A 460,041-nucleotide genomic window follows, 5' to 3' on the forward strand; every position below is an offset into this window, starting at 1 on the left:
GCACGGCGCCTGACCCGAGCCTCCCGCGCTCTTCCCCACCTCCTCCAACGAAAGGCACCACCATGGCTGACCAGCTGCGCATCGTCGTCGGATCGGACGACGCCGGTTTCGACTACAAGGAGATCCTCAAGAAGGACCTGGCCGCCAACGGCCTCGTCGCGAGCGTCGTCGACGTGGGCGTCGACGCCGACGGCCACACCGCCTACCCGCACGTCGCCGTCGACGCGGCCCGCATGGTCGCCTCGGGCGAGGCCGACCGGGCGATCCTGCTCTGCGGCACCGGGCTCGGGGTCGCGATCGCGGCGAACAAGGTGCCCGGCGTCCGCGCCGTCACCGCCCACGACTCGTTCTCGGTCGAGCGCAGCGTCCTGTCGAACGACGCCCAGGTGCTCTGCATGGGCCAGCGCGTCGTCGGCGTCGAGCTCATGCGTCGCCTCGCCGCCGAGTGGCTGACGTACCGCTTCGACTCGTCGAGCGCCTCGGCCGACAAGGTCGCGGCGATCTGCGGCTACGACGGCTCGGCCGAGCCCGTCGGGATCGACGCCCGGGCATGACCGACGCAGCCGCGCGCCCCGGGCCGCGCTTCACGATCGGTGTGAGCCTGAAGATGTACTTCACGCACGCCCGGACGATCGCGTGGGCGACCGAGGTCGCGGAGATCGCGGCCCGGCACCCCGCGACGCGCGACGGTCTCGTCGACCTCTTCGTCGTGCCGTCGTTCCCGGCGCTCGTGCCGGTGCGCGCCGCGATCGGCGACGCCCCCGTGCGGCTCGGCGCGCAGGACCTCGCCACCGACGACCTCGGGGCGTTCACCGGCGAGGTGAGCGGCGTCGAGCTCGCCGAGATCGGCTGCACGCTGGCCGAGGTGGGGCACGCCGAGCGGCGTGCGCTGTTCCACGAGGACGACGCGGTCGTCGCGGCGAAGACCGCGGCGGCGCTCCGCAACGGCGTCACCCCGCTGCTCTGCGTCGGCGAGGTCGCCGAGGCCCCGGCGTCGCTCGCGGCGCTCGAGGTGACGCAGCAGATCGACGCGGCGCTCGCCGACGCGGACGGGTCAGGACTCTCCGGCGCGGTCGTCGTGGCCTACGAGCCCGTGTGGGCGATCGGTGCGCCGGTTCCTGCGTCGTCGACGCACATCACCGCCGTCGTGGCCGCCGTCGAGCAGCACCTCGCGGGGCTGCCCGGCCGCGTCGGCAGCCGTGTGGTCTACGGCGGCAGCGCCGGGCCCGGACTGCTGACCGAGCTCGGCGGCGCGGTGCGGGGGCTGTTCCTCGGACGGTTCGCGCACGAGGCGGCGGCGGTCGAGCGGATCCTCGACGAGGCGCTGGCGCTCGGCGGCGACGCGGTGGGCACGGCGCCCGCCGCGTCGAGGAATCAGGCGTCGTCGTGATCGGCCTCAGCACGTACGCGTACTTCTGGCGCGGCAGCGAGCTCGTGCCTGAGCCCTTGACGCTCGACGACATGCTCCGCGACACCGCGGCGCAGGGCCTCGGCCTGTTCCAGATCTGCGACCACGCCCCGCTCGTCGACTACACCGACGAGCAGCTCGCGGCCCTGCGCGGCCTCGCCGACGAGCTCGGGCTGACGCTCGAGCTCGGCACCCGCGGCACCCGACCGGCCGTGCTGCGGACCTGGCTGCGCCTCGCGGTCGCTCTCCGCGCCTCCCTCGTGCGCACCATGTGGACGGAGGGCGACGACCGGCCCGACGCGGTCGAGACCGACCGGCGGCTGCGCGAGGTGCTGCCGGAGTACGAGGAGGCGGGGGTCACCCTCGCCCTCGAGACCTACGAGCAGGTCGGCTCGACCGAGCTCGTGGCCGTCGTGCGGCACCTCCGCAGCCCTCGGCTCGGCATCGTGCTCGACCCCGCGAACACCGTCGCCGCGCTCGAGCACCCCGCCGACGTCACCGCACGCTGCCTGCCCTTCGTCGTGAACTGGCACGTGAAGGACTTCGCGTTCTCCCGGAAGGACGGCTGGGTCGGCTTCGCGTTGACCAGCACCCCGCTCGGCGAGGGGCTCCTCGACTACGACGGCGTCAAGGCCGCCCTCGAGGCCCGCGACGGAGGCGCGACGACCGTCAACCAGGTCGTCGAGCACTGGCTGCCCTGGCAGGGCGACCCCGAGACCACCACCCGGCTCGAGGCCGGGTGGACCACCACGACCATCGACCACCTCAGGAGGAAGAACAATGACTGACACCCTCGACACCACCACCGCTGCCGTCACCTACGCCGACGGACAGGGCTCGTCCGACGTCACCGTCGCCGTCATCGGCGCCGGCGGCAAGATGGGCCAGCGCGTCTCGAACAACCTCGCCAAGAGCGCCTACACCGCCCTCTACAGCGAGGCCTCGCCGGCCGGCGTCGCCCACATCGAGTCGCTCGGCCGCACGGTCACCCCGACGGAGGTCGCCGTCGCCGACGCCGACGTCGTGATCCTCGCCGTGCCCGACGTCGTGCTCGGCGCCGTGTCCGAGAGCGTCGTCCCGGCGATGAAGTCGGGCGCGATCATCCTGACGCTCGACCCGGCCGCGGCGTACGCCGGGCTGCTCGCGTCGCGCGACGACATCCACTACGCGGTCGCGCACCCGTGCCACCCGAGCGTGTTCCTCGAGCGCACCACGAAGGAGGAGTGGGCCGACACCTTCGGCGGCGTCGCCGCCCCGCAGGAGGTCATCGCGGCGCTCGAGGGCGTCGACGCCGACTCGCCCGTGCGCGAGCTCGCGACCCAGGTCATCTCGACGATCTACGCGCCCGTCATCGCCGTGCACTACGTCACCGTGAAGCAGCTCGCCGTCCTCGAGCCGACGCTCGTCGAGACCATCGCGTGCATGGTCGGAGCGTTCCTCAAGGAGGCGCTCGACGAGACCGTCGACGGCGTCGGCGTGCCCTACGAGGCCGCCCGCGCGATGCTCTACGGCCACACCTGGATCGCGCTGACGAACGGGCTCCGCGGCTCCAACCCGTTCAGCGACGCCTGCCACATCGCCATGGACTACGGCCGCGAGTCGATCGTCAAGGACGACTGGAAGAAGATCTTCGACGACAGCGAGCTCGACGGCGTCATCGCGCGCATGCTCAAGATCGACGCCGTCAAGCGCTGAGCGGGAGCGCCGGTTCGTCGAGCGCGAGCGCGAACGCATGAGCAGGGGCGGTGGCCACGTCGGGGACGGGGCCACCGCCCTCGTCGTGCTCGGGGCGACGCTCGCCGACCCGGTCGTCCGGCTCCCCGCCGTCGCGAACTCAGGACCTGCCGTCGGCTACCGCCCCGGCCGGGCGGCCGACGTGCGTCGCCGGGTCGACGATTCCTGAACCGTCGACGCGACGCGACGCCGGGCGACGCCTGGGGATGGCCTCGCGGACGCGTCTCGCGCCTGCGGTCGGGCCTCAAGCCCGGCTGAGCTCGCTCTCGCGAGCCGACTCGCCCGTCGAGACCGGAGTCTCGCCCTTCGGGGACTCGAGCTTGTCCTTGAGGCGCAGAGCGGGCCGCTCGACGAAGCGGTGCGACAGCCAGGCCGTGACGACGGCCGCCGCGATGACGGCGACCTTGCCGAGGGCGCCGGGGACGATCGGCTCGAGCAGGGCGATGAAGACGACGTGCCAGAGGTAGAGCGGGTACGACAGGGCACGGCCGAACCAGGCCACCGGTGAGAGGGAGAGCATGCGGGCCGGCCACGAGGGCCGCGAGACGAGTCCGCCGATGAGCAGCGCCGAGGCGACGGCGACGCCGGGCAGCATCATCGTGAAGGTCGTCACCTGCTGCTGCCAGCCGGAGCCGATGACCGCCAGCGACCCGACGACGCCGGCCAGGCCGATCCACGTGGCCGCCGAGCCCGCGCGGCCGCGCAGCAGCGCCTTGCCGCGCTCGGAGTCGAGCACGACCGCGAGCAGGCAGCCGAGCAGCAAAGGGGCCACGTTGAGGACTGGGCTGAAGTAGATGTCGGGGGTCGCGCCTCCGGACGGGGCGTCGAAGAGGAAGCCCGACGCGACGACGGAGCCGACGACGAGGGCGGCCAGCACCGAGACGATCACGCGGCGACCGGCGGCGAGCGCGAGCAGCAGCACGAGGAGCGGGGGCCAGACGAGGTAGAACTGCTCCTCCATGGAGAGGCTCCACATGGGGGAGAAGACGCCCTGCGACTCGCCGAAGAACGAGCGGGCGATGTTGCCCGTGTAGCTGAGGGCCACGCCGGCGGCGCCGAGTGCGCTCATCGTCGAGCCCTGGTAATCGCCGATGAGCCACCACAGGGCCATCCCGACCACGACCACGGCGAGGAGCGTCGGGTAGAGGCGCAGCAGTCGGCGCACCCAGAAGCGGCCGAGGCGGATGCGGCCCGACTTGCGGTGCTCACTGATCAGGAGACCCGTGATGAGGTAACCCGAGAGGACGAAGAAGACGTTCACTCCCACGAATCCGCTGCCGAAGCCCGGCACGTGGAGGTGGTACAGGACGACGAAGGCGATGGCCACGGTGCGCAGTCCGTCGAGCGGCAGCACGCGGTCACGGCGTGCGGAGGGCGTCGGCGGGGCGCTGGGCATCGGTCCAGTGTGCCTCGGAATCCTCGGAATCGCCCGGGTGGGGCACCCGGCGGTGCGGGGATCGGCCCGGCTGCCGCTGCGCGCGTCGCGTCGAGGCGGTGCGTCTCGGTCGCCGCGCGTCGGGTCGCCGCGCGTCGGGTCGGTTCGGGTCGGGTCGAGTCGGGTCGGGTCGGGTCGCGTCGGGTCGAGTCGAGTCGTCAGGAGCCGTCGGCCGGGCCGCCGCCGTGACGGGTCACGACGGGGCCTGGCCGACGCTCATGCCTGAGTCGTCGACGCGGGGGCAGCCGCCGGGTCGTCGCGCCCGGCGTCGCCGGGCTGCCCGTCGGGCGCGTGGCCGCCCTGCCCGTCGCGCCCGGCGGACGCCGGCGGGCGCCCGTGCGACACCCGCCGCGGCAGCGCGAACACCAGCAGGAACGCCGCCACGGCGAACGCCGCGCTCACGCCCATGGCCGCGGCCGACGCGTCGGTGAAGCCCGTCGCGCGCCCCGCGGCCGTCGCGAGTTCGCGCCCGGTCGGCAACGAGCCGAACAGCACGCTGCCGATGATCGCGATGCCGACGGCCGAGCCGATCCGCTGGATGGCCGAGATGACCGCGCTGGCCGAGCCGGCGTCCTGCGGGTCGACCGTGGCCACGATGAACTGGACGTTCGGCGCGATGAAGAAGCCGTTGCCGAGCCCGGCGACGAGCAGCGGGACGAGGAGGATCCAGTTCGTCAAGTCCGCGGCGTCGACCGTGAGCAGCAGCACCCACATCGATCCGAGTCCGACCGCGACGAGGGCCGTGCCGAGCACGAGCACGTTGCGGCCGAGCCGCTGCGCCAGCTTGTTGCTCTGCGACGACGAGATGATGCTGCCCACGGCGAAGGGGATCGCGACGGCGCCCGAGGCGAGCGCGCTGTGGCCGAGGCCCGACTGCCAGAGCAGCGAGATCGTGAAGAAGATGCTGGTGAAGGCGGCGAAGTAGACCAGGGCCAGCACGACCCCGCCGGTGAACGACGGGTGCGAGAACAGCTTCGGCGGGACCAGGGGAGTCCGCCCGCGTTTGGTGTACGCGACCTCCCAGGCGCCGAACGCCGCGAGCAGCACGAGGCCCGCTGCGATGGTGACGTAGGTCCAGGCGGGCCAGCCCTCGTCCTGTCCCTGGATCAGCGGCACGAGCAGCGCCACGAACGCGGCCGACACGAGCACGAGGCCGAACCAGTCGAGACCCTTGTCGGGTCGGGGCACCGACTCGTCGCGCTTCGGGAGCAGGACCGCTGCCGCGATCAGCGTGATGACGCCGAACGGCAGGTTGACGAAGAAGACGAGGCGCCAGCCGTTCTCGTCGCCGAACGCCTGGATGATGAGCCCGCCGATGATCGGCCCGAGCGCCGACGAGACCCCGATCACGGCGCCCATGATCGCGAACGCCTTGCCGCGGGCACGCCCCGGGAAGAGCAGCTGGATGAACGCGGTCACCGCCGGGACGAAGATGCCGCCCGCCAGGCCCTGCACCACGCGGAAGATGACGAGCTGCACGTCGCTCGTCGCCACGCCGCAGGCGAGGCTCGCCAGCGTGAAGAGCAGCACGCCCGTGAAGTAGACCCACTTGTGGCCGATGCGGTCTCCGATGCGCCCGGCCGGGATGAGCGTCAGGCCGAACGCGAGCGCGTAGCCCGAGATGATCCACGAGAGCGTCGACTCGGAGGCGTCGAGCGACGTGCGGATCGTCGGCAGCGCCACGTTGACGATCGTGGTGTCGAGCAGGGCGATGAACATGCCGAGCAGCAGCGCCACGAGGGCGAGCCACGCGTGGCGGGGGATGGCGGCCGGGGCGGGAGCCCGGGTGGCGTCGGTCATGGGTGGGCCTTTCGGAGCCGGGTGGGGCAGGGAGGGGGAGGTGCGGCCCGGGGCCGCGCAGGGAGTTCAGGACGACGTGTGCACTCGGCCCGACGACGGCGGAGCGACGAGGAGGCGCGCCTCAGCCGCCTGAGGAGCTGACGGTGGCCGCGTGCTTGGCCCCCGCCTCCTCGTCGGCGACGATCGACGGCAGCGCGTCGATCAGCGTGTCGTGCCAGGTGATCTCGGCACGGATGCGGTGCTCGCGGTGGGCGAGGGCGTGCTTCTCGGCGACCGAGAGCCAGGGGGCGGCGCTCGCCGAGTGGGCGACCGCCTCGGCGAGCAGCCTCTCGAGCGCGGCCCGGCGTGCGTGGACGGCCGTGGGGAGGTCGCCGATGCGGTCGGGATCGACGCGGGTGAGCGCCAGGTCGAAGGGGTCGGGACGCAGGACGAGCTCGTCGAGCGCGTGCCGTCGGCTCGCGTCGAGCGCAGCCCGGCCGGCCGGGGTGATGGCCCAGACCTGGCGTTCGGGGAAGTTGCCCTCCCGCTCGGTGCGGACCGACTCGAGGAGGCCGTCGGAGGCGAGTCGCTTCAGGGCTCCGTAGATGCCGCCGACCGAGATGTCCGTCCAGTAGTGGACGCGTTCGCGCTCGGCCTGCAGCCGCAGCTGGTGACCGTGCATCTCACCGTGACGCGCGAACGAGTCGAGGATGAAGAGGCGGATGGACGACACGGAGAGCACTCTCGCACGAGTAGTCGCTCACGGTCAACTATTCGTGCAGAGCGTGCAATGTCGAGAGCGGCATCGGGCGTGGCGAGGTCACGCGGCAGGGTCGCGGGGCGGGGCCGGGTCTCGTCGTCAGGAACGCGCGGCTGCGAGCGTCGCCACGCCGCGCATCACGTCGCTGAGCGACGGTCCGTCCTGATTCCTCAGCAGGGCGGCCGCCCGGTCGGGTTCGAGACCGGCGAAGCACTCGGCGATGGTGACGCCGTGCGACGGGCGCGACGTCACGGTGATCTCGGCGCCCGCCACGACCGGTCCGGCACGGACGACCTTGAGGTACGCCCCGGGGCGGCCCTCGTCCTGGAAGCGCCGCACCCAGCGCGGTTCGCGCATGCGGCGGGCGAACGTGGCGCAGGGGGTGCGCGGCATCGTGACCTCGAGGACGAGCTCGTCGCCGACCGTCCAGCGCTCGCCGATGAGGGCACCGCTGACGTCGAGGCCCGACGTGCGCAGGTTCTCGCCGAACAGGCCCGGCGAGATCTCGCGGTCGAGGAGGTCGGCGAAGTGCGTGGCGTCCTCGTCGGCGTAGACGTACACGGCCTTGTCGGGCCCGCCGTGGTGCTTGCGATTGGCCTGGATGTCCCCGAACACCCCGGTCTTCTTGACCAGCAGCTCGCCGTCGACGGGACGCTTGTCGATCGCGGTGACGCCGACGCCGCCCGTCTCGGGGAGGAGGCCGTCGACCCGGCAGACCGCGGTGATGTGGGGCATGGGGACATGTTGCCCGAGGGTGGTGCGGTCGACAAGCCCGTCGCGGCCGTGAGCGGCCGTCGGCGTCGGTGGCGATCGACCCCGGCCGGCGGCGTCGTCGACGACGGCCGTCAGCGGCGCACGGGGTCACGCTCCTCGAGGAGGGCCAGCTCGGCACGCCGGGGCAGGCCCTCCCAGTCGCCGGCGGCGAGGCACGCGAAGGCGCCCGCGGCGACGGCCGTCGTCATGCGCCGTTCGGGGTCGCGCCCGAGAGCCGTCTCGGCGAGCCACCCGGCGACGAACGCGTCGCCGGCGCCGACCGTGTCGTGGGCCACCAGCGGTATCCCAGCGCGCCGCAGCACGGCACCGTCCACCACGGCGACGGCTCCCGCGGCCCCCCGCTTGACCACGGCCTGGCTCGGCCCGAGCGCGGCGAGCCGGCGAGCCAGCTCGACGGCCGCGGCCTCCTCGTCGCCCGCCTCGTCGGCCGGGCCGACGAGCATGACGGCCTCGTCCTCCCCGGCGAACACGACGTCGCACCGTGCGACGAGGTCGCGGCACGCCCGCGAGGCCTCCGCCGCCGACCAGAGCGCCGACCGGTAGTTCACGTCGAACGAGACGACCACGCCGGCACCGCGGGCCCGGTCGACGACGGAGCGGACGGTGTCCGCCGCGCTCTCTGACAACGCAGGAGTGATCCCCGTCACGTGCAGGACGGTCGCGGCCTCGACCAGGCCCGCGTCGACGTCGTCGGCACGGAGGCGTGACCCGGCGCTTCCCGTGCGGTAGTAGCTGACGCTCTGCGACGTCGACGTCCGTCGCTCCTTGAGCATGAGGCCGGTGGGGGCCCCGCCGTCGACGACGACTCGCACGTCGACCCCCTCTGCGCGGATCTCGCGCTCCACGAGCCTGCCGACCGCGTCGTCGCCGACCCGCCCGCACCAGACGGCCCGGACGCCGAGACGGCTGACGCCGATCGCGACGTTCGACTCCGACCCGCCCATGCCGAGCTGCAGGGTGGAGGCATGGGCGAGCGGCCCGGGCGTGACGGACGACAACAGGCCCATGCTCTCGCCGAGCGTCACGACCACCGGAGCCGGTCGAGCCCCGTCGTGGCCCGGTCCGCCGAGAGGGCCGGAGGCGCGGATCGCGTCGGTCACCGCGCCTCCCTCGCTCGGTCGACGATGCCGCGCACCCGCCGGGCGCGCTCCTCCAGCTCGGCCAGCGACCCGCCGGCGAAGCAGTCGCGGAGCAAGGGTCCGCCGAGACTCACGGCCAGGCAGCCGGCGTCGATCCACGCCGCGACGTCGTCGACGCCGATGCCGCCCGAGGGCACGACCTCGAGGTCGGGGAACGGTCCGCGCAGCTGTGCGAGGTAGCCGGGTCCGACGACCGAGGCGGGGAAGAGCTTGACCGCCGTGGCGCCCCCCGCCCAGCCCGACGCGAGCTCCGTCGGGGTCAGTCCGCCCGGGTAGAAGGGGACGTCGTGCTCCTGCGCCGCGTCGAGGAGCTCGGTCGTGGTGACGGGGGTGACGACGTAGGCCGCCCCGGCGCCGACGACCTCGTGGAGCTGGCCGGCCGTCGTGACGGTGCCGACGCCGATCTCGGCCGCGTCGCCGACCTGCGCGAGGAGCCGGGGCAGTGCCTCGACGACGCCGCGCGTGCTCAGGGTGAGCTCGATGCTGCGGACGCCCCCGGCGACGAGGGCGTCGATCACCGGTGCGTACTCGTCGGCGTGCTCGGCCCGGAGGACGGCGACGACGCCCGTGTCGCGGAGCATCGCGGACGGTGGCACCCGGTACCGGGTCGAGAGGTGGTCGGTGCTCATGGAGGCCCTTCGCGTCGGTGCGGTGCTGGTTCTCGACACGGCGCCGGCGCGCCCGCCTCGGGGGCGGATGCGGCGCGGGCACCGTCGCCCGGGACGACCGTGGCCGTCACGGACCAGTATGCCGCGCGCCCTGGTCGGGGCGAGGCGAGGCGTCCGTCGCCCGCGTGCCGGCCCGGGGCGACGGGCGCGGCGGCCGCGAGCGACCTCGACCACGTGTGCGACACCTGCTCGGGTCGACGGCGGGGAAGTCGCCAGGCGCGACCGCGGCGCGATGTCGGCACGCGGCGAGACGACCGGCGGGACGCGCCGCCGAGCCGGACGACCCCTGATGACGGCTCGCGAGGGAGCACCACCCGGGACGGCGCGTCCTCGGTCCCCGCGCGGTGCAGCAGGACGCCGGCCTCGACCGCCCCGAGCACGTCGGCCCAGTCGTCCTTGACCATCGACCAGGTGACGCGGAGGGGGACACGACCGCCGGTGAGGATGCGGACGTCCTTGCGGCGGTCGGCCTCGAACGCCGACTCGTGCCACCGGCGGCCGTCGAGCTCCAGGGCCACGACCCCGGCGACGACGAGGTCGATCCGCCCTCGGCCGACGCGCACCTGCGACGTCACGCGCCAGCCCGCCGACGTCAGGCGCACCCGGGCGACGCTCTCGAGGACGCTCTCGCTGTCGGCGTCGACCCAGTCGGCGATCGACCGGGCGTCGGCCGGGAGCTCGGCGACCAGCCCCGCGAAGTCCCGGGTCGACAGGCGTCCCACGTGGAGCGCCCAGTCGCAGAGCGCGACGGCGATCTCGAACGGCTCCTCCAGGATCGCCCGGCGCAGCGCGTCGACGACGTGCACGAGGGCGACGTCGCCTCTCTCGAGCACGCGCGGCCCGTCCCAGACGACGCGGGCCCCACGACGGTGTCGGAGCCGTGCCGCGTTGCGGGCGACCGACACGGACACGGAGTCGGGCGCCTCCCAGAGCCACGCCCCGAGCTCGAGGAGGGCCGAGGTGCCGGTCAGCCGGCCGCCCACGCCGACGGCGACCACCCGCGGGTCGTCGGGAGGGAGGGCCGTGTACCAGCTCCGGCGTGGCCGGGACAGGTCGCCCGAGGCCACCGCCCGGGCCAGGTCGCGGTCGGTGGCGCCCAGCGCCCGCAGCTGTCGTCGCGTCGCGAAGCCGCCGGCGCTGCCGACCGCGTCGAGGAGTCGTCCCGTGTCCATGACGTCGAGGGTGGCGGAGGGCGCGTCGGCCGGCGGACGGCACCGGGCGCGCCTGGGGACGACAGCCGGCTCGAGCGCGCGGGGGAGGAACCAGCGCCGTCCGTGTCGGCGGCGGGGTGCCGTCGACGCGTCAGGAACGGTCGGCCCGGGCGGCCCTGGACCCTGCTCGGCCCCCCTCCCGGCGACGGCCCTTCCTGACCTGCCGACACCCCCAGGTGGAGCAGCGCCGGCACCCCGGGCGCTGCGCCGCCGACCCCGCGGGCGCGCCGTGCACGCCCGCCCCGCACCCCTCCGAGCGACCCCCCTACACCCCCGAGCCCCGTGCGCTCCGCGCAACATCCCCGTCGCCCCGCGCCCTTGACGACCTCGTCCGGGCCTTCCTAGGCTCGACGACAGCGAGGTCAGCGACGACCCGCTCAGACCGATCCGACACGTCGAGGAGGACGCATGCAGATCGACCGGAGGGGCCTGCTCGTCGGGGCGGCGGGAGCGGCAGGGGCCTTGGCGCTCGCCGGATGCGCGCCCCGCGCCGAACGGACCGACATCGCCGACTGGCCCACGGAGGTCGGCGACGAGCCCGTCACCATCGACTGGTGGAGCGCGAACATCGCCACGAACGAGGGCGGCGACCTCCGACCGCGTCTCATCGAGGAGTTCACGAAGAAGTACCCGAACGTGCGCATCAACCTCGTGGCGGCCCCGGCCGACACCGACACGAACCGCACGACCTTGACGACGCAGATCGCGGCGGGCTCGCAAAGCCCCGACGTGATCCACGGCGACATCGCCTGGCCCGGCCAGTTCGCCGAGAACTCGCTCGCCACCCCGCTCAGCACGCTGGTGCCCGACGACTTCTGGGACCAGTACCCCGAAGGCCTCCGCACCGCGGCCAGCGTCGACGGCGAATACTACATGTTCCCCGTCTACATCGACAACTCGTTCCTGGTCTACCGGCAGGACCTCCTCGACAAGCACGGCCTCCAGGTGCCCGGTTCGTGGGAGGAGGTCGTCGAGACGAGCAAGGCGCTCATCGACACGGGCGACGTCGACTACGGCTTCGTCTTCCAGGGCAACGTCTACGAGGGCATGACCTGCAACACGGTCGAGTTCGTTGCCGACGCCGGCGGTCGCCTGACGAACGACGACATCACCGCGTCGACGGCCACGAGCTCGGAGGCGCGGCGAGGGCTGGAGTTCATGGCCTCGCTGGTCTCCGAGGGGGTCACGCCCCGCGCCTCCCTGACGTACATCGAACAGGCGAGCCTCGACGCGTTCACGACGGGGCGGGCCGCCTTCCTCCGCAACTGGTCGTACGCGTACGACACGGCGAACAGCCCGGAGGCGTCGAGCGTGGCCGGCAAGATCGGCATCCGGTCGAGGCCCGGGTTCGACGGCACCGACGAGACGCACACGACGATCGGCGGCTGGGGGAGCTACATCAACCCGCACACCGCGAAGCCGGCGGCGGCACTCGCCTGGGCCCGCTGGCTCGCGGACGAGGACGCGCAGCAGCTCATCGTCCGCGAGGGCGGGGTGATCCCGGCGCGCACGGCGTCGCTCACGAGCCCCGACGCGGTGGCGGCCGCGAAGCCGCAGTACTCGATCGCCGCCGACTACACCCTCGTGCCGCGACCGACGGCGACGGCCTTCTACCCGAAGGTCTCGCAGGGCATCTACGTCAACGCCAACTCGATCGCGGCGGGCCAGTCGGCGCTGCAGACGGGCACCAGCCGCATGGAACGGCAGATGGACGTCGCCATCGCCGGGCAGGCCCTCTGATGAGCGTCCAGGAGAAAACGGCCGACACCCGCCCCGCGACCGCCGGACCCGGGCGCCCCGACTCGGCGCGTCCTGAACGCTCGGCCCGCACCTCCCTCGCCCGCACCCGCAACCGTGCGGCCTGGCTCTTCGCGAGCCCGGCGCTGCTCGTCATCCTGCTGGTGACCGTCTTCCCGGTGATCTACTCCGTGGTGCTGAGCTTCGCGCGGGTCAGCATCGACTACGACGGCTTCCAGGTCGAGGAGTACACCCTCGGCAACTACGGCGCCCTGCTGCAGAGCAGCGACTGGTACCGGGCGCTCGGGTTCACGATCCTCTACACGGTGATCACCGTCACGGTCGAGCTCGTGCTCGGCATGCTCGCCGCGCTCGTGCTCGAGCGGCTCGGGGTCTCCCGCGGCTGGATGCTCGCCCTGCTGCTCGTGCCGTGGTCGCTCGTGACGATCGTCTCGGCGCAGCTCTGGAAGTACATCTACGACTCCACCTACGGCATCGCCACCTGGGGCATCGGGCTGGTCACCGACAGCCCGCCCGTCATCCTCGGCGAGCCGGTCAGCGCCGCCGCGGCCCTCATGGTCGCCGACATCTGGAAGACGACCCCCTTCGTCGCGATCATCCTGCTGGCGGGGCTCGTCATGATCCCCGACGAGCAGTACGAGGCGGCCGAGCTCGACGGCTCGAGCGCGTGGTCGACGTTCTGGCGCGTCGTCATGCCGCAGCTGCTGCCGACCTTCACGATCGCCGTGCTCTTCCGCGTGCTGCAGGCGTTCGGGGTGTTCGACCTGCCGTTCGTCCTCACGCAGGGAGGCCCGGGCACCTCCACCCAGACCCTCGCGATCATGGGCTACAAGGTGCTCTTCCAGGACATCAACATCGGGCCCGGCGCCGCCATCGCGACGTCGACAGCCCTCATCGTCGGGGTCGGCTGCCTGCTCTTCCTCCGAGCGTTCCGCAACCAGGCGAGGGGAGTCGACTGATGGCCCGCACGAAGGTGCGTCGCGGCTGGCGACGCTGGATCAACGTGGTCAACCTCGGCGGCGTGCTCATCGCGGCCGTGACGGCGATCCCGCTGTACTGGCTCGTGGTCTCGTCGTTCAAGACGTCGTCCGAGGTCGCCGCCTCGCCGCCGACGGTCGTCCCGCAGACCTGGACCCTCGAGAACTACGTCACCGCGTTCGTCTCGAACGACCTCGCCGTCTACATGCTCAACAGCGTCATCGTCGCGGTGAGCACGACGGTGCTCGTGCTGGGACTCGCCCTGTTCGCCGGCTACGCCCTCACCGGGCGCAAGCTCAAGGGCGGCACCGGCATCATGACGACCCTCCTCATGCTGTCGGTGTTCCCGGCGATCGCCGTCCTCACGCCGATCTACCTCATCGAGCGCCAGCTCGGCCTGCTGAACAGCTACCCCGGCCTGATCATCCCGTACGTCGCGTTCAACCTGCCCTTCGCGATCTGGATCATGCGCAACTACCTCGCCGGCATCCCCACCACCATCGAGGAGGCCAGCGAGATCGACGGCGCCTCGCCCCTCCGCACCGTCTTCTCGGTCATCCTCCCGATGTCGAAGCCCGGCCTCTTCACGGTCGGCGTCTTCACCTTCACGGCCTCGTGGAGCGAGTTCCTCATGGCGCTCACCTTCAACAGCGAGACGTCGTTCCGCACCATCCCGGTCGGCATCGCCCTCTTCGGCACGCAGTTCACGGTCCCGTACGGGGCGATCTTCGCGGCGTCGGTGTCGGCGACGGTGCCGATCGTGCTGCTGGTGCTGATCTTCCGTCGGTCGATCGTCTCGGGCCTGACCTCGGGCGCCGTGAAGGGCTGAGCCGCGGGGGCGCGGGCCCGGTCGCGTCGACGACTCAGGCGATCGAGGCGGTCGCCGCGCCGCACCGCGGGGACCGGGGCCGGCCCGGACGACGAGTCCTGAGTCCTCCCGCGCCCGGGTCGCCGCGGCAGAGGCAGGCTCTGCCCAGGCAGGCCGACGGCGCCGGGCATGAAGATGAGGTGCGGATCGCCGTTGATCCGCACCTCTCGTCCACCTGGCGCGCGGGTCGTCACGCGGACGGGACGACTCTGCCACCGGCGGGCCTCGTGGACCAGGGTCGTGACCTGATCGATAGGTTCGAGCGATGACCGACCTCGCCGTGACCGTCCTGCCCGCGACCGCACCCGCCGTACCGGAGGCGCCCCATGCGCCCGACGCACCCGCCGCCGACCCGTCGGCGTGGGGCGTGGCCCCCGCTCGTCGCGCGGTCCGCGACGCGGGCGCCCGCGAGGTGCCCCTCGGCGACGAGACGCGCATGCTCGTCGTCGGCGGCAAGGTCGACCAGGCCGAGCTCCGCGCCGCGATCGACGACCACCCCGGCATCGCCGTCGTCCAGCTCCCGAGCGCCGGCGTGGACGCCTACGTCGAGACGATGCGGGCGACCGCCCGCGACGGCCTCGTCTTCACGAGCGCGAAGGGCGCCTACAGCGCGCCGGTCGCCGAGCATGCGCTGGCCCTCACGCTGGCGACCCTGCGCTCCCTGCAGGTCAGGGCCCGCGCCTCCTCGTGGGAGACCCGCCAGCGCGGGATCACCCTGAACGGCTCGCGGGTCGTCGTGATCGGGGCCGGGGGCATCGGCACGGAGCTGCTGCGCCTGCTCGCCCCCTTCGACGCCCACGTGACCATGGTCGTGCGGACGGCCCGCGAGGTGGAGGGCGCCGACCGCACCGTCACGACCGACCGGCTCGACGAGGTGCTGCCCGAGGCCGACGTCGTCGTCGTCGCGGCGGCTCTGACCGAGGGCACCACCCGCCTCGTCGGCGGGGCCCAGCTCGCCGCCATGAAGCAGACCGCGGTGCTCGTCAACATCGCCCGCGGCCCGCTCGTCGACACCGACGCCCTCGTCGCGGCTCTCGCCGAGGGCTCGATCGGCGCCGCTGGTCTCGACGTCGTCGACCCCGAGCCCCTGCCCGACGGCCACCCGCTCTGGAGCGAGCCCCGGGCGCTGATCACGCCCCACCAGGCGGACACGCTCGAGATGATCGAGCCGCTGTTCCACGACCGGGTGCGGGCCAACGTCGAGGCGCTCGCGGCCGGTCGGTCGGCCGAGGGCGTGGTCGACGTCGAGGCCGGGTACTAGGGGCGGGGGGCGGCCTGCCCGCGGTCGCCGCCCGCGCCTCGCGCCCCGCGCCCGTCGAGCCCGCCCCCGCCGCGCCCCGCGCCCCGCGCCCCGCGCCCGACGAGCCCGCCCCCGCCCCCCGTCGCGAACTCAGGCATCGCCGTCGCCCACCCTGGGCGTTCCCGCACAGCCGCCGCCCGCGGGCGGATTAGACCTGAACAGTCGACCCCCACGAAAGGACGCCCCATGCCTCGCCTCGGTTCCTCCGACCTCGAAGTCCACCCCCTCGCCCTCGGCGGCAACACGTTCGGCTGGACCAGCGACGAGGCCGAGTCCCACGCCGTCCTCGACGCGTTCGTCGAGGCGGGTGGCGACTTCGTCGACACGGCCGACGCCTACTCGGCGTGGGCGCCGGGCAACCACGGCGGCGAGTCCGAGACGATCATCGGCTCCTGGCTGAAGGCGGGAGGCGCGTCCCGCCGCGACGCCGTCGTCATCGGCACGAAGGTCAGCCAGCACCCGGACTTCGCGGGGCTCGGCGCCGCGAACGTCGCCGCCGCGGCCGACGCCTCGCTCGCGCGGCTGCAGACCGATCGCATCGACCTCTACTGGGCGCACTTCGACGACGCCGAGACGCCCCTCGAGGAGACGCTCGGCGCCTTCCACGCGCTCCAGGAGGCGGGCAAGGTCCGCCACGTCGGCATCTCGAACTACTCCGCCGACCGCATCCGCGAGTGGATCTCGATCGTGCAGCGCGAGGGGTGGGCCATGCCGGTCGCGCTCCAGCCGCACTACAACCTCGTGAAGCGCCAGCCGTTCGAGCGCGAGCTGGCCCCGCTCGCCAGCGCGCACGAGCTCGGGGTGACGCCGTACTGGTCGCTCGCCGCGGGCTTCCTCACCGGCAAGTACCGCACCCGGGACGACATCGCCGGGCAGGCCCGCTCGAGCAGCGTCGAGGGCTACTTCAGCGACGAGGGACTCGCGGTCGTCGCCGCCCTCGACGAGATCGCGACGGCGCACGACGCGAGCATCGCCTCGGTCGCCCTCGCCTGGCTCCAGCACCAGCCGACGGTCGTCGCTCCCATCGCCAGCGCCCGCACCCTCGAGCAGCTGCCCGACCTGATGGCCGCCTCGTCCATCCGCCTCGGCGCGGACGAGCTCGCCTCCCTGGAGACGGCCTCGGCCGCCGTCCCCGAGTAGCGGCACGTGGCCGAGCGCAGGCCCGACGACCGCTTCGTCGGGCGGATCGCCGGGGTCGGCACGGCCTCCGGCACCCGCATCGTCATCGGCATGTGGGAGGACTCGCCGCTCGGCCGATTCGCCGACGTCATGCTCGAGGACCGAGCCGGCCACCGCCTCCTCCTGGCTCCCTCCGCCCAGGTGGCCGACTACGTCTCGGCGACGTACTCGTTCGACGATGTGCAGGTCGTGCCCGTCGCGTGGCGCCGGGTCGACGGCGGGCTGCGGGTGACGGCGGGCGACCTCGACGTCCGGCTCACGATCGGCGGCATCTCCGGGCTCGGCATGCTGCTGCGGCTCGTGCCGCGGGGCATCGCGACCCGTCCCGCGTGGCTGCGGGTCGTCGACCCGGTCGCGCGCGTGCTCGTCCGGGGCGCCCGCACCGCGGGGACCGCCGGGGGAGGCCGCCGCGAGTTCTACGGCGTCACGACCGCCCGGCACGTCACGGCGCTGACGGCCCTCGACGGCGGGCGCGACCTCGGCCCGCTCGCTCCCCTCTCGCCGCCGGTACGCTTCGGCTTCGGGTCGGCGCCGCCCAGCCCGAGCCTCGTCGACGTCGTCAGCACCATCCGACGGCCCCCCGAGGAGGCGCGCGGCGCGTCCCCGCCCGACGTCGCGTCGACGACTCAGGCAGTTCCGCCGCGCGACGCGACCTGAGCGCGGTGCGGGCACCCCGCCTGACGAGGTCTCCTGAGTCGTCGACACGGTGCTGGTGGGGGAGCGGGTGCGCGGGGCCACTCGCACGACCGGGCGCACGGGCGGGCCGGGGGCCGGTCCCCGGACATCCCCTGAATGCTCGATGAAGCTCGGGACGGCGTTGTCCGCTCGCAGACCATGAGATAGCTTCGAGGCTCGACGTGCGAACCGGCTGCTGCCCCTCGGCCGCTCGACGTCGTCCGGGCTCACCCCTCGGGCGGCGGCCCGCGTCGACGATCACCCGACACCCGACAGGACCCGAGCCATGCGGACCCCTCCGCCCAGCAGTCCCGGACGCCCCGAACGTCCCGCGGACTCCTCCCCGACGCCCGTCTCCCCCCCGACCGCGCAGGGCCGCCACGCCGCGACCTCCGCGCGGGACGCCGAGCAGGCGCGACACGCATCAGCAGCGTCGTGGGACCCGGAGGAGACCGGCGTCCTCGCCGTCCCCTCCCTGATGCCGCAGGGCATCGGCCCGTCCGCGCACCTCCCGCAGCGGGCCGACGCCGAACGGGCGTTCACCGGCTCGATCCCCGTGCAGAAGGCCCCGGGCCACGCGGGCCACGCGCACGCCGACCGCGGCCGCACCGAGCACGCGCACGTCGACCCCGCCCGCCCCGTCGACGCCCGCTCCGTCGACGCCCGTCCCGCCGAGGCGTCGGGCGCGCCCCACGAGGACGACGACGAGAAGTCGCACGAGTCGCACCTCTTCGGTCGCGGGCTCCTCTACGTCATCATCTGGTCGCTGCAGCTCGTCGCGGGCACCGTGGTGTCGCCGATCCTCGCGCACCTGCTCGGCGTCGGCGACTTCGGCGCCCTCTCGACGGCGCAGGCCGTCTACCAGGTCGTCGTGGTGCTGGCGCTGCTCGGCCTCGACCAGGCCCTCGTGCTCCAGCACGCGGAGGACGGGAACGCCCGCACCGCCCGCGGCCTCGCCTTCGTCGGCATCGTCGTGGCCTTCCTCGTCACGGGCCTCGCGCTGCTGTCGGTGCCGCTCTGGGCCGAGGCGGCCGGATTCGGCACCGACCACCGGCTGTTGACCGTGGTCCTCATCTGGACGGCGCCGTCCGCCGCGGTGCAGGTGATGCTCGCGCTGCTGCTCGCCGAGGACCGCTTCCGCGCCTTCGCCACGACGAGCGTCGTGTCGGCCGTGGGCGGCCAGCTCATCGGACTCACCCTGCTGCTGACCATGGGCGGCGGCGCCCTCACCTACGCGTTCGGCAGCGTCATCAGCCAGTCCCTCGCCATGGTGCTCGCGGTCGTCTTCACGAGGCCGCGGGTCCGGGGCCTCCTCGCCGGGCCGGTCACGAAGAAAGCGGTCGCGTTCGGCATCCCGCTCGCCCTGTCGAGCCTCGCCTACTTCGTGCTCAACGCCGGCGACCGCATCGTGCTGCAGCGCCTCATCGGCCCCGACGCGGTGGGCCAGTACCAGGTCGCGTACGTCGTCGGCTCGGCCGTGATCCTGATGCTCTCGTTCACGAACGGGGCATGGGCTCCGCACTTCGCCCAGATGCGCGACGAGGCGGCGCGGTACGCCCTGGCCATGACCTCACGCGACGAGATCTACCGCCTCCTCAACCCGATCGTCCTCGCCGTGACGCTGGTCACCCCCTTCGCGATGCCGATCCTCGTCCCGGAGAGCTTCGACCCCAGCGCCCTGACCATCGTCGTGTACGCGGTCGCCCTGACGGCCTTCCCCGCCGCCGCGGCGGGCGCGAGCGGTCGCCTCCTGACGATCGAGCGCAAGGCCAAGACCCTCGGCGTGACGACCGCCATCGCCGCCGCGGTCAACATCGGCCTCAACTTCGCCCTCGTCCCGTTCTTCGGCATCCTCGGCGCCGCGATCGCCACCGTCATCGCGTACTCGCTGATGGCCGCCCTCCAGCTCGCGGCCCTGCCGAAGCGCGTCCCCTGGCGCGGGGCGCCGCCCCGCCTCGTCCTCGGCGTCCTCGCCGTCGTGGTCGTGGCGGGCGCGACCACGGCCCTCCCGCAGACCCTCGGCTGGAACCTCGCCCGCGTCGCCGTCGCCCTCGCCTGCCTGCCCTGGTTCTTCCGCCGCCTGGCCGTCGCGCGCCGCGGCCCCGTCGGCCTCGCACCCGAGGGCCCCGAGGCCCGGAGCACCGGCACCCCGAGCACCGGCACCCCGAGCGCCACCGGCACCCCGAGCGCCACCGGCACCGCCGACCGCGCGACGAACTCAGGAGGCACGGCGCAGCCGGGCCCCGCCGCCCGCCCGTCCGAGGCACCCGCGACGGAAAGTCCTGACGACGACACCGCCTCGGCCGCGTCGGCACCGTCGACGGCACGCCGCCGCCGCACCGAGGAGGACGCATGACCCGCACCGCCCCCGCCGAGCCCGTCGCGGAGCCCGGCCCCCGCCGCGTCGTCCACCTCGAGCTGAGCAGCCCCGGCACCGCCCTCGACCCCGACGCCGCGCCCGACGCCGCCGCCCCCCGCACCGACGAAGGCCCCGACCTCGTCGCCGACGACGTCTACGAGAGCGCGCGGGTCATCGCGACCTGGCACGGCCGCCCGGTCGGCGACCTCGACGTGCGGCTGACGCGCGACCCCGCCGACGCCCGGGCGGCCCTGGCCCCCCTGCGCGAGCTGGCCGCTCAGGCCGAGGCCGACGGGGCCGCCCGGCCGCCGCGCACCCCCGACGACCTCCTCCCCGCCGTGACGGTCGTCGTGTCCACCATCGTCGGACGCCGCGAGGACCTCGAGCTCATGCTCGACGGCTTCGCCCGCGTCGACTACCCCGACGTCGAGTTCCTCATCGTCGACAACCGGCCGGTGCTGCCGGCCGACGACGTGCTGCCCGGTCTCGTCGCCGGCCGCGACCGCGTCCGCGCGGTGCACGAGCCGCGCAAGGGGATCTCGGCGGGCCGCAACGCCGGCGTGGCCGAGGCGCGGGGCGAGATCGTGGTCTTCACCGACGACGACGTGCGCGTCGAGCCGGACTGGCTGCGCGAGCTCGCCCAGCGCTTCGTCGACGACCCGCAGGTCGACGCCGTGACCGGCCTCATCCTCCCCGCCGAGCTCGACACCCCGGCCCAGATCTGGTTCGAGCGCTACTACGGCGGCTTCAGCGGCGAGCGCGCCTGGGGCCCGCTCCTCCTGACGCCCGAGCGAGCCCGGCCCGAGCGAGCGCGTCCCGAGCGAGCGCGTCCCGAGCAAGCCCAGCCCGAGCAAGCCCAGCCCGAGCGAGCGCGTCCCGGCCGGGCTCGCGCCGGTCTCCTCGACGGCGCCCGCGTCCGCGTGACCGACCGCGACGGCCGCACCGTCCGCGTCCTGCCCGTCTACGGCGTGGGCGGCTACGGGGCCGGTGCCAACATGGCGTTCCGCCGCACCGCCCTCCGTCGCATCGGCGGCTTCGACCTGGCGCTCGGCACCGGCACCCCGGCCCGCGGCGGCGAGGACCTCGCCGCCCTCATCGGCGTCCTCTGGACCGGCGGCCGCCTCGCCTACGAGCCCGCCGCCGTCGTCCACCACCGGCACCGCCGAGGCACCGACGAGCTGCTCGGCCAGCTGCGGGGCAACGGCCTCGGAATGACGGCGATGCTGTCGTCCCTCGTGCTGAACCAGCCGCGCCATGTGCTGGGCCTCGCCCGCCTGCTGCCGCCGGCCCTGGTCGCCATGGCCTCCACGAGCGTCTCCCGGATCGCCGGAGGCGCGGACCGCGACGACGCCCCCCGTCCCGCCGGCCTCGTCGACGCCTACCCCCGCTCGCTCCTGCTGAGCGAGCTGTCCGGCTACCCGCGGGGTCCCCTCGCCTACCTCCGGAGCCGTCGCCTCGCCCGCGCCGACTCGTGGGTCGCCCCCGACCAGGGCCCGAGCTGGCCCACACGATGACCGCCTCCGCCGCCGTCCTCGACCCCGCCGCCCCGCGCCTCCGCGTCCTGACGACGTCGCTCGTCCTGCGGCCCCTCGGCGGCATCGAGCTGTGCATGCTGCAGGACATCGGCGCCCTCGTCGCCCGCGGCCACCAGTTCGACCTGCTCTACACCTTCGGCGGCGAGCAGCGGGCGACGTACCGCTCGATGGGCGTCCGCGTGCGGGGCCCGCACGGCTTCACGGTGGGGCTGCCCTTCGCGCCGCTGCAGCTGCTCGGCTTCGTGCCGTCGATCGTGCGGGCGATGCGGTCGCGGTCGGACGTGCTGTGGCTGAACCGCTCCGAACAGGCGATCTGGGCGCAGCTGGCGGCGCGCGCCGCGCGCCTGCCGATCGTCGTGCACCTGCACCACGCGCCCAACTTCCGGGCGACGCGCACGGTGATGACCGGGGTCGCCCGCTTCGTCGCGGTCTCGCACTACACGAAGTCGCTCTGGGTCGCGGCCGGCATCGACGCCGACCGCATCACGGTCGTGCACAACGCCGTGCCCCTCGACAGCTACCCCGCCGGAGGCGCGGACCGCCTCGAGCCCGCCCGTCGCGACCTCGGTCTGGACGTCGCCCCCGGGGCCCGGGTCGTCCTCTACTACGGCCGTCCCGAGGCCTCGAAGGGCGTGCTGACGCTGGTGCGGGCCTGGGCCCGACTGGGGCTCGACCCGTCGCGGGCCGTGCTCGTCATCGCCGGACCCCGACCCGAGGGGGCCGTCGCGAAGGCCCTGGCCGAGCTGCCGGAAGGCACCTGGCGCCTGCTCGGCGTGCAGAGCGACGTCGTGCCCCTGCTGCACGCGGCCGACGTCGTGGTCATGCCGTCCGAGGTGCCCGAGGCGTTCGGTCGCGTGCTGATCGAGGCGATGTCGACCGGACGACCGGTGGTCGGCACGGACGTCGGCGCGATCCCCGAGGTGCTCGGCGGCGAGTTCTCGCGCTTCGTCGTCCCGGTCGCCGACCCCGAGGCCCTCGGCGACGCCCTCGTCGGCCTCCTCGACTGGCGTGACGACGACCCCGAGCTGGGCGCCCGCTGCCGTGCCTGGGTCGAGGCGGAGTTCCCGTTCGACTCGCACGTGGACGGGGTCGAGGCTGTCCTCCGCGAGCACGCCCGCCCCCGCCGACGTCGCGGCCGAGGCTGACCCAACCCGGGAATTCGGCTCGCCGAATACCTCTGACCAGGCCTTTTCGTGCCTCCGGTCGGTCGGCGATGTGGCATCATCGACGAGTTCCCGAGGGCGATGGCGCCTGTCGCCGTGCTCTCCGAAAGGTCGTCCCGTGAGCTTCTGGGCCCTGCTCCTCATCGCCGTCGGCGTCTCCGCCGACGCCTTCGCGGTCGCGCTCGGCAAGGGCCTGCACCTCAAGTCGTCGTCGTCCGTGAAGACCGCCGTCGTCATCGGCCTCACCTTCGGCGCCGCGCAGGCCCTGATGCCGCTGATCGGCTGGCTGCTCGGCACCACGTTCGCCCGCTACGTCGCCGGCGTCGACCACTGGGTGGCGTTCGGCCTGCTGGCCTTGGTCGGCGGCAAGATGCTCTGGGAGGCCTTCACCTCGGGGGACGACGACGAGGAGGACCGCGACCGGCTCTCCGTGCGCGAGCTCCTGGTGCTCGCCCTCGCGACGAGCATCGACGCCCTCGCGGTCGGCGTGACCCTGGCGTTCCTGCCCGTCTCCATCGGCGGGGCGGTGCTGCTCATCGGCGTCACCACGACCGTGCTGACGATCGTCGGCGTCCTGGTCGGCCACCGCGTCGGCGCCCGCTTCGGCAAGCCCGCCGAGATCGCCGGCGGCGTGGTGCTCATCCTCATCGGCACGAGCATCCTGCTCGAGCACCTCGGCATCCTCGGCTGACGCCGACGACCGGCACCGACGCCCGACGACTGAGGCCGACGCCCGACAGGCGCTGCCGCGCCGCGCGCCGGCCCTACCCGTCGTACGAGTAGACCGTCGCCCAGTCGACCTCGACGCGTCCGGCCGACCCGACGGGCGGCATGTCGCCCGTCGTCTCGATCTGCATGACCCAGTGCAGCTTCGACACGGGGATGTCGTCGTAGGTCGTCTTCCAGACCTGGTCGTCGATGAGGTAGTCGATGCGGTCGGGGCGCCACTCGATCGTGTAGGTGTGCCAGTCCTGGAACGACAGGCCGGTGTCGGCCGCGAACGAGTTCAGGGACGGGTCGCCGAGCGTGTGGTTGTAGGCCCGGGCCGTGCCGGTCAGGTCGCCCTCGGGGAAGTTGATCTCGCCCTGGTCCCAGTCGTTGTCGTCGCTCCACAGCAGGAACGCGGCGTAGAAGCCAGGGCCCGAGTCGGCACGCATGCGGACGCTGAACCGGCCGTTGACCTGCCCGCCCCACTCGCCGCCGACGAGCGGCACGACCGCGGCGCTCGTGACCGAGCCCTCCTGGTTCGCCACGTCGAGCGCGAGCTTGCCGTCGGCGGTCGAGACGCCGTCCTCCCGGTACGTGCCGAGGCGGGAGGTGTCGGAGAACCCGTCGTAGGTCTCCCACGAGCCGCGGTACGGGCCCGGGAACGACCCGTTCGGCACGGTGTTGTCGAAGTCGTCGGCGAAGACCTGGGTCCACCCGTCGAGGTCGCCGACGGGCATGGCCTGGCCGCTGGTCTGGTCGACCGCGGCGCCCTCGCCCTCGGTCGCGGCGGACGGCGCCTCGGGGACGGCGGTCTCGGCGGGGGCGGCCTGGGGCGTGCTCGAGGGGCGGTCGGTCACGTCGGGGGCGTCCTTCGTCGTGGCGTCGGGCTCGGCGGGCGCGGACGTGGCCGCGCCGGCGCTCGTCTCGTCGCCCTGGTCGCCGCGGGCGGCGGCGACGGAGATGCCGACCGAGGCGACGAGCAGGGCGGCGGCGCCGACGGCGACGCCGCGGCGAGTGGTCGCGGTCCAGCCCGCCGAGCGGCCGGGGCCGTCGGGGCGACGGGGATCGTCGCCGCGAGGTCGTCCGGACGGGGTGAAGGGGGGCACGTGACTCCTGCTCTGCGCGTGCTCGCGACAGCCCTCGATGAAGGAGCCGCGCACGTCGACGGCCGTGGTGGCCGCTCATACCCTCGCTCGGGGGGTGGCAGGTGGTCAAGGCAGGTCACCTAGGAAGGTGCCGTGACGAGCCTGAGTTTCACCCGTTCGGGGGTCACGGAGCCACCCGGGGCCCCCGGTAGAGTGCGAGGAACGCCTCCCAGCCCCGAAGCTGGCGGCACCCGAACCACGCCGGCCCGAACCGTGCGCGCTTCCACCCCCTCGTCGGCGAGGCCCGACCCAGGCCGCCCCCGTCGCCACGAGCGAGCACGCCCGCGCCTGACCGGCGGCGACCCCTGGAGAGCACTCGTGCCCCGAGCTGACTCTGTCCTCCCCGACGTGCGCCCCGACAGCGCCGCCGGCACCCGGAGCGACAGCCCCCCGACCGACCTGCGACCCGCCGACCAGAGGATCCCGATGGCACCGGCACTGAGGCTCGGCGTCGCCGCGGTCGTCTGGCTGACCCTCCTCGCGGTCGGCATCGGCTTCGCGGCCGACCTCCTCGTGCTGCGGCAGGCCTCGGCCACCGTCTTCCTCCTCCTGGAGCTCGGCGTGGCGCCGGCGCTCCTCGCCCGGCCGATGCGCGCCTCCCGGTTCGCCCTGGTCGCCCTCGTCTCGGGCCTGTCGGCGGTCGTCCTGACCGGCATCACGATGGCCGCCTCGCACGTGTGGCAGCCGGGCTGGCTCATGGTCGCCGTGGTCGTCGCCACGGTCGTCATGCTGTCGATCGGCACCGTCCGCGCGGTCCGCGACCTGCGGGCGACGCGCCTCCCCGGCTCCGCCGACGACCACGAGGAGGCGCGCGGCGGCTCCGCCGGGGAGCTCCCGTGGGCGGCCCTCGGCACCGTCGTCGGGCTCGCGCTCGTCGTCGTGGCGTCGTACCTCGTCCGCGGCGACCCGTCGCGCGGCGGGCTCTTCTCCGTCGAGGGGCCGCTCTGGTGGCTGGGCCTCGCGGTGCTCGCCGCCACGACGGTCGCGGCCTACGCGACCCGTCGCAGCCCGGCCCTGCCGCTGCTCGCCATGAGCGGGGTCGTCGTCCTCTCGCAGGCGGTCGCCTACGGCACGCCGACCATGGTCTCGGCGGCGCGCCACGTCGGCGTCGTCGACTCGATCCGCGTCAACGGCGGCACGACCACGGGCGTCGACATCTTCCAGTCGTGGGCGGGCCTGTTCTCGGGCGTCGCGTGGGTCGCCGACGTCGCGGGCATCCGCGACGTCATGGTGATCGCCACCTGGTGGCCCGTCATGATCACCCCGCTGATCGGCCTCGCCGCGACCGTCCTCGCCCGGCGCTTCATCGGCCACGACGGCCGCGCCTGGTTCGCCGGCGCGCTGTTCGCGCTGACGATCACGCTCAACACGATCTACTTCTCGCCGCAGTCGCTCGGCACCGTGCTCGCGCTCTGCGTCGCGGCCCTCGCCCTCGGCGCCCGCCTGCCCGCGACGTCGACGCGCGACCTCTCCGGCCGCGTCGGCCCGCTCCGCCTCGCCGCGATCCTCGGGCTCGGCTGCACGCTCGCCGTCACGCACCAGATCTCGCCCTACCTGGCGGTGGCGGCCCTCGTCGTCTTCGTCGTGTTCGGCCTCGTGCGGCCGTGGTGGCTGCCGGTGCTCGTGCTCGTGCCGGCCGTCGGCTGGGCCGTGGCGAACCGCTCGGTGCTCGGCACGTTCCTCATCCCCAGCGCGTTCGGCAACGTGTTCGACAACGCGGCCCCGCCCTCGCGTCCCGACGCCACCCTCGGCACGTCCGTCACCAACCTGATCGCCTTCGGGACCCCGGCCGCGCTGCTGGTGCTGATCGGCCTCGCCGCCCTCGTGGTCCTCCTCGTCGGGCCGCGCGACCGACGCACCTGGGCCCTCGTGCTCGCGGCCGCCAGCCCGGTCAGCCTCATCATCGCGACCAACTACGGCGCCGAGGGCATCTTCCGCGTCACGCTCTTCGCCGCGCCCTGGCTCTGCATCCTGGCGGCGCAGCTGCCGTACGAGCGCCTCCTGCGTCCGTTCGGCGACCGGGCTCGGCAGGTCGGCGTCGGCCTGCTCGCGGTCGTCGTCGTGCTCGTGCTGGCGGTCAACGTCTACGGCAACACGGCCCTCGACTGGAACCGCGTCGCGAGCAAGGACACCACGCTCGCCACCGAGGCCTTCGAGGAGCAGGCGGCCCCCGGGTCGGCGCTGCTCATCCCCGGCAACGGCAACGCGACACCCGGCGGCCGCACGGCGAACTACCTGCAGCTGCAGTACGTGACCCGGGAGGCCCTCGGGGGGTACGCCGACACCTCCGACTCGTACGACGCGGTCGCCGACGAGCGCCAGCTCACCTCGAAGTTCGTCACCGGGTGGACCGGGGGCGGCGACTACTACGTCCTCGTCTCGGACGTCATGGGCGCCTACGACGAGCGTTACGGCTTCCAGAGCTACGACGACTTCGAGGAGCTCTCGGCCGCCTTCGCCGCCGACGGCCGCTGGGAGGCCGTGACCACGAGCCCCACCGCGACCCTGTACGTGCTGAGCGACCCCGACGCGGCTCGTGGCTGACGCCGCCGCCCCCCTCGACCGCGACGCCGCACCGGAGCAGGGCGCAGCCCTGCCCGGGAGGCGTCCCGTCCGGGCTCGTCGCCCGCTCGCGGGCCTGGTCGCCGTCGCGGCGGCGCTGCCGGTGATCCTCGGCGCAGGACTGGTGCCCGCGACCTCGGCCGCCGCCGCCTCCTCGTCGCTGTCGTCGTCCACCACCCCGCCCGCGGCCGCCGCCCTCGTCGCCGCGCCCTCGCTCCGGCAGAGCGGCTGCGACGCCGGGACGACGCTCAACGTCGTCGCCCACCAGGACGACGACCTCTTGTTCCAGAGCACGGCCCTCCTCGCCGACCTGCGCGCCGGCCGGTGCGTGACGACGGTCTACGTCACGGCGGGCGACGCCGGCGAGGGAGCCGAGTACGTGCGGGCCCGCGAGACCGGTGCGCGCTCCGCCTACGCGCAGATCCTCGGCGCGGCCGACGCGTGGGACGCCTCCACCGTCGACCTCCACGGCCACGCCGTCGGCCTGGCGCGGCTGACGGGGGACGCCCGGGTGCAGATGCTCTCGCTGCACCTGCCCGACGGCGGGTGGCAGGGCGAGGGCTTCGAGTCGACCGGTCGGCAGACCCTCGAGAAGCTCTGGACCGGCACGATCCCGACCGTCTCGTCCGTCGACGGCCTGACCTCGTACACGCTCGCGCAGCTGCGGGCGCAGCTGCTGGCGATCACGACCGAGGTGCAGCCGACGAACGTCAACACGCTCGACCACCACGGGACCGTCGGCGACGGCGACCACCCCGACCACCACGTCGTCGCCTACCTCGCCGACGAGGCCCAGGCGGCGGCCGGCACCGGCCACGGCTTCGCCGGTTGGATGGGCTACCCGATCATGCTGCGCCCCGCGAACCTCACCGAGGAGCAGGTGGTCGAGAAGGCGTCGGCGTTCTTCCGCTACGCCGCCTCCGACCCCGGCACCTGCGCCTCGGCGGAGACCTGCGCGAGCCGGCCCGAGGGCCGCTGGCTCACCCGCGAGTACACCGTCGGCACGCCGACGACGACCCCGCCGGCCACGACGCCGGTCGACCCCGAGCCCACGCCCGCCCTGTACGACCTCACGCCCGGCGCGGTCGCGTCGGCGGCGTGGGAGAACGCCGCCGACGGCCAGACCGCCGCGGCGGCGATCGACGGGGTCGTCGACGGGTACCCGGGAGCGTCGACCGCCGAGTGGGTCGCGCCCTGGGGCGGCGTCGGGGTGACGTTCACGCTGACGTGGCCCACCGCCGTGACCACGGACACCGTCGTTCTGCACGACCGCGTCAACCTCAGCGACCAGGTGACGGGCGGCACGCTGACCTTCTCCGACGGCTCGACCGTGGCCGTGCCGTCGCTCGAGAACGCGGGCGGGGCGACGACCGTGTCGTTCCCGGCCCGGGCGACGACGTCCCTCCGGCTCACGGTGACCTCGGTGAGCGCCTCCACGCGCAACGTCGGCCTCGCCGAGATCGGCGCGTACTCGACGACCGAGCCGGCCGCGCCGACGCCGACGCCGACCCCGACGCCCCTCTCGACCTACGACGTCACCGCCGGGGCGACGGCGACCGCCAGCTCGGAGTCGTCGGCCGACGGCCAGGCCGCCGCGAAGGCGATCGACGGCGTCGTCGACGGCTACCCCGGGGTGCACACCGCCGAGTGGGCCACCCGCGGCGGCCGCGAGGGCTCGTGGCTGCAGCTCGACTGGCCCACGGCGCGCACCGTCGACCAGGTGGTGCTGCACGACCGGCCGAACCTGGCCGACCAGGTCACCGGGGCGACGCTCTCCTTCTCGGACGGCTCGACGGTCTCGGTGCCGTCCCTCGCGGACGGGGGAGGCGCCTCCGTCGTCTCGTTCCCGGCTCGCAGCACCTCGTCGGTGCGGGTCACGGTCACCGGCGTGTCGGCGACCACCGGCAACGTGGGGCTGGCCGAGCTGGTCGTCCGGAGCGCCGTGGCGGCGCCGGTGACGCCGGCCGTGCCGACGGGGACGGACGTCACGGCCGGCGCGGTCGCGTCGGCGGCGTGGGAGAACGCGGCCGACGGCCAGACCGCCGCGGCGGCCATCGACGGGGTCGTCGGCGGGTACCCGGCCGCGACGTCGGCCGAGTGGGTCGCCCGGTGGGGCGGCGTCGGCGTCACCTACACGCTGACCTGGGCCTCGCCCGTGACCACGGACGCCGTCGTGCTGCACGACCGGGTCAACCTCGCCGACCAGGTGACGGGCGGCACGCTGACGTTCTCGGACGGCTCGACCGTCGCGGTGCCCGCGCTCGAGAACGCGGGCGGTGCCACGACGGTGTCGTTCCCGGCGCGGGCGACGACGTCGGTCCGGTTCACGGTGACGTCGGTGAGCGCCTCGACGCGCGACGTGGGGCTCGCCGAGCTGCGCGTGCTGCGGCAGGGCTGAGCCGGCCGGTCCGACGCGACCGGGAGACGACGGGAGGCGCGGTGCCGAGCGGCACCGCGCCTCCTTCTCTCTGTCGGTGTCGCTGGTGCGTCAGCGGCGGCCGAGGCGGCGCTCGCCGCTCGCGCCGAGGGCGTAGGGCAGGCCGTAGTGGGCGAAGACGGCCTGCTCCTGCGAGGCCTCGAGCTCGCCGTCGGTCTCGATCGAGGGAGCGTCCTTGACGAGCTTCTTGTCGAACTGCACCTTGACGTGCTTCGGGGCGACGACCGCGCCGTCGAGGGGCACGAAGATCAGCTTCTTGCCGACGATGCCCGCCTGGACGGTCGCGAACGAGGGAGCGTCGGTCGACGTGTCGAAGTAGACGCTCTCGAGCGTCCCGACCTTGTCGCCGGCGGGGTCGACGACCGGCAGGCCGATCCAGTCGCGCAGGTTCTCGGCTTCGAACATGGCATGCCTCTCTGCGGGCGTGGGTCAGGGCCGTCGCGCCGCGCCTCCGACGGTAGTAGCTCGGGGCGGCCGCCGCCCCGGCCGCGGCCGGCCGCTCCCGGCCGCCGCTCCGCTCGGCGCCCGCTCGGCTCGGCGCCCGCTCGGCTCGGCGCTCGCCGCGCTCGCGTTCGGCGCCCGCCGCGCTCGCGTTCGGCGCCCGCCGCCGTCGGCGACTCAGGAGTCGTCGTCGCACCCGTGCCCGGCACGGGCCGCGTGGCACGATGAGCGCATGTCGTTCCTGACCCCGCCACGCCTGCTCGTCGTCGACGTCGCCGACGGAGGTCGCGACGACCCCGCCTTCGAGGACGAGCTGCGCCGGCTCACCGCCGCGGTCGTCCGCACGGCCGCCGACGTCGGCTTCGAGGTCGACCGGGTGGCTGCGGCCCAGGTCGCCCCCGACGAGCTCGAGCGCCTGCTCGGGCGGGCGCAGGCGGTCGTCGTCACCGGCGGCGAGGACGTCGACCCCGCCTTCTACGACGGCCCGGCCGACTACCCCCACCGGGGCCAGACCTTCCCGGACGCCGACCGGGTGCAGGTCGCCCTCGTCCGACGGGCGGTGGAGGCGCGCCTCCCGCTGGTCGGGATCTGCCGCGGCATGCAGGTCGTCAACGTCGCGCTCGGCGGCGACCTCGTGCAGCACCTCCACGCCGGCGGCCACGTCGCGGCGTCGGTCGACGACAGCATGGTCGACCACGAGGTGCGCGTGGCCGCCGACAGCGACCTGGCCCGGGTGCTCGGCCGCACCCGGCTCGACGTGCGGAGCTCCCACCACCAGGCCGTCGGTCGCACGGGGGAGGGGCTGCGGGCCACGGCCTGGGCCGACGACGGCACGGTGGAGGCCGTCGAGCACGAGTCGGCGCCGGTGTGGTGCGTGCAGTGGCACCCCGAGGACGCCGGGTCCCGCGGCACCGTGCTGACCGACCTGCTGACGGCGTCCCGGGACGCCGCGGCGTCGCGGTCGGCCGGCGCGGAGGCCACGACGGAGGCCTGACCGTCCGCCACCGGTGAACGCCGAACATCGTTCGGTCCCTTGCGGAGAGGGCAGGGGTGCGTGTCACACTGGACGGAGCGCCCTCGTCGTGGAGCGGCATCCCCATCCCCACCCGTCAGCTACGACCCGCGACGAGTGCGCGACGTCCGGCGGCCACGAGCCACGCGGCGTCCTGCCGACCGGCCGTCGGCGTGCGCGCCCTCCGCGGAGTTCCGGAGGCCCTCGTGCAAGACACCCTCACGCGCCGTGACGACCACCCCGAGACGGGGTCGGTCCCGACGACCGCCCTCGGCCGAGCCCGGTCGGACTACACCGGCTCGATGCGCGTCAGCAGCATCGACACCGCCGAGCGCGCCGCCGAGGCGAAGGCCTCCCGCGACGGCACGCCGCACGTGCTCACCCCGTCGGCGATCGTCGGCATCGTCGTGCTCGGCCTCTCGACGTTCTTCGCGATCACGACCGAGCTGATGCCCGTGGGGCTCCTCTCGACGATGAGCACCGACCTCGGGGTCTCCGAGTCGCGCATGGGCATCGTCGTCACGGTCTACGCCCTCGCCGTCGCCCTGCTGGCGCCGCCGCTGACCTGGGCGACCGCGCGCGTCCCACGCAAGGCGGTCCTCGTCGCCACGCTCGTCGGGTACACCGCCTCGAACCTCATCGTGGCCCTCGCGCCGACCTTCGCCGTCGTCTGCGTCGGACGCGTCGTCGGCGGCGTCGCCCACGCCCTCTTCTTCTCGGTGGCGTCGGCCTACGCGACGCGCATCGTGCCTCCCCGGCTCGCCGGTCGCGCCATCGCCTTCGTCTACTCGGGCAGCTCGCTCGGCTTCGTGATCGGCGTGCCGGTCGCCACGACGGTCGGCGACCAGCTCGGGTGGCGCCCGGCGGTCGGGGCCGTCGCGGTCGCGTCCGCCGTGCTCGCGGTCGTCGCCCTCGCTTTCCTGCCGTCGGTGCGGGGCGAGTCGTACCCCCACATCGGCTCGGTGCGCTCCTGGGCACGGTCGGGCCTGCTCGCCGTCGTCGTGGCCGACCTGCTGCTCTTCACGGGGCACTACGTCGTCTACACGTACGTCGGGCCGTACCTCGTGACGGCGGGGCTCGGCGCGGGCTCGGTCGGGCCCGCGCTGCTCGTGCTCGGGGCGACGGGCGTCGTCGGGCTGCTCGTCGCCGGGGCGTTCGTCGACCGCGCCCCGCGCCAGACGCTGCTCGCGGCGGTCGCGGTCATGGCGCTCGCGCTCGGCGCCCTGCCCCTCGTGCACGGCTCACTCGTCGGCACCTTCGTCGTCGCCGGGGTCTGGGTCGCCGCCAACGGCACGACGGGCACGCTGTTCATGGCGGCCGCGATCCGCACCGGGGGAGTCAGCCCCGACATCGCGGGCGCGCTCGTCAACGCCGGCTCGAACGTGGGCATCGCGGCGGGCGCCGCCCTCGGGGCCCAGCTCTCCGGAGCGACCGGACTCGGGACGCTGCCCTTCGCCGCGGCGGTCGTGGTGGCCGCGAGCCTCGTCGTCGTGGCCCTGGCCCGGCGGGGGTTCCCGCTCCGCGGCCACGCGCAGGAACAGCTCTCAACCTCGAGCCTCCGTACCATCACCTCGTCGGTCGCGGCCGTGACGCAGTCCGTGCGGGTCGTTCCGCCCGCCGGCGCGGCCGGTGCCGGGGGCGCCGGCGACGGGGCCGCCGGTGACGGCTCGGGCCCGGCGGTGCGCGGCGGGCGTCGCCGGCGCTGACCCTGCTGTCCGCCCCGGCCTCGGCCTCGGGCCCCTGCCGCGTCGACAGCTCAGGAAAGATCGGCCGCGCAGCCACGGCCTCGCGCCCTCGAGCCGCGGCCGCCGACGCGATCGCCTGAGTTCGCGACCGCGCGGCCGGCCGTGGCACCCGTGTCCCGCCGCCACCCCGCCGCCCCGCCCCGTCGACGACTCAGGTGGAAGCGGCCGCGCGTGTGCGCGCTCCGCTCCCGCGGCGCCGCCGCCGACGCGATCGCCTGAGTTCGCGACGAGAACGTCTCGCGGGGGCGGTGCCACGGGACGACCCGCCCCGCGGCCACCCGGTGACCCCGGCAACGGCGACCGCGCCGTCACCCGAGCACCGACCGCGCCGTCACCCGAGCAGCGACACCGCCCGGGCGATGACGACCGCCAGCAGCACGAACCCGCTGAGCGCCTCGACGGCCATGAGCGCCTTGGCCCGGAGGCTCAGCGGCATCGTGTCGGTCGGGCTGAACGCCATCGAGTTCGTCAGCGAGAAGTAGAGGTAGTCGCCGAAGGCGGCGACCCAGCCGCTGCGCGGCGACGAGCGCCGGGCCACCTCCTCGACGGCGTCGTCGTCCTCGTCCTGCGGGAACCGGAAGTCCGCCGACGGCAGCACCGCCCGAGGACTGTGCCGCCGGGCCACCGGTCCGCCGCGGTCGAGCTCCCAGTACACGAGCGCGAACCCGATGACGTTCGTCACCCACACCTGCAGCGCGGCGACGAGCAGCACCGGGCCGCTCTGGTCGGTGTCCGTGACGAGCACCACGATCAGGTGCACCAGCGCGACCTCGTTCGCGACCACGAGCAGCACGGCCTGGCCCGCCGACAGGTACTTCGACCACGCCGTCTCCCGCCGAAGGTGGTGCGGGTTCAGGATCACGAGCGGCACGAGCATCGCGAGGCCGACCGCCACCACGACCCAGCGCAGACCCGGCAGGAACGAGCTCGGCAGCGCCGCGTACAGCGACAGCGCCGCCAGCAGCGCGACCACCGCAGGCCAGCGGTGCTCGGCGCGGGGGTCGGCAGGCTCGACGAGGGTCACGCCGTCGACACTAGGCCGCCTCCGGCGACGAACTCAGGAGGCGCGGTGCCGCCGGGCCCCACCGCCCCGCTCCCACGGGCGCCTCCGACGACGCTTCCTGAGTTCGCACCGGCCCGACCCGGCCCCCCACCGCAACGCGGCGCAACCTGCGCCCGCCCGTCACCCGCGGTGTGGCATCGTCGACCAGATGACCGACCAGAGCACCCGCCCCAAGCAGCTGATCCTCAACCTCTTCGAGATGAACTGCGTCGGGCACATCACGCACGGCCTCTGGCGCCTGCCCGGCAACCAGCGTCGCGAGTACACCGACATCGCCTACTGGACCGAGCTCGCCCGTCTGGCCGAGCGCGGCGGCTTCGACGCCGTCTTCCTCGCCGACGTGCTCGGCACCTACGACGTCTACGGCGACAGCCCCGCCCCCGCCCTGCTCGAGGGCATCCAGGCGCCGGCGAACGATCCCATGCTGGTGGTGCCGGTGATGGCCGCCGTCACCGAGCACCTCGGCTTCGGCATCACGGCGTCGACGAGCTACGAGCCGCCCTTCGCCTTCGCCCGCCGCATGTCGACCCTCGACCACCTCACGAACGGCCGCGTCGGCTGGAACGTCGTCACCTCGTACCTGCCCGCCGCCGCCCGCAACTTCGGGCTCGACGCCGAGATCCCGAAGGAGGAGCGGTACGCGCGCGCCGCCGAGTACCTCGAGGTCGTCTACAAGCTGTGGGAGGGGTCGTGGGAGGACGACGCCGTCGTCGCCGACCCGACCGCCGACGGCCTCGCCCCCGGCTCCGGCGTCTACACCGACCCGGCGAAGGTGCACGCGATCGACCACGTCGGCCGCTTCTACCGCGTCGCCGGCCCGCACCTCAGCGAGCCCTCGCCGCAGCGGACGCCCGTGCTCTTCCTCGCGACGGCCTCGCCGACCGGCGTCGAGCAGGCCGCGCGCAACGCCGAGGTGGTCTTCACCGGCGGCTCGGCCGTCCGCCGGGTCGCCGAGGCCACCCGGGCGGCCGCCGTCGAGGCGGGCCGAGCGGCGGACGACGTGTCGTTCATCGTGCAGGCGGGCGTCATCACCGCCGAGACCGACGCCGAGGTCGCCGAGAAGCTCGCGCTCTACCGATCGTTCGCCAGCGAGCAGGGCGCGCTCGTCCACCGCAGCGTCCCCTTCGACGCGCCGAGCCATCCCCGTGACCGGACGGTGCGCGAGGCGCTCGCCGCCGAGGGCCGCCTCGACCACCCGGGCGCGGCCGCCCTGCCGCTCGACATCACGGTCGGCCAGCTCGTCGACAGCGTCGACGAGGCCTGGGGAGGGGCGTTCTTCGTCGCCGGCACCCCGATGGTCGTCGCCGACGAGATCGAGCGCTGGCTCGACGAGGAGGGGATCGACGGCATCAACCTCCGCCAGTACCACTCGTTCGACACGCTCCGCGACTTCGTCGAGCTGGTCGTGCCCGAGCTTCGGCGGCGGGGTCGCGTCCGCGAGGCGTACGTGCCGGGGGAGACGCTGCGGGAGCGGCTCACGGGCGGGGGTCCGCGCCTCCCCGTGTCGCACCCCGCCGCGACGCACCGCCGCGGCTGAGCGCGGCAGGTCGACCAGGGCCGCGGCTCGGCGACCACGACGGCCGGAGGCGCGGCCCGCTCCCCGAGGGGGAGGCGCGTCAGCCGACGGTGCGGTCGCGGTACCGCGCGGGCACCGGGGGCACGCGCACCCAGGCCGTGCGCGACATGCCGTCGAGGGAGGTCCACTCGACGAAGACGGTGCCGAGCTCGGCCACGGCGGCGAGGTCGTCCGGCGAGGCGACCGCGAGGCCGGCGCCCCGGGGGAGCTTGCGGGCCGTGCGGACGGTGCCGCCCGGCAGGTCGACCTCGACGCGGCGCGGGGTCTGTCCGCCGATCGCCTTGAGCACGAGGCAGGTGCCGAGCGGCAGGGCCGGGTCGCGGCCGTCGTTCGGGGCGTCGAGGTAGGTGAGGTAGAAGCGGGGCGGGCGGCGGAGGGCGACGACGCGCTCGGGGCGGATGTCGACGACGGCCGCTGCCGCGGGCTGCATCGGGGCGAGCGGGACCCCCTCGGCGGAGAGCACGCCGTCCGTGCCTGGTTCCGTCGTGTCCATGGTCGCGTTCCCCTGATCGTGATCGTGCGCCGGGCTGCCTCGTCCGACATGTCCCATAGAACTCCTGTCGGCGGCGCGGGACAACGGGGGACACGGGCCCAGTTGGGGGGACACCGGAACCCCAGAACGAGGGGCACGGTGCGTGTCGTTGCCGAGGCCGCCCGGTCACGCGTGCCAGCGCGCGCGCCGACGAGGGGCGACGATACATCACCGGCAGTACACCGATCACGATCGGCAGTACATCAGCCGACCCGGCGCGAGGCGTCGACGGTCCCCGACCCGCAGGTCGATCCGGCCCGCGGCGACCGCCGGGTGAGCGCTCACTAGACTGTCGCCGTCACGAGTCGAAGGAGTCTCCATGCACAACTGGGCCGGCAACGTCGAGTACCGGGCGGGCGAGCTGCGCCGCCCCGCCAGCGTCGACGAGGTGCGCGAGATCGTCGCCTCGAGCCGTCGCGTGAAGGCGCTGGGCTCGCGCCACTCGTTCAGCCTCGTCGCCGACACCGACGGCGTGCTCGTCTCGACCGAGGCGCTCGACGTGCCGACGGAGCTCGACGAGGCGACCGGCACCGTCCGGGTCGGCGCGGGCTCGACGCACGCGGCCCTCGCCGTCGAGCTCCAGCGTCGCGGCCGGGCCCTCTCGAACCTGGCGTCGCTGCCCCACATCTCCGTCGCCGGCGCCGTCCAGACCGGCACGCACGGCTCGGGGGCGGGCAACCCCGCGTTGTCGGCCGCCGTCTCGGCCGTCGAGATCGTCCGGGCCGACGGGGCGCTCGAGCTCGTCCGCCGGGGCGACGAGGCCTTCGCCGCGTCGGTCGTGTCCGTCGGCGCCCTCGGCGTGGTCACCGCGCTCGAGCTCGACACGGTGCCGACCTTCGACGTGGTGCAGACCGTGCACCAGGGCCTGCCCTGGACCGCGGCCCTCGAGCACTTCGACGCCCTCATGGGCCGCGCCTACAGCGTCAGCCTCTTCACCCGCTACGTCGGCGACGACGTCGACCAGGTCTGGACCAAGGCGCGGGTCGACGACGGCGGGCCGACGCTCGACGTCGAGGCGCTGGGAGCCCGTCCCGCCGAGGCGGCCCTGCACATGCTGCCCGACACGGCGGCCGACGCCGTGACGCCGCAGCTCGGCGTCCCCGGGCCCTGGCTCGAGCGCCTGCCGCACTTCCGGGCCGAGTTCACGCCGAGCGCGGGGGAAGAGATCCAGAGCGAGTACCTGGTCGCCGCCGAGCACGCGCCGGCCGCGATCGAGGCGCTCCGGGCGATCGGCCCGACGCTCGACCACGTCCTGTACGTCAGCGAGATCCGGGCCGTCGCGGCCGACGACGCCTGGCTCAGCCCGAGCGGCGGACGCCAGAGCATCGCGTTCCACTTCACCTGGCGCCGCGAGACCGAGGCCGTCCTCGCCGTCCTGCCCTCGATCGAGGCCGCCCTCGCGCCCTTCGACGCCCGCCCGCACTGGGGCAAGGTGTCGACGCTCGTCCGCGACGAGCTGCGCGGCCGCTACCCCCGCCTCGACGACTTCGCGGCGCACGCCCGCGCGGTCGACCCCGAGGGCCGCTTCCGCAACGCCTGGCTCGACGAGCACGTGCTCGGCGCCTGACGGCACCGGCCCCGCCCGACCCGCACTCGCACTCGCCCGCCCGCCCCGCCCCACGAGAACACGGACCACGCGACATGACCGACAGCACGAGCCCCTCCACCACGTCCGACCCCGACGCAGGAGGCGCGCCCCTGCCCGTCAGCGGCGCCCCCGTCACGCTCGTCCACGGCCCCTACCGCGCCGAGCTGGCCGGCGTCGGCGCGACCCTCCGCGCCCTGACGCACGACGGCCGTGACCTCGTCGTCCCGTTCGACGTCGACGCCGTCCGGCCCCTGTTCCGCGGAGCCCTCCTGGCGCCGTGGCCGAACCGGGTCGTGGACGGCCGCTACGTCGACGACGACGGCGTCGAGCGACAGCTGGCCGTCTCGGAGGTCGAGCGCGGGCACGCCCTGCACGGGCTGGTCGCCTGGGCCGAGTGGCAGGTCGAGGAGGCGGGGCCGACCCGCGCCTCCTTCGCCACGGAGCTCGCCCCGAGCGACGGGTACCCCTGGCGGCTGCGGCTGCGGGCCGAGCACGAGCTCGGCGACGAGGGGCTCACGACGACGGTCACGGCCACCAACGTCGGCGTCGGCACCGCTCCCTACGGCGTCGCGCCGCACCCGTACCTCGTGGCGGGGGAGGGACGCGTCGACGACTGGACGCTCACCCTGCCCGCCGCGAGCTGGCTCGACGTCACCGACGACCGGCTCGTGCCCCTCGACCTGCACGGCGTCGACGAGAAGCCCGAGTTCGACTTCCGCGCGTCGCGGCGGCTCGGCGACACCTTCGTCGACCACGCCTTCACCGACCTCGAGCCGGGGGAGGGGGGCCTCGTCCGCGCGACGGTCGTGGCCGCCGACGGCCGGGGCGTCGCGATGACGTGGGGCCCCGAGCTGCCCTGGGTGCAGGTGCACACCGCCGACCGGCCCGACCCCGCCGACGACCGGGTCGGCCTCGCCGTCGAGCCGATGACCTGCCCGCCCGACGCCTTCTCGAGCGGCACCGACCTCGTGCGCCTCGCGCCCGGCGAGCAGCACACGGCGGCCTGGACGATCTCCGCGGCCTAGGCGCGGTCCCGGCTCCGGCTAGAGCAGCGCGCCGAGGGGCTGCTCCTCCCAGGTCACGGCCGACACCGCCCCGCTCGACGAGCGGGCCAGGGCGGCGTCGAGGGCACGTCGGGTCCGGCGCACGGCGAGCTCGTCCCGCACGACGACGTCGAACCGCAGCATGTCGGGCAGCTCGGTGAGCAGCACCGTGCCCGCGTCGGCGAGCTGGACGAGGTACTGGCCCACGTCGACGCGGGCGGCCGCGTGCTCCGACAGGAGGCGCCGCGACAGCCAGAAGAGCCCGGCGCTGTCGTGCGCGGTGTGGACGGTGGCGGTCGCGGTGATCATGCCGACATGGTGCCCCGGGTTCCGCTCAGGCCCGTGAACGGCGTGTATCGAGCGTGTGAACGATCCGGCCGATCGGGTGACTTGACACCGGCCCCGGCGTCGTTCATGATTGCCCCGGACCACGCGATGTGAGCGCTCACATCCCCGAAGCGAACACCGCGGGCCGCCCTGATCCACTGCTGCTGACGAAGAGGTCACCCCGTGAACCGCACCGCCCCCGACGCCCCCGCCGCGTCCTCCTCACCCGCCGCGACGCCCTCGCTCGCAGGCATCCCCGTCGACACCGTCTGACGCCCCCGACCCCGTCGGCGCGTCCGCGCGCACGACGGCCCGTCCCGGTCCCCGGCACCTGCCGCCGACCCCGACGCCCCCGCGGCAGCCCGCCGCACGGTCTCCGTGCCGAGGGCCGCTGAAGCACCCGCACCACCCTCACAGCACCACCATCCGTCATCGACGACGTCGTCGAGGTGACACGGACACGAAGGAATCCCCGTGAAGAACAAGAAGCTCATCGGCGTCGTCGTCGCCGCCGGTCTCGCGATCTCCCTCGCCGGCTGCGCCGGCGGCGGCGGACGCGGCGCCGACGCCGGCAGCGGCGACTCCGGCGACAACGCCGGCGCTCTCATCGGCGTGGCGATGCCCACGAAGGTCTCGGAGCGCTGGATCAAGGACGGCGACGCCGTCAAGAGCGCCCTCGAGAAGAAGGGCTACAAGGTCGACCTCGAGTACGCCGACAACAAGATCCCGCAGCAGGTCCAGCAGGTCAGCAACATGATCACGAAGGGCGCGAAGGTCCTCATCGTCGCCTCGATCGACGGCGGCTCGCTCAGCGACCAGCTCGACTCGGCCGCCAAGGCCGGCATCAAGGTCATCTCGTACGACCGCCTCCTGACGGGCAACAAGAACGTCGACTACTACGTCTCCTTCGACAACTACAAGGTGGGCGTCGACCAGGGCACCAGCCTCCTGACGGGCCTCGGCCTCGTCGACGCCGACGGCAAGAAGGTCGACGGCGCCGCGCCCAAGACCATCGAGGTCTTCGCCGGCAGCTCCGACGACAACAACGCCACGTTCTTCTTCAACGGCGCCATGGACACCCTCAAGCCCTACATCGAGGACGGCTCGCTGACGATCGGCTCCGGCCAGGACCAGTTCACGCAGGCCGCCACGCAGCAGTGGGACCCCGCGACCGCCAAGGCCCGCATGCAGAACCTGATCGCGTCGACGTACTCGAGCGGCACCAAGCTCGACGGCGTGCTCTCGCCCTACGACGGCATCTCGATCGGCATCATCTCGGCGCTCCAGGGCGCCGGCTACGCCGACGACGCCCTGCCGGTCGTCACCGGCCAGGACGCCGAGGCCGCCTCGGTGAAGTCGATCATCGAGGGTCAGCAGTACTCGACCATCTACAAGGACACGCGTCAGCTCGCCGACCAGTCCGTCGTGATGGCCGACGACATCCTCAACGGCAAGACGCCCGAGACGAACGACGACAAGACGTACGACAACAAGGTCAAGGTCGTCCCGACCTACCTGTTCCAGCCCGTCACGGTCACCAAGGACAACTACAAAGAGGTCCTGATCGACAGCGGCTACTACACCGAGGCCGACCTCAAGTAACGCGACCACCCCGGGAGCGCAGGAGGCGCGGCTGACGACAGCGCGCCTCCTGCGGTCCCACCCCTCCGCACCACCCCAGGCACGAAAGAAGGAACACGTGGCGAACACGATCCTCGAGATGCGCGGCATCACGAAGACGTTCCCCGGCGTCAAGGCCCTGCAGGACGTCACGCTGGAGGTCGAGCGCGGCCAGGTCCACGCGATCTGCGGCGAGAACGGCGCCGGCAAGTCGACGCTCATGAAGGTGCTGTCGGGGGTCTACCCCTCGGGCTCCTTCGACGGGCAGATCATGCTCGACGGCCAGGCCGTCGACTTCAAGAACATCAACGACTCCGAGGCCGCGGGCGTCGTCATCATCCACCAGGAGCTCGCCCTGAGCCCCTTCCTCTCGATCGCCGAGAACATCTTCCTCGGCAACGAGCAGGCCAAGGGCGGCTTCATCGACTGGAACAAGACCAACCTCGACGCCGCCGGCCTCCTAGCCCGCGTCGGGCTGCGCGACAACCCGGTCACCAAGGTCACCGACATCGGCGTGGGCAAGCAGCAGCTGGTCGAGATCGCGAAGGCGCTGTCGAAGCGCGTCAAGCTGCTGATCCTCGACGAGCCGACCGCGGCCCTGAACGACGACGACTCGGCCCACCTGCTCGACCTGATCAAGAGCCTGCAGGGCCAGGGCATCACGTCGATCATCATCAGCCACAAGCTGAACGAGATCAAGGCGATCGCCGACAAGGTCACGATCATCCGCGACGGCAAGACGATCGAGACGCTCGACATGCACGCCGGCGAGGTCACCGAAGACCGCATCATCAAGGGCATGGTCGGCCGCGACCTCGAGAGCCGCTACCCGGCGCACGAGTCGAAGGTCGGCGAGGAGCTCCTCCGCATCGAGGACTGGACCGTCCACCACCCGCTCGACTCGTCGCGCGAGATCATCCACCAGGCGAACCTGTCCGTCAAGGCCGGCGAGATCGTCGGCATCGCGGGGCTGATGGGCGCCGGACGCACCGAGCTCGCCATGAGCGTGTTCGGCAAGAGCTACGGCACGGGCATCTCCGGCACCGTCTACAAGTGCGGCCAGAAGGTCGACACGAGCACGGTGAGCAAGGCCATCACGGCCGGCATCGCCTACGCCACGGAGGACCGCAAGAAGTACGGCCTCAACCTCATCGACGACATCACCCGCAACGTGTCGGGCTCGGCCCTGCGCAAGCTGGCGAAGGCCGGCTTCGTGAACAGCTCGGAAGAGAGCACCGTCGCCGAGGGCTACCGCAAGAGCATGAACATCAAGGCGCCGAACGTGGCCGCCCTGACCGGCAAGCTCTCCGGCGGCAACCAGCAGAAGGTCGTGCTGTCGAAGTGGATGTACACCGACCCCGACGTGCTCATCCTCGACGAGCCCACCCGCGGCATCGACGTCGGTGCGAAGTACGAGATCTACACGATCATCAACCAGCTCGCCGACGCCGGCAAGGGCGTGATCGTCATCTCGAGCGAGCTGCCCGAGCTGCTCGGCATCTGCGACCGCGTCTACACCCTCTCGGAGGGCCGCATCACGGCCGACGTGCCGATCGCCGAGGCGACCCCCGAGTTCCTCCTGAAGTACATGACCCTCGAACGAGAGAGCCCCGTCAATGAGCGCGCCTAGCCCCACCCAGGCCACCGACCCGAAGCCCACGGGCGGGTCGCCCTCCTCCCGTCAGCCGCAGTCCGGCTCCGGCGGCAACCCGATCGTCGGTGCGGTGTCGTACCTCAGCGGGCAGCTGCGTCAGATCGGCCTGTTCATCGCGCTGATCGTCATCGTGCTGTTCTTCCAGGTCACGACGAACGGCATCACGCTGGCACCGATCAACGTGTCGAACCTCGTGGTGCAGAACAGCTACATCCTGATCCTCGCCATCGGCATGGTGATGGTGATCATCGCCGGCCACATCGACCTCTCGGTCGGCTCCATCGTCGCCTTCACGGGTGCCATGGCCGGCGTCATGATCACGCAGTGGGGCCTGCCCTGGCCCGTGGCGGTCGTCCTCTGCCTCGTGCTCGGCGGCCTGGTCGGCGCCTGGCAGGGCTTCTGGATCGCCTACTTCGGCATCCCGGCCTTCATCGTCACCCTGGCGGGCATGCTCGCCTTCCGCGGCGCGGCGCAGATCGCCCTGCAGAACCAGCAGATCTCGCCCTTCCCCCAGGGGTTCCGCGACATCGGCTCGGGCTTCCTGCCCGCGTTCGGCACGACCGGCTACGAGCCCCTGACCCTGATCCTCGGCGCCGTCGCGGCGGTCGCCCTGATCGGCACCGGCCTCCGTGGCCGTGCGATCCGTCGCAAGTACCAGCTCGAGGACGAGCCCATGCTCTGGTTCGTCACCAAGCTCGTCTTCACGGTCGCCCTGGTCATGTACATCGGCTTCCTCCTCGCCAGCTACTCGGGCACCCCGATCGTCCTCGTCGTGCTCGCCGTGCTCGTGGTCGTCTACTCGACCGTCATGAAGAACTCGGTCTTCGGCCGCCACGTCTACGCGATCGGCGGCAACCTCCACGCCGCCGAGCTCTCGGGCATCAAGACGAAGCGCGTCACCTTCCTGCTCTTCGTCAACATGGGCGTCATCTCGGCGCTGGCGGGCCTCGTCTTCACGGGCCAGCTGAACCTCGCCAGCGGCAGCGCCGGCAACGGGTTCGAGCTCGACGCCATCGCGGCCGTCTTCATCGGCGGCGCGGCGGTCACCGGCGGCATCGGCACCGTGACGGGAGCCATCGTCGGTGGCCTCATCATCGGCATCCTGAACAACGGCATGTCGATCCTCGGCGTCGGCAGCGAGTACCAGTCCCTCATCAAGGGGCTCGTGCTCCTCGCCGCGGTCGCGTTCGACGTCTTCAACAAGCGTCGCGCGGGCTCCAGCAGCAAGTAGGGCACAGCCGCCGCCTCGAGCGGCACGTCGCGTCGCCGGTCGGTCGGCGGCGTCGACGGATCAGGAGGCGCGGGTCGACACGGCCCGCGCCTCCTCGTCGTCCGGGCGCCCCCGGTCGTCGACTCCTGAACCGTCGACGACCGGGGCGCCGTCGACCGGAAACCGAACGACGTTAGGATCACACCGTGGCCACACTCTTCGACGTCGCGGCCGAGGCGGGGGTCTCGCACCAGACCGTCTCTCGCGTCGTCAACGGCGACCCCACCGTGCGGCCCGCCACGAAGGCCAAGGTCGACGCCGCGGTCGCCAAGCTCACCTACCGGCCGAGCCTCACCGCCCGGGCCCTCGCGAGCCGGCGCACCAAGTCGATCGGCCTCATCTCGACCGGCTTCCCCTTCTACGGGCCCTCGAGCACGATGCACGGGTTCAACGGCGCAGCCCGGCGGGCCGGCTACCAGGTCTCGACCGCCACCCTCGACAGCGCCGACCCGGCGGCGGTGCGCCAGGCCGTCGACGCGCTCGTCGGGCAGAACGTCGCGGCCGTCGTCCTCATCGCCCCCGACGAGGAGGCGCTGGAGGTGCTCCGCACCGCCGGCGTCTCCGTGCCGCTCGTCACGGCCGACAGCGTCGCCGAGGAGGGGCACCACACCGTCTCCATCGACCAGGCCGCCGGCGCGGAGATCGCCGTCGAGCACCTCGCCGCGCTGGGCCACCGACGCATCGGCCACGTCGCCGGCCCCTCGGCCTGGATGGACGGCCGCGACCGGGAGCGCGGCTGGCGCGACGCCTCCGTCCGGCTCGGCCTCGACGCCGGCGAGCTCCGTCACGGAGACTGGACCCCGGGCTCGGGCCACGCGCTCGCCCGGGCGCTCGTCGACGACGGGGCGTTCGGCCCGGGCGGCCTGACCGCCCTCTTCTGCGCCAACGACCAGATGGCCCTCGGCGTCGTCCACGCCCTGACGGCCGCCGGGCTCGACGTGCCCGGCGACGTCAGCATCGTCGGCTTCGACGACATCCCCGAGGCCGAGCACTTCCTGCCGCCGCTCACCACCGTGCGGCAGGACTTCGAGGCGCTCGGTCGCCGCATCATGGACGCGGTCGAGTGCGTGCTGGCGGGTCGGCAGCCCCCGACCGACCCCATGGCGCCCGAGTTCGTCGTGCGCCGGTCCACCGCCTCGCCCCGCGGCTGAGACCTCCGGGCGACCGCGCCGCGGTTGCTCGCCCCGAGGCTCGCATGCCACAATGTGAGCGCTCACTTTCACCACCAGGACAAGGATGTTCCATGGCCGCGACCACCCCAGACACCGACGCCGCGACGCATGTCGTCGGCGTCGACTTCGGCACCCTCAGCGGTCGTGCCGTCGTCGTCCGCGTCTCCGACGGCGCCGAGCTCGCGAGCGCGACGCTCGAGTACCCGCACGCGGTCGTCGACCGCACGCTGCCCGGCACGGGCGAGCGCCTCCCCGCCGACTGGGCCCTCCAGGTGCCGGCCGACTACGTCGAGGTGCTCAAGACCGCCGTCCCCGAGGCCCTCGCCGCGTCGGGCGTCGACCCGGCGTCGGTCGTCGGCATCGGCACCGACTTCACCGCCTGCACGATGGTGCCCACCACCGCCGACGGCACTCCGCTGAACGAGCTGCCCGAGTTCGCCGGCCGCCCGCACGCCTACGTCAAGCTCTGGCGCCACCACGCCGCGCAGGGCCAGGCCGACCGCATCAACGAGCTGGCGCGTGAGCGCGGCGAGTCGTGGCTGCCGCGCTACGGCGGGCTCATCTCGAGCGAGTGGGAGTTCGCCAAGGGCCTGCAGCTCCTCGAGGAGGACCCCGAGGTCTACGCCGCCACCGAGCACTGGGTCGAGGCCGCCGACTGGATCGTCTGGCAGCTCAGCGGGCGCTACGTCCGCAACGCCTGCACCGCCGGCTACAAGGGCATCCTGCAGGACGGCCAGTACCCGAGCCGCGAGTTCCTCGCCGCGCTCAACCCCGACTTCGCCGACTTCGCCGAGTCGAAGGTCGCGCACGAGATCGGCGCGCTCGGCGACGCCGCCGGTACGCTGACCGCCGAGGCGGCCGGCTGGACGGGCCTGCCCGAGGGCATCGCCGTCGCGATCGGCAACGTCGACGCGCACGTCACCGCGCCCGCCGCCAAGGCGACGCAGCCCGGCCAGATGGTCGCCATCATGGGCACGAGCACCTGCCACGTCATGAACGGCGCCGAGCTCGCCGAGGTCCCCGGCATGTGCGGCGTCGTCGACGGCGGCATCACCGAGGGCTTCTACGGCTACGAGGCGGGCCAGTCGGGCGTGGGCGACATCTTCGCCTGGTACGTCCGCAACCAGGTGCCGCAGGCGTCGGTCGACGCGGCCGAGGCCGCCGGCAAGAGCGTGCACCAGCACCTCACCGACCTCGCCTACGAGCAGCCCGTCGGCGCCCACGGCCTGGTCGCGCTCGACTGGCACAGCGGCAACCGCTCGGTTCTCGTCGACCACGAGCTCAGCGGCGTCATCGTCGGGCAGACCCTCGGCACCACGCCCGAGGACGGCTACCGCGCCCTGCTCGAGGCCACCGCCTTCGGCACGCGACGCATCGTCGAGGCGTTCAACGACTCCGGCGTGCCCGTGACCGAGTTCATCGCGGCCGGCGGCCTGCTCAAGAACCGCCACCTCATGCAGACCTACAGCGACGTCCTGCGCATGCCGATCTCCACGATCCGCAGCGAGCAGGGCCCCGCGCTGGGCTCGGCGATCCACGCGGCGGTCGCCGCGGGCGCCTATCCCGACACGCGCGTGGCGAGCGAGAGCATGGGCAGCGTCGACCGCGCCTCCTACGTCCCCGACGAGGCGGCCGCCGACGCGTACGACGCGCTCTACGCCGAGTACCTGCGGCTGCACGACTGGTTCGGCCGCGGCGGCAACGACGTGATGCACCGGCTCAAGGCCATCAGCCGGGAGGCGCGGGGCGCGACGCCCGCGCCCGCCCGCGAACCCGAGGCGCCCGCCGCCGCACCCACGACGGAGGTCCCCGCATGACGTTCATCGACCGCGCCACCGAGAGCGCCATCGACGAGACCCGACGCGCCGTGTGCGACCTGCACGCCGAGCTGACCCGCTACGGGCTGGTCGTCTGGACGGGCGGCAACGTGTCGCAGCGCGTTCCCGGCACGAACCTCTTCGTCATCAAGCCGAGCGGCGTCGACTACGACGACCTCACGCCCGAGAACCAGATCCTCTGCCACCTCGACGGCACCGTCGTCGAGGGCAGCCCCGGCAGCGAGCGCAGCCCCTCGAGCGACACCGCGGCGCACGCCTACGTCTACCGGCACATGCCGAAGGTCGGGGGAGTGGTGCACACGCACTCCACCTACGCGACCGCGTGGGCCGCCCGCGGCGAGGCGATCCCGTGCGTCATCACGGCCATGGCCGACGAGTTCGGCGGCGAGATCCCGATCGGCCCGTTCGCGATCATCGGCGACGAGTCGATCGGCGAGGGCGTCGTCGGCACGCTCGAGGGCCACCGCAGCCGAGCGGTGCTGATGCAGAACCACGGCGTCTTCACCATCGGCAAAGACGCCCGCGACGCCGTCAAGGCCGCGGTCATGACCGAGGACGTCGCCCGCACCATCCACCTCAGCCGCCAGCTCGGCGAGCCGATCCCCATCCCGGCCGAGAGCATCGACGCTCTCTTCGACCGCTACCAGAACGTCTACGGCCAGAAGCCCTCAGGAGCACTCGCATGACCACCACCACCACCGTCGACCCCGTCGCCTTCCTCGCCTCGAAGCAGGTCTGGTTCCTCACCGGCAGCCAGGGCCTCTACGGAGAAGAGACCCTGCGTCAGGTCGCCGAGCAGTCGAAGGCCATCGCCGACGAGCTCGCCGCGGCCGAGGGCGTGCCCGTCGAGCTCGTCTGGAAGCCCGTCCTCACCGACGCCGAGGCCATCAAGCGCACGATGCTCGAGGCGAACCTCGACGACAGCGTCATCGGCGTCACGACCTGGATGCACACGTTCAGCCCCGCCAAGATGTGGATCGGCGGCCTCGACGCCCTCCGCAAGCCGCTGCTGCACCTGCACACGCAGGCGAACGTCGAGCTGCCCTGGGCCGACATCGACTTCGACTTCATGAACCTCAACCAGGCCGCGCACGGCGACCGCGAGTTCGGCTACATCCAGACGCGCCTCGGCGCCGCCCGCAAGACGGTCGTCGGCCACGTCAGCGACCCGCGCGTGCAGCAGCAGGTCGGCACCTGGATGCGCGCGGCGGCCGGCGCCGCGGCCATGCGCTCGCTCAAGCTCGCCCGCTTCGGCGACAACATGCGCTTCGTCGCCGTGACCGAGGGCGACAAGACCGAGGCCGAGCTGGCGTTCGGCGTGCAGGTCAACACCTGGGGCGTCAACGAGCTGGCGGAGGCGGTGGCCGCGGTCCCCGAGACCGCCGTCGACGACCTCGTCGCCGTCTACGAGCGCGACCACGACGTCGTCCCCGAGCTGCGGACCGGCGGCGCCCGCCACCAGTCGCTGCGCGACGGCGCGGCGATCGAGCTGGGGCTGCGGTCGTTCCTCGAGGCCGGCGGCTTCGGCGCGTTCACGACCAACTTCGAGGACCTCGGGGCGCTCAAGCAGCTGCCCGGCCTCGCGGTGCAGCGCCTGATGGCCGAGGGCTACGGCTTCGGCGCCGAGGGCGACTGGAAGACGGCGGTGCTCGTCCGGGCCGCGGCCGTCATGGGCGCGGGCCTGCCCGGCGGCGCCTCGCTGATGGAGGACTACACGTACCACCTCGTGCCCGGCGCCGAGAAGATCCTCGGCGCCCACATGCTCGAGGTGAGCCCGTCCCTGACGGCGGGCCGCGCCTCCCTCGAGGTCCACGAGCTCGGCATCGGCGGCAAGGACGACCCGGTCCGCCTGGTCTTCACGGCCGACCCGGGCGAGGCCGTCGTCGTCGCGATGAGCGACGTCCGCGACCGCTTCCGCCTCACGGTCAACGTCGTCGACGTGGTCGCGCCCGACGCCGACCTGCCGAAGCTGCCCGTCGGCCGCGCCGTGTGGGAGCCCCGCCCGTCGTTCGCCGTCTCGGCCGAGGCCTGGCTGACCGCCGGCGCCGCCCACCACACCGTCATGTCGACGGCGGTCGGCCTCGAGGCGTTCGAGGACCTCGCGCGCATCCTCGAGACCGAGCTGCTCATCATCGACGAGCACACGACGATGCGGGAGTTCAGCCGCGAGGTGCGCTGGAACGCCGCGTACCACCGCCTGGCGCGCGGCCTCTAGGCCCGACCCGCCCCCGCACTGCCCGGAGCCGCCGGGCCGTCGAGCTCGTGCTCGTCGGCCCGGCGGCTCTCGTCGTGCGCGTCGCGCCGGGCGTGCCCTGGGGCGGCCGTCGTCGTCGCGGTCGGGGTGTCACCCCTCGGCGGTCTCCGAGGACGTGCTCGACGGTGTGCGGCGCGGCACCTGACCGTTCGACGAGCGGGCCGGACGTGGCGGTGGACGGGGCGCATGATCGGGTCATGTCGATGTCCGAGCCCTTCCAGCCGAACCTGCACCCCGACGACGCGCGCGACGCCGTCCCCGACGACGACCTGGCGCTCGACGACGAGCTCGCCGCCGACGATGGCCGCGAGGTCGGCGACGACCTCGCGGCCGACGACGACCTCGACGCCGACGGCACCCCCGTCGGCGAGGGCGAGTCCGGTGCCGACGACGACCTCGCCGACCTGCCCGACAACCCGCTCTTCCGCACCCCCGAGCCCGGCGACCGCCTCAGCCCGGACGACCTCGAGCGCTGAGGCGCGTGGCCCCGGGCGGCGAGGCGCGCGGGCAGGGATCGTCGGCGGGCGTCGGGAACACCACCCGCGCCTCCGTGGTTGGGCCCACCATGACCGTCCCGCTCTCGATCCTCGACCTCGCTCCCATCGCCCCCGGGGAGACCGCCCGCGACAGCTTCGCGGCGTCGGTCGCCCTCGCCCAGCAGGCCGAGCGCAGCGGCTACCGTCGCGTCTGGTACGCCGAGCACCACAACATGGCGTCGATCGCGTCGAGCGCGACCTCCGTGCTGATCGCGCACGTGGCGAGCCAGACGTCGAGCATCCGCCTCGGCTCCGGCGGCGTCATGCTGCCGAACCACTCGCCGCTCACGATCGCCGAGCAGTTCGGCACCCTCGAGACGCTGCACCCGGGCCGCATCGACCTCGGTCTCGGCCGCGCCCCCGGCAGCGACCAGGCCACGTTCCGCGCCCTGCGTCGCGACCCGGCCTCGTCCGAGCGGTTCCCGCAGGACGTCCTCGAGCTGCAGGCGTTCCTCGCCGGGCAGTCGCGGGTCCCCGGCGTCTCGGCCACGCCCGGCGCCGGAACGGCCGTGCCGCTCTACATCCTCGGCTCGTCGCTCTTCGGCGCCCAGCTCGCCGCGGCCCTCGGCCTGCCCTACGCCTTCGCCTCGCACTTCGCGCCCGACGCGCTGCACGACGCCGTGGCCGTCTACCGCCGCGAGTTCCAGCCGTCGACGCAGCTCGACCAGCCCTACGTCATCGCCGGGGTCAACGCCATCGCCTCCGACGACGCCGACGACGCCCACGACCAGTTCGCCCGCATGAAGCGTGCACGGCTGATGATGCTGCTCCGCCAGAGCGGCCAGGTCTCGGTCGACCGCACCTTCGGGGACGACGAGCTCGACCACCTGCTGCGCACCCCCGCGGGAGCCCACGTCGCCAGCATGACGACGTTCACGGGGGTGGGCACCGGCGCCGAGGTCGCCGACTACGTCAGCGAGTTCGCCCGCAGCGCCGACGCCGACGAGGTCATCGTCGCCCACGCCTCCCTCGAGACGAGCGCCCGCCTGCGCTCGGTCGCCCTGCTCGCCGAGGCGAACGAGCGGGTCGCGGCCTAGCCACCGCGCGCCGTCAGGGAGCGACGAACAGCCAGAGGAACGTCACGGCCACCGGCTGCAGCGCCGCGCCGCCGATGAGCATCCCGCGGCGCAGCCAGGCCCGCTCGCTGATCGCGGGAGTGCCCAGCACGGGGCTGAGCGGCATGAGCAGGCGGAACAGGCTCTGCTGCGGGAGGAACACCGCCACGAGGTAGAGCGCGAAGCTCACGGTGAACCCGACGACCTCGTGCCCCAGCCGGAGGGTCGAGCGCCGCGTGAAGAAGACGGCACCCGCGCCGATGATCGCCAGCACGAGGACGATGCCGCCGACGCCGAGCCAGCGCCCCGCGAGCAGGAACCAGGGCGTCAGCGGGACGAACCCGGGCCGCCCGATGTAGTCGACCCACCACGCCATCTCGGTCTGCAGGTAGGCGTCGGCCTGCCCGGTGACGACGTGCGCGACCACCGGCCAGGCCAGGCCGGCGGCGGCGATCCCGAGCCCGGCGACCACGATGCGAAGCAGCGACGCGCGGTCGAGGCCGGCCCGGTCGGTCCGCCAGCGCACGACGAGGTGCACGGCGAGGGCGAGCGCGAGGGCGAGGGCGCCCGGCCGGGTGAAGGCCGCGACGACGCCGAGCAGCAGCACGACCTGGTAGTTGCGACGCTGCATGGCGAGCACGCCGCCGAAGAGCAGCAGCACCGAGAGGCTCTCGGCGTAGCCCACGCTCATGACGAACGACATCGGGCCGAAGCAGAAGAGCAGCACGGCCCAGAGAGCGCCGCGGTGCCCGACCCGGGTCTCGAGCAGGCGGTACAGCACGATCGCCGCGCCCGCCCCGAACCCGGTCGCGAGCAGCACCGAGGCCACGGTGAAGTCCGTCCCGGTGCCGACCATGAGCAGGTGGCTGAGCGTCGGGAAGACGGGCAGGAAGGCCCATTCGTTCGGCAGCACGAAGCCCGCGGCGTCCGTCGGCAGCACGCTCGGGTACCCGTGCAGCGCGATGGTCCGGTAGCGGTCGGCGTCCCACGAGGCGGTGAAGTGGAGGAAGGAGCGGTCGCTGCCCGGCGTGATGAACGTCGCCCCCGCGGCCGACGCGACCTCGTAGACGACGAAGAGCACGGTGGTCGAGAAGGCCCGCGAGACGAGGTAGATCGTCAGGAGGGTGGTCCAGCGGCCCGACAGGCGGCCGGCGAGGTCGAGGCCCCGCGCGGGGCGGCGGCGACCGGCCAGGCGTGAGCGCGGGTCGACGACGGGGGCGGAGGAGGCGCCGCCCGCCTCGCCGCTCATGCTCGCCTCGTCGTGGTCATCTCGACGACGCTACCGTGCCCGTCCTGCGAGGGCACGAGGGAGACGGGCACGGGCGAGTCGGGCCCGGCCCGGGTCGTCACGGAGGCGCCGGACACGGCACGATGGGACGATGCCCCTGCCTTCGCTCGCCGCCCTCGGCATCGACCCGGCCACGGCCGACGTCTACGAGGTCGTCCTCCAGCACGGCGACACCGTCGACGTCGCCACCATCGCCTCGTCGCGCGGCGTCGACGAGGCCGTCGTCGTGACGTCGCTCGAGCAGCTGCGCAACCTCGGCCTCGTGCACCGCACGGCGGACGGCGGGGCCGACCACGCCCCGGGCTACGGCGCCGTCGACCCCCGCGTCGCCGTCTCGGCCCTCGTGGCCGCCCGAGACGAGCAGCTCGCCGACGCCCGCGGCGCCGTCGCCGGCCTGGGCTCGCTCTTCGACGACGGCCGCCGCGACGCCGACCCCTCGGGCTCGACGACCGTCCTCACCGGCCACGCCGCCGTCGGCGACTGGTACTCGCGCCTGCAGCACCGGGCCCGGCACGAGTTCCTCGCGTTCGACCGTCCGCCCTACGTCGTGGCGACGAACGAGTCGGTCGAGCGCGGCGCCCTCGGCCGCGGCGTGCACTGGCGGGCCATCTACACGGTCGCGAGCTTCACGACGGTCGGCAGCCTGCAGGACATCCACCGCCTCGGCGCCCACGGCGAGGAGGCGCGGGTCACCCACGACCTCCCGGTCAAGCTCGCGGTCGTCGACCGGGCCGTGGCCCTCGTGTCGGTGGGGCCCCTCGACGACCCCACCGCGCCTCCCGAGGCCCTCGTCACGGAGTCGCCGGCGCTCATCGCCGCGCTCTGCGACCTCTTCGAGTCGCGCTGGCGGACGGCCCTGCCGGTGCCGGTGCTGGCCGACCCGGCCGACGGCGCCCCCGTCGACTGGGCGACGGTCGCGGCCCAGCTCGCCGCGGCCACCGAGGCCGACAGCGGGCCGGGGGCCCTCGGCAGCGGCTCCGGAGGCGCGCCCGCATCGACGAGACCGCCGTCGGTCGACGAACGCGACCTCCTCGCCCTCGTGGCGGCGGGCGCGACCGACGACGTCATCGCCCGCCAGCTCGGCGTCTCGCCGCGCACCCTGCGCCGACGGCTGCACGACCTCTTCGACGAGCTCGGCGCGAGCAACCGGTTCCACGCGGGGGTGGAGGCGGCGCGACGCGGCTGGGTCTGAGGCGAGGCGGGGAGCTGGCCCGCGCCTCCTCGTCACGAGCGTGTAAACACTGTGGCCGGAAGCGGTCAGTGTCCTGAGACGGCCACTGCCCCCCGTAGAGGGGCGGCGGATTCTCAGGTAACTCTTATGGGGCGACCGTCACAGGGGGTGACGGCGCGATGGAAGGCAGTCCGTGATCACATCTCCCGGCCGACGACGGCCGTTGCTCCCCGCCCTGCTCATCGGAGGCCTCGTGGCCGCCGGGGCGATGGCAGCCCCGACCGCGGCCTTCGCCGTGGACGGTCCTGCCGTGCTGAGCGACCCGACCTTCAGCGCCGGCGCGTACATCGTCACGCTGCGCGAGCCCTCGGCGGCGGCGTACCAGGGCGGCACGCCCGGCCTCGCACGCACGGCGGCTCCCGAGGGCACGAAGCTCGACGCGCGCTCCGCCGCCGTCGAGACCTACAGCGACCACCTCGTCGCGACGCAGACCGAGGTCGCCGACAGCGTCGACGCCGACGTCATGTCGCACCTCTCGGTCACGACCAACGCCTTCTCGGCGGAGCTGACCGCGGCCCAGGCGAAGGAACTCGCGGCCGACCCGAAGGTCGCCGCCGTCAACGCGAACCAGATGTACCACCTCACCGCCGTCCCCTCGACCGAGTTCCTCGGCCTCGAGAACGCGGACGGCTCGCCCGGCGTCTGGGACCAGATCCCCGGCGGCCGCGACCGCGCCGGAGAAGGCGTCGTCGTCGGCATCATCGACTCCGGCATCGCCGCGGGCAACGCGTCGTTCGCGGGCGACCCGCTCGGCGCCGCGCCCTCGACCACGCAGCCGTACCTCGCGGGCGACGACGTCACCTTCACGAAGAGCGACGGCGGCACCTTCACCGGCGAGTGCGAGACCGGCGTGCAGTTCGACGCGAGCGACTGCAACACGAAGCTCATCTCGGCGCGGTACTACGTCGACGGCTTCGGCGCGACCAAGATCGGCACCGAGGAGCAGGGCGAGTACCTCTCGCCCCGCGACGGCAACGGCCACGGCTCGCACACCGCGAGCACCGCGGCCGGCAACGCCGACGTCGAGGTCACCATCAACGACCGTGACTTCGGCACCATCTCGGGCGTGGCCCCGGCCGCCAAGATCGCGGCCTACAAGGTCTGCTGGGACGGCCCCGACCGCGGCTCCGCCGACGACGACGGCTGCGCCGGCATCGACCTCGTGAACGCCATCGAGCAGGCGACCGTCGACGGCGTCGACGTCATCAACTACTCGATCGGCGGCGGCGCGGCCGACACGACGTACTCGTACACCGACCAGGCCTTCCTCGGCGCGGCCCAGGCCGGCGTCTTCGTCGCCGCCTCGGCCGGCAACTCGGGCCCCGGCGCCTCGACGCTCGACAACGCCTCGCCGTGGATCACCACGGTCGCGGCCAGCACGATCCCGAGCTACGACGCCACGGTGAGCATCGCGCCCGCCGACGGTCCCGCCGTGAACTACCTCGGCGGCTCGACCTCGCTGTCGGCCGACCCCGAGGGCATCACCGCCCCGTTCGTCGAGGCCGTCCAGGTCAAGACGGCGGCCGCGGCCGCCGACCGCGCGGTCATCTGCGACGCCGGCACCCTCGACCCCGCCCTCGTCGAGGGCACCATCGTGCTCTGCGACCGCGGCATCACCGACCGCACGGCCAAGTCGGCCGAGGTCGAGCGCGCCGGCGGCGTCGGCATGGTGCTCGTCAACCCGGCCCCCTCGTCGGTCGACGTCGACGCGCACAGCGTGCCGACCGTCCACGTCGACGCCGGTGCCGGCAACGCGAACTACATCGCCCTGCACGCCGCGGCCCAGCCCGGCACCGCCGAGGTCACCCTCGTCGACGGCAACCCCACGGGGCTGCAGGAGCCCGCCACCCCGCAGGTCGCCGGCTTCTCGTCGCGCGGCCCGGTCGAGGCCGACGGCTCCAACGTGCTGAAGCCCGACATCTCGGCCCCCGGCGTGGCGATCCTCGCCGACGGTGCCAACGCGCAGGGCGAGCCCGGCACGTACGAGTTCCTCTCGGGCACCTCGATGTCGTCGCCGCACGTCGCCGGCCTGGCCGCGCTGTTCTTCGGCACGACGATGCACCCCGACTGGTCGCCCGCCAAGGTCAAGTCGGCCATGATGACGACCGCCTACGACACCGTCGACGCCGCAGGAGCGCCCGTCGAGGACGTCTTCGCCCAGGGCGCCGGCCACGTCGACCCGACCGAGTTCTTCACGCCCGGCCTCGTCTACGAGAGCGGCTCGGCCGACTGGCAGGACTACATCGACTCGCTGAGCACGCCCGAGGGCCCCTCGAGCGACCTCAACCTGCCGTCGATCAGCATCGGCGCCCTCGCGGGCAGCGAGACGGTCACCCGCACGGTGACGGCGGACGCCGCCGGCACCTACACGGCGACCGCCCCGTCGATCGCCGGCGTCGACACGGTCGTCGCCCCGACGACGCTCACCCTCGCCGAGGGCGAGTCGGCGTCGTACACCGTCACCTTCACGAGCAACGACGACGTCGTGCTGAACGAGTTCTCGTCGGGCTACCTGACCTGGACCAGCAGCGACGACGCCGTCCGCAGCCCCGTGGCGGTCCGTCCCGTCCTGCTCGGCGCCGCGCCCGAGATCTCGGGCACGGGCGTCTCGGGCAGCGCCTCGGTCGACGTCACCGCCGGCGACGACCTGTCGCTGCCGCTGTCGACCCAGGGCCTCGCCCTCGGCACGTCGGCGACCAGCACGGGCGACGCCGAGGACGACGCCACGAACGTCTTCACGACGCCGCTGACCGTGCCGGAGGGCATCGCGCACGCCCGCCTGGTGCTCGACTCGTCCGACGACGCCGCCGACCTCGACCTCATCCTCTACACGACGGACGCCGACGGCGCCGCCGACGAGGTCTACGGGGTCGCGGCCACGGGCGCCGCCGACGAGCAGCTCGACATCGAGGACATCGACGCGGGCACCTACCTCGTCGAGGTCGACTACTACTCGACCGACGGGCCCACCGAGTCGACGGTCACGTCGTACCTGGTGCCCGCCGCGGCGCAGACGGCCGACGCCGACCAGGCCTTCACGGTCGACCCGGCCCAGCTCGTCGCCGACCTCGGCGCCGTCACCCCGGTGACCGCCTCGTGGACGGGCCTGGAGTACGACCAGACCTACCTCGGTCGCATCCTCTACGGCGACACCGGCCAGGTCACCTACGTGACCGTCGCGGCGGGCCCCGCGCCCGTCGTGCCGGTCGACCCGACCGACCCGCCGACCGACCCGACCGTGCCGCCGACCGACCCGACCGACCCCGGCGCGCCGGGCGCGGGCGGCGGACCCGGCGCGGGCACGCAGCCCGGCTCCGGCCCGGCGGCCTCGGGCCCCCTGGCCTACACGGGCTCCGACCTGGCCTCGCCGGCCCTGATCGGCCTCGCCCTGCTGCTCGCCGGCGTCGCGGCCGCCGTGGTCGGTCGTCGTCGCCAGCTGCGGACCGCCGACCGCGCGAGCGTGTCGGAGTCCTCGGGCTCGACCGAGTAGCCGCGCACCACCGGACCGGAGGCGGTCCGCACCACCCCGAGGGGAGGTGCGGGCCGCCTCCGTCGTCGCGCCGGGCGCCGTGCCGGTCGCCGTCCGCGGTGCGCAGCGTGCACCTGCCGGAAACATCGAGGGACTAGGTTCGTCACTCGTGGACGACAAGAGCGGCAACACCATGCGCGTGGTGAGCTACAACCTGCGCGAGCACACGGCCAAGGGCGAGATCCAGGCGCTGGCGGAGGACAACGCGGTCGACGTGCTGTGCCTCCAGGAGGCCGACACGAACGACATCCCCGAGTCGTTCGGCGAGTACACCCTCGCGGCCTCGACCCGCAACAACCGGCTCGGCCTCGCGGCGTACTACCGTGCCGAGCGCTTCGAGCTGCTCGGCACCCAGGTGTACGCGCTCAAGAAGTCGATGCACGACCGGGTCATGTCGCCGGCGCACGAGCGCCTGCTGGCGATGCACCTGCACGACCGCGTCTCGGGGCAGGACGTCCTGATCGGCTCGTTCCACGCCGCTCCGCTGACGGCGAGCAACGCCCTCCGCAAGAAGCAGGTCGAGTCAGCCCACGGCCTGATGCGCGCCCTGGCGCCGGGCGTGCCGATGCTCATGGTGGGCGACTTCAACTACCCCTGGTTCCACCTCGGGCTCAAGAAGCGCATCGAGCGCGACGGCTTCACCCTGACCCGCAGCAGCACGCCGACCTACCTCGGCTACAAGTACGTCAAGGGCCACTTCGACTTCGCGACGAGCTACGACCTCGTCATCGAGGACGTCGTCACCCTGCCCGCCGGGGTCAGCGACCACCGGCCGATCCTCGTGCGCGCCCAGGGACTCGCCACGGCGTAGCGGCGCTCGCGCCTCGGCTCCGCCACCGGACGCGCGAACGGCACCGCGCCTCCTGATCTCGTCGATCGGGAGGCGCGGTGCCGTTCGTCGTCCGCGGCCTACGCGGCCAGGGCGAGCGCCGTGGTGCCCACGGCGTAGGCCTGCACGATGGTGCGGCTCGGCTCGCGGCGCCAGCTGCGGCCGGGGATGACCCAGCCCTCGGCGCCCTCGACCGTGACGGGCGAGCCGACGCGGACCGCGTCGGTGACGACGTCGGCCCAGGCGCGGACGGCGTACTCGGCGCCGCGGGCGTCGACGACGACGAACTCGACGAGGCGTGCGGTGGTCAGGACGGGCTCGGTCGTGACCGTGCCGGTGATGCTGATGATGTTGTCGTTCATGGTTCTGTCTTCCGGTGATGTGCTCTGTGGCACGCAGCGCGAGGCTGCGTGGACCGCCGTGGTGGGGCGGGGTGAGTCGGACGGGTTCGTCCTCGAGGTGCGGCGCGTGGTCGCGGGCCTCGGTCGGGCCTGGTGCACGGAGACCGGTGAGTAGGCGAGCCGCTGGGCTCGAGCCGGGTGTCCGTCAGGCTGTTCGGCCTGGCCCCGTGTCGTCGAGTCTGCGGTGTGGACAGCAGCTGTCGGAGCGTGGGCCGGGTCGGGAACGATCAGAGAGGATCGTTCCGAGCGACCTGCAACGATAACACGGCCCGCCGGGATGCGCCAGGGCGAGTCCCGACGTCGATCCTGGGACCGATGTCGGGGGCACGTGGTTGCCTGGAGCGCATGACCAGCATCCCCACCATCACCCTGAACAACGGCGTCGAGATCCCCCAGCTCGGCTTCGGCGTCTACCAGATCGACCCGGCCGAGACGAAGGACGCGACGCTCACCGCCTTCGAGGTCGGCTACCGCCACATCGACACGGCCCAGATGTACGGCAACGAGGCGGGCGTCGGCGAGGCGATCCGCGAGTCGGGCCTCGACCGCTCCGACGTCTTCGTCACCTCGAAGCTCAACAACGGCTTCCACCGCCGCGACGCCGCACTCAAGGCCTTCGACGGCACCCTCGAGGCGCTCGGCACCGACCACGTCGACCTCTTCCTCATCCACTGGCCGCTGCCGACGACGGACGTCGACTACCTCGAGACCTGGAAGGCGCTGGAGGAGATCCACGCGAGCGGCCGCGCCCGGGCGATCGGCGTGTCGAACTTCCAGCAGGCGCATCTGCAGCGCCTGCTCGACGAGGCCGACGTCGTGCCCGCCGTGAACCAGATCGAGGTCCACCCCTACCTCACCAACGACTCGGTGCGCCTCTTCGGCGTCGAGCACGGCATCCACACCGAGGCCTGGTCGCCCATCGCCCAGGGCAAGGTGCTCGACGACCCGACGCTCGTCGAGATCGCCGAGCGGGTCGGCAAGTCCACCGCCCAGGTCACGCTGCGCTGGCACGTCCAGCGGGGCGACATCGTCTTCCCCAAGTCCGTCACGCGCTCGCGCGTGGAGGAGAACGCCGCGCTGTTCGACTTCGAGCTGAGCGACGCCGACATCGCGGCCATCACCGACCTCGACAAGGGCGAGCGCACGGGGCCCGACCCCGACACGTTCGACTACATCCCCAGCTAGGCCTGGTGGTGCGCGAGGCCCGTCGACCGGTGGTCGGCGGGCCTCCCGCCGTCGCGGGCGCGGTCACCGACGGACAGGCGGGCCTCCCGCCGCGTCCCGACGCGTCGACCGGGCGCGGCGCCCGGGGTGCTCCCGGGCGGCGAGGGTACGCTCGTCGTCTTGCAGTGGGCGCACGTGGCGCCCGGTCGACGCAGGGAGCGAGTGGTCAGGTGAGACGGTTCGTCGGCCTCCTGCGCCTCCTCGCGGCGGCCGCCGCGCTGACGGCGCTCGTCGGCAACTTCGTCTACGTGCTCGGCTTCTCGACCTTCACGTCGGTGAACTACTTCAGCTACTTCACCCAGCAGAGCAACACCGCCAACGCCGCGGTGCTCGTCGCGTCGGGCGTCACCGCGCTCCGCGGGCGGAGCGAGTCGCGCCTCTTCGCGGCCGTGCACGCGCTCGTCACCACCTACGTCATCGTGTCGGGCGTCGTGTACGCCATCATCGTCGCGGAGTCGGTCTCGAACGGCTACCCCATCGGCGTCCCGTGGTCGAGCCAGGTGCTGCACTTCTGGATCCCGACTTTCGTCGTCGTCGACTGGATCGCCGCGCCGGGCCGGACGCGCGTCAGCTGGAAGGTGCTGTCGGTCGTGCTCGTGTACCCGATCGTCTGGGGCATCGCGACCATCGTCCGCGGTGCCGAGGTCGGCTGGTACCCGTACTTCTTCCTCGACCCCGCCCAGGTGCTCTGGCCGGGGGAGTACCTCACGTACAACGCTCTCGCGCTCGGCACGATCGTGGGGGTGCTCGTGGGGCTGATCGCGCTCAGCCACCTGCGTCCCCGGGGCGACGCCGGCGCCGACGGTGCGCCTCCTCGGGGCGGGGGTCAGGCGGCGGGGGCGGAGCCGTCGGTCGAGGGCTCGGTCGACGCGCCCGGGTCGGTCGGGTCGCCGGTCGGGCCGGGGGCCGCGACGCGGTCGAGGTAGGGCGCGAGGCTCGACATGATCGCGGCCACCGCGGCGTCGTCGTCGAGCTCGAGGGCGGCCACCGCGTCGTCGCCCCCGGTCAGCGCGCCGAGGACGGGCACGCCCGTGGCCGGCATGAGGTTGACGAAGAGCCGGTACGGGCCGTCTCCGTCGAGAAGGGCCCAGACCGTGGCCTCGGTCGACCAGAACGGTTCGTCGAAGCGGAGCCAGACGACCTCCTGCTGGCCGACGCCCAGGGCGGCGATCGCGTCGAGGTGCGCCGTGGGGAGGTCGGGGGCGAACTCGGTCGTGCCCGCCTGCAGGACTCCGAGCGGGAGGGTCGACACGACGCGGTCGGCGGAGAGCGACTCGCCGGTGGCGAGGCGGAGGCCGACGCCCTGGTCGCCGTGCTGGAGGCGCACCACCGTGCTGCCGCGGAGGACGTCGAGGCCCTCGAGCTGCGCCGTCACGAACGACGAGAGGCTGCCGGTGACGAGGGGCTCGCCGCCCGGGAGGAGGTCGGCTGTGGTCGTCGCGGTGCTGGTCTCCCCGCCGGTCTCCCTGCCGGTCTCGGACGCGGCGAGGTCGTCGGGTCCGGCGCCGAAGCGGACCGGCACGGCCTCGTCGAGGAGCCAGGCGAGGCGGTCGGCCTCGGACACCCCGGCGTCGTCGGGAGCGGACGACACGGCGTCGGCACCGGAGCCCACGACGGCCTGGGAGACGGTGAGGCTCTCGGGCTGCCGCGACGCCCAGGCCGCGGCGGCGGCGACGGCGGCTGCGGGGCCGTCGCCGAGGGAGGTCGTCGTCCCGGCGGTCGTGCGGGCGTCGACCGTCGAGGGCACGGGCACGGTCGTCACGCCGGCGAGGGCGAGCGCGGCTCGGAGGGCCACGGCGGCCTCGCCGCGGGGGACCCCGGCTCCGAGCTCGACGGGGAAGGGCCACGAGTCGTCGCCGACCGAGTGGACGCGACCGCCGACCCGGTCGCGGGCCTCGACCACGACGACGTCGAAGCCGCGGTCGGCGAGGCTGCGGGCGGCGGTGGCGCCGGCCATCCCCGCGCCGACGACGGCGATCCGCTCGCCGGGGGAGGCGACGGCGGCGACGGCCTCGGCGACCTCGAAGCCGCTCACCCGCGCGCCCGAGACCGTCCCGGCCGAGGACGACGCCGTCGCCTCGCCGGCGAGGAAGAGCCGGTCGTCGACCGGGTCGCGCAGGGTCGCGCGGTCGGTGTCGGAGGAGCCCGTCGTGAGGTAGCTCGTGGCGCCGAGCGAGTAGGGGTCGGTGGCCCAGGCGCTGCGTTCGACGGCGACGGGGGCCGCGCCGGCGGGCACGGCGGTCGGGGTCGGGGTCGGGGTGGCCGTGGCGGGCGGCGTGGTCGCGGTGGCGACGGGCGCGGGCGCGTCGGGGGTGCAGGCGGTCAGCAGGAGCACGGCGGCCCCCGAGACCGAGCCCGTCAGGAACGCGCGACGACTGATGCCCATGGTGCGTCCATTGTCGCAGCGAGTGCCCCGCCTGTCGCGCGCGGCGGCCCGGCCGGCGGGCCGGTCTCAGGCGTCGACGGCCTCGAGGTACGTGCGCAGCAGGTCGGTCACCTGGTCGACCGGGGCGAGCGACGACGCGTGGTCCTGGCCGACGAGCTCGAAGAACGCGGCCTCGGGCATGCGGCGGGCGGCGTCCTGCGACTCGCGGTGCCGGGCGACGTCGCGGGTGCCGGCGAGCAGCAGCGTCGGCACGCGCACCGAGTCGAGCTGCTCGGCCGTGAGCCCGCCGCCGGTCTCGGCCGCGGTGAAGAACGCCGCCAGCGCGAGCGGGTCGTTCGTCGCGAACGCCTGCCGGGTCGCCGGGTCGATGCGGTGGCCGATCGTCTCGCCCCACCGGTCGACGAAGGCCTCCATGCCGCCGGTCGTCAGCGCCTCGTGCCAGTCGGGGGTGAAGGTAGCCCCGATGTTGCCGTTCATGGGCGCCCAGCTCCCGCCGATCGTCGTCAGCGTCCGCAGCCGCGACGGCTCGTGCGCGGCCAGCGACAGCCCGATCCGCGCGCCGAACGAGTAGCCCACGTAGTGCACCGGCGAGAGCCCCGCGGCGTCGAGCACGGCCCCGACGTCGGCCCGGTGCAGCTGCATCGAGTAGGAGGCGACGTCGTGCGGCTTGCCGCTCCGCCCGTGCCCCCGCAGGTCGAGCGCCACGACGGTGAAGTCGCGCTCGAGGTCGCGCAGGTACCCGAGACCCCGCCAGCTTCCGCGCGACAGCCCGGAGCCGTGCACGAGCAGCAGCGGCGGCCCGTCGCCGTCGACCTCCCACGCGATGGGGGTGCCGTCGATCGGGTTGGTGGCCTCGGAACGCATCCCCCCAGTCTGGCAGCGCCCCGTCGACCGACCGCACCGCCGGGGGAGGACGGGGAGGCTCGCCTCGGTCCACGATGGAGCCCATGGTCCACGCATGGTCGGCAGCCCAGGTCCGCGCGGCGGAGGAGCCGCACCTCGACGCGGGCGAGCCGCTGATGGCGAGGGCGAGCGCAGGCCTGGCCGAGGGGGTGCGGGGTCTGCTCCGCGCCTCCTCGTCGTGGCCGGCGCCCGTCGTGCTGCTGGTCGGCAGCGGCAGCAACGGCGGCGACGCGCTGTTCGCGGGCGCCCTGCTCGCCGCGGACGGCTGCCCGGTGACGGTCGTCCCGACGGGGTCGCGCGTGCACGAGGAGGGCCTCGAGGCCGCTCGGGACGCGGGTGCCGTCGTCGACGACCCCGTGGCCTGGTCGACCGCGGACGGGGCCGCTCGCCGCCTCGCCGAGACCGGGGCCGCCGTGCTGCTCGACGGCGTCGTCGGGACGGGCACGAGCGGGTCGCCGGCGCTCCGCGGGGCGGGCCGACGCGTCGTGGAGGCGCTGCTCGCGTCCCGCGGCGCCGGTCGCCTGCCGCTCGTCGTCGCCGTCGACCTGCCCAGCGGCGTCGGCCCGGACGACGGGTCGGTGCCCGACGACGCGGTGCTGCCGGCCGACCTCACGGTCACCTTCGGCGGACGCAAGGCGGGGCTCGTGCTCGCGCCCGGGTCGGCCCTGGCCGGGCGGGTCGAGGTCGTCGAGATCGGCATCGAGGCCGACCTCGCGGCGATGCCGCCGCTGGTCACGCTCCCCGACTGAGGCCGCGGGGCCGTCGTCGCCTAGTTCCCCGGCCCGGCCTTCCCCGGCCCTGACGCCTGTTTCCCGGGCCCCACGACGGACAGCGGGCTCGTGATCGACTCGAGCGACTTCCGTTCGGCAGCCACCCCGAAGATCAGGGCGACGACCCCGCCGACGAGCATGATCCCCGCGCCGAGGAAGTAGCCGAAGGTCAGCGGGCCGCGGTCGGTCCCGTCGCCGATCAGGGCGCCGTAGAGGGTGGGCGCGACCGCGCCGGCGATCTGGCCGAGCGCGAAGAAGTAGCCGATGACCTGACCGCGCAGCTCGAGCGGGAAGATCTCGCTCACCGTGAGGTACGCCGACGACGCGCCCGCCGAGGCGAAGAAGAACGAGACGCACCAGAAGATCGTCTGCGTGGTCGCCGACAGCAGGTCCATGTGGAAGAGCACCGCCGACACGGCGAGCACCACCGCGGAGACGCCGTAGGTGAGGAAGATCATCTGACGTCGGCCCCACGTGTCGAAGAGGTGGCCGAGCAGCAACGGCCCGAGCAGGTTGCCGATCGCGAACGGGAAGAAGAAGTACTGCGTCGACGCCGGGTCGGTGCCGTAGAAGTTCTGCAGGACGAGCGCGTACGTGAAGAAGATCGCGTTGTAGAGGAACGACTGCGTGATCATCATCGTCGCGGCGACCAGCGTGCGCTTCGGGTAGTCCTGGACCAGGGTGCGGACGATGACGCTGAACGGGATGCGGCCCTTGTCGGTCACCTCCAGCGCCTGGTCGTCGCTGACCGGCTCTAGGGTGCGGCCCTCGGCCTCGACGCGGTGCTCGATGTCGGTGACCGTCGCCTCCGCCTCCTCCTCGCGGCCGTGGGTCATCAGCCAGCGGGGGCTCTCGGGGATGTGGCGGCGCAGGTAGATGATGATCAGCCCCAGCACCGGGCCGATGAAGAAGCCGATGCGCCAGCCGACGTTCTCGGCGAAGTAGTCGGTGTTCAGCAGGAACAGGTTGGCCGCCGAGCCGAGTGCGGCGCCGCCCCAGTACGTGCCGTTGATGGCGATGTCGACGCGGCCGCGGTACCGCGACGGGATGATCTCGTCGATGGCCGAGTTGATGGCGGCGTACTCGCCGCCGATGCCCATGCCGGCGATGAAGCGGAACACGGCGAGGAAGGCGAAGCTCGGCGACAGGCCCGCGAGCCCGCTCGCGACCAGGTAGATCGCGAGCGTGAGGATGAACAGCTTCTTGCGCCCGAGGGTGTCGCTCAGCCGTCCGAAGATCAGTGCGCCCGCCACCTGGCCGAGCAGGTAGATCGTGCCGAGGTAGCCGACCTGCGCGGCGGTGAGCCCGAGGTCGGCCTGGAACCCGGCCGAGGCGACGATCTGGATCTCGAGCCCGTCGAGCACCCACGAGAACCCGAGCCCGACGACGATCGTCCAGTGGAACTTCGTCCAGGGGAGGCGGTCCATGCGGGCCGGGACGAGGCTGCGGACCGTGCCGCCCCCGCCTCCCCTCGACGTGGTCGACGAGCTGCTCATGGTGACCTCCCCGGTGCGCGGTGTGCATCCGTGCAGAGGGTGCACGAACACCGGGCGACGCTACCCCCGGAGCGCGGCTAGTGCGCGACGATCGGCTCGGCGCCCTCGGTCACCGGCGGGCGTCGGACGAAGAACGCCCCGACCACGGCGAAGAGCGAGATGACCGCGCCGACGAGGAACGCGGCGCGGACGCCCGCGCTGGCGGCGGCGATGTCACCGGCACCGCCGCTCGCGGCCGAGACCGTGGCGAGGGTCATGACGGTCACGAAGACGGCCGTGCCGGCGGCGCCGGCCACCTGCTGCACCGTGCCGACGATCGCGCTGCCGTGCGAGTAGAGCTTGCCGGGCAGCGAGCCGAGGCCGGAGGTGAAGAGGGGCGTGAACATGAGGGCGAGGCCGACGCTGAGCGCGACGTGGGCAGCCAGCACGAGCGGGATCGGCGTGAACTCCGACACGGTCGAGAGGAACCACAGCACCGCGCTGACGAGCATCGTGCCGGGCACGAGCAGCACGGTCGGGCCGTGCTTGTCGAAGATCCGACCGACGATCGGCGACAGCACGCCCTGCAGCAGGCCGCCGGGCAGCAGCAGCAGGCCGGTGGCGAGCGGGTCGAGGCCGTGGACGTTCTGCAGGTAGATCGGCAGCACGATCAGCGTGCCGAAGAGCGCGATCATGCCGACGCCGAGCACGAGCACCGAGGTCGTGAAGGTGCGCGAGAGGAAGGTGCGGAGGTCGAGGAGCGCCTTGTCGTCACGCTGCAGGGCCCGCTGGCGCAGGACGAAGGCGAGCAGGGCGACGACGCCGACGCCGATCGGCACCCACGCCGGCACGGCGGCCTCGGCGCCCTCGCCGATCGAGCTGAGGCCGAAGACGATGCCGCCGAAGGCGAACGCCGAGAGGATCACCGAGAGCACGTCGAGCGGGACCTTGCGGGGGGTCGTGACGTTCTTGACCCGCACGGCGCCGAGGGCCAGGGCGGCGAGGGCGATGGGCAGCACGATGATGAACATGAAGCGCCACTCGAGGACGCTGAGGATGACGCCGGAGATGGTCGGGCCGATGGCCGGGGCGACCGAGATGACGATCGAGATGTTGCCCATCGTGCGGCCGCGCGTCGCGGCGGGAACGAGCGTCAGCACCGTCGTCATCAGCAGCGGCATCATGATCGCCGTGCCGGAGGCCTGGACGATGCGGCCCATCAGCAGGACGCCGAAGCCGGGCGCGATCGCCGAGATGGCCGTGCCGAGGCTGAAGAGGCTCATCGCGGTGATGAACACGGGGCGCGTGTTGAAGCGCTGCAGGAGGAAGCCGGTGATCGGGATGACGACGGCCATCGTCAGCATGAATCCGGTCGTCAGCCACTGGCCGGCCGTGACGGTGATGTCGAGGTCGCGCGTGAGGCTGGGCAGCGCCACGCCCATGATCGTCTCGTTGAGGATGACGACGAACGCGGAGACGAGCAGCAGTCCGATGACGAGCTTGTTGCGCGCGGCGAGGCTCGCGTCGTCGCCGGGGGCGGCGTCGCCCGCGGGCGCGGAGGTGGGGGCGGCGGTGTCGCTCGTCATGTGATCTCCCAGGAGGGGCAGGCGGGTGGCGGTCCGTCTCTCCGTCGAGACCGCAGATGCAGCGTCCGAACCATCTGGTTCATTCCCGATCCGCGCGACGCGCCGAGGAGGCCGCCACCCGGGGGGTCAGACGTCCCGCCGCTTGGCCAGCGTCAGCGCGAGGCCGAACAGCACGACGACCCAGCCGACGAGCACGAGCAGCGCCTGCCAGGGCTCGAGCACCACGGCGCCGTCGAGGGCCGGCGCGCTGAGCACCGACGCGCCGTCGACCGGGTAGTCGTAGAGCCTCGTGCCGGCCTGCGGCGGGGTGAACTCGTACAGCGTGTAGATCCAGGCCTTCGCGATGAGGCCCTGGGCGATGCCGAAGATGATCGGCAGCACGAACACCACGCCGATCGCCGCGGCGATGCCGCCGGCGCCGTTGCGGATGATCGCCCCGAGCCCGAAGGCGATCATCGCGGTGAAGGCGACGGTGGCGGCGGCGCCCACGACCGACTGCCAGAGCCGGCCGTCGGAGAGGTCGACGTCGATGCCCTGACCCGACAGCAGCGGCGTCGCGACGAGGAGTCCGACGGCGAGCGAGAGCAGCGAGACCACGAAGGTGGTCGAGCCCACGAGGACGACCTTGGCCACGAGCGCCGACGTGCGACGGGGCACCGCCGCGAACGTGGAGCGGATCATGCCCGTGCCGTACTCGCCGGTGATGACGAGGGCGCCGAGCACCGCGGCGACGAGCTGGGCGAACGGCGAGCCGAAGGTGATGATCGTCACCGCGATCGACTGCTGCTGCTCGGGCGTCGCGTCGGTCGAGGAGAAGGCCGACGAGAGCGCGGCGCCCAGGGCGGCGAAGCCGACGAGGATGACGACGATCACCGCGAAGCACCAGGCGGTCGACCGCAGGCTGCGCAGCTTGATCCACTCGGAGCGGAGGACGTGGCCGAAGCTGACGCCCGAGCCGGTCGCGTGGGCGTGGGTCGTGCGGGTGGTGGTGGCCGTGCTCATCGCTTCGCTCCCGAGGTCGTGGCGGACGCGTCGGGCGCGGGCGTGCCGCCCGCGTGGTACTCGACGCTGTCCTGGGTCAGGGTCATGTAGGCCTCCTCGAGGGAGCGGACGAGCGGGGTCAGCTCGTGCAGGACGATGCCCTGCGCGGCCGCCGCCTCGCCGACCTGCGCGGCGGTGACGCCCCGGAGGTCGAGGGCGCCGTCGTCCGTGGTCGTCGCGACGACCTCGGTGCGCGCCCGCAGCAGCTCCGACAGCTGGGCGAGGTGCGGGCTGCGGACGCGGACGCCGTCGCCCGAGGCCTGGGCGATGACGGTGCTGACCGGTGCGTCGGCGAGGACGCGCCCCCGGCCGAGCACGATGAGGTGGTCGGCGGTCTGCGCCATCTCGCTCATGAGGTGCGACGAGAGGAACACGGTGCGGCCCTCGCTCGCCAGGTGGCGCGCGAGAGTGCGCACCCAGACGACGCCCTCGGGGTCGAGGCCGTTGACGGGCTCGTCGAAGATGACGGTCGCCGGGTCGCCGAGCAGGGCGGCGGCGATGCCGAGGCGCTGGCCCATGCCGAGCGAGAACCCGCCGACGCGCTTCTTCGCGACCGACTCGAGGCCGGTGAGGGCGATCACCTCGCGGACGCGGGCCTTGCCGATGCCGTGCGTGGCGGCCATGGCGAGGAGGTGGTCGGCGGCGCTGCGGCCGCTGTGCACGGCCTTGGCGTCGAGCAGCACGCCCACCTCGCGGAGCGGCGCGCGGTGCTCGGCGTAGGGCCGGCCGTTGACCGTCACCGAGCCGGACGTCGGCCGGTCGAGCCCGACGATCATGCGCATCGTCGTCGACTTGCCGGCGCCGTTCGGTCCGAGGAAGCCGGTGACGACCCCGGGGCGGACGGTGAAGCTGACGTCGTCGAGCGCCACCTTCGAGCCGTATCTCTTCGTGAGCGATCGAGCTTCGATCATGCGGGTCGTGCCTCTCGTCGTGGTTCTCGTCCCGCCGACCGGCGCGCGCCGTCGCACGCCGGGTCGCCGGCCTGCGTCGAGCCTAGGAGCGACCGTCCCCGGGGGCATCACCCGACCGGACGACCCTCGGCCCCGCCCCGTGCGACGACCGGGGGAGGCGCCTCCTCCGCACGGTGCGCGAGCGGCCGGGCCCCGCCGGTCGCCGTCGTCGGCACGTTACAGTCGTGCGGTGACGACAGCCTCCCTCCTCGCCTCCCTGCCCGCCGCCTCCGGAGGGTTCCTGCTCTTCGACCCCGAGGCGCTGCTGCCCGCGCTCGGCCCGTGGGCGCTGGCCGGCATCTCGCTCATGGTCTTCATCGAGTCGGGCGTGCTGTTCCCCTTCCTCCCCGGCGACTCCCTCCTCTTCACCGCGGGGCTGCTGCACGAGGCCCTCGGCCTGCAGGTCTGGGTCATCGCGCTCTGCGCGTTCGTCGCGGCCTTCCTCGGCGACCAGGTCGGCTTCTTCCTCGGGCACACCTTCGGCCGCAAGTGGTTCAAGCCCGACGCGCGGATCCTCAAGACGGCGCACCTCGAGAAGGCCGAGGCCTTCTTCGCCAAGTACGGCGGGCTGTCGCTGGTGCTCGGCCGCTTCGTGCCGATCGTCCGCACCTACGTGCCGCTCGCCGCGGGCACCGCGAACTACCGGTACCGGAAGTTCATCGCCTTCAACGTGATCGGCGCCTTCCTCTGGGCCGTCGGCGTGACGGTGCTCGGCTCGCTTCTCGGCGACGTGCCGATCATCCGCGACCACGTCGACGTCTGGGCGATCGTGATCGTGTTCGTCTCGGTGGCGCCGATCCTCGTCACCGTCCTCCGCAAGACCCTCGTCAGCCGTCGCGAGAAGCGCGTCACGACGCCCGGCGCCTGAGCGGGCCGCGGCCGTGCTGACCGGACGGGACGCCCTGCTGGCGCGCGTCGACGTGCTGCGGGCCGCGGCCGGCGGCGGGCGGGTGCTGCTCGGCCTGGCCGGGGAGCCCGGCAGCGGCAAGAGCACGGTCGCCGTCCTCCTGGCGGAGGCGCTGGTCGCCCGAGGCGTCCCCGCGGCCGTCGTGCCCATGGACGGCTGGCACCTCTCCGGCCGCGAGCTCGCCCGCCTCGGCCGGGCCGGGCGCAAGGGCGCGCCCGACACGTTCGACGCGGGCGGGTACCTCGCCCTCCTGCGGCGGCTCCGCCTCGACGCCGCCGAGACCGTCTGGGCCCCCGACTTCCGCCGGGAGATCGAGGAGGCGGTGGCCGGGTCGGTCGCCGTCGACCCGGCCGTGCAGGTGGTCGTCAGCGAGGGCAACTACCTGCTCGTCGACGACGGGTCGTGGCGAGGGGTCGCCGACGCCTTCGACGCGGTGTGGTTCGTCGACGCCCCGGCCGACGAGCGCCTCCGCTGGCTCGTCGCGCGGCACGAGCGGTACGGCAAGACGCCGGAGGCAGCGCTCGCCTGGGCGACGGGGCCGGACGAGGCCAACGCCCGCCTGGTGCGCTCGACCCGAGGCCGCGCCGACGACGAGGTCGACGGGGCCGCCCTGTGGGCCGAGGCCGCCGCGGAGCGCGCTGTCGGCGGTCGCCCGTAGGCTCGTCGATCATGCGCCTCCTCCTCATCCGCCACGGCCAGACGCCCGACAACGTCCGGGGCGACCTGGGCACGACCGTCCCCGGGCCGGGCCTCACGGCGCTCGGCCTCCGCCAGGCGGCGGCGCTGCCGGAGGCGCTCGCCGACGAGCGCATCGGCGCCCTCTACGTGAGCAGCATGGTCCGCACGCACCTGACGGCGGCACCGCTGGCCGAGGCCCGCGGCCTCGTCCCGGTCGTGCTCGACGAGCTGCGCGAGGTCGGCGCCGGCGACCTCGAGATGCGCAGCGACCACGACGCCGTCACGGCCTACCTCGGCACGGTCGTCGCCTGGGTCGAGGGCGACCTCGACCGGCGGATGCCGGGCGGCGGCGACGGCCACGAGTTCTTCGGTCGCTACGACCGCGGCGTGGCGCTGGCCGTCGCGTCCGGTCACGGCACCGTGGCGATCGTCAGCCACGGCGCGGCCATCCGTGGCTGGGTCGGTGCGCGCTCCACGGGCGGCAGCCCCGCCTTCGCCCGCGACCACTCGCTCGACAACACGGGCGTCGTCGCGCTGGAGGGCGACCCCGAGGCGGGCTTCCGGCTCGTCAGCTGGCAGGGCGAGCCCGTGGGCGGGCCCGGGCTCGACGACCCGGCCGCGCTCGACCCGACCGGCGAGCCCGCCGAGGTCGACGCCTAGGCCGCGACGACCTCGTCCTCCTCGGTGACCTCGGCCCGCTCGTCGGCGAGGCGGGTGCGGCGGCGGCTCCAGGCGTGCGTGAGCACGGCGAGGCCGACGCCGGCCGCGAGCCAGAGCGCGAGCACGAGGCCGTCCCGCCCGATGCCCTGGGCGGGGAAGTAGACGACGGTCTGGGTGGCGTGCAGCCAGGCCGAGCCGTTCCAGAACGCGGACAACGCCGAGAAGAAGGACGGCACGAGCTGCGCCGCGAAGACGCCGCCCGAGCTCGTGAAGTTGAGCATGACGAAGAGCATCGTCAGCACAGGCGTCGTCCAGTGCCGCAGCAGGGGGTGCAGGCCCACCCCGACGACGACGATCCCGCTGACGTACAGCCAGCTGAGCAGCCAGAGCGGCCACAGTGCGTGGTCGACGATGCCGTAGACGGGGCCGACGACGACGGTGCCGATCGCGGCGACGAGCGCCGCGGTGCCGACGGCGATGCCGAGGCGCGTGGCGAGGCCGGTGCGCGAGGCGGCGACGACGGCCGAGATCGCGGCGGCGCTGGCGTACCCGCCGACGCTGAGCGCGACCATGAGGAAGAACAGGCCCTGGCCGGTGGGGTCGCCCTCGCCCGTCGGCACGACGTCGTCGACCTGCACGGGCAGGTGCTGTCGGTAGGCGATGGGCAGGAAGACCTTCTCCACGACCGAGGCGGTCGTGTCGCTCGCGGCGCTCGAGACGGAGATCGTCGCGTCGGTCGCCGTCGCCTCGTAGGAGGCGACGACGTCGCGGCTCTCGATCAGGGCGCGGGCCGCGGCGGCGTCGGGCACCGTCCGCACGTCCAGGGCCTCGGGCGCCGAGTCGTTGAGGGACTGCGCGAAGACCTCGGACTCGGCGGAGGAGCCGACGACGGCCACCGGCAGGTGGTGCGGCGTCGGCTGGCCGAAGGCGCCGAGGTACGCCAGGGCCATGCCCGCGGCGAGGAACAGGGGGATGAGCAGGTGCAGCCCGAGGCCACGCCAGAAGGAGGCGCCCGGCAGCGACCGGCGGGGCCGGCGTCGCTCGTTCAGGTGGATGTGGACGCTGTGGCCCCCCGTGCCCGCGGGGACGGCGCGGGCGACGTCCTCTCCTGAGCCGACGACGGGGAAGCCGCCGCGGTCGGGCTCACCGGGGTGCCCGCCCGGCCGCGGCTCGCGGAGGGCGACTCGACCGGACGGTTCGGACTGGGGTGACGACACGGGGCTCCTCGGGGGTGGACGGTGTGCAGGCGGTCGGCCTGCGCGACGACGAACCCCTTTGTTGCATCGTGCAACTCATGACTGTACGCCTCCGCGTCGTGCGGCGCCAGCGGTCGTCCTGGGCGAGCGTCCCGACCGGCGTGCGGTCGTTAGGCTCGGCCCATGACGCGCGACACGAGGCAGGACGGGGCGGACCGGGCGGAGATCGACCGCGTCTACTCCGAGCTCGAGCGGGTCTCACGACGCGCCGTGGCGCGGGCGCGTCGCCGCAGCGCGCCCCTGTCGTTCGTGGAGCACTCGCTCGTCACCTTCATCGCGACCCACCCGGGCTGCCGCGCCGTCGACATCGCCGCGGACTTCGGGCTCAACCGCTCCACCGTGTCGCGGCAGCTCGCCGGGCTGCTCGAGCTGGGCCTCGTCTCGACCGGCGGCGAGGGCGAGGCCGACGGGCGCCGCGGCCAGGTCCTGTCGCTGACGCCGCGCGGCGACGAGCTGCTGGCCCGCTCGACGGAGGCGAACCGGGCGGCGCTCGCCGAGACCCTCGGCGAGTGGCGGCCCGCCGAGATCGCCGACCTGGCGGCCGCGCTGCGTCGCCTGAACTCGGCCTTCGAGGGCTGAGCGAGGGGCTCGGGGACGGGGCCGCGAGGGGCGGGCGGCACTGCGCATCGTCGTGGTGGCCCGGTGATCCTCGGGGTACAGATCCGGTCACGGATGTGACTGGTGTGACTCGTGTGAACGCATGAGGACCCAGAACTGGGGACAAACTGATCGCGGGCAACCCTGGACTCCGGGTTTACCCTTCCGCGTCCCGCACCTAGGGTGGAGGAGTCCGTCGGCCGGGTGGACGCGCGCTCGATCGTGCGGAGACCGGCGATCCCCCCTGCGAGTTAGGTCCCGCCTCCGTGAGTCAGCCCCGCTCCGTCACCGCCGTCCGCGCCTCCGTCGGCACCGTCTCGACGATGCTGCTGGCCGTCGCCGTCGTGGTGGCCGGGGTGCTCGTGGGAGGTTCGCCCGCGCAGGCGGCCGGCTACCCGAGCTGGGACGACGTCACCGCCGCCCGCGCGAACGAGTCGTCGAAGGCCGCGCAGATCTCCGAGCTGCAGGGGCTGCTCACGGGCCTCCAGACCGACGCCGCGAACGCGCAGAGCGAGGCCGAGCGCCTCGGCGCTCTCTTCCAGCAGGCGCAGGACGCCGCCGACACCGGCGCCGCGAAGCTCGCCGAGCTCGAGTCCCAGGTCGCCGAGCAGGAGGCCGTCGCCGACGAGAGCGAGCGGCGTGCGGGCCAGGTCTCGGCGCAGCTCGCCCGAACGGGCGGCGGCGACGTCTCGACCCAGATCGTGGCCGAGGGCGACGCCGCCGACGACCTCCTCTACCGTCTCGGCGCCATGAGCAAGATCACCGAGCAGGCCGAGGGCATCCGCCAGCAGGCCGTCTCCGACCGCAACGTCGCGCAGTCGCTGAGCGACCAGGCGAAGGTCGCGAAGGAGGCGCTGGTCGGCCTCCGCGACGACGCCGAGGCCTCGATGTCCGAGGCTCAGGCGGCCTCCGACGCCGCTGCCGCCGCGGTGGCCGCTCAGCAGGAGAACGAGTCCCGCCTGCAGGCCCAGCTCGCGTCGCTGCAGAGCGCCACGGCCGTCACCGAGGAGCAGTACCAGGCCGGGGTCGAGGCGGAGAAGGCCCGCCTCGCCGCCGAGAAGGCCGCCCGGGAGGCCGAGCTGGCCCGTCAGGCCGAGGAGCTCCGTCAGCAGCAGGCCGCCGCCGCTGCCGCCGCGGCCGCCGCCGCTGCCGCCGCGGCCGCCGCGGCTGCCGCCCGCCCGGCGCCCTCGCCCAGCGCCCCGGCGCCGAGCTCGCCGGCCCCGAGCAGCCCCGCCCCCGCGCCGTCGACCGGCGGAGGCGGCTGGGTCCGACCGAGCGCCGGCTACATGTCGAGCGGGTACGGCATGCGCGTGAACCCCGTGACCGGCATCTACCGCATGCACGACGGCATCGACCTGGCCCCGGGCTGCGGCTCGCCGATCTACGCCGCCGCCTCGGGCACGGTCAGCTACGCCGGCTCGTACGGCGGCTACGGCAACTACGTCCGCGTCGGCCACGCCGGCGGCGTGAGCACGGCCTACGGACACATCGTCAACGGCGGCATCCGCGTCTCGGTCGGCCAGTCGGTCGTCGCGGGCCAGCTCATCGCCCTCGTGGGCTCGACCGGCAACTCGACCGGCTGCCACCTCCACTTCGAGACCCGCAACGGCGGCGTCTCGACGAACCCGGTGCCGTTCATGGCGGCGCGGGGCATCTACTTCTAGGCCGTCGTCGGGGCGCCGCCTCGCAGGTCGGACGCCCGACGCGAGGCGGGGGCCGCAGCGGCCGGCGACCGTCGTCGAGGGACCTCCTCGAGGTGGCATGATCGACCGGTGACGAACACCGCCCTGCCCCCGCTCCACACCGCCCTCGTCGACTACGACGACCCCCGGGCCGCGGAGCTCCGCGCCCGCATGGACGCCGAGATGACCGCCGTCTACGGCCTGGGCCGCGAGCCCGAGCCCGTCGAGGTCGTCGCGGCCCGCGACGCCGCCCTCCACGTGCACCCCGAGAACGTCCGGGCGACCCTGCTCGTCGTCGACCCCGAGGGCACGGCCCTCGGCCACGCCGTCCTGTACGACCGCGACGGGCAGTGGGAGGTCAAGCGGGTCATCGTCGACGCCTCGCAGCGCGGCCGCGGCATCGGGCGCCTGCTCATGGCGGCGCTCGAGCGGGTCGCCGGGGAGGGCGGGGCCGAGCGGATGATCCTCCAGACCGGCGACCGTCAGCCCGACGCCGTCGCGCTGTACGAGAAGGTCGGCTGGACGCCGATCCCGACCTACGAGCCCTACGTCACGACCATCCCGCAGTCGATCTGCTTCGAGAAGCGCCTCGACCGCGGCGTCGCCGGGCGCTGACCCGGCCGACGACGGCCCGGGGCCGCGCCGCGGGCCGCCGCGGGTTAAGGTGGGCTCCGTGATCACGAGACGAGACGCTGCGCAGCAGCTCGACATCCCGATCGAGATGGCCGTGCGCCACGGGATCCCCGCCCGGCTGACGGTCGACGAGCTCGTCGCCCTCGAGAAGCAGCCGCCCGCCTGGCTGGTGCAGTCGAGGGCCAACCGCACCGGCAAGCCGGTCTGGGTCGACCTCGCCTGCGTCGTCTGCGGGTACCACGAGGCGGCCCGGCCGAAGAAGTGGTGGCCCGACTACACCTGGCTCAGCTGCGACGACCACCACGCCGACGAGCTGCCCGAGCCCGAGCCCGGGACGGCCCGCAGCGAGGTCGACGGCATCGGCAGTCGCTTCGTGGCCATCGTCGACACGCGGCCGTAGCCCGCGACCCGGAGGCCGCGCCCGCGGCCCGCGGCTCAGAGCGCGTAACCCACGGACGCCGGCGACTCGAGGCCCGACAGCAGGTGCACGCACGCCTGCCGGACGTCCTCGGCGAGGAGCTGGCCGAGGATGTGCTTGTCGTGCCAGTGGACGAGGTCGGCGACGTCCACGTCGTCGACGTGGTCGGCGACGAGGTAGCTGAACGCCACGGGCGTGCCGTCCTCGTCGAGCGTGCGCCGGAAGCCGAGGGTCTCGCGGGTGGACGCGTCGACGAAGGCCTCCCAGCCGGGGTCGGCGCCGTCGGGCACGACGACCTCGACGCGGGCGTGCGCGGCGGCCGGACGAGGCGGTTCGACGCTCGTCCCGAGGTGCGCCTCCACGACGACGAGGTCGAGGTCGGCGTCGCGGGCACGGTCGTCGTCGCCGCGCGAGCCGGTCCCGTCGGGGGCGGGCCGGGCGAGCGACGGCGTGCTCACGTCGAGGCCCGCGGCCACGTCGGCGACCACGTGCGCCGCCGCGCGGTCGAGCACGTCGTCGAGCGCGTCGAGGCGCCGGGCGGCGACCCGCAGCCACGACTCGAGCGCGGCCGCCTCGGGGGCTTCGTAGGCGCTCCCGTCGAGCGAGTGCACGGCGAAGGAGGCGGCCTCGACCGACCACTCCCACGAGAGCACCACGCGGGTCAGGGCGCCCGGCCGGGGCAGCAGGGCGAGGGTGCCGAGGCGCAGGCCGGAGGCGTAGTGCAGCTCGGGCTCGTGCAGCAGATGACGGACGTCGTCGGCCGCGCGCCGGGCGAGCGCCGGGACGGCCACGCGGACGGTCACGTCGCGCCAGCCGGTCGCCCGGGCGGGCACGCCGTCGCGGTGCCTCGGGATCGTCAGGGCCCGGGCCATGTCACGCGGCAGCGGCGCCGCGGGCGCGACCCGACGGGGCCGGCCGGCCGGGGGGATCGAGTCGGTGGAGGACATGGACGACGATCTTGCCAGGCCCACCTGCGCGTCAGCGGCGGAGCGCCGGACGCTCAGAACGTCAGCTGGTCGACGGAGTCGAGCGGCACCCAGCCGGGGCGGAACCCGTCGGGCGGCTCGATCGTGGGCACGGTCTGCAGCGAGTCGGCCTCCGCCAGCTGGGCGAGCTCGAGCCCGGTCAGCGCGGCGATGTCGCGCACGGGCACCTGGAAGGTGCGGTACGGGCCGAGCGGCGGCGGGGAGTCGCTCGCCTGGGCCGCCGCGAAGGCCTCCTCGAGGTCGGCGCCCTCGAGCTCCGACGACTGGTCGAGGACGTAGCCCGCCGTGCGCAGGGCGGCGCCGTCCTCCGTCGCCCAGGCGGCGACCTTGAAGAAGCTGCGCGGGACGCGGACGCCGCGGTAGAGCGCGTCGTCGGCCCGCAGCACCGGCCCGGTGAAGACCGTCAGCCGCTGCTGCCAGGTCGTCGCGTACTGCAGCACCTGGTCCTCCAGGCCGAGCCAGAGCTCGCTCGACTGGTTGAACTCGCCCGCCTGGGGCGCGGCGTTCGTGTACGTGAAGGTGTCGAGGTTCGCCCGCGACGCGACCGACGCGTCGCCCCAGACCGGGTCGCGGCGCCGGACGAGGTGGCCTCGGTCGAGGTCGTTGCGGGCGTAGACCTCGGGCCCGCACTGCTGCTCGGCCGGCACGCGCTCGTCGAGGTGCCAGTCGTCGCCCCGCTCGAGGTCGACGAGCCGTGAGCCGTCGACGTTCACCGCGGTGAGGGCGGCGAGCTTGCGCTCCGGGTCGAGCAGCACGCTGAAGTGGGCGTACGGCAGGTCGACCACCGTGCGGCCGCCGGTGTCGGGGAGGGGGACCTGCACGGCGAGGAAGCCGGGGTCGTACCCGGCCGCGGAGACCGTCTCGGGCTGGCTGTCTGCGATGGTCATGCGCGCCTCCTGCGGTGTCGCCTGGTGGGTGTGGCTCCATCGTGCACCGGGCCCCCGACATCGGGCCGACCGGGCCAGGGCTCAGGCGCGCGCGACGAGCGCCGTCCGGTAGAGCTCGCCCAGCGCGGCGACGCCCCCGCGGCGGACGGCGGCCCGCTGCCGCTCCGCCCCCGTGCCGTCGGCGTGCAGCCGGTCGAGGAGGCTCCGGACGCGCTCGTGGTCGCCCTCGGCGTCGAGCGCGTCGCCGACGTGCACGAGCAGGCGGTGCACGACCTCGCGGGACCCGCGCAGCTCGAGCGCGACGGGGTCGAGCAGGTCGCCGCCGAGGCCGTCGCGCGCGGCGTGCCAGAGCCCGGCGTCGAGCAGCTCGGGGTCGACCGACGGCGGCGGGTCTCCGCGCTCGGCCTCGGCCAGCGACGTGACGACGAGCGCGCGCGACAGCGCCGCGACGAGGAGGGCCTGTCCGGCGTCGAGCTGCGCGTCGGCGACGCGGATCTCGACCGTCGGGTGCCCCTCGGCGAGCCGGGCGTTCCACCACACGGTGCGGGTGTCGTAGGTGCCGGCCACGCCGACGAGGCGGGCGAGGCGCCGGTCGTAGTCGTCCGCGTCGGCGAAGGGGGGAGGGCAGCCGCCCGACGACCACCGGCGCATGTGCATCGCCCGCCAGCTCGCGAAGCCGGTGTCGGCGCCGTGCCAGTACGGGCTGTTGCCCGTGAGCGCGAGGAGCGTCGGCAGCCAGGTGCGCACGCGGTTGAGGACGGCCACCCCGGCGTCGCGCGACGGCACGGCGACGTGGACGTGCGTGCCGTTGATGAGGTGGTCGGTCACCAGCCCGCGGAACTCCGCCTCGACCTGGTGGTACCGCTCGGAGTCGGTCACCGACGGCCACCCGGCGCACATGAAGGGGGTGCCGACCGCCGCCGCGACGACCCCGCGTCGCTCCGCCTGGGCGGCGAGCCGCGTTCGGAACGTGACGAGGTCGGCCTCGGCCTGCCCCGCGGTCGAGAAGACCGGGCTCGACCGCTCGATCTGCGAGGCGAGGAACTCGTGGCTCACGAAGCGCGACTCCCGCGCCCGCCCGAGCAGCTCGTCGTGGACGGCGGCGCCGACGTCGGAGGGCGTCAGGGTGCGCGGGTCGAGGAAGATGAACTCCTCTTCGATGCCGAACGTCGTCATGCGCCACCTCGCTGTCGGCCCCGATGGTGGCCGACGCGGGTGGGGGCCCCGTGTGAGAGCGGGGTACCGACCGGTCCGCCGGGCGTCGGACGACGACGGGGAGGCGCGGTGCAGGTCGTCCCTGCACCGCGCCTCCCCGGGGTGGTCGCGTCGCCGCGCGTCGCCGCGCTGGTCGGCGAGCCGACTGGTCGGACAGCTAGTCGGCGAGGATGGCGTAGAGCGCGCGCCGCGTCTCGTCGAGCTTCGCGATCGCCGCCGCGCGCTGCGCGTCGGTCACGCCGAAGCGGAACTGCTGGACGACGCCGAACAGCTTGCCGATGCTCTCGCGGAACTCGTCCGACCCGCCGGCCTCGCCGGCCGCGGCCGACCAGGCGGCGTCGATGGCGTCGGTCTGCTCGGCGACGTAGGCGCGGCCGGCGTCGGTCAGCGAGTACTCGCCCTTGGCGCCGGTCGCGTCGCCCTCGGTCGTGATCAGCTCTTCGTCGACGAGCTGCTGCAGCGTCGGGTAGACCGAGCCGGGGCTCGGCTTCCACGCGCCGTCGGTGCGCTCGGCGATCGCCTTGATCAGGCCGTAGCCGTTGGACGAGGCGTCGGCGAGCAGCGACAGGATCGCGAGGCGCACGTCGCCTCGGCGGGCGCGTCCGCGGCCGCCGCGATGGCCGCCGGGGCCGAAGCCGCCCGGGCCGAAGCCGGGGAACATGCCGGGCCCGAAGGCGCCCGGGCCGGGGCCGAAGCCCCGGGCGAAGGGGCGGCCGAAACGGCCGCCGCCGGCGAGGCGGTCGTGGTCGTCGCGGCGGTCGTGGCCGTGGTCGGCGTGGTCGTGGTGGGTGATGTGGTCCATGGGGACGTCCTCTCGGGGCAGGGGCGGGGCCGTGCAGGGAGCCCGTCTGTCGCGGAGCGTTCCGCGATGTGTCAAAGATATGTCGCCGACAGTCGGTTGTCAAGGATCGATCCTGGTGCCGGTCGACGGCGGGGGCGCGGCGACCGCCCGGACGACGCAAGAGGCGCACCCCGGCCGGGATGCGCCTCCTGCGTTCTCGTCCGCCCCGCCTAGCTGGCCGGGCTCACCCCGAACGCCGTGGCGAGCTTCTCGATCTTCTGGGCGCGGCCGAGGCGCGGCAGGTCGCTGCCGTCGCGGATCACGCGGCCGCGGGCCTCGAAGTCGGCGAGGAAGTCCTGCGCCCAGGCGACATCGGAGGGGGTCGGGCTGATGACCTCGTTGATGACGGGCAGCTGCTCGACGTCGAGGCAGAGCTTGCCGGTGAGGCCGAGGGCCACGGCGACGCCGGCCTGCTCGCGGAGGACGGGGTGGCTGCTGCCGACCGTCGGGCCGTCGATCGGGCCGGGCAGGCCGCCGATGCGGCTCGCGACCACGAGACGGGAGCGCGGGTAGGCCATGGCGAGGTCGTCGGCGCTCGTGCCGGTGTCGCGGCGGTAGTCGCCGCTGCCGAAGGCGAGGCGGAAGGCGCCGCGGGCCTTGGCGATCGCCGGGCTCTCCTCGATGCCGAGGGCGGACTCCACGAGGGCGAGCACGCGGACGGCGCCGCCCAGGCGGTCGAACGTCTCGGTCACGTGCTCGGGCGCCTCGGTCTTGGCGAGCATCACGCCCTGCAGGCCCGGCAGGCCGAGCAGCGCGTCGACGTCGTCCGACCAGAAGTCGGTCGAGCGGTCGTTGATGCGCACCCACGCGCTGCCGCCGCCGCGGAGCCACGCGACGACGTCGTCGCGGGCCGCGGGCTTGCGGGCGGGGTCGACGGCGTCCTCGATGTCGAGCACGACCTGGTCGGCCCGCGACGTCGACGCCGAGTCGAAGCGGTCGGGGGCGGTGCCGGGGACGAGCAGCCACGAGCGGGCGATGTCGGGGTTCGGACGGGGACGACGGCCTCCGTCGACGCGGGCGCCGGGGGCGGGCTGCGGGGTGTCGGTCATGGGACGTCCTCGTCTGTCTCGGGGGTGCGGTCGCTCCACGGTACCGGCCCGGCGGGCGGGGGACGTCGGCCCCGGCGGGCGTCGCCTCCCGACCTCGGAGGGCCGACGGGCGTACCGTTCAGCGAGATCACAGGCGCAGGATGCGCCGTCCGCCGTCGACGTGCACCACGTCCGGCACCCCGCACGAGTCCCCGAACACGAGGAGCGAACCATGACCGACGCCGACTTCCCCCCGAACGACCGCTCCCGCGACGACCGCCAGCACCACGACGACCGCCGCCCGGACGACCGCGCGGACGGGACGACGGACGGCTCGCCCGACGGCGCCCCGATCGACCACGGCCACGCCGGCGACGACGCCCCCACGGTCGACTTCGGCAGCGCGCCGCTGGCCTCGGCCTCCCACGACGGCCCGCGCGAGCCCGCGGCCGCCCCCGCCGTCGACTTCGGCGGCGTGGAGAGCACGCCGCCCGTCGACGTCGAGCAGACCGACGGCGACGCGCACGACCGCGGCCACGACGGCCACGACGGCCACGGCGCCGAGGCCGACGCCGGCCACCACCGCGACGGCGAGGGCTCGGGCGAGCTCTTCCCGCCGGCGGCCTCGCTGCCCGACGACGTCGCCACGCCGATGTCGCCCGACGGCACGACGCCCGCCGCGGCCGAGGTGCCCGCGGGCGGTGCCGGCCAGCGCGTCGACGGTCCGGTCGACGACTCAGGGACGGCCCACACGGTCGTCGCCGGCGAGGGCTCGGCGCAGCGGGACGAGACGACGACACCTGACTCCGCCACGGCCGACTCGACCGAGACCCGGGCGTTCGACGCCCCGGGTGCAGACCAGCACGACGAGAGCGCATCGGACCGCGACGGGACCGAGCACGCCGCCGAGCGCACCGACTCCGTCCCGCCGCCCGTCGTGACGCCCGTCGCCCCCGCGGCCCGCGCCTGGTCGGCAACGCCGACCGACGGCCGCGACGAGGACGGCCCCCGCCGCCCCCTCCACGACGACGAGGCGCTGCGCGCCGCCGAGGCCGCGCGCACCGAGCCCGTGACCCGTCACGACGACCGAGACGCCCCGACGGTCGCCGCACCGCTCGCCCCCGGTCAGGCGCCCGGCGCCGGCAACGGCCTCGCCGCGGGTGCCGCCGTCGGCGCCGGCGCGGCCGCCGCCGGCTCCGGCCACCGCGAGGACGACGGCCGCCTGCGCGACGCCCGCACCACCGCCTACCCGGTCTCGGACGGCGGCTCCGGCATGCCCAGCCCCACGGGCGAGCGCGACCGCACCGGCGGCTACCCGACGACCGACGACGGAGACATCGACCGCGTCGGCCTCCGCCGCGACCTGCTCGCCGAGCAGAAGGAGGAGTTCGGCGGCATGCGCTTCGGCTCCGGCCTCCTCGGCTGGTTCACGGCGACCGGCGTCGGCGTCGTGCTCTTCGCGATCTTCGCCTCGATCACCGCGGGCGTGGCGATCGCCTCGACGACCGATCCGACGCCCTTCACGATGCAGGCCTACCTGCAGCAGAACGGCGACGCGCTCTCGCTCGTCGTCGGCGTCGCGGTGCTCGTCATCGTCTTCGTCGGCTACCTCCTCGGCGGGTACACCGCGTCGCGGATGGCCCGCTTCTCCGGCGTCAAGCAGGGGATCGCGACGTGGCTCTGGGGCCTCGTCATCACCGTCGTGACCACGGTGGTCGCCGGGGTCGTGGCCGTGCAGGCCGGCGACCAGAGCGCGCCGAACCCGATGATCCCGACCACGGACGACCTCATGTCGAGCTCCGTCGAGTCGATCGTCTTCCTCGCGCTGCTCGTCGTGCTGAGCTTCGTCGGCGCCGTGCTCGGCGGGCTGCTCGGCCAGCGCTACCACCGCCGCGTCGACCGCTTCATCCCCGAGCACCAGGTCTGAGCGGCCGGGCCCGGCCGCCACCCGGCCGGACCCGCACAGCCCCGCACAGCCCCGCCCGGGCAGACTGGGGCAGGGCCACGGCCCTCCCTCACCACCCGCACCACAGACGTAAGGAACCCCGATGCGACACCTCGACCGCTCCTCACTCGCCACGAAGGCCGCCGGCGTCGTGGCGGCCGGCGCCCTCGCCCTCTCGCTGGCCGCCTGCGCCTCCACCTCGGACAGCGAGAGCAACAACACCGCCCCCACCGAGCCCGTCAACGCGACCCGGTCCGACGAGGCCGTCGGCGAGGCCACGCCCCTCGCCGCGGTCGGCGACCTCAGCGGCGGCGTCGACACGCAGGTCGAGGTCGACGCGGGCTTCGTCACGGCCCTCACGTCGCTCGGCCTCACCCCGGCCCCCGTCGGCACGGGGACCTTCGCCGACGGCACGTTCTCGTTCCCGATCACGGGCGGCAACGTCGAGTACTACGACCCGGAGGAGGACGTCCGTCCCTACGTCCAGGGCGACATCGAGCACGACGGCTCCGGCATCAGCCTGACCGCGGCCGACGGCACGGTCGTCGAGCTCACCGACTTCGAGATCGACCCCGGCGAGTCGAAGCTCTACGGCGACGTCGCGGTCGACGGCACCACCGCCGTCGAGCACGCGTACCTCTTCAACCTCTGGGGCGGCACGCTCGAGCCGCTGCAGACGGTCGGCAGCACGGCCGTGCTGACCGGCACGACGGTCCACGTGAGCCCCGACGCGGCCTCGCTGCTGAACGAGACGTTCGGCACGACGGCCGTCGCCGACGAGCTCCTCGTGGGCGTCGCGACGATCACCATCGCGACCGAGTAGGTCTCGCCGGGCGCCGGGAGGCGACCACCGGCCGGCAGGCGCGGGGTGCGGAGGACGCACGCCGCGCCTCCCGTGCGTCACGGCCCTGCCTGACGGCGAACAAAAAGATTCGGCATGCCGAAACATGGGTAGGATCTCGCTCATGCCCACGATCGACGACGCCGGGGAGGCGCGCTCCGCCGCCCTCGCTCCGCCGCCCTCCGCCCGTGCGTCCGCCGCCGCTCCCGTGCCTCGCCCTCGTCCGCGGGGCACGCTGCTCGGCCCTGCCTTCGTCGCGGCGATCGCCTACGTCGACCCGGGCAACGTCGCGGCCAACCTCACGGCCGGGGCGCAGTTCCAGTACCTGCTGCTGTGGGTGCTCGTGGCCGCGAACGCCATCGCGGTGCTCGTGCAGTACCTGTCGGCGAAGCTCGGCATCGTCACGGGCAGGTCGCTGCCCGAGGTGCTCGGCCAGCGGCTCGGGCGTCGCCGCCGCCTCGCCTTCTGGGGCCAGGCCGAGGTCGTGGCGGCCGCGACGGACGTCGCCGAGATCATCGGCGGGGCGCTCGCCCTGCAGCTGCTCTTCGGCGTGCCGCTCGTCGTGGGGGGCGTCATCACCGGAGCGGTCTCGCTCGGCCTCCTCGCCCTCACGCGGTACCGCGGCGGGCACGTCTTCCAGACCGTCGTCATCGCCCTGCTGGCCGTCCTCACCATCGGCTTCTGCGCGGGCCTGCTCTTCTCGCCGCCCTCGGCGGGCGACATGCTCGCGGGCCTCGTGCCGCGCTTCGAGGGGTCGCAGTCGGTGCTGCTCGCCGCGTCGATGCTCGGCGCCACGGTCATGCCGCACGCCGTCTACCTGCACTCGGCCCTCGTGCGCGACCACCACGGCACGGTGACCGAGGGCGCCGACCGTCGTCGCGTGCTGCGGGCCACGCGGTGGGACGTCGTCGCGGCGCTCGTCGTCGCGGGCGGCGTCAACATCTCGATGCTGGTGCTGGCCGCCTCGACCCTCCCCGGCCGCACCGGCACCGATACCATCCCCGGTGCCCACGACGCCATCGCCGACGCGCTCGGCCCGGTCGTCGGCGTGCTCTTCGCCGTGGGGCTGCTCGCCTCGGGCCTCGCGTCGACGTCGATCGGGGCCATGGCCGGGGCCGAGATCATGCACGGGCTGCTGCACGTCCGCCTGTCGCTGTGGGTGCGGCGGGTCGTCACTCTCGTGCCGGCCCTCGTCCTGCTGGCGACGGGCATCAGCCCGACCTGGCTGCTCGTGCTCAGCCAGGTCGTGCTGAGCTTCGGCATCGCGTTCGCGCTGATCCCGCTGGTGGTGCTGACGAGCGACCGCCGCCTCATGGGCACCGGGGTGAACGCCCTCGCCACCCGCGTCGCGGCCTGGGCCTGCGCGGCCGTCGTGGTGGCGCTCAACGTCGCCCTGATCTGGCTGACCGTCACCGGGGCGTAGGAGGCGCGGGTCGGCCCCCGCGGACCGGCCGCCGGGCCCGTCAGCGGCCGGTGTCGTCCTCGGCGTCGGCGATCGCGTCGGAGTCTCCCGCGTCGCCCTCGTCGTCGCGGTGCGCGCGCCGGAACGCGGACTCCATCGCCTCGGCGTGGTCGGTCTTCGCCGCGGCCAGCGCCTCGTCGTCGCCGCGGAGGATGGCCGCCCCCTCGCGGAGCGTCGCCCCGAGGGCCGCGGCGCTGTCGGCGAGCGTCGGGTCGAAGTCGTCGCGCTCGTTGCCGTTGCCGGCGTCACCGTAGCGGTGCACGACGGGGGTGCCGCCCGCCGGGTCGAGCGGCTGCTCGGCGTGCTCGACGCAGAGGCGGGCGACCTCCTCGGCGTGGGCGTGCATGACGGAGTGGGCGGCGCCCGGCATCTCCCAGAGGCGGGACGCGGGCAGGAGCCGGCCCACCCGCTCGACCCACGAGCGCGGGGCCACGGCGTCGTGCTCGCCGCGGATGACGAGGGTGTCGGCCTGCACGTGGGGGAGGGCGTCCTCGATGCGGTACGTCATCATCTTCGGCAGCACCTGCACGAACCAGTGGACGCCGCAGATCAGGTACGCCCGCACGGCGAGCACCTTGACGCGCCCGGGCTCGTGCCAGGCGGCGCGGAGGAACCGGCTGCCGGCCCGCCAGACGCTCCGCAGCGTCGGGTCGACGACGGGCCCGATGAGCACGAGCGTCGAGATGTCGGGTCGACGGGCGGCGAGGTCGGTGACGATCTGCGTGCCCATCGAGTGGCCGACGACGACGGGGTCGACGAGGCCGAGGTCGTCGATGACCGCGGCCACCAGGTCGGCGAACTGCCGGATCTCGAGCGCCGACCCCGGGTGCGGCACGCCGGCGAAGCCGGGCAGGTCGAGGGCGTGCACCGGGCCGAACTCGTTGAGGTTCGGGGCCAGGCGCTCGAAGTAGTCGGACGAGACGCCGATGCCCGGCACGAGCACGAACGGGCGCTCGCCGGTCGTGCCGATGGTCGAGACGCGCACGTACAGGTCGCCGCGGTGCACCCGCTGCACGGCGACCCGGGTCGACGACTCGTCGCGGCCGCGACGCGGGGCCGAGCTGCGCCTCCTCGTGCTGCGGTCGTCGGTGCTCCGAGCCACGGTCAGCCGGCCAGCGTGTAGAGGCTGAGCAGGTTGCCGTCGGGGTCGGGGAAGTCGACCACGTCGATCACCCCGGGCACGTGGACGACCTCGGGCACGGCGACGCCGAGGTCGACGAGGCGCTCGCGCTCGGCCCGCACGTCGTCGACGCCGAGGCGGAGCACGGCCGTGGCCGAGCCGGTGGGCAGCTCTTCGCCGAGCTGCAGCCAGCAGCCGCCGAGGTCGTACTCGACGATGCCCTCGACGGGCTCGGCCTCGGGCGAGTCGATCTCGAGCACCGACTCGTACCAGCAGCGGGCCGCCACGAGGTCGCTCACCGAGAGCCCGACGGTCACGCTGCTGATCTGCATCGTCCGAGTGTGGCAGGCCCGGAGGCGGCTCGTCCCGCTGCCACGCCCGGCCGGGCCCCGTCGCTAGTCGGTCGGCGCCAGGAAGGCCGCCGCCGCGCGAGCCAGGTACGCCGGGTCGTCGACGCCGCAGAGCTCGCGCGCCGAGTGCATGCTCAGCAGCGGGATGCCGACGTCGACCGTCCGGATGCCGAGCCGCGTGGCGGTGATCGGGCCGATCGTCGAGCCGCACGGCACCGCGTTGTTCGAGACGAACTCCTGGTACGGGACGTCGGCCTGGGCGCAGGCACGCGCCCACTCGGCCGCCCCGGGCCCGTCGGTCGCGTAGCGCTGCTTGGCGTTGATCTTGAGCAGCGGGCCGCGGTTCACGACCGGCTGGTTCACCGGGTCGTGCCGCTCGGGGTAGTTCGGGTGCACGGCGTGGCCGGCGTCGGCCGAGAGGCACCACGAGCCGGCGATCGCGCGGATGCGCTCTGTCTCGCCGCCGCCGAGGCCCGCCGTCACGCGGGTCACGACGTCGGCGAGCATCGGGCCGGCCGCGCCGGACGGGGTCTCGGAGCCCACCTCTTCGTGGTCGAACGCGGCGAAGACGGCGACGTGGTCGAGGGCGGTGCCCGAGGCGGCGACGTCGAGCAGCGCCGTCAGTCCCGCGTGCGTCGACGACAGGTTGTCCATGCGCCCGGCCGCGAACAGGTCGCCGTCGAATCCGATCACCGCGGGAGGCGCGGTGTCGGCCACCGAGACGTCGTACCCGGCCACGTCGTCGGCCGCGATCCCGGCGAGGGCCGCGAGCCGGGCGAGCACGTCGGCCCCCTCGACGGGCCCGACCCCGACGACGGGGTGGAGGTGCCGCTGCGGGTCGAGGACGAGCCCCTCGCCGTTCACGGCCCGGTCGAGGTGGATCGCCAGCTGAGGGAAGCGCAGCACCGGGCCGGTGCGGACGAGGTGCACCGCGCCTCCGCGCGTGACGAGGCGACCGGCGAACTCGAGGTCGCGGTCGAGCCAGGAGTTGAGGAGGGGCCCGCCGTAGACCTCGACGCCGGCCTGCAGCCAGCCTCGCGAGCCGGTGGTCGGCTTCGGCTTGAGCTTGAAGCCGGGGGAGTCGGTGTGTGCGCCGACGATGCGGTACGGGGTCGTCGGGCCTGCGCCCTCGGGCTGGATCCAGGCGATCACGGCGCCGTCGCGGACGACGTAGCGGCGACCCGGGCCGGTCGGCCACGCCTCGGTCTCGACCAGGCGCTCGAACCCGGCGTCGTCGAGGCGCCGGGCGGCCTCGGCCGCGGCGTGGAACGAAGAGGGGGAGGCCGAGATGAACGAGGCGAAGTCGTCGAGGTGTGCGCGCGAGGAGGTCATCCCGACCAGCATGCCACCCGACCGGCGCGGCAGCCGGTCAGCGGCCGGAGCTGCCGTGCGAGCGGGCGCCGACCTCGGGGCCGGTCTCGCCGCGGGCCTGCTCCTCGTCGGCGGTCAGCGCCGCCGTGGGCTCGCCCGAGATGCCGGCCGGGTTGACGGCGACGTAGTCGTCCTCGCCGGACGTCGGGCCGCCGAGCGACCGGGTCACGTCGCCGTCGGGGCTCGCGTCTCCCGCTGCCGTGTCGTCGCCCGCGGCTGCTCCCTGGGTGTCGGTGGGGGCGTCGTCGCCGCGCTCGGCGGCCGTGCCCGTGCCGTCGGTGCGCGGGCCGTCGGCCTCGTGGGTCGCGAGGGCCGCGGCCTCGACGGCGTCCTCCGACACCGTGTTCGGCTCGGCGGGCGTCGCGCGGGGGTCGTGGGGCTCGGTCACGGGGTGCTCCTGTCGTCGGTGCGTCCGACGGTAGCCGCCCGGGGCCTGCCCGGCCCGCCGGCGGCGTCAGGCCGTGACGAGGGCGCCGGCCCAGAGCTGGAACAGGGCGTACGCGCGGTGGGGGGCCCACGCCTCCCCGGCGGCCTCCGCCTCGCGCGCCGTGACGCCCCCGAGCACGCGCCGGAGGACGAGGTCGCCGCTCGGCCACGCGTCGCGGTCGCCGAGCGCGCGGATCGCCAGGTACTCGACGGTCCACGGGCCGATCCCGCGGACCGCGTGCAGCCGGCGGCGGATGTCGGCGTGGTCGCCCTCGGGGTCGACCACGAGCCCGTCGACCGCGGCGGCGGCGAGGGCGGAGACGGTGAGGCCCCGCGATCCGGTGACGCCGATCGCGGCTCGGAGCTCGGCGACGTCGGCCCCCGCGACGACCTCCGCCCGCGGGAACCGCGTGAGGCCGGTGCCGGGCACGGGCGTGCCGTAGGCGGCGACGAGCTTGCCGGTGAAGGTGCGGGCCGCCGCGAGCGAGACCTGCTGCCCGAGCACGGTGGTCACCGCCGTCTCGAAGCCGTCGGGGCTGCCGGTGAGGCGGATGCCGGGCCGGGCGCGGACGAGCGGCCCGAGCACGGGGTCGTCGCCGAGCGCGGCCTGCACGGCCTCGACGTCGGCGTCGAGGTCGAGCCACCGGCGGACGACTGCGGCCAGCCGGTCGCGGTCGTCGGGGTCCAGGTCGACCCCGTCGGCGGGGCGCACCTCGACGGCGACGGCCCCCTCGTCGAGCACGACGTCGACGCGGACGAGGCGCGGCGGGGCATCCGCACCTGCGCCCGCGCCCGGGTCCGCGCCCGCGCCTCCGGTGCCGAGGTCGACGAGCCGGCCGTGGCGCCGCGCGGCGACGTCGGTCTGCTCGGCGAGCGGCGTGCTGTGGGCGGCGAGGATGCCGATCGCGTGCGCCACGTCGTACGGGCCGTCCACGGGGAGGACGAACCGGTCGGCGGCGCGCTCGGGACCGCTCACGCCCACACGCCCGACGACCCGCGTCGGTGGCTGTCGAGCAGGTGGGTGTCGACGATGCCGACGGCCTCCATGAGGGCGTGCATGGTGGTCGGGCCGACGAAGCGGAACCCCTCGGCCTTGAGGCGCCGCGACAGCGCGACGCTCTCGGGCGACGTCGTCGGGACCTCGGCCATGGTCGTCGGTCTCGGCGTCTCGGCCGGGCGGGAGGCCCAGACCAGCTCGACCAGGCCGCCGCGCGCCCGGAGGTCGACCGTGGCGCGCGCGTTCGCGATCGTCGCGTCGATCTTCAGCCGGTTCCGGACGATGCCGGCGTCGGCCAGCAGCCGGGCACGGTCGTCGTCGTCGAACGCGGCGACGACGTCGGGGTCGAACCCCGCGAACGCCTCGCGGAACGCCGGGCGCTTGCGGAGGATCGTCGCCCACGACAGCCCCGACTGGAAGGCCTCGAGGCTGAGCCGCTCGAACAGCCCGCGCTCGTCGCGCACCGGCAGGCCCCACTCGGTGTCGTAGTAGTCGCGCAGCATCGGGTCGACGCTCGCCCAGGCCGGGCGGGCGAGGCCGTCGGGTCCGACGACGACGTCGCTCACGAGTGGGCCTCGAGGGCGATGAGGAGGGCCTTCGCCGCCTCGCCGCCGCGGTACCGACCGGCCGTGCCGTCGCTGCGCACCACGCGGTGGCAGGGCACGACGAGCGGCAGCGGGTTCGTCGCGCAGGCGGTGCCCACGGCCCGGACCGCCCGGGGGCTGCCGGCCGCGAGGGCGACCGCGCCGTAGCTGGCGGTCTCGCCGTAGGGGATCTCGCGGAGGTGCGTGAGCACCGTCCGCTGGAAGCCGGTCGAGAGGCGTCGGTCGAGCGTCACGTCGAAGGTGCGCCGGCGGCCGGCGAAGTACTCGTCGAGCTCGGCGGCCACGCGGTCGAGCCGCGCGGGGGCCCGCAGCACCCGGGGGCTCACGGCGACGGCGAGGCGGTCGAGCACGGCCTCGTGCCCCTCGACGTCGAAGGCGACCCGCACGAGCCCCGCCTCGGTGGCGGCGAGCAGCAGCGGGCCGACGGGCGAGTCGACCGTCCGCCAGGCGACGTCGAGCACGCCCTCGGCCTCGGCGCGGTCGGCGAGGCGCGATCGGAGGGCGTCGAGCGTGGCCGCCTCGGCGGCGGTCACGGCGACCGTCCCGCCCGCCTCGGGAACGGCCCCGCCCACCTCGGGGCCGGCGCCGATCTCGGGGCCGGTCACGAGGTCAGCCTCGTCCGCAGCGCGGCGATCCCGTCCGACGACGCGCGGCGCACCGCGGCGCTGCTGCGTCCCGTGGCGGCGGCGACCTCGTCGTGGCTCAGGCCCTCGAGGTGGTGCGCGACGACGGCCGCCCGCTGGCGGTCGGGCAGGGCCCGCACCGCCGTCAGCAGCTCGTCGTCGCGGGCGAGCACCTCGTCGAAGGACGGGCCGGCGGGCGGCTCGGGGAGGACCTCGACGGGCACGGCGCGACGTCGGTCGCCCCGCACCACGTCGACGGCCTTGCGTCGGGCGACGGTCACGAGCCACGCCTCCAGGTCGGTGTCGGGGTCGAGCGAGGGCCAGGCCAGGAGGGCCGAGAGGAAGGTCTCCGACCAGGCGTCGTCGGCGTCGGCCGGGCGGAGGATCGACCGGCAGACGCGGAGCACGGTGGCCCCGTGCCGGTCGACGACCCGGTCGAAGGGCATCTTCGCTCCTGGGCCCACGCTGTCCTCCTCACCTCGGCCGGTGCCGGTCATCCTGTAGACGCCCGCCGGGCCCCGGATGTGAGGTCGAGCCTGCGATCCGACCTCGCGACCTCGGGCCGCTCGGACGAGCGGGTGTCCGGTCCCGGCCGGGCTGGTAGATTCGAGGTGCATCCTCCCATGGATGCCACCGGCTCGGTCCGGGGTCTCCACGCTGTCGGGTGCGTGCGAGCACCCGGGCCGGGCCTTCTCCCGCCGGGCCCTCTCCCGCAGGGCCCGTGTCGGCCCCGGCGCTCAGTGCCGGGTCTCGAACCCCGCCTCGCCCGTGGGCACGAGCTGCTCCACGTCGACCGAGTCGACGTGCGCGCCGTCGGGCCCGACCCGGAGCCACGCGAGCAGGGCCTCGACCTCGTCGGGGGTGCCCTCCGCCTCGACCTCGACCCCGCCGTCGGCGAGGTTCCGCACCGAGCCGGCGACGCCGAGTCGATCGGCCTCGCCCTCGGTCGAGAACCGGAACCCCACGCCCTGCACCCGCCCGCGCACGAGGGCGCGCCGCCTGATCACGTCGTCCATGCGCCCGACCGTACCCGCGCCTCCCCGGCTCCGGTGCGGGCGTGCCGCACCCCCGGAGCCGCGCTGCACCGTCAGGACTCAGGGTGCAGCGCCGGATCGGGGGTGCAACGCGCGCGCGGGAGGCGCGGTGTCCGGACCCTGCGCCTCCTCCTGGCCTCGCCTCAGGCGCCGGTGGTGAGCTCCACCTTCAGCCAGCCCGCCTCGCGGCGATCGAAGGCCTCGTAGGCGGCGATCGCGTCGCCGAGCGGCTCCTGCTCGGTGATGAGCGCCGTCGGGTCGAACAGCCCCGCGGCGACGCGCTCGATGAGCGGCGGCGTCACCGAGTGGTGGTCGCAGTTGCCCATGCGGATCGTGAGGTTCTTGAGCATGGCGGCGCCGATCGGGTACGTCTCGACGGTGGGCGAGTAGACGCCGATGATGCCGATGCGGCCGTACTTCGCGACCATCTCGACGGCCCAGCGAGCGGCCTGCGAGGGGGCGTCGCCGGGCACCCACAGGTCGTCCTGCGGCGCCGCGTCAGGCGCCACCTGCTCGACCTCGGCCTCGAAGCCGGCCTTCTCGTCGTCGTCCGGCGCGGCCGGTCCGTGCGCGGCGTGCTCGGCGTCGACACCGACCGCGTCGATGACGGCGTCGACCCCGACGCCGCCGGTGAGCCGCTTCACGACCTCGACCGGGTCCTCGGCATTGAAGTCGACGACCTCGGCGTTCTGGGCGAGGGCGGCCGCGAGGCGGTCCTCGTGGCCGTCGATCGCGATGACGCGCGAGGCGCCCTGCTGGAAGGCCGACGCGATCGCGAACTGGCCGACGACGCCGGCGCCCAGGACGGCGACGACGTCGCCTCGACGGACGCCGGCGAGCTCGGCGCCGAACCAGCCGGTGGGGTAGATGTCGCTGAGCAGGATCGCCTGGTCGTCGCTGACCGTGTCGGGCAGCGGGTGGAGCGTGTTGCGGGCCCAGGGCACGCGGACCAGCTCGGCCTGCAGCCCGTCGATCGGGCCGGTCGAGGCGGGACCGCCGAAGAACGCGGTGCCGGCGTCGGGGCCGTTCGCGTTCGCCTGGTCGCACTGGGCTGTCTGGCCCTGCCGGCAGTAGCGGCACTCGCCGCACGAGACCGTGCTGTTGACGACCACCCGGTCGCCGGGACTGAACCCGCGGACCGCCGAGCCGACCTCGGCGACGACGCCGACGGCCTCGTGGCCGAGGATCGTGCCCTCCTCCATCGGTGCCATCGTGCCTCGGACGAAGTGGAGGTCGGTGCCGCAGATCGCGCTGCGGGTGATGCGGACGATCGCGTCGTTCGGGTCCTGGATGGTGGGCTCGGCGACCTCGTCGAGACGGATGTCTCCGATGCCGTGCCAGACGACTGCCTTCATGGGTACCTCCTGCGGTGCCGGTCGGGGCGCCGACGGTGGCGCCGACGCACCGTGGACGGTAGGCCGAGCGGAGCGGTGGCTTCCCGCCGAGTCGGCTCCGCGTCCGGGGTACGCCGGGGTCTCGGAGAACGCGCCGCACCCCCGGACCCGCGCTGCACCGTCAGGACTCGGGGTGCAGCGCCGGACCGGGGGTGCGGCGCGAGCGCGGGAGGCGCGGGTCAGTCGCCGGGGCCCGCGGGCTCCTCGAGGCGGTGGCGTCGCCGCACGACGCCACGGGCCACCAGGGCGCCGACGCCGAGCAGCAGCAGGCCCGCGCCGAGACCGAGCGGCAGCGCCACGTCGGAGCCGGTGAAGGCGAGGCCGGGCGTCGGCGCGGCCGGGGCGGGTGCCGGGGCGACGGGCGCACCGGGGTCGCCGGGCAGCGGCGCCGGGACACCCGGGTCGGACGGCGAGGGCGAGGGCACGCCCGGGTCCGCAGCGAGGTCGACGACGAGCGTGCCGAGCGACGTGTCCGCGTCACCGGTCCTGAACGCGATCGCGGTGTCGGTGTCCCCGTCGACGACGAGGAGGTAGTCGGTGTCGGGTTCGAGGCCGTCGACGAGGAACGCGCCGTCGGTGTCGGTGGTGTCGGTGGCGACGGGGGTGTCGCCGTCGAGGGGCAGCACGGCGACGGGCGTCTCCGCGATGGGGTCGCCGTCGGCGTCGACGAGGGTGCCGCCGACGGAGACGGTGTCGGGCGCGACGACGGCGGGGGTGACCTCGCCGAGGTCGGTGTCGCCGTCGCCGGTGGTGAAGGCGATCGCTGTGTCGGCGTCCCCGTCGACGACGAGGAGGTAGTCGGTGTCGGGCTCGAGGCCGTCGATGACGAACGAGCCGTCGGCGTCGGTGGTGTCGGTGGCGACGGGGGTGTCGCCGTCGACGGGCAGCACGGCCACGGGCGTCTCCGCGAGCGGGTCGCCCTCGGCGTCCACGAGCGTGCCCCCGACGGAGACGGACTCGGCCGCGGGGACGGCGAGCTCGAGCGGCACCGACGGCTCACCGACGGCCGGCGTCGTGAACGGGACGGGCGCCTCCGCCTGCTCGTCGACGACGATGACGTAGTCGGTCTCGGGCAGCAGGCCCGGCACCTCGAAGGCACCGGTCTCGTCGGTCACGACGGTGATCGTCTCGCCGGTGGGCAGCGCCTCGGGGTCGGCCGGGTCGACCGCGACGACGTCGAGGGTCGCGTCGGCGGCCGGGGTGCCGTCGGGCTCGGTGATCGTGCCCGTCACGTCGACCGTCGCGAGCGGGGCCGGGACGGGCGTGATGAGGGCCTGAGGGATCGTGCCGCCGCCGTTCGGCGTGAACCGGCTGAGCTCCTCGTCCGTGTCGGTGCGCTCGAGGACGACGCGCGTGTCGGCGTCGAGGCCGGGGAAGGCGAACGTGCCGTCGTCGGCCGTCGTCGTCTCGCCCTCGAGCGTGCCGTCGGCCTCGCTGACGAGCTGGAGCGGGACCCCGGCGACGGGCGTGCCGTCGGTGTCGAGGATCGTGCCCTCGACCGAGACCGTGGCCGGCGCGACGTCGTCGGGGAAGGCGAAGTCGGCCACGCCGTCGGCGGACGAGAGGTCGACGGTGACGGGCACGGCCGCGTCGGTGCCCTCGGGGGCCTCGATCGTCGCCACGTAGCCGGGTGCAGCCGTCAGGGCGGGCACGGCGTAGCCGCCGTCGGCGCCCGTGGTGGTCGTCGCGACGACGGTGCCGGACGCGTCGCGGACGGTGACGAGCGCACCCGGGAAGGGCGCGCCTCCCACGGTCGCGGTGCCCGTGAGCCCGAAGGTCGTCGTGGCGAACCAGGTCTGGTAGACGGGGAAGCCCGCTCGCTGCTGGAACGTGAAGGTCAGCGACGAGAGCGGCGTCGTCGGGCTGAACCACGCGGCGGCGCCCTCGGTGTCGGCCGCGGCGGCGTTGCCGACGAGGGTCGAGGTCGCGGCGTCCCAGGTGGGCTGGTCGCCGACGCCGGCCGAGTCGCACGAGGGCGTGCCGGCGCCCTGGCAGTAGTTGTACGTGCCCCGGAACCTCAGGGCGGAGGCCGGCACGGCCGCACCGTCGGCGCCCGTCGCGGTCACGGTCACCTGGTCGGCGTCGACGTCGCCGAGGACGAACGACCAGCCGGAGGCGAGGGTCGGCGTGGCGAAGGAGTACGTCGTCACCGAGGCGGCGGCCGCCGTCGGGCTGTCCTGCGCCGGGCGGAGGTTGAGGTAGGGGAGGCCGCGGCTCGAGCCGTGCTGCGCGCCGGGCGGGGTGGACGCGGCCTGCCACGTGCTCGACCCGCTGGGGATCGTGGCCTGGCGCGAGGTCGACGTGAACGTGGTGGCCGGGAACCCGCCGGGCAGGGTCATCGTGCCGGTGTAGGCGCGGGCGCTGCCCGTGGCGGTGAAGGTGCCCCACGAGCCTCCCTGGGCCGCGGAGGCGCTGGTCACGCCCCCGAGGGCGAGCGCGAGGGCGACGACCCCGGTGGTGGCGACGGCTCCGAGCCGGCGGAGGTGGCGACGCGTGCCCTGGGGCGCGACGGTGGACGTGGACATGGCCTGCCTTCCCGCGGTCGGCCCCCTGATGGGCTCCCCGTGCGGCGAGGCTATCCGGAGGAGTGCTCATCTGTCACCAGGCTCGTCGTCCCGGGGGACAGACCTGTCCGCAGCACGCAAGACCACGTCGGGCGAGCTCCCCGCTCACGACAGCGGCACCGCGGCCCGGCTGCGTCTGCAGGGGGTGCGGTGCCGCGTCACGGCCCGAGGCCGCCGTCGAACGGAGCGCGCTAGCGCTTCTTGACGTTCGAGACGATGTCCTCCGAGTGCGAGGCCGTGTCGTGCTTCGCCTTCTTGTCAGCGCGCTTCTCCTTGAGGCTGCGCACCGCCGTCTTCGCTGTTCCCTTTTTCGCCGATTTCTCTGCCATGGTGGTGCCTCCGTCACCGGACCACGATGGGCCGGTGGGCGGAGCTTACGGCGCGACGACGCTGCTGTCTGCCCCGCCGCGGGTCTTCACGGCTCCTACACTGCGGGGATGGCCAGCAGCGCCGCCCCGTCACCGTCCGACGACGTCGCCCGCGCCCGGCTCGCGGCTCAGGGCATCAGCGGCTCGGCGGGCTCGACCGTGGCCGAGACGGCCGCCGCGATGCTCGCCACGCAGGCGCAGGACCTCCCCGCCGCGACCTGGGCCCTCGCGCTCCGCACCCGCGGCGAGACCGAGGCCCCGACGGCGACGGCGGCCGACGTCTCCGCGGCCTTCGCCCGCCGCGAGGTCGTCCGCAGCTGGCCGGCCCGCGGCACGCTCATGATCACGGCCGCCGACGACGTCCGCTGGCTCACCGGCCTCCTCGCCCCCCGGGCCGCGGCCGCCGCCCGGGGCACCTGGCGTCGTGCGGGGCTCGAGCCGCGGCACTTCGCGACGGCGAGGGACGCGGTGGTCCGGGCGCTCGCCGGCGGCCGGCTCGTCTCGCGAGCGGACCTGCTCGCCGCCGTCGGTCGGGCCGGCGTCGACACGGGCTCGGAGCGCGGCTCGCACCTGCTGCGCTGGCTGTCGGGCGAGCGGGTGATCGTGCTCGGCGCTCCGCGCGGCACCGAGCAGACCGTCGCGCTCCTCGACGACTGGCTGCCGGACGCTCGTCGCCTCGACGACCGCGACGAGGCGCTCGGCGAGCTGGCGCGGCGGTGGCTCGCGCACCGGTCGCCCGCCACGGTGCGCGACCTCGCCTGGTGGAGCGGGCTGACCCTCACCGACGTCCGCCGGGCCGTCGAGATCACGGCCGACGTCGACGTGACGGAAGCGGGCGACGTCGAGTGGCTCGACCGGCGGGCCGCCGGCGGGGCACCGGCAGGCACCGCCCGGGGAGGCGACCCGCCCGCCCGGGGCGACCTGCGCCTCCTGCCGCCCTTCGACGAGCTGCTGCTCGGGTACGCCGACCGCGGCGCGAGCCTCGACCCGGCCGACAAGGCGCGTCTCGTGCCGTCGTCGAACGGCGGGTTCCGGCCCGCGATCGTCGTGGACGGCCGCGTGGTCGGCACGTGGCGGCGCACCCTCACCCGACGCACTGTCACGGTCGAGCTCGACCCGTGGGTACCGTTGGTCGCGGGTCAGCGGGCACGGCTGCAGGAGCGGCAGGCCGAGTACGCCCGCCATCTCGGCCGGGAGCTCGTCCGCCCGGACGGCTCGGCCCCCGACGAGGCCGACGCCCTCGGCTGACCACGCCCGCCCCGCCCCGCCCCCAGCCCCGCCCAGCCCCGCCCAGCCCCGCCCCGCACCCCGAGGACCTGATGCCCCAGAACGCCGCCCGCCGCGCCCCCCGTGCCCGCAGCCGACGCCGCCAGCTCGTCGGGCTCGTCGTCGTGGTCGTCGGCGCGGTCGTCGTGATCGCGTTCCCGCAGCTGCTCGACCGGGGCGGCGCGGCCGGGAGCGGCGCCGCCGCCGTCCCCGCCGCGGTCCCCGAGGGCGCCGCGGAGGCCACGGTCGACCGCGTCGTCGACGGCGACACGGTCATCGTGCTGCTCGCCGACGGCGGCGACCGCGAGCGCGTCCGCCTGATCGGCGTCGACACGCCCGAGACGGTCCGGCCCGGCGCCCCGGTCGACTGCTTCGGCCCCGAGGCCAGCGCCTTCACGACGACGAGCCTGCCCGTCGGGTCGACCGTCTGGCTCGAGGCCGACGCCTCGCAGGGCGACGCCGACCGCTACGACCGCCTGCTGCGCTACGTCTGGACCGCGGGAGGCGCGCTCCTGAACGAGGACCTCGTCGCCCAGGGCTACGGCCGGGAGGACACCTACGACGCCGAGTACCGCTACCGCGACGACTTCGTGGCCGCCGAGGCCGCCGCTCGCTCGGACGGCGACGGGCTCTGGGGCGCCTGCGCCTGACCCTCGCCGGCACCGGCACCGGCACCGGCACCGGCACCGGCACCGGCACCCGCGCCGCGCCCCGCCCGGCTCGGCCACCAGAAGGCGTCCCCGACGACGAAGACGAGCGCCGGCACGAGCACGGTCCGCACGACGAGCGTGTCGAGCAGCACGCCGATGCAGACGACGACGCCGACCTGGGTCAGCGCGACGACCGGCAGCACGCCGAGCACCGCGAAGACCGCGGCGAGCAGCACCCCGGCGCTCGTGATGACGCCGCCCGTCGACGACAGCGCCCGCACCATGCCCTCGCGGGTGCCGTGCCGGAGGCGTTCCTCCCGCGCCCGGGTGGTGAGGAAGATGTTGTAGTCCACGCCGAGCGCGACGAGGAAGAGGAAGGCGTAGAGCGTCACGCTCGTGTCGAGGGCGTCGAAGCCCAGCACGTGGCGGAAGAGCCACGTCGACGCCCCGAGGCTCGCGGCGAAGGTCGCGAGCACCGACGCGATGAGCAGCACCGGGGCGACGAGCGAGCGCAGCAGCAGCGCGAGGATCGCGAAGACGATCGCCAGGATGATCGGCGCGATCAGGCGCAGGTCGGCCGCCGCCGCCGTGCGCTCGTCGTACGCCGTCGCGTCCCCGCCGCCGACGAGCGCGTCGGACACCGCGCCTCCGGCACCGGCGTAGGCGTCGCGGAGGGCCTGGACGGTCGCGGAGGCCGCGTCGCTCTCGGGCTCGGCGTCCAGCTGCACGTCGACGCGGGTGAGGCCGTCCGCCTGCTCGCCGGCCGTGGCGGAGGCGACGCCGTCGACGCCCTCGGCGACCGACACGGCGTCGGCCGTCGCCGTGTCGGGCACGAGCACGGTGGTCGTGCTCGTGAGGCCCGCCGAGAACGACTCGTCGATCACGGCCTGCGCGGTGACCGACTCCGGGTCGCCCAGCAGCTGGTCGGTCTGCGACAGCCCGACGGCGTAGCCGCCGAGACCGAGGCAGAGCACGCCGACGCCCGCGGCCGCCGCGACCGCGACCCGGGCGGGTCGGCGCTGCACGCCGCGACCGAGGCGCTCCCAGGCGCCCGGTCGCCGCGCGGCGTGGCCGTGCGGCCCCGGGGACGACGAGGAGGCGCGGGGCACGAAGGGCCAGAACAGCCCCCGACCGCAGACCACGAGCGCGGCCGGCAGCACGACGAGCGCGGACGCGATCGCGACGACGACCCCGATCGCGCAGGCGAATCCCAGGGCCCGGTTGCCGGCGAGCGACGCGAGCAGGAGGGTCGCGAGGCTGAGGGCGACGGTGCCGCCGCTGGCGGCGATGGCCGGGCCCGCGCTCCGGACGGCCGTGCGCATGGCGACGTCGCGGTCGTCGACGTGCAGCAGCTCCTCGCGGTAGCGGGCCACGAGCAGCAGGGCGTAGTTCGTGCCCGCGCCGAAGACGAGCACCGAGAGGATGCCCGAGATCGAGGCGTCGACCGGCACGTCGGCCGCCGAGGCGAGGGCCGAGACGACGACGCGCGCGAGCCCGTCGGCGACCCCCACGACGACGAGAGGGACGATCCAGAGCACCGGGCTGCGGTAGGTGACGATGAGCAGCACGGCCACGACGAGCACCGTCACGAGCAGCAGGCGCAGGTCGGCGCCGGCGAAGGCGTTCGAGACGTCGTCCTGGAAGCCGACCGGGCCCGTGAGCGCGGCGGTCAGGCCGTCGGGGAGGCCCGCCGAGGCGGCGTCGCGGAGGCTCGTCGCCACCCCGTCGAGGTCGGCGTCGACGTCGGCGGCCGAGAGCGGCACGGCGACGAGGGCCGCGGCGCCGTCGTCGCTGACCTGGGGCCGGACGGCCTCGGGCGTCGTCGAGAGCGCCGCCAGGGCCTCGGAGCGGGAGGAGATCGAGGCGAGGTCGTCGGCGGACAGCTCCGCGCCTCCTCGGCTCCAGACCAGGACGCCGGCCGTGGCGTCGGCCGAGGGGAAGTCGTCGAGGAGGGCCTGGACCTGGGCCGACTGGCTCGTGTCGGGAAGGCCCGAGGCCGGGAAGGCGTCGTCGTCGTCCGAGGGCAGCAGGGCGAACAGGAGGGCGACCACGACGAGGGTGCCGCCGAGGACGGCCCACGACGATCGGCGGCCGCTGACGAGACGGGCGAGTGCACGCATGGTTGTTCCTTCAGATCGTTGATGTCTTAGCTGCTAAGACTATGTCACGGACGCCCAGCCGTGTCCGCGAAGATCGTGAGATGCACGCACGACGGCGCGTGCCGGAGGAGGAGCGATGACCCAGGCCGACCCGACGTCCGCCCGTCCTGCGTCGTCCGCGCGCCCCAGGTCGCCGGCCCGCTCGGGCCTCCGCCGCGACATCGTCGCCTCCATGCAGCAGCTCACGACCGACTCGCAGCGCGTCGCTCAGGCGTTCGCCGCCGAGCAGGGCCTCGGCCACATCGACCTCGAGGCCCTGCTGCACGTCATGCAGGCCGAGGAGAGGGGCGACCCCGTCACGTCCGGCAGGCTCGGCGAGCTGCTCGGCGTGACCTCGGGCGCCGCGACCGGCGTCATCGACCGCCTCGAGCGCTCGGGGCACGTGCACCGCGGCCGCGACGAGGCCGACCGGCGGCGGGTGCTCGTCCGCTACTCGCCGGGTGCCCGGGCCGTCGCGGGACGCTTCTTCGGGCCCCTGGGCGCCCTCACCGACGACGTCATGGCCGACTTCGGGCCGGACGAGCTCGAGACGGTGCGGCGCTTCCTCGACCGGATGTCCGGGGCGATGGGCGACCACGCGCGGCGCACCGCGGCGGGGGCCCGCGAGCCCGCGGCCGAGGCCGCCCCGCCCGCGAGGTAGCCTCGGGGGATGACCGACCACGTCTCGGCGCTCGACCTCTTCTCGATCGGCATCGGCCCCTCCAGCTCCCACACGGTCGGCCCCATGCGTGCCGCCCGCCGCTCCGTCGAGGCGGTGCGCGACGCCGGTCGGCTCGCCGACGTGGTGCGCGTGCAGGCCGTGCTCTACGGGTCCCTCGCCGCGACCGGCCTCGGCCACGGCACGCCGTCCGCGGTGCTCGCCGGCCTCGCGGGCATGGACCCCGAGACGTGCGACCCGCACGTCGTCTCGTCGATGCAGGAGTCGGTCGAGCGCGGCGGCGGCCTCCGGCTGCTGGGCGCGCACCAGGTCGCCTTCGGCGCGGGCGACCTCCGCATGGCCCCGCTGACGCGCATGCCCCGCCACCCGAACGCGATGAGCGTCGAGCTGTTCGACGCGGCCGGCGAGAGCCTCGGCCGCGACGTGTGGTTCTCCATCGGGGGCGGCTTCGTCGTCCGCGACGGCGACGACGAGCACGCCGTGCCCGCGGCCGAGGCGCCGTTCGCGTTCACCGACGCCGACGACCTCCTCAGGCTCTGCGACGTCGAGGGCGTCGGCGTCGCCGAGCTCGCCTGGCGCAACGAGGTCGCGGTGCACGGCGCCGAGGCGGCCGCCGCGGGGCTGCGATCGCGGTGGGACGCGATGGAGGCGTGCGTCGACGCGGGCCTCGCCACCGCCGGCGTCCTCCCCGGCTGGATGAAGGTGCCGAGGCGGGCCCGCCAGATCGCCGAGATGCTCGGCGAGCAGGAGGCGCGGGCGACCGCCTTCGCCATCGGCGGCTCCGCGGTCGACCAGGGGCGCGCCTCCTCGCTGCTCACCTCCGACCTGCCCGCGCAGTGGCTGCAGGCCTACGCCATGGCCGTCAACGAGGAGAACGCGGGCGGCGGGCGCGTCGTCACCGCGCCGACGAACGGGGCCGCGGGCATCATCCCCGCCGTCGGCTACTACGCGATGCGCTTCCACGGGGTGTCCCGGGAAGAGCTCGCCCACGACTACCTGCTGACCGCCGCGGCGATCGGCTCGCTCTACAAGCGCAACGCCTCGATCTCGGGCGCCGAGGCCGGCTGCCAGGGCGAGGTCGGGTCGGCCGCGTCGATGGCCGCGGGGGCCCTCACGGCCGTGCTCGGCGGGACTCCGCGCCAGGTCGAGAACGCCGCCGAGATCGCGATGGAGCACCACCTCGGCCTCACCTGCGACCCCGTCGGCGGGTTCGTGCAGGTGCCGTGCATCGAGCGCAACGCGATCGCGTCGGGCACCGCGGTCGCCGCGACCCGCATGGCCCTGCTCGGCGACGGCAGCCACGTCGTCAGCCTCGACGCCGTCATCGAGACGATGCGCCAGACCGGGCGCGACATGAAGGACAGCTACAAGGAGACGAGCCGCGCCGGCCTCGCCGTCAACGTCATCGAGTGCTGACGCGGTCCCGGGCCGCGGGCCGGGCCTGAGACCCCGACCCGACGAGGAGGCGCGGCGAGCGTCGGGGGCCGCCGCTACCCTCGTCGCATGACGCCCGCCCGCCGCCCCTCCGCCCGCTCCGTCGCCCGCAGCGGGGGCGGCACCGACGCCCCGCGGCTCGACCCGGTCGACCCGACGGGCCTCGTCGACATGGGCGCCGACCTGCTCGGCGCCCGCGACGACCGCGAGCTCGAGCGCTTCGTCGACGCCGACCTGACCGACCGCGACCTCGAGGGGACGACCCTCCGCGAGTGCGTGCTCGAGCGGCCGCGGCTCGGCGGCGCGCGCCTCCGCGGCAGCCGGTTCGTCGAGTGCGTCGTCTCCGACTCGACGGCGCCGCAGCTGGCGGCCGCCCGCACCACCTGGCACGAGGTGCGGGTCGAGCGACCGCGGTGGGGGTCGGCCGAGCTGTGGGACGCCGACTGGCGGTCGGTGCACCTCGTCGGCGGCAAGATCGACTTCCTGAACCTCCGCGGCTCGACGCTCACCGACGTGGTCATCGAGGGGTGCAGCATCGGCGAGCTCGACCTCGGGGGCGTGCAGGCCATGCGCGTCGCCCTCGTCGACTGCCGGGTGGGCACGCTCGACGTGACGGGCGCCTCCCTCGCCCACACCGACCTGCGCACGACCGACCTCGAGCGCGTCGACGGGCTCGAGGGGCTGCGGGGCGCCACCGTCGACGGGCTGCAGCTGTCGCTGCTCGCGCCCGTGCTCGCGGCGCACCTCGGCATCGTCGTCGACTGAGCGACGCGATCCGTCGAGCACGCGGGCGCCGGTGCTAGGGTCGGCGCTGAGCAACGCGCTCCGGGGTCAGTGCAAATCTGAACCGGCGGTCACAGTCCGCGACCCGACGTCGTCCCCAGGGGCGGCGGAGGCTGAACCGGTGGGACTCCGGTACCGACGGTCACAGTCCGGATGAGAGGCAGCGCGGGCCAGGGCGACCGTCGACGGCGGGCGCGCCCCGGCTGTGCCACGACGCGTGCGTCGTTCCCCGGAGGGCCCCAGACGGCTCGGAGGAGAACGACATGACGACCACACCCGCTGCCACGTGCGCCCGCACGGCCACGCCGACGACGACCACGGGGCGCTGACGTGTTCACCGGCCTCGTGGAGGAGCTCGGCTCCGTCGTCCGGCTCGACGAGGCGGGCGACAGCGTCCGCCTGACGGTCCGCGGCCCGCTCGCCGTCGGCGACGCGGCGCACGGCGACTCGATCTCGGTCAGCGGCGTGTGCCTGACGGTCGTCGACCGCGACGGCGACGCGTTCACCGCCGACGTGATGAGGCAGACGCTCGTGATGAGCACCCTCGGCGACCTCGCCCCGGGCTCCGCCGTCAACCTCGAGCGCGCCGCCCGGGTGGGCGACCGGCTCGGCGGGCACATCGTCCAGGGCCACGTCGACGGCACGGCGACCGTCGTCGAGACCGCCGACGGCGACGCCTGGCGCCGCGTCCGGCTCACCCTCGACGACGCCCTGTCGCCCCTGCTCGTCGACAAGGGCTCCGTGACCCTGGACGGCGTCAGCCTCACCGTCAGCGCGATCAGCGAGCCGGGGGAGGCGCGGGGCTGGTTCGAGGTCAGCCTCATCCCCGAGACCCTCGCCGCCACCACCCTCGGCGCCAAGCGCGCGGGCGACCGGGTCAACGTCGAGACCGACGTCGTCGCCCGGCACGTCCGGCGCATGCTGGCGCTCGACGCCGTCGCGGCGGCCCGGCCGTGACGGCCTCCGGCCCCGCCCTCGCGTCGATCGAGACCGCACTCGACCACCTCCGCCTCGGTCGCCCGGTCGTCGTCGTCGACGACGAGTCGCGCGAGAACGAGGGCGACGTCGTCCTCTCGGCCGAGCTCGCCAGCCAGGCGTGGACCGCGTGGATGGTGCGTGTGTCGTCGGGCTTCGTCTGCGCGCCGATGACGGGCGAGATCGCCGACCGGCTCGACCTGCCGCCCATGGTGGCGCGCAACGAGGACGCCCGCGGCACGGCCTACACGGTCAGCGTCGACGCCGCGGCCGGCGTGACGACGGGCATCAGCGCCTCCGACCGCTCCCGGACCCTGCGGGTGCTGGCCGACGCCGGCTCGGTGCGGGACGACCTGCACCGGCCCGGCCACGTGCTGCCGCTCCGGGCCGTCCCCGGCGGGGTCCTCGCCCGCGACGGCCACACCGAGGCGGCCGTCGACCTCATGCTGGCGGCCGGCCTCCGACCCGTCGCGGCGATCAGCGAGATCGTCGGCGACGACGGCGAGATGATGCGCCTGCCGGGCCTGCTCGACCTGGGCGCCCGCGAGGGGGTGCCGGTCGTCACCATCGCCCAGCTCGTCGACTGGCGTCGCGAGCACGACGTCGACGGGGTCGTCACGCGCGTGCCGGCCGCGACGGCCGACGAGCCCCGTCCCGCCCGCACGGCCGCGGCGACCGACACGGCCAGCACGACCCGCACGACCAGCACGACCACCCTGACCGCGGCGACCCCCGTCGGCCGCCCCGACCCCGAAGGAGCACCCGCATGAGCGGTGAAGGCGCCCCCACCCACCTCGACGTCGACGGCGCGGGCATCCGCGTGACGATCGTCGCCGGCACCTGGCACGAGACCATCACCGACGGCCTCCTCGCGGGCGCCCTGGCGACGGTCTCCGAGCTCGGCGCCGAGGCGACGGTCGTCCGCGTGCCCGGCAGCTTCGAGCTGCCCGTGGTCGCGAAGGCCGCGCTCGAGTCGGGCGCCGACGCGGTGGTCGCCCTCGGGGTGATCATCCGTGGCGGCACCCCGCACTTCGAGTACGTCTCCGACGCGGCGACGTCGGGCCTGCTCCGCGTCACCCTCGACACGGGCAAGCCCGTCGGCTTCGGCGTGCTGACCCTCGACGACGAGCAGCAGGGCCTCGACCGGGCGGGCCTGCCCGGCTCGACGGAGGACAAGGGCGCCGAGGCCGCCCACGCCGCCGTCGCCACCGCCGTGCAGCTGCGCGAGCTGCGCCGGGTCGCGACGGCCTAGGCGAAGACCTCGTCGAGGAAGGTCGTCAGCTGCTGCCACGAGCGACGGTTCGCCGTGGCCTGGAACTGCGCGCCGTGCTCGGGCGAGTCCGTGCCGGGCACGGCGAAGGCGTGCATCGCGCCGCTGTAGCTGACGACCTGCCAGTCGGGGGCTCCCGCGGCGCGGAGCTCGTCCTCGAACGCGACGAGGTCGTCGTCGGGCACCACGGGGTCGGCCGCGCCGGTCATGACGAGCAGCGGTGCGGTGACCGCGCCCTCCTCCGCGGGCAGCGAGGTGCCCAGCCCGCCGTGGAACGACGCGACGCCCGCCACGTCGGCGCCCGACCGCGCGAGCTCGAGAGCACCCGAGCCGCCGAAGCAGTAGCCCATCACGGCGATGCGCTCGGGGTCGACGCCGGGCTCGGCACGCAGGCGCTCGAGGCTCGCGGCGAGCCGGGCGCGGAAGGCGGGGACGTCGCCGTACCAGCGACCGGCCTCGGCCGCGGCGTCCTCCGGCCCGGGCCGCACGCCCCGGCCGTAGACGTCGCCCGCCAGCGCCGTGTAGCCGAGCCGGGCGAGCATCTGCGCCCGCACCGCGACGTGGCCGACGACGCCGAACCAGTCGTGCAGCACGAGCACGGCGGGGCGCAGCGACCCGTCGGAGGCGCGCGCGGGCGTCGCCAGGTACCCCTCGAGGGCGGTGCCCCGGTCGTCGTACGCCACGGGGCCCGCCTCGACGCCGCCCGGGTCGGGCACGGTCGCGAGCAGCTCGCGCAGCTCAGGGGAGAGGTCGGCGGTCGGGTCGGTCGAGGGGGAGTCGGTCGTGGGGGAGTCGGTGCTCATGACGGCGACGCTACTCGCGGGCCCGGTGCGTCCCGTCCGACCGCCGCTCAGCCGACGAGTCGGCGGACGGCCTGCCGCACGACGTCGCAGCGGCGCTCGTGCGGCCCCGTGTGCAGGTTGGTCGCGTCGGGCGTCACGAACCAGGCGAGAACCGACCCGAAGACCATGGTCAGCAGCTCGTCGGCGTCCCACTCGGAGGGGATGTCGCCGCTCGCCTGGGCGTCGCGGACGGCGAGTCGGCGTCGCTCGAGCTGCTCGTGGTCGACCACGCCGGGGCTCGGCAGCGTCGCGCCCTCGATCTGCCCCCAGAGCAGCAGGCGGGCGTCGTCGGGGTGCGTCGCGAGGTGGTCGTAGAGGGTGCAGGCCCAGGTCGGCAGGTCGTGGGCGTCGAAGGGCACCGCGACGATCCACCGGTCGATGCTGTCGCCGAGAGCGGCGTCGAAGAGGTCGCGCTTCGTGGCGAAGTGGGCGTAGAGGCGCTCCTTGCTCGCCTCCGCCTCCCGGGCGATCGAGTCGATGCGTGCACCGGCGAGGCCTCGTGCGGCGAACTCGGCGTGTGCCGCCGCGAGGATGCGTTCGCGCGGCGGAGTGGGACGTCGGGGCATGGGGGCGAGTGTAGGGGCGTGGAGGACCGAACGTCACGGTCCGGTCGGGGATCCGTCCGACGACGCTCGCTCCGCGGCCGTCCGGGTCAGCGCCCGGCGAGGTCGCTGTGCCGGCCCGGGGCGCGCGGCGGCGCCGCGTCGACGTCGGCCGGGCGCGTCATCGGCACGTGCGGGATGCCGTCCTCGAAGAACGGCTCGCCGTCCACGACGAATCCGAAGCGCGCGTACCAGCCCTCGAGGTGCGCCTGGGCGTCGAGCCGCACGAGGCGCCCGCCGCACTCCACCAGCGCGCGGTCCATCAGCTTGGCGGCGAGGCCGCGACCGCGGGCGTGGGCGGCGGTGACGACCCGGCCGATGCGCCGGTCGGCGCCGTCGGCGAGCACGCGCACCGTCGCGAGCACGTCGCCGTCCTCCTCCGACCAGAGCAGGCGGGCCTCCGGCTCGACGTCGCGGCCGTCGAGCTCCGCGTAGGCGGCCTCCTGCTCGACGACGAAGACGTCGACCCGCAGCCGCAGGATCGCGTAGAGGGTGAGCGGCTCGATGTCGGCGACGCGGGCGGTGCGGTGCTGGACGGTCATCCCGCCAGGCTAGCCCGTGCGCACGACGAGCCCGGGCCGCCCCGGCGCCGACGACGACGTGGCCCGGGGCCCGGGCGCGCCGGGCTAGTGCGTCTCGGCCCGCACCGACACGGTCTGCACGCGCGGCGGCCGCTCGGGGGTGAGCCGGATCTCGATCCGCAGCGCCCCCCGGGCGGCGGGCAGGGTCCAGACCCGGTGCGACGGCACCGCGGACGAGCCCGTCTCGGCCCGCTCGTCGACGAGCCCGCCGAGCGCCACGATCTCGCGCTCCCAGAGGGCGCGCCGGTGCTCGAGCGGCACGTCGAGCTCGACGTTCTCGCTGAGGAGCCCCTCGGGCACCCGGCCGCCGCGCACGACGGCCTCGACGGCCCGCGCCGCGGCCAGGGTCTCGGGCCACGGCTCGGCGACGACCCGCGCCTCCGGCCGGTCGGTCATCATCCCGTCGAGCGCGAGCGAGACGGGCGCGGCGACCTGGGCGTAGGTGGCGTTCTCGAACGCGACGGCGCCGAGGCCCGTGGCGGTCTGCCAGCGCATGTGCGCCGAGAAGCCGGGGTACCCGCCCGAGTGCGAGACGACGGTGCCGTGCTCGGGGTACTGCTCGACGAAGAGCCCGAAGCCGTAGCCGCCGGGGTGCGCGCCGCGACCCGGCACGAAGCGCTGCAGCTGCTGCATCTCCCGCCGGGAGGCGCGGCTCAGCACCCCGGGCACGTCGCCTCGTCCCGCGGGGTCGAAGGCCGACGAGAGCCACCGGGCCCACCGGGCGAGGTCGGTCGTCGTGCTGAACAGCCCGCCGATCGGCGAGAAGGCGCCGGGGCCGGAGAAGGGCAGCGGCTCCCAGCCGTCGTCGACGGGGCGGTGGCCGGTCGCCACGCCGCCCGAGGCCGCGACGTCGCGCTCGAAGCCGGTGGCCGGGAGGCCGAGCGGCCCGAGGATCGTCTGCTCGACGACTTCCCGGTACGGCCGGCCGGAGGCGGAGGCGACGACGCGGCCCAGCAGCGCCCAGCCGAGGTTCGAGTACGCGAAGGCGGTGCCGGGCACGCTGTCGAAGGTCAGGCCCCGTCGCAGCAGGTCGTCGAGCTCGTCGTCGGTGAGGGACTCCTGGCGGTCGCCCCAGGGGTCGTCGGTGGGGAAGCCCGCCGACATGGTCATGAGCATCCGCACGGTGGGCACGGGAGAGTCGGCGGTGGGCAGCGCGACCTCGGCGAACGCCGGCACGAAGTCGGTGACGGGGGCGTCGAGCACGAGCCGCCCCGCGTCGCGGAGCGCCAGCAGCGCGACGGCCGTGAAGCTCTTCGTGCACGAGGCGATGCGGTACGCCGTGTGCGGGCCGGGCAGCGCGCCGTCGACCTCGCCCCGGGCCCCGTGGTGGGTGACGCCGTCGTGGTCGAAGGTGGCGAAGACGACGCTCGGGGCCCGGTGCTCCTCCTGCCTCGCGTCGAAGACCGCGTCGATGCCGGAGGTGCGGGGTGCGTCGGTCATGGTGCCTCTCGGTCGGTGGGGGCGAGCGTGGTGCTCTCGGCGTCGCCGGTCGTCGACGTCACGACGGGTCGGGCGACGACCGCCGCATGGCCTCGTAGGCGTCGAGGGCCCGGCGGCGGGACTCCTTGAGGTCGACGATCGGCTCGGGGTAGCCGTCGTCGTCGACCTCGGGCACCCACTCCTTGACGTAGTTGCGGTGCTTGTCGAACTTGTCTGCCTGCAGCACGGGGTTGAACACGCGGAAGTAGGGCGCCGCGTCGGCGCCCGACCCGGCGGTCCACTGCCAGTTCGCCGGGTTGTTCGCCTCGTCGGCGTCGACGAGCGTGTCCCAGAACCACTGCTCGCCCACGCGCCAGTCCACGAGCATGTTCTTGATCAGGAAGCTCGCGGTCACCATGCGCACGCGGTTGTGCATCCAGCCCGTCGTCCACAGCTGCCGCATGCCGGCGTCGACGAGCGGCACGCCCGTCCGGCCCCGGCGCCAGGCGTCGATCTCGTCCTCGGGGACGTCGGCCCAGGGGAAGTCCTCGAACTCCGGGCGGTAGCTGACGGTGGCGAGGTCGGGCGAGGTGAAGAGGATCGTGTGGTTGAACTCGCGCCAGACCACCTCGCGGAGGAAGGCCTGCGCCCGCTCGCGCGACGCCGCCGGCAGGTCGCCGCGCATGCGGTGCCAGATCTGGAACGGGCTCACCTCGCCGAAGCGGAGCCGCGGCGACATGCGGCTCGTGGCCTCCTGCGCCGGGAAGTCGCGGTCGCCGTAGTCGGCGAGGTGACCGGTCGCGAACTCCTCGAGGTGGTCGAGGCCGGCGGCCTCGCCGGGCGTCCACGTCTCGCGGAGGCCCGCGGCCCAGTCGGGCTCGGTCGGCAGCAGCTGCCACGAGTCGAGGTCGTCGCTCGCCGGCGCTGTGTCGGGCGCGGTCAGCGACTCGGGGGCGTCGAGCGGGTGGCGCGGCTCCGGACGCTCGAGGCAGGCCCGCCAGAACGGCGTGAAGACCTTGAACGGCTGTCCCTGGCCGGTCTGCACCGTCCACGGCTCGAAGAGCAGGTTCGCCTGGTGGCTCTCGGCCTCGACCCCACGGTCGCGGAGGCCGGCCTTGAGCTCGGCGTCGACGTCGCGCGGGCCCTTGCCGTAGCGGCGGTTCCAGTGCACGGCCCCGGCGCCCACCTCGTCGACGAGCGCCGGGAGCTCGCGTCCGGCGGGGCCGCGACGGAGGGTGAGGCCGACGCCGAGCTCGCGCAGCGAGGCGTCGAGCGCCGTGAGGCTGTGGTGCAGCCACCAGCGCGCCGCGCCGCCGAGGGGCCGGACGCCCGGCGACTCGTCGTCGAGGAGGTAGAGGACGACCACGGGCCCGCCGCGGTCGACGGCGGCCTGCAGGGCCGGGTTGTCGGCGACGCGGAGGTCGTCGCGGAGCCAGACGATCGTCGGCGGGGTCACGAGGCGGCGCCCGTCGGGCCGGGGGCGGTCGTCGAGGTGTCGGCGGGCGCCTCCCCGGCGGTCGGGTCGACCTGGCCTGCGCCGTCGTCGCCCTCCGCGCGGTCGTCGTCGGTCGCGCCGAGGCGGAGGCGCGTGCAGAGGTCGGTCAGCGCGACGAGCTCGTCGTGGTCGAGGCTGCCGCCGACCCGGCTGCGGATCGCGGAGGCGTGGCTGACGGCCGTGCGCCGGTAGAGGTCGTAGCCGGTCGAGGTCATGGAGACGATGATGCCCCGGCCGTCGCCCGGGTCGCTCAGCTTCTCGACGACGCCCTTGGCCGCGAGCCGGTCGACGAGGCGGCTGATGCTCGGCTGCGTGAGGAGAAGGTGCCGGGTCAGGTCGCGGATGCGGGCACGCCGCTCGGGCTGGCTCGAGAGGTTGAACAGCACGTCGTACTCGTTGAACGAGATCTCGTCGGTCGGGAAGGCGGCGTGCAGCTCGCGCATCACCGACACCTGCGCGCGGAACAGCGCCTCCCAGGCGCCGACCGCCACGGATGTCTCGCTCATGGACGACCTCGCGTTCTCTCGACGTCGAGTGTAGGGAGGACGGCCCCGGGATGTACGCCGGTCGTGATGGTCGATGCCGACGCATGCTCTCCGGGGTGCGGCGACCGCGGGTGACCGGTTCCGGCGGGGCGCGGCGACCCGTGGGTCACGGCGCCTGGGCCGCTCGGTCACGACGGGCGGGCCGGGACGACAGAAGGCCGGTCGCTGTCGCGACCGGCCTTCTTCCCTTGCACCAAGAGTTGTCCTGCAATCACATCTCGTCTCGACCGCCACAGCAAACGATGTCGACGTGGATCACTGTATAACGGCGAGGTAACGGCGTCTAGTTACCGAACCGTTATGAAGCTGGGAACTTCCTAGAAGACGTCGGGCGACGGGGTGGACGCGTGGCGGATCGAGACGTCGGCGTGCCGGTCGAAGCGGTAGCCGACGCCGCGCACGGTGCGGACGATGTCCTCGAAGGCGCCGAGCTTCGAGCGCAGGCGACGCACGTGCACGTCGATGGTGCGCTCGTTCGGGGCCTCGCCGTCGTCGGCCGACCAGAGGCCGGCCACGATCTCGGCGCGCTCGATGGTGCGGCCCTCGCGCAGCACGAGGTACTGCAGCAGCTCGAACTCCTTGTAGGTGAGGGGAGCCGTCTCGCCGTCGAGCAGGACGCGCTTGCGGGAGATGTCGACGACGACGCCGCCGCGGGCGCCGGGCTCGTCCTCCACCTCGACCTTGCGGTGGGCGGCCTGGGCCGAAGGGTCCTGCAGGGCGAGGCGGACGACGTCGACGTCGCGGCCGCCGGCGGCGATCGGGGCGAGGGCCACGGCCGCGTGCGTCTCGGCAGCGGGGGCGAGCTGGGCGACGAGCGCCTTGATCTGCGCCACGACGTCGCCGAGGTCGGTGCCCGACTGGGCGGCCTTGAGCTCGTCGAGGCCCACGTAGAGGGCGAAGCCGCGGGCCTCGGTGCCCTCGGGGAGGGCGCGCTGCCGGGGCGTCGCCGGTGCGGCGGGCGCGGCCGGCGCGGCGGTCTTGGCAGCTCGGGCGGCGGGGGCGGCGACGGGTCGGCCCGTCGGCGCGGCGAGCGGGCGGCCGCTCGGAGCGGTGCGCGCGGCGGCGGCGGCGGGGGCGGTCGTGGCGACGGGGGCGGCGGGGCGGTCGAGGATGAGGGACATGGCTACGCGGGGTCCTTGCGTGGGGGGAGCGGCCGGCCCCGGAGGCGACGGTGGTCCGGGTACGGGTGCTCGAGGTGTGTCGGTGCCCGGCCCGTGCGGTGCACGGTGCAGACGGGCGGTGGGCCGCCGAGCGGGGCTCGGTGACCGGGGGATGCGCGTCGAGGGTGGAGACGCGTGTGCATCCGGGAGCCGCGGCTCAGCAGCAGGGTCGTGCTGCGAGCTCGTCACCGCGGTCAGGAGCGGTGGTCGGCGACTCGGCGAGACGTGGCCGGATCAGGCACACATTCGACACATGACCGCGTGCATCGGCATCATCGCGCCGGTGCTCCCGAGGGCCTCGAAGGAGGTCGGGATGAACACGCTGTCAGTCATGTCGCGAGTCTGCAACAGTGCGTCGCCGTGTGTCAAGGCGAGACGACGACGCGCCCGATCCGTGCGCACGCCGCAGGGCGTGACCGGATCGGGCGCGGAGGCTCGGGCGGGGAGGGGCGCGTCAGGCCAGGCCGTAGAGGCGGTCGCCTGCGTCGCCGAGGCCGGGGACGATGTAGCCGTTCTCGTCGAGCTTCTCGTCGACGGCGCCCAGGACGATGCTGACGTCGCGTCCGTGCATGGCCGCCTCGACGGCCGCGAGGCCCTCCGGCGCGGCGAGGATGCAGACGGCGGTGACGTCGACGGCGCCGCGGTCGAGCAGGTAGTCGATCGCCGCGATGAGCGAGCCGCCGGTCGCGAGCATCGGGTCGAGCACGAAGCACTGGCGGTTCGAGAGGTCGTCGGGCAGGCGCTCGGCGTAGGTCGTGGGCTGCAGCGTCTCCTCGTCGCGGACCATGCCGAGGAAGCCGACCTCGGCGGTCGGGACGAGCTTCGTCATGCCTTCGAGCATGCCGAGTCCCGCGCGGAGGATCGGCACGACGAGCGGGCGGGGCTGGCTGATCGCGAGGCCGGTCGTCGGGGCCACGGGCGTCTCGATGTCGACGGGGGTGGTGCGGACGTTGCGCGTCGCCTCGTAGGCGAGGAGCGTGACGAGCTCTTCGGTCAGGGCCCGGAAGGTCGGCGACGGCGTGCCCTTGTCGCGCAGCACGGTGAGCTTGTGGGTGATGAGGGGGTGGTCCGCTACGTGCACTCGCATAGGCTCAACGGTAGCCCAGACGGGCCCGCCGCCCGCACCCTCGCACCAGGAGACCCGTGACCCTCGTCCCGCCCGAGTTCGCCGTGTGGATGGGTGCCGCCCTCGCCGAGGCCGAGGCCTGCCGGGCCTCCGGCGACGTGCCGGTCGGCGCCGTCGTCCTCGACCGCGACGGCACGGTCATCGGCACCGGCCGCAACGAGCGCGAGCTGCGCCAGGACCCGACCGCGCACGCCGAGGTGCTCGCGCTCCGGGCCGCCGCGCGGAGCACCGGCGACTGGCACCTCACCGACGCGACCCTCGTCGTGACGCTCGAGCCGTGCCCGATGTGCGCCGGCGCCGTGCTCGCCGCCCGCGTCCCGCGCGTCGTCTACGGGGCCTGGGACGAGAAGGCCGGAGGCGCGGGCAGCGTCTACGACATCACGCGCGACCGCCGCCTGCCGCACCGCGCCGAGGTGTTCGCCGGGGTGCGGGAGCCGGAGTGCCGGGCGCAGCTGGACGCGTTCTTCGCCGAGCGACGGGGCGCCGCGACCGAGGCGTGACCGGCGCGGCCCGCCGCGGCGCGCCTCCTCGGTTCGCGCCTCCTCGGGGCCCGCCCGACGACGACGTCAGTCGGCGGCGCGGATGACGATCGCGTCGGTCGACGGGTCGACCTGGCCCGGCGCCACCCAGACGTCGGGTTCGACGTAGATGACCCGGGCGATCGGCACGGCCGCGCGCACGCGGTTCTCGATCGCGTTGATCGCGCTGGCCACGTCGCTGAGCACGGTGCGGCCGGGCATCGCGACCTTGACGCCGAGCAGCAGCTCGTCGGGGCCGAGGTAGAGGGTCTTCATGTGGATGATCGACTCCGCCTCGGGGCCGTCGAGCACGGCGGCGCGCATCGCCGCGACGTCCTCGGCCGAGGCGCCCTCGCCGACGAGCAGGCTCTTCGTCTCGATGCCGAGCACGACCGCGACGGCGACCAGCAGCAGGCCGATGGCGAGCGTGCCGACCGCGTCGAAGACGCCGTTGCCGGTGATCCAGGTGAGCACGACGCCGACCATGGCGAAGGCGAGGCCGAGGAGGGCCGCGGCGTCCTCGAGCAGCACGACGGGCAGCTCGGGCGCCTTGGCGCGGCGGATGAACGCGGGCCAGCTCATCGAGCCCTTGGCCGGGCGTGCCTCGCGGACGGCGGTGCGGAGCGAGAAGCCCTCGAGGGTCAGCGAGATCGCGAGCACGAGCACCGGCAGCCACGGCACGTCGAGCGGGTGCGGCTCGCGCAGCTTCTCGACCCCCTCGTAGAGCGAGAAGACGCCGCCGACGCTGAACAGGATGATCGACACGACGAAGGCGTAGACGTAGCGCTCGCGGCCGTGTCCGAAGGGGTGCTCGCTGTCGGCCGCCTTCTTCGCCTGCCGGCCCCCGAGGAGCAGCAGCAGCTGGTTGCCCGAGTCGGCCAGGGAGTGCACGCCCTCGGCGAGCATCGACGACGACCCGGAGAAGAACCAGGCGACGAACTTCGTCACGGCGATGCCGAGGTTGGCGCTGAGCGCCGCGATGATCGCCTTGTTGCCGCCGGAAGTGCTCATGGTGTCGCGTCCCCTGTCGTGGTCGTGCTCGATCCTAGGATGGCCTGATGGCCACCACTCTCCCCCAGACCGCGATCCTCGGTGCCGGCTCGATGGGCGGTGCCGTGCTCTCGGGCCTCCTCGCGCCCGGAGTCGAGGTCGAGGGCGGCGTCAACGTGACGAACCGCACCGAGGCGAAGGCCGGTCCGCTGCGCCGCGACGGCGTCACCTCGCTCGCCACCGAGACCGACCCCGGCGCCAACGCGGCGGCGGTGGCGGGGGCCCGCGTGGTGCTCGTCGGGGTCAAGCCGCACATGGTCGTCGACCTCCTGCGCGAGATCGGGCCCGCGCTCGAGCCCGGGGCCGTCGTCGTCAGCCTCGCCGCCGGCGTCACGACCGCGACGATGGAGGAGGCGCTGCCCGCGTCGGTGCCCGTGCTGCGGTCGATGCCCAACACGCCCTCGCACGTCGGCCTGGGCGTGACCGGGCTCGCCGCCGGGTCGCGGTCGTCGGACGCCGACCTCGAGCTGGCCCGCTCGCTCTTCGCCTGCGTCGGCGACGTCGTCGTCGTGCCGGAGGAGCAGATCGACGCGCTCAGCACGATCTCGGGCTCGGGCCCCGCCTACGTCTTCTACCTGGTCGAGCAGCTGCAGGAGGCGGCGGTCGCGTTGGGCTTCACGCCCGCCCAGGCCGCCACCATGGTGCAGGGCACGTTCCGCGGGGCCAGCGAACTGCTCGCCGCCGCCGACGACGCGGGCGACGCCCCCGACGCGCCGGCCGAGCTGCGCCGCCGGGTGACGAGCCCCGGCGGCACGACCGAGCGGGCCGTGGCCGTGCTCGCCGACGGCGGGCTCGCCGACCTGTTCGGGCGGGCCGCACAGGCCGCCCTGGCCCGCAACCGCGAGATCGCCGAGGGGCGCTGAGCGCAGGCGCGCAGTGCGCAGTGCGGAGGCGCGCAGGTGGGTGCGGGCGCGTCAGCCCTCGAGCGCCGCGAACTTCTCGATGGCGCGGCTCTCGCCCGACACGATGATGAGGTCGTGGTTGCTGATGACCGTCTCCGGCCTCGCCTCGGTGAACGCGCCTCCCGGGCTCTTGACCCCGACGATCGTCACGCCGTGCTTCTTGCGGATGTTCGAGGTCGCGAGCGACACCCCGCGCACCGGCTTCGGCGGGTACATCTTGACGATCGCGAAGGCGTCGTCGAACTCGATGTAGTCGAGCATGCGGCCCGAGACGAGGTGGGCGACGCGCTCGCCGGCCTCGCGCTCGGGGTAGATGACGTGGTTCGCCCCGATGCGCGCGAGGATCTTGCCGTGCGACTGGCTGATCGCCTTGGCCCAGATCTGCGGCACCTTGAGGTCGACGAGGTTGGCCGTGATCAGCACGCTCGCCTCGATCGACGAGCCGACGGCGACGACGGCGATCGAGAAGTCCTGCGCGCCGATCTGCTTGAGCGCGTCGACGCTGCGGGCGTCGGCCTGGACGGCGTGCGTCACGCGGTCGGCCCACTTCTGCACGAGGCCCGCGTCGGTGTCGACGGCGAGGACGTCGCGGTCCTGCCGTTCGAGCTGGCCGGCGGTGGCGGCCCCGAACCGGCCGAGGCCGATGACGAGCACCGGGGCGTCGTGCTTGATCCTGTCAACCAACGATCGGTCGCTCCTCGGCTCTCGTGAACAGCTGGCGTCGCTGGCTGGCGGCCAGGGCGACGGAGAGCGTCACTGTACCAACGCGGCCCATCCACATGGTGACGGCGAGCACGTACTTGGCCGAGTCGGGCAGCCGTTCGGTCAGCCCGGTCGACAGTCCCGACGTGGCGAACGCCGAGATCGTCTCGAACAGCACGTGGTCGAGCGGCTCCTTCGTGATGTGGAGGATGAGGACGCTCGAGACGGCGACGATGGTCGCGCCCCAGAGCACCACGCTCACCGACAGGCGCAGCACGTCGCTCGGGATCCGGCGCCCGAACGCCTCCATCGAGCGGTTGCCGCGCGCCTCGGCGAAGGCGGCGAGGAAGAGCACGGCGAGGGTGGTGACCTTGATGCCGCCGGCCGTCGAGGCCGAGCCGCCGCCGATGAACATGAGCATGTCGGTCACCAGCAGGGACGACCCGTTGAGGTCGGAGACCTGGATCGTCGAGAAGCCGCCCGACCTCGTCATCATGCTGAGGAAGAGCGACTGGAAGACGGTCGGCCCGGCCTCGATGTCGCCGAAGGTGTCGGGGTTGTCGAACTCGAGCACGATGTACAGCGCCGTCCCCGCCACGATGAGGATGGCCGTCGTCAGGAGGGTCAGCTTGACGTGCACCGACCAGCGGCGCGGGTTGCGGGGGTTCCGCGCCAGGGCGTAGATCACCGGGAAGCCGATGCTGCCGAGGAAGACGCCGATCATGATCAGCGTCAGGAAGACGTAGTCGTTCTCGAACGCGGCCAGGCCCTCGGCGTTCGGCGTGAAGCCGGTGTTCGTGAACGCCATCGCCGAGTAGTAGAAGCTGTCGAGCACGGCGTCGACGAGCGGCATGCCGTCGGCCAGCACGCGCGGGATCATCAGCAGCGCGATCACGACCTGGATCACCGCCGAGCTGAGCGCCACCGTCGCGAGCAGGCCGCCGACCTCCCCGAGGCGCACCGCCTGCCCCTCGGGCACCGGGCCCGCGTGCGCCCGGAGGGGGTTGCTGTCGGAGGCGGCCAGCAGCCGGGCGCGGAGGCCGAGCTTGCGCGACACGACGAGGCCCATGATCGACGCCAGCGTCAGCACGCCGATCGCTCCGATCTGCACCCCGACGAAGATGACGACGTGGCCGAAGAGCGACCAGTGCGTCGCCATGTCGACGGTCGCGAGGCCCGTCACGCAGATGACCGAGACCGCCGTGAAGAGGGCGTCGACGAGCGGCGTGCGACCCGGGCCCGCCGACGAGATCGGCAACGAGAAGATCAGGGTGAACACGACGATCAGCCCGGTGAAGACGAGGATCGCGAAGCGGGCGGGGGAGTGCCTGCCGATGTCGTCGACGTACTCGGACAACCGCGAGAAGAGGCTTCGCGGCTCGCCGCGCGAGGGGCGCCGAGCGGCGACGGGGGCACGCGTCACGGTCGTCATGGTACTCGCGGGCGGTCGTCGTTACTGTTGCAGCATGCCCGACATCTTCGCCGTGATCGCCGACGGGACCCGCCGCGACCTCCTGAGGGTGCTGCTCGACGCGCACGTCTCCGTCGACTCGGCCACCGGCGACGTCAGCGTCGGCCAGATGGTCACCGCGCTCGGGCTCAGCCAGCCGACGGTCTCGAAGCACCTGCGGGTGCTGCGCGACGCCGGCCTCGTGCACGTCCGCGAGGTCGGGCAGCACCGCTTCTACGGCATCGAGACCGTGCCCCTCGAGACCGTCGAGGACTGGCTCGTGCCGTTCCTCGGCGCCGGGGCCGTCGACGACCTCGACGGAGCCGCCTCGGGCGCCTTCGCCGCCTGGGCCGGCGCGACCATGCCCGCCCCGATCCGACGGGCCGCCGAGTCGCTTCCCGACGCGGGGGACGTCGGCAGCCAGCTGGGCCGCGCCGTGGCGGACGCGCAGCACCGCGCCTCCTCGGCCCTGCACGACGCGACGAGCGCGCTCGACGAGCGCGTCATCGAGCCGGTGCGCAAGCGCCTCGGCCGCGGGGCCTGACCCCCGGCAGGAGGCGCGTCCCGCCGACCGCACGACCGCCTGCGTGCCCCCACCACGGGCGATTGCACCGCGTCGCACGCCGCCCCTAGAGTTGCGGACGGGCACCACGGTGCCGACGCCGTGGCACCCGCCGCGGCGGGCAGCTGCGGGAGGGGGACGTCGTGTCGAACGACCTGTCGGACGTGAGGTTCCTCACGGTGGCCGAGGTGGCCGACATGATGCGCGTCTCGAAGATGACGGTCTACCGCATGGTGCACTCCGGCGAGCTGCCGGCGATCCGCTTCGGGCGGTCGTTCCGGGTCCCCGAGTCGGCCGTGGCGGCCGTGCTGCGCACCGGCGTGGCCGACGTGGGCTAGCTCACTTCGACAATCTCGGATCGCCCTTGTAGACTGGTCCGAGGCATTTTTCCGCGGTTCTGTTCCGGACCCGGTCGTCCGAATCAGTCCAATCAGCGAGGTCCTCATGGGTTCAGTCATCAAGAAGCGTCGCAAGCGCATGGCGAAGAAGAAGCACCGCAAGCTGCTTCGCAAGACGCGCCACCAGCGTCGCAACAAGAAGTAGACGACGCGTGAAGTGTGCCCTCGACCGTTCCGGTCGGGGGCCATTTCTCGTTGGTCGACCTGCTTCCGTGCCTGTGGCGCCCTGCCGGGCGCGCGGGCGCTGCGCGCCCTGTGGCGTCGCTCCGGTCCGCCGCCGCCGGTGGCCGTGCCTGTGATGCCCAGGGCCAGCGAGCCAGCCAACCAGCCAGGCGCGGGCGGCGGGGGCGTTCGGGTGGGCGCAGTAGGGTCGAGGGCGTGCCCGTTCCTCAGATCACGCTGTTGACCAAGCCCGGCTGCCACCTCTGCGACGACGCCCGCACCGCCCTCGACGCCGTCCTCGCGGAGGGCGAGTTCGAGGCCGCGCGGCTCGCCTACGACGAGGTCGACATCCTCGGCGACGCCGCCCTCCGCGACGAGTACGCGGAGGAGATCCCCGTGGTGCTGATCGACGAGCGCGTCCACACCATCTGGCGCGTCGAGCCCGACCGCCTCCGCACCGCCCTCCGGAAGGCCCTCGCATGACCGTCAAGCACATCGTGATCTGGAACCTGAACGCCGCCGACGACACGGCGCGCGACCGCGACGCGGCCCGCATCGACGAGCTGCTCACCGGGCTCGTCGGCACCGTCGAGTCGATCCGGTCGCTCGAGGTCGTCCGCAACGTCGCCTACCCCGAGGCCAACGGCGACGTCGCCGTCGTCGCCGAGTTCGATGACGTCGAGGGCCTCGACGCCTACGTCGTCCACCCCGCGCACCAGGAGGCCGCGGCCGAGATCCGCACCCTCGTCACCGGCCGCGGCGCCATCGACTACCAGGCCTGACCGGCCGGACGCAGACGAGGAGGCGCGGTGCAGGGATCCCTGCACCGCGCCTCCTCATCGCGTCGAGCCCCGCGCCGCGGGGCGCGGGCCTACGGCGTGAGCCGGGTCGGCCCGCGGAACAGGAACGTCACCTCGCGGAGGTTCGGCTGGTGCAGCATGAGCATCAGCACCCTCGCCAGGCCCATGCCGAAGCCGCCGTGCGACGGGGCGCCGTAGCGGAAGAAGTCGAGGTAGCCGCCGAGCTCCTCCGGCTTCATGCCCTTCTCGCGGATCTGGGCCTCGAGGACCTCGACGCGGTGCTCGCGCTGCGCTCCCGTCGTGATCTCGGTGCCGTTGTAGATGAGGTCGTAGCTCTTCGTGAGCTGCGGGTCGTCGTCGTGGCGCATGTGGTAGAAGGGCCGGATCGAGGCGTCGTAGTCGGTGAGGAAGACGAAGTCGTGGTCGTACGTCTCCTTGACGTAGGCCGCGATCTGGCGCTCGCCCTCCGGGTCCATGTCGGCGTCGGCGCGGGGCACGACGTAGCCGCGGTCGGCGACGATCTGCTTCGCCTCGGCGAGGGGGATGCGCGGGAACGGCGTCGTCGGCACGGCCAGGTCGACGTCGAACAGCTCTCTGACCTCGGCGCCGTGCTTCTCGACGACCGCGGTGAACGCGGCGACGAGCAGCTCCTCCTGCATCTGCATGACGTCCTCGTGGCTGTCGACGTAGCTGATCTCGGCGTCGACGCTCGTGTACTCGGTCGCGTGGCGCGACGTGAACGAGGGGTCGGCGCGGAAGACGGGGGCGATCTCGAAGATCTTGCCGAAGCCGGCCGCCTGGGCCATCTGCTTGAAGAACTGCGGGCTCTGGGCGAGGAACGCGCTGCCCTCGAAGTACTCGACCTTGAACAGCTCGGCGTTCGACTCGCTGGCCGACGCCATGATCTTCGGCGTGTGCACCTCGACGTAGCCACGCTCGACCCAGTAGGTGCGCATCGCGTGCTCGAAGGTCGTCTGCACGCGGAAGATGAGGGCGTTGCGGGGCACGCGCAGGTCGAGGAAGCGCCAGTCCATGCGCTTGTCGATGCCGCTGTCGGCCGCGATCGGCGTCTCGGGGTCGGCGAGGCTGTCGACGACGAGGCCGTCGACCTTCACCTCGATGCCGCCGAGCTTGACGCGCTCGTCGTGCTTGAGCTGACCCGTGACCGTGACGAAGCTGCCCTGCGAGAGGCCCGAGATCGCGTCGGCGATCTCGTCCGTCTCGCCGGCCTCGGCGAGGACGTCGGCCGCCGTGCGCGGGCGGACGAGCTGGACGGCGCCGGACTCGTCGCGGAGGACGACGAACTGCACCTTCTTCTGGTCGCGGACCGTGTCGACCCATCCGGACACCGTCACGGGGCCGTCGGGGAGGGGCGAGAGGTCGCTGATGAGGGTGCGTTCGATCACGGGGCGAGAGTTTACCGCGACGTCGAGCTTTCCGGCTCCCGTGAGGGAGGTGGGAGCGCGGGCCCGACCTAGACTGGAGGGCATGCCCGCCCAGCAGATCCACCTCGTGCGCCACGGCGAGGTGCACAACCCCGACCACGTGCTCTACGGCCGACTCGAGGGGTTCGGGCTCAGCGAGCTGGGCCACCGCATGGCCGCCTCCTCCGCCGCGATGCTGGCGCAGCAGGGCGCCCCCGTGGCCGCTCTCTTCGCCAGCCCCCTCCAGCGCACCCGCGAGAGCGCCGCGCCGTGGGCGGCCGAGTTCGGGCTGCCGGTGCAGGTCGACGACCGCCTCGTCGAGCCGACGAACAAGTACGAGGGCCGCCGTTCCGACTTCACCGTGGCCAAGCAGCTGGCCGTGCCGGCCGAGTGGCCCTGGATCGTCAACCCCCTGAAGCCGAGCTGGGGCGAGGCCTACGTCAGCATCGCCGCGCGCATGCTCGCGGCCGTCGAGGACGCCTGGTCGACGACCGAGGGCGGCGACGCCGTGCTCGTCAGCCACCAGCTGCCGATCTGGATGGTGCACCGCAGCGTCACCGGCGCCCGCCTCTTCCACGACCCCCGTCGTCGTCGCTGCTCGCTGTCGAGCGTCACCACGCTCGAGCGTCGGGGCGACCGCTTCGTCGAGGTCGGCTACCAGGACCCGGCGAGCGAGCTGCTCGCGGACGCCGTCGACCTGGGGGCCGTGTGAGCACCTCGACCACCACGACCGTCCGCGCCCGCCGCCGCGTGCTCGGCGGCCTCGCCGCCGCGGCGGCCCTGACCGTCGCCCTCGTCGGCTGCACCTCGTCGAACGACGGCCTGGCGCAGCAGTACGCCGACGGCGGCACCGCGAACTACATCACCGGGGCCGGCCAGGTCACCGAGGTGCCCGTGGCCGACCGCACCGACCCGGTCGAGTTCACCGGCACCACCGACGCCGGCGACGAGGTCTCCCGCTCCGACTACGACGGCGAGGTCGTCGTGCTGAACTTCTGGTACGCCAGCTGCCCGCCCTGCCGCGCCGAGGCGCCCGACCTGCAGCAGCTCAGCGAGACGTACGCCGACCAGGGCGTGCAGTTCCTCGGTGTGAACGTGCGCGACCAGGCGCAGACCTCCCTGTCGTTCGCCGACACGTTCGGCGTCACGTACCCCTCGGTCGTCGACGCGAACGACGGCGCCGTGCAGCTCGCCCTGGCGGGCACGATCGCCCCGAACTCCGTGCCGACCACCATCGTGCTCGACAAGCAGGGCCGCATCGCCGCGCGGATCCTCGGGGGCCTCGACGGGCCGAGCATCCTCCGGCAGCTCGTGGCAGACGCCGTCGCCGAGCAGGCCTAGGTGTACCAGGGCAACCCCTTCTTCGACGCGGTCGCCGGCGGACAGCTCGCCGTCGCGCTGCCCGTGGCGCTGCTCGCCGGGCTCATCTCGTTCCTCTCGCCGTGCGTGCTGCCGCTCGTGCCGGGCTACCTCGGCTACGTCGGCGGCCTGACCGGCGGCGCCCGCCGCGAGGGGGTCAGCGCGGCCCGCGCCGCGTCGCGCGACCGACGCCGGGTGGTGCTGGGGGTGCTCCTCTTCATCGCGGGCTTCTCGCTCGTCTTCGTCGGCGGCAGCCTCGCGTTCTCGGCGGCCGGCTTCTGGCTCATCCAGTGGCGCGACCTCGTCGTGCGCCTCATGGGCCTCGTCGTCATCGCCCTCGGGCTCGTCTTCGTGGGGCAGTTCACGTTCCTGCAGCGGACGATCAAGCCCGGGTTCGTGCCGGCCACCGGCCTCGCCGGCGCCCCGCTGCTCGGCATCGTGTTCGGCATCGGCTGGACGCCGTGCATCGGGCCGACCCTCACCGCCATCTACGCGCTGTCGTTCACGAGCGGCTCGGCGACCCAGAGCGTGCTGCTCGGCCTCGCCTACTGCGTCGGCCTCGGCGTGCCGTTCCTGCTCGTCGCGCTCGGCCTCGGCTGGGCGTCGCGGTCCATCTCGTTCGTGAAGCGCCACCTGCGCGTCGTCAACATCGTCGGAGGTCTCGTCCTGGTCGTCATCGGTCTGCTCATGGTCACCGGCCTCTGGTCGGCCCTCATGTCGTCGGTCGGGGCGGTGATCGCGGGCTATGGCACGATCGTCTGACCGCACCGCGCCCGGGTTGCGGCGCGACCCGGCGGGGCAGCACCGCACCGCCGAGCAGGGCCCGCCGCCGCAGGGCACCGCCGCCGGGCTGACCGCCGACGACGAGACCGACGTCACGGGCGACCCGCTCCGGCCGAGCGACCACGTCGACGGCGTCGCGGCGCCGGCCCCCGGCGGGGGAGGGGACGGCGTCACCCAGCCGCGCCTCGGCCCGATCGGCTACCTGCGCTTCTTCTGGCGCCAGCTGACGAGCATGAAGACCGCCCTCTTCCTCCTCATGCTGCTCGCCGTCGCCGCGATCCCCGGCTCGCTCGTGCCGCAGCGCACGTCCGACCCGAACGGCGTCGTCCAGTACCGCACCGAGCACCCCGACCTGTTCCCGGTGCTCGACAAGATCGGCGTCTTCGACACGTACGCGTCGCCGTGGTTCTCGGCGGTCTACCTGCTGCTGTTCATCTCGTTGATCGGCTGCATCGTGCCGCGCACGAAGCACCACTTCGAGGCGCTCCGCGCCCGCCCGCCCAAGACGCCGGCGCGCCTGTCGCGGCTCGCGGGCTACCGCTCCGTCACCATCGCCGGAGGCGCGGAGGGCTCGGGCCTCGACCCCGCGTCCGCCGTCGCCGCGGCCCGCGCGCAGCTGAGACGCGCCGGCTACCGCACCGAGGTGTTCGGCGACTCGGTCAGCGCCGAGCGGGGCTACGCGCGGGAGACCGGCAACCTCGTCTTCCACTCCGCCCTCGTCGGCGTGCTGCTGACGGTCGGCATCGGCGGCGGCCTCGGCTACACCGGCCAGCGCGTCGTCGTGGAGGGCCAGACCTTCACGAACGCCCTCGTCGCCTACGACTCGTTCAACCCGGGCCGCTGGTTCAGCGACTCGCAGCTGTCGCCCTACTCGTTGACCCTCGACCGCTTCACGACGAAGTACGAGGAGAAGAACCGCGACGCGATCGGCCAGCCGCTCGACTACACCGCCGACGTGACCGCCCGTACCCAGGACGGCGACTCGAGCCAGCAGACGATCAAGGTGAACAGCCCGCTCGCGATCGGCGGCTCGAACGTCTACCTGCTCGGCAACGGCTACGCCATGGACCTCACGGTCACCGCGCCCGACGGCACCGAGCCGTTCACCGACACGATCCCGTTCCTGCCGCAGAACGCCGACCTCATGTCGCAGGGCGTCGTCAAGGTGCCCGACGGGCTCGCCGAGCAGATCGGCATGATCGGCTTCTTCTACCCGTCGGCCGTCGACACCGAGGACGGCTCGGGCATCATGGCGTCGAGCTACCCCGACCTGCTCAACCCGGTGCTGAGCCTCAACGTCTACGAGGGCGACCTCGGCCTCGACGACGGGGTGCCGCAGTCGGTGTACTCGCTGACGACCGACGGCATGACCGAGATCGCGGGCGCGGCGGCGGACGACGGCACCAAGGCGCTCAAGCTCACGCCCGGCGAGACCGCCGACCTGCCCGGCGGCCTCGGCACCGTGACCTTCAACGGCGTGAAGCGCTTCGCGTCGCTCGACGTGCACCACGACCCGGCCCAGCTCTGGGTGCTCGGCTTCGCCGGCCTCACCTTCGCCGGCCTGCTGACGGCCCTCTTCGTCCCGCGCCGCCGCGTCTGGGTGAAGGCCTCGACGACCGACGACGGCCTGCGGCTCGAGTACGCGGGCCTCGCCCGCGGCGAGGACCCGACCCTCGTGCGCGCCGTCGGCGACGTCGCGTCGCGGCACCTGACGACGATGGGCGTCCCGGCCGACGTCGCCCGCGACCTCGCCCGCGAGGACTCCGCCTCGACGTCGAACGACACCCCGACGGGCCCGGCGCGCCGCGGACGTAAGATCTCCTCGTGACCGCCACCGACCTCGCCTATTACTCGCTCGTCGCCGTCTACTCGGCGATGGCGATCTACACGATCTCGTTCGTGGCCTACGCCCTCGACCTCGCCAAGCGCTCCGGCGACGCGCAGCTCGCCGCGAAGGCCGCGACCGCGCCGGCGGCCGTCGGAGCCGAGGCGCAGGGCGCGGGCGCCGAGCGGGTCGTCACGGCCTCGGCGGGCGGCCGCACCGTGGTGCTCGACCGCACGGCCACGGCGGCGGGCGGGGCCGACGCTCCCCGCGCCTCCTCGTCGGGTCGACGTCCGTCGCGCTTCGAGCGGGTGGCGACCTCGATGCTCGTCCTCGGCCTCGTCGTGCACGTCGTGTCGGTCGTCTTCCGCGGCCTCGCGGCCGGTCGCGTGCCGTGGGCCAACATGTTCGAGTTCTCGCTGACGGGCACCGCGATCATCGTGGGCGTCTTCCTCGTGGTCCGGGTGTTCGTCGACGTGTCGTACCTCGGCGCGTACGTCACGGGCCTCAACCTGATCCTGCTCGCCATCGGCACGGTCAACTACTACGTCGCCGTCGTGCCGCTGCAGCCGGCGCTCCAGTCGGCCTGGCTCGTCATCCACGTGCTCGTCGCGATCATCGGCACGGGCTTCTTCGCCATCGCCGCCGGGCTCTCGGCCGCCCAGCTGGTGCAGACGAAACGAGACCAGGCCAAGCTCGCGAACCTCCGCTTCATGGACACCCTGCCCGAGGCCGACCGCCTGGAGGACCTCGCCTACCGCGTGGCCCTGGTCGGCTTCGTGCTGTGGACCTTCACGCTCATCGCCGGCGCCGTCTGGGCCGAGCGGGCCTGGGGCCGCTACTGGGGCTGGGACACCAAGGAGGTCTGGACCTTCATCATCTGGGTGCTCTACGCCGGCTACATCCACGCCCGGGCGACGCGCGGCTGGCGCGGTGCCCGGTCGTCGTGGCTGTCGATCATCGGCTTCGCGGCCGTCATGTTCAACTTCTCGGTCGTCAACGTGTTCTTCAAGGGCCTGCACGCGTACTCGGGCCTCTGAGTCTCTGAGCTTCTGATCCTCTGAGTCTCGGGCCCCCGGCGTCTCCCGGCTCGTGAGCGCCCGACGGCCGTGACGCGGCCTCAGCCCGCCAGCACCGCCCAGGAGGCGCAGAGTCGGCCCAGCCACCACTCACGTCGGTCGTCGGGGGCGGCGTGCCGCCGCAGCAGGTCGACGTCGACGTCGATCCGCCGCACGTCGACCGCCCCGTCGACGGGCAGCAGCGGCTCGCGCGTGACGTCGGCGGCGAGCAGCGCCGCCGTGCCGAGCCCGCAGTCGTGCCGCAGGTCGGGGACGGCCGCCGCGAGGTGGGCGCCCATGCTGAGGCCGACGGACGTGTCGAGGGCGCTCGAGACCACGACCGGCAGACCGGCGGCCGCGACGAGGGCGAGCGCCGCGGTGACGCCGCCGAGCGGCTGGGCCTTGACGACGAGCAGGTCGGCAGCACCGGCCCGGGCCACCGCGAGGGGATCGGCGGCCTTGCGGACGCTCTCGTCGGCGGCGACGGGCACGCCGAGCCCCGCGGTGCGCCGCCGCAGCTCGGCGAGCTCGGGCACCGAGGCGCAGGGCTGCTCGGCGTACTCCAGGCCGTGCGGTGCCAGGGCGAGCAGCGCCTCCTCGGCCTCGTCGACCGACCACCGGCCGTTCGCGTCGACGCGGACGCGTCCCTCCGGCCCGACGTGGGCGCGGGCGGCGGCGACGCGGGCGACGTCGTCGGCGAGCGTCTGGCCGGCCTCGGCCACCTTGACCTTGACGGTGCGGCAGCCCGGGTAGCGCGCCAGCACGCCCGCGACCTCGTCGGGACCGACCGCGGGCAGCGTGGCGTTGACCGCCACCGACGAGGCACGGGGCGAGAGCTCGGGGCCCCAGCCGAAGTCGACCGCCGCCGCCAGCCAGGCCGACGACTCGTCGGGCAGGTACTCGACGAAGGGGCTGAACTCGGTCCAGCCGCGGGGCCCCTCGACGAGGAGCACCTCCCGCACGGTGATGCCGCGGAACCGCGTGCGGAGCGGCAGCTGCACGACGTGGGCGTCGCGGACGAGCTCGTCGAGCGGGGGCAGCGTCACGGGGCGGGGCGGGGGCGTGTCTCGGCCGGCTGTCGTCACCGGGCCAGTCTGGCACCGGGCCCCGGACGCTAGGGTCGATGACCATGGCCGCATCGTCCGACGCTCCCGACCCCCGCCCCGAGGCGGGCCGCGACGAGGCCCCGGGCGGCGCCGACGGCCTCGACGTGCTCGACGCGGAGGCGCACGGCGTCGACCCGGCCGAGGCCGACGCCGCCCCCCGCAGCCGCCGGCTGGGCGTCGTCACGCTCGTGCTCGCCCTCGTGCTGCTCGCGGTCGACGGCGTCGCCGTGGGCCTGCTGCAGGCCGAGCTCGTCACGGCGGCGGCCTCGCTGGCGCTCGTGACGATGCTCGCCTCGATCGTCGTCGGCGTCGTGGCCCTCGTCGCCGTGGCCCTCCGCCGGGGCCGCTGGCCCGCGGTGGCGGCCGTGCTGCTCTGCGTGCTCGCGAACCCGTTCGTGCTCGTCTGGCTGCTCGGCCAGGTGCTGCCGACCTCCTGACCCGCGGCGGTCCCGCCCGGCGTCGGCCGACCTCCCGTCGTCCGGGCACCGGGCACCGGGCACGGGGCACGGGGGCCGCCCGGTCGTAGGCTGGACGTCATGACCCACGCCGTCTCCGACCTGTTCGACCCGACCGAGTGGCGGGGGGTGCCGGGCTTCGACGACCTCACCGACGTGACCTACCACCTCGACGTCGAGGGCCGCGTGGCGCGCGTCGCGATCGACCGACCCGAGGTGCGCAACGCCTTCCGCCCGCGCACCGTCGACGAGCTCTACCGCGTGCTCGACCACGCGCGCCAGCAGAGCCGCGTCGGCGTCGTGCTGCTGACCGGCAACGGCCCGAGCCCGAAGGACGGCGGCTGGGCGTTCTGCAGCGGCGGCGACCAGCGCATCCGCGGCCGCGACGGCTACAAGGCCGAGGGCGCCGAGGCGAACGTGGCCGACCCCGCCTCGGCCGGGCGCCTCCACATCCTCGAGGTGCAGCGCCTCATCCGCTTCATGCCCAAGGTCGTCGTCGCCGTGGTGCCCGGCTGGGCGGCCGGCGGCGGCCACTCGCTGCACGTCGTCTGCGACCTCACGATCGCCAGCCGCGAGCACGGCCGGTTCAAGCAGACCGACGCCGACGTCGGCTCGTTCGACGCGGGCTACGGCAGCGCCTACTTCGCCAAGCAGATCGGCCAGAAGCTCGCCCGCGAGGTCTTCTTCCTCGCCGAGGAGTACAGCGCCGACCGCGCCTACGAGATGGGCGCCGTCAACCGCGTCGTGCCGCACGCCGACCTCGAGCGGGAGGCGCTGGCCCTGGCCCGCGTCGTGCTCACGAAGTCGCCGACCGCGATCCGCATGCTCAAGTTCGCCTTCAACGCCACCGACGACGGCATCGTGGGCCAGCAGGTCTTCGCCGGCGAGGCGACCCGCCTCGCGTACGGCACGGACGAGGCCGTCGAGGGCCGCGACTCGTTCCTCGAGAAGCGCGAGCCCGACTGGTCGCCCTTCCCGTGGCAGTACTGACCCTGCGCGCCCTGCGCGCCCTCGCGACCGGGACGAGGAGGCGCGGCGCGTGACCCGTCCCCTCCTCGCCGTCGACGGCCGTGACGCGTCCGCCGTGCTCGAGGCCCTCCGCGACGCGCTGGGCGGGGGGCCGGCCGTGGCGCCGCGGGCCGATCCCTCGGCCCCGACCGACCTGCCCGCCACCGTCCCGCAGGCGGTCGCCCTCGTCGTCGAGACGAGCGGGTCGACGGGCCGGGCAAAGCGCGTCGCGCTCGGCGCCGACGCCCTGCTGGCCGGCGCCGCGGCGGCCGACGGCGCCCTCGGCGGGCCCGGGCGGTGGGTGCTCGCCCTGCCCGCCCACTACGTCGCGGGCACGAACGTGCTCGTCCGCTCGATCGCGGCCGGCACCGAGCCCGTGCTGCTCCCCGCCGGGCACTTCGACCCCGTCGCCTTCGCCGACGCGGCCGCGCGGCTCGACCACCCCGTCCGGTACTCGTCGCTCGTGCCCGCCCAGCTCGCGACGGCGCTCGACGCCGCCGACGCCGACCGGGGCGTCGCCGCCGCGCTGCGCTCGTTCGCCGCGGTGCTCGTCGGGGGGCAGGCGACGCCGGCGGCCCTCGTCGAGCGGGCCCGCGCCTCCGGCGTCCGGGTGGTGCGCACGTACGGGTCGAGCGAGACGAGCGGGGGATGCGTCTACGACGGCGTGCCCGTCGGTCGGACCAGCGTCGAGGTCGTCGACGGCCAGGTCGAGCTCGCCGGGCCGTCGCTCGCGCTCGGCTACCTCGACGACGACGAGCGCACCGCGGCGGCCTTCGTCGAGCGCGACGGGCTCCGCTGGTACCGCACCGGCGACGCCGGCGAGGTGTCGGCCGACGGCGTGCTCACGGTCACCGGCCGGCTCGACGACGTCATCGTCTCGGGCGGCGAGAAGGTGTCCCTCGGCGTGGTCGAGCGGGTGGTGCGCGAGCAGCCGGGGCTCGGCCGGGTCGTCGTCGTCCGCGCGGCCCACGACCGGTGGGGCGAGGTGCCGGTCGTCGTGACGGACGCCGCGCCTCCGGTGCTCTCGGCCCTCCGCGCGGTCGTCGTCGCCGCCGCCGGCCGGGCCGCGGCGCCCGACCGCGTCGTCGTGGTCGACGTGCTGCCGACGCTGCCGAGCGGCAAGCCCGACCGCGCCGCCCTCGCCCGGCTCGTCGCGACCGCGCCGTAGGATCGTCGTCGTGGCACGAACGACGACGAAGAACCCCAAGCGCAGCGGACGACCCGGGGGCCGACCCGGCCGTCAGCCGGCGCGCCGCGTCACGGCCCGCGACTGGATCGGCGGGGCGCGCCTGCGCACCCTGCCCCTCGCCGTCGCCCCGGTCGCCCTCGGCACCGGCGTCGCCCGGGCGAACGGCGGCTGGGACCTCGCGCTCGCGCTCCTGTGCCTCGCGGTCGCGGTCTTCCTGCAGGTCGGCGTCAACTACGCCAACGACTACTCCGACGGCATCCGCGGCACCGACGCGTTCCGCGTGGGGCCGGCTCGACTGACCGGGTCGGGGGCCGTGAAGCCGCGCACCGTCCTCCGGGTCGCCCTCGCCTCCTTCGCCGTCGCGGCGGTCGCGGGCGTCGCGGTCGTCGTCGTCACGCAGCAGTGGTGGATGCTCGCGGTCGGCGCGGCCGCCGTCGTCGCCGCCTGGTTCTACACGGGCGGCAAGCGCCCCTACGGCTACAACGCGCTCGGCGAGGTCTTCGTCTTCGTGTTCTTCGGGCTGGTCGCCACGGTGGGCACGACGTTCGTGCAGCTCGGGCGCTTCCCCGCCGACGCGTGGATCGCGGGGGTCTCGGCGGGCCTGTTCGCCTGCGCCGTGCTCATGGTCAACAACATCCGCGACATCCCGCAGGACGAGGCGGCGGGCAAGCGCACCCTGGCGGTCGTCGTCGGCGACTCCGTGGCCCGGGCGCTCTACGCGACCTTCCTCCTGCTGCCGTTCCTCATCCTCGTGTGGTTCGGCTTCCTGTACTTCCACGCGCCGTACGTGTACTTCACCCTCATCGTCGCGGTGCCGGCGGCCGTCATCGGCGTCACCGGCAAGACGCCCCGCGAGCTGATCCTCGCGCTGCAGCTGTCGTCGCTGACGGCGCTCGTCTACGCGTTGTCGCTGACGGCCGTGCTCTTCGCCTAGGAGGCGCGCGGTCCGTCTTCGGGGTGGCGGGCGTCGTGCTCGGCGAGCTCGTCGTCCTCGGCCAGGCTGTCGCGGTCGAGCGGCTCGGGCCGCGAGCGACGCTCGGCCAGCTCGAGGGCGACCTCGCGGCGGAGCCGGGCGAAGAAGATGTACGAGACGCAGAACGCGACCAGCGCCGCGAGCAGCGTCGCGAGGTACGGGTTCGGCAGCAGGAGCACGAACACGACGAGCGCGACGAGGAAGACGCCGAGGCGGACGATCGTGTACTTGACCCAGGGTTTCACCCCGCGATCCTAACCGCGGAGGCTGGGCGTGAGAGCCGCGCCGCCCGGCCTCCGCCGAGCCGCCGCGAGCCCGCCGTCGCGCGGACGACACGAGTTCGACCTCGTGGCGACGGACGTCGTCCATCCCCGGGTCACGGGACGGCAACGTCTCGTCCGGCACCCAGTCTCCGTCCGGCCACGCAGCCTATGCTCGGGGACATGGTGAAGTTCCTGGTGGTCGCGATCGTGGCGGCGTCGGCCTTCGTCATCTACGCCCTCATCGACTGCCTCTTCGCCGAGTCGTCGCGGTTCCGAGCCCTGAACAAGCCGCTCTGGGCCGTGATCATCGTGGTCCTGCCCGTGATCGGCGCCGTCCTCTGGCTGCTGCTCGGCAAGAACCGCTCCGGCGGCCGCCAGGCTCCGCGTCGCTTCGTCGCCCCCGACGACGACCCCGAGTTCTCCGGCCGGTCGAGCAGCACCATCACCGACCTCGACCGGGAGACGACCGACGAACGCATCCGACGGCTCGAGCAAGAGCTCGCCGACCTCGACAACGACGACAAGACCGGCACCGCCTGACCCCGAGGGCGACTCTGGCCTGACCCCGGCGGTCGTGCCGACCGGCGACTCGTCGGGCAGCCCGGCGACCGACTACGCCGTCGCGCTCCTGGCGTCCCTCGTCGACGCCGGCGTTCGCGAGGTGGTGGTCAGCCCGGGTTCGCGGTCCCAGGCCGTCGCCCTCGCGGCCGCCGAGTTCGAGCGGGCCGGCCGCGTCCGGCTGCGCGTGCGGATCGACGAGCGCAGCGCCGGGTTCCTCGCGCTCGGGCTCGCGGTCGAGACCGGCGTCCCCGCCGTCGTCGTCACCACCTCCGGCACCGCCGTCGCGAACCTGCACCCCGCCGTGCTCGAGGCGCACCACTCGGGCGTGCCCATGGTGCTCGTCACCGCCGACCGGCCCGTCGAGCTGCGCGGCATCGGCAGCAACCAGACCACGGTGCAGCCGGGCCTCTTCGGTCCCGCGGTGCCCGTCGTCCACGACCTCGAGGCGCCGCTCACGGGGGTCGTCGACGTCGTGGGCGTGCGACGGCTCGCCCTCGACGCCGTCGCCGCGGCCCTCGGTCGCCCCGGCGACGACGGCGAGCGGCGGTCGCCCGGACCGGTCCAGCTCAACCTCGCCCTGCGAGAGCCGCTCTCGGCGGCGGTGGGGCAGCTGCCGGAGGCGCGTCCCGAGCCCCAGCACCGCGCCTCCCCGTCGTCCGTCCTCCGTCTCGCGGTCGACGAGGTGCCCGGCACGGTCGTCGTCGCGGGCCACGCGGCCGGGGACCGCGCCGAGGAGCTCGCCCGGCAGCTCGGCGCCCCGCTCGTCGCCGAGGTGTCGAGCGGGGCCCATTTCGGCCCGAACCTCGCCCTCGGCTGGCGCACCCTGCTCGGCGAGCCCGAGCTCGGGGGAGCCGTGCGGCGCGTCGTCGTGCTCGGCCACCCGACGCTCAGCAGGCAGGTGCCGGCCCTCCTCCGGGGCTCCGGGCTCGAGGTCGTCGTCGTGCACGGCGACGCCGTCGAGCCGTACGACCCGAGCCGCACGGCCACGGTCGTCGACGCGGTCGAGGTCGCGGCGGGCGGCGACGCCGGCGACCGCGCGCACCGCGCCTGGGTCGGGCGCTGGGTCCACGCCGGCCGGGCCGTGGTCGGCGACGGCGACGCGGCTCCCGACCTCGTCGCCGCCACGAGCGAGGAGGCCGCCCAGCGCCGCGAGTTCCTCCGCGGGGAGGTCGACCTGCTGCGTCGGCCGGTCACCCGGCGATCCCTCGCCGAGGCGCTCTGGCGCGTGACCTGGCCGCATGACCGCCTCGTGCTCGGGGCCTCGCGCCTCATCCGCGAGGTCGACGAGGTCGTCCCGGGCAAGCGCGTGCCCGTGCACGCCAACCGGGGCCTCGCGGGCATCGATGGCACGGTCGCGACGGCCACCGGCATCGCCCTCGCGAGCCAGCTCGACGCGTCGCGGCCCGGCGTCACCAGGGTGCTGCTCGGCGACCTCACCCTGCTGCACGACGTCGGGTCGCTGCTCTTCGGCGAGGGCGAGGTGCGCCCTCGGCTGCAGGTCGTCGTCGGCAACGACGGCGGCGGCACGATCTTCGACGGCCTCGAGGTGTCGGCGACGGCGCCCGCCGACGCCTTGCGCCGGGTGCAGTTCACGCCGCAGGGCGTGCTCCTCGAGCACCTCGCGCGCGCCTACGGCTGGACGTACGTCCGGGCGGCCACCCGTGCCGAGCTCGACCAGGCGCTCGCCCGGCCGGCCGACGGACCCGTGCTCGTCGAGGTGCCGCTCGCCCGCTGAGCCCCGGTGGCCGGGTCGGCTGGGCGTCGCGGGCGGGCCCGGTCGTAGGCTCGGCCGCATGGCCAAGACCTGGACGACCGATCCCGCCGACGCGCTGCGTGCGGGCACCGACTTCTCGCTGGCGGGGGTCGACCCCCGCTCGACGCCGGGCTTCGAGGGCGACAAGCGCTACGGGGCCCAGGTGCTCGAGTCGGGGCGCGAGGCGCTCGGCGAGGAGCAGGAGAAGCTCTTCGCGGCGAGCCGGAACGGCGGGGGCGACTCGGTGCTGCTCGTGCTCCAGGCGATGGACACCGCCGGCAAGGGAGGCGTCGTGCGCCACGTCGTCGGCGCGGTCGACCCCCAGGGCGTCGCCCACCACGCGTTCAAGGCGCCGACCGAGGAGGAGCTCGCGCACGACTTCCTGTGGCGGGTGAGGAAGGGGCTGCCCGGGCCGGGCATGATCGGCGTCTTCGACCGCTCGCACTACGAGGACGTGCTCATCGGCTCGGTGCGTCGCCTCGCGCCGCCGGAGGAGATCGAGCGTCGCTACGGTGCGATCGTCGAGTTCGAGCAGGAGCTCGTCGCCCAGGGCACGACGATCGTCAAGGTCATGCTGCACATCTCCTCCGACGAGCAGAAGCAGCGTCTGGCCGACCGGCTCGACCGGCCCGAGAAGCACTGGAAGTACAACCCCGGCGACCTCGAGGAGCGGCTCGTCTGGGACGACTACCAGGCCGCCTACGAGACGGCGATCCGCCGCACCTCCACCGAGGCCGCGCCCTGGTTCGTCGTGCCGGCCGACCGCAAGTGGTACGCCCGCGTCGCCGTGCAGAAGCTGCTCACCGACGCGCTCGCGTCCCGGCCTCGCGGGTGGCCAGCGGCCGCCTTCGACGTCGAGGTGGAGAAGGCGCGGCTCGCCGTCAGCTGAGCGGGGCTGGCCGGTCGGGGCCGGCCCGCGCCTCCCCTGCGGCGGGGCCCGCGCCTCCTAGGCGGCGGCCTTCGCCCGGACCACGTCGCCGGCGCCCTTCGGCAGGCGCAGCCCCTCGAGGAGGCTGAGCAGGGCGAGCACGGCGAGCACGACCAGGGCGACCCGGTAGCCGAACGCGTCGGCGCCGGGGCCCGTCGGGGCGGCGATCGTGTCGGCGAGGCGCACGGCGAGGGCCGTGACGGCGACGCCGAGGCCCACGGCCAGCTGGCTCGTGATCGACGACAGGGCGTTCGCCCCGCCGAGCTGCGCGGCCGGGACGTCGGCGAACTGCAGCGTGTTGTAGGCGGTGAAGCCCACCGAGCGGAAGACGCCCGAGAGCAGGAGCAGGGCGGCGATCAGCACCGGCGACGTCGTCGGCTGCACGAGGGCCGCCGCGACGAACGTGGCCGCGACGCCGATCGTCGCCACGACGATGACGGGCACCAGCGCGAACCGGCGCAGCAGGGGAGTGGTGGCGGGCTTGATGCCGAGGTTGCCCACGAAGACCCAGAGCAGCATGACGCCGGCCTCGGTCGGGGTCCAGCCGAAGCCGTCCTGCAGCAGCAGGGGCACGACGAACGGCACCCCGTTGACGACCGCGCGGTAGACCGAGCCGCTGAGGTTCGTCACGCGGAAGGTCGGGATGCGGAAGGTCGAGAGGTCGAGCAGCGGCTGCCGCGCGCGGCGGAACCAGCGCACCGCCGCGAGTCCGGCGGCCGCGGCCAGCAGCACGAGGCCGCCGCCGCCGAGGGCCGTCGCGGGGTCGCCCAGCAGCTCGAAGGCCAGCACGAACGACACGATGGCGACGACGACGAGGGCCAGGCCGACCACGTCGAGGCGCGTGCGCTCGGCCGTGAGGCCCGCCGGGACGACCCGCCAGGCGACGAGCACGAGGGCGACGCCGATCGGCACGTTGACCAGGAAGACCCACTGCCAGCCCAGGTACTGCGTCAGGAGGCCCCCGGCGAGGGGGGCGATGACGGGGGCGACCAGGGCGGGCCAGGTCAGGTAGGCGATCGCGCGGATCAGCTCCGACTTGTCGGTGCTGCGCAGGACGATGAGGCGCCCGATCGGCACCATCATGCTGCCCGCGAGGCCCTGCACGACCCGGGCCGCCGTCAGCGACGCGATGCCGGTGCTGAGGGCGCAGGCCAGCGAGGCGAGCGTGAAGACGACCACGGCGAGGAGGAACACGCGGCGGGCCCCCCACCGCTCGGCGAGCCAGGCGCCCAGCGGGATGAACGCCGCGACGGCGACGAGGTAGCTCGTCACCGCGATGCCCATCTCGGCGGGCTGGACGCCGAAGTCGCCCGAGATGGCGGCGGTGGCCGTCGACAGGATCGTCGCGTCCATGTTCTCCATGAAGAACGCCGCGGCCACGACGAGGGCGACCGGCCGCGACCAGCCCGGGGCGACGGCGTCGGCCGATCCGGTCCGGGTCACTGCGCGAACGCCTGCACGACGGGCTGGAACTTCATGCTCGTCTCGGCCGCCTCGCGCTCGGGGACCGACTCGGCGACGATCCCGGCGCCGGCGAAGGCCCGCACCGTCCCGTCGGGGTGCACCTGAGCGCAGCGGAGCGCGATCGCCCACTCGCCGTCGCCGTCGGCCCCCACCCAGCCGACCGGCCCGGCGTAGCGCCCGCGGTCGAAGGGCTCGAGGCGGCGGATCAGGTCGAGGGCGGCCCGCGTCGGCGTCCCCGCGACGGCGGCCGTGGGGTGCAGCGAGGCGATGAGGTCGAGGGAGCTCGACCCGTCGGTCAGGCGGCCGCTCACGTCGCTCGCCAGGTGCCAGAGGTTCGGCAGCTTGAGCGTGAACGGCTGCTCGCCCGAGACGACGTCCGCGGCGTGCGGCGCCAGCGAGAGCAGCAGGCTGCGGAGGGCGAAGGCGTGCTCGTCGAGGTCCTTCGTGCTCGTGGCCAGGGCGTGCGCGGCGGCCTCGTCGGAGGAGGCGTCGACGCCGCGGGCCGCGCTGCCCGCGAGCACCCGCGCCGAGACCTCGCCGCGCTCGGTGCGGACGAGGGTCTCGGGGCTCGCCCCGACGAGGCCCTCGACGGCGAACGCGTAGCAATCGGGGTAGGCGGTGAGCAGCGTCGCCGCGACGATCCGCAGGTCGGCCTCCGCGGGGAGCCGGCCGACGAGGTCGCGGGCCAGCACGACCTTGCTCACCTCGCCCGACCGGATCGCGGTGACGGCCTCGGCCACGGCCGCCGCGTAGCCGGCCCGGGTCTGCGACCCCTCGGACATCCGGAGGCGCGCGGCGGCTCCCACGGGCGTGGGCGCCGGCAGCTCCGCCCCGTCCACGCGGGTGATCCACGCGACGCCGTCGCGGCGCCCGATGACGATGCGCGGCACGACGAGCACGCTCACGTCGGCGGACGCGTCGTCGAAGGCGAACGAGCCGAAGGCCACGAGGCCGGTGCCCGGCACGCCGACCCCGTCGTCGACCGTCGCGCGGGCCGCGACCTCGCGCCACGCGTCGGCGGCGTCGTGCATGCGGCGGGGGCCGGTGAACTCGAGGCGGAGGGCCTCCCCGATGCCGGCCATGCCCGCGCCCCCGCGCACGAAGACGAGCGGGTTCCGCCGGTCGACGACGTCGAGCAGCGGGCTGATGTGGTCGATCGCGGTCGTGGTGACGGAGAAGGACGGGACGGGCGACGACGGGAGGACCACCGTTCGACCCTACTCGGACGCCACGCAGGGCATGCCGGTAGGATCGACCATCGTGACCAAGGCCGACATGAACAAGCAACCTGACGAGGTCGCGTCGATGTTCGACGGCGTCGCTCAGCACTACGACCGCACGAACGACGTGCTCTCCGCGGGCAACGCCGTCCTGTGGCGCATCGCCACCGTGAAGGCGATCGGGGCCGGCCCTGCCGACAAGGTCCTGGACATCGCCGCGGGCACCGGCACGAGCTCCGTGGCGATCGCCAAGCGCGGCGCCGAGGTGGTCGCGCTCGACTTCTCGCACGGCATGGTCGAGGTCGGCCGTCAGCGTCACCCCGAGATCGAGTTCGTCGAGGGCGACGCCGAGGCCCTGCCCTTCGACGACGAGACCTTCGACGCCGTCACCATCTCGTTCGGGCTCCGCAACGTCAACCGGCCGAAGGTCGCGCTGGCCGAGATGAACCGCGTGCTGAAGCCCGGCGGGCGCCTCGTGGTCTGCGAGTTCTCGACCCCTCCCTTCGGGCTGCTCCGCGCCTCCTACCGGGCGTACCTGCGCTTCGGCATGCCGATCGTCGCGCGCCTCACCAGCAGCAACAGCCCCGCCTACTCGTACCTCGCCGACTCGATCGCCGCGTGGCCCGAGCAGCAGGTGCTCAGCCAGTGGCTGCGCGGCGCCGGGTTCACCCGGGTGGCGTACCGCAACCTGACCATGGGCATCGTCGCCCTGCACCGCGGTCGCAAGCCCTCCGCCAAGACGACGAAGAACTGACCGAGCCAGGCTCGCCAGGCCGACCCCTCCGACCATGAAGGTGCCCCCCGTGAACCCGAGTGTGCCGCTCACGCGCCGCAGCAACTCCCTGAGCTCGTCGCTCGGCCTCGGCGAGAAGCTGTTCGCCTCGCCCGCCGAGCGCCGCTTCGTGGCCGCGGTCGACGAGGGCCTCGCCCTCGTCGAGGAGGGGCTCCTGCGCGAGATCGCCTTCGCCGACGAGATCGCCGACGCGACCACCCGCTACCTTCTCGCCGCCGGCGGCAAGCGGGTCCGCCCGACCCTGACCCTGCTCATCGCCCAGCTCGGCGAGGGCGCGACGCCCGGCATCGTGGCGTCGGCCCAGGCCACCGAGATCACCCACCTGGCGTCGCTCTACCACGACGACGTCATGGACGAGGCGCAGATGCGTCGCGGGGTGCCCAGCGCCCAGACCGTGTGGGGCAACAACGTCGCCATCCTCAGCGGCGACCTGCTCTTCGCCCGCGCCAGCACCATCGTCTCGGGCCTCGGCCAGGAGGCGATCCTGCTGCAGGCCGAGACGTTCGAGCGGCTCTGCCTCGGGCAGCTCCACGAGACCATCGGCCCCAAGGCCGACGACGACCCCATCGCGCACTACCTCGACGTGCTCGCCGACAAGACCGGCTCGCTCATCTCGACGGCCGCCCGCGCGGGCGTCATGTTCTCGGGCGCGCCCCGCGAGTACCTCGAGCCCGTCGCGACGTTCGGCGAGAAGATCGGCATCGCCTTCCAGCTGATCGACGACGTCATCGACCTCTCCGACCGCGCCGAGCAGACCGGCAAGGCCGCCGGCACCGACCTGCGGGCCGGCGTCGTCACGCTGCCCCTGTTGTACCTCCGCAAGGAGGCGCAGACCGACATGGAGGCCGCCGCGCTGCTCGGCCTCATCGACCGCGTCGTCGAGGTCACGCAGGCCGACGACGACGACCACCCCGCGGTCGACGAGGCGGAGTTCGCCGACATCGTCCGTCAGCTGCGCGAGCACGACGTCACCCGCCGCACCCGGGCGGAGGCTCACCGCTGGGCCAGCGAGGCGCTCGCCGCGCTCGACGCGCTGCCGTCGGGGCCCGTCAAGAAGGCGCTGACGCGCTTCGCCGACCAGGTGGTCGAGCGCTCCGCCTGACCGGCACCGAGCCTCCGCGGCCCCCGTTCCGAACCAGACCAGACCCTCCGTCGGGCAGCACCCGACGCCCACAGCACCAGGAGAACCCGTGACCACCTTGCGACTGGCCATCGTCGGCGCCGGCCCCGCCGGCATCTACGCCGCCGACATCCTCGCCAAGGCCGAGAAGGCCTTCGACGTCTCGATCGACCTCTTCGAGCAGCTGCCCGCCCCCTACGGCCTCGTCCGCTACGGCGTCGCGCCCGACCACCCCCGCATCAAGGGCATCGTCAACGCGCTGCGCGACGTGCTCGACAGCGGCGACATCCGGGTCTTCGGCAACGTCCGCTACGGCGTCGACATCACGCTCGACGACCTGAAGGCGCACTACAACGCCGTCATCTTCTCGACCGGCGCGATCCGCGACGCCGACCTCGACATCCCCGGCATCGAGCTCGAGGGCAGCTACGGCGCCGCCGACTTCGTGAGCTGGTTCGACGGGCACCCCGACTTCCCGCGCACCTGGCCGCTCGACGCACAGTCGGTCGCCGTGGTGGGCGTCGGGAACGTCGCGCTCGACGTGTCGCGCATCCTCGCGAAGCACGCGGACGACCTGCTGCCCACCGAGATCCCCGACAACGTCTACGAGGGCCTGAAGCAGTCGTCGATCACCGACGTGCACGTGTTCGGCCGACGCGGCCCGGCCCAGGTCAAGTTCACGCCGCTCGAGCTGCGCGAGCTCGGCGAGGTGCGCGACGTCGACATGATCGTCTACGACGAGGACTTCGACCACGACGAGGCCTCGAAGACCGCGATCGCGACGAACAAGCAGGTCTTCGTCATCGACAAGGTGCTGAACCAGTGGCGCCAGCGCGAGGTCGGCACCGCGTCCCGCCGCCTCCACCTGCACTTCTACGCCAAGCCCGTCGAGGTCGTCGGCGACGAGCAGGGCCGCGTCGCCGCGTTCCGGTACGAGCGGACCCGGCCCGACGGCCAGGGCGGCGTCGAGGGCACCGGCGAGATGCGCGACGTGCCGATCCAGGCGATCTACCGCGCCGTCGGCTACTTCGGCTCGCCGCTCGACGGCATCCCGTTCGACGAGCGCCGAGGCGTCATCCCGAACCACGAGGGCCAGGTGATGGACGACGACAACCAGATCGTGCCCGGCGTCTACGCCACCGGCTGGATCAAGCGTGGCCCCGTCGGCCTCATCGGCCACACGAAGTCCGACGCCATGGAGACCGTCAAGCACGTCATCACCGACCAGGGCAGCTGGTGGCAGCCCGTCGACCCGTCGCCCGAGGCGATGCCGGCCCTGCTCGCGCAGCGCGGCGTCGAGTACACCGACCTCGAGGGCTGGCACCGGCTCGACGAGCACGAGCAGTCGCTCGGCGCCCGTCACGAGCACGAGCGGGCGCGCGTGAAGGTCGTCCCGCGCGACGAGATGGTGCGCGTCTCGCGCGAGAGCGAGCCCGCGGGGGCCTGACCCTCGGCCGGTGCGTACCGTGCGCGGCCCGCGTCGGTAAGCTGGAGGGCATGGCAGACAGCTCATTCGACGTGGTCAGCAAGGTCGACAAGATGGAGGCGGACAACGCCCTCCACCAGGCGCAGAAGGAGATCGAGCAGCGCTACGACTTCAAGAACGTCGGTGCCTCGGTCGACTGGAGCGGCGAGAAGCTCCTCCTCAAGGCGTCGACGGAGGAGCGTGTGAAGGCCGTCCTCGACGTCCTCGAGTCGAAGTTCATCAAGCGCAGCATCAGCCTGAAGCACCTCGACGTCGGCGAGCCCTTCGCCAGCGGCAAGGAGTACCGCATCGAGGCCGCCCTCAAGGAGGGCATCGAGCAGGACGCCGCGAAGAAGATCGGCAAGATCATCCGCGACGAGGGCCCGAAGAGCGTCAAGAGCCAGATCCAGGGCGACGAGCTCCGCGTCCAGTCGAAGAGCCGTGACGACCTGCAGGCCACCATGGCGCTGCTGAAGAAGGCCGACCTCGACGTCGACCTCCAGTTCGTCAACTTCCGCTAGCACCGATGTGACCGAGCCCTCCTGGGTGCCCGCCGCCCTCGGGGTGCTCGGCCTCGTCGTCGACATCGCGATCCGCGTCTTCGCGATCGTCTACGTGCCGATCAACCGGCGCCCTCAGACGGCGGCGGCGTGGCTGCTGGCGATCTTCCTCATCCCGTACGTCGGGTTCGTCCTCTTCCTCCTGCTCGGCAGCTCGAAGCTGCCGGCGTCGCGGCGGGCCAAGCAGACCGAGATCAACACCTACATCGTCGAGACGACCGAGGGCATGGAGCGGGTGCGCCGCGACCACCCGTGGCCCCTCTGGCTCGACAGCGTCATCGAGCTCAACCGTACGCTCGGGGCGATGCCGCTCGTCGGCGGCAACACGGCCGAGCTGCACCCCGACTACGACCGCTCGATCGCGGCGATGGCCGAGGCCGTCGACCAGGCCCGCAAGTGGGTGCACGTCGAGTTCTACATCACGAGCCTCGACGCGACGACCGAGCCGTTCTTCATCGCCCTCGAGAACGCGCGCCGGCGCGGCGTGACGGTCCGGCTGCTGATGGACCACATCGCCAGCCGTGGCTACCCGGGCTATCGGCGCACCCGGCGTCGACTGACCCGCATCGGCGTCGAGTGGCAGCTCATGCTGCCGGTGCTGCCCCTCCGCGGCAAGTACCAGCGGCCCGACCTCCGCAACCACCGCAAGCTGCTCGTCGTCGACGGGCTCGTGGCCTTCACCGGCTCGCAGAACATGATCGACCGCGGCTACCAGCGACGGTCGAACCGCCGCCGCGGCCTCGCCTGGAAGGACTTCATGGTGAGGTTCGAGGGCCCGGTCGTCGCCGGCGTCAACGCCCTCTTCGTCACCGACTGGTACTCCGAGACCGACGAACTGCTGATCCGCGAGAGCGACCCGGTGCACACGAGCGACGACGACGAGACGATCGACTGCCAGGTCGTGCCGAGCGGACCGGGCTTCGACGGCGAGAACAACCTGCGCCTGTTCAACACGCTCCTCTACAACGCGCAGGAGCGCATCATCCTCACCAGCCCGTACTTCGTGCCCGACGACTCGATGCTCTACGCGGTGACGACCGCGGCGCAGCGCGGCGTCGACGTGCAGCTCTTCGTGAGCGAGATCGGCGACCAGGCGGTCGTCTACCACGCGCAGCGGTCGTACTACGAGGCCCTGCTGCGGGCGGGGGTCCGCATCTTCCTCTACCGCAGCCCCACCGTGCTGCACGCGAAGCACTTCACGATCGACGACGAGGTCGCCGTCATCGGCTCGAGCAACATGGACATGCGCTCGTTCAGCCTCAACCTCGAGATCTCGGTCATGATCCGCGGCCGGCACTTCGTGTCGCAGCTGCGCGAGGTCGAGCAGTCGTACCGCGAGGCCAGCACCGAGCTCACTCTCGACGAGTGGCTGCACCGTCCGTTCCGGTCGAAGGTGCTCGACAACGTCGCGCGGCTCGCCGCCGCGGTGCAGTAGCCGGGGGAGGCGCGGGGCCGGTGGTCGTAGGGAGGGCCGGGAGGATGTATATTTGTCTGGCGCCTCCGGTCGATGAACATCTGGGCCGGGCGTGCATGGCAAGTTACCCAAGCGGCCAAAGGGATCTGACTGTAAATCAGCCGGCGTAGCCTCCGGGGGTTCGAATCCCTCACTTGCCACCCTCGTGACGACGTGCAGAGCAGCGCCCGTCACGCCGAACGGACCCGATCACTCGGGTCCGTTCGTCGTCCGGGCGACGACGTCGATCCGGCCTGCGCCCCGTGCCGCCGGGAGGCCCCGTGACCGAGACACCGACCGCCGCGTCCCCGCCACCGGCCGAGCTGCTCGAGGTCGCCCGCACCGTGGCCGTCGAGGCCGGTGCCCTCGCCGTCCGTCGCCGAGCGGCCGGGGTCGAGGTCGCCGACACGAAGAGCAGCCTCGTCGACGTCGTGACGCACACCGACCTCGAGGTCGAGGCGCTGCTGCGTCGTCGCCTCTCCGAGCTCCGGCCGGGCGACGGCTTCCTCGGGGAGGAGGGCGGGGCCGACGACTCGGAGACGGGCCTCACCTGGGTCGTCGACCCGATCGACGGCACGGTCAACTTCCTCTACGACATCCCGCAGTGGGCGGTCAGCGTCGCCGTCGTCTCCGGCGGCCGCGATCCCGAGCGGTGGACGGCCCTCGCGGGCTGCGTCGTCAACCCGGTGTCCGGCGAGGTCTGGACCGCCTCCCGAGGGGGAGGAGCGTGGCTGGGAGAGCGCCGCCTGTCGCCCTCCGCCCCCCGGTCGCTGGCCGAGTCGCTCGTCGGCACGGGCTTCTCGTACGACTCCGGACGCCGGGTGGAGCAGGCCGCCGATCTCGGCCGCCTCATCGGGGAGGTGCGCGACGTCCGTCGGATGGGCGCCGCCTCCCTGGACCTCTGCGCCGTCGCCGCCGGTCGGCTCGACGCGTACGTCGAGGAGGGGCTCAAGCCGTGGGACCACGCCGCCGGTGCGCTCGTCGCCCGCGAGGCGGGAGCGGTCGTCCACGGCGACCGACCGGACGCCGCCCCGAGCGCGGCGTTCGTGCTCGCGGCCTCGCCGAGCATCGCCGAGGATCTGTGGACGACCCTGGGCCGGGTGTGAGAAGGGCTGCTGACGGCCGACTTCCTCGCACGGGGAGCGCCCTGGCGGGTCATCGCCGCGACCTCTGGTACACGGATGTCTCATGTCTCAGCCCGGCTGGCACCCGAACGCGGGTAGCCATCTGGTGAACGAGCCGCTACCCTGGACAGGTTCGTTACTTTTCCGTGACCAAGGTCACGAGGTAGCGGCCGAGAAGAAGAGGGTGCACTCCGCCTCTCCGTTCCCGACAACCCCGAGGATCCATCACACGTGTCGAACCCCCAGCACTTCGCCGAGCCCGACGGCGACGGAAACCCGTCGAGTCGTGACGCCGAGGTCCTGACGGAACGCCCCGAGGCTCCCGTCTACCTGACCCGCCGCGAAGCCCGCGAGGCCGAGCGTGCCGCCGAGGCCGCCGCCTCCGCACGCCCGCGTCGCACTGCCGCCGGAGCGCCCGCCTCGGCGAGGCCTGCCGCCGCGGCCCCTCGCCGCACCAGCTCGGCCGCTCCGCGCACCGCCTCCACGACGCGTCCGAGCGCACCCGCCGGGCGCGTCGCCTCCGTCGGCTCCGCACGCCGCGCCTCCGGTGCCGCTGCGCCCGCCGCGACCAGCGCCTCCGTCCCGTCGGCCTTCCGCCGCACGAGCAAGCGCGTGACGGTCGTCGGCGCGATGCTCTTCGCCGGGGCGATGCTCGTCGCGACGAGCGTGCCGGCCAACGCGTTCCTCGTCGACACCGCGTCCCCGGGCACCGCTCAGGGCTCGCCGATGTCGACGCAGACCTTCGTCGCGGGCGAGGCCACGGACGACGTCGCCGACCGCGACGGCTACTCGGTCACCGAGATGAAGGTCGCCACGCAGTACTCGTCGACCAGCACGAGCACCTTCAGCAACGACCTCGAGGGCACGGTCCAGTGGCCCTTCCAGACCGGCGTGCCGATCAGCAGCGGCTTCGGCGCGCGCCAGGTCAGCAACTGCAGCTTCTGCTCGACCTTCCACGAGGGCCTCGACTTCGTGCCCGGCGCGGGCTCGCCGATCCAGGCGATCGCCGACGGCACCGTCAGCGTCGTCAGCGGCCCCGGCGGCGCCTTCGGCAACCACGTCGAGATCGAGCACGTCATCAACGGCCAGAAGGTCACGTCGACCTACTCGCACATGCAGACCGGCTCGGTCACGGTCTCGGTGGGCGACCCCGTCACCGTCGGCACCGTCATCGGCAAGGTCGGCTCGACCGGCAACAGCACCGGTGCGCACCTCCACTTCGAGATCCACCTCAGCGGCGTGCCCGTCGACCCGTACCCCTGGCTGCAGGCCAACACCAACTAGCAGGGCGGGCGCGCGACGGCCTCGAGTCGTCCCCGTGCCCCGTCAGCACGACGAAGCCCCCGACCGCATCGGTCGGGGGCTTCGTCGTCGGACCGGGTGCTCAGCCGACGGCCGGCTCCGATCGCAGCCAGACGGCGGCGTTCGCCGGCAGCGCCGGCGCGTCGAGCGCCATCGTCGACAGCAGCACGTCGCCGACGGGCAGCTCGACCGCGACGTCGCCCGTGTTCGCGACCACCGTCACGCCGCCGTTGCGGAAGGCGACGACCTCCGTGCCCCAGCCGTCGAGCCACTCCACCGACCCGACGCCGAGCTCGTGCTCCGAGCGCAGAGCGAGGGCCGTCTTGTACAGCTCGAGGGTCGAGCTGGCGACGCCCTGCTGCTCGTCGCGGGCGTACGTCGACCAGTCGTCGGGCTGGGGCAGCCACGACGCACCGGTCGTCGAGAAGCCGAAGGCGGGCGAGCCCGACTCCCAGGGCAGGGGCACGCGGCATCCGTCGCGGCCGTACCGCTCACCGTGCGTACGGAACCAGGTCGGGTCCTGTCGGGCCTCGTCGGGCAGGTCGACGGCCTCGGGCAGGCCGAGCTCCTCGCCCTGGTAGAGGTAGGCGCTGCCCGGCAGGGCGAGCATCACGGCCGAGGCCGCCCGCGCCCGCGCGAGGCCCAGCTCGGGGATCGGCAGGCCGGGGCTCCTCGGCCCGATGCCGTAGCCCTGGGGGTTCTCGGCGGTCAGGGCGAGGCGGCTGGCGTGCCGGACGACGTCGTGGTTGCTCAGCACCCAGGTGCTCGGGGCGCCCACGCTCGCGAACACCTCGATCGACGAGTCGACGACGCGGCGGATCTCGGCGGCCGACCAGCCGGTCTCGAGGTACGAGAAGTTGAAGGCCTGGTGCATCTCGTCGGGGCGCACCCAGTTCGCGAGCTTCGCGAGCGGCTCGACCCACGCCTCCGCCACCATGACGCGGTCGCCGGGGTACTCGTCGAGCACCGTCCGCCACGACCGGTAGATCTCGTGCACGCCGTCCTGGCCCCAGTACGGCGGGGTGACGGCCTCGCCCTGGCCGCCGCCCATGCTGCCCGCGTCGGCGGGCGGGGTGAAGTCGGGCAGGCCCTCGGCCTTGATCATGCCGTGGGCGACGTCGACGCGGAAGCCGTCGACGCCGCGGTCGAGCCAGAACCGCAGCACGTCGACGAAGGCGTCGCGCACCCACGGGTTCGTCCAGTCGAGGTCGGGCTGCGTGGTGTCGAAGAGGTGCAGGTACCACTGGCCCGGGGTGCCGTCGGCCTCGGTGACGCGGGTCCAGGCGGGTCCGCCGAAGATCGACTGCCAGTTGTTCGGGGGCAGCTCGCCGTCGGCGCCCTCGCCCTCGCGGAACATGTACCGGGCCCGCGCGGTCGACCCGGGCGCCGACGCGAGCGCCTCGCGGAACCAGGGGTGGTCGGACGACGAGTGGTTCGGCACGAGGTCGACGATCACGCGGAGGCCGAGCTCGGTCGCCCGGGCGCGCAGGGAGTCGAAGTCGGCGAGGGTGCCGAAGAGCGGGTCGACGTCGACGTAGTCGGCGACGTCGTAGCCCGCGTCGCGCTGGGGCGAGGTGTAGAAGGGCGACAGCCAGACGGCGTCGACGCCGAGGTCGGCGAGCGCGTCGAGCCGGGCCGTGACGCCGGGCAGGTCGCCGACGCCGTCGCCGTCGGAGTCGGCGAACGACCGCGGGTACACCTGGTAGATGACGGCCGAGCGCCACCACTCCAGGCCGTCGCTGCGCACGGCGGCCGCCTCGGAGGTCGGCTCGGCCGGGGTCCGGGTGTCGTTCTCGGCGGGGGAGTCGAGCGTGTCGCTCGAGGTCTCGTGTGAGGACATGCGGCAACCCTACGGCAGCGCTCAGGCCTCCCGGGCGGGGCCCAGGGCGACCACCTCGCGGGCGTCGGAGTCCCACCGCCGGGCCGCCGCGGCGACGTCGGACGACGAGGAGGCGCGGGTCGGCGGGGAGGCGACGCGCGCCTCCTCGTCGGCCAGCACCTCGAGGGCCCTGGCGAGCGTCGTCGCCGTCAGGCGGTGCGCCAGCGTCACGTGCGGGGACCAGGCGCCCGGGGCCGTGTGGGGCACGTCGCCCTCGCCCGAGGCGAGCTCGTGGACCCGCCGGTGGAGGTCGAGGAGCGCCGCCGTCGGCACGACGGACCGCGCGAGCACCCAGCCGCCGCGCCCTCCCCTGCCGGGGCGCCCGAAGACCAGCGGCGCGCCCGTTGCCAAGGGCAGGGGGAGCAGCTCGCCGAGGAGCGCCGCCAGGGCCTCGTCGTGCCGCGGGTCGACGACGGGCCGGGCGAGGAGCGTCACGTGCGGCGCATTGCTCGCGCCGGCGTGGTCGGCGAGCGAGGGCAGGTCGGCGGCTGCGAGCGCCGCCCACTCGTCGCGGACGCGCTGGTCGGCTGCCTCGTCGAGCAGCAGTTCGATGCTGTGCACGACGCCATCCTGGACCCGGCGGGGGCGGTCGGGGCGGGTCTCGCGGGCGGTGGTCGGGGGAGGGCGCCGGTGTTCACCGAGCCGTCCGCGCTCTGCTACCCTTGTCTGGTGCCGATCGGCAGCGGCTCGTCCGCGGCCTTCTGGTCACGCCCCGATAGCTCAGTGGTAGAGCACTTCCATGGTAAGGAAGGGGTCGTCAGTTCAATCCTGACTCGGGGCTCCGGCTGGTCACGGCGCGACGCCCTGACAGCCTGCGGCGGGGTAGCTCAGTTGGTTAGAGCACACGGCTCATAATCGTGGTGTCGCGGGTTCGAGTCCCGCCCTCGCTACCGCAGGCCCGAATCACTCCCTGGGATTCGGGCCTCTGTCGTTGCCGGCGCAGGCGGTCACCCGGCCCCCGCCTCCCAGGCGAACATGCCCCGGTCGGAATACCATGACGCATGCCCGTCAGCATCCGAAGCATCGGGACGGCCGTGCCCCCGACGGCCATCCGCCAGCCCGACGTCCGCGACCTCTTCCGCAGCCAGCCGGGGCTCGGACGACTCGCCCCGCGCCTCATCGGCGCGGTCTTCGACGCGTCCGGCATCGAGACGAGGCACACCGTCGTCGACGAGCTCGGGGTGGCCGGCGGCGACGTCCCCGTGCCCCGAGGCCCCGAGGACGGCGTGCCCGACGGCCCGGTCTTCGTCGACCAGGACGGCCGCGTGCTCGCCCCGACCACCGGCGTCCGCAACGCCGAGTACGTCGCGCGCAGCCCCGACCTCTTCGGCCGCGCCGCCGAGGCGGCCCTGGCCGGGGCCGCCGGCGTCGAGGCCTCCGACGTCACCCACGTCGTGACCGTCTCGTGCACGGGCTTCTTCGCGCCCGGGCCCGACTACCTGCTCGTCCGCCGGCTCGGGCTCGCCCCGTCGACGCGGCGGCTGCACATCGGCTTCATGGGCTGCTACGGCGCGTTCCCCGCCCTCCGCGCGGCGCGCGACACCTGCCTCGCCGAGCCCGACGCGGTCGTGCTCGTCGTCTGCGCCGAGCTCTGCACCCTGCACCTGCGGTCGTCCGACGACCCCGACGCGATCGTCGCCTCCTCCGTCTTCGCCGACGGCGCCGCGGCGGCGGTCGTGTCGGCGCGCCCGGCGCCCGCCGGATCGACCGTGCTCGACCTCGACGTGCTCGAGTCGGTGCTCACGCCGGTCGGCGAGGACGACATGGCCTGGAGCATCGGCGACCAGGGCTTCGACATGGTGCTGAGCAGCTACGTGCCGCACATCGTCGAGGAGAACATCGACGACGCCCTCGTGCCGCTCCTCGCCGCGGCGGGCTGCTCGATCGCCGACGTCGAGCGATGGGCCGTGCACCCGGGCGGCCGCAGCATCCTCGACCGGGTCGAGAAGCGCCTCGGCCTCAGCGCCGAGCAGCTCGCCCCGTCCCGCGACGTCCTCCGCCGCCACGGCAACATGTCGAGCGCGACGGTCCTCTTCATCCTGCAGCAGCACCTCGAGGCCGCCGGAGGCGCGGCGCCGGTCGCCCTCCCGCCCACCACGTCGAGGGTGTGCGCCATGGCCTTCGGGCCCGGGCTGACCGTCGAGACGGCCCTGCTCACCCGACGGACGACGTCGTGACGCCCGGCGCGCCGGCCACCACGAGGGAGTCGCCGACCGCCCGCCCCGCGGGCGCCCGACGCCTCGACCTCCGCCGCCGCGACGTCGACCTCGTCGAGCTGATGGACGACGAGGCCGCCGACCTCGCGGGCCTGCGACGCACCTACGCCGTCTTCCCGCTGGTCAACGCCCTCGTGGCGGGGTGGCGGCGGGCCTACGTCGAGCGCCTGAGGCCGCTGCTCGACCGCGACCGTCCGACGACCCTGCTCGACCTCGGGTCCGGGGGCGGCGACCTCGCCCGGCGCCTCGCCGGCTGGGCCGCCCGCGACGGGCTGCGGCTCGAGGTCACGGCGGTCGACCCCGACGCGCGGGCGCACGACTTCGCGTCCCGACGACCGCGATCGGGCGTCGCCTACCGGTGCGCGTCGAGCGGCGACCTCGTGGCCGCGGGGGAGTCCTTCGACGTCGTCGTCTCGAACCACGTCCTCCACCACCTCGACGACGAGGCGCGCCGGGCGGTGCTCGCCGACAGCGAGCGGCTCGCCCGGCGCCTCGTGCTGCACAGCGACATCCGGCGCAGCACCGTCGCGTACGTCGCCTACGCGGTCGGCACGCTGCCGCTCGCCGGCACCTCGTTCGTCCGCACCGACGGGCTCCGCTCGATCCGCCGCAGCTGGAACGCCGACGAGCTGCGGTCGGCGGTGCCGCCGCGGTGGCGCGTCCTCCGGCGGCCCCCCTTCCGGCTCTGGCTGGTGCTCGAGCCGCTCGACGGGGACGGCCGACCGTGATCACCCACGACGTGGTCGTCGTCGGCGGCGGCCCGGTGGGGGTCTACGCCGCCGCCCTGCTCGCGCGGCGCGGCCACGACGTCGTCGTCTGGGAGGCGCGGACCGGCACCCCCGTGCTCTCCCGCGCGATCGGGGTCCACCCGCCCTCGCTCGACGCCCTCCAGCTCGTCGAGGCCGCCGACCCCCTCCTCGCCCGCGCCGTCCGCATCCGCCGCGGCCTGGCGCGGAGCGGAGACCGTGCCCTCGGCGTCGTCGACTTCGGCCGGCTGCCCGGCCCCTGGCCGTTCGTCGCCGCGGTGCCGCAGGACGCGACCGAGGCCGTGCTGAGGGGCCGCCTCGACGAGCTCGCGCCCGGTTCCCTCCGCACGGGCACGACCCTCAGCGGGCTCGACGCCGACGACGAGCGCGTGGTCCTCCGGGGCGAGGGCCCCGACGGCCCGCACGAGGTCGCCGCCCGCTACGTCGTCGCCGCCGACGGCGCGCGCAGCACGGTCCGCGACCTGCTCGGCGTCGCGGCCCCCGAGCGCCTCTACCGCGACCGCTTCGTCATGGGCGACTTCGCCGACGGCACGGGCCACGGCGACGACGCCGTCGTCGACGTCGGACGCGACGGCGTCGTCGAGTCGTTCCCGCTGCCCGGGGGAGTGCGCCGCTTCGTCGTCTCGGTCGGCGACGCGCGTCCCGGCCGGGAGGGCCCCGGGGAGGCGCGGGGCGGGTCGACGACGCCCCTCACCGCCGACGACCTGGCCGCCCTCGTGCACCGGCGCACGGGCGCGGACGTCGACCCGTCGACCTCCACCATGCTGAGCGAGTTCGCGCCGCGGCGCCGGACGGCCGAGCGGACCGTGGTCGGGCGCGCGCTGCTCATCGGCGACGCCGCCCACGAGATCAGCCCGATCGGCGGCCAGGGCATGAACCTCGGCTGGCTCGACGCGGTGGCGTGGGAGCCCGTGCTGACCCGCGCCCTCCGCTCGGCGGGCGGTCGTCGTCACGACGCGGCGGCCTTCACGGCCACTGAGTCGGCGCGGCGACGCGCCGCAGGCCGGGCCGGCCGTCAGGCCGAGATCAACATGGCCCTGGGACGACCGACCGGCCTCGGGGGCCACCTGGCGCGTCAGGCCGCGCTCGCGACGGCGCTGCGGTCGCCTGCGTCGCGGCTGCTCGCCGCCACCTACGCCATGCGCTTCGCCTGACGACGGCCGGACCGAGCAGGCCGGGACGGGCCGAGGGGGTCATGCCGACGAGACGTGTTCAGGCGACGAGCGCGGTGCCGCTCAGCGCCAGCTGCACGACGAGCACCAGTGCCGAGGCGAGCACGAGGCGGAACAGCGTCCGGGTCGCCCCGCCCCGCGCGACGATCACCGCTCCGGTGCCGGCGAGACCGAGCACGACGACGAGACCGGCCACGGCGACCACCACGGCGGCGACCCCGGACCCGGTGACGAGCTGCCCCGCTGCCGTCAGGCCGGCCGAGACGGCGAGGGCCGCGAACGCGACGAGACCGGCCCGGCGACGACCGAGGCGGTGCGGCAGGCCGGACACGCCCGTCGCCGCGTCGTCCCCGAGGTCGGGCAGCACGTTCGTGAAGTGGATCGCCACGCCGAAGACCGCGCCGACGGCGACGACCCAGGCGGCCGGCGTCGCCGGTGGGTCGGACGACGTGATCACGACGACCGGCAGCAGGCCGAAGCTGACGACGAACGGGACGACCGACCAGCGGGTGCGCTTGAGGCCGACGTTGTAGGCCCATCCCGACACGACGAGCACGACGTGCGCCAGGCCTGCGGTCAGCGAGAGGGAGAACGGGAGGGCCACTCCCACGACGAACGAGGCGACGGCCGCCACGGCGACCGCCTGGCCCGAGACGAGGCCCTGGGCCAGCGGCTTGTCGGTACGCCCGACCCGGCGGTCGCGGTCGACGTCGAGCAGGTCGTTCGAGAACCCGATGGAGAGCTGGCCCGCCAGCACGCCGACCACGACGAGGGCGAGCGTGAGCGGCTCGAGGCCGGCCGCGAGGCCCAGCACCAGCGAGAGGAAGGTGACGGTCGCCGTCGGGCCCGGGTGGCACGATCGCAGCAGCGCCACGACGGGGGAGGTCTTCGGGGTCGCGATCGTGGCCATCAGACGAACATACGGCAGGCGCCGGGCCGCCCGGTCGAGGAGGCGTCGGCCACGGACGACGAAGGACGTGGCCGGATCGATGACGATCCGGCCACGTCCCGGGCCCGGGGACCGTGGCCAGGGGGCCGGCGGATCAGAGCCGGTCCCGTGACCTGGTCAACAGGGGCACGCGTCGAGGCACCATCCCAGACGTGCGACGAGTGTACGTCCGACCCTCCCGCGCGGGAAGGGTCGTCAGCACACCGGGCGCTGAGCGACGATCAGGCCCCGCGGCCGGTCTTCTGCTGCAGGCGGTCGATGTTCTCGCTCGCCTCCGCCTTGGTCATGTCGGCGGGGAGCTCCTCGCCCGCCTCGCGGGCGAGGGTGTCGAGGTAGCTGGCCTGGGGGCCGGTGATCGGCTCGTCGCCGGTCACCCACTGCTCCGGGTCTTTCGAGGCGGTGTTGGAGGCGTCGGGGCGCTCGCCGCCGAGCGTCTCGCCGGCCGTGGGGGCCGGGGCGTCGCCGCCCTCGGGGGCGGCGGGGTCGACGGGCGTGATGTCGGGATCGATGTTGGAGTCGCTCATGCCCGTGACCGTACGCCCGACCACCGACATCGGCCCCAGGGTGCGGGCCCGGCCTGCGTCCGACGTCCCCCGTCTAGACTCGACGCCGTGCCAGTGAACCCCGAGCTCCGAGGGCGGGTCTTCCCGCCGGCCCCTCCCTACCTCGTCGGACGTGAGAAGGTGCGCGAGTTCGCGCGTGCCACCGCCTCGACCAGCCCCCTCTCCGTCGACGTCGACGCGGCCCGCGCCGCCGGCCACGCCGACCTCGTCGCGCCGCCGACCTTCCCGGTCGTCGTGCAGGAGGCCACGCTCGCGCAGCTGCTGGCCGAGCCCGACGCCGGCATCGACTTCGCGCGGGTCGTCCACGGCGAGCAGCGCTTCTCCTACAGCCGCCCCGTCGTGGCCGGCGACGAGCTCACGGCGACGCTGACCGTGACGGCCGTCAAGGCCCTCGGCGGCAACGCCATGGTGACCGCGTCCTCCGAGATGGTCGACGCCTCCGGCGAGCACGTCGTGACCGCGGTCTCGACCCTCGTGGTGCGGGGGGACGACGCGTGAGCGCCCTCGAGGTCGGCACGGTCGTGGCCGAGAAGACGTACGCGGTCACCCGCGACTCCCTGGTGCGCTACGCCGGCGCCTCGGGCGACTTCAACCCCATCCACTACCGCGACGACGTCGCCGCGTCGGTGGGCCTGCCCGGCGTCCTCGCCCACGGCATGCTGACGATGGGCACGGCCGTGCAGCCCGTCGTCGAGTGGCTCGACGGCGCCGGCGACGACGGCGGCGTGATCGGCTGGGTGTCCGACTACCAGGTTCGCTTCACGCGGCCGGTCGTCGTCGACCCCGAGGCGGGCGCCGAGATCGTCGTCACCGCGACGGTCGCGAAGGTCGACCCCGAGACCGGCACCGTGCGGGTCGACCTCACGGTCGCGTCGGGCGGCCAGACCGTGCTCGGCAAGGCCCAGGTCGTGGTGACGCTGGCGTGACCTCGTTCGCCGACCTCACCACGATGCGCGTCGGCGGAGAGCCGGCCCGCCTCGTCGAGCCCGAGACGACCGACGAGCTGCTCGAGGCCGTCCGCGCCGCATGGGCCGACGGCGACGAGTGGTTCGTCCTGGGCGGCGGGTCGAACACGCTGGCCTCGGACGAGCCGTACGACGGGACCGTGGTGCGCGTCGCGACCCGTGGGGTCGAGCGGCTCGACGACGTCGACGGGCGCGTGCGCCTCCGCGTGGCCGCGGGCGAGCCGTGGGAGGACCTCGTCGCGCTGACGGTGGCCGAGGGCTGGTCGGGCCTCGAGGCCCTGAGCGGCATCCCCGGCTCGACGGGCGCCTCGCCCGTCCAGAACATCGGTGCCTACGGGCAGGAGGTCGCCTCGACCCTCGCCTCCGTCGACTTCCTCGACGACGAGAGCGGCGAGTTCGTCCGCCTCCCCGCCTCCTCGCTCGGTCTCGGCTACCGCACGAGCGTCTTCAAGCAGGGGCGTCGAGGCGTCGTGACCGCCGTCGAGTTCTCGCTCCGCGACGACGGCGGCGTCAGCGAGCAGGTCTCCTACCCGCAGCTCGCCTCGGCGCTCGGGGTCATGGTGGGCGCGCGCGTCCCGGTGGCCGACGTGCGCGAGCGCGTGCTCGAGCTCCGCGCCTCCAAGGGGATGGTGCTCGACGACGGCGACGCCGACACGACCTCGTGCGGCTCGTTCTTCACGAACCCCGTCGTGCCGCGGAGGGTCGCGAGCGAGCTGCCGACCGACGCCCCGCGCTGGCCCACCGAGCCCGAGGCGGAGGACCGCGTCGTGCCGCTCGGCGAGGAGCCCGCCGCCCCGCCGCCCCCGTCGGCCGGCACCGTCAAGCTGAGCGCGGCCTGGCTCATCGAGCACGCCGGCGTCGCCAGGGGCTTCCGGCTGCCCGGCTCGGGCGCGGCGGTGTCGTCGAAGCACACGCTCGCGCTGACGAACCGCGGCTCGGCCACGGCCGAGGACGTCGTCGAGCTCGCCCGGTTCGTCCAGCAGCGCGTCGCGTCCGAGTTCGGCGTCGTCCTGCACCCCGAGCCCGTGCTGCTCGGCCTCTCCCTCTAGTCGGCCGGGGAGGCGCCGGGCCCCGCCCGCCTCAGGAGAACAACCGCTGGAGGCGCTGCACGCCCTCCAGCAGCGGTGCGTCCCCGAGGGCGTACGACAGGCGCAGGTAGCCGCTCGGGCCGAACGCCTCCCCGGGCACGACGGCGACGTCGGCCTGATCGAGGATCAGGTCGGCGAGCTCGAGCGACGTGGTCGGCGTGACGCCGCCCCACTCGCGGCCGAGGAGGCCGCTCACGTCGGGGTAGACGTAGAACGCCCCCTGCGGCGTCGGGGTCACGACTCCGTCGATGGAGTTCAGCTCGCGCACGATGGTCGCCCGCCGGGCGTCGAAGGCGCGACGCATGACCTCGACCTCGTCCTGCGGGCCGGTCAGGGCGGCCAGCGCCGCTCGCTGCGACACGTTCGACACGTTCGACGAGAGGTGCGACTGGAGGTTGGCGGCGCCGGCGACGACGTCGGCCGGGCCGACCATCCAGCCCACGCGCCAGCCCGTCATGGCGTAGGTCTTCGCGACGCCGTTGACGAGGATCGTCTGGTCGGCCACCTCGGGCACGGCCTCGGTGACGGAGACCGCCTCGACCCCGTCGTAGGTCAGGTCCTGGTAGATCTCGTCGCTGATGATCCAGACCCCGTGCTCGAGGGCCCAGGTCGCGATCGCGGTGACCTCGTCGCGCGTGTAGACGGCGCCCGTCGGGTTCGAGGGCGAGCAGAACACCAGCACCTTGGTGCGCTCGGTGCGGGCGGCCTCGAGCTGGTCGACCGTGACCTTGTACTCCTGGTCGGCACCGGCGAAGACCTCGACGGTGACGCCGCCCGCGAGGGCGATCGCCTCGGGGTAGGTGGTCCAGTACGGGGCCGGGAGGATGACCTCGTCACCGTCGTCGAGGAGCGCGGCGAACGACTGGTAGACCGCCTGCTTGCCGCCGTTGGTGACGATCACCTGCGAGGGCGAGACCGTCGTGCCGCTGTCGCGGAGGGTCTTCTCGGCGATCGCCTCGCGCAGGTCGGGCAGCCCGGCCGCGGGGGAGTACCGGTGGTTGCGCGGGTCGCGCGCCGCGGCGACGGCCGCCTCGACGACGTGCGCCGGGGTGGGGAAGTCGGGCTCGCCCGCGCCGTAGCTGACGACGGGTCGTCCCTCGGCGATGAGGGCCTTGGCCTTCGCGTCGACCTTGAGGGTCGCGGACTCGGCGATGGCGGCGATGCGGGACGAGAGGCGGCGGGCTGGCGTGGTCACGCCGTCAGCCTAGCCGGGGGCGTCCGGGCGGTGACGGGCACGTCGGGCGCGGGGTCGGCCGCCGGCCCGGCCGCCGGCCCGGCGTGGCGGGCTTTGCGCGGCGGGCGGCGGTCGCCTACACTCGATCAGGCGGTCGAAGATCGCCGAGTTTCTGCGCGCCTCACGGCGTGCGTGCTCCGCCCTCGGGGCGGGGCGGGCTCGGCGGACGACGCCGAAGGGCGGTGGCTCAATTGGTAGAGCAGCGGTCTCCAAAACCGCAGGTTGCAGGTTCGAGTCCTGTCCGCCCTGCAGCCCGGCCGGGTCGCCGCGACTGACCCCGAGACTCGTCTCGGGAACGGGTCGCGACGACCCGGGCAACCGGACGACAGTCCGGTCCCCGGACGACTGTCCGCTCATCGGACAGGCCCCTCGGGGCCGAGCTCGGAAGGTACCCCAACAGTGGCGAGAAAAGACCTCGACGTCCCCAGTGAGGACGTCGTCGAGAAGGCGAAGACCGACGGCGCCGCCAAGCGCACTCCCTTCGCGCGCATCGCGCTGTTCCTCCGTCAGGTGGTGGGCGAGCTCAAGAAGGTCGTCACGCCGACGCGCAAGGAGCTCTTCAGCTACACCGGCGTCGTGCTGGTCTTCGTCGTCATCATGATGGCGCTCGTCACCGGCCTCGACTCGCTCTTCGGCCTGGTGGTCGGCTACGTGTTCGGCAACGGGCCGACCGGCAGCTGACATCACCTGCGCGGCCCCGGCCGCGACGCGCGGCCGCACCGACGGCGCGCCGGCCCGACACCCCACGAACGGAAGAAGAACACCCTTGCCTGACAACGAGCGCGACGACATCGATCTCGCCCCCGCCGCCGAGCAGTCCTCCGAGGTCGCCGAGACCCAGGAGGGCGACCTCACCGACGTCGACACCGACGGCGACCAGGGCTCCTCCGAGGAAGACGCGATCCACGTCGTCGACGAGGGCGACGAGGGCACCGACGACACGAGCGACCTCGACGGCCTGCTCGACACGCTCGCCGAGGCGTCCGACCCCGAGGCCGACGCCGTCGTCGACGACGCGCTCGACGTGCACGACGCCGACGAAGCCGAGGCCGCCGTCGAGGCGACCGACGACGAGGCCGACTCCGAGGCCGAGGCGCTGGCCGCCGAGGGCGACGCGCTCGGCGCCGACGCCGTGATCACCGAGGCCGAGCAGTCCGTCCAGGACGCCGACGCCGAGGTCGCGCACGACGACGTCGAGGTCGACGTCGAGACCGCCGACGACTCGCTCGTCGACGACGAGCCGGCCGAGGTCGACCCGTACGAGGCCTTCCGCTCCGAGCTGCGCGGCAAGCCGGGCAAGTGGTACGTCATCCACAGCTACGCCGGCTTCGAGCGCCGCGTGAAGCAGAACATCGAGAACCGCATGGTGTCGATGACCATGGAGGACTACATCTACCAGGTCGAGGTCCCGATGGAGGACGTCGTCGAGATCAAGAACGGCCAGCGCAAGCTGGTCACGCGCGTGCGCATCCCCGGCTACGTGCTGGTCCGCATCGACCTCAACGAGGACAGCTGGTCCGTCGTCCGCCACACCCCCGGCGTCACGGGCTTCGTGGGCAACGCCCACAACCCCACGCCCCTCCGCTTCGAGGAGGCCTTCAACATGCTGAAGAGCCTCGTCCAGGTGCAGGAGGCGGCTCCCGTCGCCAAGGGCGGAGCCAAGGGCGGCAAGCAGGCCCAGCGCGTCATCCCCGCCGAGGTCGACTTCGAGATCGGCGAGACGATCACCATCAAGGAGGGCTCGTTCGCGGGTCTTCCCGGTACGATCAACGAGATCAAGCCCGAGAGCGGCAAGCTCACCGTGCTCGTCTCGCTCTTCGAGCGCGAGACCCCGGTCGAGCTCAGCTTCGACCAGGTCACCAAGCTCTAGTAGCCTGGAGCGTCGGCACCGTCCGACACCCCCCCCAGATTCACGAGGCTCGTCCTCGAGATCACCGGAGCCCGTCCGCGGGCCACCGGGAGAGACGACCGCGACCGCGGCCGGCTCGAACCCCACACGAAGGAAAAGAACAATGGCACCGAAAAAGAAGGTCACGGGTCTGATCAAGCTTCAGATCAACGCCGGCGCCGCGAACCCCGCCCCGCCCATCGGCCCGGCCCTGGGTCAGCACGGCGTGAACATCATGGAGTTCTGCAAGGCCTACAACGCCGCGACCGAGTCGCAGCGCGGCAACGTCGTGCCGGTCGAGATCACGGTCTACGAAGACCGCTCGTTCACGTTCGTCCTGAAGACCCCGCCCGCCGCCGAGCTCATCAAGAAGGCCGCCGGCGTCGCCAAGGGCTCCTCGACGCCGCACACCGACAAGGTCGGCAAGCTGACGATGGACCAGGTCCGCGAGATCGCCGCCACCAAGCAGGCCGACCTCAACGCCAACGACATCGACGCCGCGGCGAAGATCATCGCCGGCACCGCCCGCTCCATGGGCATCACGGTCGACGCGTAAGCAGACCCCCCTCGTGCAGGCGACCCGCCTGCACGCCCCAGACATCAGTGGGAGAGCCGGCCAGGCTCGCTACCACGTCCCCAGCACGAAGAGGTCCAACATGGCTCAGAAGTCCAAGGCGTACCGCGCCGCCGCCGAGAAGATCGAGGCGGGCAAGTTCTACAGCACCAGCGAGGCCGTCTCGGTCGCGCGTGAGACCGGCTCGAAGAAGTTCGACTCGACCGTCGAGGTCGCGCTGAAGCTCGGCGTCGACCCGCGCAAGGCCGACCAGATGGTCCGCGGCACGGTCATCCTGCCGCACGGCACGGGCAAGACCGCCCGCGTCATCGTCTTCGCCACCGGCGCCGCGGCCGAGGCCGCCATCGCCGCGGGCGCCGACGAGGTCGGTGGCGACGAGCTCATCGAGAAGGTCGCCGGCGGCTACACGTCGTTCGACTCGGCGGTCTCGACCCCCGAGCTCATGGGCAAGGTCGGTCGTCTCGGCAAGGTGCTCGGCCCCCGCGGCCTCATGCCCAACCCGAAGACCGGCACCGTCACGCCGAACGTCGCGCAGGCCGTGAACGACATCAAGGGCGGCAAGATCGAGTTCCGCGTCGACAAGCACGCCAACGTGCACTTCGTCATCGGCAAGGCCGGCTTCTCGGAAGAGCAGCTGAACACCAACCTCGACGCCGCGCTCGACGAGGTCGTCCGCCTCAAGCCGTCCTCCTCCAAGGGCCGCTACATCACCAAGGGCACGCTGTCGACGACCTTCGGTCCCGGCATCCCCCTCGACATCAACGCTTTCTAGGCGCGTCGCGAACCACCGGAGGCCGTCCTGCTCACCAGAGCAGGGCGGCCTCCGTCGTCGTCCCCGGGCGGCGTGAGCCGAGGAGGCGCGGGTGCGGCACGATGGGGAGGTGACCGTCATCGCCCGCCCCGCCACCGCCTCCGACGCCTCCCGCCTCGCCGAGGTGGCGGCCCTCACGTTCCCGCTCGCGTGCCCGCCCGGGACCCAGCTCGTCGACATCGCCCGCTTCGTCACGACCCTGCTGAGCGAGGGCGCCTTCGAGGGCTACCTGGCCGACCCGGCCCGCCGAGTCCTGCTCGTCGTCGACGACCACGACGGCGACGCGGGTGCCGAGGGTGCGGAGACCACCCTCGGCTACGCGATGGTCGTCGGCGGCGAGCCCGCCGACGCCGCGGTCGCCGCCGTCGTGCCGACCCGGCCGACGGTGGAGCTGAGCAAGTTCTACCTCGTGCCCGACCAGCACGGCAGCGGCGCGGCGGGGGTGCTCATGGGGGCCGTGCTCGACGCTGCCCGCTCGACCCGCGCCTCCTCGGCGTGGCTCGGGGTCAACCAGGAGAACGCCCGGGCCCGCGCGTTCTACGCCAAGCACGGGTTCGAGCGGGTCGGCGTGAAGCAGTTCGTCGTCGGCGCCGAGACGCACGACGACTTCGTGCTGGCCCGGACCCTCTGACGACAGCTCACTCGTCGGTGACGCGCAGCACGAGCTTGCCCCGGGTGTGCCGCTGCTCGAGCCGGCTGTGAGCGTCGGCGGCCTCGTCGAGGTCGTACACGTCGTCGACGTAGACACGGACGTCGCCCGAGTCGAGCAGGCGCGACACGATCGCCAGCGTGGCGGCGTCGGGCGCGACCGCGAAGCCCGTCGAGCGCAGGCCGGCCGCGGCGGCCTTGGGGGCGAGGGCCGCCCAGGAGGCGTGCGGGGCGTGCACGACGAGCCCGCCCGGCCGGAGGGCGGCCAGCGACCGCTCGGCGACCGCGTCGTCGTCGACGAGGTTGAGCACGACGTCGACGTCGCGGACGACCCGGTCGGCGGAGCTCGAGGCGTAGTCGACCACCTCGGCCGCGCCGAGGTCGCGCAGCCAGCCCGCGTTCCGCTCGGAGCCGGTCGCGACGACGTGCGCGCCGAAGTAGGCGGCGAACTGCACGGCGAAGTGGCCCACCCCGCCCGCGCCGGCGTTGACGAGCACGCGCTGCCCCTCGTGCGCCTTGGCCACCTCGACGACCATCCCCCACGCGGTGAGCGCGGCGAGCGGCACCCCGGCGGCCTCGACGTGCGTGAGCGAGGCGGGCTTGCGGGCGACCGACATCGCGGGGACGCTGACGTACTCGGCGTAGCTGCCGGTCGAGTGCGGGAACATCGCCATGCCGTAGACCGGGTCGCCGGGCTTCAGCGCGTGGGCGGCGTAGGGGGCCTCGACGACCACCCCGCTGAAGTCGTGGCCCAGCACCGCGGGCCAGGCGTCGGTGGCAGCGCTGTCGGGGCGGCCGGCGCGGGTGTCGGCGTCGCAGCGGTTGACGCCGGCGGCGACGACGCGGACGAGCACCTCCGACCCGACGCGGCTCGGGTACGGGACCGCGGCGGGCACGAGCTCCTCGGGTCCGCCGGTCCTCTCGATCACCATGGCACGCATCGTCGTGTGCGTCATCGGGCTCCCTGCCGCTCGGGGGAGGCGCGCGACACGGAGCCTCCCTGCTCACCTCATCGAACAGGGGCGATGTCACCGCCGTGTTTCCGCGGCGTCACCGGCGGGCAAACTCTGTCGCGCCCGGCGCCCGGACGCTACGGTGTCGGCATGACCCGCCCCGTCGCCGCCTCGCGGCCCCGCCCCGCCCCGGTCGTGGAGCTCGCGCCGCGCCTCGACGGCCCGACGGCCCGTCTCGCGGTCGTGCTGCGCGCCCTCGTCGCCCTCATGGTCGTCGTGGCCGTCTCGGCCCAGTGGTCGGCCTCGGTCGCGACGCCGGTCTACCGGTTCGTCAACTTCTTCGGGTACTTCACGATCCAGAGCAACCTGATCATGACCCTCGCGCTGGTCGTCGGCGTCGTCACGGTGGTGAGCCCCGCCGCGGCGAGCCGGTGGACGGACGGCCTCCGCGGCGCCGCGACGGCGTACATCGCCACGACGGGGGTCGTCTACAACCTCCTGCTGACCGACGCGGGGCTGGGGTCGTCGGCGTCGCTGCCGTGGGCGAGCGACGTGATGCACAAGGTCCTGCCGCTCTACGCGGTGCTCGACTGGATCGTGTTCCGCGACCGGGCCCCGATCCCGTGGTCGCGCCTCCCGCTGTTCCTCGCGTACCCGCTGGCGTGGACGATCGTGGTGCTCGTCCGCGGGCATGACTTCGTGCCGTACCCGTTCCTCGACGTGGAGCGACTGGGGGGCGGCGTCGTCGCGGCGTACTGCGTGGGCATCGCCGTCTTCATCGCCGGGGCGAGCGCCCTGGCGATCGCCGCCACGCGGTTCGCGTTCGTGCGGGTGGAGCGCCCGGCCGACGGGCCGACGGCGCGGGCTCAGCGCAGCGGGTCGTAGGGCGGCGGCTCGTACGCGCGCACGCCGGGGGCGAACGGGTCGACCGGGGCCTGCCGGGCCAGCGTGTCGAGCACCGTGTCGGCGAGGGCGACCAGACGGTGGATCTCGTCGTCGTCGCGGTCGACCCAACGGCACATCGGCACCGTGTCGAGGGGCACGAAGTCGACGTGCTGCTCCCACACGACGAGGGTGCGCTCGGCACCGAGCACGTACTGCTGCCAGAAGACCTGCCGCAGGTACGAGCGGGGGATGCTCGACCAGGCCTTCTTCGTGGTCTTGATCTCGCAGAGCTCGACGCTGCCGTCGGCCCGCACGGCGACCCCGTCGGGGGTGGCCAGGTGCCGCGGCCGGTCGAGCGCGTGGAAGAGCTTCGAGCTCGGCGCGATCGCGTGCTCGCCGAGCACCCAGCGGGCGATCTCGGGCTCGCGGGCCCGGCCGTGGTCGGTGTAGGCGTTGCCGCCGAAGCCGTTGCCGTAGAGCTTGTCGAGCACGACGGCCTGCACGGCACGGGGGCTGGAGAGGCGTGCCACGTCGGTCGCCGTGATGCCCCGGCTGCGGGCGCGGAGCCACGCGATGCGGTCGCTCGAGTCGGCGAGCACCCTCGACTCGTGAGCCGGACGCACCGGAGGCGCGGGGCGGACCGGCGCACCGGTCGCCAGGTCGTCGTCGTCGTCCCAGAGCGAGAGCATGGGCTGGACGACGGACATGCCTCCATGCTCTCACCGGACGGGCGCCGGGTGCGACACCGCGCCTCCTCGTGTCGCGTCGGGAGGCCGGGCGGGCCGGGTCAGACGGCGGCGGCCAGCTCGTCGAGGGCGGCGGGGGAGAGGGCGTGGTGGATGGCGAGCATGCCGGCGCCGATGATCGCCGCGTCGACGCCGCTGCGCGACTGCACGATGCTGAGGTGCTCGGTGGCGAGGGGCATCGAGCGCGAGTAGACGACCTCGCGGACGCCCGCGATGAGGTGCTCGCCGGCCTGCGCCATCGAGCCGCCGATCGCGATCACGGAGGGGTTGACGAGGTTCACGCAGGCGGTCAGCACCTCGCCGAGGTCGCGTCCGGCCTGGCGCACCGCCATGATCGCGTCGAGGTCGCCCCGGCGGACGAGGTCGATGACCTCGGCCCCGCCCGGCACGTCGTGGCCGACGCGGCGGAGGGCGGCCGCGACCGCCGGGCCCGAGGCGACGGCCTCGAGGCAGCCGACGTTGCCGCAGTGGCAGGGGATGCCGGCGCCGCGGGCGACCTGCACGTGGCCGATGTCGCCGGCGATGCCCTGGGCGCCGCGCTGCAGCCGACCGCCCGAGATGATGCCCGCGCCGATGCCGGTGGCGACCTTGACGAAGAGGAAGTGGTCACGGTCGGGCCACGAGCGGCTGCGCTCGCCGAGCGCCATGAGGTTGACGTCGTTGTCGACGAGCACGGGGACGTCGAGGTGACGGCGCATCCAGCCGGGCACGTCGAAGCCGTCCCAGCCGGGCATGATCGGCGGGTTGACGGGGCGGCCGGTGGCGAACTCGACCGGGCCGGGCAGGCCGATGCCCACGCCGATCAGGTCGTCGCGGCTGCGGCCGAGCTCGGCCAGGAGGGCGTCGGCCTCGGCGACGAGGAGGGACAGGACCGGCTCGGGGCCGTCGGAGACCTCGAGGGCGGTGCGGCGGCTGATCAGCTGACGTCCCATGAGGTCGGTGAGGGCCGTGCTGAGGTGGCCCGCTCCGACGTCGGCGCCGAGCACCACCCGGGCGGAGGGGATCAGGGCGACGCGCGACGGGGGGCGCCCGCCGGTCGACACGGCGTCGGCGTACGGGCCGACGAGCCCGAGCTCGCCGAGGGCCTCGAGGCGGAGGCCGACCGTCGAGCGGGCGAGCCCCGTCATGGCGGCGAGCTCGGCCCGGGTGCGCGGGAGGCCGTCGCGCAGCAGCTGGAAGAGCTCGCTGGCCCCCGTGCTGCCGAGCGCTGACGACCTCGTCGTGTCGGACATGTCGAGCAGTAAAGCACAAGCGGAGGCGACGATCGAGACAAGGGCGGCGATCGGCGACGACTTTTGCTTGCGCTCCGACAGAAGTGGTCCTATCGTCGGTCTCGATCGACGGCGATCGGCTCCCGTACGGGGGTGGACAGGTCGTCACGCCAGCCACTCGACAAGGGAGTCCCCCAGGTGACATCACCGATCTCGGTCCAGCTCTACACGGTCAGGGAGGCCATCGCGGCCGACCTCCCCGGCACCCTCCAGCGCCTCGCCGACATCGGCTACACGCAGGTCGAGCCCTGGGGCTTCGTCGAGCGGGTCGAGGAGTACGCGACGGCCCTGCCGGCGGCCGGGCTCACCGCGCCGAGCGCCCACGCGAAGCTCGTCGGGCAGGACCTCGAGCCGATCTTCGCCGCCGCGACGCGGCTCGGCGTCGGCACCGTGATCGACCCGCACGTCGACGAGACGCGCTGGGTCACGCGCGAGGACGTCGAGGAGATCGCGGCCGAGCTCGGCCGCATCTCGGACGCCGCCGCCGAGCACGGCCTCTCGGTGGGGTACCACAACCACGCGTTCGAGCTGGAGAACCTCATCGACGGCACCCCCGCGCTCGAGGTGTTCGCCGCCGCGCTGCCGAAGGGCGTCGTGCTCGAGGTCGACACCTACTGGGTCGAGGTCGGCGGCGTCGGCGCCGCCGAGCTGCTCGCCCGCCTCGGTGACCAGGTGCAGTTCCTGCACGTCAAGGACGGCCCCAAGACCATGGACGACACCGAGCAGGTGGCCGTGGGCAAGGGCACGATGCCCGTCCGTGACATCCTCCGCGCGGCTCCCCAGGCGCTCGCGGTCGTCGAGCTCGACGACCACGCGGGCGACGTCTTCACGGCGCTGCGCGACAGCTTCACGTACCTCGACGGCGTGCGGGCATGACCGACACGGCCACGAGCACGACGAGCGCCTCCCCGCGCACGGGGCGCGTCGGGGTCGGCCTGATCGGCGCCGGGGTCATCAGCGACCAGTACCTCGGCAACCTCACGACTTTCCCCGACCTCGAGGTGCTGTTCGTCGCCGACCTCGACCTCGAGCGCGCCGCGGCCCAGGCCGAGAAGTGGGGCGTGCCCGCCAGCGGCACCGTCGACGAGCTGCTCGCCCGCGACGACGTCGAGATCGTCGTCAACCTCACCATCCCGGCCGCCCACGTCGAGGTCGCCCTCGCCGCGGTCGCGGCGGGCAAGCACGTCTGGGGCGAGAAGCCCTACGCGCTCGACCGCGAGAGCGGCTCGCGCCTCGCCGAGGCCGCGCGGGCCGCGGGGGTCCGGGTGGCGGTCGCCCCCGACACCATCCTGGGCTCCGGCATCCAGACCGGCCTCCGGGCCGTGCGTCGCGGTGACATCGGCACGCCCCTCACGGGCCTCGCGCTCTTCCAGGTGCCCGGCCCCGAGTCGTGGCACCCGAGCCCGGAGTTCCTCTTCGCCCACGGCGCGGGCCCGATGTTCGACGTCGGTCCGTATTACCTCACCACCCTCGTCCAGGTCTTCGGCCCGGTGGCCAAGGTGACGGCGACGTCCTCGAAGGCCCGCGAGACGCGGGTCATCGGCTCCGGCCCGAAGGCGGGCACCGAGTTCCCCGTCGAGGTGCCGACGCACGTGAGCGCGCTCCTGCAGTTCGAGAGCGGGGCGAGCGCGCAGGCCGTCTTCAGCTTCGACTCGAAGCTCGCCCGAGCCGGCTTCGTCGAGATCGCGGGCACCGAGGGCACCGCCGTGTTCCCCGACCCCAACATGTTCGACGGCGACACGGTCCTGCACACCGGCGGCGAGGAGACGACGGTCGTGCCGGCCAGCGGGACGACGTCGACCCGCGGCACCGGCGTGGCCGAGCTGGCGCAGGCGATCCGCGAGGGACGTCGCGAGCGCGTGCCGGGCGAGCTCGCCTTCCACGTGCTCGACGTCATGGTCTCGCTCGCCGAGTCGGCCGAGCGCGACGAGAGCGTGCGCGTCGAGTCGAGCCTCGAGCCGACCGACGAGCTGCCCGAGGACTGGGACCCGACGGTCGCCACCCTCACCTGAGTCGTCGTGGGCCGGCCCGACCGGCCGGCCCGCGCGGGGCACCGCCCCACCCCCACCCGTCCACCCCACCGAGAAGCACCACAGCAGCACAGCACCTCCACCCGCTCGAAGAAGAGTCATCTCGAAGATGAGACACCAGGAGAAGCCATGAACACGAAGTTCCGTTGGGTCGCAGCCCTCGCCGTCGGCGTCGTCGCCGCCGGCTCCATGACCGCCTGCTCCGCCTCCGGCGGCAGCGGCGACAGCGACACCATCACCTACTGGGCCAGCAACCAGGCCCCCACGGTCGAGCGCGACGCCGAGATCCTGCAGGAGTCGATCGACCGCTACACGGAGGAGACCGGGGTGAAGGTCGACCTCGAGGTCATCCCGTGGTCCGACCTCTACAACCGCATCCTCACGGCCGTCTCGAGCGGCGAGGGCCCCGACGTCCTCAACATCGGCAACACGTGGGCCGTGTCGCTGCAGTCGAGCGGCGCCTTCGTGCCGTGGGAGGGCGAGGCCCTCGACGAGATCGGCGGCCAGGACCGCTTCGTGCAGTCGAGCTTCGCCACCGGCGGCGCCGAGGGCCAGGCCCCGACCTCCGTGCCGATCTACGGCCTGTCGTACTCGCTGTACTACAACACGAAGATGTTCGAGGAGGCCGGCATCACCGCGCCCCCCGCCACGTGGGAGGAGTTCGTCGACGACGCCAAGAAGCTGACGAAGGACACCGACGGAGACGGTCAGACCGACCAGTGGGGCGTCACGATGGCCGGCTCCAGCATCTCGAACAACGCCCACCAGGCGTTCGTCCGCGGCCTGCAGAACGGCGGCTCGCTCTACGACGACGACGGCAACCCCGACTTCGGCAACGACGGCGTCGTGGCCGGAGTCAAGGAGTGGGTCGACCTGATGGCCGTCGACAAGGTGGTCTCGCCCTCCGACGCCGAGAGCGTCAACGGCTCCGACATGGCGGCGACCTTCGCCGAGGGCCAGGCCGCGATGTTCTTCGACCAGGCTCCCGGCGACAACCTGAAGCAGCGGGGCTTCACCGACTACGCGGCCGCGCCGGTGCCGATGGAGACCGCCGACGCGACGGGCCTCCTGGGCACCCAGAGCCACGTCGCCGGCATCAACGTCAGCGTGTTCGAGAACAGCGACAACAAGGACGCCGCGATCGACTTCGTCAAGCACCTGACGAGCGACGACGAGCAGAAGTACCTCAACGAGTCGTTCGGCTCGCTGCCCGTCGTGACCGGCGCCTACGACGACCCGGCCTTCCAGACCGACGTCATCAAGCTGAAGCAGACGATCCTCGAGGACCACGCCCAGCCCATGCCCCTCTACCCCTCCGAGGGACAGATGGAGACCCTGGTCGGCACCGCGATCAAGGACCTCCTCGCCACCGCAGCCCAGGGCGGCTCCGTCAGCGAGGCCGACGTCAAGTCGGCCCTCGAGGACGCGAACAGCCAGATGAGCACGGGTCAGTAACCCGTCCCACCGCGCGGGGACCCGCCCGGACGTCGGCGCCAGACGCCGTCGGCCGGGCGGGCCCCCTCACCCCGCTCGAGAGGACCCCTCATGACCGTCAACGTCCTGCCCCCCGCCTCCGCCGAGAAGCAGTCGGCACCCGACCCCCACCAGCTCGCCCCGGTCGAGCCCGCGAAGCGGAAGAAGCACCGCTCGCCGCTCGCCTACTTCCTCGTCGCCCCGGCCGCGCTCGCCGAGCTGCTCGTGCACATCATCCCGATGGTGCTCGGCGTCTGGATCGCGTTCATCACGCTCAACCAGCTCAGCATCGCGAACTGGGTGAACGCGCCGTTCGTCGGCCTCCAGAACTTCGTCACCGCGCTCGACCCCAGCTCGCCGATCGCCGGCCAGCTCTACGGCGCGCTCGGCCGCACCCTGCTGTTCACCGTCATCGTGGTGGCCATCGCGTGGAGCATGGGCATGCTCGGCGCCGTGCTGCTGACGAGCTCGTTCAAGGGCCGCGGCATCCTCCGCACGCTCTTCCTCGTGCCCTACGCGCTGCCGTCCTACGTCGGCACCATCGCCTGGGCCTTCATGTTCAACCAGCGCGACGGGGCGATCAACCGCTTCCTCGTGGACGACCTGGGCATCCTCCAGGACCGCCCCTTCTGGCTGCTCGGCGGCAACTCCTTCTGGGCGATCGTCATCGTGACGGCGTGGCAGTTCTGGCCGTTCGCCTTCCTCATGCTCCTCGCGGCGCTGCAGAACATCCCCGGCGACGTCTACGAGGCCGCCAGCCTCGACGGCGCCAGCCTCTGGAAGCAGTTCACGCAGATCACGCTGCCCATGGTGAAGCCGGCGAACGCCGTGCTGCTGCTCATCATGAGCCTCTGGATCTTCAACCAGTTCAACGTGCCCTACGTGCTCTTCGGGCCGGCCTCGCCCGAACAGGCGACCCTCATCTCGCCGCTCATCTACCAGCAGTCGTTCAACAACTGGAACTTCGGCCTGGGCGGAGCGATGAGCGTCATGCTCCTCGTCGTCCTGCTGATCGCCTCGGCGTTCTACATCCGCATGGTTCTCCCGAAGGGACAGCACGACAATGATTGAGACCCGCGGCTTCAAGATCTTCCGGTTCTTCGGGCTGGCCTTCCTGTCGATCGTCGTCATCATCCCGCTGTACGTGGTGCTGACGACCTCGATCAAGCCGCTCGCGGACGTCCAGGGGCTCTTCACCTGGATCCCGACGCGCGTCACCCTCGAGCCCTACGTCCAGATCTGGCAGACGGTGCCCCTGGCGTCGTACTTCAAGAACAGCCTCATCGTGACGGTGTCGGCGACGATCCTCTCGGTGGCCATGGCCGTCCTGGCGGCGTACTCGCTGGCGCGCATGCGGTTCCGCGGCCAGCGGAGCTTCAGCCTGGTCGTGCTGTCGACGCAGATGTTCCCCGGCATCCTGTTCCTGCTGCCGCTGTTCCTCATCTTCGTGCAGATCCAGCGCACGGTCGGCGTGCAGCTCACCGGCAGCTACCTCGGCCTGATCATCACCTACATGACGTTCTCGCTGCCGTTCTCCATCTGGATGCTCACGGGGTACTTCGCCTCGATCCCGAAGGAGCTGGAGGAGGCGTCGATGATCGACGGCACCGGTCGCCTCGGCGCCCTGTTCCGCGTCATCATCCCCGTCGCGAAGCCCGGCATCATCGCCGTCGCGGTCTACGCCTTCATCACGGCGTGGGGCGAGGTGCTGTTCGCCTCGGTGCTGACCAGCAAGGACACCCGCACGCTCTCGATCGGCCTGCGCGCGTACGCGTCGCAGCAGGACGTGTACTGGAACCAGCTGATGGCCGCCTCGGTGGTCGTGTCGCTGCCGGTGCTGATCGGGTTCATGCTCGTGCAGAAGCACCTCATCACCGGCCTCTCGTCGGGCGCGGTGAAGTAGCCCCGGCACCACACCCCGGCACCGCGGACGGCGGCGGCGACCTCGGTCGTCGTCGCCGTCCGCGTGGGCGAGGATGACGTGATCCCACGCGAGAGGACCCCATGAGCGCCAGCACCCGGCCCGTCACCCTGTTCACCGGCCAGTGGGCCGACCTGCCCCTGGAGGAGGTCGCCCGCCTCGCGGCCGGCTGGGGCTACGACGGCCTCGAGATCGCGGCGTCGGGCGACCACCTCGACCTCGAGCGGGCCGACGCCGACCCGGCCTACCTGCGCGGCCGGCTCGAGATCCTCGACCGTCACGGGCTCGGCGTCTGGGCGATCTCGAACCACCTCACCGGGCAGGCGGTCTGCGACGACCCGATCGACTTCCGCCACCAGGCCATCCTCCGGCCGTCGACGTGGGGGGACGGCGAGCCCGAGGGCGTCCGGAGGCGCGCGGCGGCCGACATGCAGCGCGCGGCCCGCGTGGCCCGCCGCATGGGCGTCGACACCGTCGTCGGCTTCACGGGCTCGTCGATCTGGCCGTACGTGGCGATGTTCCCGCCCGTGCCGGAGAGCGTCGTCGACGCCGGGTACGACGACTTCGCCGACCGTTGGAACCCGATCCTCGACGTCTTCGACGACGAAGGGGTCCGGTTCGCGCTCGAGGTGCACCCGAGCGAGATCGCCTACGACCACTGGACGAGCGTCCGGGCCCTCGAGGCGATCGGCCACCGACCGGCGTTCGGCTTCAACTGGGACCCGTCCCACCTGCTCTGGCAGGGCGTCGACACCGTCGGCTTCATCGTCGACTTCGCCGACCGCATCCACCACGTCGACTGCAAGGACACCCGCGTGCGGCCCGCCAACGGCCGCTCGGGCCTGCTCGGCTCGCACCTGCCGTGGGGCGACCCGCGTCGCCGGTGGGACTTCGTCTCCACGGGACACGGCGACGTCGACTGGGAGAGCGCCTTCCGAGCCCTCGACTCGATCGGCTACGACGGACCGATCTCGGTCGAGTGGGAGGACGCCGGCATGGACCGCCTCCACGGGGCGCCCGAGGCGCTGGCCCACGTGCGCTCGCTGCTCTGGGACCGGCCGCGCGCCTCCTTCGACGCGGCCTTCCGGCAGCAGCAGACCGACCGGTGACGGGCGCGTCGCCCGCGTCGGCGGGCCAGACTGGCGGCATGCCCCGCACGCTCCTGCCCGGCCGGTCCAGCCGCCTGCTCGTCGTCGACCCCGCGACCGGCCACGCCGAGGTCGTGCTCGAGAGCCGTCGGCTGCTCGTCGAGGCCCCGAACTGGAGCCCCGACGGCCGCTGGCTCGTCGTCAACGGCGACGGGCTGCTCTGGCGGGTGCCGGCCGACGCCCGGGGCGTCGACGAGTCGGCGCTCGAGCCCGTCGCGATGGGCGACGTGCCCGAGATCAACAACGACCACGTCGTCGTCCCCGACCAGTCCGCGATCGTCGTGAGCGCCCGCGACGGCCACCTGTACGAGGTGCCCTGGGCCGGGGTCGCGCCGGGCGGGGCCGCACGGCGCGTGACCCGCGAGCACCCCGCGGGGCGCTCGTACAAGAACTACCTGCACGGGGTGTCGCCCGACGGCCGCACCCTCAGCGTCGTCGTCGGCGCCCTGCCGACCGCCGTCGCCGACCCCCGGGACGAGGAGGCGCGGGCCGCCTGGCGGACGGACGTCGCGCTGGTCTCGCGGTCCGACGGCACCACCACCCCCGTCACCGCCGACGACCACCCCGACGACGGGCCGGAGTTCTCGCCCGACGGGCGCTGGCTCTGGTGGAACTCGGAGCGGGCCTCGGTCGCGCCGGGCCACGCGCAGCTCTTCCGCGCGCCGGCCGACGGCAGCGGGCAGCCCGTGCAGGTGACGAGCGGGCCGCGGGTCGACTGGTTCCCGCACGTGTCGCCCGACGGCCGCGCCCTGCTCTGGATCAGCTACGACCCCGGCACCACCGGCCACCCGGAGGACCGCGACGTCGTGCTGCACGTGCTGCCGCTCGGCGACGACGGCCTGCCGGCCGAGGGCGCCGTGCCGCGCGACGTGCTGCGGACGGTCGGGGGCCAGGGCACGATCAACGTGCCGTGCTGGGCCCCCGACTCGGCGCGCTTCGCCTGCGCCGACTACCCGCGGGGCTGACCGGCGGCCTCGACCTCGCGCACCTGGCCGTCCTCCAGGTGCAGGCGGCGCTCGGCGCGCCGGGCGACCGACGAGTCGTGCGTCACGATCACGAGGGTCAGCCCCCGCTCGCGCCAGGCGGCCTCGAGCAGGTCCATGATCTCGTCCCGGGTCGCCTCGTCGAGCGCCCCCGTCGGCTCGTCGGCGAGCAGCACCGCGGGCTCGGTGACGAGGGCGCGGGCGACGGCGACGCGCTGCTGCTGGCCGCCCGACAGCTCGGCGGGCCGGTGGTCGGCCCGGTCGCCGAGCCCGACGGACGCGAGGGCCTCCGCCGACCGGCGTCGCCTCTCGTCCCTCGGCACCGAGCCGTCGGCGAACGCCGTCTCGACGTTCTCGGCGGCCGTCAGCGTCGGGATGAGGTTGAACCCCTGGAAGACGAACCCGATGCGCCGGGCCCGCGCCGCCGTCAGCGCTCGGTCGCCCGCGGCCGACAGGTCGTCGTCGCCGAGGCGCACCGTGCCGGAGGTGGGCCGGTCGAGCGCCCCGAGCATCTGCAGCAGGGTCGACTTGCCGCCGCCCGTGGGGCCCTGGATCGCGACCATCTGACCGGCCGGGATCTCGAGGTCGACGCCCGACAGGGCCGTCACCGTGCGCGTGCCCTGCCGGTAGGTCTTCGTGACGTCGGTGAGCGTGTACATGGGCGTGCCTCCGGGGGCGGTGGTGGGGTCGGTCGTGGGGGAGGGGAAGGGCGACGAGGAGGCGCGGGAACGGTCGTCGAGACCGGTCGCCCCGCCCGGCACCGCGGTCACGCGACGCTCCGCAGCGCCTCGGCCGGACGGAGCCGCGAGGCCCGCCAGCCGCCGATCGCGCCGGCGAGCAGCCCGCCGAGGAGGGCGAGGCCGACCGCGACGACGATGATCGGCACCGACACGGGCACGTGCAGCACGACGTCGGTCGTCGCCTGGGCGACCTGCTGGCCGAAGCCGCCGCCCGCCGCGCCCGCGGCCGCGGTGCCGGCCGCGTCGGCGGCACCGCCGCCGGGACCGCCGCCCGGCCCGCCGGTGGTCGTCGCCGCAGCCGACAGCGTCGGCGCGACGAGGTTCACGACGAGGATGCCGACGAGGCCGGCCGCGACGCCGACGACCCCGCCCACGAGGCCCTGCACGAGCGACTCGCCCGCCACCTGGCGGGTGATGCGGGCGTTGCTCCAGCCGATGGCCTTGAGGGTGCCGAACTCCCGGGTGCGACGGCCGACGCCGGAGACTGTGAAGAGGATCGCGAGCAGGAACGCCGCGGCCAGGACGACCACGGAGAGCCAGGTGCCGAGGCTCGAGACGAGCCCCGAGGCGGTCGACAGCGAGCCCGAGACGCTCGCGGCGAGGTCGGACTGCGTGCTGACCGTGGCGTCGGGCAGCGCGGTCTCGAGGTCGCTCGCGACCGCGTCGACGTCGGAGGCGCTCGCCGCGGTGACGTAGATGTCGCTGACCTGGCCGGTGAGGCCGCTCACGGTCTGGGCGGTGTCGAGGGGCACGTACGTGTCGGCCGCGGTCGCCGCGTCGGACGAGGTGGAGCCGACGACGCCGATGACCGTGAAGTCGGTGCCGCCGACGGCGAGCACGTCGCCGACCGCGAGCTCGGCGCTCGTCGCGTAGGCCTGGTCGAGCACGACCACGTCCGTGCCGGCGTCGTCCGCCGTGAAGGTGCGGCCGTCGACGAGCGCGACGCTCGTCAGCGGGCCGACCGCGTCGGCGGCGACGTCGACGCCGTCGACGGAGAACGAGTCGACGCCGAACGAGCTGCCGCCCGCGCCGTCGGCGCCCCCGGACGGCGGACCGGCCTGCGTGCCGTCGGTGGTGCCCGTGCCGTCGTCGGTGCCGGTCCCGGGGGCCGTGCCCGCGCCTCCGGCGGTCTGCGACTGGTCGGGCAGGGTGCCCGAGAAGGTCGACGACTCGAGGCTGAGGGTGGCGGTGGCGGCGGAGACCCCGTCGACGCCCTGGACGGTCGCGAGGGCGCTCGCGTCGAACGTGGCGGTGCCCCGCGCGGCCGAGAGCGTGCTCTGCGCGACCTCGGTGCTGCCGTCGCTGGTGGCGCCGTCGTCGGCGCCGAACGAGAACTGCTGGCCGGGGCCGCCCGCGCCGGGCTCGGCGGCCTGGGTGACGGTGACGTCGGTGCCGACGCCGTAGACGGACGCGAGAACGGACGACTGGGCGCTGCGGACGCCCGCCGAGACGCCGGCGACGATGATGACGAGGGCGATGGCGAGTGCCATGCCGATCGCCACCACGGCGGTCTGCTTGCGTCTGCCGCTCAGCTCGCGGGACAGGTAGGTCAGGAACATGGGACGGGTCTCCTCGGCGGTGGTGCAGGGTCGGGGGGCGCGGCGGGTGCCGACACCGGGAGACCGTAGGGAGGACGTCGATGGGCCCGCCATGGAGCGGCTATGAGGACGTCATGAAGGTCGCGGCTCACGCATGGTCGAGCCACAGGTCGCTCATAGGGAACTCTCGATACTTGGACTCGTGACCACTTCGACCTCCGCCCCCGCCGCCGCCCCGAGGCTCACCCGGGCCGACGGATCGCCCCTCCGAGTCCTCGTCGTCGACGACGAGAACAGCCTCACCGACCTGCTCTCGATGGCCCTCCGCTACGAGGGGTGGGACGTCAAGGCCGCGAACGACGGCCAGGGCGCCCTCGCCCTCGCCCGCGAGTTCGGCCCCGACGCGATCGTGCTCGACTGGATGCTGCCCGACATCGACGGCATGCAGGTGCTCGGCCGGCTGCGCCAGGGCGGCGACGACACGCCGATCCTCTTCCTCACGGCGAAGGACTCCGTCGAGGACCGCGTCTCCGGGCTCACGGCCGGCGGCGACGACTACGTCACGAAGCCGTTCTCCCTCGAAGAGGTCGTGGCGCGCCTCCGCGGGCTGATCCGCCGCTCGGCCTCGGCCGTCAGCGAGAGCAGCGACTCGCGCATCGTCGTCGGCGACCTCGTGCTCGACGAGGAGAGCTACGAGGTCTCCCGCGCGGGCCGCGAGATCGAGCTCACCGCGACCGAGTTCGAGCTGCTGCGCTTCCTCATGCGCAACCCGCGCCGCGTGCTGAGCAAGGCGCAGATCCTCGACCGGGTGTGGAGCTACGACTTCGGCGGCAAGTCGAGCGTCGTCGAGATCTACATCTCGTACCTGCGCAAGAAGATCGACGCGGGCGAAGAGGCGATGATCCACACCGTGCGCGGCGTGGGCTACGTCATCAAGCCGACGTCGTGAGCAGCGCCTCGCCCGGGCGGGCGGGGGCACGACTCGCGAGCCTGGGGAGGCGCGTGCCCGGCCTCGCCGGACCGCTCACCCTCCGCAAGCGCCTGATCCTCAGCATCGTCGCCCTCGTCGTCCTGCTCACGGTCGCCATCGGGGCCGTCAGCGTCGTCGTGCTGCGCGTCTCGCTCCTGTCGCAGCTCGACGGCGAGCTCGCCGACGCGACGCAGCGCGCGCTGACGAACGCCACCCAGGGCTCCGCCGGCCGACCGAGCCTCACGCCCGACCAGTACGACATCAGCGCACCGCGACAGGCCCCCGGCACGTTCACCGCGTTCGTCGTCGGCGACCAGGTCATCGACGCCTACAGCATCACCCGCACCGGTCAGCTCGACGACCCGGTCACCGCGCAGAGCTCGGCCACCCTGCAGGGGGTCGTCGACGAGCCCGAGCCCGTCTCGGTCGACCTGGGCGGCACCCTCGGCAGCTACCGGGTCGAGTCGGTGCCCGTGTCGATCGCCACGGCCTCCGGCGGCTCGTTCTCGCAGGCCTGGCTCGTCGTCGGCCTGCCGCTCGACGGCGTCACCTCGACCGTCACGGTGATGGTCGTGTCGATCGCCGCCGTCACCCTGCTCGGCCTCGCCGTCGCGATCGGCATCGCCTTCGGCGTGGTGCGGAGCGCGCTCCGTCCGCTCGAGCGCATGTCGGCCACGGCCCTCCGCGTCGCGGAGCTCCCGCTCGACCGCGGCGAGGTCGCCCTCGCCGAGCGCGTCGCGGCGGAGGACACCGACACGCGCACCGAGGTCGGCCGGGTCGGCGCCTCGCTGAACCGCATGCTCGGCCACGTCGAGGGAGCGCTGGAGGCGCGGCAGCAGAGCGAGAACAAGGTGCGCCAGTTCGTCGCCGACGCCTCGCACGAGCTGCGCACGCCGCTCGCGTCGGTGCGGGGCTACGCCGAGCTCACCCGCCGGATGAACGCCGACCTGCCCGACGACGTCGTCTACGCCATGGGCCGCATCGAGTCGGAGTCGCTGCGGATGACCACGCTCGTGGAGGACCTGCTGCTGCTCGCCCGCCTCGACGAGGGCCGCGACCTGGTCGTCGGCGAGGTCGACCTGACCCGCATCGTGCTCGACGCGGTCAACGACGCGCACGCGGCGTCGACCACGCACGAGGTCGACGTCGACGTGCCCGACGAGCCGGTCGTCGTGCCGGGCGACGGCATGCGCCTGCAGCAGATCGTCGCGAACCTGCTGACGAACGCCCGCACGCACACCCCCGAGGGCACCAACGTGCACGTCGTGCTGGGCGTCGACGACCGTGCCCGCGAGGCCGTGGTCACCGTCGCCGACGACGGGCCGGGCATCGACCCCGCGGTGCTGCCGGTGCTCTTCGAGCGCTTCGCGCGGGCCGACAGCTCGCGCTCCCGCCTCGCGGGGTCGACGGGGCTCGGCCTCGCGATCGTCGAGGCCGTGGCGCACTCGCACGGCGGCTCGGTCGTCGTCACGAGCGACGAGCGGGGCGCGGTCTTCACCGTCCGCCTGCCGCTCGAGGGCGCCGCGGTGCCCTCGTCCGGCGCCGTCGCGACCGCCGCCGGCGTCCCGACCTGACGACGGAGGAGGCGCGACTTGCGCGGTCGCGCCTCCTCCGTCTACTCTGTACGAAGCCCAAGACCGCCGGTTGTCTCCGCATGCTCGCATGCAGAGACCGAAGGTTCTCGACCGAGAGCAGCCAGCGCAGGTGTGTGAAGTCGTTCCTCGCTCTCGAGCGAGATCCAGCTCCGTGCGCTTGCGCCGGAGCTTTCTTCATTCCCCCGCCTCGGCGGTGGACGTGAGCGAGTGCCCAGGGGCTGCCGGCACACCCACGTTTTAGGAGAGCCATGGCGAACAAGGAAGCATCGGTCGCCGAGCTCACGGAGAACTTCCGTGACTCGACCGCCGTCCTGCTCACCGAGTACCGCGGTCTCACGGTGGCGGAGCTCAAGGAGCTCCGCACGATCATCAGTGCAGACGCGACGTACGCCGTGGTGAAGAACACGCTCAGCAAGATCGCGGCGAACAACGCCGGCATCTCGTCGTTCGACGACGAGCTCGTCGGACCGTCGGCGATCGCCTTCGTGCACGGAGACCCCGTCGCCGTCGCCAAGGGCTTGCGTGACTTCGCCAAGGCACACCCCGCTCTGATCGTGAAGAACGGTTACTTCGACGGTAACCCGCTCACGGCGGACGAGGTCAAGAAGCTCGCCGACCTCGAGTCCCGGGAGGTGCTGCTGGGCAAGCTGGCCGGCGCCTTCAAGGCCTCGCTGTTCGGTGCGGCCTACCTGTTCCAGGCTCCGCTCTCGCAGGCCGTCCGCACGGTCGAGGCGCTGCGCGCGAAGCAGGACGCCGACAGCTAACGAGCTGTCAGCACCACCCCCACTTCAGTAAGACAACAAGGAGAAAACAATGGCGAAGCTCACGCAGGACGAACTGATCGAGGCCTTCAAGGAGCTCACGCTCATCGAGCTCAGCGAGTTCGTGAAGAAGTTCGAAGAGGTCTTCGAGGTCACCGCTGCTGCCCCCGTGGCCGCCGCCGGTGCCGCCGGCCCCGCCGCCGCTGCCGAAGAGGTCGAGGAGAAGGACTCCTTCGACGTCGTCCTCGACTCGGTCGGCGACAAGAAGATCCAGGTCATCAAGGAGGTCCGCGCGCTCACGAGCCTCGGTCTCGGCGAGGCCAAGGCCGTCGTCGACGGTGCCCCCAGCACCGTCCTCGAGGGCGCCAACAAGGAGACGGCCGAGAAGGCCAAGGCTCAGCTCGAGGCTGCCGGCGCCACCGTCACCCTCAAGTAGTCCCCGGGGCCACGCGCCCCTCGCGGCCCCGGCCGCATCGCAGCACCTGAAAGGCGTCACCCTCCGGGGTGGCGCCTTTCGGCGTTCCCGGGGGCGGAGCCCGGCGGGGGAGGGCGGAGCCTAGGAGGCGCGACCGACGACCGACCGGCGGCGTCCGTACCCGAGGTACACCGCGCCTCCGACGGTCATCCACACGGCGAACGCGACCCAGGTCACCCAGCCCAGCGTGACCATGAGCAGCACGCACGAGGCGCAGCCGAGGATCGGCACGACCGGGTAGAGCGGCACCCTGAAGGTGCGGTCGAGCTCGGGCCGGTGGCGCCGCAGCCACATCACGGAGAGGTTCACGAGCGCGAAGGCGAAGAGGGTGCCGATGCTCGTGGCGTCGGCGAGGGCCCCCAGCGGCACGAACGCGGCGGTGGCGGCGACCGCCCCGCCGACGAGGAGGGTGCCCGCGACGGGCGTCCCGGTGCGCGGCGAGACGCGGCCGAGCACGCGGGGGACGAGGCCGTCCCGGGCCATCGCGACGAAGATGCGGGTCTGGCCGTAGAGCACGGTGAGCACGACGCTCGCGATGGCGGCGACCGCGGTCACGGCGAACACGAAGGCCACCCACGGCTGGCCGGTGATCGTCGCGACGATCGTCACGAGGGTCGCCTCGCCGTCGGTGAAGGCCGTCCACGGGCGGGCGCCGATCGCCGCCACGGCGACGAGCACGTAGAGCACGGTGATGACGACGATCGACGCGATGATGGCGCGGGGCAGGTCGCGGCGGGGGTCGCGGGCCTCCTCGCCGGCCGTGGAGGCGGCGTCGAAGCCGATGTACGAGAAGAACAAGCGAGAGGCCGCAGCCGAGACCCCCGCGGCGCCCATCGGGGCCAGCGGCTCGAAGTTGCCCGCGGAGAAGGCCGTGGCCGCGACCGCGACGAAGAAGACGAGCAGCCCGACCTTGACGACCACGAGCACCGTGTTGACCCAGGCGCCCTCGCGGGCGCCCGGCAGCAGCACGGCCGTGGCGAGCAGCACGAGCACGGCCGCGGGCAGGTTGACGACGCCGCCGGCGCCGGGCGGGTCGGCGATCGCGGCGGGCAGCGAGAGGCCGACGACCTGGAGCGCCTCGTCGACGTACTGCCCGGCGCCCACGGCCACCGCGGCGACCGAGACGGCGTACTCGAGCACGAGGCACCAGCCGCAGACCCAGGCGACCCCCTCGCCGAGGGTGGCGTAGGCGTAGCTGTAGCTCGACCCGGAGACGGGCACGCTGCCCGCCATCTCGGCGTACGAGAGGGCCGAGAGCAGGGCGGCGACGCCCGCCAGCACGAACGACATCCAGACGGCGGGCCCGGCGAGGGGCACCGCGGTGCCGAGCACGACGAGGATGCCCGTGCCGAGCGTGGCGCCGATGCTGATGGCGGTGAGGTGCCAGACCCCGAGGGTGCGGCGGAGGGGCGTCGCCGACCCGTCGACGTCGGCCGCGAACGACTCGAGCGGCTTCCGTCGACGCAGCTGCGTCGTCAGGGGCAGGCGGGCGGGAGCGGGGGAGGGGCTGTCGTGCGGCACCGCGAGAGGCTACCGCAGCGGCGGCGGCGGGTCAGTCGTCGTCGACGTGCAGCCCGAGCTGGCGCACGCGGGCCATCGCCTCGCGGCGGGAGCTCGCCTGCAGCTTGCGGTAGATGCTCCGCACGTGGCTCTTCACCGTGTTCACCGAGATGTAGAGCTGGCTGCCGATCTGCCCGAGGGTCTGTCCCGTGGCGAGGTGGCGCACGATGACGAGCTCCCGGTCGCTGAGCGGCTCGGCGAGCTGCGGCACCGTCTCGGCGGCCCGGCCGCGCAGGCGCTCGAGCACCGACGTCATGAGCGGCGGGTGCGCCCGGCGCGACGCGCGCTCGACCAGCTCGCGCAGGTCGTCGTCGGGCAGGGTCGCGAAGGGCCAGATCGAGCCCATGCGCCCGGCCGAGAGCAGGGCGCGGTCGAACTCGATGTCGGCCCGGGCCGTGTCGCCCGTCGCCAGGTGCGCGGAGGCCGTGATGACGTGCACGTGGCCCATCGAGCGCTCGCTGTGCAGGTCGCCGAGCACGTGGCACGCCTCGAGCGCCGCCAGGGCGGCCTCGGGCTCGCCGGCCTCGAGGTGCACGAGGGCGACGACGCGGGCCGGGCAGAGCACGTGGCGGGCGTTCGGCACCACCGGGGCCGCGAGGCGGCGGGCCTCGTGGGGCTGGCCGAGCTGGCGCATGGTCTCGGCGCGCAGCACCGCGCTCGCGGCGGGCAGGTCGCTGCGGCCCGAGAAGCCCTGCGCGAGGCGCGTGATGCGGGCCAGGTGGTCGAGCACCTCGATGAAGCGTCGCTCGGCGAAGCAGACGCTTGCCTCGGCGAACGAGCCGAGGGGCTCCCAGTCCGTGCCGCGGGTCGACAGCAGCACGGCCTCGACGATCGCCGGCAGGTCGCGGGTCTCGTCCTGCTCGAGGGCCAGGTGCAGGCGCGTGATCTGCGAGAGCGCCGCGAACGCGCTCGTCATGAGCTCGGTGCCCTCGGCGAGGCGCTCGGCGCGGCGGACGTGGTCGCCGGCGAGGGCGAAGTCGCCGAGCAGCATCGAGACGTAGGCGAGGGCCGAGTGGCACTCGACGCGCTCGGCGGGGCTGAGGTGCTCCTCGCCGAGGCCGGCCGCCAGCCCGAGCGAGAACTGCGCCTGGTCGTACTCGCCGTAGTGGACGCGGACGAGGCCGAGCTGCAGGGCGAAGGAGGCGCTGAGCGCGACGCGCACGTCGATCGAGCTCTCGAGGTCGGTCTCGATCATCGTGCGGCAGATCTCGAGGTGCTCGTGGGCGACGACGAGGTCGCCCATCGTGCGGAGGGTCGCGGCGAGGTGCACGTGGTAGCCGGCGCGGACGTCGAGGGGCACGGTCGGGTCGGCGTCGATGGCCTTGGCCACGCCGCGGAACCAGGGCAGGGCCGCGCTGTGCGAGCGCGAGCCCACGGAGCGGTGGCTCGCCGCGAGGGCCAGGAGGATGCGCGGGCGACCACGCCACTCGGCCTCGGGCGCCGAGCGCACCGCGGCGCGCAGGCGGGCGCCCTGGAGGGGCGCGACGTGCGGCCAGGCCGCCTCGATCGCGTCGAGGGCAGCACGGTGGTCGGTGTGGGCTAGCTCGTCGCCGGGTCTGTCCGCGGCGGTCGCGTCTGTCGGGTTCACGGGTCCTACCTCTGCCGCATCGGGGGGTCCCCCGTCGGGTACGGGGACTGCAGCTGCGGAGCGTCGGTGAGCCGCCCCGGCCTCATCCTAAACTGAGTGTTCTTCCCGGTCCTCGACTTCGACCGTCTCGACCCCGAACTGGGGTGGGCTCGGGGGCCCGCCGAGCAGGCGTACCGTGGCGGGATGAGCAGGATGGACTCGGTCGCGGGCGGCGGCGGGATGCGCGCGGGCGGCGGTCGCCTGGGCGGCGGGGGCGGGCGCGTCTCGAGCGGCGACGCCCGGGCGCAGAAGGCGGCGAACGCCCAGGCGCCGCGCATCCCCGACCTCTTCCGGCGCATCCGCGGGCTGTTCTCGCCCCATCGACGGGCCCTCGTCGTCACGGTGGTGCTCGTCCTCGTCGGCGCCGCCATCGGCGTGGCCCCGCCGCTGCTGACCAAGCAGGCCTTCGACCGCGGCCTCTTCCCGGCCGGCGGGCCCGACGTGCCCGTGCTGCTCGAGATCGTCGGCGCGATGGTCGCGCTCTGGGTGGTCTCCGCGGGCATCGGCGTCTGGCAGACGTACCTCACGGCCACCGTCGGCAACAAGGTCATGGGCGCCCTGCGCATCCGGCTGTTCGGGCACCTCCAGCGCATGGAGCTCGCCTTCTTCACCCGCACCAAGACCGGCGTCATCCAGTCGCGCCTCCAGAACGACGTCGGCGGCGTGGCCTCGGTGCTCAGCAACACGATCTCGAGCGTGCTCGGCAACACCGTCACGGTCATCGCCGCCTTCGTCTCGATGCTCGTGCTGAGCTGGCAGATGACGGTCGTCACGGTGATCCTGCTGCCGCTGCTCGTCGTGGCGCAGCGACGCGTCGGGCAGGTGCGGGCCCGCATCGCGACGAAGACGCAGGAGTCGCTCTCCGACATGACGGCCATCACGCAGGAGGCCCTGAGCGTCAGCGGCATCCTGCTCGCGAAGAGCTTCAACCAGCAGCGCGCCGAGGTCGAGCGCTACTCGGCCGAGAACCGGACGCAGATCGGGCTGCAGGTGCGGCAGCAGATGAGCGGGCAGTGGTTCTTCGCCGTCGTCCAGATCTTCCTGTCGGTCATCCCCGCGCTCATCTACCTCGTCGCCGCGTGGCTGATCCTCCGCGACGTGCCGGTCACGGCCGGCACGGTCGTCGCGTTCACGACCGTCCAGGCCCGGCTGACCTTCCCGCTCATGGGGCTGCTGCGGGTGGCCCTCGACCTGCAGACGTCGGGCGCGCTCTTCGCCCGCATCTTCGAGTACCTCGACCTGCGGCCCGCCATCACCGACGCGGGCACCCCCGTGCGCGTCGACCGCACGCAGCTCGGCCGCGTCGAGTTCGACGCCGTCGAGTTCGCCTACCCCGACGCCGAGCCGGGCGCCCGCACGCTCAAGGGCGTCTCGTTCGACATCGAGCCCGGCCAGTTCGCGGCCTTCGTCGGCCCGAGCGGCGCGGGCAAGACGACGGTGTCGTACCTCATCCCGCGCTTCTACGAGGCGACCGGCGGCGTCGTGCGCTTCGCCGGGACGGACGTGCGCGAGCTCGAGCAGGACGACCTCGTCGCGAACATCGGCGTCGTGAGCCAGGAGACCTACCTCTTCCACGCCTCGATCGGCGACAACCTCCGCTACGCGCGGCCGGGCGCCACCGACGAGCAGCTCGTCGACGCGGCGCGGCGCGCCAACATCCACGACACGATCGCGTCGTTCCCCGACGGCTACGACACGATCGTCGGCGAGCGGGGCTACCGGCTCTCCGGCGGCGAGAAGCAGCGCATCGCGATCGCCCGCGTGCTGCTCAAGGACCCCGCCGTGCTCGTCCTCGACGAGGCGACGAGCGCCCTCGACACGGTCTCCGAGCGCGTCGTGCAGGAGGCCCTCGAGACGGCGGCGCGGGGCCGCACGACCATCGCCATCGCGCACCGCCTCTCGACCGTGCGGAAGGCCGACGTCATCTTCGTCGTGGCCGACGGCGAGATCGCCGAACGGGGGACGCACGACGAGCTGCTGGCGCGTGGCGGCGCCTACGCCGAGCTCTACGGGCAGCAGGTGACGCAGGCGGGCTGAGCCGCGCCTCCGTCGACGGGGCTATCCGCGGGCGGCGAGCATCTGCTGCATCGCGTCGATGTCGCTCTGCTGCGTCGCGATCATGCCGCGGGCGAAGTCGTCGACCTGACGGTCGTCGCTGCGGGCGACGACGGCCTCGGCCATCTCGATGCCGCCGCGGTGGTGGGCGATCATGAGCGTGAGGTAGAGGCGCTCGGCGTCGACGCCGTCGGCGGCCCGCAGCTCGGTCATCTGCTCGGCGGTCGCGAGGCCCGGCATGGGCTCGCCCGGCACGTGGCTCGGCGCGGGCGTCGCCGACCCGTCGGCACCGGTCGTCGCGCCGCCGTGGGCGTGGTCGCCGTAGGAGCCGTCGAGGGTGGGCCGGGTCATCCAGGTCATGCTCGGCTCGGACGGCGCCTGCGGCACGCCCCAGACCTCGAGCCACGCGAACATCTGCCCGGCCTGCTGGGCCTGCGCCGTGGCGATGTCGTAGGCGATCGTCCGGACGTCGTCGGCGTCGCTGCGGTCGCGGACGATCATCGACATCTCGACGGCCTGCTCGTGGTGCACCTGCATGTCGCGCGAGAAGCCGGCCTCGACGCTGTGGTCGCCCGGCACGACCGGCGTCGGCGACGTGAGGCGGCCCACGGCGACGCCCGCCACGAGCACGAGGGCCAGCGTGATCACCGCGGCGACCACGAGGCGGGCGCGACGCGACGAGGAGGCGCGGGTCGCGCCTCCCTCGCCGGTCGCGTCGTCGGGGGCGTCGGTCACGCGACCCGTCCGGGGCCGTCGACGCCGCCGGTGCAGGCGGCGCCCGGCTCGGGGGCGTTGGTCGACTTCCAGTACTTCGTGACGAAGTCGGCGACGGCGGGGTCGGCCGGGTCGTCGAAGGCCAGCTGGGCGCCCCAGGCGCTGACGTACATCGGGGAGTCCATGCCCTCGTAGGGCGAGACGACCGAGTAGGTCGAGGGGGCGAGGTCGGTGACGGCCTCGATCTGGTCGTCGGTGACCTGCGCGGGGTCGTAGGTGAACCAGATCGCGCCGTGCTCGAGGTCGTGCACGGCGTTCTCGTTCGGCACCTGCTCGGTGTAGACGCCACAGTTCATCCAGACGCCGGCGTGGTCGCCGCCGGCGGGCGGGGTCATCTCGTAGTCGACGGTGCCCGTGACGTGGTTCGCGGTCAGGTCGTCCCAGGTCTGCACGCCGGCGACCACGACGTCGTCGGGGTCCTGCCGGGGCTGCCCGCTCGTGACCACGAACGACACGACGAGGGCGACCGCCGCGGCACCCGCGACGGAGGCCGCGACGATGCCGATGCGGCGGTTGCGCCTCGCGGTGGCCTGCTGCTTCTTGAGCGCCGCGACCTTCTCCTGGCGGCGGGCGTCGCGCTGCTGCTTGACGCTGGGCTTGTTGTCGTTGCTGGCCACGGGTTGGTCCTCTGCTGGGGGGATCGGGTCGGGTGGTCGGGTCGGGTGCCGGCGCCGGGCTGGCTCCGGTCCGGTCGGGTCGGGCTCGGGGACCGAGCCGCCTGATCGGGGATGCGTCACCAATTTGTTCCACAGGTGTCTGGGAAGTCGGTCACAGCGCATCCCGTGGACGGCACGCTACCGCGGGCCCGCACCTGCCATCGCCCGTAACGCGCGGGCGGTCGCCGGTAGACTCGACAGACGGGCCACCACCCGTCAGAAAGCCCCCTCACCCGATCCGGTCGCCCCACGACGGCACCGGAGAACCCGGAGCAGCCGTGAAGTACGCCGAGACCGTCCTCGACCTCGTGGGCGACACCCCGCTCGTCAAGCTCAACAAGGTCACCGAGGGCATCTCCGCGACCGTGCTGGTCAAGGTCGAGTACCTGAACCCGGGCGGGTCGTCGAAGGACCGCATCGCGACGCGCATCATCGACGCCGCCGAGCGCGAGGGGCTGTTGAAGCCGGGCGGCACGATCGTCGAGCCGACGAGCGGCAACACCGGCGTCGGCCTGGCTCTCGTCGCCCAGCAGCGCGGCTACCGTTGCGTCTTCGTGCTGCCCGACAAGGTCGGCGACGACAAGCGCAACGTGCTGAGGGCGTACGGCGCCGAGATCGTCGTGACGCCGACCGCGGTCGAGCCGTCGAGCCCCGAGTCGTACTACAGCGTCTCCGACCGCCTCGTGCGCGAGATCCCGGGCGCGTTCAAGCCGAACCAGTACGCGAACCCCAACGGGCCGCTCAGCCACTACGAGACGACCGGGCCCGAGATCTGGCGCGACACCGACGGCCGCGTGACGCACTTCGTCGCGGGCGTCGGCACCGGCGGCACGATCAGCGGCACCGGCAAGTACCTGAAAGAGGTCTCGGGCGGGGCCGTGCAGGTCATCGGCGCCGACCCCGAGGGCAGCGTCTACAGCGGCGGCACGGGTCGCCCGTACCTCGTCGAGGGCGTGGGCGAGGACTTCTGGCCGACCGCCTACGACCCCACCGTCGTCGACCGCATCATCGCGGCCTCCGACGCCCGCTCGTTCGCGCTCACCCGTCGACTCGCCCGCGAGGAGGGGCTGCTGGTCGGCGGCTCGTCCGGCCTCGCCGTCGCGGCGGCCCTCGACGTCGCCCGCGACCTCGGGCCCGACGACGTGGTGGTCGTGCTGCTGCCCGACAGCGGCCGCGGCTACCTCGGCAAGATCTTCAACGACTCGTGGATGCGCTCGTACGGCTTCTCCGACAGCGCCGACGAGCGCACGGTGCGCGACCTCATCGCGTCGAAGTCGGGCGAGCTGCCCGACCTCGTCCACGCGCACCCGTCCGACACCGTGCACGACGTCATCGGCATCATGTCGACCTACGGCGTCTCGCAGATGCCCGTGCTCTCGGCCGAGCCGCCCGTCGTCATCGGCGAGGTCGTCGGCGCCATCGAGGAGAAGGCGCTGCTCGAGCACGTCTTCACGAAGGGCGCGGCGATGAGCGACGCCGTCGCCGGCTTCGTCGGGGCGCCCCTGCCGCTCATCGGCATCAACGAGTCGATCACCGCGGCCCGCGCCGCGCTCGAGACCACCGACGCGTTGCTCGTGACCGACGACGGCAAGCCCGCCGGGGTGCTGACGCGCCACGACGTGCTCGCGTTCCTCTCGGCCTGAGCTGCGCCTCCTCCCCGCACGCCCCCACGCGACCCACCACCACGCCCGCCCCGACCGGAAGACCGCAGATGAGCGACCCCACCACCCCCCAGCACGGCTTCTCGACCCGCGCCATCCACGCCGGGCAGGCGTTCGACCCCACGACGGGCGCCGTCGTGCCGCCGATCTACCAGTCGTCGACCTTCGTGCAGGACGGCATCGGCGGGTTCCGCGGCGGCTACGAGTACGCCCGGTCGGCCAACCCGACCCGCGACTCCCTGCAAGAGCTCCTCGCCGCCCTCGAGGGCGGCACCGCCGCGTTCAGCTTCGCCTCCGGCCTCGCCGCCGAGGACGCCCTGCTCCGTGCCGTGCTGCGGCCGGGCTCGCGGATCGTCATGGGCAACGACGTCTACGGTGGCACGCACCGGCTCGTGAACCGCCTCTGGACCTCGTGGGGGGTCACGCTCGAGACCGTCGAGATGACCGATCTCGACGCCGTCCGCGCCGTGGTCCGCCCGGGCGAGACCGACGTGCTCTGGGTCGAGACGCCCAGCAACCCGCTGATGAAGATCAGCGACGTGACCGCCCTGGCCGAGATCGGCCACGCCGCGGGCGCGCTCGTCGTCGTCGACAACACCTTCGCCTCGCCGTACCTGCAGCAGCCGCTCGCGCTCGGCGCCGACGTCGTCGTGCACTCGACGACGAAGTACATCGGCGGCCACTCCGACGTCGTCGGCGGCGCCCTCGTGGTGACCGACGACGAGCTGGCGGAGAAGATCGCCTTCGTGCAGTTCGGCGCGGGCGCCGTGTCGGCCCCGATGGAGGCGTGGCTCACCGTGCGGGGCATCAAGACGCTCGGCGTGCGCGTCGACCGGCACTCGTCGAACGGGCTCGCCCTCGCGCACGCGCTCGAGGCGCACCCGGCGATCGACCGCGTCTACTACCCGGGCCTCGAGTCGCACCCGGGCCACGAGCTCGCGGCCCGACAGATGAAGGCCTTCGGCGGCATGATCTCGGTCTCGCTCGCCGCGGGCGCCGCAGCGGCCCGCCGCTTCGCCGAGTCGACCGAGATCTTCCAGCTCGCCGAGTCGCTCGGCGGCGTCGAGTCGCTGATCGGCTACCCGACCGAGATGACCCACGCGTCGGTGCGGGGCACCGAGCTCGAGGTGCCCGACACGATCGTGCGCCTCTCCGTCGGCATCGAGGACGTCGACGACCTCCTCGCCGACGTCGAGCAGGCCCTCGGGCGCGCGAGCGCGTAGCCGCACGGCCGGACGGCCGCCTGGCGGCACGGCCCGCGAGTGACGAGACGGGCCGGGCGCCGCATCCCTGCGGTGCCCGGCCCGTCTCGTCGTCGCGAGGGCGGTCGCCCTCGTCGTCGCGAGGGCGGCCGCCCGCCTAGAGGGACGCCTCCACGGCGGTGCTCACGGCCACGGGCCCGCCGAGGACGACGATCCCGTCGGGGTCGAGCGCGTCGAGGCGCTGACGCACCACGGGCGGGACGGCGCCGGGCTGGGTGAGGAGGACGGGCGCGCGCAGGCGACCCGCGGCCGACGCGCCGGCGAGGGCGTCGGGGATCGACGACCCCGTCGCGAGGAACGCCGTGTCGGCGCCCTTGCCGTAGCCGTACTCGGCGATGCGTGCCGACGTCGCGAACCGGTTGACGCCGGAGAGGCGCGTGACCGGGGCGACCGTCGCGAGCTGGGTCGCCACGGCCGCGCTGACGGCCGCCTCGCCGCCGAGGACGACGATGCGCGCCGGCCGCAGGCGGGCCAGCTCGGAGGCGACGCTCGGCGGCACGCGGTCGGGGCGCGTCAGCAGCATGGGGCCGGCGTCCGCGCCGCTCGCGAGGGCGGCTCCCGACAGGGCGTCGGGGAAGTTCGTGCCGGTGGCGACGTAGGCGGTGCCGCCCCGACCGGCGGGGAAGGTCGCCGCCGACACGACCGCGGACGTCGTGAACCGGTCGCTGCCCGAGAGGCGCGTGACCTTCTTCCCCGAGCCCGTCGCGAAGGCGGCCAGCTGCTTCTCCACCGCCGTGCTGACGGCGGCGGGGCCGCCGAGGACGACGATGCGGGCGGGCTTCAGCAGTCGCAGCTCGGCCTGGGTCGGCGCCGGGAGGCGGTTGCCGAGGGTGAGCAGGACGGGAGCCTTGCCGTAGCCGGCCGCCGCGCCTCCGGAGAGGGCGTCGGGGTAGCTCGCGCGGGTGGCGACGTAGACGAGCGGCACCGAGCCGCCCGAGCGGGCGGGGCCGTCGACGACGACCGGCGGGGTGAAGGTCGAGGCGGCGATCGAGGCCGCCGTCGCGAACGCGTCGGAGCCGGCCACGCGACCGACCGCGGTCGCGGCGGGGCGGGTCAGGGCGTCGAGCTGCGTGGCGGTGCCGTTGAAGACGTCCTGGTTGCCGGGGAAGGGCGAGTTCGCGGTCTGCGACCACTGCCAGAAGGTCCAGGTCGCGAACGACGACTTGGGGGGAGTAGCGACAGGTGCATTGGTCGAGGAGGGAGCGTAGGAGGCGACCCAGAGGCGGTCCTTCGGGAAAGCGGTGCTGTTGCCGGTGCATGCCGACCAGAAGTTCTGGTTCGTGTAGATGATCGGCTGAACGCCCTCTTGCGCCACCACGGTGCCGACCCAGGACTGGATCCAGAGCACCATCTCGGGCTTCGACAGGCCCCAGCACTGGTCCCCGCCCTGCTTGTCCCAGTTTTCCTCCACCACGGTCTCCATGTCGAGGACAGGCGGAATCATGCCCGGCTGCCACGTCGGCGTGGAGTCGAGGAAGAACTGCGCCTGCGGGGCCCCGGCCGAGTAGAAGGGCGTGGCGAAATGGTAGAAGCCCGTCACCAGGCCGGCGGCCCGTGCGCCCGCTGCATGGGACGCCCGGCGGCTGTCGGAGAGCCCCGTGTAGTTCCCGTTCTTGTACGTGCCCGGCACACCCTCTGACGCCTTGATAAGAGCGAACCTGGCTCCGTCCTTCTTGGCTTGGACGAAATTCGGGTTCTTCTGGAACTCGCTGACATCGAAACCGGGCAACCCGGCAGGTCGAGCTGATCCCGCGTCGGTCGATGCCAGCGCCTGGCGTGAGGACGACCCGAGGTCGTGGCTCTCGATCGCGCCGGCGTCCGTCGCCGTGCCGGCCGCGGACGCGGGCGTCACGACGCCGACGACGAGGCCGGCGGCGAGGAGCAGGGCCGCGGGCAGGGCGCGGCGACGTGTCGATGTGTGCAAGGGGACCCCCGTGATCGTCGGGCGCGACGACCCCCGTCGGCCCCGGGGCGATCCTAGGTGCTGCCGGGCGACCCGTCACGCCAGCCGGGCCCCGGCCGTGTCGGCGGCCCGCCGTAGGCTGACCCGGTGAGCACCACCGAGGCCGTCGACGTCCCCCGCGGGGGAGTCCTGTCGGCCCGCTACCGCCTGGCGACGCTCGGCATGGTGGCGCTGATCGGCATCGCGGCCTTCGAGTCGCTGGCGGTCACGACGGTGATGCCGACCATCGCCCGCGAGCTCGACGGCGAGACGCTCTACTCGCTCGCCTTCGCGTCGCCGCTCGCGTCGGGCGTGGTGGGGATGGTGGTGGCCGGCAACTGGGCCGACCGCAGCGGCCCCCGGGTCGTCGTCACCGCCTCCATGATCGCCTTCGCCGTGGGTCTCGCCGTCGTCGGCACCGCGCCCGACATGGTCGTGCTGCTGCTCGGGCGGCTCGTCCAGGGCCTCGGCTCGGGCGCCGTCATCGTCGGCCTCTACGTCATGGTGTCGCGGCTCTACCCGCCGCCGCTGCACCCCTCGATCTTCGCGGGGTTCGCCGCCGCGTGGGTGGTGCCCGGGCTCGTCGGGCCGGTCATCGCGGGGGCGGTCACCGAGACGCTCGGCTGGCACTGGGTCTTCCTCGGGGCCCTCGTGGCGGCCGTGCCCGCGTTCGCCATGGTCCTGCCGAGCCTGAGGCGCGTGCCGCCGACCGTGCCGGCCGAGGGCGAGGCCCGCGTCGCCTGGAGCGTCGGCCGCATCGCCTGGTCGGTCGGGGCCGCGCTCGCCGTGCTCGCCCTCAACCTCGTCGGCGAGCTCCCGGTCTGGGCCGGGGCCGTCGTCGTCGTGGGGGCCGTCGCCGTGCTCGGCGTCGCGCTCCGACCGCTCCTCCCGGCGGGCACGTTCCGGGCCGCGCCCGGCGTGCCTGCCCTCGTCCTGCTCCGTGGCCTCGTCGGCGCGGCCTTCCTCGGCAGCGACGTGTACCTGCCCTACATGCTCTCGGCGGAGTACGGCTTCTCGACCACCGCCTCCGGCATCACCCTGACGCTCGGCGCCGTCGCGTGGGCGGCCTCGAGCTGGCTGCAGGGCCGCCTCGGCGACCGCGTGCCCCAGCTCGCGGGCATCCGCGTCGGCATCGCGCTCGTCGTCGTCGGCACCGCGTCGGCGGCGGCGACGCCGCTCTGGCACCTGCCGCCCACGGTCGTCATCGTCGGGTGGTCGCTCGCCGGCGCTGGCATGGGCTTCATGTACCCGCGCTTCTCCGTGCTCGTGCTGCGCTGGTCGGGCGACGACGAGAAGGGCTTCAACAGCTCGTCGCTGACCATCGCCGACTCGTCGGGCTCCGCCGTCGCCCTCGCCGTGACGGGCGCCGCCTTCGTGCAGCTCGGGGGAGCGGAGCAGCCCGCCGCGTTCGTCGCCTGCTTCGTCGTCGCGCTCGCCGTGGCGGTGCTCGCGCTGGGGGTCAGCGGGCGGGGCGTCCCTCGCGGCCGGTGACGCGCCTCCGGCGGTCGAGGGGCGGTCGAGGGGTCGGCCGGTCGAATGCATAATGGTGTCCGCACGATGTGTACGGTCACATCGTCGATCAGCGATGGAGCGACGTGATGCCTGAGGTCGACAAGGTGCGCGCCCCCAACATCCGCGACGTGGCCGCCCTCGCCGGCGTCTCGTACCAGACCGTCTCGCGCGTGCTGAACGACAGCCCGAGCATCCGCCCCGCCACGCGGCAGCGCGTGCTCGACGTCATCGACGAGATCGGGTACCGGCCGAACCAGGCGGCCCGGGCGCTCGTCACGAGCCGGTCGAAGGCGATCGGCGTGCTGACCCTGCAGAACGTGCACTTCGGGCCGCAGACCATGGTCAACGCGATCGAGGTCGAGGCGCGCGCCGCCGGCTACCGGCTCAGCATCGCCAGCACCACGCGCGCCGACGACGACGTGCGGGCGAGCGTCGACCTGCTGACGAACCAGGCGGTGGAGGCGATCATCGTCATCGCCCCCCAGCGCAAGTTCTTCGACGTGCTCGACGAGCTCGAGCTCTCGGTGCCGATCGTCGCCCTCGACTCCACCGCGCGCAGCACCGCGCACAGCCTGTCCGTCGACCAGCACGCGGGGGCGCGTCTCGCGACGCGGCACCTCATCGACCTCGGCCACCGGCACATCGTGCACGTGGCCGGCCCGCAGGACTGGATCGAGGCCGACGAGCGGATGCAGGGCTTCCTCTACGAGATGGGGGAGGCCGAGCTGTCGGTGGAACCGCCGATCCTCGGCGACCTGACCGCCGACTTCGGCTACCTCGCCGGCAAGGAGCTGCTGCGGCGGCGCGACTTCACGGCCGTCTTCTCGGCGAACGACCTGATGGCGGTCGGCCTGCTGCACGCCTTCCGCGAGGCGGACGTCGACGTGCCCCGCGAGGTGAGCGTCGTCGGCTTCGACGACTCGCCGACGGCGGCGCACCTCTGGCCGCCGCTCACGACCGTCCGCCAGGACTTCGAGCTGATCGGGAGGCGCGCGGTCGAGCTGGTCGTCGCCGAGATCGCCGGGCGCACGGTCGCCGACCGCACCCTGCTGCCGGCCGAGCTGATCGTCCGCGGGTCGACCGACCGGCCCTGGTTCCTCTGAGGCCGTCGGGTCCGTCGGGTCCGCCGACGACGCCGTGCTCGGCTCTCGTCGGGCGCTCGTCCGAGCCTCGTCCGGACCTGGTCAAGCTCCCGTCCACGACCTCCGCGACGATCCCGCCGGGAGCCCTCCATAACGGATGCGCATCGGCATTTGACAGCGACCACCGCCGGGTCTAGCTTTGCTCCAGTCGCGGTGTGAACGGTCACATCACGAGCACCGGCTGGCCGACAGGCCCCCGGGTGCCCGGGCCGCCGCCGCGACTGCCGAGAAGTGCCCGCCACGCCCGCGAGGGAGTGACCGGCCGACGACGAAGTCGAACCTGGAGGTCGATGTGCCGAGTGCACCGATGACGACGAGCACCGAGCGCGGAGGTGCGGGCCGTGGCCGTTGACGCCCCGATCATCCTCGAGATGCGGTCCATCACCAAGGAGTTCCCCGGGGTCAAGGCCCTCGACCACGTGTCGATGGAGGTCCGCGCCGGCGAGGTCCACGCCATCTGCGGCGAGAACGGCGCCGGCAAGTCGACGCTGATGAAGGTGCTGTCGGGCGTCTACCCGTACGGCAGCTACACGGGCGAGATCGTCTACCAGGGCGACGAGATGCGCTTCCGCGACATCCGCTCCAGCGAGTCGCAGGGCATCGTGATCATCCACCAGGAGCTCGCGCTGATCCCCGAGCTGTCGATCACCGAGAACATCTTCCTCGGCAACGAGCCGACGAAGTTCGGCGCCATCGACTGGCGCGCCGCCAAGTCGCGCGCCGTCGACCTGCTCGCCCGCGTCGGCCTCGCGGACGACCCCGACACCGCCGTCAAGAACCTCGGCGTCGGCAAGCAGCAGCTCGTCGAGATCGCGAAGGCGCTGAACAAGAACGTCAAGCTGCTCATCCTCGACGAGCCCACGGCGGCCCTCAACGAGGCCGACTCGCAGCACCTGCTCGACCTCATCCGCGGGCTCAAGGGCCGCGGCATCGCGTCGATCATGATCAGCCACAAGCTCAACGAGATCGAGGCCATCGCCGACTCGATCACGATCATCCGCGACGGCAAGACCATCGAGACGCTCGACGTCGTCGCCGACGGCGTCAACGAGGACCGCATCATCCGCGGCATGGTCGGCCGCAACCTCGCGAGCCGCTTCCCCGACCGCACGCCGAAGATCGGCGAGGTCTTCTTCGAGGTCAAGGACTGGTGGGTGCGCCACCCGCAGACCGCCGAGCGGTTCGTCTGCAAGGGATCGTCCATCAGCGTCCGCCGCGGCGAGATCGTCGGCCTCGCCGGGCTCATGGGCGCCGGCCGCACCGAGCTCGCGATGAGCATCTTCGGCCGCTCGTACGGCCAGTTCGTCTCCGGCGAGATCGTCAAGGACGGCGAGACGATCCAGCTCAAGAACGTCTCCGACGCCATCGACCACGGCCTCGCCTACGTCTCGGAGGACCGCAAGGTGCTCGGGCTGAACCTGCTCGACGACATCAAGCGCTCGACCGTCGCGGCCAAGCTCACGAAGATCTCCCGCGCCTCCGTCGTCAACACGTACGAGGAGCACTCGATCGCCGAGTCGTACCGCAAGAGCCTGCGGGTCAAGACGCCGACGGTCGACGAGGGGGTCGCCAAGCTCTCCGGCGGCAACCAGCAGAAGGTCGTCCTGGCGAAGTGGATGTTCACCGACCCCGACCTGCTCATCCTCGACGAGCCGACCCGTGGCATCGACGTGGGCGCCAAGTTCGAGATCTACAACATCATCAACCAGCTCGCGGCCCAGGGGAAAGGCGTGATCGTCATCTCGTCCGAGCTCCCCGAGCTGCTGGGGCTCTCCGATCGCATCTACACGATCTTCGAGGGCTCCGTCACCAACGAGATCGACGCGTCGGAGGCCGACGCCGAGACGCTCATGAGGACCATGACGTCGAAGAAGAAGGAGCACGCCGCATGAGTGGCATCAAAGACCTGAAGAAGGTGTTCGGCGGCAACACGTCGAACGCCCGCCAGTTCGGCATGATCGCGACGCTCGTCGTCGCCATCCTGTTCTTCCAGGTGCTGACGGGGGGCCTGACGCTCGACCCGCCGAACCTCATCGCCCTGGTCAGCCAGTACTCCTACATCCTCATCCTCGCCATCGGCATGGTGATGGTCATCGTCGCCGGCCACATCGACCTCTCGGTCGGCTCGGTCGCCGCCTTCGTCGGCATCATGGTCGCGACGTCGATGACGAACTGGGACTTCCCATGGCCCGTCGCCATCGTGTTCGGCCTCGTGGTCGGCGCGGCGATCGGCGCCTGGCAGGGCTTCTGGGTCGCGTACGTCGGCGTCCCGGCCTTCATCGTCACCCTCGCGGGCATGCTCCTCTTCCGCGGTGCGAACCAGTTCGTCGGCAACGCCGTCACGCTGCCCGTGCCGGAGGGCTTCACCGTCATCGGCGCCGGCTACCTGCCCGAGTTCGGGCCCAACACCGGCTACAACAACGCGACCCTGCTGCTCGGCCTCCTGCTGGCCCTGGTCGTCGTGTTCCGCGAGGTGCGACTGCGCCGCGTGCAGCGCTCGATGGGCTCCGAGATGGCGCCCCTCTGGGTCAGCGTGTTCAAGGTGCTCGTGCTCGCCGCGGTCATCCTCTACGCCGCGACGCTCTTCGGCGGCGGTCGCGTCGGAACGTCGTTCCCGGTGTCGGGCATCATCCTCGGCGTCCTCGTGCTGGTCTACGGCTTCGTCACGCAGAACACGATCTTCGGCCGCCACATCTACGCGGTCGGCGGCAACGCCCACGCCGCCGAGCTGTCGGGCGTCAAGGCGAAGCGGATCAACTTCTTCGTCATGATGAACATGTCGGTGCTCGCCGCCGTGGCCGGAATGATCTACGTGGCCCGCGCCGGCGCCTCCGGCCCCCAGGACGGCCTGAACTGGGAGCTCGACGCGATCGCGTCGGTCTTCATCGGCGGCGCGGCCGTCGCCGGCGGCATCGGCACGGTCACGGGCTCGATCGTCGGTGGCTTCGTCATCGCCGTCCTCAACAACGGCCTCCAGCTGCTCGGCGTCGGCTCCGACAAGGTGCAGATGATCAAGGGCCTGGTCCTGCTGATCGCCGTCGCCATCGACGTCTACAACAAGAGCCAGGGCCGCCCGTCGATCACCGGCTTCCTCACCCGCGGCCTCCGCCGCGACAAGGACGGCATCGCGGCCCCGGCCGCGGCCGGCACGAGCGGCGCCTCCGGCGGCCAGGGCGGCGTCGGCACCGACGCCTCCACGACCGAGGGCCCGCTGCAGCCGAACGGCGACCTGTCCGACCAGCAGCGGCCGCGCGCCACGACCCCCAACTAGACCCGCTCCTGCGCGCCCGTCCACCGACGGCCGGACGCGCCTCCCCAGGGCTCCCTCACCGGCAGCCCGACCATCGCACCACCCCTACGAGAAAGTAGACACAGCATGCGCAAAATCGCGCTGGCGACCATGGCGGTCGCCGCAGCAACGACGCTGATCCTGAGCGGCTGCTCCAACTCCGCCCGCACCGAGGCCGGAGCCGGCGACGCCACCAGCGGCTTCGCCGACGGCTCGACGATCGGCGTCGCGCTGCCCGCGAAGACCTCGGAGAACTGGGTCCTCGCCGGCGACCTGTTCACCCAGGACCTCACCGACGCGGGCTTCAAGCCCGACGTGCAGTACGCGGCCGCCTCCGGCACCGTCGCGAACCAGCAGGAGGAGATCCAGTCGATGGTCACCAAGGGCGCGAAGGTGATCATCATCGGCGCGGCCGACGGCGGCCAGCTCGGCACCCAGGTCAAGGCGGCGCACGACGCCGGCGCCGTCGTCATCGCGTACGACCGCCTCATCCTCAACACCGAGGACGTCGACTACTACGTCGCGTACGACAACTTCAAGGTCGGCGAGCTCCAGGGCCAGGCCCTGCTCGACGGCATGGCCGCCAAGAAGGCGGAGGGCCCGTACAACATCGAGCTCTTCTCCGGCTCGTCGGACGACGCCAACTCGGCCGTCTTCTTCGACGGCGCGATGAGCGTCCTCCAGCCCAAGATCGACGACGGCACCGTCGTGGTCGGCTCGGGCCAGACCGACATCAAGCAGACGGCGACCGACGGCTGGAAGGCCGAGAACGCCCAGCGCCGCATGGACTCGCTGATCAACAGCACCTACGCCGACAAGGAGCTCGACGGCGTCCTGAGCCCGAACGACACCCTCGCCCGCGCCATCATCACCTCGGTGAAGCAGGCCGGCAAGACGGTCCCCGTCGTCACCGGTCAGGACTCCGAGGTCGAGTCGGTCAAGTCGATCATGGCCGGCGAGCAGTACTCGACGATCAACAAGGACACGCGCAACCTGGTCAAGCAGGCCGTCGCGATGGTCTCGTCGATCGCCGCCGGCGACAAGGCCGAGACGAACGACGACAAGTCGTACGACAACGGCTCCAAGGTCGTCCCGGCGTACCTGCTGCCCCCGCAGATCGTCACCAAGGAGAACGCCGCCGAGGCCTACGCCAACGACCCGACCCTCGAGCCGCTGACCAAGTAGTCCCGCACCACGCCCGGCGGCGGTCCCCGACCGCCGCCGGCACCGAGAGCCGATCGCCCGCCCGGGCGGTCGGCTCTCGTCGTCCCGCCCGCGTACCCGGCCCGCCTGCCCGGCCGTGTGGTCGCTCTCGTGCCGAGGGTCGGGAGCACGAGGGGCGGGGCGGCTAGCGTGGGGGCGTGCGAGGGGCAGACGAGGAGGCGCGGGCCGGCCGCCCGCAGCCGGTCACCGTCGAGCTCCTGCTCTCGTCCCCGCGCCAGCGCTACGTCGGTCGGCCCGGCGACGGCCCCGCGTCGCCGCGCGGCCCCGAGCTGCACGAGAGCGTCGAGCTGCGCGCCGGCCTCGGCGTCGTCGGCGACCGGTACTTCGCTAAGCCCGCGCACCGCGACGCCTCCGTCACGCTGTTCGCGGCGGAGCAGCTCGACGCGGTCGCCGCCGAGCTGGGCGCTCCCGGTCTCGACGTCGCGGCCACCCGGCGCAACGTCGTGCTGCGCGGCGTCGACGTCGACGCCCTGCCGCGCGGCGCGGTCGTGTCGCTCGACAGCGGCGACGGCCCGGTCGAGCTGCTCGTCGGGCGACCCGCGAACCCCTGCGCGTGGATGGACGTCGTGCTCGCGCCCGGGGCGTTCCGTGGGCTGCGGGGCCGCGGGGGAGTGCGCTGCCGTCCGCTCACCGACGGCGTGCTGCGCCTCGGCCCGGCCGTGCTGACCGTGCTCGACGCCCGGGGCGACGAGCCGACGCCACCCGGCCCGTCACGGCCGCGCGACTAGGCCGTCACGCCGAGACCCGGCCCCGAGGGGCCCGGACGGAGGCTCCGCCTCACTGCCACCAGCTCGGCACCATGGCCGTGATCGTGTCGAGCAGCGTCTTGCGGCTGGTGCGCTTGCCGCCGAGCCAGGCCTCGATCGCGCCGACGAGGGCGTGGGCGAAGAAGCCCGCGGCGATGTGCACGGAGAGGCCCTCGGGCAGCGTGCCCTCGGGCAGGCGCTCGACGTGCTGCAGGGCAGAGGTCTCGAAGTGGCCGGCGAGGGCCTGGTGGATGGAGGCGTCGAGCGGGTCGGGCAGCGCGTGGCGGTACATCTCGCGGTAGCGGACGACGTGGTCGACGACCTTCTCGACCCCGCGACGGGTGATCTCGGCGCCGTCGGTGCCCGGGGCGGCGGCCCGGGCCGCGGAGTCGTCGGCCCGGATGGCGTCGAGCTCGGGCGTGATGACGTCGGTCAGCAGGCCGCCCGGCGAGGTCGCGTGGCTGTAGAACGTCGCCCGGTTGATGCCGGCCGCGCGGGTGACGTCGGCGACCGTGATCGACGAGACGGGCTTCTGCGACGCGAGCTCGACGATGGCGCCGTGAAGGGCCTTCGTCGTCTGGACGATGCGGGCGTCGACCATGGCGACCTCCTGTGCTCCTGGACCGCCCGATCGGGCTGGCCCCGAGCCTAGACCGTCCTCGACACTCGTCGGTCTCGGCGACATCGGGTGTCGCGCGGACTGTCGGGGCGGCGGCCCCGCGGGTTAGCATCGACGTGGCGGCGTCCGCACCACGGCCCCGACCGCCGCCTCCCTCCCCCCACCTCCACCACCTCCGGCACCCGGTCGTGCGTCTCGTGATCGAACCGATTCGATCCGAGTCGCCCCGCGCCTCCGGAGGGCGTCCTCGAAGGCTGACCGTGACCACCGTCCTGCACCCCGGCGACTCCCTGACGCGGCGCCAGCGACTCGTCTACGTGATCGTGCTCGGCGCGCTCACCGCGCTCGGGCCGTTCACGATCGACCTGTACCTGCCGGCGTTCCCCGCGCTCGAGGACGACCTCGGCGTGACGGCGGGCCTCGTGCAGCTGACGCTGACCGCCACGACCGTCGGCTTCGGCGTCGGCCAGCTGCTGGTCGGCCCGTGGAGCGACAAGGTCGGCCGCCGCACGCCCCTGATCGCCGCCACGGCCCTGCACATCCTCGCGAGCGTCGGCGCCGCGACGGCCCCCGACATCGCGTGGCTCGGCGTGTTCCGCGTGCTGCAGGGCATGGGCGCCGCGGCCGGCGGCGTCGTCGCGATGGCGATGGTGCGCGACCTGTTCGGCGGCCTGCCGCTCGTCCGCATGCTGTCGCGTCTCGCGCTCGTCAACGGCATGGCGCCGATCCTCGCCCCGGTGATCGGCTCGCAGCTGCTCGTCTTCACGAGCTGGCGCGGCGTGTTCGTCTTCCTCGTCGCGTACGGGGCGTTCGTCATCGTCGCCGCGATGTTCCTCATCGTCGAGACGCTGCCGCCCGCCCGTCGGGCCGAGGCCGGGCACTCGACCCTGGGCCAGCGGTACAAGTCCCTGTTCAGCGACCGGGTCTTCGTCGGCGTCGCCCTCATCGGCGCGATGGTCTTCTCCGGGCTCTTCACCTACCTGTCGGCGTCGTCCTTCCTCTTCCAGGAGGTCTACGGCCTCGACGCCCAGCAGTACGGCTACCTCTTCGCCGTCAACTCCCTCGGCATCGTCGCGGGCGTGCAGATCAGCTCTCGCCTCGCGCGGCGGATCGGCCCGCAGTGGATCCTCGCCGGCGCCACCAGCGTGCTGCTGCTCGCCGCGATCGCCATCGTGGTGCTCGACTCGCTCGGCGCGGGCCTCGTCGGCATCCTCGTGCCGCTCTGGTTCTTCATCGCGGCGTGCGGCTTCACCTTCCCCCAGGTGCAGGTGCTCGGCCTCGCGAACCACGGCAAGGAGGCCGGCACCGCGGCGTCCCTCCTCGGCGCGCTCAACTTCGGGCTGGCCGGCCTCATCTCGCCGGTCGTCGGGTTCCTCGGCATCGGCTCCGCCGTCCCGATGGGCAGCGTGATGATCTGCACCACGATCGTCGGCATCCTCGCGCTCTGGCTGCTGGTGCGCCCCCGCACCGTCCCGCCGCTCGGCCACTGACCCCCGCCGGAGGCGCGGCGCGGCCGACCAGCACCGCCGCCGGCCCCGGACCGCCGCCGCTCCGCCGGCACCGGCGCCGACCCCCTCCCCGCCGGGTACGGTCTGGTGATGACCTCGACGCCGCACCGCCCGCCCGCCGGCCCCAAGCCGCCGACCCCGGCGGAGGAGCGCGTCGCCCGACGGGTGCAGCGCCGCTGGTGGGTGTTCAGCGCCCTCGGCGCGATCGGCGTGGTGCTGCTGCTCGGCGTCGTCATCACGGCCCGCGCCGGCAGCATCGCCGTCGACGAGGACTTCATGGGCGAGCTCGTCGAGCACCGCAGCCCGTTCTGGGAGGCGCCCGCCCTCGTCTTCAACGTCGTGGGAGCGGGCCTGATCGGCGTGTTCGTCGTGCCGCTCGGCGTCGCCCTGCTGCTCGTGCTGCGACGTCGGCCCTGGGCGGCCGGCTACTGGATCGCCGCCTGCGCGGCGAGCGCGGGCGTCGTGCAGGTCGTCAAGCACCTGTTCGGCCGGGCGCGGCCGGCGGAGATCCTCGTCGTCAGCGACTACGGCTCGTTCCCCTCCGGCCACACGGCGAACGCGGCCACGATGGCCGTCGTGCTCGGGGTCGTCCTCCGGCGCGCGTGGATCTGGGCGGCGGGGGTCGCCTACACGATCCTCATGCTGCTGAGCCGCACCTACCTCGGGGCCCACTGGCTCACCGACACCGTCGGGGGCCTGCTGATCGGGGCGGGCGTCGCGGTCGTGCTCTGGGCCCCGGTCGCCCACCGCCTCCTCGACGAGCAGGAACGGGCACGGGGCCGCGGCTGGCTCTGGCAGCGCCGCGACGCCGTGCCTAGGCTGACCGCATGACCGACGCGCTCGAGCAGGCCAGGGCGGAGGCCGCCGCGGCGGTCGCCGCCGCCGAGAAGGCGAAGCAGGACGCGGAGGCGGCGCTCGCCCGGGCGCAGCAGCTCGCCGACGCCGCCGAGGCGGCCGAGCGGGAGGCGGCGAGCACCGCCGAGCAGGAGGCGACGAGCCGTGCCGAGCACGAGGCGAGCGCTCCGGCCGAGCCGCCCCGCGCCTCCTCGGGGCCCCTGTCGGGGGAGGCCGTCGAGGCCGTCCGTGCGGGCTACGCCTTCGCCGGGCCCGCGCTCGAGATCGGCGCGCTCGTCAACGGCGAGGCGCTCGCGGACGTGCCGGTGCGGATCCCGCTCGCGATGCTCAACCGCCACGGCCTGGTCGCGGGTGCGACCGGCACGGGCAAGACGAAGACCCTGCAGGTGCTCGCCGAACAGCTCTCCGCCGCCGGGGTGCCCGTGTTCGCCGCCGACGTCAAGGGCGACCTCTCGGGCATCGCGACCGCGGGCGAGCCCTCCGAGAAACTGCTCGCCCGCACGCGCGGCATCGGCCAGGACTGGACCCCCGCCGCCGCCCCGACCGAGTACTTCGCGCTCGGCGGCGTGGGCACCGGCGTGCCCGTCCGCGCCACGGTGAGCGGCTTCGGCTCGCTGCTGCTCAGCAAGGTGCTCGGCCTCAACGACACGCAGGAGTCGAGCCTCGGCCTGGTCTTCCACTACGCCGAGCGGGCGGGCCTGCCACTGCTCGACCTCGCCGACCTGCGGAGCGTGCTGACCTGGCTGACGAGCGACGACGGCAAGGCCGAGCTCGACGACCTGGGCGGGCTGAGCAAGGCGACCGTCGGCGTCATCCTCCGCGAGCTGATCACGTTCGCCGACCAGGGGGCCGACCAGTTCTTCGGCGAGCCCGAGATCGACACCGCCGTCTTCCTCCGTCAGGCCGCGGACGGCCGGGGCGTCGTCAGCCTGCTCGAGGTGCCGGGCGTGCAGGACCGCCCGGCCCTCTTCTCGACCTTCCTGATGTGGCTGCTGGCCGACCTCTACAACGACCTGCCCGAGGTCGGCGACCTCGCGGCGCCGAAGCTCGTCTTCTTCTTCGACGAGGCGCACCTGCTCTTCACCGACGCGTCGAAGGAGTTCCTCGCGCAGATCACCCAGACGGTGCGCCTGATCCGCTCGAAGGGCGTCGGCATCGTCTTCGTCACGCAGACCCCGAAGGACGTCCCGTCCGCCGTGCTCGCCCAGCTCGGCTCGCGGGTGCAGCACCAGCTGCGCGCCTTCACGCCCGACGACGCCAAGGCGCTGCGGGCGACCGTCTCGACCTACCCGACGAGCGAGTACGACCTCGGTGCCGTGCTCACGACCCTCGCCACCGGGGAGGCGGTCGTGACGGTCATGGACGAGCGCGGCGCCCCCAGCCCGGTCGCCTGGACGCGCCTCCGGGCCCCCCGGGGCTCGATGTCGCCGACGCCGGCCGACGTCATGCAGGCGACCGTCGACGCCTCGCCGCTGCAGGCCGTCTACGGGGCCGCGGTCGACCGCGACTCGGCCCGCGAGATCCTCGCCCGCAAGCTCGAGGCCGCGGCCCTGGCGCAGCGCGAGCTGACCGAGGCGACGGCCCGGCAGGCGACCGTCGACGCCCAGCTGAAGGAGGCGGCGGCCCGGGAGCGCGCGGACGCCGCGGCCCAGAAGGGGGCCGAGAAGGAACGGAAGGCCGCGCAGGCCGAGTACGAGCGTCAGCAGAGGGACTTCGAGCGGGCGGAGAAGGCGGCCGCCTCGGCGCGGGCGCGGCGCTCGGGGTCGACCCGCGCCTCCTCGTCGCGGTCGGGCGGCGCGAGCGGCACGGGTGCCGGCGGGGTGATCGGCGACGTGCTCGGCTCGAGCGCCGGCAAGGCGATCGTGCGCGAGGTCGTCAAGGGCATCTTCGGGACGCTGCGACGCCGGTAGGGACGAGCCGGGCCGCGTCGGGCCGGGGCCGCGACCCGGCGGGTCGTCAGCCCGCCAGCACGCCGTAGAGCAGCACGAGGCCGCCCGTCGCCGCGGCGAAGAGACCGACGACGACGGGGCCGCTCAGCCACGGCCTGCCCTCGTACCAGTAGCGGGCCGCGGGGTGCTCGCGGTGGAACTCGCGCGGCGTGAGCGGCTTGGCGACGCGCGTCGTCGGCACGTCGAGGGCCTCGACCACGCGGGCCACGGCCTCCTCCGACCAGTACGTGCCGCGCATGCGGAACAGGCGTGCGCCGGAGGCGTCGGTGGCGTACAGCTGCGGCACCGTCTCGGTCGAGTGGCTGAGGTACGTGCGGACGAGCACGAGCGCGGCGATGCGGTCGCGGCGCAGGCGGACGAAGCCCGGCAGCCAGCCGCGCTTGACGAACTCCGTCGGCGACACGACCGTCGACGAGACGCGGTAGCGCCAGTAGGCGACGAGGCCGATGACGATCACGACGTCGGCGACCCAGAGCACGGCGGGCCAGTCGCCGGTGTCGTGGGTCAGCCAGAGGAGGAGTGCCGCGACGGGCGCGAGGCTCGCGATCGCGGTGAGGGTGGCGCTGCGGGCGAGGGACGGGCGGGGCAGGACGACGACCTCGTCGACCGCGTCGACCAGCTCGACGTCGGCCTCGTACCCGGCCTCGTCGCGTGGCACGTCCAACGTCATCCCGCCCCCTCGGCAGTCACGACGTCCCTCCCCACCGGAGGGGACCGCCACCCCGGCAGCCTGTCGTCGGGGTCGAGCCTAGGTGATCGAGAGCGCCCGCCGGACGATCCTGTCCGGTCCGCGATGCCCCAGTGCGGGGGCGGGCCGCCGGGCCGTCAGCGGTCGCGGAGCTTCTCGAGGTCGCGTCGCTCGCGCTTCGTCGGACGACCCGCGCCGCGCTCGCGGACGGGCACGGCCGCGACCTCCTCTCGCGGCGGGGGAGGGGGCGTCAGGTCGTCCGCGGCCAGCGCCGCCGCCGGGGCGCCGACCCGCTTCACGATGCACTGCCGGACGACCAGGACGCGCTCGACGCCGCCCAGCCGCACCCGCACCTCGTCGCCGGGGCGGACCGCCTGCGCCGCCTTGACCCGCTCGCCGCCGACGCGCACGTGACCCGCGCGGCAGGCCGCGGTCGCCGCCGAGCGCGTCTTCACCACGCGCACCGCCCACAGCCAGGCGTCGACGCGGCAGGAGGCGGGGGAGTCCATCCGACGATCGTACGTCGCGGGGCGGCGGCCGACCGCTCGTCCGAGGGCGTCCGCACGGGCGTCCGTCGTCCGCTACCATTGACGAGGTCGTGCGCCGGGAAGCCAGCGCACCTCAGGAGGATTCGCCTAGTGGCCTATGGCGCACGCTTGGAAAGCGTGTTGGGTGAAAGCCCTCAGGGGTTCGAATCCCCTATCCTCCGCGACCGAATGGCCTTCCCTCACGGGAGGGCCATTCGTCGTCGTGCTGGTCTGGCGCCTCTCGGCGCCGGCAGCGGGCTTCACCGCTGCGGCCTGGCGGCGGGGGCGCCGCCGCCCGGGTCAGGGGAGGTGGAGGGTGAGGTAGCGGAGGTCGAGCCAGCGGCCGTACTTCGTGCCGACCTCGCGCAGCAGGCCCGCGTCCTCGAAGCCGAGCGAGCGGTGGAGGCGCACCGAGCCCTCGTTGCCCGCCTCGACGAGGGCGACCACGACGTGGTGGCCGGCCTCCCTCGAGAAGGCGACCAGCGCCCCCAGCAGGGCTCGTCCGATGCCGGCGCCCTGGTGGCCCGGGCGCACGTAGACGCTGTCCTCGACGGTGTGGCGGTAGCCGTCCTTCGCGTGGAACGGCCCGACGCTGCCGTAGCCGACGACCAGGTCGCCCTCGACGGCCACGATCGCGGTCGTGCCGGGCACGCCGTGCGCGGCCAGCCAGGCCCGGCGTCCCTCGAGGTCGGGCACCACGTCGGTCCAGATCGCGGTCGAGTTCGCGACGGCGTCGGCGTGGATCTCGAGCACTCCCGGCAGGTCGGCCTCGGTCGCGGTGCGGATGAGCATGCGACGAGCCTAGGGGCGTACCGTGCGGGCATGAGCGACGACAGCACCTACACCGCATCCTTCATCGGCGACGACGGCGCCGAGGCCTCCACCGAGGAGCTGACCCTCATCGACGGCCTGCCGCAGAAGAGCCTCGTCCGCCCCGGGTCCCAGGGCGACGACGTCAACTGGGAGCTCGACACGGACAGCACCGCCGACACCGGCTTCGTCTACCGCTCGACCGGCGTCGCCCAGCACGACTACTCCTGAGTCGCGTGCGGCCCCGGGCGGGAGTCGGGCCCGAGCACGCGGTCGAACATCGCGACGAGGGGCCGCAGGTCGCCCCGGTCGCCGAGGCGGCACGCCGCGTCGTTCTCCTCCTTGGTGACGGCCGCCCAGTCGACGTGCCAGCCCTCCTCGTGGCACCAGAGGTCCCAGAAGGCGCGCTGCGCCCGCCCGTTGCCCTCGCGGAACGGGTGCACGTGGTTGAGGTCGCGGTAGAGGCCGGCGAGCAGGCGGACGAACGCGGCGCGCGGCTGGCCGACGGGCGCGGCGGCGAGCTCGTGCTCGAAGGCGTCCAGTGCCTCCTCGAGGTGCTCCGGCGGGGTGAAGCCCCCGCCGTCGCCCTTCTCGATGCCCACGGTGCGGAGCTGGCCCGCCCAGGGGTAGACGAGGCCGAAGACGGTCGAGTGGATCTTGCACAGCAGGTCGCGGCCGTACTCGTCGGGCAGCTCGACCGCGTCGAGCAGGGCCAGGACGGTGCCCGCGAGCTCGTCCTCGACGTGGCGCAGCTCGTCGGCGTCGCGGATGTCGAAGGCGTTCACGAGCACGGTGGTGCCCGGCCACAGGTACGGGTCGTCGGCCACCGGGCGCCGGTCAGCGCGGCGCGCGGGCGGCGGTCACCGTCTGGTCCGCCACGTCGTCGGCCGTGATGTCGCCCGCCTGGTAAGCGGCGATGAGCGCCTGCTGCTCGGGCGAGAGCGTGCCGCCCTCGAGCCGGGTCGACGCGAGGGCGCGCGCGAGGGCGTCGTCACGGCGGAAGCTCGCCGTTCGGGCCTTGCGGGCGGGAGGCATGCGCCCATCGTACGACGCCGCGCGGGCCCGTCGCAGGGCCGGTCTCGGGGTGCCCGCTCACCGGCGGCTCGGAGCCCGCCGGTCGTAGGCTGGGAGTCGTGTCGACCCGCATCTACATCACGTCCGCAGAAGGCCACACCGGCAAGTCCACCGTCGCGCTCGGCGTGCTCGACACGCTGAGCCACGAGCTCGGCCGCGTCGGCGTCTTCCGCCCCGTCGCGCGCTCGACCGACGAGCGCGACTACGTGCTCGAGCTGCTCCTCGCCCACGACGGGGTCGACCTCGACTACGACGAGTGCGTCGGCGTCGACTACGACGACGTGCACTCCGACCCCGACGCGGCCCTCGCGACCATCGTCAGCCGGTTCGCCGCCGTCGAGCGGCAGTGCGACGCGGTCGTCGTCATCGGCTCCGACTACACCGACGTCGGCAGCCCCACCGAGCTCTCGTTCAACGCCCGCGTGGCGGCGAACCTCGGCGCCCCGGTGCTGCTCGTGCTCGGCGGCCGCACCGCCGACGGCCAGGCGGCCCGCACCGGCGCCGACATGCGGCAGGTCGCCGAGGTCACGACGGCCGAGCTCCGCAGCGAGCACGCGAGCCTCCTCGGCGTGGTCGTCAACCGGGCCGACCCCGAGCTGCTCGGCGAGGTCGTCGCCGGCGTGGGCCAGGCCCTGCAGTCGTCGCCGAGCGGACTCGTGCCCGTCTGGGCGATCCCGGAGGACCGCCTGCTCGTCGCCCCCACCGTCCGGGCCGTCCTCGCCGCGACGGGCGCGACCCTCGTCAGCGGAGAAGAGGCCCTGCTCGACCGCGAGGCCGTCGGCGTCGTGGTCGCCGCCATGTCGATGGAGAACGTGCTGCCCCGCCTCACCGAGGGCGCGATCGTCGTCGTGCCGGGCGACCGCTCCGACGTGCTCGTCGCGACCGTGCTGGCGCACGCCTCCGACACGTTCCCCTCCCTCGCCGGCATCGTGCTCAACGGCGGCTTCGCGCTCGCCCCGCAGGTCGAGCGGCTGCTCGAGGGGCTCGGCAGCACGCTGCCGATCGCGCACAACGAGCTCGGCACCTACGACACCGCCCTCGCCATCACGCAGACGCGCGGCCGCCTCGCCGCGGACTCGCCCCGCAAGTACGACCTCGCGCTCTCGCTCTTCGAGCGCCACGTCGACGGCGCCGAGCTGCTGCGCCTCCTGCAGGTCAGCCCGTCGGGAGTCGTGACGCCGCTGATGTTCGAGTACCAGCTGCTCGAGCGGGCCCGCGGCGCGGCGAAGCACATCGTCCTGCCCGAGGGCGGCGACGACCGCGTGCTGCGGGCCGCCTCGTCGCTGCTCCAGCGCCAGGTCGCCCGGCTCACCCTGCTCGGCGACGAGACGGCCATCCGCGCCCGGGGCACCGAGCTCGGCCTCGACCTCTCGGCCGCGCGCGTCCTCGACCCGTTCGACCCGAGCCTCCAGGTGCAGTTCGCGACCGAGTACGCGAAGCTCCGCGCCCACAAGGGCATCTCGGCCTCGATGGCGATGGACACCGTCACCGACGTCTCGTACTTCGGCACGATGATGGTCAAGCTCGGCCTCGCCGACGGCATGGTCTCCGGCGCCGCCCACACGACCGCGCACACCATCCGCCCGGCGTTCGAGGTCATCAAGACCCTGCCCGACGTCGGCGTCGTGTCGAGCGTCTTCCTCATGGCGCTCGCCGACCGGGTGCTCGTCTACGGCGACTGCGCCGTCATCCCCGACCCGACCGCCGAGCAGCTCGCCGACATCGCGATCTCGTCGGCGCAGACCGCCGAGCAGTTCGGCATCGAGCCCCGCGTCGCGATGCTCAGCTACAGCACGGGCGACAGCGGGTCGGGCGCCGACGTCGAGAAGGTGCGCACGGCCACCGCGCTCGTGCGCGACCGCCGACCCGACCTGCTCGTCGAGGGGCCGATCCAGTACGACGCGGCCGCCGACCCCACGGTCGCCGCGGCGAAGATGCCCGACTCGGAGGTCGCGGGGCGGGCGACGGTGTTCATCTTCCCCGACCTCAACACGGGCAACAACACCTACAAGGCCGTGCAGCGGAGCGCGGGGGCGGTCGCGATCGGGCCGATCCTCCAGGGCCTCCGCAAGCCGATCAACGACCTCTCACGGGGCGCCCTCGTCAGCGACATCGTCAACACGGTCGCGATCACCGCCATCCAGGCGGGCACCCCCGCACCGGAGGCGCGCGTCCCGGCCGCCCCGGAGAGCGCCGCCCAGCCCGCCCCCGCGACCCCCGCCTCCTCGTCCACCACCGAAGGGAACACCCCGTGAGCGCAGTCCTCGTCGTCAACTCCGGCTCGTCGTCGTTCAAGTACCAGCTGATCGAGCTCGACGGCGAGACCACGCTGGCGAGCGGCCTCGTCGAGCGCATCGGGGAGGCCGTCGGCTCGGCCCGGCACCGCAACCACGTGACCGGCGACGAGACGAGCAACGACTCGGCCGCGATCGCCGACCACGGCGCCGGCTTCGAGGTCATGCTCGCCGCGTTCCGCGCGCAGGGGCCCTCGTTCGACGAGTACCCGCCGATCGCCGTCGGCCACCGCGTCGTGCACGGCGGCGAGGAGTTCGACCGCGCGACGGTCGTCACGAGCGAGGTCGAGGCGGCGATCGACCGGCTCTCCGCCCTCGCGCCGCTGCACAACCCCGCCAACCTGCAGGGCATCCGCGCGGCCCGCGAGGCCTTCCCCGACGTGCTGCACGTCGCCGTCTTCGACACGGCCTTCCACCAGACCCTCGCGCCGGCGGCCTACACCTACGCCATCGACGCCGAGCTCGCGAAGAAGCACCAGGTGCGGCGGTACGGCTTCCACGGCACGTCGCACAAGTACGTCTCGGAGAAGACCGCCGAGTTCCTCGGGCGTCCGCTCGCCGAGCTGAAGACCATCGTGCTGCACCTCGGCAACGGGGCGTCGGCGGCGGCGATCGACGGCGGGCGCTCGATCGACACGAGCATGGGCATGACGCCGCTCGAGGGGCTCGTCATGGGCACCCGCTCGGGCGACATCGACCCGGCCGCCGTCTTCCACCTGCACCGCGAGGCCGGTCTCGGCTTCGACGAGCTCGAGACGCTGCTCAACAAGGGCAGCGGCCTGCTCGGCCTCACCGGCAGCGGCGACATGCGCGACGTGCAGGACAGCGCCTCGCGCGGCGACGCCGTGTCGGAGGCGGCGCTCGCCGTGTACCGCCACCGCATCCGGCACTACGTCGGCGCGTACGTCGCGCAGCTCGGTGGCCTCGACGCCGTCGTGTTCACGGCGGGCGTGGGCGAGAACAACGCCCTGCTGCGTCGCCGCACGCTGGCGGGGCTCGAGGTGCTGGGCATCCGGGTCGACGACGACCGCAACGAGCTCGCGAGCCGCGCGGCCCGCTTCATCTCGCCCGAGGGGGCGCCGGTGGCCGTGCTCGTCGTGCCGACCGACGAGGAGCTCGAGATCGCTCGCCAGGCGGCAGCGCTGAGCTGAGGGACGGCGGCCGACCACATGGCCGACGCACGAGGGCCCCGGAGGCGCAGGTCGCGCCTCCGGGGCCCTCTCCCGTCGTGCCCGCCCCGGTGACCGGGGGAGGCGCGGATCAGTACTTGATGGTCGCCAGCGCGTCCGAGACGGGGACGTCGCCCGACACGGCCTCGAACTGCGTCCGGACGGCCGTGCCCTCGGTGATCGCCGTGGCGATGATCTCGGCCACGTCGGCCCGGGGGATCGTGCCGCGCTCGACGGTCGTGCCGACGGCCACCTGGCCGGTGCCCGCGTCGTCGGTGAGGCCGCCCGGGCGGACGATCGTCCACTCGAGGCCGTCGCGGCCCCGGAGGTCGGCGTCGGCCTCGCTCTTCGCGCGCAGGTAGACCTGGTAGACGGCGTCGTCGTCCTCGGCGGGCAGCTGCGCCGCCTCGGGGTCGAAGTCGTCGGTGCCGATGGCGGAGACCATGACGTAGCGCGGCACGCCGGCCGCCTCGGCGGCGTCGGCGAGCAGGATCGCGCCGTCGCGGTCGATGGTGAGCTTGCGCTCGGCTCCGCTGCCGCCTCCGCCGCCGGCGGCGAAGACGACCGCGTCGGCGCCGTCGAGGTGCCCCGCGAGGGTCTCGACGTCGGTCTGCTCGAGGTCGAGCACCAGCGCGCGGGCGCCGGCGGCCTCGAGGTCGGACGTGTGGTCGGGGTTGCGCACGATGCCGACGGGGTCGTGCCCGGCGTCGGCGAGTCGGCGTTCGAGGAGCTGGGCGATCTTGCCGTGCCCTCCGGCGATGACGATTCTCATGCCCCCATCGAACGCCCCGTGTCGACGAGCACGCTCAGGAGCCGCTAAACTCGTCAGCGGCTCCTCACGTGGTGCCATCCAGGCCAACTCCCCCAGGGCAGAGATGCAGCAAGGGCAACCGGGCTCTGGCAGGTGCGTGAGGGGTCTTTCCTTTTGCCCCCGCCGTGACCCCTGTTCGTGGGGTCCGCCCGGGCTGTGACGGATCGTCATCTGTGCATAGGATGGCGCCACGGCGGAGCACCACCGCCTGCACGACTCACCACCGTGCCGCCCGACGACCCACCACCGTCGGACACCCGAGAGCGGCGCCGATGCCGCCCGAGCGTCAAGGATCAGGACGATGAGCCCCTCACCCCGGCACGTCAGCAGCACCGGGCGAACGCCCTCCCGCCACCGGCGGTAGGACGTCCGCCCCTCCGTCGTGCCCGCGGGCTCATCGGCGACGGGACGGCACCGCAGCAGCACCGCACCGCCACAGCAGCACCACAGCACCGAGCACCACAGCACCGATCACACGACAACTGAACACACGCAGGACGCCCCCCGCCTCACCAGCGGGGGGTCCTCAGGATCAGGCGGCGGGCACGTCCCGCCAGGAAGAGGCAGGCACATGCGAGGTCATGTGACCACGGACGACACCCGCGGGCGTCGCATCCACGGAGGGGCCCTCGGGCTCAAGATCGCGGCGACCGCCGCGCTCACCGCGCTCGTCGGGGCGCTCGCCGTCGTGCCGGCCCAGGCCGCGACGACCGACCTCGCCGAGGCCGAGGCGTCCCTGCTCAGCGGCAGCGGGATCGTGGCCCTCGACGACGTGGCCGCCCTCCGCGGGGCCTACTCGGCGACCGGCGCCTCCGGCTCGCTCGGGGTCGTCCGCCCCGGCCTCGACCTCGCCGTCGTCAACGCGCTGGACGTCGGCCTCGGCAGCGTCCGCCTCCTCGGCGGCAACGGCATCCTCACCCTCGGCGTCGCCGGCCAGTACGCCAGCTCGACGCCCACCGGCGCCACCGCCAGCGCGGGCGCCATCGGCGCCGACGGCGCGATCGCGGTGAGCAGCGGCGCGCCCGGCACGGGCGCCACGCTCGACCTGAAGCCCCTGCTCAGCTCCGTGCCCGCCACGGCCGGCGTCCTCAGCGACGTCGAGCTCGGCCTCGGCGCGCTCTCGTCGTCCATCACCGAGACCCGCACCGCCGGCGGCGCGACCACGTCGACCGCCTACCAGGTCGCCGGGGCCCGCTACACGATGACGAGCCCGGCCGTCTCCGCCCTCACCTCGTCGCTCCAGGCGACGGTGACCGGCACGAGCGACGGCATCAACGGCCTCACGGGCCAGGCCGGGGCGCTCGACCGCGCCGTCGCCGGCGTCCGCGGCCCGCTCGAGTCGACCCTGCGCGCCGTGAACGGCCTCGGCCTCGTCGTCGTCGAGACGCCGACCGTCTCGACCACCGTCACCGTCGACCTCAGGTCGACCGTCACCGCCCAGCTGGCAAAGCCGCTCACCTCGGGCCCCGTGACGATCACGCCGAGCTCCGGCCAGGTCGTCGTCGACCTCGGCGCGCTCGACGGGCTCGAGCCGAACACCGACCTGCTGAACCCGGCCCAGGTGACGGCGATCACGGACGGCATCACCGACATCCTCACGAACCAGCTGCCGACGGGCCTGACGACGGCGATCGACGCGGCCGTCCGCGCCACGGCCGTGACGGTCGACCTCAAGGTCGGCGTGGCGGTCCCGGTGGTCCTCGGCGCGGCCGTGCGCGAGTCGCTCACGGTGCAGGTGAAGACCACCCTCGGCGCGCTGCTCGACGGCACCACCCAGGCCAGCGCCGTCACGGTCGGCGGCACCGGGCTCCTCACGACGCTCACCGGCGGCCTCCTCACCGGAGCCGTCAGGGGCGTCGTCACGAGCACCCTCCTCCCCCTCGTCGGCGACGTGTACCGCCCGCTGCTGACCGGCAGCGGCCTCGCCGCCACGACGACCGCCGTCAAGGCGGTCACCGGCGCGACGATCACGACGCTCGCCCCCCTCACGACGCTCCTCCGCCAGCTCGTGACCGTGACGATCAACGCCCAGGACGGCGTCGGCTTCCGCGACGCCCGCGGCACCGACGCCGGCTCGACGAGCGTCCACGCCGTCAGCCTCCGCGTGCTGCCGGCGATCCTCGCCGCCCGCGTCGACCTCGCGACGTCGACCGTGCGCGCCGTGCCCTTCGTCGGGCTCACGGTCGCCACGCCCACCGAGGGCCAGCAGTTCGTCGTCCCGACCGCCGGCGCCACCCGCACGGTGACCCTCACCGGCACCGGCGAGCCCGGCGCCACCGTCCGCGTCGAGGTGCCGGGCGTCGCCCCGGCCACCGGCGTGGTCGGGGCCGCCGGCGCCTGGAGCGTCGCGGTCGCCGCCGTGCCCGCGGGCACCTACGCCGCCGCCGTCACGCAGCTCGTCGGCGGACAGGTCACCGCGACCGCCACGCGCGGGTTCACCGTCGTCACGCAGCAGCCCCTCACGATCACCGACCCGGTCGCCGACCGCGTCTTCACCGTCCTCGACGGCACCTCGACCACCCCCGTCACGGTCTCGGGCCGCGCCACGCCCGGCGCCACCGTGGCCGTCTCGCTCGGCGGCGGCCGCACCGGCAGCGCCCTGGTCGGCACCGACGGAGGCTGGACGACGACCATCGCCGACGTCCCGGTCGGCTCGTACACCGCCTCCGCCACCCAGTCCCTCGGCGGCGACACCTCGGCCGTCGTCACGCGCGGCTTCCGCGTCGCGGCCGGCGCCGCCCTCGCCCTGACGAGCCCCGCTCCCGGCACGACCTACCGGGTGCCCGACGCGTCCTCCGGCCAGGACGTCGTCGTCGCCGGCACCGGCCAGCCCGGCGCCGTCGTGGCGGTCGCCCTCGGCGGCCGCACGCAGGAGGCCACCGTCAGCGGCGGCGGCGCCTGGTCGACGACCTTCACGGCCGTCGGCCCCGGGTCGTACCCGATCAGCGCCCGCCAGACCGTGGGAGGCGCCACCAGCGCCCCGCAGACCACCGACGTCACCGTCACGGCCGCCGACGCCGTCGTCATCACGTCGCCCGACCCCGCCGTGCCCTTCGTGCTCGCCGACCCGTCGTCGACCACCCCCGTCACCGTCAGCGGCACCGCCGACCGCGACGCGCCCGTGCGCGTCGACCTCGGCGGCGGCCTCGTGGCGACCACGACCGCCTCCGGCGCCGGCGCCTGGTCGGTGACCTTCGCCGCCGTCCCGGTCGGCGCGGACCGCACCGTCAGCGTCACCCAGACCGTCGCCGGCGTCACGTCGACCCCGGTCACGCAGCCGCTCGTCGTGCGCGCCGCGGCGCCGCTGGCGATCCTCGCCCCCGACGCCGGCGCCTCCTACCGCGTGCCCACGGCGGGCTCGACGACCACGGTGCCGGTCAGCGGCACCGCCGCGGTCGGCGCGTCCGTCACGGTCTCGCTCGGCACGGGCGTCGCCCCCCGCACCGTGACGGCCACCGACGGCACCTGGTCGGTCTCGTTCACCGGCGTGCCGGTCGGCGGCCGGACGATCTCGGCCACGCAGACCGTCGGCGGGACGACCTCCCCGGCGCAGACGCGACCGATCGCGGTGGTCGCGGGCCAGCCCCTCGTCATCACGACCCCCGCGGTCGACGCGACCGTCACGGTCGCCGGCGCGGACGACGTCGTCGACGTCGTCGTCACCGGCACGGCCGACCCCGGCGCCCGCGTCGACGTCGGCCTGGGCGGCACGCTGCTCGCCTCGACGACCGCGGACGCCGTCACCGGCGACTGGACGGCGACGATCACCGGCGTGGCCGTCGACCGCTACACGCTGGGCGCCACGCAGACCGTGGGCGGCGTGACGTCGCCGATCGTCAGCCAGGGCCTCGTCGTCGCCGCCGGCGCCCCCGTGGTCATCACCCGTCCCGGGGACGACCTGCAGGTCTACTACGTCGCCGGCACCGGCGGCACGACGCCCGTCGTCGTGACCGGCACCGGCCAGCCCGGCGCCGTCGTGACGGTGGCCGTGGGCGACGACCGCGCGGCCGACGTCGTCGTGCCCGTCTCGGGCACGTGGACGGTCTCGGTCCCCGGCGTCCCGGTCGGCTCCTACGTCGTCTCCGCCTCGCAGTCGATCAACGGCACGTCGGCCGACGCCGACGAGTCCCGCGTCGTCGTCGTCGCGGTCGGAGGCGACGTCGTCATCCAGACGCCCGCCGCCGGCACGCGGTACCTCGTCTCGGACGCGGACGGCACGCGCTCGGTCACGGTGAGCGGCACGGCCGTCTCGGGCTCGGGCGCGGACCCCGAGGTGCGCGTCGTCCTCGCCGACGGCACGGGCGCGACCCGCACCGCGACGGCGCCCGTCGTCGACGGCGCGTGGACCGTCGCCTTCGACCTCGTCGGGCCGGGCGACTACACGCTCGGCGCCTCGCAGCGGCAGGGCGGGCTCACCCTGCCGGCCCCGCAGGTCGCCTTCAGCGTCGACGCCTCGGAGGCCCTGGACGTCGTCTCGCCGACCGAGGGCCAGGAGATCGCCGTGACCGGCGACGGCGACGACGCGCCCACGGCGACCGTGCCGTTCTCCGGCACGGCCGCGCCCGGCGCGGTCGTCACCGTCGTCGTCGGCGGCGTCACCGCGCGGGCCACGGCCACCGCCGGCGAGGACGGCCTCTGGTCGACCTCGCTGAGCGGCGTCCCCCTCGGCCAGCGGACCGCCACCGTCACCCAGGCCGTCCCCGGGTCGACCCCGTCGGCCGCCGAGACGCGCCGGTTCGTCGTCGTCGAGGCCGACGACGTGCTCATCGACAGCCCGACGCAGGGCACCGAGTACGTCGTGGCCGGCCCGGTCGTCACGCAGGACGTCCTGCTGCAGGGCACGGCCCAGGGCCTCGCCCCCGTGACCGTCCGCCTGGACGGCGTGGTCGTCGGGTCGACCGTCGCCGACGGCGTCGGCGCGTGGAGCTGGCTGCTGCCCTCCGTGGCCGACGGCGACCACGTCGCCACGGCGACGCAGGTCGTCGGCACGACGACGCAGACCACCGCCGAGCGCGCCTTCTCGGTGCGCGCCGCGACCGCCGCCGTCATCGAGGCCCCCGAGCCGGGCGACGTCGTGCTCGTGCCGAGCGCGACCGCCACGACCGACCTCACCGTGCGGGGCACCGCCGAGCCCGGCGCCCTCGTCCGCGTCGACCTCGGCGACGGCGTCACCGACACCGTCCGTGCCGACGGCGTCACCGGGAGATGGACCGTGGAGTTCGACGAGCTCGGCGTCGGCGGCCGCACGATCTCGGTCACCCAGACCGTCGGCGGCTCGACCTCGTTGCCGGTCACCCAGGTCGTCACGATCGAGGCGGCACCGCCCGTCGTCGTCAGGACGCCTGCCGTCGGCGACGTCTCGGTCGTGGCCGACGCCGTCGTGACGACCCCCGTCGTCATCTCGGGCACGGCCGTGCCCGGCGTCGTCGTCTCCGTCGACCTCGGCCGGCCCGGCGTGCCGGTCACGACCGACACCAGCGACCCCGTCACGGGGGAGTGGTCCGTCACCGTCGAACTCGCCGCCGGCACCTCGACGGCGTCCGTCACGCAGCTGATCGACGGCAGCCCCTCGCCGGCGACGACGCGCGTCGTCGTGGTGGAGGCCGCGCGGGCCGTCGAGGTGACGGCGCCGCAGGTCGACGTGCCGGTGGTCGTCGCCGACCCGGCGGCGACCGTGACCGTGCCCGTCGCCGGCACCGCCGACCCCCGCGCCACGGTCTCCGTGACGATCGACGGCGGCGCTCCCGTCCCCGCGACGGTCGACCCGGTCTCCGGCTCGTGGGCGGTCTCCCTCCCCGGCGTCGGCGTGAGCACCGCCCCGCACGTCGTCTCGGTGACCCAGTCGGTCGGCGGCACGACCTCCGCGCCCGCCACGGTCGACCTCGTCGTCCGCGCCGCCGCGCCCCTCGACGTCGACGCCCCGGCGCCCGGGGCCGTGGTCACGGTGCCCGACGCGCTCGCCACGACCACCGTCACGGTGACCGGCACGGCCGAGCCCGGCGCCCGCGTCCGGGTCGACCTCGGCGACGACCGGGTCGTCTCGACGACCGCCGTCGACGGCGTCTGGACCGTCTCGGTGCCGAGGGTGCCCGTCGGGCGCCACGAGCTCAGCGTGACCCAGTCGATCGGCGGCACGACGTCGCCGGCGCTCACGCAGCTCTTCGTCGTCGAGTCCGCCGCCGCCGTGTCGATCGACACGCCGAGCGACGGCACGGTGCTCCGCCTCGCCGACCCCGCGTCGACGACGACCGTCACCGTGTCCGGCCGGTCGGCCGCCTCGGTCGACGTCCTCGTCGCGCTCGCGCCGGGCCGCACCACGACGGTGCGCTCGAGCCCTGCCGGGGTCTGGACGGCCGTCTTCGAGGGGGTGGGCGTCGACGACTACGCGATCCGCGCCTCCCAGACGGTGGGCGGCGCGTCGTCGACGCCCGTCACGTCCGGCCTCTCGGTCGTCGCCGCCGACGCGGTGCGCATCGGCTCGCCGACCCCCGGCGCCACGATCGTCGTCGTCGACGACGAGGCCACGGCCGACGTGACCGTCTCGGGCACCGCCGAGCCGCGCGCGCCGCTGACCGTCTCGATCGGCGGCCGGAGCGTGCCCACGACCGCGAACGGCGACGGCGCCTGGTCCGTCGTCGTGACCCGCGTGCCCGTCGGCACCGCCGTGCTGAGCGTCACGCAGGCGGTCGGCGGCACCGTGTCGGCTCCCGTCACCCAGGGCCTCACGGTGGCGCCCGCCGACGACCTGACCCTCACGGCGCCCGGCCGGGTCATCGTGCTGCCCGACCCGGCCGGCACGACCGACGTCGTCGTCGCGGGCCGGGCGCAGGCGCTCGCGTCCGTCGCCGTCACCCTCGGCGACGGTCGCAGCTCGACCGTCGACGTCGGGTCCGACGGCACGTGGCGGACGACCTTCGCGGCCGTGCCGGCCGGCGAGTACGTCGTCGCGGCGCGGCAGACGGTGGGAGGCGCGACCTCCGACGTCGTGTCGCAGCGCCTGACCGTCCGTGACGGCGCCGCCCTCGTGGTCGCCGCCCCCGCGGACGGCACGGTGGTCGCCCTGCCCGCGACCGGCGACACGACGCCGCTGGTCTTCTCGGGCACGGCGGAGCCCGGCGCCACGGTGACCGTCGTCCTCGGCGACGGGACCACCGCGACCGACGAGGCGGACGACGACGGCCTCTGGACGGTCACCGTCCCGGGCGTCGCCGTCGGGGACGTCGCCGCGGAGGTCACCCAGACGATCGACGGCCGCACGTCGTCGCCGGTCGCCGTGGACCTCTCGGTGGTCGTCGCGGCCGCCCTGACCGTCACCACCCCGCCCGAGGGCAGCTCGTTCACCGTCCCGACCGCCGCGGGCAGCACCGACGTGGTGCTGACCGGCCGCGGCCAGCCCGGCGCCGCCGTCGCGGTCGTCCTCACGGGCGACGAGACGACCACGGTCCGCACGACGGTGGGCGCCGACGGCACCTGGTCGGCCACCGTGCCGGCCCTCGGGGTCGGCGACTACACGGCGACCGCCACCCAGACGGTCACCGGCGGGACGACCACGCCCGTGGTCCGCGACTTCGACGTCGTGGTCTCGGTCGGCGTCGCCCTGACGGCCCCGCGGCCCGGCACGACGATCGTCGTGATCGACGCCGCCGCGACCGCCGACGTGCCCGTCGCCGGCAGCGCCCGCCCGGGGGCGACCGTCACGGTCTCGCTCGGCGGCCGCACCGCCACGACGACGGCCGACCCGCGGACCGGCCTCTGGTCGACCACGGTCCTCGGCGTGCCCGTCGGCGAGCAGGTGGTCTCGGTCGTGCAGCAGTTCGGCGCGGTCACCACCTCGCCGGTCACGCAGCCCCTCCGGGTCCGGGCGGCGGCTCCCGTCGTCGTGGGCTCGCCGCGGGCGGGCGCGGTCGTGCCGGTCCTCACGGCCGACGACCGCACCGACGTCGTCGTCTCCGGCACGGCCGAGCCGGGAGCGACCGTCCGCGTCGACCTCGGCGGCGGCCGGGTCGCGACGACGACGGCGGGGACGGGCGGCGCGTGGACGTCGACGTTCGACGACCTGCCGGTCGGCTCGTACACGGCGACCGTCTCGCAGCAGCTCGCCGGGGCGACCTCCGCCGCGGTGACGAGCACCTTCAGCGTCGGCGTGGCCGCCCCGCTGGTCGTCTCGGCGCCCGACCCGGGCCTCGTGATCACGGTGGCCGACCGCGACGACACCGTCCCGGTGACGGTCTCGGGCACGGCCCAGGTCGGCGCCATCGTCCGCGTCGACCTCGGCGGCGGCCTGTTCCGCACCGTGCGGGTGCCCGAGTCGGGCGCCTGGTCGGTCGTCCTCGACCGCCTCGCGGTGGGGGAGTACCTGATCACCGTGACGCAGACCGTCGACGGGCGCACTTCGCCGTCGCTCTCGCAGCGGCTCGTCGTGGCGGCCCTGCCCGCCGTGACGATCACCGACCCCGTCGCGGGCGAGCCCGTCACGACCGCCGACCCGTCGCGCACCGCGCCGGTCACGGTCACGGGCACCGCGGCCCCCGGCGCGACCGTCACGGTCGACCTCGGCGGCGGCCTCTCGGCCACCACCACGGCCGACGCGACGACGGGCGCCTGGTCGGTCGTGGTCCCCGGCGTGCCGGTCGGCGACCGCACGATCACCGTGACCCAGGTGCGGGGCGGCCTCACGGGCGACCCCGTCACCCGGCCCCTCGAGGTCGTGGCCGCGCAGCCGGTCGTGCTCCGTGCGCCGGTCGACGGCACCCGCGTGGTCGTCCTGGCCGTCGGCGACGTCGCCGACCTCGTCGTCACCGGTCGGGCCCAGCCCGGCGCCGTCGTGACGGTGCAGCTCTCCGACGGCCGTTCGGTCGACCTCCCGGTCGGCCCCGGCGGCACGTGGACCACCACGTTCGGAGGCGTCCCCACCGGCCCCGCGACGGTCACCGTCCGCCAGTCGGTCGACGGCACCACCTCGGCGCCCGTGACCTCGACGGTCACCGTGGCCGTGGCGGCCCCCGTGGTCGTCCTGTCGCCGCCGAGCGGCTCGGCCGTCACGGTGCCGACCAGCGGGTCGACCACCGCGGTGGTCGTCACGGGCACCGCCGAGCCGGGAGCGACCGTCACGGTCGACCTCGGCGGCGGCCTCACCGGCACCGGCACGGTCCGGGGCGACGGCACCTTCACGGTGTCGGTGCCCGGGGTCGGGCCCGGCAGCTACACGGTCGGCGTCACCGAGACCGTGCCCGCCGGCACCACGCCCGCCGTCGAGCAGCCCCTGAGGGTCGTGGTCGCCGCCCCCGTGGTGATCCGCCAGCCGGCCGCCGGCACGACGATCACCCTCGGCGGGCCCGACGCCCGCACCGACCTGACCGTCTCCGGCACCGCCCAGCCGGGCGTCGCCGTGACGATCGACCTCGGTGCCGGCCGCACGGCCACGGTGACCTCCGACGCCCGCACGGGCGCCTGGTCGACCGTGTTCCGCGACCTCCCGGCCGGGCGCTACGTCGCCTCGGTCACGCAGCGCCTCGGCGCGGTGACCTCGGCCCCGGTCACCCGCGCGGTCGACGTCGTCACCGCCGCGCCCGTCACGCTGGAGGCCCCGGCCGACGGCAGCGGCGTGCTCGTCGCGACCAGCGCCTCCACGACGCCGGTCACGGTCTCGGGCCGGGCGCAGCCCGGCGCCGCGGTCACCGTCGTGCTCGACGGCCGCGCGTCGGTGGTCGTCCGCGCCGGCTCCGACGGCCGCTGGTCGACGACGTTCCGCGACGTCGCGGTGGGCGACCACGCCCTCCGCGCCACGCAGGTCGTCGGCGGGGTCGTCTCGGCCCCGGCCACCTCCGGCTTCTCGGTCGACGTGGCCGACTCGCTGACGGTCACCTCCCCGCGCCCCGACCAGCGTTTCGCCGCCGACGCCTCGGGCACCGCCCCGGTCGTCGTGCGGGGCCAGGCCGAGCCGGGCGCCGAGGTCTCGGTCACGCTCGACTCGGGCGAGACCGTCACCACGCGGGCGAACGCCCAGGGGGCCTGGCAGCTCCCCGTCACGGTCGCCCCGGGCGTGCACGTCGTCTCGGTCCGCCAGACGGTCGCGGGCGGCCTCACCGCCCCGGTCGACGTGCGGTTCGTCGTCGACCCGGCGCCCGCCGTCCCCGTCGCGCCGCTGCGCGTCACCTCGCCCGCCCCGCAGCAGGTGGTGGTCGACGACGACGGCGACGGCACGGTCGACCTGGCCGTCCGCGGCTCGGGCGAGCCCGGCGCCGTGGTGACCGTCGACCTCGGCGGCGGACGCGCCGTCACCGTCACCGTCGGCGACGACGGCGGCTGGGTCGCGACCGTCCCGGGCGTGCCCGTGGGCGAGCAGGTCGTCGTGGTGGACCAGGCCGTCGGCGGCGTCGTGGTCGGCAGCGTGAGCGTGCCGGTCACCGTGGCCGCGCAGGCCGCCGTCGCGCCCCTCCGCGTCACGACCCCGGCGCCGGGCGCCGTCTACCCGGGCGGCACCTCCGGCCGGGCCGACGTCGCCGTGCGGGGCACGGGCCAGCCGGGCGCGGTGCTCTCGCTGTCGCTCGACGGCGGCACGACGCGCACCCTGACGATCGGCGCCGACGGCACCTGGACCGTCTCCCTCGAGGGGGTCCGCTCGGGCTCGCACTCCCTGCTCGTCACCCAGGCCGTGGGAGGCGCGGTGTCGGTCCCCGAGACCGTCGCCTTCTCCGTCGCCCCCGCCGTGCCCGCCGGCACCCTGTCGATCACCGAGCCCGCCCCCGGCGAGCTCGTGCTCGACCTCGACGGCGACGGCGCGGAGGACGTCTGGGTCGGCGGCACCGGCCAGCCGGGCGCGGTCGTCACGGTGACCGCCGGGACCGCCACGCAGACCGTCGTGGTCGGCGCGGACGGCCGCTGGCGGATCCTGTTCCGCTCGCTGGTGCTGGGCGACTACCCGACGACCGCGAGCCAGACGATCGACGGCACGACCGTCTCCGTCGCCGGCGACTTCGTGGTCGCCGACCTCGCCCCCGTCGTGATCACGGCGCCGGTGGCCGGGTCGCAGTTCGTCGCCGACGCCGACGGCACGGCCGTCGTCACGACGTCGGGCACGGCGCAGCCGGGGGCGACCGTCACGGTCCTCCTCGACGGCGGCGACGCCCGGACGGTCGTGGCCGACGCGACGACCGGCGCCTGGTCGGTCACCTGGACCGGCGTGGCCGTGGGCGAGCACGTCGTCACCGCGGCCGAGGCGATCGACGGCGCGACGACCGACCCCGTCACGGTCGGCTTCTCGGTCGTGGGCGTCGACGGCGGACCGGTCACCCCGGGCGACCCGGACGACCCGGGCACGCCCGGCGACCCCGGCACGCCTGGTGACCCCGGCACGCCTGGCACGCCTGGCACGCCTGGCACGCCTGGCACGCCCGGCACGCCTGGCACGCCTGGCACGCCTGGCACGCCCGGCACGCCCGGCACGCCTGGCACGCCCGGCACGCCTGGCACGCCTGGCACGCCCGGTGCAGGGCCGCTCCCCGGAGCGCCCGGCTTCCCGGGCCTCGCCGGCCAGCCCGGCCAGGTGCTGCCCGCCCCGACCCAGGCGGGGCCGTCCGGCCTCGCCTACACCGGATCGGACGCCCTCGGGTGGGCGTCCGCCGGTGCCGGCATCCTCCTGCTCGGCCTCGGTCTGCTCACGGCGGGCCGACTGCGCCGGCGGCTCAGGACGAGGAAGCCGTAGCACCGGGTCGTGTCCCGCCCCGTTCGGGTCGGGTCGGGCCACGACGAACGACGACCCCCGCGCCCCGTGCGCGGGGGTCGTCCTCGCGTCCGGGACCCGGAGGCGCGCTGTCGGTGGTCACGACTACTCTCGTACCGTGGTCACCGCCCTGTATCGCCGTTACCGGCCAGAGAACTTCGCCGAGCTCATCGGCCAGAACCAGGTGACGGATCCGCTGCGAACGGCGCTCCGCACCGACCGCGTCAACCACGCGTACCTGTTCAGCGGGCCGCGCGGCTGCGGCAAGACGACCTCGGCGCGCATCCTCGCGCGCTGCCTCAACTGCGCCCAGGGCCCCACCGACACGCCGTGCGGCGTCTGCCCCTCGTGCGTCGAGCTGGCCCGCGACGGCGGCGGCTCGCTCGACGTCATCGAGATCGACGCCGCGAGCCACAACGGCGTCGACGACGCGCGCGACATCCGCGACCGGGCGATCTTCGCGCCCGCCCGCGACCGCTTCAAGATCTTCATCCTCGACGAGGCCCACATGGTCACGCCGCAGGGCTTCAACGCGCTGCTCAAGGTCGTCGAAGAGCCGCCCGAGCACGTCAAGTTCATCTTCGCGACGACCGAGCCCGACAAGGTGATCGGCACGATCCGGTCCCGCACGCACCACTACCCGTTCCGCCTCGTGCCGCCCGCGCAGATGCTCGAGTACGTCCACGAGCTCAGCGCCTCCGAGGGCGTCGAGGCAGCCCCGGGCGTCCTGCCCCTCGTTGTCCGCGCCGGCGGCGGCTCGGTGCGCGACACCCTCTCGCTGCTCGACCAGCTCATGGCCGGCAGCGACGCCGGCGGCATCGAGTACGAGCGCGCCGTCGCCCTGCTCGGCTACACGCACGCCTCCCTCCTCGACGAGGTCGTCGAGGCGCTCGGCGCCCGCGACGGGGCGGCCGCTTTCGCGGCGGTCGACCGCGTCGTCCAGACCGGGCAAGACCCGCGCCGCTTCGTCGAAGACCTCCTCGAGCGCCTCCGCGACCTCATCGTCGTCGGGGCGACCGTCGAGGGCGCGGCCGCCGTGCTACGCGGCGTCACGGCCGACGAGCTGACGCGCCTCACGGCCCAGTCGCACGCCTTCGGTGCCGCCGAGCTGTCGCGCTCGGCCGACGTCGTCAACCGAGCCCTCACCGACATGACGGGCGCGACCTCGCCTCGCCTCCACCTCGAGCTCATGATCGCCCGCGTGCTCGTGCCCGAGGCCGACGAGAGCACCCGGGGCGCCCTCGCCCGGGTCGAGCGGCTCGAGCGCCGCGTCGGCGTCGACGGCACGGCCGGGGCAGCCGGCGCCGCACCTGCCACCGCGGCGCCCGCCGTGGTCGCCCCGGCCGTCGCCGCCTCGTCGGCGGTGCCGCGGTCGGAGCTCGCCGCGGCGACGCCGCCCGCCCCGGTCACGGCCCCGCGCTCGTCGTCCGGCACGACCGAGCCGGCCCCGCCCTCGGCGCCGCACTCCGCCGCCTGGGCACAGACCCCGGTCGTGCACGACGCCGTGCCGCCGGCGTCGGAGCGACCCGCGACGCCCGTCGGCCCGGTCAGCCTGCAGCAGCTGCGCGACGCGTGGCCCGAGATCGTCGAGGTCGTCGAGAAGTCGAAGCGCACGGCGTGGATGGTCGTCGTCACGGCGACCGTGCAGGCGTTCGCCGACGACGTGCTCACGCTCACGTTCCCGAGCGCCGTCGACGTCGAGAGCTTCAAGAAGCCGCAGGGCGCCGGCGAGGGCGTGAGCGAGCACCTCCGCCGCGCGATCCAGCAGGTGCTCGGCGTCAAGGTCAAGTACATCGCCCGCGTCGAGGGGCCCGCCGACGCCCACCCGACCGCCCCCGGGGCGCCGGCGTCGACCGAGGTGCCGGCGCCCGCCGCCGCGCCGGCGTCGGCCGCCGCCCCCGCGACGACCACCGCCCCGGCAGCCGCACCGGAGCCCGCCCGCGAGGCGACGGCTCCGTCCCGTCCCGAGCAGGTCTCGTCGCCGGTCCGCCAGGCACCGGCCCCCGCTCGCGAGACGCCGGCGCCGTCGCGCGCCGAGCCGGCCCCGGCGGCCGCCCCGCGACCCGTCGCCGCGACCCCGCCCTCCGGCCCCGTCACCGGCTGGGACGTCGCGACGATCCCGCAGAGCGGCCCGCCCGAGCCCGACGAGCCCGAGCACATCACCGAGGAGCCCCCGGGGGGCGTGCCGACGGTCGACGCGGCGCCGCCGCCCGCCGAGGTCGTCACTCCCGGCGCGTCGGCCCCGCGGTCGGCGCCGACCGCCCCGGCGACGGGCGGCGGGGCGCCCGCGCGCACCGCGCCTCCGGCCGGTCCCTCCGCCCCCGAGCGTCGCCAGGCGGCGGGCGACCCCCGACGGGGCATCCCCGCCGGCTCGCGCTACGGCGAGGCCGTGGTGCGCGAGATCCTCGGCGCCCAGTTCATCGAAGAAGAGACGATCGCGCCCAGCGTCACGCCTCAGAGAAGCGAGTAGCCCGTGTACGAGGGAATCGTCCAGGAGCTGATCGACGAGTTCGGCCGCCTCCCGGGCATCGGGCCGAAGTCGGCCCAGCGCATCGCGTTCCACATCCTGCAGACCGAGACGTTCGACACCACGCGGCTGTCGGAGCTGCTCATGGACGTCAAGACGAAGGTGCGGTTCTGCGAGGTGTGCGGCAACGTCACCGAGGAGGCGACCTGCTCGATCTGCCGCGACCCGCGGCGGTCGCCGGCGACCATCTGCGTCGTCGAGGAGGCCAAGGACGTCCAGGCGATCGAGCGCACCCGCGAGTTCCGCGGGCTGTACCACGTGCTCGGCGGGGCGATCAGCCCGATCGACGGCGTCGGGCCCGACGACCTGCGCATCCGCCAGCTCGTCCAGCGCCTCGCCGACGACACCGTGCAGGAGGTCATCATCGCGACCGACCCGAACCTCGAGGGCGAGGCGACCGCGACCTACCTGTCGCGCATGCTCGCGCCCTTCGGGCTGCGCGTGACGCGCCTGGCCTCGGGCCTGCCCGTCGGCGGCGACCTCGAGTACGCCGACGAGGTCACCCTCGGCCGCGCCTTCGAGGGCCGGCGCCTGGTCTCCGAGTAGCCGGGGCGTCCCGACGGGCTCAGAGGCGCGCGCGCCGGGCCCGCACGAAGCAGTAGAGGCCGTACGCCATGAGGCCGACGGCGACGGCACCCAGCACGACGGCCCCGGAGGGCAGCTCGGCCAGGGCCTTCAGCGCCCCGTCGAGCCCGGTCGCCTCGCTCGGGTCGGCGGTGACCGCGGCGATCCCGAAGAGCACGCCGACGACGGCGACCGCGACGCCCTTCGCGACGTAGCCGACGACGCCGAGCGCGACCGTGCCCCGGCCTCCCGTGCCGCTCGGCAGCACGAGGTCCTCGCGGAAGCGCTGCGTCACGCCCTTGACGACGAAGTACACGCCGACCGCCACGACCGCGAGGGCGACCACGACGAGCAGCACCACGCCGCCCGGTGCCCCGAGCAGCCGGGCGCTCAGCGTCTGCGTCTGGTCGGAGCTGTCGGAGGAGGAGCCCCGGGCGAACGTCAGGGCCGTCGACGCGACCGCGAGGTAGGCGACGCCCTTGCCGCCCTGCTTCGCGCGCTCGCCCCACGCCTCCTTGTCGGTGCCCCGCACGAGGCCGGCCTCGAGCAGCTGGAACAGGCCCAGCGCCCCGAGCCCGACGACGATGAGCCAGAGCAGGAAGACCCCGCCCGGCCGCGACGCGAACTGCCCGAGGGCCCCGCCCTGGTCGGCCTCGCCCCCGCCGCCGGTGGCGACCCCGAGGGCGATCACGCCGATCACGACGTGGAGGAGCCCGTTCATGGCGAAGCCCGTGCGCGCGGCGACGGTGAGGGCTCGGCTGTCCTGGACGCGGCTGGCGGCGCCGCGGGCCTGTTCGGTGGTGTCGGGCATCGCTCCACCGTACGGGCGGGACGCGACCGACGACCACGAGGGGCGACCGACGCCCCGTCGTCCCACGCCCGGGCGTGAGGGCGAAACACGGCGGCGGCACTCGGTAGGATCGGCCATCGCAGGTGCGCGTCGTCCCCGAGCGCCCCGAGTCAACAGCCCCTGGAGTCGTCGTGAGCTTGATCGTGCAGAAATTCGGCGGGTCGTCCGTCGCCGACGCCGAGAGCATCAAGCGCGTCGCGAAGCGGATCGTCGAGACGCGCAAGGCCGGCAACGACGTCGTCGTGGCCGTGAGCGCCATGGGCGACACGACCGACGAGCTGCTCGACCTCGCGCACGAGGTCACCCCGCTGCCCGGCGGCCGCGAGCTCGACATGCTCCTCACCGCGGGGGAGCGCATCAGCATGGCGCTGCTGGCCATGGCGATCCGCAGCCAGGGCGTCGAGGCGCGGTCGTACACCGGCAGCCAGGCGGGCATGCTCACCGACGGCCAGCACGGCAAGGCCCGCATCGTCGACGTCACCCCCGGCCGCATCCGCGACGCGCTCGACGCCGGCTCGGTCGCCATCGTCGCGGGCTTCCAGGGCTTCAACCGCAGCACGGGCGACATCACCACCCTCGGCCGCGGCGGCTCCGACACGACGGCGGTGGCGCTCGCCGCGGCCCTCGGCGCCGACGTCTGCGAGATCTACACCGACGTCGACGGGGTCTTCACCGCCGACCCGCGCGTGGTGCCCAAGGCCCGCAAGCTCGACCGCATCACCAGCGAGGAGATGCTCGAGCTCGCCGCCGCCGGCTCGAAGGTGCTCTACATCCGTGCCGTCGAGTACGCCCGACGCCACGGCGTCACCCTGCACGTCCGCTCGTCGTTCCACAACGGCACGGGCACGTTGGTCGTCAACCCGGAAGAGGGAGAGAACGTGGAAGAACCCATCATCAGCGGCGTGGCCGGAGACCTCAGCGAGGGCAAGGTCACCGTCGTCGGCGTGCCCGACGTGCCCGGCAAGGCCGCGCAGATCTTCCGCACGGTCGCGAAGACCGGCGCGAACATCGACATGATCGTGCAGAACGTCTCCGCGGCGTCGACGAGCCGCACCGACATCTCGTTCACGCTGCCGAAGTCCGAGGGCGCGACCGTCCTTCAGGCCCTCGAGTCCGACCGGGCCGAGATCGGGTTCGAGTCGCTCCAGTACGACGACCAGATCGGCAAGCTCGCGCTCGTCGGCGCCGGCATGCGCACGAACGCCGGCGTCTCGGCGCGGCTGTTCACCGCCCTCTTCGAGGCGGGCATCAACATCGAGATGATCTCGACCAGCGAGATCCGCATCTCCGTCGTCACCCGGGCCGACACGCTCGCCGAGGCGCTCCGCGTCGTGCACACGGCGTTCGAGCTCGACGGCGACGTCGAGGCCGTCGTCTACGCCGGCACGGGTCGCTGACCCGCCCGCCCCGAACCCCACCAGCACAGGAGAACGACATGTCTGAAGGTCTGCGCGTCGGCGTGGTCGGCGCCACCGGCCAGGTCGGCAAGGTCATGCGGAAGCTGCTCGACGAGCGCGACTTCCCGATCGCCGAGATCCGCTTCTTCGCCACGGCGCGCTCGGCGGGCACGACGCTGCCCTTCCGCGGCGTCGACGTCGTCGTCGAGGACGTCGAGACGGCCGACCCGGCCGGCCTCGACATCGCCCTGTTCTCGGCCGGCGCGACCGGCAGCCGCGCCCAGGCCCCGCGCTTCGCCGCCGCGGGCGCGCTCGTCATCGACAACTCGAGCGCCTGGCGCATGGACCCCGAGGTGCCGCTCGTCGTCAGCGAGGTCAACCCGCAGGCGATCGACCAGGCCGTCAAGGGCATCGTCGCCAACCCCAACTGCACGACGATGGCCGCGATGCCGGTGCTCAAGGTGCTCGACGCCGAGGCGACCCTCCAGCGCCTGATCGTCAGCACGTACCAGGCCGTCAGCGGCAGCGGGCTCGCGGGTGCCGACGAGCTGCTCGGCCAGGCGCGCGCCGCGCTGGCCGGCGACGCGGCGGGCCTCGTCCACGACGGAGGCGCGGTGCAGATGCCGGAGCCCGCCGTCTACGTCCGTCCCATCGCCTTCGACGTCATCCCGCTCGCCGGCTCGATCGTCGACGACGGCCTCGACGAGACCGACGAGGAGAAGAAGCTCCGCAACGAGAGCCGCAAGATCCTCGAGCGGCCCGACCTGCTGGTCAGCGGCACCTGCGTGCGGGTGCCCGTGCTCACCGGCCACTCGCTGTCGATCAACGCCGAGTTCGCGACCGAGCTGACGGCCGCCCGTGCCCGCGAGCTGCTCGCCGACGCCCCGGGCGTCGTCCTCACCGACGTGCCGACCCCCCTCGAGGCGGCCGGCAAGGACCCGTCGTTCGTCGGCCGCGTCCGGCAAGACGAAGGAGTGCCCGGCAACCGCGGCATCGCCCTCTTCATCAGCAACGACAACCTCCGCAAGGGCGCCGCGCTGAACGCCGTCCAGATCGCCGAGATCGTCGCCGCCCGTCGGGGCGTCACCGCCTGACGACCGCGGGAGGCGCGGGTCGGCCCGCCCGCGCCACCCGCGTCCCCGGCGGGGTCGCCCGGTGGTCGCCGCGCCGGGTCGCTCGACGTCGAGCCGGTCCCGACCCGCCGACCCGCCGCGGCCTACACTGGGCGGGTGACCGATGCAACGAAGCCCGTCGACGTCGCCCTGATCGGTGCCGGCGTCATGAGCGCCACCCTGGGCGCGATGATCAAGCAGCTCGAGCCCACCTGGACCATCCAGATCTACGAGGCCCTCGGCGACGTCGCGCTCGAGTCGAGCAACCCGTGGAACAACGCGGGCACCGGCCACTCCGCCCTGTGCGAGCTGAACTACACGCCCGAGCGGGCCGACGGCACCATCGACACGGCCAGCGCCGTCAAGGTCAACGAGCAGTTCCAGGTGTCCCGGCAGTTCTGGTCGTTCCTCATCGCCGAGGGCGCCCTGCCGGAGCCCGAGGCCTTCATCAACTCCACGCCCCACATGAGCTTCGTCTGGGGCGAGCAGAACGTCGAGTACCTCCGCAAGCGCTACGAGGCGCTGCGCGTGCACCCGCTCTTCGCCGGGCTGGAGTTCAGCACCGACGCCGCCGAGATCCGCTCCTGGGCGCCCGTGCTCATCCCCGGCCGCTCGAAGTCGCAGCCGATCGCGGCGACGCGCATCGCCTCGGGGACGGACGTCGACTTCGGCAGCCTCACGCGCCTCCTGATCCGCGACCTCGAGTCGAGCGGCGCCCGCCTCGAGCTCGACCACCGCGTCACCAAGCTGACGAAGCTCGCCGACGGCACGTGGCGGGTCGGCATGCGTCGTCAGGTGGGCGGGACGCCCACGTCGGTCGACGCGCGCTTCGTCTTCGTCGGCGCCGGCGGGGGAGCGCTGCACCTGCTGCAGAAGTCGGGCATCGACGAGATCAGGGGATTCGGCGGGTTCCCCGTCAGCGGCGAGTTCCTCCGCACCGACGACCCCGCGGTCGTCGCCAAGCACCGGGCGAAGGTCTACGGCAAGGCCGCCGTCGGCTCTCCGCCCATGTCGGTGCCGCACCTCGACACGCGCGTCGTCGACGGCGAGGCCAGCCTGATGTTCGGCCCCTACGCGGGCTTCAGCCCGAAGTTCCTCAAGAACGGGTCGGTGCTCGACCTGTTCGCGTCGATCCGCCCGCACAACCTGTACCCGATGATCCGGGCCGGGCTGTCGAACCTCGGCCTCGTGAAGTACCTCGTCGGGCAGCTGATGGCGAGCAAGGAGACGAAGTTCGAGGCGCTGCGCGAGTTCATGCCCGACGCCGACCCGGCCGACTGGTACCGCATCACCGCGGGCCAGCGCGTGCAGGTCATCAAGAAAGACCCGAAGAGGGGCGGCGTGCTGCAGTTCGGCACCGAGGTCGTGGCCGCCGCCGACGGCACCATCGCGGGCCTGCTCGGTGCGTCGCCCGGCGCGTCGACGGCCGTGCCGATCATGCTCGACGTGCTCGAGCGCTGCTTCCCCGACCGCATCCCGGCGTGGACCCCGACCCTGCGGCGCATGGTCCCCACCTACGGGCAGCAGCTGGCGAGCGACGAGGAGCGCGCGGCGTCGACGCTCGGGGCGACGGCGGAGGCGCTGCGCATCCACGCCTGAGCCGCCGCCGGCCGGGGTCGGCTTGACGCCCGTTCGAACATGTGTTCGACTACGGGCATGAGATGGAGCGGACAGGCGACGGCCACGGTCGACGACTCGGCGCTGCCCGGGCTCGCGCGCCTCTCGAACCTGGTGGCGTCGGTGCAGACGCCCGAGTTCGCGGGCGTGACCTTCCACGAGATCCTCGCCAAGAGCGCGCTCAACCGCGTGCCCGGGGGCGACTCGGTGCTGCCCTTCGGCTGGACCATCAACCCCTACCGCGGCTGCAGCCACGCCTGCGTCTACTGCTTCGCACGGCCCACGCACGAGTACCTCGACCTCGACGGCGGCGACGACTTCGACCGCCAGATCGTCGTCAAGGTCAACGTCGCCGAGGTGCTCGCGCGTGAGCTGGCCCGCCCGTCGTGGCACCGCGACCCGGTGACGCTCGGCACGAACACCGACCCCTACCAGCGTGCGGAGGGCCGCTACCGGCTGATGCCCGGCATCATCTCGGCCCTGGCCGAGTCGGGCACGCCGTTCAGCATCCTCACGAAGGGCACCCTGCTGCGGCGCGACCTCCCGTTGCTGGTCGAGGCGGCCCAGCACGTCCCGGTCGACATCGCCCTGTCGATCGCCGTCCACGACGACGAGCTGCAGCAGTCGCTCGAGCCCGGCACGCCGACGACGGCGGCGCGGCTCGCGACGGTGCAGGCGGTCACCGAGGCCGGTCTCGACTGCACGGTCTTCATGATGCCGGTGCTGCCGCACCTCACCGACAGCACCGAGCACCTCCGCCGGGCGTTCGAGGCCGTGCGCGCCTCCGGGGCGACGCGGCTGCTGTACAGCGCCCTCCACCTCAAGCCCGGCGTGAAGGAGTGGTTCCTGGCCTGGCTCGAGCGCGAGCACCCCGAGCTCGAGGCGAGCTACCGGGGCCTCTACGGCCAGGGCGCCTACGCGCCGACGGGCTACCGCAAGTGGCTCGCCGCCCGGGTGCGGCCCCTGCTCGCCGAGTACGGCCTCGAGACGGGCCGTGCCGACCCGGCCACCGGGTCGATGCACTCGCGGGCGCTCGACGACGTGGCGGCGGCCCGTGACGTGCTCGGCCTGGGCCCCTCCGCCGTGCTCGCCGCGGGCGGCGGCACCGCCGTGACGGGGCCCGCCGGTCCGTCGCTCATCGCGGCCGAGCGCCCGGCCGGTGCCCGCGCGTCCCACCCCCGCCTCTTCTGACCGTCGGGGCACATCGTCCGGCGCGCCTGCCGAGGGTCGCCCACGGGGCGTGGGCGGCCGTGCGGGTGGCCCCAGATGTCGGGGTACAGAGGGGGTCCGTGTTCTGGCATGATCATGCTGCCAGTGCGTCGGAGGGAGGACCCAGAATGCTGCTCGGCCTCCCGGCGCACCTGGCTCCTCAGAGCACGGGCACGGCGCTCGCCCGCGCCTGCCACGTCATCGCGACGGTCGTGCTCGTCGGTGCCGCGCTGCTGCTGGTCAGCGCCCAGGCCGCGTCGCCCGCGCTCGTCCTGTGGCCGGCCCTGGTCGCCCTCGTGCCCCTCCTCGTCCTGCTCCTCGTGGTCGACCGGCGGCCCGGCGCCACGAGCTCGGCCGTCTACCTCGTGCTCGGCACGGCCTGTCTGTACTGGTACGCCGTGACGCTCTTCGCCCAGGTGCCCGCCGTGCAGGCCTCGGACGCCTTCTCGCTGGCCCTGCCCAAGATCGCCCTCGTCATGGTGGGCGGCAGCAGCGTCCGTCCTCGTCAGGGCCTCGCCTGGGCGTCCGTCGGCTTCGTCCTCGGCGAGGTCGTCACCCAGTTCGCGACCTGGCAGACCGGCTCCGCCCCGCGCCTCGACGTGACGACGCTGCTCGCGTTCGCGCTCGTCGTCGTGACCATGGGCTCCGCCGTGCTCGCGACGGACCGGGCCCGGCGTGCCCAGCCGAGCCTCCACCGGGCCGCCTTCGACCAGCAGGTGCAGGGCATCCGCCACGACATGGAGCAGCAGGCCGCCGCGATCCTCCACGACACCGTGCTGAGCCACCTCGCCGCGGTTGCCACGAGTCGTCCCGGCCCGCTCGACCCCGTGCTCGCCCGCTCGGTCGCCGCCGACCTCGAGACCGTCGTCGGCCAGGAGTGGCTGGGGGAGCCCGAGCCCGGCGACTCCCCGAGCGCGTCGGCGGACGCCTGGGAGGCCAGCGACCTCGCCCGCGCCGTCGAGCAGGGGCGCGACCGCGGCCTCGCCGTGGGCGTCACGGGCGACGTGGGCGCGGTCGCCCGCCTGGCGCCGGGCGCCGGCCGGGCCCTCGGCCTCGCGGTCGCCCAGTGCCTGGTGAACGTCGAGCGGCACAGCGGGGTCGAGCGGGCCGAGGTGGTCGTCTACGGCGACGGCGGCGAGCTCTCGGTCATGGTCATCGACGACGGCGCGGGCTTCGACCCGGCCGCCGTGCCGGCCGACCGGCTCGGCATCGCGGGCTCGGTGCAGGCCCGCATGGCCCGCGTGGGCGGCTCCGCGCAGGTCTGGTCGTCGCCCGGCAGCGGGACGTCGGTCATCATCCGGGTCCCCGTCGTCACGGCGGACGCCGCGGCGACGGCCTCGTCGCCCGCGGGCGCGCCCTCGTCCGCCGGGGCGGACGACCGCGACCGCGCGCTCGAGACCGGAGGCGCCGCGTGAGCGGCCGTGAACGGACGCCGCAGCAGGTCGACCCGTTGGGCGCCCTCAGCGCTCGCCCGGTGACGGTCCTCGCGGCCCTCGCCGCCCTCGTCTTCGCCGGCGTGATGACGACGACCACGCGCATGGAGATCGCGTCGCCCGGCGCGACGGCCGGTGCGATCGTGGCCCTCGTCGCCGCCGGCGTCGTGCTGGTGCTCTCGGCCAGCCCCTACCGGGCGCCGTTCCGCCGCCGGTCGCTCGTCGCGCTCAGCGTGCTCTCGGCCGGCGCCGTCGTGCTCTCCGCGGTCGGGACGGCGGGGCGCGACGCGTTCGTCCGCGACGACTGGCCGCCCGTCGCGGTCGGCGTGCTGCTGCTCGCGCTGGCCCCCTACCGGCCCGGCGTCGAGATCGCCCTCGCCGGGCTCGGCGTCGCGCTGGTGGTCGCGGTGGTCGTCGTGGTGCAGTCGCCGTCATTCGTGACGCCGGTGCCCGTGACCTCGTTCGTCGTCGTGGCCGTGACGCCGGTCCTGGCCCTCGCCTTCGCGGGCGCGGCCTTCTCGCGCACCTTCACGAGGCTCGTCGAGGAGTGGGACGCCCGAGCGTCGGTGGCCCGCAGCGCGAGCGCCGAGGAGCTGACCGAGAGCGTCGCCCGGTCGGTGCAGCAAGACCGGGTGACCGTGCTGAACCGCGACGTCGTCCCGTTCTTCACCTCGCTCGTGGCGTCGGGGACCGTCGAGGAGGCCGATGTCGAGCGGGCCCGTCGCATCGCCGACTCGCTCCGGTCGACGATGGTCGCCGAGGCCGACCGCAGCTGGCTCGAGCACCTCTTCGCCGGCGACGGGGCACCCGTCTCGGGCGTCGTGGTCGACCCGGACCGCCTCGCCCCGGCTATGACCGGCGAGCACCGGACCGCCGTCCGTGCGCTCCTCGTCGCCCTGGGCGCGAGCGACACGGTCCGGGCCGACGACGTGCAGGTCGTGCTCCGCGAGCGCGACGGTCGCGTCGACGGGGTCCTCAGCGTGCCGGTGGCCGGCGGCGAGGCGTCCGTGCGGCATGCGCTGGCCCCGTGGCTGGCCGTGCTGCGCGTCGTGTTCGGCGACCTCCAGGTCGACCCGTCCCCGCCCCTCCTGACACTAAGGTTTTCTTATGACCAGCACTGAGTCGAGCGGTCGCTCGTCCCTCCGACCGGGCCAGGGCAGGGCACCCGTCGACGCGTCGCGGAGCACTGCCGGCTCCGGTGACGACACGTCCGCCACGCGTCGCGTCCGCCTCGCCATCCTCGACGACCACGAGGTCCTGCTCGACAGCCTGTCCAGCTGGATCAACGTGAACGCCTACGACTTCGACCTCGTGCTGACGGCGCACACGTGGCTGCAGCTGGTGCACAGCGACAACTTCCCGACCGATCTGGTCTTCCTCGACTTCCAGCTGAGAGAGCCAGTGTCCATCGAGGCGCGCGTCCGCACCTGCCGGGCGGCCGGGGCGAAGGTCGTCGTGCTCTCCAGCCTCGACACGCGGGAGTCGCGCGAGCGGGCGCTCGACGCGGGCGCCTCGGCGTTCTTGTCGAAGTCGCTGCCGATGCGCGAGGTCATGGACGCGGCGCGTCAGGTCATGGGCGTCGCCCGCGACGCGTCGCCGCAGCGCGACTGGCGTCCCCTGCCCGTGGGCGCGACGAATCAGACCCGGCCGAAGCTCAGTGCCGGCGAGTCGGAGGCCTTCCGCCTCTACGTGTCGGGGTCGAGCACGAACGAGGTGGCGGCGCAGATGAACGTGCAGTACGAGACGGCGAAGACGTACCTCCGTCGCGTGCGGGAGAAGTACGCGAAGGCGAACCGTCCCGCGAGCAAGAAGTCCGAGCTCATCCGGCGGGCCGCCGAGGACGGCTACCTGCAGTAGTGGCGAAGCTCTACTTCCGCTACGGGGCGATGAACAGCGGCAAGAGCACGGCTCTGCTGCAGGCCGCGTACAACTACGAAGAGCGAGGGCAGCGGGTGCTGCTCGCCAAGCCGCGCGTCGACACGAAGGGCGACGACGCGATCGTCTCGCGGCTCGGCGTGACCCGGGCGGTCGACGTCACCTTCGGGCCCGACGACAGCGTGCTCGACGTGTTCTGCGCGCGGCGCCGCGAGGTGCTCGAGACGACCGGCAGCGACCTGGCGTGCCTCCTCGTCGACGAGGTGCAGTTCCTCGCGCCGAGCCAGGTCGACGACCTGCTGCGGATCGCCATCCTCGAGGGCGTGCCGGTGCTCGCCTACGGCATCCGGACCGACTTCCGCACCCTCGCGTTCCCGGGCAGTCGTCGGCTGCTCGAGGTCGCGCACTCGCTCGAGGAGCTCAAGACCATCTGCCGGTGCGGCCGCAAGGCGGTCTTCAACGCCCGCAAGGTCGGCGACCGGTTCGTGTTCGACGGCGACCAGGTGGCGATCGACGGCCTCGAGGTGACCTACGAGTCGCTCTGCGGCGCCTGCTACCTCGCCGAGTCCGCCGGCCGCCTCGCCTGACCGCCTCCGTGGGGCGGGCGGGGACCGCCCCACCAGAAAAGCACGAGAAGAAATGGCCGGACCCGAGGGTCCGGCCATTTCGGCGTGGGGCGGGCGGGGACCGCCCCACCAGACGAACACAAGAAAAAATGGCCGAACCCAATGGTCCGGCCATTTTGGCGTGGGGCGGGCGGGGACCGGCCCACCAGACAAACACAAGAAAAAATGGCCGAACCCAAGGGTCCGGCCATTTTTTCGTGTCGGGGTAGCGGGATTCGAACCCACGACCTCCTCGTCCCGAACGAGGCGCGCTACCAAGCTGCGCCACACCCCGTTGGTTCGTCCTGCCTCGCGGCCGGATGAAGCAACTCGTCAATAGTAGCGGATGCGAGGGGCCGCTCGTGCCACCGGCTCGACGTTCGTCGGGGCATGGCCGCGCGGCCCCGGGAGCGCGGCCGCCGTCGACGCGTCAGGACGTCAGGGTGAGGACGACGGCCTCCGGTCGGCAGTCGAAGCGCACGGGGGCGTAGATCGACGTGCCGAGCCCGGCGGAGATCTCGAGGTGGGCGGTGCGGCGAGCATGGCTCCACGTGCTGAGCCCGCTGACCTTGCTGCGGGGGATGTCGCAGTTGGTGACGAGTGCGCCGTAGCCCGGCACGCGGACCTGGCCGCCGTGGGTGTGGCCGCCGAAGATGACGTGGGCGCCGTTCGTCACGAACGAGTTGAGGACGCGCTGGTACGGCGCGTGGGTCACGCCGATCGAGAGCGGCTCGGGGCCCGTGCTGTCGTTCCAGCCCACGTTCTCGCGCAGGTCGTCGAGGGCGCCGGGGAGGCGGTCCAGGCGGTCCCAGCCGCGGTGGGCGTCGTTGACGCCGAACAGCTCCAGCCGGTTGCCCTTGACCTCGAGTGCGCGTGCGGTGTTGTTCAGGTCGATCCACCCGAGGCTCTCGTAGAACGACTCGAGGCGGCCGATGTCGAGGAGGTCGGGCGAGCGGTGGAGCGTGCTCGGCCCGGCGAAGTACCTCAGGGGACTCTTGAAGACCGGCCCGTAGTAGTCGTTCGACCCGTGCACGAACACGCCGGGCACGTCGCGGAAGGGCTCGAGCGCGTACTCGAGGGCGGTGTGGGCATCCGCGTGCCCCATGCTGTCGCCGGTGTTGACGACGAGGTCGGGCTCGTAGACGCTCAGGCCGCGCACCCACTCCTGCTTCTCCGACTGCCACGGGGCGAGGTGGAGGTCGGAGAGGTGCAGCACGGTCAGGGGCCGCGACCCCGGGTCGAGCACGGGCAGCACCTCGTGACGGACCGTGAAGCGGTTGCGCTCGACGAGCGTGCCCCAGGCCAGGGTCCCCAGGCCGACGGCCGCGCCCACCATGGTGGTCGCGGCCGTCAGCCGTCGAGCGTCGATCGGACTCACTGGCAGTCGCCCGGGTCGGTGCCGTCCTTCGTGCCGAACAGCGTCACCCCGATCGCGGTGTCCTTCGAGGCGGAGGCGTTCGCCCCGGGGTTCGTCGAGGCGACCCGGCACTCGTTCTTGCCGTCGCCGGCCGTGAACCCCGCGATCGTCGGGGCCGCCGTGAACCCGGCGTCGCTGATGGCCTTGGTCGCGTTCTTGACGTTCTGGCCGGTCACGTCGGGGACGGTCGTCGCGAGCGACCCGTCGCTCGTGTAGACCGTCACGGTCGAGCGCTTGGAGACCAACGTGCCGGCGGCCGGGTCGGAACCCGAGACCTGCCCTGCGGGCAGGGCGGACGGCTGCGTGCCGCCGTCACGGTAGCTGAGCGACACGCCTCGGAGCAGGCTCTGGGCGGCGCTGGGCGTGCTGCCCTCGAGCTTCGGCACGCTGACGCCCGAGCCGCGCAGCACGGCGTTGGAGGGCGTGGCGAAGGCGCCTCCGCCGAACACGGTGTTGTTGACCGTCTGCACCTCGCGGAAGAAGGCGCTCCGGGCGTTGGCGTAGGTGCCGTACGTGGACTGCAGGGGCGACGTGACCGTGCGGAGGCTCTTCTTGCCGCCGTCGTAGTTGCCCTGCCACACCGCGGTGGCGAGGCGGGTCGTCGCGCCGATGATCCAGATCTGGTCCTTGTCGTCGGTGGTGCCGGTCTTGCCGATCTCGGGGATGCCGTCGCGGGGGAGGCCGTTCGGGGCCGTTCCGCCACCGTTCCAGAGGCCGGACATGGCCCGGGCGGCGCCGGCGGCGACGTCAGGGTCGAGGGCCTGCGTGCAGGTCTGCGCCTGGCCGCCGATGTCGGTGCCGTTGCCGTCCTTGATGTTGTCGACGACGATCGGCTCGCAGTACTTGCCGCCGGCGGCGATGCCCGCGTACGCCGCGGCCATGGTCAGCGGAGCGACCTCGTTCGACCCGATGATCGACGTCGGGTTCTCGTACTGCAGGGGCTTGCCGTCGGCGCGGTGCACGCCCAGCTTCTCGGCGACGTTCTTGATGTCGGCGAGGTCGAGCTGGGTGGCCATGGCGGCGTAGGCCGTGTTCATCGACTTCGCCGTGGCGGAGGCGACGGACATGTAGCCGGGACGCTCGTTGGCGTCGTTCTTCGGCGTCCACTTGACCGTGGGGGCGCCGTCGGCCGTCAGCTGGAACGTGCGGGGCGTGGCGTTGACGGTCTGGTTGACGCCGTTGCCCTGCTCGAGCCAGTCGATCAGGGTGAAGGGCTTGTACGTCGAGCCGGGCTGGAAGCCGCCCGATCCGCCGTACTCCTGGTCGGTGCTGAAGTTCACCGACGTCTGGGTGCGGTCCTCGCCGGCGATCTCGGAGAAGGTGGTGTTCTGCGCCATGACGATGACGCGGCCGGTGCCGGCCTCGACCGAGTCGACGACCGAGCCGAGCTGCAGGCGGGTCTCGCCGGCGGGCGCGTAGCGGTCGATCTTCTCCTTGGCGCTGCCCGTCAGGTCGAGGTCGAGGGTCGTGAAGACGCTGTAGCCACCCGTGGCCCAGTTCTTCTCGCGCTCCTCCGGGCTGTCGCCGAGGACGGCGAGGTTCTTGATGTTCTTCTTGACGTAGTCGCAGAAGTACTGGGCGCCGGACGCCGTGACCGCGGCGCAGCCCTGCGTGGGCGCGGTCAGGTGCACGTAGCCGGCGATGTCCGAGGCGAGGGACGCCTCCGCCTGGGGCTGGTCGATGAAGCCCTCGGCGAGCATCGCCTTGATGATGACGTCGCGTCGGGCCTTGTTGCCCTCGTACTTCTCGGGCGTCGAGAGGTTGCGGGTGTCGGGGTACTGCACGATGGCGATGAGGCTCGCGGCCTCCTCGACGGTGAGGTCGGACGCGTTCTTGTTGAAGTAGTGCTGCGACGCCGCCTGCACGCCGTAGGTCTGGTCGCCGAAGTAGGCGATGTTGAGGTACGCGAGGAGGATCTCGTCCTTCGTGTACTTCTTCTCGAGGCCGATGGCGAACTTCATCTCCTCGAGCTTGCGGTCGAGGGTGGTCGTCGTGGCCTCTTTGTAGGCCGCGTCGCGCTCCTCCTGCGTGTCGAGCTGCTGCGACTGCGCGATGCGGATGTTGCGCACGAGCTGCATCGTCAGGGTCGAGCCGCCGCCGCTGGCGCCGAGCTCGCCGCCGCCGACCGAGCCGACGGCCGCGCGGACGAGCGACGTCACGTCGACGCCGCCGTGCTCGTAGAAGCGCCGGTCTTCTCCGGCGACGACCGCGTTCTTGAGGTTGTCGGAGACCTGCTCCCACTTCATCTCGACGCGGTTCTCGCTGTAGAGGGTGGCGAAGGGCACGTCTTGTCCGCCCTGCTTCGCGTACAGCGTGTTGCGCTGCTGCAGCTTGCCGATCTCGATGTACTCGGGGATCGACTCGAAGACGCCGATCGAGCTCGAGGCCGTCATGCCGGCGACCGCGATCGCCGGGGTCACTCCGATGGTGACGAGCAGGCCAGCGAGGACGCTGAAGCCGATGAAGCCGAAGAGCGCCCCGACGACGGACGTGGGCTTCGATTTTTGGGCAGACATAAGATCAGGGTAAGTGACACCGCTGACATCCGAGCTGAGGGGAACCACAAATGGTCCTTTGGGAGTACATGACCACGCCGCTGATGGTGCACAACAGCACGGCCATCCTGAACAACTGGGGCAGCGACGGGTGGGAGCTCGTCCAGGTGACGCAGGGGCCCGAGGGCGGCCCGGTCGCCTGGTTCAAGCGGGCGAAGCAGCAGGACGCCTGATGACCGACGTCGCCGCCCGCCTCGCCGAGCTCGACCTCGAGCTGCCCGAGGTGGCGGCCCCCGCCGGCGCCTACGTGCCGGCCGTCCGCACGGGCTCGTACGTCTACACCGCGGGGCAGCTGCCCTTCGTCGACGGCGTGCTGCCGGCGACGGGCAAGGTCGGCGCGAGCGCCGGCCTCGTGTCGCCCGACGACGCCAAGGCCATGGCCGCGACCTGCGTGCTCAACGCCCTCGCCGCGGCCGGCTCGGTCCTGGGCTCGCTCGACGAGGTCGTCCGCGTCGTGAAGGTGACGGGCTTCGTCGCCTCCGATCCGGGCTTCTCCGGCCAGCCCGGGGTGATCAACGGGGCCTCCGAGCTGCTCGGCGACGTCTTCGGCGAGGCCGGGCGCCATGCCCGCAGCGCCGTCGGCGTGGCCGTGTTGCCGCTCGACTCGCCCGTCGAGGTGGAGCTGGTGCTGGAGGTGCGCTGACGACGCGCACCGCGCCTCCTCGTCCCCTCCGAGCGGAGGGGCAGGTCGACACGACGGGCCCGACCACCGAGGTGGCCGGGCCCGTCGTCGCGTGAGGCGGGGTCAGCGCATCTCGGCGCTGATCACCCCCATCACGGCGGCGTCGGCGAGCGTCGTCGTGTCGCCGATCTCGCGTCCCTCGGCGACGTCGCGCAGCAGGCGGCGCATGATCTTGCCCGAGCGGGTCTTCGGCAGCTCGTCCACGAGCACCACGGTGCGCGGGCGGGCGATGGCGCCGATCTGCTCCGCGACGTGTCGACGGAGCGAGGCCGCCGCCTCCTCGGGGTCGAGGTCGACCTTCGCCTTGTCGCGGAGGACGACGAACGCGACGACCGCCTGGCCGGTCGCCTCGTCCGCGGCGCCGACGACCGCCGACTCGGCGACGACGGCGTGCGAGACGAGCGCCGACTCGATCTCCGCGGTCGAGAGCCGGTGGCCGGACACGTTCATGACGTCGTCGACCCGGCCGAGCAGCCAGATGTCGCCGTCCTCGTCGCGACGAGCGCCGTCGCCGGCGAAGTAGCGGTCGCCGAAGCGGCTCCAGTACGTCTCGACGTAGCGGTCGCGGTCGCCCCAGATGCCGCGCAGCATCGAGGGCCACGGCTCGGTCACGACGAGCAGGCCGCTGCCGCCCGGCGCCACGGGCGTGCCGTCGTCGTCGACCACGTCGACCGAGACGCCCGGCAGCGGGGTCTGCGCCGCGCCCGGCTTGGTCGTCGTGACGCCCGGCAGGGGGCTGACCATGATCGCGCCGGTCTCGGTCTGCCACCAGGTGTCGACGATCGGGAGGCGGTCGGCGCCGATGACCTCGCGGTACCAGAGCCACGCCTCGGGGTTGATCGGCTCGCCCACCGAGCCGAGCAGCCGGAGGGAGGACAGGTCGCGCGCCTGCGGGATCTCGCGGCCGGCCTTCATGACGCTGCGGATCGCGGTCGGCGCCGTGTAGAAGAGCGTCACGCCGTACTTCTCGACGACGTCCCACCAGCGACCGGCCGCCGGGAAGTCGGGGGTGCCCTCGTAGAGCACCTGCGTGGCCCCGTTGGCGAGGGGGCCGTAGACGACGTAGCTGTGGCCGGTGATCCAGCCGACGTCGGCCGTGCACCACCACACGTCGGTCTCGGGCTTCAGGTCGAAGACCGTGGCGTGCGTGTAGGCGACCTGGGTCAGGTAGCCGCCGGAGGTGTGCAGGATGCCCTTGGGCTTCCCGGTCGTGCCGCTCGTGTAGAGGATGAAGAGGGGGTGCTCGGCGTCGAAGGCCTCGGCCTCGTGCTCGTCGGCGACGCCCTCGAGCTGCTCGTGCCACCAGAGGTCGCGCCCCTCGGTCCAGTCGACCTCGTTGCCGCCGCGGCGCACGACGAGCACGTTCCGCACGGTCGCGGGCCCGTCCGCGGCCAGCGCGGCGTCGACGGCGGGCTTGAGCGGCGACACGGCGCCCTTCCGCCAGCCGCCGTCGGCCGTGATGACGAGCACCGCCTGGGCGTCGTCGATGCGGGCCCGGAGGCTCTCCGCGCTGAAGCCGCCGAAGACGACCGAGTGGACGGCCCCGAGGCGAGCGACGGCGAGCATCGCCACGACGGCCTCGGGGATCTGCGGCAGGTAGATGACGACCCGGTCGCCCGCGACGACGCCGAGCGAGGTCAGCAGGTTCGCCGCCCGCTTCACCTCGCGCGTCAGCTCGGCGTAGGTGAGCGAGCGGCTGTCGCCCGGCTCGCCCTCCCAGTGCAGCGCGACGCGGTCGCCGTGGCCGGCGTCGACGTGGCGGTCGAGGCAGTTGACCGCGACGTTCAGCGTGCCGTCGGCGAACCACCGCGCGAAGGGCGGGTCGGACCAGTCGAGGGTCTCGGTCGGCGGGCGCTCCCAGCTGACGCGCTCGTGGGCCTGGCGGGCCCAGAACGCGAGGCGGTCGCGGCCGGCCTCCTCCGCCAGCTCGGGGCCGGCCGTGGCCCGGGCGGCGAAGTCGGGGTCGGGGGCGAACGTGCGCCCCCGCGTCAGCAGGTCATCGGTGCCGTCGACCATCTCGGTCCTCTCGCGTCGTTGCGGAACAGCCGGCTCACGCCGTCGCGCCGACCTTACTCCGGCCCCGGGTCGCGACCCGCCGCCGCCGGCCGCGCCCGACGCCGACGACACGGGGAGGCGCGGGTCGGCCCCGCCCTTCGCGCACCGGCCAGCCGCCGGTCCCGTCCTGCGCCCCGGGGGGTACTGTGATCCTCGTCGGACCTCGTCCGACGTGGCCGCGCTGACGATCCTCCCCCGATCCGGCGTGGCCGCGGCGGCATCCGTTCCCCCCGATGGGTGCCGCCCCTCTCACTCGGTCCCTCCCCAGGCTCCTCCGGCACGGCACGGTCCACGACTAGCGCTCGGCACCGGCGGCCCCCGGTCGCTCGGTGCCTAACGTCTCGGCATGATCGCCGACAGATCCCTCGATCCTCCGCCTCCGCCTCCGTTCCCGGCCTCGTTGCGGCCGGCCGACGCGTGGCCGCCGGGCCGCTTCGTCCCCGTCGTGCGGGCTCCGTCGTCCGACCGGGGCGGCGGGCAGGCCCTCGCCCTGCGGACCCGGCTGCTCGGCGACGGCCCGCTCGCCCCGTTCGTCGCCGACCCCTCGGTCACCGACGTGTTCGTCAACGGCGGGGCCGGCACGTGGGTCGACCGTGGCACCGGAGCCCGCCCCGACCCGCGGGTCCACCTCTCCGAGGCGGCCACCCGCGCGCTCGCCGTCCGACTCGTCGCGCTCGGCGGGCGGCACGTCGACGAGTCGAGCCCGTGCGTCGACGTGCGGCTGGCCGACGGCGTCCGCGTGCACGCCGTCCTGCCCCCGGTCTCGACGACGGGCACCCTCCTGTCGGTCCGGTTCCCGCGGCTCGACCCCGTGACGCTCGACGACCTCTCCGCCCAGGGCTTCTTCGGGCCGGGAGCCGAGGAGGCCGTCCGGGCCTGCGTGGCCGACCGGGCGAACGTGCTGGTCACGGGGGCCGGCGGCGCGGGCAAGACGACCCTCCTCGCCGCCATGCTCGGCGCCGCGCCGCCCTCCGACCGGATCGTCACCATCGAGGACGTCGCCGAGCTCCGCGTCGTCCACCCGCACGTCGTGTCGCTCGAGGCGCGGCAGCCCAACCTCGAGGGCGTCGGCGGGGTCGACACCGCCCGTCTCCTCCGCGAGGCGCTCCGGATGCGACCCGACCGCCTCGTCGTGGGGGAGTGCCGCGGGGTCGAGGTCCGCGACCTGCTGTCGGCCCTCAACACGGGCCACGACGGCGGGGCCGGGACGCTCCACGCGAACGGCCTGGCCGACGTGCCGGCCCGGCTCGAGGCCCTCGGCGCGGTCGCCGGGCTCTCGCCGGCCGCCCTGGCCCGGCAGGCCGTGAGCGCCTTCGACGCCGTCCTCCACGTCGAGCGTCGTGAGGGCCGACGGAGGCTCGAGCGGGTGGGTCGGCTCGTCCTCGGCCCGGGCGGCGAGCTGCGCTCCCGCGACGCGTCGGCAGGGGCGTCGGAGGCCGCTCGTGCCGCGTGAGGCACGACTCGGCGACCCCGCGTACGGTCCGCGTCGCGCCCCGGCCGACGGCCCGTCGGGGCCCCGGGGGAGGCGCGTGTCGGTCACGCCCGTCGCCACGGTCGTCGAGCGCGTCGCCGTGCTGCTCGGCGCGGGCGTGGCACCAGCGTCCGCCTGGCGCCACGTGGGCGAGGCAGAGCCGAGCGACGTGCTGCGGTCGTTCCTCGGCGGGGTGGCGGACGCCGCCGCCCGGGGGGAGGCGGTCTCCGGTGCGCTCCTCGCCGCCCTGGGGCGGTCGCCGTTCCCCCGCGCCCGCGACGGCCCCCGGCTCGAGGCGGAGTGGCGTCAGGTGGCCTGCGCCTGGCGGGTCGCCGAGGGGAGCGGTGCGCCGCTCGGCCACTGCCTCCGGTCCTTCGTGGCGGCCCTCCGCGAGGCGGACCGCGCACGGCGGGAGGTCGAGGTGGCCCTGAGCGGGCCTCGGTCGGCCGGTCGCATCGTTCTCGCGCTGCCCCCGGTCGGGGTCCTCTTCTCCGCGGGCATGGGCGCGGACGCCGTCGGCGTCCTGGTCGGCTCGCCGGTGGGGTGGACGTGCCTGGCCCTCGGCGGGGCGCTCGTCGAGGCGGCGCGCCGATGGACCGCGCGCCTCGTCCGGTCGGCGACGCCGTCCGACGCCGTGCCCGGCCTGCGCCTCGAGCTCCTGTCGGTGGCGGTCTCGGGCGGCGGCGCCTGGTCGGCGGCGATGGACGCCGTCCGGGCCGCCGTCGACGAGAGCGGCTGCGACCTCGGGCCCGCGGAGGCCGACGCCGACGGGGTCGACGTCCTCGATCTGTCCCGCCGCGCCGGTGCCCCCGCGTCGGAGCTCCTCCGTGCCGCCGCGGCCGAGCGCCGGCTCGAGGCCTCGACGCAGGCCCGGGCCGCGGCCGGGCGGCTGGGATCGACGCTCATGCTGCCGCTCGGCGCGTGCGTGCTGCCTGCCTTCCTCGTCGTCGGGGTCGTCCCCCTCGTCGTGTCGCTCGTCTCCTCCACGGCGAGCACCCTGTGAGGTCGCTCCCCAGCGCGATGGCCGGCACCGCCGGCGCCGGCCACCGGCGAGCGAGACTCGCCCCGGGTCGGCCGCCGGTCGATCCGGCGCCGCCGGCGCCGCACCCCCATCGCACCACCCCGAGCCAGGAGGACCTCATGACCACGACGACCACCATCCGCACCACCTGCACGGGCCGCGTCGAGACCGCGGCCGCGGTCGGCCTGCCGTCCCGCTCGCGGCTCGGCCACGCGCTCGACGCCCTCCGCTCCGACCGCGGGGCCGCCACCGCCGAGTACGCGATCGTCATCATGGCGGCGGTCGGCTTCGCCGGGGTCCTCCTCGCCGTGATGAGGTCGGACGAGGTACGAGGCGTGCTCGGCGACCTCGTCCGCTCGGCCCTCACGGTGGGCTGACGATGTCGGCGCGTCGGTCCGGGCCGGAGCGGTGGCCGCACGGCCTCGGGGGGCCGGCGCACGGCGCCCGACCCGTCCCGCGCCTCCGGCACGACCGGGGCAGCGTGACCGCGGAGTTCGCGGTGACGGTGCCGGCCTTGCTCGCGGTGGTCGGCCTCGTCGTCGCCGCGACGGGCGCCGCGCGGCAGTCGGTGGCGCTGGCCGACGCCGCGGCCGTCGTCGCCCGACAGACCGCTCGGGGCGACGAGGCCGCCGTGCCCGGCACCCTGGCCCGACTGGCCCCCGGTGCCTCGGCCACCTCCTCCGTGGAGGGCGACCTCGTCTGCGTGCGGGTCGAGCGGGCCGTCGACGTCGGGCCGCTGGCGGGCGTCGTCGCGCTCTCGTCCCGCAGCTGCGCTCCCGGGCTCGGCCGGTGAGCGACCGCGCGTCGCCGCCGTCGCGGCGCTCGGCGCCGTCGTGGCGCTCCGAGCGGGGCAGCGCCGCGGCCTCCGCCCTCGTGGTCGTGGCGCTCGTCGCGCTCTGCGTCGTCGTGGTCGCCGGCTGTCGCGTCCTCGCCGAGCGAGGCCGCGTCGCCGGGGCGGCCGACGCCTCGGCGCTCGCCGCCGCCGACGTCGCGGCCGGCCTCGTCGCCGGGTCGCCGTGCCCCCGCGCGGCGGCCGCCGCGACGGCCAACGGCACGGTGCTCGACAGCTGCGTCGTCGCCGGGCACGAGGCCACCGTGCGGGTCTCGACGGTGGTCTCCGGCGTGGTCGTCGCGGCCTCCGCGACGGCCGGGCCGCCGCCCGCCGACGACCGGTCGGGCCCCGCACCGCCGTGAACGGGCCGTGACGGCGGTGTGTGTATGGTGTGCCTGTCGGCCGCACCCGTTCCCGCCGTCGCGCCGGCCGAGGCGCGGCCCGGAGGGCCCGCTGTCGTCCCTCGCTCCCGGTCCCGTCGACCGGTCCCCGTCGTCCCCCCACCCCAAGGAGTCCCGTGCCAGGCACGAAGAAGCTGGTCATCGTCGAGTCGCCCGCGAAGGCCAAGACGATCGCCCAGTACCTCGGCAGCGGATACGAGGTCCTCGCGTCCGTCGGCCACATCCGCGACCTCGTCGAGCCGAAGAACCTGCCCGCCGAGCTCAAGAAGGGCTCGCTCGGCAAGTTCTCGGTCGACGTCGAGAACGGCTTCGAGCCCTACTACGTCGTCTCCGACGCCAAGAAGAAGACGGTGTCCGACCTCAAGCGCGCGCTCAAGGGCGCCGACGAGCTCTACCTCGCCACTGATGAGGACCGCGAGGGCGAGGCCATCGCGTGGCACCTGCTGCAGGAGCTCAAGCCGAAGGTGCCCGTCAAGCGGATGGTCTTCCACGAGATCACCAAGGACGCGATCCAGAAGGCCCAGGAGAACACCCGCGAGCTCGACACCGCGCTCGTCGACGCGCAGGAGACGCGCCGCATCCTCGACCGCCTCTACGGCTACGAGGTCTCGCCCGTCCTCTGGCGGAAGGTCGGCCCGGGGCTCTCGGCCGGTCGCGTCCAGTCGGCCGCCACGCGCCTCGTCGTCGACCGCGAGCGCGAGCGCCTCGCCTTCGTCTCCGCCTCCTACTGGGACCTCACCGCCACCTTCGAGCCGAGCACCGAGGCGCTCCCCTTCTCCTCGCGCCTCGTGCGGGTCAACGGCACCCGCGTCGCCAGCGGCCGCGACTTCGACGACCGCGGCCGCCTCAAGGGCGAGGCCGTGGCGCTCGACGAGGCCTCGGCCGGCACGCTGAGCCGCGCCCTCGAGGGCGACGCCGTGCAGATCGTCGTCTCGTCGGTCGAGTCGAAGCCCTACACGCGCCGTCCCGCGGCCCCGTTCACGACGTCGACCCTGCAGCAGGAGGCGGCGCGCAAGCTCCGCTTCTCCGCGCGCCAGACCATGAGCGTCGCGCAGTCGCTGTACGAGAACGGCCACATCACCTACATGCGCACCGACTCGCCGTCCTTGTCGCAGCAGGCGACGAACGCCGCCCGCAGCCAGGCGGCCTCGCTCTACGGCTCCGAGACCGTGCCCGAGAAGCCCCGCACGTACTCGGGCAAGAGCAAGAACGCCCAGGAGGCGCACGAGGCGATCCGTCCCTCGGGCGACACCTTCCGCACCCCGAGCGAGATGCAGGGCGCCCTCCGCGGCAACGACTGGAAGCTCTACGACCTCATCTGGAAGCGCACGGTCGCCTCGCAGATGGCCGACGCCAAGGGCTCGACCGCCTCCGTGGTCGTCTCGGCCACGGTGCCCGACGCGGTCGAGGGGATCACCGCGCGGTCGACGGCCGGCACGCTCGCCGAGTTCGTCGCGACCGGCACCGTCATCACCTTCCGCGGCTTCCTGGCCGCGTACGAGGAGGGGCGCGACGAAGATCGCCACGGCACGGCCGAGCAGGCCGAGGCGAAGCTGCCGAAGCTCACCGAGGGACAGCAGCTGGCGCTCGACGAGGTCGAGGCCAAGGGGCACGACACGAGCGCCCCGCCGCGCTACACCGAGGCGAGCCTGGTGAAGACGCTGGAGGAGCTCGGCATCGGGCGGCCCTCGACCTACGCCGCGATCATGTCGACGATCGTCGACCGCGGCTACGTGACCCCCCGAGGCACCGCCCTCGTGCCGAACTGGATCGCCTTCTCGGTCGTCCGCCTCCTGGAGGAGTACTTCGGCGACCTGGTCGAGTACGACTTCACGGCCAGCATGGAGGACGACCTCGACCTCATCGCCGGCGGCGACGCCGACCGCGTCGACTGGCTGAACGGGTTCTACTTCGGCAACGACACGCACCGGGGCCTGCGCAAGGTCATCGACAACCTGGGCGAGATCGACGCCCGCGACATCAACTCCATCGCCCTGGGCGAGGGCATCACCCTCCGCATCGGCCGCTACGGCCCCTACCTCGAGGCCCCGGGCGACGACCCCGAGACCCCGCGCCGGGTGAACGTGCCGGAGGACCTCGCCCCCGACGAGCTGACCCCGCAGCGAGCTCGAGACCTCATGGACGCGCCCGTCGTCGGCGACCGGGTCCTCGGCGTGGAGCCCGAGTCGGGCAAGGAGGTCGTCGCGAAGGACGGCCGCTTCGGCCCCTACGTCACCGAGCGCACCCCGGAGGAGGTGACGGCCGACCCCGCGACCGGCGAGGTCGTCGAGGCCCCTGCGGCCGCGGCGACGACCGGAACCGCCAAGACCCCCGCGAAGAAGGCCCCGGCCAAGAAGGCCGCCGCCCCCAAGGAGCGCACCGCCTCCCTGTTCAAGAGCATGAGCGTCGACACGGTCGACCTCGAGACGGCCCTCAAGCTGCTGGCGCTGCCCCGCACGGTGGGCGTCGACCCCGAGAGCGGCGACGAGATCCAGGCGCAGAACGGCCGCTACGGCCCGTACCTGAAGAAGGGCACCGACACGAGGTCGCTGACCTCGGAGGAGCAGATCTTCGACATCGACCTGCCGGGTGCGCTCGAGCTCTACGCGCAGCCGAAGTACGGCGCCCGCCGTGCCAGCAGCGCGCTCGCGGAGTTCGAGGCCGACCCGGTCAGCGGCAAGCCGATCCGGGTCAAGGACGGTCGCTTCGGCCCGTACGTCACCGACGGCGAGACCAACGCGACGATCCCGCGTGGCGAGACGGTGGAGGAGGTCGACTTCGACCGGGCCGTCCAGCTCCTCGCCGACAAGCGGGCCAAGGGACCGGCGAAGCCGAAGGCGAAGGCCCCGGCCAAGAAGCCGGCGGCGAAGAAGCCCGCCGCGAAGAAGCCGGCCGCCGCCAAGACCACGGCCGCGAAGACCACGGCCGCGAAGACGACCGCCGCGAAGACGACCGCCGCGAAGACGACCGCCGCCAAGAAGCCGGCTGCCACGAAGGCGACGGCGGCGAAGGCCGCGCCCGCCTCGACGACCCCGGCGACGACCGAGTAGTGGCCGGGCTCTTCATCACCCTCGAGGGCGGCGACGGGTCGGGCAAGACGACGCAGGCCGGCCTGCTCGAGTCGTGGCTGGTCGGCGAGGGTCGCCGGGTCGTGCGGACGCGCGAGCCCGGCGGCACCGACCTGGGGCTCGAGCTCCGCCAGATCGTGCTGCACCGCCGCGGCCACATCGCCCCGCGCGCCGAGGCCCTGCTCTACGCCGCCGACCGGGCCCACCACGTCGAGACCCTCGTGCGTCCGGCGCTCGAGCGTGGCGAGGTCGTCCTGCAAGACCGGTACATCGACTCGTCGGTCGCCTACCAGGGAGCCGGTCGCGTGCTCGGCGGCGACGAGGTGCGGGCCCTCTCGCGATGGGCGGTCGAGGGCCTCGAGCCCGACCTCACGGTGCTGCTCGACCTCGACGAGCAGCTCGGCCGTCGGCGCCTCGACGCGGGCCGCACGACCTGGGACCGCCTCGAGGCCGAGGCGTCCGAGTTCCACGCGGCCGTGCGCCGTGCCTACCTCGCGATCGCCGACGCCGAGCCTGGCCGCTTCCTCGTCGTCGACGCGTCGCGCCCGGTCGACGACATCGCCGCCGAGGTGCGCGCGCGGGTGGCCGCGCTGCTGGACGCGGCATGACCTTCTGGGACGACCTGACCGGTCAGGCCGAGGCCATCCAGACCCTCCGCGCGGCGGCCTCCGCCGACCCGGCCAACTCGTCGATGACGCACTCGTGGCTGATCACCGGCCCGCCGGGGTCGGGGCGCTCGAACCTCGCCTACGCGTTCGCCGGCGCGCTCCTGGCCCGCGGCCACGACGACGAGGCGACCGCCCGGCAGGTGGCGGCGCGCTCGCATCCCGACCTCGCCGTGCTGAGCACGGAGCGCATCATCATCACCATCGACGAGGTGCGCACGCTCGTCGCGTCGTCGCAGTTCTCGCCCTCGGTCGGCCGCTACCGCGTCGTCGTCATCGAGGACGCCGACCGCATGACCGAGCGCACCTCCAACCTCCTCCTCAAGGCGCTGGAGGAGCCGCCGCCCCGCACGGTGTGGATCCTCTGCGCGCCGAGCGAGGCCGACCTCATCCCGACGATCCGGTCCCGGGTGCGCAGCGTGCGCCTCCGCGTGCCCTCGGTCGACGACGTCGCCGAGCTGCTGACCCGCCGCGGGGTCGAGCGGGAGACCGCCGTGGTGGCGGCGCGGGAGGCGCAGAGCCACATCGGCATGGCGCAGCGCCTGGCCACCGACCCGGAGGCGCGCGGCCGTCGTCGACGGACGCTCGAGACCGCGCTCGCCATCCGCTCCGTCTCCGACGCCGTCATCGCCGCCTCGACGATGCTGGCCGTCGCCGGCGACGACGCGAAGGCCATCACCGAGGAGCGCGACGCGCAGGAGCGTGCCAGCGCCCTCCGCTCGCTCGGCGTCGAGGCGGGCGGCACGGTGCCGCCCGCGCTGCGCAGCCAGCTCCGCGCCCTCGAGGACGACCAGAAGCGGCGGGCGACCCGCAGCCTCCGTGACGGCATCGACCGCATCATGGTCGACCTGCTGTCGCTCTACCGCGACGTGCTGCTGCTGCACCTCGGCGTCGGCCACGACCTCGTGAACGAGAGCATCAGGTCGCAGCTCGAGGCAGCCCGCGCCGCGTCGAGCCCGGCGACCACGCTCGCGGTCATGGACGCGGTCGCCCTCGCCCGGCGCCGCATCGAGGCCAACGTCGCCCCGGCCCTCGCCCTGGAGGCCATGCTCGTCGCCGTCAGCAGACACGCGGTCCGGTGAGGCAAGATGGCGGGATGACCGACCCGACAGCGACGGCCCCCGGGCTGCGCGAACGCAAGAGGCTGGCCACCCGACGAGCGATCCAGGTCGCCGTCCTCGATCTCGTCACCGAGCTGGGGCTCGAGGCCGTGACGGTCGAGATGATCAGCCGCCGCGCCGACGTCTCGCCGCGCACCTTCTTCAACTACTTCACCTCGAAGGAGGAGGCCGTCATCGGCGACCTCCCCGAGCTGCCCGACGGCGCCGAGGTCGACGCCTTCGTGGGCGACCACGAGCGGCCCCTCCTCGACGGGCTGATCGACCTGCTCTACGACGCCGTCGTGACCGCCACCTACGACCGCGAGCTCGTCCAGCGCCGCCGTGTCGTGCTCCGGGCGCACCCCGACCTCCTCGCGCGCCGCATCGCGTCGACCCGCGTCATGGAGGCGCGGCTCACCGAGATCGTCACCCGGCGCCTCGCGGAGGACGACGCGGCCACGGCCGGCGCCGCCGAGACCGAGACCGAGACCGAGGAGGCGCGGCGCAGCCGGGCGGACCTCGTCACCCTCGTGACCATCGCCACCCTCCGCCACGCGTGGTCCGAGTGGATCGACGACGACGACGCCGACCACCAGGCCGACCACCGCTTCGGCCTGCGCGCCCGGATGCAGGACTCCTTCGCCGCCCTCGAGCGCGTGGTGACGCGAGCCGTCTGAGAATCCGGTACAGTATCTAATCGTGCCGCGAGGCACGGGTTCCGGTCTCGACCGTGATCCGCCGCTTTAGCTCAGTCGGCAGAGCGTCTCACTCGTAATGAGAAGGTCTGGGGTTCGATTCCCCAAAGCGGCTCCACTCGACAGCCCCTCCCGATCGGGAGGGGCTGTTCTCGTCGGTGCGTGCGGGTCCGCCGGCCCCTCGACCTCTGCAGCCGGTGCTGGTAGACAGAGGCTCCATGAGCATCAGATGGGGCGTCCTCGGCGCCGGGGGCATCGCCTCGACCTTCGTCCGCGACCTGGCCGGGGCGGGCATCTCGGTCACAGCCGTCGGGTCGCGCGACCCGGAGCGGGCGCGGGCGTTCGCCGACGAGCACGACGTGCCCCGGGCCCACGGCAGCTACGACGACCTCGTCGCCGACCCGGGGGTCGACGTCGTGTACGTCGCGACCCCGCACGTGCTCCACCGCGAGCACGCGCTGCTCGCCCTCGCCGCCGGCAAGCACGTCCTCGTCGAGAAGCCGTTCACCGTCTCCGCCGCAGAGGCCGAGGAGGTGCTCGACGCCGCCCGGGCCGCGGGACTGGTGGCGCTGGACGCGATGTGGACGCGCTACACGCCGCAGAGCGCGTTCATCCGCGAGGTGGTGCGGTCGGGGACGATCGGCGAGCCGCGCCTCCTGACTGCCACGCACCTCCAGGCGCTGCCGACCGACCCGCGGCACCGGGTCAACGACCCCGCCCTCGGGGGAGGCGCGCTGCTCGACCTCGGGGTCTACCCCGTCGCGTTCGCCCACGACGTGCTCGGCCCCGTGGCCGAGGTCGCGGCCGTCGGCACCCTGAGCGAGCAGGGCGTCGACCGTCGGGTGGGTGTCTCGCTCCGTCACGAGGGCGGCGGGTCGTCGCAGCTGTTCGCGGCGCTGGACACGCCGGGCGGGGACGTCGCGGTCGTGCACGGCACCGAGGGGCGCCTGGAGGTCGACCCGAACTGGCACGAGCCCGGCGGCGTCACGGTGTTCGACCGCGACGGGAACGTCGTCGACCGCCGCGTCGCCGACGAGGGCGGGCTGCGGGGGATGCAGCACCAGGCGGCGGAGCTCGAGCGCCTCGTCGCCGCCGGCGAGCTCGAGAGCCCGCTGCTGCCCGCCCGCGGCACGCTCGAGGTCATGCGCACCCTCGACGAGGTGCGCCGGCAGATCGGGGTGCGCTACCCGGGCGAGCAGCGCGGGGACGCGGGCGTTTCGTAGGATGTCCTCGATGAACGAGCAGGACGCGCACGACGACGCCGCCCACCCCGACGCAGCGCACCCCGACGCAGACCACGCCGACGCACGCCACCCCGACGTCGGCCCGGCCCCCCGACGCCCCGGCCCGGCGTCCTGGCTCCGCGCCCACCCGCGGGCCACGCTGGTCACCGCCGCCGTCGCGGCCTTCGCCCTCCTCGCCGGAGGCGCGGTCGCGGCCGGCGCCGCCACGGCGCCCGAAGGGGAGGGCACGTCGACCCCCGTCGCCGGCCCGACCACCGTCGTCACCGTCACGCCCAGCCCGACCGCGACGACCGACCCGGCGCGCTCGGTGCCGGCCGAGATCCCCGCCCCCACGCGCCTGCGCACCTGCTCGGTCGCGACGCCCGCGGCCGACTCCCGGCTCGCCCAGTTCGAGGGCTCGGTGGTCAACGCCACGACCGGCGAGGTGCTCTTCGACCGCGACGGCTCGACGCCGGCCCGCACGGGCAGCGTGATGAAGACGCTCACCAGCGCGGTCGCGCTCGCCGTGCTCGGCGGCGATCACCGCCTCACGACCACCGTCACCGGCGACCCCGGCAGCGGCTCCGTCGCGCTCGTCGGCGGGGGCGACGCGACGCTCAGCGCCACCGGCCGGAGCGTCTACGCGAACGCCCCCACGCTCTCCGACCTCGCGACCCAGGTCAAGGCGTCCCTCGGCGAGCAGCCCGTCACCCAGATCACCCTCGACGCGACGTTCTGGAGCCAGGCCGACGAGTGGGACCCGTCGTGGAAGCGCACCGAGCAGACCATCGGCTACCACAGCGAGGTCACCGCCCTCATGGTCGACGGCGACCGGGCCGACCCGAGCGCGCAGACCAGCCCCCGCAGCACCGACCCCGTCGCGCGGGCGGGCGACGCCTTCCGGGCCGCGCTCGTCGCGGCCGGGGTGGTCGGGGCCGACACGGCCGCGATGGCCCAGGGGACGGGCACGAGCACGACCGTGCTCGGCACCGTCAGATCGCAGCCGGTCTCGACCCTCATCGGCCAGATGCTGCCCAACAGCGACAACACCCTCGCCGAGATGCTCGCCCGGGTCTCGTCGAAGGAGTCCGGCGCCGACGGCTCGGCCGCGTCGCTCACGACGCTCTACCGGTCGGCGCTGCAGACCACCTACGGCCTCGACGCGTCGACGGTGACGATCGTCGACGGGTCGGGCCTGAGCGAGAACAACGCCGTCCCGAGCACCTTCGTCGCGCGCCTGATGATCCCGGTGCTGAACCGCGAGAAGGGCCTCGGCGTCGTGTACGACGCGCTGCCCGTCTCCGGCCGCTCGGGCACCCTCGCTTCCCGCTTCACGGGCGCGAACGCCGTGGCGGCCGGCGCCGTGCACGCCAAGACGGGCTGGATCGACACGGCCTACACGCTCGCCGGCACCATCGCCGCCGCCGACGGCACGAAGCTCACCTTCGCGTTCTACGCGATCGGGTCCGTGCAGGACAACGCCCGCGTCGCCCTCGACACGCTGACCGCCGCCGTCTACAGCTGCGGCGACGCGCTCTCCAACACCTGACCGCCGACGCGTCCTCCTCAGGCGGGCGTCGCGGTCGCCCCTCCGCGGGCGGGCGGCGGACGCGGGCGTCGCCGGGGCGTCCGCGGCAGGATGGACGCATGACCAGAGCGCTGTTCGTCATCGACATCCAGAACGACTTCACCGAGGGAGGCGCCCTCGGCGTCGCCGGCGGAGCCCGCGTCGCCCAGGCGGTCACCGACCACCTCGGCGGGCCCCGCGCCGTCGACTACGACGTCGTCGTCGCCAGCCGCGACTGGCACGACGGCAACGGGGACAACGGCGGGCACTTCAGCGCCGACCCCGACTACGTCACGACCTGGCCGGTGCACTGCGTCCGCGGCACCCCGGGGGCCGAGTACCACCCGGCGCTCGACGTCTCCGCCGTCGACGTGCACGTGCGCAAGGGCACGGGAGAGCCGGCCTACTCGCTCTTCGAGGGCCGGGCCGAGGACGGCCGCTCCGTGCCCGACGTGCTGGCCGAGCACGGCGTCACCGAAGTCGACGTCGTCGGCCTCGCCACCGACCACTGCGTGCGGGCTTCGGCCCTCGACGCGGTCGCGCAGGGCCTCCGGGTGCGCGTGCTCACCGACCTCGTCGCCGGGGTGGCACCGGGCACCACGGCGGCCGCCCTCGACGAGCTGCGGGCCGCGGGCGTCGAGACCGTGACGGCGGGGGAGGCGTCGTGACGCGCCTCCCCGGGGCGTCGCCGGACGACGTCCGGCGCGTGCTCGACGCCGTCCCGACGGGACTGCTCGTCGGGGGTCGGTGGCAGCCCGCCGAGTCGGGGGCGACCTTCGACGTGCGCGACCCGGCGACGGGCGACGTCGTCGCTCAGGTCGCCGACGCCGGGCCGGCCGACGGGCTGCGCGCCCTCGACGCGGCGGTCGAGGCCGGGCCTGCCTGGGCCGCCACGGCGCCGCGGGAGCGCGCCGACGTCCTGCGTCGCGCCTTCGACCTCGTCATCGAGCACGCGGACGACCTGGCGCTCCTGATGACCGTCGAGATGGGCAAGCCCCTCGCCGAGTCGCGCGGGGAGGTGACCTACGGGGCCGAGTTCCTCCGCTGGTTCAGCGAGGAGGCCGTGCGGGTCGCGGGCCGGTACGGCACGAACCCCGAGGGCACCGGCCGCACCCTCACGCTGCAGCGACCCGTCGGGCCGTGCCTGCTCGTCACGCCCTGGAACTTCCCGCTCGCGATGGCCACCCGCAAGATCGCTCCGGCGCTGGCCGCGGGCTGCACCGTCGTCGTCAAGCCGGCCGACCTCACGCCCCTCACGACGCTCGCCCTCGCGGCGCTGCTCGAGCAGGCCGGGGTGCCGGCGGGCGTCGTCTCCGTGGTCACGACGTCACGGGCGGGCGACGTGTGCGAGCCCCTCATCCGCGACCCGCGCCTCCGCAAGCTGAGCTTCACGGGGTCGACGCCGGTCGGCTCGACCCTGCTCGCCCAGGCGTCCGAGCGCGTGCTCCGCACGTCGATGGAGCTCGGCGGAAACGCGCCCTTCCTCGTCTTCGACGACGCCGACCTCGACGCCGCGGTCGACGGGGCGATGCAGGCGAAGTTCCGCAACGTGGGGCAGGCCTGCACGGCCGCCAACCGCTTCCTCGTGCACGATGCGGTGGCCGACGAGTTCGTGCGTCGGGTCGTCGGCCGGGTGCGCGAGGCGCGCGTCGGGTCGGGCCTCGACGAGGGGACGACCATCGGCCCGCTGATCGACGAGCGCGCCGTCGACAAGGCGCGCGACCTCGTGCGCGACGCCGTCGAGCGCGGGGCGACCGTCGAGGTCGAGGGCGGCGAGGTCGACGGGCCGGGCACGTACTGGGCGCCCACGGTGCTCAGCGACGTGCAGCCGGGCAGCGAGATCCTCCGCACCGAGGTGTTCGGGCCGGTGCTCGCCGTCTCGACCTTCCGCGACGAGGCCGAGGCGGTGAGGCTCGCGAACGACACCGAGTACGGCCTCGTCTCGTACGCGTACACGCGCGACCTCGCCCGGGCGCAGCGCCTGGCCGAGACCCTCGAGACGGGGATGCTCGGGCTCGACGTCGGCGTCGTGTCGAACGCCGGGGCGCCCTTCGGCGGCGTCAAGGCGTCCGGCCTCGGACGCGAGGGCGGCGCCGAGGGCATCCACGAGTACCTCGAGACGGTCTACCTCATGACCCCCGACCCGTTCGCGGACGCGTCGGCGCCGGCGGCGCGCTCGTGACCGCCGCTCCCCTCCGCGTCGGCGTGGTGGGCTACGGCCTCGCCGGGCGCGTGTTCCATGCCGCCCTCATCGCCGCCGACCCCGCCTACGAGCTCGCCGCCGTCGTCACGCGCGACCCCGACCGCGGCGACGCGGTCCGAGCCGCCCACCCGGGTGCCGAGGTCGTCGCCTCGTCCGCCGACCTGGCCTCGATGGGGCTCGACCTCGTCGTGGTGGCCACGCCGAACGCCACGCACGCCGACGTGGCGGCGGAGGCGCTCCGCGCCGGGGCCGCCGTGGTGGTCGACAAGCCGGTCGCGACCAGCGCCGCCGAGGCACGCGGCCTGGTCGAGCTGGCCGAGTCTCTCGAGCGCCCGCTCACCGTCTACCAGAACCGTCGGTGGGACGGCGACTACCTCACGGCGACGCGGCTGGTCGCGAGCGGGGTGCTCGGCGACGTCCACACCTTCGAGTCGCGCTTCGAGCCGTGGAAGACGGCGAACCGGGCGGGCTGGAAGGCATCGGCGGGGGCCGAGGAGGGCGGGGGCATCCTCTTCGACCTCGGCCCGCACCTCGTCGACCAGGCCCTCCGCCTCTTCGGGCCAGCGATCGACGTGCACGCCGAGCTGGCGACCCGGCGGCCCGGCAGCGCGGCCGACGACGACGCGTTCGTCTCGCTGTCGCACGAGGGCGGCGTGCGCTCGCGTCTCTGGATGAGCCACGTCGCCGCCCAGCCCGCTCCGCGCCTCCGGGTGCTGGGGTCGGCGGGCGCCTACGTCGTCTCGGGCCTCGACCCGCAGGAGGCCCAGCTGGCCGCGGGCGGCTCGCCGCGCGACGAGGGCTACGGGCTCGCCGACCCCGCGCTCGCCGGCACGGTCGGCGTCGGGGCGGACGTCCGCCGTGAGCCCACCGACCGCGGCGCGTACCCGACGTTCTACGCGACGCTCGCGACGGCCCTGACCGAGGGCGGCCCGCTGCCCGTCGATCCCCGCGACGCGGTCGCCGCCCTCGAGGTCATCGAGCGGGCGCGCGCCTCCGCCGGCTGAGGGCGCGACGCGCGGGCGGCACCGGGCGGCGCCGACTCGCTCAGAGCCGGGTCTGCCAGTCGACGGCGGCGAGGACCGCGTCGACGTCGACCTCGCGCAGCGTCGCGGGCGACCACCGCGGCGAGCGGTCCTTGTCGACGACGCGGGCGCGGATGCCCTCGACGAGGTCGGGTGCGTCGGCCAGGGCGGTCACGAGGCCGAGCTCCTGGCCGAGGACGGCCGCCAGGTCGGGAAGCGTGGCCGCCCGGCGCTGAGCCGCCAGGGTCAGCACGACCGACGTCGGCGATGCCGCCTCGAGCTCGTCGGCCGCGGCGCCGGCCTCGGCGTTGCCGCCGGACTCCATCTGCCGGAGGCGCGCCACGATCGCCTGCGCGTCGTCGCCCTCGTAGCCCTCGTCGATCCAGTCACGGCTCGCGTCGAGGGGCGACGACGGGCTCGCGACCGAGAGCGCGCGCACCGCCTCCAGCCCGCCGGTCGCGAGCGCGTCGAGCACGACGTCGCCGCCGTCCTCGCCCTCGACGGGGACGAGCACGTCGGCGAAGCCGATCAGCAGCGCGTCGGCCGCCGTCATGGTGCGGCCCGTGAGCGCGAGGTGGGTGCCGAGCTGGCCGGGCGCGCGGGAGAGGAGGAAGCTGCCGCCCGCGTCCGGCGTCAGGCCGATGACGGTCTCGGGCATGCCGAGCGCGCTGCGGGGGGACACCACGCGCAGCGTGACGTGCCCGCCGAGGCCGATGCCGGCGCCCATCGCGAGGCCGTCGAGCCAGGACACGATCGGCTTCGGGTACAGACTGAGGCGCAGCGTGCCCCGGTACTCCCGCCGCCACATCTCGACGTTGCGGGCCGGGTCGACGGTCGCGTCGTGGTGCACGGCCGTGATGTCGCCACCAGCGCAGAACCCGCGCGGGCCCGCTCCACGGAGGAGGACGGACTCCACCGCGTCGTCGCGCTCCCACCCGTCGAGGGCCTGCTCGACGAGCCCGAGCATCTCCGTCGTCACGGCGTTGATCTTCCGCGGGCGGTTCAGCGTGATCACGCCGACGCCCCGGTCGACTCGGGTCAGGACGGGAGGGCCGGCAGCGTCGTCGCTCATGCCGCCACGCTAGTCGCCTCAGACGAGCAGCTGGTGCTTCGCCAGGTCGCGGTAGAGGGGCGTGCTCGCGACGAGTTCGGAGTGGGTGCCGACCCCGACGACGCGCCCCTTCTCGAGCACGACGATCTGGTCGCTGTCGACCACCGTCGACAGGCGGTGCGCGATCACGATCAGGGTGCGGCCCTCCGCGACGGCGTCCAGGGCCTCGCGCAGCCGCTGCTCGTTGAGCCCGTCGAGGCTCGACGTCGACTCGTCGAGCAGCAGGATCGGCGGCGCGGAGAGGAGGGTGCGGGCGATCGCCAGTCGCTGCCGCTCGCCACCCGAGAGCATGACGCCGTCCTCGCCCACCTGGGCGTCGAGCCCCTGGTCGCCCCGCTCGAGGACGCCGGTGAGGTTCACCGCCTCGAGCACGCGGCGGCAGTCGTCGTCGGTCGCCTCGGGGGACCCGAGGGTGAGGTTGTCGCGCAGGGTGCCCGCGAGCACCGGAGCGTCCTGCTCGACGTAGCCGATCCGGGAGCGCAGCTCGGTGCGGTCGAGCGCCCGGACGTCGACGCCGCCGAGCCGCACGACGCCCGCGCTGGGGTCGTAGAACCGCTCGACGAGCGCGAGGATCGTGCTCTTGCCGGCACCGGAGGGCCCGACGAGCGCAGTGCGGCGACCCACGGGCACCGAGAACGAGACGCCGTGCAGCACCGTGAGGTCGTCGTCGGGCACGGCCTCCCCGGAGGCCGCCTCGCGGGTGCCGCCGGCGGTGCCCGGCGCCGCGCCGCCCGCACCCGAGCCGCCCGCGCCGACCGCGCGCGACCCACCCGAGCCCGAGCCGCCCGCGGCGACCGGGGAGTCGGGGTAGCGGAAGCGGACGCCCTCGAACGACACGGCGTCGGTCGTCTCGACCCGGGCGCCGGCGCCGAGCCGGGCGGCGGCCTCGGCGTCCCCGTCGGTCTCGGCCGGCAGGTCGAGGATCTCCTGGATGCGACCGAGTGCCCCGAGCGCCTGGTTGACGCTCAGCACGGCGCCCATGGCCTGGCCGAGCGGCATGATCATGAGGAAGAGGAACAGGATGAACGACACGAGCGAGGCGATCGTGATGGTGCCGCTCGCCACGCGGTAGCCGCCGACCCCGAGCACGACGAGGAACGACGCCTGCAGGGCGACGGACGCGATCGGCACGACGAGCGCCGAGATGCGGGCGACCTGCAGGCCCCGCTGGTAGGCCCCCTCGGCGTCGCGCCCGACGGCGGCGATCTCGCGCTCGGTGGCGCCCGACGCGCGGATGGTGCGCACCGAGCTGATGGCCCGCTCGACCGCGGCCGTCAGGTCGCCGACCTTCTCCTGCGCCTGCCGGCTCGCGACCCGGATGCGGCCCGACAGCACGACGACGACCACGACCGAGACGGCCACGACGAGCACGGTCAGCCCGAGCAGCACCGGGTCGATGAGGAACATGCCGACGAGGGCGCCGACGAAGGTCAGCGACCCGCCGATCGCCTCGACGAGGCCCTGCGTGAGCACGGCGCGCAGCAGCGTCGTGTCGGACCCCACGCGGGAGACGAGGTCGCCGGTTCGGCGCGCGTCGAACTGGCTGACCGGCAGGCGCAGCAGGCTGCCGACGAGGCGCCGTCGGCTCGAGAGCACCACGCCCTCGCCGGTGCGCTGCAGCAGGTAGTGCTGGAAGCCGCTCAGCAGCCCCGCGACGACGACGAGGGCGACGAGCAGCCAGACGAGGCGGCCGAGGGACCGGCCGTCCTGGACGAGTGCGATGACCCGCTGCACGAGCAGCGGCTGGGCGAGCGACGCGGCGGCCCCGAGCACGCTCAGCACGATGATGACGACCATGATGCGCTTGTGCTCGACGAGGTAGGGGACGAGCTGTCGGAAGGTCGCGCGCGGCCCCTCGGGCACGGGGCGGCGACCGAGCCCGCGGCGGGGGCGGGCCGACGTCGGGGAGCCGGCCCGCGCCTCCTTCTCGGAGGGGGTGCGGGGGGTGCTGGTGCGCGTGCTCGTGTCGGAGCTCATGGTGCCTCTCGTGCCGGGTGCCGCGGCGACGGTCGCGGCGTTCGTCGGCGCCGCCGACGTCGTCGACGCGCCGACACGAGGGTACTTCGTGAGACCGCGAGTGGGCTGCGGCGGGAGGGGCCCGGGGACGGCGTCGGCCCGCGGCCTCCGGGGGAGGACGCGGGCCGACGGCGACGGGGGACGACGGGGAGGCGCGGGGCTCCGCCGGGTCAGTCGGCCGCGTCGTACGCGGTGTCGCGCGTCTCGCGGCTGATGACGAGCGCCACGAGGGTCAGCACCGCCATCGACGAGAGGTAGAGGCCGACGAGCCAGGTGCTGCCGCCCGCGGCCTGCCACAGGGCCACGGCGATGAAGGGCGCCACGGCCGCGCCGAGGATGCTGGCGACGTTGTAGCTGATCGCGGAGCCGGTGTACCGCACGCTCGTCGGGAACAGCTCGGGCAGCACGGCGCCCATCGGTCCGAAGGTGAGGCCCATCAGCACGAAGCCGATGATGAGCAGCGCCTGCGCGCCGAGCACGCCCGCGGCGAAGAACGGCGCGAAGAGGAAGCCGAAGACGAGGATGCCCGCGGTCACGCAGATGAGCAGGGCACGGCGGCCGAACTTCTCGGCGAGGGGGCCCGAGACCAGCGTGAAGATGCCGAAGAAGACGACGCCGATGATGAGCATCCACAGGAACTGGGTGCGGGCGATGCCGAGCCCGGGCGCCGCCCCCTCGGCGGGCGCGGTCCCGTAGGTCAGCGTGAACGTCGTCATCAGGTAGAAGAGCGTGTACGTCGCCAGCATGATGAACGTGCCGAGGGTCAGGGGCCGCCAGCTCGTCGTGAACACGCGCGCGAGCGGCAGCTTCGCGACGTTGCCCGACGAGACGACGTTCTGGAACGCGGGGGTCTCGATGAGCTTGAAGCGCACGTAGAGGCCGATGACGACGAGGACGGCGCTCGCGAGGAAGGGCAGGCGCCAGCCCCAGCTGAGGAACTGCTCCTCGCTCATCGTGGTGTTCAGGACGACGAAGAGCAGGTTGGCGATGATGAAGCCGATCGGGGCGCCGAGCTGCGGGAAGGTCCCGTAGATCGCGCGGCGCTTCGCCGGCGCGTTCTCGGTCGCGAGGAGCGCCGCGCCGCTCCACTCGCCGCCGAGGCCGAGGCCCTGGCAGAAGCGCAGCACGACGAGGCAGGCGGGACCGGCGACGGCCCAGCCCGGGGTCGTGCCCGCGGGGATGCAGCCGATCAGCACGGTCGCGACGCCCATGGTCAGCAGCGACGCCACGAGCGTGCCCTTGCGGCCGACGCGGTCGCCGAAGTGGCCGAAGATGACCGAGCCGACCGGGCGGGCGATGAACGCGACGCCGAAGACGGCGAACGAGGCGAGCCGGGCGACGGCCGGGTCGTCGTTCGCGAAGAAGACGGTGGGGAAGACGAGGACGGCGGCGGTCGCGTAGACGTAGAAGTCGTAGAACTCGATCGAGGTGCCGACGAGGCTCGCGACGATGACGCGCGAGCGCTTGTTGACGGGCGGGGAGGCGGTCGACGAGGCGACGGTGCTGGCGGACATGCAGGTGCTCCTGGGCGGCAGGCGGGGCGGGAGGGGGCGAGGCCTCGACGACGGCCGGCGCCAGGTGGGGCGCGACGGCTCGGAGGCGGGGAGGCGCGGGCTCAGGATCGACGGACCGCGCGCAGCCGAGGTGGTGCAGGGGGCGGCCGCTCGTGACGACCGTCGCCCATGGTACCGCCGCCCGGGCGAGCTGGCGAACGGGTGTCGTCGACAGGCCGGGCGTCCGAGCCGTCGGCGCCCGCCCGGCCGGGCGCCCGGACCGCGGGCGCCCGGACCGTCGGCGCCCGCCCCGTCAGGCCCCGGTGCCGAGGTGGCCGGGCAGCTCGTGGCCCATGCGGTCGCGCTTGGTGTCGAGGTAGCCCTCGTTGAAGGCGCCGACGCCGACGACGAGCGGCACGGTCTCGACGACCTCGATGCCGTGCGCCTCGAGCTGGCGGCGCTTCTCGGGGTTGTTGCTGAGCAGCCGGATCGACGACAGGCCGAGGTCGCGGAGGACGTCCGCCGCCGCCCCGTACTCGCGCGCGTCCGCCGGCAGCCCGAGCGCCAGGTTCGCGTCGAGGGTGTCGAGGCCGTCCTCCTGCAGGCGGTACGCGCGGAGCTTCGCGACGAGGCCGATGCCGCGTCCCTCGTGGCCGCGCAGGTACACGACGACGCCGCCGTGGTCGCGGATCGCCTCCAGCGCGGCGTCGAGCTGCGGCCCGCACTCGCACTTCAGGGAGCCGAACGTCTCGCCGGTGAGGCACTCGGAGTGCACCCGCACCAGGGCGCCGTCGGACGGGGGCGAGCCGTCGGGCCCGCTGGCCACGACGGCGACGTGGTCGGCTCCGGTGACCGTGTCGGCGTAGGCCCGCATGCGGAACGTCCCGTGGGTCGTCGGGACGGTCGTCTCGACCTCGAAGCGCACCTGCGAGGGAGCGGCGCTCGGGGCGGCGGGGGAGGTGGGGGCGGGCAGGTCGGTCATGACGTTCTCCGGTGCTGGTCGCGCGCGACGACGACGAGGTCGCCGTCGAGCACGGTGGTGCTGGTGACGAGCAGGCGGCGTTGGTCGCCGATGGTGGCCACGCCGAGGTCGTCGAGGGCCGTGCGGGGTCCGCCGAGGAGGGTCGGCGCGAGGTAGACGAGGTAGTCGTCGACGAGGCCGAGCCGCACGGCCGCGCTCGCGACCGTCGGCCCGCCCTCGACGAACACGCTGCGGACGCCGCGCCGCGCGAGGTCGGCGAGCACCGCCACGAGGTCGCGGCTGCCCGTCTCGACGAGGCCGCGCGGGTGGCGGCGGAGCGCCGCGCCCCTCGGCACCGGGCGCTCGCCGACGACGACGGGCAGGGGCTGCTCGGGCAGGAGGGCGTCGTCGTCGCCGCGCGCCGTGAGGGACGGGTCGTCGGCGAGGACCGTCCCCGTGCCGACGAGGACGACGTCGTGCCGGGCGCGCTGCTCGTGGACGTGGCGTCGCGCCGCCGGGCCGGTGATCCACCGGCTCGACCCGTCGGCGGCGGCCGCTCGCCCGTCGAGGCTCGATGCCCACTTGAGCGTGACGAACGGGCGACCGAGCCGAGCCGCCGTCAGCCAGCGCCGGAGGAACTCCGTCGCCTCCTCGACGAGCACGCCGCCGACGACCTCGACGCCGCCGGCGCGCAGCCTCTCGGCGCCTCCGGAGGAGGCCTCGCCCGGGTCGGCGACGGCGTACGCCACGGCGGAGACGCCGGCCGCGAGCAGGGCCTCGCTGCACGGGCCGGTCAGGCCGGTGTGGTCGCAGGGCTCGAGCGTGACGACGGCCGTGAGGCCCCGGGCGTCGGCGGGCCCGAGCCGCGAGAGGGCGTCGACCTCGGCGTGCGGGGTGCCCGCGCCGCGGTGCCAGCCCTCGGCGGCGATGCTGCCGTCCGGGCGGAGCAGCACGCAGCCGACCTGGGGGTTCACGCCGGTGGCCGGCCCCCGGGCCGCGAGCTCCAGCGCTCGCTGCATGCCCGCCTCGACCGCGTCGGTGGACGGCGTCATGATCCCGCCGCCGCCGGGACGGGGTCGCCCGCGGCCGGCCACCCGGGCTTCGGGTCGCGGTCGTCGGTGCTGAGCAGGCGCCCCCGCCAGCAGAGCGGGTGGCCGCCGTCGCGGCCCGGGTGCGTGCCCGGGCCCACGCCCGCGTAGCTGAAGCCCGAGCGCCGGGCCACGGCGGCGGAGCCGTCGTTGCCGACGTAGCCCTCCCACCGCACGTCGGGGAGGCCCCGCTCGTCGAACGCCCAGTCGACGACGAGGCGGACGGCCTCGGTCATCAGCCCCTTGCCGCGGGCGCCCCGCGACATCCAGAAGCCGAGGTCGTGGCCGGCGAGGCGGATGCTGATCATGCCCACGAGCAACGACGAACCGGGCTCGCGGATTCCCCACGAGAGCTCACGGCCCGTCGCCCAGCCGTGGTCGACGATGCGGTCGAGGAAGAACCGGGCGTCGGGCTCGCCGTAGGGCGTCGGCACGGTCGTGAAGCGCTGGACGGCCTCGTCCTGGCAGGCGTCGACGATCGCCGGGACGTCGGCCGGGCCGGGGACGAGCAGCTGCAGCCGGGGCGACTGCAGCGTGAAGGGCTGCACGGTCAGGCCTTCGCGAGGAACCCGATGCGGTCGTACACGGTGTCGAGGGTCGCCTGCGCGATCTCGGCGGCACGGTCGGCGTTGCCGGCCAGCACGCGGTCGAGCTCGGCCGGGTCGTCGAGGAGCTCGAGGGTGCGCGCACGGATCGGGGCGAACGTCTCGACGACGACCTCGGCGACGTCCTTCTTGAGGTCGCCGTAGCCCCGCCCGACGTATTGCTCTTCGAGGGCCTTCACCGGCGTCTCGGTGAACGCGGAGAGGATCGACAGCAGGTTCGAGACGCCGGCCTTGGCCCCGCGGTCGAAGCGGATCTCGCGCTCGGCGTCGGTGACCGCCGACTTGATCTTCTTCGCCGTGCGGCTCGGCTCGTCGAGCAGCCACACGACGCCCGACTCGGTCGCAGCCGACTTGCTCATCTTCGACTCGGGCTGCTGCAGGTCGTAGATGCGCGCGGTGTCGGCCTGGATGACGGCCTCGGGCACGACGAGCGTCGGGCCGAACCGCGAGTTGAAGCGGTTCGCGAGGTCGCGGGTCAGCTCGACGTGCTGACGCTGGTCGTCGCCGACCGGGACCTGCTCGGCCCCGTAGAGCAGGATGTCGGCCGCCATGAGCGTCGGGTAGGCGAAGAGACCGAGCGACGCCGCGTCGGTGCCCTGCTTGGCCGCTTTGTCCTTGAACTGGGTCATGCGGCTGGCCTCGCCGAAGCCGGTGAGGGTGTTGAGCACCCACGCCAGCTGGGCGTGCGCGGGCACGTGCGACTGGATGAACAGCGTCGACCTCGACGGGTCGATGCCGGCCGCGATGTACTGGGCGGCGGTGCGACGCGTCGACTCGCGCAGCAGCGCAGGGTCTTGGGCGACCGTGATGGCGTGCAGGTCGACCACGCAGAAGAGCGCGTCGTGGGTCGTCTGCATCTCGCGCCACTGCAGCAGGGCGCCCACGTAGTTGCCGATGTGCAGCGAGTCGGCCGAGGGCTGCATGCCCGAGAAGAGGCGCGGCTTGCGGTCGGTGCCGTCGGCGGGGGCCGACGAGGGGGCGGGGGAGGCGGTGGTCATGATGTCCTCGGAGGGGAGCGGAGGGAAGAGGGGCGGCGGGCCGGGGCCGGCGCCTAGAGGTCGTAGTCGACGACGACGGGGGCGTGGTCGGACCAGCGCTTGTCGTACGACGCCGCACGGTCGACCGTGTAGGAGGTGGCCTTCTCGGCCAGGGCCGGCGTCGCCATCTGGTAGTCGATGCGCCAGCCGGTGTCGTTGTCGAAGGCCTGGCCGCGCCACGACCACCAGGTGAACGGGCCGTCGACCTCGCCCGACAGACGGCGACCGACGTCGACCCAGCCGAGGCCCTCGCCGCCGCTGCCGTCGACCGTCTCGACCTCGCGGCCGGCCTCGCCGAAGAAGCGGTCGAAGTACGCGCGCTCCTGCGGCAGGAAGCCCGCCCGCTTGACGTTGCCCTTCCAGTTCTTGATGTCGAGCTCGCGGTGGCCGACGTTGAGGTCGCCCGTGACGACGGCGAGCTCGGAGTGCGCGGCGACCTCGGGCAGCCGGGCGCTCATCGCGTCGAGGAACTTCCACTTCTCGTCCTGCTTCGGGGTGCCGACCTCGCCCGAGTGCACGTAGGTGCTCACGACCGTGACGACCTGGCCGTCGACGTCGTAGTCGGCCTCGATCCAGCGCCCGGCGCTGTCGAACTCGTCGGGGCCGAGCTCGACGCGGTGGATGCGAGCGGCACCGCGCGACGCGATGGCGACGCCGGCGCGGCCCTTGGCGGAGGCGGGGTCGTGGAGCACGCTCCACTCCGGGCCGAGCAGGCCCTCGAGGTCGTCGGTCGTCGCCCGCACCTCTTGCAGGGTGAGGATGTCGACGTCGCGGTCGGCCAGCCAGTCGCCCATGCCCTTGCGGTACGCGGCGCGGATGCCGTTGACGTTGACCGAGGCGAGACGGAGGCGTTGGACCATGCCGAGAACACTACCGGCGGCTGCCGTCACCCCTCGTCGCGGCGCCGGGGGAGGGCGCCGCGCGCCCGGGCCGGCAGGGCCCGCACGGCGGCGAGCAGGCGCCGCGGCCGGGAGCCGCCCCGCGCCTCCGCCGCCCGGCGCTCGTCGGCGAGCCGCGCCTCCGCCTCCGCCTGGCGTGCCGCCTCCGCCGCCCGCTGCCGCTCCTCCTCCAGCGCGCGCAGCCGCGCCGCCTCGGCGTGCGGGTCGGCCAGCACGCCGATCTCGTCCATGCCGACGGCGATCCACGACGCCGCGAGCAGCAGCACCTGGCAGAGCAGGTTGATGACGAGCAGGAGGCCGACGATCGCCGCGAACCCGGCCAGCAGCGGGTTCGAGCCCGCGGCGCGCAGCAGCACCCCGCCGCCGATCGTGATGAGCACGAAGCCCGCCGCGCCGAGGGCCGAGCCCGCCAGGAGGCGCCGCCCCGGGATGTGCAGCCCCGCCAGCACCCGGAACAGCGCGACGAGCACCGCGGTGTCGAACGCGAACACGAGCACGATGCCGACCACCCGCAGCAGCACCGCCGCCGAGTCGGAGGTGGTGGACAGGCCGAGCAGCCGCAGCCCCCAGGTCACGGCGGTCGAGCTGAGGAGCGACAGCGAGGCCGACACGACGACGGCCAGGCCGAAGGCGACCGCGAGGGCGAGGTCGCGGAGGACGAGCCGCAGCAGCGGGGTCGACGAGGTCGGCGCCCGGAAGACGGTCCGCACCGAGTCGCGCATGCTGCCGAACAGACGGATCGACGAGAACACCAGGCCGACGAGGGCCACGGCCCCCGTCAGCCCGAAGACGTTGGCGTTCATCAGGGCGCCGGGCTCGACCACGCCCGCCCCGCTGTCGTCCTTGATGACGCCGGGCACGGCCGACTGGATGAAGGTGATCAGCTCGTCGCGGACGACCTCGTTGCCGGCCACCACGAAGCCCGCGACGCTGAAGCCGACCCAGAGGGCGGAGAACAGGGCGAACAGCGCCTGGTAGGTGAGGCCCGCCGCGAGGAGCGGCCCCTTGAGCACGATGTGCCGCCCGACCACCCGCACCAGTCGCGTCGACACGAGGCGGGCACCGGGACCCGGTCGGTCGGCGCCGGCGCCGGCCCCGCCCTCGCTCTGGCTCTCGTCCTCGGACGCCGGGGCCGTCGCCGTCGTGGTCGCGGGCTCGGTCGCGGGCTCGTCGTCGGGTCGGCGTCGCATCCCCCCAGCGTACGGGCGGGCCGGAGGCGCGGGCCGGAGGCGCGGACCGCGGGGCACGCCCGTCAGGGGCTCTCGCGTACGATGACGACGACCGTTCGGCGCCGTCGATCACCGTGGCGCCGGTGAGACCCGATAGCGAAGAGGTTGACCGTGGCACTACAGGGCGTTGGAGTCGGACGAGGCGTGGCTGTCGGCCCCGTGCTGCGGATGCCCGAGCCGCTGCCCGAACCGGGCACGGAGGCGCGCACCGCCGAGGCCTCCGTCGAGCTGAAGGCCGTGACCGAGGCGCTCGCCGCCGTCGCCGCCGACCTCACGGCCCGCGGCGAGAAGGCGGGCGGCGAGGCGAAGGACGTCCTCGACGCGCAGGCGCTCATGGCGCAGGACCCGACCCTCGTCGACGACGTCGAGCAGCGCGTCCAGGGCGGCTCGACGGGCGAGCGAGCCGTGTTCGAGGCGTTCTCCGCCTTCCAGGAGATGCTCGTCGGCATGGGCGGCTACATGGCCGAGCGCGCGACCGACCTCGGCGACGTCAGCCAGCGCGTCATCGCGCAGCTCCGCGGCGTCGCGGCGCCGGGCGTCCCCGAGAGCGACACCCCCTTCCTCCTCGTCGCGCCCGACCTGGCCCCGGCCGACACGGCCCTGCTCGACCTCGACAAGGTGCTCGCGCTCATCACGCGCGACGGCGGCCCGACGTCGCACACCGCGATCCTCGCCCGCTCGAAGTCGATCCCGGCGATCGTCGGCGTCGTCGGCGCCCTCGACCTCGCCGACGGCACCGTCGTCGTGGCCGACGCGGCGACCGGCGTCGTCACCGTCGACCCGACGGCCGACGAGATCGCGGACGCCGAGTCCCGCATCGCCGAACGGAAGGCGGCCGCCGCGGCCCCCCTGACCGACGGCGCGCTCGCCGACGGCCACGCCGTCCCCCTGCTCGCCAACCTCGGCTCGCCCGACGAGGCCGCCGGCGCCGTCGCGCTCGGCGCGGAGGGCGTCGGCCTCTTCCGCACCGAGTTCCTCTTCCTCGGCTCGAGCCAGGCGCCCACGGTCGAGAGCCAGACCGCCAGCTACACCGCGCTGCTCGAGGCCTTCCCCGGTCGCAAGGTCGTCGTGCGCGCGCTCGACGCCGGCGCGGACAAGCCCCTCGCCTTCCTTAACGACGCCCACGAGGAGAACCCCGCGCTCGGCCTCCGGGGCCTCCGTGCCCTGCGGGTCAAGGAGCAGATCCTCCGCGACCAGCTGACGGCGCTCGCCCAGGCCCAGGCCGCCACGACCGCCGACCTCTGGGTCATGGCGCCGATGGTCAGCGACGCCGACGAGACCGAGTACTTCGTCGACCTCGGCCGCGAGCTCGGCCTGAAGACCGTGGGCGTCATGGCGGAGGTGCCCTCGCTCGCCGTCATGGCCGACCAGGTCTTCGCCTCCGCCGACTTCGTCAGCGTGGGCACCAACGACCTGACGCAGTACACGCTCGCCGCAGATCGCATGCTGGGCTCGGTCGCCTCGTACCAGGACCCGTGGCACCCGGCCGTGCTGCGCCTGGTGCGCGCCCTCGGCGACGCCGGCGCCACCGCGTCGAAGCCCGTCGGCATCTGCGGCGAGGCCGCGGCCGACCCGCTGCTCGCGGTCGTGCTCGTCGGCCTCGGCGCGACGACGCTCTCGATGACGCCCGCGGCCCTCGCCGACGTGCGCCTCGAGCTCTCGAAGCACACCCTCGAGCAGGCCCGCGAGCTCGCCGCCGCCGCCGTGGCCGCGACGAGCGCGGCGGGTGCCCGCGCCGCCGCGGAGGCGGTCGCGGTCTGACCGGGGCCTGAGCCGGCCCGGCGCACGGGTGCGGCGGGACGACGGCGGGGCGGCACCGAGAGGTGCCGCCCCGCCGTCGTCCGGGCGGCCTACGCGGTGACGGCCTGCAGGTGCTCGGCAACGATCGCGTCCACGAGGCCCGAGACGGCGGCCTCGACGACGGGGACGACCGCGGGCGACGCGACCCGCGCCTCCTCGACCGACCGCTCGGGGTCGACCTGGTCGACTGCGGCGACGACGGGCAGCACGCCGGCGCCGACCGCCTCGGCGTGCAGGCGCAGCAGCGTGGCCACGCGGTGGGGCTCGATGACGTCGCTCACGACCGCCTCGCGCACCCGGCGGGAGAGCTGGGCCAGGGTCAGGGCCGGGGCCGACGCGTCGTCGCCCACCACGGCCTCGGCCGTGCTCGCCACGGGCGACGAGGCGACCTGCTGCTCGACGCTCGCGACGACGCCGGGCCAGCCCCAGCGGCCGAGCAGCGGCTCGAGGGCCGACGGCACGACGGACGACGTGGAGGCGCGGGCCGGGTCGCCCGCGCCGCCCGCCCCCGTCGCCTCGGGCAGCCACTCGGGTCGGTACCGGTCGGCGCGGGGGAAGCGGGCGAGGTCGGCCGCGTAGTCGTCGTCGCCCGGCAGGTCGACGGCGTCGCTCGGCTCGAACGGGGAGGCCGGGTCGACCCACACCCGTCGGTCGTAGTTGAAGCGGGCGGTGAACGAGCCGTCGCTCGAGACGGTGAGCGAGAGGGAGAACCAGGCGCCCTTCTCGGGGTCGGCCATGGCCTCGCGCAGCTGCGACCCGAGCGCGGAGACGTCCGGGACGGCGCCGACCTGCCGGGCCGACCCGGTCGCGTCGGTGGCGTCGACCCAGAGGCGTGCCACGCTGCCGACCTCGAGGAGGAAGAGCGTGGCCTCGGCCCAGTCGAGGCCCTCGAGGGAGGCCGCGAACCGCGCGGCGATGTCGTTCTGGAGCTGTTGCTGGCGGGTGACGTCCATGCGTCTCGGCCTCTCGGTCGTGGTCGGTGATCGGGGGCGGGTGCCCCGGCGCGACGACGCCGGAGGGCGGACCGGCCGAGACGGCACGGGAAGCTTATCCGCCTCGGGCGGCCTGCGCCCTGTTCCCGGGCGGGGGCCGTGCATCCGGTCACCGCCACCCCGCCGGGAGCAGACTGGGTGACGTGGGCACCCCTATACGACACCCGTTGGTCGACGCGATCACGTCGCGCGTCGTCCGGGTCGACAGCAGGGCCCGCGTGGTGCGACTCAGCCCGCCGATGGCCGACCTGCTGTCGCGTCGTCGCAGCCGCCGGCGACCCGTCGTCGTCACCAGCGAGCGGTCCCGCCTGACCGTCGGGCTCCGCGCCGCGCTCGTCGACGCGGGCGGTGCCTGGGTCGTCGAGGGCCGGGCGGGAGCCCTCCGCGACGGCCTCACCGGCCTGCCCTACGCCGACCTCGACGCCGCGGGGCACCCCGTCGAGGAGGCCCCCGAGCCCCTGCCCGTCGAGCTCCCGGTGCTGGAGGCGGCGGTCGACACCACCTCGCAGCTCTCGGTCGACCTCACGGTGCTGCACCGCGCCTCCCACGACACGAGCCTCGGCGGGGCCGTCGAGGTCCTCGGGCGCGCCGTCTCGGGCGAGGGGCCGGCGTCGTGGGGAGCGACCGAGCCCCTCGCCCACCCCTGGGACCGCTGGGTGCTGACCCAGCACGCCCGTCACGCCGCGCCCGAGACCGTGCGCGTCGTCGTCGAGGGCCCGCACCTGTCCGGCACCGTCACGGCCCGAGTCACCGAGCACGGCATCGAGGAGACGACGGCGCTCACCGTCGACGTCCGGGCGGACGGCGGGCGCGACGGGCTCGACGCCGCCATCGGTCGCCTCACGTCCGCGCTCGGCGAGATCGCCGGGTCGTCGCTGCCGACCTTCGCCCTGGTCGTCGCGCGAGAGGGCGAGACCGACCGCTGCGTCCGGGCGGTGACCTACCCGCCCGCCAACCCGGTGGCGCTGCTCATCGGGGCCCCCTCGGTCAAGCGCCTCGGCCTCGAGCTCTCGGCCATCCCGTCGCCGCGCCCCGTCGTCGTCGTCGGCCGCCCCCGGCTGCCGGCCTACGTCGTGCCGCTGGGCGACGCCTCGACCTCGGGGTGGCAGGCCCTGCACGAGACGCTCGACGCCGTCGGGCCGGAGCGTCTCGCCACGCTCGTCGCCACGCCCCTCCTGCAGGCGTGGGAGGAGGACCTCGGCGAGATGGACCTCCTGCACGAGAGCTCGGTCGAGGGCGCCCAAGGCGTGCTCGGCGCGGGCCACATCCCGACGGGCCCCGACGACGACGCCGACGACGCCGACGCCGACGCCGACGCCGACGACACTGACGAGGAGGCGCCCTCCGGTGCCCCGTGACATCACCATCCTGAGTCCCCACGTCGTGGACGCCCTCGACCTCGCCACGGCCGCCCGGGCGGTGGACGAGTCGTTCGGCGTTCGCGAGATCGACGGCGGGGACGCCCTGCAGGTCTTCGCCGCCGGGGGAGAGGCCGTCCTCACGGTCTGGACGGCGAGCGAGCTCACCGTCGAGGGCGAGGTCGAGCGCCTGCTGCCCGACCCGCCGGCCGTGACCCTGCCGGTCTTCTGGATCGACGCGGCCGCGCCCCTCGGGCCCGAGGGCGAGCGAGGCGTCTCCGTCGCCCTGCGCCTGGCCCTCGGCGTCGAGGCCACCTGCATCGTCGAGGACGACTGAGCCCGAGCCCGAGCCCCGGGCCCCTGGTTCGTGCCCGAGCGCACGACGGCCCGGGTCGTGGCGACCCGGGCCGGACGTGCGGAGGGAGGAGCCCTCGAGGTGCTGGCTAGGCCTTGCCCCGCAGGACGGCCTGCTTGACCTCGGCGATCGCCTGCGTCACCTGGATGCCGCGCGGGCACGCCTCGGTGCAGTTGAAGGTCGTGCGGCAGCGCCAGACGCCCTCCTTGTCGTTGAGGATGTCGAGGCGCACCTGCGCGCCCTCGTCCCGCGAGTCGAAGATGAAGCGGTGCGCGTTGACGATGGCGGCGGGGCCGAAGTACTGGCCGTCGGTCCAGAAGACCGGGCAGCTCGACGTGCAGGCCGCGCAGAGGATGCACTTCGTCGTGTCGTCGAAGCGCTCGCGCTGCGTGGCGCTCTGGATGCGCTCCTTCTCGGGCTTCGACGAGGCCATGAGGAAGGGCTGGATCTCGCGGTACGACTGGAAGAACGGCTCCATGTCGACGATGAGGTCCTTCTCGAGCGGCAGGCCCTTGATCGCCTCGACGTAGATCGGCTGCGAGATGTCGAGGTCCTTGATGAGCGTCTTGCACGCCAGGCGGTTGCGGCCGTTGATGCGCATCGCGTCCGAGCCGCAGACCCCGTGGGCGCACGAGCGACGGAACGTCAGCGAGCCGTCCTGCTCCCACTTGATCTGGTGCAGGGCGTCCAGCACGCGGTCGGTCGGCAGCACCTGCACGTCGAAGTCCTGCCAGCGCGGCTCGTCGTCGACGTCGGGGTCGAAGCGCCGGATGATCAGCGTCGCCGTGAAGGTGGGGACCGCGTCGGAGGCGGTGGGGGCGTTCTCGAGGACTGCGGAGCTCATGCTCAGTACTTCCGTTCCATCGGCGTGTAGTTCGTGATCACGACGGGCTTGGTGTCGAGGCGGATGTGGTCGCCGGCCAGCGACGAGTGGGCGTCGCCCGTGAGGTACGCCATCGTGTGCACGAGCCAGTTCTCGTCGTCGCGCGTGGGGTAGTCCTCGCGGAAGTGGCCGCCGCGGCTCTCCTGGCGCGAGCGCGCCGAGTACACGACGACCTCGGCGAGGTCGAGCAGGAAGCCCAGCTCGATGGCCTCGAGCAGGTCGGTGTTGAACCGCTTGCCCTTGTCCTGCACGGAGATGTTCTTGAAGCGGTCGCGGAGGTCGGCGATCACGTGGGTGACCTCGTCGAGCGTCTCCTCCGTGCGGAAGACCTGCGCGTTGCGGTCCATGCTGTCCTGCAGCTCCTTGCGGAGGGTCGCGATGCGCTCGGTGCCGGTGGCGTTCCGCACGTCGGCGACGAGGCCGCGGACGAAGCCGGCCGGGTCGTCGGGCAGCGGCACGAACTCGGCCGTCTTGACGAACTCGACGGCGTTGTTGCCGGCGCGCTTGCCGAACACGTTGATGTCGAGCAGCGAGTTCGTGCCGAGCCGGTTGGAGCCGTGCACGCTGACGCAGGCGCACTCGCCGGCCGCGTAGAGGCCCGGCACGACGGTCGTGTTGTCACGCAGCACCTCGGCGTGGACGTTCGTCGGGATGCCGCCCATCGCGTAGTGCGCCGTGGGGAGGACGGGCACCGGCTCGGTGTACGGCTCGACCCCGAGGTAGGTGCGGGCGAACTCCGTGATGTCGGGCAGCTTGGCGTCGATGACAGCGGGGTCGAGGTGCGTGATGTCGAGGTAGACGTAGTCCTTGTGCGGGCCCGCGCCGCGCCCCTCGCGGATCTCGGTGGCCATGCAGCGGGCGACGATGTCGCGCGGTGCCAGGTCCTTGATGGTCGGCGCGTAGCGCTCCATGAAGCGCTCGCCCTCGCTGTTGCGGAGGATGGCGCCCTCGCCGCGCGCCGCCTCCGACAGGAGGATGCCGAGCCCGGCCAGGCCGGTCGGGTGGAACTGGAAGAACTCCATGTCCTCCAGGGGCAGGCCCTTGCGCCAGATGATGCCCACGCCGTCGCCGGTCAGGGTGTGCGCGTTCGACGTCGTCTTGTAGATCTTGCCGAAGCCGCCCGTGGCGAAGATGACGGCCTTGCCCTGGAAGACGTGCAGCTCGCCCGTCGACAGCTCGTAGGCGATGACGCCGGCCGGGCGCTCGACGCCGTCGACCTCGCCCATGACCAGGTCGAGCACGTAGAACTCGTTGAAGAACTCGATGCCGTGCTTGACGCAGTTCTGGTACAGCGTCTGGAGGATCATGTGCCCCGTGCGGTCGGCCGCGTAGCAGGCCCGACGGACGGGGCTCTTGCCGTGCTCGGCCGTGTGGCCGCCGAAGCGCCGCTGGTCGATCTTGCCCTCGGGCGTGCGGTTGAAGGGGAGCCCCATGTTCTCGAGGTCGAGGACGGCGTCGATGGCCTCCTTCGCGAGGATCTCGGCGGCGTCCTGGTCGACGAGGTAGTCGCCGCCCTTCACCGTGTCGAAGGTGTGCCACTCCCAGTTGTCGTCCTCGACGTTGGCGAGGGCCGCGGCCATGCCGCCCTGGGCCGCGCCGGTGTGCGAGCGGGTCGGGTAGAGCTTCGAGATGACCGCGGTGCTCGCGTTCGGGCCGGCCTCGATCGCCGCGCGCATCCCCGCGCCTCCGGCCCCGACGATGACGATGTCGTGCTGGTGGTAGTGGATGCCGTCGACCAGGGTGCTCTGGTCGGCGGACGAGGACGAGGCGGGGGGAGTGGTGGTCACGGTTCTTTCCGGTGGGTCTGGGGAGGACGGGGGGACGAGGAGGCGCGGGTCGGCCCGCGCCCCGAGGTCACCGCGAGCAGATGGACGGGAGCAGGTCGGCCGGGGCGCCGGCGGGGCAGGGCGAGAAGGTCCAGATGACCAGCGAGCCGAGCACCAGCAGCACGACGCTCGAGGCGACGAGCGCGCCGAGGAACACCTTGCGGGTGGTGGGGCGACCGACGTAGTCGTTGACGATGGTGCGCATGCCGTTCGAGCCGTGGATCAGGGCCAGCCACAGCAGCAGGGTGTCGTAGACCTGCCAGAACGGGTCGGCCCACTTGCCGGCGACGAACGCGAAGTCGATGGCCTTGACGCCGCCCTCGCCCGCGAGGAGGTTGATGAACAGGTGCCCGAAGACGAGCACGACGAGCACGACGCCGCTGGCCCGCATGTAGATCCAGCCCCACTTCTCCCAGTTGGTGCTGCGACGTGCGGTGCGGGCCGATCGGGGGGCCTCGACGGTCTCTGTGGTCATCGCTCTACTCCGAGAAGACGTTCATGAGGTGGCGGGGGGCGAAGCCGAGCATCAGCACGGCCCAGAGGCCGATGACGACCCAGAACATGACGCGCTGGTGCTTCGTGCCGGCGCCCCAGAAGTCGATGAGGATGATGCGGAGGCCGTTGAGCGCGTGGAAGACGATGGCGGCGACCAGGCCGGTCTCGCCGAGGCCCATGATCGGGTTCTTGTACGTGCCGATGACGGCGTTGTAGGCCTCGGGGCTGATCCGCACGAGGGCCGTGTCGAGGATGTGCACCAGGAGGAAGAAGTAGATGCTCACGCCGGTGATGCGGTGGAGGACCCACGACCACATGCCCTCACGGCCGCGGTAGAGAGTGCCCTGGAAGCGCTTCGCCTTGCGGGGCTGCTCGATGGACGGCGCGCCGCCTCGTCCGGACGGATCCGTCAGTGTGCCCGTCGACTGCTCGGCCATGAGCTGCCCTCCTCGGCTGGGGTGGTCGGCTGTGGTCAGGGAGGACAGCCGTGTCCACCGTGTGCGTTCTCAGAACGTCCCCAGCATACGGTGAGCGCGCGACGGTCGTCGTGCGACGGCCGGGTCTAGTTCGATGTCGAGAGAAGGCCGGGGCGCGACCGGCCGCGGCCCACGGGACGCGCCGCGGCGACCGCGTCGGCGTAGTGGCCGAGCAGCTCGTCGCCGAGGCGTTCCCAGGTGCGGCCGACGACGGCCCGCCGCCCGGCCTCGCCGAGCCGCGCCCGGAGGCCCGGGTCGTCGACGAGGGTCCGGACCGCTCGCCGCAGGGAGTGGTCGTGCAGCGGGTCGACGAGGAATCCGTCCTCGCCGTGCCGCACGAGGTCGAGCGGCCCGCCCGCCGCGGGCGCGACGACGGGCACCCCGCTGGCGTGCGCCTCCTGGACCGTCTGGCCGAAGGTCTCGGTCGCGCCCGTGTGCACGAAGACGTCGAGGGCCGCGTACGCGTCGGCGAGCTCCTCGCCGTGGAGGGGACCGGTGAAGACCGGGTCGAGGTGGCGGAGGCGACGTCGCAGCGACGGGAGCGCCGGGCCGCCGCCGACCACGACGAGGCGCATGCCCTCGACGGGCCGGAGCGCCGCGAGCCGCTCGACCTGCTTCTCGGGGGCGAGGCGTCCCACGTAGCCGACCAGCGCCTCCCCGGGTCGTGCCCCGGCCGCCTCGCGGAACAGGCGGGCACCCTCGCCGGCGCGACGGTTCGGGTGGTACCGGACGGAGTCGACGCCGCGGCCCCAGGTGGCGAGCCTCTCGACGCCGGCCCGCTCGAGGTCGCGCCGCGAGCTCGTCGACGGCACGAGGGTGACCGTCGCCTGCTCGTGGAGGCGGCGGACGAGCCGCCACGCCACCGCCGAGGTGACCGGCCCCAGCCCGCTGGTCGCGGCGTAGCGCGCCACGTCGGTCTGGAAGACGGCGACGCTCGGCACGCCGAGCCGGGCCGCGGCGGCGATCGCGTGGCCGCCCAGCAGGAAGGGGGAGGCGACGTGCACGACGTCGGGCCGGAAGGCCGCCAGGGCGCCCGCCACCTGCGGCGACGGCAGCCCGACCGGGAACTGCCGGTACGCGACCGACGGCACGCGGACGACCCGGGCGCCGGCGTACGCGTCGTGGCCGCGGCCCGCCGGGGCGACGACGACGGCCTCGTGGCCCCGCCGCTCGAGGTGGTCGAGCACGCGGAGCACGCTGGTCGTCACCCCGTTCACGGTGGGCAGGAAGCTCTCGGTCACGATGGCGACCCTCATGGGCACTCCTCGGCTCGGCGTGCCCCCAGCGTCGGCCGTCGTCGTGACCCGACGGCGGCGCCGCCGTGACGGCGCGGTGGCGGGTGCGTGAACGGGTGACGACGCCGCCTCGGCGGATGGTCGGCGGGCGACCCGGAGGCGCGGCCCGGCCGGGCACCGCCGGTCGCCTCGCTAGGGTGGCCGACATGACTGACCCCGACGCCATCGAGCGGTTCTACAGCATCATCCCCGCCGGCGGGATCGGCTCGCGCCTCTGGCCGCTCAGCCGCGCCGACGCGCCCAAGTTCCTCCACGACCTCACGGGCAGCGGCTCGACCCTGCTCCGGGCGACGTGGGACCGCCTCGCGCCCCTCGCCGGCGACCAGCGCATCATGGTCGTCACCGGCCGGGCCCACCGCGCGGCCGTCGAGTCGCAGCTGCCCGGCCTCGCCGACCCGAACGTCGTGCTCGAGAGCGAGCCGAAGGACAGCACCGCCGCCATCGGCCTCGCCGCCGCGATCCTCCGCCGCCGCGAGCCCGACGTCATCATCGGCTCGTTCGCCGCCGACCACGTCATCGCCGACCAGCGGGGCTTCGCCCGGGCCGTCCACGAGGCGATCGCCGCGGCCGACGCCGGGTACATCGCGACCATCGGCATCACGCCGACCGAGCCGGCCATCGGCTTCGGCTACATCCACGTCGGCGAGGCGCTCGACGTCGAGGGGGCGCCGAGCGCGCACCTGGTGGGGTCGTTCGTCGAGAAGCCCGACCTGGAGACCGCCGAGCGCTACGTGGCGGGCGCCGACTACCTCTGGAACGGCGGGATGTTCATCGCCCGCGCCGACCGGCTGCTCGAGCAGCTCGGCGAGACCCGGCCCGAGCTGCTCGCCGGCATCGAGGAGCTCGCCGAGGCCTGGGACACCCCGCGCCGGGGCGCCGTCGTCGACCGCGTCTGGCCCGGCCTCGAGAAGATCGCCATCGACTACACCGTGGCCGAGCCCGCGGCGGCCGCGGGTCGCCTCGCGGTCATCCCCGGCGCGTTCGACTGGGACGACGTGGGCGACTTCGCCTCGATCGCCAAGCTGCACTCGGGCGGTCGCAAGAGCGACCTCGCCATCCTCGGCGAGAACGCCCGCGTGCTCTCGGACGCGTCGAGCGGCATCGTCGTCGGGAACTCCGGTCGGCTGATCTCGCTCATCGGGGTCAACGACATCATCGTCGTCGACACCCCCGACGCCCTGCTCGTCACCACGACGGCCAACGCGCAGCGGGTGAAGAGCGTCGTCGACGCCCTCAAGCTCAGCGGCCGCAGCGACGTCCTCTGACCCGGTCTCATTACGACCTCGTTACGGTGCGGTCGCGTTCGTGTAACGCCTCCGCATCACTACACGGGCTCGTCCGTGGCCGCTCGACACAGTAGGTAACATCACAGCCAGACGTGCCCGACGTCTCGTGTCGGGCAGCACCTTGGAGGACAACTTGACTACAACTGCGCGGAAGGCCGTCTTCGGCGGCCTCGCCCTGGCGAGCAGCGTCGCCATCCTGGCCGGCTGTGCCTCGGCCCCCGAGAGCGGCGGCAGCGCGTCCGGCGGCGCCGCCGGCAGCAGCGACTTCGTGCCCTGCATGGTCTCCGACGCGGGCGGCTTCGACGACAAGTCGTTCAACCAGCTCGGCTACGAGGGCCTCACCGAGGCCGCCGACGCCGTGGACACCGAGGCGAAGACGGTCGAGTCGGCCGACGAGACGGTCTACGACGCGAACCTGTCGAACCTCGCCGACCAGGGCTGCAACCTCATCGTGACGGTCGGCTTCGCGCTCGCCGACGCGACGAAGACCGCCGCCGAGGCGAACTCGGGCATCAACTACGCGACCATCGACGACGCGTCGATCACGGCCGACAACGTGAAGCCCATCACCTTCAACACCTCCGAGGCGGCGTTCCTCGCCGGCTACGCGGCGGCCAGCTACTCGAAGACCGGCACCGTCGGCACCTTCGGCGGCCAGCAGTTCCCGACGGTCACCATCTTCATGGACGGCTTCGCCGACGGCGTCGAGTACTACAACGAGCAGAAGGACGGCGACGTCAAGGTCGTCGGCTGGGACGTCGCGTCGCAGACCGGCACCTTCACCGGCGGCTTCGAGGCCGGCACCACGGCCAAGCAGAGCGCCCAGACCCTGATCGACCAGGGTGCCGACGTCATCCTCCCGGTCGGCGGCCCGATCTACCAGAGCGCCGCCGAGGCGATCCGCGACTCCGGCTCGGACATCGTCCTGGTGGGCGCCGACTCCGACACGTACGAGACCGACAGCGCCAACAGCGACCTCTTCCTCACCTCGGTGCTGAAGGGCATCAAGCAGGCGACGGACGACGTCACGACGCAGGCCGCCTCGGGCGACTTCTCCAACGAGCCCTACGTCGGCACGCTCGAGAACGACGGCGTCGGCATCGCGCCGTTCCACGACTTCGAGGACAAGGTCGACGCCGGCCTCTCGGACGAGCTGGACACCATCAAGGCGGGCATCATCGACGGCTCGATCGAGGTCGAGTCGCCCTCGGCCCTGACCAGCTGACACCACCCGGCACCACCTCAGGCATGCCTTAGCATGGCCTGACCTAGGGCCCGGGCGGACGGTCTCCACCGTCCGTCCCGGGCCCTTCCCACGCCTACACCCGAGGTAGATTGACGAGATGAAGCTCGAGCTCAAGGGCATCACCAAGCGATTCGGCGCACTGACCGCCAACGACCACATCAGCCTGACCGTCGAGCCGGGGGAGATCCACGCCCTCCTCGGCGAGAACGGCGCCGGCAAGTCGACCCTGATGAACGTGCTGTACGGCCTCTACCAGGCCGACGAGGGCGAGATCCTGCTGGACGACGTCGTCCAGCGCTTCTCGGGCCCCGGCGAGGCCATGGCCGCCGGCATCGGCATGGTCCACCAGCACTTCATGCTCGTGCCCGTGTTCACGGTCGCGGAGAACGTCATGCTCGGCCACGAGGAGACGAAGAGCGGCGGCCGGCTCGACCTGGCCGCGGCCCGCGCGAAGGTGCGCGAGATCTCGCAGCGCTTCGGCTTCGACATCGACCCCGACGCCGTCGTCGAGGAGCTGCCCGTCGGCGTGCAGCAGCGCGTCGAGATCGTCAAGGCGCTCTCCCGCGACGCCAAGGTGCTCGTGTTCGACGAGCCCACGGCCGTGCTAACCCCTCAAGAGACCGACGAGCTCATGGGCATCATGCGCCAGCTCCGCGACGCGGGGACCGGCATCGTCTTCATCACCCACAAGCTGCGCGAGGTGCGCGAGGTGGCCTCCCGCATCACGGTGATCCGCCTCGGCAAGGTCGTCGGCGAGGCCGACCCCACCGCGAGCAACGCCGAGCTCGCGTCGCTCATGGTCGGCCGCGCGGTCGAGCTGACCGTGCAGAAGGGCCCCGCCGCCCCCGGCGAGGCCGCGCTCGTCGTCGAGTCGCTGCGGGTCGTCGACCCGATCGGGCAGGTCGTCGTCGACGACGTGTCGTTCGAGGTGCGCCGCGGCGAGGTGCTCGCCATCGCCGGCGTGCAGGGCAACGGCCAGACCGAGCTGACGGAGGCGATCCTCGGCCTCCAGTCCCGCGTCCAGGGCCGCGTCTCCCTCGACGGCCGCGACATCACGGGCCACAGCGTCCGTCGCGTGCTCGACGCCGGCGTCGGCTTCGTGCCCGAGGACCGCAACGAGGACGGCCTCGTCGGCGAGTTCACCGTCGCCGAGAACCTCATGCTCGACCGGTCGCAGTCCGGCCCGTTCGTCCGGCGCGGCTCGCTCCGCCTGGCCGAGCTGGCGGCCTTCGCCGTCGAGAAGGTGCGCGAGTTCGACATCCGCACGCAGGGCATCACGACCCCGGCCGGCCGCCTCTCGGGCGGCAACCAGCAGAAGGTCGTGCTCGCCCGCGAGCTCAGCCGCGACCTGCGGCTCTTCGTGGCGGCCCAGCCGACCCGCGGCATCGACGTCGGCTCGATCGAGTTCGTCCACAAGCGCATCGTGGCGACCCGCGACGCGGGCGTGCCCGTCATCGTCGTCTCGACCGAGCTCGACGAGGTCGTCGCGCTGGCCGACCGCATCGCGGTCATGTACCGCGGCTCGATCATCGGCATCGTGCCCGCCGACACCCCGCGCGACGTGCTCGGGCTCATGATGGCCGGCGAGGCCCCCCAGGGAACGGAGCACGCGGCGTGAGCGACGCGACCACCACGACCACCCCGGCGCCGCAGGGCGCCCCGACGGGCGGCGTGCCCGAGGCGGAGGACTCGCGCGGCTCACGGCTGCTGCGCGAGATCACGACGGGCAACGCGGCGATCTCGGTCCTCGCCGTCGTCCTCGCGCTCGTCGTCTCCGGCCTGCTGATCGGCTTCACCGACCCCGACGTGCAGGCGACCACGGGGTACTTCTTCTCGCGCCCCACCGACTTCTTCCAGGCGTTCTGGGCCTCGGTCGGCGGGTCGTACTCGTCGCTGTTCCAGGGCGCCGTCTACAACTTCCGCGTCGACGGCTTCGCCGCCGGCATCCGACCGCTGACCGAGACGCTGAACTACGCCGTCCCGCTGATCGCCGCGGGCCTCGGCGTCGCGCTCGCCTTCCGCGTGGGCCTGTTCAACATCGGCGCCCGCGGCCAGATGCTCGTCGCGGCCGGCGCCGCCGGCTGGGTCGGCTTCTCGTTCGACCTGCCGCTCGCCGTGCACCTGCCGCTCGCCCTCCTCGCGGGCATCGCGGGCGGCGCGCTCTGGGGCGGCATCGTCGGCCTGCTGAAGGCCCGCACCGGCGCCCACGAGGTGATCCTCACGATCATGCTCAACTACATCGCGTACTACCTGCTGTCGTTCGCGCTGCGGACGCCCGGCCTCCTCCAGGCCCCGGGCAGCCCGAACCCGAAGGCGCCCGCGACGCTGCCGAGCGCCGTGCTGCCCGACCTGTTCGGCCCGCGCTACAACCTCAACTGGGGCTTCCTGCTCGTCATCGCCATCACGGCGGTCGTCTGGTGGCTGATCAACCGGTCCACGCTCGGCTTCCGGTTCCGTGCGGTCGGCGAGAACCCCCACGCAGCCCGGACGGCCGGCATGAACGTCAAGAACATCTACCTCTACGCGATGCTCATCTCCGGTGCGCTGGCCGGCGTCGCGGGCTCCACGCAGGTGCTCGGCACGCTCACGACCGGATTCACCTCGGGCATCGACGCCGGCATCGGCTTCGACGCCATCACGGTCGCCCTCCTCGGCCGCTCGCGCCCCTGGGGCGTGTTCGGCGCCGGCGTGCTCTTCGGCGCCCTCAAGGCCGGCGGCTACTCCATGCAGGCGGCCAACGGCGTCCCCATCGACATCGTGCTCGTCGTCCAGTCCCTGATCGTGCTGTTCGTGGCGGCCCCGCCGCTCGTCCGCAGCATCTTCCGTCTGCCCGCGCCGGGCGCCCGCCGGGCCCCGCGCGGCTCGAAGAAGGAGGCGGTGGTCACCAAGTGAGCACCCTCACCCCCGACACCGCGGTCCCGGCCGCGCCCACGCCCGGGCTCGCCCGCACGACGACCCGCAGCTACAAGGCACCCGTCGCGTTCGCCGTCTTCACGGTCATCGCCGCGGTGCTCTTCGTCGCCTTCGCCCGCGAGGGCTCGAGCACGTTCCGCCTCGCGACCTCGACCGACTTCGTCGCGCTGCCGGACGCCGTGCTGCCGTCGGCGCCGACCGGCGTCGTGCTCACCGTCGTGCTCGCCGCCCTCACCGTCGTCGCCTTCGTGACGGCCCGAGGTGCGAAGCGCGTGCCGATCTGGTTCGTCGCCGCGTTCGGCGTGCTCTTCCTCGTGGCCTTCCTCACCTGGACCAGCGCCGACGCGACGATCCCCGTCCCCGGCCTGCTGCTCGGCGCCCTGGCGCTCAGCACCCCGCTCATCTTCGGCGCCCTCGGCGGCGTGATCAGCGAGCGCGTCGGCGTCGTCAACGTCGCCATCGAGGGGCAGCTGCTCGCCGGCGCCTTCGTGTCGGCGGTCGTCGCGTCGGCGACCGGGTCCGCGTACGTGGGCCTCGCCTCCGCGATGGTGGCCGGCGTGCTCGTCTCGATGGTGCTCGCCGTCTTCAGCATCCGGTACATCGTCGACCAGGTCATCGTCGGCGTCGTGCTCAACGTGCTCGTCACGGGCCTCACGAGCTTCCTGTACTCGCAGGTGCTCACCAAGTCCGACGCGCTCAACGCCGGCGTCCGCTTCCCGCAGCTGCCGATCCCCGGGCTCAGCCAGATCCCGGTCGTGGGCCCGGTCTTCTTCCGCCAGACGATCATCGTCTACCTCATGTACATCGCGATCGCCGTCGTGTTCTACGGGCTGTTCCGCACCCGCTGGGGCCTGCGCCTCCGCGCCGTGGGGGAGCACCCGCAGGCGGCCGACACCGTGGGCATCAAGGTCAACGCGACCCGGTTCTGGAACGTCTCGCTCGCGGGCGCCATCGCGGGCCTGGGCGGCGCGTACTTCACGCTCGGCTCGCTCGGCAACTTCCAGAAGGAGATGACGGCGGGCGCCGGCTTCATCGCCCTCGCCGCGGTCATCTTCGGCCGGTGGGACCCCATCCGCGCCACCCTCGCCGCGCTGCTGTTCGGCTTCGCGTCGAACCTGCAGAACGTGCTGGGGGCCATCGGGTCGCCCGTGCCCAGCGAGTTCATGCTCATGCTGCCGTACGTCGTCACGATCTTCGCCGTCGCCGGCCTCGTCGGCCAGTCCCGGGGCCCCGCCGCGTCGGGCAAGCCCTACGTGAAGTCGTGAGCGTCGCCGAGACCACCGACTGGGAGGCCCTCCGCGAGGCCGCCCGGGAGGCGATGACCAAGGCCTACGTGCCGTACTCGAGGTTCCCGGTGGGGGCCGCGGCGCTGACGACCGACGGCCGCCTGGTGACGGGCTGCAACATCGAGAACGCGTCGTACGGCATCACCCTCTGCGCGGAGTGCTCGCTCGTCACCGACCTGATCATGGGCGGCGGCGGCACGCTCGTCGCGTTCGCCTGCGTCGACGGCAACGGCGGCGTGCTGATGCCCTGCGGTCGATGCCGCCAGCTGCTCTACGAGCACTCCGACGCCTCGATGGTGCTCGACACCGTCTCCGGCCTCAAGACCATCGACGAGGTGATCCCGGACGCGTTCGGGCCCCGTCAACTCGAGCAGTACCGCGACTCCCAGTCGTAGCGAGGAGCACCACCATGACCAGCACCGCCCCCACCGCCGTCGAGCCCTTCGACACCGTCGACCTGATCCGCACCAAACGCGGCTCCGGATCGCTCGCCACGGCCGAGATCGACTGGCTGATCGACGCCTACACGCGTGGCTACGTCGGCGACGAGCAGATGGCCGCCCTCACCATGGCGATCTTCCTCAACGGCATGGAGCGCCGGGAGATCCGCGACCTGACCCTCGCGATGATCCGCAGCGGCGAGACCATGGACTTCAGCGGCCTCGGCAAGACCACCGTCGACAAGCACTCGACCGGCGGCGTGGGCGACAAGATCACCCTGCCGCTCGCGCCCCTCGTCGCGGCGTTCGGCGTCGCCGTGCCGCAGCTGTCGGGCCGCGGACTCGGCCACACCGGCGGCACCCTCGACAAGCTCGAGTCGATCCCCGGCTGGCAGGCCTCGATCTCGAACGAGCGGATGCGCGAGATCATGGCCGACAGCGGCGCGGTCGTCTGCGCGGCGGGCTCCGGCCTCGCCCCGGCCGACGGCAAGCTCTACGCCCTCCGCGACATCACCGGCACCGTCGAGTGCATCCCGCTCATCGCCTCGTCGATCATGAGCAAGAAGATCGCCGAGGGCACGGCCGCCCTGGTGCTCGACGTCAAGTTCGGGTCGGGCGCCTTCATCCAGGACATCGCCCAGTCGCGCCTGCTCGCCCAGACCATGGTCGACCTCGGCAAGGACGCGGGCGTCGCGACGACCGCCCTGCTCACCGACATGAACGTGCCCCTCGGGCTCACGATCGGCAACGCGCTCGAGGTGCGCGAGTCGGTCGAGACGCTCGCCGGCGGCGGCCCGGCCGACATCCGCGAGCTGACCGTCGCCCTCGCCCGCGAGATGCTCGCCCTCGCCGGCCAGCCCGACGCCGACGTCGAGGCGGCCCTCGACGACGGCCGGGCCATGGACGCCTGGAAGGCCATGATCCGCGCCCAGGGCGGCGACCCCGAGGCGGCCCTGCCGACGGCCCGCGAGACGCACGTCGTCACCGCCGAGCGCTCGGGCTACCTCACCGAGCAGCACGCCCTGCCCTTCGGCATCGGCGCCTGGCGCCTCGGCGCCGGCCGCGCCCGCAAGCAGGACCCCGTGCAGGCGGCCGCGGGCATCGAGCTGCACGCGAAGCCGGGCGACGCCGTGACCGAGGGCCAGCCCCTCTTCACGCTCCACACCGACGAGCCCGCGCGCTTCGAGCGGGCGCTCGAGGCCGTCGCCGGCGGCTGGACGATCGGCGACGAGCAGGTGGCGCGCGGCCCCATCGTCGCCGAGCGCGTCTCGTAGCGCGGCGGGGCGACCACCCCGGCGGAGCGGGCGTCCAGGAGGCGCGGGGCGCGCCTCCTGCGCTCGTCCCGCCCGCGTCCGCCCGGCGTCCAGGATCGTGCCCCGGGTCGCGGGTAGATTGACGGGATGAGCGCACCGGACAAGGACTACCGCATGCCCGACGGAGGGCCGAGCATCGTCTCCCTCCCGAAGGTCTCGCTGCACGACCACCTCGACGGGGGCCTGCGTCCGCAGACCATCGTCGAGCTCGCCGACGAGATCGGCTACGAGCTGCCCGTCCAGGGAGGCGCCGACGCCCTCGGCCGCTGGTTCGTCGAGAACGCCGACTCGGGCAACCTGCCCGACTACCTGAAGACCTTCGACGTCACGACCGCGGTCATGCAGACCGAGTCGGGCCTCGCCCGCGTCGCGCACGAGTTCGTCCTCGACCTCGCGGCCGACGGCGTCGTGCACGGCGAGGTGCGCTGGGCGCCCGAGCAGCACCTCCGCGGCGGGCTCTCGCTCGACGAGACCGTCGAGGCCGTGCAGTCCGGCATCGACGCCGCGATCGCCCAGCTCGCCGACGAGGGCCACGAGATCAGCGTCGGACAGCTCGTCACCGCCATGCGGCACGCCGACCGCGGCCTCGAGATCGCTCAGCTGGCCGTCCGCCACCGCGAGTCGGGCGTCATCGGCTTCGACATCGCCGGGGCCGAGGCGGGCTTCCCGGCCGGCAACCACCGCCCGGCGTTCGACCTGCTGGCCCGCGAGTTCTTCCCGGTCACCGTCCACGCGGGCGAGGCCGACGGCCTCGACAGCATCCGCGGCGCCCTGATCGACGGCCGGGCCCTGCGCCTCGGCCACGGCGTCCGCATCGCGGAGGACATCCGGGTCGTCGAGAGCAAGGGCGAGCAGACCACCGTCGAGCTCGGCCCGATCGCCGCCTGGGTGCGCGACCGCGAGATCGCCCTCGAGCTGTCGCCGCAGTCGAACCTCCAGACCGGCGCGATCGCCGCCTGGGGCCGCGACCTCGACGACCACCCGTTCGACCTGCTGTACCAGCTCGGCTACCGCGTCACCGTGAACACCGACAACCGCCTGATGAGCGACACGAGCATCAGCAAGGAGCTCGCGCTGCTGACGCAGGCGTTCGACTACGACCTGGGCGACCTGCAGGCCTTCCAGCTCAACGCGGCCGCCGCGAGCTTCCTCCCGCTGGAGGACCGCGACGACCTCGCCGACCGCATCACGGCCGGGTTCGAGGCGGCCTGACGTGGCGCTGCCCCCGCTCCCCGACGAGGCGATCGTCATCGCCGCGGAGGTCGGCGACTGGCGTTCGGCCGTCCACGTCGCGGGTGCGGCGCTCGTCGACTCGGGCGCGGCCCGCGAGGGCTACGGCGACGAGATGGTGCGCATGATCGACGAGCACGGGCCGTACGTCGTGATCGCGCCGGGGCTCGTGCTGGCGCACGCGCGCCCGGGCGACCGCGTCGTCCGTGACGGGCTCGCGGTCGTGACCCTGGCCGAGCCGGTGCCCTTCGGCCACCCTCACAACGACCCGGTCACCGTCGTGCTCGGGCTCGCCGTCGAGTCGGTCGGGGGCCACCTCGAGTCGATCGCCGACCTGGCGAACGTGTTCAACGACGCCTCGGTCATCCCCGCGCTGGCCGCGGCGACCACCCCCGACCAGATCCGGGCCCTGATGGGCCTCACGGAGGACGCATGAAGATCGTCACCATCTGCGGCGCCGGCATCGGCAGCAGCGGCATCCTCAAGGTGAACGCCGAGCGCGTCCTCGCCCGGCTCGACATCGAGGCCGACGTGGTGGCGGCCGACGTGGCCTCCATCGCCGAGGTGGGCGACGACGCGCAGGTGATCCTCACCTCGGCGGAGTTCGTCGAGGCGATCGGGTCGACCTTCGCCGACGTCATCGTCATCCAGAACCACTTCGACCAGCAGGAGCTCACCGAGAAGCTGCAGAGGTCGCTCGGCTGAGCCGGACGCGACGCCCTGCCGGGCGCCGGGGGGACGACGGAGGGGCGGTGCCGGTCGGCACCGCCCCTCCGTCGTCGTCGGACGCCCGGACCTAGGCGAGCAGGGCCCGCATGCCGGCGTCGAGGTCGGCGACCGAGGCCTCCGCCGCGGCACGACGGGCGACGGCATCGCCCTCGGTGCTCGAGGAGTCGATGTAGACCTTGAGCTTCGGCTCGGTGCCGCTCGGGCGCACGATGACGCGCGAGCCGTCGGTGAACCAGTAGCGGAGCACGTCGCCGGCGGGGAAGTCGCCGAACCCGTCACGGAAGTCGTCGACGTGGTCGACGTCGTGCGTGCCGACCCGGGCCGGGGGAGACTGGCGAAGGCGGGCCGTCAGCGCGGCGATCCGGTCGAGGTCGTCGACGCGGACGGAGATCTGCGACGAGGCGTACGCGCCGAACTCGGCGTCGAACGCGACCAGGTGCTCGGCGACGCTCGAGCCCGCCGTGTGCAGCTCGGTCGCGAGGGCGAGCAGGTCGACCGCGGCCGAGATGCCGTCCTTGTCGCGCACCTTGTCGGGGTCGACGAGGTAGCCGAGGGCCTCTTCGTAGCCGTAGAGGAGGCCGCCGACCCGCGAGACCCACTTGAAGCCCGTGAGGGTGTCGGCGTAGTCGAGGTCGTAGCGCCGGGCCACCTCGCGGAGGGCGGGGGAGGAGACGATGCTCGCCGCGAGCGTGCCGTCGGCGTCCGCCGCCCGGGCGCGCTCGGCCGCACGCCAGCCGAGCAGGGCGCCGACCTCGTTGCCGCTGAGGCGCCTCCAGCCGTCCGACGTCGGCACGGCGACGGCGAGCCGGTCGGCGTCGGGGTCGTTGGCGATGATCAGGTCGGCCTCGACGCGGTCGGCCGTCGCGAAGGCGAGGTCGAGGGCGCCGGGCTCCTCCGGGTTCGGGAACGCCACGGTCGGGAACGCCGGGTCGGGAGCCGACTGCTCGGCCACGGGGATGGGCTCCATGAAGCCCGCGGTGGCGAAGACGCGCCGCGCGACCTCCCACCCGACGCCGTGCATCGCCGTGTAGACGACGCGGGGCTGGCGACCCGTGGCCGACGTGCCCGCCAGGGCGGCCGTCCGGCTGACGTACTCGCCGACGAGGTCGTCCCCGCTCTCGCGGTAGTCGTCCGACCGCGTCAGCTCGCCGATCGGCCGCGTGGCCGCGTCGTCGATGCAGCGGGCGATCTCGGCGTCGACCGGCGAGACGATCTGCGACCCGGCGTCGGCGCCGCCGAGGTAGACCTTGTAGCCGTTGTCCTGGGCGGGGTTGTGGCTCGCCGTCACCATGACCCCGGCGCTCACGTCGAGATGCCGCACCGCGAAGGCCAGCACGGGCGTCGGCAGCGCCCGGGGCAGGACGATCGCGCGCACGCCGGCGCCGGTCATGATCTCGGCGGTGTCGCGCGCGAAGACGTCGGAGTTCGTGCGTCCGTCGTAGCCGATGACGATCGAGGGCTCGCGCTCGCGCCCGAGGAGGAAGGCCGCGAACCCGGCCGCCGCCTGGGCGACGAGCACGCGGTTCATGCGGTTCGGCCCGGCGCCGAGGGCACCGCGCAGCCCGGCCGTGCCGAACGCCAGCCGCGTGGCGAAGCGGTCGCGCAGGTCGGCGAGCGATGCGTCGTGGCCGGCACGCGCCTCCTCGATCAGGGCGTCGAGCTCGGCACGGGTCCGGTCGTCGGGGTCTTGGTCGCGCCAGGCGGCGGCCGCCGAGAGCAGCGCCGAGGCGTCGTCGTGCCCGGCGGCCCGCTCGTCGCTCACAGGGCCGCCACGATGCGGGCGAGGAGCGCGCTGATGGTCGCCTCGGCGTCGCGGCCGGCCTGCAGCACCTCCTGGTGCGACAGGGGCTCTTTCTGGATGCCGGCGGCGAGGTTGGTGATGAGCGACATGCCGAGGATCTCCATGCCGGCCTGGCGGGCGGCGATCGCCTCGAGCGCCGTCGACATGCCGACGATGTGGCCGCCCATGGCCTTGGCCATCTGCACCTCGGCGGGCGTCTCGTAGTGCGGTCCGCGGAACTGCGTGTAGACGCCCTCGTCGAGGGTGGGGTCGATGCCGCGCGCGAGGTCGCGGAGACGGGCCGAGTAGAGGTCGGTCAGGTCGATGAAGGTCGCGCCCTCGAGGGGCGAGTCGGCGGTGAGGTTGATGTGGTCGCTGATCAGCACGGGGCTGCCGGGCGTCCACGTCTCCTTGATGCCGCCGGCGCCGTTCGTGAGGATCATCGTCGTCGCGCCGGTGGCGGCCGCGGTGCGCACGCTATGGACGACGCGGCGGACGCCGTGGCCCTCGTAGTAGTGCGTGCGGGCGCCGATGACGAGCGCGGCCTTGCCGCTCGGCAGGGCGATGCTGCGGATGGAGCCGGTGTGCCCGACGACCGCGGAGGCGCTGAAGCCGGTGATCTCGGTCGCGGGGACCTCGGCGACGGTCTCGCCGAGGAGGTCGGCGGCGCGGGCCCAGCCGCTGCCGAGCGTCAGGGCGATGTCGTGGTGGGCGACGCCGGTCGCCCGGGCGATGTCGGCGGCGGCCGTCCTGGCGACCTCGAAGGGGTCGGCGGTCGGGTCGTCGAGGGGGTGCGTGGGTGTCTCGGACATGCGCACCACTCTAGGGTCTGGGCGGGTCCCGCCCCGCCCCGGGCCCCTACGGCTGGTCGATGCTGAGCAGCACGTGGCCCGACGAGACCGTCTCGCCGACGGTGGCCGAGATGCCCGAGACGACGCCGTCGCGGTGGGCGGCGACCGGCTGCTCCATCTTCATGGCCTCGAGCACGAGCACGAGGTCGCCCGCGACGACGTGCTGGCCCTCCTCGACGGCGAGCTTGACGACGGTCGCCTGCATGGGCGACTTCACCTCGGCGCCCGTCGCGGTGACGACCGACGACCGACCGGCGCCGCGGCGGCGGGGGGCGGCGGCCGGAGGCGCGGTGCGGGCACCGAGGCCGGCAGGCAGCGAGACCTCGACGCGCTTGCCGCCGACCTCGACCACGACCGTCGTGCGCTCGTCGTCGGGTCGGGGCGCCTCGGCCTCGCCGCTCCACGCGGGGATGTCGTTGACGAACTCGGTCTCGATCCAGCGCGTGTAGATCGAGAAGGGCTCGTCGCCGGCGGGCGCGAAGGCGGGGTCGCGGACGATGGCGCGGTGGAAGGGCAGCACCGTGGGCAGGCCGGCCACCTCGAACTCGTCGAGGGCGCGGCGCGAGCGCTCGAGGGCGTCCTCGCGCGACGAGCCCGTGACGATCAGCTTGGCGAGCAGCGAGTCGAACGAGCCGCTGATCTCGTCACCGGCCTGCACGCCGCTGTCGACGCGGACGCCGGGGCCGCCCGGGGCCTTGAAGACGTGCACGGGGCCGGGGGCCGGCATGAAGCCGCGACCGGCGTCCTCGCCGTTGATGCGGAACTCGAACGAGTGGCCGCGGGCCTCGGGGTCGCCGTAGTCGAGCACGCCGCCCTCGGCGAGGCGGAACTGCTCGCGGACCAGGTCGATGCCCGTCACCTCTTCCGAGACGGGGTGCTCGACCTGGAGGCGCGTGTTGACCTCGAGGAACGAGACGGTGCCGTCCTTGCCGATCAGGAACTCGCAGGTGCCGGCGCCGACGTAGCCGACCTCGCGGAGGATGGCCTTCGACGACTCGTAGAGGGCGGTGGTCTGCGCCTCCGTCAGGAAGGGGGCGGGCGCCTCCTCGACGAGCTTCTGGTGGCGGCGCTGCAGCGAGCAGTCGCGCGTCGACACGACGACGACGGTGCCGTGCGCGTCGGCCAGGCACTGGGTCTCGACGTGTCGGGGCTGGTCGAGGTACTTCTCGACGAAGCACTCGCCGCGGCCGAAGGCGGCGACGGCCTCACGGACGGCCGAGTCGAACATCTCGGGCACCTCGTCGCGGGTGCGGGCGACCTTGAGGCCGCGTCCGCCGCCGCCGAACGCCGCCTTGATGGCGACGGGCAGGCCGTGCTGGTCGACGAAGTCGAGCACCTCGTCGGCGCCGGAGACGGGGTTGAGGGTGCCGGGGGCGAGGGGCGCGCCGACCCGCTCGGCGATGTGGCGCGCGCTGACCTTGTCGCCCAGCTGCTCGATCGCCTCGGGGGAGGGGCCGATCCAGATCAGGCCCGCCGCCGTGACGGCGCGGGCGAAGTCGGCGTTCTCGGCGAGGAAGCCGTAGCCGGGGTGCACGGCGTCGGCGCCGGAGCGGCGCGCGACCGAGAGGATCTTGTCGATGACGAGGTAGGTCTCGGCGCTCGTCGTGCCGCCCAGGGCGTAGGCCTCGTCGGCGAGTCGGGCGTGCGGGGCGTCGCGGTCCTGGTCGGCGTAGACGGCGACCGAGGCGATGCCGCTGTCGCGCGCGGCCCGGATCACCCGGACGGCGATCTCTCCACGGTTGGCGATGAGGACCTTGCTGATACGCGGCATAGTCCCCCACCTTATTCGGAGTCGACACCCGTCCTTTGGCTGACGTGCACAAAAACGGGCCGGAGGCGCGTGAGCTTTCCTACCAGGCGCCCGGTCAGGCCGGGGTCGCCCCGCTCGTCCACAGTTCGTGCCAAGGCACGCCGAAGCCCTTCACCAGGGAGCGGAGCACCGGCACCGAGAGGCCGACGACCGCGCTCGGCGTGCCCTCGATCCGGCTGATGAACGCGGAGGCGATGCCGTCGATGGTGAACGCCCCCGCCACCTCGAGGGGCTCGCCGGTCGCGACGTAGGCGGCGAGCTCGTGCGGGTCGAGGTCGTCGGCGAAGGTGAGGTGCGCGCTGGCGACGGCGCCGGCGCCCCCGGCCGGGTGCTCCTCGGAGACGCGGGGCGCGCCTCCCCGGTGGTCGACCAGCCAGTGGCCCGACCAGAGGGTGCCCTCCCCGACCTCGGCCATGCGCTCCCAGCGGGCGAGGGCCAGGGCGGGCTCGTGCGGCTTGCCGTGCACCTCGCCGGCGAACTCGAACGCGCTGTCGCCGCCGAGCACGAGGCCGTCGAGCGGGCGTCCGTCGACCGTGACGTCGAGCACGGCCTCGGCCTTGAGCCGCGCGAGCAGCGAGACCGTGGCGGCGGCGTCGAGGGGGCGGCCGAGGCGCTCCTCCTCGTGCGCGACCGCCGCCTCCTCGTCGACGCCGGGGCTGATGAGCACGGGCTCGATCCCGGCGGCCCGCAGCAGTGCGAGGCGGGCGGGGGAGGTGCTGGCCAGGTAGAGGGGGACGGTCATGCCGACCAGCCTGTCAGACTCGTCGCATGGGAGACATGCAGGGCCGTGAGGTCGAACTGGACGTGACCGGCATCGCACACGGGGGCATCTCGGTGGCGCGCCTCGACGGCCGGGTGGTGTTCGTGTCCGACACCCTGCCCGGCGAGCGGGTGGTCGCGCGCGTCACTGACGACCGGAAGAAGTCGTTCTGGCGCGCCGAGACGGTCGCCGTGCTCGAGCCGAGCGAGCACCGCCGCGAGCACGTCTGGTCGGCCGCCGCCCTCGACGTCGCGCCCGAGCGGCGGGCCGGAGGCGCGGAGTTCGGCCACATCGCCCTCCCGCACCAGCGCGCCCTGAAGGCCCAGGTGATCCGTGACGCGCTCGTGCGCACCGGGGGCATGGGCGAGGCCGAGGCCACGGTCGAGGTCGCCGCGCTGCCGGGCGACGACGAGCGCGGCGGCACCGGCTGGCGCACGCGGGTGCGGCTGCACGTCGACGCCGACGGCCGCCCGGGCCCCTACGCCGTCCGCTCGCACACGGTCGTGCACGTCGACGACCTGCCCCTGGCGACCCCGGAGGTCGCCGAGGCGGCGCCGCTCGGCGACGCGTTCCCCGGCGAGCAGCACGTCGACGTGCTCGCCACGAGCGACGGCGGCGCCCGCCTGATCATCGGCGACCAGGCCCGCAGCACGGTCACCGAGCGCGTCGGCGACCGCGAGTTCCAGCTCGACGACCGCGGGTTCTGGCAGGTCCACCGCCACGCGGCCGAGACGCTGTCGGCCGCCGTCCGCGACCTCGTCGACCCCGAGGCGTTCGACCCGCGCGCCGCGAACCTCGACCTCTACGGCGGCGTCGGGCTCCTCGCCGCCGCGCTCGGCGACGAGTTCGGGCCGGCCACCCGGGTCACGAGCGTCGAGAGCGACGAGCGCGCGACCGAGCACGCGTCGGAGAACCTCGCCGAGTGGCTCGGGGCCTCCGCCGTCACGGGGCGCGTCGAGCGCTGGATCCGCCAGGTCGCCTCGCAGGCGGGCGCCGCCGAGCGCAGCCGTCACCGGGCCGCGACCGTCGTCCTCGACCCGCCGCGCTCGGGCGCCGGCCGCGAGGTCGTCGAGGCGATCACCGAGCTCGCCCCGGCCCAGGTCGTCTACGTCGCGTGCGACCCCGTCGCCCTCGCCCGCGACGTCGCGCTCTTCCGTGACGGCGGGTACGACGTGGACGCCCTCCGCGCCTGGGACCTCTTCCCGAGCACCCACCACGTCGAGACGGTCGTGCGGCTCCGACGCCGCTGAGCGACGGTCGTCGCGGGGCGCCGGCACCCCCGAAGGGGAGGCGCGGACCGGCCCGGGCGTCGGGGGCGGGGGACGGGCGTACCGATACGATGGGCGGTGTTGACGGCCAGGATCAGGGACCGGGCCGCACGCCGACCGAAGGAACACCGTGACCGAAACCTCGACGGACGCCGCCGCGTCGACCGCGTCGACCTCGTCCGCCCCCGCGCCCGTGCGCGTCGCCATCGTCGACGACCACGAGTCGGTCCGCCTGGGCATCCAGGCCGCGTGCCAGAACGAGGGCTTCGAGGTCGTGCTCACGGCGGCCGGCGTCACCGAGTTCGTCGAGGGCCTGGCCGGTCGTGAGGTCGACGTCGTCGTCCTCGACCTGTCGCTCGGCGACGGGTCGACGGTCACCGAGAACGTCAAGCGCGTGCAGGCGACCGGCTCGGCCGTGCTCGTCCACAGCATCGCCGACCGCGTCGCCAGCGTGCGCGAGGCGCTCGCCGCGGGGGCGGCGGGGGTCATCCCCAAGTCGTCGGCCACGAAGACCGTCATGGCGGCCGTCGCGACGGTGGCGCGCGGCGACGTGCTCAACAACCTCGAGTGGGCGAGCGCCATCGACGCCGACCGCGACTTCGCCAAGGCCCAGCTCGGTCGCCGTGAGCGCGAGATCCTGCACCTCTACGCCTCCGGCCTGCCGCTCAAGCTGGCCGCGCAGCAGCTCGGGATCGGCTACTCCACCGCCCGCGAGTACCTCGACCGCATCCGCGTCAAGTACGTCGAGGTCGGACGCCCCGCGCCCACGAAGGTCGACCTCCTGCGTCGCGCCGTCGAGGACGGCATCCTGCCGGGTCTCGACGCGGACGGCGCCGATGGCCGCTGAGCGGCCGCCGACCGCTCCCGCCCCGCCGCCCCGCGCGGCGCGGAACCCCATCAGCCGGGCCCTCTTCGACAAGGTGCTCGGTCGTGTCGTCGGCGCCGCCGGGCTCGTCTTCGGCCTGCAGGCCCTGACCACCGCGGTGACGCAGTTCGACGACATGCAGCTCGCCTGGGCCTGGATCATCGGCCTGTCGATGTTCGGCGGCTTCGTCGTCATCGGCGTCGCGAGCGTCGTCGTCCGCGGCGTCGAGACCGCGTGCGCGTTCCTCGCGATCGCGTACCTCATCGCCCTCGTGACCTGGCCCCTCGCCGTCGAGGACCCGGGCGTCGTCCAGCCCCAGCAGCCCTGGCTCTGGTACCTCTGCACGGTGGCCACCGCCGCGGCCGCCTACTCGTTCTCGGCCTGGGTCGCGACGGCGTACCTCTTCGCCGCCCCGATCGTCTACGGCCTCATCCGCCTCACCCCGTCCGGAGGCGCGGTGTCGGTCTCCCGCGCGGTGCTCGACTCGACGTACGCCGTGCTGCTCGGGGGCGGCGTGCTCATCCTCGTCCTGATCCTGCGCCAGGCCAGCGCCGCGGTCGACGCCGCGCAGGCGACCGCGGTCACCCGCTACTCGTCCGCGATCCGGGAGCACGCGACGGAGCTCGAGCGCGTCCAGGTCGACGCGATCGTGCACGACAGCGTCCTCACCACCTTCATCCAGGCCGCCCGGGCGTGGTCGCCGGAGGAGAAGGTGCTCGCGACGAACATGGCGCGCAACGCCATGGCCCACCTCTCGACGGCGGCGAGCTCGACGCCGTTCGACGAGTCGCACACGACCCTCTGCGCCCTGCGCGACCGGCTGGTGGCCGCGATCGCCGAGCTGGGCGTCGAGGTCGACGTCGCCACCGAGGGGCTGGAGGACCACGGCCTGCCGTCGCCGGCGGCCGAGGCGCTCTGCAGCGCCGCGGTGCAGGCGGTCGTCAACAGCTCGCAGCACGCGGGCGACGGCCCGGGGGTGCGGCGGTGGATCGACCTCGCGCCGACGGAGGACGGCGGCGCCGAGGTCGCGGTCGGCGACACGGGGGCGGGCTTCGACCCGGCCGAGGTGCCCGAGGGCCGTCTCGGGGTGCGCGTGTCGATCCTCGAGCGGGTCGCCAACGCCGGAGGCCGCGCCCGGATCGACTCGCGCCCCGGCGAGGGGACCGTGGTGCGCCTCCGCTGGCCGGCCGTCGACGACGCGGCGGAGGCGGCCTCGTGAGGGTCTCGGTGCCCCGGTGGCTCATCGTGTCCCTGGCCGCCGTGTTCTCGGCCTACCACCTCGTGCTGGCGGCGGCGTCGCTCGACCGGGTCGCCGATCCGGTGCCCGTCGTGGCGTGCATGGCCCTGTACGGGGTGGTCACGGTCATGGTGCTCTGGCCGTCACGGCAGCCGGCCATGCCCGTCTGGCTCGCCGGCTTCGCGCTCGCCGTCAGCATCGTGGTGCCGCTCCAGGTGACGTCCCAGCTCGACCCGTCCGACAAGAACGGCTACGCGACCTGGTACGTCGCGGCCGTTGGCACGCTGATGGTCATCGTGTCGACGCGCCGACGACAGGGCTTCGCGTGGCTCGGCGTCGGCTTCATGGCCGTGCACGCCGCGTCGTGGGCCGGGTTCGGGGCCCTCGCCGACATCGGCGCCGTGGGCAGTGTCAGCTGGGTGGCGTTCTCCCACGCCATCTCGTCGACCCTGACGCGGGCCAGCCGCGAGACCCGCGAGTTCATCCTCGCCGAGCACGAGGCGGCCGACTGGCAGGCGGCGCAGGAGGCCCACGTCAACGAGCGTCAGTACCGCCTGCTGCAGACGGGACGGACCGCCCGGCCCATGCTGCAGGCCATCGTCGCCCAGGGCGGCGACCTCGACGCCGGCCAGCGCGAGGAGTGCCTCCACCTCGAGGGCGCCATCCGCGACGAGATCCGCGGGCGGCGCCTGCTCGACGACGCGGTGCGGGCCGAGGTCATGGCGGCCCGCCGTCGCGGCGCCGTCGTGAGCCTCCTCGACGAGGGCGGCATCGACGACCTCGGGGTCGACGACCTCCGGCGCGTCCATGCCGCGCTCGCGGAGGCGCTGCACGGCTCGTCGGCCGACCGCCTCATCGTGCGGACCGTGCCCGGGGGCGGGGACGACGCGGTGACGGTGGTGGGGATCGGCTCGCCCGACCCGTCGTCGAGCGCCCTCGGGCAGGGAGTCTCGACGGGGGACGACGACGACGAGGACGACGACGAGGTGCAGCTCTGGCTGCAGATCCCGCGGCACGTCGACTGACGGCCGAGGGGGAGTCCTCGGGCGACTCGCGGCGACCGGCGAGAGGGCCCCGGAGATGACGGAAGGCCCAGACGGTGACGTCTGGGCCTTCCGGAAGATCCCGGGTCAGGGCGATAACCCGAATACCGCCCTGACCCGCCCCCGATCGGAGCCCGCTTACCCTAGTCGGCGTCCGATCGGCGATGCAACTCTGAGAGAGACACCTAGCAAGAACTACTATGCGCCCCGGTGGAGCCCGTGCACAGTCGTCATTTAGGGGGACACCGGAGGGCAGACGGACGAGTCTGGCCCCTCTCGGCCTCCGCTCAGGCGGAGAAGCCGCGCCAGTGCCCGGCGCCGCGCGACTGCGGGCGTCGGAGTCGCCGCTGCGACCGCGACCAGGCGGTCTCCACCGGCACGGCGGCGGTCGCCGCCTGCGCGGCCTCGGCGGCCTCGACGGCGGCCAGCACGGCCGTCACGGCCGCGAGCTCCTCCGCGCTCGGGGAGCCCGAGACGACGCGCAGCAGGGCGTCGTCCGCCCCGGGGGACGACGCGGCCGCGTGGCGCCCGGTCACAGGGGGATGTTCCCGTGCTTCTTGGGCGGCTGCTCGGCGCGCTTCGTGCGGAGGGCTCGGAGGGCCTTGATCACGGAGACGCGGGTGGCCGCGGGCTCGATGACGCCGTCGAGCTCGCCTCTCTCTGCAGCGAGGAACGGGCTGGCCACGTTGTAGGTGTACTCGCTGGCGAGCCGGGCCCGCACCTCGGCGACGTCCTCGCCCGCGGCCTCGGCGGCCTTGATCTCGCCGCGGTACAGGATGTTGACGGCGCCCTGTCCGCCCATCACCGCGATCTCGGCCGTGGGCCAGGCGAGGTTGATGTCGGCGCCGAGCTGCTTCGACCCCATGACGATGTAGGCGCCGCCGTAGGCCTTGCGCGTGATGACCGTGACGAGGGGCACGGTCGCCTCCGCGTACGCGTAGAGCAGCTTCGCCCCGCGGCGGATGACGCCGGTCCACTCCTGGTCGGTGCCCGGCAGGTAGCCCGGCACGTCGACGAGCGTGAGGATCGGGATGCCGAAGGCGTCGCAGAACCGCACGAAGCGGCTCGCCTTCTCGCCGGCCTCGATGTTCAGGGTGCCGGCCATGGCCGAGGGCTGGTTGGCGATGATGCCGACCGAGCGGCCCTCGACGCGGCCGAAGCCGATGACGATGTTCGGGGCGAAGAGCGGCTGCACCTCGAGGAACTCGCCGTCGTCGACGACGTGCTCGATGACGGTCGTGACGTCGTAGGGCTGGTTCGGGCTGTCGGGGATCAGCGTGTTCAGCTGCCGGTCGTCGTCGGTCGTCTCGAGCTCGACCGCCCGGTCGAAGACGTGGGGCTCGGACAGGTTGTTGTCGGGCAGGTACGACAGCAGCGACCGGGCGTAGTCGAGGGCGTCGTCCTCGTCGCTGGCGAGGTAGTGCGAGACGCCGCTCACCGTGTTGTGCGTCAGGGCGCCGCCGAGCTCCTCGAAGCCGACGTCCTCGCCCGTCACCGTCTTGATGACGTCGGGGCCGGTCACGAACATGTGGCTGGTCTTGTCGACCATGATGACGAAGTCGGTGAGGGCGGGGGAGTACACCGCGCCTCCGGCCGCCGGCCCCATGATGAGCGAGATCTGCGGGATGACGCCCGACGCGGCGGTGTTGAGGCGGAAGATCTCGCCGTACTTGCCGAGGGCGACGACGCCCTCCTGGATGCGCGCCCCGCCGCTGTCGAGGATGCCGATGATCGGCACGCCGGTCTTCAGCGCGAGCTGCATCACCTTGATGATCTTCTCGCCGGCCACCTCGCCGAGCGACCCGCCGAAGACGGTGAAGTCCTGCGAGTAGACGGCGACCTGGCGGCCGTGGATCGTGCCCGTGCCGGTGACGACGGCGTCGCCGTAGGGGCGCTTGGCCTCCATGCCGAAAGCGTGGGTGCGGTGGCGGACGAACTCGTCGAGCTCGACGAACGACCCCGGGTCGAGCAGGCCGTCGATGCGCTCGCGCGCCGTCATCTTGCCCTTGGCGTGCTGCTTGGCGATCGCGGCCTCGCCGCTCGCCGTCACGGCCTCGTGGTACCGCGAGCGGAGGTCGGCCAGCTTGCCGGCGGTGGTGCGGAGGTCGGGCTGCGCGGCCTCGGGCTGCGGGGCGCCGGGGGAGGTGGGGTCGGAAGTCACGCGCTTCACTCTACCCAGGGCGTCGGCGCCCGCCGTTGGAGACATCCGCACGTCCGGCGGACCCGGAGTTGTGGGAGTCCTCGCAGAATATGGTGGGCTGGTGACCTTCCCGCTCAGCTCAGCCCGCGCCTCCCGCCTCGTCCGGGTCGACGAGACCGGGTCGACGAACGCCGACCTGCTGGCCGACGCCGCCGCCCCCGACGGCAGCGTCCTCGCGACCCTCTCCCAGACGGCGGGCCGGGGCCGCCTCGGCCGCACGTGGACGGCTCCGCCCGGGCGGACCCTCGCGGCGAGCCTCCTCCTCGACGCCCGGCGCCTCGGGCCGGACGCCCTCGGCTGGGTGCCGCTCGTCGCCGGGGCGGCGATGCGCGCCTCCGTCGCGGCGGTCGTGACCCGGGGCGAGGTCGGGCTCAAGTGGCCGAACGACGTCCAGGTCGACGGCCTCAAGGTGGCGGGCCTGCTGGCCGAGCTGCGGCCCGACGGGTCGGCCGTCGTCGTCGGCGCCGGCGTCAACCTCGCCCTCGCCGCGGACGAGCTGCCGACCCCGACCTCGACGTCGCTCGGCCTGCACGGTGCGGAGGGCACGCCGGAGGCGCTGGCCGACCGGGTGCTGTCGGCCTGGCTCGACGGGACCCGAGGGCTGCTCGCCGCGCTCGCCACGGGCGACGAACCGGCCCGCGAGGCCGTCCGGGCCCGGGTGGAGGCCGAGTGCACGACGATCGGCCGCCGGGTGCGGGTCGAGCTGCCGGGAGGCGCGGACCTCGTCGGCGAGGCGGTCCGGCTCGACGCCGACGGCCGGCTCGTCGTCCGGGCGCCGGGTCGAGGCGACGTCGCCGTGGCCTCGGGCGACGTGACGCATCTGCGGTATGAATGACCCCATGAGCGACCCCCGGCAGCCGCAGCCCGAGAGGGTGATCGCGCGCCTGCACCCGCACGCCCGCGTGCTGTTCTGGCCGTCGGTCGTCCTCGTCGTGCTCTGCGGCGCCGCGGGCTGGTTCGCGGGCAGCTTCGACGAGGAGTGGCAGAACCAGGTGCTGCTCGGCGCCGCGGCCGCGCTCGCCGTGCTGCTCTGGCTCGTCCCGCTGCTCGTCTGGTCGGGCCGTCACTACGTCGTCACGACCCGGCGCATCGTCATCCGACGCGGGCTCTTCGTCCGCACGCGGCAAGAGCTCCTGCACAGCCGGGGCTACGACCTCACCGTGCGGAAGAACGGCGTGCAGAGCCTCTTCCGCAGCGGCGACGTGCTCATCAACACCGGGCTCGACCGCCCCGTCGTGCTCTGGGACGTGCCCGGTGCCGATCTCGTCCAGGCGACGCTGCACGACCTCATGGAGGCGAACGCGAGCCTCGTGGCCGACCGGCGCCGTCACGACCGGTCCGCCCCCGACGCCGGGGGCCCCGGCTGGCCGCCCGGTCCGCCGCGGCGCGATTAGTCATCGGACCCCGTCGCCCCCTAGGTTTTTTCCCATGAGGATCTCTGTCATCGGTTGTGGCTACCTGGGGGCCGTCCATGCTGCGTGCATGGCCGAGCTCGGACACGACGTCGTCGGCGTCGACGTCGACGAGCGGAAGGTCGCCGAGCTGTCGGCGGGCCGCGCGCCCTTCTTCGAGCCGGGCCTGCCCGAGGTCCTCGAGCGCGCCACCGCCAGCGGCCGGCTCCGCTTCACGACCGACATGAGCGAGGCCGCCGGGGCGCAGGTGCACTTCGTCGCGGTCGGCACGCCCCAGACCGCGGGCAGCCACGCCGCCGACCTGACCTACGTCGACGCCGCGGTGCAGGGGCTGCTGCCGCACCTGTCGGAGGGCGACCTCGTCGTCGGCAAGTCGACCGTCCCGGTGGGCACCGCGGCGCGCCTCGCCGAGGTGGTCCGCGCCTCCTCGCCGGGGGCCGACCTGGCCTGGAACCCGGAGTTCCTCCGCGAGGGCTTCGCCGTCGCCGACACCGTCTCGCCCGACCGCTTCGTCTACGGCGTCCCGGCCGGCGCCGACGGCGAGCGGGCCACCGCGCTGCTCGACGCCGTCTACGAGACGGCCCTCGCGACCGGGACGCCCCGCATCGTCACCGACTACGCGACCGCCGAGCTCGTCAAGGTCTCCGCCAACGCCTTCCTCGCCACGAAGATCTCGTTCATCAACGCCATGGCCGAGATCGCCGAGGCCACCGGCGCCGACGTCACCCAGCTCGCCGACGCGATCGGGCACGACGCCCGCATCGGCCGGCGCTTCCTCAACGCCGGCATCGGCTTCGGCGGCGGTTGCCTGCCGAAGGACATCCGCGCCTTCCAGGCCCGCGCCGACGAGCTCGGCCTCGACTCGCTCGCGTTCCTCGCCGACGTCGACGCCGTCAACCTCCGTCGCCGGGAGCGCGTCGTCACGCTGGCCGACGAGCTCGTCGGCGGTGCCGCGGGCTCGCGGGTCGCCGTGCTCGGCCTCGCCTTCAAGCCCGACAGCGACGACGTGCGCGACTCGCCCGCCCTCGACGTCGCCCGGCGGCTGCACGAGATGGGCGCCCACGTCGCCGTCTTCGACCCCGAGGCGAACGTCACGGCCGCGCGACTCGCTCCTCAGCTCGACTACGCGCCCGACGCCGAGACCGCCCTGCGCGGCGCCGACGTGGTCCTCGTGCTCACCGAGTGGCGCGAGTTCAAGGCCCTCGACCCCGAGACCGTCGGGTCGCTCGTCGCCCAGAAGCGCATCGTCGACGGGCGCAACGTGCTCGACCTGACGGCCTGGCGCGCCGCCGGCTTCGACGCGCGCGGCCTCGGCCGCCCCTGACCGGCCCGGCCGTAGCATGGCGGGCATGACCGCACCCCACCGCGCCCTCGTCGTCACCGTCGCCCTCGGCGCCGCGCTCGCGCTGAGCGGCTGCGTCGGCGGCGGCGACGCGGGGCCCAGCACGACGCCGACCCGCAGCGCGTCGGCTCCGGCGTCCCCGTCGGCGTCGGCCTCCCCGTCCGCCCCCGCGACGCCGTCCACGTCGGCCGAGCCGGCGCCGGGCGGGGGCACGACGAGCATCGCGCCGGCCCCGCAGCCCTCGTCCGGCACCGCGGACTGGACCGACGAGACCGCCTACCAGGCCTGCGTCGACTCCGCGACGACGTCGCTCGGCGGCGACTACGCCTGGGCGGCGCGCAGCTCGCAGGCCCTGACGGGCAGCGGCGACGCGCGCACCATCGAGATCACCGGTCAGTTCACCGGCGGGGACGTGGGCGTCGCGAACGTCTCGTACCGCTGCACGATCGGGGGCACGCCGTCCGCGCCCGTCGTCACCGGCGCGCTCGTCGGCTGACCGTCGTCGCTCCCGGGGCGCCGTCCCGGTCCGTGGTCAGCGGTCGCCCGAGGGCGTGCCGACCCCGGCCAGGGCCTGGCGCTCCGCCGAGGTGGGGGCCTCGGCCGCCGTGCGGCCGGGATGGAAGACCCAGAGCTTGTAGAGGCTGAAGCGGAACACCGAGCCGAGGGCGAGCCCGACGACGTTGGTCGACAGGTTGTCGGCGGCGGCCGAGCGGAACCCGAGCACGTAGTGCGACACGACGAGGCAGCCGAGCCCGATGGCCAGGCCGCCGAGCGCGACGGCGAAGAACTCGAGCGCCTCGCGCACGGCCCGCCGTCGGCGGTGGGCGCGGAAGGTCCAGTAGCGGTTGCCGAGCCAGACGGCGACGATGGCCACGAGCCCGGAGGCGACCTTCGCGAGCACCGGTCCGGCCGCCACGGCGTCGGGGGAGAGGACGGTCGCCCGCAGGGCGTTGAAGAGGGAGAGGTCGAGGACGACGCCGAGCGCGCCGATCGTGCCGTACCGCAGGAGCTGGCCGATGAGCCGTCGCATGCGCCTCCTCGTTGCTTCCGCCAAGATGGACCGTGGCTCGACGAGCCGTCACGAGAACATACCGCGCCGTCGCGGCCGGGCCCGCCGTCGGCGGGCGCCCGGCCGGCCCGCGGTGCGACCCCGAGGAGACTCCATGGCCTACCGCATCGGCGTGATCGGCGGCGGACAGCTCGCCCGCATGATGGTGCCTCCGGCGATCGCGCTGGGGCTCGACATCCGCGTGCTCGCCGAGACCGAGGGCAGCCCGGCCGCCCTCGCGGCCACCGCGGTGGGCGACTACCACGACGCCGCGACCGTGCTCGACTTCGCCCGCGGGCTCGACGCCGTCACCTTCGACCACGAGCACGTCCCGCAGGCCGTGCTGGCCGCGCTCGTGGAGGCGGGCGTCGCCGTGCACCCGTCCCCGGCGGCCCTGGCCGTCGCGCAGGACAAGATCGTCATGCGCGAGAGGCTCGCCGAGCTCGGGCTCCCGCTGCCCGAGTGGGCGGTCGTCCACGACTCCGTCGAGCTCGGCGCCTTCCTCGCCGAGCACGGCGGCCGGGCCGTCGTGAAGACCCCCCGCGGCGGCTACGACGGCAAGGGCGTGCGCGTCGTGCGCTCGGCCGACGGCGCCGACGACTGGTTCGCCGCGGTCGCCGAGCACGGCGGCGACGGCGCGCTGCTCGTCGAGGAGCTCGTCGAGTTCCGTCGCGAGCTCGCGCAGCTCGTCGCCCGGCGACCGTCCGGCGACGTGGTGGCGTGGCCCGTCGTCGAGACCGTGCAGCGCGACGGCGTCTGCGCCGAGGTGATCGCCCCGGCTCCGTCGAGCACCGGCCGCGTCGCCGCGGTGGCCGACGACATCGCCCGCACGGTCGCCGAGCGGCTGGACGTCACGGGGGTGCTCGCCGTCGAGCTCTTCGAGACCACCGACGACCGGCTGCTCGTCAACGAGCTGGCGATGCGCCCGCACAACACCGGTCACTGGAGCATCGACGGCGCCGTGACGAGCCAGTTCGAGCAGCACCTCCGGGCGGTGCTCGACCTGCCGCTCGGCGACGCGTCGCCGACGGCCGCCTGGAGCGTCATGGTCAACGTGCTCGGCGGCCCGGCGTCGGGCTCGTTCGCCGACCGGCTGCCCGCCGTGCTGGCCGACCAGCCGGGCGTCAAGGTGCACGACTACGGCAAGGAGCCGCGCCCGGGCCGCAAGGTCGGGCACGTCACGGGCACGGGCGCCGAGCTCGACGACGTGGTCGCGCGGACGCGCGCCGCAGCCGCCCATCTCGACGACTGAGGCTATCCTCTAGCTCGTGCCCGAGCAGATCGATGACCTCCCGACCGTCCCGACACGGCCGAACGACCCCTCGCGGCCGCCCGTCGTCTCGATCGTCATGGGCTCCGACAGCGACTGGCCGACCCTCCGCAGCGCCTCCGAGATCCTCAGCGAGTTCGGGGTGGCGCACGAGGTCGAGGTCGTCTCGGCCCACCGCACTCCCGAGAAGATGATGCGGTTCGGCCGCGAGGCCGCCGGCCGCGGTGTCCGCGTGGTCATCGCCGGCGCAGGAGGCGCGGCCCACCTCCCGGGGATGCTCGCCTCGGTCACCACCCTCCCCGTCATCGGCGTGCCGGTCGCCCTGGCGAAGCTCGACGGGCTCGACTCGCTGCTCTCGATCGTGCAGATGCCGGCCGGCATCCCGGTCGCGACGGTCTCCATCGGCGGGGCGGCCAACGCGGGCCTGCTGGCCGCGCGCATCCTGGGTTCTTCCGACCCCCGCATCTCGGCCCGGCTGGCCGAGTACGCGACCAGCCTCGGCGAGCTGGTCGAGGAGAAGAACACGGCCCTCCGCCAGTCGCTGTGAGCGTCGCGCTGCCCGTCCGGCACCCCGACCTCGGGTCGCCGACCTTCATGACGCGGCGGGCCTGGGCCCTCGTGCTGCTGAACGTGCTCATCCCCGGCTCGGCGCAGGTGCTCGCGGGCAGCAAGCGGCTCGGTCGCTGGGGGCTCGCCTCCACGCTGGTGTCGTGGGCGGTGGCCGTGGTCATCGTCGTCCTGGCCCTGTTCTGGCAGACGCCGCTGCTCGAGGTCGCGACGAACGTCGTGGCGCTGACCGTCATGCAGGTCTTCCTCGTCTACTACGCGGTGCTCTGGGTCGTGCTCACCCTCGACACCCTGCGGCTCGTCAAGATCGTCCGCACGCTGCCGACCGCCCGGGGGTTCATCGCCGGCGTCATGGTGCTGCTGACGGCGGCCACGGTGGGGCCCGTAGCCTGGGGCGCCTACGTCACGGGCGTGCAGCACGGGCTGCTGAACGACCTCTTCACCTCGCAGCAGGCGGCGGCCGACCCCGTCGACGGGCGGTACAACATCCTCCTGCTCGGCGGCGACGCGGGCTCGGACCGCACCGGCCTCCGGCCCGACAGCATCAGCGTCGCGAGCATCGACGCCGAGACGGGCGCCACGACCATCGTCGGGGTGCCGCGCAACCTCTACAACGCGCCGTTCTCCGAGGGCTCCCCGCTCTACGGGCCGTTCCCGACCGGGTACACCTGCGGCGACGACTGCCTGGTCAGCTACCTGTACACCTACGGCGAGGAGCACCCCGACCTCTACCCGGACGCCGAGTCGAAGGGCAGCAACCCGGGCATCGAGGCGATGCGCGACGCGGTCGAGGGCGTCACCGGCCTGACGCTGCAGTACTACGTGCTGATCGACATGCAGGGCTTCGTCGACCTCATCGACGCGCTCGGAGGCATCTCCGTCGACAACACGGAGGGGCGGCTGCCCATCAACGGCGGGGTGGACGCCGCAGGCAACCCGATCAACGTCGACGGCTGGATCGAGCCCGGGAAACAGGTGCTCGACGGGTACCACGCGCTCTGGTACGCCCGTGCCCGCCACGGCTCGGACGACTACCACCGCATGGCACGGCAGCGCGAGGTGCAGCAGGCCCTGCTGTCGCAGTTCCAGCCCGCCCAGGTGCTGTCGAAGTTCCAGGCGGTCGCGTCGGCGGGCGTGCAGACGGTCGACACCGACATCCCCCAGGGGGCGCTGAGCGCGTTCGTGGGGCTGGCCCGCGACGCCCGGTCGCAGCCGATCACCGACCTCGAGATCGTGCCGCCGACCTACTCGAACGTCTACCCCGACTACGACGTCATTCATGCCGACGTCGCGGCCGCCACGGCGTCGAGCGCCGGCTAGCCCGCGTGGCGAGGCACGGCGCGCCGCGGCGGTCCCGTCCGCTCCCGCGACCCGGCGGCGTAGGGGGAGGCCGCCTCTCGGGCCTCGACGGCCTCCGTGGCCTCGCCGCCCTCGTGGTGGTGGTCCACCACGTCCTGCTCACGCAGCCGACGCTCGCGGCGCCGTACTACGACCGCCAGCCCGTCTCCGGGGCCAGCTGGTGGATCGTCCACACGCCGCTGCACCTCCTGTGGGCGGGCACGGAGGCCGTCTACCTCTTCTTCGTGCTGTCGGGGTTCGTGCTGGGCCTCGCGGCCGCGTCGCCGCGCTTCTCGTGGCGGGCCTACCTGCCGGCTCGTCTCCTGCGCCTCTACCTGCCCGTGTTCGGCGCGGTCGCCCTCGGCGCCCTGGTCGTCACGACGCTGCCGCGCGGCAGCGGCGCCAGCGCGTGGCTGTCGGCCCGGAGCCCCGGCTGGTCGGGGCTCTCGGTCCTGCGCGACCTGACGCTCGTCTCGGGCACGTCCCGCGTGATCAGCCCGCTCTGGTCGCTGCAGTGGGAGGTGGTGTTCTCGCTCCTCCTCGCGGCCTTCCTCTCGTGGGGCGCCTCCGTGCGCCCGTGGCTGCAGATCGTGGTGGCGCTCGTGGCGTCGACGGCCGGCTTCCAGATCCGGTCGGACGCGCTGTCGTACCTGCCGCTCTTCGCGGTGGGGACCGCCTTGGCGCAGTGGTGGCCGACCCTGCGCGAGCGCCTGGCGCCGTGGTCGCGGTCGGACCTCGGCTGGGGACTCGTCGTCGGCGCGGGCCTGCTCCTCACGTGCTCGTACTGGCTCGTGCTGCCGTTCGTGCCCGCCGAGGCGTCGTTCGTCCCCACGCGGCCGGTCACGGTCGTCGGCGTCACCGTGCTGGTGCTCGCGGCGGGCGCCTGGGCCCCCCTCGCGGCCGTGCTCTCGTCGCGCCCGCTCCGGTTCGCGGGCACGATCTCGTTCAGCCTCTACCTCGTGCACGAGCCGATCGTCATCGCGGCCGCGTCGGCCCGGCCGGGGTCCGTCGGCGCCCTCGTCCTCGCCGTGGCGGCCTCCCTCGTCGTGGCCACGGCGTTCTTCCTCGTCGTCGAGCGGCCGAGCCACGCGCTGGCCCGGCTCCTCGGGCGCCGCCTCGGCCGCGGCACGGCGGAGGCCGCCCCCGCGACGGCGGCACGCCCGTCGACGGACGACCCGCGCTGACCGGCCGGCTGCCCGCCCCGGTCAGAGGTCGGCGTGCAGCTGCCAGACCTTGTCGGCGGAGTCGCCCCAGCTGTAGGCACGTGCCCGGTCGAGGCCTGCGACGCCGAGCCTCGACGAGAGCTCGAGGTCGGTGACGACCTGGAAGATCGCCTGCGCGAGCCGGGCCGGGTAGCCAGCGGCGTCCTCGCGAGGCACGACGACGGCGGCGTCCGCGGCGACCTCGACGAGGGCCGGGGCGTCCGAGACGATGGTGGGGGTGCCGAGGCTCAGGGCCTCGACCACGGGCAGGCCGAAGCCCTCGGCGAGGCTCGGGAAGACGAAGACCGTGGCGCGCTGCAGCAGCACCGCCAGCTGCGCGTCGGAGACGTGTCCGAGCACGCGCACCGACTCGGGCGGGAGACCGGCGGAGGCGACGATCTCGTCGACGCGCACGTCGCCCCAGCCCTCGGGGCCCACCACGAGCAGCGGCAGGTCGGGCGCGTCCTCGTGGGCCAGGGCACGGATGAGGGGCTCGATGCCCTTGCGCGGCTCGAGCGTGCCCACGCTGAGGACGTAGCGCTCGGGGAGGTCGAGCTGCTCGGCCAGCTCGTCGGCGTCGGCCGGCACGCGGAGGTCGTCGCTCACCGCGCCGCCGATCACCCGGAGGCGGTCGCCGAAGGGGAGGATGTCGCCGAGCTCGGACGCGACGGCGTGCGTGGGCACGACGACGGCGTCCGCGAACCGGTGGGCCCGCTTCGCCATGGCCCGGTGCCAGCGGACGCCCTGGGGCGTGAGGGTCTCGGGGTGCGTCCACGGCACGGTGTCGTGGATCGTCACGACCGTCTGGTCGCCGGGGTTCAGACCCCGGTCGTGCCGCCCGAGGGGAGCGAGCAGGCTCGTGGCGTGCACCATGCCCCGCCCGGGGAGGCCGAGCAGCCCGGTCTGCCAGGCGAGCCCGAGCTCACGCCGCCCGAGGGGCGACTTGGTGAGGTGCGACAGGCCCGGCACGAGGTCGGTCAGCCGGTCGTAGTCGGCCTGCGGGTGCGCGGCGACGACGCCCTCGACGTCGCAGCCGCGAGGCGCCCCCGCGACGAGGGCGCGCGTCAGCTCGGCGGTGTAGCGGCCGATGCCGCCGGGGACCGGTGCCAGGACCTGGTCAACGACTACTCGTAGCGTGGTCATCGGTCTCGAGCACCCCCGTGTCAACGGCCTCGCCCAGGGCTTCCCGCCACGGACGCATGGGGGCGATGCCCGCCCGGTGCCAGGCGTCGTGGCCGAGGACGCTGTAGCTCGGCCGCGGAGCGGGCCGGACGAACGTCGAGCTGTCGGTCGGCTCGACCCTAGCAGCGTCGAGGCCGGCCGCCCGGAACACCTCGCGGGCGAACTCGAACCAGCTCGTCTCGCCGGAGTTCGTGCCGTGGTAGACGCCCGCCGGGGCGTCCGCGTCGAGCATCGCCACGATCTGGCGGGCCAGGTCGAGGGTCCAGGTGGGCTGGCCGACCTGGTCGGCGACGACGCTCAGCGTCGGGCGCGAGGCGGCCAGCGACAGCATGGTCTTCGGGAAGTTCGCGCCGTGGCGTCCGTAGAGCCAGGCGGTCCGCACGACGTAGGTGCCGTCCGGGTGCGCCGCGAGGGCGAGGCGCTCGCCCTCGGCCTTGGTGCGGCCGTAGGCGTTCAGCGGCTCGTGGGCCGTGTCCTCGGCGTAGGGCGTGGCGGCGTCGCCCGCGAAGACGTAGTCGGTCGACACCGTGACGAACTTCGCGCCGGAGGCGGCGCAGGCCTCGGCGAGGACGCCGACGGCGGTCCCGTTGACCGCGAGCGCCGCCTCCTCGTCGGTCTCGGCGGCGTCGACCGCCGTGTACGCGGCGGCGTTGATCACGACGTCGTGCCCGCGGACCGCCCGGAGGACGGCGTCGCGGTCGGTGACGTCGAGGTCGGCGCGCGCCAGGAGGGTGACGTCGCGGCCGTGCAGGGCCTCGACGAGGTCGGAGCCCAGCATGCCGCGGGCGCCGGTGACGAGGTAGGAGGGGCGTGTCGCGCTCATCAGAGGGCCGCGCGCTCCTTCAGGGGCTCCCACCACTGACGGTTGTCGCGGTACCACTGGACGACGTCGGCGAGGCCCTCGGCGAAGGGCACCTGGGGCTCGTAGCCGAGCTCGGAGCGGATCTTGGAGATGTCGACCGAGTAGCGGAGGTCGTGGCCGAGGCGGTCCTGGACGCGGTCGACGTACGACCAGTCCTTGCCGGTGGCCTCGAGCAGCATGCCGGTCAGCTCTTTGTTGGTCAGCTCGGTGCCGCCGCCGATGTTGTAGATCTCGCCGGCGCGACCGCCCACGAGCACCATGGCGATGCCGCGGGTGTGGTCGTCGACGTGCAGCCAGTCGCGGATGTTGTTCCCCTCGCCGTAGAGGGGCACGTGCTGGTCGTCGATGAGGTTCGTGACGAACAGCGGGATGACCTTCTCGGGGAAGTGGTAGGGGCCGTAGTTGTTGCTGCAGCGCGTGATCGAGACGTTCAGGCCGTGCGTGCGGTGGTAGCTGCGGGCGAGCAGGTCGCTGCCGGCCTTCGACGCGGAGTAGGGGGAGTTGGGCTCGAGGGGGCGGTCCTCGGCCCAGGAGCCCTCGGCGATCGAGCCGTAGACCTCGTCGGTGGACACGTGCACGAAGCGCTTCAGGTCGGCGCGGAGCGCGGCGTCGAGGAGCTGCTGGGTGCCGAGCACGTTGGTCTCGACGAAGATCGAGGCGTCGCGGACGGAGCGGTCGACGTGGGACTCGGCCGCGAAGTGGACGACGGCGTCGACCTCGGGGAAGAGCGTGTCGAGCAGGGCGCCGTCGCGGATGTCGCCCTCGACGAAGCGGAAGCGGGGCGAGTCGGCGACGCTCGCGAGGTTGGCCTCGTTGCCCGAGTAGGTCAGGGCGTCGAGGACCACGACCTCGGCGCCCTCGAGCCCCGGGTACGCGTCCTCCAGGGTGCGTCGGACGAAGTTGGAGCCGATGAAGCCGGCGCCGCCGGTGACGAGGATTTTCACGCTTGTTCCTTGGGGTTCGATGGCGGACGTGTCGCTCGATCCTAGACGCTGGCCCGTCCTTGTCCCCCGGAGACGGGTATCGCGGCCCCTAGACGCCGCATCGGGGTACATGCGACCGTTGCCGCATGGATCAGAACGAGACGCTCCTCCGGGGTGCCGCCGCTCCCGCCGCCCTCGATCGGCGACGCCTGCTGGCGTACGCCGGCGCCACGTCGGCGGTCGCCGTCGTCGGCGCGCTGGCCCGGCCCACGAGCGCGTCCGCGGTGATCCGCCTCGGCGAGACGACGGCGTCCGTCGACTCGGTGAAGGAGGCCCTCGCCGTGGCGGCGAAGAACGCGTGGGGCGGCTTCCAGAACGGCAAGATCCCCAGCTCGCAGCTGACCCCGGTCATCTCCTCCGTGCCCGGCTCCGGCTACCTCCGCCAGGACGCGGCCCGCCAGTACACGGCGATGAGCCTCGCCTTCTCGAAGGCCGTCGGGCGGACCCTCGACATCACGGAGGGCTACCGCGACTACGCCCGGCAGCTCGACTACTGGAACCGCTACCAGGCGGGCACGGGCAACCTGGCCGCCTACCCGGGCACCTCGAACCACGGCTGGGGCATCTCGGTCGACTTCGGCTCGGGCGTCCAGACCGCGGGCACCGCGGCCAAGCGCTGGATGGACGCCAACGCGCCGTCCTACGGCTGGCAGCCGACCGGCAACACCTTCTCCCGGCCCGAGCCGTGGCACTTCGACTACACCCGCGCCTGGACCGGACCGGTCGGGCAGCGGAACGACCTCGGCTCGGTCATCGCCCGCTGCACCGGCTCCCTGCCGGGCGTCGGGTCGGGCTACGTCGCGCTGATCGGGTTCCGTCACCTGCGTCAGCTCGAGAACTCCGGGTGGGTCAACTCGCTCCGGGCCCTCGACGTCCCCATCTACGACCTCTCGCCGGCGGCGTTCCTCGACGCGCTGGACGCGCTCTCCGTCCCTCGCTCGGCCCTCGTCGCCAAGGCCAACTACTGGCTCAGGTGACCTGTGCCCCGCGGTCGGCCACGACCGCGGACGGCCCGCACCGCCCTCTCGCACCACCACCACGTCCCCGCGCCTCGGCGTGCTCGACCGGAAGAAGAAGACATGATCATCGTCACCTGCAACGAGACCCTCGACCGGGTCGGCGTCGGCTTCACCTGCGTGGTGGGCGTCCGCACCCTCAAGCACCTCACGTCGACGGGCCAGGTCTCCGCCCTGCAGCTGCTCGGGGCCCCCCGCAAGACGCTCAACCGCGTCGCCTTCGTCGACATGCTGCGCGCGCTCTCGATCCCCACGACCGCCGTCGCGCCGGGGTCGAACTACTCCGGTCGCTGACGCGACGTCGTCGTCCCGGGGCTCGCTGTCCCGCCTCCGGGGCCGACACGGGGTCGTTGGTAGGCTGCCCCGGTGCAGATCCGTGAACTGAAGATCCCTGACAGCTACGAGGTCACGCCGAAGCAGTTCGGCGACGACCGCGGCGTGTTCCTCGAGTGGTACCGGTTCGACCGGCTGGCCGAGGCCGTCGGTCACTCGATCGACCTCCGCCAGGCCAACACCTCGGTGTCGAAGCGCGGCGTCGTCCGCGGCATCCACTTCGCCGACGTGCCGCGGGGCCAGGCGAAGTACGTCACCGCGACGCACGGCGCCGTCCTCGACTACGTCATCGACATCCGGGTCGGGTCGCCGACCTTCGGGCAGTGGGACTCGGTCCTGCTCGACGGCGTCGACCGCCGCGCGATCTACCTGGCCGAGGGCCTCGGCCACGCCTTCGTCGCGCTGACCGACGACGCGACGGTCAGCTACCTCGTCACCGACACCTTCGACGCCCAGCGCGAGCACGGCATCGACCCGCTCGACCCCGAGATCGGCCTCGTCTTCCCGCCCGAGGCGGGGGAGGCGCTGCTGTCGCCGAAGGACACCGACGCACCCGGCCTGTCCGAGGCCGCCGCCGCGGGGCTGCTGCCCACGTGGGACGACATGCGCGCGTACTACGCGTCGCTCGACGCGAAGGAGGACCGCGCGTGAAGGGCATCATCCTCGCCGGCGGGTCCGGCACACGCCTCTGGCCGATCACCAAGGGCATCTCGAAGCAGCTGATGCCGATCTACGACAAGCCGATGGTGTACTACCCCTTGTCGACGCTCATGATGGCCGGCATCCGCGAGGTGCTCGTCATCACGACCCCGGAGTACAACGACCAGTTCCGGGCCCTGCTCGGCGACGGCTCGCAGCTCGGCATGACCATCGAGTACGCGGTGCAGCCCTCGCCCGACGGCCTCGCGCAGGCGTTCGTCATCGGCGCGGACTTCATCGGCGACGACAGCGTCGCGCTGGTGCTCGGCGACAACATCTTCCACGGGGTGGGCCTTGGCTCGAACCTCAAGAAGAACGCCGAGGTCGAGGGCGCGACGATCTTCGCGTACCACGTCTCCGACCCCAAGGCCTACGGCGTCGTCGAGTTCGACGAGCAGTTCAAGGCCGTCTCGATCGAGGAGAAGCCCCTCGCGCCGAAGAGCAACTACGCGGTGCCCGGCCTCTACTTCTACGACAACGACGTCGTCCGCATCGCGGGGACCATCGAGCCGAGCGCTCGGGGCGAGCTCGAGATCTCGACGGTCAACGAGCGCTACCTCGAGGCCGGTCGCCTGCAGGTGCAGGTGCTCGACCGCGGCACGGCCTGGCTCGACACCGGCACCTTCGAGTCGATGATGCAGGCGTCGGAGTACGTCCGCGTCATCGAGGACCGGCAGGGCCACAAGATCGGCTGCATCGAGGAGATCGCCTGGCGCAACGGGTGGATCGACGACGAGCACCTCGCCGCCCTCGCCGCGCCCCTCGCCAAGAGCGGCTACGGCGTGTACCTGCAGAGGCTGATCGCCGGCTGACGGGACGACGCCCGAGGGGCCCGCGGTGCACGGCACCGCGGGCCCCTCGCCGTGCGGGGGTCAGCGCCGCGACGCCGACCGGACGCGGCCGCGGTCCCAGGCCCGGCGCCGCAGCGGTGGGCCCAGCAGGCCTCCGCCCCGGCGGAGCTGCTCGGCGTGGAACACGTCCTTGAGCGGCTTCAGCCGGTGGTACTGGTTGAGCTCCTCCGACACCAGGTCGACGTGCGTGTCGGCCTTGACGACGCGCCAGCCGAGCCGGTGCGCGACGAACGACATCCACTGGTCCTCGAGGAACGCGAAGCGGCGGGGCAGGCGCGCGAAGAAGCGGTCGTCGCCGACGAGGGCGGGGTCGAGCACGGTCCCTCCCGTGCCGGCGTGGTCGGCCGGGTCTCCCGGCGCGATCTCGGCTCGTGCCCAGTACGAGCCGTGCTGCGAGAAGGCCCACCACGCGACGACCGACCGGGGGGCGTAGTCGTCGAGGAGGTCGCGCACGAACGACGCAGTGACGTCCTGGTCGTCGTCGAGCATGACGACGGGGCCCCGGTGGCCGCCGTTGTGCAGCAGGCGGATCGCCACGAAGCGGGCGAGGCCGCCGATGTTCACCGGGCTGTCGTAGAGGTCGACGGAGGCGAGCCCCGGGCCCCTCGGCGAGGCGTCGACCACGGCTCGGTAGCGGGCCGCGTCGTCCGGGTTGTTGTTCCAGAGCAGGAGGCGCACCGGGGTCGCCGGGTCGAGCCGACCCAGCATGGCCAGGACGGCGGGCAGGCGGTCGGGTCTGTTCCACAGGCACATCACGAGGGGCACCGAGTCGTCGTCGTGCCGGCCGGCCCACCCGTCGGCCGTCGGCAGCTCGATGCCGTCCCGGAGCCAGGCGCCGAGCATCGCCTGCCAGCGGCGGTGTCGCCGCTCTTCGGTGACGAGGCGCGCGGCCCGGAGCCCGGCGTCGAGGAACGGCTCGAGCCGCATCCGCCGGGCGACGGGACGGGCGAGGCGTCTCAGGGGGCTGGACATGCGGGTGGTCTGATCCTCAGCGGTGGCGTGAGCCTCGGCGGTGGGCGCCGACGTCGGGCGCGTCACACGGCACCGCCCCCATCCTGCCATGCGGTCGGCCGCGCTCCGAGCCCGCCGTCGCCTAAGCTCGTGCGAGGCCTGCCAGGCCTGCCGTGCCAGCCGGACTCGCACGACCAGCCGGACCGCATCGAGGGAGCCCCGTGACGGACGAGCCGCCGAGCGTGGCTGCGCGCACGCGCCGCGCGCTTCACCGGGCCGCCGTCGCCGTCGCCCGGCGGACGGCGCCGCCGGTCCCGGAGCCCGGCCCCGCGCCTCCCCGGCACGTCTCCGTCCCCCTGCCCGCGGGCGAGCCGCCCCGGGTGCGCGCCGACCTCGACGACGGCGTCGTCGACCTCGTCGTGACGATCGACGCCGACGACCTCGAGCAGCGGCCCGCGGTCGTCGAGGCGCTCGCCGCCCTCGCCGAGGCCTGGGGCCCGCGGGTGACGGCCGTGGTCTACGAGGCCGAGGAGGCGGTCGGGCGCACGCACGCGCCTCCGCGCCTGCCGGCGTCGCTTCCGCTCGTGGAGCCCGAGGTCGCGCGGGGCTGGGCGGCGGGCCTGGCCCGCACCTACCCGGCGTTGACCGGCGCTCGTGCCGTGGTCGTCGACTCGAGCGTCGAGATCGGCCTCGAGGCCCTGTGGGCGCTCGTCGACCACGTCCGCGGCGACGTGGTGCTCGCGCAGGCCGTCGTGCGACGGACGAACGAGACGATCGCCAGCGCGGGGGCGTTCTTCGTCCCGGGCGGCGCCGCCCCGGGAGCGCTGCTGGCCGGGTTCCCGCCGGAGGACCTCGAGGCCGTGGGCGCCGTCGCCGTCACCGCGGCCGACTCTCCGGTCTTCGCCGTGCGCACCCGCGACCTCGTCCCGGCGCGGGCGACCGTCGACCAGCCGCTCTCGGTCACCAGCCTGTCGCTGGCCGTCTCCCGCTCGGCGGAGGCGCGGACGGCGGGAGCAGGCCGGGTGCTGTCGGTGCCCCTCGGGCGGGTGCACCGCCTCCGCGAGCCCGAGCGCCGGTCGGACCCCGTCGCGCTCGAGCTCGTGCAGTCGTGGGACGGGATGGTCGACGACGCCGCCGGAGGGCTGCTCGGGCGCCTCGGGCTGCGCCTCGAGGGGGCGACCGTGCTGCCGACCGGGCCGGTGCCCGCCCGCGTCGCCCGACCCGTCGTCGGGCGCCTCGAGCCGGTGCGCGTGCACGAGGCCGCCCCGCGCCTCCGGTGGTCGCTGAAGACGGCCGCCTGGGCCGGCGCGCGCGGCGACGACTGGGGCGACGTCTTCTTCGCTCACGACCTCGCGACCGCCCTGCGGGGCCTCGGGCAGGCCGTCGTCGTCGACAACCGGGAGTCGAGCGTCCGACCGGAGTCCGAGCACCTCGACGACGTCTCGCTCGTCCTGCGCGGCCTCGACCGGGTGCCGCTCCACCCCTCGGCGGTGACGGTGCTCTGGGTGATCAGCCACCCGGACCGCGTGTCGGACGAGGAGCTCTCCGGGTACGACCTCCGCTACGCCGCCGGCCGCGCCTGGGCGGAGCGGACGACGGCGAGGACGGGCCTGCCGGTCGGCACCCTGCTCCAGGCGACGGCGCCGGAGCGCTTCCACCCCGGCCCGGTCGACCCCGAGCTGGCCTCCGACGTGCTCTTCGTCGGCAAGACGCGCGAGGTGTTCCGGCCCGTCGTCCGCGACGCCGTCGAGGCGGGCCTCGACCTCAGCGTGTGGGGCGAGGGCTGGTCGAGCTTCATCGCACCCGAGACCGTGCGGGGGGAGTTCCTGGCGAACGACCGCCTCCCCGCGGCCTACCGCAGCGCCCGCGTGGTGCTCAACGACCACTGGGCGGACATGGCGCGCGAGGGCTTCGTCTCCAACCGGGTCTTCGACGCCGTCGCCTCGGGCGCGCTCGTCGTGAGCGATGAGGTCGAGGGGCTCGTCGACGTCTTCGGCGACGGCGTCCGCACCTACCGGACCGTCGACGACCTGCGCCGACTCGGCGCCGAGTCGAGGGCCGACCGCGCGGTGGAGGCGCGGCTGGCCGCCGCGGCCGTGGCCCGCGACCACTCCTTCGCTCAGCGGGCCTCGCGGCTGCTCGCGGACGTGCTGACGACGGCGCGGTCGCGCTCGGGTCGCTGACGACCGCCGATCGACGCGCCCCGCCAGGTCGCGACGCCGTGCGCGGCGACGGCCGTGACCACCCCGACGGCCGAGAGCGCGAACGCGACCCGGGCCACCGCCAGCACCGAGGCCGGTCCGACCGCGACGGAGAGGTCGACCGCCGTCGTGTACGCGGCGAAGACCCCGGCCGCCCAGACGGCGACGAGCACGACTCCCGCGCGTCCGCCCCGGCAGAGCGCCCATGCCGTGACCACCGCGATGACCGGCACGACGGGCAGCGAGTAGCGGGTGTTCGCCGCGCCGCCGCCGGCGACGTAGTTGAGCTGCATGACGACGGTCAGCGCCGTCACGGCCGCGGCCATGACGACCACGAGGACGTCGCCGCGGGACGGCCGGAGGCGCCGGGTCGCCACCAGCAGGACCGCCGCCACGAGCGCCAGGCCGAGGGGCACGAGGAGCGCGAGCCAGGGCAGCGGGTCCGCCCGGTCGACGTCGTACCGATAGAGGGAGAAGAGGCCCGTCCAGAAGGTCGGCGCCTGGACGACCTCGACGACCGGGTGGGTGTTCCGGCCGAGGTTGGCGGCGGACCAGTCCGGGTGGCCGCCGGTCACCGTGCCGGTGAGCGCGACGTTGCGGGCGTAGAACCAGCCGACGGCCAGGAGAGGGGCCACGACCAGGCCGAGCGCCGCGGCGACGCGTGCGAGGAGCTCGCGCCGGACGGGTCGGCCCCGGTGCGCGGCGACCACGAGGGCGCCGGCCATGGCGACGACGAAGATGCCGAACGAGAGCCGGCTCGCCAGGCCGCCGGCCGAGGTGAGGGCGAGGAGCACGCCGAGGCGCAGGGTCAGCCCGCCGCGCACGACGGCCGCGGCGAGCCCGAGCGCGAGCGCCGCGAACGTCACGGCGAGGAGGTCGTTGTAGATCGAGCCGCCGACGAGCACCACCATGCCCGTCATGGCCGTGACGAGGGCCGCCACGCCCGCGACCCGGCGGTCGCCGGGCACGAGCTGGCGGGCCGCCCACCAGGTGGCGAGGACGGTCGTGCCCGCCACGAGCGCGTTCACGGCGCGGCCGGCGAGCACGGCGGCGTAGAGGTGGCCGCCGTCGGCGAGCGGGCCGACGACCGGGGCGAGCAGGAGGTAGAAGAGCGGCGGGTGCTGCGAGACCCACTGGACGGGCGGCACCGGCCCGAAGGGCTGGACGAGCTCGACCCCTCGCTCGAAGACGGGCAGGTGGCCGTGCCAGACCTGCAGGGCGTAGTCGAGGTGCGCCGTCTCGTCCGCCGTCGACAGGAGCGGCGTCGAGGTCGCCCGGGCGATCGACGCCGCCACGACGACGACGAGCGCCGCGACGAGCACCAGGTCGGTGCGCGCGGCGACCCGACGGGCCAGGCCCGTCACGACGCGCTCCGGCCGGGCACGGCGGCGGAGGGACCGTGGCCGACGTCGTCCCCCGACGCGTCGTCGCCGGCGTCCGTCCGGCGGTGCCCGCGGCGCCGCTCGGCGAGCGACGTCACGGCGAAGGCCACGACGTCGACGAGGCTCAGCAGGACGCGGGACGCCAGCGCGATGCTCACGGCGTCCTCGAGGTCGAGGCCCGCGGCGTTCGTCAGCAGGGTGGTGAGCACGACCTCGCGGCCGCCGAGGCCGGCGGGCAGGAAGAAGACGAGGAACCCCACCAGCCACGCGAGCGCGTACGACCCGGTCGCGAGCACGATCGTGCTCGGCCCGGCGGCGCCCAGCGGCCCGGCGAGGAGCGCGACGTGCAGCCCGAAGAGCAGCCACGCGACGGCGGCGAGCACGAAGGCGACGACCACGCTGCGCAGCGGCAGGCGGACCTCGGCCAGCTCGCGGCGCAGCAGCCGCGAGGCGGTGCGCAGCGCGAACCGCAGCACGGCCGGGTGCAGGGCGACGAGCACCACCGGCACGAGCAGCAGCACGTACCAGTAGCGGCCGAGGGCGTCGGCCGACACGAACGGCAGCGTGGCCGCGGCGACGCAGACGCCCGCGGCGCAGCTCACGAGCAGGGTGAGGAGGCCGACCGTGACCGAGCGGGTCGCCGGCACCCCGTGGCGGCGGCCCAGGTCGGCCTGCGCGACGATCGGCCAGATCGACCCGGGGATGTACTTGCCGATCTGCGAGACGAAGAAGAGGCGCCGCGCGGCGCCGCCCGGCAGGCGGTGGCCGGCCCCCGCCAGCAGCGCCCGCCACGAGAGGAACGTCGCGTAGGCGGCCAGGGCGCCGACGACGAACGAGCCCCCGAGCGAGAGGGGCGTCTGGCGTGAGAACGACTCGCCGATCTCGCCCGCGCGGGGCAGCAGGAAGGCGATGCACAGGGCGAGCGCGACGACGACGAGGGCGGCTCGGACCCAGCGTCCTGGCCCGTGCCGTCGGGGCGTCGCCGGGGGCGCGGTGTCGGTCATGGTCACCTAGAGTCTCTCGGGGGCGCGTACAGGACGAGGGCGCCCGGGGAGTGGATGGTCGTGCGGATCCTCGCGTTCGGAACCTATCAAGTCGAGAACCACCCGCGGGTCGCGGTCCTCGCCGACGGCCTCGCCCGGGCCGGGCACGAGGTGGCGGAGGCCAACGTGCCCCTCGGCCTCTCGACCGCCGAGCGCGTCGCCCTGCTCGGCCGGCGCACCGGGGCCCTGCGGCTCGGCCTGCGGCTCGTCCGCGCGTGGGCCCGGCTCGCCGTGCGGGCCCGCCGCGAGGCACGTCGGTCGCGTCCGGACGTCGTGCTCGTCGGCTACCTCGGGCACTTCGACGTGTGGCTCGCGCGCCTGCTCTTCCCGCGGACCGTGGTCGTGCTCGACCACCTCGTGTTCGCGGCCTCCACGGCGGCCGACCGCGGCGCCTCCGGATCGCTCCTGCAGCGCGCCCTCCGCCTGCTCGACCGGGGCGCGATCGCCCGGGCCGACGTCGTCGTGGTCGACACCGCCGAGCACGGCGAGATGGTCCCCGCGTCGGCCCGGTCGAAGGTCGTCGTGGTGCCGGTGGGCGCCACGGACGCCTGGTTCGACGCGGCGTCGCCCGATCCGGGCGACGAGCCCGGCGACCGGCTCTCGGTGGTCTTCTTCGGCCTCTTCACGCCCCTGCAGGGCTCGGTCGTCATCGGCGAGGCGGCGGCACTGCTGGCCGACGCCCCCGTCGACCTCACGGTGATCGGGTCCGGGCAGGACCTCGCGGCCGCCCGGGCGGCCGCCGGCGGGTCGCCGTCGGTGACCTGGGTGCCCTGGGTGGAGGCGCGTGACCTGCCCGCCGTCGTGGCTCGGCACCAGGTCGGGCTCGGCGTCTTCGGCACCACCGACAAGGCCCTCAAGGTGGTGCCCAACAAGGTCTACCAGTGCGCCGCGGCCGGGGTGGCCGTCGTCACGAGCGACACCCGCCCGCAGCGCCGTGCGCTGAGGGACGCCGCCGTCTTCGTCCCGGCGGGCGACGCCCGCGCGCTGGCCGACGCGCTGCTCGGCCTGCAGCGCGACGCGGCGCTGCTCCGCCGTCACCGGGACGCCGCCCGTCGCGCGGCGGACGAGCGTTTCCGCCCGGAGACGTCGGTCGCGCCGTTGGCGGAGCGGCTCAGCACGACGGTGCGTCCGCGGCCGCGGCGGTCGTCGCGCTCGCCGGAGGGTCGCTGACCCGGCCGACGGCGCGCCAGACGAGCGTGCAGGCCGTGACGACGGCCACGGCGACGACCGCGGCGAGGACGGCGAACGCCGCGGCCGGGACGGGCAGCGACTGCCCGACGGTGAGCGTGCCGACCGAGGCCGGCTCGCCGACGGTGCCCGGGAAGAAGCCCGACACCGCCACCCACAGGCCGTAGGCCGCGAGGGCGGGGGCGAGGACGACCGCCGTGCGGGCCGTCCGCCGGCGGCCGGGCGCCGTGGCCGCCAGCCGCCGCCAGGCGACGGCGCTGAGGGCGACGAGCACGACGAGCGCGGGGTAGAGGTAGCGGCCCTGGACGCCGTAGACGCCCTGGGTCTGGTCGTAGGTGTTCCAGCCGTTGCCGAGCATGGCCGCGGCGATGACGACGGGGAGGACCGCGAGGAGGACGACCGCCCGACCGCCCCGGACGCGGCGGAACGCCCAGCACGCGACGACGAGCAGCGCGACGACGGTCAGGCTGTCGCTGACGATCGGGCTGATCGGGAACTTGGCGCGCCCGAGCTGGCCCCAGAACGACGACGAGACGCCGTCCCAGAAGGTCGCGGTGAACACGCCGAGGTCGGGGCCCTCGCCGGCCGGCCACGGAGTCGGCGGGCGCTGCTCGATCAGTCCGTTGGGTTGGAGGGTGCCGGTGGTGGTGAGGTTGTGGATCCACCACCAGGCGCCGAGGGCGGCGGTGGTGGCGCCGACGGCGAGGGTGCGGAGGGCTCGTCGGGCGAGGGGGAGGGTGGTGTCGCCGAGGAGGAGGGCGAGGGCGACGAAGGGGATGGCGGGGAAGGCGGTGCCCTTGGTGGCGAGCGCGAGGCCGAGGGCGGTGCCGAGGGCGAGGTGGGTGCGCCAGGTGCGGTCGCCGGTGATGGTGCGGGTGGTGAGCCAGACGGTGACGGCGCCGAGCAGGATGATCGGGGCGTCGCTGGTGACGGAGGAGCCGATCTGGGCGAGCTGGGGGACGGCGAGGAGGGTGGTGGCGGCGACGATCGCGGTGCGGGGGGATCGGGTGAGGCGTCGGACGGTGGCCCAGGTGAGCAAGGGGAGCGGGGCGACGAGGGCGACGCTGAGGAGGCGGAGGGCGAGGACTCCGAGGTCCCAGCGGTGGTGGGTGAAGTCGACGGCGTCGAGGACGGCTCCGGCGAGGGCGTAGTACGTCGGCGGGTGCTGCGTCATCTGGTTCACGAAGTCGTGGTCGCCCGGGGCGGCCTCGAGCAGGGTGCCGTACGACGAGCGGTCGGCCGGCGGGATGTCGTAGTTCGTCACCCGGGCGAGCTCCGAGGCGGCGAGGTTCTGCGCCTCGCCGGGAGGGGGCCAGCCCTCGTCGAGCGCGAGCCGCACGGCGGCGTCCCAGTGGGTGAACTCGTCGGGGGCCTCGAACATCGGCGTGAGCACGGCCCAGAGCGTGAGGAGGAGCGCGAAGGCGGCCGTGACGACGGCGACCACGACCCGCTCGGGACGCGAGGCGGCGGGGGCGGCGGCGCGTGCGGGTACGAGTGCGGCCTCGGAGGCGCGGGTGCCGCTCACGAGGCGGCCGCCGTCTCGGGGGTCGCCGCGACGGGCGCCGGTACCGGCGGACCTGCCCGGCCGACGAGCCGCCACGTCGCCACGCCGGCGGATGCCGCGACGAGCGCGAGGACGACCATCGCGGCGAGCAGGGCGGGCCCCCCGACGGGAGTCGTCACGAGCAGGTTCGCGAGGCCGGGACGGGTGACCTCGAGGTCGCTCTGCTCGAAGAAGCCTCGGTAGGCGACGCTGGCGCCGTAGGCGCCGACGAGGGGGGCGGCGACGACCATGGACCGCCCGACCCGGCGACGCGCCTCCTCGTGGGTGACGAGGCGGAGGCCCGCGACCGCCAGCAGCGCGGCCAGGGCGACGAGAGACCCGAACAGGTACCGGCCCTGGGCCCCGGAGACCTCCTGCGTGCGGTCGTAGGAGTCGAAGTTGTTGTGCAGGAGGACCAGCAGGGTGATGAGCGGGAACGACGCGAGCAGCCACGATCGGGCGGCCGACCGGCGCCCGCGGAACGCCCAGCCGGCGACGAGCGCGAGGCAGCCCACCGTCAGGACGTCGGTGAGGATCGGGGTCATCGGGTACTCCAGGCGGCCGAACTGCCCCCAGAACGACGACGACAGTCGCGACCACTCCGTGTCGAGGAAGAAGCCGAGGTCGGGGCCCTCGCCCGCCGGCCAGGGGTTGGGCGTCGACGAGCGGGGGAGTCCGTTGGGTTGGAGGGTGCCGGTGGTGGTGAGGTTGTGGATCCACCACCAGGCGCCGAGGGCGGCGGTGGTGGCGCCGACGGCGAGGGTGCGGAGGGCTCGTCGGGCGAGGGGGAGGGTGGTGTCGCCGAGGAGGAGGGCGAGGGCGACGAAGGGGATGGCGGGGAAGGCGGTGCCCTTGGTGGCGAGCGCGAGGCCGAGGGCGGTGCCGAGGGCGAGGTGGGTGCGCCAGGTGCGGTCGCCGGTGATGGTGCGGGTGGTGAGCCAGACGGTGACGGCGCCGAGCAGGATGATCGGGGCGTCGCTGGTGACGGAGGAGCCGATCTGGGCGAGCTGGGGGACGGCGAGGAGGGTGGTGGCGGCGACGATCGCGGTGCGGGGGGATCGGGTGAGGCGTCGGACGGTGGCCCAGGTGAGCAAGGGGAGCGGGGCGACGAGGGCGACGCTGAGGAGGCGGAGGGCGAGGACTCCGAGGTCCCAGCGGTGGTGGGTGAAGTCGACGGCGTCGAGGACGGCTCCGGCGAGGGCGTAGTACGTCGGCGGGTGCTGCGTCATCTGGTTCACGTCGGCCGTCGTGCCCGGGTGGGCGGCGAGGAGGCCGCCCCAGCTCGGGCGGGCGTCGCGGGGCACCGTGCCGAGCGAGTCGCGGGCGGCCTGGCTGGCCTGGAGGAAGAGCGCCTCGCCGGCCGGCGCCCACTCGCCGGTCGTCGTCAGCGTCACCGCGGCGTCGACGTGGACGACCTCGTCGGGGGCCTGGAACATCGGCGTGATGAGGGCCCACACCACCAGCAGGACGCCGAAGGCCGCCGTCACCGACGTGACGGCGGCCGCCTCGAGCCGGGACGTCGCGGGACGCCCCGGCTCAGTCGCCATACCGTTGGAGCTTCTGCAGGTCGAGCTGCTCCTCGGCGAGGGTGCGGTTCAGCCTCGTGAGGTCGGCGACCACGCCGATGACGACCGCCAGCAGTGCCGTGATGATCAGCAGCACCCCCAGCAGCAGCGACTGCAGGTGGTCGCCCCCCGGGTCGACCCGCAGGAGCACGAGGTAGCGGACGAAGGGCACCAGGCCGCAGGCGGCCAGCACGGCGCTGATCCAGGCGAAGAGCGCCATCGGGCGGTACATGAGGTAGACCCGCACGATGGCGGACCCCGACATGAACATGTGCTGCCAGATGTTGCTGAACAGCCGCGACTCGCGCGTCTTGGGGTTGGTCGTGATCGGGATGCTCGTCAGCGCGAGGCGCTTGTAGCCGGCCTGCACGATCGTCTCCATGCAGTAGCTGAAGCGGGTGACGATGTTGAGCCGGATGAGCGAGTACTTCGAGTAGGCGCGGAAGCCGCTCGCGGCGTCGGGCAGGTCGAGCCCGGCGGCGCGGCTCGCGACCCAGCTGCCCGTCGACTGCATCAGGCGCTTGAAGCGCGAGAAGTGCTCGATGGTCTTCGTCTGGCGGTCGCCGATCACGATGTCGGCGGTGCCGGCGACGATCGGCTGGACCAGCTCGGCGATCTGCGCCTGCGGGTACTGGTTGTCGCCGTCGGTGTTCACGACGATGTCGGCGCCGTTCAGCAGCGCGTAGTCGACGCCGTCGCGGAAGGAGCGCGCGAGGCCCATGTTGCGGGTGTGCCGCACGAAGTGGGTCACCCCGTGCGCGCGGGCGACCTCGACGGTGCGGTCGGTGGACCCGTCGTCGATGACCAGCACGTGGATCTCGTCGATGCCGTCGATCTGCGTCGGGATCGAGTCGAGGACGTCCCCGAGGGTCGCCTCCTCGTTCAAGCAGGGCACCTGGACGAACAGCTTCACGGAGAGCACCTCGGGTCGGGAGCGGGGACGCCGACGATCGATCGGCTCCGGGGAGTTTAGTCGACGGCCGGTGCCCGCCCCGGCATTCAGCCCCGGCGGACCCGCGCGGCGACGGTGTCGACGAGCTTGACGAGCTTGCGCGAGTTCGCGACCTCGAGGTCGTGCCGGGCGCCCGCGAGCTGCTGCTCGAGGTCGGCCTGCTGGCGGCGCAGCTCGGCCTCGAGCGCGACCGAGGCGGCGGTCTGCTCGGCGAGGCGGACCTCGGCCTCGGCGACCAGCCGCTCGCGCGCCACGAGGGCGCGGCCGAGGACGGCCAGCTCCTCGGCCCGCCGGGGACTGGTCGGCACGTCGTGCGACGGGGCGTCGACGCCGGCGTGCGCGAGGAAGTCCGGGATGGTCGCGTCGAGCGTGAACGGTCCGTCCGCGATCTCGTCCTCGACCGGGTGCCGCGCCGCGTAGTACGACAGCAGGGTGCCCTCGCGCAGCCGCGCGTAGTCGCGCATGCCGTGGTGGGACGGGCTCGGCGTCAGGTCGGGGTTGGCCTCGTAGCCGGCGCCGGCGAGCTCGACCTTGTGGCGGAACTGCTGCCACGAGCGCCACGGAAGGTGGAGCACCTCGAGGGCGAGCTCGTCCGGCGGGGTGCCGGTGCTGGCGACGCTCACCATGTGGTTGCCCTGGACCACGGTGACCTCGGGGTCGCCGACGTGGACCGCGTTCGAGGTCGGCTGCGCGAGCACGCCGACCTCCTGCAGCTGCTCGTTGCTGCGGCCGTCGCGCCAGACGAGCCGGTCGAAGCCGGCCCCCGACTCGGCGATCGGGCCGACGAGGTTGACGACGCGCACGCCGAACGAGCCGAGCGCCGGGTCGAGCCGGGCGAAGACGTCGGACAGCCGCAGCGAGCGGTCGACGGGCACGAGGAACTCGTCGGCGTCGGCGTTCACGACCCAGTCGGCCCCGTGCACGACGGCCGCCTCGCGGGCCATGCCCGTCACGACCGTGCCCTGCTGCTTGCGGTGCACCGGGTCGTGGTGCAGCACGATCGTGCCGTCGGCCTCGAACTCGCGGAGGATCTCCGTCGTGCCGTCGGTCGAGGCGTTGTCGGTGACGATGATCACGTCGGCGCCCTGCGCCACGTGGTAGAGCACCCACGGCCGGATGACGTCGGCCTCGTCGCGGACCATGGCGGTGACGGCGAAGGTCATGTTCGTTCTCCTGGGGTCGGGTCGAGGAGCCGGGCGGGACGGGGAGGCGCGGCGTCAGCCGTGCAGGCGCGCCCGGACGGCGAGGCCGGCCCGCAGCGCGGCGCGCAGCGGGAGCAGCCAGGGGGCGCCGTACTTGCGCGAGAGGAAACGATAGGCGCTGCGGTGGTGCTCGCGGCGCATGGCGTCCGACGAGTCGCGGGTCGAGTGGGCGCCCACGTGCGTGACCTCGGCCTCGGGCTGGTACAGGTTGCGGAGCCCGGCGCGGCCGATGCGCCACCCCAGGTCGACGTCCTCGAAGTACATGAAGTAGCCGGGGTCGAAGCCGCCGAGCTCGTCGAAGACGTCGCGGCGGACGAGGAGGCACGCCCCCGACAGCCAGCCGGCGGTGCGGACCTGGTCGAGCTGGCCGTCGCGGTGGTACCGGCGGGTCCACGGGTTCGTCGGCCACAGGTTCGCGAACAGCGCGTGCCCCAGGCCGGTGCGGAGCGACGGCACGGCCCGCGCCGACGGGTAGACCTCGCCGGTCGGCTCGAGCACGGCGGGGCCGACGGCGGCGATGCGACGGTCGGCCGTGGCCGTGTCGACGAGCACGTCGAGCGATCCGGGCGAGAGCACGACGTCGGGGTTCGAGACCAGCACGTGCCGCACGGACGCGGGGAGGGCGGCGACCGCGGTGTTGACGGCGGTGCCGTAGCCGGCGTTCGACCCGACGTCGACGAAGACGGCGCCGGCGGCCTCGGTGGTGCGCCGCGCCTCCCCGACGTCGTCGGAGCGGTTGTCGGCGACGACGACCGTCATCCGTGACGGGTCGTGCGTGGCGGCCGCCGTCGAGGCGAGGAACTCGGCGAGGTAGCGGCCGGAGTTGTAGCTGACGGTGACGACCGCGAGCGTCGGCTCGGGTCTCGTCGGGGTGTCGTTCGTCATCGTCATCTCTGGTGGGGCCGGTGCGTCGTGCGTGGTGCGGGGGAGCCGCGGAGGCGCGCCCACGGTCGCTGAGGGGCCAGTCTGCCACGGGGGCGGCCGGCCTCAGTCCGCGACCCTCCCGACCTGGGCCCACAGGCGGCGGTGCACCGCGGCGCAGGCGGCCCAGGTGAAGGTCGCCGCGCGGGCCGTGCCGGCCTCGGACAGGCGGGCGCGCTCGGCCGGGTCGGCGAGGAGCGCGCGGAGACCGGCCTCGATGCCGTCGGCGTCGGGCTCGGCGTAGCGGACGGCGTCGCCGCCGACCTCCGGCAGGGCCAGCCGGTCGGTCGTGAGCACCGTCGCCCCCGTCGACATGGCCTCGAGCACGGGCAGGCCGAAGCCCTCGCCGGTGCTCGGGTACGCCACCACGGTCGCGCCGCCGAGGAACGCGGGCAGCTCGTCGAGGCGCAGGTAGCCGAGGTGCCGGAGGCGCGCCCCCGGCACGTCGCCGGCCGCGATGAGCAGACGGCGGGCCTCCTCGTCCCAGCCGAGGCCGCCCGCGACCAGCAGCGGGGGCGCGTTGGGGTCGGACTCGGCGATGCGGCGGTGGGCCTCGACGAGGGCGGGGACGCTCTTGCGGGGCTCGACGGTGCCGAGGAAGGCCAGCCAGCCGCGTTCGGGATCGACCTGGTGCGCCGTGGCGAAACGGGCGACCTCGTCGCCGGTCGGGACGGGGAACGCGGCACGGTCGACGCCGTGCAGGGCGACCTCGACGGGTCCTCGGGCGGGACCGGCGTGGCGGGCCGTCTCGGCGGCCGTGGCCGCGCTCGGGGCGACCGAGGCCGCGGCCAGGAGCCGACCGAGGCGGATCCAGGTCGAGAAGAACGCCCGCTTGCCCCGCGAGTGGTCGTCGGGGCTGCTGAAGAACGTCGCGTCGTGCACCGTCACGACGACGCGACGCGACGCCACGAGGGGGAACGTGTAGTGCGGCGAGTGGATGACCCGGGCCCCGACGCGCCGGGCCGTGGCCGGGAGGCCGACCTGCTCCCAGAGCAGCCGCAGGGGCCGGCTGGCCACCCACCCCGGGGCCTCGACGTACCGGTGCTCGGGCGCCTGCTCGGCCAGCCAGGCGCGGTCGCCCGGCTTCACGACGACGTGCACGCTCTCGCCCTCGTCGCTCAGCCCCCGGAGGAGACCTGCGAGGTACCGGGCGACCCCGCCCTTGTTCGGCGGGAGGGAGGTCGCGTCGAGCAGGACGGGCAGCGGGGGCGCCACCACGTCAGGGAGCGACGGGACGGGCCGAGGCGCTGATGCGGATGACGCCCGAGGCGCGCTCGTCGTCCGCCATCACGAAGCGGGCCGCCTGGCGCTGGATGGCGATGTGCGCCCCGTTCGGCTGCGCGAAGAAGCTGTGCACGAAGTACGGGCCCCCGCCGAGCTGCACGTCGGAGAGCCGGTACTCGACGGCGGCCGTCCCGCGGAGCGGGGCGTGGTCGAGGCCGAGCATCCGGCTGTCGGTGCCGTAGACCTGGGTGCCGAGGTTCGTCTCGATCTTGAAGCCCGAGTGCCACTTCTCGAGCGGCGTCGTGTGGCTGTACTCCATGCGCACGACGATCGTGTCGCCCGGCTGGATCTCGGCCCCGGGGGCGCGGCCCTCGGCGTGGACGACGGTCTTCGTCACGTGGCCGGGCGTGGCCTCGACCTCGGGCGCGGCGGCCTCGGCCTCCGCGACGCGGCGACCCTCGAGGATGTCGCGGAAGTTCTTCACGGCGTCGGCGGCCGAGCCCTCGAACTTGACCTCGCCCTTCGACAGGACGACGGCGCGGTCGCAGAGCTCCTGCACCTGGCCGAGCGAGTGGCTGACGAGGATGATCGTGCGGCCCTGCTGCTGGAACTCTCGGATCTTGTCGAGGCACTTGCGCTGGAACGCCTCGTCGCCGACGGCGAGGACCTCGTCGACGAGCAGGACGTCGGGGTCGGTGTGGATCGCGACCGCGAAGGCGAGCCGGACGTACATGCCGGACGAGTAGAACTTGACCTGCGTGTCGATGAAGTCGCCGATGCCCGAGAACGTGAGGATGTCGTCGAACTTCTCCTCGGTCTCGGCCTGGCTGAGTCCGAGGATCGAGGCGTTGAGGAAGACGTTCTCCCGACCGGTCAGGTCGGGGTGGAACCCGGCCCCGAGCTCGAGCAGCGCGGCGAGTCGCCCACGGCGCTTGATCGAGCCGGTCGTCGGCTCGATGATGCCGCCGATCGCCTTGAGCAGCGTGCTCTTGCCCGAGCCGTTGGGGCCGAGGAGGCCGATCGTCGAGCCCGCGGGGATGTCGAGGGAGACGTCCTTGAGGGCCCAGAAGGCCTCGCTGTGGCGTCGGCCGGCACGGCCGAGGGTGACGAGGCGCTCCTTGAGGCTGTTGTCCTTGCGGATCACGAACTTCTTCGACACGTTCTCGATGGAGACCACCGTGGGCGACGAGGCCGTGGCGGCGTCCCGGAGGTGCGTGGTGTCGTGGGTGGTGCTCATGCTGGTGGTGACGTCCATTCCGGTCTAGAGCTCCTGGGCGAAGTTGCCCTGCAGCCGCGCGAAGACGCGGTGGAACGCGTACACGAGCACGAGGCCGACGAGCGAGGCGACGCCCATGCGGAGGAGGAGCTCGTCGGGGTAGTGCGAGGCGTCGCCGCCGGTCCAGAAGGCCCGGTGGAAGCCGAGCACGGCGAGCGTGACGGGGTTGTCGGTGTAGAGCTGCAGGAGCCAGCCGTGCGTGCCGGAGAGGCCGTTCGCGACCATGTTCCAGGAGTAGACGATCGGCGAGGCCCACATCGCGAGCATGAGCAGGACCTCGACGAGGTACTGCATGTCGCGGAGGTAGACGTTGAGCGCGGCGAGCAGCAGGCCGAAGGCGGTGCCGTAGACGAGCACGAGCACGACCGACGGGAAGAAGTAGAGCAGGTCGAGGTGCAGCGGGAACGAACCGGTGACGAGGGTGGCGGCGAAGAGCACCAGGAGCTGGATCGCGAAGTTGAACAGTGCCGACCCGATGCTCGCCAGCGGGTAGATCTCGCGGGGCGTGTACACCTTCTTGATCAGCCCGCCGTTGCTGACGATCGAGGAGGTGGAGCCCGCGATGATCTCGCTGAAGAGGCCGTAGATGGTCAGGCCCGAGAAGATGTAGATCGCGAACTCGGGGATGCTGCGGGCCGCGCCGAGGATCTGCCCCATGACGAAGTAGTAGATGATCAGCTGCGTGATGGGCCGGATGAGGGTCCACACGAAGCCGAGCGCGCTGTCCTTGTAGCGCGACTTGAGGTCGCGACGGATCAGCAGGTCGAGCAGCTGGCGGTGCGCGAAGATCTCGCGGACGATGCCGAACGTGCCGCCGAAGACCTTCGACGGCTGGCCGGCGACGACCATGGTCTCCTGCTCGAGGCGGGCGAACCGCTCGGCCGACGTGGTGCTCGGTGTCGTGGTGGTCATGGGCATGGCCCCTTCTTCGTCAGAACTGGAGCACCCTACCCCACTCCGTCGGGACGGAGCGGGGCAGGGCGCGCGGGGGGCTACTTGCCGTACTTGCTGGCGCGCATGGTCGCGAGGCGGTTCTGCACCTTGCCCTTGAGCACCTCGACGCCGCCGCCCTCGGTGACGTAGTGGCGGGCCAGCGCGAGGTCGCGGCCGAGGCCGTGGCGACGGTTGGCGATCTCGTGGAACTTCTCCTCGCTCGACCGGGCCACCTTGCCGCGAGCGGCCTTGACGACGGTCACCGGGGTGCTCTCCAGCGCCCGGTCGGGGGCGACCTGGGGGTCGCGGCAGAACTCGACCAGGGGAGCGAGCGCCTTCTCCCACGTGAAGTCCTCGCGGACCCGCGACACGGCCGCCCGCGTGGCCTCGGTCACCTCGGGGTCGTAGAGGACCGACTCGAGGGCGTCGGCCAGGGCGTCGACGTCGCGCTCGGGCACGGAGACTCCCATGCCCTCCGCGCCGACGAGGTCGCCGAAGCTGTCGCCGCGCGTCGTGACGATGGGGAGGTTCGCCCACATGTAGTCGAGGATGCGCGTGCGGAACGAGAAGGTGGTCTCGATGTGGTCGTAGTGCGTGCTGACGCCCGCGTCGGCCTCGAGCAGGTAGTTGGCCCGGTCGTCGAGGGCGACCCACTGCTCGTTGAAGAACACGTTCTTGCCGGCGACGCCGAGCTCGGCGGCCAGCTGGCGCGTCTTGGACACGATGGCCATCTCGGGCACGTCGGGGTTCGGGTGCGCGACGCCGAGGAAGAACAGGCGCACGTCGGGACGACGCTCGGCGAGCTGGGCGATCGCGCGGATCAGCGTCATCGTGTCGAACCAGTTGTAGATGCCGCCGCCCCAGATGACGACCTTGTCGTCCTCGCCGATGCCCGGCACGACGCCGCGGATCGCCTTGCGGACGTGCTTCGGCGGGGTCGAGTCCATGCCGAACGGGGCGATCGCGATGAGCTTCTCGAGGTTCTCGTCGGCGGCGTAGTTCTCGGGGTTGATGCGGCCGAGCCCGGCCAGCTGACCCAGCCAGAACAGCCGCTGGCGCTCGGAGGCGCAGAGGAAGAAGTCCGCGCGCAGCAGCTGCTCGTTGAGGACGTCCGTCGCCGAGGCGACCTGGTTCTTCCACTGCGCGAGGCCCCACTCGCGGCCCTGCTCGAGCTGCTCGAGGTGCATCGGGTCGTAGATGTCGGCGACCATGATCTTCGACGAGCGCTTGAGCGTCGTGAAGTGGTGCAGGGCGTGGCCCTGGAACACGATGACGTCGGCCCACTCCTCGTGCTGCTTCATCTCGTGCTCGTTCTGCAGGCGCACGCGGGCGACCTCGAACTGGTCGGAGCGTCGCGCCGCGACGTTCCAGGTCAGGAGGCGCACGTCGCTGTGCTCGGAGAGCGCCTCGCTGATCTTCCAGGCGCGCATCGCGGGGCCGGCCATCTTGTCGCCGATGGCGTCGCCGGTGATGACGAGCACCTTCGTGCGCTCGGTGTGCTCGCGGATCTCGAACGCGTCGACGATCGAGCGGAAGCCCTCGAGGTAGTACGGGTCGCCGAACAGCGGCTTGAAGATGTCGCCGAACAGCCGGAACACGTCGGCGTCGGTCTTCGTGCGGCGGGCCTGCAGGTCGTCGCGGGTCTGCTGCAGCTCGGGCAGCTCCTTGACGAACTGGTCGAGGGCGAAGAGGCCGGCGACCGTGTCCTTCGAGACCGGGGTCTCGGGCTCGAACTCGTCGGCCGCGCCGACGAACCGCCGGATGTCGAACGACTCGGAGTCGAGCCCGCTCTTCGCCACCGCTCGGCGGGCGAGCAGCGCGAGGGCGCCGGGCAGGAACTTCGCCAGGCTCTCGTCGGAGAGGTTCTTGAAGAGCAGCATGAGGGCGTTGCGCTCGAGCAGGTACATCTCGCGGTACTCGCCGAAGCTCTTCATCGAGCCGTGGTGCTTGTGGAAGACGATCGACTGCGGGGCGAAGCGCACCCGGTAGCCGAGGATGTTCAGCCGCCAGCCGAGGTCGACGTCGTCGTAGAACATGAAGAGGCGCTCGTCGAAGCCGCCGACCTCGTCGAAGACCGACTTGCGGACGAAGAGCGCCGAGCCCGTGCCGAACAACAGGTCTTTCGGGGTGTCGAAGTCGCCGTTGTCGAGCTCGGTGACCCGGTCCTTGTAGCCCATGCCGAACCAGGTGAGGCTGCCCTGGACGAAGTCGATCGCCTTGCCCTCCCAGTCGAGCACCTTGCTGCCGACGGCGGCGACGCGCGGGCTGACGTTGAACTGCGCGAGGCCCTCGGTGATCCAGTCGGGGTGCGGCTTGGCGTCGTTGTTGAGGAAGGCGACGAACTCGCCCTTGGCCTTTGAGGCCCCGAGGTTGCTGCCGCCGGTGAAGCCGAGGTTCTCCTTCGAGACGACGATGCGGACGTTCTCCTGGCTGCCGAGGGCGGCCTCGAGGCGCTCGCGGCTGTCGTCGCCGGAGCCGTTCTCGACGACGACGATCTCGAGCTGGGCGGTGGGCCAGTCGACGTCGTTGAGGCGGGAGACGCACTCGAGGGTGTCGTCCGTGCCGCGGAAGTTGACGATGACGACCGAGACGATGCTCGACGTGGAAACAGACAAGACGCGAACTCCAAGACGTCGACGACGGGGGTGGTGCCCCGGGAGGGCGACCTCACTATAACGGCAGGGTCTCGGCTCGCCCTGCTCGTCGCCCGGCACCACCGCGTCGGACGACCGCGCGCCGGTGGGAGGATCGACGCCATGCGCGCCTCCGTCATCGTCATCGACTGGCACCGACCCGAGCTCACCCGACGGGCGCTCGCCGCGCTCGAGGCCCAGCGGGGCCGTGTCGACCTCGAGCTGGTGCTCGTCGTCAACGAGGCGCGGCCGGGCGCGGCCGAGGCCTTCGCCGCCGAGTTCCCCGCCGTCGTGGTCGTGGCCGAGGCCCGGAACACCGGCTTCGCCGGCGGCGTGGCGGCCGGCGCCGCCCGGGCGGGCGGCGACGTGCTGGTGCTCGTCAACAACGACGCCGTGCCCGACCCCGACTTCGTCGAGCGGGGGCTCGCGCGGCTCGCCGCCGAGCCCGACCTCGCGGCGGTGGCCGGCCACGTGGTGCTCGAGGGCGCCTTCCGCCGGGTCGACGACGACCGGTCGACGGACGACCTCGTCGCCCTCGGCGGCGCGGCGTGGCGCCGGAGCGACGAGGGCGTCGAGCTCGTCAACTCGACCGGGGTGGTCGTCGACGCCTCCGCCAACGGCGTCGACCGCGACTGGCTCGCCCCGGCGGGCACCGCGTCGGCCGGCGACGACCCGTTCGCCTTCTCCGGGGCGGCCGTGTTCCTCCGGCGCCCGGCGCTTGAGTCGGTCGGCGGCTTCGACCCCTCCTTGTTCATGTACTACGAGGACGTCGACGTGTCGTGGCGGCTGCGCCTCGCCGGCCACCGCGTCGGCTACGAGCCCGGTGCCCGGGTCGTGCACCGGCACGCCGGCAGCTCGTCGAGCTCGGGGCAGCTCGTGCGGTACCGCAGCATGCGCAACCGGCTCGTCGTGACGGCGCGCAACGGCTCGCGGCGGCTCCTGGCGCGGGTCGTGCTCCGGACGGTCCTGCGCCTCCTCCGCGACCTCGTCGGGGTGCCCTACCTCGACGGGCGGCATCGTCGCCTGCTCGTGCTCGAGGCGGTGCCGGCGGTCGTCCGGGCACGTCGGGCGGGCAGGTCCGCCCGGCGCGCGGCCGTCGTGCGACCGCGCGATCTCGAGAGGATCTGGTTCGGGGGACACCCGGACTAGGGGGTGAGGGGGGCTCCCGCCCGGCTCACCCCGTGGGTTAGCCTGTCCCGGTCGGGGGCGTGATCGTCTCCGCGCGGACGGGGCGGGAGCACCGAGACGTCCGGTCGGCCGGGGGGACGTCCCCTCGTCGACGCCCAGAGGGAGGCGTTCAGGTGAAGAAGTTCATGGCCATGCTGGCGGCCGTCGCGGTCGTCTCCGCCGGTCTCGTCGGCTTCTCGGCGGCGGTGTCGCCCGACCGGGCCGAGGCGCTCTCCGGCGCCGAGTTCGACCCCGGCTTCATCATCAGCGACGCCGTGTTCTTCAACGGCCGCGCGATGGACGAGGCGAAGGTGCAGTCCTTCCTCGAGCAGCGCATCGGCGCGTGCACGAACTCCAACTGCCTCAGCGCGAAGCGCGTCGACACGACCTCGCGGAAGGCCGACGCCATGTGCGGGGCCTACCAGGGCGCGTCGGGCGAGCGGGTGTCCCGCATCATCGCGAAGGTCGGCGCCGCCTGCGGCGTCAACCCGCAGGTGCTGCTCGTGACCCTCCAGAAGGAGCAGTCGCTCGTCTCCGGCCAGATCGCCAAGGGTCCGAGCGACGCCCGCCTCGAGCGCGCGATGGGGTACGCCTGCCCCGACTCCGCCAACGGCGGCTGCGACCCGACCTACGCCGGCGTCTACAACCAGCTCTACCGTGCCGCGTGGCAGTTCAAGCGCTACGCGAACCCCGCGGGCACGAGCGCCTACTTCACCCAGTACCGGCCGGGGGCCACGCACCCCGTGCTCTACTCGCCGAACGCGGCGTGCGGCACCAAGTCCGTCTACGTCCGCAACCAGGCGACGGCCAACCTCTACTACTACACGCCCTACACGCCCAACACGGCGGCGCTGTCGAACCTCCGCGGCACGGGCGACGCCTGCTCCGCCTACGGCAACCGCAACTTCTGGGTCTACTTCAACGACTGGTTCGGCACCCCCACCGGCCAGATCGACCCCTTCGGCGGCATGGACGTCCGCACGGCGGGGCCCGGCAAGGTCGCCGTGGGCGGCTGGGCCATCGACCCCGACACGAAGAACCCGATCAGCGTGCACCTCTACGTCGACGGCGCCCCGAAGGCCGCGGTGACGGCGTCCGCCAGCCGCCCCGACGTCGGGGCCGTCTACCCGGACAAGGGCTCGAACCACGGCATCTCGGCCACCCTGGCCCTCTCGGGCGGGCGGCACCAGGTCTGCGCCTACGGCATCAACGTCGGTCCCGGCAGCAACTCCCTCCTCGGCTGCGGCACGGTCACGCTGCCGACCGGCGCGCCGTTCGGCGGCATGGACGCCACGTCGAAGGGCAAGGGCAGCATCACCGTCGGCGGCTGGAGCATCGACCCCGACACCACCGCCCCGACGCGCGTCGACGTCTACGTCGACGGCAAGGGGGCCGCCAGCACGACGGCGAACGCGAGCCGGCCCGACGTCGGCCGCGCCTGGAAGGGCTACGGCGACGCCCACGGCATCGCCACGACCTTCGCCGCGGCGGGCGGCACCCACCAGGTCTGCGCCTACGGCATCAACGCCGCCGGGAGCGGGGGCAACACCCTCCTCGGCTGCCAGACCGTCAAGGTCGCCGACTCGTCGCCCTTCGGGGGCATGGACGTCTCGCTCTCCGGCTCGACGGCCACGGTGCGCGGCTGGACCATCGACCCCGACACGGCAAAGCCGCTCCGCGTCGACCTCTACGTCGACGGCAAGGGCGCCGCGAGCACGACGGCGAACGTCCGTCGTCCCGACGTCGGACGGGCCTACCCCTCGGCCGGTCCCGACCACGGCATCACCGCCGCGCTGTCCCTCGCCGCGGGACGCCACCAGGTCTGCGCCTACGCGATCAACGTCGGCGCCGGCCAGAACGCGCTGCTGGGCTGCCAGACCGTGACCGTCACCGGGGCGTCCCCCGTGGGCGGCATGGACGTGTCGTCGCGCTCGGCCGGCACGGCGACCGTCGCCGGCTGGACCTTCGACCCCGACCAGCCGCGGACCAGCCTCCGCGTCGACGTCTACGAGGGCAGCCGGGGCGTCGCCTCGACGACGGCCGCCGCCTCGCGTCCGGACGTCGCGCGGGCGCACCCCTCCGCGGGAGCGGCCCACGGCATCGACGTGACCTTCGCCGCCTCGGCGGGTCAGCACACGTTCTGCGCGTACGGCATTAACCTCAAGGGCGGGTCGAACGCCCTCCTGGGCTGCCAGTCGGTGCTCGTCCGCTGACCCGTGCGGCCGAGGGACGGCCCGGCCCCGAGCAGACGAGGAACGAGCACGACGTGACCACCAGCACCACCGGAGGGTCGCGCGCGGCTCGTGGCCCGCTCGCCCTCGCCGTTGGGCTGCAGACCCGGCTGACCGTCGCCACCGCGCCCCGCGCCTCCGGCCTCCCCGCCGCGTGGGTGCTGCTGTGGTTCCCGATCGTCGTCGTGCTGGGCACGGTCGTCCTGGTGGTGCTGGGCGTCTCCGGCAGCTCGACGGGCGTCTGGTGGCAGTCCTTCGGGCAGGGCGCCGATCCCGACCTGCTCGCGGGCACCCCTCGCGGCATCCGCAGCGACGAGTGGCTGGTGCAGTCGAGCTGGATCGTCTCGCAGTCGCAGCAGGGCTTCCCGGCCGTCAACGGGACGCTGCCCGGCGGCATGGACGCGACCATCCAGAACGACCTGCCGTCGTGGGACTGGTCGTCCCTCTTCCGCCCGCACGTCCTCGGGTTCCTCCTCCTGCCCCTCGAGCAGGGCATGGCGGTCCGCTGGTGGCTCCCGATGACGTTCCTGCTCGTCGCCGCCTACGCCTTCGTCGTCGTCGTCGCTCCCCGGCGGCCGCTCACGGCCGCCGCCCTCGTCTCGGCCCTCGCCCTGTCGCCGATGATCCAGTGGTGGTTCCTGCCCACGACCATCCTCCCGGTGGCGTGGGCCTTCGCGGTGCTGACCGCCGTCGTCGTGCTGCTGCGGACCCGTCGCCGCATGGTCCGGTGGGGGGCCGCCGCCGCGGCGGGGTACCTCAGCGTGACCGTGGCCATGAGCATCTACATCCCCTACCTGGTCCCGCCCGCCGTGGTCGTGGTCGGCGTGACGCTCGGCCTGCTCGTGACGGAACTCCGGTCCCCGCGACGCCTCCGCGACGTGCTCCGGGCGCTGCTGCCGCTCGTGACGGCCGCGGTCGGGGCCGTCGTGGTTCTCGGCGCGTGGGTCGCCACCCGCCTGGGGACGGTCGAGGCGGTCCTCGGCACCGTCTACCCCGGTCAGCGCGTCGAGCGCACGGGCACCCAGGGCGAGCTGGGGCTGTCGGCGCTGTTCTCCGGGCCGTTCCAGCGGGCCCTGCAGGGCGACGTGACCGGCATCTTCGCGCCGAACGCGTCCGAGTCGTCCGCGCCGCTCCTCCTCTCGCTCTTCCTCGTCGTCCCGGCCGTGTGGTCGATCGTCCGGTCGCGGCGGTCGGCCCGCGGCCTGGACTGGCCGCTCGTGGCCGCCGTCGTGCTGGTCGGGGTGTTCCTCGCCTTCCTGTTCGTCCCCGGCTGGGACGCGGTGGCCCACCTGCTCTTCCTCGACCGCACGACCGCGGCCCGCTCGAAGCTCGCGTTCGACGTCCTCAACGTCGTGTTCGTCGCCCTCCTCGCCCGACGGCGCGACGAGGACGGCGACCGCAGCCCCTGGCTGATCGCCCTCCTCGCCGGCGCGCTGGCCTCGGCGGCGGTCCTGGCCATCTGGTGGCAGCTCCGCGGGGAGGAGTCGCCCGTGCTCGGCACGTCGGGTGCCTGGAGGCTCGTGGCCGTGCTGCTCGTCGTCGCCGTCGTCGCCGTCTCGCGGCGGTGGCTGCTGGTCGGCACCGCGAGCTTCCTCGCCGCGTCGTTCGTCGTGGGTGCGGCGGTCAACCCCGTCTACCGCGGCGTCTTCGACCTGACCGAGACCGACGCCGGTCGCCAGGTGCAGGAGATCCGCCGCGACGACCCGGACGCCGCGTGGGTCGGCGTGGGGTCGTACGTGCCGACGGCGCTCCTCGTCGAGTCGGGCGTCGAGGCCTACAACGGCGTGCAGACCTACCCGCCGGAGGAGATGTGGGACGAGATCGACCCCGACGGCGACGAGGAGCAGATCTGGAACAGGCTCGCCAACGTCAACTGGCGTCCCGGCGTCGGCGAGCCCGACGCGGAGAACCCGCAGCGGGACCAGATCCTGCTGACGTTCGACGGCTGCAGCGACTTCGCGCGGGAGCACGTCGGGTACGTGCTCTCCGACGTCGCGCTCGACGAGTCGTGCCTCACGACGGTCGACGACACCCGCCAGGGCGCCTCGCGGCTCTGGATCTACGCGGTCGACCGCTGAGGCGTCGCGGCCGGGAAGACCCACCGGCCGTAGGCGACGTAGCGGAACGCCGTCGCGAGCATCTGGCCGACGAGCGTGCCCGAGACGTTGTCGGCGACGGGACCGTCGAGGCCCAGCACGTACCGCGAGAACCCGAGGCACGCCAGCTGCAGCAGGATCGCGACGACGTTGACGGCGAGGAACGCGCCGAACGACCGTGCCGACACCGCCGAGCTGCGGTCGCGGAAGGTCCAGAAGTGGCTGCCGAGGTAGGTCACGACGCTGGCCACCGCGATGGCCACGACCTTCGCGACGAGGGGCAGCGAGAACAACGGGCCCTGCCCGGCCCAGAACACCAGGCCGTTGTAGACGGCCGCGTCGACGAGGAAGCCGATCCCGCCGATGACGAGGAAGGTGCTGCCGCGCCGGAGGTGCTCCGACAGGGCCTGGGTCAGTCGCGACATGGGGGCCTCCCGGGCTCGTGGTGGGCGACGGGGCTGCTACCGTCTTCGGGGCGGAAAGGCTCCGCCCCGACCGCTCCGCGAGCGGCCTGCCCCGGAGGACCATACCGTGACCACTGACGACCTCGTCATCGCCGCCGTCGTGCCGTGCCACAACGAGGCGCACACCGTCGCCAAGGTGGTCACCGACCTGCTCACGGCGGTCCCGGGCATCCACGTCTACGTCTACGACAACAACAGCACCGACGGCACCGACGAGCTGGCGCGCGCCGCCGGCGCGACGGTCCGGTACGAGCACCGCAAGGGCAAGGGCAACGTCGTCCGCCGGGCCTTCAGCGACATCGACGCCGACGTCTACCTGCTCATCGACGGCGACGACACGTACGACGTCGACGACGCCCCGGCGATGATCGAGGCCCTGCTCGACGGGCCCTACGACCACATCCTCGGCGTCCGGCGCGAGCTCGACCCGTCGAGCTCCGCGTACCGGCCGGGCCACGAGGCCGGCAACAAGGCCTTCAACCGGCTGGTCAGCGGTCTCTTCGGCGTGCCCGTCACCGACATGCTGAGCGGCTATCGCATCTTCTCCCGGCGCTTCGTCAAGTCGTTCCCGGCCCTGTCGCGCGAGTTCGAGATCGAGACCGAGTTGACCGTGCACAGCATGAACCTGCGCGTGCCGCAGCGCGAGGTCGAGGTCGGGTTCCGTGACCGGCCCGAGGGCAGCGAGAGCAAGCTCAGCACGGTCAAGGACGGCGTCAAGATCCTCTCCTTGATCGGCCACCTCATCCGCTACGAGCGTCCGCTCGCGTTCCACGGCGTCGTCGGGGCGGTCTTCGCGCTCGTCAGCGTCCTGCTGGCGATCCCGCTCTTCGTCGAGTTCGGCGAGACCGGCCTCGTCCCGCGCTTCCCGACGGCGTTCCTCGCGGCGTCGCTCATGATCATCGCCTTCCTCACCTGGTCGGTCGGCCTCGTGCTCGACGGCATCACGAGGTCGCGGCGCGAGTCGTCCCGCCTCGTCTACCTCGGCTTCGGGGCCCCGCTGCGCGAGGCCGCCCAGGGGCGCCTCGACCCGGTCGCCTCCGTCGACGAGGCCGGCGACCACCCCGCACCCGCACCCGGCGTCGCCACGGATCGCGGCCCCGCCTCGACGAGGGCCGCCGAGCGCCCCGTCACCCGCTGATCCCCAGCGAGCGCTGCCAGGCTGGACGAGCTCCGTCCCGAGCCGCCCCCACGACGAAAGACCACACGCTCATGCCTCCCCACGCCCCCACCGGCGCCGGTGCCCTCGTCGTCCTCCCCACCTACGACGAGGTCGGCAACCTGCCGATCATCCTCGGCCGCCTCTTCGCGGCCGTGCCCGAGATCCACGTGCTCGTGGTCGACGACGGCAGCCCCGACGGCACCGGCGAGCTGGCCGAGCGGATGGCGGCGGACGACCGGCGCATCCACGTCGAGCACCGCACCGGCAAGCTCGGGCTCGGCTCGGCGTACGTGCTCGGGTTCCGCTGGGGCCTCGAGCGCGACTACGCCTTCGTCATCGAGATGGACGCCGACGGCTCGCACCCGCCGGAGGCCCTCCCCGAGATGATCGCCCGGGTCTCCGGCGACGCCCCGGGCACCCCGAGCCTCGCGATCGGCTCGCGCTGGGTGCCGGGCGGCTCGGTCGTGAACTGGCCCGTCTCGCGTCAGGTGCTCAGCCGCGGCGGCAACCTCTACGCCCGCCTGGCCCTCGGCCTGCGGCTCAAGGACGTCACCGCGGGCTTCCGCGTCTACACGCGCGCCGCCCTCGGCGCCATGGACCTCTCGAGCATCGACTCGAAGGGCTACTGCTTCCAGGTCGACATGACGCTCCGCACCCTCGACGGCGGCGGGACGGTGGTCGAGGTGCCGATCGAGTTCCGGGAGCGCGAGATCGGCGAGTCGAAGATGAGCCAGGCGATCGTCGTCGAGGCCATGGCCCGCGTCACGCGATGGGGGCTGCAGCGGCGGCTGGCGACGCTGCTCGGGCGTCGGCCCGGCCCGGCCTGGGTCGTCGACGAGGGCTGAGGCGGGGGCGGGGACGACCCGCGCCTCCTACCGTCGCTGCGGGGCCTGCGCCAGGCGCTGCCGCCACGACCGCTTGCGGGCCGCGATGGTGGCGATGGCCACGAACGTCATGAGGGTGCCCTCGAAGAGCAGGAAGCTCTCGCCGACCGCGGTCACGCCGACGAGCACGAGCACGAGGGCCGGCCACACGTAGGCGACGATCGGGTGGGCCGACGCGATGGCCCAGCTGCGGACGAACGCGAGGGTCCCCGCCGCGACGAGCAGCAGGAGCCCGACGAGGCCGAGCTGCAGCGAGACGTCGAGGAAGGCGTTGAGCCCCGTCGCGTACGGCCGCCCGCCCGGCGCGATGACGGTCGAGTACGGGAAGATCTCGTCCGGCCACTGCCCGACGAAGCCCCAGCCCGTGATGTCGTTGACGCCGGTCAGCACCCGCATGCGCGCCCAGAGGGCCACGCGCACCGACACGTCGCCGCCGGCTCCGAGGCCCTCGAGGAGGCGCGTGCGGCCCGCGTAGGCCAGCACCCCGCCCAGCACCACGAGCACCGCCAGCACGATCTGCATCACCGGTCGCCGTGCGGCCGGTGCTCGGCGGAGGGCGTTCAGCGCCACGCCCGCGACGAGGAGCGCCACCACGGCCACGGCCGTGACGGGGGAGCGCGCGAAGAGCACCGCGGCCGCCGCCAGGGCGATCGAGGCCCCGGCCCGGCGGCGGGGGACCGACCGCGTGAGGAACTCGACCACGAACGTCACGAGGGCGAGCGCCGCCACGAAGCCGAAGTAGTTGCGGGTGCCCGACAGCCCCTGCACCGGGCCGCCGAACGCGAGGTTGCCCTGGATGCCGAGGAAGCGGATCGGCTGGTCGATCAGCAGCCCGCTCAGCACCTCGAGGGCCATCGAGGCGACGAGCAGCACGCGCAGGGCGTCGCCGAACGCCCGCACGACCTGCACGAGGTCGCGGCCGAGGGCGAGGTAGATGCCCAGCGCCCCGAACCCCAGGGCGTAGGAGGCGCCCCCCACGGTGACCCAGGTGTACTCGCTCCAGAAGACGCTGAGTCCCATGAAGCCGAAGAGCGCGATGAGCGAGACGGGCAGGATGCCGTGCCACTCGACGTGGTGCCGGGCGCCGAACAGCGACAGGGCCGCGAGCACGATGAGCGTGGCCAGCACGGCGAGGGCGCCGGGCCAGCCCATCACCGACCGGATGGCCTGCGTGCTGAAGGCGAAGAGGACGATCGCGACCGAGAGGGCCTGCGAGAACTGGCCCCCGGCCGAGAAGCCGATCCACGCCGACAGGTAGCGCCGCAGCGGGTCGCGTCGCGACGACCCGTCAGCCCGGCTCACCGGTCGTGGTCCGTCCAGCCGTAGGCGTCGCGTCGGGTGACGACGACGAGCACGACGAAGGTCGCCCAGCCCCACTCGACGATCAGGCGCGACTCGGTCAGGCCGTGCACGAGCAGGGCGGTGAGCAGCAGGGCGGGCAGCAGGTCGAGGGCCCGCCACGGGGCGACCCTGTCGACGCCGAGCACGCGACGGTCGGTCGCCCACGACCACGACCGCAGCACGACGCCGACGACGACGATCGCGAAGAGCGCCAGGCCGATCCAGCCGAGCTGGAACCAGACGTCGAGGTACGCGTCGTGCGCCTGGAGGTAGACGACCCCGTTGCGCTCGGCGAGGTCGGTGAAGGGCTCGACGAAGGGGATCCAGTAGCTGACCCAGCCCCAGCCGACGACCGGGTGCTTCACGCCTAGGTCGAGCACCGACGCCCAGATGTCGGTGCGGCCGGTGAGGTCGCCGCTCCGGCCGGCGAGGGCGAGCAGGGGGCCGCGGGCCGCGACGACGACGGCCGCGCCGATCACGACCACCAGGGCGGCGACGCCGTACACGCGCGGCCGCCGGGCCGGCTCCGTGCGCCGCAGCCGGACGATCAGCAGCAGCACGAGGGCGACGGCGGCCGCGCAGGCGAGGGCTGTCGCCGAGCGCGTCAGCAGCAGGGCCGCGACGGACGCGACGAACCCGACGCGTGCCTCGGCCCGCCCGACGACGCGGTCGGCCGCCTGGGCGAGCGTGACGACGAGGGCGAGCAGCGCCATGATGCCGAGGATGTTGCTGTTTCCCTGCAGGCCCTGCACCCGCCCGCCCGTCAGCAGCTCGGCCCGTGACCAGAAGAAGGCGTCGGGCACGCCGCCCGAGCAGTCGAGGTAGACGGGGCAGACCGGACTCCGGACGAACGCCGCCACGACGACCTCGAAGAGGAGGGAGGCGACGACGTGGATCCGCAGGGCGCGCCCCAGCGCCCGCACGATGAGCGGCCACGGCAGCGACGAGGTCACGGCCACCGCCCCGAGGGTCGTCGCGAGGGTGGCCCCGACGCCGATGGCGCTCGCGACCGGGTACTGCGACCAGGCGAGCGACGCGACGGCGAAGGCCAGCCAGAGCACGAGGAGGCGCGGGAGGCTCCGCAGCCGGGGCGGGTGCCGGACGACGACGACGGCCGCCGCGATCACCATGGCGCCGCAGGTCAGGCCCCAGCCCCACCAGCCGGTGCCGTTGCGCAGCACGTCGCCGCCGAAGAGGACGAGGAAGACGAGGGTCGCGAAGAGCGTGCCCGTGCGGGCCGGCGGGGCGGCGGGGGCACGGCGCGCCGGGAGCGTCGTCGTCATGGAGGCAAGGCTAGACGACCCCGGCCGCGCCCCGGGTCCGGGGCCGGGCGGCCGGGGCCGCGTGCGGGTCAGACGAAGGCGGCCTGGCCGGTGATGGCACGACCGACGATGAGGGTGTTCATCTCGCGCGTGCCCTCGTAGCTGTAGAGCGCCTCCGCGTCGGCGAAGTAGCGGGCGACGTCGTAGTCGAGCACGATCCCGTTGCCGCCGAGCACCTCGCGGGCCCAGCCGACGGTCTCGCGCATGCGGGCCGTCGTGAACGCCTTGGCGAGCGAGGCGTGCTCGTCGCGCTGCGTGCCCTCGTCGAGGAGCTGCGAGACCCGCACCACCATGCCGATCGAGGCGGTGATGTTGCCGATGCTCTTGACGAGGAGGTCCTGGATGAGCTGGTGCTTCGCGATGGGCTTGCCGAACTGCACGCGCTCTCCGGCGTAGGCGAGGGCCGCCTCGTAGGCGCCGACCATGTTGCCGACGGCGGCCCACGCCACGTCGGCCCTCGTCAGGCGGAGGACGGCCGCGGTGTCGCGGAACGAGCTCGCCTGCTGCAGGCGGAGGCTGTCGGGCACGCGGACGTCGGTGAGCGTGATGTCGGCGTTCTGCACGATGCGGAGGCTCTGCTTGCCCTCGATCTTCGTGGCCTCGTACCCCGGGGTTGACGTCGGCACGATGAAGCCCTTGACCTGGCCGTCCTCGGCGCTCTTCGCCCAGATGATCGTGACGTCGCTGAAGGTCGCGTTGCCGATCCACCGCTTGCTGCCGTTGAGCACCCAGTCGTCGCCGTCGCGCACGGCGACGGTGCGGAGGCCCTGCGCCGAGTCGGAGCCCGACAGCGGCTCGGTGAGGCCGAACGCCCCGACCAGCTCGCCGCTGGCGAGGCGGGGGAGCCACTCGGCGCGCTGCTCGGGCGAGCCGCCGACGCTGATCGAGCCCATCGCCAGCCCGTTCTGCACGCCGACGAAGGTCGCGACGGAGGCGTCGCAGCGCGCGAGCTCGAGGGCGACCCAGCCGCGGAAGACGGCCGAGTTCTCGAACGGCCGCGTCTCCTCCCACGGCAGCGCGAACAGCCCGAGGTCGGCGAGGCCCTTCACGATCTGGCGGGGGAACTCGCCGCGCGACCAGTGGTCGTTGACGATCGGCCGCACCTCGGTGTCGAGGTAGCGGCGCAGGTCGGCCAGCAGCGACTTCTCCTGGTCGGTGAGGAGGTCCTCGAAGCCGTAGAAGTCGCTCGCGAGGGTGCTGAACGAGGTGAGGGTGGCTGTCGACATGGGGTGCTCCATTGCTCCGTGACGGGGGTGCCGGGCGGGCACGGCCCCGATGGGTCGTCGTCCCCGCTCGGGACGACGCGAGCCTAGGCAGGCCGCCACGGCGGGGCAACGGGGTTGGTAGTTTTGACCAACGCCCCTCCCTCGGCGCCCCGACGCCTTTGTAGAGGGGGCCCAAGCCCGAACTCGACAAGCAGGTCTGAGCATGTTCCTCGCCATCACCAACACGCCCCGCGACTACGCCTGGGGCTCGTCGACGGCCATCGCGGAGCTGCTCGGCCGGGCGCCGAGCGGGCGCCCCGAGGCCGAGCTGTGGCTGGGGGCGCACCCCGGGTCGCCGAGCGTCGTCGTCGCCCCCGCCGTCGTGCACGGCGCCGACACGCTGGCCGACTGGTTCCGGGCCGAGCCGCAGCGCGCGCTCGGCCGCGGCCGCACCGAGCTGCCCTTCCTCCTCAAGGTGCTGGCCGCCGACGAGCCCCTCTCCATCCAGGCGCACCCGACCCCGGAGCAGGCCCGCGAGGGCTACGACGCCGAGGACGCGGCCGGCGTCCCGCTCGACGCCCCCACGCGCAACTACAAGGACCGCTCGGCGAAGCCGGAGATCATCGTCGCGCTGAGCGAGGCCTTCGACGCGCTCTGCGGCTTCCGCGAGCCGGCCGAGACCCTCCGCGACGTCGCGGCGCTCGACGCCGGGACGGGACGGCTCGACGCCCTCCGCGGCAGCGTCTCCGACTCGCTCGAGGCGACGCTCTCCTGGCTGTTCGACGGCGGGGACGAGTCGCGTCGGGTGATCGACGCCGTCGCCGAGCTCGCGCCCGCCGTCGCCGACCCGAGCGCGAGCGTCGCCACGGTCGCCGACCTCGCGGCCCGGTGGCCCGGCGACCCGGGCGTCGTCGTCGCCCTCCTCCTCAACCGCGTGACCCTCCGTCGCGGCGAGGCGCTCTTCCTCCCCGCGGGCAACGTGCACGCGTACCTGCGCGGCCTCGGCGTCGAGCTGATGGCGCCGTCCGACAACGTCCTCCGCGGCGGACTCACTCCCAAGCACGTCGACGTGCCCGAGCTCCTGCGCGTGCTCGACTTCGACCCCCTGCCCGTGCCGCGGCTCGAGCCGCGCGAGGTCGCCCCCGGCGTCGAGCGCTTCGAGCCGGCGGGCACGGGCTTCGCCCTGCTCCGTGCCCGGCCCGCCGGCCACGGCGCGGTCGTCGCGATCGGCGGGCCGAGCATCGTGCTCGTCACGGAGGGCGAGGTGCAGGTCGCCGGCCAGGACGGCACCATCCGCCTCCGCCGCGGCGAATCGGCCTTCGTGACGCCCGACGAGGTGCGCCTCGCGGTCACCGGCGACGGCGAGCTCTACGTCGCGACGCCCGCCTGAGGCGGGTCGGCCCGTCGGACCCGCCCGGCCGGGCGCACGCCGTCCGGCGGGGGAGGCCCCGGGCGCTGGCTAGGCTGAGCCCATGTCATGGTTGGTCACCGGCGGTGCCGGGTACATCGGGTCCCACGTCGTCCGCGAGCTCGTCCGGGCGGGCGTCGACGCCGTCGTCTACGACGACCTCTCGTCGGGCCTCGAGCAGTTCGTGCCCGAGGGGGTCCCCTTCGTCCGCGGCAGCATCCTCGACGAGGAGCTCCTCGTCGACTCCCTCGGCCGGCACGACGTCACCGGCGTCGTGCACGTCGCCGGCTACAAGTACGCGGGCGTGTCCGTCCAGCGGCCGCTGCACACCTACGAACAGAACGTCACGGGCACGCAGCGGCTGCTCTCGGCCATGGGGCGCACCGGCGTCGACGCCGTCGTCTTCTCCTCGAGCGCCGCGGTCTACGGCACGCCGCCCACCGAGCTCGTCACGGAGGACACGCCCAAGGCGCCCGCCTCGCCCTACGGCGAGAGCAAGCTGATCGGCGAGTGGCTGCTGCGCGACCAGGCCGTCGCCGAGGGCCTCCGCCACACGAGCCTCCGCTACTTCAACGTCGTGGGCTCCGGCGCTCCCGACCTCTGGGACGCGAGCCCGCACAACCTCTTCCCCCTCGTGTTCGACGCGCTCGCGGCGGGCCGCGTGCCCCGCATCAACGGCGACGACTACGACACGCCCGACGGCACGTGCGTCCGCGACTACGTCCACGTCGCCGACCTGGCCGTGTCGCACGTCGCGGCCGCGCGGCGCCTCGACGCGGGCGAGCCCGTCGAGGCGGCCTACAACCTGGGGTCCGGAGGCGGCGTGTCGGTCCGCGAGATCATGGACGCCATGGCCGAGGGCACCGGCGTCGACTTCACCCCCGAGATCGGCCCCCGCCGCCCGGGCGACCCCGACCGGATCGTCGCCGACGGGAGCCTGGCCGCCCGAGACCTCGACTGGCAGATGCGCCACACCCTCCTCGACATGGTCTCGAGCGCCTGGGCCGCGGCGCCCCGCGGCTGACGGACGCCGGCGCCTCGGGGCGCGGGGGTCCTCGGGGCCGACCCGCGCCTCCGGGCGTCCGTCGGCGACCCGTGCGGCGTCGCCGTGCCCCACGGCCGCCGGATCGTACCCCGACACGCCGGAGCCCGCTTGACCCTCGATGAAGGGTCCAGGGTTTATTGGGCCTCGACTTGACGTGACCGAACTACACCGGTGTAATTGGTCCATCGCAGCCGGTCGTGGGGGCGAACGACGAGGGGAGAGGTGCTGTGGCGATCAACGAGAACCGTGTCGACGGGATCCGTGCCGAGGTACCTGTCAGCCGAGGCCCCGTGAGCCGTGGCGTGCCCGACGACTGGCACGTCGACCCGGTGCAGCTGGGCGTCCCCGGGGTCCGCAAGGTCGTCCTCGACGACGACGAGAACCAGCTCGCCTGGCAGGCCGACTCCCTCTGCGCGCAGACCGACCCCGAGGCCTTCTTCCCCGAGAAGGGCGGCTCCACCCGCGACGCGAAGAAGATCTGTGCCTCGTGCGACGTCCGCGCCCAGTGCCTCGAGTACGCGCTGCAGAACGACGAGCGCTTCGGCATCTGGGGCGGGCTGTCCGAGCGCGAGCGGCGGAAGCTGCGCAAGCGGGCCTGACGCCCCTGACGCCTCACGACGGCGCGCGACCTCCCCGAGGTCGCGCGCCGTCGTGCGTCCCGGGCTGGGCGCCCGGCACCGCTGGTCATCGACCCCTCACAGGAACAGGGCAGGCGGCGCGGCGCGGCGCGCGGGCGAGGTCGTCGACCTAGGCTGCTCAGGTCATGCAGCCGAGAGTCACAGCGATCCTCGTCGCCCCTGGTGGAGCGACCTACCTCGACCGAACCCTCGACGGGCTCTCGCGACAGACCCGCCCCCCGGAGGCGCTGGTCGTCGTCGACACCGGGGGCTCGGACGGCGCGGCGGGGCGGCTCTCGCTCAGCGGCGCCGCACAGCTCACCAGCGCGCCCACCGCCCGCACGCTCACCGAGGCCCTCGGGCACGGCGTCCGCGTCTCGGCGCCGGCGGGACCCGACGACGACGAGTGGCTCTGGTTCCTCGGGCACGACAACGCCCCCGACCACCGGGCGCTCGAGCAGCTGATGGCGGCCGTCGAGGTCTCGCCCTCGGTCGCCGTCGCCGGCCCCAAGCTGATGCGCTGGGACGCGCCCGACGTCATCGCCGAGTTCGGCGAGACGATGACGCGCTACGGCGCGTCCATGCCGCTGGTGCAGGGCGAGCTCGACCAGGGACAGCGCGACTCGCGCGACGACGTGCTCGGCGTCGCGGCCGGCGGCATGCTGGTGCGACGGAGCGTCTGGGTCGCCCTGGGCGGGTTCGACCCGGGCCTGCCGCACGTCGACGCCGCCCTCGACTTCTCCGTCCGTGCGCGCCTGGCGGGCCACCGCGTCGTGCTCGTGCCCGACGCGCGCGTCGCCAGCGACGGGCCGCCCGAGGACTTCGGGCACGAGCCGCCGAGCACGGGGCGCCGCACGCGCCTCCACCGCTCGGCCCAGCTCCACCGCCGCCTCGTCTACGCCCCCGCATGGGCCCTGCCGCTGCACTGGCTGAGCCTCGTGCCCCTCGCTGTCGTGCGCAGCGTCTGGCACCTCCTCACGAAGAACCCGGGCGCGGTGCCGGGGGAGTTCGCGACCGCGTTGCGCGCCGCCTTCGGCGGGACGCGCATCGCGCAGGCCCGACGGTCGCTCGCACGCACCCGCTCGGTGGGCTGGGCGGCGGTCGAGCCGCTCCGCGCCACCTGGAACCAGCTCCGCGAACGCCGCGTGACGGAGCGCGACGCGCTCGTCGCCCACGGGGAGGACGCGGCCGACCCCCGGGCGAGCTTCATCGGCTCGGGCGGTCTCTGGGTCGTCGTCCTCGCCGCGGTCGTCGGCGTCGTGGCCTTCCTCGAGCTGCTGCGCGAGCCCGCGGTGACCGGCGGCGGCCTCCTCCCGCTCAGCACCTCGGTGGCCGACCTCTGGCAGTCCGTCGGCTGGGGCCAGCGCGACATCGGGGTGGGCTTCGTCGGTCCTTCCGACCCGTTCGCGGTCGTCGTCGCCGTGCTCGGCAGCATCACCGCCTGGTCGCCGTCGACCTCGGTGCTCGGGGTCTACCTCCTCGCCCTGCCCGTCTCGGCGCTCGGCGCCTGGTTCACCGCCCGTCGCCTGACGTCGCGCTCATGGGTGCCCGCGGTGGCCGCGGCCGCGTACGCCCTCGCCTCGCCGCTCTGGGCGGCCCTCCAGTCGGGGCACCTGGGGGCCGTGGTGGCTCACGTCGCCCTGCCCTTCCTCGTCTGGGCCCTCGCGGGGGCGGCTCGCTCGTGGGCCGCGGGCGCCGCGGCCTCGCTCCTCTTCGCCCTCGTGGCGGCGTCCGCGCCGTCGCTGCTGCCGGCGCTCCTCGTCCTGTGGCTCGGGTCGCTCGTCGTGCGGCCCCGCGGCCTGCACCGCGTCCTCGCCGTGCCGCTGCCGGCGGTCGCGCTCTTCCTGCCGCTGGCCCTGGTGCAGATCGGGCGGGGCACCTGGTGGGGGCTCTTCGCCGACCCGGGCGTCCCGTCGCGCCTCGCCCCGGCCTCGCCCCTCCAGCTGCTCGTCGGGTCGCCCGAGACCGGCCTCTCGGGCTGGACCGCGGCCCTCTCCGGCACGGGCCTGCCGCCCGCCCAGCTGGCGGTGGTCGTCGCGGTCGCCTTCGCGCCGCTCGGCCTCCTCGCCGTGCTCTCGCCGTTCGTCGGCCGGGTCGACCGGGCGCTGCCCGCCCTCGCGGCGGCGCTCCTCGGCTACGCCACCGCCGTCGCCGCCACCCACCTGTCCGTCTCCGGCGTCGGCAGCGAGACCGCGACCGTGTGGGCGGGCAGCGGCCTCAGCCTCTACCTGCTGGGCCTCGTCGGCGCCGCGACGGCGACCCTCGACCGGCTGCCCCGCGCGGCGCCGTCGCTCGGCGTCCTGGCGGCGGTGACGAGCGTCGCCGTCGGCGCCCCGCTCATCGTGGCGTCCCTCGTCGGCACCGCCGACGTCCGCCCGAGCTCGGGCCGCATCCTCTCCGCCTACGTCACCGCCGAGGCCGAGGCCACCCCCGACGTCGGCACCCTGGTCCTGACGCCCCAGCCCGACGGGACGCTCGCCGTGTCGCTCGAGCACGGCCAGGGGGCGACCCTCGACGACCAGTCGACTCTCGACGCCACGTCCCAGCGACTCGACGCCACCACCCGCGACCTCACGGTCCTCGCGGGCAACCTCGTGAGCCGCAGCGGGTTCGACCCCACCCCCGACCTCCAGCGGCTCGGCGTGGGGTTCGTCCTGCTGACCGACGCCGACCGCGCCGGTGCCGACGCGGCGGCCCTCGGCCGCCGGGCGAGCGAGGCGCTCGACGGGACCGCGACCTTCCTGCCCGTCGGTGACACGTCCAACGGCCTCCTGTGGCGTTACGTGGACGCGTCCGAGGGACGCGAGCAGCGTGAGGACGCCGGGCCGCTCCGGCCGATCGTCCTGATCTCCTGGGGACTCGTCCTCGGCTCGGCGCTCCTCCTGGCCATCCCGACCACGCCGCGCCGTCGCCGGTCGCGTGCGGGCGTCCCCGAGGCCGAGCAGGCCGCCACGACCTTCGACGAGGAGCGAGATGACTGACCGCCGCATCGCCTCGACCGCCGGGCGCATCGCCCTGGGGGTGGCCGCGGTCGCCGTGGCCGCCGTGTGCGTCACGGCCGCGACCACCCTGCCCCTGCCGACGCTCCGCACGGTGCCGGCGGGGCAGCTCGTGACCCCCGACCCGGTCGACCAGCAGCGGGTCTGCGCGGGCGGGCTGCTCCGGCTGTCCGACGCGGAGGGCCAACAGGCCACCACCGCGAGCTCGGTCGGCAGCGCGTCCGGCGTGCGCGCCTCCAGCACGGGCGACGACACGGTCGACGTGGTCGCCGGCGCCGACGGCAGCGGGTCCGACCCGGCGGTGGTCACGGCGCCCGTCGTCGACGGCGAGGTGCCCCTCGTCGCGGCCGCGCAGAGCCAGGCCGTCGACTCCGACGACCTCGTCGGCTTCGCCTCGTCGCCCTGCGCGGAGCCGACGAGCTCGACGTGGCTCGTGGGCGGGTCGACGGAGACCGGCCGCGTGTCGCTCATCACCCTCGTCAACCCGACCGACGTCAACGCGACCGTCGACCTCGGCATCACGGCCGAGACCGGCGAGGTGCAGGGGCCCGGCATCGACGGCATCGTCATCGCCCCGCGCAGCCAGCGCGTCGTGCCGCTCAGCGGCTTCGCGACCGGTCTCCTCTCGCCCGTGGTGCACGTGCAGAGCCGAGGCGGCCTCGTCGTGGCGACCCTGCAGCAGTCGGTCGTCCGCACCCTCGACCCGGGCGGCGTCGACGTCGTCAGCGGGTCCGCGGGCCCGTCGACGACGGCCGTCGTGCCGGGCATCGTCGTGCGCGGCTCCGAGGCGCTCGAGCAGGCCCTCTCGGAGGCGACGACGAGCGACCTCCAGAGCGTCCTCCGCGTCGCGGTCCCCGGCGACGAGAGCGCCGAGGTCACGGTCGACCTCGCGACCGACGACGGCACCGGCACCACCTTCAGCACCCGCGTCGAGGGGGGCCGCGTCACGGACGTCCCCGTCGACGGCCTCGAGGACGGCGTCTACACCGCGACCGTCAGCTCGCCGGTGCCGGTCGTCGTCGGCGCGCGGACGTCGACGGTGTCGGAGGACGGCGCGATCGACCTGTCGTGGGCCTCGTCGGCGTCGGCGCTCCGCGGCGACACGCTCGTCCGCGTGCCCGAGGGCCCCGGGCCGCGCCTGACCCTGAGCAACCCGTCGCGCGACGTCGTCACGGCCACCGCGGTCGTCGGCGACGACGAGCGCGAGGTCGAGGTGCCGGGCGGCAGCACCGTGACGGTCGAGGTGGCGCAGCGGGACGTCGTCGAGCTCCGCGACGCGGACGGCCTGCGCGCGGGCGTCTCCTTCGACGGCGACGGCGCGATCGCCGCCTGGTCGGTGGCGTCGCCGCTGCCGGCGTCGACCCCGGTGACCGTCTACCCGTAGGCGCGCGTCCGGGCTGCGGCGATGCCGTGGCCGGTGGTCAGCGGTCGCGCCAGCGGTCGGGAGCCAGCTCCCACGGGTCCTTGCCGAGCAGGTCGGCCACGGCCCGGAACACCCAGCCCTCGACGACCGAGCGGTGCTGCCACTCGGGGTCGGGCAGCCGCCGCGACTCGGCGACGGGCGTCAGCCGCTCGATGGGCAGGCGGTAGAGCACGATGCGTCGGGCGACCGGGTCGACCAGCCAGCGCCGTACCTCGTCCTCGCCCGCGGCCGGCGGCAGCGCGGCGACCTCGACGGCGACCCCGTCGAGCTCGTCGGGCCACAGCTCGCGGAGGTAGTCGGCCGTGGCGGCGACGATGTCGTCGAAGACGTCGACCCGGGTGCGGAGGAACGGCAGGTGCGGCCCGGCGGCCGACGAGCGGAGCCCCCGGCCGTGCCGGTCGCGGTGCCGGGACCGGTCGGTGACTCGGACGCGCGGTGACCTGGCCATCGCGCCATGCTAGCCCGGCCGGGGGAGCACCGCCGAGGGAGGCGCGGGACCGGCCGGGTAGGGTGACGGGCGATGAACGGACGTCCCTGCAGCAAGGTCGCGTGCCACGAGGAGGCGGCGGCCACGCTGACGTACGTCTACTCCGACTCGATGGTCGTCGTCGGCCCGCTGAGCGACCGCGTCGAGCCGCACGGCTACGACCTCTGTGCCCGACACGCGTCGTCGTTGTCGGTGCCGCAGGGGTGGGAGGTGCTGCGCCGGGTAGATTTGCGCCATGACTGATGACCCGACCGTCGACCTCTCCGCCTTCGTCAAGACCTACGACGTGCGCGGCCTCGTCGGCAGCCAGCTGACCGAGGAGGTCGTCGAGGCCTTCGGCGCGGCCTTCGCCGACGAGATCGGGGCCGCCGGCCGCGAGCTCGTGGTCGGCCACGACATGCGCGACTCGTCGCCGGCCTTCGCCTCCGCCTTCGCCCGCGGCGCCCGGGCCCGCGGCGCCGACGTCGTCGCCCTCGGGCTCTGCTCGACCGACGAGTCGTACTTCGCCTCCGGCTCGCTCGACGCCCCGGCCGCGATGTTCACGGCGAGCCACAACCCGGCCACCTACAACGGCATCAAGATGAGCAGTGCGGGGGCCCAGGGCATCAGCCTCGACACCGGGCTGGCCTCGATCCGCGACCGCGCCTCCTCGTACCTCGCCGAGGGCGTGCAGCCCGTCGCCGAGCCGGGCTCGATCCGTGAGTACGACGCCCTGGCCGACTACGCCGGCTACCTGCGCGGCCTCGTCGACCTGGCCGGCGTCCGGCCGCTGAAGGTGGTCGTCGACGCGGGCAACGGCATGGGCGGCATGACCGTGCCCGCCGTGCTCGGCGTCGCCGCCGGCCTCCCCGAGCTGCCCCTCGAGATCGTGCCGCTCTACTTCGAGCTCGACGGCACCTTCCCGAACCACGAGGCGAACCCGCTCGAGCCGGCCAACCTCGTCGACCTGCAGGCCGCCGTCGTCGAGCACGGCGCCGACCTCGGCCTCGCCTTCGACGGCGACGCCGACCGCTGCTTCGTCGTCGACGAGAACGGGGCCGCCGTGACCCCCTCGGCCGTCGCGGCCATCGTCGCCGTGCGCGAGATCGCGCGCGTGCGCGCCGCCGAGCCCGACGCCGAGATCGCCGTCATCCACAACCTGATCACCTCGCGTGCCGTCCCCGAGGCCATCGAGGCGGCGGGGGCGACCGCCGTCCGCACCCGCGTCGGCCACTCGCTCATCAAGGACGAGATGCGCACCACCGGCGCCATCTTCGGCGGCGAGCACTCGGCGCACTACTACTTCCGCGACTTCTGGGGCGCCGACAACGGGATGCTCGCCGCGATGCACGTGCTCGCCGAGCTCGGCCACCAGGACGAGCCGCTGTCGACGCTCACCGACCGCTACACCCCGTACGCGGCGAGCGGCGAGATCAACTCCACGGTCACCGACGTGCCCGCCGCCTACGCCCGCATCGTCGACGAGTACGCCTCGCGCGGCCGCCTCGACGAGCTCGACGGCCTCACGATCTCGGGCTCGGACGACGACGGGTTCTGGTGGTTCAACGTCCGCCCGTCGAACACCGAGCCGCTGCTGCGCCTCAACGCCGAGGCGGCGACGCCCGCCGGCATGGAGCGCCTCCGCGACGCCGTCCTCGCGCTCATCCGGGCGTGACCGGCTCGGACGTGACCGGGTCGGTCGCGACCGGGCCCGGCCCGCTCGGGCCGGTCAGGGGCCACGAGGAGGCGCGGTGAGCGACGCGTCCGAGGCCCCCGTCCCGGCCACGCCCGGCTACGTCGGCTCGAAGGAGCAGATCGTCCGGCGACTGCGTCGTGCCGAAGGGCAGGTGCGCGGCCTGCAGCGCATGGTCGAGGACGACGTCTACTGCATCGACGTGCTGACGCAGGTCAGCGCGGTGACGAAGGCCCTCGAGACCGTGGCCCTGCAGCTCCTCGAGGACCACCTCGCCCACTGCGTGGCCGAGGCGGCGCGCGAGGGCGGCGCCGTCGCCGACGAGAAGGTGCGCGAGGCCTCGGCCGCGATCGCGAGGCTCGTCCGTTCCTGAGGCCGCGTGCGGACCTGCCCGTCGCACGGCCCCGGGCCCTCGCACGGGCCCGGGCCCTCGCACGGCACAGGGCCCTCGCGCGGCCCCAGGGCGCCGGCTAGGCGCGGGTGCGCCGGGGTCGAGCGACCTGGGCGACACGCGGGCCCGGGTGGGCGAGAATGGTCGACATGCCCACCACGACCACGTCCCTGCCCTACAAGATCGCCGATCTCTCGCTCGCCGAGGCCGGACGCCACCAGCTCCGCCTCGCCGAGAACGAGATGCCGGGCCTCATGGCGCTCCGCGAGGAGTTCGGGCCGACCCAGCCCCTCGCCGGCGCGCGCGTCGCCGGCTCGCTGCACATGACCGTGCAGACCGCGGTGCTCATCGAGACGCTGACGGCCCTCGGCGCCCAGGTCCGGTGGGCGAGCTGCAACATCTTCTCCACGCAGGACGAGGCGGCCGCGGCGATCGTCGTCGGCCCGACCGGCACCCCCGAGGCACCGGCCGGCGTGCCCGTCTTCGCCTGGAAGGGCGAGACGCTGGAGGAGTACTGGTGGTGCACCTCGCAGATCTTCGACTGGTCGGCCGAGGCCGAGGCCGCCGGTGCCTCCTTCACGGGCCCGAACATGATCCTCGACGACGGCGGCGACGCCACGATGCTCGTGCACAAGGGCCGCGAGTTCGAGCTCGCGGGCGCCGTGCCCGAGGCGGCGGCCGACGACAGTGCCGAGTGGAAGGTCATCCTGGAGGTGCTCCGCGCCTCCCTCGCCGAGTCGAGCGACCGGTACACCACCATCGGCGCCGAGATCCAGGGCGTGACGGAAGAGACCACGACGGGCGTCCACCGCCTGTACGAGCTGGCCCGTGCCGGCGAGCTGCTCTTCCCTGCGATCAACGTGAACGACAGCGTCACGAAGTCGAAGTTCGACAACAAGTACGGCATCCGCCACTCGCTGCCCGACGGCCTCAACCGCGCGACCGACGTGCTGATCGGCGGCAAGGTCGCCTTCGTCGCCGGCTACGGCGACGTCGGCAAGGGCGCCGCGGAGGCGCTCCGTGGCCAGGGCGCGCGCGTCATCGTCAGCGAGGTCGACCCGATCAACGCCCTCCAGGCCGCGATGGACGGCTACCAGGTCGCCCGTCTCGAGTCGGTCGTCGAGACCGTCGACATCCTCGTCACGGGCACCGGCAACCTCAACGTCGTCACGGTCGACCACCTGCTCGGGCTCAAGCACCTCGCCGTCGTCGCCAACGTCGGCCACTTCGACAACGAGATCGACATGGCCGGCCTCGAGTCGCTCGCCGGCGCCGAGCGCGTCGAGATCAAGCCCCAGGTGCACGAGTGGCGCCTGCCCACCGGCCGCAGCATCCTCGTGCTCAGCGAGGGACGCCTCATGAACCTCGGCAACGCGACGGGTCACCCCTCGTTCGTCATGAGCAACTCGTTCGCGAACCAGGTGCTCGCTCAGATCGAGCTCTGGGCCCACCGCGAGAACTACGAGACCGACGTCTACGTCCTCCCGAAGCACCTCGACGAGAAGGTCGCGCGCCTCCACCTCGGCGCCCTCGGGGTGGAGCTCACGACCCTCACCGACGAGCAGGCCGCCTACATCGGCGTGCCCGTCGCGGGGCCGTACAAGGTCGACCACTACCGCTACTGAGCAGCGGGCCCCACGGGGCCGCCTCGACACGGCACCGTCACGGAGGGCGCAGCACGCGCCTCCCGGGCGGTGCCGTCGTCATCTGCGCCGTCGACGGCTCGCGGGCGGGGGAGACGGGCGAGGGACGGCGGGGTCAGCGGGTCGGGAAGCCGGGCACCGTGCCCGTGAGGGCCGGCTCGAGCCGGGCGAGCACGGCGGCCTCGCGGGCCAGCGCGACGGCCTCGCGCTCGCGGCGCACCGCCGACACGGCCGCGAGCAGCGACTCGGGGTCGGCCTGCGGCACCGGCGACACGAACGGCGTCACCTCGGTCGCGAGGTCGGCCGCGACGCGGGCACGGCTGGCCGGGGCCATCGCGGGCGCCTGCTGCAGGAACGACGCGACGCGCCGCGCCAGGGCGTCGGGGAGGCGCGCGACGTCGGCGACGCCCGCCCACCCGCCGAGGTGCGGCGGCACCTGCACGACGACGCGGCCGGTCTGCGGCACGCGCTCGTTCCGGCTGTAGGTCCCGGCCATGAGGTCTCCGAGGCGCCGGGTCGAGCGGTCGAGCAGGGCGACGACGACGGCGAGGCCACCCGTCGTGAAGACGATCTCGAGCAGGCCCACGAGCGAGCGGGTGAGGGCGTGGCGGAGGCCGATCGCGCCGCCGTCCGCCCGCACGATGCGCGCGCCCGTGACGAGCTTGCCCAGGGACCGGCCGTGGGTCGCGGTCTCGACCACGGTGGGCAGGCCGATCAGGCAGACGACGATCGACGAGACGTAGAGCGCCTGCGCGACGGCGTCGTCGACGACGCCGCGGTCGTTGAGCAGCACGACGAGCACGATCAGGCCGACGAGCACGAGCGCGTAGGCGACGTAGTCGATCAGGGCGCCGGCGACGCGCAGCACGAAGCCCGTCGGGCGCAGGTCGAGGGCGACCGCCTCACCGGTGACCAGCTCGTCGCCGGGCCCGTCGAAGGCGTCGACCTGGTCGGCCCGGAGGACCACCTGGTCGTCGCGACGTGCGCTGCGGCGGGACATGCCTATCATCTAAGCAGAATGGATCTCGACGCCTACGCCGCCGCCCACGGCCACGACTGGGCCGAGCTCGAGCGCATCGCGCGGTCGGGCCGCCTGTCGGGCGCCGAGGCCGACGAGCTCATCCGGCTGTACCAGTCGGGGGCGGGCGAGCTGTCGGCGCTGAAGACCTCGGTCGGGACGTCGGTCGTCGCCGACCGCCTCTCGCTCACGCTGTCGCGGGCGCGGCTGAGGTTCACCGGCGCGGGGCGCAACCTCGCCTCCCAGCTGCCGACCTTCTTCGTGGCGCAGCTGCCCGCGGCCCTGTACAGGGTGCGCTGGCTCTCGATCGCCGTGCTCGTCGCGACGGTCGTCATCGCCGCGCTCTTCGCCACCTGGGCAGCGAACACACCGTCGGTGCTCGCGTCGTTCGGGTCGGACGAGTTCCGTCGGCAGTTCGCCACCGAGGACTTCGTCGACTACTACTCGGAGAGCGCGCCGTCGTCGTTCACCGGCCAGGTCTGGACCAACAACGCCTTCATCGCGGCCCAGTGCGTGGCCTTCGGCATCACGGGCGTGTGGGTGCCGTACGCGATCATCAACAACGCGATCAACGTCGGGGTCTCGGCCGGCATCATGGCCGACCAGGGCCGCCTCGACTACTTCTTCCTGTACATCCTCCCGCACGGCCAGCTCGAGCTCTACAGCATCTTCGTCGCGGGGGCGGCGGGGCTGATGATCGCCTGGTCGTGGATCGCGCCCGGGGCCCGGACGCGGGGCCAGGCGCTGGCCCAGGACGGCCGCGCGCTCATCACGATCGCGGTGGGGCTCATGCTCTCGCTGCTCGTCTCGGGCGTCATCGAGGGCTACGTGACCCGGCAGCCGTGGCCGTGGGCGATCAAGATCGGCATCGGGTCGGTGGCGCTGCTCGCCTTCCTCGCGTACCAGTGGGTGCTCGGCGGGCGGGCGTGGCGGGCCGGTCAGACCGGCGACCTCGACGAGTTCGAGGCGGGCGCGACGGAGCTCGTCGCGGGCTGACCGGGCCGGCACCGGGCCGACACCGGGCCGACGTGCGCGGCACCGGCGGGCGTCGTCCCGTCGGACCGGGACCTCCGCGCTCAGAGCCGCCCGGCCGCCTTGAGCGCGAGGTACCGGTCGGCGAGGGCCGGCGGCAGGTCCGCCGGCGCGGCCGAGACGACGTCGGCGCCGAGCTGCGCGACGGCGGCCGAGACCCGGGCCTGGTCGAGCCGCGCCCGCTCGGCCGCCGCCGCGCGGTACACCTCGCCCCGGTCGCCGCGGGTGACCGCCGCCACGTCGAGGGCCGGGTCGGCGACGGAGGCCACGACGACGAGGTGCTGTCGCGTCAGCTGCGGGAGGACCGCGAGCAGGCTGCGGGCCGAGCCGGGGGAGTCGACGGTGGTCGCGAGGACGACGAGCGAGCGCTGCGTGGTGATCGAGCGCACGAGCGCGGGCACCGTCGACCAGTCGGTCTCGACCAGCTCGGCCTCGAGGGGCGCCATCGTCTCGACCATCGACGACAGGAGAGCCGGGCCGGTGGCTCCCTGGACGCGACCCCGGACGCGTCGGTCGACGACGACGACGTCGACCCGGTCGCCGGCGCGCGAGGCGAGGGCGCCGAGCAGCAGGGCGGACTCGAAGGCCGTGTCGAGCCGGGGCTCGTCGTCGACCCGTGCCGCCGAGGTCCTGCCGCTGTCGACCACGACGACGACGCGCCGGTCGCGCTCGGGCCGCCAGGTGCGGACGACCAGGTCGCTGCGCCGGGCCGTGGCGCGCCAGTCGATCGAGCGCACGTCGTCGCCCCGCACGTACTCGCGCAGGCTGTCGAACTCGGTCCCCTGACCGCGGATCATCACGCTGGTGCGACCGTCGAGCTCGCGGAGGCGCGCGAGCCGTGACGGGAGGTGCTTGCGCGACGAGAACCGCGGCATCACGCGCACGACGCCGGGCAGGGCGTGCGTCGCCTGGCGACCGGCGAGCCGGAGCGGCCCCCACGCGCGGATCGTCACGGCGTCGGCCCGACGCTCGCCCCGGCGGAACGGGGTCAGCGGGGTCGAGAGCGTGGAGGCCCGCCCGGGCCGCAGCACGACGGCTCGTCGGGACGTGGCCGCGCCCGCTGAGGGCTGCCAGGCGTCGCGGACGACGCCTCGCAGCGTGCGACGGCCCTCGTTGACGACGACGAGGCGTGCGACCGTGCTCTCGCCGAGCCGCAGGGCGGCGGGCAGCTCCCGGCGGAGGCGCACCGTGCGCGGGGAGGCCGCGAGCAGCACGTCGAGCGCCCCGAGCACCACGACCAGGGCGACCCAGGCGAGGAGCGCCCAGGCGCTGCCGGTGGCGACGATCGGCACGACGCCGAGCGCCAGCAGCGCGACGAACCATCCGGTGACGGCCATGATCAGATCGGCACCCTCACCTGCTGCAGCACGGACCGCAGCACGGCGTCGGCGTCGACGCCCTCGAGCTCGGCCTCGGGTCGCAGCACCAGGCGGTGCCGCAGCACCGGCAGGGCCATCGCCTGGACGTGGTCCGGGGTGACCCGGTCGAAGCCCGTGAGCCAGGCCCAGGCCTTGGTGGCGGCGAGCAGCGCCGTCGAGCCGCGCGGGCTGACGCCGATCCTGACCGAGGGGCTGTCCCGCGTAGCGCGGGCCAGGTCGACGACGTAGGCGAGCACGTCGGGGGAGGCGCCCACCCGGGCGACCTCGGCCTGGGCGCGGGCGAGCTCGTCGGCCGTCAGCACGGGGGTGACGCCGGCGGCCCGGAGGTCGCGGGGTGAGAAGCCGGCCGCGTGCCGGGCGAGCACCTCGACCTCGGCGTCGCGGGGCGGCAGGTCGAGCGTCAGCTTCATGAGGAAGCGGTCGAGCTGCGCCTCGGGCAGCGTGTAGGTGCCCTCGTACTCGACCGGGTTCATCGTGGCCGCGACCAGGAACGGCGTCGGCAGGGGCCGCGACGACCCGTCGACCGAGACCTGGCGCTCCTCCATGGCCTCGAGCAGGGCCGACTGCGTCTTGGGCGGCGTCCGGTTGATCTCGTCCGCGAGCAGGATGTTCGTGAAGACGGGCCCCGGGCGGAACTCGAACTCGCCGCTCCGGGCGTCGTAGACGGGCGAGCCCGTGATGTCGCCGGGCATGAGGTCGGGCGTGAACTGCACCCGCGAGGTGTCGAGCGAGAGGGCGTGGCTGAGAGCGCGGACGAGCAGCGTCTTCGCGACGCCCGGCACCCCCTCGAGCAGGACGTGCCCCTGGGCGAGCAGCGTCACGAGCATTCCGGTCACCGCCCCGTCCTGGGCGACGACGGCCTTGCCGACCTCCTCGCGGACGCGGGCGAAGGACTGCTGGAGTTCAGGGGTCATGCGGCGATCCTCCCGGGGATCTCGTGGGGTCGGGGCGAGGGGCAGGTCGGGGTCGGCGGGTCGGGGTCCCGACGAGGAGGCGCGCGGTGCGTCACGAGGGCGCCGCCGCCCTCGAGACCGCCCGTTCCAGGTCGAGCAGGCTGTCGCTCAGGCGCACGAGCTCGGCGTCGTCGGCGGGGTCGGCGTCGAGCAGCACGTGCCGGAGGCCGCGGCGGTCGGCGGAGAGCAGCTGCGCGACGCGCTCGACGACCTCGTCGACCGACGCCGAGCCGGGCAGCCCGACGGTCCGCCCGAGGCGCCCGAACGTGCCGATGCGCAGCTGGTCGAGGGCGTGGCGCCTGGACGACGACCGCTCGTAGAGCCGGGCCCGGCCCTCGGTCGTCTCGGAGGCCTTGACGACGACGGGCAGGCGCTCGACGACGAGGGGGCCGAGGCGGCGGCCGCGCCAGGCCCCGGCCGCGACGGCGGTCAGCGCGAGCAGGAGGAGGACGGGGGTGACCCAGCCCGGCGTCAACGTCGCGAGCGTCCCGGCGCCCTCGGGCACGTCGTCGGCGCTTGGCAGGTACCAGACGAGACGGTCGGACTGGCCGAGCAGGCCGAGCGAGTAGGCGGCGTCGTCGGCGTCGAGGGCCGAGCCGTTGGCGAGGGCGCTCGTGGCGCCGACGACCGTCACGCGCCGTTGCCCGTCGTCGACCTCGACGAGCCCGGAGCCGTCGGACTCCGGGTCGGGCAGGCACGCGGTGACGCCGGCGCCGTCGGCCGAGTACGTCCGGCCGCCGGCGGAGACCTCGTCGACCCGGTTCAACGCCGGCAGGTCGCACCCCGGCGCGGCCGTGCCGTCGTCGCGCTGACCGACGAGGGCGACGCCGGGGGCGACGGCGTCGAGCGCCGCCTGCCCGGGCGCGAGGAGCAGCACGTGGTCGGTCGCCTCGGCGACCTGCCGCCACTGGTCGGCGACGAGGAGGCCGTCGGCGTCGTCCACGACGACGGCCGTGCCGGCCGCGTCGCGCGACGCGGCGGAGACGGTGCCGCGCAGGTCGGTCGTCACCTGCACCGTCACGCCCTGCTGCCGCAGCACCTCCACGAGGGCCTTCGCGCCCGCGGGCGCCGGGTTCTGCGGCCCGAGCGGCCGACCGCCGGTGACGTCGGTGCCGCTGAGCAGCACGACCGCCAGGGCCCCGACCAGGGCCAGCGCCCCGAGGACGAGCCAGGTGCGGGCGCGGCGGAGCGCGGCCCCCACGGTGGGCGTCGTGACGGTCATGCGACGGCGGCCGCGCGGTCGTCCCGCAGGGCGAGGTCGAGGTCGGAGATCGCACGCCAGGCGGCCTCGGTCCCGGCCCGGTCGAGGTAGCGCACCTCGTCGAAGGACGTCGCGGCCGCCGCGAGGGCCTCGGCGCGGGCGGGGAAGAGCCGGCCGGCGCTCGCGCCTACCGTGCGGGCCGTCGTGCCCGGCGTGACCGAGAGCACGTCGCGCTCGACGAGAGAGCGGGCGAGCGCACGGAACGACTCGGCGACCGCGAGGTCGAGGTCGCCCCGGGCCGCGGCCTCCCGCGCCGCGGCGCGCATCGCGTCGGCGTCGCGGTCGTCGGCCTCGCCGAAGAGCGCCTCGACCCGGGCGGAGCGACGGTTGAGGCGCGGCACGCCGTAGACCGAGAGCACGACGACCGCCACGACGACGACGGCGATCAGCACGACGACCAGGGCCACCGCGGGGGCGCCCTCGACGTCGCCGAAGCGGATGCCGTTCAGCCAGTCCCAGAAGGCGTCGGCGACGCGGTCGAGCCAGGTCGGCTGCGCGGCCACGTACTCGCCCCGGGACAGCTCCCGCTGGAGCAGCCGTCGTGCCTCGTCGGGCGCGGGCGTCAGCGGGGCGGCGACCAGCGTCGCGGCGGGCGGCACGTCAGCGCACCGGCGGGCGGTACGGGTCGGGCAGCTCGTGCTCGCCCGCGCGTCGGCGCTCGACGTGGCGGACCAGCTCGAGGTCGAGGCCCTCGCTGCGGATGCGCCGGTCGACGTAGACGAGGCCGACCGAGGCCGCCTGGACCACCGAGCCGATCGCCGTCACCACGGCCGTGACCGCGACGGTGAGCAGGTAGCCGGCTCCCGTGACGAGGAGGAAGGTCGTGGTGTCGTCGTCGCCCGTCGGCGCGACGACGCCGCTGAACAGGCCGAAGAGGAGCGAGAACGGCGCCGTGACGACCTGGGTGGCCACCTGGATCATGACGAAGACGAGCGCGACGACGCCGAAGGTTCGCCAGAACGAGCCCTTCACGAGCGACCACGAGCGGCGCATCGCCGCGCGGAACGGGAGCCGCTCGAGCACGATGGCGCTGGGCACGAGGCTCAGCCCGATCGTCAGCCAGACGCCGACGACGAGCAGCCCGAGGCCGATCAGCACGCCCGAGACGATGCCGATCGCGATGCTGGCGGTGCTGCCGAGGGAGACGCCGAGGACGACGACGCCCGCGACGACCGCGGCGGCGACGAGGAACGCGAGGGTCACGAGGGCCGAGAAGCCGAGCAGCGCGCCGAAGCGGCCCCGGGCGAGGGCCCACAGTCCGCCGAGGCGGAGCTTCTCGCCGAGCAGCTGCCGCGAGGTCTCGAGCACGAAGAGCCCCTGCAGCACGGCGCTGACGACGACGGAGAGCAGCACCGGCACGAGCGACGCGAGCACGACGGTTGCGATCGCGCCGGAGGTGACGGCGTCCTGGTCCTCCGGCAGGGCCGAGTCGACGCGCGAGAAGGCGGCGAAGGCCGTGCCGCCGGTCACGCCGATCGTGACGAGGAGCAGCAGCACCTGCGCGAGGAGCGCCGTGCCGAACGTCGTGCGGGGGTTGCGGCGGAAGACCTGGAACGACGCGCTCAGCACCTCGCCGAACGTGAAGGGCCGCAGCGGGAGCAGTCCCGGCTTCGGGGGAGGCGTCCAGCCGGCGGGCGGCTGTTGTCCGTACGGCGACGGCTGCTGTCCGTACGGCGACGGCTGCTGTCCGTACGGAGAGGGCTGCTGGCCGGGTGGGCCGGCCGGAGGCGCGGGCTGCGCCGCCGGGACGCGCTCGCCCCAGCGCGGCTCGCCCTGGTCGCCGCCGGGGGCCGCCCAGGCGTTCGGATCGGTCATGTCTTCCCCCGGTGGTCCGCGGGCGAGGTCGTCCTGGCCCGTCTCGCCATGTTCCCACGGGCGGGCTGGGCGTGCCAGCCGATCCGCGCCTCCTGCACTAACCTGGCCTGACCTGCCGCGACCCGAGCGGCCTGGCGGAGACGGAGACCATGAGCCCGCGCATCCTGGTGGTGGACGACGACCCGGCGCTCGCCGAGATGATCGGCATCGTGCTCCGCGCCGACGAGTTCGAGCCCCACTTCTGCAGCGACGGCAGCGCCGCGCTCGACGCGTTCCGCAACTCGGCCCCCGACCTCGTCCTGCTCGACCTCATGCTGCCCGGCATGGACGGCCTCGAGGTGTGCCAGGCCATCCGCGCCGAGAGCGGCGTCCCCATCATCATGCTGACGGCCAAGGGCGACACCGTCGACGTCGTCCGGGGCCTCGAGAGCGGCGCGGACGACTACGTCGTGAAGCCCTTCAACCCCAAAGAGCTGGTGGCGCGCATCCGCACCCGGCTGCGGCCGGCCAGCGAGCCGACGACCGACGTCCTGACGGTCGGCGACCTCCGCCTCGACGTGGCCGCGCACGAGGTCCGGCGCGGCGAGACCACGATCGCCCTCACGCCGCTCGAGTTCGAGCTGCTGCTCGCGCTCGCGTCGAAGCCGCAGCAGGTCTTCACCCGCGAGATGCTGCTCGAGCAGGTCTGGGGCTACCACTACAAGGCCGACACGAGGCTCGTCAACGTGCACGTGCAGCGGCTCCGCGCCAAGGTCGAGCACGACCCCGACGCCCCCCGCATCGTCACGACGGTGCGGGGCGTGGGGTACCGCGCCGGCTCGTCCTCCTGACCGGACGGGGCCGACGCCCGTGACCGGGCCCGTCCCGACGCCACCGCCTCCGCCGTCCCGCCTCGGCTGGGCGACGCGGCGGGCCTGGGGCGACCTGACGGCGCGCGTCGTCGACTCGTGGCGCGCGTCGCTCGAGTTCCGCACCGTGGCCCTCACCGTCGTGCTCGCGGGCGTCGGCGCGTCGATCATCGGCACGTCGATCTCGGTCAGCATCGGCGCGAACCTCTACGACCAGCGTCGCGACCAGGTGCAGTCCGAGTCGCTGCGGGCCACCCTCCTGGCGCAGAACATCTTCGACTCGGCGACCGCCACCGAGGACGCCGACCAGGTCGAGCTCGACTCCCTGCAGAACGAGGCCCAGTCCGCGATCCTCGGCTCGACGTCGAGCCCCGGCGGCACGAGCATCGCCATCCTGCGGACGCCCGGGCAGACCACCGCGCAGACCCTGCAGAACATCGCGAGCCCCGACTTCCCGAGCAGCGCCGTGACCGCTGCGCTACGCGACAGCGTCGCCTCCGACACGGGCGCGCTCGCCCTGCAGGCCGTGTCGCTGCCCCAGGCCGGCGGGGGATCCGTGCCGGGCCTCGCGGTCGGCTCCACCCTCCAGGTGCCGACGGCCGGGCAGTACGAGCTGTACCTCGTCTACGACCTCAGCGACGCGCAGGAGACGCTGGCGCTCATGCAGCGCACCCTCGCCCTCGGCAGCGTGGCCCTCGTGGCCCTCATCGCGGTCATCACCTACGTCGTCGTGCGGCTCGTCGTCGAGCCGGTGCGCGTGGCGGCCGAGACCAGCCAGAAGATCGCCGCCGGGCAGCTCGACCAGCGCATCCCCGAGAAGGGCAGCGACGTCGTCGCGACGCTCGGCCGCTCCTTCAACGGCATGGCCGACGAGATGCAGAAGCAGATCTCGCAGCTGGCCGAGCTGTCGCGCGTCCAGCAGCGCTTCGTCAGCGACGTCTCGCACGAGCTCCGCACGCCCCTCACGACGATCCGCCTCGCCGGCGACGTCCTCTTCGACCAGCGCGGCTCGTTCGGCCCCTCGGCGGCGCGGACGACGGAGCTCCTCCACACGCAGGTCGACCGCTTCGAGCTGCTGCTCGCCGACCTGCTCGAGATCTCGCGCTTCGACGCCGGGGCGGTCGAGCTCGACCTCGAGAGCACGCGCGTCGTCGGCCTCGTCGACGACGTGGTGGCCGAGTTCGAGCCCCTCGCCGCCGACGTCGGCAGCACGGTCACGATCGAGGCCCGCGGCGGCTACCTCGAGGCCGAGGTCGACCCCCGCCGGCTCCGCCGCGTGCTCCGCAACCTGCTCGGCAACGCGATCGAGCACGGCGAGGGCCGACCGATCGTCGTCGAGGTCGACAGCGACGAGGAGGCCGTCGCGGTCGCCGTCCGCGACCACGGCATCGGCATGCGTCCCGCCGACGTCGAGCGCGTCTTCGACCGCTTCTGGCGCGCCGACCCGTCACGTCGCCGCACCATCGGCGGCACCGGCCTCGGCCTCGCCATCAGCCTCGAGGACGCCGTCCTCCACGGCGGCCGCCTCGAGGTCTGGTCGCGGCTCGGCGAGGGCAGCCGCTTCGTCGTGACCCTGCCGCGGACGGCGGGCGCGGCGACGTCGTCGAGCCCGCTCCCGCTCGAGCCGCGCGACGCGGCCCCCGACCCCCTCGAGGAGGCGCGCGATGCGTGACCGTCGACGTCCCGCCCGCCTCGTGGCGGCCCTCGCGCTCGGGGCCCTGCTCCTGGCGGGGTGCGCCTCCATCCCCGACTCCGGCCCCGTGGAGCAGGGCGACGCCGTCGCCGACCAGGCGCCGGGCGACGTCGTCTACACGCCCATCGGGCCTGTCGTCGACAGCTCGCAGGAGCGCATCCTCCGCGACTTCATCGGGGCGGGGACGGGCCCGCAGGACAACTACGCGGTCGCGCGCGAGTTCCTCGCCGAGGGCTTCGCCGACGACTGGGACCCGCGCGCCAGCGTGACCGTGCGGCCGGGCGGCGGCTCGACGACCCGCACGTCCGACGACCGGCTCGAGTACGCGTTCACGGCCTCGGCGACGGTCGACGTGGGCGGACACTACGTCCCGACGACGAGCACAGTGCCGACGACGCTCTCGTACTCGTTCGTGCAGGAGGACGGCCAGTGGCGCATCAGCGACGCGCCCGACGGCACCGTGCTGAGCCCCGCCACGTTCCAGTCGATCTTCCGTGCCCACGCGGTGTACTTCTACGACCCGACGTTCACCTGGCTCGTGCCCGACGAGCGCTGGTTCCTGGCGCGGTCGTCGACGAGCACGCGCATCGCGAGCGCCCTCCTCGCGGGTCCGTCGACCTGGCTGCAGGGGGCCGTCGTCTCGGCCTTCCCCGAGGGGACGCAGCTGTCGCTGACCGCGATCACGGTGGTCGACGGCACGGCACGGGTCGACCTCACCTCCGACGCGCTCGGGGCGTCGGGGGCCGCCCGCGCGCGCATGCAGGCCCAGCTGCTCGCGAGCTTCTCCACGCTCGCCACCGTCTCGGCGGTCGAGCTCAGCGTCGAGTCGGCCTCCCTCGAGGTGCCCGACCTCGGCAGCGCCGCCCCGCTCCGCGACCCCACGGTCGACGCCCGGCCGCTCCTGGTCGCCGGCGGCGTGCTCGCCTACGCCTCGGGCTCGTCGACGAGCCCCGTGCCCGGCCTCGCCGCGACGGTCGCCGGGCTCGCGCCGACGTCGGTCGAGCTCGCCCGCGACCAGGGGTCGGCGGCGGTCGGCACCGCTCGCGGCAGCCTCGTCGTGCGGGCGGACGGTGGCCAGGTGCTCGTCGACGGCCGGTCGGGGCTCGCCTCGCCGACCCTCGACGACGCGGGCTGGCTCTGGAGCGTCCCGGTCGACGACCCGCGCGACGTGCAGGCGTTCGCCCCCGACGGGACGGCGCACCGGGTGGCCTCGACCCTCCCGGCCGACGCGGAGGTCGTGTCGTTCCGGGTGTCGCGGGACGGCACGCGGGCCCTCGCCCTGCTCGACGACGACGGATCGGCCCGTCTCGTCGTCGTGGCCCTGCTGCGCGACTCGGCCAAGGTGCCGACCGCGCTCGGGCCGCCCCTCGAGCTCGTCGCCCCGCCCGGGCGCCCGCTCGACGCCACCTGGGCCGACCAGCTCACCGTCGCGTCGCTGAGCGACTCCGCGGGCGGGGCCCAGGTCACCGTCTCCGAGGTCGGCGGTTCGTCGACCTCGCTGGGGCGGCCGCCGGGCGACCCGACCACGATCGTCGGCGGCACGGGCACCTCGCTGGTCGAGGTGCTGACGGGCGACGGGCAGGTGCTCGAGCCGCGCGGCAGCACCTGGCAGGACACGGGCGTGTCGGGCGACCTGCTGGCGACGCAGCGCTGAGCCGGGGCGGTCGGTCCCTCCCCGGCCTCGCCTCGCCGTGCGTCGTCCACGGACGTGGGCCCGGGCAGCCCGCCGACCACACGCCGCTGCGATCGTCGGGTCATGCGACCACCGTCCTCGTCCCGACTCCCGCCCGTCCCCGCGGCCCGTGCCCGTCCCGTCCTCGGTCGTGCCCTCCGCGAGGCTCTCGCGGTCGTGTCGCCGGCGGACTGCGCCGGGTGCGGCGCGCCCGACGTCGAGCTCTGTCCCGCCTGTCGCCTGCTGCTGCGGGGCGACCCGGTCGAGCTCGAGGTGCAGGGCGGGCTGCACGTGGTCGCGGCGCTCCGCTACGAGGCCGAGGCGCGCGAGGTCGTCCTGGCCTACAAGGCGAGAGGGCGCCTGCGCCTCGACGCGGCCCTCTCGTCGGCGCTGGCGGTCGCGGTCGGCCGCGTCGCGCCTCCGGGCCCCGACGGGCGTGCGCCGCTGCTCGTCGCGGTGCCCCCGTCGCCGGCCGGGCGACGTCGACGGGGCTGGGACCCGGTCGAGCGGCTCGTGCGGCGGGCCGGCCTCGCGACGGTGCCGGGCGGGCTCGTCGTGCGCCCGGGCCGGGGCGGCGGCGCCCAGAAGCACCTCGACCGCGCGGCACGGCAGCGCGCCAGGGTCGGCTGCCTGCGCGCCGACCCGTGCCTGGCGGGCGTCCGGGTCGTGGTCGTGGACGACGTGGTGACCACCGGCAGCACCCTGCAGGAGGCGCACCGTGCGCTGTCGGAGGCCGGCGCGTCGGTCGTCGGCGCGGCCTGCCTCGCGGCCACGCCCCTGCTCGCCGAGGCGGCCCGCCGCCCCCGGCACCTGAACGGGAGGTGACCGTTCCGTGACACGGGGAGGCCCGGGCCGTTACGGTGGGGCAAAGGCGTGAAAGGACATCCGCCTGGCTGACAGGCGGCACGTCGACACCACCAGGAGGTCGTCATGGAAATCACCGTCACGGGTCGAAACGTCGGTATCACCGAGCGTTTCCGCGACTACGCCACTGACAAGGCCGACAAGGTCGGGCAGCTCGCCACCAAGGCGCTCGCCCTCGAGATCAAGGTCTCCCGTCACCACGAGAAGTCGAGCGGCTCCGCCGGCGACGACCGCGTCGAGCTGACGCTGGTCGGTCCGGGCCCGCTCGTGCGGGCCGAGTCGACGGCCGGCGACAAGTACGTCGCCTTCGACCTCGCCATGACCCGCCTGCTCGAACGGGTGCGGAGGGCGAAGGACCGGAAGAAGGTCCACCGGGGCCAGCATCGACCGACGTCGCTCCGCGAGGCCGCGGGTGCCGACTTCACCGGCGTCGACGTGGTCCCGGCCTCGGCCGAGACCCTCGACGCCGTCCGCACCGGGGCGGTCGCCACGGTGCCGCAGACCGACGCCGACGCCGAGGTCGAGCAGGAGGACGAGGAGTACTGCCCCGTCGTCATCCGCAGCAAGGTCTTCGCGTCGACGCCGATGACCCTCGACGACGCGCTGTACTACATGGAGCTCGTCGGGCACGACTTCTACCTCTACATCGACGTCGAGACCCAGCGGCCGAGCGTCGTCTACCGCCGCAAGGGCTGGGACTACGGGGTCATCGGCCTCGACCAGGAGGCCCCCGACCTGCAGGAGGCCGTGACGGAGCAGCGGGCAGGCATCGCCGGCTGACCGAGCCCCGCCGAGCGGCCACGGCCCGGGGAGGGCGGCGCACCGCGCGCCGCCCCTCCCAGGGGCCGTGGCCGCTAGGCTTGCTACCATTCCGAGCTGGTCCATCCGGGCCTCCTCACGGCCTGGCCCAGATCGGACCACGCCCCGGGCACGTCAACCACCTGCCCGACCGAACCCCGCGTTCCAGATCCAGGGAGTCACCAGTGGCCAACGTCCTCGAGAAGGTCCTCCGCGTCGGCGAGGGCCGCACCCTCCGTCGCCTCAAGGCGTACGCGAACGCCGTCAACGAGCTCGAGGACGACTTCAGCACGCTGACCGACGACGAGCTCCGGGCCGAGACGGTCGAGCTGCGCGAGCGCTACGCCGGCGGCGAGTCCCTCGACGACCTCCTGCCGGAGGCCTTCGCCGCCGTCCGCGAGGCGGCCAAGCGCACGCTCGGCATGCGCCACTTCGACGTCCAGCTCATGGGCGGCGCGGCCCTGCACCTCGGCAACATCGCCGAGATGAAGACCGGTGAGGGCAAGACCCTCGTCGCGACCACGGCGGCCTACCTCAACGCGATCGCCTCGCGGGGCGTGCACGTCATCACGGTCAACGACTTCCTCGCGAGCTACCAGTCCGAGCTCATGGGCCGCGTCTTCCGTGCCCTCGGCATGACGACCGGCTGCATCCTGGCGGGCCAGACGCCCGCCGAGCGGCGCGAGCAGTACGCCGCCGACATCACGTACGGCACGAACAACGAGTTCGGCTTCGACTACCTCCGCGACAACATGGCGTGGCAGGCACAGGACATGGTGCAGCGTGGCCACTTCTTCGCGATCGTCGACGAGGTCGACTCCATCCTCATCGACGAGGCGCGCACCCCGCTCATCATCTCGGGCCCCGCCTCGGGCGAGGCCAACCGGTGGTTCGCGGAGTTCGCCACGATCGCCCGTCGCCTCGTGGCCGGCAGCGACTTCGAGGTCGACGAGAAGAAGCGCACCGTGGGCGTGCTCGAGCCCGGCATCGAGAAGGTCGAGGACTACCTCGGCATCGACAACCTCTACGAGTCGGCCAACACGCCCCTGATCTCGTTCCTCAACAACGCCATCAAGGCCGACGCGCTCTTCAAGCGCGACAAGGACTACGTCGTCATCAACGGCGAGGTGCTCATCGTCGACGAGCACACCGGCCGCATCCTCAGCGGCCGCCGCTACAACGAGGGCATCCACCAGGCCATCGAGGCGAAGGAGGGCGTCGAGGTCAAGGCCGAGAACCAGACCCTCGCCACCGTCACCCTGCAGAACTACTTCCGCCTCTACAAGAAGCTCTCCGGCATGACCGGCACGGCCGAGACCGAGGCCGCCGAGTTCATGAGCACCTACAAGCTCGGCGTCGTGCCCATCCCGACGAACAAGCCGATGAAGCGCATCGACCAGACCGACCTCGTCTACAAGAACGAGACGGCCAAGTTCGACCAGGTCGTCGAAGACATCGTCGAGCGCCACGAGAAGGGGCAGCCCGTCCTCGTCGGCACGACGAGCGTGGAGAAGAGCGAGTACCTCTCGCGCCTGCTCGCGAAGAAAGGCGTGCGCCACGAGGTGCTCAACGCGAAGAACCACGCGCGCGAGGCCGCCATCGTCGCCCAGGCCGGTCGTCACGGGTCGGTCACCGTCGCCACGAACATGGCCGGTCGAGGCACCGACATCATGCTGGGCGGCAACGCCGAGTTCCTCGCCGTCGCCGAGATGAACACCCGGGGGCTCAGCCCCGTCGACACGCCGGAGGAGTACGAGGCCGCGTGGGACGACGTCTTCGCCGCGCAGAAGGCCGCCGTCCAGGAGGAGGCCGAGAAGGTCATCGACGCAGGCGGCCTCTACGTGCTGGGCACCGAGCGCCACGAGTCGCGACGCATCGACAACCAGCTGCGTGGTCGCAGCGGCCGTCAGGGCGACCCGGGCGAGAGCCGCTTCTACCTGTCGCTGACCGACGACCTCATGCGCCTGTTCAACTCCGGCGCCGCCGAGGCCCTCATGGGCCGCGGCAACGTGCCGGACGACCTCGCGATCGAGAACAAGATCGTCGGCCGGGCGATCCGTTCCGCGCAGTCGCAGGTCGAGTCGCGCAACGCCGAGATCCGCAAGAACGTCCTCAAGTACGACGACGTCCTGAACCGCCAGCGCGAGGCGATCTACGGCGACCGCCGCCACATCCTCGAGGGCGACGACCTCCGCGACCGTGCCGACAAGTTCCTCGACGACGTCGTCAACGAGGTCATCGACCAGCACACCGGCGACGGCAGCCCCGACGACTGGGACCTCGACGCCCTGTGGACCGAGCTCCGCACCCTCTACCCCATCTCGATCACGATCGACGAGGTCATCACCGAGGCAGGGTCGAAGGGCAAGGCCACGCGCCAGTTCCTCGGCCAGGAGATCCTCTCCGACGCCAAGGTCGCCTACACGGAGCGCGAGGCCACGCTCGGCGAGCCGGCCATGCGCGAGCTGGAGCGCCGCGTGGTGCTCTCCGTGATCGACCGCCGGTGGCGCGACCACCTCTACGAGATGGACTACCTCAAGGACGGCATCGGCCTGCGCGCGATGGCGCAGCGCGACCCGCTCGTCGAGTACCAGCGTGAGGGCTACGCGCTCTTCCAGAGCATGATGGGCCAGATCCGGGAAGAGACCGTCGGCTTCCTCTTCAACCTCGAGGTCGAGGTGCAGGGCCAGGTGGGCGAGGCCGAGGCCCCGGTGATCGCCGCCAAGGGCCTCGACGGCCAGAAGCAGACGCCGAAGCTCGAGTACTCGGCCCCGAACATCGACGGCGAGGTCGAGGTGCGCGACCAGCGCGGCAAGCTCGAGCAGGCCGCGACGGCGAAGGCTCAGAAGGCGCAGGACGAGGCAGAGCGCGGCAGCAGCCCCGAGGTCGCCGCCGCCCGTGCCTCGAGCGGCTCGACGCCCGCCCCGGCACGCAAGGGCGCCTTCGGCCAGTCGACCGGCGACGGCACCGCACCGGTCAACCGTGCCGAGCGTCGCGCCGCCGGCAAGAAGACGAGCTGACGACCGGTCGCCCGACCAGATCGACGCCGCCCCTGTCTCGGACAGGGGCGGCGTCGTCGTCGGTCCCGGGGCTCACGACCTCGGCGCAGTGACCTCCGCACGCGTCAGAGGACGTGCAGGGCCGTGGCCCGCCAGCGGCTGCCGAGCCACTCGAGCCGGATGGCCACCGACCGGGTCCGTGCGCGTCCGTGGACGACGACGACGCTCTCGACGGCTGTCGGCGTCGGGCGACTCACGTGCACCGAGCCCACGCGGAACGAGGGGCGCTGCACCCGCACCCCGGAGACCTCGCGGGCACGCGCCGCGAGCCGCACCCGCTTCTGCAGGGACGAGTACACCTCGCCGGTCACCCAGCGGGCCACCTGCTCGAGGTCGCGCGCGCCGGCGAGGATCTCGAGCACGGAGCGGGCGAGGCCCTCGGCGGCCTCGGCCGGGTCCGGGGGAGCGGGCGGGGCCTCGACGACGTGCAGGCGGGGCCGGACCTCGAGGGCGGCGGCGTCGTCGGGCTCGGGGAAGGACGGGGCGGCTGCGGCCGTGGGCGACATGGCAGTCTCGATTCGTGGAGGGGCCTGGACGCGTTCAACATATGACATCCGTCATTCGAGCACCAGGGGTCGGAGGATGTTGTGGACAACCCGGTCTGCCCACGAGGTCGTCGATCGCCGTCCGGGCCGGTCGACCTAGACTGGTCGGGTGTCGACGCTCAGTGATCTCGTACTCGCCCAGGGCCGTTCCTCCGAGGCGGACGTCGAGTGGCTCCACCTCCTCGTCGGCGACTGGCAGCTGCTGGCCGATCTCGCCTTCGCCGACATGGTGCTCTGGGTGCCGACCGAGAGCGGCAGCTTCGTCGCCGTCGCGCACGCGCGGCCCTCGAGCTCGGCCACGCTCTTCTACCGCGACTTCGTCGGGCAGGAGGTGCGGCCCGAGTGGCGCAGCCAGATCGAGTCGGCCTTCGCCACCACCCGCATCGTCGACTCCGCCGCCCCCGACTGGTACGAGGAGACCCCCACCCGGGTGCGCGCCGTGCCGGTCCTGCGTCGCCTCGGGGCCAGCCGTCCCGACGTGACCGACGCTCCCATCGCGGTCATCACCCGGCACACGAACCTCAGCGAGGCGCGGACGCCGAGCCGCCAGGAGCTCACGTTCAACCAGTGCTCCAACGACCTGTTCTCGATGATCGCGGCGGGCGACTTCCCCGACCTCGGGGCCCCGACCGGTCCTCGACGGGGCGCCCCCCGCGCCTCCGACGGGTTGCTGCGCCTCGACGTCGACGGCCTCGTCACCTTCGCGAGCCCCAACGGCCTGTCGGCGTTCAACCGCATGGGCTTCGCCGGCGAGCTCGAGGGCGAGTCGCTGGCCGAGGTCACGACGGGGCTGCTCCAGGGCAAGCTCGTCATCGACGAGTCCCTGCCCCTCGTCGTGACGGGGCGGGCGCCGTGGCGCACGGACATCGAGGCGCGCGGCGTGACGGTGTCGCTCCGGGCGATCCCGCTCCGCGACCGCGGCGAGCGGGTCGGGGCGATCGTCCTCTGCCGCGACGTCACGGAGCTGCGCCACCAGGAGCGCGAGCTCATCACGAAGGACGCGACGATCCGCGAGATCCACCACCGCGTCAAGAACAACCTGCAGACCGTCGCGTCGCTGCTGCGCATCCAGGCACGTCGCACCCACACCGACGTCGCCCGCGAGGCCCTGACCCAGGCGATGCGTCGCGTGGCGTCGATCGCCGTGGTGCACGACACCCTGTCCGAGGGCCTCAGCCAGAACGTCGACTTCGACACCGTCTTCGACCGCGTGCTGATGCTCATCGCGGAGGTGGCGTCGAGCCACAACACGACGGTGCGACCGACCCTGACCGGCAGCTTCGGGGCGCTCCCGAGCGAGTACGCGACGCCGCTCGCGCTCGCCCTCACCGAGCTCGTCACGAACGCGGTCGAGCACGGGCTCGACGGCCGCGACGGCGAGGTCGAGATCGTCGCCGAGCGCGACGCCGAGCAGCTCACCGTCAAGGTCCGCGACAACGGCGTGGGCCTGCCCGAGGGCAAGGTCGGCTCCGGCCTCGGCACGCAGATCGTGCGCACCCTCATCCAGGGCGAGCTCAGCGGCACCATCGACTGGCACACCCTGGTCGGCAACGGCACCGAGGTCACCATCGAGATCCCGTTCCGGGGCCTCTCGCAGGCCTGACCGGCCCCGCCGCGGTCCGCGCCCCGGGCCTCACGTCGTGGGGCCCGGTCGCGAGGGGGCGTGGCGGGGGCCGGACACACGACGAGGCCGGCTCCCCGTGGGGGAGCCGGCCTCGTCGTCGGTGTCGGTGCTGGAGTCAGCTGGCCCGACGGGCGCGAGCGGCGCGGCGCTTGAGCGCACGACGCTCGTCCTCGCTGAGGCCGCCCCACACGCCGCTGTCCTGGCTCGTCTCGAGCGCGTACTGCAGGCAGGTCTCGGTCACGGTGCAGCGGCCGCAGACGGCCTTGGCCTTGTCGATCTGGTCCACAGCGGGGCCCGTGTTGCCGACGGGGAAGAACAGCTCCGGGTCAGCGGTCAGGCAGGCGGCTTTGTCACGCCAATCCATCGATGGGTACTCCTTTTAAATGCTGAACCGGCGCGTCGAAGCACCAGGTTCCGGATGGGGGAAAGATGAGACTGTGGGAGGCGCGCACCACCGTGTGCCCGTCACTTCGACCTCGAATATGCTCGCATACCAGCGAACACAGAGCAAGGATTTTCATGGAGGCCCCAGCGTGACGACGACAGGCGACGACGGCCGCGACCCTCAGACAGACCGGTCTCCGCAGAGGGGCCGACCGGTGCCGGTCTGGGCGCTGGTCGTGCTGCTCGCGGCCGAGACCGCGCTGCTCGCCGTCGCCAGCGGCTACCTGCTGATCGAGCTGCTCACGGCCCGCCCCGACTCGTACCCGGCGGCCGTCGCGATCCTCGTGCTCACGCTCGCCGCGACCGTCTGGCTCGGCGCGATCACCGTCGGGGTGCTGCGGGGCAACGCGTGGATCCGAGGAGCAGCCATCACGTGGCAGGTGCTGCAGATCGCGGTCGGGGTCGGCAGCCTCCAGGGCGCCCTGGCCAATGCCTCCGTCGGGGTGTGGCTCATCGTGCCGGCTGTGCTCGTCGTCGTGCTGCTCTTCGTCCCGAGCGTCGTCGCCGCCACGTCGCACCGAGACGACAGCCCCCCGCACGTCTACTGACGGCGGGGGCCGAGGGGCGTTGCCGGCGGTCGGGGCCGTCAGTCGAGGCCGAGCTTCTTCCGCAGCGACGCGACGTGGCCGGTCGCCTTCACGTTGTAGAGCGGCAGCTGCACGACGCCGTCCTCGTCGAGCACGAACGTCGAGCGGATCGTGCCCGTCACGACGCGGCCGTAGCTGTTCTTCTCGCCGTAGGCGCCGTACGCCTCGTGCACCGTGAGGTCGGGGTCGCTGAGCAGGGGGAAGTTCAGGCCCTGCTCGTCCTTGAACCGGGCCAGCGCCTCCGGGGCGTCCTTCGAGACGCCGAGCACCTGGTAGCCGGCCGACCGCAGCGAGTTGACGTTGTCGCGGAAGTCGCAGGCCTGCGTCGTGCAGCCCGGCGTCGAGGCGGCCGGGTAGAAGTACATGACGACCTTCTCGCCGGCGTGATCCGAGAGCGACACCTGTCGTCCGGTCTCGTCGGGGAGGGTGAACGCGGGCGCCGTGGCGCCCTTCTCGAGCTTCGTGGGCATGGTGCTCCGATCTGGCGACACGACGGACGTGCCGGTGGTTCAGCGGGGGTGTCGGTTCATGCTAGAGTCATTCCTCGTTGCGGAACGTCCCGCAGCATGCACCTCTAGCTCAATTGGCAGAGCAACTGACTCTTAATCAGTGGGTTCTCGGTTCAAGTCCGAGGGGGTGCACGGAAAATGGGTCCCCCGTGTTCGCGACTTCGTCGCTTCGCGGGGGATTTTCCGTTCGTGCCCGCGGGTCCGCTCCGCGGACGCGCGGCTCCTGCTCGGCGGGGCGGGGTTCTTGCCCGCCAGGTGCTGGTGGGGCGGGGGTGGTGGCTGCTTCGCAGCACCACGGGGGTGGGGGCGCGAGTTCGCTTCGCTCACCGCGGGGGTGGGGCGCGAGTTCGCTTCGCTCACCGCGGGGGCGCGGGGGCGCTTCGCTTGCCGCGGGGGCGGAGGCTTCGCTGCGCCCGGGGCGGGTGGTCGTGGGGTTGCGAGGAAGTGACCGTGGGCGGGGGTAGGTGGGGTACGGGGAGGGGGCTCGGGGGGCGCTGGGGGCGGCTCGGGGTGCGGGGCGGGGTACGGGGAGCGGGGCGGGGTCGGGGCGGGAGGCTCGGGAGCGGGGTGAGGCGAGGGGGTGAGCGCCGGGGGCGGAGATCGTCCGGGCGTGCGGGGGGCGCTAGCGTCCTCACGCGTCGACTCGGCGCGACGACCCTGGGGGATGCGATGACACGGACGACCACGACGGCGACCGCGACGGCGGTGCTGCTCGCGACGGCGGCCATGACGATGGTCGCCGCACCGGCCCAGGCCTCCGGGGGCGAGGTCGGCGGATCCGGCGTCACCTACTTCCTCAACGACGCCTGGAGCGGCAGCGCGAACCACTCGTTCGACCTCGGTCGGTCGACCGATCGGGTCTACGTCGGCGACTGGAACGGCGACGGCTTCGACACCCTCGCCGTCCGCCGCGGCGCCGTGTACACGTACACGGACACCCTCGACGGCGGACTCGGCGGGGCAGGCTCGCGCTACGGACGCGACTCCGACACCGTCCTCGCGGGCGACTGGGACGGCGACGGCGTCGAGACCCTGGCCGTGCGCCGCGGTGCGACCTACTTCCTCTCGAACACGCCGGGCGCCTCGCAGGCCGACCTCGTCGTCACCTACGGCCGGGCCGCCGACCAGGTGCTCGTCGGCGACTGGGACGGCGACGGGCTCGACACCCTCGGCGTCCGACGCGGCGCGACGTACTTCCTCAAGGACTCGATCTCGGGCGGCGACGCGGACACCGTCGTCACGTACGGCCGTCCCGCCGACCAGGTCTACGCGGGCGACTGGGACGGCGACGGCGTCGACACGCCCACCGTGCGGCGCGGCGCGACCTACTACGTCAGCAACACCTTCCGCGGCGGCCAGGCCGAACGCGTCCAGGCCTACGGCCGGGTCGCCGACACCACGCTCGTCGGCGACTGGGACGCGGACGGGGTCGACACCCTCGGCGTCCGTCGGCCCGCGCCCGCTCCGGCTCCGGCTCCCGCTCCCGCGCCGGCGCCGGCGCCGACGCCTGCTCCTGCACCAGCGCCGGCCCCGGCCCCGGCCCCCTCACGTCCGGCCGACCTCGACTGCGGCGACTTCCGCACGCAGGCCCAGGCCCAGGCCGAGCACGACCGCTGGTACCGCTTCTTCGGCGACGTCCACGGGCTCGACGCCGACGGCGACGGCATCGCCTGCGAGACGCTGCCCTGAGCGGCGACGGACGCGACGCCAGGAGGCGCGGGCCGGTCTCGTGACCGTGCCCGCGCCTCCGCGTCGGTGCCGTCGCCCGGGGCGGGCTAGCTGCCCTCCCCGTCGCGGGGCACCTGCGACGACGCGTCGCGGCCGGTGACGGGGTAGGGGCCGGTCATGCCCTCGCGGAGGCGGGCCGCGGCGAGGATCCGGTCGCGCTGCAGGTACCAGCCGAGCACGAGCAGCGGGATGATCAGCACGAGCGACATGACCGTGAACGAGCCGATCGGCCAGTCGATCGCCATCAGCACGATGACGGCCACGAGGAACGCGAGCGTCAGCCAGCTCGTCACGGGGGCGCCCGGCAGACGGAACGAGGGCTCCTTCGCCTTGCCCTGCCTCGCCCACTGCCGCAGCCGCATCTGGCAGAGGATGATCGTGCCCCAGGCGGTGAGGATGCCGAGCGAGGCGATGTTGAGCACGATCTCGAAGGCGGTGTTCGCCCCGACGATCGCGTTCAGCACGACGCCGAGCAGCGTGATGCTCGCGGTGAGGAGGATGCCGCCGAACGGCACCCCGCCCTTCGACATCTTGGTCGTGAAGGTCGGCGCCGAGCCGTTCATGCCCATCGAGTGCAGCACGCGACCGGTCGAGTAGAGGCCGGCGTTGAGGCTCGAGAGCGCCGCGGTGACGACGACGAAGTTCATGATCGAGCCCGCGACGTCGCCGAGCTGCGGGCTGCCGATGCTCGCGAAGAACGTGACGAAGGGGCTCTCGCCGGCCTTGTACGCCGTGTAGGGCAGCAGCAGCGACAACAGCACGAGCGAGCCCACGTAGAACACGGCGATGCGGACGATGACCGTGTTGATGGCCCGCGGCACGACCTTCTCCGGGTTCTGCGTCTCGCCCGACGCCGTGCCGACGAGCTCGATGGCGGCGTAGGCGAAGACGACGCCCTGGACGACGATGACGGCGGGCAGGAGGCCGTTCGGCAGCACGCCCGACGACGCGATCACGGCCCAGCCGGTGTCGACGGACGCGCCGTCGTGGGTGACCGGGAAGGCCGCCGCGAGCCACACGACGCCCACGACGAGGAAGATCACGAGCGCCGCGACCTTGATGATGGCGAACCAGAACTCCATCTCGCCGAACACCTTGACGGCGAGGAGGTTGACCGAGAGCACCACGGCGAGCGCGACGAGCGCGAGCAGCCAGTCGGGGGCCGCGGTGAACGCGCTCCAGTAGTGCAGGTACAGGGCGACGGCCGTGACGTCGACGATGGCCGTCATGGCCCAGTTGAGGAAGTACATCCAGCCGGCGGCGTAGGCGAACTTCTCGCCGAAGAACTCGCGGGCGTACGAGACGAACGACCCCGACGACGGACGGTGCAGGACGAGCTCGCCGAGCGCGCGGAGGATGAAGAAGGCGAAGACGCCGCAGACGGCGAAGACGATCGCGAGCGCGGGCCCGGCGCTCGCGAGCCGCCCGCCCGCCCCGAGGAACAGGCCGGTGCCGATGGCCCCGCCGATCGCGATCATCTGGAGCTGGCGCGGCTTGAGGCCGTGCTGGAAGCCCTCTTGCTCGTGGGAGAAGTCCTGCGGGACATGCTCCGTCTGGCGGGGGCCGCCACCCTCGTTCCCGGGACTCGTCATGGGACGACCGTAGACCTCGGGCTGCACGTCGTGCACGTTCCCGACGCGTGCTCGGGCGACGGTGTGCGTCGCACGGCCTGTACCCCACGCACCGCTCCGTCACGGCCAGGCCACGGCTGTCGCACAGCCGGGGCCCAGTGCCCGGCGGGGGAGGCGCGGGTACCGTCGCCCACGGACGTCACCCGAGACGACCCGCACCACCCGCACCACCGCGCCCGACACGTCGGACCTCCCGCCCGGGCGCCGCACGAGAGGCACCACCACATGACCGTCGTCAGCATCGAGCCCCTGCGCCGCAGCGTCCGCATCCTCACGCGCGACGTCGCCCCCGGTCTCGTGCAGGTCTCGACCCCCGACCGCGTCCTCGGCTTCGTCCGCGACGACGGGGGCCGCTTCACCGCGCTCCGCGGCATCGACCCGCGCGCGGCGGACGAGGTCGGTCGCTACCCCAGCCGGGGACTCGCGCTGGAGGCGCTCCGCCTCCGCAAGCGCTCGCTGTAGCCCGCAGCGGCTCCAGCCGCCGCGTCAGCCCTCGTCGCCGACGCCGGCGAAGAACGACGCGAGCTCCCGGTCGATCCGTCCCCGCGCCTCCTCGTCGGTCAGCGTCGGCGTGCCGTCGCCCGGCTGCGCCCCGTACGAGCCGAACTGGGCGTGGGCGAGCCCGTCGATCGCGACGACGGTCGCGTCGGCCGGCAGCCTGTCGCGGTACCGGGAGATGTCGTCGGGCGTGCTGAGGCCGTCGTCCGAGCCGCCGAGGCTCAGCACCGGCAGGTCGTCGCCCGACAGGTCGGTCGTCGCGCAGTACGACCCGAAGAGCACGAGGGCGTCGACGGCGGGGTCGTCGGCGGCGTACTGACAGGCCCGCACCCCGCCGAGCGAGTGGCCGCCGACGGCCCACGTCGAGACCTCCGGGGCGAGTGCCGTGAAGTGGTCGAGCCCCCGCCGGTCGAGGATCCCGAACCCGAGCACCGGTCGCTCGACGACCACCGTCACGCCGGAGGCGACGAGCTCGACGAAGGTCTGCTCGTAGGCCTGCGGGTCGACGCGGGCTCCCGCGACGAAGACGAGCCCCTGGTCGAGCGCCGCCGTCCCGGCGGGCCGCAGCACGACGGCGTCAGGGGTGTCGGTGACCGCGACCCGCGGGTCGGCGGCGACGGCGTCGAGCGAGGCGGCGGTCGCCGCCATGGGCGTCTTGGCCCACGTGAAGAACCCGGCCACGGCGAGGACGACGACGGCGAAGAGCGACAGCGCCACGGCCTTCAGGACCAGGCGGGCGGGAGAGCGGTGTCGGGCGGGGGTCGGCGACGTGGCGGGGACGTGACGAGAAGCTGGGCGTTGTCTCACCGTTCCAGCATGGACGCTCCCCGACCGGACGGGCTGTGCCCGCATCCGTCAAGGTGGTCGGATGCCTTGGTTGCCCCTGCTCGTCTCGCTCGTCTCCGCCGTCGTCCTCACCTTCGTCGTCTCCGCCGTCGTCGGCTGGGCCTTCGGCCTCGTCGCCAAGCGGAAGGAGTGGGCCCAGTCGTTCGTCGCCCGCATGCGACGACCCTTCCGCTGGACGCTCCTCGTCTCGCTGCTCGCCGTCGCCCTCGCGACCTCGCTGCCGCCGTGGCTGGGGTCGGACTACCCCGGCCAGGAGGTCGTGTACCAGCTCTCGCGGGTCGCCGTCATCGTCGTCGTCGCCTGGTTCGTGGGCGCGCTCGCCATCTTCTTCGAGGACCTCGGGCTCTCGCGCTACCGCGTCGACGTCGCCGACAACCGCGTCGCGCGCCGCGTGCGCACGCAGGTGCTGATCCTCCGGCGCCTCACGCTCGTCGTCATCGTCATCCTCGCGCTGGGGGCGGCCCTGCTCGGCTTCCCCGGGGTGGAGGCCGTCGGGGCGAGCGTGCTCGCGAGCGCGGGCCTCGTCTCCGTCGTCGCGGGCCTCGCCGCCCAGTCGACCCTGGCGAACGTCTTCGCGGGCATCCAGCTGGCCTTCAGCGACGCCATCCGCATCGACGACGTCGTCGTGGTCGAGGGGCAGTGGGGCCTCATCGAGGAGATCACGCTCTCGTACGTCGTCGTCCACATCTGGGACGACCGACGTCTCGTCCTGCCCTCGACCTACTTCACGACGACCCCGTTCGAGAACTGGACCCGCCGCAACAGCGAGCTGCTCGGCGCCGTCGAGTTCGACCTCGACTGGCGCGTCGACCCGGGCGCCATGCGCGAGGAGCTCGACCGCATCGTCGAGGGCACCGAGCTCTGGGACCGCCGCACGAAGGTGCTCCAGGTCACCGACGCGACCGGGGGCGTGGTGCGCGTGCGGATCCTCGTGACGGCCAAGGACGCCGGCACGCTCTTCGACCTCCGGTGCCTCGTCCGCGAGGAGATGATCGCCTGGCTGCACGCCTCGAGCCCGGCCGCCGTGCCGCGCCAGCGCGTGCAGATGGTCGAGGCCGAGCCGACGCCCGCCGTGCGACGCGGACGTGCCCCGGCGTCGACGGCCGGGCAGGGCGGCCTCTTCAGCGGCGACAACGCCGACTCCGAGCGCACCGCGCTCTTCACGCAGGCCATCCCGATCCAGCACGACGCCGCGCCCGAGCCGCGTCCGTACGCCTCGTCGCTCGGCGCCGAGGCCGAGGGCGACCCCCACGTCGCCGGTCAGCCGGGCGGGCGTCCTACCGGTCGCCCCGACCGCTGAGCCGGGGCGGAGACGGAAGGAGGCGCGTCCCGGTCGCCCGGGACGCGCCTCCTCGTCGTCGTCGACCGTGTCAGTCGTTCTCCTTGGCGGCCTCGACGACGTTGCCGACGGCGATGGCCGTGGTCGCCGCCCACGCGACCGCCGTCAGCAGCAGACGCCAGTCGCGCGGGCCCGCACTGAGGCTCTTCAGCAGGCTGATGCCGGAGAAGAGCGAGCTGATGATCGCTCCGTTGAAAAGGAATTTGCGCACTGGTCTCTCCTGGGTTCGGTGATGTCACCGTACCCGTCCGGTCGCGCGAGCGTCCCGGTCGTCCCGTCCGCCGTGACGGGCGTCGGCCGGAGAACGCAGCCCGCCCGCTCGGTGCACACCGTGCAGCTCGCGGAGCCGTAAGGTGAGCTGCCCGGCACCCCCGTCGCCCGGCTCGTCCCGTCTCGTCCCGGAGGTCTCGTGCGCACAGCCGTGCTCGGAGCGGTGCTGCTCGTCGTGGGCGTGGTCGCCGTCGTCGCCGGCGTGCTGACCGGGGAGGACCTGCTCGTCCTGCTCGAGCGCGTCGCCCCGGTGCTGGGATTCGTGGTCGCCCTCACGGTGGTCGCCGAGCTCGCGTCGGAGGCCGGCCTCTTCTCGTGGCTCGCGAGCGCCGCCGCCCGCGCCGCCCGGGGCCGCGTCGTCGTGCTCTGGGCGGCCGTCGTCGCCCTCGCCCTCGTCTGCACCGTGTTCTTGTCGCTCGACACGACGGCCGTGCTGCTGACGCCCGTCGTCGTGCTCGTCGCGCGGGCCGTGGGGCTGCCGCCGCTGCCCTTCGCCCTCACGACGGTCTGGCTCGCCAACGCCGGCTCGATGCTGCTGCCGGTGTCGAACCTCACGAACCTGCTGGCGCTGCGCGCCCTCGGCGACCCGTCCCCGTTCGCGTTCGCCGCCCTCGTCGCCCCGGCGGCCGTCGTCTCGGCCGTCGTGCCCGTCGCGGCCGTCGGCCTCCGCTACCGCCGCGAGCTCTCGGGCCGGTTCACGCCGCCCGCCCCGGACGCCCCGGAGGACCGCGTGCTCTTCACGACCGCGGCGATCGCCGTGGCGCTGCTCGTCCCGGCGCTCGTGTCGGGGGTCGAGGTGTGGATCCCGGCCACCGCGGCGGCCGTCGTGCTCGTCGTCGCGACGGCGCTCCGTCGCCCCGCCGTGCTCCGGGTCGGCCTCGTGCCGTGGGGCACGATCCTGTTCGCCAGCGGTCTCTTCGTCGTCGTCGAGGCGGCCCACTCGCTCGGCCTCGCCGACGCCCTCGCCGTCGTCGTGGGCCAGGGCGAGTCGCTGCCCGAGCTGCTGCGCCTCGCCGCCGGCAGCGCGGTCGCCGCCAACGCGGTCAACAACCTGCCCGCCTACCTCGCGCTCGAGCCGGTGGCGGGGTCGCCCCTCCGCTTGGTCGCCGTGCTGGTGGGGGTCAACGTCGGCTGCCTCGTCGCGCCGTGGGCGTCGCTGGCGACGCTCCTCTGGCACTCGCGCCTCACGTCGATGGGCGTCGAGGTGCCGTGGGGGAAGGTCGTCCTCGGCGGGCTCGGCGTGGCCGTGGTCGCCGTGCCGCTCGCCGTCGTGGCGACGGCGCTCGCGGCCTAGCCGGGCGGGCGGACGACGCCGCCGGTCAGGCCCGCGTCGGACGCCGAGCGGGGTGCCGCGCGGCGAGGTGGGTGCGCGCGAAGGCGACGGTGCGCCTCAGGGAGTCGACCCGCGCCTCCTCGGGGTCCGTGCCGTCGCGGTGGTCGCTCGCGTGGACCTCGGCGACCACCGAGCCCGACCAGCCCGAGCCCGCCAGGTGCGCCAGCACCTCGGCGACCGGCTGCGTGCCCGTGCCCGGCACGAGGTGCTGGTCGACGAGGCCGCCGGGGCGGGTCGAGAGCACGCCGTCGCAGAGGTGCACGTGCCGGAGCCGGGGCCCGAGCGCGAGCGCCAGGTCGAGCGCGTCGCGGCCGGCGACCGCCGCGTGCGAGAGGTCGAGCGTCGCCGCGTCGACGTCGAACGTCCAGGGGTCGTGCCCGGGGGAGTAGACGTCGGCCCGCACCGGCCCGAGCCGCCACGGGAACATGTTCTCGACGGCGAGCACGACGCCCGTCGCCGCCGCGACCTCGCGGACCGTCTCGAGGAACCCGGCGGCGTGCCGACGCTGCCAGCGGAACGGCGGGTGCACGACGACGGTCGCGGCGCCGAGCTCCGCCGCGAGGTGGGCCGACCTGGCGAGCTTCTCGCGCTGGTCGCGGCCGAAGGCGAAGTGCGCCGCCGGCAGCACCGGCGCGTGCACCGACAGCACCGGCAGCCCCCAGCGCGACGAGGAGGCGCGGAGCAGCCGGGCGTCGCGCGTCCGTCGATCGCCGGTCACCATCACCTCGACCCCGTCGAAGCCGGTCGTCCGGGCGAGGCGGAAGGCCTCGTCGACGGACCGGGGGGAGACGCAGGACGTGCTCATTCCGACCGTGATCACGCCGCCAGGCTACGGTCGGCGCCGTGCGCGGCGCGGGCCGTCGCGGTGAACGTCGCGAGAACGCTCGATGGACGTCGGGCCGCCGCCCGAGGCAGGCTGGACCGATGAGCCCGTACGTCAAGCAGCACGCCCACGCCCCCGACGGGTTCTTCGAGGCGGAGGCCGCCGGCCTCGCCTGGCTCGCCGAGGCGACGCCGGCCGGCGGTGCCCGGGTGGTCCGGGTCGAGTCGGTCGCCCCCGGCCGCATCGTCCTGGAGCAGATCGCGGAGGCGCGGCCCACGCCCGAGCACATGCGCGCCTTCGGTGCCGCGCTCGCCGCCACCCACGCCGCCGGGGCCGAGGCGTTCGGCGCGCCGCCTGCCGGGTGGACGGGGCCGACGTTCATCGGCAGCCGGCCCCAGGAGACGACGCCGACCGAGTCGTGGGGCGCGTTCTACGCGGCCCAGCGCGTGCTGCCGTCCGCGCGGGTCGCCGTCGGGGCCGGCTCGTTGACGCCCGGCGAGCTCGAGGTGGTCGAGCGGGCCTGCCGGGCGGTCGCGGGCGGAGCCTTCGACGACGGGTCCGCACCGGCACGCCTGCACGGCGACCTCTGGGCCGGCAACGTGCTCGCGGACGCCGACGGGGTCGTGCTCATCGACCCCGCGGCGCACGGCGGGCACCGCGAGACCGACCTGGCGATGCTGCAGCTGTTCGGCTGCCCGCACCTCGACGCGGTGCTGGCGGGGTACGAGGCCGCATCGCGCCTCCGGGCGGGGTGGCGCGAGCGGGTGCCGCTGCACCAGCTGCACCCGCTGGCCGTGCACGCGGCGGGTCACGGACGCGGCTACGGGACGGCGCTCGTCGACGCGGCGGAGGCCGTGCTGCGCCTCGGCTGACGGCCAGGGCCCGCGACGGCGACGACCCGGTCGGAGGCGCGGGCCGGGGGACAGCCCCGCCCCGGTGTCGATCACGGCCGCGCTGATAATCTGGCCGTCCCGCGCCACCGCGGGGCTGACCCCCGGAGCTGATCGACCCCCATGCCAGACACCGCCGACCGTCGCTACAGTTTCGTCGTCGTCTCGAACCGCCTGCCCGTCGACCGCGTCGTCGCCGACGACGGCTCGGCCTCGTGGCAGCACTCGCCGGGCGGCCTCGTCACGGCCCTGCAGCCCGTCATGCGCGCCAACGAGGGCGCGTGGGTCGGCTGGGCCGGCCAGCCCGACCTCGAGTTCGAGCCCTTCCGCGACGACGGCATCGAGATCGTGCCCGTGCCGCTCAGCGCGGAGGAGGTGCAGCGCTACTACGAGGGTTTCAGCAACGACACCCTCTGGCCGCTCTACCACGACGTCATCGCCGCGCCCACGTACCACCGCGTCTGGTGGGAGTCGTACGTCCAGGTCAACCAGCGATTCGCCGACCGCGCCGCCGAGATCACGGAGGAGGGCGGCACGATCTGGGTGCAGGACTACCAGCTGCAGCTCGTGCCGCGCATGCTGCGCGAGGCCCGCCCCGACCTCACGATCGGCTTCTTCAACCACATCCCGTTCCCGCCGCTCGGCATCTTCTCGCAGCTGCCCTGGCGCACGCAGATCCTCGAGGGCCTGCTGGGCGCCGACGTCATCGGGTTCCAGCGCGCCGACGACGCGTCGAACTTCTCCCGGGCCGTCCGCCACCTGCTCGGCTGGTCCACGACCCGTCCCTACGTCGAGGTGCCCGTCGACGACGAGCGCGCCGAGACGTCGCGCCGCGGCCGCAAGGTGCGCCGCGTGCTCGCCAAGCACTTCCCGATCTCGATCGACGCCGCGAGCTACGAAGAGCTGGCCGCGCGGCCCGACATCCAGCAGCGAGCCCGCGAGATCCGCGAGGGGCTCGGCAACCCGAAGACGGTCATGCTCGGCGTCGACCGCCTCGACTACACCAAGGGCATCCGCCACCGCATGAAGGCGTTCGGCGAGCTGCTCGCCGACGGGCGCCTCTCGGTCGAGGACGCCACCCTCGTGCAGGTGGCGAGCCCGAGCCGCGAGCGGGTCGAGACGTACAAGACCCTGCGCGACGAGATCGAGCTCACCGTCGGCCGCGTCAACGGCGACTACGCCACGATGAGCCACACCGCCATCAGCTACCACCACCACGGCTACCCGCGAGAAGAGATGGTGGCGCTCTACCTGGCGGCCGACATCATGCTCGTCACGGCCCTCCGCGACGGCATGAACCTCGTCGCGAAAGAGTACGTCGCGGTCCGTCGCGACAACGACGGCGTGCTCGTGCTGAGCGAGTTCGCCGGCGCGGCCGACGAGCTGAAGAGCGCCCTGCTCATCAACCCGCACGACATCGGCGGCATGAAGAACACGATCATGCGCGCGATCGAGATGCCGCGCCGCGACCGGGCGACGCGCATGCGGTCGCTCCGCAAGCGCGTGCTCGAGAACGACGTGGCCAGCTGGTCGGCGTCGTTCCTCCAGGCGCTCGAGAACGTGCGCCCCGGCCAGCAGATCACCCCCGCGAGCGAGGACGACCAGTCATGACCGACACCACCGCGGCCGAGGCCGCCCAGACCGCCCTCTCGGACGCGCTCGGCCGTCTCGCGACGACCCCGCGCCTCCTCGTCGCCCTCGACTTCGACGGCACCCTCGCGCCCGAGGTCGACGCCGCCATGGAGGCGCGGGCCCTGCCCGAGGCGCTCGACGCGATCCGCAGGCTGGTCGCCCTCGACGCCACGACGGTCGCCCTCGTCTCCGGGCGGGACATGTCGTCCCTGACCCGGATCGCCGAGACCCCCGACGAGGTGCTGCTCGTCGGGTCGCACGGCATCGAGGTGCGCGTCGACGGCCACACGACCTCGCTCACCGAGGAGGAGCTCGCCCGGCGCGAGGTCATCTCGTCGGTGATGCACGGCGCCGCCGACGGCCGCGACGGCGTGTTCGTCGAGGAGAAGCCCGCCGGGCTCGCCCTGCACACGCGCCTCGCCGACGCCGAGACGACGCGCGAGGTGCGGGCCGCCGTGCACGACGGGCTCGTCGACGTGGCCGGCGTCCACGAGCGCGAGGGCAAGAACGTCCGTGAGTACGCGGTCCGCGCCACGGGCAAGGACGACGGCGTGGCCCGGCTGCGGGAGGCGGTCCACGCGACGGCCGTCCTCTTCGCCGGCGACGACGTCACCGACGAGGACGCCCTCCGGTCGCTCTCCGGCGCCGACGTCGGCGTCAAGGTCGGGGCGTCCGACCTCGAGACGGCCGCGGCCCACCGCGTGGGCGACCCGTGGGCGGTGGCCCGGCTGCTGCACGAGCTGGCCGACCTGCGCGAGCACCTCGGCCACGCCTGAGCCTCACGTCGGGGGCGGATGATCCTCCTGCGGGCGAGGTCCCGTCAACTCGTCCCTGGCGGATCCAGGCGGTCCTCCCAGGTGGCCGCCAGGTAGACTTATCTTCCCGCCCGACTCCCCGTCGCTGCTCACCCGATGCGTGCGACGAGCTCGACAGCCGACGGAGGTGCCCCTGTGATCGTCGCACTCTCGTCGTTCGTGCTGGCCGCGATCATCGTGGCCTCGATCGGCCGCCGTCTCGGTTCCTGGCTCTTCGTCTGGGCCTCGGTCGTGCCGTTCGCCGTCATGGCCTACACGGCCACGCAGGGGCCCGCCGTCCTCTCCGGCCAGGTGCCCGTCGACTCGGTCGAGTGGATCCCGCAGCTCGGCATCAGCCTGACGCTGCGGCTCGACGTCCTGGCCTGGGTGCTCGCCCTCGTCGTCACCGGCGTCGGCGGACTCGTCCTGCTCTACTGCGCCCGGTACTTCCGGCCCGACGAGAAGTCGGTCGCCCGCTTCGCGGCCGTCCTGGTCGCCTTCGCGGGCGCCATGTACGGGCTCGTCACGAGCGACGACGTCTTCGTCCTCTTCGTCTTCTGGGAGGCCACCAGCGTCTTCTCGTACCTGCTGATCGGGCACTACACCGACAAGCAGGCCAGCCGCGGCGCCGCCCTGCAGGCCCTCATCGTCACCACGGCGGGCGGGCTGGCGATGCTCGTCGGCCTCGTGCTGCTCGCGGTGGCCGGCGGCACCTCGTCGCTCGCCGAGCTCGTCGCGTCGCCGCCGTCGGGCACGGTCGTCACCGTCGCCGTGATGCTCGTGCTCGTCGGGGCGCTCAGCAAGTCGGCGCTCGTGCCGTTCCACTTCTGGCTGCCCGCGGCCATGGCCGCGCCCACGCCCGTCAGCGCGTACCTGCACGCGGCCGCGATGGTCAAGGCCGGCATCTACCTCGTGGCGCGCCTGGCGCCGGGCTACCACGACGTGCCCGGCTGGCAGGAGGTGATCGTCACGGTCGGGGTCGTGACGATGCTCCTCGGCGGGTACCGGGCCCTCCGCCAGCACGACCTCAAGCTCGTCCTGGCCTACGGCACCGTCAGCCAGCTCGGCTTCCTCACGATCGTCGCGGGCTACGGCACGCGCGACGCGGCCCTCGCGGCCCTCGCCCTCCTCGTCGCGCACGCCCTCTTCAAGGCCACGCTCTTCCTCGTGGTCGGCGTCATCGACCACCGCGCCGGCACGCGCGACCTGCGGAAGCTCTGCGGGCTCGGTCGGCAGGCTCCCGTGCTCGTCGTCATCACGGTCCTGGCGCTCGCCTCGATGGCGGGCGTGCCGCCGACCTTCGGCTTCGTCGCGAAGGAGGCCGTGCTCTCGGCGCTCCTCGCCGACGCCGAGCACGGCTCGACCTGGGGCTGGATCGCCCTCGTCGGCGTCGTGGTGGGCTCGATCCTCACCGTGGCCTACAGCCTCCGCTTCCTCTGGGGCGCGTTCGCCCGCAAGTCCGGCGTCGAGCCGGTCGAGTTCGTGCGCGAGCACCTCGACTTCCTCGTCTCGCCCGCCGTGCTCGCGCTCCTCGGCCTCGTGCTCGGCTTCCTGGCCGGGCCGCTCGACCGCGTGTTCACGCTCTACGCCGACACCGTCCCGGCCGTCGAGGGCGAGCACGGCCCCTACCACCTGGCGCTCTGGCACGGCCTCGAGCCGGCCCTCGGGCTGACGGCGCTCTCGCTCGTCGTCGGCGCGGCGTTGTTCTGGCAGAAGGAGCGCGTGGCGCGCGTGCAGAAGGCGGTCTCGTTCCTGCCCCGCGCCTCCGACGGGTACGTCCGCATCATGACGGCGATCGACACGACGGCGTCGCGCACGACGGCCACGACGCAGCGCGGGTCGCTGCCCTTCTACCTCGGCACGATCCTCATCGTCTTCGTGCTCTCGTCGGTCGTGACCCTCTCGCTCAACCGCAGCTGGCCGAGCGGCGCCGAGATCTGGGACTACCCGGCACAGCTCGCCGTCGGCGTGCTCATGATCATCGGCGCGGTCGCCGCGGCGCGGTCGAACAAGCGGTTCCAGGCCGTCGTGCTCGTGGGCGTCACGGGCTACGGCATGGCGGCGCTCTTCGCGCTGCACGGCGCGCCCGACCTGGCGCTCACCCAGGTGCTGATCGAGACCATCACCCTCATCGCCTTCGTCCTCGTGCTGCGGCGCCTGCCCGCGCGCCTGGGCGACCGCAACGGCCGCAGCCACAGCGTGCTGCGCGCGGTCATCGCCGTCGCGGTCGGCTGCACCATGGCGACCATCGCCGTCGTGGCGCTCGGTGCCCGCTCCGGGGCGACGATCTCGGGGGCGTTCCCCGACCTCGCCGTCACGGGCGGCCACGGCAAGAACGTCGTGAACGTGACCCTCGTCGACATCCGCGGATGGGACACGATGGGCGAGATCAGCGTGCTCATCGTCGCCGCGACCGGCGTCGCCAGCCTCGTGTTCCTCACCTCGCGCACCGACATGCTGCCGCGGCCCGCCCGTCGCACCCGGGCGCAGCGCTTCCTCGCCCGCGTCCGCCCCGAGCGCGAGCCCGCCCCCGAGCGCCCCGAGAACGTCGCGCCGCAGGCCGGCCCGGAGGACGCCGACAGCGAGGGCGACCGCAGGGCGTGGTTGCTGGCCGGGCGGAAGCTCGCGCCGCAGAACCGGTCGATCCTGCTCGAGGTCGTCGTCCGGCTGCTCTTCCACGCCATCGTCGTGGTCTCGATCTACCTGCTCTTCGCGGGGCACAACCTGCCCGGCGGCGGCTTCGCCGGCGGACTCGTGGCGGGCATGGCCTTCGTCGCGCGGTACCTGGCGGGCGGTCGCTTCGAGCTCGGCGCCGCGGCGCCCCTGGACGCGGGCAAGGTGCTGGGCACCGGGCTCCTCGTCGTGGTGCTGACGGCAGTGGTGCCCCTCTTCCTCGGTGCGGACGCGCTGACCTCGACCTGGTTCGAGGCCGAGGTGCCCGTGCTCGGCCACGTCGAGTTCGTCACCTCCACCTTCTTCGACGTCGGCGTGTACCTCGTGGTGGTCGGGCTCGTGCTCGACGTCCTCCGCAGCCTCGGCGCCGAGGTCGACCGCCAAGAAGAAGAGGACGACCGCGGCGACGCCTCGGTCACCGCCACGACGAAGGAGGAGGTCGGCTCGTGAGCATCTCCCTCGTCCTCGTCGTCGTCATGGCCGCGCTGTACTCCTGCGGCATCTACCTCATGCTCGAGCGCAGCATGACCCGGGTGCTGCTCGGCTTCCTGCTGGTGGGCAACGCGACGAACATCCTCATCCTCACCATGTCGGGCCGGAAGGGCGCCGCCCCGATCGTCGACGGGCAGGCCGACCCGTCGGAGTTCGCCGACCCGCTGCCGCAGGCCCTCGTGCTCACGGCGATCGTCATCACCTTCGGCGTCTCGGCCTTCCTCCTCGCGCTCATCTACCGCTCGTGGCGCCTCGCGCAGGAGGACGACGTCACCGACGACCTGGAAGACCTCGAGATCGGCATCCGCGGGGTGCCGAGCGAGAAGGAGGCCGAACAGGGCGACGGCGACGACCAGGCGGGCGGCGACACCGAGTTCGGCGACCGCGCCGAGGCAGCGGTGCCCGGCGGCCACCAGGACGAGGTCGACGAGGACGACGACGCCTGGGACCACGCCCCCGCCGAGACCGTGCCGCTCGCCGACCCCGAGCACGCGCCCCACCACGACCCCGACCACCCGGAACGCAGCCGAGACGTGGGCCAGTACCGCACCGACGACGACCACGACCCGAGGGGAGACCGCGCATGAACGTCGACTTCCTCGTCCCGCTCGTCGTCCTGGTGCCGCTCCTCGGCGCCGCGACCGCGCTGATCGCGACGCGTCGGCCGCGGCTCCAGGCCGTCCTGACCATCGCGGCACTCGCGATCGTCGTCGTGATCAGCGTCGTGCTGCTCGTCGTCGTCGACCGCGACGGCGCCATCGCCGTGCAGATCGGCGGGTGGGAGGCGCCCTTCGGCATCCTCCTCGTCGTCGACCGGCTCGCCGCGCTCATGCTCACGATCTCGTCGATCGTGCTGCTCGCGGTGTTCGTCTACTCGGTCGGGCAGGGCTCGGCCGACGGCGACGGCGACGCCCCGGTGTCGATCTACAACCCGACGTACCTCATCCTCGCGGCGGGCGTGTTCGACGCCTTCGCCGCCGGCGACCTGTTCAACCTCTACGTCGGCTTCGAGATGCTGCTGATCGCCAGCTACGTGCTGATCACGCTCGGCGGCACGGAGCAGCGCATCCGGGCCGGCGTGACGTACATCGTCGTCAGCCTGCTCTCGAGCGTGCTGTTCCTCGCGTCGATCGCGATGATCTACGGCGCCCTGGGCACGGTGAACATCGCCGACATCGCCCAGAAGATGGACACCATCCCGCCCGACGTGCAGACGATCATCCACGTCATGCTCCTGACGGCGTTCGGCATCAAGGCCGCGATCTTCCCGCTGTCGTTCTGGCTGCCCGACTCGTACCCGACGGCTCCCGCGCCCGTCACCGCCGTGTTCGCGGGGCTGCTGACGAAGGTCGGCGTCTACGCCATCATCCGCACCGAGACCGTGCTCTTCGTCGAGAGCAACGTCAACGTCTACCTGCTGATCATCGCCCTCCTGACGATGGTCGTGGGCATCCTCGGCGCGGTGGCGCAGGCCGACATCAAGCGCCTGCTCTCGTTCACCCTGGTCAGCCACATCGGCTACATGATCTTCGGCATCGCCCTCGGCACGGTCGAGGGGCTGGCCGCGACGATCTACTACGTGGTGCACCACATCACCGTGCAGACGACGCTCTTCCTCGCGGCGGGGCTGATCGAGAGACGAGGAGGCACGGCCTCCGTCCTGAGGCTCGGCGGGCTCCTCAAGGCGGCCCCGGTCGTCGCCGTGCTCTTCTTCATCCCGGCTCTCAACCTCGGCGGCATCCCGCCCTTCTCGGGCTTCATCGGGAAGGTGGCGCTCTTCGACGCCGGGGCGCGCCTCCACGCCCCCCTCGTGTACGTGCTGCTCGGCGCCGGCGCGCTCACCTCGCTGCTGACGCTCTACGCCCTCATGCGCGCCTGGAACCTCGCGTTCTGGCGCCCGAAGAGCGAGGTCGAGAACCACGAGTCGCCCCTCACGGAGCGCCTCGAGGAGGCCCCCGGCCGCACGCAGGTGCAGCAGAAGCGCGCGAACCCGCGCACGATGATCGGCGCGACGGCCGGCATGGTGCTCGTGACCCTCGTGCTGACGGTCGCCGCCGGCCCGCTCTACGGCGTGGCCGAGCGCGCGGCGGGCCGGGTCTACGGCTCGAACGCGTACGTCCAGCTGGTCTTCCCCGACAGCGAGGGCGAGAGCACGATCCCGGAGGAGAGCCTGCCGTGACCGCTCGCCCGTCGCCCCACGAGGTCGGTCGCAGCCTGCTGAGGCAGCTGCCGCTGCTCGTCGGGCTCGTCGTCCTATGGATGTTCCTCTGGAACCAGCTGACCGTCCTCTCGCTCGTCTCGGGCGTGGTCGTGGCCCTGCTCGTCACGCGCGTGTTCTTCCTGCCGCCGGTCGAGCTGAGCGGCCGGTTCAACCTCGGCTGGGCCGTGGTCTTCCTCGGGCGCTTCCTGTTCGACCTCGTCGTCGCCTCCGTCGAGGTGGCCTGGAAGGCCGTCCGCCCCGCGGGCGTCCGGTCGAACGCCATCGTCGCCGTCCAGCTGCACACCCGATCGGACTTCATCATGACCCTCGTGGCCGAGGCGGTCTCGCTCGTCCCCGGCTCGCTCGTCGTCGAGGCCGACCGGGAGCGCTCGATCCTGTACATGCACGCCCTGGCCGTCGAGGACGCCGACGGCGTCGAGGAGGTGCGCGCGTCCGTGCTCGGGTTCGAGAAGCGCATCGCGCGCGCGCTCGGCAGCGAGGACGACCTCCGACGCATCGCCGCGGGCGTCCCCGCGACCGACGACGCCCCGACCGACCGGTCGTCGGCCGACGTGCCCGTCAACGAGAAGCGGAAGGGGGTCGCGTCGTGACCGTCGTCGCCTGGCTCGTCGGCATCCTGTTCGCCTTCGCGGCGCTCGCCTCGGTGTGGCGCATCGTCCGTGGGCCCTCGATCCTCGACCGCATGATCGCCTCCGACATGCTCCTGACGACGCTGATCTGCGTGCTCGCCGCCGACATGGTCTTCGGCCACCACACGCGCACCCTGCCCGTCATCATCGTGCTGGCGCTCACCGCGGTCTTCGGCTCGATCACGGTCGCCCGCTACGTCTCCCGGCAGGACCCGTCATGAGCGAGACCTTCTACGACGTCGCCAGCTCGGTCATGCTGATCGCCGGGGCCCTGCTCTCGGTCGCCGCGGGCGTGGGCCTGCTGCGCTTCCCCGACGCGCTCTCGCGCATGCACGCCGCCACCAAGCCGCAGATCTTCGGCCTCGTGCTCGTGCTCGCCGCCATCGCGCTCGACCAGCACACCCTGGCGACGATCGCCTCCCTGCTGGTGGTGCTGCTCTTCCAGATGCTCACCGCGCCGATCTCGGCCCACATGATCGGCCGGGCCGGCTACCGCAACGGCGACCTGCGTCGCGACCTGCTCGTCGTCGACGAGCTCGACGAGGCCGTGGCCCGGGCGGGGGAGGAGCTCTCGTCCGACGGCGACGACCTCTCCGAGGTCGACACCTCGACCCTGCCGGTGGGCTCGGCCGACGCCCTCGCGGTCGAGCTCGACCGGCTCGACGGCCTCGACGACTCCGAGGGCGACGACGCGGCGCACGACGACCCGGCGCGGGAGCGCGAGCACGACCCTCGTCACCCGGAGGACCCCGGGCTGTCCTGACGGCCCGCCAGAGCGATGACCGACCCCCACCAGGCCCGACCGGTCGACACGGCCGCGCGGCTCGAGGCCGACCCCGACCTCCGCGCCGCCGTCGCCGCCGAGTACGGGGGAGGCCAGCCCCTCGACGACCTGCTCGCGTCGCTCTCGGCGCAGGGCGCGGCCGGCGCCGGCGTCCGCGACGACGACCTCGGCGAGGCGGTCTTCGGGCGTCCCGCACCCGGGGGCGACCCGGCGCCGTCGGCGGGCGCCGCCGAGGCGTGGCAGCGGCGCCACGACGACCGGCGTCGCGACGAGGCCGAGCTCCGTCGGGCGCTCGAGGCCGTCACGTCGGGCACCGACGTGGCCGCGGGTCGTCGTCGACGGCGCCGGAGGCGCGGGGCGGCCCTCGCCGCCGGCGCGCTCGTCGTCGCCGTGACGGCCGTCGTCGCGGTCGTCGCCCTCGCCGGTCGCCCGGCGGACGCCCCCGTGGCGCCCACGGCGTCGGCCTCCGCCACCGGCGACGCCTCGCTCGTCGCGGAGCGTCTCGCCGCGCCCTTCTTCGACCGGGAGCAGGTGCCGTCCGACGTCCCCACCTCCAGCTCCGCCCGCGCCTTCGAGGGCCTCGACCCCGGGTCGTTCCGCCGGTCGGTCACGGGGGATGGCGACGCCGCCTACGTCGCGAGGTCGACCTCCGGCGACTGGTGCCTCGTCGTCGCCGAGACCGCGTCCGAGCAGGTCGCGTGGTCGTGCGCCGCGGCGGCCGACGTGCTCGCCACGCCGATCGAGATGCACGTCGCCTTTCCCGGCGGCCGCGAGGTCGAGGCCACGTGGGACCTCCGATCGGCCACCGTCACCCTCGACGACCACCCCGGCGACGACGGCTGACCGGAGGCGCGGGGCCGGGTCGCGCACGCGGCGCGGCGGAGTCGGCGGCGGGCCCTAAACTCGACCCATGCCAGAGAAGGACACCCAGGCCGGGATCGACATCAAACCGCGCAGCCGCGTCGTCACGGACGGCGTCGAGGCGACCACGTCGCGGGGCATGCTCCGCGCGGTGGGCATGGGCGACGAGGACTGGGAGAAGCCCCAGATCGGCATCGCCAGCAGCTGGAACGAGATCACGCCCTGCAACCTGTCGCTCGACCGCCTCGCGCAGGGCGCGAAGGAGGGCGTGCACGGCGGCGGGGGCTACCCGCTGCAGTTCGGCACCGTCTCGGTCTCCGACGGCATCTCGATGGGCCACGAGGGCATGCACTTCTCGCTCGTGTCGCGCGAGGTCATCGCCGACAGCGTCGAGGTCGTCATGAACGCCGAGCGCCTGGACGGCAGCGTGCTGCTCGCCGGCTGCGACAAGTCGCTGCCGGGCATGCTCATGGCCGCGGCCCGACTCGACCTCGCCAGCGTCTTCCTCTACGCGGGCAGCGTCGCCCCCGGCTGGGTCAAGCTCAGCGACGGCACCGAGAAGAACGTCACGATCATCGACTCGTTCGAGGCCGTCGGCGCCCACAAGGCCGGCGCCATCAGCGACGACGACCTCAAGGCCATCGAGTGCGCGATCGTGCCGGGCGAGGGCGCGTGCGGCGGCATGTACACCGCGAACACCATGGCGAGCGTCGCCGAGGCCCTCGGCATGAGCCTGCCCGGCTCGGCCTCGCCGCCCTCGGCCGACCGCCGTCGCGACTACTTCGCCCACCGCTCGGGCGAGGCCGTCGTGAACCTGCTGCGCCTCGGCATCACCACCCGCGACATCCTCACGAAGAAGGCGTTCGAGAACGCCATCGCCGTGGCCATGGCGTTCGGCGGGTCGACCAACGTCGTGCTGCACCTGCTGGCCATCGCCTACGAGGCCGAGGTCGACCTCACGATCGACGACTTCAACCGCATCGGCGACACCGTCCCGCACATCGGCGACCTCAAGCCCTTCGGCAAGTACGTCATGAACGACGTCGACCGCATGGGCGGCGTGCCCGTCGTCATGAAGGCGCTCCTCGACGCCGGCCTGATCCACGGCGACTGCCTCACCGTCACCGGCAAGACCGTCGCCGAGAACCTCGAGGCCATCAAGCCCAAGCCCCTCGACGGCGAGGTGCTGCGCACGCTCGAGAACCCGATCCACGCGACCGGCGGCCTGACCGTGCTGAGCGGCACCATGGCCCCCGAGGGCGCCGTCGTCAAGACGGCCGGCTTCGACGCCTCCGTCTTCGAGGGCCCCGCCAAGGTGTTCGAGCGCGAGCGCGGGGCGATGGACGCCCTCACCGAGGGCCGCATCGTCGCCGGCGACGTCGTGGTCATCCGCTACGAGGGCCCCAAGGGCGGTCCGGGCATGCGCGAGATGCTGGCCATCACGGCCGCCATCAAGGGCGCTGGCCTCGGCAAGGATGTACTACTGTTGACGGACGGACGATTCTCAGGCGGCACAACCGGCCTGTGCATCGGCCACATAGCACCCGAAGCGGTCGACTCCGGTCCGATCGCCTTCGTGCGCGATGGCGATCTGATCCGTGTCGACATCGCCGCTCGCTCGATCGACCTACTCGTCGACCCGGCTGAGCTCGAGTCCCGCCGCGACGGCTGGGCTCCTCTTCCCCCGCGCTACACCCGCGGTGTCCTCGCCAAGTACGCGCGCCAGGTCCGCTCCGCGGCCGAGGGCGCCGTCACCTACTAGACGACGTCCGGTCGGCCGCCCGCCGTGCACCGGCAGGCGGCCGCCGTCGACGTCCGTCATCACGGACCACCACCCACGAAGAGGGAACCGGCACAGATGCCCCACGACACGACGACCCCGACGCCCGGAGCCGCAGCGCGGCCCGCGGCCCGCGGCGCGGCCGACACCGCCCCGCAGCCCGAGATCCTGACCGGGTCGGGCGCGATCCTCCGGTCGCTCGAGCACCTCGGCGTCACCGACGTCTTCGGGCTGCCGGGCGGCGCCATCATCCCGTTCTACGACGAGCTCATGGCCTCGACGGCGATCCGCCACATCCTCGTGCGCCACGAGCAGGGTGCCGGTCACGCCGCCGAGGGCTACGCGGCCGCGTCCGGCCGGGTCGGGGTCGCCATCGCGACCTCGGGCCCCGGGGCGACGAACCTCGTCACGGCCATCGCCGACGCCTACATGGACAGCATGCCGCTGCTGGCCATCACGGGCCAGGTCTTCTCGACGCTGATGGGCACCGACGCCTTCCAGGAGGCCGACATCGTCGGCATCACGATGCCGATCACGAAGCACTCGTTCCTCGTCACGAAGCCGGAGGACATCCCGGCCACCCTGGCGGCGGCGTACCAGATCGCGAGCACGGGTCGACCCGGTCCGGTGCTCGTCGACATCACGAAGGACGCGCAGCAGAACTCCGCCCCGTTCGTCTGGCCGCCCGTCGTCGACCTGCCCGGGTACCGCCCGGTGACGAAGGCGCACGGCAAGCAGATCACCGCGGCGGCGCAGATGATCGCCGAGGCGAAGCGCCCGGTCTTCTACGTCGGCGGCGGCGTCATCCGCGCCGGCGCGTCGGCCGAGCTCCGCACGCTGGTCGAGGCGACCGGGGCGCCCGTGGTCACGACGCTCATGGCCCGCGGCGCCTTCCCCGACACCCACCAGCAGCACCTCGGCATGCCCGGCATGCACGGCACCGTGCCCGCCGTGCTGGGCCTGCAAGAGAGCGACCTCATCATCGCCCTCGGCGCGCGCTTCGACGACCGGGTGACCGGCAAGGCCGACCTCTTCGCCCCCGACGCGAAGGTCGTCCACGTCGACATCGACCCCGCCGAGATCTCGAAGATCCGTCTCGCCGACGTCCCCATCGTGGGCGACGCCAAAGTCGTCATCCCCGACCTCACGAGCGCCTTCACCGAGGTGACCGGCGGGACGCGTCCCGACATCGCGGCCTGGTGGGAGCACCTCGAGAGCCTGCGCGAGCAGTTCCCGCTCGGCTACACGGAGCCCGACGACGGGCTCCTGTCGCCGCAGGCGATCATCCAGCGCATCGGCCAGCTCTCCGGCCCCGAGGCGATCTACGCCTCCGGCGTCGGCCAGCACCAGATGTGGGCCGCGCAGTTCATCCAGTACGAGCGCCCGCACGCCTGGCTCAACTCCGGCGGCGCCGGCACGATGGGCTACTCGGTGCCCGCCGCCATGGGGGCCAAGGTGGCCCAGCCCGACCGTGTCGTCTGGGCGATCGACGGCGACGGCTGCTTCCAGATGACCAACCAAGAGCTGGCCACCTGCGTCATCAACGACATCCCCATCAAGGTCGCCATCATCAACAACTCGTCGCTCGGCATGGTGCGGCAGTGGCAGACCCTGTTCTACGAGGGCCGTCACTCGTTCACCGACCTGAACACCGGCCACGAGACCCGCATGGTCCCCGACTTCGTCAAGCTCGCCGACGCCTACGGCGCCCTCGGCATCCGCGTCACGAGCGAGGACCAGGTCGACGCCGCCATCCAGCTCGCGCTGGAGACGAACGACCGTCCCGTCGTCATCGACTTCGTCGTGAGCCGCGACGCCATGGTGTGGCCGATGGTGCCGCAGGGCGTCTCGAACTCCGAGATCCAGCACGCCCGTGCCCTCGCACCCGAGTGGGACGACGAGGCGCCCGGCACGAGCGCCTCCGACACCACGCGCGACGGCGACATGACAGGAGAACACGCATGAGCCACGTCTTGTCGCTCTTGGTCGAGGACAAGCCCGGACTCCTCACCCGGGTCGCGGGCCTCTTCGCCCGTCGCGGCTTCAACATCGAGAGCCTCGCGGTCGGCAAGAGCGAGCTCGAGGGCTTCAGCCGCATCACGGTGGTCGTCGACGTCGAGGAGCTGCCGCTCGAGCAGGTGACGAAGCAGCTGAACAAGCTCGTCAACGTCATCAAGATCGTCGAGCTCGACTACTCGCAGTCCGTCCAGCGCGAGCACCTCCTCATCAAGGTGCGCGTCGACAACACGACCCGGTCGCAGGTGCTCGAGGCCGTGACCCTCTTCCGCGCCTCCGTCGTCGACGTCTCCACCGACGCCCTCGTCATCGAGGTCACGGGCGACACGGGCAAGACGCAAGCGCTCCTGCGTGTGCTCGAGCCCTACGGCATCAAGGAGATCTCGCAGTCCGGGCTCCTGGCCATCGGCCGCGGCGCGAAGTCGATCACCGACCGCGTCTTCAAGAACTAGGGGCGCACGGCCGCCCGGCCCGCGCCTCCCACAGCACGACCCACCGACACGACACCCGTCGACAACCGAGGAGAAGCACCACTGTGACTGAGATCGTCTACGACAACGACGCCGACCTGTCCATCATCCAGGGCAAGAAGGTCGCCGTCATCGGCTACGGCTCGCAGGGCCACGCCCACGCGCTCAACCTCCGCGACAGCGGCGTCGAGGTCGTCATCGGCCTCAAGGAGGGCTCGAAGAGCCGTGCCAAGGCGGAGGAGGCCGGCTTCCAGGTCCTCACCCCGGCCGAGGCCTCGGCCTGGGGCGAGGTCATCGTGGTGCTCGCGCCCGACCAGGTGCAGCGCCACGTCTACGCCGACGACATCGCCCCGGCGCTGACCGAGGGCAAGGCCCTCGTCTTCGGCCACGGCTTCAACATCCGCTTCGGCTACATCGAGGCACCCGCGGGCGTCGACGTGCTGCTCGTCGCCCCGAAGGGCCCCGGCCACACCGTCCGCCGCGAGTTCGAGGCCGGCCGCGGCGTCCCCGTCATCGTGGCCGTCGAGGAGGACGCCTCGGGCGCCGCCTGGGACCTCGCCTGGTCGTACTCGAAGGGCATCGGCGGCCTCCGTGCCGGCGGCATCAAGACGACCTTCACCGAAGAGACCGAGACCGACCTCTTCGGCGAGCAGGCCGTCCTCTGCGGCGGCACCTCGCAGCTGATCCAGTACGGCTTCGAGACCCTCACCGAGGCCGGCTACCAGCCCCAGATCGCCTACTTCGAGGTGCTTCACGAGCTCAAGCTCATCGTCGACCTCATCTGGGAGGGCGGCCTCGCCAAGCAGCGCTGGAGCGTCTCCGACACCGCCGAGTACGGCGACTACGTCTCGGGCCCCCGCGTGATCGACCCCTCCGTCAAGGAGAACATGAAGGCCGTCCTCGCCGACATCCAGTCGGGTGCCTTCGCGAAGCGCTTCATCGACGACCAGGACGCCGGCGCCCCCGAGTTCAAGGAGCTCCGCGCCAAGGGCGAGGCCCACCCTATCGAGGCCACCGGCCAGGAGCTCCGCGCCCTCTTCGCCTGGAAGCAGACCGACACCGACTACGTGGACGGCAGCGCTGCGCGCTGACGTCCCCGTAGCCGGGCGCGACGCTGGCGACATGGTCGGCTCCGCCGACAGGGGACGGCAGCGCTGCGCGCTGACGTCCCCGTAGCCGGGCGCGACGCTGGCGACATGGTCGGCTCCGCCGACAGGGGACGGCAGCGCTGCGCGCCGACGTCTCCCTCGTCGCAGCGTCACCCGCACCACCCCCCGTCCCACCCGCGAGGCCCCGCTCCCACCCGGAGCGGGGCCTCGCGGCCGTCCGGCGTCTGGCCGGGGTCGTGGCATGATCTAAGGCATGGCGACGAGCAAGAAGGCAGTGCACTTCGGTGCGGGGAACATCGGTCGGGGCTTCGTGGCGCAGTTCCTGCACGCGAGCGGCTACGAGGTCGTGTTCGCCGACGTCAACGACGAGCTCATCGGCCTGCTGCAGGCGCAGCCGTCGTTCGAGGTGCACGAGGTCGGCGAAGACAGCCGCACGAGCGTCGTCGACGGCTACCGGGCGATCAACAGCCGGTCCGACGAGGAGGCGCTGATCGCCGAGATCGCCACCGCCGACGTCGTCACCACGGCCGTGGGCGCCCGCATCCTCCCGTTCGTCGCCCCGGTCATCGCGAAGGGGCTCGCCGCGCGTGACGCCTCGCTGCCGCCGCTGACCGTCATCGCGTGCGAGAACGCGATCAACGCCACCGACTCGCTCGCCGAGTCCGTCCGCCAGTCCGACCCGGCCGAGAACGCCGTCTTCGCGAACTGCGCCATCGACCGCATCGTCCCCGAGCAGGCCGGCGGCACGCTCGACGTCACGATCGAGTCGTTCTTCGAGTGGGTCGTCGAGAGCGCCCCGTTCGGCGAGCACCGCCCCGACATCCAGGGCGTGACCTGGGTGCCCGAGCTCGAGCCGTTCATCGAGCGCAAGCTCTTCACCGTCAACACCGCGCACGCCGCCGCGGCCTACCACGGCTTCGCCCGCGGGCTCACGAGCATCCGCGAGGCGCTGGCCGACCCCGAGGTGCACGCCGAGGTGCTGGGCGCGCTGGCCGAGACCAAGTCGCTCCTCGTCGCCAAGCACGGCCTCGACGCGGACGACCAGCAGCGGTACATCGACAAGAACCTCGTCCGCATCGCGAACCCGCACCTGCCCGACACGACCGAGCGCGTGGGGCGCAACCCGCTCCGCAAGCTCAGCCGGCACGAGCGCTTCGTGGGCCCGGCGACGCAGCTGGCCGAGCGCGGGCTGCCCGCCGACGCCCTGGTCCGCGCCGTCCGTGCCGCCCTCGACTTCGACGTGGCCGACGACGCCGAGAGCGTCGAGCTGCAGGCGCTGCTGCGCTCGGGCCTCCCCGCCGACGAGCTCACGGTCACGCTCACCGGGGTCGACGCCGACCACCCGCTCTTCCCGGCGCTCCGCGAGGCGGTCGGGTCGAAGCTGTCGGCATGACGCCGTCCGAGCCCGACCGAGCCCCCGGCTCAGAGGCGCCCGGCTCCGAGGCACCCGACTCCGCGGCGCCCGACACCTCGGCGCCCGGCGTCGAGGCGGACGAGCTCGACGACGAAGGCCTGAGCTGGGGCGACGAACGCGACGCGAGCCACGTCGAGGGACCGGCGCCCGTCACCGCGGCAGGCTCCGACGACGAGATCGACCCCGACGCTCCCGAGATGCTGAGCGGCGCCTCCCTCGTGGGCCACGGCGTCTTCGGCGGGGTCGCGTTGCTCTCCAGCGTGGGGTGGATCGTCTCCCGCGACCGGTTCCTGCTCGCCTTCGGCGGCACCCTGGTCGACGACGTGCAGACCGCCCTGTGGCTCGTCGGCCTGTTCCTCGCGCTCGTGGCGCCGCTGCTCTGGTTCGTCGCGACGATCCTCCTCGTGCCGCAGAGCCGCTCGGGCCGACGACTCGTCGTGATGGCCGTCGGCGCCGTCGCCCTCGCGCCGTGGCCCCTCGTGATCGGGGTAGGCGCGTGAGCGCCGAGAAGGCGCCCCGCGCCTCCGTCCGCCGTCGACCGCGCCTCGGGGCCGTCGTGCTCGCGGTGGTCGTCGGCCTCTTCTTCGCCTACGACCTCTACGAGGCCGTCACGAACCTCGTGCTCGTGCCGCAGGACGCCCGCTACCAGAACAACGAGATCTACGCCGAGGCGGGGGCGACGTCGTTCATCGCCCACCCGCCCTGGGCGGCCCTGGTCGCCAACGTCCTGCTGCCCGTCGTCGCCTACGCCGGCGCCCTCCTCGTGGCGCGGCGTCGGCCGCTGCCGCAGGTGGCCCTCGCGCTCGTCACCGGCCTCGCCCTGGTCGGGTCGCTGTCGCTGACCATCACCGCGTACGTCCTCAGCATCTGACGCGCGCGGCCCCGGCGTCGGCCTCCGTCATGTGCGCGTCGGCCCGCGGCGCAGTGGATAGAGTGGCCGACAGCCGCGCCCACGGCGCGTCGCGGCGTCCCCCGACCCCCTTCGTTAGGAATGTGTCTCCGTGGCCAAGCCCGTCGTGCTGATCGCAGAAGAACTCTCACCCGCCACCGTCGAGGCCCTGGGGCCCGACTTCGACGTGCGGTCCGTCGACGGCACCGACCGCCCGGCCCTGCTGTCGGCCCTGGCCGAGGCGAACGCGATCCTCGTGCGGTCGGCGACGAAGGTCGACGCCGAGGCCATCGCGGCGGCGCCTCACCTGCAGGTCGTCGCCCGCGCGGGCGTCGGGCTCGACAACGTCGACATCAAGGCCGCCACGACGGCGGGCGTCATGGTGGTCAACGCGCCGACGTCGAACATCATCTCCGCCGCCGAGCTGACGGTCGGCCACATCCTCAGCCTCGCCCGCCACATCCCGGCCGCCCACGCCGCCCTCGCGCAGGGGCAGTGGAAGCGCTCCAAGTACACCGGCGTCGAGCTGTTCGAGAAGACGGTCGGCATCGTCGGCCTCGGCCGCATCGGCGCCCTCATCACCGCGCGCCTCCAGGCGTTCGGCGTCGACGTCGTCGCGTACGACCCGTACGTCACGCCGGCTCGCGCGCAGCAGCTGGGCGTCACCCTGCTCTCCCTCGACGAGCTGCTCGCGACGGCCGACTTCGTCACCATCCACATGCCGAAGACCCCCGAGACGACCGGCATGATCGGCCTCGAGCAGATGAAGGCCATGAAGAAGACGGCCTTCGTCGTCAACGTCGCCCGCGGCGGCCTCATCGACGAGGACGCCCTGTACGAGGCGCTGACCACCGGCGAGATCGCGGGTGCCGGCCTCGACGTCTTCGTCACCGAGCCGCCCGTCGACCAGAAGCTGCTCGGCCTCGAGAACGTCGTCGTCACGCCTCACCTCGGCGCGTCCACCGACGAGGCTCAGGAGAAGGCCGGCGTGTCGGTCGCCCGGTCGGTGCGCCTCGCGCTCGGCGGCGAGCTCGTGCCCGACGCCGTCAACGTCGCGGGCGGCGTGATCGACCCGTACGTGCGACCCGGCATCCCGCTCCTCGAGAAGATCGGCCAGGTCTTCGCCGGCCTCGCCGACTCGCCGCTCACGAGCGTCGACGTCGAGGTGCGCGGCGACCTCGTCGAGCACGACGTCAGCGTGCTGAAGCTCGCCGCCCTCAAGGGCATCTTCACGAACATCGTGAGCGAGTCGGTCAGCTACGTGAACGCCCCGCTGCTCGCCGAGCAGCGCGGCATGACCGTGCGGCTGCTGACCGACCCGACGAGCGAGGAGTACCGCAACGTCCTGACGATCCGCGGCTCGCTGTCCGACGGCAGCCAGATCTCGGTCTCCGGCACCCTCACCGGCACGAAGCAGGTCGAGAAGATCGTCGAGATCAACGGCTACGACGTCGAGGTGCCCATCGCGGCCCACCACCTCGTGATGGTCTACGGCGACCGCCCCGGCATCGTCGCGATCTACGGCAAGGAGTTCGGCGACGCGGGCATCAACATCGCGGGCATGCAGATCGCCCGCCGCAGCGCCGGCGGCCAGGCGCTCAGCGTGCTGACCATCGACAGCCCGGCCCCCGACGAGCTGCTCGAGGCCCTGCGCGTCGCGATCGACGCCGAGGTGCTGCGCGAGATCGACGTCACGCTCTAGCCGCCGCGGCGAGGCACCGACGCACCGACCGCCCCGGTCGACGACGCAGGTCGTCGGTCGGGGCGGTCGGTCGTCCGGGGTCGGTCCGGGCAGGTCGGGACCGGCCGGCCGTACCGGTCAGATCTCGATCGACTCGTGGGCGGCGAGCTCGACGGCGTCGCCGCCGACCGACTGCGCGCTCGCCTTCATCCGGTCGAAGTGCATCCCGAGGCCGGGGCCGGAGAGGGTCTGCTCGTGCGTCGGGAAGACGAGCTTCGCCTTGACCGCCGCGACGTAGTCGATGACCTCGCCGACCTTGAGCCAGGGCGCCCCGACGGGGGCGGCCAGGGTCTCGACGGGCACGGGAGGGACCGTGAACTGGTCGCCGGGGTAGAAGAGGCGTCCGTCGACGAGCACGCCGACGTTGTCGACGACGGGGATGCTCTCGTGGATGACCGCGTGGCGGCTGCCGTGGAAGGACAGCGTGAAGGGGCCGGCCTCCACCGTGTCGCCGTCGGCGACGACGTGGACGTCGAAGCCGTCGGCGGCGTCGGCGACGCCCTGGGGGCCGTACACGACAGCCTCCGGGCTCGTGGCGAGCAGGTGGGTGAGCTGGTCGGGCGTCCAGTGGTCCTGGTGCTCGTGGGTGACGACGACGGCGACGACGTCGTGCAGGTCGACGAGGGGCGTCGTGAACGACCCCGGGTCGACGACGAGCTTGCGCCCGTCCTTCTCGACGACGAGGCAGGCGTGTTCGAGTTTGGTGAGGCGCATGGGGCCGACTGTACGCCGGCGCGGGGGAGCGGTCCTGCCCTCGGGAGGCGCGCCTCCCGAGGGCAGGACGGGCTCGTCCGAGGTGCCCCGGCGGCTGCGCGACACGCGGGTGCGCCTCGATTTGTGACGGGCTCGACGGGTGTGGCATACTCGACGAGTTGCAAATACGGCCCCATCGTATAGCGGCCTAGTACGTCGCCCTCTCACGGCGGTAACACGGGTTCGAATCCCGTTGGGGTCACCAGCATCACCACGAACCGCTCGGCTCTCAGCCGGGCGGTTTCGTCGTTCCGGCGTCGCCTCGTCGAGGGCGTGTCCGCGCCGACACGAGGACGGCCCCGGCGGCGTCTCGTCGACGTCGCCGGGGCCGTCCCCTGTGCCCTGGGCCTCAGCCCTTGGTCGCGCCCGCCAGCAGGCCGCGGACGAAGAAGCGCTGCAGGGCGAAGAACACGATCAGCGGCACGATGATCGAGATGAACGCCCCGGCCGTGAGGAGCTCCCACGACTGGCCGTACGAGCCCGACAGGTCCTGCAGGGCCTTCGTGATCGGCAGTCCCTGCCCGGAGGTGAAGACCGTCGCCACCAGCAGGTCGTTCCACACCCAGAGGAACTGGAAGATGCCGAAGGAGGCGATGGCCGGCATCGACAGGGGCAGCACGATGCGGAAGAAGACCTGGCCGTGGCCGGCGCCGTCCATGCGCGCGGCCTCGATGACCTCGGCCGGGATCTCGCTGATGAAGTTGTGGAGCATGAAGATCGCCAGGGGGAGGGCGAAGATCGTGTGCGCGATCCACACCTTGGCGAACGAGCCGTCGAGCCCGTTCACCCCGAGGCCGGGGAGGATGTAGAGCCCGCCGACGCGGAGGCCGTCCGAGAAGAGGCGGAGCAGCGGCACGAGGGCCATCTGGATCGGCACGATCTGCAGGGCGAAGACCAGCACGAACATCGTGTTGCGGCCCTTGAAGTCGATCCAGGCGAAGGCGTAGGCCGCGAGGCTGGCGATCGTGATCGGGATGAGCGCGGCGGGCAGCGTGATGACGAGCGAGTTGAGGAACGCCTTGCCGAGAGTCAGGCTGTCGCCCGAGCTCAGCGCGTTGACGTAGTTGTCGAGCGTGAAGCCGGGGTTCGCGAAGACGGTCCACCAGCCCGTCGTCTTGATGTCGTTCGCGGGGCGGAACGACGAGATGAACAGTCCCGCCGTGGGGAGGGTCCAGATCACGGCGATGACGAGGGCGGCGATGGTCGCGCCGCGGCTCGTGGTGCCGCGCTTGAGCTTGCCGCTCGAGTGCTCGATCTTGGCCAGGCCGCGCTCGAGCTGACGCTCGGCGCCGGACGAGACCGGGACCGCGATGGGGGTCGGGGTGGCGGTCATCGGATCTCCCTCTGCTTCTGGATCTGACGGGCGTTGTAGATGACGATCGGGAGCACGAGGACGAACAGGATGACCGCGAGGGCCGAGCTGTAGCCGCTGCGGCTGCCGAGCTGGAACTGGCGGACCATCTCGAAGGCGAGGATCGTCGTGTCGTTGCGGCCGCCGGTCATGGCCGAGACGATGTCGTAGACCTTGAGGGACGCGATCGAGATCGTCGTCAGCACGACGATGATCGTCGTGCGGATGCCCGGGACGGTGATGTGCCGGAAGGCCTGGAAGCCGTTGGTGCCGTCGAGCGACGCCGCCTCGAGCTGCTCGGCGGGGACGCCCTTGATGGCGGCCGAGAGCACCGTCATGGCGAAGCCCGCCTGGGTCCAGATGAGCACGATGACGAGCAGCAGGGTGTTCCACGGCTCGAGGCCCAGCCAGTCGACGGGCTGTCCGCCGAAGGCGACCAGGATGCCGTTGAGGAGGCCGATCTGCTCGCCCTGGCGGATGTCGTAGAAGAACTTGAAGATGATCGACGCGCCGACGAACGAGATGGCCATGGGCATGAAGACGAGCAGCTTGAGGAACTTCTCGCCGCGGCTCTTGTCGATGAAGACGGCATAGGCGAGGCCGATGGCGGTCGCGGTGATCGGGGCCAGCAGCACCCAGATCAGGGTGTTGCCGAAGGCGGTCAGGCCGTCGGGGCTGGTGAAGACCCAGGCGAAGTTGTCGAGCCCGGCGAAGCCCGAGCCGTCGTTCTTCATGAAGGCCTGCCCCGCAGTCGTGATGGTCGGGTAGATCAGGCCGATGATGAGGAAGAACACGGCGGGCGCCATGAAGGCGACGAGCTGCAGCGAGTAGCCGGCGCCGCGCTTCGAGCGGTAGTCGAGCAGGAACAACCCCCCGCCGAGGACGGCGGCGATCGCGGCGACCCAGATGACCGAGTTGTAGAGCCCGAAGGCCAGGAGGACCACGACGGGCACGACGACGCAGACGGCGAGGCGGAGGATCGTGTACGGGGTTCCGCGGCGGGGTGCGAACTCGACGAAGACGAGCACGACGGCCACGAGCGCCGCGAAGGCGAGCAGGATCAGGGGGATCTGGGCCAGGGGCGGGATGCCCGCCAACCACTGGAAGAAACTGGACATCGCTGTCCCTTTCACGTTCGGGTGCAGCGGGGGAGCGGCTGCGGGCACGCGGGACGGGCGGGACCGCCGGGGGCGGGTCGGGGCCCGGGAGTGACGGGTCGGAGGACCCGGGTGGTGCGGGACGAGGGGTCGCCGCCGGGCGGCGACCCCTCGCGGTCAGGCTGCTAGCTGGTGTAGCCGGCCTGGATCTCCTCGAGCACCGAGTCGGTGTCGGTGCCGTCGATCCAGTCGACCATGCCCTTCCAGAAGCTGTCCGAGCCGACCGACTTCGGCATCAGGTCGGAGCCGTCGAAGCGGAAGGTGGTGTCGGTGCCCTGCAGGATCTCGACGGCGCTCTTCAGCAGGTCGCTGCCGGCGTTCTCCGGGTCGAGGCCCTTGTTGGCGGAGATGACGCCGCCGAGCGAGACGCGGCTGTTGGCCCAGTCGGCGCTGGCGAGGTACGCCTGCACCTTGGCGGTGTCGTCGTCGTTCGAGAACGCCGCGACGAACTCGCCGCCGCCGGTGACGGCCGCCGGGTCGTCCTCCTTCATGGGCGGGGTGAGGAAGGCCCAGACGTCGCCGTCCTCGGCCACCGTCGCGGGCTGGCCGTCGGCGTTGTTCGCCGCGGTCAGGAAGCCCTCGAAGAAGGAGGCCTGGTGGGTCAGCGCGCAGCTGCCGTTCGCCACGTTGGTGGCGACGTCGCCGAACGCGGTGGAGTTGATCGACTTCACGTCGCCGTAGCCGGCGTTGACCATGTCGGGGTCCTGCAGGATCGTGCCGACGGAGTCGAACGCGTCCTTGATCTCGGGGTCGGTGAACTCCGTGTCGCCGGAGACCCACGAGTCGTAGGCGTCGGGGCCGGCCCCGCGCAGCACGAGGTCCTCGACCCAGTCGGTGCCGGGCCAGCCCGAGGCCTCGCCCGAGTTGAAGCCGGCGCACCAGGGGGCCGTCCCGGTCTTCTCCTGGATGGTCTTCGAGACGGCGACGAGGTCGTCGTACGTCTTGGGGATCTCGACGCCCCACTCCTTGAACTTGGCGGGCGAGTACCAGACGTAGCCCTTGACGCTCGCCATGAGCGGGGCGCCGTACTGGGTGCCGTCGACCTGGCCGTACTTCTGCCAGTCCTCCGACCACCCTTCCTTGACGTTGGCCAGGGCGTCGGCGGGGAGCTCCTGCACCTTGCCCGAGGCGACCGTGTCGGCGAGCAGGCCCGGCTGCGGGAAGATCGCGAGGTCGGGGGTGTCGCCGCCCTGGACCTTGATCCCGATCTGCTTCTCGAACTCCTTGTCGCCGGTGTACTTGATGTCGATGTCGTTCTGCTTCTCCCAGTCGGCCCACGACTTCTCGAGCAAAGTCGCCTCGTCGCCGTTGATGGTGCCGTAGACGTTGACGACGCCGTCGGCCGTGCCGACGTCGGCCGCGCCGGCGCCGCCGCCGGCGTTCGGGTCGTTGGGGTCGGCGGTGCCGGAGCAGCCGACCAGGAGGAAGCTCGACGCCGCCAGGACCGCCAGGGGCCCGGTGAAGCGGCGGTGCAGGGATGCTCGCATGGTGTTCTCCTCGTTGAGTCGCATCTCGGCGGCCGCTCGTGCTGTCGAGTCGTGCCGCCCGCGCACGTCGTCGTCGACGCGCGTCGACTGTGAGTGTCACACACCCGCAGGTGCCGCGCAACCGAGCGTGCTAGGGGCGTGTCGGCGGTGCGCTGCTGCCCCGGACGACGAGCTGCGGCGCGACGAGCACGTGGGGGGCGTCGTGACGGCGGCCCTCGAGGCGGTCGACGAGGTGGTCGACCGCGGTGGCGGCGATCTCGCCGCCCGGGGGCGACACCGTCGTCAGCGGTGGGGAGGTCATCTCGGCGGCGAGGTCGCCGATGCTGAGGGCCACGACGGACACGTCGCCGGGGATCGACAGCCCCGTCGCCGCGACGGTCTGGACGAAGCCGGCGAGGGCCGTCTCGTTGAAGGCGACGACGGCGGTCGGCCGCGGCGCGAGGGCGGCGAAGGCCCCGGCCGCCGCGCGGCCGCCGGGCACGGAGTTCTCGGCCCGGTGCGTCTCGAGGCGCACCCCCCGCTGGCACGCCGACGCCACGAGGGCGCTGTCGGCCCGGCCCACCGGTCCCGAGCCCCGCTCGGGCTGCCGGACGCTCTGGCTGAGGAAGAAGACGTGGTCGTGCCCGAGGCCCGCGAGGTGGTCGATGGCGAGCCGGCCGAGGGCGTCGTAGTCGGCGTCGACGAACCAGAGGCCGTCGACGTCGTCGGGGCGCCCGATGTTGGTGAACGGCAGCCGGGCTCGGGAGACGACGGGCACGCGCCGATCGTCCGCGGTCAGCTCCATGAGGATCGCGCCGTCGACGAGGCCCTCGCTGACGAGGCTGCCGAGGCCCTCGACGTCGTCGATGGGGTTCGACCAGAGCAGCAGGTGGTACCCGCGTTCGCGGGCCCGGTCGGTGGCCGCGGCGACGTACTCGAACTCCGACGCCGTGACCCCGCGTCGGCCGTACGGGTAGTGGAGGGCGATGATGCCGCCGCGGGCGCCGGCGAGGCCGCGGGCGAACGCGTTCGGCGTGTAGTCGAGCTCGGCCATGGCCTGCTCGACCCGCTGGCGCGTCGCGGCCGAGATGGTGCGACGGCCGCTGATGGCGTACGACACGGTGCTCGACGAGACGCCCGCGAGGCGTGCCACGTCGTCCCGGGTTGCCGCCATGCTCGTCCACCTCGTCGTCGATCGTGTGCGCTCAGCATAGGAGCGCCGACCTCGACGACGGTGCACCGTGGCCCGACCGGCGCCGTGGCCGGCTGCGGGCGGGCTCGGCGTCAGTCGGGCCAGACGGGACGGAACTGCACCGAGATGCGCGGCCCGGCCGCCTTCTTCGTCTTGGCGATCGCGTGCTCGTGGGTGCGCTGGCAGCTGCCGCCCATGACGAGCAGGTCGCCGTGGCCGAGGGGGAAGCGCCGGATGCGCGCGGTGCGTCGCGAGCGGACGGCGAGCGTTCGCGGTGCCCCCAGGGAGAGGATGCCGACCATCGTGTCGCGGCCGAGCGCCGAGCCCACGCGGTCGCCGTGCCAGGCGATGCTGTCGTCGCCCGTGCGGTAGAAGCAGAGGCCCGCCCGGCGGAAGAGCTGCTCGTCGGGCGCGCCGCGCTCGCCGGAGTACCAGGCGTTGAGCTCGTCGCGGGCCGTCGCGAGGACGGGGTCGGGCAGGGAGTCGCCCGCCCCGTAGGAGGAGACGAGCCGGGGCACCTCGACCACGCGGTCGTACATCGTGCGGCGGTCGGCCTGCCACGGCACCTCGGTGACGAGCCGCTCGAAGAGGGCGTCCGACCCCGTGGCCCACCCCGGCACGAGGTCGAGCCAGGCGCCGTCCTCGAGCTCGAGGTGCTGCACCGCGGGCCCGATCGGCCGCAGCTGGGTCGACCCCGCAGGGCCGGCGCCGAGGTCGTCGTCGAGGGCGTCGAAGAGCGACGCGGTGAAGGGGAGGGTCATGGGGAGAGCCTACGCTCGGATCGAACGCGTGTTCGAACGACGGGGTCGGGCCGGGCGTCGCGGGGCGACGGTCAGGCTCCGACGACCCGCGCCTCCGGGGCGGTCAGCTCGTGGGCGACCCCGTCGACGTCGATGTCGACGAGCGTGCCCGACCAGACGGAGACCTGCAGCTGCCCCGAGTACCGCCAGAGGCGCTCGCCGGTCGCGAGGTCGAAGCCGATGACCGACGAGCGCCCTCCGGAGCTGCCGTACGCGAGCGCGTAGCCCACGGTGCGCCCCGCGGCGACGAGCGCCGCGCCGTTCGGCAGCTCGAGGCGGGTGGTCACCGACCCGCTCGCGCCGTCGAGGCCGCGCACCCCGAGGTCGTCCGCCGGGCCGCCGGGCGTCGTCGACCAGACCGTGTCGTCGGTCTGGCCGGGCAGGCCCTCGACCGACGTGGCGCCCGCGCCCGACCTGGTCCACCGGACGGCGCCGGTCGCGTAGTCGAGGCAGGCGACCTGGTCGGCGGCGACGTCGGTGACGACGAGGCAGGACCGCGCCGCGGTCCACGAGCCGTGCACCGACGTCGACGACCGCCAGAGCTCGCCGCCGTCGGGGCCCCGCGCCGTGAAGCCGCCGTCGTCGCCGGTGGGGGAGTAGAGGTCGCCGCCCCGCACCACGTACCCGCCGAGCGCGTCGAGCCGGGTGCCCCAGGGCGTCGCCTCGCCGCTCGCGGGGTCGATCTGCACCGTCCCGTCGGAGGTGGCGACCACGGCGCGGTCGTCGAGGGCGAGGGCGACGCCCGTCGTGGTGCCCGGCCCCGACCAGGCGACCCGCCCGAGGTCGCGGACGTCGCGCACCTCGTAGACGAAGCGGCCGCCCGCCGAGCCCTGGCGACCGGTGAGCACCGTCGTGCCGCTCGCCTGGAACTGGTCGGAGGTCGTGGCGCTGCGCGGGGCGGCGGCCTCGACGGTCCTCCCCGTCGCGGCGTCGAGGGTCAGCATCACGACGTCGTCGTCGACCGCGGCGCGGACCAGCATGAGCCCGGTGTCGCCGGCGGGCGCGGCCGAGATGACCTCCACCGAGCCGGCGAGGCCGAGGCCCCGGGCGTCGGCGGTGAGGTCGTGCAGCCAGACGGACTCGCCGTGCACGGTGTCGACGAGGGCCAGCCGCGACCCGATGCCGTCGGTGTCGCTGCCGCAGCCCGCGTCGTTGGCGAAGCCGTAGGTCCAGGCCGCGGCGGCGCCGACGAGGATCCGCCCGGGGGAGACGACCTCGTTCGGGAAGCGGAGGCAGGCGGGGCGCGCGTCGGGCGCGAGGGCACCGGCGAGGTCGAGCGACCAGCCGTCCGTGGCGGGGCGGGTCCGCAGGTCGGCCACCGACACGCCCTTCCAGGGGCTCGAGCCGCCGTAGACGGGCTGCGTCGGGACGACCGCCAGCGTCACGCCGAGGGCCACGACGACGACCAGGGCGTAGCCGACGAGCAGCCGACGACCCGCGGAGGCGCGGGCCCACCACCGGCCGACCGGCCCGACCCGGCGTGGTCGCGCGGGGCCCGCCGAGCCGAGGTCGTCGGACGACGACGCCCCGTCGGCCGACCCGCCGTCCCGGGACCCGCCACCGGCCGACCCGCCGGTCGCGCCGCTCGTCCGGCCCCCGGGGCCCGGCTCCCACACGACGTCTGCCGGCCCGGGCCGCGAGGGCGCCCAGGGCCCCGGCGCGCGGCCGCGCCCGGCACCGCCGGCCGCGGTCACGAGGTCCGCCCCACGGCCGTGTCGTCGACGAGCCGGCGGGCCACGCCCCGGTCGTCGATCGAGACGAGAGCGCCGCCCCAGAACGACACCGTGCCGGGGGAGCGGTAGGTCCACAGCTCGGCCCCGGTCGCGGCGTCGAACGCGGTGATCCCGCGCGGGAACGACCGTGCGTCGTCGGTGCCGAGGTAGACGACCGTGCGCGAGGCGGCGACGACCGTGTCGAGCTGCCCCACCGGGGTCCGGAACCGCACGTGCCCGTCGTCGCCCGACAGGGCCGCCAGCGCGGCGTCGCCGTCGCGCTGCACGACGGCGTACACGTCGTCGCCCACCTGGCCGGGGACGGCCTCGACCGAGAAGGCGCCGCCGAGGTCCGTGGTCCACGCCGTCGACCCGTCGCGACGGTCGAGGCAGGTCGCGGCCGTGTCGAGCCGGCCCGTCGTGACGACGCAGCGGGGCGTCACGGCGAGGCCCCGGGAGCCGGTCGGCGCCGACCAGGCCGCCTCGCCCGAGCGGTCGAGCGCCGAGACCGTGCGGGCGCCGCCGAGGCGCCGGCCGAGGGCGTAGACGGTGCCGGGGTCGGCCGGGCTGACGGCGACGACGTCGGGCGCGGCGCCGAACGGCCGTTCCTGGCCGGTGCGGCCGTCGACGCGTCGCGCCCGCTCGCGGCTCACGACGACCAGGCCGTCGGGCAGCAGCAGCGGCGCCGTGCCGACGTCGGCGCGCCCCTCCCAGACGGGATGGTCGAGGTCGCCCGCGTCGACGAGCGAGTACCGGCCGCCCGAGTCGCCGAGCGCGGTCGACGTGCGCAGCTGCAGCCGCCCCGACGTGGCCACGCTCACCGACGGCAGGTCGCGCCGCCCGCGCGTCGACTCGAGGACGCGGCCTTCGGCGAGGTCGAGGGCGACGAGCACCGTCGACCCCGTGGTCTGCGTCTGCACGAGCACGCGCCCCGCGCTCGGCACGACCTGCGACGACGGGATGCTCAGGGGGTCGGTGCCCGCGACCTCGAGCGCGAGGTCGTGCACCCAGACGACGCGCCCGGCGGTCACGTCGACGAGGGCGACCCGGCTCGACGGGTCGGCCGCGGCGGCGTCGCGGCACCCCGTGCCGTCGGCGGGCGAGCCGACGTCGAGGTCGACCGAGCTGCCGACGGCGACGAGCCCGTCGACCGCCTCCGACGGCCAGAGGTGCAGGCAGCCGCGCGGCACGGCCGGGGCGAGCGCGGCGGCGAGGTCGACCGACCACGAGGTGGCCCCCGGCGCTCGCCGCAGGTCGTCGACGGTCGTGCCGCCCCAGGCCGTCCCCTCGCCGTAACGGGGCGTCGCGGCGAGCCCGCCGACCGCGACGAGCGCCGCGACCACGATCAGCCCGACGTAGGCCGAGCCGAGCCGGGCCGCCCCGGAGGCGCGGCGCCAGCGCCCGGGCCGGCCGCGGTCGCCGGGCCCCGCGGCGTCGACCGCGGGGCCCGGCGACGGCTGCGGTGCGCGCTGCCCGACCTGCGCCTCCCGCGCGCCGTGGCCCGGCGACGACGCGGCGGCGCCCCACACGCGGGCCCCGGCGTCGGGGCGCGGCGGCTGCCAGCCGGACAGGTCGTCGGGCATGCTCGGGTCGGCCTCCTCGTCGAGGGTCCCGTCGCGCTCGTGGCGGGTCCCGTCATGCTATTCGGAACCCTCGCCCGAGGCGCTCGGCCGGGGGCGCGCAGCGGGAATGCGCGGGCCCCCGGGCGTGGTTGCACCCCGCCAGCAGGTCGGCCGGGGCCCAGGAGGCGCTGGCGTAGACTTCGACGATCATTCCGACCGAGATGCTGGAGAGGGCGTGCCCGTGGGCAGGACGCTTGCCGAGAAAGTGTGGGACGACCACGTCGTCGTCAAGGGCGAAGACGGGGCCCCCGACCTCCTCTACATCGACCTCCACCTCGTGCACGAGGTCACCAGCCCGCAGGCCTTCGACGGCCTGCGCCAGGCGGGTCGACCGCTCCGCCGCACCGACCTGACGATCGCGACGGAGGACCACAACACGCCGACGCTCGCCATCGACCGGCCGATCGCCGACCTCACGAGCCGCACGCAGATCGAGACGCTGCGCCGCAGCACGGCCGAGTTCGGCGTGCGCCTGCACCCCCTCGGCGACGCCGAGCAGGGCATCGTCCACGTCGTGGGCCCGCAGCTCGGCCTGACCATGCCGGGCATCACCGTCGTCTGCGGCGACTCGCACACCTCGACGCACGGCGCCTTCGGCGCCATGGCGTTCGGCATCGGCACGAGCGAGGTCGAGCACGTCATGGCGACGCAGACGCTCCCGCTCAAGCCGTTCAAGACCATGGCGGTGACCGTCGAGGGCACGCTGCGCCCGGGTGTGACGGCGAAGGACATCATCCTCGCGGTCATCGCCCAGATCGGCACCGGCGGCGGCCAGGGCTACGTGCTCGAGTACCGCGGCAGCGCGATCCGCGCCCTCTCGATGGAGGGGCGCATGACGATCTGCAACATGTCGATCGAGGCCGGCGCCCGCGCGGGCATGGTCGCGCCCGACCAGACGACCTTCGACTACCTCGAGGGCCGCGACCACGCCCCCACGGGCGCCGACTGGGAGGAGGCCGTCGCCTACTGGCAGACCCTCCCCACCGACGACGACGCCGTCTTCGACGCCGAGGTCTTCCTCGACGCCGACGCGCTCGAGCCGTTCGTCACCTGGGGCACGAACCCCGGCCAGGGCGTGTCGCTCAGCGACTCGGTGCCCGACCCGTCCGCCGTCGACGACCCGAACGAGCGCGCCGCCGCCGAGCGGGCCCTCGAGTACATGGCGCTGACGGCCGGCACCCCGATGAAGGAGATCCCGGTCGACGCGGTCTTCATGGGCTCGTGCACGAACAGCCGCATCGAAGACCTGCGGGCCTTCGCCTCGATCGTCGAGGGCAAGACCAAGGCCGAGGGCGTCCGCGTCATGGTCGTCCCGGGCTCGGCCCGCGTGCGGCTCGAGGCGGAGGCCGAGGGCCTCGACAAGGTCTTCACCGACTTCGGGGCCGAGTGGCGCTTCGCCGGCTGCTCGATGTGCCTCGGCATGAACCCCGACCAGCTCGCCCCGGGCGAGCGCTGCGCGTCGACGAGCAACCGCAACTTCGAGGGTCGCCAGGGCAAGGGCGGTCGCACGCACCTCGTGTCGCCGCTGGTCGCGGCGGCCACGGCGGTCCGCGGAACGCTCTCGTCCCCGTGGGACCTCGAGCACGACGATCTCCCCGGCGGCGCGTCGGCCGCGTCGTCCGCCGGCGGGACGCCGATCCACGACGCCCTCGAGGCCGAGCTGTCCGGAGGCGCGCGCTGATGCAGAAGTTCACCACCGTCACCGGCGTGGCCGCCCCCCTGAAGCGGTCGAACGTCGACACCGACCAGATCATCCCGGCGGAGTTCCTCAAGCGCGTCACCAAGACCGGCTTCGAGGACGCCCTGTTCTTCTCGGCCCGCCAAGACCCCGACTTCGTGCTGAACCGGCCCGAGTACCAGGGCGCACGCGTCCTCGTGGCGGGGCCCGACTTCGGCACCGGGTCGAGCCGCGAGCACGCCGTCTGGGCGCTCCGCGACTTCGGCTTCGACGTCGTGCTGAGCTCGCGCTTCGGCGACATCTTCCGCGGCAACTCGGGCAAGCAGGGCCTGCTCAGCGCGGTCGTGGCCGAGGACGACGTCGAGCGGCTCTGGGCCGCGATCGACGCCGAGCCCGGCGTCGAGATCGTCGTCGACCTCGAGGCGCAGACCGCCGCGATCGGGGCGCTCAGCGTGTCGTTCGAGGTCGATGCCTACACTAAGTGGCGTCTCCTCGAAGGCCTCGACGACATCGGGCTGACCCTCCGCGACGAGGCCGCCATCACAGAATTCGAATCCCGCCGCGCCGCCTGGCGCCCGAAGACATTGCCGGTGAAGTAAGTGAACTCTCTTGTCCAAGACGCAGCAGCTGCGGGAGCCCGCGTGGGCCTGAAATCCGACGAGATCGTCATCCGCGGCGGCAAGCCGCTCATCGGTCGCATCGAGGTGCGCGGGGCCAAGAACCTCGCGACGAAGGCCATGGTCGCCGCCCTGCTGGGCGACACCCCGAGCATCCTCCGCGACGTCCCCGACATCAGCGACGTCAACGTCGTCCGCGGGCTGCTGTCCGTGCACGGCGTCCGCATCACCGACCCCGCCCGCGGCGAGATGATCCTCGACCCGTCGAACGTCGAGTCGGCCCACTTCGCCGAGATCGACGCCCATGCGGGCTCGAGTCGCATCCCGATCCTGTTCTGCGGGCCGCTGCTCCACCGCCTCGGCGAGGCGTTCATCCCCGACCTCGGCGGCTGCCGCATCGGCGACCGCCCGATCGACTTCCACCTCGACGCCCTCCGTGCCTTCGGCGCCGTGGTCGACAAGTCGTACAACGGCATCCACCTCACCGCGCCCGACGGCCTCAAGGGCGCCAACATCGAGCTGCCCTACCCGAGCGTCGGCGCGACCGAGCAGGTGCTCCTCACGGCCGTGCTGGCCGACGGCGTCACCGAGCTCCGCAACGCGGCCATCGAGCCCGAGATCATGGACCTCATCGCGATCCTGCAGAAGATGGGCGCCGTCGTCTCCGTCGAGCCGAACCGCGTCATCTTCATCGAGGGCGTGAAGAGCCTCCGCGGCTACACGCACCGAGCGATCAACGACCGCAACGAGGCCGCGAGCTGGGCCTCGGCCGCGCTCGCCACGGGCGGCGACATCTTCGTCGAGGGCGCCGACCAGAAAGACCTCATGACGTTCCTCAACGTCTTCCGCAAGGTCGGCGGCGACTTCGACGTCCATGAAGACGGCATCCGCTTCTTCCACCCCGGCGGCGAGCTCAAGCCCGTCGTGGTCGAGACCGACGTGCACCCCGGCTTCATGACCGACTGGCAGCAGCCGCTCATCGTCGCCCTCACGCAGGCCGAGGGCACCTCGATCGTCCACGAGACGGTCTACGAGAACCGCTTCCAGTTCACCGAGGCGCTGAACGACATGGGCGCGCAGATCGTCGTCCACAAGGACGGCCTGCCCGGCCACGACCGTCGCGTGGCCCGCCGCGAGTTCGAGCAGGCCGCGGTCATCACCGGCCCGACCAAGCTCCACGGTGCCGACATCCGCGTCCCCGACCTCCGCGGCGGCTTCAGCCACCTCATCGCGGCGTTGACGGCCGAGGGCGAGTCGAAGATCAGCAACGTCGGCATCATCAGCCGCGGCTACGAGCACTTCATCGCCAAGCTCCGCAAGCTGGGCGCCGACTTCGACTTCCAGGGCTGACCGACCGGTGAGCGACGCCGACCACGACCAGGACGCGGCCGGCACGACCGGGTCGGCCCGCGCCTCCTCGTCGGCCGTCGACCGACCCGTCGTGCAGACCGCACGACGGGTCGGTCGGTTCGGCCGCGGCAAGGAGAAGAGCGCGGTCTTCCGCGGGGTCGCCGCCGTGGGCGCCCCGCTCTTCGACCGGCTCGCGCGGCTCGACATCCGCGGCGGCGAGAAGCTGCCCGCCGAGGGTGCATTCGTCCTCGCGCCGAACCACTACACGAACATCGACCCCGTCGTCGTGGCGCGGGCCATGTGGCAGCTCGGCCGCGTGCCGCGCTTCCTCGCCAAGGCGTCGTTGTTCCGCGTCCCCGTCTTCGGGCGCCTCATGCACGCCATGGGCCACGTGCCCGTCGAGCGGGGCGGCCGGACCCACGCGAGCGACCCCCTCGCGGCGGGCCGCGCCCTGGCCTCGAGCGGCGGGGGCGTCATCATCTACCCCGAGGGGACGCTGACCCGCGACCCCGACCTCTGGCCCATGAAGGGCAAGAGCGGGGCCGTCCGCCTCGCGGTCCAGGCCGGCGTGCCGCTCGTGCCGATGGCCCACTGGGGCAGCCAGCAGGTCATGGGCCGGTACTCGGCCAAGATCAGCCTCTTCCCGCGCAAGCGCATCACCGTGGCGATCGGCGACCCGATCGACCTGTCGGCCTTCCGCGGGCGACACCTCGACCAGGCGGCCTGGGCCGAGGCGACGGCGCTCGTCATGCGGGGCATCACCGACCTGCTCGAGGAGCTCCGGGGCGAGGCCGCCCCGGCGTCCCCGTGGGACCCGCACGAGAAGAACCAGAAGGAGACCGGCCGCTTTGAGCAGATCTGACACGCGCGAGGACGCCCTCGGGGCCCTCGGCGAGGGCGCCGTGACGACCGAGGCGATCTCCGTCGTCCTGCGGAACGCGATCCCGCGCACCGTCGCCGTGCTCGGCTCGGGCAGCTGGGGCACGACCTTCGCCAAGGTGCTCGCCGAGGGCGGCGCCGACGTGACGCTCTGGGCCCGGCGCCCCGAGGTCGCCCGCGAGATCACCGAGAGCAAGCGCAACACCGACTACCTGCCCGGCATCAACCTGCCGCGCACGCTGGTCGCGACGACCGACGTCGCCGCCGCCCTCCGGGGCGCCGAGCAGGTCTACGTGTCGGTGCCCAGCCAGACCCTGCGCGAGAACCTGCGGGCCATCCGCGACGTCGTGCCCCACGGCGTGCCGGTCGTCAGCCTCATGAAGGGCGTCGAGAAGGCCACGGGCCTCCGCATGAGCGAGGTCATCGCGCAGGAGCTCGCGATCGACCCCGACCTCATCGCCGTGGCGTCGGGGCCCAACCTCGCCCTCGAGATCGCGAAGCGCCAGCCGACGGCCGCCGTCGTGTCGTCGGCCAGCATGGAGACCGCGACCGCGGTCGCCGCGACGGCCACGAACCCCTACTTCCGCTCGTTCGTCAACACCGACGTCATCGGCACCGAGTTCGGCGGCGTGCTGAAGAACCTCATCGCGGTCGCCGTCGGCATCGTCGACGGGGTCGGCTACGGCGAGAACACGAAGGCCTCGATCATCACGCGCGGCCTCGCCGAGATGACGGCGTTCGCGGTCTCGTTCGGGGCCAAGGCCGAGACGCTGGCGGGCCTCGCGGGCCTCGGCGACCTCATCGCCACCTGCGAGTCGCCGCTGTCGCGGAACAACACGGCCGGGCGCCTGCTCGGCCAGGGCTACGCCTTCGGCGACGTCGTCCGCCAGATGGACCAGACCGCCGAGGGCCTCTCGTCGGTGGCGCCGATCCTCGAGCTGGCGGCCTCCCGGGGCGTCGACATGCCCATCGTGACGCAGGTCGCCGGGGTGCTCGCCGGTACGCTGGACCCCCGGAACATCGCCCCGCACCTCACCGAGACCGACGAGCCCCAGGGCGAGTAGGCCGCGGGGGCCGGGGCCGTGAGCTCCGCCACGACCGCCACCGCGCCTCCCCGGGTCATCCCGACCTCGGCGCCGCACGCCAGGAGTCCCCATGACCCGCGACACCCCCGCCCCCGGCCGCACCCGCGTCGTCCTGCTCTTCGGCGGCCGGTCGAGCGAGCACGCGATCAGCTGCGCGACCGCCAGCGGCGTGCTGGGCGCGATCGACCGCGACCGCTTCGAGGTGGTGCCGGTGGGCATCACCCGCGACGGCGCCGTCACGCTGCAGCCCGACGACGCGGCGCTCTTCGCGCTCGACGCCGAGCAGCTGCCCGAGGTGCGCGACAACGGCACGCGCGTGCGCTGGCCGGAGACGGCGGGCAGCCGTGAGCTGACCGTGACGGAGCCCGACGGCAGCTCGCGCCTGCTCGGCGAGGTCGACGTCGTCTTCCCGATCCTGCACGGCCGCTTCGGCGAGGACGGCACCGTGCAGGGCCTGCTCGAGCTCGTGGGCCTGCCGTACGTGGGGGCCGGCCTGCTCGCGTCGGCCGTCGGCATGGACAAGCACTTCACCAAGACCGTGCTGCGGGAGGCCGGCATCGCCGTCGCCCCGTGGCGGACGGTCCGGGCCCGTGAGTGGGCCGCGTCGCCCGAGGCCGTGGCCGCCGAGGTGGCGTCGCTCGGGTTCCCGCTCTTCGTCAAGCCGGCCCGCGCCGGCTCCAGCGTCGGCGTCTCGCGCGTCGACGCGCCCGAGCAGCTCGCCGCCGCCATGGCGGTCGGCCTCGCCGAGGACGTCAAGGTGCTCGTCGAGGCGGGCGTGGTCGGCCGCGAGCTCGAGTGCGCCGTGCTCGGCGGCCGCGACGGCGGAGCCCCGCGCACCAGCCTCGCGGGCGAGATCGTGCTCGGCGCCGACGGCTTCTACGACTTCGAGTCGAAGTACCTCGGCGGCGACGGTGCCGGCCTCGTCTGCCCGGCGCCCCTCGCCGACGACGAGCTCGCCGAGATGCAGCGGCTCGCCGCGCTGGCCTTCGAGTCCGTCGACGGCACGGGCCTGGCCCGCGTCGACTTCTTCCTCACCGACGAGGGCTGGGTCGTCAACGAGATCAACACGATGCCCGGCTTCACGCCGATCTCGATGTTCCCGGCCTGCTGGCTCGCCAGCGGGCTCAGCTACCCCGAGCTCATCACCGAGCTGATCGAGCTGGGGCTCGAGACCGACCGCTAGACCGACGGGGCCGCGGTCGGCTCAGGAGGTCGGGGTCGCGGACGGCTCGCCGTCGGTGCCGGCCCCCGGCAGGTCGCCCGCGCCGACGCAGGCGCGGCCGTCGCCCGGGAGGTAGCCGACCGCGTCGGCGAGGTCGAAGAGGACGGTGCTGCCGACCTCCGCCGTCACGATGACCTCGACGGCCGGCGTGCGGCCGTAGGTCGTGAAGACGAAGGTGTCGGGATCGTCCTGTGCCTGGTCGACGAGCCAGTCGACGCCGTTGATCGGGTAGCACGGCAGGTCGGAGACGGCGGGCGCCTCGACGCCGCAGCGCAGCAGCACGGCGGTCGGCGTGCCCCAGGCCCCCGTCGACTGGGCGTCGGTCTCGCGGATGTCGTAGGGCGAGCTCTCGGGCCCGACCTCCTCGGGCAGGTGCACGACCACCTGCGCGCAGTCCGGGTCGTTCGCGTCGGCCGCGGCCGTCATCGGCACGGCGGCCGTGCAGCCGGCGACGGCCGGCGCGAGGAGGGCCGCGAGGGCGACGAGGAGGGGCAGGCGGAGGCGCCGGGCAGGGCTGGACATCGGGTCCAGGCTACCGTCGTGCACATGCACCCCACCTCCACGTCCGTGCCCGGCACGACCTCGCCCGACGCGACCGGGCACGGCGCCGTCCGGTCGACCGCCGAGCCCGACACCGTCGGCTCCGCGGGCGAGACGGCCACCCTCGCGCGCATCCTGCCCCGCCTGCCCCGCGGCCTCGACACGCAGCTCGGCCCGGGCGACGACGCCGCCGTCGTGGCCGCCCCCGACGGGCGCTTCGTCGTGACGACCGACCTCATGGTGCACGGCCCCGACTTCCGCCGGGCCTGGTCGACGCCGCACGACCTGGGCTGGAAGGCCGCCGCCTCGAACCTCGCCGACGTCGCGGCCATGGGTGCCCGGCCGACGGCCCTCGTGGTCGCCCTCGCCGTGCCGGCCGACACGCCCGTGGGCGACCTCGAGGCCCTCGCCGACGGCCTCCGCGACGCGTGCGCCGTCATGGCGCCCGGCTGCGGCGTCGTGGGCGGCGACCTCTCGGTCTCGGCCGCCTTCACGATCGCCGTGACCGCGTTCGGCGACCTCGAGGGCCGCCCGCCAGTACGCCGCGACCGGGCCCGCCCCGGCGACGTCGTCGCGGTCTCGGGCGCGCTCGGCCGGGCCGCGCGCGGGCTCGAGCTGCTCTTCCGCCTCGGCGTCGACCACGCCGGGGAGCCCGACGCGGTCCTCGCCCGGGCCCTGCGCGACCGCGACGCCGACGTCGGCTGGCAGCTGGCCCCCACGCCGCCCGTCGCCGACGGCGTCGCGGCGGCCACGGCGGGGGCGACCGCGATGCTCGACCTCAGCGACGGCCTCGCCCTCGACGCCGGACGCGTCGCCCGGGCCAGCGGCGTCGTGCTCGACCTCGACTCGGCGACGCTCGGCGACGAGCCGGGCGCCGCCCTCGGCGGGGGAGAGGACCACAGCCTCCTGGCCACGTTCCCGCCCGGGGCGACGCTGCCCGGCGGGTTCCGCCCGATCGGCGTCGTCCGTGCCTCCGGCGAGACCGCGGGAGGCGCCCCCCGCGTCACCGTCGACGGCCGCGACCTCGACGCCGAGGGCGGGTGGGACCCGTACCGCCTCTGGAGCGGTCGGCAGGGCTGAGGGCCGACCCGCGCCTCCGGCGGGGACGGCGACTCGGGGGCTAGTCGCGCAGGGCGTACCAGACGGTCGTGTCGCCGTACTTCTTGGACGTGTCGACGCCGAGGCCCGCGGGCCAGGCGGGCTCACCGTCGCGCGCGGCCCGCTCGACGACGACCAGGCCGTCGGGAGCGAGCGACGGCAGCAGGGCGGCGAGGTCGGCCCCGAGGTCCGCCGCCGAGAGCTCGTAGGGCGGGTCGAAGAAGACGAGGTCGACGGGCGCGGCGCTGCCGACGAGGTACGAGCGCACCGGCTGGGCGACGACGTCGACCCGCGGGGCCCGGCCCCGCGGGGCGCGGGCGAGGACGGCGTCGACGTTCTTCCGCAGCGCCTTGGCCGCCGCCGGCGCCTTGTCGACGAGCACGACCGAGGCCGCCCCGCGGGACGCGGCCTCGAGGCCGAGCCCGCCCGTGCCGGCGTAGAGGTCGAGCACCCGGCGCCCCGCGATCTCGTCGCGCGCGTCGAGGGACGAGAACAGGGCCTCGCGCACCCGGTCGCTGGTCGGGCGGGTGCCCGCCCTCGGGACGGCCAGGGACAGGTTGCCGGCGAAGCCGGAGATGATGCGGGACACGCCCCCATCCTGGTGCATGGCGTGCGCCGTTCGAGCAACCCGACAACCCGGTCCGACCCGGGCCCCGTCGACGTCGTGGGACCCGCACAACGAAGTTGGCAGCTCCCGCCCGCCGGGGCAGCATCGCGGGATGACCAGCGTCGACCGCACCGTGAGGCCCTCGTTCACCAAGCAGATGTTCGCCGGACGGGTGGCGTCCGAGCTCGTCCTGCCCTTCCCGCACCTCGCCGCCGACGAGCGCGCCCGCACCGACGCGGCCGTCGCCTCCGTGCGCGAGGTGCTCGCCGGCCACGACCCGCTGCGGGCCGAGCGCGAGGGCTGGGTCGGCGACGACCTGATCCGCGAGCTCGGCGACCGCGGACTCACGGGCCTCTTCGTCGCGGAGGAGTACGGCGGCCTCGGGCTCGGCCAGAGCGGCTACTGCCGCGTCATGGAGGAGTTCGGCCGCGTCGACGGCGCCCTCGCCGTGGTCATGGGCGTGCACCAGTCGATCGGCACGAAGCCGCTGCACCTCTACGGCACCGACGACCAGAAGGCCCGGTGGCTGCCCGACCTCGCGAGCGGCCGCAAGCTCGCCGCCTTCGTGCTCACCGAGCCGGGCGTCGGCAGCGACGCCTGGGCCCTCGAGACCCGGGCCGAGCGGCAGGCGGACGGCAGCTGGGTGCTGAACGGCGAGAAGCGCTGGATCGGCAACGGCGACAAGGACGTCCTCACGGTCTTCGCCCAGAGCGACCTCGGCCACGTCGCGCTCATCGTCGAGAAGGGCGCCGAGGGGCTGAGCACCGGACCGCGCTTCGAGACGCTCGGGCTGAAGGCCAACCACCTGCAGCGGGTGCGCTTCACCGACGTCCGGGTGTCGGCCGAGAACCTGCTCGGCGAGCCCGGCGACGGCTTCCGCATCGCGATGAACACCCTCAACAACGGCCGCATGTCGATGGGCACCTCGATCGCGGGCGGCATGAAGCGCTTCCTCGAGCTGTCGGTCGAGCACACGGAGGCGCGACGCCAGTTCGGCCGGCCCCTCGCCGACTTCGAGATGGTCGGCGACAAGCTCGCCTGGATGACCGAGCAGATCTACGGGCTCGAGTCGATGTCGTACCTCACCACCGGCCTCGTCGACCGCGGCGACGCCGACTTCGCCCTCGAATCGGCCATGACCAAGGTGGTCGCGAGCGACACCGGGTGGTTCGCCCTCAACCGCGCGGTGCAGCTGCACGGCGGAGAGGCCTACATGGACGGCCACCCGCTCTCGAAGGCCCTCCGCGACTTCCGCATCTTCCCGATCTTCGAGGGGGCGAACGACGTCATGCGCGCCTTCGTCGCCCTCAACGGCCTCAAGGCGCTCAGCGAGGAGCTGCCCGACGTCGCCTCGCTGCGCCTCGGCGACCCGGGCCGGGCCATCGGCATCCTCGCGCCGTACGTCGCAGGACGCGTGCAGCGGCGCCTCTCGCCCGAGCGCCCGGTCGGCGTCCACCCGGGCCTCGCCCGGCCGGCGGCGGCGGTGGGCGAGCAGGTCGCGCGGCTGCGCGAGCGCGCCGAGGCCGCGCTCCGGCGGCACGGCAAGGGCATCGCTGAGAAGCAGCTCGTCCAGAAGCGCCTCGCCGAGGCCGCGGCCGGCGTCTACGCGCAGACGGCCGTGCTCTCCCGGGCCACGGCGGCCCTGCAGGAGGCGCGACCCGGCGCCGACGACGAGCGTCACCTGGCCGTGGGGTTCTGCAAGCGGTCGGCACGGGAGGTCGCGCGGCAGCTGCGGGCGACCGAGGTCGACGACGACGGGCACGGCGCGGCGCTCGCGGCGGCGACCCGCGCCTCCGGCGGGTACGCCTTCGGCCTCTGACGACCCCGGGCGGGGGAGGCGCGCGGCAGGCCTCCGGTGTCGGCGGCGGGCAGTAGCGTGGTCGGGTGCCTGACTCACCCCTCGACGCGTCGCTGTCCGGCGCGCTCGGCGGCCGGACGGCCCAGGCCCTGCAGAAGGCGTTCGGGGTGCGCACGGTGGGCGACCTGCTGGTGCACTACCCCCGGCGCTACGCCCGACGCGGCGAGCTGACGGCCCTCGACAAGCTGCCGCTCGGCGAGGCCGTGACGATCGTCGCCCAGGTGCTCGACGTGCGCGAGCGGACCATGCGGGCCCGCCGCGGGTCGATCCTCGAGGTGCGCATCGGCGACGGCGAGGGCATCCTCACGCTCACCTTCTTCAACCAGGCCTGGCGCGCCAAGGACCTCGTGCCCGGTGCGCGGGGCATCTTCGCGGGCAAGGTGGGCGACTACCGCGGCCTGCGTCAGCTGGCGCACCCCGACTACGAGCTGTTCGACGCCGCGCACGAGGCGGTGGCCGGGGTGGGCGACGCCACGGCGCAGGCCTGGGCGAGGCAGCCGATCCCGATCTACCCGGCCAGCGCCTCCGTGGCGTCCTGGCAGGTGCAGCGCTCCGTCGAGGTCGTCCTCGACACGCTGCCGCCGCTCGACGACCCGGTGCCCGCGTCGGTGCGGGCCGAGCTCGGGCTGGTGCCGCTCGGCGAGGCGTACGAGCTCGTGCACCGGCCCGAGGCCGACCGCGACCACCTGCGCGGCCGGGACGCGCTGCGCTTCCAGGAGGCGTTCGTGCTGCAGGCCGCCCTGCTGCAGCGCCGGGCCGCGCTCCGCACCTCGAGGGCGACCCCGCGCCCGGCGGCCGCCGACGGCCTGCTCGCGGGCTTCGACGCGGCCCTGCCCTTCGGCCGGACGGCCGACCAGCTGCTCGTCGGCGACGAGATCACGCGCGACCTCGAGAGCGACGTGCCGATGAACCGGCTCGTGCAGGGCGAGGTCGGCTCGGGCAAGACGCTCGTCGCGCTGCGGGCGATGCTCGCGGTCGCCGAGAGCGGAGGGCAGTCGGCGCTGCTCGCGCCGACCGAGGTCCTCGCGGCGCAGCACCTCCGGTCGATCGTGGCGACCCTCGGGCCCGACCTCGCGGCGCGCCTCCGACCGATGTTGCTCACCGGCCAGCTGTCGACCGCCGAGCGCAAGCGCGCGCTGCTCTCCGTCGTCAGCGGGCAGGCCCGCCTCGTCGTCGGCACGCACGCGCTGATGAGCGAGGCCGTGGGGTTCTACGACCTCGGCCTCGTCGTCGTCGACGAGCAGCACCGCTTCGGCGTCGAGCAGCGCGAGGCCCTCCGCGCGAAGGGCGCCACGCCGCCCCACGTGCTGGTGCTGACGGCGACGCCGATCCCGCGCACCGTCGCGATGACCGTCTTCGGCGACCTCGACGTGTCGACCATCACCGAGCTGCCGGCCGGGCGGCAGCCGATCGAGTCGTTCGTCGTGCCGCTCGCCGACCACCCCGGCTGGGCGGGCCGTGTCTGGCAGCGCTCGGCCGAGGAGGTCGCGAAGGGCCGCCAGGTCTTCGTCGTCTGCCCCGCGATCGACGCCGTCACGGTCGAGGTCGGCGACGACGACGACGCGGCGGGCGAGGCCGAGCCCGGGCAGGGCGCCGAGCCCGGGCAGGGCGTCCCGCCCGAGCGGGCCAGCGTCGAAGGGGTGCTCGCCCTCACCCGCACGCTCCCCGTGCTCGCGGGCCTCCGCGTCGAGGCCCTGCACGGTCGCATGTCGGCCGACGAGAAGGACGCCGTCATGCAGCGCGTCGCGCGCGGCGAGATCGACGTGCTCGTCGCGACGACGGTCATCGAGGTGGGCGTGGACGTGCCGAACGCCTCGACCATGGTCGTCCTCGACGCCGACCGCTTCGGCGTCTCGCAGCTGCACCAGCTGCGCGGCCGGGTCGGCCGGGGCGGGCACCCGGGCCTGTGCCTCCTCGTCACGCACGCCCCCCTCGAGACGGTCGCCCGCGAACGCGTCGACGCCGTCGCCGCGACGCTCGACGGCTTCGAGCTGGCGCAGGTCGACCTCGAGCTGCGACGTGAGGGCGACGTGCTCGGCAGCCTCCAGTCGGGCGGTCGCTCCTCCCTCCGGCTGCTGCGCGTGGCGACCGACGGCGACCTCATCACGACCGCGCGCGAGCACGCGGCCGAGCTCCTCGACGGCGACCCGACGCTGAGCGGCCACCCCGCGCTCGCCGACGCCCTCGTGCGTCGGCTCGACGACGCCGACCGCGACTTCCTCGGCAAGAACTGAGCCGGCGACGGCGCCGTCTCCGAGTTCGCCCGGCACGGCGGGGGGCGTCCGGGAGCAGCGGCTAGGGTGAGCGGATGAGCAGGATCGCCGTCGTACCGGGCTCGTTCGACCCGGTCACCCTCGGTCACGTCGACGTGATCGACCGGGCCGCCCGCGTCTTCGACGAGGTGCACGTGCTGGTCGTCCACAACCCCGACAAGTCGGCCCTGGTGCCCCTCGACGACCGTGTCGCGTTGCTCGAGCGTTCGCTCCGCGAGGCGGACCTGCCCGCCACGGTGACGGTCCACAGCTGGAGCGCCGGCCTGCTCGTCGACTACTGCACCGAGGTCGGCGCGTCGGTGCTCGTCAAGGGCATCCGGTCGCAGGTCGACGTGGCCTACGAGACGCCCATGGCGATCATGAACCGCAGCCTCGCGGGGGTCGAGACCGTCTTCCTCCTGCCCGACCCCGCCCACGCCCACGTGTCGAGCTCGCTCGTGCGGCAGGTCTCGTCCCTCGGCGGCGACGTGCGGCCCTACGTACCCGCGGCGGTGGCCGCCTGGCTCGCCGACCGATCCGCCCGACCCGACCCGGAGCACCGATGACCACGACCAGCAGCGACCCGATCACCGACGACCGGGCCCGCGACCGCGGCGACGTCGACGTCATGCCCCTCTCCGAGGTGCAGGCGGCGGCCCGCAGCGTCATGGAGGCGGTGGCCACGGTCATCGACGGCAAGGACGGCGCGATCAGCACGGCCATGACCGTCCTCCTCGCCGAGGGGCACCTGCTCATCGAGGACGTGCCGGGCGTCGGCAAGACCCAGCTCGCCCGGGCGCTCGCCAAGGCGGTCGACGCCACGGTGACGCGCATCCAGTTCACCCCCGACCTGCTGCCGAGCGACATCACCGGCGTCTCCGTCTACGACCGCGACCGCGGCGGCTTCGAGTTCAAGCCGGGCCCGGTCTTCGCGAACGTCGTCATCGGCGACGAGATCAACCGGGCGTCGCCGAAGACGCAGTCGGCCCTGCTCGAGAGCCTGGAGGAGCGCCAGGTCACCGTCGACGGCGTCACGCACCCCCTGCCCGACCCGTTCCTCGTCGTCGCGACGCAGAACCCGGTCGAGATGGAGGGCACCTACTCGCTGCCCGAGGCGCAGCGCGACCGGTTCATGGCGCGCATCTCGCTCGGCTACCCCGACGCAGCGAGCGAGCTGCGCATGCTCCAGCAACGCGAGCGCGTGAGCCCGCTCGACGTTCTGCAGCCCCTGCTGTCCGTGCGCGACCTGACGCGCATGATCGCCTCGGTGCGCACCGTCTACACGTCCGAGCTCGTCGAGCGCTACGCCGTCCGCATCGTGCAGGCCACCCGCCAGCACCCCGACGTCCGGCTCGGGGCGAGCCCGCGGGCGACGCTGCAGCTGATGCGGGCCTCCAAGTCGTGGGCCGCGCTCAACGGCCGCGGCTTCGTCGTGCCCGACGACGTCGACGCCATGAGCGGGCCCGTGCTCGGGCACCGCATCATCCTCGCCGGGCGTGCCGGCGCCGGGGCCGTCTCCGCCGCCTACGACGTCGTCGCCGACGTCGTGGGCTCGACCGACGTGCCGCTCGGCGACGCGGCCGACCGACGCTGACCGTGGCCCTCGGGGGAGCACCTCGTCCGACCGCACGCGGCCTCGGCGTCGTCCTGGCGGGCGTCGGCCTCGCCGCGGGCGGCTCGCTCGTCGAGTCGCCGCCGCTCGTCTTCGCCGGGGCGAGCCTCGTGGCGCTCGTCGTCGTCGTGGCGGTGTCGCTGCTGTTCCGCTCCGCCGACGTCGCGGTGAGCCGCCGCTTCTCGCCGACGCGCGGGGTCGCCGGCTGGTCCGTGGTCGAGACCGTGGGCATCGCCCCGCGGGGCCGCGGGCACGACGTCGCCCTCCGCGAGCAGGTGCCGTGGCGGCGGACGACCGGCTCAGGGGCGGTGCCGGTCTCGCTCGTGCCGGGCCGCACCTCCTCGGCGGTCTTCCGTCACGGCGACCTGCCGCGCGGCCGGCACCGGGTCGGGCCCCTCCAGGTCGACCTCGTCGACGCCTTCGGGGTGGCCCGCCGCCGGGTGGTCGCCCCCGGCGTCGCCGAGTTCGTCGTGGTGCCCGAGGCCGTCGACCTCGGGCTCGCCCGCGAGTCACGCGCCCTCGGCGACGGGGCCACCCGCCAGCGCGAGCACAGCCTCGCCGGCGGCGAGGACGACCCGATCACGCGGGAGTACCGCCGGGGCGACCCGATGCGCCGCGTGCACTGGAAGGCCAGCGCGCGGCACGGCGAGCTCATGGTGCGCCAGGAGGAGCAGCACGGCCTGCCCAGCGTGCGGCTCGTCGTGGCCACGCGCTCGGACGGCTGGGCCGACGCCTCCTCGACCGCCGAGGGACCCACGAGCGACGCGTTCGAGTGGGCCCTCTCGGTCGTCGCGACCCTGGGCGTCGAGTGGGGCCACGCCGGGTCGGTCGCGGTCGTCGCGTCGCCGCGGGGCGACCTCGTCGCCCGGCACGACCCGGACTCGACCGGCGCCTTCCTCGAGACGCTGGCCGACGTGCGCCTCGACGACGAGACCGAGGCCGCGGCGGATCCCCCCGCGGCCCGCGAGCCGGTCGTCGCAGTGGTCTCGGCCCTCACGCCCCTCGACCTCGACTCGCTGTCGCGATCGCGCGCCGTGGGCTCGTCCGCGGTCGCCCTCGTCGTGTCGCCGCCCCTCGGGTTCACCGAGGCGGCCCGGGGCGACGCCGAGCGCGCACGCGTCGTGCCGCCCGCCGAGGTCGTCGCCGCCCTCCGGTCGACCGGCTGGCGCGTCGTCGAGGCGTCCTCGGACGAGGCCGTCGGCGACGTCGTGCGCGAGGCGGGGCTGCTCCGTGACTGACCGCGCCGTCGTCGAGCGCCGTCCGACCGGCCCTCGATCGACCGATCGTCGCGCGGGCGACCGGGCCGGGGCCGACCGGGCGGCGCCCACCGACGCCCGATGGGGGTCGACCCTGCTCGTCTGGCTGACGTTCGTCGCCTCCCTCGCCAGCCTGTCGTCGCTCTTCCAGGGCGCAGGCTGGTGGGCGGCCGGTGCCCTGGTCTCGGCCGTCGTCCTGGGCGTCTCGCTCCTGCTCCGCGCGCTGCGCGCCTCCCCGCTCGTGGGCTGGCTCCTCGGCCTCGCCTCGGGCCTGGTCGTGTCCACCGCGCTCGTGTCCGGCGGCACGGCCGTGCTCGGCGTGGTGCCGACGGGCGCCACCCTGCAGCGCTTCCGCGACCTCGGCGACCAGGCCGCACTCACCATCGTCGAGGGTTCGGCCCCCGTCGAGGTCTCGGACGGGATCCTCGGCACCGTCGTCGTCGCCGTGCTCGCCGTGGCCGTCGTCATCGACCTCGTGTCGAGCGTCGGACGCATGCCGGGCCTCACCGGGGTCTTCCCGGGCATCGTGCTCGCGGTGCCGGCATTCGTGCCGACGGCCGAGACCCGGTGGCCCTGGGTGGTGCTGACGGTGCTGCTCTACCTGGTGCTGCTCATGGTCTCCACGGGCCGACGGCCCACGGCCGCCGGGGTCGTGGGCGGCGTGGCCGCGCTCGCCCTCGCCGGGCTGGCCACGACCCTCGTCCCGCTCGGCGGCGTCTCGCCGCTCACCGGCGTGGCCTCGGGCACGGGCCTCGCCACCGGGGTCAACCCGATCGTGAACCTCGGCGACGACCTCCGACGGGGCGCGCCGGTGACGGTGCTGTCGTACCGGTCGTCGGACGCCGACGGCACCTACCTCAAGCTCGTCGACCTCGTCGACTTCTCCGGTCGCAGCTGGAGCCCGGCCGAGACGGCCGACGACGCGGGCCAGCCCCTCGACGCGCTGCCGGAGGCACCCGGCGTCGACCCCGACACGACCCGGCGCCAGGTCGAGACCCGGGTCACCGTCGGCGCGCTCCGCAGCCCGTACCTGCCCCTGCCCGTGCCGCCGACGGAGATCACGGGCCTCGACGACGACTGGACCTACGTCGACGAGTCGGGCGTCACCGTCCGCAGCGACGGCGAGAGCACGCAGGGGCTCGAGTACGTCGTCCGCAGCCGCCCCGTCGCGCCGACGCGCGACGAGGTCGTCGCGACCCTCGGCGAGACCGGCGACGACATGGCCGCGTACCTGTCCGTCGACGGCGTGCCCGAGAGCGTGACCGCGCTGGCGGCCGAGGTGACCGCGGACGCGGCCAACCCGTTCGACGCGGCCGTCGCCCTGCAGGACTACTTCCGCGACGGCGACTTCACCTACTCCGAGCAGACCCCGGTCGAGCAGGGGTACGACGGCAGCGGCCTCGAGATGGTGCAGTCGTTCCTCGACGTCAAGAGCGGCTACTGCGTCCACTTCGCCTCGGCGATGGCGGTCATGGCCCGCACGCTCGGGATCCCGTCCCGGATGGCGGTCGGCTTCCTGCCGGGCTCACTGACCGGCACGGGCGACTCCGAGACGTGGTCGGTGAGCAGCGACGACCTGCACACCTGGCCCGAGCTGTGGTTCCAGGGCCTCGGCTGGGTGCCCTTCGAGCCGACCGTGGGCCTCGGCGCCCCGCAGTCGTTCCTCCGCGAGACCGGCGTCGAGCCGACCGCGGCACCGTCCGACGCGGCCTCGGCCACCCCGACCCCGCCGCCCGGCGTCGACCAGACGACCGGGCCGACGGCTCCCGGCGCCTCCGTGACCCCGTCCGGCGACGCCACCGCCGGGGGAGCGGCGGGCTCGGGCGGCGCCGCACCGCTCGGTGCCGGGCTCCTGGCCCTGGTCGTGCTCGCGGCCGCGCTCGTCGTGCCCTCCGGGATGCGGGCCGGTCGGCGACGTCGCCGCCTGGCCGCCGACCCGCCCGACGCGCTGGCCGCCTGGCGCGAGGTCCTCGACACCGCCCGCGACCTCGGGATCGACGTGCCGCCCGGGGCGACCCCCGCCACGGCCGCCGCGCGGCTCGCCGACCGGGTCGGCGGGCCGGGCTCCCCGGGTGCCGCCCGCCCGTCCTCGGGGGCCGACCAGGCCGCCGGGACCACGGAGGCGCGGCTCGCCCTCGACCGTGTGCTCGCCGCCCTCGTCGCCGAACGGTTCGCGGCCGGTCGGGCGCCCGCCTCCGTGGGCGAGGACGCCCGCGTCGTCGTGGACGCCCTCCGCGCCTCCTCGTCCCCCGGGCGTCGGCTGCGGGCCGTCTTCGCGCCCCGCTCGCTGGCGGAGCGGAAGGCGGCGCCGGCCCGGGTCGGAGCGTAAACTCTCCCCTCGTGTCCCACTTCACCCCCACCCCCTACACGCTGACGGTCTACGACCTGCTGCACCGAGCGGGCGAGATGCGCGAGCACTCGATCGACGTGACGGTGCCCGAGAAGCTCGGCGAGGCGCAGATCTCGGTCGCGGCCGGGGCGCCCCTCGAGCTCGACGTCCGTCTCGAGGGCCTGCACGACGGCATCCTCGCGTCGGGCCACGTGTCGGCGACCGCGACCGGCGAGTGCAGCCGGTGCCTGAAAGCCGTGTCGCAGCCCATCGAAGTCGATTTCGCCGAGCTTTTCGCGTACGATGTCGACGAAGCTTTTGACTACCAGGTTCAAGACGATCACGTGGATCTTGAACCTGTGGTCAGAGACGCAGTGGTCCTGTCACTGCCCTTCCAGCCGGTCTGTCGACCGGACTGCCCTGGACTCGACCCGGTGACGGGCGAACGAGTCGAGGACATCCCCGACTACCGACCCCGTGAAGACGTCGACCCGCGCTGGTCGGCCCTCGCAGGGTTCCAGGCTGAATCGGCTCCCGCCGACGGCACGTCATCGGGGTCGGGTCGCACCGACTCCGACGCCACCGGCGAGCAGCACTGACACCGCCGCGTCACCCCACCACGTCAGACCAGGTACCCGCGAGGGCGCCGCAACAGAGAAGAGAAGCCCATGGCAGTTCCCAAGCGGAAGCAGTCACGCGCCAACACCCACGCCCGTCGCTCGCAGTGGAAGGCCACGCCCGTCCAGCTGGTCAAGACCATCGAGAACGGCAAGGTCACCTACAGCCTCCCGCACCGCGCGAAGGTCGTCGAGGACAGCGCCGGCACCGCTCTGTACATGGAGTACAAGGGCCGCAAGGTCGCCGACGTCTGACCACGCCCAGCGTGATCACGTCCCCCACCGAGGTGTCGTCGTGACGACCACCCGAGATCAGCCCGTGTCGAGCCCTGGTGCCGACCGGGCTGATCTGTCGTCACGGCTGCAGATCGACATCCGAGACGAGCTGCTCGACCTCGCCCTGACCCACCGCTCGTACGCGTACGAGCACGGCGGCATCGGCAACAACGAGCGCCTCGAGTTCCTCGGCGACTCGATCCTCGGCCAGGCGGTCACCGTCATGCTCTTCACCGAGAACCCCGACCTCGACGAGGGCGAGCTGGCCAAGCGCCGGGCGAGCCTCGTCAGCACGGTCGCCCTCGCGGAGGTCGCGCGCCACATCGGCCTCGGCGCCCACCTGCGCCTCGGGCGCGGCGAAGAGCTCACCGGGGGCCGCGAGAAGCACTCGATCCTCGCCGACACGGTCGAGGCCATCATCGGCGCGACCTACCTCGACGCCGGGGCCGACGCGGCGACCGCCCTCGTGCTCCGCCTCGTGGCGCCCCTGCTGCTCGACCCGGGCCGCTTCGGCGCGGCGATGGACCCGAAGACGAGCCTGCAAGAGCTGTCGTCGTCGCTCGGCCGGGGCATGCCGAGCTACCACGTGACCGACAGCGGTCCCGACCACGACAAGCGCTTCCACGCGGTCGTGCGACTCGGCGGCGACGACGTCGCGACCGGCACGGGCAGCAGCAAGAAGCAGGCCGAGATGGCCGCCGCCCTCGACGCCTGGTCGTCGCTGAGCGCCGAGTCCCGCTAGGTGCCCGAGCTCCCCGAGGTCGAGGTCGTGCGCGCGGGGCTCGCCCCCGTCGTGGCCGGTGCCGTGGTGACCGGGGTCACCGTGCTCGACCAGCGATCGCTGAAGCGCCACCGGGGCCCGTCCGACGACTTCGTCGACCGGCTCGTCGGCGGCACGATCGACGCCGCCGTCCGCCGGGGCAAGTTCCTCTGGTTCCCCTTCGAGCCCGCCGCCTCGTCCGAGGCCCCGCTCGCCCTGGTGGCCCACCTCGGCATGAGCGGGCAGGTGCTCCTCCGCAGCCGCGACCACGAGGCCGACCGCCTCATGCGGGTCCGTCTCGACGTCGAGAGCCCGTCGCTCGGACCGGTGCGGCTCGCGTTCGTCGACCAGCGCATCTTCGGGTCGATGGCCCTCGACGAGACCGTGCCGACCCTGGACGGCGCGCCGGCGGGCTTCGCCGGGGCGCGCCTCCTCGGATCCCCTGACGGCGACGGCGACGGCGACGGCGACGGCGCCGTCGTCGGGGGCGAGCCCGCTCCCGTGCTCGCCCCCGACGACGACGCCTGGGTCCGGCGCGTGCCGCAGCAGGTGTCGCACATCGCCCGCGACCCCCTCGACCCGGCCTTCGACGAGTCGAGGGTGCTCACCCGGCTCCTGACGCGCCGCACCGGCGTGAAGCGCGCCCTGCTCGACCAGGGACTGCTGAGCGGCGTGGGCAACATCTACGCCGACGAGAGCCTCTGGGCCGCCCGCGTGCACCCCGAGCAGCCGACCGAGTCGTTCTCGCGCGCCCGGGCCCGCGTGCTCCTGGCCGAGGTGCGTGCCGTGCTGCTCAAGGCCCTCGGCGAGGGCGGCACGAGCTTCGACGCGCAGTACGTCAACGTCAACGGCCAGTCGGGCTACTTCAGCCACAGCCTCGCCGCCTACGGCCGGCAGGGGGAGCCGTGCCCGCGCTGCGGCACCCCGATCGTGCGCGAGGCGTTCATGAACCGGTCGAGCCACTTCTGTCCGCGGTGCCAGCGCGTCCGCACGGCGTGACCTCCCGCCGAGGGCGGGTCTCCGTCGTCGAGGGCGGGTCGCCGGGCACCCGCCCTCGCGCCCCGAGACCCGCCCTCGTCGGTCGGCGCGTGAGCCGCGCCTCCCCGGGGCGGGGGAGGGCCGCGCTTATCCTTGAGGCCTGGTCACCACCCGTCACGAGACGACCGAGGGAGGCGCGCGCGTGCACCTGAAGAGCCTCACCCTCAAGGGCTTCAAGTCGTTCGCGTCGCCGACGACCTTCGCGTTCGAGCCGGGCGTCACGTGCGTCGTCGGGCCGAACGGGTCGGGCAAGAGCAACGTCGTCGACGCCCTCGCCTGGGTGATGGGGGAGCAGGGCGTCAAGAACCTCCGCGGCGGCAAGATGGAGGACGTCATCTTCGCGGGCACCTCGACCCGCGGTCCGCTCGGGCGTGCCCAGGTGGTGCTGACGATCGACAACGCCGACGGTGCGCTGCCGATCGAGTACGCCGAGGTCACGATCAGCCGCACGCTCTTCCGCAACGGCGGCAGCGAGTACGCGATCAACGGGGAGGGCTGTCGTCTCCTCGACGTCCAGGAGCTCCTCAGCGACTCCGGCCTGGGTCGCGAGATGCACGTCATCGTCGGGCAGGGGCAGCTCGACGCGGTGCTGCACGCGACCCCCGAGGACCGGCGCGGCTTCATCGAGGAGGCGGCGGGCATCCTCAAGCACCGGCGGCGCAAGGAGAAGACGCTCCGCAAGCTCGACGCCATGCAGCTCAACCTGACGCGGCTCAGCGACCTGGCGGGCGAGATCCGGCGTCAGCTCAAGCCCCTGGGTCGGCAGGCGGAGATCGCGCGCGACGCGCAGACGATCGCCGCCGTCGTCCGCGACGCCCGGGCGAGGCTCGTCGCCGACGAGGTGGTGGGCCTCCGCCGCGCGCTCGCCCGACAGTCGGGCGCCGAGTCCGAGCGGACGGCCGAGCGCGCCACGCTCGAGGCGGAGCTCGAACGCGCCAAGCAGCGCGAGCTGCGGCTCGAGGAGGCGATGACGGGCGACGCCGTCGACGACGCCCGCCGGGTCGCCTTCGGGCTCGAGTCGGTGCAGGAGCGCCTCCGCAGCCTGTCGTCGCTGGCCCAGCAGCGCCTCCAGCTGCTCGCCCAGCAGGCCGACCGGCCCTCCGCCGCCCCGACCGTGAGCGAGTCGATGGTCGACGACGCCGCGGCCGAGGCCGGGCGGCTGCTCGGGGACGTCGCCGCGGCCGAGGAGGCCGTGCGCCTCGCGGGCCGGGAGCTCGCGACGACCCGGGCCGCCCTCGACGCGCTCGACGAGGAGATCTCCGCCCAGAGCGCCCTCGTGTCGCGGCACGACCTCGAGTCGTCCCGGCTGCGGGGCGCGGTCGACGCGGCGAGGTCGCGCCTCGCCGCCACGGCGGGGGAGCGCCTGCGCCTGGCGACCGCGCTCGAGGCCGCCGAGGCGCGCCGCGACGACGGGCGACGGCTCGTGGCGGAGCTCGTCGCCGAGGCCCCGGGCGGCGACCGGGGCGACGACGACGACGCCGACGCCGAGGTCGAGGGTGCTTCCGCCGCGCAGGCCGCCGACGAGCGCGTCGCCGAGCGGCAGGCCGAGGCCGACCGGCTCCGGGACGAGCTCCACGCCGCCGAGCGCGAGCGCGACGCCCTCGCGGCCCGGCGGGGCGCCCTCATGATGGCCCTCGACCAGGCCGACGGCTCGAGCGCCCTCGTCGGCTCCGGGCGTCCTGGTCTCCGCGGCGTCGTGGCCGACCACGTGCAGGTGCGGCCCGGCTACGAGGCGGCCGTCGCCGCGGCGCTCGGCAGCGTCGTCGACGCCGTGCTCGCGGCCGACGCGTCCTCCGCCTTCGACGCGGTCGCGCACTCCACCGAGGCCGAGCTCGGCCGGGTCGAGGTCGTGCTCGCCGAGCCCGAGCGGGCCCTGCCCGCGCTCGACGTCGACCTGCCGACCGGGGCGGTGGCGGCCTCGTCGGTCGTCACCGCGCCTCCCGGGGTCTTGGGGCTGCTGGCCGCCACGGTCATCGCCGACGACCTGCCGACGGCCCGCGCGGCGTGGTCGGTCCTCGCCCGGCAGCCGCTGCCGGTGACGGTGATCGCCCGCTCGGGCGAGGTGCTCACCGACTGGGTGCTGCGCGGCGGGTCGGGCGTCGAGCGCTCCCGCCTCGAGCTCGCCGCCGAGCGCGACGAGGCCGCCGCCCGGCTCGGCGAGGTCTCGCAGGTCGCCGACCGCCTCGGGGTCGAGCACCGCGACGCCGTGGAGGCGTTGGCCGAGGCCCGCACGACCGCCCACGCCGTCGCCGCCGCGGCTCGCGAGCACGCGGCCGCCGTGGCCGCGCACGGTCAGCGCCTCGACCGCCTCCGGGGACAGGCGGAGTCGGCCGAGGCGGAGTCCGATCGCCTCCGGGCGTCGCTCACGGCAGCGGAGCAGGCCACCGCCGAGGCCGAGCGCGTCGTCGCGGAGGCCACGTCGGCCCTCGACGAGCACGCCTCGCGGCCCCGGCCGCTGCTCGACGCGTCGTCGCGCGACGGCGTGCTGGCCGAGGTCGAGCAGGCACGCGCCGTCGAGACGGAGCGGCGCATCCGCCTCGAGACGGTGCGCGAACGGGTCCGTGCCGAGACCGCCCGCGCGGCGTCCCTCCGCCGCCAGCTCGACGAGCAGCGGGCCGAGGCCGAGCGGCAGGCCCGTCGGACGGTCGTCCGTCAGCGGCAGATGGCGTCGACCTCGTCGGTGCTCGAGGCCCTGCCGCCGGTGCTCGACGCCGTGGGGCGGTCGCTCGCCGAGGCGCGGGCCGACCTCGCGGCGCAGGAGGCCGCGCGCTCGGAGCAGAACGCCGAGCTCGCCGCGCTCCGTCGCGACGAGCGGGCCCTGCGGGAGCGCCTGCACGTGGTGACGGAGAGCGTGCACGGCCTCGCGATGGAGATCTACGAGAAGCAGCTGCACCTGACGCAGCTGCTCGAGCGCGCCGCGTCCGAGCTCGGCCTCGACGAGGAGGTGCTCGTCGCCGAGCACGGGCCCGAGGTGCCGGTGCCCGACGACGAGCTCGAGGAGGGGCGGCCGTACGACCGCGACGAGCAGCAGCGTCGCCTCGCCGTGGCCGAGCGGAAGCTGGCCCAGCTGGGGCGGGTGAACCCCCTCGCCCTCGAGGAGTTCTCGGCGCTCGAGCAGCGGCACGCCTTCCTCGCCGACCAGCTGACCGACCTGACGCGCACCCGGGCCGACCTGCTCACGATCATCGACGAGATCGACGAGAAGATGCAGACGATCTTCGCCAGCGCGTTCGACGACACGCGGGCGGCGTTCGACCGGGTGTTCCCGGTGCTCTTCCCGGGCGGCAGCGGGTCGCTCACGCTGACCGACCCCGACGACCTGCTCGGCACGGGCATCGAGGTGACGGTCCGGCCGGCCGGCAAGAAGATCGAGCGGCTGTCCCTCCTGAGCGGCGGCGAGCGGTCGCTGGCCGCGGTGGCCCTGCTCATCGCCATCTTCAAGGCGCGGCCGAGCCCGTTCTACATCATGGACGAGGTCGAGGCCGCCCTGGACGACGCCAACCTCGGGCGGCTCCTGGCGATCTTCGAGGACCTCCGCGAGACCAGCCAGCTCATCGTCATCACGCACCAGAAGCGCACGATGGAGATCGCCGACGCGCTCTACGGCGTGTCGATGCGCCAGGACGGCGTGAGCGCGGTCGTCGGGCAGCGCGTCGTGGCCGAGCGCACGGGCTGACGCGGGCCGGCCCTGCCGGTGCCGGACCTCCGGGGACGACGCGACCCGCGCCTCCCCGGTGACTGCGGGAGGCGCGGGTCGGTCGTGCGGACCGGTGCGGTCGTCAGTCGGCGTCGGCCTCGTGCAGTGCGCCGTTCACCGTCAGCACCGTCCACTTCTCGCCGTCCCACTCGACCGTGTTCGCGGCGGCGTTGTCGATGTGGGGCGCCTCGGTGCCCATGATCGCCGACAGGGTGAAGCGGATGATCGTGCCGTGGCAGACGACGACGATGCTCGCGTCGGGGCCGTCGAGGGGGAGGCGCGTGTCGCGGATCATCTCGAGGGCGCCGAGGCCGCGGGCCGCCACCGACTCGCGGGGCTCGATGTCGGGGAACGACTCGTCCGGCTCGTCGGGGAGGGGCTCGTGGGGGACCTGCCCCTCCTGCGACGCGTAGTCGCGCTCGATGAGCTCGTCGTAGGCGTCGCCGAGCTCGATGCCGAGCTCGGCGGCGATGATCCGGGCGGTCTCGCGGGCCCGGGAGAGCGGAGACGACACGATCGCCGCCCACGGCTCACCCGAGAGGAGGCGGGCCGCCTCGCGGGCCTGGCCGCGACCGGTCTCGTTCAGGGGGACGTCGGACGAGCCCTGGAGCTTGTCGTGGAGGTTCCAGTCGGTCTGGCCGTGGCGGATGAGTTCGAGGCGCATGGTGGGGTGGTTCCGTCTTCTCGTGAGGTGGTGGCGTCGCCGCCCCGGGGGGCGGCGACGCGGTCACGACGGTCAGCGTTCGCTGGGCTCCTCCACCGGGAGCGAGATCTCGCGCTTCCCGTCTCGACGGACCTTGGCGAGACTGAGCACCGTGGCGACGGCGATGGTCGCCAGGATGAAGCTGAGGGAGAACCAGATCGGGATCTCAGGGACCCACTCGACCGGCTGACCGCCATTGATGAACGGTACCTCGTTCACGTGCAGGGCGTGGAACAGGAGCTTCACGCCGATGAAGGCGAGGATGACCGCGAGGCCCTGGGCCAGGTAGACGAGGCGCTCGAGCAGGCCCGAGATCAGGAAGTAGAGCTGGCGGAGGCCGAGCAGCGAGAACGCGTTGGCGGTGAAGACGATGTAGGCCTCCTGCGTCAGGCCGAAGATCGCGGGGATCGAGTCGAGCGCGAACAGGACGTCGGTGAGGCCGATGGCGACCATGACGAGGAAGAGCGGGGTGAAGAGGCGCTTGCCGTCGATCTTCGTGGTGAGACGGTCCTCGACGTAGTCGGGGGAGGTCGGGATGATGCGGCGGAGCAGGCGGATGAGCTTGCTGTCGGCCTGGTTCCCCTCGTCCTCGCCGCCCTTGACCTGGCCGTAGGCCAGCCAGAAGAGCAGGAAGCCGAAGAGGTAGAAGACCCACGAGAAGTTGTCGATGATGGCGACGCCGGCGGCGATGAAGAGACCGCGCGAGATGAGCGCGATCGCGATGCCGACGAGGAGGACCTTCTGCTGGTAGATCCTCGGGACGGCGAAGGCCGTCATGATGATGAGGAAGACGAACAGGTTGTCGACCGACAGGGCCTTCTCGGTGATGTAGCCGGCGAAGTACTCGCCGCCGAAGGTCCAGTTCGAGAAGACGCCGACGCCGACGCCGAAGATGATGGCGATGCCGATGTAGACGCCGGACCAGATCGCGCTCTCGCGGATGGTCGGCTCGTGCGGCGTGCGCACGTGGCTGTAGAAGTCGAAGATCAGGAGTCCGAGGATTCCGGCGATCGTGATGATCCAGGTGACGAGTGAGACGTCCATGCAGTTCCCTTCAGTACGCATGAATGTGTACTGAAGGTCTCTTCCACTCGATCGGCGGGCCGGGGAGGCCTGCGGACGAACGAGCCGATGCACCGGGTCGAGACTGGGCTCTTCCGTATTGACGACGCACCGTGACGGGAATACTCCCCTTCAACGTGGATGACCCTAGCAGCACGGCTGCCGTCCATCGACTGCGAATAGGCTGTGATCCATGGCTTCTCCCTGGTCCCTCTCCGGTGCACTCCGTGGCATGTTCGCGAAGAAGACGATCGACGAGACGACGTGGGACGAGCTGGAGGAGGCGCTGATCGGCGCCGACTTCGGCCCCGACGTGACGGAGCAGGTCGTCGACGGCCTGCGCGAGCAGGTGCAGCGCTACGGCACCACCGATCCGGCCGACCTCAAGCGCATGCTCCGCGAGACGCTGGAGGAGCGCCTGTCGAAGCTCGACTCGACGCTCAAGCTCAGCGCCCGTCCCGCCGTGGTGCTGATGGTCGGCGTCAACGGCGTCGGCAAGACCACGACGATCGGCAAGTTCGCGAAGTTCCTCCGCAACTACGACCGCACGGTCGTCGTCGGCGCGGCCGACACCTTCCGCGCCGCGGCCGTCGAGCAGGTGGCGACGTGGGCCGAGCGCGCGGGAGCCCGCATCGTCCGTCCGCAGCAGCAGGGCCAGGACCCGGCCTCGGTGGCGTTCCAGACGGTGGAGCTCGCGATGCGCGAGGGCATCGAGATCGTCCTCATCGACACGGCGGGCCGCCTCCAGACCAAGTCGGGCCTCATGGACGAGCTCGGCAAGATCAAGCGGGTCGTCGAGAAGCAGACCGAGATCGCCGAGGTGCTCCTCGTCCTCGACGCGACCACCGGGCAGAACGGCCTCGCTCAGGCCCAGGCCTTCATCGAGCACGCCGGCGTCACCGGCCTCGTGCTCACGAAGCTCGACGGCTCGGCCCGGGGCGGCTTCGTGCTCGCCGTGCAGGAGCAGACGGGCATCCCCATCAAGCTCGTCGGCCAGGGCGAGGCCATCGGCGACCTGACCGGCTTCACGCCCCACGTCTTCGTCCAGAACCTGATCGGCTGACCTGCCCCCGGCGGGGGAGGGGCGGAGGGGCCGGCGTCGGTTAAGATGGCCGCACCATGGCCACATTCGGAACCCTCTCTGACCGCCTCGCGGAAACGTTCAAGAACCTCCGCAACAAGGGCAAGCTCAGCCCCGCCGACGTCGACGCCACCGTGCGTGAGATCCGTCGTGCGCTGCTCGACGCCGACGTCGCCTTCGACGTCGTCAAGGCCTTCACCGGCAAGGTCCGTGACCGCGCCCTCGGCGACGAGGTCAACAAGGCCCTCAACCCGGCCCAGCAGGTCGTCCAGATCGTCAACGAAGAGCTGGTCGAGATCCTCGGCGGCCAGCAGCGGCGTCTCGAGTTCGCCAAGAACCCGCCGACCGTCATCATGCTCGCCGGCCTCCAGGGCGCGGGCAAGACGACCCTGGCGGGCAAGCTCGCGAAGTGGCTGGCGAAGGACGGCCACACGCCGCTCCTCGTGGCCTGCGACCTCCAGCGGCCGAACGCCGTCCAGCAGCTGCAGGTCGTCGGCGAGCAGGCCGGCGCCGCCGTCTTCGCCCCCGAGCCGGGCAACGGCGTGGGCGACCCCGTCAAGGTCGCGAAGCAGGCGATCAAGTTCGCCAAGGACAAGGTCTACGACACCGTCATCGTCGACACCGCCGGCCGCCTCGGCGTCGACGCCGACATGATGAAGCAGGCTGCGAACATCCGGAAGGCGATCGACCCCGACGAGGTGCTCTTCGTCATCGACGCCATGATCGGCCAGGACGCCGTCGCCACCGCCAAGGCCTTCCAGGCGGGCGTCGACTTCACCGGCGTCGTCCTCTCGAAGCTCGACGGCGACGCCCGCGGCGGCGCGGCCCTCAGCGTGGCCTCGGTCACCGGCCGACCGATCATGTTCGCGTCGACGGGCGAGACGCTCGACGCGTTCGAGCCGTTCCACCCCGACCGCATGGCCAGCCGCATCCTCGACCTCGGCGACATCCTGTCGCTCATCGAGCAGGCGCAGCAGGCCTTCGACGAGGACGAGGCCCGAGCCGTCGCGGAGAAGTTCGCGACGGACTCCTTCACCCTCGACGACTTCCTCAAGCAGATGCAGCAGCTCCGCAAGATGGGGTCGATCAAGGGCATGCTCGGCATGCTGCCGGGCGCGAAGGGCATGCGCGAGCAGCTCGAGAACTTCGACGAGCGCGAGATCGTCCGCACCGAGGCCATCATCCAGTCGATGACGCCGCAGGAGCGTGCGCTGCCGAAGCTGCTCAACGGCTCGCGGCGCCTGCGCATCGCGCGGGGCTCCGGCATGACCGTCACCGACGTCAACCAGCTCGTGCAGCGGTTCGAGCAGGCCTCGAAGATGATGAAGACCGTGGCCAAGGGAGGCGTGCCCCAGGTGCCCGGCATGGGCCCGATCCCCGGGGCCTCGTACGGCGGCAAGAAGGCGCCGGCGAAGAAGAAGGGCTCCAAGGCGGGCAACCCCGCGAAGCGCGCCGCGCAGAACGCCGCCCTCGCCTCGGGAGCGAAGCCGGCCGGCTCTCCCGCGGGCGGCTCCGGCTCCGGTTTCGGACTGGGCGGCGGCGCTCCGGCAGGAGACGCGGCCCCCTCCGCGGAGGAGATGGCCTCGCTCCAGAAGTTCCTCGGACGCGGCTGACCCCTCCCCAGCCCCTCCTCTCGAGACGCCCGGTGTGCATGACGCACCGGGCGTCTCGGCGTCCGCTACTGTCGATACGTGTCATGAGACATGTCGGACTTCGAGGAGGGCGCATGGCAGACCTGACCATCGACGAGGCGTTGCTGGCGATGATCGCCGGCGAGCTCGAGCAGGCCGCGGCCGGTCTCGAGCTCGGGGCCGCGGTGACGAGGCCGCGCGACCTCGACCTCGGCAGCGAGAGCGTCCGGGCAGCGCTCGACGCGGTCACGACGGAGGCGCGGGCCCGGTCCGAGGCGGCGGTCGCGTCGACCTCCGCCCTGGCCCGGCTGCCCCGGACGGTGGTCGACGACGTCGCCCGGATCGATCGTGCCCTCGCCGCGGGGGCGGGGGCACCGTGAGGGGCACCGACGCCGACCCCGGCCGGGGCGACGCCGACTCGGTCTCCCGTGCGGCGACGGCGCGGCGCGAGGCGGGCGACGACGTGCTGCGCCGCGTCATGACGCTCGAGAGCGCGCGGGCGGAGGTCCGGCCGGGTGCCTGGCACGGCGCGGCCGCCGATTCGTTCCTCGGGGTCCTCGGCCCGGTCGTCGACGACGTGCGCCTGCTCGCGTCGACGCTCGAGGCCCAGTCGGAGGCGCTGTCGACCTATGCGTCCGCCGTCCGCGACTGCGCAGAGAGGCGCGACGAGCTCGTCCTCCGTCGCCGTGCCGCGGAGGCGCGGGTGAGGGCTGCGACCGCCGCCCAGGTCACCGAGATGCTCACGACCGGCCCCGCAGCCTCCTGGCCCGGGCTGTCGTCGGCGAGCCCGTCGACCATCGGCTCACCCGAGCTGGCGGCGGCCGAGACCGAGCTCGTCGTCGTCGAGAAGCTCTGGGACGAGCTGGTCGCCGACCGCGAGGTCGCCGATCGACGGTGCTCGGCGGCGCTCGACTCGCGGGAGTGCCGCGGGTCGCTCGCCGTCCTGCGGCTCGACCCCGCCGGGGGAGGAGGGCCCGTGGCCACGGTCGCCGACCTCCTCGCGGTGCTCGACCAGCTGTCGGCCGGCGACGTCGCCGCCCTGCTCGCGACGCGGCCCGATCTCGTCCGGCTGCTCGACGAGGCCGACGCGCGGGACGTCGCCCGATGGTGGTCGACCCTCGCCGATCCCCGCGTGGCGGGCCTCGGACCGTCGGGGGCGCAGCTCGCGCTCGTGGCGTCGCTGCCGACCGTCATCGGCTCGCTGGACGGCGTCCCGGTCGCGGCTCGCGTGCTCGCGAACGCGCGCGTCGCCGAGGAGCGCATCCGCCGCGTCGACGCCCGTCTCGAGCGCCTGGGCCGTGCGCGACCGCCGCATCCCGATCTCGCGAGCATCCGGGCCGAGCTCCAGGCGGAGAGGGCGTACCTGGAACGAGCGGTCGGACCCGACGCGACGGTGCAGCTCTACCTCTACGAGCCGGGCGGTCGTCGGGTCGTCGAGGTCGTCGGCGACGTCGGCGCGCGGCCCACCGACGTCGTCACGTACGTCCCCGGCACCTACTCCGACCTCGTCGGGTTCTGGCGGGGAGACCCGCAGCAGGTCGTGGGGCATCTGGTGTCCCGGGCGCCAGCTGGTGGCAGTGTCCTCGGGTTCGTCTACAAGGACGGTCCATTCCCCGGCGAGCGCGGGCCCGTCACCACCTTCGACGTGACCGTGATCCAGGAGGCGAACACGGAGGCGACCGCGCTGCGGGCGGGCGAGCGCCTGGCCGACTTCCAGGCGGGCCTCGTCGCGACGGGGCAGTTCGACGACAGCTCCGCGACGGCCGTCGGGCACAGCTGGGGACTCGCCAACGTGACGGCGTCGGAGGTCGCGGGAGCGCGGTACGACCGGGTCGCCTCCCTGGCGGGTGCAGGGATGCCCTCCGCGTGGCAGCCCGCCCCGGAGACGTCGTACGTCGACCTGTCGTACAACGACCCGCTCGGGCTGGCACAGCGGGCGGGCGTGGTGTGGCGCGGGAAGGTGCCCCGCGACGACGACGCCTTCCGCCACGTCGGGCTCTACGACAGCCCGTTCGGCGACGCGCCCTGGCCTGACAACCACGCCCTGGTGGCCCAGGACCGTCCTGAGAACGAGGCAGTGCTCAGGGACCTCCGGGACTTCACTTTCGGGGGCTCGAGGTGAGGGGCCCCGTCGCGGCGGGGTGGGTCTGCGCCGTCGTGCTCCTGGTGGGGTGCTCAGCCCGTGCCGCGGACGTCGTGGACGGGATGACCGTCGAGGATGCCAAGTCCATGACCATGGCCGTCGAGGACGACGTCGTGGCCAGCGTGGACCCGGCGGTCCTGGGCGAGATCCATCAAGGCGAGACGGGAATCCTCCTGTCCTGCTCGACGGAGAGCCATCGTTGGGCCGGCGGCGTCGACTTCTTCGTCGAGGACGGCACCGACATGCTCGAGCTGCTGCGGGACATCGAGGGGAGCTTCTCGGCTCGAGACGACTTCTCGGTCGATCGCGAGCTGGACATCAACGAGAACGAGACCCTGACCTTGAGGGGGCCCGACGGCCTGGTCCTGACTGTCTCCCAGTGGCGTCAGGAGGGCTTCATCGGCGTCCTGTCGTTCTCGCCGTGCTTCGAGCTGCCGGAGGGGACGTACCCGGGAGGGGACTGGTGACGCGGCCCGCGCCTCCACGGCTCAGTCGGCGGCGGTGATGCCCTCGCGGAGTTCCCGGACGAGCGAGGCGACCACGGGGCGGAGCTCGCCGCCGTGCTGCGCCGCGACGCGCAGCTGCCGCTGGTAGCTGGCGCCGTAGCCGATGATGGTGCCGACGGAGTGGAGCTCCTCGACGCAGCCGAGCCGGGCGGCCGCGGGCTCGAGGCGCACGAGCAGGTCGCGCAGGTCGTCCGTGACGAGCCGCTCGTCGCCGTCGGCGTCCTGGATGACGATCGCGTCCATGCCGTACCGGGCCGCGCGCCACTTGTTCTCGCGGACGAACCACGGCTGCATCCTGCCGAGCTCCTCGCCGCGGTCGAGTCGCTCCGACATGTCGTCGACGAGGCACTGCACGAGCGCGGCCATCGCGCCGACCTCGTCGAAGGTGGCGATCCCGTCGAACACCCGCGTCTCGAGCGTGCCCCACTTCGGTGACGGCCGGAGGTCCCAGCGCAGCTCGCTGTGGTCGTCGATGACGCCGGTGTGGGTCATGTCGGCGACCATGCGCTCGTAGCCGCCCCACGAGTCGAACTGCGGGGGGAGGCCCGCGGTCGGCAGCTGCTGGAACATCAGCGCGCGGTTGGAGGCGTAGCCCGTCTCCTCGCCGACCCAGAACGGGCTCGACGCGGTGAGCGCCTGGAAGTGCGGGAGGTAGGTGAGCAGCCCGTTGAGGATCGGCAGCACCTTGTCGCGGGAGTCGATGCCGACGTGCACGTGGACGCCCCAGATCATCATCTGCCGGCCCCACCAGCGGGTCCGGTCGATGAGGGTCGCGTAGCGCTCCTTGTCGGGCGTGACCTCCTGGTCCACGTAGCGGCTGTACGGGTGCGTGCCCGCGCACATGAGGTCGGCCCCCAGCACGGCGGCCGGGCCGTGGACGGCGTCGATCGTGCCCCGCAGGTCGTCCACGGCGTCGCGGACACGGTGGTGGACCCCCGTCACCACCTCGACGGTGTTGGTCAGGAGCTCGCCGGTCAGGCGCTCGGGCCCGCCCTCGTTGAGGTGCGCGAGGTCGGCGAGGATCGCGGGCGCGTGCGGCGTGAGCTCGCCGGTCTCGCGGTCGGTGAGGGCCAGCTCCCACTCGATCCCGAGCGTCGATCGCTCGGAGCTGCTGAAGTCGATCCGCATGGTGCCTGCCCTCCGCTCGGCACGGGTCCGCGCCGGGCCCATCCTGGCAGCCACGTCGCGTCGACGACCGTCCGGCGTCGACCCGTGACGGACACGGCACGGGGGATTGGTGGAAGTCGCGTTCCGTCTGCAACAATGGTGGGTCGAGTCTCCGGTCGTCCGACCCTCTAATCAGCTGACCGAGAGACCTCATCAGAGCTTTCGAGCCGAGTGTGCCCCCACGCTCACGGCTAGCAACTCGCCCACATCACATCACACAGGAGAATTGTGGCTGTCAAGATCCGTCTCAAGCGCATGGGCAAGATCCGTGCCCCGTACTACCGCATCGTCGTCGCCGACTCGCGCACCAAGCGTGACGGTCGCGTCATCGAGGAGATCGGCAAGTACCACCCCACGGAGGAGCCCTCGTTCATCGAGGTCGACTCCGAGCGTGCGCAGTACTGGCTCGGCGTCGGCGCGCAGCCGACCGAGCAGGTCGCGGCGATCCTCAAGCTGACCGGCGACTGGGGCACCTTCAAGGGCGACGCCGACGCCGTCAGCACCGTCAAGACCAAGGCCCCCAAGGAGGCCTTCGTCGCCGACGAGAAGAAGAAGCCCGTCCTCGTGCCGAAGTCGGAGAAGCCCGCCAAGGCCGAGCCCGCCGAGGCCCCGGCCGAGGCTGACGCCGAGACCACCGAGGCGTAGTCAGTGCTCGCACCTGCACTCGAACACCTCGTCCGGGGGATCGTCGATCACCCGGACGAGGTGCAGGTCGTCGAGAAGTCGTCACCGCGTGGCGACGTCCTCGAGGTCCACGTGCACGCCGACGACCTCGGTCGCGTCATCGGACGCGCCGGTCGCACGGCCAAGGCCCTCCGCACGCTCGTCACGGCCCTGGCCGACGGCAAGCGCGTCCGGGTCGACGTCGTCGACGGCGACCTCTAGGCCGTGAGCGCGGACCACGCGACCCAGCTGCGGGTCGGGCGCCTCACGAAGGCCCACGGGCTGAAGGGCGCCCTCAAGCTCGAGTTGTTCACCGACACCCCCGAGCAGCGCTTCACGCCGGGGGCGTCGTTCACGCTGCAGGTGCCCGAGACCAGCGACTGGCACGGCAAGACCCTGACGCTGACCGAGCTGCGCTGGTACAACGGCCACCCCGTGGGCTTCTTCGAGGGCGTCGACGACCGCACGGCGGCCGAGTCCCTCGTCAAGGCGATCCTCTGGGTCGACCAGGCCATGGACGAGCTCCCCGACGAGGACGACGCCTGGTACCACCACCAGCTCGTCGGCCTCAAGGTCGAGCGCGACGGCGTCGTGATCGGGACGGTGTCGCGGGTCGACCACCTCCCCGCCCAAGACCTCCTGGCGGTCGACACCGCCACGGGCGAGGTGCTCGTGCCCTTCGTCACGGCCCTCGTGCCGTCGGTCGACATCGAGTCCGGGGTCGTGACGGTGACCCCGCCGGCAGGCCTCTTCGAGGAGCTGGCCGACGACACGTCGGCGGACGATGCCCCGGCCGAGCACGCCCCGGCCGAGCACGCCCCGGCCGAGCACGCCCCCGACGCCGGACAGCGCACCGACGCCGAACCGCGCACCGACGCGAGCTGACGTGCGCATCGACATCGTGTCGATCTTCCCGGAGTTCTTCGGGGTGCTCGACATCTCCTTGCTCGGCAAGGCGCGGCAGCAGGGCCTGCTCGACGTGTCCGTGCACGACCTCCGCGACTTCACGCACGACCGCCACCGCACGGTCGACGACACCCCGTACGGCGGCGGTGCCGGCATGGTGATGCGACCGGAGCCCTGGGGCGAGGCGCTCGACCACGTGCTCGGCACCGACGGTGAGCCGCGTGGGGCGACGGTGATCGTGCCGTCGCCCGCGGGCGTGCCCTTCACGCAGGCCGTGGCCCGCGAGCTGGCCCTCGAGCAGCACCTCGTCTTCACGTGCGGACGCTACGAAGGCATCGACCAGCGCGTCGTGGACCACGCCGCGACCCGGGCGACGGTCCGCGAGGTCAGCCTCGGCGACTACGTGCTGAACGGCGGCGAGGTCGCCGTGACCGCGATGATCGAGGCGATCGGTCGGCTCGTCCCCGGTGTCGTCGGCAACCCCGAGAGCCTCACGGAGGAGAGCCACGAGGCCGGCCTCCTCGAGTACCCCAGCTACACGAAGCCCGCGTCGTGGCGGGGGCTCGACGTGCCCCCGGTGCTGCTGAGCGGCAACCACGGGGCGATCAGCGCATGGCGCCGCCAGCAGCAGGTGGAGCGCACCCGCCGCGTGCGGCCCGACCTGCTCGACGACGGGCAGCCGGGAACCGACTGACGCGCGCCTCCTCGGGGCCGCGCGACCGCGTCCCGGTCGTCCGTGCAGGTGCCGCCCACGACGACTCCGTACCCTCGGGTCATGCCGCTGCGTCGAGTCCTCTACCGCGTCCTCTGGCCCGCCGTCCTCGTGCTGCCCCTCTGGGTGCTGCTCGGACGGGCGTTCTTCGGCGTGCCTCTCGGGCTGCAGTTCGTCGGCCAGGTCTTCCTGGTGCCGCTGCTCGTCGTCGGCCAGGCGGTCGCCGCGGGCCTCGTCGTCGGTCGGCGCAGCGTCCGCGAGGGCCGGGCCGTCTCGTGGCTCGACGCAGGCCTGCTCCTCCTGACGTGGGTCGCCCAGCTCGCCCTCGGCTTCTTCCTGGTCGACGGGCCGGGCAGCGGTCCCTCCTCGTCGGCGTTCACGGCGGTGGCGGGCGCCGACCGGCTCGACCTCTCGACCGCCCTGTTCGCCCTCTCGGCGGTGCTGACGGTGGTGTCCGTCGTCGGCCTCGTCGTCGCCGGCGGGTGGCAGTTCCTCCAGGAGGCGCGTCGCCGTGTCGCCGCGTCCCTCGCCGACCTCGAGAGGGTCGCCACGGGCGGTGCCCGCCCTCCCGCCGCGGGCACGCCCGGGCTCGGCGGCGACGGCCCGGTCATCACCATCACGCCGAGACGCGACGGGTGACGGCGGCCCGGGGACCGCGCCGGACCGTCTCCGCAGTGGCGACGGCGGTGCCCGGTGTGGCACAATCGATCTTCGTGCCTGCGCACGACTCTGCCACGGGGGAGTCTGCCGTCCCAGAGCACGACCCCTTCATCATCTCCGGTGCTCAGCACCCCATCACCCGCGATCGACCCGTGGCGGTCGCAGAGACGGAACGACAATGCACATCCTCGACGCGGTAGACGCCGCCAACCTCCGCTCGGACGTCCCCGACTTCCGCGCCGGCGACACCGTCAAGGTGCACGTCAACATCATCGAGGGCACGCGTTCGCGCGTCCAGGTCTTCCAGGGCGTCGTCATCGGCAAGCAGAACGAGGGCATCCGCGAGACCTTCACGGTCCGCAAGGTGAGCTTCCAGGTCGGCGTCGAGCGCACCTTCCCGGTCCACTCGCCGGTCATCGACCACATCGAGGTCGTCAGCCGCGGCGCCGTCCGTCGCGCCAAGCTGTACTACCTCCGCGAGCTCCGCGGCAAGAAGGCCAAGATCAAGGAGAAGCGCGACCACTGACCCGTCGCCCTCACCTCGACTGAGCTCCCCGCCCTATACGATGGCGGGGAGCTCAGGCGGTTAAATTGACAGACAACACCCTCATGCGGCGCCTGCGGCGTCGTCCCCGGCGCGACGACGACCGGCGCAAGCGCGGCTTCGGCACCTTCCTCCGAGACGTGGTCGTCATCTTCCTCGCCGCGCTCCTCATCTCGTTCCTCATCAAGACGTTCTTGATCCGCTCGTTCTACATCCCCTCGGGGTCGATGGAGAACACGCTGCAGATCAACGACCGCATCATCGTGAACGAGCTCGTGCCCGACCTCGTCGACGTCAAGCGCGGCGACGTCGTCGTCTTCACCGACCCGGGCGGGTGGCTCGAGGGCACCGCGCCCGTCGCGGCCGAGTCGGGCAATCCGCTCACCGACGGCGTCTCGTGGTTCCTCACGCAGGTGGGCCTCGGCACGCAGGACAGCAACGACCACCTCATCAAGCGCGTCATCGGCCTCCCCGGCGACACGGTGTCGTGCTGCAACGACTTCGGCCAGATGTCGGTCAACGGCGTCCCGCTCGACGAGCCCTACGTCCTCCTCCCGCCCGGCGAGCAGCGCGTCTCCGGCGACGACTTCTCGGTGACGGTGCCCGAGGGGGCGCTCTGGGTCATGGGAGACAACCGCTACAACTCGAAGGACAGCCGCTACAACGGCGACACGCCGAGCAAGGGCTTCGTGCCGACGGACGACGTCGTCGGTCGCGCGTTCGTCATCAGCTGGCCCGTCTCCCGCTGGACCTGGCTCGACGACTGGCCCGACGTCTTCCGCGGCACCGACCGCGCCGACGGCTGATGGCGGTCGTCGACCCCACCCTCGACCTCGAGCGCGAGCTGCACGCCTCGGGGGCCACCTGGGTCATCGGCTGCGACGAGGTCGGCCGCGGGGCGATCGCCGGGCCCGTGGCCGTCGGGCTCGGAGCCGTCCTGGTCGACTGCGCCGACGTGCCGGTCGGGCTGCGCGACTCGAAGCTGCTGAGCGAGAAGCGTCGCGAGGCGCTCTACCCCGAGGCCACGTCGTGGGTGCAGGCGCACGCCGTCGGGCTCGCCGAGGCCCACGAGGTCGACTCGATCGGCATCATCGCCGCGCTCGGCCTCGCCGGGCGTCGTGCCCTGACCGCCCTGCACGAGGCCGGCGTCGGCATCATGAGCTCCGTCGTCGTGCTGGACGGCAACCACGACTACCTCACCCCGGCGCTGGCCACGGCGCCGCGCATCACGACGCGCGTCAAGGCCGACCGCGACTGTGCCTCGGTCGCGGCGGCCTCGGTCATCGCCAAGGTGCACCGCGACCGCATGATGATCGAGGCCGACGCCGTGCACCCGGGCTACGGCTGGGCGGGCAACAAGGGGTACGGCTCGACGGCCCACTACGCCGCCCTGGGCGAGCTCGGCCCGTCGCCGCTGCACCGCCTGACCTGGCTGCACTGACGTCTCCCGCGCCACGCGTAAGATGGTCACTCGATGGACGAGGACGAGTTCGAAGACTACGACCGAGAGGTCGAGCTCGCGTTGTACCGCGAGTACCGCGACGTGGTGTCGCAGTTCCGCTACGTGGTCGAGACCGAGCGGCGCTTCTACCTGGCGAACGAGGTCGACCTCGTCCGCCGCGACACGGAGCACGATTTCTACTTCGAGCTCACGATGAACGACGTCTGGGTCTGGGACGTCTACCGGTCCGACCGCTTCGTCAAGTCGGTCCGCGTCCTGACCTTCAAGGACGTCAACGTCGAAGAGCTCACCTCCCGCGACCTCGAGCTGCCGAAAGAGCTGGCGCTCGACGAGTAGCTCGTCCCTCCCCAGCCGGCTCGTGACCTGACCCCTCCACCAGGAGGCGCGGAGTCCGTCATCCTCGCCGGTCGCCTCCGCCAGTCTTCCGGCAGGAGGACGACATGGCGAAGAAGGACGAACTGGGACGCCGCGGCGAGGACGTCGCGGCCGAGTGGTGCGAGGCGCAGGGCATGCGCGTGGTCGACCGCAACTGGCGGTGTCGAGAGGGCGAGATCGACCTCGTCGCGCTCGACGGCGACGAGGTGGTGGTCGTCGAGGTGAAGACGAGGTCGGGCACCGGGTGGGGCTCTCCCGTCGAGGCGGTGACGCCGGTCAAGCTGGCCCGGCTCCGACGACTGGCGGGGGCGTGGCACGAGGCCCATCCCGGCACGGGACGAGGCCTCCGCATCGACGTCGTCGGCATCACGGTCGAGCGGTGCCGGGGCCACGAGCGCATCGAGCACGTGCGGGCGGCAGGCTCGTGAGCATCGGACGCACGCGGGCCGTGTCGCTCGTCGGCCTCGACGGGGCGGTGGTCGAGGTCGAGGCCGACCTCGGGGCGGGGCTGCCCGCCTTCATGATCATCGGGCTGCCCGACGCCTCGCTCGGCGAGGCCCGCGACCGGGTGCGCGCCGCCGCGTCCAACGCCGGGTGCGCTCTGCCGGCCCGCAAGCTCACGGTCAACCTGTCGCCGGCCTCCCTGCCGAAGCACGGGTCGTCGTTCGACCTCGCCATCGCGATGGCGTCCCTCGCCGCGTACGACCTCGTCTCGCCGAGCTCCGTCGAGGGGGTCGTGCACATCGGCGAGCTCGGCCTCGACGGTCGGCTGCGCCCCGTCGACGGCGTGCTGCCGGCGGTGCTCGCCGCCCGTCGCGCCGGGGCAGGGGTCGTCATGGTCCCGACCGACAACGCCGACGAGGCGTCGCTCGTGCCCGGCATCCGGGTCGTGGCGGCCGCGGGGCTGCGCGACGCCGCCGTCTGGCACGGAGCCGCCCTCACCCTGGACCCCGTCGAGCCGATCATGCGCCCCCGCCCTGCTCCGCGCGACGACGGCGGCGCCGACCTGGCCGACGTGATCGGCAACGCCGACGCCGTCGAGGCCCTCGTGGTCGCCGCCGCAGGCGGTCACCACCTCCTGATGGTCGGGCCGCCGGGGGCGGGCAAGAGCATGCTCGCCGCCCGCCTGCCCGGCCTCCTCCCCGACCTCGACGTCGACGCCGCGCTCGAGGTGAGCTCCGTCCGGTCGCTCTCGGGGGAGGCCGTGGGCGGACGCCTCGAGACGCGTCCGCCCTTCGAGGCGCCCCACCACACGTGCAGCGCCGCGGCGCTGGTGGGCGGGGGCAGCGGCGTCCTCCGGCCCGGTGCCGCCTCGCGGGCGAGCCGGGGCGTCCTGTTCCTCGACGAGGCACCGGAGTTCGCCCAGACGGTGCTCGACTGCCTGCGCCAGCCGCTCGAGTCGGGGGAGGCGGTCATCCACCGGTCGCGGGCCGTCGCGCGGTTCCCGGCCCGGTTCCAGCTCGTCGCGGCCGCCAACCCGTGCCCGTGCGGTCAGTACGGCGCCCGGGACGGCGACTGCACCTGCTCGCCCCACCAGCGGCGTCGGTACCTCGCCAAGCTCTCCGGACCCCTCGTCGACCGCATCGACATCCAGCTCCGGGTGGCGCGCATCAGCTCGGCGCAGTTCCGGCTCGCGGAGTCGTCGGAGGTGCTGACCACCAGCGCCGCCCGGGCGCGCGTGGAGGAGGCGCGTCGCCGGGCGGGCGCGCGTCTCGCCGGCACCCCGTGGCGGCTCAGCGCCGAGGTCCCGGGGACGTGGCTGCGGTCGAGCGAGCGACGACTCGCCGTGACGGACACCGTGCCCGTCGACCGTGCGCTCGAGACCGGCGCGCTCACGATGCGTGGCTACGACCGCGTGCTGCGGGTGGCGTGGACCCTCGCCGACCTCGACGGCGTCGACCGTCCGGAGCGCTCGCACGTCGCCCGCGCCCTCGGGCTCCGGAGGTCGCTGTGAGCGGGTTGCGACAACTGACGACCGCCGCCGTCTGCGACCTCGCCGCCATGGTCCGGCCGCGGGCTCAGACCGCCCCGGGACGGGACGACGCCGACCGGCTCGTCGACGCCTTCGCCCGCGGCGTGTGGTCGGGCCTGGCCGAGCCCGGCGACGCGGCCGCCGGGGTCGTGCGCCGCGTCCTCGGCCCGAGCGAGTCGCTGCGGCTCGCGCTCGAGTCCCTCGAGGCGCGCCGCGGCGACGCCGACACGGGCGGGGGCGCCCTCCGGGCCGCCCTGGCGGCGGCCGACCCCGACGAGGCGCCGCGGGTCTCGATCGGCGCCGCGCTGTCGCGCTGGCAGCCACGGGCGGTGGTCGGCCGGGTCACGGCGTCCTTCCGGGCAGCCGCCGCCCTGGGCGTCCGGCTCGTCGTCCCCGGCGACGCCGAGTGGCCGACGGCCCTCGACGAGCTCGGCGACCACGCCCCGCCCGCGCTCTGGCTCCGAGGCCCGGCGCCCGTCCCGGAGGTCGCGCGGAGCATCGCCGTCGTCGGCGCGCGGGCGGCCACGGCCTACGGGGAGCAGGTCGCGGCCGACCTGGCGAGCGGCCTCTGCGACCGGGGCTTCGTCGTCGTCTCGGGCGGCGCCTACGGCATCGACGGCATGGCCCACCGGGCGGCCCTCGCCTCCGAGGGAGACACCGTCGCGGTCATGGCGGGCGGGCCCGATCGCCTCTACCCGGCAGGGCACGACGCGCTGCTCCGCCGGGTCGTCGAGCGTGGCCTCCTGCTCGCCGAGTCGCCGTGCGGCACGGCGCCGGCGCGGTGGAGGTTCCTGCAGCGGAACAGGCTGATCGCCGCGCTGACCGCCGCGACGGTGGTCGTCGAGGCCGGGCGTCGCTCGGGCTCCCTCAACACGGCCGGGCACGCGCAGGTGCTCGGGCGACCCGTCGGCACCGTGCCGGGCCCCGTCTCGTCCCCGTCGTCGGCGGGGTGCCACGCGCTGCTACGGGCCGGTCTGGCGACGTGCGTCACGGACGCCGACGAGGTCGTCGAGCTCGTCCGGCCCGCGACCCTGGCGGTGTCGGCCCCGCTCGTCGTCGACGAGGGCTCGACCGACGCCGTTCGCGTGCTCGACGCCTTGAGCACCCGCGTGGAGCGGTCGACGGAGGAGGTCGCGGCGACGGCCGGGCTCGGCCTGTCGACCGTGCGCTCGACCCTCGTCGAGCTCGAGTCGGACGGTGCGGTCTCGCGAGGCGACGTCGGGTGGCGGAAGCGGCCACGGCGGCGCTGAGAGCGGGGTGGAGCCGCGGCCGGGCCCCGGTGCGCGGATCTCGGGGCCGGAGGCCGGAGGCCGGGTGGCGAGGTCCGGGGGGCGGTCGGCATGTCGGCCTGGCGGGCCGCCCCGCCGCCGTACCCTGGCCCGATGGACCAGTCGAGAGCGAGTCTCGGAGCCGTGACGGGGGAGTTCCTCGAGCAGCTGCGGCTCGCGCGGGGCCTCAGCGACCACACGGTGCGGTCGTACCGGTCCGATCTCGCCGACCTCCGGGCGTTCGCCGCCGAGCACCTCGGTCGCGAGGCAGGCGTGTCCGACCTCGGGCTCGAGCTGCTCCGCGAGTGGCTCTGGCGTGGCACGCGCGACGGCCTGGCCCGAGCGACACTCGCCCGGCGCTCGGCGAGTGCCCGTGCCCTGACCCGGTGGCTCGAGGAGTCGGGAGCGACCCCCGTCGACGTCGGGGTGCGCCTCCGGGCCCCCAAGGCCGAGAGCCACCTGCCGCGCGTCCTCACGGGCGACCAGATGACGGGTCTCCTGGCCTCCCTCGCCGTGCGGGCCGACACCGACGACCCCGTCGCCCGTCGTGACCTCGCCGTCGTCGAGCTGCTCTACGGCTCGGCGCTCCGCGTCTCGGAGCTCGTCGGCACCGACCTCGACGACCTCGACCTCGACCGGCTCACGGTGCGGGTCACGGGAAAGGGGTCGAAGGAGCGCGTCGTGCCGTTCGGCGTGCCGGCGGCCGACGCCCTCCACCGGTGGCTGACGCACGGTCGGCCGCGGCTGGCCGTCGTCGCGGACGACGCCGGCCACGACGGCGGGGCGGGCCGCGCCTCCGGCGGGTCGGCGCTCTTCCTCGGGCCGCGGGGCGGACGCCTCGGCGTCAGGACGGTCTACCGCCTCGTGGCCGGTCTCCTCGGCGACGTGCCGGGCAGCGGGCCGTCGGGGCCGCACGCCCTGCGCCACACGGCCGCCACGCACCTGCTCGACGGCGGAGCCGACCTCCGCGCGGTGCAGGAGCTGCTCGGGCACGCCAGCCTCGGCACGACGCAGATCTACACGCACGTCTCGACCGAGCGGCTCCGCGAGAGCTACCGCACGGCCCACCCCCGGGCCTGAGCTCGTCGGCGCGGCAGCCGATCGGCGACGCCCTCGGCGCCCAAGGCGTCCGTGCCTCGTCGGCCGCCGGGGGCGAGCGCAGCATCTCGGCGAGTCGGGAGGAGCACCGACGGCCGCCCCTCACCGAGCATCATGAGCGGCGAGACGTACTCGCCGTCGATCCGCGCGCCGAGGTGCACGCACTCGCTCGGGCAGTCGTGGCCCGCGACGAGCTCGGCGACGACCTGGCCCCGCGTCACCGCCTCGCCGACGTGCAGGCTCGTCGTGACCGGCTCGAGGCTGCTGAGGACGCCGTCGGCGTGCCGCATCGACAGCACCGGGCGGTCCACGACCGTGCCGGCGAAGTGCACGACGCCGTCGTCGGGAGCCGTGACCGCGGCGCCGACGGGCGCCCCCACGTCGATCCCGCGATGACCCGGCGACCACCGGTGCTCGGGCGCCTGGAACGGGCGCAGCACGGGGTGCGGCGGCGCGACGGGCCACGACCAGGGCACCACGGGGCCCACCTGCACGGCCGGTCGGGCGTCACGGTCGGCCGCGGGCGGGGCCGCGGCGTCGGCGGGGCCCGGCGAGGCCTGCGCGAGGGGCAGGCCGAGCACGAGCGACACCGCGACCCGGAGGGCTGCCCGTCGGCGCCGCGATCCGTCCGGCCCGACCCGGTCCGGCCCGACCCGGCCCCGCCCGACAGGCCTCGTCCGGCCTTCGTCCCGTCTCCCGTGCTGCGTCGTCATCCCCCCACGATCACGCCGAGCCAGGATCCACAGCGCGGCGTAAGGTTCACCCCGTGCACGAACACCTGTGCACGACGGATGTGGGGGAGCGAGGCACGACCCCGCTCTCCGGACTGTGAGGAGAACCGTGTCGAACTCGGCGCAATCACCAACGACCACCAAGCAGCTGAACAGGCGGGTGACCGCCCTCGCGATCGCTGCGGCCGTCGGCGGCTTCCTCTTCGGATTCGACTCGTCCGTGATCAACGGCGCCGTGTCGTCGATCACCGACGAGTTCGGCCTCACGGAGTTCGCCTCCGGGTTCGCCGTCGCGTCCGCCCTCATCGGCTGTGCGATCGGCGCCTACGTCGCCGGCCGCCTCGCCGACAGGGCCGGCCGCATCAAGGTCATGCTGCTGGGAGCGATCCTCTTCCTGATCAGCTCGATCGGCGCGGCCTTCGCGTTCGCCGTCTGGGACCTCGTCCTCTGGCGCGTCATCGGCGGCCTCGGCATCGGCATCGCGTCCGTCATCGCCCCGGCCTACATCTCCGAGGTGTCGCCGAAGGCCATCCGCGGTCGACTCGCGTCGTTCCAGCAGCTCGCCATCACGCTCGGCATCTTCGTCGCCCTGCTCTCCGACCAGCTCTTCGCGGTCACCGCGGGCGGCGCCTCCGAGCCGTCGCTCTTCGGCCTCGCCGCCTGGCGCTGGATGTTCCTCGTCGGCATCGTCCCCTCGGTCGTCTACGGCGTGCTCGCCTGGCGCCTGCCCGAGTCGCCCCGCTACCTCGCGGGCGAGGGGCGGGAGGACGAGGCGAAGGACGTGCTGAAGAGCATCGTCCCGAGCGACACCGTCGACACGAGCCTGAAGGAGATCACCGACTCGATCGCCACCGAGGCCGCCCTCGAGAAGAAGTCGAGCATCCGCGGCGACCGTTTCGGCCTGCAGCCGATCGTCTGGGTCGGCATCATCCTCGCCGTGCTGCAGCAGTTCGTCGGCATCAACGTGATCTTCTACTACTCGACGACGCTCTGGCAGGCCGTCGGCTTCCAGGAGAGCGACTCGTTCACCATCTCGACCATCACCGCGATCGTGAACGTCGTGGTGACGTTCGTGGCCATCGGCCTCGTCGACAAGGTCGGTCGCCGACCGCTCCTGCTCGCGGGCTCGATCGGCATGTTCGTCAGCCTGGCCGTCACCGCCCTCTCGTTCAGCCAGTCGGTGGCCGGCTCCGGCGGCGACCCCGAGCTGCCCGGCGCCTGGGGACCGATCGCCCTCGTCGCCGCCAACCTCTTCGTCGTCTCGTTCGGCGCGACCTGGGGCCCGCTGATGTGGGTGCTGCTCGGCGAGATGTTCCCGAACAGCATCCGCGCCACGGCCCTCGGCATCGGCAGCATGGCGAACTGGATCGCGAACTTCATCGTCACGGTCTCGTTCCCGTCCCTGGCCGCGGTGAGCCTCACGCTGTCGTACGGCATCTTCGCCGCCTTCGCCCTGATCTCGTTCTTCTTCGTCCTCGCGAAGATCCCCGAGACGAAGGGCCGCTCGCTCGAGGAGATGGGCGTCTCGGCCGCCCGCTCGTCCGCCTCGGGCGACACGCGACGCTGAGCCCTGGCATCATCGACGGACGCCCTGCCCGGTACCCGAGCAGGGCGTCCGCCATGTGAGAGGACCTCCTGATGAACGACGCCGACGACTCCGCCCCGCGCGAGACCGCCGACGCCCGCACGACCGGCTCGACGAGCGCCGCGCCCGGCGCCGTCACGACGACCGACGAGGAGGCGCGGGCCGGCACCCGCCGGAAGCCCGCCTTCGCCCCGTGGGTCTTCTGGCCCGCGGCCGCGATCATCCTCGCGTTCGTCGTCTTCGCCATGCTCTTCCCGGCCGTCGCCGAGGGGCTGTTCGGGGCCGTCCAGAGCGGCATCGTCGGTGCCTTCGGCTGGTACTACGTGCTGCTCGCGGCGGTCTTCGTGGCCTTCGCCCTCTGGATGGGGCTCAGCCGCTACGGCGACATCAAGCTGGGCAAGGACGACGACGAGCCCGAGTTCTCCCGCGGGTCGTGGCTGTCCATGCTCTTCGCGGCGGGCATGGGCATCGGCCTCGTCTTCTACGGCGTCGCCGAGCCCCTCAGCCACTACGCCAGCCCGCGTCCCGGCGTGACCGGCACCGACAACGAGCTCGCGGGCCAAGCGCTCAGCCAGACCTACCTGCACTGGGGCGTCCACGCCTGGTCGATCTACATCGTCGTCGGCCTCGGCATGGCGTACGCGATCCACCGACGCGGCCGGCCGGTGTCGATCCGCTGGGCGCTCGAGCCGTTGCTCGGCGACCGCGTCAAGGGCGTCTGGGGCAACGTCATCGACGTCGTCTCGGTCGTCGGCACCCTGTTCGGCGTCGCCACGTCGCTCGGCCTCGGCGTCCTGCAGATCTCGGCCGGGCTCTCCGCGGCCGGCATCGCCGAGCCGACCATCGTCATCCAGGTCGTCCTCATCGCCGCCATCACGGGCGTCACGATCTTCTCGCTCGTCAGCGGCGTCGCCAAGGGCATGAAGTGGCTGTCGAACGTCAACATCGTGCTCGCCGCCCTCCTGCTCGTCTTCGTGCTCGTCAGCGGCCCCACGCTGTTCCTGCTCCGCGACTTCGTGCAGTCGCTCGGCGCCTACCTGCAGAACGTCGTCGGCCTGACCTTCACCGTGAGCGCCTTCTCGGGCGCCGAGGGCGAGGCCTGGCAGGGCAGCTGGACCACCTTCTACTGGGGCTGGTGGATGTCGTGGGCACCCTTCGTCGGCATCTTCATCGCCCGCATCTCGAAGGGCCGCACGGTGCGGGAGTTCGTCGTCGGCGTGCTCGTCGTCCCGACGATCCTCACCTTCCTCTGGTTCAGCGTCATGGGCGGGGCCGCCCTGTACCGCGAGGTCTTCGGCGGGGGAGGCCTCGTCTCGTCCGACGGCTCCGTCGACACGGAGGGTGCGCTGTTCGAGATGCTGCAGGGCCTGCCGGGCGGCTCGGTCGCCGTCTTCGGCGCCATCCTGCTGATCGGGCTGTTCTTCATCACCTCGTCCGACTCGGGCTCCCTCGTGCTCGGCATGATCTCGACCGGGGGCGACACGGAGCCGAAGGTCTGGGTGCGCATCTTCTGGGCGGTCGTCACCGCCCTCGTCGCGATCGCCCTCCTCCTGACGGGCGGCCTCGACGCGCTGAAGACCGCCGCGATCATCACCGCCCTGCCCTTCAGCGTCGTGATGATCGGCATCTGCGTGGCGACCTTCCGGGCGTTCGACGACGAGCACCGGAAGTTCCTCCGGGCCCAGCGTCGGCAGCTCCGCGACAGCATCGGCGACCACTACGGACTCGAGGAGGCGCGCCCAGCCCGGCGCAGCATCCTCGGCCTCGGTCGGCGCCGCTAGCCGCGACCGGTGCGGCGGTCGCGGGGGCGGTCCCCGGGTCGCTCCCCGCGCCTCCGGCCCGCGTGCCGTGGTGCTACGATGAGCGATGCAGCCTGCTCAGCAGGCTGACTTCGCGTGCCCTGTGCGTCTCCGGACGCACCGACTGCGAGACGGCCAGATCGTCCCGCGTCGCACCCGGCCTCCACGTCCACTCGGTCCGATCGTGCCTCCCGGCGCCGTCGGCGGACGCGTGCCCGGGCACCAGGCAGTGACGACCGACCGGTCGTCCGGACAACCGACAAGCAGGCACGCCCGCGGGCGTGCCCAGAACCAGGAGAACGACCATGGCCGTCGTCACCATCCGCCAGCTGCTCGACAGCGGCGTCCACTTCGGACACCAGACCCGTCGCTGGAACCCGAAGGTGAAGCGATTCATCCTCGCCGAGCGCTCGGGCATCCACATCATCGACCTGCAGCAGTCGCTCGGCTACATCGACAAGGCGTACGACTTCGTCAAGGAGACGGTCGCCCACGGCGGCACGATCCTCTTCGTCGGCACGAAGAAGCAGGCTCAGGGCTCGATCGCCGAGCAGGCGAACCGCGTCGGCCAGCCCTTCGTGAACCAGCGCTGGCTCGGCGGCCTCCTGACCAACTTCCAGACGGTCTCGAAGCGCCTCGCCCGCATGAAGGAGCTCGAGGACATCGACTTCGACGACACGACGCAGGGCTTCACGAAGAAAGAGCTCCTGATCAAGAAGCGCGAGCTCGACAAGCTGCACAAGACGCTCGGCGGCATCCGCAACCTCACGAAGACGCCGTCGGCCCTGTGGGTCGTCGACACCAAGAAGGAGCACCTCGCGATCGACGAGGCCAAGAAGCTGGGCATCCCGGTCATCGGCATCCTCGACACGAACTGCGACCCCGACGAGATCAACTTCCCGATCCCGGGCAACGACGACGCCATCCGCTCCGTCGGCCTCCTGACCCGCATCGTCG

At 73.7% G+C, this 460,041-nt stretch carries 410 protein-coding genes, 9 tRNA genes, 1 other RNA gene, 2 pseudogenes and 1 riboswitch (2 of these 423 running past the window's edge); of the genes and pseudogenes, 271 read left to right on the forward strand and 151 right to left on the reverse strand.

All coding sequences use genetic code 11. The features are described from left to right. The 6 genes in view from EDF38_RS03085 to EDF38_RS15820 are tightly spaced (at most 49 nt apart) and all read left to right on the forward strand, a layout consistent with a single transcriptional unit that may run on beyond the window. Positions 1–13 carry the end of a dihydroxyacetone kinase family protein gene (locus EDF38_RS03085; RefSeq protein WP_123353937.1) on the forward strand. The gene continues 1,724 nt to the left of window position 1, outside the view, so 13 of the gene's 1,737 nt are visible here — the last part of the coding sequence; its start codon lies off the left edge, out of view; it ends in the stop codon at positions 11–13. A gap of 49 nt (positions 14–62) precedes the next feature. Further along, positions 63–554 (forward strand): ribose-5-phosphate isomerase, encoded by a 492-nt coding sequence (locus EDF38_RS03090; RefSeq protein WP_123353938.1) that lies wholly within the window; start codon positions 63–65, stop codon positions 552–554. Further along, a complete protein-coding gene (locus EDF38_RS03095) occupies positions 551–1,390 on the forward strand; it encodes a triose-phosphate isomerase family protein (protein ID WP_123353939.1) in 840 nt (279 codons plus the stop codon). The genes EDF38_RS03090 and EDF38_RS03095 overlap by 4 nt, the downstream gene beginning before the upstream one ends. Then, positions 1,387–2,196, forward strand: a complete 810-nt coding sequence (locus EDF38_RS03100; protein WP_233572166.1) for a sugar phosphate isomerase/epimerase — start codon at positions 1,387–1,389, stop codon at positions 2,194–2,196. The genes EDF38_RS03095 and EDF38_RS03100 overlap by 4 nt, the downstream gene beginning before the upstream one ends. Then, the gene (locus EDF38_RS03105) at positions 2,189–3,103 is read left to right on the forward strand and encodes a phosphogluconate dehydrogenase C-terminal domain-containing protein (RefSeq protein WP_123353940.1); all 915 of its coding nucleotides are present in this window, start codon (positions 2,189–2,191) and stop codon (positions 3,101–3,103) included. The genes EDF38_RS03100 and EDF38_RS03105 overlap by 8 nt, the downstream gene beginning before the upstream one ends. 37 nt (positions 3,104–3,140) lie before the next feature. Next, entirely contained in the window at positions 3,141–3,311 is a 171-nt protein-coding gene (locus EDF38_RS15820; RefSeq protein WP_158613309.1) for a hypothetical protein, read from the forward strand. A 75-nt stretch (positions 3,312–3,386) separates the two neighbouring features. Here EDF38_RS15820 and EDF38_RS03110 read toward each other — a convergent pair whose 3' ends face one another. From EDF38_RS03110 to EDF38_RS03140, 7 genes are all read right to left on the reverse strand, one after another. After that, positions 3,387–4,538 (reverse strand): acyltransferase, encoded by a 1,152-nt coding sequence (locus EDF38_RS03110; RefSeq protein ID WP_123353941.1) that lies wholly within the window; start codon positions 4,536–4,538, stop codon positions 3,387–3,389. A gap of 255 nt (positions 4,539–4,793) precedes the next feature. Then, positions 4,794–6,377 (reverse strand): MFS transporter, encoded by a 1,584-nt coding sequence (locus tag EDF38_RS03115; RefSeq protein ID WP_123353942.1) that lies wholly within the window; start codon positions 6,375–6,377, stop codon positions 4,794–4,796. A gap of 121 nt (positions 6,378–6,498) precedes the next feature. Then, positions 6,499–7,089 carry a PadR family transcriptional regulator gene (locus EDF38_RS03120; protein WP_199734560.1) on the reverse strand — a complete coding sequence of 197 codons (591 nt, stop codon included), beginning with the start codon at positions 7,087–7,089 and terminating at the stop codon, positions 6,499–6,501. Between the two features lie 126 nt (positions 7,090–7,215). Further along, complete coding sequence (locus EDF38_RS03125) at positions 7,216–7,851, reverse strand: MOSC domain-containing protein (protein ID WP_123353943.1); 636 nt, start codon at positions 7,849–7,851, stop codon at positions 7,216–7,218. A 110-nt stretch (positions 7,852–7,961) separates the two neighbouring features. Beyond that, complete coding sequence (locus EDF38_RS03130) at positions 7,962–8,990, reverse strand: sugar kinase (RefSeq protein ID WP_233572168.1); 1,029 nt, start codon at positions 8,988–8,990, stop codon at positions 7,962–7,964. Then, positions 8,987–9,658 carry a bifunctional 4-hydroxy-2-oxoglutarate aldolase/2-dehydro-3-deoxy-phosphogluconate aldolase gene (locus tag EDF38_RS03135; protein ID WP_123353944.1) on the reverse strand — a complete coding sequence of 224 codons (672 nt, stop codon included), beginning with the start codon at positions 9,656–9,658 and terminating at the stop codon, positions 8,987–8,989. Before EDF38_RS03135 ends, EDF38_RS03130 begins: the two co-directional genes overlap by 4 nt. Further along, entirely contained in the window at positions 9,655–10,869 is a 1,215-nt protein-coding gene (locus EDF38_RS03140) for a type IV toxin-antitoxin system AbiEi family antitoxin domain-containing protein (protein ID WP_123353945.1), read from the reverse strand. Before EDF38_RS03140 ends, EDF38_RS03135 begins: the two co-directional genes overlap by 4 nt. A gap of 447 nt (positions 10,870–11,316) precedes the next feature. Here EDF38_RS03140 and EDF38_RS03145 point away from each other — a divergent pair, with 447 nt between their 5' ends. The 10 genes from EDF38_RS03145 (at position 11,317) to EDF38_RS03190 (ending at position 23,414) form a co-directional block, all read left to right on the forward strand. Then, entirely contained in the window at positions 11,317–12,648 is a 1,332-nt protein-coding gene (locus tag EDF38_RS03145) for an extracellular solute-binding protein (RefSeq protein WP_123353946.1), read from the forward strand. Next, entirely contained in the window at positions 12,648–13,625 is a 978-nt protein-coding gene (locus EDF38_RS03150) for a carbohydrate ABC transporter permease (RefSeq protein WP_123353947.1), read from the forward strand. The genes EDF38_RS03145 and EDF38_RS03150 overlap by 1 nt, the downstream gene beginning before the upstream one ends. Further along, positions 13,625–14,473, forward strand: coding sequence for a carbohydrate ABC transporter permease (locus EDF38_RS03155; RefSeq protein ID WP_123353948.1), 849 nt, complete (start codon positions 13,625–13,627; stop codon positions 14,471–14,473). Before EDF38_RS03150 ends, EDF38_RS03155 begins: the two co-directional genes overlap by 1 nt. A 304-nt stretch (positions 14,474–14,777) precedes the next feature. Then, positions 14,778–15,773: an NAD(P)-dependent oxidoreductase gene (locus EDF38_RS03160; protein WP_123353949.1), complete on the forward strand. Its 996-nt coding sequence runs from the start codon at positions 14,778–14,780 to the stop codon at positions 15,771–15,773. A gap of 225 nt (positions 15,774–15,998) precedes the next feature. Beyond that, the gene (locus tag EDF38_RS03165) at positions 15,999–16,952 is read left to right on the forward strand and encodes an aldo/keto reductase (protein ID WP_123353950.1); all 954 of its coding nucleotides are present in this window, start codon (positions 15,999–16,001) and stop codon (positions 16,950–16,952) included. Between the two features lie 6 nt (positions 16,953–16,958). Beyond that, complete coding sequence (locus EDF38_RS03170; protein WP_233572169.1) at positions 16,959–17,648, forward strand: hypothetical protein; 690 nt, start codon at positions 16,959–16,961, stop codon at positions 17,646–17,648. Positions 17,649–18,144: 496 nt separating this feature from the next. Then, positions 18,145–20,022, forward strand: a complete 1,878-nt coding sequence (locus tag EDF38_RS03175; protein WP_123353951.1) for a lipopolysaccharide biosynthesis protein — start codon at positions 18,145–18,147, stop codon at positions 20,020–20,022. Beyond that, complete coding sequence (locus EDF38_RS03180; RefSeq protein ID WP_123353952.1) at positions 20,019–21,539, forward strand: glycosyltransferase family 2 protein; 1,521 nt, start codon at positions 20,019–20,021, stop codon at positions 21,537–21,539. The genes EDF38_RS03175 and EDF38_RS03180 overlap by 4 nt, the downstream gene beginning before the upstream one ends. Further along, entirely contained in the window at positions 21,536–22,705 is a 1,170-nt protein-coding gene (locus EDF38_RS03185; protein WP_123353953.1) for a glycosyltransferase family 4 protein, read from the forward strand. The genes EDF38_RS03180 and EDF38_RS03185 overlap by 4 nt, the downstream gene beginning before the upstream one ends. Positions 22,706–22,841: 136 nt before the next feature. Then, positions 22,842–23,414 carry a manganese efflux pump MntP family protein gene (locus EDF38_RS03190; protein WP_123353954.1) on the forward strand — a complete coding sequence of 191 codons (573 nt, stop codon included), beginning with the start codon at positions 22,842–22,844 and terminating at the stop codon, positions 23,412–23,414. 73 nt (positions 23,415–23,487) lie between these two features. Here EDF38_RS03190 and EDF38_RS03195 read toward each other — a convergent pair whose 3' ends face one another. After that, entirely contained in the window at positions 23,488–24,537 is a 1,050-nt protein-coding gene (locus tag EDF38_RS03195; protein WP_123353955.1) for a family 16 glycosylhydrolase, read from the reverse strand. Between the two features lie 465 nt (positions 24,538–25,002). Here EDF38_RS03195 and EDF38_RS03200 point away from each other — a divergent pair, with 465 nt between their 5' ends. Further along, positions 25,003–27,120: a hypothetical protein gene (locus tag EDF38_RS03200; protein ID WP_148061440.1), complete on the forward strand. Its 2,118-nt coding sequence runs from the start codon at positions 25,003–25,005 to the stop codon at positions 27,118–27,120. Then, entirely contained in the window at positions 27,113–29,536 is a 2,424-nt protein-coding gene (locus tag EDF38_RS03205) for a PIG-L family deacetylase (protein WP_123353957.1), read from the forward strand. Before EDF38_RS03200 ends, EDF38_RS03205 begins: the two co-directional genes overlap by 8 nt. 90 nt (positions 29,537–29,626) lie before the next feature. Here EDF38_RS03205 and EDF38_RS03210 read toward each other — a convergent pair whose 3' ends face one another. Beyond that, the gene (locus tag EDF38_RS03210; protein WP_123353958.1) at positions 29,627–29,980 is read right to left on the reverse strand and encodes a PRC-barrel domain-containing protein; all 354 of its coding nucleotides are present in this window, start codon (positions 29,978–29,980) and stop codon (positions 29,627–29,629) included. A gap of 268 nt (positions 29,981–30,248) precedes the next feature. Here EDF38_RS03210 and EDF38_RS03215 point away from each other — a divergent pair, with 268 nt between their 5' ends. Both EDF38_RS03215 and EDF38_RS03220 read left to right on the forward strand, forming a co-directional pair. Continuing rightward, entirely contained in the window at positions 30,249–31,010 is a 762-nt protein-coding gene (locus EDF38_RS03215) for a gamma-glutamyl-gamma-aminobutyrate hydrolase family protein (protein ID WP_123353959.1), read from the forward strand. 224 nt (positions 31,011–31,234) lie between these two features. Beyond that, positions 31,235–32,734 carry an MFS transporter gene (locus EDF38_RS03220; RefSeq protein WP_148061441.1) on the forward strand — a complete coding sequence of 500 codons (1,500 nt, stop codon included), beginning with the start codon at positions 31,235–31,237 and terminating at the stop codon, positions 32,732–32,734. Between the two features lie 370 nt (positions 32,735–33,104). On the opposite strand, the gene EDF38_RS03230 is transcribed toward EDF38_RS03220, so the two are convergent. Next, entirely contained in the window at positions 33,105–33,797 is a 693-nt protein-coding gene (locus EDF38_RS03230; protein WP_123353962.1) for a DUF1345 domain-containing protein, read from the reverse strand. 187 nt (positions 33,798–33,984) lie between these two features. On the opposite strand from EDF38_RS03230, the gene EDF38_RS03235 reads away from it, so the two are divergent. Next, the gene (locus EDF38_RS03235; RefSeq protein ID WP_123353963.1) at positions 33,985–35,373 is read left to right on the forward strand and encodes an NtaA/DmoA family FMN-dependent monooxygenase; all 1,389 of its coding nucleotides are present in this window, start codon (positions 33,985–33,987) and stop codon (positions 35,371–35,373) included. 79 nt (positions 35,374–35,452) lie between these two features. Here the strand turns inward: EDF38_RS03235 and EDF38_RS03240 are convergent, their stop codons facing one another. Further along, on the reverse strand, positions 35,453–35,905 hold the full coding sequence (locus EDF38_RS03240) for a hypothetical protein (protein ID WP_123353964.1): 453 nt from the start codon (positions 35,903–35,905) through the stop codon (positions 35,453–35,455). A gap of 358 nt (positions 35,906–36,263) precedes the next feature. Between EDF38_RS03240 and EDF38_RS03245 the strand changes: the two genes are divergently transcribed. Together EDF38_RS03245 and EDF38_RS03250 are read left to right on the forward strand one after the other, a co-directional pair. Further along, positions 36,264–37,511 carry a D-arabinono-1,4-lactone oxidase gene (locus EDF38_RS03245; RefSeq protein WP_123353965.1) on the forward strand — a complete coding sequence of 416 codons (1,248 nt, stop codon included), beginning with the start codon at positions 36,264–36,266 and terminating at the stop codon, positions 37,509–37,511. Between the two features lie 74 nt (positions 37,512–37,585). Further along, the gene (locus EDF38_RS03250) at positions 37,586–38,557 is read left to right on the forward strand and encodes an aldose 1-epimerase family protein (protein ID WP_123353966.1); all 972 of its coding nucleotides are present in this window, start codon (positions 37,586–37,588) and stop codon (positions 38,555–38,557) included. Positions 38,558–38,575: 18 nt separating this feature from the next. On the opposite strand, the gene EDF38_RS03255 is transcribed toward EDF38_RS03250, so the two are convergent. Next, on the reverse strand, positions 38,576–38,884 hold the full coding sequence (locus EDF38_RS03255; protein WP_123353967.1) for a hypothetical protein: 309 nt from the start codon (positions 38,882–38,884) through the stop codon (positions 38,576–38,578). Positions 38,885–39,376: 492 nt separating this feature from the next. On the opposite strand from EDF38_RS03255, the gene chvE reads away from it, so the two are divergent. From chvE to EDF38_RS03300, 9 genes are all read left to right on the forward strand, one after another. Further along, positions 39,377–40,504, forward strand: coding sequence for a multiple monosaccharide ABC transporter substrate-binding protein (chvE, locus tag EDF38_RS03260; RefSeq protein WP_123353968.1), 1,128 nt, complete (start codon positions 39,377–39,379; stop codon positions 40,502–40,504). A gap of 97 nt (positions 40,505–40,601) precedes the next feature. Next, positions 40,602–42,152 carry a multiple monosaccharide ABC transporter ATP-binding protein gene (mmsA, locus tag EDF38_RS03265; protein WP_123353969.1) on the forward strand — a complete coding sequence of 517 codons (1,551 nt, stop codon included), beginning with the start codon at positions 40,602–40,604 and terminating at the stop codon, positions 42,150–42,152. Then, complete coding sequence (gene mmsB / locus EDF38_RS03270; RefSeq protein WP_123353970.1) at positions 42,139–43,407, forward strand: multiple monosaccharide ABC transporter permease; 1,269 nt, start codon at positions 42,139–42,141, stop codon at positions 43,405–43,407. The genes mmsA (EDF38_RS03265) and mmsB (EDF38_RS03270) overlap by 14 nt, the downstream gene beginning before the upstream one ends. Before the next feature lie 185 nt (positions 43,408–43,592). Continuing rightward, a complete protein-coding gene (locus tag EDF38_RS03275) occupies positions 43,593–44,597 on the forward strand; it encodes a LacI family DNA-binding transcriptional regulator (protein WP_123353971.1) in 1,005 nt (334 codons plus the stop codon). 92 nt (positions 44,598–44,689) lie between these two features. Beyond that, positions 44,690–46,435 carry a ribulokinase gene (gene araB / locus EDF38_RS03280; protein ID WP_123353972.1) on the forward strand — a complete coding sequence of 582 codons (1,746 nt, stop codon included), beginning with the start codon at positions 44,690–44,692 and terminating at the stop codon, positions 46,433–46,435. Then, positions 46,432–47,142 carry an L-ribulose-5-phosphate 4-epimerase gene (locus EDF38_RS03285; protein ID WP_123353973.1) on the forward strand — a complete coding sequence of 237 codons (711 nt, stop codon included), beginning with the start codon at positions 46,432–46,434 and terminating at the stop codon, positions 47,140–47,142. The genes araB and EDF38_RS03285 overlap by 4 nt, the downstream gene beginning before the upstream one ends. Next, the gene (gene araA, locus EDF38_RS03290) at positions 47,139–48,671 is read left to right on the forward strand and encodes an L-arabinose isomerase (protein WP_123353974.1); all 1,533 of its coding nucleotides are present in this window, start codon (positions 47,139–47,141) and stop codon (positions 48,669–48,671) included. Before EDF38_RS03285 ends, araA begins: the two co-directional genes overlap by 4 nt. A gap of 236 nt (positions 48,672–48,907) precedes the next feature. Next, entirely contained in the window at positions 48,908–49,186 is a 279-nt protein-coding gene (locus EDF38_RS03295) for a hypothetical protein (RefSeq protein WP_123353975.1), read from the forward strand. 89 nt (positions 49,187–49,275) lie between these two features. Next, on the forward strand, positions 49,276–50,283 hold the full coding sequence (locus tag EDF38_RS03300; RefSeq protein ID WP_123354989.1) for an LLM class flavin-dependent oxidoreductase: 1,008 nt from the start codon (positions 49,276–49,278) through the stop codon (positions 50,281–50,283). Between the two features lie 13 nt (positions 50,284–50,296). Here the strand turns inward: EDF38_RS03300 and EDF38_RS03305 are convergent, their stop codons facing one another. Then, a complete protein-coding gene (locus tag EDF38_RS03305) occupies positions 50,297–51,550 on the reverse strand; it encodes a mannosyltransferase family protein (protein WP_123353976.1) in 1,254 nt (417 codons plus the stop codon). A gap of 130 nt (positions 51,551–51,680) precedes the next feature. Between EDF38_RS03305 and EDF38_RS15825 the strand changes: the two genes are divergently transcribed. The 3 genes from EDF38_RS15825 to EDF38_RS03320 all read left to right on the forward strand — a co-directional run bounded on the left by EDF38_RS15825 (position 51,681) and on the right by EDF38_RS03320 (position 57,160). Further along, the gene (locus EDF38_RS15825) at positions 51,681–52,781 is read left to right on the forward strand and encodes a LuxR C-terminal-related transcriptional regulator (RefSeq protein ID WP_158613310.1); all 1,101 of its coding nucleotides are present in this window, start codon (positions 51,681–51,683) and stop codon (positions 52,779–52,781) included. 172 nt (positions 52,782–52,953) lie between these two features. Further along, on the forward strand, positions 52,954–56,310 hold the full coding sequence (locus EDF38_RS16340) for a S8 family peptidase (RefSeq protein ID WP_304984598.1): 3,357 nt from the start codon (positions 52,954–52,956) through the stop codon (positions 56,308–56,310). Positions 56,311–56,458: 148 nt separating this feature from the next. Next, the gene (locus EDF38_RS03320; protein WP_370275502.1) at positions 56,459–57,160 is read left to right on the forward strand and encodes an endonuclease/exonuclease/phosphatase family protein; all 702 of its coding nucleotides are present in this window, start codon (positions 56,459–56,461) and stop codon (positions 57,158–57,160) included. Positions 57,161–57,258: 98 nt separating this feature from the next. On the opposite strand, the gene EDF38_RS03325 is transcribed toward EDF38_RS03320, so the two are convergent. Further along, positions 57,259–57,540, reverse strand: a complete 282-nt coding sequence (locus EDF38_RS03325; RefSeq protein ID WP_123353977.1) for a hypothetical protein — start codon at positions 57,538–57,540, stop codon at positions 57,259–57,261. A gap of 384 nt (positions 57,541–57,924) precedes the next feature. Between EDF38_RS03325 and EDF38_RS03330 the strand changes: the two genes are divergently transcribed. Together EDF38_RS03330 and EDF38_RS03335 are read left to right on the forward strand one after the other, a co-directional pair. Then, complete coding sequence (locus EDF38_RS03330) at positions 57,925–58,764, forward strand: aldo/keto reductase (RefSeq protein ID WP_123353978.1); 840 nt, start codon at positions 57,925–57,927, stop codon at positions 58,762–58,764. Positions 58,765–58,973: 209 nt separating this feature from the next. Beyond that, positions 58,974–59,729 (forward strand): Pr6Pr family membrane protein, encoded by a 756-nt coding sequence (locus EDF38_RS03335; RefSeq protein WP_123353979.1) that lies wholly within the window; start codon positions 58,974–58,976, stop codon positions 59,727–59,729. On the opposite strand, the gene EDF38_RS03340 is transcribed toward EDF38_RS03335, so the two are convergent. Continuing rightward, on the reverse strand, positions 59,630–61,189 hold the full coding sequence (locus tag EDF38_RS03340; protein ID WP_123353980.1) for an FAD-dependent oxidoreductase: 1,560 nt from the start codon (positions 61,187–61,189) through the stop codon (positions 59,630–59,632). The genes EDF38_RS03335 and EDF38_RS03340 overlap by 100 nt on opposite strands. Before the next feature lie 66 nt (positions 61,190–61,255). After that, the gene (locus EDF38_RS03345) at positions 61,256–62,053 is read right to left on the reverse strand and encodes an alpha/beta fold hydrolase (protein WP_158613311.1); all 798 of its coding nucleotides are present in this window, start codon (positions 62,051–62,053) and stop codon (positions 61,256–61,258) included. Between the two features lie 83 nt (positions 62,054–62,136). Here EDF38_RS03345 and EDF38_RS03350 point away from each other — a divergent pair, with 83 nt between their 5' ends. Beyond that, the gene (locus EDF38_RS03350) at positions 62,137–62,841 is read left to right on the forward strand and encodes an NAD(P)H-hydrate epimerase (RefSeq protein WP_233572171.1); all 705 of its coding nucleotides are present in this window, start codon (positions 62,137–62,139) and stop codon (positions 62,839–62,841) included. A gap of 20 nt (positions 62,842–62,861) precedes the next feature. Here the strand turns inward: EDF38_RS03350 and EDF38_RS03355 are convergent, their stop codons facing one another. From EDF38_RS03355 to EDF38_RS03370, 4 genes are all read right to left on the reverse strand, one after another. Next, positions 62,862–64,358 (reverse strand): MFS transporter, encoded by a 1,497-nt coding sequence (locus EDF38_RS03355; RefSeq protein ID WP_123353982.1) that lies wholly within the window; start codon positions 64,356–64,358, stop codon positions 62,862–62,864. A 77-nt stretch (positions 64,359–64,435) separates the two neighbouring features. After that, positions 64,436–65,923: a DHA2 family efflux MFS transporter permease subunit gene (locus EDF38_RS03360; RefSeq protein WP_123353983.1), complete on the reverse strand. Its 1,488-nt coding sequence runs from the start codon at positions 65,921–65,923 to the stop codon at positions 64,436–64,438. A gap of 126 nt (positions 65,924–66,049) precedes the next feature. Beyond that, positions 66,050–66,925 (reverse strand): ABC transporter permease subunit, encoded by an 876-nt coding sequence (locus EDF38_RS03365; protein ID WP_123353984.1) that lies wholly within the window; start codon positions 66,923–66,925, stop codon positions 66,050–66,052. Continuing rightward, on the reverse strand, positions 66,922–67,875 hold the full coding sequence (locus tag EDF38_RS03370) for an ABC transporter ATP-binding protein (RefSeq protein ID WP_123353985.1): 954 nt from the start codon (positions 67,873–67,875) through the stop codon (positions 66,922–66,924). Before EDF38_RS03370 ends, EDF38_RS03365 begins: the two co-directional genes overlap by 4 nt. Positions 67,876–68,104: 229 nt before the next feature. Here EDF38_RS03370 and EDF38_RS16020 point away from each other — a divergent pair, with 229 nt between their 5' ends. Genes EDF38_RS16020 through EDF38_RS03385 form a run of 3 tightly spaced genes read left to right on the forward strand, consistent with a single transcriptional unit; the run spans position 68,105 to position 70,159 of the window. After that, positions 68,105–68,782, forward strand: coding sequence for a DedA family protein (locus EDF38_RS16020; RefSeq protein ID WP_233572174.1), 678 nt, complete (start codon positions 68,105–68,107; stop codon positions 68,780–68,782). Between the two features lie 13 nt (positions 68,783–68,795). Then, complete coding sequence (locus EDF38_RS03380) at positions 68,796–69,479, forward strand: nucleoside/nucleotide kinase family protein (protein WP_199734561.1); 684 nt, start codon at positions 68,796–68,798, stop codon at positions 69,477–69,479. A gap of 11 nt (positions 69,480–69,490) precedes the next feature. Continuing rightward, positions 69,491–70,159: a histidine phosphatase family protein gene (locus EDF38_RS03385; RefSeq protein ID WP_123354994.1), complete on the forward strand. Its 669-nt coding sequence runs from the start codon at positions 69,491–69,493 to the stop codon at positions 70,157–70,159. Here EDF38_RS03385 and EDF38_RS03390 read toward each other — a convergent pair. Beyond that, positions 70,156–71,376 (reverse strand): hypothetical protein, encoded by a 1,221-nt coding sequence (locus EDF38_RS03390; protein ID WP_123353987.1) that lies wholly within the window; start codon positions 71,374–71,376, stop codon positions 70,156–70,158. The two genes, EDF38_RS03385 and EDF38_RS03390, sit on opposite strands and share 4 nt — an antisense overlap. 162 nt (positions 71,377–71,538) lie before the next feature. Here EDF38_RS03390 and EDF38_RS03395 point away from each other — a divergent pair, with 162 nt between their 5' ends. The 4 genes from EDF38_RS03395 (at position 71,539) to EDF38_RS03410 (ending at position 74,727) form a co-directional block, all read left to right on the forward strand. After that, positions 71,539–71,994, forward strand: a complete 456-nt coding sequence (locus EDF38_RS03395; RefSeq protein ID WP_123353988.1) for a MarR family winged helix-turn-helix transcriptional regulator — start codon at positions 71,539–71,541, stop codon at positions 71,992–71,994. A gap of 284 nt (positions 71,995–72,278) precedes the next feature. After that, positions 72,279–73,676 (forward strand): M23 family metallopeptidase, encoded by a 1,398-nt coding sequence (locus tag EDF38_RS03400; RefSeq protein ID WP_123353989.1) that lies wholly within the window; start codon positions 72,279–72,281, stop codon positions 73,674–73,676. 108 nt (positions 73,677–73,784) lie between these two features. Then, positions 73,785–74,309 carry a GNAT family N-acetyltransferase gene (locus EDF38_RS03405; protein WP_233572176.1) on the forward strand — a complete coding sequence of 175 codons (525 nt, stop codon included), beginning with the start codon at positions 73,785–73,787 and terminating at the stop codon, positions 74,307–74,309. A gap of 58 nt (positions 74,310–74,367) precedes the next feature. Beyond that, on the forward strand, positions 74,368–74,727 hold the full coding sequence (locus tag EDF38_RS03410) for a hypothetical protein (RefSeq protein ID WP_123353990.1): 360 nt from the start codon (positions 74,368–74,370) through the stop codon (positions 74,725–74,727). Positions 74,728–74,762: 35 nt separating this feature from the next. On the opposite strand, the gene EDF38_RS03415 is transcribed toward EDF38_RS03410, so the two are convergent. The 5 genes from EDF38_RS03415 to EDF38_RS03435 all read right to left on the reverse strand — a co-directional run bounded on the left by EDF38_RS03415 (position 74,763) and on the right by EDF38_RS03435 (position 79,723). Next, positions 74,763–75,692, reverse strand: a complete 930-nt coding sequence (locus EDF38_RS03415) for a hypothetical protein (RefSeq protein ID WP_123353991.1) — start codon at positions 75,690–75,692, stop codon at positions 74,763–74,765. A 53-nt stretch (positions 75,693–75,745) separates the two neighbouring features. Next, entirely contained in the window at positions 75,746–76,618 is an 873-nt protein-coding gene (locus EDF38_RS03420) for a DNA/RNA non-specific endonuclease (RefSeq protein ID WP_123353992.1), read from the reverse strand. 81 nt (positions 76,619–76,699) lie between these two features. Then, a complete protein-coding gene (locus tag EDF38_RS03425; RefSeq protein ID WP_123353993.1) occupies positions 76,700–77,794 on the reverse strand; it encodes a glutamate--cysteine ligase in 1,095 nt (364 codons plus the stop codon). Positions 77,795–77,990: 196 nt separating this feature from the next. Further along, entirely contained in the window at positions 77,991–78,635 is a 645-nt protein-coding gene (locus tag EDF38_RS03430) for a PadR family transcriptional regulator (RefSeq protein WP_123353994.1), read from the reverse strand. Positions 78,636–78,844: 209 nt separating this feature from the next. Beyond that, positions 78,845–79,723, reverse strand: a complete 879-nt coding sequence (locus tag EDF38_RS03435) for a CoA ester lyase (protein ID WP_123353995.1) — start codon at positions 79,721–79,723, stop codon at positions 78,845–78,847. A 211-nt stretch (positions 79,724–79,934) separates the two neighbouring features. Between EDF38_RS03435 and EDF38_RS03440 the strand changes: the two genes are divergently transcribed. The 3 genes from EDF38_RS03440 to EDF38_RS03450 all read left to right on the forward strand — a co-directional run bounded on the left by EDF38_RS03440 (position 79,935) and on the right by EDF38_RS03450 (position 83,911). Beyond that, entirely contained in the window at positions 79,935–81,629 is a 1,695-nt protein-coding gene (locus EDF38_RS03440; protein WP_123353996.1) for a hypothetical protein, read from the forward strand. 121 nt (positions 81,630–81,750) lie between these two features. Then, the gene (locus EDF38_RS03445; RefSeq protein WP_123353997.1) at positions 81,751–82,470 is read left to right on the forward strand and encodes a hypothetical protein; all 720 of its coding nucleotides are present in this window, start codon (positions 81,751–81,753) and stop codon (positions 82,468–82,470) included. A 142-nt stretch (positions 82,471–82,612) separates the two neighbouring features. Next, positions 82,613–83,911 (forward strand): Nramp family divalent metal transporter, encoded by a 1,299-nt coding sequence (locus EDF38_RS03450; RefSeq protein WP_123353998.1) that lies wholly within the window; start codon positions 82,613–82,615, stop codon positions 83,909–83,911. Between the two features lie 40 nt (positions 83,912–83,951). On the opposite strand, the gene EDF38_RS03455 is transcribed toward EDF38_RS03450, so the two are convergent. The 12 genes from EDF38_RS03455 to EDF38_RS16025 form a co-directional block, all read right to left on the reverse strand. Continuing rightward, the gene (locus tag EDF38_RS03455) at positions 83,952–85,052 is read right to left on the reverse strand and encodes an alpha/beta fold hydrolase (RefSeq protein ID WP_123353999.1); all 1,101 of its coding nucleotides are present in this window, start codon (positions 85,050–85,052) and stop codon (positions 83,952–83,954) included. Between the two features lie 2 nt (positions 85,053–85,054). After that, a complete protein-coding gene (locus EDF38_RS03460) occupies positions 85,055–85,402 on the reverse strand; it encodes a VOC family protein (RefSeq protein WP_123354000.1) in 348 nt (115 codons plus the stop codon). 63 nt (positions 85,403–85,465) lie between these two features. Next, the gene (locus tag EDF38_RS03465) at positions 85,466–86,752 is read right to left on the reverse strand and encodes a M18 family aminopeptidase (protein WP_123354001.1); all 1,287 of its coding nucleotides are present in this window, start codon (positions 86,750–86,752) and stop codon (positions 85,466–85,468) included. Between the two features lie 37 nt (positions 86,753–86,789). Further along, entirely contained in the window at positions 86,790–87,179 is a 390-nt protein-coding gene (locus EDF38_RS03470) for a hypothetical protein (RefSeq protein WP_123354002.1), read from the reverse strand. 66 nt (positions 87,180–87,245) lie between these two features. After that, complete coding sequence (locus EDF38_RS03475) at positions 87,246–88,193, reverse strand: DNA-3-methyladenine glycosylase (RefSeq protein WP_199734562.1); 948 nt, start codon at positions 88,191–88,193, stop codon at positions 87,246–87,248. Continuing rightward, positions 88,190–88,780, reverse strand: coding sequence for a DNA-3-methyladenine glycosylase I (locus EDF38_RS03480; protein WP_123354003.1), 591 nt, complete (start codon positions 88,778–88,780; stop codon positions 88,190–88,192). The genes EDF38_RS03475 and EDF38_RS03480 overlap by 4 nt, the downstream gene beginning before the upstream one ends. Then, positions 88,777–89,352, reverse strand: coding sequence for a methylated-DNA--[protein]-cysteine S-methyltransferase (locus EDF38_RS03485; protein ID WP_233572336.1), 576 nt, complete (start codon positions 89,350–89,352; stop codon positions 88,777–88,779). The genes EDF38_RS03480 and EDF38_RS03485 overlap by 4 nt, the downstream gene beginning before the upstream one ends. A gap of 68 nt (positions 89,353–89,420) precedes the next feature. Next, on the reverse strand, positions 89,421–89,888 hold the full coding sequence (locus EDF38_RS03490) for an RNA polymerase sigma factor (protein WP_123354004.1): 468 nt from the start codon (positions 89,886–89,888) through the stop codon (positions 89,421–89,423). Positions 89,889–90,179: 291 nt separating this feature from the next. Then, positions 90,180–90,458 (reverse strand): acylphosphatase, encoded by a 279-nt coding sequence (locus EDF38_RS03495; RefSeq protein WP_123354005.1) that lies wholly within the window; start codon positions 90,456–90,458, stop codon positions 90,180–90,182. A gap of 161 nt (positions 90,459–90,619) precedes the next feature. Then, positions 90,620–91,831 (reverse strand): alcohol dehydrogenase catalytic domain-containing protein, encoded by a 1,212-nt coding sequence (locus EDF38_RS03500; RefSeq protein WP_123354006.1) that lies wholly within the window; start codon positions 91,829–91,831, stop codon positions 90,620–90,622. A gap of 218 nt (positions 91,832–92,049) precedes the next feature. Next, positions 92,050–94,395, reverse strand: a complete 2,346-nt coding sequence (locus EDF38_RS03505) for a collagen binding domain-containing protein (protein ID WP_123354007.1) — start codon at positions 94,393–94,395, stop codon at positions 92,050–92,052. A 230-nt stretch (positions 94,396–94,625) separates the two neighbouring features. Further along, on the reverse strand, positions 94,626–94,763 hold the full coding sequence (locus EDF38_RS16025) for a hypothetical protein (RefSeq protein ID WP_199734564.1): 138 nt from the start codon (positions 94,761–94,763) through the stop codon (positions 94,626–94,628). Positions 94,764–94,871: 108 nt separating this feature from the next. Here EDF38_RS16025 and EDF38_RS03510 point away from each other — a divergent pair, with 108 nt between their 5' ends. Next, positions 94,872–96,050: a winged helix DNA-binding domain-containing protein gene (locus tag EDF38_RS03510; RefSeq protein ID WP_123354008.1), complete on the forward strand. Its 1,179-nt coding sequence runs from the start codon at positions 94,872–94,874 to the stop codon at positions 96,048–96,050. 71 nt (positions 96,051–96,121) lie between these two features. Next, positions 96,122–96,718 (forward strand): thermonuclease family protein, encoded by a 597-nt coding sequence (locus tag EDF38_RS03515; protein WP_123354009.1) that lies wholly within the window; start codon positions 96,122–96,124, stop codon positions 96,716–96,718. Here the strand turns inward: EDF38_RS03515 and EDF38_RS03520 are convergent. Further along, positions 96,643–98,838, reverse strand: coding sequence for an MMPL family transporter (locus EDF38_RS03520; RefSeq protein WP_199734566.1), 2,196 nt, complete (start codon positions 98,836–98,838; stop codon positions 96,643–96,645). The two genes, EDF38_RS03515 and EDF38_RS03520, sit on opposite strands and share 76 nt — an antisense overlap. 115 nt (positions 98,839–98,953) lie before the next feature. On the opposite strand from EDF38_RS03520, the gene EDF38_RS03525 reads away from it, so the two are divergent. The 6 genes and pseudogenes from EDF38_RS03525 to ribH all read left to right on the forward strand — a co-directional run bounded on the left by EDF38_RS03525 (position 98,954) and on the right by ribH (position 103,979). Next, complete coding sequence (locus EDF38_RS03525; RefSeq protein ID WP_123354010.1) at positions 98,954–99,517, forward strand: MarR family winged helix-turn-helix transcriptional regulator; 564 nt, start codon at positions 98,954–98,956, stop codon at positions 99,515–99,517. Between the two features lie 9 nt (positions 99,518–99,526). Continuing rightward, positions 99,527–100,951: an L-serine ammonia-lyase gene (locus tag EDF38_RS03530; RefSeq protein WP_123354011.1), complete on the forward strand. Its 1,425-nt coding sequence runs from the start codon at positions 99,527–99,529 to the stop codon at positions 100,949–100,951. A gap of 87 nt (positions 100,952–101,038) precedes the next feature. Then, on the forward strand, positions 101,039–101,734 hold the full coding sequence (locus tag EDF38_RS03535; protein WP_123354012.1) for a pentapeptide repeat-containing protein: 696 nt from the start codon (positions 101,039–101,041) through the stop codon (positions 101,732–101,734). A 52-nt stretch (positions 101,735–101,786) separates the two neighbouring features. Further along, positions 101,787–101,922: riboswitch (FMN riboswitch) on the forward strand. A gap of 160 nt (positions 101,923–102,082) precedes the next feature. After that, a complete protein-coding gene (locus tag EDF38_RS03540; RefSeq protein WP_123354013.1) occupies positions 102,083–102,709 on the forward strand; it encodes a riboflavin synthase in 627 nt (208 codons plus the stop codon). Continuing rightward, positions 102,706–103,306 (forward strand): annotated as a pseudogene (gene ribB / locus EDF38_RS03545) (3,4-dihydroxy-2-butanone-4-phosphate synthase); the annotation flags it as partial. The gene EDF38_RS03540 and the pseudogene ribB, both read left to right, overlap by 4 nt. A gap of 187 nt (positions 103,307–103,493) precedes the next feature. After that, positions 103,494–103,979, forward strand: coding sequence for a 6,7-dimethyl-8-ribityllumazine synthase (gene ribH / locus EDF38_RS03550; RefSeq protein ID WP_123354014.1), 486 nt, complete (start codon positions 103,494–103,496; stop codon positions 103,977–103,979). Here ribH and EDF38_RS03555 read toward each other — a convergent pair. The 8 genes from EDF38_RS03555 to upp all read right to left on the reverse strand — a co-directional run bounded on the left by EDF38_RS03555 (position 103,976) and on the right by upp (position 111,728). Next, positions 103,976–104,800: a dienelactone hydrolase family protein gene (locus tag EDF38_RS03555; protein WP_123354015.1), complete on the reverse strand. Its 825-nt coding sequence runs from the start codon at positions 104,798–104,800 to the stop codon at positions 103,976–103,978. The two genes, ribH and EDF38_RS03555, sit on opposite strands and share 4 nt — an antisense overlap. 47 nt (positions 104,801–104,847) lie before the next feature. Continuing rightward, positions 104,848–105,405 carry a TetR family transcriptional regulator gene (locus EDF38_RS03560; protein WP_123354016.1) on the reverse strand — a complete coding sequence of 186 codons (558 nt, stop codon included), beginning with the start codon at positions 105,403–105,405 and terminating at the stop codon, positions 104,848–104,850. A gap of 86 nt (positions 105,406–105,491) precedes the next feature. Further along, positions 105,492–105,983 carry a GNAT family N-acetyltransferase gene (locus EDF38_RS03565; RefSeq protein ID WP_123354017.1) on the reverse strand — a complete coding sequence of 164 codons (492 nt, stop codon included), beginning with the start codon at positions 105,981–105,983 and terminating at the stop codon, positions 105,492–105,494. Between the two features lie 84 nt (positions 105,984–106,067). After that, complete coding sequence (locus EDF38_RS03570) at positions 106,068–107,462, reverse strand: serine hydrolase (protein WP_123354018.1); 1,395 nt, start codon at positions 107,460–107,462, stop codon at positions 106,068–106,070. Positions 107,463–107,520: 58 nt separating this feature from the next. Continuing rightward, positions 107,521–108,897, reverse strand: coding sequence for a deoxyribodipyrimidine photo-lyase (locus EDF38_RS03575; RefSeq protein WP_123354019.1), 1,377 nt, complete (start codon positions 108,895–108,897; stop codon positions 107,521–107,523). After that, the gene (locus EDF38_RS03580) at positions 108,894–109,442 is read right to left on the reverse strand and encodes a MarR family winged helix-turn-helix transcriptional regulator (RefSeq protein ID WP_123354020.1); all 549 of its coding nucleotides are present in this window, start codon (positions 109,440–109,442) and stop codon (positions 108,894–108,896) included. The genes EDF38_RS03575 and EDF38_RS03580 overlap by 4 nt, the downstream gene beginning before the upstream one ends. Before the next feature lie 356 nt (positions 109,443–109,798). Further along, positions 109,799–110,602 (reverse strand): winged helix-turn-helix domain-containing protein, encoded by an 804-nt coding sequence (locus EDF38_RS03585; protein WP_123354021.1) that lies wholly within the window; start codon positions 110,600–110,602, stop codon positions 109,799–109,801. A 493-nt stretch (positions 110,603–111,095) separates the two neighbouring features. Beyond that, positions 111,096–111,728 carry a uracil phosphoribosyltransferase gene (gene upp, locus EDF38_RS03590; protein ID WP_123354022.1) on the reverse strand — a complete coding sequence of 211 codons (633 nt, stop codon included), beginning with the start codon at positions 111,726–111,728 and terminating at the stop codon, positions 111,096–111,098. Positions 111,729–111,817: 89 nt separating this feature from the next. Between upp and EDF38_RS03595 the strand changes: the two genes are divergently transcribed. Further along, positions 111,818–112,267 (forward strand): nucleoside deaminase, encoded by a 450-nt coding sequence (locus EDF38_RS03595; protein ID WP_199734648.1) that lies wholly within the window; start codon positions 111,818–111,820, stop codon positions 112,265–112,267. A gap of 66 nt (positions 112,268–112,333) precedes the next feature. Here EDF38_RS03595 and EDF38_RS03600 read toward each other — a convergent pair whose 3' ends face one another. Continuing rightward, positions 112,334–113,296 (reverse strand): cation diffusion facilitator family transporter, encoded by a 963-nt coding sequence (locus EDF38_RS03600; RefSeq protein WP_123354024.1) that lies wholly within the window; start codon positions 113,294–113,296, stop codon positions 112,334–112,336. A 47-nt stretch (positions 113,297–113,343) separates the two neighbouring features. Between EDF38_RS03600 and proC the strand changes: the two genes are divergently transcribed. Further along, the gene (gene proC / locus EDF38_RS03605; protein WP_123354025.1) at positions 113,344–114,198 is read left to right on the forward strand and encodes a pyrroline-5-carboxylate reductase; all 855 of its coding nucleotides are present in this window, start codon (positions 113,344–113,346) and stop codon (positions 114,196–114,198) included. Positions 114,199–114,249: 51 nt separating this feature from the next. On the opposite strand, the gene EDF38_RS03610 is transcribed toward proC, so the two are convergent. Both EDF38_RS03610 and EDF38_RS03615 read right to left on the reverse strand, forming a co-directional pair. Continuing rightward, a complete protein-coding gene (locus tag EDF38_RS03610) occupies positions 114,250–114,921 on the reverse strand; it encodes a TrkA family potassium uptake protein (RefSeq protein ID WP_123354026.1) in 672 nt (223 codons plus the stop codon). Continuing rightward, positions 114,914–116,362: a TrkH family potassium uptake protein gene (locus EDF38_RS03615; protein ID WP_370275509.1), complete on the reverse strand. Its 1,449-nt coding sequence runs from the start codon at positions 116,360–116,362 to the stop codon at positions 114,914–114,916. The genes EDF38_RS03610 and EDF38_RS03615 overlap by 8 nt, the downstream gene beginning before the upstream one ends. Positions 116,363–116,405: 43 nt before the next feature. Between EDF38_RS03615 and EDF38_RS03620 the strand changes: the two genes are divergently transcribed. The 5 genes from EDF38_RS03620 (at position 116,406) to EDF38_RS03640 (ending at position 118,293) form a co-directional block, all read left to right on the forward strand. Then, positions 116,406–116,933 carry a helix-turn-helix transcriptional regulator gene (locus EDF38_RS03620; RefSeq protein WP_123354028.1) on the forward strand — a complete coding sequence of 176 codons (528 nt, stop codon included), beginning with the start codon at positions 116,406–116,408 and terminating at the stop codon, positions 116,931–116,933. 161 nt (positions 116,934–117,094) lie between these two features. Further along, on the forward strand, positions 117,095–117,289 hold the full coding sequence (locus EDF38_RS03625; RefSeq protein ID WP_123354029.1) for a helix-turn-helix domain-containing protein: 195 nt from the start codon (positions 117,095–117,097) through the stop codon (positions 117,287–117,289). 106 nt (positions 117,290–117,395) lie between these two features. Then, positions 117,396–117,494 carry a 30S ribosomal protein bS22 gene (locus EDF38_RS03630; RefSeq protein WP_003792170.1) on the forward strand — a complete coding sequence of 33 codons (99 nt, stop codon included), beginning with the start codon at positions 117,396–117,398 and terminating at the stop codon, positions 117,492–117,494. 233 nt (positions 117,495–117,727) lie between these two features. Further along, positions 117,728–117,994 carry a glutaredoxin family protein gene (locus EDF38_RS03635; RefSeq protein WP_123354030.1) on the forward strand — a complete coding sequence of 89 codons (267 nt, stop codon included), beginning with the start codon at positions 117,728–117,730 and terminating at the stop codon, positions 117,992–117,994. Beyond that, positions 117,991–118,293, forward strand: a complete 303-nt coding sequence (locus EDF38_RS03640) for a Dabb family protein (RefSeq protein ID WP_123354031.1) — start codon at positions 117,991–117,993, stop codon at positions 118,291–118,293. Before EDF38_RS03635 ends, EDF38_RS03640 begins: the two co-directional genes overlap by 4 nt. Positions 118,294–118,382: 89 nt before the next feature. Here EDF38_RS03640 and aspS read toward each other — a convergent pair whose 3' ends face one another. Then, positions 118,383–119,717, reverse strand: coding sequence for an aspartate--tRNA(Asn) ligase (aspS, locus tag EDF38_RS03645; protein WP_123354032.1), 1,335 nt, complete (start codon positions 119,715–119,717; stop codon positions 118,383–118,385). 82 nt (positions 119,718–119,799) lie between these two features. Between aspS and EDF38_RS03650 the strand changes: the two genes are divergently transcribed. Genes EDF38_RS03650 through ccsB form a run of 5 tightly spaced genes read left to right on the forward strand, consistent with a single transcriptional unit; the run spans position 119,800 to position 124,739 of the window. Then, on the forward strand, positions 119,800–120,447 hold the full coding sequence (locus EDF38_RS03650) for a histidine phosphatase family protein (protein WP_123354033.1): 648 nt from the start codon (positions 119,800–119,802) through the stop codon (positions 120,445–120,447). Then, a complete protein-coding gene (locus tag EDF38_RS03655; protein WP_123354034.1) occupies positions 120,444–121,076 on the forward strand; it encodes a TlpA disulfide reductase family protein in 633 nt (210 codons plus the stop codon). The genes EDF38_RS03650 and EDF38_RS03655 overlap by 4 nt, the downstream gene beginning before the upstream one ends. After that, the gene (locus EDF38_RS03660) at positions 121,077–121,856 is read left to right on the forward strand and encodes a cytochrome c biogenesis CcdA family protein (RefSeq protein WP_123354035.1); all 780 of its coding nucleotides are present in this window, start codon (positions 121,077–121,079) and stop codon (positions 121,854–121,856) included. Further along, positions 121,840–123,705, forward strand: a complete 1,866-nt coding sequence (locus tag EDF38_RS03665; protein ID WP_123354036.1) for a cytochrome c biogenesis protein ResB — start codon at positions 121,840–121,842, stop codon at positions 123,703–123,705. The genes EDF38_RS03660 and EDF38_RS03665 overlap by 17 nt, the downstream gene beginning before the upstream one ends. Further along, on the forward strand, positions 123,702–124,739 hold the full coding sequence (ccsB, locus tag EDF38_RS03670) for a c-type cytochrome biogenesis protein CcsB (RefSeq protein ID WP_233572180.1): 1,038 nt from the start codon (positions 123,702–123,704) through the stop codon (positions 124,737–124,739). Before EDF38_RS03665 ends, ccsB begins: the two co-directional genes overlap by 4 nt. A gap of 80 nt (positions 124,740–124,819) precedes the next feature. On the opposite strand, the gene EDF38_RS03675 is transcribed toward ccsB, so the two are convergent. After that, positions 124,820–125,803 (reverse strand): o-succinylbenzoate synthase, encoded by a 984-nt coding sequence (locus tag EDF38_RS03675; RefSeq protein ID WP_123354037.1) that lies wholly within the window; start codon positions 125,801–125,803, stop codon positions 124,820–124,822. A gap of 77 nt (positions 125,804–125,880) precedes the next feature. On the opposite strand from EDF38_RS03675, the gene EDF38_RS03680 reads away from it, so the two are divergent. From EDF38_RS03680 to EDF38_RS03695, 4 genes are all read left to right on the forward strand, one after another. Further along, positions 125,881–126,300: a hypothetical protein gene (locus tag EDF38_RS03680; RefSeq protein ID WP_148061442.1), complete on the forward strand. Its 420-nt coding sequence runs from the start codon at positions 125,881–125,883 to the stop codon at positions 126,298–126,300. A gap of 99 nt (positions 126,301–126,399) precedes the next feature. Beyond that, complete coding sequence (locus EDF38_RS03685) at positions 126,400–127,308, forward strand: 1,4-dihydroxy-2-naphthoyl-CoA synthase (RefSeq protein ID WP_123354039.1); 909 nt, start codon at positions 126,400–126,402, stop codon at positions 127,306–127,308. 49 nt (positions 127,309–127,357) lie between these two features. Further along, entirely contained in the window at positions 127,358–128,494 is a 1,137-nt protein-coding gene (locus tag EDF38_RS03690) for an AMP-binding protein (protein WP_123354040.1), read from the forward strand. A gap of 10 nt (positions 128,495–128,504) precedes the next feature. Then, positions 128,505–129,449: a 1,4-dihydroxy-2-naphthoate polyprenyltransferase gene (locus EDF38_RS03695; protein ID WP_233572184.1), complete on the forward strand. Its 945-nt coding sequence runs from the start codon at positions 128,505–128,507 to the stop codon at positions 129,447–129,449. On the opposite strand, the gene EDF38_RS03700 is transcribed toward EDF38_RS03695, so the two are convergent. Further along, a complete protein-coding gene (locus tag EDF38_RS03700) occupies positions 129,446–129,733 on the reverse strand; it encodes a DUF4229 domain-containing protein (protein ID WP_123354042.1) in 288 nt (95 codons plus the stop codon). The two genes, EDF38_RS03695 and EDF38_RS03700, sit on opposite strands and share 4 nt — an antisense overlap. A 198-nt stretch (positions 129,734–129,931) precedes the next feature. Here EDF38_RS03700 and EDF38_RS03705 point away from each other — a divergent pair, with 198 nt between their 5' ends. Genes EDF38_RS03705 through EDF38_RS03715 form a run of 3 tightly spaced genes read left to right on the forward strand, consistent with a single transcriptional unit; the run spans position 129,932 to position 132,954 of the window. After that, positions 129,932–130,291, forward strand: a complete 360-nt coding sequence (locus tag EDF38_RS03705) for a PLDc N-terminal domain-containing protein (RefSeq protein WP_123354999.1) — start codon at positions 129,932–129,934, stop codon at positions 130,289–130,291. Positions 130,292–130,325: 34 nt separating this feature from the next. Next, positions 130,326–132,047, forward strand: a complete 1,722-nt coding sequence (gene menD / locus EDF38_RS03710) for a 2-succinyl-5-enolpyruvyl-6-hydroxy-3-cyclohexene-1-carboxylic-acid synthase (RefSeq protein WP_233572187.1) — start codon at positions 130,326–130,328, stop codon at positions 132,045–132,047. Positions 132,048–132,105: 58 nt separating this feature from the next. After that, the gene (locus tag EDF38_RS03715; RefSeq protein ID WP_123354044.1) at positions 132,106–132,954 is read left to right on the forward strand and encodes a PPK2 family polyphosphate kinase; all 849 of its coding nucleotides are present in this window, start codon (positions 132,106–132,108) and stop codon (positions 132,952–132,954) included. Positions 132,955–133,011: 57 nt separating this feature from the next. Here the strand turns inward: EDF38_RS03715 and EDF38_RS03720 are convergent, their stop codons facing one another. Next, positions 133,012–134,436 (reverse strand): MFS transporter, encoded by a 1,425-nt coding sequence (locus EDF38_RS03720; RefSeq protein ID WP_233572188.1) that lies wholly within the window; start codon positions 134,434–134,436, stop codon positions 133,012–133,014. Beyond that, on the reverse strand, positions 134,433–135,665 hold the full coding sequence (locus EDF38_RS03725) for an isochorismate synthase MenF (protein WP_123354045.1): 1,233 nt from the start codon (positions 135,663–135,665) through the stop codon (positions 134,433–134,435). The genes EDF38_RS03720 and EDF38_RS03725 overlap by 4 nt, the downstream gene beginning before the upstream one ends. Before the next feature lie 52 nt (positions 135,666–135,717). Between EDF38_RS03725 and ubiE the strand changes: the two genes are divergently transcribed. The 8 genes from ubiE (at position 135,718) to EDF38_RS03765 (ending at position 143,476) form a co-directional block, all read left to right on the forward strand. Next, positions 135,718–136,431 (forward strand): bifunctional demethylmenaquinone methyltransferase/2-methoxy-6-polyprenyl-1,4-benzoquinol methylase UbiE, encoded by a 714-nt coding sequence (gene ubiE, locus EDF38_RS03730; RefSeq protein WP_199734574.1) that lies wholly within the window; start codon positions 135,718–135,720, stop codon positions 136,429–136,431. Between the two features lie 34 nt (positions 136,432–136,465). After that, positions 136,466–137,572: a polyprenyl synthetase family protein gene (locus tag EDF38_RS03735; protein WP_199734576.1), complete on the forward strand. Its 1,107-nt coding sequence runs from the start codon at positions 136,466–136,468 to the stop codon at positions 137,570–137,572. Positions 137,573–137,660: 88 nt separating this feature from the next. Further along, entirely contained in the window at positions 137,661–139,037 is a 1,377-nt protein-coding gene (locus EDF38_RS03740) for an FAD-dependent oxidoreductase (RefSeq protein ID WP_123354046.1), read from the forward strand. Between the two features lie 50 nt (positions 139,038–139,087). Then, positions 139,088–139,576, forward strand: a complete 489-nt coding sequence (locus tag EDF38_RS03745) for a YajQ family cyclic di-GMP-binding protein (protein WP_123354047.1) — start codon at positions 139,088–139,090, stop codon at positions 139,574–139,576. 7 nt (positions 139,577–139,583) lie between these two features. After that, positions 139,584–141,050, forward strand: a complete 1,467-nt coding sequence (cls, locus tag EDF38_RS03750) for a cardiolipin synthase (RefSeq protein WP_233572191.1) — start codon at positions 139,584–139,586, stop codon at positions 141,048–141,050. Positions 141,051–141,147: 97 nt separating this feature from the next. After that, positions 141,148–141,229: transfer RNA gene (locus EDF38_RS03755), tRNA-Tyr, on the forward strand. A 120-nt stretch (positions 141,230–141,349) separates the two neighbouring features. Continuing rightward, positions 141,350–142,174, forward strand: coding sequence for an inositol monophosphatase family protein (locus tag EDF38_RS03760; protein ID WP_123354048.1), 825 nt, complete (start codon positions 141,350–141,352; stop codon positions 142,172–142,174). 249 nt (positions 142,175–142,423) lie between these two features. Next, complete coding sequence (locus EDF38_RS03765) at positions 142,424–143,476, forward strand: M23 family metallopeptidase (RefSeq protein WP_123354049.1); 1,053 nt, start codon at positions 142,424–142,426, stop codon at positions 143,474–143,476. Positions 143,477–143,576: 100 nt separating this feature from the next. On the opposite strand, the gene EDF38_RS03770 is transcribed toward EDF38_RS03765, so the two are convergent. Beyond that, entirely contained in the window at positions 143,577–145,334 is a 1,758-nt protein-coding gene (locus EDF38_RS03770; protein WP_123354050.1) for a glycoside hydrolase family 13 protein, read from the reverse strand. Between the two features lie 21 nt (positions 145,335–145,355). Continuing rightward, positions 145,356–145,934, reverse strand: a complete 579-nt coding sequence (locus tag EDF38_RS03775) for a 2'-5' RNA ligase family protein (protein ID WP_123354051.1) — start codon at positions 145,932–145,934, stop codon at positions 145,356–145,358. A gap of 148 nt (positions 145,935–146,082) precedes the next feature. Between EDF38_RS03775 and EDF38_RS03780 the strand changes: the two genes are divergently transcribed. From EDF38_RS03780 to EDF38_RS03800, 5 genes are all read left to right on the forward strand, one after another. Then, positions 146,083–146,154 (forward strand) — tRNA-Thr (locus EDF38_RS03780). Between the two features lie 35 nt (positions 146,155–146,189). Next, positions 146,190–146,263 (forward strand) — tRNA-Met (locus EDF38_RS03785). 111 nt (positions 146,264–146,374) lie between these two features. Beyond that, positions 146,375–147,550, forward strand: coding sequence for a type III polyketide synthase (locus EDF38_RS03790; RefSeq protein WP_123354052.1), 1,176 nt, complete (start codon positions 146,375–146,377; stop codon positions 147,548–147,550). Continuing rightward, positions 147,547–148,317 carry a methyltransferase domain-containing protein gene (locus EDF38_RS03795; protein WP_233572192.1) on the forward strand — a complete coding sequence of 257 codons (771 nt, stop codon included), beginning with the start codon at positions 147,547–147,549 and terminating at the stop codon, positions 148,315–148,317. The genes EDF38_RS03790 and EDF38_RS03795 overlap by 4 nt, the downstream gene beginning before the upstream one ends. Beyond that, a complete protein-coding gene (locus tag EDF38_RS03800) occupies positions 148,314–149,510 on the forward strand; it encodes an NAD(P)/FAD-dependent oxidoreductase (protein ID WP_123354053.1) in 1,197 nt (398 codons plus the stop codon). The genes EDF38_RS03795 and EDF38_RS03800 overlap by 4 nt, the downstream gene beginning before the upstream one ends. A 58-nt stretch (positions 149,511–149,568) precedes the next feature. Here the strand turns inward: EDF38_RS03800 and EDF38_RS03805 are convergent, their stop codons facing one another. Both EDF38_RS03805 and EDF38_RS03810 read right to left on the reverse strand, forming a co-directional pair. Beyond that, entirely contained in the window at positions 149,569–150,438 is an 870-nt protein-coding gene (locus tag EDF38_RS03805; RefSeq protein ID WP_123354054.1) for a UbiA family prenyltransferase, read from the reverse strand. 260 nt (positions 150,439–150,698) lie between these two features. Beyond that, entirely contained in the window at positions 150,699–151,001 is a 303-nt protein-coding gene (locus EDF38_RS03810; protein ID WP_123355005.1) for a DUF3072 domain-containing protein, read from the reverse strand. Positions 151,002–151,088: 87 nt separating this feature from the next. Between EDF38_RS03810 and EDF38_RS03815 the strand changes: the two genes are divergently transcribed. The 3 genes from EDF38_RS03815 to EDF38_RS03825 are packed head-to-tail and all read left to right on the forward strand — an operon-like array spanning position 151,089 to position 153,054. Then, complete coding sequence (locus EDF38_RS03815) at positions 151,089–151,538, forward strand: MaoC family dehydratase N-terminal domain-containing protein (RefSeq protein ID WP_123354055.1); 450 nt, start codon at positions 151,089–151,091, stop codon at positions 151,536–151,538. Continuing rightward, positions 151,535–151,966 carry a MaoC/PaaZ C-terminal domain-containing protein gene (locus EDF38_RS03820; RefSeq protein ID WP_123354056.1) on the forward strand — a complete coding sequence of 144 codons (432 nt, stop codon included), beginning with the start codon at positions 151,535–151,537 and terminating at the stop codon, positions 151,964–151,966. Before EDF38_RS03815 ends, EDF38_RS03820 begins: the two co-directional genes overlap by 4 nt. Next, entirely contained in the window at positions 151,963–153,054 is a 1,092-nt protein-coding gene (locus EDF38_RS03825) for a UDP-N-acetylmuramate dehydrogenase (RefSeq protein ID WP_255409839.1), read from the forward strand. Before EDF38_RS03820 ends, EDF38_RS03825 begins: the two co-directional genes overlap by 4 nt. A 31-nt stretch (positions 153,055–153,085) precedes the next feature. Here the strand turns inward: EDF38_RS03825 and EDF38_RS03830 are convergent, their stop codons facing one another. Beyond that, positions 153,086–154,288 (reverse strand): pyridoxal phosphate-dependent aminotransferase, encoded by a 1,203-nt coding sequence (locus EDF38_RS03830; RefSeq protein ID WP_123354057.1) that lies wholly within the window; start codon positions 154,286–154,288, stop codon positions 153,086–153,088. A gap of 215 nt (positions 154,289–154,503) precedes the next feature. On the opposite strand from EDF38_RS03830, the gene EDF38_RS03835 reads away from it, so the two are divergent. From EDF38_RS03835 to EDF38_RS03860, 6 genes are all read left to right on the forward strand, one after another. Beyond that, positions 154,504–154,576 (forward strand) — tRNA-Trp (locus tag EDF38_RS03835). Positions 154,577–154,726: 150 nt separating this feature from the next. Beyond that, complete coding sequence (secE, locus tag EDF38_RS03840) at positions 154,727–155,008, forward strand: preprotein translocase subunit SecE (protein WP_123354058.1); 282 nt, start codon at positions 154,727–154,729, stop codon at positions 155,006–155,008. A gap of 85 nt (positions 155,009–155,093) precedes the next feature. Beyond that, a complete protein-coding gene (gene nusG, locus EDF38_RS03845; RefSeq protein WP_123354059.1) occupies positions 155,094–156,197 on the forward strand; it encodes a transcription termination/antitermination protein NusG in 1,104 nt (367 codons plus the stop codon). 142 nt (positions 156,198–156,339) lie between these two features. Next, entirely contained in the window at positions 156,340–156,771 is a 432-nt protein-coding gene (rplK, locus tag EDF38_RS03850; protein WP_123354060.1) for a 50S ribosomal protein L11, read from the forward strand. Between the two features lie 100 nt (positions 156,772–156,871). After that, a complete protein-coding gene (rplA, locus tag EDF38_RS03855) occupies positions 156,872–157,561 on the forward strand; it encodes a 50S ribosomal protein L1 (RefSeq protein WP_123354061.1) in 690 nt (229 codons plus the stop codon). A 109-nt stretch (positions 157,562–157,670) separates the two neighbouring features. Beyond that, positions 157,671–158,231, forward strand: coding sequence for a GNAT family N-acetyltransferase (locus tag EDF38_RS03860; protein ID WP_123354062.1), 561 nt, complete (start codon positions 157,671–157,673; stop codon positions 158,229–158,231). A gap of 7 nt (positions 158,232–158,238) precedes the next feature. On the opposite strand, the gene EDF38_RS03865 is transcribed toward EDF38_RS03860, so the two are convergent. Next, positions 158,239–159,180, reverse strand: coding sequence for an NADP-dependent oxidoreductase (locus EDF38_RS03865; protein ID WP_370275516.1), 942 nt, complete (start codon positions 159,178–159,180; stop codon positions 158,239–158,241). A 171-nt stretch (positions 159,181–159,351) separates the two neighbouring features. On the opposite strand from EDF38_RS03865, the gene EDF38_RS03870 reads away from it, so the two are divergent. Then, entirely contained in the window at positions 159,352–160,086 is a 735-nt protein-coding gene (locus tag EDF38_RS03870; protein WP_123354063.1) for a Pr6Pr family membrane protein, read from the forward strand. Here EDF38_RS03870 and EDF38_RS03875 read toward each other — a convergent pair. Together EDF38_RS03875 and EDF38_RS03880 are read right to left on the reverse strand one after the other, a co-directional pair. Continuing rightward, a complete protein-coding gene (locus EDF38_RS03875) occupies positions 160,068–160,793 on the reverse strand; it encodes a YqaJ viral recombinase family protein (RefSeq protein WP_233572193.1) in 726 nt (241 codons plus the stop codon). The two genes, EDF38_RS03870 and EDF38_RS03875, sit on opposite strands and share 19 nt — an antisense overlap. Positions 160,794–160,873: 80 nt before the next feature. Continuing rightward, the gene (locus EDF38_RS03880; protein WP_123354064.1) at positions 160,874–162,064 is read right to left on the reverse strand and encodes an ROK family transcriptional regulator; all 1,191 of its coding nucleotides are present in this window, start codon (positions 162,062–162,064) and stop codon (positions 160,874–160,876) included. A 177-nt stretch (positions 162,065–162,241) separates the two neighbouring features. On the opposite strand from EDF38_RS03880, the gene EDF38_RS03885 reads away from it, so the two are divergent. From EDF38_RS03885 to EDF38_RS03915, 7 genes are all read left to right on the forward strand, one after another. Continuing rightward, positions 162,242–162,979 carry a sugar phosphate isomerase/epimerase gene (locus EDF38_RS03885; RefSeq protein WP_123354065.1) on the forward strand — a complete coding sequence of 246 codons (738 nt, stop codon included), beginning with the start codon at positions 162,242–162,244 and terminating at the stop codon, positions 162,977–162,979. Next, positions 162,976–164,115: a Gfo/Idh/MocA family protein gene (locus EDF38_RS03890; RefSeq protein WP_123354066.1), complete on the forward strand. Its 1,140-nt coding sequence runs from the start codon at positions 162,976–162,978 to the stop codon at positions 164,113–164,115. The genes EDF38_RS03885 and EDF38_RS03890 overlap by 4 nt, the downstream gene beginning before the upstream one ends. Positions 164,116–164,262: 147 nt before the next feature. Beyond that, complete coding sequence (locus EDF38_RS03895) at positions 164,263–165,588, forward strand: sugar ABC transporter substrate-binding protein (protein WP_123354067.1); 1,326 nt, start codon at positions 164,263–164,265, stop codon at positions 165,586–165,588. 90 nt (positions 165,589–165,678) lie between these two features. Beyond that, positions 165,679–166,677, forward strand: coding sequence for a carbohydrate ABC transporter permease (locus tag EDF38_RS03900; RefSeq protein ID WP_123354068.1), 999 nt, complete (start codon positions 165,679–165,681; stop codon positions 166,675–166,677). Further along, positions 166,670–167,509, forward strand: a complete 840-nt coding sequence (locus tag EDF38_RS03905; RefSeq protein WP_123354069.1) for a carbohydrate ABC transporter permease — start codon at positions 166,670–166,672, stop codon at positions 167,507–167,509. Before EDF38_RS03900 ends, EDF38_RS03905 begins: the two co-directional genes overlap by 8 nt. 101 nt (positions 167,510–167,610) lie before the next feature. Continuing rightward, positions 167,611–168,636, forward strand: coding sequence for a sugar phosphate isomerase/epimerase (locus EDF38_RS03910; protein WP_123354070.1), 1,026 nt, complete (start codon positions 167,611–167,613; stop codon positions 168,634–168,636). Positions 168,637–168,674: 38 nt separating this feature from the next. Then, entirely contained in the window at positions 168,675–169,640 is a 966-nt protein-coding gene (locus EDF38_RS03915; RefSeq protein WP_123355009.1) for a PD40 domain-containing protein, read from the forward strand. On the opposite strand, the gene EDF38_RS03920 is transcribed toward EDF38_RS03915, so the two are convergent. Both EDF38_RS03920 and EDF38_RS03925 read right to left on the reverse strand, forming a co-directional pair. Then, positions 169,625–170,317, reverse strand: coding sequence for an ABC transporter ATP-binding protein (locus EDF38_RS03920; RefSeq protein WP_123355010.1), 693 nt, complete (start codon positions 170,315–170,317; stop codon positions 169,625–169,627). The two genes, EDF38_RS03915 and EDF38_RS03920, sit on opposite strands and share 16 nt — an antisense overlap. 107 nt (positions 170,318–170,424) lie before the next feature. Next, on the reverse strand, positions 170,425–171,957 hold the full coding sequence (locus tag EDF38_RS03925; RefSeq protein WP_123354071.1) for an ABC transporter permease: 1,533 nt from the start codon (positions 171,955–171,957) through the stop codon (positions 170,425–170,427). 133 nt (positions 171,958–172,090) lie between these two features. On the opposite strand from EDF38_RS03925, the gene EDF38_RS03930 reads away from it, so the two are divergent. From EDF38_RS03930 to rplL, 4 genes are all read left to right on the forward strand, one after another. Then, positions 172,091–172,885, forward strand: a complete 795-nt coding sequence (locus tag EDF38_RS03930; RefSeq protein WP_123354072.1) for a response regulator transcription factor — start codon at positions 172,091–172,093, stop codon at positions 172,883–172,885. Positions 172,886–172,938: 53 nt separating this feature from the next. Beyond that, positions 172,939–174,480 (forward strand): HAMP domain-containing sensor histidine kinase, encoded by a 1,542-nt coding sequence (locus EDF38_RS03935; protein ID WP_123354073.1) that lies wholly within the window; start codon positions 172,939–172,941, stop codon positions 174,478–174,480. A 269-nt stretch (positions 174,481–174,749) separates the two neighbouring features. Continuing rightward, positions 174,750–175,265: a 50S ribosomal protein L10 gene (gene rplJ, locus EDF38_RS03940; RefSeq protein ID WP_123354074.1), complete on the forward strand. Its 516-nt coding sequence runs from the start codon at positions 174,750–174,752 to the stop codon at positions 175,263–175,265. A 49-nt stretch (positions 175,266–175,314) separates the two neighbouring features. Continuing rightward, the gene (gene rplL / locus EDF38_RS03945; protein WP_056053063.1) at positions 175,315–175,698 is read left to right on the forward strand and encodes a 50S ribosomal protein L7/L12; all 384 of its coding nucleotides are present in this window, start codon (positions 175,315–175,317) and stop codon (positions 175,696–175,698) included. A gap of 120 nt (positions 175,699–175,818) precedes the next feature. Here the strand turns inward: rplL and EDF38_RS03950 are convergent, their stop codons facing one another. Then, positions 175,819–177,258: an APC family permease gene (locus EDF38_RS03950; RefSeq protein ID WP_123354075.1), complete on the reverse strand. Its 1,440-nt coding sequence runs from the start codon at positions 177,256–177,258 to the stop codon at positions 175,819–175,821. A gap of 31 nt (positions 177,259–177,289) precedes the next feature. After that, a complete protein-coding gene (locus EDF38_RS03955; protein ID WP_123354076.1) occupies positions 177,290–178,885 on the reverse strand; it encodes a LuxR C-terminal-related transcriptional regulator in 1,596 nt (531 codons plus the stop codon). Positions 178,886–179,077: 192 nt separating this feature from the next. On the opposite strand from EDF38_RS03955, the gene EDF38_RS03960 reads away from it, so the two are divergent. Beyond that, positions 179,078–180,961: an ABC transporter ATP-binding protein gene (locus EDF38_RS03960; protein ID WP_123354077.1), complete on the forward strand. Its 1,884-nt coding sequence runs from the start codon at positions 179,078–179,080 to the stop codon at positions 180,959–180,961. Positions 180,962–180,982: 21 nt separating this feature from the next. On the opposite strand, the gene EDF38_RS03965 is transcribed toward EDF38_RS03960, so the two are convergent. Continuing rightward, entirely contained in the window at positions 180,983–181,714 is a 732-nt protein-coding gene (locus EDF38_RS03965; RefSeq protein ID WP_233572195.1) for a DUF305 domain-containing protein, read from the reverse strand. After that, positions 181,711–182,370 carry a DUF3105 domain-containing protein gene (locus EDF38_RS03970; RefSeq protein ID WP_199734578.1) on the reverse strand — a complete coding sequence of 220 codons (660 nt, stop codon included), beginning with the start codon at positions 182,368–182,370 and terminating at the stop codon, positions 181,711–181,713. Before EDF38_RS03970 ends, EDF38_RS03965 begins: the two co-directional genes overlap by 4 nt. 317 nt (positions 182,371–182,687) lie before the next feature. Here EDF38_RS03970 and EDF38_RS03975 point away from each other — a divergent pair, with 317 nt between their 5' ends. Both EDF38_RS03975 and EDF38_RS03980 read left to right on the forward strand, forming a co-directional pair. Further along, on the forward strand, positions 182,688–184,052 hold the full coding sequence (locus tag EDF38_RS03975) for a cystathionine beta-synthase (RefSeq protein WP_123354079.1): 1,365 nt from the start codon (positions 182,688–182,690) through the stop codon (positions 184,050–184,052). A 68-nt stretch (positions 184,053–184,120) separates the two neighbouring features. Continuing rightward, the gene (locus EDF38_RS03980; RefSeq protein WP_123354080.1) at positions 184,121–185,293 is read left to right on the forward strand and encodes a cystathionine gamma-synthase; all 1,173 of its coding nucleotides are present in this window, start codon (positions 184,121–184,123) and stop codon (positions 185,291–185,293) included. Between the two features lie 136 nt (positions 185,294–185,429). Here EDF38_RS03980 and EDF38_RS03985 read toward each other — a convergent pair whose 3' ends face one another. Next, positions 185,430–187,256, reverse strand: coding sequence for a cell wall-binding repeat-containing protein (locus tag EDF38_RS03985; protein WP_123354081.1), 1,827 nt, complete (start codon positions 187,254–187,256; stop codon positions 185,430–185,432). Between the two features lie 126 nt (positions 187,257–187,382). On the opposite strand from EDF38_RS03985, the gene EDF38_RS03990 reads away from it, so the two are divergent. The 6 genes from EDF38_RS03990 (at position 187,383) to EDF38_RS04015 (ending at position 195,169) form a co-directional block, all read left to right on the forward strand. Beyond that, complete coding sequence (locus EDF38_RS03990) at positions 187,383–188,765, forward strand: MFS transporter (RefSeq protein WP_233572196.1); 1,383 nt, start codon at positions 187,383–187,385, stop codon at positions 188,763–188,765. Positions 188,766–188,872: 107 nt separating this feature from the next. After that, complete coding sequence (locus tag EDF38_RS03995; protein WP_123355013.1) at positions 188,873–189,889, forward strand: LacI family DNA-binding transcriptional regulator; 1,017 nt, start codon at positions 188,873–188,875, stop codon at positions 189,887–189,889. Between the two features lie 410 nt (positions 189,890–190,299). Then, on the forward strand, positions 190,300–191,820 hold the full coding sequence (mmsA, locus tag EDF38_RS04000; protein WP_123355014.1) for a multiple monosaccharide ABC transporter ATP-binding protein: 1,521 nt from the start codon (positions 190,300–190,302) through the stop codon (positions 191,818–191,820). Next, the gene (gene mmsB / locus EDF38_RS04005) at positions 191,817–193,199 is read left to right on the forward strand and encodes a multiple monosaccharide ABC transporter permease (protein WP_123354082.1); all 1,383 of its coding nucleotides are present in this window, start codon (positions 191,817–191,819) and stop codon (positions 193,197–193,199) included. The genes mmsA (EDF38_RS04000) and mmsB (EDF38_RS04005) overlap by 4 nt, the downstream gene beginning before the upstream one ends. A 105-nt stretch (positions 193,200–193,304) precedes the next feature. Next, entirely contained in the window at positions 193,305–194,402 is a 1,098-nt protein-coding gene (locus EDF38_RS04010; protein ID WP_123354083.1) for a sugar-binding protein, read from the forward strand. A gap of 176 nt (positions 194,403–194,578) precedes the next feature. Beyond that, the gene (locus tag EDF38_RS04015; RefSeq protein WP_123354084.1) at positions 194,579–195,169 is read left to right on the forward strand and encodes an MOSC domain-containing protein; all 591 of its coding nucleotides are present in this window, start codon (positions 194,579–194,581) and stop codon (positions 195,167–195,169) included. A 49-nt stretch (positions 195,170–195,218) separates the two neighbouring features. Here the strand turns inward: EDF38_RS04015 and EDF38_RS04020 are convergent, their stop codons facing one another. Beyond that, positions 195,219–195,788, reverse strand: coding sequence for a TetR/AcrR family transcriptional regulator (locus EDF38_RS04020; RefSeq protein WP_158613312.1), 570 nt, complete (start codon positions 195,786–195,788; stop codon positions 195,219–195,221). Positions 195,789–196,060: 272 nt separating this feature from the next. Here EDF38_RS04020 and EDF38_RS04025 point away from each other — a divergent pair, with 272 nt between their 5' ends. The 3 genes from EDF38_RS04025 to EDF38_RS04035 all read left to right on the forward strand — a co-directional run bounded on the left by EDF38_RS04025 (position 196,061) and on the right by EDF38_RS04035 (position 200,079). Then, positions 196,061–197,296 (forward strand): multidrug effflux MFS transporter, encoded by a 1,236-nt coding sequence (locus EDF38_RS04025; protein ID WP_370275615.1) that lies wholly within the window; start codon positions 196,061–196,063, stop codon positions 197,294–197,296. A gap of 108 nt (positions 197,297–197,404) precedes the next feature. Then, the gene (locus EDF38_RS04030) at positions 197,405–198,145 is read left to right on the forward strand and encodes a phosphatase PAP2 family protein (protein ID WP_123354087.1); all 741 of its coding nucleotides are present in this window, start codon (positions 197,405–197,407) and stop codon (positions 198,143–198,145) included. Continuing rightward, positions 198,142–200,079: a helicase HerA-like domain-containing protein gene (locus EDF38_RS04035; RefSeq protein ID WP_123354088.1), complete on the forward strand. Its 1,938-nt coding sequence runs from the start codon at positions 198,142–198,144 to the stop codon at positions 200,077–200,079. The genes EDF38_RS04030 and EDF38_RS04035 overlap by 4 nt, the downstream gene beginning before the upstream one ends. Positions 200,080–200,125: 46 nt before the next feature. Here the strand turns inward: EDF38_RS04035 and EDF38_RS04040 are convergent, their stop codons facing one another. Continuing rightward, positions 200,126–200,788 (reverse strand): hypothetical protein, encoded by a 663-nt coding sequence (locus tag EDF38_RS04040; RefSeq protein ID WP_123354089.1) that lies wholly within the window; start codon positions 200,786–200,788, stop codon positions 200,126–200,128. A 155-nt stretch (positions 200,789–200,943) separates the two neighbouring features. Continuing rightward, positions 200,944–201,315 carry an RNA-binding S4 domain-containing protein gene (locus EDF38_RS04045; protein WP_123354090.1) on the reverse strand — a complete coding sequence of 124 codons (372 nt, stop codon included), beginning with the start codon at positions 201,313–201,315 and terminating at the stop codon, positions 200,944–200,946. A 115-nt stretch (positions 201,316–201,430) separates the two neighbouring features. Here EDF38_RS04045 and EDF38_RS04050 point away from each other — a divergent pair. Then, a tRNA-Ser gene (locus tag EDF38_RS04050) sits at positions 201,431–201,515 on the forward strand. Between the two features lie 118 nt (positions 201,516–201,633). Here EDF38_RS04050 and EDF38_RS04055 read toward each other — a convergent pair. After that, entirely contained in the window at positions 201,634–202,125 is a 492-nt protein-coding gene (locus EDF38_RS04055) for a GNAT family N-acetyltransferase (RefSeq protein WP_123354091.1), read from the reverse strand. A 30-nt stretch (positions 202,126–202,155) separates the two neighbouring features. Here EDF38_RS04055 and EDF38_RS04060 point away from each other — a divergent pair, with 30 nt between their 5' ends. Next, positions 202,156–202,374: a hypothetical protein gene (locus tag EDF38_RS04060; RefSeq protein ID WP_123354092.1), complete on the forward strand. Its 219-nt coding sequence runs from the start codon at positions 202,156–202,158 to the stop codon at positions 202,372–202,374. On the opposite strand, the gene EDF38_RS04065 is transcribed toward EDF38_RS04060, so the two are convergent. Then, positions 202,365–202,970 carry a Fic family protein gene (locus EDF38_RS04065; RefSeq protein WP_123354093.1) on the reverse strand — a complete coding sequence of 202 codons (606 nt, stop codon included), beginning with the start codon at positions 202,968–202,970 and terminating at the stop codon, positions 202,365–202,367. The two genes, EDF38_RS04060 and EDF38_RS04065, sit on opposite strands and share 10 nt — an antisense overlap. 10 nt (positions 202,971–202,980) lie before the next feature. Next, positions 202,981–203,178 carry an antitoxin VbhA family protein gene (locus tag EDF38_RS04070; protein ID WP_123354094.1) on the reverse strand — a complete coding sequence of 66 codons (198 nt, stop codon included), beginning with the start codon at positions 203,176–203,178 and terminating at the stop codon, positions 202,981–202,983. Positions 203,179–203,276: 98 nt separating this feature from the next. On the opposite strand from EDF38_RS04070, the gene pta reads away from it, so the two are divergent. Continuing rightward, positions 203,277–205,472, forward strand: a complete 2,196-nt coding sequence (pta, locus tag EDF38_RS04075) for a phosphate acetyltransferase (RefSeq protein ID WP_123354095.1) — start codon at positions 203,277–203,279, stop codon at positions 205,470–205,472. After that, on the forward strand, positions 205,469–206,662 hold the full coding sequence (locus EDF38_RS04080; protein ID WP_123354096.1) for an acetate/propionate family kinase: 1,194 nt from the start codon (positions 205,469–205,471) through the stop codon (positions 206,660–206,662). The genes pta and EDF38_RS04080 overlap by 4 nt, the downstream gene beginning before the upstream one ends. A gap of 109 nt (positions 206,663–206,771) precedes the next feature. On the opposite strand, the gene EDF38_RS04085 is transcribed toward EDF38_RS04080, so the two are convergent. Beyond that, positions 206,772–207,452 carry an SDR family oxidoreductase gene (locus EDF38_RS04085; protein ID WP_123354097.1) on the reverse strand — a complete coding sequence of 227 codons (681 nt, stop codon included), beginning with the start codon at positions 207,450–207,452 and terminating at the stop codon, positions 206,772–206,774. A 55-nt stretch (positions 207,453–207,507) separates the two neighbouring features. Between EDF38_RS04085 and ffs the strand changes: the two genes are divergently transcribed. The 4 genes from ffs to recR all read left to right on the forward strand — a co-directional run bounded on the left by ffs (position 207,508) and on the right by recR (position 222,286). Then, an RNA gene (ffs, locus tag EDF38_RS04090) (signal recognition particle sRNA small type) lies at positions 207,508–207,604 on the forward strand. Between the two features lie 470 nt (positions 207,605–208,074). Next, entirely contained in the window at positions 208,075–219,195 is an 11,121-nt protein-coding gene (locus EDF38_RS15830) for a hypothetical protein (RefSeq protein WP_158613313.1), read from the forward strand. Positions 219,196–219,331: 136 nt separating this feature from the next. Beyond that, positions 219,332–221,683: a DNA polymerase III subunit gamma and tau gene (locus tag EDF38_RS04130; protein WP_123354098.1), complete on the forward strand. Its 2,352-nt coding sequence runs from the start codon at positions 219,332–219,334 to the stop codon at positions 221,681–221,683. Between the two features lie 3 nt (positions 221,684–221,686). Beyond that, the gene (gene recR, locus EDF38_RS04135) at positions 221,687–222,286 is read left to right on the forward strand and encodes a recombination mediator RecR (RefSeq protein WP_123354099.1); all 600 of its coding nucleotides are present in this window, start codon (positions 221,687–221,689) and stop codon (positions 222,284–222,286) included. 19 nt (positions 222,287–222,305) lie between these two features. On the opposite strand, the gene EDF38_RS04140 is transcribed toward recR, so the two are convergent. Then, positions 222,306–223,115 carry a DUF1206 domain-containing protein gene (locus tag EDF38_RS04140; protein ID WP_123354100.1) on the reverse strand — a complete coding sequence of 270 codons (810 nt, stop codon included), beginning with the start codon at positions 223,113–223,115 and terminating at the stop codon, positions 222,306–222,308. Positions 223,116–223,285: 170 nt separating this feature from the next. On the opposite strand from EDF38_RS04140, the gene EDF38_RS04145 reads away from it, so the two are divergent. From EDF38_RS04145 to EDF38_RS04180, 8 genes are all read left to right on the forward strand, one after another. Next, positions 223,286–224,551 carry an aspartate kinase gene (locus tag EDF38_RS04145; protein ID WP_123354101.1) on the forward strand — a complete coding sequence of 422 codons (1,266 nt, stop codon included), beginning with the start codon at positions 223,286–223,288 and terminating at the stop codon, positions 224,549–224,551. A gap of 38 nt (positions 224,552–224,589) precedes the next feature. Continuing rightward, entirely contained in the window at positions 224,590–225,645 is a 1,056-nt protein-coding gene (locus tag EDF38_RS04150) for an aspartate-semialdehyde dehydrogenase (protein WP_123354102.1), read from the forward strand. A 186-nt stretch (positions 225,646–225,831) separates the two neighbouring features. Then, positions 225,832–227,262 carry a malate:quinone oxidoreductase gene (locus EDF38_RS04155; protein WP_233572339.1) on the forward strand — a complete coding sequence of 477 codons (1,431 nt, stop codon included), beginning with the start codon at positions 225,832–225,834 and terminating at the stop codon, positions 227,260–227,262. A 57-nt stretch (positions 227,263–227,319) separates the two neighbouring features. After that, entirely contained in the window at positions 227,320–228,471 is a 1,152-nt protein-coding gene (locus EDF38_RS04160) for an Rv2578c family radical SAM protein (RefSeq protein ID WP_123354104.1), read from the forward strand. 146 nt (positions 228,472–228,617) lie between these two features. Continuing rightward, on the forward strand, positions 228,618–229,904 hold the full coding sequence (locus EDF38_RS04165; RefSeq protein ID WP_123354105.1) for a sensor histidine kinase: 1,287 nt from the start codon (positions 228,618–228,620) through the stop codon (positions 229,902–229,904). Then, positions 229,901–231,043, forward strand: coding sequence for a hypothetical protein (locus EDF38_RS04170; RefSeq protein ID WP_148061443.1), 1,143 nt, complete (start codon positions 229,901–229,903; stop codon positions 231,041–231,043). The genes EDF38_RS04165 and EDF38_RS04170 overlap by 4 nt, the downstream gene beginning before the upstream one ends. Beyond that, positions 231,030–231,779 (forward strand): response regulator, encoded by a 750-nt coding sequence (locus EDF38_RS04175; protein WP_123354107.1) that lies wholly within the window; start codon positions 231,030–231,032, stop codon positions 231,777–231,779. Before EDF38_RS04170 ends, EDF38_RS04175 begins: the two co-directional genes overlap by 14 nt. After that, positions 231,779–232,384, forward strand: a complete 606-nt coding sequence (locus EDF38_RS04180) for a thymidine kinase (RefSeq protein WP_123354108.1) — start codon at positions 231,779–231,781, stop codon at positions 232,382–232,384. Before EDF38_RS04175 ends, EDF38_RS04180 begins: the two co-directional genes overlap by 1 nt. Positions 232,385–232,623: 239 nt before the next feature. On the opposite strand, the gene EDF38_RS04185 is transcribed toward EDF38_RS04180, so the two are convergent. The 3 genes from EDF38_RS04185 to EDF38_RS04195 form a co-directional block, all read right to left on the reverse strand. Beyond that, a tRNA-Pro gene (locus EDF38_RS04185) sits at positions 232,624–232,697 on the reverse strand. A 135-nt stretch (positions 232,698–232,832) separates the two neighbouring features. Continuing rightward, the gene (locus tag EDF38_RS04190; protein ID WP_123355015.1) at positions 232,833–233,738 is read right to left on the reverse strand and encodes a metallophosphoesterase; all 906 of its coding nucleotides are present in this window, start codon (positions 233,736–233,738) and stop codon (positions 232,833–232,835) included. Positions 233,739–233,776: 38 nt separating this feature from the next. Then, the gene (locus EDF38_RS04195; protein WP_123354109.1) at positions 233,777–236,335 is read right to left on the reverse strand and encodes a transglycosylase domain-containing protein; all 2,559 of its coding nucleotides are present in this window, start codon (positions 236,333–236,335) and stop codon (positions 233,777–233,779) included. Positions 236,336–236,385: 50 nt separating this feature from the next. Here EDF38_RS04195 and EDF38_RS16030 point away from each other — a divergent pair, with 50 nt between their 5' ends. Together EDF38_RS16030 and EDF38_RS04200 are read left to right on the forward strand one after the other, a co-directional pair. Then, complete coding sequence (locus tag EDF38_RS16030) at positions 236,386–236,547, forward strand: hypothetical protein (protein ID WP_199734580.1); 162 nt, start codon at positions 236,386–236,388, stop codon at positions 236,545–236,547. Beyond that, positions 236,547–237,017, forward strand: a complete 471-nt coding sequence (locus EDF38_RS04200) for a RidA family protein (RefSeq protein ID WP_123354110.1) — start codon at positions 236,547–236,549, stop codon at positions 237,015–237,017. Before EDF38_RS16030 ends, EDF38_RS04200 begins: the two co-directional genes overlap by 1 nt. Before the next feature lie 102 nt (positions 237,018–237,119). Here EDF38_RS04200 and acs read toward each other — a convergent pair whose 3' ends face one another. Next, the gene (gene acs / locus EDF38_RS04205) at positions 237,120–239,072 is read right to left on the reverse strand and encodes an acetate--CoA ligase (RefSeq protein WP_123354111.1); all 1,953 of its coding nucleotides are present in this window, start codon (positions 239,070–239,072) and stop codon (positions 237,120–237,122) included. A 385-nt stretch (positions 239,073–239,457) separates the two neighbouring features. On the opposite strand from acs, the gene EDF38_RS04210 reads away from it, so the two are divergent. The 15 genes from EDF38_RS04210 (at position 239,458) to EDF38_RS04280 (ending at position 254,361) form a co-directional block, all read left to right on the forward strand. Further along, on the forward strand, positions 239,458–240,564 hold the full coding sequence (locus EDF38_RS04210) for a TadA family conjugal transfer-associated ATPase (RefSeq protein ID WP_123354112.1): 1,107 nt from the start codon (positions 239,458–239,460) through the stop codon (positions 240,562–240,564). Between the two features lie 76 nt (positions 240,565–240,640). Continuing rightward, positions 240,641–241,585: a type II secretion system F family protein gene (locus EDF38_RS04215; RefSeq protein WP_123354113.1), complete on the forward strand. Its 945-nt coding sequence runs from the start codon at positions 240,641–240,643 to the stop codon at positions 241,583–241,585. Between the two features lie 137 nt (positions 241,586–241,722). Further along, positions 241,723–241,980 (forward strand): DUF4244 domain-containing protein, encoded by a 258-nt coding sequence (locus EDF38_RS04220; protein ID WP_123354114.1) that lies wholly within the window; start codon positions 241,723–241,725, stop codon positions 241,978–241,980. Positions 241,981–242,084: 104 nt separating this feature from the next. Further along, the gene (locus tag EDF38_RS04225) at positions 242,085–242,396 is read left to right on the forward strand and encodes a TadE family type IV pilus minor pilin (RefSeq protein WP_148061444.1); all 312 of its coding nucleotides are present in this window, start codon (positions 242,085–242,087) and stop codon (positions 242,394–242,396) included. Beyond that, positions 242,393–242,797, forward strand: coding sequence for a hypothetical protein (locus EDF38_RS16035; RefSeq protein ID WP_199734582.1), 405 nt, complete (start codon positions 242,393–242,395; stop codon positions 242,795–242,797). The genes EDF38_RS04225 and EDF38_RS16035 overlap by 4 nt, the downstream gene beginning before the upstream one ends. A 155-nt stretch (positions 242,798–242,952) precedes the next feature. After that, positions 242,953–245,886 (forward strand): type I DNA topoisomerase, encoded by a 2,934-nt coding sequence (topA, locus tag EDF38_RS04235; protein ID WP_123354116.1) that lies wholly within the window; start codon positions 242,953–242,955, stop codon positions 245,884–245,886. Then, positions 245,886–246,512, forward strand: coding sequence for a dTMP kinase (tmk, locus tag EDF38_RS04240; RefSeq protein WP_123354117.1), 627 nt, complete (start codon positions 245,886–245,888; stop codon positions 246,510–246,512). Before topA ends, tmk begins: the two co-directional genes overlap by 1 nt. Then, positions 246,509–247,651 (forward strand): DNA polymerase III subunit delta', encoded by a 1,143-nt coding sequence (locus EDF38_RS04245; RefSeq protein WP_123354118.1) that lies wholly within the window; start codon positions 246,509–246,511, stop codon positions 247,649–247,651. Before tmk ends, EDF38_RS04245 begins: the two co-directional genes overlap by 4 nt. Positions 247,652–247,665: 14 nt before the next feature. Next, entirely contained in the window at positions 247,666–248,346 is a 681-nt protein-coding gene (locus tag EDF38_RS04250) for a TetR/AcrR family transcriptional regulator (protein WP_123354119.1), read from the forward strand. Between the two features lie 60 nt (positions 248,347–248,406). Beyond that, positions 248,407–248,482 (forward strand) — tRNA-Thr (locus EDF38_RS04255). A gap of 100 nt (positions 248,483–248,582) precedes the next feature. Further along, on the forward strand, positions 248,583–249,587 hold the full coding sequence (locus EDF38_RS04260; RefSeq protein WP_123354120.1) for a Gfo/Idh/MocA family protein: 1,005 nt from the start codon (positions 248,583–248,585) through the stop codon (positions 249,585–249,587). 10 nt (positions 249,588–249,597) lie between these two features. Continuing rightward, positions 249,598–251,136, forward strand: a complete 1,539-nt coding sequence (gene dacB, locus EDF38_RS04265; RefSeq protein ID WP_123355016.1) for a D-alanyl-D-alanine carboxypeptidase/D-alanyl-D-alanine-endopeptidase — start codon at positions 249,598–249,600, stop codon at positions 251,134–251,136. Between the two features lie 98 nt (positions 251,137–251,234). Then, on the forward strand, positions 251,235–251,822 hold the full coding sequence (locus EDF38_RS04270) for an isochorismatase family protein (protein WP_123354121.1): 588 nt from the start codon (positions 251,235–251,237) through the stop codon (positions 251,820–251,822). Beyond that, positions 251,819–253,336, forward strand: coding sequence for an NAD-dependent succinate-semialdehyde dehydrogenase (locus EDF38_RS04275; RefSeq protein ID WP_233572198.1), 1,518 nt, complete (start codon positions 251,819–251,821; stop codon positions 253,334–253,336). The genes EDF38_RS04270 and EDF38_RS04275 overlap by 4 nt, the downstream gene beginning before the upstream one ends. After that, on the forward strand, positions 253,333–254,361 hold the full coding sequence (locus EDF38_RS04280; protein ID WP_123354122.1) for a Gfo/Idh/MocA family oxidoreductase: 1,029 nt from the start codon (positions 253,333–253,335) through the stop codon (positions 254,359–254,361). The genes EDF38_RS04275 and EDF38_RS04280 overlap by 4 nt, the downstream gene beginning before the upstream one ends. Before the next feature lie 40 nt (positions 254,362–254,401). On the opposite strand, the gene EDF38_RS04285 is transcribed toward EDF38_RS04280, so the two are convergent. The 9 genes and pseudogenes from EDF38_RS04285 to EDF38_RS04325 form a co-directional block, all read right to left on the reverse strand. Next, complete coding sequence (locus EDF38_RS04285; protein WP_123354123.1) at positions 254,402–255,451, reverse strand: enoyl-CoA hydratase/isomerase family protein; 1,050 nt, start codon at positions 255,449–255,451, stop codon at positions 254,402–254,404. Positions 255,452–255,469: 18 nt separating this feature from the next. Then, complete coding sequence (locus EDF38_RS04290) at positions 255,470–257,467, reverse strand: ABC transporter ATP-binding protein (RefSeq protein ID WP_123354124.1); 1,998 nt, start codon at positions 257,465–257,467, stop codon at positions 255,470–255,472. Between the two features lie 209 nt (positions 257,468–257,676). Beyond that, positions 257,677–259,020, reverse strand: coding sequence for an MFS transporter (locus EDF38_RS04295; protein ID WP_123354125.1), 1,344 nt, complete (start codon positions 259,018–259,020; stop codon positions 257,677–257,679). 292 nt (positions 259,021–259,312) lie between these two features. Next, positions 259,313–259,930, reverse strand: a pseudogene (gene ribA / locus EDF38_RS04300) (GTP cyclohydrolase II); the annotation flags it as partial. 47 nt (positions 259,931–259,977) lie between these two features. Beyond that, positions 259,978–261,012, reverse strand: a complete 1,035-nt coding sequence (ribD, locus tag EDF38_RS04305; RefSeq protein WP_233572200.1) for a bifunctional diaminohydroxyphosphoribosylaminopyrimidine deaminase/5-amino-6-(5-phosphoribosylamino)uracil reductase RibD — start codon at positions 261,010–261,012, stop codon at positions 259,978–259,980. Next, positions 261,009–261,596 (reverse strand): GNAT family N-acetyltransferase, encoded by a 588-nt coding sequence (locus EDF38_RS15835; protein WP_158613314.1) that lies wholly within the window; start codon positions 261,594–261,596, stop codon positions 261,009–261,011. The genes ribD and EDF38_RS15835 overlap by 4 nt, the downstream gene beginning before the upstream one ends. Positions 261,597–261,598: 2 nt before the next feature. Then, positions 261,599–262,651: a tryptophan--tRNA ligase gene (gene trpS, locus EDF38_RS04315; RefSeq protein WP_123354127.1), complete on the reverse strand. Its 1,053-nt coding sequence runs from the start codon at positions 262,649–262,651 to the stop codon at positions 261,599–261,601. Between the two features lie 53 nt (positions 262,652–262,704). Continuing rightward, positions 262,705–263,550, reverse strand: coding sequence for an exodeoxyribonuclease III (locus tag EDF38_RS04320; RefSeq protein WP_123354128.1), 846 nt, complete (start codon positions 263,548–263,550; stop codon positions 262,705–262,707). Positions 263,551–263,576: 26 nt separating this feature from the next. Next, positions 263,577–264,779, reverse strand: coding sequence for a YihY/virulence factor BrkB family protein (locus tag EDF38_RS04325; protein ID WP_123354129.1), 1,203 nt, complete (start codon positions 264,777–264,779; stop codon positions 263,577–263,579). Between the two features lie 150 nt (positions 264,780–264,929). Between EDF38_RS04325 and ptsP the strand changes: the two genes are divergently transcribed. Beyond that, positions 264,930–266,579, forward strand: a complete 1,650-nt coding sequence (gene ptsP / locus EDF38_RS04330; RefSeq protein ID WP_123354130.1) for a phosphoenolpyruvate--protein phosphotransferase — start codon at positions 264,930–264,932, stop codon at positions 266,577–266,579. An 89-nt stretch (positions 266,580–266,668) separates the two neighbouring features. Here ptsP and EDF38_RS04335 read toward each other — a convergent pair whose 3' ends face one another. Further along, complete coding sequence (locus tag EDF38_RS04335; protein ID WP_123354131.1) at positions 266,669–267,571, reverse strand: hypothetical protein; 903 nt, start codon at positions 267,569–267,571, stop codon at positions 266,669–266,671. Between the two features lie 206 nt (positions 267,572–267,777). Between EDF38_RS04335 and EDF38_RS04340 the strand changes: the two genes are divergently transcribed. Both EDF38_RS04340 and EDF38_RS04345 read left to right on the forward strand, forming a co-directional pair. After that, the gene (locus EDF38_RS04340; RefSeq protein WP_123354132.1) at positions 267,778–268,968 is read left to right on the forward strand and encodes a DUF6177 family protein; all 1,191 of its coding nucleotides are present in this window, start codon (positions 267,778–267,780) and stop codon (positions 268,966–268,968) included. Next, positions 268,958–269,305, forward strand: a complete 348-nt coding sequence (locus EDF38_RS04345; protein ID WP_123354133.1) for a hypothetical protein — start codon at positions 268,958–268,960, stop codon at positions 269,303–269,305. Before EDF38_RS04340 ends, EDF38_RS04345 begins: the two co-directional genes overlap by 11 nt. A 106-nt stretch (positions 269,306–269,411) precedes the next feature. On the opposite strand, the gene EDF38_RS04350 is transcribed toward EDF38_RS04345, so the two are convergent. From EDF38_RS04350 to EDF38_RS04370, 5 genes are all read right to left on the reverse strand, one after another. Beyond that, complete coding sequence (locus EDF38_RS04350; protein ID WP_123354134.1) at positions 269,412–270,167, reverse strand: succinate dehydrogenase iron-sulfur subunit; 756 nt, start codon at positions 270,165–270,167, stop codon at positions 269,412–269,414. A gap of 2 nt (positions 270,168–270,169) precedes the next feature. Continuing rightward, positions 270,170–271,993 carry a succinate dehydrogenase flavoprotein subunit gene (gene sdhA, locus EDF38_RS04355; protein ID WP_123354135.1) on the reverse strand — a complete coding sequence of 608 codons (1,824 nt, stop codon included), beginning with the start codon at positions 271,991–271,993 and terminating at the stop codon, positions 270,170–270,172. 67 nt (positions 271,994–272,060) lie between these two features. Further along, entirely contained in the window at positions 272,061–272,507 is a 447-nt protein-coding gene (gene sdhD / locus EDF38_RS04360) for a succinate dehydrogenase, hydrophobic membrane anchor protein (protein WP_123354136.1), read from the reverse strand. 4 nt (positions 272,508–272,511) lie between these two features. Next, positions 272,512–272,964, reverse strand: a complete 453-nt coding sequence (gene sdhC, locus EDF38_RS04365; RefSeq protein WP_123354137.1) for a succinate dehydrogenase, cytochrome b556 subunit — start codon at positions 272,962–272,964, stop codon at positions 272,512–272,514. 125 nt (positions 272,965–273,089) lie between these two features. Next, positions 273,090–274,259 (reverse strand): glycosyltransferase family 1 protein, encoded by a 1,170-nt coding sequence (locus tag EDF38_RS04370; RefSeq protein WP_123354138.1) that lies wholly within the window; start codon positions 274,257–274,259, stop codon positions 273,090–273,092. A gap of 185 nt (positions 274,260–274,444) precedes the next feature. Here EDF38_RS04370 and EDF38_RS04375 point away from each other — a divergent pair, with 185 nt between their 5' ends. The 10 genes from EDF38_RS04375 (at position 274,445) to EDF38_RS04420 (ending at position 284,717) form a co-directional block, all read left to right on the forward strand. After that, positions 274,445–275,563 (forward strand): mannose-1-phosphate guanylyltransferase, encoded by a 1,119-nt coding sequence (locus EDF38_RS04375; RefSeq protein ID WP_123355020.1) that lies wholly within the window; start codon positions 274,445–274,447, stop codon positions 275,561–275,563. A 154-nt stretch (positions 275,564–275,717) separates the two neighbouring features. After that, positions 275,718–276,809: a BMP family protein gene (locus EDF38_RS04380; RefSeq protein WP_123355021.1), complete on the forward strand. Its 1,092-nt coding sequence runs from the start codon at positions 275,718–275,720 to the stop codon at positions 276,807–276,809. A gap of 118 nt (positions 276,810–276,927) precedes the next feature. Beyond that, positions 276,928–278,448, forward strand: coding sequence for an ABC transporter ATP-binding protein (locus EDF38_RS04385; protein ID WP_123354139.1), 1,521 nt, complete (start codon positions 276,928–276,930; stop codon positions 278,446–278,448). Beyond that, entirely contained in the window at positions 278,445–279,722 is a 1,278-nt protein-coding gene (locus EDF38_RS04390; RefSeq protein ID WP_123354140.1) for an ABC transporter permease, read from the forward strand. The genes EDF38_RS04385 and EDF38_RS04390 overlap by 4 nt, the downstream gene beginning before the upstream one ends. Further along, the gene (locus tag EDF38_RS04395; RefSeq protein ID WP_123354141.1) at positions 279,719–281,008 is read left to right on the forward strand and encodes an ABC transporter permease; all 1,290 of its coding nucleotides are present in this window, start codon (positions 279,719–279,721) and stop codon (positions 281,006–281,008) included. Before EDF38_RS04390 ends, EDF38_RS04395 begins: the two co-directional genes overlap by 4 nt. Next, positions 281,005–281,424: a cytidine deaminase gene (locus EDF38_RS04400; protein WP_123354142.1), complete on the forward strand. Its 420-nt coding sequence runs from the start codon at positions 281,005–281,007 to the stop codon at positions 281,422–281,424. The genes EDF38_RS04395 and EDF38_RS04400 overlap by 4 nt, the downstream gene beginning before the upstream one ends. Positions 281,425–281,438: 14 nt before the next feature. Further along, positions 281,439–282,743: a thymidine phosphorylase gene (locus EDF38_RS04405; RefSeq protein WP_123354143.1), complete on the forward strand. Its 1,305-nt coding sequence runs from the start codon at positions 281,439–281,441 to the stop codon at positions 282,741–282,743. A gap of 126 nt (positions 282,744–282,869) precedes the next feature. Then, positions 282,870–283,994, forward strand: a complete 1,125-nt coding sequence (locus EDF38_RS04410) for an adenosine deaminase (protein WP_123354144.1) — start codon at positions 282,870–282,872, stop codon at positions 283,992–283,994. A 1-nt stretch (position 283,995) separates the two neighbouring features. Further along, on the forward strand, positions 283,996–284,448 hold the full coding sequence (locus tag EDF38_RS04415; RefSeq protein ID WP_123354145.1) for a PTS sugar transporter subunit IIA: 453 nt from the start codon (positions 283,996–283,998) through the stop codon (positions 284,446–284,448). Then, positions 284,445–284,717 (forward strand): PTS sugar transporter subunit IIB, encoded by a 273-nt coding sequence (locus EDF38_RS04420; protein ID WP_123354146.1) that lies wholly within the window; start codon positions 284,445–284,447, stop codon positions 284,715–284,717. The genes EDF38_RS04415 and EDF38_RS04420 overlap by 4 nt, the downstream gene beginning before the upstream one ends. Positions 284,718–284,808: 91 nt before the next feature. Here EDF38_RS04420 and EDF38_RS04425 read toward each other — a convergent pair whose 3' ends face one another. The 4 genes from EDF38_RS04425 to EDF38_RS04440 form a co-directional block, all read right to left on the reverse strand. Next, positions 284,809–286,503, reverse strand: a complete 1,695-nt coding sequence (locus tag EDF38_RS04425) for a phospho-sugar mutase (RefSeq protein ID WP_123354147.1) — start codon at positions 286,501–286,503, stop codon at positions 284,809–284,811. Further along, a complete protein-coding gene (locus EDF38_RS04430) occupies positions 286,500–287,333 on the reverse strand; it encodes a purine-nucleoside phosphorylase (protein ID WP_123354148.1) in 834 nt (277 codons plus the stop codon). Before EDF38_RS04430 ends, EDF38_RS04425 begins: the two co-directional genes overlap by 4 nt. A 46-nt stretch (positions 287,334–287,379) precedes the next feature. Continuing rightward, on the reverse strand, positions 287,380–289,143 hold the full coding sequence (locus EDF38_RS04435) for a biotin carboxylase N-terminal domain-containing protein (RefSeq protein WP_123354149.1): 1,764 nt from the start codon (positions 289,141–289,143) through the stop codon (positions 287,380–287,382). 94 nt (positions 289,144–289,237) lie between these two features. Continuing rightward, entirely contained in the window at positions 289,238–289,924 is a 687-nt protein-coding gene (locus EDF38_RS04440) for a nucleoside triphosphate pyrophosphatase (RefSeq protein ID WP_123354150.1), read from the reverse strand. 26 nt (positions 289,925–289,950) lie between these two features. Here EDF38_RS04440 and EDF38_RS04445 point away from each other — a divergent pair, with 26 nt between their 5' ends. From EDF38_RS04445 to EDF38_RS04460, 4 genes are all read left to right on the forward strand, one after another. Then, positions 289,951–291,192: a class I SAM-dependent RNA methyltransferase gene (locus EDF38_RS04445; RefSeq protein ID WP_123354151.1), complete on the forward strand. Its 1,242-nt coding sequence runs from the start codon at positions 289,951–289,953 to the stop codon at positions 291,190–291,192. Between the two features lie 211 nt (positions 291,193–291,403). Beyond that, positions 291,404–292,057 carry a response regulator transcription factor gene (locus EDF38_RS04450; protein WP_123355022.1) on the forward strand — a complete coding sequence of 218 codons (654 nt, stop codon included), beginning with the start codon at positions 291,404–291,406 and terminating at the stop codon, positions 292,055–292,057. After that, the gene (locus EDF38_RS04455) at positions 292,047–293,294 is read left to right on the forward strand and encodes a sensor histidine kinase (protein ID WP_123354152.1); all 1,248 of its coding nucleotides are present in this window, start codon (positions 292,047–292,049) and stop codon (positions 293,292–293,294) included. The genes EDF38_RS04450 and EDF38_RS04455 overlap by 11 nt, the downstream gene beginning before the upstream one ends. After that, entirely contained in the window at positions 293,291–294,337 is a 1,047-nt protein-coding gene (locus EDF38_RS04460; RefSeq protein ID WP_123354153.1) for a hypothetical protein, read from the forward strand. The genes EDF38_RS04455 and EDF38_RS04460 overlap by 4 nt, the downstream gene beginning before the upstream one ends. A 305-nt stretch (positions 294,338–294,642) precedes the next feature. Here the strand turns inward: EDF38_RS04460 and EDF38_RS04465 are convergent, their stop codons facing one another. Both EDF38_RS04465 and EDF38_RS04470 read right to left on the reverse strand, forming a co-directional pair. Next, complete coding sequence (locus EDF38_RS04465; protein WP_123354154.1) at positions 294,643–294,891, reverse strand: acyl-CoA carboxylase epsilon subunit; 249 nt, start codon at positions 294,889–294,891, stop codon at positions 294,643–294,645. Further along, positions 294,888–296,516, reverse strand: a complete 1,629-nt coding sequence (locus EDF38_RS04470; protein WP_233572207.1) for an acyl-CoA carboxylase subunit beta — start codon at positions 296,514–296,516, stop codon at positions 294,888–294,890. Before EDF38_RS04470 ends, EDF38_RS04465 begins: the two co-directional genes overlap by 4 nt. Positions 296,517–296,616: 100 nt before the next feature. Between EDF38_RS04470 and EDF38_RS04475 the strand changes: the two genes are divergently transcribed. The 4 genes from EDF38_RS04475 to EDF38_RS04490 are packed head-to-tail and all read left to right on the forward strand — an operon-like array spanning position 296,617 to position 299,805. After that, complete coding sequence (locus tag EDF38_RS04475; RefSeq protein ID WP_123354156.1) at positions 296,617–297,390, forward strand: biotin--[acetyl-CoA-carboxylase] ligase; 774 nt, start codon at positions 296,617–296,619, stop codon at positions 297,388–297,390. Between the two features lie 4 nt (positions 297,391–297,394). Next, a complete protein-coding gene (locus EDF38_RS04480; protein ID WP_233572208.1) occupies positions 297,395–297,949 on the forward strand; it encodes a PH domain-containing protein in 555 nt (184 codons plus the stop codon). A gap of 34 nt (positions 297,950–297,983) precedes the next feature. Beyond that, a complete protein-coding gene (locus EDF38_RS04485; RefSeq protein ID WP_123354157.1) occupies positions 297,984–299,291 on the forward strand; it encodes a UDP-glucose/GDP-mannose dehydrogenase family protein in 1,308 nt (435 codons plus the stop codon). Between the two features lie 25 nt (positions 299,292–299,316). Continuing rightward, on the forward strand, positions 299,317–299,805 hold the full coding sequence (locus EDF38_RS04490; RefSeq protein ID WP_148061446.1) for a hypothetical protein: 489 nt from the start codon (positions 299,317–299,319) through the stop codon (positions 299,803–299,805). Positions 299,806–299,841: 36 nt separating this feature from the next. On the opposite strand, the gene EDF38_RS04495 is transcribed toward EDF38_RS04490, so the two are convergent. Further along, on the reverse strand, positions 299,842–300,339 hold the full coding sequence (locus EDF38_RS04495) for a GtrA family protein (RefSeq protein WP_123354159.1): 498 nt from the start codon (positions 300,337–300,339) through the stop codon (positions 299,842–299,844). A 133-nt stretch (positions 300,340–300,472) separates the two neighbouring features. Here EDF38_RS04495 and EDF38_RS04500 point away from each other — a divergent pair, with 133 nt between their 5' ends. From EDF38_RS04500 to EDF38_RS04515, 4 genes are all read left to right on the forward strand, one after another. After that, on the forward strand, positions 300,473–301,609 hold the full coding sequence (locus EDF38_RS04500) for a 5-(carboxyamino)imidazole ribonucleotide synthase (RefSeq protein WP_123354160.1): 1,137 nt from the start codon (positions 300,473–300,475) through the stop codon (positions 301,607–301,609). A 97-nt stretch (positions 301,610–301,706) separates the two neighbouring features. Next, positions 301,707–302,174 carry a 5-(carboxyamino)imidazole ribonucleotide mutase gene (purE, locus tag EDF38_RS04505; RefSeq protein ID WP_123355024.1) on the forward strand — a complete coding sequence of 156 codons (468 nt, stop codon included), beginning with the start codon at positions 301,707–301,709 and terminating at the stop codon, positions 302,172–302,174. Next, positions 302,171–303,514 (forward strand): LCP family protein, encoded by a 1,344-nt coding sequence (locus EDF38_RS04510; RefSeq protein WP_123354161.1) that lies wholly within the window; start codon positions 302,171–302,173, stop codon positions 303,512–303,514. Before purE ends, EDF38_RS04510 begins: the two co-directional genes overlap by 4 nt. Positions 303,515–303,519: 5 nt before the next feature. Then, positions 303,520–304,716, forward strand: coding sequence for an acyltransferase (locus EDF38_RS04515; RefSeq protein ID WP_123354162.1), 1,197 nt, complete (start codon positions 303,520–303,522; stop codon positions 304,714–304,716). Positions 304,717–304,737: 21 nt separating this feature from the next. Here the strand turns inward: EDF38_RS04515 and EDF38_RS04520 are convergent, their stop codons facing one another. Genes EDF38_RS04520 through rfbB form a run of 3 tightly spaced genes read right to left on the reverse strand, consistent with a single transcriptional unit; the run spans position 304,738 to position 307,722 of the window. Beyond that, positions 304,738–305,877 carry a glycosyltransferase family 1 protein gene (locus EDF38_RS04520; protein WP_123354163.1) on the reverse strand — a complete coding sequence of 380 codons (1,140 nt, stop codon included), beginning with the start codon at positions 305,875–305,877 and terminating at the stop codon, positions 304,738–304,740. Next, the gene (gene rfbD / locus EDF38_RS04525; protein ID WP_123354164.1) at positions 305,852–306,739 is read right to left on the reverse strand and encodes a dTDP-4-dehydrorhamnose reductase; all 888 of its coding nucleotides are present in this window, start codon (positions 306,737–306,739) and stop codon (positions 305,852–305,854) included. The genes EDF38_RS04520 and rfbD overlap by 26 nt, the downstream gene beginning before the upstream one ends. Then, complete coding sequence (gene rfbB / locus EDF38_RS04530; RefSeq protein WP_123354165.1) at positions 306,739–307,722, reverse strand: dTDP-glucose 4,6-dehydratase; 984 nt, start codon at positions 307,720–307,722, stop codon at positions 306,739–306,741. The genes rfbD and rfbB overlap by 1 nt, the downstream gene beginning before the upstream one ends. Positions 307,723–307,847: 125 nt before the next feature. On the opposite strand from rfbB, the gene EDF38_RS04540 reads away from it, so the two are divergent. The 4 genes from EDF38_RS04540 (at position 307,848) to rfbA (ending at position 310,621) form a co-directional block, all read left to right on the forward strand. After that, positions 307,848–308,738 carry a D-alanyl-D-alanine carboxypeptidase family protein gene (locus EDF38_RS04540; RefSeq protein ID WP_158613315.1) on the forward strand — a complete coding sequence of 297 codons (891 nt, stop codon included), beginning with the start codon at positions 307,848–307,850 and terminating at the stop codon, positions 308,736–308,738. Positions 308,739–308,840: 102 nt separating this feature from the next. After that, positions 308,841–309,071, forward strand: coding sequence for a hypothetical protein (locus EDF38_RS04545; protein WP_123354168.1), 231 nt, complete (start codon positions 308,841–308,843; stop codon positions 309,069–309,071). Between the two features lie 72 nt (positions 309,072–309,143). Beyond that, complete coding sequence (locus EDF38_RS04550; protein ID WP_123354169.1) at positions 309,144–309,761, forward strand: dTDP-4-dehydrorhamnose 3,5-epimerase family protein; 618 nt, start codon at positions 309,144–309,146, stop codon at positions 309,759–309,761. Beyond that, positions 309,758–310,621 carry a glucose-1-phosphate thymidylyltransferase RfbA gene (gene rfbA, locus EDF38_RS04555; protein WP_123354170.1) on the forward strand — a complete coding sequence of 288 codons (864 nt, stop codon included), beginning with the start codon at positions 309,758–309,760 and terminating at the stop codon, positions 310,619–310,621. The genes EDF38_RS04550 and rfbA overlap by 4 nt, the downstream gene beginning before the upstream one ends. A gap of 60 nt (positions 310,622–310,681) precedes the next feature. Here the strand turns inward: rfbA and EDF38_RS04560 are convergent, their stop codons facing one another. Further along, positions 310,682–311,632 carry a hypothetical protein gene (locus EDF38_RS04560; protein WP_148061448.1) on the reverse strand — a complete coding sequence of 317 codons (951 nt, stop codon included), beginning with the start codon at positions 311,630–311,632 and terminating at the stop codon, positions 310,682–310,684. 221 nt (positions 311,633–311,853) lie between these two features. Between EDF38_RS04560 and EDF38_RS04565 the strand changes: the two genes are divergently transcribed. After that, the gene (locus EDF38_RS04565; RefSeq protein WP_148061449.1) at positions 311,854–313,794 is read left to right on the forward strand and encodes a glycosyltransferase; all 1,941 of its coding nucleotides are present in this window, start codon (positions 311,854–311,856) and stop codon (positions 313,792–313,794) included. Here EDF38_RS04565 and EDF38_RS04570 read toward each other — a convergent pair. Beyond that, a complete protein-coding gene (locus EDF38_RS04570) occupies positions 313,731–315,176 on the reverse strand; it encodes a glycosyltransferase family 39 protein (protein ID WP_123354173.1) in 1,446 nt (481 codons plus the stop codon). The two genes, EDF38_RS04565 and EDF38_RS04570, sit on opposite strands and share 64 nt — an antisense overlap. Next, positions 315,173–316,198 carry a lysylphosphatidylglycerol synthase domain-containing protein gene (locus EDF38_RS04575; protein ID WP_123354174.1) on the reverse strand — a complete coding sequence of 342 codons (1,026 nt, stop codon included), beginning with the start codon at positions 316,196–316,198 and terminating at the stop codon, positions 315,173–315,175. Before EDF38_RS04575 ends, EDF38_RS04570 begins: the two co-directional genes overlap by 4 nt. A 60-nt stretch (positions 316,199–316,258) precedes the next feature. Here EDF38_RS04575 and EDF38_RS04580 point away from each other — a divergent pair, with 60 nt between their 5' ends. Next, complete coding sequence (locus tag EDF38_RS04580) at positions 316,259–317,407, forward strand: glycosyltransferase (protein ID WP_233572210.1); 1,149 nt, start codon at positions 316,259–316,261, stop codon at positions 317,405–317,407. On the opposite strand, the gene EDF38_RS04585 is transcribed toward EDF38_RS04580, so the two are convergent. From EDF38_RS04585 to EDF38_RS04625, 9 genes are all read right to left on the reverse strand, one after another. After that, positions 317,349–318,950 (reverse strand): DUF2142 domain-containing protein, encoded by a 1,602-nt coding sequence (locus EDF38_RS04585; protein ID WP_148061451.1) that lies wholly within the window; start codon positions 318,948–318,950, stop codon positions 317,349–317,351. The genes EDF38_RS04580 and EDF38_RS04585 overlap by 59 nt on opposite strands. After that, complete coding sequence (locus EDF38_RS04590) at positions 318,947–320,515, reverse strand: DUF2142 domain-containing protein (RefSeq protein ID WP_123354177.1); 1,569 nt, start codon at positions 320,513–320,515, stop codon at positions 318,947–318,949. The genes EDF38_RS04585 and EDF38_RS04590 overlap by 4 nt, the downstream gene beginning before the upstream one ends. Beyond that, positions 320,505–321,446, reverse strand: coding sequence for a glycosyltransferase family 2 protein (locus tag EDF38_RS04595; RefSeq protein WP_123355025.1), 942 nt, complete (start codon positions 321,444–321,446; stop codon positions 320,505–320,507). The genes EDF38_RS04590 and EDF38_RS04595 overlap by 11 nt, the downstream gene beginning before the upstream one ends. Before the next feature lie 86 nt (positions 321,447–321,532). Beyond that, a complete protein-coding gene (locus EDF38_RS04600) occupies positions 321,533–322,648 on the reverse strand; it encodes a glycosyltransferase family 2 protein (RefSeq protein WP_199734584.1) in 1,116 nt (371 codons plus the stop codon). 54 nt (positions 322,649–322,702) lie between these two features. Continuing rightward, positions 322,703–323,572, reverse strand: a complete 870-nt coding sequence (locus tag EDF38_RS04605; RefSeq protein ID WP_123355026.1) for a glycosyltransferase family 2 protein — start codon at positions 323,570–323,572, stop codon at positions 322,703–322,705. Positions 323,573–323,674: 102 nt separating this feature from the next. Next, positions 323,675–324,826, reverse strand: coding sequence for a glycosyltransferase family 1 protein (locus EDF38_RS04610; protein WP_233572212.1), 1,152 nt, complete (start codon positions 324,824–324,826; stop codon positions 323,675–323,677). 1 nt (position 324,827) lies between these two features. Next, complete coding sequence (locus EDF38_RS04615; RefSeq protein ID WP_123354178.1) at positions 324,828–326,087, reverse strand: ABC transporter ATP-binding protein; 1,260 nt, start codon at positions 326,085–326,087, stop codon at positions 324,828–324,830. A 6-nt stretch (positions 326,088–326,093) separates the two neighbouring features. After that, positions 326,094–327,020 (reverse strand): ABC transporter permease, encoded by a 927-nt coding sequence (locus EDF38_RS04620; RefSeq protein ID WP_370275528.1) that lies wholly within the window; start codon positions 327,018–327,020, stop codon positions 326,094–326,096. 80 nt (positions 327,021–327,100) lie between these two features. Further along, on the reverse strand, positions 327,101–329,656 hold the full coding sequence (locus EDF38_RS04625) for a glycosyltransferase (protein ID WP_123354179.1): 2,556 nt from the start codon (positions 329,654–329,656) through the stop codon (positions 327,101–327,103). Positions 329,657–329,797: 141 nt separating this feature from the next. On the opposite strand from EDF38_RS04625, the gene EDF38_RS04630 reads away from it, so the two are divergent. The 3 genes from EDF38_RS04630 (at position 329,798) to EDF38_RS04640 (ending at position 335,150) form a co-directional block, all read left to right on the forward strand. Then, positions 329,798–330,823 (forward strand): glycosyltransferase, encoded by a 1,026-nt coding sequence (locus EDF38_RS04630; RefSeq protein WP_123354180.1) that lies wholly within the window; start codon positions 329,798–329,800, stop codon positions 330,821–330,823. Positions 330,824–330,975: 152 nt separating this feature from the next. After that, entirely contained in the window at positions 330,976–333,054 is a 2,079-nt protein-coding gene (locus tag EDF38_RS04635) for a hypothetical protein (protein WP_123354181.1), read from the forward strand. Between the two features lie 53 nt (positions 333,055–333,107). Continuing rightward, on the forward strand, positions 333,108–335,150 hold the full coding sequence (locus EDF38_RS04640) for a hypothetical protein (protein ID WP_123354182.1): 2,043 nt from the start codon (positions 333,108–333,110) through the stop codon (positions 335,148–335,150). Here the strand turns inward: EDF38_RS04640 and EDF38_RS04645 are convergent. Continuing rightward, positions 335,132–335,593 (reverse strand): GtrA family protein, encoded by a 462-nt coding sequence (locus EDF38_RS04645; protein ID WP_123354183.1) that lies wholly within the window; start codon positions 335,591–335,593, stop codon positions 335,132–335,134. The genes EDF38_RS04640 and EDF38_RS04645 overlap by 19 nt on opposite strands. A gap of 106 nt (positions 335,594–335,699) precedes the next feature. Here EDF38_RS04645 and EDF38_RS04650 point away from each other — a divergent pair, with 106 nt between their 5' ends. Further along, on the forward strand, positions 335,700–336,770 hold the full coding sequence (locus tag EDF38_RS04650) for a glycosyltransferase family 2 protein (RefSeq protein WP_233572214.1): 1,071 nt from the start codon (positions 335,700–335,702) through the stop codon (positions 336,768–336,770). Positions 336,771–336,841: 71 nt separating this feature from the next. Then, positions 336,842–337,636: a polyprenol monophosphomannose synthase gene (locus EDF38_RS04655; RefSeq protein WP_123354185.1), complete on the forward strand. Its 795-nt coding sequence runs from the start codon at positions 336,842–336,844 to the stop codon at positions 337,634–337,636. A 27-nt stretch (positions 337,637–337,663) separates the two neighbouring features. Here EDF38_RS04655 and EDF38_RS04660 read toward each other — a convergent pair whose 3' ends face one another. From EDF38_RS04660 to EDF38_RS04670, 3 genes are all read right to left on the reverse strand, one after another. After that, complete coding sequence (locus EDF38_RS04660) at positions 337,664–338,977, reverse strand: exopolysaccharide production protein (RefSeq protein ID WP_123354186.1); 1,314 nt, start codon at positions 338,975–338,977, stop codon at positions 337,664–337,666. Beyond that, on the reverse strand, positions 338,974–340,299 hold the full coding sequence (locus tag EDF38_RS04665) for an O-antigen ligase (protein WP_123354187.1): 1,326 nt from the start codon (positions 340,297–340,299) through the stop codon (positions 338,974–338,976). Before EDF38_RS04665 ends, EDF38_RS04660 begins: the two co-directional genes overlap by 4 nt. A 68-nt stretch (positions 340,300–340,367) precedes the next feature. Then, a complete protein-coding gene (locus EDF38_RS04670) occupies positions 340,368–341,564 on the reverse strand; it encodes an acyl-CoA dehydrogenase family protein (RefSeq protein ID WP_123354188.1) in 1,197 nt (398 codons plus the stop codon). A gap of 202 nt (positions 341,565–341,766) precedes the next feature. Here EDF38_RS04670 and manA point away from each other — a divergent pair, with 202 nt between their 5' ends. The 5 genes from manA to EDF38_RS04695 all read left to right on the forward strand — a co-directional run bounded on the left by manA (position 341,767) and on the right by EDF38_RS04695 (position 348,996). Next, the gene (gene manA / locus EDF38_RS04675) at positions 341,767–342,933 is read left to right on the forward strand and encodes a mannose-6-phosphate isomerase, class I (RefSeq protein ID WP_123354189.1); all 1,167 of its coding nucleotides are present in this window, start codon (positions 341,767–341,769) and stop codon (positions 342,931–342,933) included. A gap of 82 nt (positions 342,934–343,015) precedes the next feature. Continuing rightward, complete coding sequence (gene galE / locus EDF38_RS04680; protein ID WP_123354190.1) at positions 343,016–343,975, forward strand: UDP-glucose 4-epimerase GalE; 960 nt, start codon at positions 343,016–343,018, stop codon at positions 343,973–343,975. 323 nt (positions 343,976–344,298) lie between these two features. Further along, complete coding sequence (locus EDF38_RS04685; protein ID WP_233572216.1) at positions 344,299–344,595, forward strand: WhiB family transcriptional regulator; 297 nt, start codon at positions 344,299–344,301, stop codon at positions 344,593–344,595. 164 nt (positions 344,596–344,759) lie between these two features. Then, the gene (locus tag EDF38_RS04690; protein WP_123354191.1) at positions 344,760–347,594 is read left to right on the forward strand and encodes a glycosyltransferase; all 2,835 of its coding nucleotides are present in this window, start codon (positions 344,760–344,762) and stop codon (positions 347,592–347,594) included. Beyond that, on the forward strand, positions 347,587–348,996 hold the full coding sequence (locus tag EDF38_RS04695; RefSeq protein ID WP_123354192.1) for a DUF5719 family protein: 1,410 nt from the start codon (positions 347,587–347,589) through the stop codon (positions 348,994–348,996). Before EDF38_RS04690 ends, EDF38_RS04695 begins: the two co-directional genes overlap by 8 nt. 37 nt (positions 348,997–349,033) lie before the next feature. Here the strand turns inward: EDF38_RS04695 and EDF38_RS04700 are convergent, their stop codons facing one another. Continuing rightward, the gene (locus EDF38_RS04700) at positions 349,034–349,483 is read right to left on the reverse strand and encodes a metallopeptidase family protein (RefSeq protein WP_123354193.1); all 450 of its coding nucleotides are present in this window, start codon (positions 349,481–349,483) and stop codon (positions 349,034–349,036) included. A gap of 72 nt (positions 349,484–349,555) precedes the next feature. On the opposite strand from EDF38_RS04700, the gene EDF38_RS04705 reads away from it, so the two are divergent. From EDF38_RS04705 to ahcY, 4 genes are all read left to right on the forward strand, one after another. Next, positions 349,556–349,765 carry a DUF3499 family protein gene (locus EDF38_RS04705; protein ID WP_123354194.1) on the forward strand — a complete coding sequence of 70 codons (210 nt, stop codon included), beginning with the start codon at positions 349,556–349,558 and terminating at the stop codon, positions 349,763–349,765. Beyond that, on the forward strand, positions 349,758–351,176 hold the full coding sequence (locus EDF38_RS04710; protein ID WP_123354195.1) for a phosphomannomutase/phosphoglucomutase: 1,419 nt from the start codon (positions 349,758–349,760) through the stop codon (positions 351,174–351,176). The genes EDF38_RS04705 and EDF38_RS04710 overlap by 8 nt, the downstream gene beginning before the upstream one ends. A 139-nt stretch (positions 351,177–351,315) precedes the next feature. Continuing rightward, positions 351,316–351,567, forward strand: coding sequence for a metal-sensitive transcriptional regulator (locus tag EDF38_RS04715; RefSeq protein WP_233572344.1), 252 nt, complete (start codon positions 351,316–351,318; stop codon positions 351,565–351,567). A gap of 167 nt (positions 351,568–351,734) precedes the next feature. Then, positions 351,735–353,210 (forward strand): adenosylhomocysteinase, encoded by a 1,476-nt coding sequence (gene ahcY, locus EDF38_RS04720; protein WP_123354197.1) that lies wholly within the window; start codon positions 351,735–351,737, stop codon positions 353,208–353,210. Positions 353,211–353,343: 133 nt separating this feature from the next. Here ahcY and EDF38_RS04725 read toward each other — a convergent pair whose 3' ends face one another. Continuing rightward, on the reverse strand, positions 353,344–354,228 hold the full coding sequence (locus EDF38_RS04725) for an RDD family protein (protein ID WP_123354198.1): 885 nt from the start codon (positions 354,226–354,228) through the stop codon (positions 353,344–353,346). 18 nt (positions 354,229–354,246) lie between these two features. Here EDF38_RS04725 and EDF38_RS04730 point away from each other — a divergent pair, with 18 nt between their 5' ends. Beyond that, positions 354,247–355,242: a stage II sporulation protein M gene (locus tag EDF38_RS04730; protein WP_123354199.1), complete on the forward strand. Its 996-nt coding sequence runs from the start codon at positions 354,247–354,249 to the stop codon at positions 355,240–355,242. Positions 355,243–355,322: 80 nt separating this feature from the next. Here the strand turns inward: EDF38_RS04730 and EDF38_RS04735 are convergent, their stop codons facing one another. From EDF38_RS04735 to EDF38_RS04755, 5 genes are all read right to left on the reverse strand, one after another. Continuing rightward, entirely contained in the window at positions 355,323–356,615 is a 1,293-nt protein-coding gene (locus EDF38_RS04735) for a DUF58 domain-containing protein (protein WP_123354200.1), read from the reverse strand. A gap of 2 nt (positions 356,616–356,617) precedes the next feature. Then, a complete protein-coding gene (locus tag EDF38_RS04740) occupies positions 356,618–357,571 on the reverse strand; it encodes a MoxR family ATPase (protein WP_123354201.1) in 954 nt (317 codons plus the stop codon). A 91-nt stretch (positions 357,572–357,662) separates the two neighbouring features. After that, positions 357,663–358,832 (reverse strand): DUF4350 domain-containing protein, encoded by a 1,170-nt coding sequence (locus EDF38_RS04745; RefSeq protein WP_123354202.1) that lies wholly within the window; start codon positions 358,830–358,832, stop codon positions 357,663–357,665. Then, the gene (locus tag EDF38_RS04750; protein ID WP_123354203.1) at positions 358,829–359,470 is read right to left on the reverse strand and encodes a DUF4129 domain-containing protein; all 642 of its coding nucleotides are present in this window, start codon (positions 359,468–359,470) and stop codon (positions 358,829–358,831) included. Before EDF38_RS04750 ends, EDF38_RS04745 begins: the two co-directional genes overlap by 4 nt. 1 nt (position 359,471) lies before the next feature. Next, positions 359,472–360,686 (reverse strand): hypothetical protein, encoded by a 1,215-nt coding sequence (locus tag EDF38_RS04755; protein WP_123354204.1) that lies wholly within the window; start codon positions 360,684–360,686, stop codon positions 359,472–359,474. 149 nt (positions 360,687–360,835) lie between these two features. On the opposite strand from EDF38_RS04755, the gene mtrA reads away from it, so the two are divergent. The 6 genes from mtrA (at position 360,836) to secA (ending at position 369,581) form a co-directional block, all read left to right on the forward strand. Then, a complete protein-coding gene (gene mtrA / locus EDF38_RS04760) occupies positions 360,836–361,516 on the forward strand; it encodes an MtrAB system response regulator MtrA (RefSeq protein WP_123354205.1) in 681 nt (226 codons plus the stop codon). Between the two features lie 19 nt (positions 361,517–361,535). After that, positions 361,536–363,206, forward strand: coding sequence for an MtrAB system histidine kinase MtrB (gene mtrB, locus EDF38_RS04765; RefSeq protein WP_233572218.1), 1,671 nt, complete (start codon positions 361,536–361,538; stop codon positions 363,204–363,206). Further along, on the forward strand, positions 363,199–364,881 hold the full coding sequence (locus EDF38_RS04770) for an LpqB family beta-propeller domain-containing protein (protein ID WP_123354206.1): 1,683 nt from the start codon (positions 363,199–363,201) through the stop codon (positions 364,879–364,881). Before mtrB ends, EDF38_RS04770 begins: the two co-directional genes overlap by 8 nt. Positions 364,882–364,983: 102 nt before the next feature. Continuing rightward, positions 364,984–365,724: a ComF family protein gene (locus tag EDF38_RS04775; protein WP_123354207.1), complete on the forward strand. Its 741-nt coding sequence runs from the start codon at positions 364,984–364,986 to the stop codon at positions 365,722–365,724. A 105-nt stretch (positions 365,725–365,829) separates the two neighbouring features. Further along, positions 365,830–366,543 carry a ribosome hibernation-promoting factor, HPF/YfiA family gene (gene hpf, locus EDF38_RS04780; protein ID WP_123354208.1) on the forward strand — a complete coding sequence of 238 codons (714 nt, stop codon included), beginning with the start codon at positions 365,830–365,832 and terminating at the stop codon, positions 366,541–366,543. Positions 366,544–366,746: 203 nt separating this feature from the next. Then, positions 366,747–369,581 (forward strand): preprotein translocase subunit SecA, encoded by a 2,835-nt coding sequence (gene secA / locus EDF38_RS04785; protein ID WP_123354209.1) that lies wholly within the window; start codon positions 366,747–366,749, stop codon positions 369,579–369,581. A 104-nt stretch (positions 369,582–369,685) separates the two neighbouring features. Here the strand turns inward: secA and EDF38_RS04790 are convergent, their stop codons facing one another. Beyond that, on the reverse strand, positions 369,686–370,126 hold the full coding sequence (locus EDF38_RS04790) for an Rv3235 family protein (protein WP_123354210.1): 441 nt from the start codon (positions 370,124–370,126) through the stop codon (positions 369,686–369,688). Between the two features lie 148 nt (positions 370,127–370,274). Between EDF38_RS04790 and EDF38_RS04795 the strand changes: the two genes are divergently transcribed. Beyond that, on the forward strand, positions 370,275–371,768 hold the full coding sequence (locus EDF38_RS04795; protein WP_123354211.1) for a sensor histidine kinase: 1,494 nt from the start codon (positions 370,275–370,277) through the stop codon (positions 371,766–371,768). Between the two features lie 136 nt (positions 371,769–371,904). Here EDF38_RS04795 and EDF38_RS04800 read toward each other — a convergent pair whose 3' ends face one another. Next, entirely contained in the window at positions 371,905–372,153 is a 249-nt protein-coding gene (locus EDF38_RS04800) for a WhiB family transcriptional regulator (RefSeq protein ID WP_119868947.1), read from the reverse strand. Between the two features lie 235 nt (positions 372,154–372,388). Here EDF38_RS04800 and EDF38_RS04805 point away from each other — a divergent pair, with 235 nt between their 5' ends. Next, the gene (locus tag EDF38_RS04805; protein ID WP_123354212.1) at positions 372,389–372,781 is read left to right on the forward strand and encodes a hypothetical protein; all 393 of its coding nucleotides are present in this window, start codon (positions 372,389–372,391) and stop codon (positions 372,779–372,781) included. Positions 372,782–372,819: 38 nt separating this feature from the next. Here EDF38_RS04805 and bcp read toward each other — a convergent pair whose 3' ends face one another. After that, entirely contained in the window at positions 372,820–373,290 is a 471-nt protein-coding gene (gene bcp / locus EDF38_RS04810) for a thioredoxin-dependent thiol peroxidase (protein ID WP_123354213.1), read from the reverse strand. A 98-nt stretch (positions 373,291–373,388) separates the two neighbouring features. Between bcp and EDF38_RS04815 the strand changes: the two genes are divergently transcribed. Together EDF38_RS04815 and EDF38_RS04820 are read left to right on the forward strand one after the other, a co-directional pair. Further along, positions 373,389–373,461: transfer RNA gene (locus EDF38_RS04815), tRNA-Lys, on the forward strand. A gap of 537 nt (positions 373,462–373,998) precedes the next feature. Next, positions 373,999–375,018: an excalibur calcium-binding domain-containing protein gene (locus EDF38_RS04820; protein ID WP_123354214.1), complete on the forward strand. Its 1,020-nt coding sequence runs from the start codon at positions 373,999–374,001 to the stop codon at positions 375,016–375,018. An 86-nt stretch (positions 375,019–375,104) separates the two neighbouring features. Here the strand turns inward: EDF38_RS04820 and EDF38_RS04825 are convergent, their stop codons facing one another. Next, entirely contained in the window at positions 375,105–376,649 is a 1,545-nt protein-coding gene (locus EDF38_RS04825) for an amino acid permease (protein WP_123355031.1), read from the reverse strand. 264 nt (positions 376,650–376,913) lie between these two features. Between EDF38_RS04825 and EDF38_RS04830 the strand changes: the two genes are divergently transcribed. After that, entirely contained in the window at positions 376,914–377,150 is a 237-nt protein-coding gene (locus EDF38_RS04830) for a hypothetical protein (RefSeq protein ID WP_123354215.1), read from the forward strand. A gap of 24 nt (positions 377,151–377,174) precedes the next feature. Here the strand turns inward: EDF38_RS04830 and EDF38_RS04835 are convergent, their stop codons facing one another. Next, positions 377,175–377,993 carry an alpha/beta hydrolase gene (locus EDF38_RS04835; RefSeq protein ID WP_233572219.1) on the reverse strand — a complete coding sequence of 273 codons (819 nt, stop codon included), beginning with the start codon at positions 377,991–377,993 and terminating at the stop codon, positions 377,175–377,177. 61 nt (positions 377,994–378,054) lie between these two features. On the opposite strand from EDF38_RS04835, the gene EDF38_RS04840 reads away from it, so the two are divergent. After that, positions 378,055–379,332 carry a mechanosensitive ion channel family protein gene (locus EDF38_RS04840; protein ID WP_123354217.1) on the forward strand — a complete coding sequence of 426 codons (1,278 nt, stop codon included), beginning with the start codon at positions 378,055–378,057 and terminating at the stop codon, positions 379,330–379,332. A 70-nt stretch (positions 379,333–379,402) separates the two neighbouring features. Here EDF38_RS04840 and EDF38_RS04845 read toward each other — a convergent pair whose 3' ends face one another. Beyond that, complete coding sequence (locus EDF38_RS04845) at positions 379,403–379,582, reverse strand: hypothetical protein (protein WP_123354218.1); 180 nt, start codon at positions 379,580–379,582, stop codon at positions 379,403–379,405. 198 nt (positions 379,583–379,780) lie between these two features. Here EDF38_RS04845 and EDF38_RS04850 point away from each other — a divergent pair, with 198 nt between their 5' ends. Further along, on the forward strand, positions 379,781–380,935 hold the full coding sequence (locus tag EDF38_RS04850) for an SLC13 family permease (protein WP_123354219.1): 1,155 nt from the start codon (positions 379,781–379,783) through the stop codon (positions 380,933–380,935). Between the two features lie 25 nt (positions 380,936–380,960). Here the strand turns inward: EDF38_RS04850 and EDF38_RS04855 are convergent, their stop codons facing one another. Further along, a complete protein-coding gene (locus EDF38_RS04855) occupies positions 380,961–381,794 on the reverse strand; it encodes a sugar phosphate isomerase/epimerase (RefSeq protein ID WP_123354220.1) in 834 nt (277 codons plus the stop codon). Between the two features lie 104 nt (positions 381,795–381,898). Here EDF38_RS04855 and EDF38_RS04860 point away from each other — a divergent pair, with 104 nt between their 5' ends. The 18 genes from EDF38_RS04860 to serA all read left to right on the forward strand — a co-directional run bounded on the left by EDF38_RS04860 (position 381,899) and on the right by serA (position 402,153). Further along, positions 381,899–382,669: a fructosamine kinase family protein gene (locus EDF38_RS04860; RefSeq protein ID WP_123354221.1), complete on the forward strand. Its 771-nt coding sequence runs from the start codon at positions 381,899–381,901 to the stop codon at positions 382,667–382,669. Positions 382,670–382,810: 141 nt separating this feature from the next. Continuing rightward, the gene (gene otsA, locus EDF38_RS04865; RefSeq protein ID WP_123354222.1) at positions 382,811–384,298 is read left to right on the forward strand and encodes an alpha,alpha-trehalose-phosphate synthase (UDP-forming); all 1,488 of its coding nucleotides are present in this window, start codon (positions 382,811–382,813) and stop codon (positions 384,296–384,298) included. After that, positions 384,295–385,095 carry a trehalose-phosphatase gene (otsB, locus tag EDF38_RS04870; protein ID WP_233572221.1) on the forward strand — a complete coding sequence of 267 codons (801 nt, stop codon included), beginning with the start codon at positions 384,295–384,297 and terminating at the stop codon, positions 385,093–385,095. The genes otsA and otsB overlap by 4 nt, the downstream gene beginning before the upstream one ends. 174 nt (positions 385,096–385,269) lie before the next feature. Next, positions 385,270–388,236, forward strand: coding sequence for a Na+/H+ antiporter subunit A (locus tag EDF38_RS04875; protein WP_123354223.1), 2,967 nt, complete (start codon positions 385,270–385,272; stop codon positions 388,234–388,236). Continuing rightward, on the forward strand, positions 388,233–388,865 hold the full coding sequence (locus tag EDF38_RS04880; RefSeq protein ID WP_123354224.1) for a Na(+)/H(+) antiporter subunit C: 633 nt from the start codon (positions 388,233–388,235) through the stop codon (positions 388,863–388,865). The genes EDF38_RS04875 and EDF38_RS04880 overlap by 4 nt, the downstream gene beginning before the upstream one ends. After that, positions 388,862–390,457, forward strand: coding sequence for a Na+/H+ antiporter subunit D (locus tag EDF38_RS04885; protein ID WP_123354225.1), 1,596 nt, complete (start codon positions 388,862–388,864; stop codon positions 390,455–390,457). Before EDF38_RS04880 ends, EDF38_RS04885 begins: the two co-directional genes overlap by 4 nt. Continuing rightward, positions 390,454–391,089, forward strand: coding sequence for a Na+/H+ antiporter subunit E (locus EDF38_RS04890; RefSeq protein ID WP_123354226.1), 636 nt, complete (start codon positions 390,454–390,456; stop codon positions 391,087–391,089). Before EDF38_RS04885 ends, EDF38_RS04890 begins: the two co-directional genes overlap by 4 nt. Further along, positions 391,086–391,349: a monovalent cation/H+ antiporter complex subunit F gene (locus EDF38_RS04895; protein ID WP_123354227.1), complete on the forward strand. Its 264-nt coding sequence runs from the start codon at positions 391,086–391,088 to the stop codon at positions 391,347–391,349. The genes EDF38_RS04890 and EDF38_RS04895 overlap by 4 nt, the downstream gene beginning before the upstream one ends. Next, positions 391,346–391,891: a monovalent cation/H(+) antiporter subunit G gene (gene mnhG, locus EDF38_RS04900; protein ID WP_123354228.1), complete on the forward strand. Its 546-nt coding sequence runs from the start codon at positions 391,346–391,348 to the stop codon at positions 391,889–391,891. The genes EDF38_RS04895 and mnhG overlap by 4 nt, the downstream gene beginning before the upstream one ends. A gap of 15 nt (positions 391,892–391,906) precedes the next feature. After that, positions 391,907–392,755 (forward strand): hypothetical protein, encoded by an 849-nt coding sequence (locus tag EDF38_RS04905; RefSeq protein WP_123354229.1) that lies wholly within the window; start codon positions 391,907–391,909, stop codon positions 392,753–392,755. 67 nt (positions 392,756–392,822) lie between these two features. Continuing rightward, entirely contained in the window at positions 392,823–394,535 is a 1,713-nt protein-coding gene (ilvD, locus tag EDF38_RS04910) for a dihydroxy-acid dehydratase (RefSeq protein ID WP_123354230.1), read from the forward strand. Positions 394,536–394,631: 96 nt separating this feature from the next. Beyond that, positions 394,632–396,518: an acetolactate synthase large subunit gene (locus EDF38_RS04915; RefSeq protein WP_123354231.1), complete on the forward strand. Its 1,887-nt coding sequence runs from the start codon at positions 394,632–394,634 to the stop codon at positions 396,516–396,518. Beyond that, positions 396,515–397,021, forward strand: coding sequence for an acetolactate synthase small subunit (ilvN, locus tag EDF38_RS04920; protein WP_123354232.1), 507 nt, complete (start codon positions 396,515–396,517; stop codon positions 397,019–397,021). The genes EDF38_RS04915 and ilvN overlap by 4 nt, the downstream gene beginning before the upstream one ends. A gap of 83 nt (positions 397,022–397,104) precedes the next feature. Further along, complete coding sequence (gene ilvC / locus EDF38_RS04925) at positions 397,105–398,130, forward strand: ketol-acid reductoisomerase (RefSeq protein ID WP_123354233.1); 1,026 nt, start codon at positions 397,105–397,107, stop codon at positions 398,128–398,130. A gap of 271 nt (positions 398,131–398,401) precedes the next feature. Continuing rightward, positions 398,402–399,541: a mannitol-1-phosphate 5-dehydrogenase gene (locus EDF38_RS04930; protein WP_123354234.1), complete on the forward strand. Its 1,140-nt coding sequence runs from the start codon at positions 398,402–398,404 to the stop codon at positions 399,539–399,541. After that, entirely contained in the window at positions 399,538–400,062 is a 525-nt protein-coding gene (locus EDF38_RS04935) for a hypothetical protein (RefSeq protein WP_123354235.1), read from the forward strand. The genes EDF38_RS04930 and EDF38_RS04935 overlap by 4 nt, the downstream gene beginning before the upstream one ends. Next, a complete protein-coding gene (locus tag EDF38_RS04940; protein ID WP_123354236.1) occupies positions 400,059–400,433 on the forward strand; it encodes a hypothetical protein in 375 nt (124 codons plus the stop codon). The genes EDF38_RS04935 and EDF38_RS04940 overlap by 4 nt, the downstream gene beginning before the upstream one ends. Before the next feature lie 130 nt (positions 400,434–400,563). Next, positions 400,564–402,153, forward strand: a complete 1,590-nt coding sequence (gene serA, locus EDF38_RS04945) for a phosphoglycerate dehydrogenase (RefSeq protein WP_123354237.1) — start codon at positions 400,564–400,566, stop codon at positions 402,151–402,153. 117 nt (positions 402,154–402,270) lie between these two features. Here serA and EDF38_RS04950 read toward each other — a convergent pair whose 3' ends face one another. Beyond that, positions 402,271–402,906 (reverse strand): MBL fold metallo-hydrolase, encoded by a 636-nt coding sequence (locus EDF38_RS04950; RefSeq protein ID WP_123354238.1) that lies wholly within the window; start codon positions 402,904–402,906, stop codon positions 402,271–402,273. Between the two features lie 168 nt (positions 402,907–403,074). Here EDF38_RS04950 and EDF38_RS04955 point away from each other — a divergent pair. After that, positions 403,075–403,150: transfer RNA gene (locus EDF38_RS04955), tRNA-Glu, on the forward strand. A gap of 144 nt (positions 403,151–403,294) precedes the next feature. Here EDF38_RS04955 and EDF38_RS04960 read toward each other — a convergent pair. From EDF38_RS04960 to EDF38_RS04990, 7 genes are all read right to left on the reverse strand, one after another. Continuing rightward, on the reverse strand, positions 403,295–404,278 hold the full coding sequence (locus tag EDF38_RS04960) for a carbohydrate ABC transporter permease (RefSeq protein ID WP_123354239.1): 984 nt from the start codon (positions 404,276–404,278) through the stop codon (positions 403,295–403,297). Further along, positions 404,275–405,414 (reverse strand): carbohydrate ABC transporter permease, encoded by a 1,140-nt coding sequence (locus EDF38_RS04965; protein WP_123354240.1) that lies wholly within the window; start codon positions 405,412–405,414, stop codon positions 404,275–404,277. Before EDF38_RS04965 ends, EDF38_RS04960 begins: the two co-directional genes overlap by 4 nt. A 164-nt stretch (positions 405,415–405,578) precedes the next feature. After that, on the reverse strand, positions 405,579–406,940 hold the full coding sequence (locus EDF38_RS04970) for an ABC transporter substrate-binding protein (protein ID WP_123355032.1): 1,362 nt from the start codon (positions 406,938–406,940) through the stop codon (positions 405,579–405,581). Positions 406,941–407,070: 130 nt separating this feature from the next. Continuing rightward, on the reverse strand, positions 407,071–408,093 hold the full coding sequence (locus tag EDF38_RS04975; RefSeq protein WP_123354241.1) for a LacI family DNA-binding transcriptional regulator: 1,023 nt from the start codon (positions 408,091–408,093) through the stop codon (positions 407,071–407,073). Positions 408,094–408,203: 110 nt separating this feature from the next. After that, positions 408,204–408,872 (reverse strand): alpha-ketoglutarate-dependent dioxygenase AlkB, encoded by a 669-nt coding sequence (locus tag EDF38_RS04980; protein WP_123354242.1) that lies wholly within the window; start codon positions 408,870–408,872, stop codon positions 408,204–408,206. Between the two features lie 71 nt (positions 408,873–408,943). Then, positions 408,944–410,527 carry a PQQ-binding-like beta-propeller repeat protein gene (locus tag EDF38_RS04985; protein WP_148061452.1) on the reverse strand — a complete coding sequence of 528 codons (1,584 nt, stop codon included), beginning with the start codon at positions 410,525–410,527 and terminating at the stop codon, positions 408,944–408,946. 74 nt (positions 410,528–410,601) lie between these two features. Beyond that, positions 410,602–412,206 carry a PQQ-binding-like beta-propeller repeat protein gene (locus tag EDF38_RS04990; RefSeq protein ID WP_123354244.1) on the reverse strand — a complete coding sequence of 535 codons (1,605 nt, stop codon included), beginning with the start codon at positions 412,204–412,206 and terminating at the stop codon, positions 410,602–410,604. Between the two features lie 220 nt (positions 412,207–412,426). Here EDF38_RS04990 and leuC point away from each other — a divergent pair, with 220 nt between their 5' ends. The 6 genes from leuC to EDF38_RS05020 all read left to right on the forward strand — a co-directional run bounded on the left by leuC (position 412,427) and on the right by EDF38_RS05020 (position 419,037). Then, complete coding sequence (gene leuC / locus EDF38_RS04995) at positions 412,427–413,926, forward strand: 3-isopropylmalate dehydratase large subunit (protein ID WP_233572223.1); 1,500 nt, start codon at positions 412,427–412,429, stop codon at positions 413,924–413,926. After that, positions 413,926–414,522 carry a 3-isopropylmalate dehydratase small subunit gene (leuD, locus tag EDF38_RS05000; protein WP_123354245.1) on the forward strand — a complete coding sequence of 199 codons (597 nt, stop codon included), beginning with the start codon at positions 413,926–413,928 and terminating at the stop codon, positions 414,520–414,522. The genes leuC and leuD overlap by 1 nt, the downstream gene beginning before the upstream one ends. After that, positions 414,523–415,890, forward strand: a complete 1,368-nt coding sequence (gene murA, locus EDF38_RS05005; protein WP_123354246.1) for a UDP-N-acetylglucosamine 1-carboxyvinyltransferase — start codon at positions 414,523–414,525, stop codon at positions 415,888–415,890. 7 nt (positions 415,891–415,897) lie between these two features. Then, positions 415,898–416,752 carry a 1-acyl-sn-glycerol-3-phosphate acyltransferase gene (locus EDF38_RS05010; RefSeq protein WP_233572225.1) on the forward strand — a complete coding sequence of 285 codons (855 nt, stop codon included), beginning with the start codon at positions 415,898–415,900 and terminating at the stop codon, positions 416,750–416,752. Positions 416,753–416,849: 97 nt separating this feature from the next. Continuing rightward, positions 416,850–417,833, forward strand: a complete 984-nt coding sequence (locus tag EDF38_RS05015) for an NAD(P)H-dependent glycerol-3-phosphate dehydrogenase (RefSeq protein ID WP_199734653.1) — start codon at positions 416,850–416,852, stop codon at positions 417,831–417,833. A gap of 91 nt (positions 417,834–417,924) precedes the next feature. Beyond that, positions 417,925–419,037: a D-alanine--D-alanine ligase family protein gene (locus EDF38_RS05020; RefSeq protein WP_123354247.1), complete on the forward strand. Its 1,113-nt coding sequence runs from the start codon at positions 417,925–417,927 to the stop codon at positions 419,035–419,037. 21 nt (positions 419,038–419,058) lie between these two features. Here the strand turns inward: EDF38_RS05020 and EDF38_RS05025 are convergent, their stop codons facing one another. After that, complete coding sequence (locus tag EDF38_RS05025) at positions 419,059–419,598, reverse strand: DUF3515 family protein (protein ID WP_123354248.1); 540 nt, start codon at positions 419,596–419,598, stop codon at positions 419,059–419,061. 24 nt (positions 419,599–419,622) lie between these two features. On the opposite strand from EDF38_RS05025, the gene thiL reads away from it, so the two are divergent. Then, positions 419,623–420,696, forward strand: a complete 1,074-nt coding sequence (gene thiL / locus EDF38_RS05030; RefSeq protein WP_123354249.1) for a thiamine-phosphate kinase — start codon at positions 419,623–419,625, stop codon at positions 420,694–420,696. Between the two features lie 40 nt (positions 420,697–420,736). Here thiL and rsmD read toward each other — a convergent pair whose 3' ends face one another. Continuing rightward, positions 420,737–421,303, reverse strand: a complete 567-nt coding sequence (gene rsmD, locus EDF38_RS05035) for a 16S rRNA (guanine(966)-N(2))-methyltransferase RsmD (protein WP_123354250.1) — start codon at positions 421,301–421,303, stop codon at positions 420,737–420,739. Between the two features lie 130 nt (positions 421,304–421,433). Here rsmD and EDF38_RS05040 point away from each other — a divergent pair, with 130 nt between their 5' ends. The 11 genes from EDF38_RS05040 (at position 421,434) to smc (ending at position 436,995) form a co-directional block, all read left to right on the forward strand. Further along, complete coding sequence (locus EDF38_RS05040) at positions 421,434–423,140, forward strand: acyl-CoA dehydrogenase family protein (RefSeq protein WP_158613316.1); 1,707 nt, start codon at positions 421,434–421,436, stop codon at positions 423,138–423,140. Positions 423,141–423,205: 65 nt separating this feature from the next. Beyond that, on the forward strand, positions 423,206–425,413 hold the full coding sequence (locus tag EDF38_RS05045) for an ATP-dependent DNA helicase RecG (RefSeq protein ID WP_123354252.1): 2,208 nt from the start codon (positions 423,206–423,208) through the stop codon (positions 425,411–425,413). Between the two features lie 74 nt (positions 425,414–425,487). Then, positions 425,488–425,997, forward strand: a complete 510-nt coding sequence (gene coaD / locus EDF38_RS05050) for a pantetheine-phosphate adenylyltransferase (RefSeq protein WP_123354253.1) — start codon at positions 425,488–425,490, stop codon at positions 425,995–425,997. Next, positions 425,994–427,025 carry an AAA family ATPase gene (locus EDF38_RS05055; protein WP_370275535.1) on the forward strand — a complete coding sequence of 344 codons (1,032 nt, stop codon included), beginning with the start codon at positions 425,994–425,996 and terminating at the stop codon, positions 427,023–427,025. The genes coaD and EDF38_RS05055 overlap by 4 nt, the downstream gene beginning before the upstream one ends. A 2-nt stretch (positions 427,026–427,027) precedes the next feature. Then, on the forward strand, positions 427,028–428,281 hold the full coding sequence (locus EDF38_RS05060) for a DUF58 domain-containing protein (RefSeq protein ID WP_123354254.1): 1,254 nt from the start codon (positions 427,028–427,030) through the stop codon (positions 428,279–428,281). Beyond that, positions 428,274–430,628: a DUF3488 and transglutaminase-like domain-containing protein gene (locus tag EDF38_RS05065; protein WP_123354255.1), complete on the forward strand. Its 2,355-nt coding sequence runs from the start codon at positions 428,274–428,276 to the stop codon at positions 430,626–430,628. The genes EDF38_RS05060 and EDF38_RS05065 overlap by 8 nt, the downstream gene beginning before the upstream one ends. 77 nt (positions 430,629–430,705) lie before the next feature. Further along, entirely contained in the window at positions 430,706–431,227 is a 522-nt protein-coding gene (locus EDF38_RS05070) for a DUF177 domain-containing protein (protein ID WP_123355036.1), read from the forward strand. A 69-nt stretch (positions 431,228–431,296) separates the two neighbouring features. Further along, the gene (rpmF, locus tag EDF38_RS05075) at positions 431,297–431,500 is read left to right on the forward strand and encodes a 50S ribosomal protein L32 (protein ID WP_123354256.1); all 204 of its coding nucleotides are present in this window, start codon (positions 431,297–431,299) and stop codon (positions 431,498–431,500) included. Positions 431,501–431,540: 40 nt separating this feature from the next. Continuing rightward, positions 431,541–432,263 (forward strand): ribonuclease III, encoded by a 723-nt coding sequence (rnc, locus tag EDF38_RS05080; RefSeq protein WP_370275537.1) that lies wholly within the window; start codon positions 431,541–431,543, stop codon positions 432,261–432,263. Next, on the forward strand, positions 432,264–433,280 hold the full coding sequence (locus EDF38_RS05085; protein ID WP_123354258.1) for an Fpg/Nei family DNA glycosylase: 1,017 nt from the start codon (positions 432,264–432,266) through the stop codon (positions 433,278–433,280). A gap of 181 nt (positions 433,281–433,461) precedes the next feature. Continuing rightward, a complete protein-coding gene (gene smc, locus EDF38_RS05090; protein ID WP_123354259.1) occupies positions 433,462–436,995 on the forward strand; it encodes a chromosome segregation protein SMC in 3,534 nt (1,177 codons plus the stop codon). Between the two features lie 103 nt (positions 436,996–437,098). On the opposite strand, the gene EDF38_RS05095 is transcribed toward smc, so the two are convergent. Further along, complete coding sequence (locus EDF38_RS05095; RefSeq protein ID WP_123354260.1) at positions 437,099–437,680, reverse strand: histidine phosphatase family protein; 582 nt, start codon at positions 437,678–437,680, stop codon at positions 437,099–437,101. A 72-nt stretch (positions 437,681–437,752) separates the two neighbouring features. After that, entirely contained in the window at positions 437,753–438,763 is a 1,011-nt protein-coding gene (locus EDF38_RS05100) for a TerC family protein (protein WP_123354261.1), read from the reverse strand. Positions 438,764–438,974: 211 nt separating this feature from the next. Here EDF38_RS05100 and ftsY point away from each other — a divergent pair, with 211 nt between their 5' ends. The 5 genes from ftsY (at position 438,975) to EDF38_RS05125 (ending at position 444,103) form a co-directional block, all read left to right on the forward strand. Beyond that, a complete protein-coding gene (ftsY, locus tag EDF38_RS05105; RefSeq protein ID WP_123354262.1) occupies positions 438,975–439,844 on the forward strand; it encodes a signal recognition particle-docking protein FtsY in 870 nt (289 codons plus the stop codon). Between the two features lie 56 nt (positions 439,845–439,900). Further along, positions 439,901–441,475, forward strand: a complete 1,575-nt coding sequence (gene ffh, locus EDF38_RS05110; RefSeq protein WP_123354263.1) for a signal recognition particle protein — start codon at positions 439,901–439,903, stop codon at positions 441,473–441,475. 113 nt (positions 441,476–441,588) lie between these two features. Then, entirely contained in the window at positions 441,589–441,873 is a 285-nt protein-coding gene (locus tag EDF38_RS05115; RefSeq protein WP_123354264.1) for a hypothetical protein, read from the forward strand. Further along, positions 441,870–443,615, forward strand: a complete 1,746-nt coding sequence (locus EDF38_RS05120; protein WP_123354265.1) for a hypothetical protein — start codon at positions 441,870–441,872, stop codon at positions 443,613–443,615. The genes EDF38_RS05115 and EDF38_RS05120 overlap by 4 nt, the downstream gene beginning before the upstream one ends. 107 nt (positions 443,616–443,722) lie before the next feature. Beyond that, complete coding sequence (locus EDF38_RS05125; RefSeq protein WP_148061453.1) at positions 443,723–444,103, forward strand: hypothetical protein; 381 nt, start codon at positions 443,723–443,725, stop codon at positions 444,101–444,103. A gap of 21 nt (positions 444,104–444,124) precedes the next feature. Here EDF38_RS05125 and EDF38_RS05130 read toward each other — a convergent pair whose 3' ends face one another. Then, complete coding sequence (locus EDF38_RS05130; protein ID WP_123354267.1) at positions 444,125–445,270, reverse strand: glutamate--cysteine ligase; 1,146 nt, start codon at positions 445,268–445,270, stop codon at positions 444,125–444,127. Positions 445,271–445,537: 267 nt separating this feature from the next. Here EDF38_RS05130 and rpsP point away from each other — a divergent pair, with 267 nt between their 5' ends. The 13 genes from rpsP to EDF38_RS05195 all read left to right on the forward strand — a co-directional run bounded on the left by rpsP (position 445,538) and on the right by EDF38_RS05195 (position 454,951). Then, a complete protein-coding gene (rpsP, locus tag EDF38_RS05135; RefSeq protein ID WP_123354268.1) occupies positions 445,538–445,954 on the forward strand; it encodes a 30S ribosomal protein S16 in 417 nt (138 codons plus the stop codon). Positions 445,955–445,957: 3 nt separating this feature from the next. Continuing rightward, positions 445,958–446,194 (forward strand): RNA-binding protein, encoded by a 237-nt coding sequence (locus tag EDF38_RS05140; RefSeq protein WP_123354269.1) that lies wholly within the window; start codon positions 445,958–445,960, stop codon positions 446,192–446,194. A gap of 3 nt (positions 446,195–446,197) precedes the next feature. Beyond that, positions 446,198–446,857 (forward strand): ribosome maturation factor RimM, encoded by a 660-nt coding sequence (gene rimM, locus EDF38_RS05145; RefSeq protein WP_123354270.1) that lies wholly within the window; start codon positions 446,198–446,200, stop codon positions 446,855–446,857. Between the two features lies 1 nt (position 446,858). Beyond that, positions 446,859–447,572, forward strand: coding sequence for a tRNA (guanosine(37)-N1)-methyltransferase TrmD (trmD, locus tag EDF38_RS05150; RefSeq protein ID WP_123354271.1), 714 nt, complete (start codon positions 446,859–446,861; stop codon positions 447,570–447,572). Between the two features lie 81 nt (positions 447,573–447,653). Continuing rightward, the gene (locus tag EDF38_RS05155; RefSeq protein WP_123354272.1) at positions 447,654–448,229 is read left to right on the forward strand and encodes a hypothetical protein; all 576 of its coding nucleotides are present in this window, start codon (positions 447,654–447,656) and stop codon (positions 448,227–448,229) included. Between the two features lie 199 nt (positions 448,230–448,428). Further along, positions 448,429–448,776 (forward strand): 50S ribosomal protein L19, encoded by a 348-nt coding sequence (gene rplS, locus EDF38_RS05160; RefSeq protein ID WP_123354273.1) that lies wholly within the window; start codon positions 448,429–448,431, stop codon positions 448,774–448,776. A gap of 65 nt (positions 448,777–448,841) precedes the next feature. Beyond that, complete coding sequence (gene lepB / locus EDF38_RS05165; RefSeq protein WP_370275540.1) at positions 448,842–449,600, forward strand: signal peptidase I; 759 nt, start codon at positions 448,842–448,844, stop codon at positions 449,598–449,600. Further along, the gene (locus EDF38_RS05170) at positions 449,600–450,235 is read left to right on the forward strand and encodes a ribonuclease HII (protein ID WP_123354275.1); all 636 of its coding nucleotides are present in this window, start codon (positions 449,600–449,602) and stop codon (positions 450,233–450,235) included. Before lepB ends, EDF38_RS05170 begins: the two co-directional genes overlap by 1 nt. Before the next feature lie 33 nt (positions 450,236–450,268). Then, a complete protein-coding gene (locus EDF38_RS05175) occupies positions 450,269–450,592 on the forward strand; it encodes a DUF2469 domain-containing protein (protein ID WP_123354276.1) in 324 nt (107 codons plus the stop codon). Positions 450,593–450,696: 104 nt separating this feature from the next. Continuing rightward, entirely contained in the window at positions 450,697–451,059 is a 363-nt protein-coding gene (locus tag EDF38_RS05180) for a YraN family protein (RefSeq protein ID WP_123354277.1), read from the forward strand. Then, the gene (locus EDF38_RS05185; RefSeq protein ID WP_123354278.1) at positions 451,056–452,585 is read left to right on the forward strand and encodes a YifB family Mg chelatase-like AAA ATPase; all 1,530 of its coding nucleotides are present in this window, start codon (positions 451,056–451,058) and stop codon (positions 452,583–452,585) included. Before EDF38_RS05180 ends, EDF38_RS05185 begins: the two co-directional genes overlap by 4 nt. After that, positions 452,582–453,853: a DNA-processing protein DprA gene (dprA, locus tag EDF38_RS05190; RefSeq protein ID WP_233572226.1), complete on the forward strand. Its 1,272-nt coding sequence runs from the start codon at positions 452,582–452,584 to the stop codon at positions 453,851–453,853. Before EDF38_RS05185 ends, dprA begins: the two co-directional genes overlap by 4 nt. A gap of 132 nt (positions 453,854–453,985) precedes the next feature. Then, positions 453,986–454,951 (forward strand): tyrosine recombinase XerC, encoded by a 966-nt coding sequence (locus EDF38_RS05195; RefSeq protein ID WP_123354280.1) that lies wholly within the window; start codon positions 453,986–453,988, stop codon positions 454,949–454,951. Here the strand turns inward: EDF38_RS05195 and EDF38_RS05200 are convergent. Beyond that, the gene (locus EDF38_RS05200) at positions 454,924–455,559 is read right to left on the reverse strand and encodes a M23 family metallopeptidase (protein ID WP_233572227.1); all 636 of its coding nucleotides are present in this window, start codon (positions 455,557–455,559) and stop codon (positions 454,924–454,926) included. The genes EDF38_RS05195 and EDF38_RS05200 overlap by 28 nt on opposite strands. 250 nt (positions 455,560–455,809) lie before the next feature. Between EDF38_RS05200 and EDF38_RS05205 the strand changes: the two genes are divergently transcribed. The 3 genes from EDF38_RS05205 to rpsB all read left to right on the forward strand — a co-directional run. Then, entirely contained in the window at positions 455,810–457,267 is a 1,458-nt protein-coding gene (locus EDF38_RS05205) for a sugar porter family MFS transporter (protein ID WP_123354282.1), read from the forward strand. Positions 457,268–457,338: 71 nt separating this feature from the next. Next, positions 457,339–459,066, forward strand: coding sequence for a BCCT family transporter (locus EDF38_RS05210; RefSeq protein ID WP_123354283.1), 1,728 nt, complete (start codon positions 457,339–457,341; stop codon positions 459,064–459,066). A gap of 323 nt (positions 459,067–459,389) precedes the next feature. Then, a protein-coding gene (gene rpsB / locus EDF38_RS05215; RefSeq protein WP_123354284.1) for a 30S ribosomal protein S2 crosses the window boundary here: on the forward strand, positions 459,390–460,041 show its 5' portion. The gene runs 299 nt beyond the window's last position; the window shows 652 of its 951 coding nt (coding positions 1–652); its start codon is at positions 459,390–459,392; its stop codon lies off the right edge, out of view.

Source organism: Frigoribacterium sp. PhB160 (assembly GCF_003751785.1).
Classification (GTDB): Bacteria; Actinomycetota; Actinomycetes; order Actinomycetales; family Microbacteriaceae; genus Frigoribacterium.

Coding starts and splice junctions, on each gene's coding strand:
- EDF38_RS03090 (WP_123353938.1), top strand. CDS start 63: ATGGCTGACCAGCTGCGCATCGTCGTCGGATCGGACGACGCCGGTTTC.
- EDF38_RS03095 (WP_123353939.1), top strand. CDS start 551: ATGACCGACGCAGCCGCGCGCCCCGGGCCGCGCTTCACGATCGGTGTG.
- EDF38_RS03105 (WP_123353940.1), top strand. CDS start 2,189: ATGACTGACACCCTCGACACCACCACCGCTGCCGTCACCTACGCCGAC.
- EDF38_RS15820 (WP_158613309.1), top strand. CDS start 3,141: ATGAGCAGGGGCGGTGGCCACGTCGGGGACGGGGCCACCGCCCTCGTC.
- EDF38_RS03110 (WP_123353941.1), bottom strand. CDS start 4,538: ATGCCCAGCGCCCCGCCGACGCCCTCCGCACGCCGTGACCGCGTGCTG.
- EDF38_RS03115 (WP_123353942.1), bottom strand. CDS start 6,377: ATGACCGACGCCACCCGGGCTCCCGCCCCGGCCGCCATCCCCCGCCAC.
- EDF38_RS03125 (WP_123353943.1), bottom strand. CDS start 7,851: ATGCCCCACATCACCGCGGTCTGCCGGGTCGACGGCCTCCTCCCCGAG.
- EDF38_RS03135 (WP_123353944.1), bottom strand. CDS start 9,658: ATGAGCACCGACCACCTCTCGACCCGGTACCGGGTGCCACCGTCCGCG.
- EDF38_RS03140 (WP_123353945.1), bottom strand. CDS start 10,869: ATGGACACGGGACGACTCCTCGACGCGGTCGGCAGCGCCGGCGGCTTC.
- EDF38_RS03145 (WP_123353946.1), top strand. CDS start 11,317: ATGCAGATCGACCGGAGGGGCCTGCTCGTCGGGGCGGCGGGAGCGGCA.
- EDF38_RS03150 (WP_123353947.1), top strand. CDS start 12,648: ATGAGCGTCCAGGAGAAAACGGCCGACACCCGCCCCGCGACCGCCGGA.
- EDF38_RS03155 (WP_123353948.1), top strand. CDS start 13,625: ATGGCCCGCACGAAGGTGCGTCGCGGCTGGCGACGCTGGATCAACGTG.
- EDF38_RS03160 (WP_123353949.1), top strand. CDS start 14,778: ATGACCGACCTCGCCGTGACCGTCCTGCCCGCGACCGCACCCGCCGTA.
- EDF38_RS03165 (WP_123353950.1), top strand. CDS start 15,999: ATGCCTCGCCTCGGTTCCTCCGACCTCGAAGTCCACCCCCTCGCCCTC.
- EDF38_RS03175 (WP_123353951.1), top strand. CDS start 18,145: ATGCCGCAGGGCATCGGCCCGTCCGCGCACCTCCCGCAGCGGGCCGAC.
- EDF38_RS03180 (WP_123353952.1), top strand. CDS start 20,019: ATGACCCGCACCGCCCCCGCCGAGCCCGTCGCGGAGCCCGGCCCCCGC.
- EDF38_RS03185 (WP_123353953.1), top strand. CDS start 21,536: ATGACCGCCTCCGCCGCCGTCCTCGACCCCGCCGCCCCGCGCCTCCGC.
- EDF38_RS03200 (WP_148061440.1), top strand. CDS start 25,003: ATGGCACCGGCACTGAGGCTCGGCGTCGCCGCGGTCGTCTGGCTGACC.
- EDF38_RS03210 (WP_123353958.1), bottom strand. CDS start 29,980: ATGTTCGAAGCCGAGAACCTGCGCGACTGGATCGGCCTGCCGGTCGTC.
- EDF38_RS03215 (WP_123353959.1), top strand. CDS start 30,249: ATGTCGTTCCTGACCCCGCCACGCCTGCTCGTCGTCGACGTCGCCGAC.
- EDF38_RS03235 (WP_123353963.1), top strand. CDS start 33,985: ATGACCGACCAGAGCACCCGCCCCAAGCAGCTGATCCTCAACCTCTTC.
- EDF38_RS03240 (WP_123353964.1), bottom strand. CDS start 35,905: ATGGACACGACGGAACCAGGCACGGACGGCGTGCTCTCCGCCGAGGGG.
- EDF38_RS03245 (WP_123353965.1), top strand. CDS start 36,264: ATGCACAACTGGGCCGGCAACGTCGAGTACCGGGCGGGCGAGCTGCGC.
- EDF38_RS03250 (WP_123353966.1), top strand. CDS start 37,586: ATGACCGACAGCACGAGCCCCTCCACCACGTCCGACCCCGACGCAGGA.
- EDF38_RS03255 (WP_123353967.1), bottom strand. CDS start 38,884: ATGATCACCGCGACCGCCACCGTCCACACCGCGCACGACAGCGCCGGG.
- mmsB (WP_123353970.1), top strand. CDS start 42,139: ATGAGCGCGCCTAGCCCCACCCAGGCCACCGACCCGAAGCCCACGGGC.
- araB (WP_123353972.1), top strand. CDS start 44,690: ATGGCCGCGACCACCCCAGACACCGACGCCGCGACGCATGTCGTCGGC.
- EDF38_RS03285 (WP_123353973.1), top strand. CDS start 46,432: ATGACGTTCATCGACCGCGCCACCGAGAGCGCCATCGACGAGACCCGA.
- araA (WP_123353974.1), top strand. CDS start 47,139: ATGACCACCACCACCACCGTCGACCCCGTCGCCTTCCTCGCCTCGAAG.
- EDF38_RS03295 (WP_123353975.1), top strand. CDS start 48,908: ATGTCGATGTCCGAGCCCTTCCAGCCGAACCTGCACCCCGACGACGCG.
- EDF38_RS03300 (WP_123354989.1), top strand. CDS start 49,276: ATGACCGTCCCGCTCTCGATCCTCGACCTCGCTCCCATCGCCCCCGGG.
- EDF38_RS03305 (WP_123353976.1), bottom strand. CDS start 51,550: ATGAGCGGCGAGGCGGGCGGCGCCTCCTCCGCCCCCGTCGTCGACCCG.
- EDF38_RS15825 (WP_158613310.1), top strand. CDS start 51,681: ATGCCCCTGCCTTCGCTCGCCGCCCTCGGCATCGACCCGGCCACGGCC.
- EDF38_RS03325 (WP_123353977.1), bottom strand. CDS start 57,540: ATGAACGACAACATCATCAGCATCACCGGCACGGTCACGACCGAGCCC.
- EDF38_RS03330 (WP_123353978.1), top strand. CDS start 57,925: ATGACCAGCATCCCCACCATCACCCTGAACAACGGCGTCGAGATCCCC.
- EDF38_RS03340 (WP_123353980.1), bottom strand. CDS start 61,189: ATGGGCATCAGTCGTCGCGCGTTCCTGACGGGCTCGGTCTCGGGGGCC.
- EDF38_RS03345 (WP_158613311.1), bottom strand. CDS start 62,053: ATGCGTTCCGAGGCCACCAACCCGATCGACGGCACCCCCATCGCGTGG.
- EDF38_RS03350 (WP_233572171.1), top strand. CDS start 62,137: ATGGTCCACGCATGGTCGGCAGCCCAGGTCCGCGCGGCGGAGGAGCCG.
- EDF38_RS03355 (WP_123353982.1), bottom strand. CDS start 64,358: ATGAGCAGCTCGTCGACCACGTCGAGGGGAGGCGGGGGCGGCACGGTC.
- EDF38_RS03360 (WP_123353983.1), bottom strand. CDS start 65,923: ATGACGAGCGACACCGCCGCCCCCACCTCCGCGCCCGCGGGCGACGCC.
- EDF38_RS03365 (WP_123353984.1), bottom strand. CDS start 66,925: ATGAGCACGGCCACCACCACCCGCACGACCCACGCCCACGCGACCGGC.
- EDF38_RS03370 (WP_123353985.1), bottom strand. CDS start 67,875: ATGATCGAAGCTCGATCGCTCACGAAGAGATACGGCTCGAAGGTGGCG.
- EDF38_RS03385 (WP_123354994.1), top strand. CDS start 69,491: ATGCGCCTCCTCCTCATCCGCCACGGCCAGACGCCCGACAACGTCCGG.
- EDF38_RS03395 (WP_123353988.1), top strand. CDS start 71,539: ATGACGCGCGACACGAGGCAGGACGGGGCGGACCGGGCGGAGATCGAC.
- EDF38_RS03415 (WP_123353991.1), bottom strand. CDS start 75,692: ATGTCCTCCACCGACTCGATCCCCCCGGCCGGCCGGCCCCGTCGGGTC.
- EDF38_RS03420 (WP_123353992.1), bottom strand. CDS start 76,618: ATGACCATCGCAGACAGCCAGCCCGAGACGGTCTCCGCGGCCGGGTAC.
- EDF38_RS03425 (WP_123353993.1), bottom strand. CDS start 77,794: ATGACGACGTTCGGCATCGAAGAGGAGTTCATCTTCCTCGACCCGCGC.
- EDF38_RS03430 (WP_123353994.1), bottom strand. CDS start 78,635: ATGGACCACATCACCCACCACGACCACGCCGACCACGGCCACGACCGC.
- EDF38_RS03435 (WP_123353995.1), bottom strand. CDS start 79,723: ATGACCGACACCCCGCAGCCCGCCCCCGGCGCCCGCGTCGACGGAGGC.
- EDF38_RS03440 (WP_123353996.1), top strand. CDS start 79,935: ATGACCGACGCCGACTTCCCCCCGAACGACCGCTCCCGCGACGACCGC.
- EDF38_RS03445 (WP_123353997.1), top strand. CDS start 81,751: ATGCGACACCTCGACCGCTCCTCACTCGCCACGAAGGCCGCCGGCGTC.
- EDF38_RS03450 (WP_123353998.1), top strand. CDS start 82,613: ATGCCCACGATCGACGACGCCGGGGAGGCGCGCTCCGCCGCCCTCGCT.
- EDF38_RS03460 (WP_123354000.1), bottom strand. CDS start 85,402: ATGCAGATCAGCAGCGTGACCGTCGGGCTCTCGGTGAGCGACCTCGTG.
- EDF38_RS03465 (WP_123354001.1), bottom strand. CDS start 86,752: ATGACCTCCTCGCGCGCACACCTCGACGACTTCGCCTCGTTCATCTCG.
- EDF38_RS03490 (WP_123354004.1), bottom strand. CDS start 89,888: ATGCCCTTCGACCGGGTCGTCGACCGGCACGGGGCCACCGTGCTCCGC.
- EDF38_RS03495 (WP_123354005.1), bottom strand. CDS start 90,458: ATGGACGACGTGATCAGGCGGCGCGCCCTCGTGCGCGGGCGGGTGCAG.
- EDF38_RS03500 (WP_123354006.1), bottom strand. CDS start 91,831: ATGAAGGCAGTCGTCTGGCACGGCATCGGAGACATCCGTCTCGACGAG.
- EDF38_RS03505 (WP_123354007.1), bottom strand. CDS start 94,395: ATGTCCACGTCCACCGTCGCGCCCCAGGGCACGCGTCGCCACCTCCGC.
- EDF38_RS16025 (WP_199734564.1), bottom strand. CDS start 94,763: ATGGCAGAGAAATCGGCGAAAAAGGGAACAGCGAAGACGGCGGTGCGC.
- EDF38_RS03510 (WP_123354008.1), top strand. CDS start 94,872: ATGGCCAGCAGCGCCGCCCCGTCACCGTCCGACGACGTCGCCCGCGCC.
- EDF38_RS03515 (WP_123354009.1), top strand. CDS start 96,122: ATGCCCCAGAACGCCGCCCGCCGCGCCCCCCGTGCCCGCAGCCGACGC.
- EDF38_RS03520 (WP_199734566.1), bottom strand. CDS start 98,838: ATGCGTGCACTCGCCCGTCTCGTCAGCGGCCGCCGATCGTCGTGGGCC.
- EDF38_RS03525 (WP_123354010.1), top strand. CDS start 98,954: ATGACCCAGGCCGACCCGACGTCCGCCCGTCCTGCGTCGTCCGCGCGC.
- EDF38_RS03530 (WP_123354011.1), top strand. CDS start 99,527: ATGACCGACCACGTCTCGGCGCTCGACCTCTTCTCGATCGGCATCGGC.
- EDF38_RS03535 (WP_123354012.1), top strand. CDS start 101,039: ATGACGCCCGCCCGCCGCCCCTCCGCCCGCTCCGTCGCCCGCAGCGGG.
- ribH (WP_123354014.1), top strand. CDS start 103,494: ATGAGCGGTGAAGGCGCCCCCACCCACCTCGACGTCGACGGCGCGGGC.
- EDF38_RS03555 (WP_123354015.1), bottom strand. CDS start 104,800: ATGAGCACCGACTCCCCCACGACCGACTCCCCCTCGACCGACCCGACC.
- EDF38_RS03560 (WP_123354016.1), bottom strand. CDS start 105,405: ATGCCCCGACGTCCCACTCCGCCGCGCGAACGCATCCTCGCGGCGGCA.
- EDF38_RS03565 (WP_123354017.1), bottom strand. CDS start 105,983: ATGACCGTCCAGCACCGCACCGCCCGCGTCGCCGACATCGAGCCGCTC.
- EDF38_RS03570 (WP_123354018.1), bottom strand. CDS start 107,462: ATGACCGACGCACCCCGCACCTCCGGCATCGACGCGGTCTTCGACGCG.
- EDF38_RS03580 (WP_123354020.1), bottom strand. CDS start 109,442: ATGAGCGAGACATCCGTGGCGGTCGGCGCCTGGGAGGCGCTGTTCCGC.
- EDF38_RS03585 (WP_123354021.1), bottom strand. CDS start 110,602: ATGTCCCTCATCCTCGACCGCCCCGCCGCCCCCGTCGCCACGACCGCC.
- upp (WP_123354022.1), bottom strand. CDS start 111,728: ATGCGAGTGCACGTAGCGGACCACCCCCTCATCACCCACAAGCTCACC.
- EDF38_RS03595 (WP_199734648.1), top strand. CDS start 111,818: ATGGGTGCCGCCCTCGCCGAGGCCGAGGCCTGCCGGGCCTCCGGCGAC.
- EDF38_RS03600 (WP_123354024.1), bottom strand. CDS start 113,296: ATGAGCACTTCCGGCGGCAACAAGGCGATCATCGCGGCGCTCAGCGCC.
- proC (WP_123354025.1), top strand. CDS start 113,344: ATGGCCACCACTCTCCCCCAGACCGCGATCCTCGGTGCCGGCTCGATG.
- EDF38_RS03620 (WP_123354028.1), top strand. CDS start 116,406: ATGCCCGACATCTTCGCCGTGATCGCCGACGGGACCCGCCGCGACCTC.
- EDF38_RS03630 (WP_003792170.1), top strand. CDS start 117,396: ATGGGTTCAGTCATCAAGAAGCGTCGCAAGCGCATGGCGAAGAAGAAG.
- EDF38_RS03640 (WP_123354031.1), top strand. CDS start 117,991: ATGACCGTCAAGCACATCGTGATCTGGAACCTGAACGCCGCCGACGAC.
- EDF38_RS03650 (WP_123354033.1), top strand. CDS start 119,800: ATGCCCGCCCAGCAGATCCACCTCGTGCGCCACGGCGAGGTGCACAAC.
- EDF38_RS03665 (WP_123354036.1), top strand. CDS start 121,840: ATGGCACGATCGTCTGACCGCACCGCGCCCGGGTTGCGGCGCGACCCG.
- EDF38_RS03680 (WP_148061442.1), top strand. CDS start 125,881: ATGACCATGGCCGCATCGTCCGACGCTCCCGACCCCCGCCCCGAGGCG.
- EDF38_RS03685 (WP_123354039.1), top strand. CDS start 126,400: ATGACCCACGCCGTCTCCGACCTGTTCGACCCGACCGAGTGGCGGGGG.
- EDF38_RS03705 (WP_123354999.1), top strand. CDS start 129,932: ATGGTGAAGTTCCTGGTGGTCGCGATCGTGGCGGCGTCGGCCTTCGTC.
- EDF38_RS03715 (WP_123354044.1), top strand. CDS start 132,106: ATGGCCAAGACCTGGACGACCGATCCCGCCGACGCGCTGCGTGCGGGC.
- EDF38_RS03735 (WP_199734576.1), top strand. CDS start 136,466: ATGAAGGTGCCCCCCGTGAACCCGAGTGTGCCGCTCACGCGCCGCAGC.
- EDF38_RS03745 (WP_123354047.1), top strand. CDS start 139,088: ATGGCAGACAGCTCATTCGACGTGGTCAGCAAGGTCGACAAGATGGAG.
- EDF38_RS03770 (WP_123354050.1), bottom strand. CDS start 145,334: ATGTCCTCACACGAGACCTCGAGCGACACGCTCGACTCCCCCGCCGAG.
- EDF38_RS03790 (WP_123354052.1), top strand. CDS start 146,375: ATGCCCGTCAGCATCCGAAGCATCGGGACGGCCGTGCCCCCGACGGCC.
- EDF38_RS03805 (WP_123354054.1), bottom strand. CDS start 150,438: ATGGCCACGATCGCGACCCCGAAGACCTCCCCCGTCGTGGCGCTGCTG.
- EDF38_RS03810 (WP_123355005.1), bottom strand. CDS start 151,001: ATGAGCGACTCCAACATCGATCCCGACATCACGCCCGTCGACCCCGCC.
- rplK (WP_123354060.1), top strand. CDS start 156,340: ATGGCACCGAAAAAGAAGGTCACGGGTCTGATCAAGCTTCAGATCAAC.
- rplA (WP_123354061.1), top strand. CDS start 156,872: ATGGCTCAGAAGTCCAAGGCGTACCGCGCCGCCGCCGAGAAGATCGAG.
- EDF38_RS03865 (WP_370275516.1), bottom strand. CDS start 159,180: ATGGTGATCGAGAGGACCGGCGGACCCGAGGAGCTCGTGCCCGCCGCG.
- EDF38_RS03870 (WP_123354063.1), top strand. CDS start 159,352: ATGACCCGCCCCGTCGCCGCCTCGCGGCCCCGCCCCGCCCCGGTCGTG.
- EDF38_RS03875 (WP_233572193.1), bottom strand. CDS start 160,793: ATGTCCGTCGTCCAGCCCATGCTCTCGCTCTGGGACGACGACGACGAC.
- EDF38_RS03880 (WP_123354064.1), bottom strand. CDS start 162,064: ATGTCCGACACGACGAGGTCGTCAGCGCTCGGCAGCACGGGGGCCAGC.
- EDF38_RS03890 (WP_123354066.1), top strand. CDS start 162,976: ATGACCGACACGGCCACGAGCACGACGAGCGCCTCCCCGCGCACGGGG.
- EDF38_RS03895 (WP_123354067.1), top strand. CDS start 164,263: ATGAACACGAAGTTCCGTTGGGTCGCAGCCCTCGCCGTCGGCGTCGTC.
- EDF38_RS03900 (WP_123354068.1), top strand. CDS start 165,679: ATGACCGTCAACGTCCTGCCCCCCGCCTCCGCCGAGAAGCAGTCGGCA.
- EDF38_RS03905 (WP_123354069.1), top strand. CDS start 166,670: ATGATTGAGACCCGCGGCTTCAAGATCTTCCGGTTCTTCGGGCTGGCC.
- EDF38_RS03910 (WP_123354070.1), top strand. CDS start 167,611: ATGAGCGCCAGCACCCGGCCCGTCACCCTGTTCACCGGCCAGTGGGCC.
- EDF38_RS03915 (WP_123355009.1), top strand. CDS start 168,675: ATGCCCCGCACGCTCCTGCCCGGCCGGTCCAGCCGCCTGCTCGTCGTC.
- EDF38_RS03920 (WP_123355010.1), bottom strand. CDS start 170,317: ATGTACACGCTCACCGACGTCACGAAGACCTACCGGCAGGGCACGCGC.
- EDF38_RS03925 (WP_123354071.1), bottom strand. CDS start 171,957: ATGTTCCTGACCTACCTGTCCCGCGAGCTGAGCGGCAGACGCAAGCAG.
- EDF38_RS03930 (WP_123354072.1), top strand. CDS start 172,091: ATGGTCGAGCCACAGGTCGCTCATAGGGAACTCTCGATACTTGGACTC.
- rplJ (WP_123354074.1), top strand. CDS start 174,750: ATGGCGAACAAGGAAGCATCGGTCGCCGAGCTCACGGAGAACTTCCGT.
- rplL (WP_056053063.1), top strand. CDS start 175,315: ATGGCGAAGCTCACGCAGGACGAACTGATCGAGGCCTTCAAGGAGCTC.
- EDF38_RS03960 (WP_123354077.1), top strand. CDS start 179,078: ATGGACTCGGTCGCGGGCGGCGGCGGGATGCGCGCGGGCGGCGGTCGC.
- EDF38_RS03980 (WP_123354080.1), top strand. CDS start 184,121: ATGAGCGACCCCACCACCCCCCAGCACGGCTTCTCGACCCGCGCCATC.
- EDF38_RS03995 (WP_123355013.1), top strand. CDS start 188,873: ATGCCTGAGGTCGACAAGGTGCGCGCCCCCAACATCCGCGACGTGGCC.
- mmsA (WP_123355014.1), top strand. CDS start 190,300: ATGCGGTCCATCACCAAGGAGTTCCCCGGGGTCAAGGCCCTCGACCAC.
- mmsB (WP_123354082.1), top strand. CDS start 191,817: ATGAGTGGCATCAAAGACCTGAAGAAGGTGTTCGGCGGCAACACGTCG.
- EDF38_RS04010 (WP_123354083.1), top strand. CDS start 193,305: ATGCGCAAAATCGCGCTGGCGACCATGGCGGTCGCCGCAGCAACGACG.
- EDF38_RS04020 (WP_158613312.1), bottom strand. CDS start 195,788: ATGGTCGACGCCCGCATCGTCCAGACGACGAAGGCCCTTCACGGCGCC.
- EDF38_RS04030 (WP_123354087.1), top strand. CDS start 197,405: ATGACCTCGACGCCGCACCGCCCGCCCGCCGGCCCCAAGCCGCCGACC.
- EDF38_RS04035 (WP_123354088.1), top strand. CDS start 198,142: ATGACCGACGCGCTCGAGCAGGCCAGGGCGGAGGCCGCCGCGGCGGTC.
- EDF38_RS04040 (WP_123354089.1), bottom strand. CDS start 200,788: ATGACGTTGGACGTGCCACGCGACGAGGCCGGGTACGAGGCCGACGTC.
- EDF38_RS04045 (WP_123354090.1), bottom strand. CDS start 201,315: ATGGACTCCCCCGCCTCCTGCCGCGTCGACGCCTGGCTGTGGGCGGTG.
- EDF38_RS04055 (WP_123354091.1), bottom strand. CDS start 202,125: ATGCTCATCCGCACCGCGACCGAGGCCGACCTGCCGGGAGTGCTCGAG.
- EDF38_RS04060 (WP_123354092.1), top strand. CDS start 202,156: ATGAGCGACGACAGCACCTACACCGCATCCTTCATCGGCGACGACGGC.
- EDF38_RS04070 (WP_123354094.1), bottom strand. CDS start 203,178: ATGCCTCCCGCCCGCAAGGCCCGAACGGCGAGCTTCCGCCGTGACGAC.
- EDF38_RS04085 (WP_123354097.1), bottom strand. CDS start 207,452: ATGAGAATCGTCATCGCCGGAGGGCACGGCAAGATCGCCCAGCTCCTC.
- EDF38_RS04140 (WP_123354100.1), bottom strand. CDS start 223,115: ATGCCCGACACCACCGAACAGGCCCGCGGCGCCGCCAGCCGCGTCCAG.
- EDF38_RS04150 (WP_123354102.1), top strand. CDS start 224,590: ATGTCTGAAGGTCTGCGCGTCGGCGTGGTCGGCGCCACCGGCCAGGTC.
- EDF38_RS04155 (WP_233572339.1), top strand. CDS start 225,832: ATGAGCGCCACCCTGGGCGCGATGATCAAGCAGCTCGAGCCCACCTGG.
- EDF38_RS04160 (WP_123354104.1), top strand. CDS start 227,320: ATGAGATGGAGCGGACAGGCGACGGCCACGGTCGACGACTCGGCGCTG.
- EDF38_RS04165 (WP_123354105.1), top strand. CDS start 228,618: ATGCTGCTCGGCCTCCCGGCGCACCTGGCTCCTCAGAGCACGGGCACG.
- EDF38_RS04175 (WP_123354107.1), top strand. CDS start 231,030: ATGACCAGCACTGAGTCGAGCGGTCGCTCGTCCCTCCGACCGGGCCAG.
- EDF38_RS04190 (WP_123355015.1), bottom strand. CDS start 233,738: ATGGTGGGCGCGGCCGTCGGCCTGGGGACCCTGGCCTGGGGCACGCTC.
- EDF38_RS04195 (WP_123354109.1), bottom strand. CDS start 236,335: ATGTCTGCCCAAAAATCGAAGCCCACGTCCGTCGTCGGGGCGCTCTTC.
- EDF38_RS16030 (WP_199734580.1), top strand. CDS start 236,386: ATGGTCCTTTGGGAGTACATGACCACGCCGCTGATGGTGCACAACAGC.
- EDF38_RS04200 (WP_123354110.1), top strand. CDS start 236,547: ATGACCGACGTCGCCGCCCGCCTCGCCGAGCTCGACCTCGAGCTGCCC.
- acs (WP_123354111.1), bottom strand. CDS start 239,072: ATGGTCGACGGCACCGATGACCTGCTGACGCGGGGGCGCACGTTCGCC.
- EDF38_RS04210 (WP_123354112.1), top strand. CDS start 239,458: ATGATCGCCGACAGATCCCTCGATCCTCCGCCTCCGCCTCCGTTCCCG.
- EDF38_RS04220 (WP_123354114.1), top strand. CDS start 241,723: ATGACCACGACGACCACCATCCGCACCACCTGCACGGGCCGCGTCGAG.
- EDF38_RS04245 (WP_123354118.1), top strand. CDS start 246,509: ATGACCTTCTGGGACGACCTGACCGGTCAGGCCGAGGCCATCCAGACC.
- EDF38_RS04250 (WP_123354119.1), top strand. CDS start 247,666: ATGACCGACCCGACAGCGACGGCCCCCGGGCTGCGCGAACGCAAGAGG.
- EDF38_RS04260 (WP_123354120.1), top strand. CDS start 248,583: ATGAGCATCAGATGGGGCGTCCTCGGCGCCGGGGGCATCGCCTCGACC.
- dacB (WP_123355016.1), top strand. CDS start 249,598: ATGAACGAGCAGGACGCGCACGACGACGCCGCCCACCCCGACGCAGCG.
- EDF38_RS04270 (WP_123354121.1), top strand. CDS start 251,235: ATGACCAGAGCGCTGTTCGTCATCGACATCCAGAACGACTTCACCGAG.
- EDF38_RS04285 (WP_123354123.1), bottom strand. CDS start 255,451: ATGAGCGACGACGCTGCCGGCCCTCCCGTCCTGACCCGAGTCGACCGG.
- EDF38_RS04290 (WP_123354124.1), bottom strand. CDS start 257,467: ATGAGCTCCGACACGAGCACGCGCACCAGCACCCCCCGCACCCCCTCC.
- EDF38_RS04295 (WP_123354125.1), bottom strand. CDS start 259,020: ATGTCCGCCAGCACCGTCGCCTCGTCGACCGCCTCCCCGCCCGTCAAC.
- ribD (WP_233572200.1), bottom strand. CDS start 261,012: ATGACGCCGTCCACCGACGCGGTCGAGGCGGGCATGCAGCGAGCGCTG.
- trpS (WP_123354127.1), bottom strand. CDS start 262,651: ATGACCACCGCCTCCCCCGCCCCCTCGTCGGCCCCCGCCGACGGCACC.
- EDF38_RS04320 (WP_123354128.1), bottom strand. CDS start 263,550: ATGGTCCAACGCCTCCGTCTCGCCTCGGTCAACGTCAACGGCATCCGC.
- EDF38_RS04325 (WP_123354129.1), bottom strand. CDS start 264,779: ATGCGACGCCGACCCGACGACGAGCCCGCGACCGAGCCCGCGACCACG.
- EDF38_RS04335 (WP_123354131.1), bottom strand. CDS start 267,571: ATGGACGTCACCCGCCAGCAACAGCTCCAGAACGACATCGCCGCGCGG.
- EDF38_RS04350 (WP_123354134.1), bottom strand. CDS start 270,167: ATGAGCTCCGCAGTCCTCGAGAACGCCCCCACCGCCTCCGACGCGGTC.
- sdhD (WP_123354136.1), bottom strand. CDS start 272,507: ATGACCACAGAGACCGTCGAGGCCCCCCGATCGGCCCGCACCGCACGT.
- sdhC (WP_123354137.1), bottom strand. CDS start 272,964: ATGGCCGAGCAGTCGACGGGCACACTGACGGATCCGTCCGGACGAGGC.
- EDF38_RS04370 (WP_123354138.1), bottom strand. CDS start 274,259: ATGAGGGTCGCCATCGTGACCGAGAGCTTCCTGCCCACCGTGAACGGG.
- EDF38_RS04375 (WP_123355020.1), top strand. CDS start 274,445: ATGACTGACCCCGACGCCATCGAGCGGTTCTACAGCATCATCCCCGCC.
- EDF38_RS04385 (WP_123354139.1), top strand. CDS start 276,928: ATGAAGCTCGAGCTCAAGGGCATCACCAAGCGATTCGGCGCACTGACC.
- EDF38_RS04405 (WP_123354143.1), top strand. CDS start 281,439: ATGACCAGCACCGCCCCCACCGCCGTCGAGCCCTTCGACACCGTCGAC.
- EDF38_RS04410 (WP_123354144.1), top strand. CDS start 282,870: ATGAGCGCACCGGACAAGGACTACCGCATGCCCGACGGAGGGCCGAGC.
- EDF38_RS04420 (WP_123354146.1), top strand. CDS start 284,445: ATGAAGATCGTCACCATCTGCGGCGCCGGCATCGGCAGCAGCGGCATC.
- EDF38_RS04430 (WP_123354148.1), bottom strand. CDS start 287,333: ATGTCCGAGACACCCACGCACCCCCTCGACGACCCGACCGCCGACCCC.
- EDF38_RS04435 (WP_123354149.1), bottom strand. CDS start 289,143: ATGCCGCGTATCAGCAAGGTCCTCATCGCCAACCGTGGAGAGATCGCC.
- EDF38_RS04440 (WP_123354150.1), bottom strand. CDS start 289,924: ATGACCGTCCCCCTCTACCTGGCCAGCACCTCCCCCGCCCGCCTCGCA.
- EDF38_RS04445 (WP_123354151.1), top strand. CDS start 289,951: ATGGGAGACATGCAGGGCCGTGAGGTCGAACTGGACGTGACCGGCATC.
- EDF38_RS04455 (WP_123354152.1), top strand. CDS start 292,047: ATGGCCGCTGAGCGGCCGCCGACCGCTCCCGCCCCGCCGCCCCGCGCG.
- EDF38_RS04480 (WP_233572208.1), top strand. CDS start 297,395: ATGAGCGACCCCCGGCAGCCGCAGCCCGAGAGGGTGATCGCGCGCCTG.
- EDF38_RS04485 (WP_123354157.1), top strand. CDS start 297,984: ATGAGGATCTCTGTCATCGGTTGTGGCTACCTGGGGGCCGTCCATGCT.
- EDF38_RS04490 (WP_148061446.1), top strand. CDS start 299,317: ATGACCGCACCCCACCGCGCCCTCGTCGTCACCGTCGCCCTCGGCGCC.
- EDF38_RS04495 (WP_123354159.1), bottom strand. CDS start 300,339: ATGCGACGGCTCATCGGCCAGCTCCTGCGGTACGGCACGATCGGCGCG.
- EDF38_RS04500 (WP_123354160.1), top strand. CDS start 300,473: ATGGCCTACCGCATCGGCGTGATCGGCGGCGGACAGCTCGCCCGCATG.
- purE (WP_123355024.1), top strand. CDS start 301,707: ATGGGCTCCGACAGCGACTGGCCGACCCTCCGCAGCGCCTCCGAGATC.
- EDF38_RS04520 (WP_123354163.1), bottom strand. CDS start 305,877: ATGACCACGCTACGAGTAGTCGTTGACCAGGTCCTGGCACCGGTCCCC.
- rfbD (WP_123354164.1), bottom strand. CDS start 306,739: ATGAGCGCGACACGCCCCTCCTACCTCGTCACCGGCGCCCGCGGCATG.
- EDF38_RS04540 (WP_158613315.1), top strand. CDS start 307,848: ATGGATCAGAACGAGACGCTCCTCCGGGGTGCCGCCGCTCCCGCCGCC.
- EDF38_RS04545 (WP_123354168.1), top strand. CDS start 308,841: ATGATCATCGTCACCTGCAACGAGACCCTCGACCGGGTCGGCGTCGGC.
- EDF38_RS04560 (WP_148061448.1), bottom strand. CDS start 311,632: ATGTCCAGCCCCCTGAGACGCCTCGCCCGTCCCGTCGCCCGGCGGATG.
- EDF38_RS04575 (WP_123354174.1), bottom strand. CDS start 316,198: ATGACCGACACCGCGCCCCCGGCGACGCCCCGACGGCACGGGCCAGGA.
- EDF38_RS04590 (WP_123354177.1), bottom strand. CDS start 320,515: ATGGCGACTGAGCCGGGGCGTCCCGCGACGTCCCGGCTCGAGGCGGCC.
- EDF38_RS04600 (WP_199734584.1), bottom strand. CDS start 322,648: ATGACCTTCGCCGTCACCGCCATGGTCCGCGACGAGGCCGACGTCATC.
- EDF38_RS04605 (WP_123355026.1), bottom strand. CDS start 323,572: ATGACGAACGACACCCCGACGAGACCCGAGCCGACGCTCGCGGTCGTC.
- EDF38_RS04615 (WP_123354178.1), bottom strand. CDS start 326,087: ATGGACGTCACCACCAGCATGAGCACCACCCACGACACCACGCACCTC.
- EDF38_RS04620 (WP_370275528.1), bottom strand. CDS start 327,020: ATGACCACCACGACACCGAGCACCACGTCGGCCGAGCGGTTCGCCCGC.
- EDF38_RS04630 (WP_123354180.1), top strand. CDS start 329,798: ATGCGCGCCTCCGTCATCGTCATCGACTGGCACCGACCCGAGCTCACC.
- EDF38_RS04645 (WP_123354183.1), bottom strand. CDS start 335,593: ATGTCGCGACTGACCCAGGCCCTGTCGGAGCACCTCCGGCGCGGCAGC.
- EDF38_RS04655 (WP_123354185.1), top strand. CDS start 336,842: ATGCCTCCCCACGCCCCCACCGGCGCCGGTGCCCTCGTCGTCCTCCCC.
- EDF38_RS04665 (WP_123354187.1), bottom strand. CDS start 340,299: ATGACGACGACGCTCCCGGCGCGCCGTGCCCCCGCCGCCCCGCCGGCC.
- EDF38_RS04670 (WP_123354188.1), bottom strand. CDS start 341,564: ATGTCGACAGCCACCCTCACCTCGTTCAGCACCCTCGCGAGCGACTTC.
- manA (WP_123354189.1), top strand. CDS start 341,767: ATGTTCCTCGCCATCACCAACACGCCCCGCGACTACGCCTGGGGCTCG.
- galE (WP_123354190.1), top strand. CDS start 343,016: ATGTCATGGTTGGTCACCGGCGGTGCCGGGTACATCGGGTCCCACGTC.
- EDF38_RS04690 (WP_123354191.1), top strand. CDS start 344,760: ATGCAGCCGAGAGTCACAGCGATCCTCGTCGCCCCTGGTGGAGCGACC.
- EDF38_RS04695 (WP_123354192.1), top strand. CDS start 347,587: ATGACTGACCGCCGCATCGCCTCGACCGCCGGGCGCATCGCCCTGGGG.
- EDF38_RS04700 (WP_123354193.1), bottom strand. CDS start 349,483: ATGGCCAGGTCACCGCGCGTCCGAGTCACCGACCGGTCCCGGCACCGC.
- EDF38_RS04705 (WP_123354194.1), top strand. CDS start 349,556: ATGAACGGACGTCCCTGCAGCAAGGTCGCGTGCCACGAGGAGGCGGCG.
- EDF38_RS04710 (WP_123354195.1), top strand. CDS start 349,758: ATGACTGATGACCCGACCGTCGACCTCTCCGCCTTCGTCAAGACCTAC.
- ahcY (WP_123354197.1), top strand. CDS start 351,735: ATGCCCACCACGACCACGTCCCTGCCCTACAAGATCGCCGATCTCTCG.
- EDF38_RS04725 (WP_123354198.1), bottom strand. CDS start 354,228: ATGTCCCGCCGCAGCGCACGTCGCGACGACCAGGTGGTCCTCCGGGCC.
- EDF38_RS04730 (WP_123354199.1), top strand. CDS start 354,247: ATGGATCTCGACGCCTACGCCGCCGCCCACGGCCACGACTGGGCCGAG.
- EDF38_RS04735 (WP_123354200.1), bottom strand. CDS start 356,615: ATGGCCGTCACCGGATGGTTCGTCGCGCTGCTGGCGCTCGGCGTCGTG.
- EDF38_RS04740 (WP_123354201.1), bottom strand. CDS start 357,571: ATGACCCCTGAACTCCAGCAGTCCTTCGCCCGCGTCCGCGAGGAGGTC.
- EDF38_RS04745 (WP_123354202.1), bottom strand. CDS start 358,832: ATGACCGTCACGACGCCCACCGTGGGGGCCGCGCTCCGCCGCGCCCGC.
- EDF38_RS04755 (WP_123354204.1), bottom strand. CDS start 360,686: ATGACCGATCCGAACGCCTGGGCGGCCCCCGGCGGCGACCAGGGCGAG.
- mtrA (WP_123354205.1), top strand. CDS start 360,836: ATGAGCCCGCGCATCCTGGTGGTGGACGACGACCCGGCGCTCGCCGAG.
- EDF38_RS04770 (WP_123354206.1), top strand. CDS start 363,199: ATGCGTGACCGTCGACGTCCCGCCCGCCTCGTGGCGGCCCTCGCGCTC.
- EDF38_RS04775 (WP_123354207.1), top strand. CDS start 364,984: ATGCGACCACCGTCCTCGTCCCGACTCCCGCCCGTCCCCGCGGCCCGT.
- hpf (WP_123354208.1), top strand. CDS start 365,830: ATGGAAATCACCGTCACGGGTCGAAACGTCGGTATCACCGAGCGTTTC.
- EDF38_RS04790 (WP_123354210.1), bottom strand. CDS start 370,126: ATGTCGCCCACGGCCGCAGCCGCCCCGTCCTTCCCCGAGCCCGACGAC.
- EDF38_RS04800 (WP_119868947.1), bottom strand. CDS start 372,153: ATGGATTGGCGTGACAAAGCCGCCTGCCTGACCGCTGACCCGGAGCTG.
- bcp (WP_123354213.1), bottom strand. CDS start 373,290: ATGCCCACGAAGCTCGAGAAGGGCGCCACGGCGCCCGCGTTCACCCTC.
- EDF38_RS04820 (WP_123354214.1), top strand. CDS start 373,999: ATGACACGGACGACCACGACGGCGACCGCGACGGCGGTGCTGCTCGCG.
- EDF38_RS04825 (WP_123355031.1), bottom strand. CDS start 376,649: ATGACGAGTCCCGGGAACGAGGGTGGCGGCCCCCGCCAGACGGAGCAT.
- EDF38_RS04830 (WP_123354215.1), top strand. CDS start 376,914: ATGACCGTCGTCAGCATCGAGCCCCTGCGCCGCAGCGTCCGCATCCTC.
- EDF38_RS04840 (WP_123354217.1), top strand. CDS start 378,055: ATGCCTTGGTTGCCCCTGCTCGTCTCGCTCGTCTCCGCCGTCGTCCTC.
- EDF38_RS04860 (WP_123354221.1), top strand. CDS start 381,899: ATGAGCCCGTACGTCAAGCAGCACGCCCACGCCCCCGACGGGTTCTTC.
- otsA (WP_123354222.1), top strand. CDS start 382,811: ATGCCAGACACCGCCGACCGTCGCTACAGTTTCGTCGTCGTCTCGAAC.
- otsB (WP_233572221.1), top strand. CDS start 384,295: ATGACCGACACCACCGCGGCCGAGGCCGCCCAGACCGCCCTCTCGGAC.
- EDF38_RS04885 (WP_123354225.1), top strand. CDS start 388,862: ATGAACGTCGACTTCCTCGTCCCGCTCGTCGTCCTGGTGCCGCTCCTC.
- mnhG (WP_123354228.1), top strand. CDS start 391,346: ATGAGCGAGACCTTCTACGACGTCGCCAGCTCGGTCATGCTGATCGCC.
- EDF38_RS04905 (WP_123354229.1), top strand. CDS start 391,907: ATGACCGACCCCCACCAGGCCCGACCGGTCGACACGGCCGCGCGGCTC.
- ilvD (WP_123354230.1), top strand. CDS start 392,823: ATGCCAGAGAAGGACACCCAGGCCGGGATCGACATCAAACCGCGCAGC.
- EDF38_RS04915 (WP_123354231.1), top strand. CDS start 394,632: ATGCCCCACGACACGACGACCCCGACGCCCGGAGCCGCAGCGCGGCCC.
- ilvN (WP_123354232.1), top strand. CDS start 396,515: ATGAGCCACGTCTTGTCGCTCTTGGTCGAGGACAAGCCCGGACTCCTC.
- EDF38_RS04930 (WP_123354234.1), top strand. CDS start 398,402: ATGGCGACGAGCAAGAAGGCAGTGCACTTCGGTGCGGGGAACATCGGT.
- EDF38_RS04935 (WP_123354235.1), top strand. CDS start 399,538: ATGACGCCGTCCGAGCCCGACCGAGCCCCCGGCTCAGAGGCGCCCGGC.
- EDF38_RS04950 (WP_123354238.1), bottom strand. CDS start 402,906: ATGCGCCTCACCAAACTCGAACACGCCTGCCTCGTCGTCGAGAAGGAC.
- EDF38_RS04960 (WP_123354239.1), bottom strand. CDS start 404,278: ATGACCGCCACCCCGACCCCCATCGCGGTCCCGGTCTCGTCCGGCGCC.
- EDF38_RS04965 (WP_123354240.1), bottom strand. CDS start 405,414: ATGTCCAGTTTCTTCCAGTGGTTGGCGGGCATCCCGCCCCTGGCCCAG.
- EDF38_RS04970 (WP_123355032.1), bottom strand. CDS start 406,940: ATGCGAGCATCCCTGCACCGCCGCTTCACCGGGCCCCTGGCGGTCCTG.
- EDF38_RS04975 (WP_123354241.1), bottom strand. CDS start 408,093: ATGGCGGCAACCCGGGACGACGTGGCACGCCTCGCGGGCGTCTCGTCG.
- EDF38_RS04980 (WP_123354242.1), bottom strand. CDS start 408,872: ATGACCCTCCCCTTCACCGCGTCGCTCTTCGACGCCCTCGACGACGAC.
- EDF38_RS04990 (WP_123354244.1), bottom strand. CDS start 412,206: ATGCCCGACGACCTGTCCGGCTGGCAGCCGCCGCGCCCCGACGCCGGG.
- leuD (WP_123354245.1), top strand. CDS start 413,926: ATGCAGAAGTTCACCACCGTCACCGGCGTGGCCGCCCCCCTGAAGCGG.
- EDF38_RS05020 (WP_123354247.1), top strand. CDS start 417,925: ATGACCCGCGACACCCCCGCCCCCGGCCGCACCCGCGTCGTCCTGCTC.
- EDF38_RS05025 (WP_123354248.1), bottom strand. CDS start 419,598: ATGTCCAGCCCTGCCCGGCGCCTCCGCCTGCCCCTCCTCGTCGCCCTC.
- thiL (WP_123354249.1), top strand. CDS start 419,623: ATGCACCCCACCTCCACGTCCGTGCCCGGCACGACCTCGCCCGACGCG.
- EDF38_RS05040 (WP_158613316.1), top strand. CDS start 421,434: ATGACCAGCGTCGACCGCACCGTGAGGCCCTCGTTCACCAAGCAGATG.
- coaD (WP_123354253.1), top strand. CDS start 425,488: ATGAGCAGGATCGCCGTCGTACCGGGCTCGTTCGACCCGGTCACCCTC.
- EDF38_RS05055 (WP_370275535.1), top strand. CDS start 425,994: ATGACCACGACCAGCAGCGACCCGATCACCGACGACCGGGCCCGCGAC.
- EDF38_RS05070 (WP_123355036.1), top strand. CDS start 430,706: ATGCGCGAGCACTCGATCGACGTGACGGTGCCCGAGAAGCTCGGCGAG.
- rpmF (WP_123354256.1), top strand. CDS start 431,297: ATGGCAGTTCCCAAGCGGAAGCAGTCACGCGCCAACACCCACGCCCGT.
- EDF38_RS05095 (WP_123354260.1), bottom strand. CDS start 437,680: ATGCGCCTCGAACTCATCCGCCACGGCCAGACCGACTGGAACCTCCAC.
- EDF38_RS05100 (WP_123354261.1), bottom strand. CDS start 438,763: ATGGACGTCTCACTCGTCACCTGGATCATCACGATCGCCGGAATCCTC.
- ftsY (WP_123354262.1), top strand. CDS start 438,975: ATGGCTTCTCCCTGGTCCCTCTCCGGTGCACTCCGTGGCATGTTCGCG.
- ffh (WP_123354263.1), top strand. CDS start 439,901: ATGGCCACATTCGGAACCCTCTCTGACCGCCTCGCGGAAACGTTCAAG.
- EDF38_RS05115 (WP_123354264.1), top strand. CDS start 441,589: ATGGCAGACCTGACCATCGACGAGGCGTTGCTGGCGATGATCGCCGGC.
- EDF38_RS05125 (WP_148061453.1), top strand. CDS start 443,723: ATGACCATGGCCGTCGAGGACGACGTCGTGGCCAGCGTGGACCCGGCG.
- EDF38_RS05130 (WP_123354267.1), bottom strand. CDS start 445,270: ATGCGGATCGACTTCAGCAGCTCCGAGCGATCGACGCTCGGGATCGAG.
- EDF38_RS05155 (WP_123354272.1), top strand. CDS start 447,654: ATGCCGCTGCGTCGAGTCCTCTACCGCGTCCTCTGGCCCGCCGTCCTC.
- rplS (WP_123354273.1), top strand. CDS start 448,429: ATGCACATCCTCGACGCGGTAGACGCCGCCAACCTCCGCTCGGACGTC.
- EDF38_RS05170 (WP_123354275.1), top strand. CDS start 449,600: ATGGCGGTCGTCGACCCCACCCTCGACCTCGAGCGCGAGCTGCACGCC.
- EDF38_RS05175 (WP_123354276.1), top strand. CDS start 450,269: ATGGACGAGGACGAGTTCGAAGACTACGACCGAGAGGTCGAGCTCGCG.
- EDF38_RS05180 (WP_123354277.1), top strand. CDS start 450,697: ATGGCGAAGAAGGACGAACTGGGACGCCGCGGCGAGGACGTCGCGGCC.
- EDF38_RS05195 (WP_123354280.1), top strand. CDS start 453,986: ATGGACCAGTCGAGAGCGAGTCTCGGAGCCGTGACGGGGGAGTTCCTC.
- EDF38_RS05210 (WP_123354283.1), top strand. CDS start 457,339: ATGAACGACGCCGACGACTCCGCCCCGCGCGAGACCGCCGACGCCCGC.